Annotated in this window: 407 protein-coding genes, 8 tRNA genes, 2 rRNA genes, 1 other RNA gene, 6 pseudogenes and 1 riboswitch (2 of these 425 only partly in view); of the genes and pseudogenes, 228 read left to right on the top strand and 196 right to left on the bottom strand. The window is 56.6% G+C overall.

What is annotated here, in order from left to right; genetic code table 11:
* The 5 genes from RRF56_RS21415 to psbD all read right to left on the bottom strand — a co-directional run.
* Window positions 1–407 (bottom strand): 23S ribosomal RNA (locus RRF56_RS21415) (it extends 2,477 nt beyond the left edge of the window).
* Between the two features lie 185 nt (window positions 408–592).
* Window positions 593–668 (bottom strand) — tRNA-Ala (locus RRF56_RS21410).
* Between the two features lie 5 nt (window positions 669–673).
* Window positions 674–747 (bottom strand) — tRNA-Ile (locus RRF56_RS21405).
* Window positions 748–905: 158 nt separating this feature from the next.
* A 16S ribosomal RNA gene (locus RRF56_RS21400) occupies window positions 906–2,396 on the bottom strand.
* Together the 16S and 23S rRNA genes with 2 tRNA genes alongside form the textbook arrangement of a ribosomal RNA operon.
* Window positions 2,397–3,342: 946 nt before the next feature.
* Window positions 3,343–4,401, bottom strand: a complete 1,059-nt coding sequence (gene psbD / locus RRF56_RS21395; protein ID WP_317035180.1) for a photosystem II D2 protein (photosystem q(a) protein) — start codon at window positions 4,399–4,401, stop codon at window positions 3,343–3,345.
* Between the two features lie 509 nt (window positions 4,402–4,910).
* Here psbD and RRF56_RS21390 point away from each other — a divergent pair.
* From RRF56_RS21390 to RRF56_RS21370, 5 genes are all read left to right on the top strand, one after another.
* Window positions 4,911–5,186 (top strand): hypothetical protein, encoded by a 276-nt coding sequence (locus RRF56_RS21390; protein ID WP_317035179.1) that lies wholly within the window; start codon window positions 4,911–4,913, stop codon window positions 5,184–5,186.
* 15 nt (window positions 5,187–5,201) lie between these two features.
* Window positions 5,202–5,885: an energy-coupling factor ABC transporter ATP-binding protein gene (locus RRF56_RS21385; protein WP_317035178.1), complete on the top strand. Its 684-nt coding sequence runs from the start codon at window positions 5,202–5,204 to the stop codon at window positions 5,883–5,885.
* A gap of 121 nt (window positions 5,886–6,006) precedes the next feature.
* Window positions 6,007–6,234, top strand: coding sequence for a DNA-directed RNA polymerase subunit omega (locus RRF56_RS21380; RefSeq protein WP_026072917.1), 228 nt, complete (start codon window positions 6,007–6,009; stop codon window positions 6,232–6,234).
* A 24-nt stretch (window positions 6,235–6,258) separates the two neighbouring features.
* The gene (locus RRF56_RS21375) at window positions 6,259–6,627 is read left to right on the top strand and encodes a DUF1818 family protein (RefSeq protein WP_317035177.1); all 369 of its coding nucleotides are present in this window, start codon (window positions 6,259–6,261) and stop codon (window positions 6,625–6,627) included.
* Window positions 6,628–6,717: 90 nt separating this feature from the next.
* A tRNA-Pro gene (locus RRF56_RS21370) sits at window positions 6,718–6,791 on the top strand.
* Window positions 6,792–6,963: 172 nt separating this feature from the next.
* Here RRF56_RS21370 and RRF56_RS21365 read toward each other — a convergent pair.
* Entirely contained in the window at window positions 6,964–7,749 is a 786-nt protein-coding gene (locus RRF56_RS21365) for an RNA polymerase sigma factor SigF (protein WP_317035176.1), read from the bottom strand.
* Between the two features lie 321 nt (window positions 7,750–8,070).
* Here RRF56_RS21365 and RRF56_RS21360 point away from each other — a divergent pair, with 321 nt between their 5' ends.
* Complete coding sequence (locus RRF56_RS21360; protein WP_317035175.1) at window positions 8,071–8,823, top strand: HAD family phosphatase; 753 nt, start codon at window positions 8,071–8,073, stop codon at window positions 8,821–8,823.
* Between the two features lie 56 nt (window positions 8,824–8,879).
* Here the strand turns inward: RRF56_RS21360 and RRF56_RS21355 are convergent, their stop codons facing one another.
* The 4 genes from RRF56_RS21355 to RRF56_RS21340 all read right to left on the bottom strand — a co-directional run bounded on the left by RRF56_RS21355 (window position 8,880) and on the right by RRF56_RS21340 (window position 11,321).
* The gene (locus RRF56_RS21355; protein WP_317035174.1) at window positions 8,880–9,443 is read right to left on the bottom strand and encodes an NUDIX hydrolase; all 564 of its coding nucleotides are present in this window, start codon (window positions 9,441–9,443) and stop codon (window positions 8,880–8,882) included.
* A 71-nt stretch (window positions 9,444–9,514) separates the two neighbouring features.
* Window positions 9,515–10,012 carry a 2-amino-4-hydroxy-6-hydroxymethyldihydropteridine diphosphokinase gene (folK, locus tag RRF56_RS21350; RefSeq protein ID WP_317035173.1) on the bottom strand — a complete coding sequence of 166 codons (498 nt, stop codon included), beginning with the start codon at window positions 10,010–10,012 and terminating at the stop codon, window positions 9,515–9,517.
* A 3-nt stretch (window positions 10,013–10,015) separates the two neighbouring features.
* The gene (gene trxA / locus RRF56_RS21345) at window positions 10,016–10,336 is read right to left on the bottom strand and encodes a thioredoxin (protein ID WP_317035172.1); all 321 of its coding nucleotides are present in this window, start codon (window positions 10,334–10,336) and stop codon (window positions 10,016–10,018) included.
* A 124-nt stretch (window positions 10,337–10,460) separates the two neighbouring features.
* Window positions 10,461–11,321, bottom strand: coding sequence for an alpha/beta fold hydrolase (locus tag RRF56_RS21340; RefSeq protein WP_317035171.1), 861 nt, complete (start codon window positions 11,319–11,321; stop codon window positions 10,461–10,463).
* A 222-nt stretch (window positions 11,322–11,543) separates the two neighbouring features.
* Here RRF56_RS21340 and RRF56_RS21335 point away from each other — a divergent pair, with 222 nt between their 5' ends.
* The 5 genes from RRF56_RS21335 to RRF56_RS21315 all read left to right on the top strand — a co-directional run bounded on the left by RRF56_RS21335 (window position 11,544) and on the right by RRF56_RS21315 (window position 17,806).
* Window positions 11,544–12,332 carry a DUF1350 family protein gene (locus tag RRF56_RS21335; RefSeq protein ID WP_317035170.1) on the top strand — a complete coding sequence of 263 codons (789 nt, stop codon included), beginning with the start codon at window positions 11,544–11,546 and terminating at the stop codon, window positions 12,330–12,332.
* A gap of 134 nt (window positions 12,333–12,466) precedes the next feature.
* Complete coding sequence (locus RRF56_RS21330) at window positions 12,467–12,892, top strand: ATP-binding protein (RefSeq protein ID WP_317035169.1); 426 nt, start codon at window positions 12,467–12,469, stop codon at window positions 12,890–12,892.
* Window positions 12,893–12,955: 63 nt separating this feature from the next.
* Window positions 12,956–13,714 (top strand): TIGR00297 family protein, encoded by a 759-nt coding sequence (locus RRF56_RS21325; RefSeq protein ID WP_410510666.1) that lies wholly within the window; start codon window positions 12,956–12,958, stop codon window positions 13,712–13,714.
* 1,029 nt (window positions 13,715–14,743) lie between these two features.
* The gene (locus RRF56_RS21320) at window positions 14,744–17,212 is read left to right on the top strand and encodes a putative bifunctional diguanylate cyclase/phosphodiesterase (RefSeq protein WP_317035167.1); all 2,469 of its coding nucleotides are present in this window, start codon (window positions 14,744–14,746) and stop codon (window positions 17,210–17,212) included.
* Between the two features lie 225 nt (window positions 17,213–17,437).
* On the top strand, window positions 17,438–17,806 hold the full coding sequence (locus RRF56_RS21315; protein WP_317035166.1) for a thioredoxin family protein: 369 nt from the start codon (window positions 17,438–17,440) through the stop codon (window positions 17,804–17,806).
* 56 nt (window positions 17,807–17,862) lie between these two features.
* Here the strand turns inward: RRF56_RS21315 and ribD are convergent, their stop codons facing one another.
* The gene (gene ribD, locus RRF56_RS21310) at window positions 17,863–18,933 is read right to left on the bottom strand and encodes a bifunctional diaminohydroxyphosphoribosylaminopyrimidine deaminase/5-amino-6-(5-phosphoribosylamino)uracil reductase RibD (protein WP_410510665.1); all 1,071 of its coding nucleotides are present in this window, start codon (window positions 18,931–18,933) and stop codon (window positions 17,863–17,865) included.
* A 246-nt stretch (window positions 18,934–19,179) separates the two neighbouring features.
* Here ribD and RRF56_RS21305 point away from each other — a divergent pair, with 246 nt between their 5' ends.
* The 3 genes from RRF56_RS21305 to RRF56_RS21295 all read left to right on the top strand — a co-directional run bounded on the left by RRF56_RS21305 (window position 19,180) and on the right by RRF56_RS21295 (window position 22,701).
* Window positions 19,180–20,337 carry a DegT/DnrJ/EryC1/StrS family aminotransferase gene (locus tag RRF56_RS21305; RefSeq protein ID WP_317035164.1) on the top strand — a complete coding sequence of 386 codons (1,158 nt, stop codon included), beginning with the start codon at window positions 19,180–19,182 and terminating at the stop codon, window positions 20,335–20,337.
* Window positions 20,338–20,564: 227 nt separating this feature from the next.
* Window positions 20,565–22,247 carry an ABC1 kinase family protein gene (locus RRF56_RS21300; RefSeq protein ID WP_410510664.1) on the top strand — a complete coding sequence of 561 codons (1,683 nt, stop codon included), beginning with the start codon at window positions 20,565–20,567 and terminating at the stop codon, window positions 22,245–22,247.
* A gap of 91 nt (window positions 22,248–22,338) precedes the next feature.
* The gene (locus RRF56_RS21295; RefSeq protein WP_317035162.1) at window positions 22,339–22,701 is read left to right on the top strand and encodes a hypothetical protein; all 363 of its coding nucleotides are present in this window, start codon (window positions 22,339–22,341) and stop codon (window positions 22,699–22,701) included.
* A gap of 36 nt (window positions 22,702–22,737) precedes the next feature.
* Here the strand turns inward: RRF56_RS21295 and RRF56_RS21290 are convergent, their stop codons facing one another.
* Complete coding sequence (locus RRF56_RS21290; RefSeq protein ID WP_317035161.1) at window positions 22,738–24,555, bottom strand: PAS domain S-box protein; 1,818 nt, start codon at window positions 24,553–24,555, stop codon at window positions 22,738–22,740.
* 154 nt (window positions 24,556–24,709) lie between these two features.
* On the opposite strand from RRF56_RS21290, the gene RRF56_RS21285 reads away from it, so the two are divergent.
* Window positions 24,710–26,656 (top strand): DMT family transporter, encoded by a 1,947-nt coding sequence (locus RRF56_RS21285; RefSeq protein WP_317035160.1) that lies wholly within the window; start codon window positions 24,710–24,712, stop codon window positions 26,654–26,656.
* A 182-nt stretch (window positions 26,657–26,838) separates the two neighbouring features.
* Here the strand turns inward: RRF56_RS21285 and RRF56_RS21280 are convergent.
* Window positions 26,839–26,925: transfer RNA gene (locus tag RRF56_RS21280), tRNA-Ser, on the bottom strand.
* Between the two features lie 235 nt (window positions 26,926–27,160).
* Between RRF56_RS21280 and RRF56_RS21275 the strand changes: the two genes are divergently transcribed.
* From RRF56_RS21275 to RRF56_RS21250, 6 genes are all read left to right on the top strand, one after another.
* A complete protein-coding gene (locus tag RRF56_RS21275) occupies window positions 27,161–27,529 on the top strand; it encodes a 2Fe-2S iron-sulfur cluster-binding protein (RefSeq protein WP_410510663.1) in 369 nt (122 codons plus the stop codon).
* 58 nt (window positions 27,530–27,587) lie between these two features.
* On the top strand, window positions 27,588–28,430 hold the full coding sequence (locus RRF56_RS21270) for an inositol monophosphatase family protein (RefSeq protein ID WP_317035158.1): 843 nt from the start codon (window positions 27,588–27,590) through the stop codon (window positions 28,428–28,430).
* Window positions 28,431–28,578: 148 nt separating this feature from the next.
* Window positions 28,579–29,526 carry a tetratricopeptide repeat protein gene (locus RRF56_RS21265; RefSeq protein ID WP_317035157.1) on the top strand — a complete coding sequence of 316 codons (948 nt, stop codon included), beginning with the start codon at window positions 28,579–28,581 and terminating at the stop codon, window positions 29,524–29,526.
* The gene (locus tag RRF56_RS21260; protein WP_410510662.1) at window positions 29,526–30,749 is read left to right on the top strand and encodes an ATP phosphoribosyltransferase regulatory subunit; all 1,224 of its coding nucleotides are present in this window, start codon (window positions 29,526–29,528) and stop codon (window positions 30,747–30,749) included. The genes RRF56_RS21265 and RRF56_RS21260 overlap by 1 nt, the downstream gene beginning before the upstream one ends.
* A 95-nt stretch (window positions 30,750–30,844) precedes the next feature.
* Window positions 30,845–31,072 (top strand): indolepyruvate ferredoxin oxidoreductase subunit alpha, encoded by a 228-nt coding sequence (locus RRF56_RS21255; protein ID WP_194052935.1) that lies wholly within the window; start codon window positions 30,845–30,847, stop codon window positions 31,070–31,072.
* A 138-nt stretch (window positions 31,073–31,210) separates the two neighbouring features.
* Window positions 31,211–32,311, top strand: coding sequence for a HAMP domain-containing sensor histidine kinase (locus RRF56_RS21250; RefSeq protein ID WP_317035155.1), 1,101 nt, complete (start codon window positions 31,211–31,213; stop codon window positions 32,309–32,311).
* Between the two features lie 126 nt (window positions 32,312–32,437).
* Here RRF56_RS21250 and menD read toward each other — a convergent pair whose 3' ends face one another.
* The 3 genes from menD to RRF56_RS21235 form a co-directional block, all read right to left on the bottom strand.
* Window positions 32,438–34,195 carry a 2-succinyl-5-enolpyruvyl-6-hydroxy-3-cyclohexene-1-carboxylic-acid synthase gene (gene menD, locus RRF56_RS21245; protein ID WP_317035154.1) on the bottom strand — a complete coding sequence of 586 codons (1,758 nt, stop codon included), beginning with the start codon at window positions 34,193–34,195 and terminating at the stop codon, window positions 32,438–32,440.
* Window positions 34,196–34,219: 24 nt separating this feature from the next.
* Entirely contained in the window at window positions 34,220–35,656 is a 1,437-nt protein-coding gene (locus RRF56_RS21240) for an isochorismate synthase (RefSeq protein ID WP_317035153.1), read from the bottom strand.
* 275 nt (window positions 35,657–35,931) lie between these two features.
* Entirely contained in the window at window positions 35,932–37,644 is a 1,713-nt protein-coding gene (locus RRF56_RS21235) for a diflavin flavoprotein (RefSeq protein ID WP_317035152.1), read from the bottom strand.
* A 542-nt stretch (window positions 37,645–38,186) separates the two neighbouring features.
* Between RRF56_RS21235 and RRF56_RS21230 the strand changes: the two genes are divergently transcribed.
* Complete coding sequence (locus tag RRF56_RS21230) at window positions 38,187–39,215, top strand: WecB/TagA/CpsF family glycosyltransferase (RefSeq protein WP_317035151.1); 1,029 nt, start codon at window positions 38,187–38,189, stop codon at window positions 39,213–39,215.
* 146 nt (window positions 39,216–39,361) lie between these two features.
* Entirely contained in the window at window positions 39,362–40,189 is an 828-nt protein-coding gene (locus RRF56_RS21225; RefSeq protein WP_317035150.1) for a 3'-5' exonuclease, read from the top strand.
* A 54-nt stretch (window positions 40,190–40,243) separates the two neighbouring features.
* On the opposite strand, the gene RRF56_RS21220 is transcribed toward RRF56_RS21225, so the two are convergent.
* Window positions 40,244–42,196 (bottom strand): ABC transporter ATP-binding protein, encoded by a 1,953-nt coding sequence (locus RRF56_RS21220; protein WP_317035149.1) that lies wholly within the window; start codon window positions 42,194–42,196, stop codon window positions 40,244–40,246.
* 188 nt (window positions 42,197–42,384) lie between these two features.
* Between RRF56_RS21220 and RRF56_RS21215 the strand changes: the two genes are divergently transcribed.
* The 6 genes from RRF56_RS21215 (at window position 42,385) to RRF56_RS21190 (ending at window position 48,949) form a co-directional block, all read left to right on the top strand.
* Window positions 42,385–43,437 (top strand): hemolysin family protein, encoded by a 1,053-nt coding sequence (locus tag RRF56_RS21215; protein ID WP_317035148.1) that lies wholly within the window; start codon window positions 42,385–42,387, stop codon window positions 43,435–43,437.
* Window positions 43,438–44,063: 626 nt separating this feature from the next.
* Window positions 44,064–44,966 (top strand): ATP adenylyltransferase family protein, encoded by a 903-nt coding sequence (locus RRF56_RS21210; RefSeq protein ID WP_317035147.1) that lies wholly within the window; start codon window positions 44,064–44,066, stop codon window positions 44,964–44,966.
* Between the two features lie 76 nt (window positions 44,967–45,042).
* Window positions 45,043–45,900, top strand: a complete 858-nt coding sequence (locus RRF56_RS21205; RefSeq protein ID WP_317035146.1) for a stomatin-like protein — start codon at window positions 45,043–45,045, stop codon at window positions 45,898–45,900.
* A 178-nt stretch (window positions 45,901–46,078) separates the two neighbouring features.
* The gene (gene rlmN, locus RRF56_RS21200; RefSeq protein WP_317035145.1) at window positions 46,079–47,158 is read left to right on the top strand and encodes a 23S rRNA (adenine(2503)-C(2))-methyltransferase RlmN; all 1,080 of its coding nucleotides are present in this window, start codon (window positions 46,079–46,081) and stop codon (window positions 47,156–47,158) included.
* Window positions 47,159–47,308: 150 nt separating this feature from the next.
* Window positions 47,309–48,061: a lysophospholipid acyltransferase family protein gene (locus RRF56_RS21195; protein ID WP_317035144.1), complete on the top strand. Its 753-nt coding sequence runs from the start codon at window positions 47,309–47,311 to the stop codon at window positions 48,059–48,061.
* 57 nt (window positions 48,062–48,118) lie between these two features.
* Window positions 48,119–48,949, top strand: a complete 831-nt coding sequence (locus tag RRF56_RS21190; protein WP_317035143.1) for an alpha/beta hydrolase — start codon at window positions 48,119–48,121, stop codon at window positions 48,947–48,949.
* 105 nt (window positions 48,950–49,054) lie between these two features.
* On the opposite strand, the gene RRF56_RS21185 is transcribed toward RRF56_RS21190, so the two are convergent.
* From RRF56_RS21185 to ssrS, 5 genes are all read right to left on the bottom strand, one after another.
* A complete protein-coding gene (locus RRF56_RS21185) occupies window positions 49,055–49,891 on the bottom strand; it encodes a metallophosphoesterase (protein WP_317035142.1) in 837 nt (278 codons plus the stop codon).
* Between the two features lie 156 nt (window positions 49,892–50,047).
* The gene (locus tag RRF56_RS21180; RefSeq protein WP_317035141.1) at window positions 50,048–50,860 is read right to left on the bottom strand and encodes a sulfite exporter TauE/SafE family protein; all 813 of its coding nucleotides are present in this window, start codon (window positions 50,858–50,860) and stop codon (window positions 50,048–50,050) included.
* A gap of 140 nt (window positions 50,861–51,000) precedes the next feature.
* A complete protein-coding gene (locus RRF56_RS21175; protein ID WP_410510502.1) occupies window positions 51,001–52,290 on the bottom strand; it encodes a M16 family metallopeptidase in 1,290 nt (429 codons plus the stop codon).
* A 111-nt stretch (window positions 52,291–52,401) separates the two neighbouring features.
* Window positions 52,402–53,655, bottom strand: a complete 1,254-nt coding sequence (locus RRF56_RS21170; RefSeq protein ID WP_317035139.1) for a pitrilysin family protein — start codon at window positions 53,653–53,655, stop codon at window positions 52,402–52,404.
* A 242-nt stretch (window positions 53,656–53,897) separates the two neighbouring features.
* Window positions 53,898–54,081: non-coding RNA, 6S RNA (ssrS, locus tag RRF56_RS21165), on the bottom strand.
* 136 nt (window positions 54,082–54,217) lie between these two features.
* Here ssrS and minC point away from each other — a divergent pair.
* From minC to argJ, 5 genes are all read left to right on the top strand, one after another.
* Window positions 54,218–55,198, top strand: coding sequence for a septum site-determining protein MinC (gene minC, locus RRF56_RS21160; RefSeq protein ID WP_317035138.1), 981 nt, complete (start codon window positions 54,218–54,220; stop codon window positions 55,196–55,198).
* A gap of 276 nt (window positions 55,199–55,474) precedes the next feature.
* Window positions 55,475–56,272, top strand: coding sequence for a septum site-determining protein MinD (minD, locus tag RRF56_RS21155; RefSeq protein ID WP_317035137.1), 798 nt, complete (start codon window positions 55,475–55,477; stop codon window positions 56,270–56,272).
* Between the two features lie 63 nt (window positions 56,273–56,335).
* Window positions 56,336–56,833 (top strand): cell division topological specificity factor MinE, encoded by a 498-nt coding sequence (gene minE, locus RRF56_RS21150; protein WP_317035136.1) that lies wholly within the window; start codon window positions 56,336–56,338, stop codon window positions 56,831–56,833.
* Window positions 56,826–57,218, top strand: coding sequence for a ferredoxin (locus tag RRF56_RS21145; protein WP_317035135.1), 393 nt, complete (start codon window positions 56,826–56,828; stop codon window positions 57,216–57,218). Before minE ends, RRF56_RS21145 begins: the two co-directional genes overlap by 8 nt.
* A 56-nt stretch (window positions 57,219–57,274) precedes the next feature.
* Window positions 57,275–58,516: a bifunctional ornithine acetyltransferase/N-acetylglutamate synthase gene (gene argJ / locus RRF56_RS21140; RefSeq protein ID WP_317035134.1), complete on the top strand. Its 1,242-nt coding sequence runs from the start codon at window positions 57,275–57,277 to the stop codon at window positions 58,514–58,516.
* Between the two features lie 2 nt (window positions 58,517–58,518).
* On the opposite strand, the gene RRF56_RS21135 is transcribed toward argJ, so the two are convergent.
* Window positions 58,519–59,766, bottom strand: coding sequence for a DUF3095 domain-containing protein (locus RRF56_RS21135; protein WP_317035133.1), 1,248 nt, complete (start codon window positions 59,764–59,766; stop codon window positions 58,519–58,521).
* A 302-nt stretch (window positions 59,767–60,068) separates the two neighbouring features.
* On the opposite strand from RRF56_RS21135, the gene RRF56_RS21130 reads away from it, so the two are divergent.
* Window positions 60,069–60,140: transfer RNA gene (locus RRF56_RS21130), tRNA-Gln, on the top strand.
* Window positions 60,141–60,147: 7 nt separating this feature from the next.
* On the opposite strand, the gene RRF56_RS21125 is transcribed toward RRF56_RS21130, so the two are convergent.
* Entirely contained in the window at window positions 60,148–60,387 is a 240-nt protein-coding gene (locus tag RRF56_RS21125; protein ID WP_317035132.1) for a gas vesicle protein GvpG, read from the bottom strand.
* Between the two features lie 89 nt (window positions 60,388–60,476).
* Window positions 60,477–61,211 carry a GvpL/GvpF family gas vesicle protein gene (locus RRF56_RS21120; protein ID WP_317035131.1) on the bottom strand — a complete coding sequence of 245 codons (735 nt, stop codon included), beginning with the start codon at window positions 61,209–61,211 and terminating at the stop codon, window positions 60,477–60,479.
* A gap of 290 nt (window positions 61,212–61,501) precedes the next feature.
* On the opposite strand from RRF56_RS21120, the gene RRF56_RS21115 reads away from it, so the two are divergent.
* Entirely contained in the window at window positions 61,502–63,229 is a 1,728-nt protein-coding gene (locus RRF56_RS21115) for an ABC transporter substrate-binding protein (RefSeq protein WP_410510661.1), read from the top strand.
* 34 nt (window positions 63,230–63,263) lie between these two features.
* Here the strand turns inward: RRF56_RS21115 and RRF56_RS21110 are convergent, their stop codons facing one another.
* A complete protein-coding gene (locus RRF56_RS21110) occupies window positions 63,264–64,622 on the bottom strand; it encodes a glutamine synthetase family protein (RefSeq protein WP_410510660.1) in 1,359 nt (452 codons plus the stop codon).
* Between the two features lie 147 nt (window positions 64,623–64,769).
* Window positions 64,770–64,913 (bottom strand): annotated as a pseudogene (locus RRF56_RS21105) (tetratricopeptide repeat protein); the annotation flags it as partial.
* Between the two features lie 231 nt (window positions 64,914–65,144).
* Here RRF56_RS21105 and gvpA point away from each other — a divergent pair.
* The 6 genes and pseudogenes from gvpA (at window position 65,145) to RRF56_RS21075 (ending at window position 69,494) form a co-directional block, all read left to right on the top strand.
* On the top strand, window positions 65,145–65,363 hold the full coding sequence (gvpA, locus tag RRF56_RS21100) for a gas vesicle structural protein GvpA (RefSeq protein WP_193963479.1): 219 nt from the start codon (window positions 65,145–65,147) through the stop codon (window positions 65,361–65,363).
* Between the two features lie 301 nt (window positions 65,364–65,664).
* Window positions 65,665–66,885, top strand: a complete 1,221-nt coding sequence (locus tag RRF56_RS21095; protein WP_317035128.1) for a hypothetical protein — start codon at window positions 65,665–65,667, stop codon at window positions 66,883–66,885.
* A pseudogene (gene gvpN, locus RRF56_RS26470) lies at window positions 66,882–67,811 on the top strand (gas vesicle protein GvpN); the annotation flags it as partial. The gene RRF56_RS21095 and the pseudogene gvpN, both read left to right, overlap by 4 nt.
* A 609-nt stretch (window positions 67,812–68,420) precedes the next feature.
* Window positions 68,421–68,765: a gas vesicle protein gene (locus RRF56_RS21085; RefSeq protein WP_410510659.1), complete on the top strand. Its 345-nt coding sequence runs from the start codon at window positions 68,421–68,423 to the stop codon at window positions 68,763–68,765.
* 9 nt (window positions 68,766–68,774) lie between these two features.
* Complete coding sequence (locus tag RRF56_RS21080) at window positions 68,775–68,969, top strand: hypothetical protein (protein WP_317035125.1); 195 nt, start codon at window positions 68,775–68,777, stop codon at window positions 68,967–68,969.
* Between the two features lie 54 nt (window positions 68,970–69,023).
* A complete protein-coding gene (locus RRF56_RS21075; RefSeq protein ID WP_317035124.1) occupies window positions 69,024–69,494 on the top strand; it encodes a gas vesicle protein K in 471 nt (156 codons plus the stop codon).
* A 40-nt stretch (window positions 69,495–69,534) separates the two neighbouring features.
* Here RRF56_RS21075 and RRF56_RS21070 read toward each other — a convergent pair whose 3' ends face one another.
* Window positions 69,535–71,619: a serine/threonine-protein kinase gene (locus RRF56_RS21070; RefSeq protein ID WP_317038372.1), complete on the bottom strand. Its 2,085-nt coding sequence runs from the start codon at window positions 71,617–71,619 to the stop codon at window positions 69,535–69,537.
* 375 nt (window positions 71,620–71,994) lie between these two features.
* Here RRF56_RS21070 and RRF56_RS21065 point away from each other — a divergent pair, with 375 nt between their 5' ends.
* The 7 genes and pseudogenes from RRF56_RS21065 (at window position 71,995) to fabG (ending at window position 83,210) form a co-directional block, all read left to right on the top strand.
* The gene (locus tag RRF56_RS21065) at window positions 71,995–73,191 is read left to right on the top strand and encodes a Coenzyme F420 hydrogenase/dehydrogenase, beta subunit C-terminal domain (RefSeq protein ID WP_410510658.1); all 1,197 of its coding nucleotides are present in this window, start codon (window positions 71,995–71,997) and stop codon (window positions 73,189–73,191) included.
* Between the two features lie 279 nt (window positions 73,192–73,470).
* A pseudogene (locus RRF56_RS21060) lies at window positions 73,471–73,970 on the top strand (hypothetical protein).
* A gap of 507 nt (window positions 73,971–74,477) precedes the next feature.
* The gene (hpsA, locus tag RRF56_RS21055) at window positions 74,478–79,658 is read left to right on the top strand and encodes a hormogonium polysaccharide biosynthesis protein HpsA (RefSeq protein WP_317035121.1); all 5,181 of its coding nucleotides are present in this window, start codon (window positions 74,478–74,480) and stop codon (window positions 79,656–79,658) included.
* A 74-nt stretch (window positions 79,659–79,732) separates the two neighbouring features.
* On the top strand, window positions 79,733–80,476 hold the full coding sequence (locus RRF56_RS21050; RefSeq protein WP_317035120.1) for a prepilin-type N-terminal cleavage/methylation domain-containing protein: 744 nt from the start codon (window positions 79,733–79,735) through the stop codon (window positions 80,474–80,476).
* Window positions 80,477–80,557: 81 nt separating this feature from the next.
* Complete coding sequence (locus tag RRF56_RS21045; RefSeq protein WP_317035119.1) at window positions 80,558–81,481, top strand: type II secretion system protein; 924 nt, start codon at window positions 80,558–80,560, stop codon at window positions 81,479–81,481.
* A gap of 63 nt (window positions 81,482–81,544) precedes the next feature.
* On the top strand, window positions 81,545–82,114 hold the full coding sequence (locus tag RRF56_RS21040; protein ID WP_317035118.1) for a prepilin-type N-terminal cleavage/methylation domain-containing protein: 570 nt from the start codon (window positions 81,545–81,547) through the stop codon (window positions 82,112–82,114).
* Window positions 82,115–82,451: 337 nt separating this feature from the next.
* On the top strand, window positions 82,452–83,210 hold the full coding sequence (gene fabG / locus RRF56_RS21035; protein WP_317035117.1) for a 3-oxoacyl-[acyl-carrier-protein] reductase: 759 nt from the start codon (window positions 82,452–82,454) through the stop codon (window positions 83,208–83,210).
* Here fabG and RRF56_RS21030 read toward each other — a convergent pair.
* Window positions 83,207–83,791: a DUF3611 family protein gene (locus RRF56_RS21030; protein WP_317035116.1), complete on the bottom strand. Its 585-nt coding sequence runs from the start codon at window positions 83,789–83,791 to the stop codon at window positions 83,207–83,209. The genes fabG and RRF56_RS21030 overlap by 4 nt on opposite strands.
* Window positions 83,792–83,877: 86 nt before the next feature.
* Between RRF56_RS21030 and RRF56_RS21025 the strand changes: the two genes are divergently transcribed.
* Window positions 83,878–85,287, top strand: coding sequence for a TldD/PmbA family protein (locus RRF56_RS21025; protein ID WP_317035115.1), 1,410 nt, complete (start codon window positions 83,878–83,880; stop codon window positions 85,285–85,287).
* Window positions 85,280–85,783, top strand: a complete 504-nt coding sequence (locus RRF56_RS21020) for a Uma2 family endonuclease (protein ID WP_317035114.1) — start codon at window positions 85,280–85,282, stop codon at window positions 85,781–85,783. The genes RRF56_RS21025 and RRF56_RS21020 overlap by 8 nt, the downstream gene beginning before the upstream one ends.
* Here RRF56_RS21020 and pdxH read toward each other — a convergent pair.
* From pdxH to RRF56_RS20995, 5 genes are all read right to left on the bottom strand, one after another.
* Window positions 85,780–86,415 carry a pyridoxamine 5'-phosphate oxidase gene (pdxH, locus tag RRF56_RS21015; RefSeq protein WP_317035113.1) on the bottom strand — a complete coding sequence of 212 codons (636 nt, stop codon included), beginning with the start codon at window positions 86,413–86,415 and terminating at the stop codon, window positions 85,780–85,782. The two genes, RRF56_RS21020 and pdxH, sit on opposite strands and share 4 nt — an antisense overlap.
* A 38-nt stretch (window positions 86,416–86,453) precedes the next feature.
* Window positions 86,454–87,374 carry a TIGR01777 family oxidoreductase gene (locus RRF56_RS21010; RefSeq protein ID WP_317035112.1) on the bottom strand — a complete coding sequence of 307 codons (921 nt, stop codon included), beginning with the start codon at window positions 87,372–87,374 and terminating at the stop codon, window positions 86,454–86,456.
* Between the two features lie 211 nt (window positions 87,375–87,585).
* Window positions 87,586–88,269 (bottom strand): zinc metallopeptidase, encoded by a 684-nt coding sequence (locus tag RRF56_RS21005; RefSeq protein ID WP_317035111.1) that lies wholly within the window; start codon window positions 88,267–88,269, stop codon window positions 87,586–87,588.
* 126 nt (window positions 88,270–88,395) lie between these two features.
* On the bottom strand, window positions 88,396–89,175 hold the full coding sequence (locus RRF56_RS21000) for an RDD family protein (protein ID WP_317035110.1): 780 nt from the start codon (window positions 89,173–89,175) through the stop codon (window positions 88,396–88,398).
* 34 nt (window positions 89,176–89,209) lie between these two features.
* Window positions 89,210–90,190 (bottom strand): hypothetical protein, encoded by a 981-nt coding sequence (locus tag RRF56_RS20995; RefSeq protein ID WP_317035109.1) that lies wholly within the window; start codon window positions 90,188–90,190, stop codon window positions 89,210–89,212.
* A 107-nt stretch (window positions 90,191–90,297) separates the two neighbouring features.
* Here RRF56_RS20995 and RRF56_RS20990 point away from each other — a divergent pair, with 107 nt between their 5' ends.
* From RRF56_RS20990 to rpsU, 3 genes are all read left to right on the top strand, one after another.
* Window positions 90,298–91,341, top strand: a complete 1,044-nt coding sequence (locus RRF56_RS20990; protein WP_317035108.1) for a stage II sporulation protein M — start codon at window positions 90,298–90,300, stop codon at window positions 91,339–91,341.
* 75 nt (window positions 91,342–91,416) lie between these two features.
* Window positions 91,417–92,682, top strand: a complete 1,266-nt coding sequence (locus RRF56_RS20985; protein ID WP_317035107.1) for a metallophosphoesterase — start codon at window positions 91,417–91,419, stop codon at window positions 92,680–92,682.
* A gap of 353 nt (window positions 92,683–93,035) precedes the next feature.
* Window positions 93,036–93,212, top strand: coding sequence for a 30S ribosomal protein S21 (rpsU, locus tag RRF56_RS20980; protein WP_035985692.1), 177 nt, complete (start codon window positions 93,036–93,038; stop codon window positions 93,210–93,212).
* Window positions 93,213–93,358: 146 nt separating this feature from the next.
* Here the strand turns inward: rpsU and RRF56_RS20975 are convergent, their stop codons facing one another.
* From RRF56_RS20975 to RRF56_RS20965, 3 genes are all read right to left on the bottom strand, one after another.
* Window positions 93,359–95,455, bottom strand: a complete 2,097-nt coding sequence (locus tag RRF56_RS20975) for a hypothetical protein (protein WP_317035106.1) — start codon at window positions 95,453–95,455, stop codon at window positions 93,359–93,361.
* Between the two features lie 128 nt (window positions 95,456–95,583).
* A complete protein-coding gene (gene psb34, locus RRF56_RS20970; RefSeq protein WP_317035105.1) occupies window positions 95,584–95,754 on the bottom strand; it encodes a photosystem II assembly protein Psb34 in 171 nt (56 codons plus the stop codon).
* 104 nt (window positions 95,755–95,858) lie between these two features.
* Entirely contained in the window at window positions 95,859–96,647 is a 789-nt protein-coding gene (locus RRF56_RS20965; protein ID WP_317035104.1) for an MBL fold metallo-hydrolase, read from the bottom strand.
* 208 nt (window positions 96,648–96,855) lie between these two features.
* On the opposite strand from RRF56_RS20965, the gene RRF56_RS20960 reads away from it, so the two are divergent.
* Together RRF56_RS20960 and aroC are read left to right on the top strand one after the other, a co-directional pair.
* The gene (locus tag RRF56_RS20960) at window positions 96,856–97,734 is read left to right on the top strand and encodes a M23 family metallopeptidase (RefSeq protein ID WP_317035103.1); all 879 of its coding nucleotides are present in this window, start codon (window positions 96,856–96,858) and stop codon (window positions 97,732–97,734) included.
* Window positions 97,735–97,785: 51 nt separating this feature from the next.
* The gene (aroC, locus tag RRF56_RS20955; RefSeq protein WP_317035102.1) at window positions 97,786–98,874 is read left to right on the top strand and encodes a chorismate synthase; all 1,089 of its coding nucleotides are present in this window, start codon (window positions 97,786–97,788) and stop codon (window positions 98,872–98,874) included.
* Window positions 98,875–98,879: 5 nt separating this feature from the next.
* Here the strand turns inward: aroC and RRF56_RS20950 are convergent, their stop codons facing one another.
* Window positions 98,880–99,884 carry an ATP-binding cassette domain-containing protein gene (locus RRF56_RS20950; protein WP_317035101.1) on the bottom strand — a complete coding sequence of 335 codons (1,005 nt, stop codon included), beginning with the start codon at window positions 99,882–99,884 and terminating at the stop codon, window positions 98,880–98,882.
* 67 nt (window positions 99,885–99,951) lie between these two features.
* Complete coding sequence (locus tag RRF56_RS20945; protein WP_317035100.1) at window positions 99,952–100,395, bottom strand: orange carotenoid protein N-terminal domain-containing protein; 444 nt, start codon at window positions 100,393–100,395, stop codon at window positions 99,952–99,954.
* Window positions 100,396–100,876: 481 nt separating this feature from the next.
* Between RRF56_RS20945 and RRF56_RS20940 the strand changes: the two genes are divergently transcribed.
* Window positions 100,877–101,272 carry a polymer-forming cytoskeletal protein gene (locus tag RRF56_RS20940; protein ID WP_317035099.1) on the top strand — a complete coding sequence of 132 codons (396 nt, stop codon included), beginning with the start codon at window positions 100,877–100,879 and terminating at the stop codon, window positions 101,270–101,272.
* A gap of 9 nt (window positions 101,273–101,281) precedes the next feature.
* On the opposite strand, the gene RRF56_RS20935 is transcribed toward RRF56_RS20940, so the two are convergent.
* Complete coding sequence (locus tag RRF56_RS20935; RefSeq protein WP_317035098.1) at window positions 101,282–101,437, bottom strand: hypothetical protein; 156 nt, start codon at window positions 101,435–101,437, stop codon at window positions 101,282–101,284.
* Window positions 101,438–101,628: 191 nt separating this feature from the next.
* Between RRF56_RS20935 and RRF56_RS20930 the strand changes: the two genes are divergently transcribed.
* From RRF56_RS20930 to lexA, 4 genes are all read left to right on the top strand, one after another.
* Entirely contained in the window at window positions 101,629–102,117 is a 489-nt protein-coding gene (locus RRF56_RS20930; RefSeq protein WP_317035097.1) for a hypothetical protein, read from the top strand.
* Window positions 102,118–102,185: 68 nt separating this feature from the next.
* Window positions 102,186–102,923, top strand: coding sequence for a serine O-acetyltransferase (gene cysE, locus RRF56_RS20925; RefSeq protein ID WP_317035096.1), 738 nt, complete (start codon window positions 102,186–102,188; stop codon window positions 102,921–102,923).
* An 853-nt stretch (window positions 102,924–103,776) separates the two neighbouring features.
* Window positions 103,777–104,916, top strand: a complete 1,140-nt coding sequence (gene rpoD / locus RRF56_RS20920; protein ID WP_317035095.1) for an RNA polymerase sigma factor RpoD — start codon at window positions 103,777–103,779, stop codon at window positions 104,914–104,916.
* A gap of 205 nt (window positions 104,917–105,121) precedes the next feature.
* Window positions 105,122–105,736 carry a transcriptional repressor LexA gene (gene lexA, locus RRF56_RS20915; protein WP_317035094.1) on the top strand — a complete coding sequence of 205 codons (615 nt, stop codon included), beginning with the start codon at window positions 105,122–105,124 and terminating at the stop codon, window positions 105,734–105,736.
* A 234-nt stretch (window positions 105,737–105,970) separates the two neighbouring features.
* Here the strand turns inward: lexA and RRF56_RS20910 are convergent, their stop codons facing one another.
* The 6 genes from RRF56_RS20910 to rimI all read right to left on the bottom strand — a co-directional run bounded on the left by RRF56_RS20910 (window position 105,971) and on the right by rimI (window position 112,932).
* Entirely contained in the window at window positions 105,971–106,486 is a 516-nt protein-coding gene (locus tag RRF56_RS20910; RefSeq protein WP_317035093.1) for a hypothetical protein, read from the bottom strand.
* Between the two features lie 15 nt (window positions 106,487–106,501).
* A complete protein-coding gene (lpxD, locus tag RRF56_RS20905) occupies window positions 106,502–107,539 on the bottom strand; it encodes a UDP-3-O-(3-hydroxymyristoyl)glucosamine N-acyltransferase (protein WP_317035092.1) in 1,038 nt (345 codons plus the stop codon).
* Window positions 107,540–107,576: 37 nt separating this feature from the next.
* Window positions 107,577–108,950: a 23S rRNA (uracil(1939)-C(5))-methyltransferase RlmD gene (gene rlmD / locus RRF56_RS20900; RefSeq protein WP_317035091.1), complete on the bottom strand. Its 1,374-nt coding sequence runs from the start codon at window positions 108,948–108,950 to the stop codon at window positions 107,577–107,579.
* A 261-nt stretch (window positions 108,951–109,211) separates the two neighbouring features.
* Entirely contained in the window at window positions 109,212–109,385 is a 174-nt protein-coding gene (locus tag RRF56_RS20895; protein ID WP_317035090.1) for a hypothetical protein, read from the bottom strand.
* A 194-nt stretch (window positions 109,386–109,579) separates the two neighbouring features.
* Window positions 109,580–112,045, bottom strand: coding sequence for an ATP-dependent Clp protease ATP-binding subunit (locus RRF56_RS20890; protein WP_317035089.1), 2,466 nt, complete (start codon window positions 112,043–112,045; stop codon window positions 109,580–109,582).
* 209 nt (window positions 112,046–112,254) lie between these two features.
* Window positions 112,255–112,932 (bottom strand): ribosomal protein S18-alanine N-acetyltransferase, encoded by a 678-nt coding sequence (rimI, locus tag RRF56_RS20885; RefSeq protein ID WP_317035088.1) that lies wholly within the window; start codon window positions 112,930–112,932, stop codon window positions 112,255–112,257.
* A gap of 228 nt (window positions 112,933–113,160) precedes the next feature.
* Here rimI and lysA point away from each other — a divergent pair, with 228 nt between their 5' ends.
* The 7 genes from lysA to RRF56_RS20850 all read left to right on the top strand — a co-directional run bounded on the left by lysA (window position 113,161) and on the right by RRF56_RS20850 (window position 120,218).
* A complete protein-coding gene (gene lysA / locus RRF56_RS20880; RefSeq protein ID WP_317035087.1) occupies window positions 113,161–114,573 on the top strand; it encodes a diaminopimelate decarboxylase in 1,413 nt (470 codons plus the stop codon).
* Between the two features lie 97 nt (window positions 114,574–114,670).
* Window positions 114,671–115,591 carry a diadenylate cyclase CdaA gene (gene cdaA, locus RRF56_RS20875; protein WP_410510501.1) on the top strand — a complete coding sequence of 307 codons (921 nt, stop codon included), beginning with the start codon at window positions 114,671–114,673 and terminating at the stop codon, window positions 115,589–115,591.
* The gene (locus RRF56_RS20870) at window positions 115,588–116,343 is read left to right on the top strand and encodes an isoprenyl transferase (protein WP_317035085.1); all 756 of its coding nucleotides are present in this window, start codon (window positions 115,588–115,590) and stop codon (window positions 116,341–116,343) included. Before cdaA ends, RRF56_RS20870 begins: the two co-directional genes overlap by 4 nt.
* Before the next feature lie 22 nt (window positions 116,344–116,365).
* Window positions 116,366–116,899, top strand: a complete 534-nt coding sequence (pgsA, locus tag RRF56_RS20865; RefSeq protein WP_317035084.1) for a CDP-diacylglycerol--glycerol-3-phosphate 3-phosphatidyltransferase — start codon at window positions 116,366–116,368, stop codon at window positions 116,897–116,899.
* 186 nt (window positions 116,900–117,085) lie between these two features.
* A complete protein-coding gene (locus tag RRF56_RS20860) occupies window positions 117,086–117,268 on the top strand; it encodes a CsbD family protein (RefSeq protein ID WP_317035083.1) in 183 nt (60 codons plus the stop codon).
* A 298-nt stretch (window positions 117,269–117,566) separates the two neighbouring features.
* Window positions 117,567–119,420, top strand: coding sequence for an ABC transporter ATP-binding protein (locus RRF56_RS20855; protein WP_317035082.1), 1,854 nt, complete (start codon window positions 117,567–117,569; stop codon window positions 119,418–119,420).
* A 390-nt stretch (window positions 119,421–119,810) separates the two neighbouring features.
* Complete coding sequence (locus RRF56_RS20850; protein WP_317035081.1) at window positions 119,811–120,218, top strand: DUF4346 domain-containing protein; 408 nt, start codon at window positions 119,811–119,813, stop codon at window positions 120,216–120,218.
* A 90-nt stretch (window positions 120,219–120,308) separates the two neighbouring features.
* On the opposite strand, the gene RRF56_RS20845 is transcribed toward RRF56_RS20850, so the two are convergent.
* The 4 genes from RRF56_RS20845 to RRF56_RS20830 all read right to left on the bottom strand — a co-directional run bounded on the left by RRF56_RS20845 (window position 120,309) and on the right by RRF56_RS20830 (window position 122,460).
* Window positions 120,309–120,650 carry a hypothetical protein gene (locus RRF56_RS20845; protein ID WP_317035080.1) on the bottom strand — a complete coding sequence of 114 codons (342 nt, stop codon included), beginning with the start codon at window positions 120,648–120,650 and terminating at the stop codon, window positions 120,309–120,311.
* 324 nt (window positions 120,651–120,974) lie between these two features.
* Window positions 120,975–121,130: a hypothetical protein gene (locus RRF56_RS20840; protein WP_317035079.1), complete on the bottom strand. Its 156-nt coding sequence runs from the start codon at window positions 121,128–121,130 to the stop codon at window positions 120,975–120,977.
* Between the two features lie 8 nt (window positions 121,131–121,138).
* On the bottom strand, window positions 121,139–122,080 hold the full coding sequence (locus tag RRF56_RS20835; protein ID WP_317035078.1) for a cobalamin-binding protein: 942 nt from the start codon (window positions 122,078–122,080) through the stop codon (window positions 121,139–121,141).
* A 182-nt stretch (window positions 122,081–122,262) separates the two neighbouring features.
* The gene (locus RRF56_RS20830; RefSeq protein ID WP_317035077.1) at window positions 122,263–122,460 is read right to left on the bottom strand and encodes a hypothetical protein; all 198 of its coding nucleotides are present in this window, start codon (window positions 122,458–122,460) and stop codon (window positions 122,263–122,265) included.
* A 578-nt stretch (window positions 122,461–123,038) separates the two neighbouring features.
* Here RRF56_RS20830 and RRF56_RS20825 point away from each other — a divergent pair.
* The 5 genes from RRF56_RS20825 to RRF56_RS20805 all read left to right on the top strand — a co-directional run bounded on the left by RRF56_RS20825 (window position 123,039) and on the right by RRF56_RS20805 (window position 125,422).
* On the top strand, window positions 123,039–123,815 hold the full coding sequence (locus RRF56_RS20825) for a hypothetical protein (RefSeq protein WP_317035076.1): 777 nt from the start codon (window positions 123,039–123,041) through the stop codon (window positions 123,813–123,815).
* Between the two features lie 38 nt (window positions 123,816–123,853).
* Window positions 123,854–124,159, top strand: coding sequence for a hypothetical protein (locus RRF56_RS20820; protein ID WP_317035075.1), 306 nt, complete (start codon window positions 123,854–123,856; stop codon window positions 124,157–124,159).
* 27 nt (window positions 124,160–124,186) lie between these two features.
* Entirely contained in the window at window positions 124,187–124,447 is a 261-nt protein-coding gene (locus RRF56_RS20815) for a hypothetical protein (protein WP_317035074.1), read from the top strand.
* A 7-nt stretch (window positions 124,448–124,454) separates the two neighbouring features.
* Window positions 124,455–124,835: a PIN domain-containing protein gene (locus tag RRF56_RS20810; RefSeq protein ID WP_317035073.1), complete on the top strand. Its 381-nt coding sequence runs from the start codon at window positions 124,455–124,457 to the stop codon at window positions 124,833–124,835.
* Between the two features lie 131 nt (window positions 124,836–124,966).
* Window positions 124,967–125,422 carry a GFA family protein gene (locus RRF56_RS20805; RefSeq protein ID WP_317035072.1) on the top strand — a complete coding sequence of 152 codons (456 nt, stop codon included), beginning with the start codon at window positions 124,967–124,969 and terminating at the stop codon, window positions 125,420–125,422.
* Window positions 125,423–125,695: 273 nt separating this feature from the next.
* Here RRF56_RS20805 and RRF56_RS20800 read toward each other — a convergent pair whose 3' ends face one another.
* From RRF56_RS20800 to hemE, 3 genes are all read right to left on the bottom strand, one after another.
* On the bottom strand, window positions 125,696–127,729 hold the full coding sequence (locus RRF56_RS20800) for an elongation factor G (RefSeq protein WP_410510657.1): 2,034 nt from the start codon (window positions 127,727–127,729) through the stop codon (window positions 125,696–125,698).
* A 217-nt stretch (window positions 127,730–127,946) separates the two neighbouring features.
* On the bottom strand, window positions 127,947–128,762 hold the full coding sequence (locus tag RRF56_RS20795) for a PD-(D/E)XK nuclease family protein (RefSeq protein WP_317035070.1): 816 nt from the start codon (window positions 128,760–128,762) through the stop codon (window positions 127,947–127,949).
* A gap of 31 nt (window positions 128,763–128,793) precedes the next feature.
* On the bottom strand, window positions 128,794–129,855 hold the full coding sequence (gene hemE / locus RRF56_RS20790) for a uroporphyrinogen decarboxylase (protein ID WP_317035069.1): 1,062 nt from the start codon (window positions 129,853–129,855) through the stop codon (window positions 128,794–128,796).
* A 353-nt stretch (window positions 129,856–130,208) separates the two neighbouring features.
* On the opposite strand from hemE, the gene RRF56_RS20785 reads away from it, so the two are divergent.
* The gene (locus RRF56_RS20785; RefSeq protein ID WP_317035068.1) at window positions 130,209–130,727 is read left to right on the top strand and encodes a phycobiliprotein lyase; all 519 of its coding nucleotides are present in this window, start codon (window positions 130,209–130,211) and stop codon (window positions 130,725–130,727) included.
* Window positions 130,728–130,837: 110 nt separating this feature from the next.
* Here RRF56_RS20785 and RRF56_RS20780 read toward each other — a convergent pair whose 3' ends face one another.
* Complete coding sequence (locus RRF56_RS20780) at window positions 130,838–131,260, bottom strand: NfeD family protein (RefSeq protein ID WP_317035067.1); 423 nt, start codon at window positions 131,258–131,260, stop codon at window positions 130,838–130,840.
* Window positions 131,261–131,615: 355 nt separating this feature from the next.
* Here RRF56_RS20780 and RRF56_RS20775 point away from each other — a divergent pair, with 355 nt between their 5' ends.
* A complete protein-coding gene (locus tag RRF56_RS20775) occupies window positions 131,616–133,112 on the top strand; it encodes a hypothetical protein (protein ID WP_317035066.1) in 1,497 nt (498 codons plus the stop codon).
* 29 nt (window positions 133,113–133,141) lie between these two features.
* Complete coding sequence (locus tag RRF56_RS20770; RefSeq protein ID WP_317035065.1) at window positions 133,142–133,846, top strand: helix-turn-helix domain-containing protein; 705 nt, start codon at window positions 133,142–133,144, stop codon at window positions 133,844–133,846.
* A 357-nt stretch (window positions 133,847–134,203) separates the two neighbouring features.
* On the opposite strand, the gene lysS is transcribed toward RRF56_RS20770, so the two are convergent.
* The 4 genes from lysS to upp form a co-directional block, all read right to left on the bottom strand.
* Window positions 134,204–135,745: a lysine--tRNA ligase gene (lysS, locus tag RRF56_RS20765; RefSeq protein ID WP_317035064.1), complete on the bottom strand. Its 1,542-nt coding sequence runs from the start codon at window positions 135,743–135,745 to the stop codon at window positions 134,204–134,206.
* A gap of 345 nt (window positions 135,746–136,090) precedes the next feature.
* Window positions 136,091–136,375, bottom strand: coding sequence for a YggT family protein (locus RRF56_RS20760; RefSeq protein WP_317035063.1), 285 nt, complete (start codon window positions 136,373–136,375; stop codon window positions 136,091–136,093).
* A gap of 109 nt (window positions 136,376–136,484) precedes the next feature.
* Window positions 136,485–136,808 carry a hypothetical protein gene (locus RRF56_RS20755; protein WP_317035062.1) on the bottom strand — a complete coding sequence of 108 codons (324 nt, stop codon included), beginning with the start codon at window positions 136,806–136,808 and terminating at the stop codon, window positions 136,485–136,487.
* A 454-nt stretch (window positions 136,809–137,262) separates the two neighbouring features.
* The gene (gene upp, locus RRF56_RS20750; protein WP_317035061.1) at window positions 137,263–137,916 is read right to left on the bottom strand and encodes a uracil phosphoribosyltransferase; all 654 of its coding nucleotides are present in this window, start codon (window positions 137,914–137,916) and stop codon (window positions 137,263–137,265) included.
* Window positions 137,917–138,209: 293 nt separating this feature from the next.
* On the opposite strand from upp, the gene RRF56_RS20745 reads away from it, so the two are divergent.
* The 3 genes from RRF56_RS20745 to RRF56_RS20735 all read left to right on the top strand — a co-directional run bounded on the left by RRF56_RS20745 (window position 138,210) and on the right by RRF56_RS20735 (window position 140,391).
* Window positions 138,210–138,524 carry a YkvA family protein gene (locus RRF56_RS20745; RefSeq protein WP_317035060.1) on the top strand — a complete coding sequence of 105 codons (315 nt, stop codon included), beginning with the start codon at window positions 138,210–138,212 and terminating at the stop codon, window positions 138,522–138,524.
* 48 nt (window positions 138,525–138,572) lie between these two features.
* A complete protein-coding gene (locus RRF56_RS20740; protein ID WP_317035059.1) occupies window positions 138,573–139,160 on the top strand; it encodes a hypothetical protein in 588 nt (195 codons plus the stop codon).
* A 229-nt stretch (window positions 139,161–139,389) separates the two neighbouring features.
* Complete coding sequence (locus RRF56_RS20735; RefSeq protein ID WP_317035058.1) at window positions 139,390–140,391, top strand: hypothetical protein; 1,002 nt, start codon at window positions 139,390–139,392, stop codon at window positions 140,389–140,391.
* Here RRF56_RS20735 and RRF56_RS20730 read toward each other — a convergent pair.
* Together RRF56_RS20730 and RRF56_RS20725 are read right to left on the bottom strand one after the other, a co-directional pair.
* A complete protein-coding gene (locus RRF56_RS20730) occupies window positions 140,325–140,537 on the bottom strand; it encodes a hypothetical protein (RefSeq protein WP_317035057.1) in 213 nt (70 codons plus the stop codon). The two genes, RRF56_RS20735 and RRF56_RS20730, sit on opposite strands and share 67 nt — an antisense overlap.
* Before the next feature lie 231 nt (window positions 140,538–140,768).
* The gene (locus RRF56_RS20725; RefSeq protein ID WP_317035056.1) at window positions 140,769–140,939 is read right to left on the bottom strand and encodes a chlorophyll a/b-binding protein; all 171 of its coding nucleotides are present in this window, start codon (window positions 140,937–140,939) and stop codon (window positions 140,769–140,771) included.
* A 242-nt stretch (window positions 140,940–141,181) separates the two neighbouring features.
* On the opposite strand from RRF56_RS20725, the gene polA reads away from it, so the two are divergent.
* Window positions 141,182–144,085: a DNA polymerase I gene (polA, locus tag RRF56_RS20720; RefSeq protein ID WP_410510656.1), complete on the top strand. Its 2,904-nt coding sequence runs from the start codon at window positions 141,182–141,184 to the stop codon at window positions 144,083–144,085.
* 33 nt (window positions 144,086–144,118) lie between these two features.
* Here the strand turns inward: polA and RRF56_RS20715 are convergent, their stop codons facing one another.
* The 5 genes from RRF56_RS20715 to ndhC form a co-directional block, all read right to left on the bottom strand.
* Complete coding sequence (locus tag RRF56_RS20715; RefSeq protein WP_317035054.1) at window positions 144,119–145,402, bottom strand: dihydroorotase; 1,284 nt, start codon at window positions 145,400–145,402, stop codon at window positions 144,119–144,121.
* The gene (locus RRF56_RS20710; protein ID WP_317035053.1) at window positions 145,399–146,739 is read right to left on the bottom strand and encodes a histidine phosphatase family protein; all 1,341 of its coding nucleotides are present in this window, start codon (window positions 146,737–146,739) and stop codon (window positions 145,399–145,401) included. Before RRF56_RS20710 ends, RRF56_RS20715 begins: the two co-directional genes overlap by 4 nt.
* 168 nt (window positions 146,740–146,907) lie before the next feature.
* A complete protein-coding gene (locus RRF56_RS20705) occupies window positions 146,908–147,453 on the bottom strand; it encodes an NAD(P)H-quinone oxidoreductase subunit J (RefSeq protein ID WP_317035052.1) in 546 nt (181 codons plus the stop codon).
* Window positions 147,454–148,197, bottom strand: coding sequence for an NADH dehydrogenase subunit K (locus tag RRF56_RS20700; RefSeq protein WP_410510500.1), 744 nt, complete (start codon window positions 148,195–148,197; stop codon window positions 147,454–147,456).
* A complete protein-coding gene (ndhC, locus tag RRF56_RS20695) occupies window positions 148,188–148,550 on the bottom strand; it encodes a photosynthetic/respiratory NAD(P)H-quinone oxidoreductase subunit C (RefSeq protein WP_317035050.1) in 363 nt (120 codons plus the stop codon). The genes RRF56_RS20700 and ndhC overlap by 10 nt, the downstream gene beginning before the upstream one ends.
* 428 nt (window positions 148,551–148,978) lie before the next feature.
* Here ndhC and RRF56_RS20690 point away from each other — a divergent pair, with 428 nt between their 5' ends.
* From RRF56_RS20690 to RRF56_RS20665, 6 genes are all read left to right on the top strand, one after another.
* Complete coding sequence (locus RRF56_RS20690; RefSeq protein ID WP_410510655.1) at window positions 148,979–149,284, top strand: rubredoxin; 306 nt, start codon at window positions 148,979–148,981, stop codon at window positions 149,282–149,284.
* A gap of 136 nt (window positions 149,285–149,420) precedes the next feature.
* Complete coding sequence (locus RRF56_RS20685; protein ID WP_317035048.1) at window positions 149,421–150,425, top strand: photosynthesis system II assembly factor Ycf48; 1,005 nt, start codon at window positions 149,421–149,423, stop codon at window positions 150,423–150,425.
* Between the two features lie 97 nt (window positions 150,426–150,522).
* Window positions 150,523–150,771, top strand: coding sequence for a cytochrome b559 subunit alpha (gene psbE / locus RRF56_RS20680; RefSeq protein WP_317035047.1), 249 nt, complete (start codon window positions 150,523–150,525; stop codon window positions 150,769–150,771).
* Between the two features lie 32 nt (window positions 150,772–150,803).
* Window positions 150,804–150,938 (top strand): cytochrome b559 subunit beta, encoded by a 135-nt coding sequence (gene psbF / locus RRF56_RS20675; protein WP_317035046.1) that lies wholly within the window; start codon window positions 150,804–150,806, stop codon window positions 150,936–150,938.
* A gap of 9 nt (window positions 150,939–150,947) precedes the next feature.
* Complete coding sequence (locus RRF56_RS20670) at window positions 150,948–151,067, top strand: photosystem II reaction center protein L (RefSeq protein ID WP_317035045.1); 120 nt, start codon at window positions 150,948–150,950, stop codon at window positions 151,065–151,067.
* A gap of 83 nt (window positions 151,068–151,150) precedes the next feature.
* Window positions 151,151–151,270, top strand: a complete 120-nt coding sequence (locus tag RRF56_RS20665) for a photosystem II reaction center protein J (RefSeq protein ID WP_071527210.1) — start codon at window positions 151,151–151,153, stop codon at window positions 151,268–151,270.
* Window positions 151,271–151,348: 78 nt separating this feature from the next.
* On the opposite strand, the gene RRF56_RS20660 is transcribed toward RRF56_RS20665, so the two are convergent.
* Window positions 151,349–152,026, bottom strand: a complete 678-nt coding sequence (locus tag RRF56_RS20660; RefSeq protein ID WP_317035044.1) for an N-acetylmannosamine-6-phosphate 2-epimerase — start codon at window positions 152,024–152,026, stop codon at window positions 151,349–151,351.
* Between the two features lie 46 nt (window positions 152,027–152,072).
* Between RRF56_RS20660 and RRF56_RS20655 the strand changes: the two genes are divergently transcribed.
* Complete coding sequence (locus tag RRF56_RS20655) at window positions 152,073–152,570, top strand: DUF2165 domain-containing protein (protein WP_317035043.1); 498 nt, start codon at window positions 152,073–152,075, stop codon at window positions 152,568–152,570.
* Between the two features lie 25 nt (window positions 152,571–152,595).
* Here RRF56_RS20655 and bcsA read toward each other — a convergent pair whose 3' ends face one another.
* From bcsA to RRF56_RS20635, 4 genes are all read right to left on the bottom strand, one after another.
* Window positions 152,596–155,112, bottom strand: a complete 2,517-nt coding sequence (bcsA, locus tag RRF56_RS20650; RefSeq protein WP_317035042.1) for a UDP-forming cellulose synthase catalytic subunit — start codon at window positions 155,110–155,112, stop codon at window positions 152,596–152,598.
* Entirely contained in the window at window positions 155,109–157,658 is a 2,550-nt protein-coding gene (locus tag RRF56_RS20645) for a cellulose biosynthesis cyclic di-GMP-binding regulatory protein BcsB (protein WP_317035041.1), read from the bottom strand. The genes bcsA and RRF56_RS20645 overlap by 4 nt, the downstream gene beginning before the upstream one ends.
* Window positions 157,659–157,765: 107 nt before the next feature.
* The gene (locus tag RRF56_RS20640) at window positions 157,766–160,087 is read right to left on the bottom strand and encodes a tetratricopeptide repeat protein (protein WP_317035040.1); all 2,322 of its coding nucleotides are present in this window, start codon (window positions 160,085–160,087) and stop codon (window positions 157,766–157,768) included.
* Window positions 160,088–160,096: 9 nt separating this feature from the next.
* Entirely contained in the window at window positions 160,097–161,977 is a 1,881-nt protein-coding gene (locus tag RRF56_RS20635) for a carbohydrate porin (RefSeq protein WP_317035039.1), read from the bottom strand.
* A gap of 90 nt (window positions 161,978–162,067) precedes the next feature.
* Between RRF56_RS20635 and RRF56_RS20630 the strand changes: the two genes are divergently transcribed.
* Entirely contained in the window at window positions 162,068–162,862 is a 795-nt protein-coding gene (locus RRF56_RS20630) for a hypothetical protein (protein ID WP_317035038.1), read from the top strand.
* 11 nt (window positions 162,863–162,873) lie between these two features.
* Here RRF56_RS20630 and RRF56_RS20625 read toward each other — a convergent pair whose 3' ends face one another.
* The 3 genes from RRF56_RS20625 to RRF56_RS20615 all read right to left on the bottom strand — a co-directional run bounded on the left by RRF56_RS20625 (window position 162,874) and on the right by RRF56_RS20615 (window position 165,535).
* Window positions 162,874–163,563 carry a hypothetical protein gene (locus tag RRF56_RS20625; protein ID WP_317035037.1) on the bottom strand — a complete coding sequence of 230 codons (690 nt, stop codon included), beginning with the start codon at window positions 163,561–163,563 and terminating at the stop codon, window positions 162,874–162,876.
* A gap of 790 nt (window positions 163,564–164,353) precedes the next feature.
* The gene (gene dcd / locus RRF56_RS20620) at window positions 164,354–164,953 is read right to left on the bottom strand and encodes a dCTP deaminase (RefSeq protein ID WP_317035036.1); all 600 of its coding nucleotides are present in this window, start codon (window positions 164,951–164,953) and stop codon (window positions 164,354–164,356) included.
* A gap of 27 nt (window positions 164,954–164,980) precedes the next feature.
* Entirely contained in the window at window positions 164,981–165,535 is a 555-nt protein-coding gene (locus RRF56_RS20615; RefSeq protein WP_317035035.1) for a P-loop NTPase family protein, read from the bottom strand.
* Window positions 165,536–165,825: 290 nt separating this feature from the next.
* On the opposite strand from RRF56_RS20615, the gene rph reads away from it, so the two are divergent.
* Together rph and RRF56_RS20605 are read left to right on the top strand one after the other, a co-directional pair.
* Window positions 165,826–166,542, top strand: a complete 717-nt coding sequence (rph, locus tag RRF56_RS20610) for a ribonuclease PH (RefSeq protein ID WP_317035034.1) — start codon at window positions 165,826–165,828, stop codon at window positions 166,540–166,542.
* Between the two features lie 418 nt (window positions 166,543–166,960).
* Window positions 166,961–167,701 carry a phycobilisome rod-core linker polypeptide gene (locus RRF56_RS20605; RefSeq protein WP_317035033.1) on the top strand — a complete coding sequence of 247 codons (741 nt, stop codon included), beginning with the start codon at window positions 166,961–166,963 and terminating at the stop codon, window positions 167,699–167,701.
* Between the two features lie 75 nt (window positions 167,702–167,776).
* Here the strand turns inward: RRF56_RS20605 and tyrS are convergent, their stop codons facing one another.
* Entirely contained in the window at window positions 167,777–169,009 is a 1,233-nt protein-coding gene (tyrS, locus tag RRF56_RS20600) for a tyrosine--tRNA ligase (protein ID WP_317035032.1), read from the bottom strand.
* A 335-nt stretch (window positions 169,010–169,344) separates the two neighbouring features.
* Between tyrS and RRF56_RS20595 the strand changes: the two genes are divergently transcribed.
* Window positions 169,345–171,261 carry a penicillin-binding protein 1A gene (locus RRF56_RS20595; RefSeq protein ID WP_317035031.1) on the top strand — a complete coding sequence of 639 codons (1,917 nt, stop codon included), beginning with the start codon at window positions 169,345–169,347 and terminating at the stop codon, window positions 171,259–171,261.
* Between the two features lie 106 nt (window positions 171,262–171,367).
* Here the strand turns inward: RRF56_RS20595 and RRF56_RS20590 are convergent, their stop codons facing one another.
* Window positions 171,368–171,832 (bottom strand): DUF4168 domain-containing protein, encoded by a 465-nt coding sequence (locus RRF56_RS20590; RefSeq protein WP_317035030.1) that lies wholly within the window; start codon window positions 171,830–171,832, stop codon window positions 171,368–171,370.
* Window positions 171,833–171,953: 121 nt separating this feature from the next.
* On the opposite strand from RRF56_RS20590, the gene RRF56_RS20585 reads away from it, so the two are divergent.
* The 3 genes from RRF56_RS20585 to RRF56_RS20575 all read left to right on the top strand — a co-directional run bounded on the left by RRF56_RS20585 (window position 171,954) and on the right by RRF56_RS20575 (window position 174,966).
* Window positions 171,954–172,241 (top strand): helix-turn-helix transcriptional regulator, encoded by a 288-nt coding sequence (locus RRF56_RS20585; RefSeq protein ID WP_317035029.1) that lies wholly within the window; start codon window positions 171,954–171,956, stop codon window positions 172,239–172,241.
* A gap of 96 nt (window positions 172,242–172,337) precedes the next feature.
* Window positions 172,338–173,651 carry a histidine--tRNA ligase gene (gene hisS / locus RRF56_RS20580; RefSeq protein ID WP_317035028.1) on the top strand — a complete coding sequence of 438 codons (1,314 nt, stop codon included), beginning with the start codon at window positions 172,338–172,340 and terminating at the stop codon, window positions 173,649–173,651.
* 256 nt (window positions 173,652–173,907) lie between these two features.
* Complete coding sequence (locus RRF56_RS20575; RefSeq protein ID WP_317035027.1) at window positions 173,908–174,966, top strand: class I SAM-dependent methyltransferase; 1,059 nt, start codon at window positions 173,908–173,910, stop codon at window positions 174,964–174,966.
* Between the two features lie 121 nt (window positions 174,967–175,087).
* On the opposite strand, the gene RRF56_RS20570 is transcribed toward RRF56_RS20575, so the two are convergent.
* Window positions 175,088–175,600 (bottom strand): SAM-dependent methyltransferase, encoded by a 513-nt coding sequence (locus RRF56_RS20570; RefSeq protein ID WP_317035026.1) that lies wholly within the window; start codon window positions 175,598–175,600, stop codon window positions 175,088–175,090.
* On the bottom strand, window positions 175,600–176,217 hold the full coding sequence (gene pyrE, locus RRF56_RS20565; protein WP_317035025.1) for an orotate phosphoribosyltransferase: 618 nt from the start codon (window positions 176,215–176,217) through the stop codon (window positions 175,600–175,602). Before pyrE ends, RRF56_RS20570 begins: the two co-directional genes overlap by 1 nt.
* 182 nt (window positions 176,218–176,399) lie before the next feature.
* Between pyrE and RRF56_RS20560 the strand changes: the two genes are divergently transcribed.
* Complete coding sequence (locus RRF56_RS20560) at window positions 176,400–176,795, top strand: hypothetical protein (protein WP_317035024.1); 396 nt, start codon at window positions 176,400–176,402, stop codon at window positions 176,793–176,795.
* A gap of 44 nt (window positions 176,796–176,839) precedes the next feature.
* On the opposite strand, the gene RRF56_RS20555 is transcribed toward RRF56_RS20560, so the two are convergent.
* Window positions 176,840–176,912: transfer RNA gene (locus tag RRF56_RS20555), tRNA-Ile, on the bottom strand.
* A 168-nt stretch (window positions 176,913–177,080) separates the two neighbouring features.
* On the opposite strand from RRF56_RS20555, the gene RRF56_RS20550 reads away from it, so the two are divergent.
* The 3 genes from RRF56_RS20550 to RRF56_RS20540 all read left to right on the top strand — a co-directional run bounded on the left by RRF56_RS20550 (window position 177,081) and on the right by RRF56_RS20540 (window position 180,606).
* Window positions 177,081–177,323 carry a hypothetical protein gene (locus RRF56_RS20550; protein WP_317035023.1) on the top strand — a complete coding sequence of 81 codons (243 nt, stop codon included), beginning with the start codon at window positions 177,081–177,083 and terminating at the stop codon, window positions 177,321–177,323.
* A gap of 299 nt (window positions 177,324–177,622) precedes the next feature.
* Window positions 177,623–179,062, top strand: coding sequence for a hemolysin family protein (locus tag RRF56_RS20545; protein ID WP_317035022.1), 1,440 nt, complete (start codon window positions 177,623–177,625; stop codon window positions 179,060–179,062).
* A 491-nt stretch (window positions 179,063–179,553) separates the two neighbouring features.
* Window positions 179,554–180,606, top strand: coding sequence for a Gfo/Idh/MocA family oxidoreductase (locus RRF56_RS20540; protein ID WP_317035021.1), 1,053 nt, complete (start codon window positions 179,554–179,556; stop codon window positions 180,604–180,606).
* Window positions 180,607–180,694: 88 nt separating this feature from the next.
* Here RRF56_RS20540 and RRF56_RS20535 read toward each other — a convergent pair whose 3' ends face one another.
* A complete protein-coding gene (locus tag RRF56_RS20535; protein WP_317035020.1) occupies window positions 180,695–181,270 on the bottom strand; it encodes a L,D-transpeptidase in 576 nt (191 codons plus the stop codon).
* Window positions 181,271–181,427: 157 nt separating this feature from the next.
* On the opposite strand from RRF56_RS20535, the gene lipA reads away from it, so the two are divergent.
* From lipA to RRF56_RS20515, 4 genes are all read left to right on the top strand, one after another.
* Window positions 181,428–182,297, top strand: a complete 870-nt coding sequence (gene lipA, locus RRF56_RS20530; RefSeq protein WP_317035019.1) for a lipoyl synthase — start codon at window positions 181,428–181,430, stop codon at window positions 182,295–182,297.
* Window positions 182,298–182,513: 216 nt separating this feature from the next.
* A complete protein-coding gene (locus RRF56_RS20525; protein WP_317035018.1) occupies window positions 182,514–183,044 on the top strand; it encodes a CAP domain-containing protein in 531 nt (176 codons plus the stop codon).
* A 235-nt stretch (window positions 183,045–183,279) separates the two neighbouring features.
* Complete coding sequence (locus RRF56_RS20520) at window positions 183,280–185,046, top strand: solute carrier family 26 protein (protein ID WP_317035017.1); 1,767 nt, start codon at window positions 183,280–183,282, stop codon at window positions 185,044–185,046.
* Window positions 185,047–185,195: 149 nt separating this feature from the next.
* Window positions 185,196–185,432, top strand: coding sequence for a DUF4327 family protein (locus RRF56_RS20515; RefSeq protein WP_317035016.1), 237 nt, complete (start codon window positions 185,196–185,198; stop codon window positions 185,430–185,432).
* Here RRF56_RS20515 and RRF56_RS20510 read toward each other — a convergent pair.
* Window positions 185,429–185,815, bottom strand: a complete 387-nt coding sequence (locus RRF56_RS20510) for a helix-turn-helix domain-containing protein (protein WP_317035015.1) — start codon at window positions 185,813–185,815, stop codon at window positions 185,429–185,431. The two genes, RRF56_RS20515 and RRF56_RS20510, sit on opposite strands and share 4 nt — an antisense overlap.
* Before the next feature lie 383 nt (window positions 185,816–186,198).
* On the opposite strand from RRF56_RS20510, the gene rlmB reads away from it, so the two are divergent.
* Both rlmB and RRF56_RS20500 read left to right on the top strand, forming a co-directional pair.
* Window positions 186,199–187,713: a 23S rRNA (guanosine(2251)-2'-O)-methyltransferase RlmB gene (gene rlmB / locus RRF56_RS20505; protein WP_317035014.1), complete on the top strand. Its 1,515-nt coding sequence runs from the start codon at window positions 186,199–186,201 to the stop codon at window positions 187,711–187,713.
* 32 nt (window positions 187,714–187,745) lie between these two features.
* Complete coding sequence (locus RRF56_RS20500) at window positions 187,746–188,039, top strand: DUF1816 domain-containing protein (RefSeq protein WP_317035013.1); 294 nt, start codon at window positions 187,746–187,748, stop codon at window positions 188,037–188,039.
* Window positions 188,040–188,418: 379 nt separating this feature from the next.
* Here the strand turns inward: RRF56_RS20500 and RRF56_RS20495 are convergent, their stop codons facing one another.
* Both RRF56_RS20495 and RRF56_RS20490 read right to left on the bottom strand, forming a co-directional pair.
* Window positions 188,419–189,243, bottom strand: a complete 825-nt coding sequence (locus RRF56_RS20495) for an alpha/beta hydrolase (RefSeq protein WP_317035012.1) — start codon at window positions 189,241–189,243, stop codon at window positions 188,419–188,421.
* Window positions 189,244–189,336: 93 nt separating this feature from the next.
* Window positions 189,337–190,809, bottom strand: coding sequence for a hypothetical protein (locus RRF56_RS20490; RefSeq protein ID WP_317035011.1), 1,473 nt, complete (start codon window positions 190,807–190,809; stop codon window positions 189,337–189,339).
* A gap of 163 nt (window positions 190,810–190,972) precedes the next feature.
* Here RRF56_RS20490 and RRF56_RS20485 point away from each other — a divergent pair, with 163 nt between their 5' ends.
* Window positions 190,973–191,854, top strand: a complete 882-nt coding sequence (locus tag RRF56_RS20485) for a DMT family transporter (RefSeq protein ID WP_317035010.1) — start codon at window positions 190,973–190,975, stop codon at window positions 191,852–191,854.
* A 23-nt stretch (window positions 191,855–191,877) separates the two neighbouring features.
* Here the strand turns inward: RRF56_RS20485 and RRF56_RS20480 are convergent, their stop codons facing one another.
* Window positions 191,878–192,384, bottom strand: coding sequence for a HugZ family protein (locus RRF56_RS20480; RefSeq protein ID WP_317035009.1), 507 nt, complete (start codon window positions 192,382–192,384; stop codon window positions 191,878–191,880).
* 121 nt (window positions 192,385–192,505) lie between these two features.
* Here RRF56_RS20480 and RRF56_RS20475 point away from each other — a divergent pair, with 121 nt between their 5' ends.
* Together RRF56_RS20475 and RRF56_RS20470 are read left to right on the top strand one after the other, a co-directional pair.
* Window positions 192,506–193,105, top strand: a complete 600-nt coding sequence (locus RRF56_RS20475; protein WP_317035008.1) for an SRPBCC family protein — start codon at window positions 192,506–192,508, stop codon at window positions 193,103–193,105.
* A 402-nt stretch (window positions 193,106–193,507) separates the two neighbouring features.
* Window positions 193,508–193,753: a hypothetical protein gene (locus RRF56_RS20470; protein WP_317035007.1), complete on the top strand. Its 246-nt coding sequence runs from the start codon at window positions 193,508–193,510 to the stop codon at window positions 193,751–193,753.
* Between the two features lie 88 nt (window positions 193,754–193,841).
* Here the strand turns inward: RRF56_RS20470 and RRF56_RS20465 are convergent, their stop codons facing one another.
* The gene (locus RRF56_RS20465; protein ID WP_317035006.1) at window positions 193,842–195,245 is read right to left on the bottom strand and encodes an IctB family putative bicarbonate transporter; all 1,404 of its coding nucleotides are present in this window, start codon (window positions 195,243–195,245) and stop codon (window positions 193,842–193,844) included.
* A 345-nt stretch (window positions 195,246–195,590) separates the two neighbouring features.
* On the opposite strand from RRF56_RS20465, the gene RRF56_RS20460 reads away from it, so the two are divergent.
* The 4 genes from RRF56_RS20460 (at window position 195,591) to RRF56_RS20445 (ending at window position 200,227) form a co-directional block, all read left to right on the top strand.
* A complete protein-coding gene (locus RRF56_RS20460) occupies window positions 195,591–196,775 on the top strand; it encodes a transaldolase (RefSeq protein WP_317035005.1) in 1,185 nt (394 codons plus the stop codon).
* 332 nt (window positions 196,776–197,107) lie between these two features.
* Entirely contained in the window at window positions 197,108–198,577 is a 1,470-nt protein-coding gene (locus tag RRF56_RS20455) for a circularly permuted type 2 ATP-grasp protein (RefSeq protein ID WP_317035004.1), read from the top strand.
* Window positions 198,578–198,667: 90 nt separating this feature from the next.
* The gene (locus tag RRF56_RS20450) at window positions 198,668–199,231 is read left to right on the top strand and encodes a Uma2 family endonuclease (RefSeq protein ID WP_317035003.1); all 564 of its coding nucleotides are present in this window, start codon (window positions 198,668–198,670) and stop codon (window positions 199,229–199,231) included.
* Between the two features lie 45 nt (window positions 199,232–199,276).
* Window positions 199,277–200,227, top strand: coding sequence for an alpha-E domain-containing protein (locus RRF56_RS20445; RefSeq protein ID WP_317035002.1), 951 nt, complete (start codon window positions 199,277–199,279; stop codon window positions 200,225–200,227).
* 90 nt (window positions 200,228–200,317) lie between these two features.
* Here RRF56_RS20445 and RRF56_RS20440 read toward each other — a convergent pair whose 3' ends face one another.
* The 4 genes from RRF56_RS20440 to RRF56_RS20425 form a co-directional block, all read right to left on the bottom strand.
* Window positions 200,318–200,671 carry a hypothetical protein gene (locus RRF56_RS20440; protein WP_317035001.1) on the bottom strand — a complete coding sequence of 118 codons (354 nt, stop codon included), beginning with the start codon at window positions 200,669–200,671 and terminating at the stop codon, window positions 200,318–200,320.
* A gap of 38 nt (window positions 200,672–200,709) precedes the next feature.
* Window positions 200,710–201,369 carry a serine/threonine protein kinase gene (locus tag RRF56_RS20435; RefSeq protein ID WP_317035000.1) on the bottom strand — a complete coding sequence of 220 codons (660 nt, stop codon included), beginning with the start codon at window positions 201,367–201,369 and terminating at the stop codon, window positions 200,710–200,712.
* A 120-nt stretch (window positions 201,370–201,489) separates the two neighbouring features.
* Entirely contained in the window at window positions 201,490–201,798 is a 309-nt protein-coding gene (locus RRF56_RS20430; RefSeq protein ID WP_317034999.1) for a TIGR03792 family protein, read from the bottom strand.
* A complete protein-coding gene (locus RRF56_RS20425; protein ID WP_317034998.1) occupies window positions 201,798–203,042 on the bottom strand; it encodes a hypothetical protein in 1,245 nt (414 codons plus the stop codon). The genes RRF56_RS20430 and RRF56_RS20425 overlap by 1 nt, the downstream gene beginning before the upstream one ends.
* 193 nt (window positions 203,043–203,235) lie before the next feature.
* On the opposite strand from RRF56_RS20425, the gene hemC reads away from it, so the two are divergent.
* Together hemC and RRF56_RS20415 are read left to right on the top strand one after the other, a co-directional pair.
* Complete coding sequence (gene hemC / locus RRF56_RS20420) at window positions 203,236–204,213, top strand: hydroxymethylbilane synthase (protein ID WP_317034997.1); 978 nt, start codon at window positions 203,236–203,238, stop codon at window positions 204,211–204,213.
* A gap of 413 nt (window positions 204,214–204,626) precedes the next feature.
* On the top strand, window positions 204,627–205,970 hold the full coding sequence (locus RRF56_RS20415; RefSeq protein WP_317034996.1) for a S41 family peptidase: 1,344 nt from the start codon (window positions 204,627–204,629) through the stop codon (window positions 205,968–205,970).
* A 119-nt stretch (window positions 205,971–206,089) separates the two neighbouring features.
* Here RRF56_RS20415 and RRF56_RS20410 read toward each other — a convergent pair whose 3' ends face one another.
* The gene (locus RRF56_RS20410) at window positions 206,090–207,055 is read right to left on the bottom strand and encodes a DUF362 domain-containing protein (RefSeq protein ID WP_317034995.1); all 966 of its coding nucleotides are present in this window, start codon (window positions 207,053–207,055) and stop codon (window positions 206,090–206,092) included.
* Between the two features lie 191 nt (window positions 207,056–207,246).
* Between RRF56_RS20410 and RRF56_RS20405 the strand changes: the two genes are divergently transcribed.
* On the top strand, window positions 207,247–207,984 hold the full coding sequence (locus tag RRF56_RS20405; protein WP_317034994.1) for a DUF554 domain-containing protein: 738 nt from the start codon (window positions 207,247–207,249) through the stop codon (window positions 207,982–207,984).
* A 95-nt stretch (window positions 207,985–208,079) separates the two neighbouring features.
* Window positions 208,080–208,583 (top strand): 2-oxo-4-hydroxy-4-carboxy-5-ureidoimidazoline decarboxylase, encoded by a 504-nt coding sequence (gene uraD / locus RRF56_RS20400; RefSeq protein WP_317034993.1) that lies wholly within the window; start codon window positions 208,080–208,082, stop codon window positions 208,581–208,583.
* A 26-nt stretch (window positions 208,584–208,609) separates the two neighbouring features.
* Here the strand turns inward: uraD and RRF56_RS20395 are convergent, their stop codons facing one another.
* Both RRF56_RS20395 and RRF56_RS20390 read right to left on the bottom strand, forming a co-directional pair.
* Window positions 208,610–209,389: a photosystem II S4 domain protein gene (locus tag RRF56_RS20395; RefSeq protein WP_410510654.1), complete on the bottom strand. Its 780-nt coding sequence runs from the start codon at window positions 209,387–209,389 to the stop codon at window positions 208,610–208,612.
* Between the two features lie 280 nt (window positions 209,390–209,669).
* The gene (locus RRF56_RS20390) at window positions 209,670–210,263 is read right to left on the bottom strand and encodes a helix-turn-helix transcriptional regulator (protein ID WP_317034991.1); all 594 of its coding nucleotides are present in this window, start codon (window positions 210,261–210,263) and stop codon (window positions 209,670–209,672) included.
* Between the two features lie 396 nt (window positions 210,264–210,659).
* Between RRF56_RS20390 and RRF56_RS20385 the strand changes: the two genes are divergently transcribed.
* A complete protein-coding gene (locus RRF56_RS20385; RefSeq protein WP_317034990.1) occupies window positions 210,660–211,577 on the top strand; it encodes a tetratricopeptide repeat protein in 918 nt (305 codons plus the stop codon).
* A 147-nt stretch (window positions 211,578–211,724) separates the two neighbouring features.
* Here RRF56_RS20385 and RRF56_RS20380 read toward each other — a convergent pair whose 3' ends face one another.
* The 3 genes from RRF56_RS20380 to RRF56_RS20370 all read right to left on the bottom strand — a co-directional run bounded on the left by RRF56_RS20380 (window position 211,725) and on the right by RRF56_RS20370 (window position 213,799).
* Window positions 211,725–213,200 (bottom strand): glycosyltransferase, encoded by a 1,476-nt coding sequence (locus RRF56_RS20380; protein WP_410510653.1) that lies wholly within the window; start codon window positions 213,198–213,200, stop codon window positions 211,725–211,727.
* Between the two features lie 29 nt (window positions 213,201–213,229).
* On the bottom strand, window positions 213,230–213,340 hold the full coding sequence (psaI, locus tag RRF56_RS20375; RefSeq protein WP_317034988.1) for a photosystem I reaction center subunit VIII: 111 nt from the start codon (window positions 213,338–213,340) through the stop codon (window positions 213,230–213,232).
* A gap of 63 nt (window positions 213,341–213,403) precedes the next feature.
* Window positions 213,404–213,799 (bottom strand): hypothetical protein, encoded by a 396-nt coding sequence (locus tag RRF56_RS20370; protein ID WP_410510499.1) that lies wholly within the window; start codon window positions 213,797–213,799, stop codon window positions 213,404–213,406.
* A gap of 49 nt (window positions 213,800–213,848) precedes the next feature.
* Here RRF56_RS20370 and RRF56_RS20365 point away from each other — a divergent pair, with 49 nt between their 5' ends.
* Window positions 213,849–214,130, top strand: coding sequence for a DUF2470 domain-containing protein (locus RRF56_RS20365; protein ID WP_317034986.1), 282 nt, complete (start codon window positions 213,849–213,851; stop codon window positions 214,128–214,130).
* 31 nt (window positions 214,131–214,161) lie between these two features.
* The gene (locus RRF56_RS20360; protein ID WP_317034985.1) at window positions 214,162–214,404 is read left to right on the top strand and encodes a 2Fe-2S iron-sulfur cluster-binding protein; all 243 of its coding nucleotides are present in this window, start codon (window positions 214,162–214,164) and stop codon (window positions 214,402–214,404) included.
* 212 nt (window positions 214,405–214,616) lie between these two features.
* Here RRF56_RS20360 and RRF56_RS20355 read toward each other — a convergent pair whose 3' ends face one another.
* A complete protein-coding gene (locus tag RRF56_RS20355) occupies window positions 214,617–214,748 on the bottom strand; it encodes a hypothetical protein (RefSeq protein ID WP_317034984.1) in 132 nt (43 codons plus the stop codon).
* Window positions 214,749–215,117: 369 nt separating this feature from the next.
* On the opposite strand from RRF56_RS20355, the gene RRF56_RS20350 reads away from it, so the two are divergent.
* Entirely contained in the window at window positions 215,118–215,849 is a 732-nt protein-coding gene (locus tag RRF56_RS20350; protein WP_317034983.1) for a tetratricopeptide repeat protein, read from the top strand.
* A 271-nt stretch (window positions 215,850–216,120) separates the two neighbouring features.
* Window positions 216,121–217,095, top strand: coding sequence for an IS110 family transposase (locus RRF56_RS20345; protein ID WP_317033747.1), 975 nt, complete (start codon window positions 216,121–216,123; stop codon window positions 217,093–217,095).
* A gap of 221 nt (window positions 217,096–217,316) precedes the next feature.
* Here RRF56_RS20345 and RRF56_RS20340 read toward each other — a convergent pair whose 3' ends face one another.
* The 4 genes from RRF56_RS20340 to RRF56_RS20325 form a co-directional block, all read right to left on the bottom strand.
* Window positions 217,317–217,535, bottom strand: a complete 219-nt coding sequence (locus tag RRF56_RS20340; RefSeq protein WP_317034982.1) for a hypothetical protein — start codon at window positions 217,533–217,535, stop codon at window positions 217,317–217,319.
* A 179-nt stretch (window positions 217,536–217,714) separates the two neighbouring features.
* Complete coding sequence (tatC, locus tag RRF56_RS20335; RefSeq protein ID WP_317034981.1) at window positions 217,715–218,509, bottom strand: twin-arginine translocase subunit TatC; 795 nt, start codon at window positions 218,507–218,509, stop codon at window positions 217,715–217,717.
* A gap of 64 nt (window positions 218,510–218,573) precedes the next feature.
* On the bottom strand, window positions 218,574–219,455 hold the full coding sequence (locus RRF56_RS20330; protein WP_317034980.1) for a helix-turn-helix domain-containing protein: 882 nt from the start codon (window positions 219,453–219,455) through the stop codon (window positions 218,574–218,576).
* Between the two features lie 71 nt (window positions 219,456–219,526).
* Complete coding sequence (locus tag RRF56_RS20325; protein WP_317034979.1) at window positions 219,527–219,796, bottom strand: YciI family protein; 270 nt, start codon at window positions 219,794–219,796, stop codon at window positions 219,527–219,529.
* 487 nt (window positions 219,797–220,283) lie between these two features.
* Between RRF56_RS20325 and RRF56_RS20320 the strand changes: the two genes are divergently transcribed.
* The 4 genes from RRF56_RS20320 to RRF56_RS20305 all read left to right on the top strand — a co-directional run bounded on the left by RRF56_RS20320 (window position 220,284) and on the right by RRF56_RS20305 (window position 223,380).
* On the top strand, window positions 220,284–220,601 hold the full coding sequence (locus RRF56_RS20320) for a Mo-dependent nitrogenase C-terminal domain-containing protein (protein ID WP_317034978.1): 318 nt from the start codon (window positions 220,284–220,286) through the stop codon (window positions 220,599–220,601).
* Between the two features lie 212 nt (window positions 220,602–220,813).
* A complete protein-coding gene (tadA, locus tag RRF56_RS20315; RefSeq protein ID WP_317034977.1) occupies window positions 220,814–221,338 on the top strand; it encodes a tRNA adenosine(34) deaminase TadA in 525 nt (174 codons plus the stop codon).
* Between the two features lie 190 nt (window positions 221,339–221,528).
* Window positions 221,529–222,302, top strand: a complete 774-nt coding sequence (locus RRF56_RS20310; RefSeq protein ID WP_317034976.1) for a lysophospholipid acyltransferase family protein — start codon at window positions 221,529–221,531, stop codon at window positions 222,300–222,302.
* A 154-nt stretch (window positions 222,303–222,456) separates the two neighbouring features.
* The gene (locus RRF56_RS20305; RefSeq protein WP_410510652.1) at window positions 222,457–223,380 is read left to right on the top strand and encodes an L-lactate dehydrogenase; all 924 of its coding nucleotides are present in this window, start codon (window positions 222,457–222,459) and stop codon (window positions 223,378–223,380) included.
* Between the two features lie 25 nt (window positions 223,381–223,405).
* Here the strand turns inward: RRF56_RS20305 and RRF56_RS20300 are convergent, their stop codons facing one another.
* The 3 genes from RRF56_RS20300 to RRF56_RS20290 form a co-directional block, all read right to left on the bottom strand.
* Window positions 223,406–223,687, bottom strand: a complete 282-nt coding sequence (locus RRF56_RS20300) for a TMEM165/GDT1 family protein (protein ID WP_317034974.1) — start codon at window positions 223,685–223,687, stop codon at window positions 223,406–223,408.
* A 20-nt stretch (window positions 223,688–223,707) separates the two neighbouring features.
* Window positions 223,708–224,061, bottom strand: coding sequence for a TMEM165/GDT1 family protein (locus tag RRF56_RS20295; protein WP_317034973.1), 354 nt, complete (start codon window positions 224,059–224,061; stop codon window positions 223,708–223,710).
* A gap of 160 nt (window positions 224,062–224,221) precedes the next feature.
* Window positions 224,222–224,578 (bottom strand): YkgJ family cysteine cluster protein, encoded by a 357-nt coding sequence (locus RRF56_RS20290; RefSeq protein WP_317034972.1) that lies wholly within the window; start codon window positions 224,576–224,578, stop codon window positions 224,222–224,224.
* A gap of 157 nt (window positions 224,579–224,735) precedes the next feature.
* Here RRF56_RS20290 and psb30 point away from each other — a divergent pair, with 157 nt between their 5' ends.
* Window positions 224,736–224,867, top strand: coding sequence for a photosystem II reaction center protein Ycf12/Psb30 (psb30, locus tag RRF56_RS20285; protein WP_317034971.1), 132 nt, complete (start codon window positions 224,736–224,738; stop codon window positions 224,865–224,867).
* A gap of 61 nt (window positions 224,868–224,928) precedes the next feature.
* Here psb30 and ispD read toward each other — a convergent pair whose 3' ends face one another.
* Complete coding sequence (gene ispD, locus RRF56_RS20280; RefSeq protein ID WP_317034970.1) at window positions 224,929–225,621, bottom strand: 2-C-methyl-D-erythritol 4-phosphate cytidylyltransferase; 693 nt, start codon at window positions 225,619–225,621, stop codon at window positions 224,929–224,931.
* 236 nt (window positions 225,622–225,857) lie between these two features.
* On the opposite strand from ispD, the gene RRF56_RS20275 reads away from it, so the two are divergent.
* The 3 genes from RRF56_RS20275 (at window position 225,858) to RRF56_RS20265 (ending at window position 229,251) form a co-directional block, all read left to right on the top strand.
* Window positions 225,858–226,799 carry a glycosyltransferase family 9 protein gene (locus RRF56_RS20275; RefSeq protein ID WP_317034969.1) on the top strand — a complete coding sequence of 314 codons (942 nt, stop codon included), beginning with the start codon at window positions 225,858–225,860 and terminating at the stop codon, window positions 226,797–226,799.
* 118 nt (window positions 226,800–226,917) lie between these two features.
* Complete coding sequence (locus RRF56_RS20270; protein ID WP_317034968.1) at window positions 226,918–227,463, top strand: hypothetical protein; 546 nt, start codon at window positions 226,918–226,920, stop codon at window positions 227,461–227,463.
* Between the two features lie 714 nt (window positions 227,464–228,177).
* Window positions 228,178–229,251 carry a hypothetical protein gene (locus RRF56_RS20265; protein ID WP_317034967.1) on the top strand — a complete coding sequence of 358 codons (1,074 nt, stop codon included), beginning with the start codon at window positions 228,178–228,180 and terminating at the stop codon, window positions 229,249–229,251.
* A 170-nt stretch (window positions 229,252–229,421) separates the two neighbouring features.
* Here RRF56_RS20265 and glsA read toward each other — a convergent pair whose 3' ends face one another.
* The 5 genes from glsA to RRF56_RS20240 all read right to left on the bottom strand — a co-directional run bounded on the left by glsA (window position 229,422) and on the right by RRF56_RS20240 (window position 234,847).
* On the bottom strand, window positions 229,422–230,381 hold the full coding sequence (gene glsA / locus RRF56_RS20260; RefSeq protein WP_317034966.1) for a glutaminase A: 960 nt from the start codon (window positions 230,379–230,381) through the stop codon (window positions 229,422–229,424).
* A 113-nt stretch (window positions 230,382–230,494) separates the two neighbouring features.
* Window positions 230,495–231,559, bottom strand: a complete 1,065-nt coding sequence (locus RRF56_RS20255) for an LOG family protein (protein WP_317034965.1) — start codon at window positions 231,557–231,559, stop codon at window positions 230,495–230,497.
* 382 nt (window positions 231,560–231,941) lie between these two features.
* Entirely contained in the window at window positions 231,942–232,262 is a 321-nt protein-coding gene (gene trxA / locus RRF56_RS20250) for a thioredoxin (RefSeq protein ID WP_317034964.1), read from the bottom strand.
* A gap of 362 nt (window positions 232,263–232,624) precedes the next feature.
* Window positions 232,625–234,334: an urease subunit alpha gene (gene ureC, locus RRF56_RS20245; protein ID WP_317034963.1), complete on the bottom strand. Its 1,710-nt coding sequence runs from the start codon at window positions 234,332–234,334 to the stop codon at window positions 232,625–232,627.
* Window positions 234,335–234,607: 273 nt separating this feature from the next.
* Window positions 234,608–234,847, bottom strand: a complete 240-nt coding sequence (locus RRF56_RS20240) for a hypothetical protein (protein WP_317034962.1) — start codon at window positions 234,845–234,847, stop codon at window positions 234,608–234,610.
* A gap of 255 nt (window positions 234,848–235,102) precedes the next feature.
* Here RRF56_RS20240 and RRF56_RS20235 point away from each other — a divergent pair, with 255 nt between their 5' ends.
* The 4 genes and pseudogenes from RRF56_RS20235 (at window position 235,103) to RRF56_RS20220 (ending at window position 238,035) form a co-directional block, all read left to right on the top strand.
* Window positions 235,103–235,336 (top strand): type II toxin-antitoxin system HicA family toxin, encoded by a 234-nt coding sequence (locus RRF56_RS20235; protein ID WP_317034961.1) that lies wholly within the window; start codon window positions 235,103–235,105, stop codon window positions 235,334–235,336.
* Window positions 235,337–235,358: 22 nt separating this feature from the next.
* Window positions 235,359–235,592 carry a type II toxin-antitoxin system HicB family antitoxin gene (locus RRF56_RS20230; protein WP_317034960.1) on the top strand — a complete coding sequence of 78 codons (234 nt, stop codon included), beginning with the start codon at window positions 235,359–235,361 and terminating at the stop codon, window positions 235,590–235,592.
* A gap of 166 nt (window positions 235,593–235,758) precedes the next feature.
* Window positions 235,759–235,983 (top strand): annotated as a pseudogene (locus RRF56_RS20225) (DUF433 domain-containing protein).
* Between the two features lie 114 nt (window positions 235,984–236,097).
* Window positions 236,098–238,035 (top strand): AAA family ATPase, encoded by a 1,938-nt coding sequence (locus RRF56_RS20220; protein WP_317034959.1) that lies wholly within the window; start codon window positions 236,098–236,100, stop codon window positions 238,033–238,035.
* A gap of 264 nt (window positions 238,036–238,299) precedes the next feature.
* On the opposite strand, the gene RRF56_RS20215 is transcribed toward RRF56_RS20220, so the two are convergent.
* Window positions 238,300–238,590, bottom strand: coding sequence for a nucleotidyltransferase family protein (locus RRF56_RS20215; protein ID WP_410510651.1), 291 nt, complete (start codon window positions 238,588–238,590; stop codon window positions 238,300–238,302).
* Window positions 238,591–239,002: 412 nt separating this feature from the next.
* On the opposite strand from RRF56_RS20215, the gene RRF56_RS20210 reads away from it, so the two are divergent.
* Complete coding sequence (locus RRF56_RS20210) at window positions 239,003–239,359, top strand: DUF2809 domain-containing protein (protein WP_317034957.1); 357 nt, start codon at window positions 239,003–239,005, stop codon at window positions 239,357–239,359.
* Between the two features lie 47 nt (window positions 239,360–239,406).
* Here the strand turns inward: RRF56_RS20210 and RRF56_RS20205 are convergent, their stop codons facing one another.
* From RRF56_RS20205 to RRF56_RS20185, 5 genes are all read right to left on the bottom strand, one after another.
* Window positions 239,407–240,363 (bottom strand): RNA polymerase sigma factor, RpoD/SigA family, encoded by a 957-nt coding sequence (locus RRF56_RS20205; RefSeq protein WP_317034956.1) that lies wholly within the window; start codon window positions 240,361–240,363, stop codon window positions 239,407–239,409.
* A 155-nt stretch (window positions 240,364–240,518) separates the two neighbouring features.
* On the bottom strand, window positions 240,519–240,650 hold the full coding sequence (locus tag RRF56_RS20200) for a hypothetical protein (RefSeq protein WP_317034955.1): 132 nt from the start codon (window positions 240,648–240,650) through the stop codon (window positions 240,519–240,521).
* A gap of 254 nt (window positions 240,651–240,904) precedes the next feature.
* A complete protein-coding gene (locus tag RRF56_RS20195; RefSeq protein WP_317034954.1) occupies window positions 240,905–243,910 on the bottom strand; it encodes an SMC family ATPase in 3,006 nt (1,001 codons plus the stop codon).
* 251 nt (window positions 243,911–244,161) lie between these two features.
* Window positions 244,162–244,251 (bottom strand) — tRNA-Ser (locus RRF56_RS20190).
* 119 nt (window positions 244,252–244,370) lie between these two features.
* On the bottom strand, window positions 244,371–244,955 hold the full coding sequence (locus RRF56_RS20185; RefSeq protein WP_317034953.1) for a DUF981 domain-containing protein: 585 nt from the start codon (window positions 244,953–244,955) through the stop codon (window positions 244,371–244,373).
* Between the two features lie 268 nt (window positions 244,956–245,223).
* A riboswitch (guanidine-I (ykkC/yxkD leader) is annotated at window positions 245,224–245,357 on the top strand.
* Window positions 245,358–245,450: 93 nt separating this feature from the next.
* Here RRF56_RS20185 and RRF56_RS20180 point away from each other — a divergent pair.
* A complete protein-coding gene (locus tag RRF56_RS20180) occupies window positions 245,451–246,950 on the top strand; it encodes a sodium:solute symporter family protein (protein WP_317034952.1) in 1,500 nt (499 codons plus the stop codon).
* 296 nt (window positions 246,951–247,246) lie between these two features.
* Here RRF56_RS20180 and RRF56_RS20175 read toward each other — a convergent pair whose 3' ends face one another.
* The 3 genes from RRF56_RS20175 to RRF56_RS20165 form a co-directional block, all read right to left on the bottom strand.
* A complete protein-coding gene (locus tag RRF56_RS20175; RefSeq protein WP_410510650.1) occupies window positions 247,247–248,563 on the bottom strand; it encodes an MFS transporter in 1,317 nt (438 codons plus the stop codon).
* A gap of 563 nt (window positions 248,564–249,126) precedes the next feature.
* Window positions 249,127–249,774, bottom strand: coding sequence for an ATP phosphoribosyltransferase (gene hisG, locus RRF56_RS20170; RefSeq protein ID WP_317034950.1), 648 nt, complete (start codon window positions 249,772–249,774; stop codon window positions 249,127–249,129).
* 319 nt (window positions 249,775–250,093) lie between these two features.
* On the bottom strand, window positions 250,094–251,329 hold the full coding sequence (locus RRF56_RS20165) for an LL-diaminopimelate aminotransferase (RefSeq protein WP_317034949.1): 1,236 nt from the start codon (window positions 251,327–251,329) through the stop codon (window positions 250,094–250,096).
* Between the two features lie 198 nt (window positions 251,330–251,527).
* Here RRF56_RS20165 and purC point away from each other — a divergent pair, with 198 nt between their 5' ends.
* From purC to RRF56_RS20100, 13 genes are all read left to right on the top strand, one after another.
* Window positions 251,528–252,283 carry a phosphoribosylaminoimidazolesuccinocarboxamide synthase gene (gene purC / locus RRF56_RS20160; RefSeq protein WP_317034948.1) on the top strand — a complete coding sequence of 252 codons (756 nt, stop codon included), beginning with the start codon at window positions 251,528–251,530 and terminating at the stop codon, window positions 252,281–252,283.
* A 130-nt stretch (window positions 252,284–252,413) separates the two neighbouring features.
* Window positions 252,414–254,759, top strand: coding sequence for a BamA/TamA family outer membrane protein (locus RRF56_RS20155; RefSeq protein WP_317034947.1), 2,346 nt, complete (start codon window positions 252,414–252,416; stop codon window positions 254,757–254,759).
* On the top strand, window positions 254,759–255,670 hold the full coding sequence (lpxC, locus tag RRF56_RS20150) for a UDP-3-O-acyl-N-acetylglucosamine deacetylase (RefSeq protein WP_317034946.1): 912 nt from the start codon (window positions 254,759–254,761) through the stop codon (window positions 255,668–255,670). Before RRF56_RS20155 ends, lpxC begins: the two co-directional genes overlap by 1 nt.
* A 169-nt stretch (window positions 255,671–255,839) precedes the next feature.
* The gene (gene fabZ, locus RRF56_RS20145; protein ID WP_317038371.1) at window positions 255,840–256,310 is read left to right on the top strand and encodes a 3-hydroxyacyl-ACP dehydratase FabZ; all 471 of its coding nucleotides are present in this window, start codon (window positions 255,840–255,842) and stop codon (window positions 256,308–256,310) included.
* A gap of 48 nt (window positions 256,311–256,358) precedes the next feature.
* Window positions 256,359–257,183: an acyl-ACP--UDP-N-acetylglucosamine O-acyltransferase gene (lpxA, locus tag RRF56_RS20140; RefSeq protein WP_317034945.1), complete on the top strand. Its 825-nt coding sequence runs from the start codon at window positions 256,359–256,361 to the stop codon at window positions 257,181–257,183.
* 18 nt (window positions 257,184–257,201) lie between these two features.
* Entirely contained in the window at window positions 257,202–258,410 is a 1,209-nt protein-coding gene (lpxB, locus tag RRF56_RS20135; RefSeq protein ID WP_317034944.1) for a lipid-A-disaccharide synthase, read from the top strand.
* A gap of 124 nt (window positions 258,411–258,534) precedes the next feature.
* Window positions 258,535–259,263 carry a MotA/TolQ/ExbB proton channel family protein gene (locus tag RRF56_RS20130; RefSeq protein WP_317034943.1) on the top strand — a complete coding sequence of 243 codons (729 nt, stop codon included), beginning with the start codon at window positions 258,535–258,537 and terminating at the stop codon, window positions 259,261–259,263.
* Entirely contained in the window at window positions 259,260–259,877 is a 618-nt protein-coding gene (locus RRF56_RS20125) for a biopolymer transporter ExbD (protein ID WP_317034942.1), read from the top strand. The genes RRF56_RS20130 and RRF56_RS20125 overlap by 4 nt, the downstream gene beginning before the upstream one ends.
* Before the next feature lie 236 nt (window positions 259,878–260,113).
* Window positions 260,114–261,391, top strand: a complete 1,278-nt coding sequence (locus RRF56_RS20120) for an ABC transporter substrate-binding protein (RefSeq protein ID WP_317034941.1) — start codon at window positions 260,114–260,116, stop codon at window positions 261,389–261,391.
* Window positions 261,392–261,443: 52 nt separating this feature from the next.
* On the top strand, window positions 261,444–262,343 hold the full coding sequence (locus tag RRF56_RS20115; RefSeq protein WP_317034940.1) for a sugar ABC transporter permease: 900 nt from the start codon (window positions 261,444–261,446) through the stop codon (window positions 262,341–262,343).
* A gap of 158 nt (window positions 262,344–262,501) precedes the next feature.
* Window positions 262,502–263,326: a carbohydrate ABC transporter permease gene (locus tag RRF56_RS20110; protein WP_410510649.1), complete on the top strand. Its 825-nt coding sequence runs from the start codon at window positions 262,502–262,504 to the stop codon at window positions 263,324–263,326.
* Between the two features lie 244 nt (window positions 263,327–263,570).
* Complete coding sequence (locus RRF56_RS20105) at window positions 263,571–264,638, top strand: ABC transporter ATP-binding protein (RefSeq protein WP_317034938.1); 1,068 nt, start codon at window positions 263,571–263,573, stop codon at window positions 264,636–264,638.
* 70 nt (window positions 264,639–264,708) lie between these two features.
* Complete coding sequence (locus RRF56_RS20100) at window positions 264,709–265,362, top strand: ABC transporter permease (protein WP_317034937.1); 654 nt, start codon at window positions 264,709–264,711, stop codon at window positions 265,360–265,362.
* 223 nt (window positions 265,363–265,585) lie between these two features.
* Here the strand turns inward: RRF56_RS20100 and RRF56_RS20095 are convergent, their stop codons facing one another.
* The 4 genes from RRF56_RS20095 to RRF56_RS20080 all read right to left on the bottom strand — a co-directional run bounded on the left by RRF56_RS20095 (window position 265,586) and on the right by RRF56_RS20080 (window position 269,034).
* The gene (locus tag RRF56_RS20095) at window positions 265,586–266,260 is read right to left on the bottom strand and encodes a hypothetical protein (protein ID WP_317034936.1); all 675 of its coding nucleotides are present in this window, start codon (window positions 266,258–266,260) and stop codon (window positions 265,586–265,588) included.
* Window positions 266,261–266,501: 241 nt separating this feature from the next.
* Entirely contained in the window at window positions 266,502–267,134 is a 633-nt protein-coding gene (locus tag RRF56_RS20090; RefSeq protein WP_317034935.1) for an ABC transporter permease, read from the bottom strand.
* A complete protein-coding gene (locus tag RRF56_RS20085; RefSeq protein ID WP_317034934.1) occupies window positions 267,131–268,096 on the bottom strand; it encodes an ABC transporter ATP-binding protein in 966 nt (321 codons plus the stop codon). Before RRF56_RS20085 ends, RRF56_RS20090 begins: the two co-directional genes overlap by 4 nt.
* A 32-nt stretch (window positions 268,097–268,128) precedes the next feature.
* Window positions 268,129–269,034, bottom strand: coding sequence for a glycine betaine ABC transporter substrate-binding protein (locus RRF56_RS20080; RefSeq protein ID WP_317034933.1), 906 nt, complete (start codon window positions 269,032–269,034; stop codon window positions 268,129–268,131).
* A 624-nt stretch (window positions 269,035–269,658) separates the two neighbouring features.
* On the opposite strand from RRF56_RS20080, the gene RRF56_RS20075 reads away from it, so the two are divergent.
* Both RRF56_RS20075 and RRF56_RS20070 read left to right on the top strand, forming a co-directional pair.
* Window positions 269,659–270,060, top strand: a complete 402-nt coding sequence (locus RRF56_RS20075; RefSeq protein ID WP_317034932.1) for a carboxymuconolactone decarboxylase family protein — start codon at window positions 269,659–269,661, stop codon at window positions 270,058–270,060.
* A 279-nt stretch (window positions 270,061–270,339) separates the two neighbouring features.
* Complete coding sequence (locus RRF56_RS20070) at window positions 270,340–272,598, top strand: transglycosylase domain-containing protein (RefSeq protein ID WP_317034931.1); 2,259 nt, start codon at window positions 270,340–270,342, stop codon at window positions 272,596–272,598.
* 3 nt (window positions 272,599–272,601) lie between these two features.
* On the opposite strand, the gene RRF56_RS20065 is transcribed toward RRF56_RS20070, so the two are convergent.
* From RRF56_RS20065 to RRF56_RS20045, 5 genes are all read right to left on the bottom strand, one after another.
* The gene (locus tag RRF56_RS20065) at window positions 272,602–274,041 is read right to left on the bottom strand and encodes a carotenoid oxygenase family protein (RefSeq protein WP_317034930.1); all 1,440 of its coding nucleotides are present in this window, start codon (window positions 274,039–274,041) and stop codon (window positions 272,602–272,604) included.
* A 134-nt stretch (window positions 274,042–274,175) separates the two neighbouring features.
* Complete coding sequence (ggt, locus tag RRF56_RS20060) at window positions 274,176–275,756, bottom strand: gamma-glutamyltransferase (protein ID WP_317034929.1); 1,581 nt, start codon at window positions 275,754–275,756, stop codon at window positions 274,176–274,178.
* A 17-nt stretch (window positions 275,757–275,773) separates the two neighbouring features.
* Window positions 275,774–276,061, bottom strand: coding sequence for a DUF3288 family protein (locus RRF56_RS20055; RefSeq protein ID WP_317034928.1), 288 nt, complete (start codon window positions 276,059–276,061; stop codon window positions 275,774–275,776).
* A 9-nt stretch (window positions 276,062–276,070) separates the two neighbouring features.
* Entirely contained in the window at window positions 276,071–277,180 is a 1,110-nt protein-coding gene (gene mnmA, locus RRF56_RS20050) for a tRNA 2-thiouridine(34) synthase MnmA (RefSeq protein ID WP_317034927.1), read from the bottom strand.
* 139 nt (window positions 277,181–277,319) lie between these two features.
* The gene (locus RRF56_RS20045; RefSeq protein WP_317034926.1) at window positions 277,320–277,742 is read right to left on the bottom strand and encodes a MerR family transcriptional regulator; all 423 of its coding nucleotides are present in this window, start codon (window positions 277,740–277,742) and stop codon (window positions 277,320–277,322) included.
* Window positions 277,743–277,958: 216 nt separating this feature from the next.
* Here RRF56_RS20045 and RRF56_RS20040 point away from each other — a divergent pair, with 216 nt between their 5' ends.
* The 3 genes from RRF56_RS20040 to RRF56_RS20030 all read left to right on the top strand — a co-directional run bounded on the left by RRF56_RS20040 (window position 277,959) and on the right by RRF56_RS20030 (window position 281,347).
* On the top strand, window positions 277,959–278,555 hold the full coding sequence (locus RRF56_RS20040; protein WP_317034925.1) for a DUF3105 domain-containing protein: 597 nt from the start codon (window positions 277,959–277,961) through the stop codon (window positions 278,553–278,555).
* 99 nt (window positions 278,556–278,654) lie between these two features.
* Window positions 278,655–280,559, top strand: coding sequence for an ArsA family ATPase (locus RRF56_RS20035; RefSeq protein ID WP_317034924.1), 1,905 nt, complete (start codon window positions 278,655–278,657; stop codon window positions 280,557–280,559).
* A 227-nt stretch (window positions 280,560–280,786) separates the two neighbouring features.
* Window positions 280,787–281,347 (top strand): response regulator, encoded by a 561-nt coding sequence (locus RRF56_RS20030; RefSeq protein WP_317034923.1) that lies wholly within the window; start codon window positions 280,787–280,789, stop codon window positions 281,345–281,347.
* A gap of 104 nt (window positions 281,348–281,451) precedes the next feature.
* Here RRF56_RS20030 and RRF56_RS20025 read toward each other — a convergent pair whose 3' ends face one another.
* The 5 genes from RRF56_RS20025 to groL all read right to left on the bottom strand — a co-directional run bounded on the left by RRF56_RS20025 (window position 281,452) and on the right by groL (window position 289,102).
* Complete coding sequence (locus RRF56_RS20025) at window positions 281,452–283,278, bottom strand: mechanosensitive ion channel family protein (protein ID WP_317034922.1); 1,827 nt, start codon at window positions 283,276–283,278, stop codon at window positions 281,452–281,454.
* A gap of 188 nt (window positions 283,279–283,466) precedes the next feature.
* The gene (gene ccsB, locus RRF56_RS20020; protein WP_410510648.1) at window positions 283,467–284,462 is read right to left on the bottom strand and encodes a c-type cytochrome biogenesis protein CcsB; all 996 of its coding nucleotides are present in this window, start codon (window positions 284,460–284,462) and stop codon (window positions 283,467–283,469) included.
* Window positions 284,463–284,534: 72 nt separating this feature from the next.
* Window positions 284,535–286,364, bottom strand: coding sequence for a DUF3352 domain-containing protein (locus RRF56_RS20015; RefSeq protein ID WP_317034920.1), 1,830 nt, complete (start codon window positions 286,362–286,364; stop codon window positions 284,535–284,537).
* Between the two features lie 85 nt (window positions 286,365–286,449).
* Window positions 286,450–287,007, bottom strand: a complete 558-nt coding sequence (locus RRF56_RS20010) for a hypothetical protein (protein WP_317034919.1) — start codon at window positions 287,005–287,007, stop codon at window positions 286,450–286,452.
* Window positions 287,008–287,416: 409 nt separating this feature from the next.
* On the bottom strand, window positions 287,417–289,102 hold the full coding sequence (groL, locus tag RRF56_RS20005) for a chaperonin GroEL (RefSeq protein WP_317034918.1): 1,686 nt from the start codon (window positions 289,100–289,102) through the stop codon (window positions 287,417–287,419).
* 216 nt (window positions 289,103–289,318) lie between these two features.
* Between groL and RRF56_RS20000 the strand changes: the two genes are divergently transcribed.
* The 11 genes from RRF56_RS20000 (at window position 289,319) to RRF56_RS19950 (ending at window position 305,875) form a co-directional block, all read left to right on the top strand.
* A complete protein-coding gene (locus RRF56_RS20000) occupies window positions 289,319–289,570 on the top strand; it encodes a UPF0175 family protein (protein WP_317034917.1) in 252 nt (83 codons plus the stop codon).
* Window positions 289,567–290,055, top strand: coding sequence for a DUF3368 domain-containing protein (locus RRF56_RS19995; protein ID WP_317034916.1), 489 nt, complete (start codon window positions 289,567–289,569; stop codon window positions 290,053–290,055). Before RRF56_RS20000 ends, RRF56_RS19995 begins: the two co-directional genes overlap by 4 nt.
* Before the next feature lie 197 nt (window positions 290,056–290,252).
* Entirely contained in the window at window positions 290,253–293,495 is a 3,243-nt protein-coding gene (locus tag RRF56_RS19990; RefSeq protein ID WP_317034915.1) for a valine--tRNA ligase, read from the top strand.
* Window positions 293,496–293,652: 157 nt separating this feature from the next.
* Entirely contained in the window at window positions 293,653–295,041 is a 1,389-nt protein-coding gene (locus tag RRF56_RS19985) for an MATE family efflux transporter (protein ID WP_317034914.1), read from the top strand.
* A gap of 130 nt (window positions 295,042–295,171) precedes the next feature.
* Window positions 295,172–296,485, top strand: coding sequence for a HAMP domain-containing sensor histidine kinase (locus RRF56_RS19980; protein ID WP_317034913.1), 1,314 nt, complete (start codon window positions 295,172–295,174; stop codon window positions 296,483–296,485).
* A gap of 603 nt (window positions 296,486–297,088) precedes the next feature.
* Entirely contained in the window at window positions 297,089–298,156 is a 1,068-nt protein-coding gene (gene pstS, locus RRF56_RS19975; protein ID WP_317034912.1) for a phosphate ABC transporter substrate-binding protein PstS, read from the top strand.
* 188 nt (window positions 298,157–298,344) lie between these two features.
* A complete protein-coding gene (gene pstC / locus RRF56_RS19970) occupies window positions 298,345–299,310 on the top strand; it encodes a phosphate ABC transporter permease subunit PstC (protein ID WP_317034911.1) in 966 nt (321 codons plus the stop codon).
* Window positions 299,311–299,435: 125 nt separating this feature from the next.
* The gene (gene pstA, locus RRF56_RS19965) at window positions 299,436–300,341 is read left to right on the top strand and encodes a phosphate ABC transporter permease PstA (protein WP_317034910.1); all 906 of its coding nucleotides are present in this window, start codon (window positions 299,436–299,438) and stop codon (window positions 300,339–300,341) included.
* A 149-nt stretch (window positions 300,342–300,490) separates the two neighbouring features.
* Window positions 300,491–301,288: a phosphate ABC transporter ATP-binding protein PstB gene (pstB, locus tag RRF56_RS19960; protein WP_317038370.1), complete on the top strand. Its 798-nt coding sequence runs from the start codon at window positions 300,491–300,493 to the stop codon at window positions 301,286–301,288.
* A 59-nt stretch (window positions 301,289–301,347) separates the two neighbouring features.
* The gene (gene dnaB, locus RRF56_RS19955; RefSeq protein ID WP_317034909.1) at window positions 301,348–304,635 is read left to right on the top strand and encodes a replicative DNA helicase; all 3,288 of its coding nucleotides are present in this window, start codon (window positions 301,348–301,350) and stop codon (window positions 304,633–304,635) included.
* Window positions 304,636–304,795: 160 nt separating this feature from the next.
* Window positions 304,796–305,875: an MBL fold metallo-hydrolase gene (locus RRF56_RS19950; RefSeq protein WP_317034908.1), complete on the top strand. Its 1,080-nt coding sequence runs from the start codon at window positions 304,796–304,798 to the stop codon at window positions 305,873–305,875.
* A gap of 77 nt (window positions 305,876–305,952) precedes the next feature.
* On the opposite strand, the gene RRF56_RS19945 is transcribed toward RRF56_RS19950, so the two are convergent.
* The gene (locus RRF56_RS19945; RefSeq protein ID WP_317034907.1) at window positions 305,953–306,426 is read right to left on the bottom strand and encodes a PAS domain-containing protein; all 474 of its coding nucleotides are present in this window, start codon (window positions 306,424–306,426) and stop codon (window positions 305,953–305,955) included.
* Window positions 306,427–306,802: 376 nt separating this feature from the next.
* Here RRF56_RS19945 and wrbA point away from each other — a divergent pair, with 376 nt between their 5' ends.
* Window positions 306,803–307,417, top strand: coding sequence for an NAD(P)H:quinone oxidoreductase (wrbA, locus tag RRF56_RS19940; RefSeq protein ID WP_317034906.1), 615 nt, complete (start codon window positions 306,803–306,805; stop codon window positions 307,415–307,417).
* A gap of 39 nt (window positions 307,418–307,456) precedes the next feature.
* Here wrbA and RRF56_RS19935 read toward each other — a convergent pair whose 3' ends face one another.
* The 4 genes from RRF56_RS19935 to leuB form a co-directional block, all read right to left on the bottom strand.
* A complete protein-coding gene (locus RRF56_RS19935) occupies window positions 307,457–308,881 on the bottom strand; it encodes a PAS domain-containing sensor histidine kinase (protein WP_317034905.1) in 1,425 nt (474 codons plus the stop codon).
* A gap of 376 nt (window positions 308,882–309,257) precedes the next feature.
* Window positions 309,258–310,001 (bottom strand): DUF561 domain-containing protein, encoded by a 744-nt coding sequence (locus tag RRF56_RS19930; protein ID WP_317034904.1) that lies wholly within the window; start codon window positions 309,999–310,001, stop codon window positions 309,258–309,260.
* Window positions 310,002–310,312: 311 nt separating this feature from the next.
* Window positions 310,313–310,591, bottom strand: coding sequence for a hypothetical protein (locus tag RRF56_RS19925; protein WP_317034903.1), 279 nt, complete (start codon window positions 310,589–310,591; stop codon window positions 310,313–310,315).
* Window positions 310,592–310,672: 81 nt separating this feature from the next.
* Window positions 310,673–311,755, bottom strand: a complete 1,083-nt coding sequence (gene leuB, locus RRF56_RS19920; protein ID WP_317034902.1) for a 3-isopropylmalate dehydrogenase — start codon at window positions 311,753–311,755, stop codon at window positions 310,673–310,675.
* Between the two features lie 235 nt (window positions 311,756–311,990).
* On the opposite strand from leuB, the gene RRF56_RS19915 reads away from it, so the two are divergent.
* The 3 genes from RRF56_RS19915 to RRF56_RS19905 all read left to right on the top strand — a co-directional run bounded on the left by RRF56_RS19915 (window position 311,991) and on the right by RRF56_RS19905 (window position 314,813).
* Window positions 311,991–312,635, top strand: a complete 645-nt coding sequence (locus RRF56_RS19915) for a YqiA/YcfP family alpha/beta fold hydrolase (protein WP_317034901.1) — start codon at window positions 311,991–311,993, stop codon at window positions 312,633–312,635.
* Between the two features lie 96 nt (window positions 312,636–312,731).
* Complete coding sequence (locus tag RRF56_RS19910; RefSeq protein WP_317034900.1) at window positions 312,732–313,310, top strand: DUF3038 domain-containing protein; 579 nt, start codon at window positions 312,732–312,734, stop codon at window positions 313,308–313,310.
* A 183-nt stretch (window positions 313,311–313,493) separates the two neighbouring features.
* Window positions 313,494–314,813 carry a DUF4335 domain-containing protein gene (locus RRF56_RS19905; protein WP_317034899.1) on the top strand — a complete coding sequence of 440 codons (1,320 nt, stop codon included), beginning with the start codon at window positions 313,494–313,496 and terminating at the stop codon, window positions 314,811–314,813.
* Here the strand turns inward: RRF56_RS19905 and RRF56_RS19900 are convergent.
* The 3 genes from RRF56_RS19900 to RRF56_RS19890 form a co-directional block, all read right to left on the bottom strand.
* A complete protein-coding gene (locus RRF56_RS19900) occupies window positions 314,810–315,247 on the bottom strand; it encodes a ferredoxin (RefSeq protein WP_317034898.1) in 438 nt (145 codons plus the stop codon). The two genes, RRF56_RS19905 and RRF56_RS19900, sit on opposite strands and share 4 nt — an antisense overlap.
* A gap of 247 nt (window positions 315,248–315,494) precedes the next feature.
* Window positions 315,495–315,887 (bottom strand): DUF1257 domain-containing protein, encoded by a 393-nt coding sequence (locus RRF56_RS19895; RefSeq protein ID WP_317034897.1) that lies wholly within the window; start codon window positions 315,885–315,887, stop codon window positions 315,495–315,497.
* Window positions 315,888–315,924: 37 nt separating this feature from the next.
* Window positions 315,925–316,140 (bottom strand): DUF2997 domain-containing protein, encoded by a 216-nt coding sequence (locus RRF56_RS19890; protein ID WP_317034896.1) that lies wholly within the window; start codon window positions 316,138–316,140, stop codon window positions 315,925–315,927.
* A gap of 860 nt (window positions 316,141–317,000) precedes the next feature.
* On the opposite strand from RRF56_RS19890, the gene RRF56_RS19885 reads away from it, so the two are divergent.
* The gene (locus tag RRF56_RS19885; RefSeq protein ID WP_317034895.1) at window positions 317,001–317,561 is read left to right on the top strand and encodes a hypothetical protein; all 561 of its coding nucleotides are present in this window, start codon (window positions 317,001–317,003) and stop codon (window positions 317,559–317,561) included.
* A gap of 83 nt (window positions 317,562–317,644) precedes the next feature.
* On the opposite strand, the gene psbA is transcribed toward RRF56_RS19885, so the two are convergent.
* Both psbA and RRF56_RS19875 read right to left on the bottom strand, forming a co-directional pair.
* A complete protein-coding gene (psbA, locus tag RRF56_RS19880) occupies window positions 317,645–318,706 on the bottom strand; it encodes a photosystem II q(b) protein (protein ID WP_317034894.1) in 1,062 nt (353 codons plus the stop codon).
* Window positions 318,707–318,826: 120 nt separating this feature from the next.
* The gene (locus RRF56_RS19875) at window positions 318,827–321,322 is read right to left on the bottom strand and encodes a tetratricopeptide repeat protein (protein ID WP_317034893.1); all 2,496 of its coding nucleotides are present in this window, start codon (window positions 321,320–321,322) and stop codon (window positions 318,827–318,829) included.
* A gap of 535 nt (window positions 321,323–321,857) precedes the next feature.
* Here RRF56_RS19875 and RRF56_RS19870 point away from each other — a divergent pair.
* Window positions 321,858–322,631, top strand: coding sequence for an isoprenyl transferase (locus RRF56_RS19870; protein ID WP_317034892.1), 774 nt, complete (start codon window positions 321,858–321,860; stop codon window positions 322,629–322,631).
* 13 nt (window positions 322,632–322,644) lie between these two features.
* Here RRF56_RS19870 and RRF56_RS19865 read toward each other — a convergent pair whose 3' ends face one another.
* The 3 genes from RRF56_RS19865 to trxA (RRF56_RS19855) all read right to left on the bottom strand — a co-directional run bounded on the left by RRF56_RS19865 (window position 322,645) and on the right by trxA (RRF56_RS19855) (window position 324,997).
* The gene (locus RRF56_RS19865; RefSeq protein WP_317034891.1) at window positions 322,645–323,208 is read right to left on the bottom strand and encodes a hypothetical protein; all 564 of its coding nucleotides are present in this window, start codon (window positions 323,206–323,208) and stop codon (window positions 322,645–322,647) included.
* A 145-nt stretch (window positions 323,209–323,353) separates the two neighbouring features.
* Complete coding sequence (locus RRF56_RS19860; RefSeq protein WP_317034890.1) at window positions 323,354–324,442, bottom strand: alkene reductase; 1,089 nt, start codon at window positions 324,440–324,442, stop codon at window positions 323,354–323,356.
* 228 nt (window positions 324,443–324,670) lie between these two features.
* A complete protein-coding gene (gene trxA / locus RRF56_RS19855; RefSeq protein WP_317034889.1) occupies window positions 324,671–324,997 on the bottom strand; it encodes a thioredoxin in 327 nt (108 codons plus the stop codon).
* Between the two features lie 88 nt (window positions 324,998–325,085).
* Here trxA (RRF56_RS19855) and RRF56_RS19850 point away from each other — a divergent pair, with 88 nt between their 5' ends.
* Entirely contained in the window at window positions 325,086–325,415 is a 330-nt protein-coding gene (locus RRF56_RS19850; protein ID WP_317034888.1) for a metalloregulator ArsR/SmtB family transcription factor, read from the top strand.
* On the opposite strand, the gene RRF56_RS19845 is transcribed toward RRF56_RS19850, so the two are convergent.
* Together RRF56_RS19845 and RRF56_RS19840 are read right to left on the bottom strand one after the other, a co-directional pair.
* The gene (locus RRF56_RS19845; RefSeq protein WP_317034887.1) at window positions 325,402–326,493 is read right to left on the bottom strand and encodes an AI-2E family transporter; all 1,092 of its coding nucleotides are present in this window, start codon (window positions 326,491–326,493) and stop codon (window positions 325,402–325,404) included. The two genes, RRF56_RS19850 and RRF56_RS19845, sit on opposite strands and share 14 nt — an antisense overlap.
* 4 nt (window positions 326,494–326,497) lie before the next feature.
* Complete coding sequence (locus tag RRF56_RS19840; protein ID WP_317034886.1) at window positions 326,498–328,033, bottom strand: phosphomannomutase/phosphoglucomutase; 1,536 nt, start codon at window positions 328,031–328,033, stop codon at window positions 326,498–326,500.
* Window positions 328,034–328,615: 582 nt separating this feature from the next.
* Here RRF56_RS19840 and RRF56_RS19835 point away from each other — a divergent pair.
* The 3 genes from RRF56_RS19835 (at window position 328,616) to RRF56_RS19825 (ending at window position 329,914) form a co-directional block, all read left to right on the top strand.
* Window positions 328,616–329,098 (top strand): ion channel, encoded by a 483-nt coding sequence (locus RRF56_RS19835; protein ID WP_317034885.1) that lies wholly within the window; start codon window positions 328,616–328,618, stop codon window positions 329,096–329,098.
* Window positions 329,099–329,105: 7 nt separating this feature from the next.
* Window positions 329,106–329,306 (top strand): hypothetical protein, encoded by a 201-nt coding sequence (locus RRF56_RS19830; protein WP_317034884.1) that lies wholly within the window; start codon window positions 329,106–329,108, stop codon window positions 329,304–329,306.
* 74 nt (window positions 329,307–329,380) lie between these two features.
* A complete protein-coding gene (locus RRF56_RS19825) occupies window positions 329,381–329,914 on the top strand; it encodes a DUF421 domain-containing protein (protein ID WP_317034883.1) in 534 nt (177 codons plus the stop codon).
* 246 nt (window positions 329,915–330,160) lie between these two features.
* On the opposite strand, the gene RRF56_RS19820 is transcribed toward RRF56_RS19825, so the two are convergent.
* Window positions 330,161–332,776: a M1 family metallopeptidase gene (locus tag RRF56_RS19820; RefSeq protein WP_317034882.1), complete on the bottom strand. Its 2,616-nt coding sequence runs from the start codon at window positions 332,774–332,776 to the stop codon at window positions 330,161–330,163.
* A gap of 496 nt (window positions 332,777–333,272) precedes the next feature.
* Here RRF56_RS19820 and RRF56_RS19815 point away from each other — a divergent pair, with 496 nt between their 5' ends.
* Both RRF56_RS19815 and RRF56_RS19810 read left to right on the top strand, forming a co-directional pair.
* Window positions 333,273–333,662 carry a hypothetical protein gene (locus tag RRF56_RS19815; protein WP_317034881.1) on the top strand — a complete coding sequence of 130 codons (390 nt, stop codon included), beginning with the start codon at window positions 333,273–333,275 and terminating at the stop codon, window positions 333,660–333,662.
* Between the two features lie 119 nt (window positions 333,663–333,781).
* Complete coding sequence (locus tag RRF56_RS19810) at window positions 333,782–334,654, top strand: MBL fold metallo-hydrolase (protein ID WP_317034880.1); 873 nt, start codon at window positions 333,782–333,784, stop codon at window positions 334,652–334,654.
* Window positions 334,655–334,824: 170 nt separating this feature from the next.
* Here RRF56_RS19810 and RRF56_RS19805 read toward each other — a convergent pair whose 3' ends face one another.
* The 3 genes from RRF56_RS19805 to RRF56_RS19795 form a co-directional block, all read right to left on the bottom strand.
* Window positions 334,825–335,799: an IS110 family transposase gene (locus RRF56_RS19805; RefSeq protein ID WP_317033747.1), complete on the bottom strand. Its 975-nt coding sequence runs from the start codon at window positions 335,797–335,799 to the stop codon at window positions 334,825–334,827.
* 484 nt (window positions 335,800–336,283) lie between these two features.
* Complete coding sequence (locus tag RRF56_RS19800; RefSeq protein ID WP_317034879.1) at window positions 336,284–336,769, bottom strand: TM2 domain-containing protein; 486 nt, start codon at window positions 336,767–336,769, stop codon at window positions 336,284–336,286.
* A 174-nt stretch (window positions 336,770–336,943) separates the two neighbouring features.
* On the bottom strand, window positions 336,944–337,933 hold the full coding sequence (locus RRF56_RS19795) for an IS110 family transposase (RefSeq protein WP_317034878.1): 990 nt from the start codon (window positions 337,931–337,933) through the stop codon (window positions 336,944–336,946).
* 256 nt (window positions 337,934–338,189) lie between these two features.
* Here RRF56_RS19795 and RRF56_RS19790 point away from each other — a divergent pair, with 256 nt between their 5' ends.
* Window positions 338,190–338,762: an REP-associated tyrosine transposase gene (locus tag RRF56_RS19790; RefSeq protein ID WP_317034877.1), complete on the top strand. Its 573-nt coding sequence runs from the start codon at window positions 338,190–338,192 to the stop codon at window positions 338,760–338,762.
* 34 nt (window positions 338,763–338,796) lie between these two features.
* On the opposite strand, the gene RRF56_RS19785 is transcribed toward RRF56_RS19790, so the two are convergent.
* Window positions 338,797–339,516 carry a hypothetical protein gene (locus RRF56_RS19785; RefSeq protein WP_317034876.1) on the bottom strand — a complete coding sequence of 240 codons (720 nt, stop codon included), beginning with the start codon at window positions 339,514–339,516 and terminating at the stop codon, window positions 338,797–338,799.
* Window positions 339,517–339,556: 40 nt separating this feature from the next.
* Window positions 339,557–340,543, bottom strand: coding sequence for a hypothetical protein (locus RRF56_RS19780; protein WP_317034875.1), 987 nt, complete (start codon window positions 340,541–340,543; stop codon window positions 339,557–339,559).
* A gap of 300 nt (window positions 340,544–340,843) precedes the next feature.
* Between RRF56_RS19780 and RRF56_RS19775 the strand changes: the two genes are divergently transcribed.
* A complete protein-coding gene (locus RRF56_RS19775; protein ID WP_317034874.1) occupies window positions 340,844–341,176 on the top strand; it encodes a hypothetical protein in 333 nt (110 codons plus the stop codon).
* A 240-nt stretch (window positions 341,177–341,416) separates the two neighbouring features.
* Here the strand turns inward: RRF56_RS19775 and RRF56_RS19770 are convergent, their stop codons facing one another.
* Window positions 341,417–342,160, bottom strand: a complete 744-nt coding sequence (locus tag RRF56_RS19770; protein WP_317034873.1) for a glycoside hydrolase family protein — start codon at window positions 342,158–342,160, stop codon at window positions 341,417–341,419.
* A gap of 134 nt (window positions 342,161–342,294) precedes the next feature.
* Window positions 342,295–343,479 (bottom strand): NAD(P)H-quinone oxidoreductase subunit H, encoded by a 1,185-nt coding sequence (locus tag RRF56_RS19765; RefSeq protein ID WP_317034872.1) that lies wholly within the window; start codon window positions 343,477–343,479, stop codon window positions 342,295–342,297.
* A 100-nt stretch (window positions 343,480–343,579) separates the two neighbouring features.
* Here RRF56_RS19765 and rsmH point away from each other — a divergent pair, with 100 nt between their 5' ends.
* From rsmH to RRF56_RS19750, 3 genes are all read left to right on the top strand, one after another.
* Window positions 343,580–344,443, top strand: coding sequence for a 16S rRNA (cytosine(1402)-N(4))-methyltransferase RsmH (rsmH, locus tag RRF56_RS19760; protein ID WP_317034871.1), 864 nt, complete (start codon window positions 343,580–343,582; stop codon window positions 344,441–344,443).
* 266 nt (window positions 344,444–344,709) lie between these two features.
* On the top strand, window positions 344,710–344,898 hold the full coding sequence (locus RRF56_RS19755; RefSeq protein ID WP_317034870.1) for a hypothetical protein: 189 nt from the start codon (window positions 344,710–344,712) through the stop codon (window positions 344,896–344,898).
* A 168-nt stretch (window positions 344,899–345,066) separates the two neighbouring features.
* Window positions 345,067–345,276 (top strand): hypothetical protein, encoded by a 210-nt coding sequence (locus tag RRF56_RS19750; protein ID WP_317034869.1) that lies wholly within the window; start codon window positions 345,067–345,069, stop codon window positions 345,274–345,276.
* 199 nt (window positions 345,277–345,475) lie between these two features.
* Here RRF56_RS19750 and RRF56_RS19745 read toward each other — a convergent pair whose 3' ends face one another.
* The 3 genes from RRF56_RS19745 to carB all read right to left on the bottom strand — a co-directional run bounded on the left by RRF56_RS19745 (window position 345,476) and on the right by carB (window position 351,620).
* The gene (locus RRF56_RS19745) at window positions 345,476–346,450 is read right to left on the bottom strand and encodes an IS110 family transposase (RefSeq protein WP_317033747.1); all 975 of its coding nucleotides are present in this window, start codon (window positions 346,448–346,450) and stop codon (window positions 345,476–345,478) included.
* A gap of 598 nt (window positions 346,451–347,048) precedes the next feature.
* Complete coding sequence (locus RRF56_RS19740; protein WP_317034868.1) at window positions 347,049–348,086, bottom strand: AI-2E family transporter; 1,038 nt, start codon at window positions 348,084–348,086, stop codon at window positions 347,049–347,051.
* A gap of 264 nt (window positions 348,087–348,350) precedes the next feature.
* Complete coding sequence (carB, locus tag RRF56_RS19735; protein WP_317034867.1) at window positions 348,351–351,620, bottom strand: carbamoyl-phosphate synthase large subunit; 3,270 nt, start codon at window positions 351,618–351,620, stop codon at window positions 348,351–348,353.
* Between the two features lie 121 nt (window positions 351,621–351,741).
* Here carB and RRF56_RS19730 point away from each other — a divergent pair, with 121 nt between their 5' ends.
* From RRF56_RS19730 to RRF56_RS19715, 4 genes are read left to right on the top strand one after another with little or no spacing between them, the layout of a single operon-like run.
* Window positions 351,742–352,026, top strand: a complete 285-nt coding sequence (locus RRF56_RS19730) for a hypothetical protein (protein WP_317034866.1) — start codon at window positions 351,742–351,744, stop codon at window positions 352,024–352,026.
* A 28-nt stretch (window positions 352,027–352,054) separates the two neighbouring features.
* On the top strand, window positions 352,055–353,047 hold the full coding sequence (locus tag RRF56_RS19725; RefSeq protein ID WP_317034865.1) for a mechanosensitive ion channel family protein: 993 nt from the start codon (window positions 352,055–352,057) through the stop codon (window positions 353,045–353,047).
* 23 nt (window positions 353,048–353,070) lie between these two features.
* The gene (locus RRF56_RS19720) at window positions 353,071–354,612 is read left to right on the top strand and encodes a TrkH family potassium uptake protein (RefSeq protein ID WP_317034864.1); all 1,542 of its coding nucleotides are present in this window, start codon (window positions 353,071–353,073) and stop codon (window positions 354,610–354,612) included.
* 32 nt (window positions 354,613–354,644) lie between these two features.
* The gene (locus tag RRF56_RS19715; protein ID WP_317034863.1) at window positions 354,645–356,018 is read left to right on the top strand and encodes a DUF2254 domain-containing protein; all 1,374 of its coding nucleotides are present in this window, start codon (window positions 354,645–354,647) and stop codon (window positions 356,016–356,018) included.
* A gap of 11 nt (window positions 356,019–356,029) precedes the next feature.
* On the opposite strand, the gene RRF56_RS19710 is transcribed toward RRF56_RS19715, so the two are convergent.
* Window positions 356,030–356,356, bottom strand: coding sequence for a metalloregulator ArsR/SmtB family transcription factor (locus RRF56_RS19710; protein ID WP_317034862.1), 327 nt, complete (start codon window positions 356,354–356,356; stop codon window positions 356,030–356,032).
* A 145-nt stretch (window positions 356,357–356,501) separates the two neighbouring features.
* Here RRF56_RS19710 and tgt point away from each other — a divergent pair, with 145 nt between their 5' ends.
* The 5 genes from tgt to RRF56_RS19685 all read left to right on the top strand — a co-directional run bounded on the left by tgt (window position 356,502) and on the right by RRF56_RS19685 (window position 361,396).
* On the top strand, window positions 356,502–357,644 hold the full coding sequence (gene tgt, locus RRF56_RS19705; RefSeq protein ID WP_317034861.1) for a tRNA guanosine(34) transglycosylase Tgt: 1,143 nt from the start codon (window positions 356,502–356,504) through the stop codon (window positions 357,642–357,644).
* 116 nt (window positions 357,645–357,760) lie between these two features.
* The gene (locus RRF56_RS19700) at window positions 357,761–357,898 is read left to right on the top strand and encodes a photosystem II reaction center protein K (protein WP_017299971.1); all 138 of its coding nucleotides are present in this window, start codon (window positions 357,761–357,763) and stop codon (window positions 357,896–357,898) included.
* A 189-nt stretch (window positions 357,899–358,087) separates the two neighbouring features.
* A complete protein-coding gene (locus RRF56_RS19695) occupies window positions 358,088–359,146 on the top strand; it encodes a hypothetical protein (protein ID WP_317034860.1) in 1,059 nt (352 codons plus the stop codon).
* Window positions 359,147–359,226: 80 nt separating this feature from the next.
* Entirely contained in the window at window positions 359,227–360,783 is a 1,557-nt protein-coding gene (locus tag RRF56_RS19690; protein ID WP_317034859.1) for a GUN4 domain-containing protein, read from the top strand.
* The gene (locus RRF56_RS19685) at window positions 360,773–361,396 is read left to right on the top strand and encodes a GUN4 domain-containing protein (protein WP_317034858.1); all 624 of its coding nucleotides are present in this window, start codon (window positions 360,773–360,775) and stop codon (window positions 361,394–361,396) included. The genes RRF56_RS19690 and RRF56_RS19685 overlap by 11 nt, the downstream gene beginning before the upstream one ends.
* A gap of 87 nt (window positions 361,397–361,483) precedes the next feature.
* Here RRF56_RS19685 and RRF56_RS19680 read toward each other — a convergent pair whose 3' ends face one another.
* Window positions 361,484–362,830 (bottom strand): hypothetical protein, encoded by a 1,347-nt coding sequence (locus RRF56_RS19680; RefSeq protein ID WP_317034857.1) that lies wholly within the window; start codon window positions 362,828–362,830, stop codon window positions 361,484–361,486.
* Between the two features lie 526 nt (window positions 362,831–363,356).
* Here RRF56_RS19680 and RRF56_RS19675 point away from each other — a divergent pair.
* Both RRF56_RS19675 and RRF56_RS19670 read left to right on the top strand, forming a co-directional pair.
* Window positions 363,357–364,091, top strand: a complete 735-nt coding sequence (locus tag RRF56_RS19675; protein ID WP_317034856.1) for a rhomboid family intramembrane serine protease — start codon at window positions 363,357–363,359, stop codon at window positions 364,089–364,091.
* Window positions 364,092–364,364: 273 nt separating this feature from the next.
* Window positions 364,365–364,928, top strand: a complete 564-nt coding sequence (locus RRF56_RS19670) for a pentapeptide repeat-containing protein (protein ID WP_317034855.1) — start codon at window positions 364,365–364,367, stop codon at window positions 364,926–364,928.
* A gap of 23 nt (window positions 364,929–364,951) precedes the next feature.
* Here RRF56_RS19670 and murQ read toward each other — a convergent pair whose 3' ends face one another.
* Genes murQ through RRF56_RS19655 form a run of 3 tightly spaced genes read right to left on the bottom strand, consistent with a single transcriptional unit; the run spans window position 364,952 to window position 367,278 of the window.
* A complete protein-coding gene (murQ, locus tag RRF56_RS19665) occupies window positions 364,952–365,887 on the bottom strand; it encodes an N-acetylmuramic acid 6-phosphate etherase (RefSeq protein WP_317034854.1) in 936 nt (311 codons plus the stop codon).
* 53 nt (window positions 365,888–365,940) lie between these two features.
* The gene (locus RRF56_RS19660; protein WP_317034853.1) at window positions 365,941–366,876 is read right to left on the bottom strand and encodes a DUF4870 domain-containing protein; all 936 of its coding nucleotides are present in this window, start codon (window positions 366,874–366,876) and stop codon (window positions 365,941–365,943) included.
* A 9-nt stretch (window positions 366,877–366,885) separates the two neighbouring features.
* Window positions 366,886–367,278 (bottom strand): DUF3110 domain-containing protein, encoded by a 393-nt coding sequence (locus RRF56_RS19655; protein WP_317034852.1) that lies wholly within the window; start codon window positions 367,276–367,278, stop codon window positions 366,886–366,888.
* Window positions 367,279–367,516: 238 nt separating this feature from the next.
* Here RRF56_RS19655 and RRF56_RS19650 point away from each other — a divergent pair, with 238 nt between their 5' ends.
* From RRF56_RS19650 to RRF56_RS19630, 5 genes are all read left to right on the top strand, one after another.
* Window positions 367,517–373,069 carry a translocation/assembly module TamB domain-containing protein gene (locus tag RRF56_RS19650; RefSeq protein ID WP_317034851.1) on the top strand — a complete coding sequence of 1,851 codons (5,553 nt, stop codon included), beginning with the start codon at window positions 367,517–367,519 and terminating at the stop codon, window positions 373,067–373,069.
* A 93-nt stretch (window positions 373,070–373,162) separates the two neighbouring features.
* Entirely contained in the window at window positions 373,163–373,789 is a 627-nt protein-coding gene (gene lepB / locus RRF56_RS19645; RefSeq protein ID WP_317034850.1) for a signal peptidase I, read from the top strand.
* Between the two features lie 63 nt (window positions 373,790–373,852).
* Window positions 373,853–374,287, top strand: coding sequence for a VOC family protein (locus RRF56_RS19640; protein ID WP_317034849.1), 435 nt, complete (start codon window positions 373,853–373,855; stop codon window positions 374,285–374,287).
* 415 nt (window positions 374,288–374,702) lie between these two features.
* On the top strand, window positions 374,703–375,701 hold the full coding sequence (gene galE, locus RRF56_RS19635; RefSeq protein WP_317034848.1) for a UDP-glucose 4-epimerase GalE: 999 nt from the start codon (window positions 374,703–374,705) through the stop codon (window positions 375,699–375,701).
* A gap of 492 nt (window positions 375,702–376,193) precedes the next feature.
* A complete protein-coding gene (locus tag RRF56_RS19630) occupies window positions 376,194–378,392 on the top strand; it encodes a hypothetical protein (protein WP_317034847.1) in 2,199 nt (732 codons plus the stop codon).
* A gap of 248 nt (window positions 378,393–378,640) precedes the next feature.
* On the opposite strand, the gene RRF56_RS19625 is transcribed toward RRF56_RS19630, so the two are convergent.
* The 9 genes from RRF56_RS19625 to RRF56_RS19585 form a co-directional block, all read right to left on the bottom strand.
* Window positions 378,641–379,588 (bottom strand): F0F1 ATP synthase subunit gamma, encoded by a 948-nt coding sequence (locus tag RRF56_RS19625; RefSeq protein ID WP_317034846.1) that lies wholly within the window; start codon window positions 379,586–379,588, stop codon window positions 378,641–378,643.
* Window positions 379,589–379,660: 72 nt separating this feature from the next.
* Window positions 379,661–381,178 (bottom strand): F0F1 ATP synthase subunit alpha, encoded by a 1,518-nt coding sequence (gene atpA, locus RRF56_RS19620; protein ID WP_317034845.1) that lies wholly within the window; start codon window positions 381,176–381,178, stop codon window positions 379,661–379,663.
* An 88-nt stretch (window positions 381,179–381,266) separates the two neighbouring features.
* Window positions 381,267–381,824, bottom strand: a complete 558-nt coding sequence (gene atpH, locus RRF56_RS19615; RefSeq protein WP_317034844.1) for an ATP synthase F1 subunit delta — start codon at window positions 381,822–381,824, stop codon at window positions 381,267–381,269.
* 2 nt (window positions 381,825–381,826) lie between these two features.
* The gene (locus tag RRF56_RS19610; protein ID WP_317034843.1) at window positions 381,827–382,348 is read right to left on the bottom strand and encodes a F0F1 ATP synthase subunit B; all 522 of its coding nucleotides are present in this window, start codon (window positions 382,346–382,348) and stop codon (window positions 381,827–381,829) included.
* A gap of 68 nt (window positions 382,349–382,416) precedes the next feature.
* Window positions 382,417–382,908 (bottom strand): F0F1 ATP synthase subunit B', encoded by a 492-nt coding sequence (locus tag RRF56_RS19605; protein ID WP_317034842.1) that lies wholly within the window; start codon window positions 382,906–382,908, stop codon window positions 382,417–382,419.
* Window positions 382,909–383,009: 101 nt separating this feature from the next.
* A complete protein-coding gene (gene atpE, locus RRF56_RS19600) occupies window positions 383,010–383,255 on the bottom strand; it encodes an ATP synthase F0 subunit C (RefSeq protein ID WP_194021618.1) in 246 nt (81 codons plus the stop codon).
* A gap of 162 nt (window positions 383,256–383,417) precedes the next feature.
* Complete coding sequence (atpB, locus tag RRF56_RS19595) at window positions 383,418–384,167, bottom strand: F0F1 ATP synthase subunit A (RefSeq protein WP_317034841.1); 750 nt, start codon at window positions 384,165–384,167, stop codon at window positions 383,418–383,420.
* A 65-nt stretch (window positions 384,168–384,232) separates the two neighbouring features.
* On the bottom strand, window positions 384,233–384,724 hold the full coding sequence (locus tag RRF56_RS19590; protein WP_317034840.1) for an ATP synthase subunit I: 492 nt from the start codon (window positions 384,722–384,724) through the stop codon (window positions 384,233–384,235).
* A gap of 126 nt (window positions 384,725–384,850) precedes the next feature.
* Complete coding sequence (locus RRF56_RS19585; protein ID WP_317034839.1) at window positions 384,851–386,107, bottom strand: class I SAM-dependent methyltransferase; 1,257 nt, start codon at window positions 386,105–386,107, stop codon at window positions 384,851–384,853.
* Window positions 386,108–386,667: 560 nt separating this feature from the next.
* On the opposite strand from RRF56_RS19585, the gene RRF56_RS19580 reads away from it, so the two are divergent.
* The 8 genes from RRF56_RS19580 to RRF56_RS19545 all read left to right on the top strand — a co-directional run bounded on the left by RRF56_RS19580 (window position 386,668) and on the right by RRF56_RS19545 (window position 397,881).
* Window positions 386,668–389,892: a phycobilisome rod-core linker polypeptide gene (locus RRF56_RS19580; RefSeq protein ID WP_317034838.1), complete on the top strand. Its 3,225-nt coding sequence runs from the start codon at window positions 386,668–386,670 to the stop codon at window positions 389,890–389,892.
* Window positions 389,893–390,293: 401 nt separating this feature from the next.
* Complete coding sequence (locus RRF56_RS19575; RefSeq protein WP_317034837.1) at window positions 390,294–390,779, top strand: allophycocyanin; 486 nt, start codon at window positions 390,294–390,296, stop codon at window positions 390,777–390,779.
* A 64-nt stretch (window positions 390,780–390,843) separates the two neighbouring features.
* Window positions 390,844–391,329 (top strand): allophycocyanin subunit beta, encoded by a 486-nt coding sequence (gene apcB / locus RRF56_RS19570; RefSeq protein ID WP_017299911.1) that lies wholly within the window; start codon window positions 390,844–390,846, stop codon window positions 391,327–391,329.
* A gap of 251 nt (window positions 391,330–391,580) precedes the next feature.
* Entirely contained in the window at window positions 391,581–391,784 is a 204-nt protein-coding gene (locus RRF56_RS19565; RefSeq protein ID WP_017299912.1) for a phycobilisome linker polypeptide, read from the top strand.
* Window positions 391,785–392,028: 244 nt separating this feature from the next.
* Complete coding sequence (locus RRF56_RS19560; protein WP_317034836.1) at window positions 392,029–393,249, top strand: FtsW/RodA/SpoVE family cell cycle protein; 1,221 nt, start codon at window positions 392,029–392,031, stop codon at window positions 393,247–393,249.
* Window positions 393,250–393,443: 194 nt separating this feature from the next.
* Window positions 393,444–394,187: a cytochrome c biogenesis protein CcdA gene (locus RRF56_RS19555; protein ID WP_317034835.1), complete on the top strand. Its 744-nt coding sequence runs from the start codon at window positions 393,444–393,446 to the stop codon at window positions 394,185–394,187.
* Between the two features lie 27 nt (window positions 394,188–394,214).
* Entirely contained in the window at window positions 394,215–395,555 is a 1,341-nt protein-coding gene (locus RRF56_RS19550; RefSeq protein ID WP_317034834.1) for a cytochrome c biogenesis protein, read from the top strand.
* A 283-nt stretch (window positions 395,556–395,838) separates the two neighbouring features.
* Entirely contained in the window at window positions 395,839–397,881 is a 2,043-nt protein-coding gene (locus RRF56_RS19545; protein ID WP_410510647.1) for a cation:proton antiporter, read from the top strand.
* On the opposite strand, the gene RRF56_RS19540 is transcribed toward RRF56_RS19545, so the two are convergent.
* The 7 genes from RRF56_RS19540 to RRF56_RS19510 form a co-directional block, all read right to left on the bottom strand.
* On the bottom strand, window positions 397,878–399,458 hold the full coding sequence (locus RRF56_RS19540) for an N-acetylmuramoyl-L-alanine amidase (RefSeq protein ID WP_317034832.1): 1,581 nt from the start codon (window positions 399,456–399,458) through the stop codon (window positions 397,878–397,880). The two genes, RRF56_RS19545 and RRF56_RS19540, sit on opposite strands and share 4 nt — an antisense overlap.
* 340 nt (window positions 399,459–399,798) lie before the next feature.
* The gene (gene folE, locus RRF56_RS19535) at window positions 399,799–400,512 is read right to left on the bottom strand and encodes a GTP cyclohydrolase I FolE (RefSeq protein ID WP_410510498.1); all 714 of its coding nucleotides are present in this window, start codon (window positions 400,510–400,512) and stop codon (window positions 399,799–399,801) included.
* 82 nt (window positions 400,513–400,594) lie between these two features.
* Entirely contained in the window at window positions 400,595–401,332 is a 738-nt protein-coding gene (locus RRF56_RS19530; RefSeq protein WP_317034831.1) for an SDR family oxidoreductase, read from the bottom strand.
* 303 nt (window positions 401,333–401,635) lie between these two features.
* On the bottom strand, window positions 401,636–402,616 hold the full coding sequence (gene accA, locus RRF56_RS19525) for an acetyl-CoA carboxylase carboxyl transferase subunit alpha (RefSeq protein ID WP_317034830.1): 981 nt from the start codon (window positions 402,614–402,616) through the stop codon (window positions 401,636–401,638).
* A gap of 148 nt (window positions 402,617–402,764) precedes the next feature.
* A complete protein-coding gene (locus RRF56_RS19520) occupies window positions 402,765–403,817 on the bottom strand; it encodes a long-chain acyl-[acyl-carrier-protein] reductase (RefSeq protein ID WP_317034829.1) in 1,053 nt (350 codons plus the stop codon).
* 204 nt (window positions 403,818–404,021) lie between these two features.
* Window positions 404,022–404,717, bottom strand: coding sequence for an aldehyde oxygenase (deformylating) (locus tag RRF56_RS19515; RefSeq protein WP_410510646.1), 696 nt, complete (start codon window positions 404,715–404,717; stop codon window positions 404,022–404,024).
* Between the two features lie 636 nt (window positions 404,718–405,353).
* The gene (locus RRF56_RS19510) at window positions 405,354–405,548 is read right to left on the bottom strand and encodes a hypothetical protein (protein WP_317034827.1); all 195 of its coding nucleotides are present in this window, start codon (window positions 405,546–405,548) and stop codon (window positions 405,354–405,356) included.
* A gap of 233 nt (window positions 405,549–405,781) precedes the next feature.
* Between RRF56_RS19510 and RRF56_RS19505 the strand changes: the two genes are divergently transcribed.
* From RRF56_RS19505 to RRF56_RS19450, 13 genes and pseudogenes are all read left to right on the top strand, one after another.
* Window positions 405,782–406,756, top strand: coding sequence for an ABC transporter ATP-binding protein (locus RRF56_RS19505; protein ID WP_317034826.1), 975 nt, complete (start codon window positions 405,782–405,784; stop codon window positions 406,754–406,756).
* Window positions 406,757–406,970: 214 nt separating this feature from the next.
* Window positions 406,971–407,666: a response regulator transcription factor NblR gene (gene nblR, locus RRF56_RS19500; RefSeq protein WP_317034825.1), complete on the top strand. Its 696-nt coding sequence runs from the start codon at window positions 406,971–406,973 to the stop codon at window positions 407,664–407,666.
* A gap of 134 nt (window positions 407,667–407,800) precedes the next feature.
* Window positions 407,801–408,406 carry a DUF192 domain-containing protein gene (locus tag RRF56_RS19495; protein WP_317034824.1) on the top strand — a complete coding sequence of 202 codons (606 nt, stop codon included), beginning with the start codon at window positions 407,801–407,803 and terminating at the stop codon, window positions 408,404–408,406.
* Window positions 408,407–408,673: 267 nt separating this feature from the next.
* Entirely contained in the window at window positions 408,674–409,888 is a 1,215-nt protein-coding gene (locus RRF56_RS19490) for a YbaY family lipoprotein (protein WP_317034823.1), read from the top strand.
* Window positions 409,889–410,095: 207 nt separating this feature from the next.
* Entirely contained in the window at window positions 410,096–412,627 is a 2,532-nt protein-coding gene (gene gghA / locus RRF56_RS19485; protein WP_410510645.1) for a glucosylglycerol hydrolase, read from the top strand.
* Between the two features lie 75 nt (window positions 412,628–412,702).
* Complete coding sequence (gene lnt / locus RRF56_RS19480) at window positions 412,703–414,322, top strand: apolipoprotein N-acyltransferase (protein ID WP_317034821.1); 1,620 nt, start codon at window positions 412,703–412,705, stop codon at window positions 414,320–414,322.
* 205 nt (window positions 414,323–414,527) lie between these two features.
* Window positions 414,528–420,668 carry an AAA family ATPase gene (locus RRF56_RS19475; RefSeq protein ID WP_317034820.1) on the top strand — a complete coding sequence of 2,047 codons (6,141 nt, stop codon included), beginning with the start codon at window positions 414,528–414,530 and terminating at the stop codon, window positions 420,666–420,668.
* Window positions 420,665–421,018 (top strand): annotated as a pseudogene (locus RRF56_RS26465) (response regulator); the annotation flags it as partial. The gene RRF56_RS19475 and the pseudogene RRF56_RS26465, both read left to right, overlap by 4 nt.
* Before the next feature lie 78 nt (window positions 421,019–421,096).
* Window positions 421,097–422,359: pseudogene (locus tag RRF56_RS19470) on the top strand (sensor histidine kinase); the annotation flags it as partial.
* Between the two features lie 2 nt (window positions 422,360–422,361).
* On the top strand, window positions 422,362–422,811 hold the full coding sequence (locus RRF56_RS19465; protein WP_410510644.1) for a response regulator: 450 nt from the start codon (window positions 422,362–422,364) through the stop codon (window positions 422,809–422,811).
* Window positions 422,812–422,814: 3 nt separating this feature from the next.
* Window positions 422,815–424,719 (top strand): response regulator, encoded by a 1,905-nt coding sequence (locus RRF56_RS19460; protein ID WP_317034817.1) that lies wholly within the window; start codon window positions 422,815–422,817, stop codon window positions 424,717–424,719.
* A gap of 178 nt (window positions 424,720–424,897) precedes the next feature.
* Window positions 424,898–425,416: a 3'-5' exonuclease gene (locus tag RRF56_RS19455; protein WP_317034816.1), complete on the top strand. Its 519-nt coding sequence runs from the start codon at window positions 424,898–424,900 to the stop codon at window positions 425,414–425,416.
* 332 nt (window positions 425,417–425,748) lie between these two features.
* The gene (locus RRF56_RS19450) at window positions 425,749–426,168 is read left to right on the top strand and encodes a hypothetical protein (protein WP_317034815.1); all 420 of its coding nucleotides are present in this window, start codon (window positions 425,749–425,751) and stop codon (window positions 426,166–426,168) included.
* An 829-nt stretch (window positions 426,169–426,997) separates the two neighbouring features.
* Here RRF56_RS19450 and RRF56_RS19445 read toward each other — a convergent pair.
* Entirely contained in the window at window positions 426,998–427,471 is a 474-nt protein-coding gene (locus RRF56_RS19445; protein ID WP_317034814.1) for a hypothetical protein, read from the bottom strand.
* 464 nt (window positions 427,472–427,935) lie between these two features.
* On the opposite strand from RRF56_RS19445, the gene fmdA reads away from it, so the two are divergent.
* From fmdA to RRF56_RS19430, 3 genes are all read left to right on the top strand, one after another.
* Window positions 427,936–429,168: a formamidase gene (gene fmdA, locus RRF56_RS19440; RefSeq protein ID WP_317034813.1), complete on the top strand. Its 1,233-nt coding sequence runs from the start codon at window positions 427,936–427,938 to the stop codon at window positions 429,166–429,168.
* 5 nt (window positions 429,169–429,173) lie between these two features.
* A complete protein-coding gene (locus RRF56_RS19435; protein WP_317034812.1) occupies window positions 429,174–429,542 on the top strand; it encodes a zinc ribbon domain-containing protein in 369 nt (122 codons plus the stop codon).
* Between the two features lie 81 nt (window positions 429,543–429,623).
* Window positions 429,624–430,139: a DUF1499 domain-containing protein gene (locus RRF56_RS19430; RefSeq protein ID WP_317034811.1), complete on the top strand. Its 516-nt coding sequence runs from the start codon at window positions 429,624–429,626 to the stop codon at window positions 430,137–430,139.
* A gap of 269 nt (window positions 430,140–430,408) precedes the next feature.
* Here the strand turns inward: RRF56_RS19430 and RRF56_RS19425 are convergent.
* Window positions 430,409–430,482 (bottom strand) — tRNA-Arg (locus RRF56_RS19425).
* Window positions 430,483–430,536: 54 nt separating this feature from the next.
* On the bottom strand, window positions 430,537–431,172 hold the full coding sequence (gene trmB / locus RRF56_RS19420) for a tRNA (guanosine(46)-N7)-methyltransferase TrmB (protein ID WP_317034810.1): 636 nt from the start codon (window positions 431,170–431,172) through the stop codon (window positions 430,537–430,539).
* Window positions 431,173–431,372: 200 nt separating this feature from the next.
* Between trmB and RRF56_RS19415 the strand changes: the two genes are divergently transcribed.
* Window positions 431,373–432,503, top strand: coding sequence for a metallophosphoesterase (locus RRF56_RS19415; RefSeq protein WP_317034809.1), 1,131 nt, complete (start codon window positions 431,373–431,375; stop codon window positions 432,501–432,503).
* Between the two features lie 44 nt (window positions 432,504–432,547).
* Complete coding sequence (gene ttcA, locus RRF56_RS19410) at window positions 432,548–433,465, top strand: tRNA 2-thiocytidine(32) synthetase TtcA (RefSeq protein ID WP_317034808.1); 918 nt, start codon at window positions 432,548–432,550, stop codon at window positions 433,463–433,465.
* 11 nt (window positions 433,466–433,476) lie between these two features.
* Here ttcA and RRF56_RS19405 read toward each other — a convergent pair whose 3' ends face one another.
* The 4 genes from RRF56_RS19405 to RRF56_RS19390 form a co-directional block, all read right to left on the bottom strand.
* A complete protein-coding gene (locus RRF56_RS19405; protein WP_317034807.1) occupies window positions 433,477–433,971 on the bottom strand; it encodes a DUF29 domain-containing protein in 495 nt (164 codons plus the stop codon).
* Window positions 433,972–434,395: 424 nt separating this feature from the next.
* Window positions 434,396–435,178 (bottom strand): DUF4344 domain-containing metallopeptidase, encoded by a 783-nt coding sequence (locus tag RRF56_RS19400; RefSeq protein ID WP_317034806.1) that lies wholly within the window; start codon window positions 435,176–435,178, stop codon window positions 434,396–434,398.
* Window positions 435,179–435,361: 183 nt separating this feature from the next.
* Window positions 435,362–439,036, bottom strand: coding sequence for a methionine synthase (metH, locus tag RRF56_RS19395; RefSeq protein ID WP_317034805.1), 3,675 nt, complete (start codon window positions 439,034–439,036; stop codon window positions 435,362–435,364).
* A gap of 113 nt (window positions 439,037–439,149) precedes the next feature.
* Window positions 439,150–439,701, bottom strand: coding sequence for a Rieske 2Fe-2S domain-containing protein (locus RRF56_RS19390; protein WP_317034804.1), 552 nt, complete (start codon window positions 439,699–439,701; stop codon window positions 439,150–439,152).
* A 303-nt stretch (window positions 439,702–440,004) separates the two neighbouring features.
* Here RRF56_RS19390 and uraH point away from each other — a divergent pair, with 303 nt between their 5' ends.
* A complete protein-coding gene (gene uraH / locus RRF56_RS19385; RefSeq protein ID WP_317034803.1) occupies window positions 440,005–440,364 on the top strand; it encodes a hydroxyisourate hydrolase in 360 nt (119 codons plus the stop codon).
* Here uraH and RRF56_RS19380 read toward each other — a convergent pair.
* Complete coding sequence (locus RRF56_RS19380; RefSeq protein WP_317034802.1) at window positions 440,361–441,704, bottom strand: ribulose bisphosphate carboxylase small subunit; 1,344 nt, start codon at window positions 441,702–441,704, stop codon at window positions 440,361–440,363. The two genes, uraH and RRF56_RS19380, sit on opposite strands and share 4 nt — an antisense overlap.
* 201 nt (window positions 441,705–441,905) lie before the next feature.
* Entirely contained in the window at window positions 441,906–442,664 is a 759-nt protein-coding gene (locus RRF56_RS19375) for a dienelactone hydrolase family protein (RefSeq protein WP_317034801.1), read from the bottom strand.
* 224 nt (window positions 442,665–442,888) lie between these two features.
* Between RRF56_RS19375 and RRF56_RS19370 the strand changes: the two genes are divergently transcribed.
* Window positions 442,889–443,875, top strand: coding sequence for a GntR family transcriptional regulator (locus RRF56_RS19370; protein WP_410510643.1), 987 nt, complete (start codon window positions 442,889–442,891; stop codon window positions 443,873–443,875).
* 64 nt (window positions 443,876–443,939) lie between these two features.
* On the opposite strand, the gene RRF56_RS19365 is transcribed toward RRF56_RS19370, so the two are convergent.
* The 3 genes from RRF56_RS19365 to rplI all read right to left on the bottom strand — a co-directional run bounded on the left by RRF56_RS19365 (window position 443,940) and on the right by rplI (window position 448,074).
* Window positions 443,940–445,139, bottom strand: coding sequence for an FAD-dependent oxidoreductase (locus tag RRF56_RS19365; RefSeq protein WP_317034799.1), 1,200 nt, complete (start codon window positions 445,137–445,139; stop codon window positions 443,940–443,942).
* Window positions 445,140–445,468: 329 nt separating this feature from the next.
* Entirely contained in the window at window positions 445,469–447,412 is a 1,944-nt protein-coding gene (gene dnaG, locus RRF56_RS19360) for a DNA primase (protein ID WP_317034798.1), read from the bottom strand.
* Between the two features lie 203 nt (window positions 447,413–447,615).
* Complete coding sequence (gene rplI, locus RRF56_RS19355; RefSeq protein ID WP_317034797.1) at window positions 447,616–448,074, bottom strand: 50S ribosomal protein L9; 459 nt, start codon at window positions 448,072–448,074, stop codon at window positions 447,616–447,618.
* Between the two features lie 89 nt (window positions 448,075–448,163).
* Between rplI and RRF56_RS19350 the strand changes: the two genes are divergently transcribed.
* Window positions 448,164–448,403 carry a lipopolysaccharide assembly protein LapA domain-containing protein gene (locus tag RRF56_RS19350; protein WP_317034796.1) on the top strand — a complete coding sequence of 80 codons (240 nt, stop codon included), beginning with the start codon at window positions 448,164–448,166 and terminating at the stop codon, window positions 448,401–448,403.
* A gap of 103 nt (window positions 448,404–448,506) precedes the next feature.
* Here the strand turns inward: RRF56_RS19350 and ctpC are convergent, their stop codons facing one another.
* The 4 genes from ctpC to RRF56_RS19330 form a co-directional block, all read right to left on the bottom strand.
* The gene (gene ctpC, locus RRF56_RS19345) at window positions 448,507–449,805 is read right to left on the bottom strand and encodes a carboxyl-terminal processing protease CtpC (RefSeq protein WP_317034795.1); all 1,299 of its coding nucleotides are present in this window, start codon (window positions 449,803–449,805) and stop codon (window positions 448,507–448,509) included.
* A 382-nt stretch (window positions 449,806–450,187) separates the two neighbouring features.
* The gene (locus tag RRF56_RS19340; protein WP_317034794.1) at window positions 450,188–451,630 is read right to left on the bottom strand and encodes a glycoside hydrolase family 13 protein; all 1,443 of its coding nucleotides are present in this window, start codon (window positions 451,628–451,630) and stop codon (window positions 450,188–450,190) included.
* Between the two features lie 147 nt (window positions 451,631–451,777).
* Window positions 451,778–452,191 (bottom strand): nuclease A inhibitor family protein, encoded by a 414-nt coding sequence (locus RRF56_RS19335; protein ID WP_317034793.1) that lies wholly within the window; start codon window positions 452,189–452,191, stop codon window positions 451,778–451,780.
* A 12-nt stretch (window positions 452,192–452,203) separates the two neighbouring features.
* Entirely contained in the window at window positions 452,204–452,665 is a 462-nt protein-coding gene (locus RRF56_RS19330; RefSeq protein WP_317034792.1) for a peroxiredoxin, read from the bottom strand.
* A gap of 203 nt (window positions 452,666–452,868) precedes the next feature.
* Here RRF56_RS19330 and RRF56_RS19325 point away from each other — a divergent pair, with 203 nt between their 5' ends.
* Window positions 452,869–454,326 (top strand): DASH family cryptochrome, encoded by a 1,458-nt coding sequence (locus RRF56_RS19325; RefSeq protein WP_317034791.1) that lies wholly within the window; start codon window positions 452,869–452,871, stop codon window positions 454,324–454,326.
* A 623-nt stretch (window positions 454,327–454,949) separates the two neighbouring features.
* Entirely contained in the window at window positions 454,950–456,212 is a 1,263-nt protein-coding gene (locus tag RRF56_RS19320; protein ID WP_317034790.1) for an OFA family MFS transporter, read from the top strand.
* Between the two features lie 141 nt (window positions 456,213–456,353).
* On the opposite strand, the gene ptsG is transcribed toward RRF56_RS19320, so the two are convergent.
* Together ptsG and ptsP are read right to left on the bottom strand one after the other, a co-directional pair.
* The gene (gene ptsG, locus RRF56_RS19315) at window positions 456,354–458,207 is read right to left on the bottom strand and encodes a glucose-specific PTS transporter subunit IIBC (protein ID WP_317034789.1); all 1,854 of its coding nucleotides are present in this window, start codon (window positions 458,205–458,207) and stop codon (window positions 456,354–456,356) included.
* 173 nt (window positions 458,208–458,380) lie between these two features.
* The gene (gene ptsP / locus RRF56_RS19310; protein ID WP_317034788.1) at window positions 458,381–460,957 is read right to left on the bottom strand and encodes a phosphoenolpyruvate--protein phosphotransferase; all 2,577 of its coding nucleotides are present in this window, start codon (window positions 460,955–460,957) and stop codon (window positions 458,381–458,383) included.
* A 311-nt stretch (window positions 460,958–461,268) separates the two neighbouring features.
* Here ptsP and RRF56_RS19305 point away from each other — a divergent pair, with 311 nt between their 5' ends.
* On the top strand, window positions 461,269–461,373 hold the 5' portion of the coding sequence (locus RRF56_RS19305) for an ABC transporter permease (protein ID WP_317034787.1). Its footprint extends 951 nt past the window's final position; only the first 105 of its 1,056 coding nucleotides appear in the window; its start codon is at window positions 461,269–461,271; its stop codon lies beyond the right edge, outside the window.

Genomic DNA, 461,373 nt, shown 5'->3' with positions numbered 1-461,373 from the left:
CGTGCCCCGTGCTACTCGGGATTCAGCTAGTATCCTTAAGCTTTCGACTACAAGACTTTCACTTCCTCTGGTGCATCATTCCAATGCTTCGTCTAGCCGCTAGATTCCATGTCGCTGTCCCACAACCCCAATGGTAAAAACCATTGGTTTAGGCTCTTCCCGCTTCGCTCGCCGCTACTAGGGGAATCGAGTTTTCTTTCTCTTCCTCCGGCTACTAAGATGTTTCAGTTCGCCGGGTTCGCTCGCGCCACCCTATTTGATTCAGGTGGCCGTATATAGGGTTGCCCCATTCGGAAACCTTCGGATCAAAGCTTGCTTCCAGCTCCCCGAAGCGTATCGTCGGTAACCACGTCCTTCTTCGCCTCTGCGTGCCTAGGTATCCACCGTGAGCCCGTTGTAGCTTGACCTTCTCTCAATTAGTCGTAACTAATTAAGTTCACTCTTCTCTCAACGAACTTTGAATGTTCTGTGTGTACTACCTTACACTTCTCTCATATTCAGTTTTCAAGGTTCTTCGCTAGGTTCTCACCCAGCAGATTATGAATTAGGTCGCCCCAATACACAATGTGCTGAATTCTTATCTATGCTTCCGTGGTGGAGGTTAGCGGACTCGAACCGCTGACATCCTGCTTGCAAAGCAGGCGCTCTACCAACTGAGCTAAACCCCCACAAGTGGGCCATCCTGGACTCGAACCAGGGACCTCACCCTTATCAGGGGTGCGCTCTAACCACCTGAGCTAATAGCCCGGGTTGTATTCCCTATCATCACTCCATTACAAGCAACGCTAGAAAATAAACCTCAACCATAGTCTAGAAACTATTCTCAAAGTCCTGAACGACCTAGAGTGACCACTCAATTCTCCTAATTCAATTTGGTTCGGAGTAATTAAGGGTAGGTCTCCCTAAAAGGAGGTGATCCAGCCACACCTTCCGGTACGGCTACCTTGTTACGACTTCACCCCAGTCATCAGCCCTGCCTTCGGCGCCCTCCTCCGCGAACGGTTAGAGTAACGACTTCGGGCGTGGCCAACTCCCATGGTGTGACGGGCGGTGTGTACAAGGCCCGGGAACGTATTCACCGCAGTATGCTGACCTGCGATTACTAGCGATTCCGCCTTCATGCAGGCGAGTTGCAGCCTGCAATCTGAACTGAGCCACAGTTTATGGGATTTGCTTGCACTCGCGCGCTCGCTGCCCTCTGTCTGTAGCATTGTAGGACGTGTGTAGCCCAAGACGTAAGGGGCATGATGACTTGACGTCGTCCCCACCTTCCTCCGTGTTGTCCACGGCAGTCTCTTTAGAGTGCCCAACTTAATGATGGCAACTAAAAACGAGGGTTGCGCTCGTTGCGGGACTTAACCCAACATCTCACGACACGAGCTGACGACAGCCATGCACCACCTGTGTTCACGCTCCCGAAGGCACTCTCTGCTTTCACAGAAATTCGTGACATGTCAAGCCTTGGTAAGGTTCTTCGCGTTGCATCGAATTAAACCACATCCTCCACCGCTTGTGCGGGCCCCCGTCAATTCCTTTGAGTTTCACACTTGCGTGCGTACTCCCCAGGCGGGATACTTAACGCGTTAGCTACGGTACTGCACGGGTCGATACGTCCAACACCTAGTATCCATCGTTTACAGCTAGGACTACAGGGGTATCTAATCCCTTTCGCTCCCCTAGCTTTCGTCCCTCAGCGTCAGTTGTGGCCCAGTAGAGCGCCTTCGCCACTGGTGTTCTTCCCGATATCTACGCATTTCACCGCTACACCGGGAATTCCCTCTACCCCTACCACACTCAAGTTCTCCAGTTTCCATTGCCGATCCACAGTTGAGCTGTGACCTTTGACAACAGACTTAAAAAACCGCCTGCGGACGCTTTACGCCCAATAATTCCGGATAACGCTTGCCTCCTCCGTCTTACCGCGGCTGCTGGCACGGAGTTAGCCGAGGCTTATTCCTCTGGTACCGTCAGTTCTTCTTCCCAGAGAAAAGAGGTTTACAACCCTAAGGCCTTCCTCCCTCACGCGGCGTTGCTCCGTCAGGCTTGCGCCCATTGCGGAAAATTCCCCACTGCTGCCTCCCGTAGGAGTCTGGGCCGTGTCTCAGTCCCAGTGTGGCTGATCATCCTCTTAGACCAGCTACTGATCGTCGCCTTGGTGAGCCCTTACCTCACCAACTAGCTAATCAGACGCGAGTTCATCCTTAGGCGAAAAAACATTTCACCTCTCGGCATATGGGGCATTAGCAGTCGTTTCCAACTGTTGTTCCCCTCCTAAGGGCAGATCCTCACGCGTTACTCACCCGTCCGCCACTAACCTCCGAAAAGGTCCGTTCGACTTGCATGTGTTAAGCACGCCGCCAGCGTTCATCCTGAGCCAGGATCAAACTCTCCATGTTAGTGACTAATCCCTAAAGATTAATCTCAGTTAGTCATTCGTGAAAAATGACCCGAAAAGCATGTCCCGGATACCTCAGTATCCGATTCTGTCTTTCTATTTGTTGACTCAATGAAAGCACTCGTGCTATCGTTGAACCAATTTAATCCTTGACAGGAACCTTGGCTTTGTTTCTAGACTATGTAGTTGTCGAGGTTCGCTGCATCCCTCAGTGAAGTACTCGTTCGAGTCGCTTCCCTCAGGCGCTTTATTAATATAAAGCCGGGTACACAGTTGCGTCAACCCCTTTGACTAAAATTCTTTTGGGTACTGGAACCCCTTGCGGCGCTAAGGGTTCCAGCGTTTTGTGAGATCATAAGGCCGGAATTTTTCAAAAATTTCTCGGAAATTCTTTCGTGCAGACACTGCATCTAGCGCCAGAGACGGCAGAAATAACAGCAGCGATAGCGTCACTGAATCCCTCTGGTAAGGGTTAAAGCCCCTGAGCCTCGGTTAACAACAGACTGTAATCAACAATATAGACGCTCTGCTTAGGCCTCCCTACCTTTGCTCGTAGGTGAAGATAGAGAGGCCTAACCCCGCTTTCCAAAAGGCCAACCCGTAGGGACGCATGGCACGCGCCCTGTTGAACCGGGGGTAGCTAACCAGGATTTGCTCTAAAAATAACCCTGAGACGGTGCATCGCTGCGCGGATGCACGCCACAATTTTCATCGTTGGGGGTGTCGTCTTGGCAACATGGACGATTGGTATAAGCAGGGTAAAAGCCGGTATCACAGTCTTACCTTTAAGACTGCTGATTAGCCTGTCTTCAGACGCAGGTTGCGATCGCGATATGAACCGGCTTTTTTACCGCATGTGATCGCATGCGGTAAAAAAGCGAGGCGCTCAGCGCCTCGCTTTGTGAAATCCCTGAATCAACCGATTCAAGCTATTGGCTGTATACCCATTACAGAGCGTTGCCGCGGGGCAGTACTTCTTCGGGGAATACAAACTTCTCATGGGGCTGGTCAGTCGGTGCCATCCAGGCCCGGATACCTTCGTTCAGCAAGATGTTCTTGGTGTAGAAGGTCTCAAACTCGGGGTCTTCCGCCGCCCGAATCTCTTGCGACACAAAGTCGTAGGCCCGCAGGTTTAGACCTAGACCCACGACACCCACCGCACTCATCCACAGGCCGGTAACCGGCACAAACAGCATGAAAAAGTGCAGCCAGCGCTTGTTGGAGAAGGCGATACCAAAAATCTGCGACCAGAATCGGTTCGCCGTCACCATCGAGTAGGTCTCTTCAGCCTGGGTCGGCTCAAAAGCTCGGAAGGTGTTCGCGTTCTCACCATCTTTGAACAAGGTGTTCTCAACGGTGGCTCCGTGAATGGCGCACAGCAGCGCTCCACCCAAGACACCCGCTACTCCCATCATGTGGAAGGGGTTCAAGGTCCAGTTGTGGAAGCCCTGGAAGAACAGCAGAAACCGGAAAATCGCCGCTACGCCGAAGCTAGGCGCAAAAAACCAGCTCGACTGACCCAAGGGGTACATCAGAAAGACGCTGACAAATACCGCAATCGGTGCCGAGAAGGCGATGGCGTTGTACGGCCGTAGACCCACTAATCGGGCCACTTCAAACTGTCGGAGCATGAAGCCGATCAGACCGAAGGCACCGTGTAGAGCAACAAAGCTCCACAACCCGCCCAGTTGGAACCAGCGGACGAGGTCGCCCTGGGCTTCGGGACCCCACAGCAGCAGCAGGGAATGACCCAGGCTGTTGGCGGGGGTAGAAACGGCAACGGTCAAAAAGTTGGCACCTTCCAGGTATGACGACGCGAGGCCGTGGGTGTACCAGGAGGTCACAAAGGTGGTGCCGGTCAGCCAGCCGCCTACCGCCATGAAGGCGCAGGGGAACAGCAAAATGCCGGACCAGCCGATAAACACAAAGCGATCGCGCTTTAGCCAGTCGTCAAGGACGTCGAACCATCCTCGCTGGGCTTGCGCGCGTCCCATTGCTATGGTCATACGCGAATCTCCATAATGATTTGACAACAGGTAAACACCAAGACCAGAGGGCAGATCCGCGACTTTATTTACCGGGAAACTCCGCTTCTGAACTTGGAGGGGATTTATGCACGGAAGATGATGGCGCTAGCTCTAACTCAAAGACAGTTGGCTGATATAACGTCAATGCCTACTCTCCTCAAATTATGAGTAGTGTTTACTATTCTTTACCGTGTCTATCATTATAGGGGGTCTTTTTGGGGAAGCTTGCCCAAGCAACTAGATAATCTTGTGATCTTGGTGATTTTGATGAGTATTTCTACTTATATCTCAGGTTGGAATTGAAAGATTTTGATAACCATATATTAGACCTGCTAAGCCTGCCGCGATTTGAGTCTCTATGGACATCTGCGTATGGCTTATCGTATAGAGCAATAGATGTGGGATAACAAACGCTTACACTTTATATATAAGGAACGGGCTCAGTGAAAGGAGCCCGCATCTCTAACCTTACTGGGTAATATTTGACTATGTTCACAATCGAGTTGACGATGAAGCACACAGCCATGCCGCTTTCTGTGCAAAAGAAAGAGCAAGGAGAGGCAGAAGCTCTGTACAACTCCATCACAGAAAATTTGCGCAACGGCAGTGGCCAGATACTTGAGCTGATCTGCGACCAGCAACCCCACAAGCGTATTAGTGTGCTAGGTAGTGAGGTGGCAGCAGTACAGATATTTGAAAAGAGCGGTACCGCGACAGCCTCAGGACGACCACCAGGGTTCTTTGCGCTAAGCAGCGATCAGTAGAAGGAGCTCAAGCAAGTGCCCGGCAACGGTATCACAGCCAGAAACCCTGAGGCGATTAAAGCTCACAACTTACAATTTCAATGGCCATCTGGGCAGCTAGTGTTGCAAGGCTGTTCGCTGACCGTGAAGCCGGGGGAGTTTTGCATGCTCTTAGGCAACAACGGTAGCGGCAAGTCAACGCTGTTGAAAATTTTAGGTGGGCTACTGCGTCCCCAAGCAGGAGAGTGGTCGATCGAAGAACCAGTGGGGTTTGTTTTTCAAAACCCTGACCACCAGTTGGTGATGCCAACTGTGGGAGCTGATGTAGCTTTTGGCTTGGTGAATGAGCACCTTTCTTTGGCAGAGATTCGTAACCGGGTCGATGATGCCCTAGAGGCTATTAACCTGTTAGAGCTCAAGCGGCGACCTATTTATGCCCTCAGCGGTGGCCAAAAGCAACGTGTAGCGATCGCTGGAGCGATCGCTACACGCTGTCACGTACTGCTTTTGGATGAACCCACCGCGTTACTGGATCCTGATAGCCAAATTGATTTAGTCAAACGGGTGCGAGATCTAGTTAAGGAAAGAGGGTTAACAGCCCTTTGGGTGACCCATCGCCTTGTCGAACTCGACTATTGCGATCGCGCCTTCTTATTAGAGGCAGGACGTGTGCTCGACGAGGGTGAACCTGAACGACTAAAACAGCGTTTACAAAGTTGAGCGTAGCGGGGTTTAGCCCCTTATGCTCCCTCTAATATCCAGCAACAGCCTGGGGCAGAGGCAAGCGTGGCATCGAATAATCTTGGTAGTATAGAGGCTTGGATTATTTATCTAGGTTGTTATGGTTAAGCGTTCTCCTTTCGACAGCACTCAGGTTATGCGACGGACCGAAGACCTAATTCGAGCTGCCTCAAACCGCTATCGCATTACGGTACAGGTAGCTAATCGTGCTCAGCGGCGACGCTTTGAGGATTTTGAAAACTACGAAGATCCCAAGATGAAGCCTGTGCTGCGGGCTATTATCGAGATGTCTGACGAGCTAACTCAGCCTGAGATCATTGGCGAATAAGCCACCGACCAGCTTCTTCTGGCTATGAACAACCGATTTGTGAAGGAAGGCCGGGGGTGGCGATTGGGCTGGGATGCTGCCGCCCCCGAATACAAAGGGCTATTAGCCGGGCAGTCTTGGGCGATCGAGCTAACCGCAGCCGAGTTTGAGGCATTTCGCCGATTGGTGTTAGATATCAAATCCACCATGGATGCGATCGCAGCGGAACTCATGGATGATGAACGCATTGCCTGTGAAGCTGAGGCCGATTACCTTTGGGTAGAAGCCGAAGGGCTTCCCAACGCCTACGGTCTTAGGTTTATCTTAACCTCGGGCCGCAGCTGTGAAGGCTCTTGGGACGCGATCGCGTCCCAGTCGATTATTGAGCAAATCGCTCACTTAGAGGTATTTTGAGCCGTAACCAAAGCAGTTACAGATTTTGTTTGATTTTATCTAATACTGCGCCTTACTATGCTATTCTAGTTAAGCACAAATGAAAAAGACCGGGGCGTAGCGCAGCTTGGTAGCGCACCACTTTGGGGTAGTGGGGGTCGTGGGTTCAAATCCCGCCGCTCCGATATTTAAAAAGCCTTGCCATTGGCAAGGCTTTTTAGTGTTTAATAGTTGCCTTCACAGTTATTGCTCCTAACAAACTATTGAGCAGCCCTTACCTAAACAAGAACGCCGCAGACAGCCTAGTGGGCTATCTACGGCGATCGCTCTCGTCAGGCGGCAGACATCAAGTCGAACCTAAGAATCGATATGCAGTTCTTGGGGTTGGAGGTAAGCAATCATTTCATCCACTCCACGCTGGATGCGGCGGGTAACGGTCATGGGGCTAACGCCAATTTTCTCAGCGACTTCTTTGCGAGACAGTCCTTTGAAAAAGACAAATTCGATGGCGGTGCGGGTTTTAGACTCAAGCTGGTTCAGTGCCCGCTGGATTTGCTGACGGTCTTCCTCTAACGCCTGCATCAGCTGATAGTGGCTATCGGGAAGCGTTTCGCCAAGGGTAATGTTGGAGTCAACCTGCTGACACACAGTAGCATCCAGGCTAAGGGGCAGGCGATTCTTGTGGGCCATTTTGACCTCTCGCCATTCTTTAACGGGTACACCCAAAGCCTCAGCCATCTCGCTATCGCTAGGGTTACGGCCTAGGGTGCGCATCAACTCCATCTGAAGTTTCTGAGACTCTTTTTGCAGATCTTGCCAGCGGCGGGGAATCTTAACGGTAGTGCCGCGATCGCGCAGGAAGTGCAGCATCTCACCGCGAATGTAGGGCACAGCAAAGGAGCTAAAAGCACAGCCCTGGCTTGGATCAAATCGCTCGATGGCGCGGATTAGACCGATGTAGCCAATCTGCTCAAGATCTTCGTAAGGTTCGGAGCACTGGTGGCTCACCCGGTGGGCAATTTTGCGAACTAGACCAGCATTGAGTTGAACTAGTCTGTTGCGCAGCTGTACAGAGGGAGACTGCTTGTACTGCATAAGCAGTTCCATGCCACGGGAGCGAATTGTCGAAGTTTGAGTTGCCATATCTGCGGATGTCCTTACGAGAGCGGGTTCGCTGAGAACTGAATCTATTCTCGGGAGTGACACCGACATTCACCATAGTTGATCCACGGTACTCTCGAAGAGAGGCCGCAATATTCTCCGTAGTTATACGGGATCGTCGCGGCTATCCTTAGGCGGACAGATAGCTGACCCGAGAGCAAGAGGATGACCGAGGCCATCCTAGGCTGTCATCCTGTAAAGCTCTCATTTCTTAGGATTGCAGTAATCGCCAGCCCCAAAAACCGGGCTAAGCTAAAGACTACGCAACTACGTTGCATTGCTTAATAAATTTCTGGCGAGGTCATGGCTCTTAAGGCAGTGTTATTAGACTTTAACGGCGTCATTATTAATGATGAGGCAATTCATCAGCAGCTCATTGAAGAATTACTGCTGGAAGAAAATCTGCGACCAAACCCCGAAGACTTGAACCAGTTTTGTCTGGGGCGATCGGATGCAGCCTGTTTAGGTGATTTGCTTAGGCGCCAGGGGCGGACAGTGCCGGAGACCTACCTGGAAAAATTGTTAGACCGTAAGGCTGCCCGGTACAAAGAGATGTTGACTAAGTTAAGTGTGCTCCCCCTGTATCCGGGTTTAGACGATTTGATCTACCAAATACGCACCGCTCAACTCAGGTTGGCGATTGTCTCAGGAGCACGGCGCAGCGAAATTGAAATCGTATTATCTCGCGTCAACTGGGGAGAACATGTAAATCTGATTGTGGCAACAGATGACCTACCATCGGGAGTTAGCAAACCTGCCCCCGATGGCTATCTCTTGGCCATCGAACGGCTAAATCGACAGTTTGGCGATTTAGAGTTGCATCCTGAAGAGTGCCTAGCGGTAGAAGACTCGTTTGCCGGTATTGAGGCTGCCAAGCGGGCTAGAGTGCCAGTTTTAGGGGTCGCCCATGCCTACCCATATCAGATGATTCACCGACGAGCTACGTGGGTTATCGATCACCTCTATGAGCTCAATCTAGACTGGCTCAAGCCCTACTACAACCAGCAATTCGGATTGGCGAACGACCTGAACAACCCACAACAAACAGAACTTTAAATCCTTGGTTAGTTAAATCCTACGCAAGCTTTCAATTGAGCCTATAGGATTTAATCTCAAAGAGCCGCCAGTTTCTCTAGATAAGGCTTGGCTAGGTAGAAGCTAGCAATTGTTTTAGCGTCTACCGCTTCCCCAGCCAAAATAGACTTTTCGAGTTGGGCCGGGGTGAGAACAACGACTTCTATATCTTCATCGACATCGGCCTCTGGAGGCGACTCAATAAGCTCTAAATCGGTCGCTAGATAAGCATAAATAATTTCGTCGGAGTAGCCAGGAGCCAAAGGAAAGCGCCCAATGGGTAACCAGGTTTGGGCACTGTAGCCAATTTCTTCTCGAATTTCTCGGCGAATGGTGTCGGCGGGAGACTCCTCTGACTCAATGGTGCCTGCGGGGAATTCTAGCAAGCGTCCCATGACGGCAAAACGATACTGGCGCACCATAACCAATTCACCACTGGTAGTGACGGGTACGGCTAAGGCACCGCCGGGGTGACGAATACATTCCCAATCTCCCTCGGCCCGATTGGGTAAACGCAGTCGATTGACTTCAAAGTTAAATTTACGACCTTCATAAAATAAACGCTGCTTTAGTAGTTGAGGTGGCTCTTGACCAAGGGGCATAGGTACAGGCTAAGAAAGGGCGCAAAAGGTCAACCCATTGTAGCAGCGGGCTTAAGGCAAGAGTATTGGGTTTAGCCATGAATTGGGCCAAGGAGCTTCACCCCGGTGGGATCAACAGCTTTGCAAAGTATCTGCACCAATTGACCACTAACGGGATCTCGCCAATTAGCGGCAATTTCGGCTAAGGGAATGAGCACAAAAGCACGTTCTCTAAGGCGAGGGTGAGGAACGTGTAGGTTTGGTTCAGTGATGATGGCCTGACCATAGAACAAGAGGTCGAGGTCGAGGGTGCGAGGCCCCCAGTGCTCTTGGCGTACGCGACCAAATCTTTGCTCTATATCAAGCAGTTGGCTGAGTAAGGCGAGGGGCGATAACGTGGTGGTGAGCAGGGCACAGGCATTGAGAATATCGGGCTGGGGAGGACCGATTGCAACAGTCTGATAGAGGCTTGATTCTGCTAATACATTGATCTCGGGAGGGCAATGAAGATCGACTAGCGCTTGCTGCAAAATTTGCCGGGAGTTGCCTAGGTTGCTGCCCAAGGCGATCGCGCAGGGGACTAAAACCATAGGTTAGGTGAGGTGAAGCTGTAGCCGAGCTATGAGTTGCTCAGCAGGCAGAACGCCTTCAATCCGGTCTATAGGTTGTCCCGCTTTGAACAACACTAGAGTCGGTAGAGCTGCAATCCGATGCTGAGAAGCAATTTGCGGATACTTATCGGTATCAATTTTAACGATTTTAAGCTGGCCTTTAAGCTGGCTACTGACAGTAGCCAAGATGCCCGACATCATCTGGCATGGACCACACCAGGTGGCATAAAAGTCGACCAAAACAGGACCTTCAGCTTTTGACAGAAGATCTTCAAAGCTTTGAAACTGCTGTTTAGTTGCCATTACATGCTCCTTCTGTTACCCCTGTTGGCTTAATAACAGTATGGTTGCTTTGTCAGGCATAGTCTACGCCTTGAGGAACAAGTTTTTAGTACTTACCCAGTACGACATGGCAGTTCTAAACGAGCTACACCACCATCTGGCGTAAAAAACGATCGAGGGCGGTTGCTACTTTCTCGGCCCAGTCTTCTTGAGCGTAATGGCCTACTTCTTCAAGGGTTTGTAGTTCACCATTGGGTAGCGCCTGTACTGCGGCCTCGGCTAGGTTCACTGGCAACCAGGGGTCACTTTGGCCCCATAGAAGCAGAGTGGGATGATCCCACAGGGGCAGGGCAGCCGCGATCGCCTGACTCGTTTCTTCTATAGATAAGCGGCGCACGGTGGTCATTAAGGCTCGACCTACGTCGGAACTTTTGAGAAAGGGACGACGGTAGACATCTAAATCAGCATCAGCAACCTGGTAAGGACCACCCCCTTCTAGGGTGCGATCGACCAGCAACGGGTCTTGGGTAATCATGTCTCCGGCTAGAGGCAAGCCCATCTGGCGAATTTTCCAGGGCAGCTTGGCCCCAGGGCCGATGGGGGCATTGATGATCACGAGGCGATCGACTCGATCGGGGTGCTGGAGAGCATATTGAATGCCGACCGAGCCCAGAAACCCCTGGGCAACCAGGTGTACCTGCGGTAGCGCTAGGGCATCAATAAACTCACCGAGGGCAGTTACGAGGGCAGCGGGGGTGTAGGGAAAGTCGCGGCGGTCAGGTTTGTCGGAAAAGCCGTGGCCAATCCAGTCGGGGGCGATCGCACGAAACCCCTGCTGGGCCAGGGTTGGCATCACCTGTCGCCAGCTATAGCTTTGGGACACCAGGCCGTGAAGCAGCAGCACCGGCAGCCGAGGCGTATCGCCAATGGGTTGCAGCTCACGGTAGAACCAGGTCAACCCGTTGACCGATACGGTATGTTCGGCGATCGCAGCCCCATGATCCATGACATCTCTCCCACTCAGCCCAATGAGCTTACTGCTCTAGCAAAGCCAAAGGCAAGGGCAAGAGACGCCCTTGAGACGGTGTATTGTCCCGCGCTAGTCGCGAAACTGGCCGTGGAACGGCGATCGCTACGCTAGGTTAGACTTCGCCTTGGGTACAAACTGATTACAGTATTAGAAGACTATCCGCAGGTTTCCATCGATAGGACATGCCCGCAGGCCACTATGAACTGGCAAGAGGTTTCTGGCAACTGGATCTTAGTTCCTCCCAACCCCACCGCGATCGTGCACTTTTTAGGCGGTGCCTTTGTGGCAGCTGCCCCCAGCGTGACCTACCAGTGGCTGCTGGAAAATTTAGCTAAGCAGGGCTATTTAGTGGTGGCGACACCCTTTATCAATACCTTTGACCATACGGCCATTGCTCAAGAGGTGTTAATTACCTTTGATCAGGCGATGCGATACCTGGATAAGCGAGTGCTGGTTCATCGCCCGCCGTTACCCCTATACGGCCTAGGGCACAGCATGGGCTGCAAGGTGCATTTGCTGATCAACAGCCTTTGGGAGGTGGAACGCGCGGGCAACATTTATCTAAGCTTCAATAACTATCCCGCTCGCCGGTCGATTCCATTTTTAGAACAGGTGGTGCAGTTTAATCCGGCGTTTAATGTGGAGTTTACCCCTGACCCTGAATCAACTTTGACTTTGGTGCGCGATCGCTATCCTGTAGCTCGCAACCTGCTGATCAAATTTCGCAACGACACCATTGATCAGACACGCCCCCTGTCGGAGGTGCTGGTGCAGCGGTTTCCACAGCTGACCACAGTGCAAATTTTGCCAGGATCCCATACCACGCCCATTGCCCAAGACCTTGGTTGGCAGCCCGGCACATCGTTTAGCCCCCTTGATGCCCTAGGGCAGTTTATGCAGCAAGAATTTTACCGAGACTTGACCCGCCTCAGGCGCAGTTTGCTAAGCTGGCTCGATGCCTTAGACATTAGGACTGACAAACCGTAAAGTACCCATGCAACGATAACTTGTGAAGATATAGCCTTACCCTGTAAGGATGTAAAGCTCTTGTATCTGTAACTCTTGCTAAGGTAGGCTTGGGCCTTATGATGCGAGGGTGAGCTATTTAGCCGTTGTCTGCTTTGACCTACCAGCACACCAGCCAGATTGAGACCCTAACCGATCCTACGGCGCTCAAGTCGGTACTGACCTGGTTTGATCAGTTCCAGGCTACCCCTATTCCCCACAATATTTGGCTCCAGTGTCAGCTCGCACTCATTGAAGGGTTCACCAACGCGGTACGCCATGCCCACGCTGGCCTACCGCCCACAACCCCAATTCAGCTAGAAGTCTCGGTGAGCGATCGCGCCATTGATATTCGCATCTGGGATTGCGGTCCTGGCTTTGATCTGGCCTTGGTACTGCGGCAAAAAATTACCGTTAACAACCCCGACTCGGAGGGTGGTCGAGGGCTCAAGATCATGTACCTGGTAGCAGACCGGTTGACCTACGAGCCGGATCCGGTTCAAGGCAACTGCTTGCACCTGCACAAAGCATTTGATGTTTAGGCTGAAGGTCACCCAGGAGGGCAATCTATGGTTTTAGCGGTGGTACTAGCGGCCCCCCAAGCAATGGCATGGCTCTTGGGGGCAATGATCAATACGGCTCTCCTGGCGATCGCCTGGCAGTTGCCCAAAAAACTGCTCACCCCAGCGGGCTATATCCACGCCTGGGGCCTAGGGGTACTGATCTGGGGCTGTCTAGGCTGGCGGGGCTACACCGTGATGATGGCCTATTTTCTGGCCGGATCGGCGGTCACCCGTCTGGGCAAGGCTCAAAAAGAAGCAGCTGGCATCGCCGAAGGTCGTTCTGGGGCCAGAGGGCCAGAAAACGTTTGGGGTTCAGCACTAGCTGCCGCCGTCTGTGCCAGTGCGATCGCCCTGTTTAGTGTCCTCAACACCACAGCTCAAGCCAATCTGTGGATTCCCCTGCTGGCGCTCGCCTACGTCAGCAGCCTGAGCACCAAGCTCTCCGACACCACCGCCAGCGAAGTCGGCAAAGCCTATGGCCAGCGCACCTTCCTCATCACTACCCTGAAGCCAGTGCCAGCGGGCACCGAAGGAGCTGTCAGCCTAGAGGGCACCCTGGCCGGGGTAGTGGGATCAGCAGTCATAGCCCTAGTGGGGTGGGGGGTAGGGCTAATTAGCCCAGGGGGAATCGCCATTTGCTTAATCGCAGCCCTGATTGCCACGACCCTGGAAAGCCTGATTGGGGCAACGCTCCAAACGCGCTTGGCCTGGCTCACCAACGAGATGGTTAATGGCCTCAACACTACCATCGGGGCTGTGCTTGGGTTGCTCATCGGACTAGCTGGACAGCAGCTGGGCTAAACCTTCCCGCCATCAAGCACCAGATTATGAGAAACCGTAGATTTACGGATGATGAATCTTGAGTTTTGACTGGAGGATTGATCAACCGGAACGCAAATTGTCTTGAATCTCATCTTAAGTTTAGAAGTCTCACCAATATTTATATAAGCTTCATAGCTTTTATCCGGATGGGGTAGAGAACTAGGTGAGAATTCGGACCCCTAAATTCCGTGGGTCCCCTGTCGATGGCTACTGTCAACTTCGGCCTTAATGAATTAGGCTTCGCTATTTGAGTCACGGTCTGCATCTCCAGCCGCGATCGCAGACATCGGGGTCGTTACTGTTGTTTAGGGATCGTCTACCCTCAGGCTCAATTGTTGAGCCCTGAGGCCACCACGAAAATCATTATGAAAACTCCGTTAGGACAAAACTTTCGTTCAAAGTATTCGCTTCTGACGCTAGGCACATTGTCACTGGCCATAATGGTTTTGTTTCAAGCCTTTAGCTTAGGGTCAGTTGCCAGCGCCAATAGTCGAGACGAGTTTCCGGGCCGTCGACAGGGAGGGGGAACTCATTGGGTCAGCCCGATTCAGGCAATGAATTAAAATAGCTCTTTTCGATTGAAAGCACAAAAACCGCATCATTTAATACAAACTAGAGTAATGCTAATTTGTGTAACGCAATAGCGGCAGATTCCGACCGGAGCCTGCCGCTATTGCCATTTATAGTGAGGCCTCCTCTAGATCAAACTACCCCCGTCAAAGTCAGGCCTTGGGGGGTTACCACTATGATGGGAGATGTCAAGACTAAAGTCACTGGAGTAACTCAGACTAGCTGAGAGCGAGTTCGTGACCACTATTTGGGCATGCTGAGCAGCAGCGCTTCACCCTGGTAGAGCTCCGGGGGAAGAATACCGGGTGTTCTATATAAAATTTGCTTCGTCGTCTAGTTTTTGTTGTCAACGACCGAACACCTGTGAAAGCGGCAATTAAAGCTATAAATACCCGATTGCAACGTCGGGTGGCACCTCAAATAAGCCAATGGTGGGGTATGACACCTCTCAATACCGGTAGCAAAATTGTGCTACTCGCCAGCCTAGTAGCTAGCACCCTAGTAATCGGCCTGAAGGCTTTAAACCTGCTTGAACCAGCAGAACTATTTTTATTTGATCACCTGGTGCGATCGCGCCCGAGCGAGGATCCAGACCCCCGCATGACCATTGTGGGCATTACCGAGTCCGATATTCGCCAGCATGGTTGGCCCCTCAGCGACCAGATGCTAGCCCAGGTGATTGACCAGATTCAACGTCACCAGCCTCAGGTAGTGGGCTTAGACCTCTATCGCAGCACCCCACGCCCGCCAGGCTCTGACGATTTAATTACAGCGCTGGCTGCCCCAAACCTGATCGCCATCATGAACGTTGGCAGTTCCCAAGGTCAGGTCCCCGCACCACCCACCGTAGAACCAAACCGCGTCGGGTTTAACGATTTCCCCACCGATTCCGACGGGGTGATTCGCCGTAATTTAATGTTTGTTCGCAGCCCCGACGGCGGCTACTTTTCCTTTGCGCTACGCGTGGTGATGGCCTACGCTGGCTATCCCCCCAATGCCCTGCGAGCCGAAGCAAACCACCTGTACCTGGGCGATCGCGCCATTCCCGTTCTCTCGGCTCAAGACGGTGGCTACCAGAACGTTGACAGCAGCGGCTATCAAATCTTATTGCGCTACCACACGGCCCAAATGCCCGCCCGGCACCTCTCCATTAGCGAAGTACTCAGTGGACAGTTTGACCCCGAGTGGATGACCGGCAATATTGTGCTAATCGGCACGACCGCCGCTAGCCTCAAAGACCGCTTCTATACCCCCTTCAGCTTCAACCAAAACGAAGAGTTGACCATGCCTGGAGTGGTCATTCACAGCCAGATGATTCGCCAGCTGCTAGATATAGTCAGCGACAAGCCGGCTCTCTACAGGGTTCTGCCTCCCTGGAGCGAAGTTCTCTGGCTGTGGGGTTGGTGTCTAGCCGCTGGCACCATGGCTTGGACTATCAAACATCCCAACCTTCTATTGATCTCCGGTGGGGTGCTGATCGGCGGACTGCTAAGCGTGGGCTGGTTAGGGGTCAATGGGCTAGTATGGATCCCCCTGGCAGAACCCATCACTGGCATCATCACGGCCATGGCCGTGGTGCTGGCCTACAAGCTCCTCTACCGCACAACCCACGACTCTCTCACTGGGCTACCCAACCGAGAGGCCTTTATCGGAACCATTCAACAGGCCCTGTACTGCCGTCACCCCATAGGTCCACCCGTAATTGTGGCCTTTATGGGCGTCGATCGCTTTAAGGTGATCAATGAAAGCCTGGGCCACCAGATGGGAGACGAAGTTCTACAGATGATGGCTCAGCGGTTGGTGCAGCATAGTCCACCCCAGGCCCAGGTAGCCCGAGTCGGAGGAGATGAATTTGCGCTGCTGCTTACCCATATGTCTAGCGCCGAAGCTGGAAACTTGATGGATCATCTCCAATACGCGCTCTCAGAACCCCTTATCCTCCACGGGCAAAAATTACCTAGTACCTTGAGCATTGGAGTAGCGATTAGTCAGCCGGGGTTAGAGCATAAGCCCGCCGACCTACTACGGGATGCCCACACAGCTATGTATCGAGCCAAAGCGCTGGGTAAGTCGCGGTTTGAAGTCTTTGCGGCTGGCATGCTGACCGAAGCAGTCAATCGACTTCAGCTCGAAAGCGACTTGATTAACGCCCTAGACAACCAAGAGTTTTTGCTCTACTACCAGCCGATTATTAATCTCAAAACCGGAGAGTTAGCCGGGTTTGAGTCCCTGGTGCGGTGGCACCAAAAAGAGCGAGGGTTTGTGCTGCCTAGCGCCTTCATCCCAGCAGCGGAGGAAACGGGCTTAATTATGGCCCTGGGGCAGTGGATTTTTCGCGAAGCCTGCCAACAATTGCGCGAGTGGCATGACCAATTTCCCCACTATAGACACCTGACCATGAGCATCAACCTGTCCAATCGACAGTTTGGGCAAGCTGACTTAATCAACCAGATTCAAGCCGCTCTAAAAGAAACTCAAGTTAACAGTCACTGTATACGCTTAGAAATCACTGAAAGCATGGTGATGGGAGACGTTGATGCCGCCATTGACCTAATGCTCAAGCTCAAATCTCTAAACTTGAAACTAGCCATCGACGACTTTGGCACAGGCTACTCATCACTTAGCTATCTGCATCGCTTCCCGATGGATACCCTCAAGGTAGATCAATCATTTGTGGGTCGCTTAGAGAAAAGCGACGAAGACCGGGCCATCATTCATACCATTCTGACGCTGGGCCAACAGTTGGGCATGGACGTGGTAGCCGAAGGCGTCGAAACCGAGACCCAGATGGCCATGCTACGCCAGGAGGGTTGTGACTATGGCCAGGGCTACTTCTTTGCCAAGCCCCTTCCTGCGAGCGACGCCCTGGCTCTACTTCAGCAGCAGCAGCCACTGGGATTGACTTAGGAGAATGCCCAGGCCAGTGTCGATCGCTGCTCTAGTCAGCGAAAAACCTGTGTTAGGGATTTGGCACAATCCTTGATTGAGCCCATTAACTTCCATTCTCAACTGGTCTACAATGATCCCAACTGCAACCTTTGCTTTTGCTTTGAGCACGAAATATTGCCCTTAAGCCCATCTATTCTCTTTCGAGACTTCCTGGGTCGATGTTTAAATTCCTTTACACATTTGATGTCAATGTCTGTTGGCGAAGCCACTTTTAGGACGGTTGTACTAGAATCCGATCTGCCTGTGCTGGTTCATTTTTGGGCACCCTGGTGTGGCCTCTGTAAGCTCATTACCCCAGTTTTGCAGAGCTTTCAGTCTGAATGGGAGGGCCAGGTGCGCCTAGTTGACGTCAACGCGGACGAAAATTTTCGGCTGGCTACCACCTACCGCCTGTCGAATTTACCTACCCTTCTAATGTTTGAGCAGGGCGAGGTCTGTCAGCGAGTCGAGTCGTTTCGGGGTAAAGAAGACCTGCGCTTGCTCCTTGATACCTTAATGCGCCACCGTGAGCTGACCTATGACATTCCCCGGCTAGTGCGCATCTATCCTTAACAGCCAGCCGTAGAAGACGAGCGTTTAGATAGGTCAGATTTGTCGTTAGGCAACGGCTACGACTGGTGGGATAGCCCTCGCAAATACCCTTCTAACAGAAGATCCTCGCCAAGGATACGCCAGGTTTGGCGTTCAATTGCCAGCGCCTTGTCCATGTGCCGAATGCCCAGTTCGCCAATCGGGGTAGGTGCGGTGGGACCACCCACTAGCTTGGGAGCAACAAACGCCCAGAGTTTATCAATTACCTCGTCTTGCAAGGCTTGGGCCGCTAGTTGTCCGCCACATTCCCACAGCAGCGCCGCGCAGCCTTGCGCGTAGAGATCCTGAGTCACGGCTTTAGGGCGTAGGTCGGGTAATACTATCACCTCTACACCTTGATCAACTAACGTCTGGTGCCGCCTTGGGTCTGCCGCTGAAGTCGTAAACACCAGTGTGGGAGCCACCTCCACATTCCACAGGTGAGCCTGGGCGGGCAGGTCTAGGCCACGGCTCATCACCACCCGCCGTGGGTTGTGCCCGTGGCCATGGCTGGTCAGCCTCGGATTGTCTTGACGGACCGTGTTGCCTCCTACCACCACAGCATCACAGGTGGCCCGCAGCTGGTGGACGGCGGCGCGGGCGGTGGGGCCGGTGACCCAGGCACTGTGACCACCGGTAGCGGCAATTTTGCCATCCAGGGTCATGGCGTATTTCAGCAGGCCTAGGGGACGCTGGCGAGTCACGCGCTGGACGAAGGCTTCGTTAAGGCGTTGGCAAGCTGATTCTTCAACACCAACCACAACGTCAATACCAGCCTGGCGCAAGCGTTGAATACCTGACCCTGACACTCGCGGATCAGGATCGACCATACCTACCACTACGCGCTTGACCCCGGCCTGAAGGATAGCTTCCGTGCAGGGGGGAGTACGCCCAGTGTGATTACAGGGTTCAAGGTTGACGTAAAGCGTTGAGTCCTGGGCTTTTGCGCCTGCCTGGGCCAAGGCAAACACCTCAGCATGGGGCTGTCCAGCACCGGGGTGGAAGCCTTCCCCGACAACTACATCCTGGTTGAGAATGACACAACCCACTAGGGGGTTAGGAGCAGTGCGTCCGGCAGCCAACCGAGCCAGCTCTAGGCACCGGGTCATCCAGCGATCGGAGAAAGTCTTAACATTGTCGCCCTCAGGTAGGAAAGTATGGCTAGGCAAAAGCGAAAAGTCAGTCACAGCAAGCAGGTCCTAAGCAAAGGGGATAGGAAGTAAAAGGAGGGATTTGAGCCAGGGGGCTAGGGGCCGGGGAACGGTTGAGACACAATCATCGTCGCTAGCTGAAGAACTCTGATGCAACCGTGGGGTACGGTAAAATAGGCCTATCCACTAGGTGAGTGTGAGCGAGTGAGTGTAATTCCTCCTGTCGATCTTACGGAGCAGTTTCAAACGATTCAAGCCGATGTTAATGCCGCTGTAGCTGAGGTGCTGGCCTCTGGGCAATACATTAATGGGCCGATCGTTGAAACGTTTGAAAGAGCTTTCGGCGAGTATGTGGGCACCGAGCACTGTGTTGGGTGTAATTCGGGTACTGATGCGCTCTATCTGGCTCTACGTGCTTTTAATATTGGCCCTGGGGATGAGGTAATTACATCCCCGTTTACGTTCATTGCCACAGCGGAGGCCATTAGCGCTGTGGGGGCCACGCCGGTGTTTGTCGATATTGATCTCGACACCTTCAATTTGGATGTGGCTAAGGTAGAGGCAGCGGTGGGCGATCGCACCCGAGCCATTATGCCAGTGCACCTCTTTGGTCGGCCTGTAGACATGGGACCGGTGATGGATTTGGCCGCCCGCCATGACTTGGTCGTGATCGAAGACTGTGCCCAGGCCACTGGAGCCGAGTGGATGGGACAGCAGGTAGGCCGCATTGGTCAGGTAGGTTGTTTTAGTTTCTTCCCCACTAAAAACTTGGGAGGCTGCGGCGATGGTGGGGCCATTACCACTAACGATGCCGAGCTAGCGGCCACCGCCCGCATGCTGCGAGAGCATGGCAGTCGAGTTAGATATCACCACGAGGCCATTGGTATCAACAGCCGACTAGACTCGGTGCAGGCCGCCATTTTAGCCATCAAGCTCCGCCACCTAGACAGCTGGAATCAGCGTCGTACCGCAGTAGCAGAGCGCTACGATAGCCTGCTGACTTCGGTAGCCGAGGTGGTTCGTCCTCAAGCGGTTACCTTTGGCCGCTCAGTCTGGAACCAGTACACTCTGCGGCTCACCCAGGCCACCCTTGAGGGGCAAGAGCGCAACCAAGTGCAGCAGGCCATGCGAGAAGCTGGGGTGATCTCGATGGTTTACTATCCTATCCCGCTACATCTCCAGCCGGTGTACCAGCATCTGGGCTATCGGCCCGGCGATCTGCCCCAGGCTGAGAGCGCGGCTCACCAGGTGTTGTCACTGCCGATGTTTCCTGAGCTGGGTGAAGAACAGCAGATGCAGGTGGTGCAAACCCTCAAAACGGCGCTAGCCCAGGTAGGTCTCAGGGCCGCTCAGTATTGCTAAGCTACGGGCCATTTGCTGTCAAAGCTGTTTGTAGTTTTCTATACTATATTTAAGGTAAATTAACCCGGTTCAGGGATGCTCAATGGCCGCCTGTCACCGCGCCCTCTCACTCTGTGGATGGCGCGAGTAGATGTCAAGGGTTGCCCAGCGATTGTCCCCAGCACGTTAAGCACCGCATTGTGACGCAAGGGGCACTTAGCACCGTGGCAGCGATAAATCCGGCTTTTATGGGCACCTACGATGCAGCGGCGATAGCCCGCTATTTTCGTTGGCGAATAGGCACCTTAGGCTGGCGAATTTTGCAAATTTCGTGGTGGCTGGGCACGTTTGTGCTGGGCCTACAGATGGATCGCTGGTTTAGTCAAGAAGAGCAAAACCGTCCCCGCCGAGCGGTGCAGCTACGCCAAGTGCTCACGAATCTGGGGCCTACCTTTATTAAAGTAGGACAGGCTCTCTCCACTCGTCCCGACTTAGTGCGGCAAGATTTTCTAGACGAGCTGACTAAGCTGCAAGATCAGCTGCCGCCTTTTCCTACCGCTGAGGCGATGGCCATCATTGAGGCAGAGCTTGACTATAGCCCCAAAGAAATTTTTAGTACTTTATCGCCTTTGCCAGTGGCGGCGGCTAGCCTAGGCCAGGTGTACCGGGGGCGGCTGTTTTCTGGAGAAGAAGTAGCTGTTAAGGTGCAGCGACCCCACCTGCGGCCAGTCCTGTGTCGCGATCTGTATTTAATGCGATGGGCTGCGGGCTGGTTGGGTAAATTTTTGCCTCTCAACCTGGGTCACGATCTGACCCTAATCGTGGATGAGTTTGGCACCAAGCTGTTTGAGGAAATCGACTACCTCAACGAGGGCCATAACGCCGAGCGATTTGCAGCCAACTTCAAAGACGATGTCACCGTTAAGGTGCCGGTGATTTATTGGCCCTACTGTAGCCATCGGGTGCTCACCTTAGAATGGATCGAGGGCTGCAAGCTTACCGATATGGCATCGCTCCGGCAAGGCAATTTAGACCCCGATCGACTGATTGAGATTGGGGTGACGGCGGGCCTGCGTCAGCTACTAGAGTTTGGTTTTTTTCACGCCGATCCCCACCCTGGCAACCTATTTGCCTTGGCCGATGGCCGGATGGCCTACATCGATTTTGGCATGATGGATCAGCTCGATCAGATCACCAAAGAGACGCTGGTAGATGCAGTAGTTCACCTGATCAACCAAGATTTCAGCAATCTGGGCAAAGACTTTGTCAAGCTAGGCTTTTTGACGCCAGAAACCGATCTAGGACCAATTGTGCCTGCCCTCAAGCGGGTGCTGGGCGACGCTATTGGGGCTAAGGTAAGCGACTTTAACTTCAAAACAATCACCGACCAGTTCTCAGAGTTGATGTACGAGTACCCGTTTCGGGTACCTGCCAAGTTTGCCCTAATTATTCGATCGCTGGTGACCCAGGAAGGTCTGGCTTTAAGCCTTAATCCTGAGTTTAAGATCGTCAATGTGGCCTATCCCTATGTGGCTCGTCGGCTGCTCTTGGGTGAAACCCCGGCCCTGCGACAGCGACTGCTGGAAGTGCTGTTTCAGGATGGTCAGCTTCAGTGGCAACGGCTGGAAAACATGTTGGCGATCGCCCAGGGTGATACCGGTTTCGACCTTCTCCCCACGGCGGGGCTAGGCCTTGGCTACCTGATGTCTGAGGAAGGTGCCCACCTACGTCAAATGATTGTGCTAGCCCTCACAGAAGACGACCGGCTGCATACTCAGGAGGTTCAGCGACTGTGGGCCTTAGTCAAGGACGACATTACCTTTGACAAGGTGCTAGGTGTAGCCTGGGGCGCGTTTGCCAACTATTCTCTCGAACGGGCGGAGCAGTTGGTGCCTGTGGTGGGTGGCTTACGTCAAGTGCTGCGAACCTAGGTTATCGGTTGAGCTAGTGGCGGCGTAGGCCTAAGGGCAGCTCTCCCGTATAATCAGGAGAAGTAAATTATTGTTTCTTTTTTCTACGCCTGTGTACCCACAACCGCCCTACGTTCTATTTTTTGCTGGTTTTTTGGCTGCGGTAACTTCGGGCTATGCCTTTAGCACCGCGCTACAGCAGTCTGTCAACGAGTGGAATACCAAACGCTCGACTCGAATTTTGGCGACTCTGCGCGGTCCCCAGCTCCAAATTCCCTTCTTTGGCATCTGTGCTGGAGTCTGTGTGTTCTTGGCCTCTGGCATTCAACTGTTTGGGTTTTCGGCTAAGGCAGCCTACGCCATGGGCGTGCCGATGACGCTGCTGAGCGGCCTACTGATCTGGTCACAGCTGGGCAAAATTTTGGTGCTGATTGAGGAAGGGGGCTCTAAAGCTCTCGACCTGGATGCTTTTTAGTCGATTGTCTAGAGGTTTAGCCGCTGGGTTCGCCGGTTAGTTGGGGGGGCGCTGGTTGTCTGGAGCCGGGCGCTCAACGACTGGCAGCCTGACGGTGACGGTGGTGCCCAGGTGGGCAGCCGAGGCGATCGCCAGTTGTCCCTGATGGGCATCAATGATGCGCTTCGTAATCGCTAGGCCCAGGCCGCTACCCGTAGATTTGGTAGTAAAGAACGGCTGGGTCAGTTTGGGCAACACCGTCGGTGGGATCGGCGCACCGCTATTGTGCACGCTAATAGTAACTTGGCCCGTCTCGGGAGGGTGAACCGTCCAGGTGATGGCGTCCTCTGGGGGACAGGCCTCTTGGGCATTGGCGATCAGATTAATAAACACTTGCTTGAGCTTGTCGCGATCGCCCATAACCACGACCGGGGCAACCATAGTCATCACCGTTAGCTGCCCCAAAAGGCTGGCCTGGTTGTGGGCTAAAGATTTGGCCAAATCTTGGATCAAACCGTTGATTTCTACTGGCTCAAGCTCAAGGGTGGGGTCGCGGGAGTAGAGCAAGATCTCGTTAAGTAGTTTTTGCAGACGCTCAGCCTCTTCGAGCGCCAGCTCTAGACGGGCTTGGGCCCGCTCGGGCAGTGGGAGGCTACGAAAAGAATTGAGCCCCAGCAGCACCGTAGTCAGAGGATTGCGCACCTCGTGGACAATCATGGCGGCCAGCTCGCCAATTTCGGCCAGGCGGGCTTGGGCAGCTTCTGAAACTTTGCGATCGCGAATATCTCGCACCAGAGCTAGACCGTAGCGATCGCCCTGGGTTTCGAGCAGCCCCAAACGCACCTCGACTGGAAAGCCAGTGCCATCTTTGCGCTGGTGCCAACCCTCTCGGGTTTGGGGTGCCCCCGGTTGCAACTGTTGCCAAAGTGCCTCAAAGTCGGCCTGGCTATAGGTGGTTTGAATATCGACCACAGACAGGTCGAGCAGCTCATCTCGACTGTAGCCCAGGCTATCGCAGGCATTCTGGTTGACATCTACTATCTGACCGGCAGCATTAATCACAAAAAAGGCATCTGCTGCCTGCTCCACCAGGGTGCGAAACCGGGTCTCGCTTTGCTTGCGGATAGCTACGGCAGCGGTAATTTGCCCAAACATCTGTTCAAAGGCCGCGATCACATCGCCCAGCTCATCGGCGCGGGCATAAAGAAGTGACTCAAAGGCCAGAGCTTGGGGGTCGCGGTCGTCGCCAATAGCGCGACCCGCCGTGAGCAAATCTTGGCGCAACAGCATGATTGGTTTAATCACCAGACGGCGCAGCACGACTAGAGTGGCCCCGGTCACAAACACCGAGATGATCACGACTAGCCCAGTAATACGGCCAATGAAGGCAAAAAACTCCTGCTGCACCCAACCGGCATCATGACGCACCACCAGCACATAGCGATCGCGCAGGGGAGGCATATCCCAGGGGGCATCGTAGCGGTTTTGGCGGCGATAATAGCGGCCGTTACCCCGCTGGCTTTCGGCCAAGGTTAGCTGGGGAGGTTCGCCAAAACGACCGACCCTGGTGCCATCCAGGTCATAGATAGCACCGCCCAAAATGACATGGCTAGTCTGAATACCTTGGAGATACTCGACCAGCATCTCGTCCTGCAAGTTAGCCAAGGTAGCGGCATCGAGTCGCCCCAGCGCCTGGGCCGTAGAGAGCGATCGCAGATAGTTCAACAGCTCCCGTTCACGCCGCAGCACCGAGGGCACCAGAATTACCACCTCAATCACAACAATGCTTACAAAGACCCAGTAGGCAATGCGTTTAGAGAGCCTAGCCTGAAGAAATTCGCCGATGGATTGCAGCGATGGGCTCACCCTGGCCATCTTAAATCTGGCGTTACTAGAGATCTTTTTCAGTTTTTTGAGCACAATACTAGCATTCGTAATGCCGTAGCCGGATGAAGGGGCGATCGCTCCTCTTGGTTAGACTACATCCTGGGATATGGCAAGATGACCGCATCGCTAGAGACAGATAACCATGGGGCCTGCTGACTACCAACCCGATTCTCCCATCCTGCGCCCTAACGCCTCTACCGAGGCCCAGTCTGCTGAGGCTATTTTGCAGGCATTAGGACAAGACTTAGACACCCTTCGCCATCAAGTCTCTGGCCATCTGTCGGCCGATATTGCCCATCTGCAAGCCCACAAGCAGCGACTGATGGCCGACATCGAAGCCCTCGAAGGCGACTTTGAGAGTCTCCAAAGCCAGCATCGGCAGCTACAAACCACCTACAGTGCTGCTCTTACCGAGCAACAAATTACTCAGCAGCAGGCATGGGCCAAGCGTCTGGCCGTAGCGTTAGCCACCCATCTCCAGGGGCGACTCGAAGCGGCATTGACCAATCCGGCGGCGCTTCAGGCGGCTCTGCCCCCCCCGGAGGTTCTAGCCCCGCTTACCCATACAAGTCAGGGGGTGAGCGCCCTCGATGCCACCCTCCAGAGCACCCTGGCGTCGCTACAGCACGATTTAACCAGCTACCACAGCAGCCTCTCCCAGCAAATCAACCGTATGCAGACCCTAGAGCAGCAGGGAGAAGCCCTGCTCGAGGCATTGGTCGGTCGGCTGAGCCAGCAGCTGCAAACCCAGATGGTGCCGCCCCCCGCCGCTAGGCATGGATATAGCGCTTCTCCCCTTCGACCTAGCGCTGGAGAGGCCGTAACAGGGCAAGCCCTCTCCGGTAGACCCTATCGCGGGCCACAGCCAACAGCAGCCTACCCTAGCTCAGGCCCAGCCCAAACGGCATCGCCCCCCCCGAGCGGGTTACAACAGCCACCGTGGCCTACCGCTGCGCCCAGCTCACCGGGGGGGAAGGTTGAGTCTGCTCCCCGGCCCGAACGGGGAGCAGGTTCTGGTGCTCTAGTTGGGAGCGATCGCCTACCCACCGCCGCCCAGCTCCAGATGGGGCTGCTGATGGTCGTGCTTTCTACCCTGGCGCTGTCGATGCACAACGTAGTCGTCGGCGTTATTGGCTATGGTGGGCAATTTTTGGGCCGCATTCCCATTGAGGGGGTTCTGCCCTTAACTATCCCTAACTCACTGCTGCTGCTGTGGCTACGCATGGTAGTGGTTGTGCCCCTGCTGGCTCTATTAGCCCCCCGCCTGTATCCGTCGGTGGGCAATGATCTGCGACAACTGTTTCGAAGCCCCGACAAGCGCCCGTTGATGCAGGTGGTGGCCAGCGGCGGCTTCCTATTTTTGTCTCAGGTGCTGATCTATAAGGCGATCGCCGATATCGGCCCAGGAGTCGCCGTGACGCTGCTGTTTATGTATCCGTTGATTACGGTACCCCTGGCCTGGTTTTTGTTTGGCGATCGGCCCACCTCGCTGCGTTTAGTCGTCATGTTTGCCATCACCATGGGTATTGTATTTACGGCTCTGCCGCGAATTTATACCGATCTCAGTGGGAATAGCGTCTCGCTGTGGGGAGTAGGGGCTGCCCTATTGTCTAGCATTGCCTTTGCCCTGTTTCTAATAGCCATGCAGCTGAGCTTTAAGCGACTGCACCCGGTGTCGGTGAGCCTGCTTCAGTTCTCGACCATTTTTATTCTGACCAGCCTGATTTTAATTATTGGTTCATTCTTTGGGCTCGACCCCGGTGAACCCAGCAGCGCTTTGGGTCTCTACAGCGGTGCGGGGCTGCTGGGGTTACTCACCCTGCTGGGGTATCTGTTTAATAACTATGGTGTCAAGCTGCTGGGGGCTTCGCAGGCATCGATCGTGGCGGCAAGCGGGCCAGTGGTGACGGCCATCTTGGCTTACCTGATTACCCCCGGCGAGAAATCGACCCTGATGTTTATTCAATGGATGGGGGTGATTTTAGTCACCCTTGGGGTAATTTCCCTGAGCCTTGAACGACTGGCTAGCCAGCGCATGCAGGCCCGACGACGCAGCGCTGTACCCGCTAACACCGGCCAATGGCCCTAGCCTTAGCTTTAAGGAGATTTCTAGAAAAGAAGCTCCTCACTGTATGCGCCGACTGTAGCCACCCTAGGTTGGGGCACTGTCCACCATGAGGGAGAACGTTTCCCAGAAGTGCCTAAGGGTCCTCTAAGGAGGACCAACCTGAGACTGTAAACACAGCATCTCAGGGGAAGTATCGTCTAAAACGGAGAGAGAGGGATTCGAACCCTCGTTAGAGTCACCCCTAAACAGCATTTCCAGTGCTGCGCCTTCAACCGCTCGGCCATCTCTCCAGGGAGCGGTTCATCACCGCTGAGACGCTATCGTAGCAAACAATGGGACGAGATAACAGAGGTCGGTGCAGTTTCTAGATAGATTCAGCATTTAAATCGGCCTCGGTCAGTTTGCCCCAGGGGAATTTTTCGTGAGAGCATAGCAAGGGCATGGGCAAGCCTGAGCGCCATTGCTGTGCTGCGATCGCGCCCCAACCGCTTGTTTACCCTATCTTTGCCCCACCTGACTGTCGCTATGACCCGCACCCACACCGTCACCATCCACCATCGCCAAACCGGTCGTATTTTCACTGTAGAGGTTCCCGAAGACCGCTACATTCTTCAATTTGCTGAAAGCCAAGGGGTTGAGCTGCCCTTTGCCTGCCGCAATGGGGCTTGCACCACCTGCGCCGTGCGCCTGCTAGCTGGGGAAGTGGAGCAGCCCGAGGCCATGGGGCTTTCCCCTGACCTGCGTAAGCAGGGCTACGCACTGCTGTGCGTCAGCTATCCCCGCAGCAACATTCAGGCCGAAACTCAGGATGAAGACGAGGTCTACGAGCTTCAGTTTGGTCGGTACTTTGGCAAGGGTAAAATTCGCCGTGGCCTTCCCTTGGAAGAAGACTAGCGGATTGTTTGTCCCGGCGGTTATGAGCAGCGTCCATTTCATCTCAACCTAGTTTTTCATGGCGATTCCCCTTCAGTCTGATTTGCAACGCTGGCTCGACAGCGCCACCGAAGCCGCCCTGGCTGCCGGAGCCGTGCTCCAGCACCACTGGGGTAACCTGACGAGCATTGACGAAAAGGGGCGATCGGGTGATTTAGTTACCGAAGCCGACCGAGGGGCTGAAGCTGCGGTGATGGCCGTACTCCAGCGCCACCTACCCAACGAACACGGCATTTTGGCTGAAGAGTCAGGGGCTGGAGGCAACCCCAATGCCACGTTGCTGTGGGCCATTGACCCCCTAGATGGCACCACCAACTATACCCATCAGTACCCCTTTTGTGCCGTATCTATCGGCCTACTGGCGGAAGGAGAGCCTGTGCTGGGGGTGATCTATGACCCCATTCATCACGATTTATTTCGCGCCGCCACTGGCCTAGGGGCCACCCTTAACCGCCGCCCCATTCACGTATCAGCCACCAAGCAGCTGGCCCAAAGTCTGCTAGTGACTGGCTTTGCCTACGATCGCCGTGAAACCCCCGACAACAACTACGCCGAATTTTGCCACCTCACCCACCTCACCCAAGGGGTACGTCGGGGTGGATCCGCTGCCATCGACCTGGCCTATGTTGCCTGTGGCCGCCTCGACGGCTACTGGGAACGGGGCCTTTCGCCTTGGGATATTGCCGCCGGTATTGCTCTGGTACGCGAGGCGGGCGGACAGGTGACCGCTTACGATGGCAGTACGTTGGAAGTAATGAGTGGTCGTCTACTGGCCACCAATGGCCATATTCACTCGGTTATGAGCCATACGCTGGGGCAGATTAAACCCTTAACTCTACCGCTCTTAGATCTACCTACCTAAGCTCGGAGCCAGCATCTAGTCAGCGCCAAACTCAATAAAACGCCATCGAGATGGTTAAACTTAGTTTGGCTGAGTACAGTAAGAACATTTAACTCAGTGATTTAACTTGTGTCTTATGTCCCCTGAGCCATCCCTCGGGTAAGCGACCATGAAACCAGATCAAGGGCTGTTTCAATTTGACTTTGACGACCATCATGCAGTGTTGGGGGTTCCCATTACCGCCGATGCTAAGGCCGTGCGCAAGCGTTACCTAGCGATTGCCCGCAAGCTGCATCCCGACAGTTTGTCCGGGGCGACCGCCACGCAGGCCCAGCAGGCCAGCGACGTGCTTTCGAAACTGGTCAACCCCGCCTACGAAGCCCTCAGCCAAGAGAAATCGAGTACTGAGCATGCGCTGGTGCTCAAGCTCAAGGGACAATCTCTACGCCAAACTGGCACAGCACCGCCGGTGACCTCAGCCCTAGCTCAAGATTTGCTCAAAGCGGCCCACATCGACGCCGCCTATCGCCAGGCGGTCAGCGGCCTGGCCGAGCGTCAGTTTGACCAGCTAGAGGTAGTCTCTAAGGTGATGGGCGAACTGAGCGAACTCAATCTGGTTTATCTGTACCGCAGTAGTGCTAGCGATCGCACTTCCAGCAGCCAGCCGGCCCGCCAGACACAGGCTCGGCCCAATACTCCGACAACGACGGCATCGCCGCTCCCTCGACAAAACCAGGCCGCCATTTTAGACAGCTATATCAACCGTGCCCAGGAATACGAGCAAAACAAAGACTATAGCCGCGCCATTCTAGAGCTGCGAGAGGCGGTTAAAACTTATCCGCACAATGGTGCCTGCCACAGCTACCTTGCCATGCTTTACTTCAAGGCTGGCCAGAGCACTATGGCCCGTATTCATGCCAAGCGCGCCCTCGAGATCAACCCTAATGATGAGCGGGCTAGCCAAATACAGGCCCGCGTCGACAAAGCCAGCGGCGGATCAACCACGGGCTCAGCTAAGCCCTCCACCGCCAAGGGCGCTAACCCCAAGACCTCTGACCCCAAATCCTCTGATCGGGGCGGCGGTTTCTTTGGACTATTTGGAGGCAAGAAAAAATGATGACCTACCAACCTCCTACCGGAGCCCGTGACCTACTCCCCCTCGATGTTGCCCAAAAACACTGGATTGAAAATCGCCTAGAACAGGTCTTTCAGCGCTGGGGTTATCACCGCATTATTACCTCGACGGTAGAGCGCATGGACACGCTGATGGCCGGCGGTGCCATTGACCAGGCAGCGGTGATCGAACTTCAGCCCTCCGGGGGCATGCACCTGGGGCTGCGGCCGGAGCTCACTGCGTCCATTGCCCGCACCGCCGTGACCCGCCTGGCGCGGGTTACCTATCCCCAGCGGCTGTACTACAACGCCAACGTGTTTCGCCAAGCCGCCACGGGCAGTCACGGCGGCCAACAAGAGTTTTACCAGGCTGGAGTTGAGCTCTTAGGCGCAGGAGCAACCGTAGCCGATGCCGAGATGCTGCTGCTGCTCCTAGACAGCCTACAAAACCTTCACCTCGACGGCTGGTGCCTGATTTTAGGCGATGCCCAACTGACTCAGGCCCTGCTCACGCCCTTTGCCCCCGAGCAGCGTCAGCCTGTACGTCAGGCCCTGGCCGCCCTTGACCGGGTGGCCCTAGAGGGGCTCGACCTGCCCCCAGATCTGCGCCAACACGCCCTCGCCCTGCTGGACTTGCGGGGTCACCCTGAGGATGTGCTGCAATCGTTAGGGCAATTGCCCTTAGAAGCCGACACCCAAACGGCTGTAGAGCGCCTTAAGTCTTTGGTGGCCATGGTGCGGGAGGTGACTAAATCTCAGGCGATCGCCCTCACCTTAGACCTCAGCCTCATTCAACCCTTTGACTATTACACTGGCCTAGTGTTTGAGGTAGTCAGCGGTCCTGAGCAAGGGTGCCAGGTTTTGGGCCAAGGGGGCCGCTACGACCACTTACTAGCCGTATTTCAAGGGCAGGGCGAGGGCTTTCCCGGCATTGGGTTTGTGTTGAATATTGAGGCGCTGCATCAGGTGCTGCTGCCCACCGGACATCTGCCCCAAGATACGCCCCCCAGCGACTGGCTGGTAGTACCCACTGTGCCGCAGGCCGCCGCCGCCGCCTTTACCTACGCCCAAACGCTGCGAGCCTCTGCTAGTGTAGTGCGCGCTGAGGTCCACCTGGCCCCAGACGAACCGGCTGCGGCCACCCGTGACCTGGCTCGCCAGCGCCGTATTAGCCGCATCGCCTGGATTAGTCCCGACGGGTTGCCAGATATTGAAGCCCTGCACTAACGTGAGGGATGGTTGCCGCCCCGGCTAAGTTCCCCCTGGGGAAAGGCGTAACGGGTAGGGGCAACCTAACCGTTCTATGCCCCTAAGGAGAGATTGTGGCCCACACCATTGTGACTAACGTCTGTGAAGGAGTCGCCGACTGCGTCGATGCTTGCCCAGTCGCCTGCATTCACGAAGGCCCCGGCAAAAATACCAAGGGCACTGACTGGTACTGGATCGACTTTTCGACCTGTATTGACTGTGGCATTTGCCTTCAAGTGTGCCCAGTTGAAGGGGCTATTTTGCCCGAGGAACAACCTGACTTGCAAAACACTCCTGCGTAGTCTGGTCTAGCCTAGGGATTGACCTGGCCATTCACCAACCGGGGTGGCAGTTGCTATACTGGCACCTCAAACCAGCGTTGTAGCCCACCCGTTTGCTGTGGGCGAAGCCCTAGGCTAAATCTCAAGATTGTCTGTGCTATGGCCAAAGTTAGCCTGCGAAGTCGGCTGTTTCTATCTCACCTGGCGGTGATGGGAATCGGCATTTTGACCCTGGCCATTATTGGGCGGCTCTACACGCCCCGTCTCTTTGTCATTTCCCTAGAGCGTTACGAGAATGGGGTGCTGAGTGTACAGCGCCGCACTCAGCTGGTAAAGGGGTTTGAAGCCGCCTGGAGCCGAGGCATGCTGTGGGCAATTTTAGTCGGAGGCAGCACGTCCGGGGGGCTCAGTTACCTAGTATCGCGACGGATTATTCGCCCCCTTGACCAGATGACCGAGGTGACGCGATCGTTTGCAGCGGGCCATCTCAATGAGCGCGTACCACCCTCAGAGATTTTAGAAATTCAGCGGTTAGCTAGCAGCTTTAACCGCATGGCAGCAGACCTGGAAGGCGTAGAAGAACACCGCCGCGAGCTAATTGGTGATTTGACCCACGAGTTGCGCACCCCGCTCACCATCATCCATGGCTATCTGGAGGGGTTGGCCGACGGCACTGTCACTCCAGAACCCGAGCTTTACCAGCGACTAGCCGGAGAGACGACGCGCCTGCAACGACTGGTTAACGACCTCCAAGAACTGTCAAAGCTGGAGGCGGGTTACCTGCCCATTCAAGCCCAATCAGTGAATTTGTGTCCTCTGTTGACCGCTCTGGTGCGGCCCTTTGCCGATCAGTTTGTCAGCACCGATCGCGTCGTGATTACCCTGCAGTGCGAGCCCGACCTGCCGCTAGCCTACGCTGATCCCAGCCGTATTGAGCAAATTGTGATCAACCTGCTGGGCAACGCCCTGCGCTACACCGAGAAAGGAGCGGTAACCGTGAATGCCTGGGCCCAAACCGGTCGAATTTATGTCAGCGTGGCGGACACCGGCATTGGCATTGCGGAGGAAGATGTACCCTACGTCTTTGAGCGGTTTTGGCGGGCCGATCGCTCCCGTAACCGCAGCTCTGGTGGTACCGGCTTGGGCCTAACCATCTGCCGCCGCCTAGTGGAGGTGCAGGGAGGCAAAATTGAGGTTAAGAGCGAGATCGGTCAGGGAAGTGAGTTTACCTTTTGGCTGCCCCAGGCCAAGAGCAGTTAATACCGAATCCGACTGCCATACACCCGATACCCAACCGGTCAACCTGTAGGGGCGTTGGCATAGCCTGGCCGCAGGCCTTACCGCCGTTCGCCCAAAGGACTGATCCACCAACTTGAGTCCAGAGTTCTAGAGCGTTGGGGGTGGCGTGAGCAGAGTTTGGCGAATTCTGTGGGACTGCTTGCGATCGCACCGTACCTCCAGCAGCCGCACCCCGCGCTCGGGCAGGCTACTCACGCTAGATTCTAACTGTGCCCAGGTTTCGACTCGCTCGTAGCTCACTCCATAGGCCGCACAAAGGCGGTTGAGGTCTACGGTTTGAGGGGTGGCAAAGAACTCTTCAAACCAGGTTGCTTCGGGGGTATCCAGGGTAGCAATGGGTAAACGCTCAAAGATACCTCCTCCCCGATTATTGACCACCACCACGGTTAGGTGCCCCCGCAGACGGGGGACACTGAGCCAGCCATTGGTATCGTGCAGCAGCGCCAGATCGCCCGTCAGGAGCACCGTGGGAGGGCCACCGTGGGCCATGCCTAGGGCCGTCGAGAGGGTGCCATCAATGCCGTTAGCGCCCCGGTTGCAATAGGGACGAATGCCGCGATCGCCCGGTGGCCAAAACCATTCCACATCGCGGATCGGCATACTGTTGGCAATCATCAGCGGAGTATCTGACGGCAGGCAGCGGGCCAGTAGCCAGGGCACCTTGCCCTCAAAAGGGTAGGCCACCGCCGCCAAGGTCGTGTCTAAATGGGCGCGTAGGGTCGCCTCTAGGGTCAACCACTGCTCGCGGTAGGGGGTCGCCAGCATCGACTCAGCGGGAGGCAGCGCCCGCGTCAGCGCCTCTAGGGTCAAGGGCACCACTGTGGTCGGGCCATGGAGAGGGTCGAGATTTGTGCCTGCGGCATCCACCACCCAACGACGGGGCTGAGTGGATTGTAACCAAGCACGCAGCCGTTTACTGGTCGGCAGGGCACCCAGCTGAATCACCTGATCTGGCACCAGATCGGCTGCCCAGGTCGGCTGCCCCAGAGCCAGGTCGTAGGTGGTCACTAACCAGGGGTTGAGCGCCGCCCCATTGCGCAGCGGAGACAGCCCCTCGGCCAGCACGGGCCAGCCTAGCGTAGCGGCAAGCGCTGCAACCGCCTTACAGTAAGCCAGTGGATCGACCGGTTGGGCTGGGCCAGCAATGATCAGGCCGCGATCGCACCCTTGCCATGTCTCGAACTCTGGCCAAGTTACCCCCGGCACAGCCCGGGGCACAGGTACAGGCATCGCCGCCAGAAAGTCGTCATTGAGCTTATCCTCTAAAGAGAGCAAAGATATCGCCGAGGCCTCAGCCACAGGAGCTAGGGGGTCGCGAAACGGGCAGTTGAGGTGCACTGGCCCAGCCACAGGATAGAGCGATCGCCCCCAGGCCTGCACCAGGGTTTGCCGCAGGTAGCGCAACATTTCTGTCTCAGCCACTGGCAGCGCCAGCTCCGCATACCAGGTGGGGAAAGTACCAAACAGTCGCTGCTGGTCGATGGTCTGCCCCGAGGCGCAGTCGCGCAGCTCCGGGGGGCGATCGGCCGTCAACACCAGCAGCGGTAAACGGCTTTCTCGGGCTTCAATCACCGCAGGATAGTAGTTGGCCCCAGCGGTGCCAGAAGTGCAGACCAGCGCCACGGGCTGCCCCGTCCGTCGGGCTATGCCCAAAGCAAAAAATGCCGCCGAGCGCTCGTCTAGTACCGGTACAGCCTCAATCTCAGGCTGCATCACCAGGGCCACCGTCAGCGGTGTAGACCGAGAGCCGGGAGAAATCACCGCTGTTTTGAGCCCCAACCGAGCCAAGGTAGTCGCCAGTACCGAGGCCCACAGAGTATTGGTATTGCGAAAATCAAAGGTCATAGCTTAAAAACAGGGGCAGGTAGCCTACACCAGCGACTCGCCCAGGGCGCGCAGCTTGAGCTTAATTTCAGCCCATTCGCGATCGGGGTTAGACCCTGCCACAATACCAGCCCCAGCGTAGAGACGCACCCAGGTATCCGCCACTAAGGCCGAGCGAATGCCCACGATAAACTCGCTGTCGCCATTGGCCCCAACCCAGCCCAACGGAGCTGCGTACAAGCCGCGATCAAAGTCTTCAAACCGCAAAATTTGGGCACAGGCCTCTCGGGTAGGTACCCCGGCCACAGCCGGAGTTGGGTGCAGTGCCTCGACAATTTGCAGCGGATGAATATGGCGAGGCACCCTAGCCCACATCGGCGTATGCAAATGCTGAATATTCGAAAGCCGCCGCACCCTGGGCAGAGGTTGATGCTGGGGCCGCAACCCTACCCCTTGCAGCTGTCGCGCCAGGAACTCGACCACCAGCTGGTGTTCGCCCCGTTCCTTTGGGTTGTGCAGCAAACCCTCCGCTAAACGGTCATCCTGCGTAGTGGCCGTTCCCCGCGGGGCCGACCCCGCCAGCGCATCGGTAATCAGCTGCCCCTGGGTAAGACTTAGCAAACGCTCTGGACTGGCCCCCATAAAGGTTTTGCCGTTGCCCTGACCAACCGAAAAAATGTGGCAGTCAGGGTAACGCTGCCGGAGGCGACCTAAAGCCGCTAGGGGCTGAAAAGGTTCGGTACTGCCCCAATCCAGAGCGTGGGCCAGCACAATTTTTTGGACTGGATGCTGGGTCATGTGGCCTAGGGCACGACTGACCGCCGTTCTAAACTGTTGCCCAGCTTCAGCGGCTGGTTGTACCGGCGGCATGGTTGAGGGCAGAGGGTCTCGCCAAGCCAGGGTGCCCAGACGTTCTATAGCCCGTAGCTGATCGGCCAGCGCATCAATCAGGGCAGCGGCATCGGTGGTGGCCGTCACCAGGCGGTTCATGGTTAGCACCCCCTGACACCCTTGGTGCACCAGTTGCCACTCAGGCAACACCACCGTCGCGGCAGGGAATCCAGCCGAATCTCCTTGGGAGTCAGCGAAAAAAGTAAACGCGCAAAAAAACCGAGACCAGTTGGCCCCGCCCGGGGCGATGGCTTCCCCAGATTCGTCATAACAGCGCGTTTTGCCGCGCCACTGCTCAATGAATCGACGCGCTTGGGCAAATCGGTAAGGCCCAGCGGTTTCGTACACCAGGGCCGTCCCAAAGCCAACCACTGACCTCTGAGCCTCAGGGTTTTCGAGGTAGAGGTGGCGATCGCAGCTGGGTGCTAATCGAGACAGCACCAGCAAAGGATCTACAGGCGGAATATCAAAACTCAGAGTCACCAACTGGGGCTGATGACTCTGCCTGGCCTGGCTGAGCCAGCGTTCTAAAAACCGGTACGCCGATTGCAGGGTTTGACCGCGATCGGAGCAGTGGGAAACAGCGGGCATAAACCTTGGAATTTTAAAGCGGTTTGCTTAACGTCATGGAAAACCGGTGGCCAAATTGTGCCAGACCGGTCCGGCGGTTGAGGCCCTAAAACCCAAACTACCAGCACCACGACCCAATCCAACCTGGCCCTTGAGCCTAGGATCTGGCCCCCAGGGAGATCAAACAGAGGGCTGAAAAGTGCTCCAGTTAAGCCACTCAGCCCCCTAACCAGTATCCTTACTCGTAGCATATTCAGTTGTAGCCTAGCCACTTGAGCGTCAGTCGTTCACGCAGCTTAATAGTGAGTGCCGGTGCGGCGATGGTGAATAGCCGTTTTAGCGTTACCATCAAGCACGCGTCCAGCCTCCACGGTGGCGTACACCAGCCAGTGATCACCGCACTCCATCCGCTGAGCGACAGTGCACTCCAGGTAGGCGATCGCCTCAGCCAAAATCGGCGCACCGTTCTCCGCCACATCGATCTCTAGATCGGCAAAGCGGTCTTCGCCGGGGGCAAAGGGCTTCAAAAAATGCTTCATCGGTCCTAGATGACGACCCTCCGCTAAAATATTCAGCACAAAGGAGCTGCCGGGATACAACAACGACTCGATCGCCCGATCTTTGGCCACCGCCACCGTAAAGCCTGGGGGCGTAAACGAGGCTTGAGACACCCAGGACGCCAGCATGGCACTTGACACCTCACCTTGGCGAGCCGTCACAATACACAGCGCCCCCACAATTCGCCCCACCGCCTGTTCTACTGCCGAGGCCGGGGTGCGGGGCTGCTTAGCCCGCTTAGCCTTTTTCAAGCCTTGGGCAAAGTCTGTACCCACTTCTTCACAGTATTTAAGCGTGACATCGGTGGGCTTAAACTTGACCCGAATAGGCTCAAAGGCCAGGCTATAGCCCCCATCTTTGAGCTTGCTCTCCAGCAGGTCAATCGCCTCACCGCTCCAGCCAAAGGAGCCAAACACTCCGGCCGGTTGGGCCTTAGAGGCAGTTGACAGCACAATGCCTAGGGCCGTCTGCATTGGGGTGGGCGCATGGCCACCGAGAGTCGGTGACCCCATTAAAAATCCAGCGGAGTTTTCTACCGCCTCTTTAATATCGTCAGGGCTCGCTTGCTCAGCATTAATGGCCTCCACCGCTACCCCTGACTTGGTGATACCCCGGGCAAGCGCCTGGGCAATGGTGGCTGTATTCCCGTAGGCTGAAGCGTAGATTAGTGCCACCGAGAGGTCTTGAGCCGTTTGGGCCTCACTCCAGTCGCGATAGCTCTGAAATAGCTCATGGGGACTGTAACGCACCACCGGCCCATGGCCCGGCGCAATGATCTGAAAGGACAACGCCGCCAGCCTGCCCAAGGCTCCTTGTACCTGTCGGGTGCTAGCTGCAAACAGGCAATCAAAATAGTAGCGCCGATCTTCTAACAGATCGGTCCAGCTCAGATCAAAGACCGATTCATCACAGCGGTGCGCCCCAAAAAACTTATCGGTGTACAGCACCCTAGAGTAGGGGTCAAAGGTGGATAGCCCACCAGGATAGCGGGGCGTAGGAATCAGTTCAAAGGTTAGATGATGCCCCTGCCCCAGATCTAGACTGTCTTCGCCACTGCGTATCACCCGCAGCCGAGGCGAGGCATCGGGCAGCAAATCTCTCAGAGCCAGAGCCGCTGGATTAGAGCATACTACTGTCACTTCTGGCAATCGCTTCAGCAAGATCTTTAAGGTCTCAACCCGGTTGGGGTTAATGTGCCCCAGAATAATGTAGTTGAGCTGATATAAGTCGATATGCCGCTCTAGGGCCGCTAAAAACACCTCATTAAAGGATTCGCCAGGGGGATCGATCAGGGCTGTGCGATCGCCCTGGATGAGATAGCTGTTGGCGGTAGTACCTCGTTCTAGAGCGTACTCAATTTCAAAGCGTAGACGGTTCCAACTGCGGCAGCGCAGCACAGTCGTGCCAGCCGCCATGGCATAAAGCTGAACATCGCGAGGAAGGAAGGTCATGGGCAACGGTGACAGAAGGATTTGAGCGCCGCGTGGGTAACCTGTACGAAGTCAGGCGCGCCCTTAGCTCAAGCTAAGGGTACGGAACAGAGCAGGGGGCCTCTGCTGCAATTCTAGAGGATTGAGGCCAGCATCTTGTCGACAACTGCCATAGACACCTAAGCCTCCGTGGGCTACGGCGTACACTCAAGCAGCTTTACAGAGGTATTCAGCTTTTGTGAACTCTAACCATAATCTCCGTGATTTCTCGCACCCTACCCTAGGATGAACAAGATTACTCAGATACGGATATAGCGGTTTCCACACCTAACGTAAGCTTTGCCTTTGGTGTCATTCGGCAAGGGATATTTTATGAATATACAGCGTAGTTATACGGAAATAACTGGTCGTTTTTATCACACTCAGTTAGCGTGTAACAACAAATGCATCTGCCCGAGCGAATGGGCCATCGAGAGTTGATGTGTGGAGTTGGATGCGGGCCCTTAGACCGCTCCAGCGCAGGTTAATGACTATCTCTCTGGTTCTTGAGGTTGGATAATTCTATGGAGTTACAGTCTACTGGACAGTTTTTTACGCCAGGTAGCAACAGAGCCACAGAGGAGTTGATAGACGCCAGTGGTTTACAGCCCGAGGTAAGCTCAATTTCCTCAGAAGTACTAGTAGAAGTACTACCAGGCGAGACCAGCTCCGCGCCAAAACAGTCGGTGCCTGCCGAAGATGTGCAGCAGCTTTACCGCCAGTTTCGCAAGGCTGCCCTTGAGTCTACGGCGCGAGAACTGCGTAAGCAGCAGGCGCAGCGTATTCAGGGTCAAGTCGAAATTCTCAACATTCCCATCGACAATATTTCAGTTAGCGATTTTTTGAGTCAGCTCAAGCAGGGTGTGGTCTTCACCCCCAACGTCGATCACCTGATGAAACTTCAGAAAGACGTGGACTTTGTCAAGGCCTATAGTAAGGCTGACTATCGCGTCTGCGACAGCCAGGTTCTGATGTTTGCCTCCAAGTTTCTGGGGACACCGATCAAAGCCAAGATTTCTGGTTCAGATCTGTTTCCCATGTTCTGTGAGCATCACCGTCACAATGAGGCCATCAAGATCTTTCTCATGGGTGGGGCTGAAGGGGTAGCTGACCAGGCGCTGGCCCGGATCAATGCCCGCATTGGCCGGGAGATTGTGGTGCAGGCCCACTCCCCATCCTTTGGCTTTGAAAAGGACGAGGCTGAGTGCGATCGCATTCTAGAGATGATCCGCCAGTCACCGGCCAACGTTCTAGTCGTGGGTGTGGGTGCCCCAAAACAGGAAAAGTGGATCGCTAAGTACCGCGATCACCTGCCCAACATTGATATCTTTCTGGCCGTCGGGGCTGCCATTGACTTTGAGGCGGGCAATAAGCCCCGTGCCCCTCAGTTGATCAGCGATTTGGGCTTAGAGTGGCTTTACCGCTTGAGCACCGAGCCGGGCCGGTTATGGAAACGCTATCTGTTAGACGATTTTCCCTTCCTCTGGTTAGTAGGTCGAGAGCGCCTAGCCCGCCTGTTACGCAAGCCAGCCGCTGAGGACACCTACAAATAGGTCAGGTAGAAACCATAGATGGGCAACGACCAAACCGGTGTCCAGCGGCCCTGCTAGCCAACGAGGTCGTAGTCGAAACTTTAAGTAGAACGTTCTGAATAGCAGAAAGTGTGGCACCTTAAAGAGGTTTGCTGCGATGGAGCACTATGGTTCCTGTGTCAGTGGGCGGTGTTGCCCAAACGGCTCTTTTTACCGATCACTTACTGGCCTACTACCGCCAGCTGATTGATGCGCAGCTAACGGTAATCGACGTCGAAACGACCGGGTCTCGCCCCCACGAAGCCAGGGTAATCGAGATCGCCGTGGTGCAGGGATCGCGCCAGGCAGGCATTACCTACGAGACTACGTTTTTGGTCAATGCCCAAGTGCGAGTTCCCCAGACGATCACTCGACTGACGGGCATTACTACCGCCATGGTTGAACAGGGCACCGCCGCCGATATTGTGTGGCAGACTCTGCGATCGCCCCTTGATCGGGGGGTGCTCACCGGCCACAATCTGGCCTTTGACTACAGCTTTGTTCAGTCAGAATATCAGCGGCTGGGCCAGGGGTTTGAGCGCCCCCCTGATCAGCGGTTTTGTACGGTCATTTTATCGCGGCTGCTGCTGGCAGAGTTGCCCTCGCGTAGTTTGCCTCAGCTAGTGCGCCATTTTGGCTTTGACGTCGGGCGATCGCACCGCGCCCTAGCCGATACCCAAGCTTGCTGGCTGCTGACCAACCTGCTGCTCGATCGCCTGGCCGAAACCTCCGACGATGCGCTACGCCACCAGTTTGCTCAGCAGTGGGTACCCCTGCGCGAGGCGGTTAAAGTCTTTAATTGCACCAGAGTAGAGCTACAGCAGCAGCTCGATGCCCGGGGCTGCGATCGGCGTACATCGCGGCGCGGCAACCGCCACTTGTATCGCCGAGGCGACCTTGAAGCCCTCTACCAGGAGCTGTACCCACCGCAGCTATCGTTGAACCGGGGTTCTTGATGGGCACCTAGCGCCGTAGTCACGGGCGTTAGAACAGGCGGCAAGGGAGTGATCTTAGGCCACTGGGGTGCGATCGCGCTGCAACTGCTGAATGCGATCTAAGCTGCCCACCGGGATGGCATTGATGAGCGCCTGAGTGTAGGCGGTTTGGGGCTGGCGGTAGACCTGCTCGGCAGGGCCAATTTCTTCGACTCGGCCCTGGTTCATCACCATAATGCGATCGCTCATAAACTTCACTACCGCCAGATCGTGGGAGATGAAGATGTAGGTGAGGTTAAACTCGGCCTGTAGCTCTTTGAGCAGGTTCAGCACCTGGGCCTGCACCGATACATCGAGGGCCGACACCGATTCGTCGCAGATGATGAACTTGGGGTTGAGGGCCAGAGCGCGGGCAATACAGACGCGCTGCCGCTGCCCGCCCGAAAATTCGTGGGGGTAGCGGTTGATGCAGCTGGTGGGTAAGCCGACGCGATCGAGCAGGTAAGCAACCCGTTCCTGCCGATTGCGCCGACTTTTGATCACCCCATGGATTTTGAGGGGTTCTGCGATCGCGGCCCCGATGCTCATGCGCGGGTCGAGGGAGCTGTAGGGATCTTGAAAGACAATTTGCATATCGCGGCGCAGTTGCCGGAGCGGTGACGCCCCCAGACTCAGCACATCGCGCCCTTCAAACCAGATTTTGCCACCCATGGCAGGCACCAGGCGCAGCAGGGCTCGCCCCAGGGTGGTTTTACCACAGCCCGACTCACCCACCAGGCCAAAGGTTTCGCCCTTTTGAATTTGAAACGACACATCCTGCACCGCCATCACATGGCGACGAGTTTTGCCAAACACCCCCCGCACCGGATAGCCCACCTGGAGATTTTCCACCGCCAACAGGGGACCGTTGGCAGCCAGAGCCTGCGATCGGGTGGTCAGTTCGGCTTCGGTGAGGGGCGCAAAGCGAGACTGAGCTTCAGCATCGAGCACTCGCTCCCGAATCACCGGGCTAGGCATGGCTACGGGCTGGCCGCCGTTAGCGGCGGCAGCGTTGATTTCGGTGCCCCCTAGCTCAACGGCCATGAAGTCGGCCACCGTTGGCAGTAGGCGTAGCCGTTGATGGGGCTGGGGGCGGCAGGCCAACAGCCCCTTGGTATAGGGGTGCTGGGGCTGAGAAAAAATATCCCACACTGGGCCAGTCTCGACAATTTTGCCCTGGTACATCACGGCCACCTGGTCAGCGATCTCAGCAATGATGCCCAGATCGTGAGTAATAAAGATTAGGGACATGCCGCGGCGATCGCGCAGTTCCCGCAGCAGATCGAGAATCGTGGCCTGCACCGTCACATCCAGCGCCGTAGTGGGCTCGTCGGCAATCAGCAAGGCCGGGTTGCAGGAGATTGCCATGGCGATCATGACCCGCTGAATTTGCCCGCCCGACAGCTCGTGGGGATAGCGATCGAGAATAGCCTGCTGGCGGCGATCGACTTCGGCCTGTAGTGAGTCCTGATCTAGATGAGGCTTTTCGGCCTGAATAGTGATCCGCAGGCTATCGTCAGCGGGCAGCAGCTTGACCTCTTTTAGGCGATCGATCGCCTGTTGACAAGCCGCTTCCTTAGAAATAGTTTGGTGCTGACGAATGGCCTCCACCATCTGAAACCCTATGGTATACACCGGGTTCAGTGAACTCATCGGCTCCTGAAAAATCATCGAAACCTGACCACCCCGGTAGCCCTGCATCTGGGTTTCGCTCAGGGTACGCAGATCGATTGCCCCAGCCGGCGCTTTTGCCCCGCCAGCTCCACCGTTAAACCAGATTTCGCCATTGACCACCCGACCCGGCGGGCAAGGTACCAACCCCATCACCGCCAACGATGTCACCGATTTCCCCGATCCCGACTCCCCCACAATTCCTAAGGTCTGCCCCCGCTGCACCTGAAACGAAATATCGTCTACGGCCTGAATAGGCTGGTTATCGACTTCAAACTGAACCGTGAGGTGCTTAACGTCGAGGATGGTATCGCTCATTGGGTTCTAACAGGCGGACGTTCAGGGCAGGTAATCTACGCAACTTAACCCAGCGCCAACTTAGAAGTTACCTCCAAGTCCACACTGAACCAGTCGCGCGAAGGCGTCAATTAATCTCGTTAATGGATCATAGTAGATGAATCATAACAACATCCCCCCCGCCGGTTTCGTTTGTTCCAAACCAACCCATGCTGAATCTTGCGATCGCCATTTTGATCATGCTCCTCGGTTCGGCGCTGTGCTCAGGGACCGAAACCGCCCTACTCTCGGTTCCCCTGCTTAAGGCGCGGCAGCTGGCTCAGTCTAAACGGCCTGCCGCACTCGCCCTCTATACTATTCGGCAAAAAATTAATCGCCCCGTTGCCACCATCGTTATTCTCAACAATCTTTTTAATATCGTCGGCAGTATTGTGATCGGCGGCATTGCCGCCAGAACCTTTGGCGATGCGCTGTTGGGCCTATTTTCAGGGGTGCTCACTTTCCTGGTCATTCTCGTGGGCGAAATCCTACCAAAAACCTTGGGAGAACGCTACGCCATTACCATTGCCCTCATGGTGGCCATACCCGTGCGCACCCTCACCTGGGCGTTTACGCCGGTAGTGTGGCTGCTCGAAAAAATCACTAACCCCTTTATGGTTTCTGGCCAACTCCCCATCACCAATGAGGCCGAGATCAAGCTCATGGCTGCCATTGGCCACCAGGAGGGCATTATCGAAGCCGACGAAGCCGAGATGATTCGCCGGGTGTTTCGCCTCAACGATATGAAATCGGTCAACATCATGACGCCTCGGGTCGCCATTACCCACCTGCCCGGCGATCTGACCATTGCCGCAGCCCAAGAGCAAATCCTCAGCTCCCAGCACAGCCGCATTTTAGTAATTGACAACGATATTGATCGCATTGTAGGGCTGGTGCTCAAAAACGAGCTGCTTACCGCCCTCATTCGCGGCCAGGGCCATCAGTTGCTCAGCCAGGTCGCCCGCCCGGTGCGCTTTGTAGCCGAAAGCGAACGAGCCGACAAACTGCTGCAAGACTTTCAAACCGCCCGCGAACACCTAGCGGTGGTGGTAGACGAGTACGGCGGTGTGTCTGGCGTGGTTACCCTCGAAGACGCCCTCGAAGTGCTCACCGGAGAAATTGTCGATGAGACCGACTTGAGCATTGACCTTCAAAAAATGGCCCGCCAGCGCGGACGGCAAATTTTACGCACCCGTGGCTTTAACTGGCCCGCAGAGCGCTAACCCTTGAGGCAACCGTGAGTGCCTAGCCCACAGCGACCCTACAGAAACCGCTCAAAATTTTGTTTTGCTAGAGAAATTTCTTGCAGAAATTTCTTTTTCAAGCCTTAACAAGAGCGCCCATCTCTGCACTGTTAACTATCATTTCAAAGCCAAAGAACAGCCCCTAGAGGATTTATATTGAATGTGGAGCCAGCAAGGCTCCCCTGGCAGGTAAAACAGCCAAGTCCACACAGAAAAAGGAGTGAAGCTGCTGTTAGTTTTACATCTGTCTCGTTTAACCAGCAACACCCAAGACTTAATTCAACCCTTCCTTAAGTAGGCAAATGGGAGCTTTAAGGACAAAAATAGTTCCTCACTGAGGCCACAGTTTTGTTCTTCATCTCCAAACAGGCTAAACAAGATGCAGGAAGTTCTTTGGATATTAGCTTGGGTGTTGTTGTGTTTAACCAACGCCTATAATTACAAGTCATCATAATATTCTAAGTTGCCGCTTTCTAATCAGTAATTAGGACGACTAAGATATCAACTTTTTTATACACCTAAAGCAATTATCAATTCCACAGCTGCGGAAGGAAGCATCGGTTTGCTAAAGTCGGGGAGGTAATCGTTCCTCCTAGCCATTTCCTATGGTGTATTCCCCCGAGGTCGGGTTTGCCCCCGGCGACCTGTGGAGCAAAATTCAGCGGCAAACTCGCCATGCCCTAGACTACGGTGCCCTACAACCCATCGATACCCGCTATGAGTTTGTGGAGCAGGGGGGAATGCGGTTTCTGGTGAGGATTTTGGCCAACCTGGTGCGCAAAGAGAAAGCCGATCTGGCCCAGCGGGCTAGTGGTGCTGCGGGCAAACCCTTTAATCCGTTTTTGCCCTACGACCCTGACCTGTTCGTAGCCGACCTATCGACCACTCACCTCTGCCTGCTGAATAAATATAATGTGGTCGATCATCACATTTTGATCATTACTCGCGCCTTTGAAGACCAAGACACTTGGCTCACTTTGGCTGATTTTGAGGCCCTAGCCACAGCCATGGCCGAGATCGATGGTTTGGCCTTTTACAATGGCGGGCGGCGGGCTGGTGCCAGTCAGCGGCACAAACATCTACAACTGGTACCACCGCCGCTGTGCCCCGATCGCAGCCCCCTGCCCCTAGACACCATCGTCACCACCCTGGCCCCGAGCCTCGGCAGGCCGGTGTCGTCTCCCCTGTTGCCCTTTCGCCACGCAATTTTGCCCCTAGACGCTGAGTCTGGCCCCCAGGGAGACACTATGCTGAGCACCTACCGCAGCCTGCTTGAGCACCTAGGGGCCAAGTGGGAGCAATCGCCCCAAACCTTGCCCTACAACCTGCTGGTCACCCGCACCTGGATGATGGCCGTGGCCCGTCAGCAGGAGAGTTACCAATCGATTCCGGTAAACTCGCTGGGGTTTGCTGGATCGCTGCTGGTCAAAGACCCAGCGCAATTGGCGCTGCTTAAATCGATGGGGCCGATGACTGTGCTCAAACATGTAGCCTGCAGCGAGTTTTAGCCCATTTTCAGCAGAAATCGGTACACTGGTCGGTAGAACAGGCTTACTCGACCTTTAGTCTCTCTGGGGGCTGTCCGTGCCGTCGATCATTGGAATTCTGGCGTTAATCATCATTGGCTATACCGTTGGCTCAGTACGCATTATCAACCAGGGTACTGAGGCCCTAGTCGAGCGACTGGGGCGCTACAACCGCAAACTTAAGCCAGGCTTAAATTTCATTGTGCCCGTGCTCGACTACATCGTGCTGCGAGACAGTGTGCGCGAACAAATTCTTGATGTGGCCAAGCAAGGGGCCATTACCCGCGACAACGTGTCGCTAGAGGTAGATGCGGTGGTGTACTGGCGCATTTTAGAGCTAGAGCTGACCTACTACGCCATTGAAAATGTCGAGCAGGGCATTGAAGAACTGGTAACGACTACCCTGCGATCGGAAATCGGCAAGATGGAGTTTGAGAAGACCTTTTCCTCCCGCGATGAATTGAACCGAGCCCTGCTCTCCCAACTCGATGAAGCCACTGAGCCCTGGGGGGTCAAAGTCACACGGGTTGAAGTGCAAGAAATTATTCCTCCCGAAGAGGTGAGGCGATCGATGCAGTTGCAGCAGGCGGCAGAGCTGAAAAGCCGGGCCATGGTGCTCGAAGCCCAGGGCGAGCAGGAAGCTGCCATTAAACGGGCCGAGGCCACGGTGCAGTCGATTCAAATGCTGTCTAAGGCCTTGGCCGATCGCAGCGACACTGGCGAGATTCTCAACTATCTGCTAGCTCAGAGCTACGTGGAAGCCAACCAAAAGCTTGGGGAGAGCGACAACTCCAAAGTGGTCTTTATGGATCCAAAAATGTTGACGGAAGGACTCGTAGATCTAATGCGCACCAACACGACCACCCCCAAGCCCAGCACCGACCCCGATAACTTCCCCAGCCGTCACCGTCGCTAGGGATTGCGATTAGAAACTGTTCAATAGCCTACAACTCTCTTGTAGAGGGTGATTGGTCAGGCTTTACAAACGTGAGCAACGTATCTCCTCAAGCATAAGCAGGATCGCCGAGTACCCAGCCTTACAGTCAGCGCGAAGAGAAGCCAGTAGAATAAAAGACTGTGCCTTCTTTGCTGCCATGGCTGTTACCCCTCTATCTACCACCGATGATTCATCTCGGTCGATTCCTGCGACGTTAGCAGCAGCCAACTCGCCCCTACTGGGTCAATCTCTGGAAGAGCTGACCGCGTGGGTGCAGGCCCAGGGGCAGCCCAGCTATCGGGGCAAGCAGCTGTACCAATGGCTATATCATCAGGGGGCGCGATCGCTCCAAGATATCACCGTATTTCCCAAGGCCTGGCGACAGGCGATGGAGTCGGTTGATGTGGGCCGCTCGACCCTGCACCATCGGGTTGTCGCCAGCGACGGCACCGTGAAATATCTGCTCAAGCTGCGCGATGACCAAGTGATTGAAACCGTGGGTATTCCATCGGCTAAGCGGCTGACGGTGTGCGTGTCATCCCAGGTGGGTTGCCCCATGGCCTGTGACTTTTGCGCTACGGGTAAAGGGGGCTTTATTCGCAACTTAGACGTTCACGAGATCGTCGATCAGGTCCTGACGGTGCAGGAAGACTTTGGTCAGCGGGTAAGCAACATCGTGTTTATGGGCATGGGCGAACCGCTGCTCAACAGCACCAACGTCGTAGCCGCTATCCGCTGCCTCAACCGCGATGTGGGCATTGGCCAACGCGCCATCACCCTATCTACGGTGGGCGTGCCGGGCCGCATTCGTGCCCTGGCTGCAGAACAGCTTCAGGTAACCCTAGCGGTGAGCCTGCACGCCTCCAACCAACCCCAGCGGCTTCAGCTCATTCCCAGTGCCGGGGCCTACCCCCTAGAGGTGCTGCTCGATGAGTGCCGCGAGTACGTGCAGCTCACCGGTCGGCGGGTGACCTTTGAGTATATTTTGCTGGCCGGGCTCAACGACCAGCCCACCAACGCCACTGAGTTGACCCAGCACCTGCGCGGCTTTCAGAGCCACGTCAACCTAATTCCTTACAACCCCATTGACGAGGCCGACTACCAGCGCCCCAGCGAGGCCAGCATTCGCAGTTTTGTCGCCGAACTCGAGCACCGCCGCATTGCCGTTACCGTGCGCTACTCGCGAGGGCTAGAGGAAAATGCCGCCTGTGGCCAGCTGCGGGCGTCTCGCCAGTAGGTCTAGGCCAAGAGGGAGATCTCGTCCAAATTGGTGGGGTTGCCCCCCTCTGAGCGCAACGGTTTTTGTTAAGTTAATGACACATAGGGCTCTGCCATTCTCATAAAGGGATGGGCAGAGCTTTCCTGACCTTATGATTATTTTCCTGGAATGGCTCTAGCTCCTCTGCCGCTACTAACGCCCCTCAAGGCCACCCCGCTGGATGTCTCTCATTGGCTGCTCACCCTGTCGCGGGTGCGGGTGTCGGTGCACGGCCAAGACCGGCTGCCGCCTCACCAGCCCATGGTTGTGGTTAGCAACCACCGCAGCATCATGGATGCGCCGCTGCTGATGAGCGTCGTAAATCGCCCAGTGCGGTTTGCCTGTCACCACTACATGAGCCAGGTGCCGGGGTTGAGCAACGTCATCAATGCCCTCGGCTGCCTACCGTTAGATACTCCCGAGAAAGGCCAAACTGCCTTCTTTCGCCGGGCCATGAAAGTGTTAGGGGATGGTGAGTCGGTGGGTATTTTCCCAGAAGGGGCGGCTCCCATGGTGAATCAGACGACCCCGGACAATTTGAATGCATTTCAACGGGGATTTGCCCACTTAGCGTTGCGGGCACCGGTAGAGGAGCTGTTTATCGTACCGGTTGCAATTGCGGCCCATCGGGAAAGCAATAACCCGATGGTGCCCCTGCGGTGGCTGAGCTTTTTTGACGCCTCTGAGCCCCTCTTTCAGCAGCCAGGGTTACATCCAGCGGTATTGTATCAACAGGTAGATGTGCTGATTGGACATCCGGTGCGAGTCGACCATCGCCTGCGATCGCGCTACCGTAGCAAAGGAGCCAGTGCCCTAGCCACTGAGCTAGCCCAGTGCTGTCAAGATGAAATTGCGACTTTACTCAAACAGGGCTTCTATTAAGGGCTGGCTGTTGCTGAACGGTTCATTGCCTGCTGCCCTGCTATTTGTTGATTGCCCATGCCAGAACCTGATGGTCTAAAGCTCTATGCCCCGGCGGGGAAACACCCCCACCGGCCGCTATTCATCTATTTGCCTGGCATGGACGGCAGTGGCGAACTCTTCTCAGCCCAGTGCGATCGCCTCAAGCACCATTTTGACATTCGCTGCCTCGTCCTGCCTAGCGATGACCTATCCTCCTGGGACAGTATGGCCGCTCAGGTGGTGCAGCTGATTGGGCAAGAATCGATTGCCAGGCCGGTTTACCTCTGTGGTGAATCCTTTGGAGCCTGCCTGGCCCTGCGGGTAGTGGCCCTAGCCCCAGCCCTGGCCAGCCATTTAATTTTGGTCAATTCGGCCTCGTCATTTCACCGATTTCCTTGGTTTCACTGGGTAGCTAGCCTAACGACCTGGGTGGCACCGCCGCTCTATCAGGGGTCTACCCTGGGTAGCCTGCCCATGATGGCCGACCTCAGCCGCATGGGCGTCGCCAATCGCGAGGCATTGATTCGAGCCATCGGCACCGTCTCGCAGGCCAGCACCGCCTGGCGGCTGAACCTACTGTCTCAGTTTCGGTTAGAGCCCCTGCGACTGCACCGGGTCAAAGCTCATACCCTGTTAGTGGCCTCTTTGAGCGATCGCCTGCTGCCCTCCCTCGAAGAAGCCCAGCGCCTGGCCACCCTACTGCCCAACCCCCGCATTTACCCCCTACCCCACAGCGGCCATATCAGCCTGCTCGAAGACGGTGTTAACCTCAAAGCCATTCTGTCCGCCGTCGGTTTTCTGCCCCCCGACCAGCACAATAGCCAAGAGCTGGCCTCCGAAGACCCATGTCCAACCCTGATTGCCTAGACAACAGAAGGTTGAGATATCGGTGAATCGGTAGCTCAATCCCTAAAATGAGCAGCAAAATTTGAGATCAGCCGGCATTAGACACAGCTCCTTCAACTCAAACTCTTACGCTCGCACTAACTTCAGCACCGTCACCTCTGGCGGACAACGCACACGGCCTGGGGCATAGCTGCCTAGGCCTCGGTTCACGTACAGTTGGTTGCGCCCTACCCGATGCAAACCCGAGGTCCATTCCCAATGGCGGATTATTTTCAGGCAGTGGCGTTTGCGGTGGGGCAGACCAACGGGCAACCGAGCCAGCACCGACAGCCGCAAAGCCTGACTGAGGGCGGGGGCAGGCCCCAAACCGGGCAGCACGATTTGGCCGCCGTGGGTGTGGCCCGAGAGCTGCAAATCGACCCGCCAGGGGGTTAAAAATTCGGCACTGTCGGGGTTGTGCGAAAGCACCAGTCGGGGGTGAGACGAGGGCAATGCATCGAGCACTTGACGGGCGGCACAAAAATCGCGCGACCAAAAGTCGGCTAGCCCCACCACCGGCAGCTCATCACCTAGGGGAAAGGCCATATCGTTCCAGAGGGTGCGAATGCCGACCTGTTGGAGCGATCGCAGAATCGTATACCGCCCGCCCAGGGTAATGTTGTCGTGGTTGCCGAGCACTGCGATAGTGCCATAGCGACTTTTGAGCTGGCCCAGGCAATCCGCTAGCTCAAAAATAGGAGCCGGATCGTTGGTCACATAGTCACCGGTCAAGGCAATCAAGTCGGGGGCCAACTCGTTGACTTGAGCGATCGCCTGCTGCAACAGCCGAGGCGAGAGCCGCTGCCCATCGTAGTGAAAATCAGACAGCTGCACAATGCGGCACCCCTCCAACCGCTCAGGCAAATTGTGAAGCGAGACTGTCACCATTTCCACAGTCAGGGGGCTAGTGAACAAGGGGCGCATAGAAGATCACGAGACATCATCCGCACGCTAGCTCGTTTACCTCCCCCTTGCCACCAGAGCGAGACTAACTTCAGCAGGCTTTATCAAAACTGGCGATCTAGCTGCCCTCAGCTTTGTTTTCAAACGACCCCATCGATAGGCTAGACCCACCAAGGCTCACGACGCGACGAGGGTATAGCTGGACCAAGCTTTGACGAAAAAATACCCAGCCAGCAGGGCCAGTAGCAGCCGAAACATAATAGTCACCGCCCGGTCAGGCAGGCGGGGCAAATAGCGGGTGCTGACCTGCACACCAATTGCCCCCACCAGCCCCAAAATCAGGCCGGTAGCCAACTGCACATTGCCCGCCTGGGCATGCCATAGACAGGCCCACAGGCCCGTAATCACGATCGCGCCCAAACTGGTCTGCACCGCCGCCTTAATTGGCTCGTGCAGCAGCAAAATTTGTAATGGCACCATGACCACACCGCCGCCTACCCCAAACAGCCCGGCCAAAAACCCAGCCAGACCGCCAATGCCCAGGCGCAGCACCGTCGGCGATAGCCGCTGCGGCACAACCTCCGGCAGCCCAGTTTCGCCGTCGACTTCGGCCCGCGTGGCCTGGCGAATCACCTGCTTTTTTAGCCCAATCAGGTAGATATTGAACAGTAGAAATAGACCAAAAATGGCTAGCAAGGCATGTTCTGGCAGGGCAGTGGCCACGGCTTGCCCCAGATAGGCGGTGACTAGGGCAGGCAGGCCTAGCATCGCAACATGATTGATTTTCAGAAAGCCCATACGCCAGTTTTGCAGGCTACCGACCAAGGCAATCAACGCGACCGCTAGGGTACTCGTGCCTACCGCCTGCACCCCCGACAGGCCTAGGGCCACCATTACGGGCACCATCACCGTGCCCCCCCCAATGCCCAAGAAACCGGCCAGCACCCCCGCCAACAAACCAGCCAGCGCCAAAATTAATCCGGTACCCACGCGTCCTTCCTTTCCCTATCGGGCCGATGCCCCATTATGCGGGCAAAGCGCCCACCTGCATACAGAACAGCACAATAGACTGACCAGCAACCTCAGCATCCCAATCCAATCACCAGGGAGCTAGATGGCGGTGGGTACAGTCAAGCTTGGGCCTGGGCTACAGGGCGCACAGCAGTCTCTGGCCCCAGTAGCGAAATGTAGGGGGTGCGGAAAAATTCTTGGGCAACGGCTTCGGCATCGAGCACCGTCACGGCGGCCACCATGTCTTGAAACTGCTGGTCGTACTCGACCCCCAACCCTAAAATTTCGTACCAGCCCAGCAGTTGAGCAATCTGAGCGTTGGTTTGCTTGCCCAAAGCGTACTGACCCAGCAGTTTGTTTTTGGTCGATTGCAGTTCTTCGTCAGAGAGTAAGCTGGTGCACAGACGCTCAACCTCAAACCGCAGCCCTTCTAGGGCGGTAGCCGTGTTCTCGGGAGCGGTACCAATGTAGGCCACAAACTGCGACAATCCCAGGCGGGTAGGGTAAAAGGCTGACACATCGTAGGCCAAGCCGCGTTTTTCGCGCAGCTCGACAAACAGGCGGCTAGAGAGGCCGTTGCCTAGGTAGGTGTTCAGCAGCTTCAGGGCAGGGTAGGCAGGGTGCTTGACAGAGGCAGCCGAGTAACCCACCATCACAATCGACTGATTGGTTTCTTGGGTGACCACGGAGCAAGTGGGCGCGGTCGTTACGGCCGGTAGGGTGAGGGCTGGGAGTGGCACAGCGGGGACTGACCAGTCGCCCAGGGCCCGCTCAACTTGAGTCAGAGCGGCCTCAGGGGTAATGCGGCCGACGATAGTGACCACCACATTGTCGGGGCGCATGTGCTGGCGGTGAAAGTCCAGCAGGTCTTGCTGGGTGATGGCTTCTACCGTAGTTTCTGTGCCTACGCCGGGAAGAGCGTAGGGGTGATCGCCATACATATCACGGCGCAGCTGGTTGAAGGCTAGGGTAAAGGGCTGCTCCTGCATGGAGCGAATCTGCTGCAGGGTGAGACGGCGCTCTAGGTCAATCTCGTCGAGGGGAAAGCTGGGCTGACGCAGCACAGTGGCGGCCAGGGCAAAAATTTCGGCGAAGTCTGTAGAAACGGTTTTGAGGCTGATCACGCTGTAGTCGGCGGCGGCATCGGTGCCGAGGCTGGCACCGACCGACTCAACGGTTTCAGCGATCGCCATTGATGACAATTTGGCCGTTCCCTTAGTCAGCAATCCCATCAAGAAGCTCACCAGCCCTGCTTGCTGGGGGGTCTCAAAGGCACTGCCAGCTCGAATAAAAATGCGGGCTGAGACAATGTCGGCGACGGAGTTTTCTAAAACGAGAACCGTTAACCCGTTGGCTAAAACAGTGCGGTGTAGGCGCGGCGCTTGGAGAAGAGAAGCTGTCACAGGCAAAAAATAACTAGCGAAGGGAACAGTTGAAGCAGGAAACCAAGCGTAGGGATGACTACGAGGGCGGAAACCAGCGCGGCTCTGGCCAGTTTAACTATAGTCTGCCCAGGGGGCTTAGGCCGGGCGCAGAATGGTAGACACGTAGCGCAGGGGAGTGAGGTACTGAGCCGCTAGCTGACGCAGGTGGGCTTCGGTATAGCTCTGAAGGGTGGGCACGTAGGCAAGACAGCGCTCGGCAGCAGCAATGGTGCCGTAGTAGCCGTAGAGCCCGGCCAGCTGCCCTGGGGCTTCGGTCGAAAAGGCGTAGTCGTTGCACAGCAAGCGCTTGGCCCGAGCCAACTCAGCGTCGGAGATCGGTTTGGCCACCAGCTCACTAATGCGATCGCACACAATCGCCTCTACCCGGTCAACATCGTCGCCATCGAGCCAGGCCTGAATCGTAAACAGACTGCACTCCCGCTGCATAGAGAAGCTGGCCCCCACATCTTGCACCAGCTGGCGGTCTTCCCGCAGCTCACGCACCAGCCGCGACGATCGCCCCTCAGCCAAAATTGCCGCCAGTATATCTAGGCCGTAGGCCGTTTCGAGCTGGTCAATGCCGGGGCCGAGCCAGGCCATGCACAGCCGCGACTGCTCTAGCCGAGGCAAGTACAGGGTTTCGCGGCGCACCCCACTCAGGGTGGGCACCGGGGCCACTGCTCTGGGCGGGCAGGGCGGCGGCGACGCAAACCCTCGAAAGGCATGCTTGACCATGGCCACCGTCGGCTCTAGGGGAATGCCGCCCGTAATCACCACCGTCATGTTGTCGGGCTGGTAGTAGGCCTGGTGAAAGCAGCGCATCTCTTCGGGCGATCGCTGCTGCAAAATCTCCGCCGTGCCCAGCACTGGGCGACCGTAGGGATGATCTTGGTATACCAGCTCCGACATCGCCTGATAACCCAGCCAGTCAGGGTCATCCTGGGCCTGGCGAATTTCTTCGAGCACCACCTGGCGCTCGCGGCCAAACTCATCGGCAGGAATCGCCGCGTGCAGCAACAGATCCGCCAGGTAGGGCAGGGTCTGAGGCAACATCTCGGCGGCAATGGTGATAAAAAAGTGGGCATAGTCGTGGCTCGTGGCCGCGTTCGTCATGCCCCCCTGGGTTTCAATGGCATAGTCAAAGGTCCCGGGAGGCAGCTGATCCGTGCCCTTAAAAATCATATGCTCCAGGAAATGAGCCATGCCTGACCACTCTGCCGGCTCAGTAACCGCCCCGGCCTTCACCCAAACATCGGCCACTACCACGGGCGTTGCCGCAATCTCTTGGTGGATAAGGGTAAGCCCATTCTCCAAACGAATTACACTGGCGGGAAAATCAACCGAACTCAACGGCTCAAGCCCTTAAACACACATCACCGACGCTTTACCGACAGGTTGAGATAACTTGGCCACCCCCTCCAGAGCCAGGCTTTCGCCTCAAGTTAACCCTGCTGTCAATACTAGCGTTCAAGTAAGCTAAATCACATTTTTCCAAATCTTGAGAAAGTTGGTAGAGCAAACAGGGAAAAACAAGCCCAACCGCAAAATTCCCCCATCTCACGGAGAGAGACAGGGGAATTGAAAATATTGAGGGTTCCACCGCAGCGCCGTCTTACCTCAGTTTCCGACCTGGGAAAACCAGGTGGGTGCCTTGGCATTTGGCTTAAAGTTTCCGAGTACAAGCTCGGTCTACTGCCGCCGATGCAGCTTAGCTCCCGTTCGGAACAAACATAGATCGACAAACATTGTTGGCAGTCACCAACGCCGTAGTGGAACTCTCAACATCATAACCAACAGCCTGGGGCAAACCGCAAGGGGAAAACCGACCTTGATCTATCCTGCCGCCCCAACCTCGGTGATCTAATATGGCAGCACTAGGTTTGGCCCTGTGTTTTCATTCCCGCTTTTCCCTATGGCTCCTGACAATTCTGCCCCTACCGCCATAACAGACTCTGGCACCGCCCCAGATCCCATTGCCCCAGATTCCGTGACTCCAGCACCCATCACGTCCAATTCCATCGCTCCAAATCTGCCTGCCATACAGCCCCCAGAACAACCCCCAGACCAGCCCCCAGAGCCTTCTGACCTACCACCCCCCTCCCCAGTCGTACCGGCTCCACCCATTGACCCTCGAACCCAGCTGAGGCTGCGCAGCGAAGCGGACCACTTGGTGCTGCTGCTGCCCAACGATCCCCCAGCCAACACCGAGGGTGGGGCGCTCTCCTGGGGCGAACTGTTACAGCATTTTAGGCAACGGCTCCACGGTGGAGAGCAGTTTTGGCAACCCCATACCGTAGTGCACATGGCCGCCCGCGATCGCCTGCTCGATGCCCGCCAGCTTCAGTCTCTCGACGAGGTACTGACCACCGCCCAACTTACCCTCAAGCGCGTAGCCACCAGTCGCCGCCAAACCGCTATGGCGGCCGTAGCCTCGGGCTACTCGGTCGATCAAATCGCGGCCGAAGACACCCTAGTGCAGTCCCCGGCAACCCCCGGCAACCCTCTAGCTGAACCGCTCTACCTGCGAACTACAGTGCGCTCAGGGGTCGAAATTCGTCATCCTGGCACCATTGTGGTGTTGGGAGATGCCAACCCCGGCAGTTCGCTGGTGGCCGAGGGCGACATTTTGATTTGGGGACGGCTGCGGGGTATAGCCCATGCTGGGTCGGGGGGCGATCGCAGCCGCCAAATTATGGCCCTGCAAATGCGACCTACCCAGCTACGCCTGGCCGATCTAGTCGCCCGCGCCCCCGATGGCCCCGCGACCCACTACCTGCCCGAGGTGGCCTACGTAGGCGACAACACGATTCGCATTGCCCAGGCCCAAGCGTTTGCGAATCAGCACTTCAATGCCACCCTGGAGCGGGGGGTGCAGCCCAAAGATGGGTTTTAGAGCGTTGCTTGACCAGTAAGCCCTTTCTCGCTTTCACTCCCGTTTTAGGCTGACAAGGGAGCGCATCCCAGGGGCCAAGGAAGCCTTAGAGAGGTATAAGCAGAATCCCTCAAGGCAGCAGAAAGGATCCACCCTGACGTCAGAGAGAGTTCTAGAATAAAGCTAACCCCGGCCCCATCGCCTAAATTCAAGCTTCGTCTCTGCCGCACATGACGTATGATTAGCAGTTGTTTTCGTCAGGTTGAACTGGTTGTTTAGGGAAAGTTGGTTTCGTCCATGACTCGCATTATCGTAATGACCTCGGGAAAAGGGGGCGTAGGCAAGAGCACCTGCACCGCCAACCTGGGTATGGCCCTGGCCCAGCGGAATCAGCGGGTAGCCGTTGTCGATGCCGACTTTGGTCTGCGCAATCTCGACTTGCTGCTGGGGCTAGAAAACCGGATCGTCTACACCGCCCTTGATGTGCTAGCGGGCGACTGCTCGGTCGAAAAAGCCCTGGTTAAAGACAAGCGCCAGCCCACCCTGGGGCTATTGGCCGCTGCCCAAAATCGCAACAAAGAGGCCATTACCCCCGACCAAATGAAAACGCTGGTCGGCGGCCTCGCCAGCAGCAACGACTTTATTTTAATCGACTGCCCGGCAGGCATCGAGATGGGGTTTCAAAATGCGATCGCCCCGGCTAAAGAAGCCATCATTGTCACGACGCCCGAAATCTCTGCCGTACGCGACGCCGATCGCGTCATCGGTCTGCTCGAAGCCAATGATGTGAAGTTCACCAAGCTGCTGATTAACCGCATCAAGCCCAAGATGGTGCAAGAAGAGCAAATGATGTCGGTACGTGACGTGCTTGATATTTTGGCGGTGCCCCTGCTAGGGGTGATCCCCGACGACGAACGAGTGATTGTGTCGTCTAACCGGGGCGAACCCCTCGTGCTCGACCAACAGCTCTCCCTAGCCGGGGTGGCCTTCAACAACGTCGCCCGCCGTCTGCTGGGCGAAGAGGTACCCCTCATCGACCTCAACGCCACCCACGACGATCTGTTCAGCCGTCTGCGCCGCTTCTTTCGAGGCTAGATTCAGGTTTTGCTACCCCGACCAGCTATGCCCCTTGTTTTCTCTACCTAGCCGCCAGTGCCGATGCTAAGCGAACTTCTCGATAAGCTGTTTAACCGCAGTCGTACCCTCACCAGTCGGGCCGAGGTCAAACAGCGGCTGCAATTTGTGCTGGCCCACGATCGCGCCGACCTGACTCCCGAAATGGTCGAAAAAATGCGTAAGGAGATTCTCGAAGTTGTCTCTCGCTACGTCGAACTCGACCAAGAGCATTTAGAATTTACCCTCGAAAGCGACCAGCGGATGACGGCGCTAATTGCCAACCTGCCCATTCGCCGGGTGCGCCCTGAGCGTCCCCCCCTCAAAGAATTAGTTTCCCCTGCCGCGGCCTCTGCTGCACCTGCTCCCGAGGCTACGGCCACCAGGGTCGAGCCTGTTGCACCTGAGCCTGCTGCACCTGAACCTGCTGCACCTGAACCTGCTAACCGTGAGGAACCCGCAGCACTTCCTGAAACCACTACATCCACCGAGTTCCCAGCGTCCTCCGATCCCACAAAACCTGCTGCCCTCCCCGATGAGTAACGACTCCGACGCCTGTGCGTCTCTGGCCGCCTGTGTGAACGCCCTGTCGCTGACTAATATTGAGCGCCACGTGCTAATCTGCGCCGACCAGACCAAGCCTAAGTGCTGCGACAAAGCCGAGAGCATCGTCGCCTGGGATTACTTAAAGAATCGGTTGAAGGAATTGGGGCTGGATCGGCCCACAGTAGAGCGCCCGACATCGATCTTTCGCACCAAGGCCAACTGTCTGCAAGTTTGTCACAAAGGCCCCATCTTACTGGTCTACCCCGACGGTGTCTGGTACCACAGCGCCACTCCTGCCGTCATCGAGCGCATTATCCAAGAACACCTGATCGGCGGCCAAGTAGTCAAAGAATTTGCCTTCTTAGAACATCCCTTACCGTAAGCATCTCCGCAGAAGCTTGGTATAATCCCCGGCAGCACCTATGGGGTAACAACAGCATGGCAGACTGGCGGGTGATTGAAGGGGGCATCACGGCACCCAAGGGATTTCAGGCGGCGGGGATTACCGCAGGACTCAAACCCTCCGGTGCGCCTGACCTGGCGCTAATCTATTCAGACTGTGAGGCGATCGCAGCAGGAGTCTTTACCACCAGCCACGTGCGCGCCGCCTGCGTTGACTACTGCCGCCAGCGCCTCGAAGCCCGCCCCAGCGCCCGCGCCATTCTGGTCAACGCAGGTCAGGCCAACGCCTGCACCGGCAACCAGGGCTGGGTCGATACCCTCGACAGCGCTGCCGCCCTGGGGGCTGCCCTCAACCTTTCCCCCGATACCGTGCTCATCGCCTCCACTGGCGTGATCGGCCAGCGCATCAAAATGGACCAGCTCAAAGCGGGCATTCCTACCCTGGTAGGCAGCCTGTCGCCCACTGGCTCCGAGGCTGCGGCCAAAGCCATCATCACCACTGACCTGGTGACCAAATCGGTAGCCATGGAAACCACCATCCACGATCGCCCCGTGCGCATCGGTGGCATCGCCAAGGGATCGGGCATGATCCACCCCAACATGGCTACCATGCTGGCCTTTGTCACCTGCGACGCCACCATATCGCCCACCCTCTGGCAAGATATGTTGCACCGCGCCGCCGATCGCAGCTTCAACCAGATCACCGTCGACGGCGATACCAGCACCAACGACACCCTGATTGCCCTGGCCAACGGTGAATCGCGCACCCCGGCGATCACTGATGAGGGGGCCGAAGCCGAGCAGCTCGAAGCCATGCTCACTGCCGTCTGCCAATACCTCGCTAAAGCGGTCGCCCGCGATGGCGAGGGGGCCACCTGCCTGATCGAAGTCACCGTCACCGGTGCCGCCACCGCCACCGCTGCGAACCAGGTCGCCCGCACCATTGCCGGTTCCTCCCTAGTGAAGTCAGCCATCTTTGGCCACGACCCCAACTGGGGCCGTATTGCCGCCGCCGCCGGACGGGCCGGAGTCACCTTCGACCAGAGCGACCTACGGATACAGTTGGGCGACTTTTTGCTCATGGAGCACGGTCAACCCCTCGCCTTCGATCGCCCCGCCGCCAGTGCTTATCTGACCCAGGCCACCCAGGGGGACTATCTTAAAACCGACACCGTTGCCATTCAGGTCACCCTGGGCGATGGCTCGGGCCGTGGCCAGGCCTGGGGCTGCGATCTCAGCTATGACTACGTCAAAATCAACGCCGAATACACGACATAACCTCACCTATGGACGGAATTCGTTTGGCCGTGCCGCTGGTTGCGGGGGTGACGACGAGCCAAACTCGAATAGGTAGACCAGTTTTGAGCTTTGCCCTGAAGTCGGGCCTTGAGTTGTTGCGCCGCTAGAGCATAGCCGCCATCGGCCCCGTCAATTAGGTGAAAGTGGCGATCGCGTCGATCCATAATCAGGCAGGTCATTAATGCCCGGTCTGAGACATGGACTCCGTAGACTAGATGCCCCTGGCGAAAGCGCCCCTCTAGGTAGGCGACCAATTGATCGGTCTGGCCAGGGCTGCTGGCCATTACCATGCGCAACATATCGTCCATTTTTTGATAATCGGAGGCGGCCCGCACCGAGGCCCGATAGCGACCCCAATCAACGCCACCAGCCTGCACAGCAAATCGCATCAGACCCAGGCCTAAGAGACTTTCTAGGTAGGCCCGAGCGGTGTATGTAGCGCGATCGCCCCAGGTAGACCCGTTAGCCCTCGCCTTAGCCTCTGCCTTCAGCCGTTGAGGATTCACCGATAGCTTCAGGGCGTCAGCGGCCACCGGATGATAGTTTTCTTCCTTACCATAGAGATTGCCAATGGTACCTAACACCTCGCCATAGAGGTGCTCATTGACGTAGCCACCACTGGGGGGCGTGGCCACAATCAGGCTCAGGGTATGACCCCGAGAGCTAGGAATATCCTGCCAGCGGCATTCTAGCCCCGCCAGGTTCGCCGTTGGGCGATCGCCACCCTCCTCCAGACGATAGGCCGCGTCAGTTTTGACCAACTCAGTGGCATAGGTCAAACCGCCACCCATAAAGCTAGCCTGAAAATAGGTAGGGCTGAGGCGAAATTTCGCCACTCGCACCGGGTGCTGGGGGTCAATTGCCGACAGGGGCACTATGCCCACCCGCAGTTCTAGCCCAAAGGAGTCGCGGGCTAGGGCCCGCAGGCCCAGCAGTGCCTCCCGAGAGCGTTGTACAGCCGTCGGGGGCACCAGCAGCAGCGCGCCATCCCCCCCAAACACAAAGGGCACATCCAGGGGAGCCACGGCATTGAGCACCCCCATAATTGAGCTGGCCCCCACGACGTTAACTTCCTTGTACTTTCCCTGGGCGATCGCCCGAGTCGAGTCCACCACATCGGTAACCAGGGCAGACCAATCGCCGGGGGCATCTACATAGTTGGCGGGGTTAGCGAGCTCTAAAAATTGATCTAAGGGCGGCAGGTCAGTATAAAACGTGTCAGAAGTCATGACAAAGCAGAAGACCTGATATCAGTACGGCATCGAAATGTTGCGTCAGATAGCGAGGTAGATCACCCTGGCCCAAAAGCCTGTACCTAATATTGTGGACCACAAAACACGATCTGGGTAATCCACCACCCCAATCAAGTAGTCTTCTATACTTTATTTTCAGCTTTTCCTACGCTTCAACAACGACCCTACTAGTGCTAAACCCTAGCACTAGTTGCTGACAGCAGGTTTTTACCGGTAGCTGGTGATAAACCCTTGACAGTGCTGGGGCATAACCTGCTATATTAGCTAAGCGAAAACGTTGGGGTGTCGCCAAGTGGTAAGGCACCGGGTTTTGGTCCCGGCATTCCTAGGTTCGAATCCTAGCACCCCAGTTTTAACTCAATCATCTTCTTCATCCTCAGCGGCCTGTATGGCCATGAGAATTTCTTCCTCTTGAGCTTCAAAGTCTTCTTCCGACAGCTCACCCATATCAAAGGCAAGTTGCAGCGCCAGCAGCTGTTTTTGCAGGCTCTCTAGGTCGTTGGTAGAGACGTCGGCCTGCTCTAGGAGTTTGTTGGCAACCCAGCTGACACCTTCAATGGGGCCAAGCACTGGAGCAAAGAGAAGTTTTAGCAGCATAGAAGCAAAGAGATATAAGGGGGCAAGCAGCAAAATGTAAAGACTAGGGCCAGGGACTGACCGCTAAACCTTACATTTTGCACCGTCAATTAATTGAGCTGGGCGAAGTTGTAGGGGGCGGTAAAGTTGTTGTAGCGAATGCGCAGGCGATCGCCAAACCCGCTGTCGACAGCGGTCACAGCCTCACTAAATGCCGCCTCACTCTCCCAGGGAATCAGGTAAGCGGCGTTGTAAATCATCACATCTGTTTGCGGAGCGTTTTCTAGCACGTCTTTGGCAAGCGGCGTTAGGGCCTGGCGAAATTGGTCGACAATGCCCTGCTGGCGCTCCTCTAGGGCCGCCTCAATCTGTTGACCAATGAAAATCACCTGCTCCATGCCGAGCTGGGTGCCTTCGAGCTGGTCGCGCTGGGCCCGCAGGTCAGCGTTTTCAGCCATCATCAGTTCTAACTCCGTAGAAGGCTCCCACTGCACTTTAATACTCACCTCTCGGCAGCCGTCGAGGCGCTCAAAGAGCTGGGCTAGGTCGTCCGCGTGGGGGGCGACGAGGTCTTCTTGTACCTGTTCCCAGCTATCGACAATCAGCCCAAACTGGAGCGGTAGCAGGGTGCGATGGCCTTGCTCCATGGCGGCTTCTAGCACCTTTTCGTGGCCCAGCAGGTTTTTGCGGCTAGACAAATAGCGCTTTTGGCAAGCAACCGAGTACAAAAAGGTGAAGTCGCCCAGGTTGTGGGTCTGAACCACCTGGGCATCTAAGCCCTCAAGGGGCAGATTAGCTGGGCCAGGGGCCGGAAAAATACCATATAAATAATAGCGATCAGCCATAGGTCAGTCTCTAGAGAATCTCTTGGGGGATAGGTCTAGGGTGCCCCAAAGCCCTAGAACCTGCGACAGGGTCTGCGATCGCCCTAGAGTCAGTCCCGCCCCATCGATCCTGACCGCCGTAACGGACTAAAACCTGAGAATATCGATCGCGATCGGTAAATCGCTATAGTGTTTGAGGCATTGTCTGGGCGGGTAGGAGGGTAACAACCATGGCAACGGCACCGATCGCAAGCAACCATTGGCTCACCCTAGGGGATTGGCTCCGGCAGGGCAGGCGAGCCGTGGCCCTAATGCTGGCGCTGATTGTGACAGTGGCGATCGCAGGCTGTAACCCCAGCCGCTTTGCCCAAGCCAATGCCGATGTCCCTCGGCTGGTGCTGAGCGTGCTGAGCGACCCCAAAACCTTTAACCCCATTCTCAGTCAAGAGTCTCCCAATATTTTTGGGTTCACCTTTGAGGGGCTTACCACCACCGACGGCATTACCGGCGAAACTGTCCCCGCTCTGGCCGAAAGCTGGGATATTTCTGAAGATGGCACCATTTTGGTGTTTACCCTCCGGGAAGGGCTGCAATGGTCTGACGGCGAACCCCTCACCGTAGACGACGTCATTTTTACCTACGATGTGCTGTTTAACCCGGCCATTCCTACCAATAGCCGAGATGGGTTTCGGATTGGTACCGAGGGGCGCTTTCCTGAGATCAGCCGGCTCGACGATCGCCGGGTGCAGTTCACCCTACCCGAGCCCTTTGCCCCCATGCTGGGCAACACATCGCTCAATATTATTCCAGCCCACATTCTCCAACCGACGGTCGAGGGCAACGATGCCCAGGGCAACCCCCGGTTTCTCTCCACCTGGGGTACCGACACCCCACCCCGCCAGATCGTGGGCAATGGTCCCTTTCGGCTAGCGCAGTACGTGCCGGGGGAGCGGGTCATTTTTGAGCGCAACCCCTACTACTGGCAGCAAGACGATCAGGGCAACCCCCAACCCTACCTAGAACAAATTGTCTGGCAAATTGTAGGGTCTACAGATACAGCCTTTTTTCAGTTTCGCTCGGGTGGGCTCGATCTTGAGAGTGTGCAGCCCGACCTGTTCTCTCTGCTCAAACGCGAAGAAGAACGGGGCAACTTTACCATTTACAACGGTGGCCCTGGCATGGGCACCAATTTCTTTGCCTTTAACCTTAATCGGGCCAGCCGCAACGGTCAGCCTTTAGTAGATCCCGTGCGATCGGCCTGGTTTAACAATGTGGCTTTTCGCCAGGCGATCTCCTACGGTATCGATCGCGAAACCATGGTGAACAATATCTTTCAGGGGCTAGGGCAACCGCAGACCTCACCGATTTCGGTGCCCAGCCCCTTCTTTGCACCGCCAGAGATGGGCATTCGCACCTACGACTACAATCCTGACCAGGCCCGGGAGCTACTGTTGGGGGCTGGTTTTCAGTACAACCCAGCGGGCGAACTGCTCGATGCCGACGGTAACCGGGTCAGGTTTACGCTGATCACCAACGCCGGCAACAAAATTCGCGAATCCATTGGCTCCCAGATCAGAAACGATTTGGAGAAACTAGGTATCCGGGTCGATTTTCAGCCCCTGGCCTTTAACGCCCTAGTCGACCGTCTCACCGACAGCCTGGAGTGGGAAGCCCTGGTGCTGGGGCTGACCGGCGGCGTAGAGCCCAATGGTGGGGCCAACGTGTGGCTCCTCGACGGAGCACTCCACGCCTTTAACCAAAATGCTGGCCCCGGTCAAGACCCCCTGGAGGGGTGGCAGGCCGCCGATTGGGAACGCCGCATCGCTGAACTCTATGTTGAAGCCGCCCAAATCATCGACGACGAGCAGCGCTTTGAGTTGTATAAAGAAACCCAGGCTCTCACCCAGGAATACCTGCCGTTTATTTACCTGATCAACAACCTATCGCTCACCGCCGTGCGCAACCGGGTCCAAGGGGTGCAATACACCGCCCTCGGTGGCGCTCTGTGGAATGTCCATGAGCTATCGGTCGAAGACTAGCCGTGGCAAGAGTTCTGCCCAGCTCATTTGAGGGCTAGTAGCGATCGCACAGCAGATCGACCTCAGCCTCCAGGGTCATACCAGCCATAGCGGCCAGTTCTGCTCGACGCACCGCCAAGTGAGTCTGGGCCAGCGGCGCACCCAGGGCCTCTAACAAAAGGTCATCTTGCTCTAGAGCCGCCAGCGCTACGGTCAAAGACTGGGGCAGAGGGGCAATGCCGCGATCGCGCCTGTCTGCCTCTGACAGCGCCCCTGGGTCTACCTGCACGGGTGCAGGCAGAGCGTAGCCCTGAGCAATGCCGTCTAAGCCCGCTGCGATCGCACTTCCCAGCGCCAGGTAAGGATTAGCCGCCCCATCTACCGTCTTGAGTTCGAGATGGGTAGGGCTAGGCAAACCCCGATTGCTCGGAACCCGCAGAGCCACCTCCCGGTTATCCATCCCCCAGGCACAAAACGCCCCACTCCAGCAGTGGGGCCGCAGCCGCCGGTAGGAGTTAGGGCTAGGGGTGGTGATGGCCATCAGGGCAGGCAGGTGGTGCAGCAGCCCAGCAGCGAAAGCTTGGGCGATCGCAGATAGACCGCCCGAGCCATCGGGAATCAAGTTGCGATCGCCATCCCAAAGACTTAAGTGCAAATGGCAACCGCTACCTGCCTGGTGATCAAACAGTTTGGGCACAAAGGAGGCCACTAACCCATGCTGGTGCGCCACCGCCTTCACCGTTTCGCGGTAGACAATCTGCTGATCCGCCGCCGCCAACGCCTGGGTATAGCGCACCGAAATCTCATGCTGCCCCGGCCCCGACTCGGGATAGTACTGTTCTACAGCAATACCCTGGGCGGCCAGGGCATCAGCGATCGCCATCACCACCTTCTGGTGCTGATCCATCGCCAAGGTCGCCGCAAAGGGAGTCTGGTCAGTGGGCAGAAAACCCTCCTCCCCGCGCCGCAACAAATAAAATTCCGGCTCAAAAGCCGCCTGAACGGTGAGCCCTTGCGCTGCCGCCCGTTGTACCATCCGCTTGAGAAACTGACGCGAACACCAAGGCCAGGGCTGAGCATCTTTCACCATCTCCCCCAGCATTCGCGCCTGGCCAGGGGCATAGGGCAAACGCTGTAAAGTATCCCAGTCAGGCACCAGCCACACTTCTCCCACCGGCCCTAGACCACTGCCGGGAGCCACCGCATCGGCCACCACGGGAATAGCCTGCTGCGCCGCCGATAGCCCAACCCCGCAGGTACCCTCGTCCAGTTGGCGGGCGAGCGCGTCGAGATGGATAGCCTTACCGCGAATTATGTTGCCGTTGTCACACCACACCACCCGCACAAAGCGAATGTTGTCTTCCCGCAGCTGAGTCAGTATCGCCCTAGAGTCTGGGGTGGGGGAAATGGCCATCATCACTGCGATCATTAGGGGGATTGGCGGCTTTGAAACCCCATAATAGTGGCTAGCTAACTCATTGACAGCCCTGGGTCAGCCCACTTTTCGCTCACCCATCATCGATCAGCACAGCACCCTAGGCCATGTAGTCAAGGCTTAACCTCAGCTCAGCCGGGCCGTGCACTCTAAAAGCAGCCGCTGGTTCGTCAACGCATAGGGCTGCACTACTAACGCCCGACGAAATGCCTGAATCGCCTCCTGATACTGACTTAACGCGGCGTAGCACAGCCCCAGCCCGTGCAGTGCCCTTCAGCCCCAAGTCGCCAATCGCACATACCGCAAGTAACAATACATAAACTAATTTTTTCTAAATTGTGAGCGGTCTGAACCAAATGGGCAGACTACAAATGTGCAAGGAATAAGCCCTACGCGCTGAGTCTGTTTCTACCGCCCCTTTGCAGTAGCAGCTAGATGCACTAAAGCAAATCTTCCTTGTAGTTTCATTGAACACATCAAATGTTTTAGGGGTTCAAAACCATGGCTGTTGAAAAAGTAAACTCTTCCTCTAGCTTGGCTGAAGTTGTCGATCGCATTTTGGACAAAGGCATCGTTGTTGATGCTTGGGTCCGTGTTTCTCTAGTCGGTATTGAGCTGCTGGCCATTGAAGCTCGTATCGTGATTGCCTCCGTCGATACCTACCTCAAGTACGCCGAAGCCGTTGGCCTGACCGCTCAAGCCGCTGTACCCGCTGCCTAATCGAGCTACCGCTCTTCTCACTTCATGGGGCAAGCAAGCTGCTGAGCTAAATCCAGTAGTTGCCTGCCCCATAAACCCATAAAATCATTATTTATCATCTTCATTTGCGGCAAATCTGTCGTTGGCAAGTTCCAAAACAGCGCCCCAAAATTACGCCAAGTCACTCATACAATCTGATTTCAAGAGTCTGGCAAACTTTTCTCTGCTGGCGCTATTCCTCCCCTTGCCACCCCCAAAGCCTCCGCCAATTCACCACATCCATCTGCACCAAAATTTCATTTGCACAAGGGAGAGCAGTCCTGTGACAGCACTTTATGACCAGTGGCAAGCCGCACGACAACTGCGCCAGGGTGAGGTAGTTAACCGGCGCGATCAGGTCTCTGCCGACCTCGAGCGCTGGCAGGCCGACCGACTCACCCATGCTGTACAACTGCGCCAAGATCTCAATCAACTGATGGCCGATCTGCGCAGCAACACCGCCCTGTGGCTGGCCGAAACCACCGCAGACCGCGAAGCCCAAATTTTGCCTCGACAGCTGGCCCGCCAAGACTATGTTCAGCAGCTCCAGGCCGATGCCGATGTGCTGCTGGCCAGCTACCAAGCCGATCGCGCAATTAGCGCCGCCGAAGTTCGCCAAAAGCTCGAATACGATTGCCAGGTGCTTCAGGCGAAAGTCAGCGAGCTGCGCCTAGAGATTGCCCAAGAGCTGCGCCAAGTGCAGCAACAAGTAGCCAACATCCAAGCCCAGACGGCGGTTAAGCTAGCGGGCTACCGCCAAGATCAAGCTATGGTCAGAGCCAACCTTCTGCCCTCGCTGACCGCCTACGTCGAAGATCTTCAGGTCCAGGTGCAGGCGACGCTCAAGGATTTGACCACCGTGCGTCAACAGGCAGCCGTGGTCAATCAAGCACAGCGCCAGAGCGATCGCCAAGCCTTGACCGCCTCCGTAGATGCCATGTTCGATGAGCTGGCCGACTTTCGCCACCAGCTCCAGGCTCAGCGATCGCACCTCTCTCACCTCGTCTGGGGTGGGGCCACCGTAACGCAACCCGCCGCCACCCGGCCCGTAGCCACCCGGCCTGCTGTCACCTCGCCGCCCGCCCGGGCCACCGTTCAGCCCAGGCCGATAGCAGCCGCAAAACCAGCCCCAGCCGCAACGGCCAAACCTGCGCCCTCCAAGGCACTAGCTTCCCGTCCTACCCCAGTGAAGGATGCCCCAGTCGCAGCAGCGGTAGCCCGCTCTACGCCGGTGGCCACTGTCATGGCTCCGGTGGCTCCAGCCGCTCCAGAGGCTCCGGCAACAGTAGCCGTTGCTCCAGACCCTTCTACCGAAGTTTCTTCCGTAGAAGAGGTAGTGTACAACTACCTGCACCTCGCCCAAGGTGCCCGCCTCAGCGAACTTGAGACAGAACTAAGCATCAACCGGTTTCAGGCCGTGGATGCGCTGCGATCGCTGATTCAAAAAGACCTCGTCGTCAAACAAGACCGTACCTATCTCGTGCAAGAGGAAGCCGTTCTGTGAACACTGTTCTACAAGCCCGCCCCCGCAACTTCGTCTCTACCCCCACCCTGGAGCGAACCACCCTCAGAGCCCTACGGTACCTGCAATCGGGATACTCTATCCACCTCAAAGGCCCCGCTGGCACCGGCAAAACCACTTTGGCCCTGCACCTGGCTGACCTGCTGGCCCGCCCGATCATGCTGCTGTTTGGTGATGACGAGTTTAAAACCTCAGACCTAATCGGTAACCAGTCGGGCTATACCCGCAAGAAAGTTGTAGACAACTACATTCACAGTGTTGTGAAAGTAGAAGACGAGCTGCGCCACAACTGGATCGACTCGCGCCTCACCCTGGCCTGCCGCGAAGGCTTCACCATGGTGTACGACGAGTTCAACCGCTCGCGCCCCGAGGTCAACAACGTGCTGCTGTCGGCCCTCGAAGAAAAGCTGCTGGTGCTGCCGCCCAGCAACAACCGGGCCGAATACATCCGCGTCAGCCCCCACTTCCGCGCCATTCTCACCTCTAACCCCGAAGAATACTGCGGCGTTCACGGCACCCAAGACGCCCTGCAAGACCGCCTGATCACCATCAACATGCCCGAGCCAGATGAACTGGCCCAGCAGCAGATCTTGGTGCAGAAGGTGGGCATCGACGGCTCTGCCGCCCTGCAAATTGTGCAGTTGGTCAAAGCATTTCAGGCCGCCGCCGCGCCAGACATGGTCTCTAGCCTGCGCCCCAGCCTGATGATCGCCACCATCTGCCACGACCACGGCATTTTGCCCCTGGCCGAAAACGCCGACTTCCGCGACCTGTGCAGCGACATTCTACTGGCCCGCTCTAAAGAGCCCTCTCCCGACGCCACCCGCCACCTGTGGAACCTGTTTAACCGCTTTGTGGTGTCGCAGGCAGAGCTGGTCAACGACCTCACCCTCAAGTCTGAGCCTCAGCCTGCGGCCCGCCTCCACGGCGAAGAAGAGGAAGACACCGTACCCGCTGCCCCTTTAGACGACATTGCACCCCCAGCGCTAACGTCAATCGATGAGGAGAGCCTGACGCCCTCTGTAGCAGAGCCTCAGATAATGGCCGTTGCCCCAGCAGTAGCCGATCAGCCATCAGCTGTTGAAGAGCGCAGCCCAGAGATTGCGGCTGAAGTTGCAGCTGTTGACGAACCCAGCCCAGAGATTACATCTGAGGTTGCGGCTGTTGAAGAACCTAGCCCAGAGATTGCGGCTGAAGTTGCGGCTGTTGAAGAACCTAGCCCAGAGATTGCGGCTGAAGTTGCGACCATAGCCAGCCCTGCGGCTGAAACCAGTCTCAGCGACGACGTCGAAACCCGCATTTTTGATTATTTAGATGCCACAGGTACCGTTTCTCTGGTTAAGATCGAGACCGCCCTGGGGTTAAATCGCTTTCAGGTGGTCAACGCCCTCAAATCAATGCTCGATCAGGGTCTGGTAGAAAAGCAGGAAACTGATGGCCAGCTACAGGGCTACCAACTGAGTTCTCACTGAAGGTAATCTACTGTGTCTACTTCCACCGCCCCCTCCCGCCCCCAAATGGGACGTAGCATGGCCACCGCTACCCAGGGATCTTCTCTGGTAGATGTGATTGAGCGAGTACTCGATAAAGGCATCGTAATTGCCGGCGATATCTCAGTTTCCGTAGGCTCCACCGAGCTGCTGAGCATTCGCATTCGCCTGATCATCTCCTCGGTAGACAAAGCCCGCGAGATCGGCATCAACTGGTGGGAGAGCGACCCCTACCTGAGCAGCCGCACCAACGAGCTGCTAGAGGCCAATCAACAGCTCCAGGCCCGCCTCGAAACCATGGAGGCTGAACTCAAAGCGCTGCGTTCGGCCGCACCCACAAGCGAGTCTGTCCATTCCACTTTGATGACGTAAAAAATCCCGATGCTGACAATCCGCACGCTGCGCCAAATCGCTACCAGCCGTACGATCCCCAGCTTTCGATCGGCACCTAGCCGTGGGCAGGGCTATGGCCAACGGCTGGCTGACTCAGGCCGCATGGGCCACCACCAAAGCCGCGCCCAAGCTGAAGAGGTGCGTCGCCAGTGGCTTCAGCAGCAGTGGCAAAATCGGCCTTAATTAGGCCAAATCGGCATTTTATAGAGATGCAGAGAGATGCACTAGACTGTGGCTATGACTTCTGAACATGTCGAGCCAGATCTATTGCCCAGCCTAGCGCTACAGCCTGCCGCCAAAACTGATGCGGGCTTAGCACCTCTGTTGCTCACCGTCATTGAGTTGGTACGCCAGCTAATGGAAGCCCAGGTGATTCGCCGCATGGAGTCTGGCGACCTCAACGACGACGACCTGGAACGGGCCGCCGATAGCCTGCGCAAGCTGGAAGAGCAGGTGGTGGCGATGTGTGAGATTTTCGATGTAGACCCGGCTGACCTCAACATTGATTTGGGAGAAATTGGCACGCTGCTACCCAAGGAAGGCAGCTACTACCCCGGCGCACACAACCCCAACCCCACCATTCTAGAATTGCTCGATCGCCTGCTAGATACAGGGGTTGTAGTCGAAGGTGATGTCGATTTGGGTATGGCCCAGCTCAACTTGATCCATGCCAAGCTGCGCCTAGTGCTCACCTCTAAACCCATCTAAGCTAAATTTTGTAGGTTAGCCTAACCCACCCAAACGCAGCCTAACTCTGTCGCTGCCATAGCTTGATGGTTTTGTCGGCACTGGCGCTAGCCAAGATCTTGCCGCCCATCTGCACCGCCACCTGGTGGACGGGGTTGACGTGGGCAGACAGCGTTGCTTGCAGAATCCCAGTCTGGCTACTCCAGAGGCGCAAGGTGCCGTCACTGCTACCACTGACCACCCGTCTACCATCGGGGAAAAAAGCCACACTATTGACCTCCTGGGTGTGCCCCTGAAGCGTGTGTATCAGGGTACCCGTGACTAAATCCCACAGGCGCACGGTGCGATCTTTGCTGGCGCTGGCAATTAGGCGTCCGTCAGGGCTAACGGCTACTTGGTTAACGGTGTTGGTGTGGCCCGTGAGCACCGCTAGGGTGGTGGCAGTTTGTATATCCCATAGGCGCACGGTGTTGTCGAGACCGCCGCTAATCAGCTGCTGGTCTGCTGAGGCCAGGGCTACGGTTTTGAGCATGCCTGCAGAACCCGGCAAGGTTTTAAGCAGCGTACCCTGGGCAATATTCCACAGTTTGAGAGTGCCGTCTTCGCTGGCACTAGCCAATAGGGTGCCACTGCGGCTGAGGGCGATCGCAGTCACATCCCGCATATGCCCCTTGAGCGTATGCCGCAGAGTAGCGTCACCCAGGTGCCACACTTTGATGGTGGCATCATCCCCACAGCTCACGACCCAGTGACCGCGCGGATCGATCGCGACATCATTGACGCCGCGAGCGTGGCCTTTGAGCGAGTGCAACAGATCGCCCGTCTGCCAATTCCAAATCCGCAAGGTATCGTCAAGACTACCGCTCACCAGCACGGGCTGCTTGGGGTTAAAGGCCGCAGTGGTAACCCACGACTGATGACCAGCCAGGGTTTTCACCAGTTGCCAGCGGCTGCCCGCAGGTCCAGAGCTAGGAGGCCTTGAGTTGGCAGGCTTGCCAGTGGGGGGAATTGGGATGGATGAAAGTGGCCGGGCGGTATTGGATGAACCCGAAACAGGCCCTGAACTAGACCTCGAAACAGGCCCTGAAACCTCTTGGGAGTCTGGCAAAGCTGTAACAGGCATCACGAGGCCAGCGCTATTGCCTGGGCCGCTGAGAGGGGGGCGATCGATGCCCGCAAATAGGCTTTGATTAGATGGATCAGACGGGTCAGACTGGGTCGAGATCCAGCCCGGCACTGCGCCCTCTAGCTTAGGCAATCGTCGCAGGTCGTCTAGTACGTCTTGGGCGGTCTGATAACGTTCGCTAACCAGGTCTTTGGTCATGCTATTCAGCACCGCCGCCAGACCCGGGTGAATGGTGCGGCCCTGCTTTTGTAGGTGCTCTTGCCACAGCCAGCGACCTTCTAGGGGGCTGTAGAGGTCTTCGGGCTTGCAGCCAGTCAGCAGGTGTAGGCAGGTAGCCCCCAGGCTGTAGATATCGCTGGAAGGATAGGCCTGGCCGCTGCGCAGCTGCTCAATCGGGGCGTAGCCTTCGGTACCAATGCGGGTGCCCTGCTCGTAGCGAATCGCTTCGCTAAACTGTTTGGCCACGCCAAAGTCAATTAGCACCGGCTTTTGGTCAACCTGGCGGCGAATGATGTTCGACGGGGTAATATCTCGATGAATGACGCCATGCTCATGGATAAAGTGCAGCACCGGCAGCAAATCTTCTAGCAGCTGGCGCAGGCTACCTTCGCTGTAGGCGGCTTGGGCCGAGATTTCTTGGTGTAGGGTGCGCCCCTGCACCATTTGCTGCACCAGATAGAGGTACTTGTTCTGCTCAAAATAGGCCAGCAGGGTCGGAATCTGCGGATGTTCACCGAGTTCGTGGAGCCGCACAGCCTCCTGCTCAAACAGCTGCACCGCTTTCAAGAACGACTTAGTGCCCTGGGTTTGGGGGGCAAACTGTTTGATCACGCAGCGACTGTTGAGGCGATCGGCGTCGAGGGCAAAGTAGGTGCGCCCAAAGCCACCCCGGCCAATGAGTTTTAGCGGGCGATAGCGGCCTCTTAGACGACGCTCTAAGGCGTTGCCGCAGGTAGGACAAACGGCGGCCAGGGTAGTGTGATTAGGCTGAGTACAGTGAGGGTTGAGGCAGCAGATCATCACAGCGATAAACCCAGGAACGCAGAGGCATAGTTTTTGCTTATGCTTACTTCCATTTAACCTGCAATCGGGCGGAGAGGGGGATTTTACCCCCTGAGCCAAGGGCGGGGATTCGTGGATTCACGTAGGGATGGCCAGGAGGAAGGGACGCAATTTCAAGGCCTTCTAAGAAGGAAAAGCCAGAGGCGCGGCGAGAATTAGGGCCGATCGCAGCCTAGATCGCCTATTCAGCTTGGGCCGATAGGTCTTCTCAGCCCAACTCAGCCCTAGGGCGATCGCTATATTTCGTAACAATTGGGGCGATCGCGCCAATCGGCCCAAACCCGTGCGGTATGGTGAATGACAGTCGTTATTGCCAACCCCACCCCTGCTCCTATGACCCTGGCCCAGCCTCCCCACAACAAAGCCAAAGCCCTGCGCCCTGGGGCCACCCGCCCCGCCAAAGAGCTCTGTAGCGAGTGCGGCTTTTGCGATACCTACTACATCCACTACGTCAAAGAGGCCTGTGCCTTTCTCAATCAGCAGTTTCCCACCCTAGAGCAGCAGACCCACGGGCGCAGCCGCGACCTAGAGGCAGAGGATGACGTTTATTTCGGCGTCCACCAGGACATGATGGCCGCCCGCAAGCAGCAGCCGATTGAGGGCGCTCAGTGGACCGGCATTGTCAGCACGATCGCGATCGAAATGCTGACCCAAGGGTTGGTCGAAGGGGTGGTGTGCGTTCAAAATACCGAGAGCGATCGCTTTCAGCCCCAGCCCGTGCTGGCCACCACCCCCGAGGAGATTTTGGCGGCGCGGGTTAACAAGCCCACCCTATCGCCCAACCTGTCGGTGCTAGAGCAAGTCGAGCAGTCGGGCATGAAGCGGCTGCTGGTGATTGGCGTCGGCTGCCAGATCCAGGCGCTGCGAGCGATCGAAAAACAGCTCGGCCTAGAGCAGCTCTACGTGCTGGGTACCCCCTGCGTCGATAACGTCAGCCGGGCTGGCCTGCAAAAGTTTCTCGAAACCACCAGCCGATCGCCCGATACGGTGGTGCACTACGAGTTTATGCAAGACTTTCGGGTGCACTTCAAGCATTCCGACGGCTCCACCGAAACCGTGCCCTTCTTTGGCCTTAAAACCAACCAGCTCAAAGATGTGTTTGCCCCCTCCTGCATGAGCTGCTTTGACTATGTGAATGGGCTAGCCGACCTGGTAGTGGGCTACATGGGTGCCCCCTTTGGCTGGCAGTGGATTGTGGTGCGCAACGATCGCGGCCAAGCCATGCTAGATACAGTCATGGATCAACTCGATACCCAGCCGGTGATGTCTGAGGGCGATCGCAAAGCCGCCGTGCAGCAGAGCATTCCCGCCTACGACAAGGCGGTGACGCTGCCCATGTGGGCCGCCAAACTGATGGGCGTGGTGATCGAGCGCATCGGCCCCAAGGGTCTAGAGTACGCCCGCTTTTCCATCGACTCCCACTTCACCCGCAACTACCTCTACGTCAAGCGCAACTATCCGCAAAAGCTCGCCGCCCATGTGCCTGAGTTTGCCAAGCGCATTGTCAGCCAATACAAGCTGCCGGAATAGCGCCAGTTGAGACCCCAGGGTTCTTCTATGGGTAGCCAGGGCTTTTTATCCTGCTCAGAAGAACCCTGGGGTCTTTGGTACCGCACAGCTTGTCTAAATGGGGAACTACCTTGAATGGGCGTGCCCGTCTGAGGCCAACCCTCTGTAGATGGTTTGAGCCATTCGCCCTAGCATTCTATTCCTGGGCGGTCTGCGCCATGAACCAGGGTTTGTGCCATCGGGGAACGGGCCACCCGGCCAACGCTCTATAATGAGGGCCAAACATTTTCCCCAGCTCCTATGGCCAAATTTGACGCGGTTCAGCTTACAGAGGTTTCCGTCAGCCTACCTTGGGGGATGGCTCCGCCAAATGGCAGCCCGACACCACCGAGCGCGCTGCCGCCTGGGAACTCTACATCGAACTCGTCACCCGCGTAGCCGTGCAACCCCTCGATGCCAACGCCGGACTGGTGCGAGAAGCCCTCAACTCGCTCTACAGCCTGTTTGGCTCTACCCGCGAGATTTTACGTACTGCTGGCCCTCGGGTCGGGGCCTCTAAAGAGTCAGTGGGCGGCATTGCGATCGCTGTCCTCAACCACGGCCTGCGCCCCTTTCTCTCTAAATGGCATCCCATTTTGCAAGAGTGGGAGGCCCAAAAGCCCCAGGGCGTCAGCGCTGTCGCCCACGAAAAGGGCTGGGAACTCGAACCTACTCTCCGTCAAGACCTCAGCGATCTGAGAACCGGCCTAGAGGCCTACGCCCATGCCCTGGCTAGCATTGCGGGCATAGATACTGATTGATTGCCCCGTCACAATCTGGTTTATAAAGTCTACGTAGTTAGACCACTATCTACGGAAAAAGATTATGCAAACTCGATTAAGTCTCGAAAAAATACTCAGTACACAATATGAAGTTCTCACTAAGATAGAGGCCAAAGGTACAGGTTCAGAGGTCATTTTGAGCATTTCCAGGAATAATGGGGAGAAAATCGAGTTTGTAACCCGCGATCGCCCTGTAAATCAGGCAACTGTCAGCCAGTGATCGCTCAGATACAATATCTGGGTATTTTGTAGGTAAACGTTGGTCAGCTTCCGTAGAAGCACCGTTAGCGTTTACGCGCCTTGGCTTGAGGGCTATGGAAGACCCCCTTGCCCTAACGCCAGTCAAAGGCACCCCCACCCGGCGTCTACCCCTTTAAATTTCTACGCTATCTGCCGTCCCCCCTGTTGTGAGGCTACTGCCTCCTAAATCGGTCTTACCCCACGCGAGTTTCAGGTTTTGTTGTTTGGCACATCGGTCTTAAAAACATGAGTCGTCATCTACTGCGAAAAGCTTTGCGGCTTCCCCAAGCGGCACTCAAGCGCTTAGTTACCGGGCTGCTACAACTTGTACTGTTAGCCAACCGACCGGCCCGCCTGGCCCGGTCGGGCTTTGTGCTACCCACTACAGTCTTGTTGGTGCTGATGGTGGTGCTCACCGCCACCGCCCTCACCTATCGCTCGTTTACCCGCAGCGATATGGCGATCTCCCAGCGCGAACAGCAGGTAATTTCCAACGCGGCCACTCCGGCCCTAGACCGAGCCAGAGCCAAAATCGAGTTTATCTTCAACAAAGACAATCGCTTCCCCAGCGGCCTGCCCACGGGCGACTTCTTAGCCAGCATGATGCTGGCGGCCCCCTACGAGCCTGGGATAGTGCCCCTGCCCAACGACCCCTTTACCCTGCCCGACGAACAACGACTAGACATCAACCGCGACGGCACCCTCGACAACGCCTGGTCATTTGTCAGCGATGCCAATAGAGAAACTATTGTTTACTCAATTGTGGTGGATGACGAGGCCACCCCGGCCGATCCACGGGCGACCGCTGGTGCCGCTAATCTCCAGGGTCTAACGAGCCCGGTAACCCAGGCTAAAGCCAATGCCCTAGTAACCCGAACCGGGCCTCTAGCCACCACCGAAGCCACTTCAATTTGTAGCAACGCCAGAGCTGAGAAAGGTTGGCAGGTGGTAAACAATGGCTCCACCAGCACCCTACAAAAGAATTTTCAGATTAATGTGTTTGTGCCCAACGCAAACAACGCCAACAGAACGGTAGAAGCCTTTGAGTTTCAGCAATCGCGGATTGCCAACCGGGGCAACAAGTGGGCCGCCTGGTTCCGCTACGATATGGAAATCTACCCTGGTGCCCAGTTCACTATCAACGGGGCCATGCACACCGATAGCAGCCTGATGGCGACCGGTGGTGGGACTACGCTGACCTCCTATATGATCAGCTCCCACAGGTCCTGCGTGTATGGCAAAGAAGCTTCAGAAATCACCGTTGGCGTACCATCCCAAGATGGTACGTTCCAAGGGCAGATCGTCCATGGCGTGCCTATGGATGCAAACTACAACACGGGTACCGACAATACCACCTTCCACGTTTTCAATGGTGACCGAGAAGTACCGATTACCGATCAGCGGCTAACTGCGGCCAATGATTCTGTCAGCGGTGGTGCCCCAGCCGATGTGGCGGTAAATCCGTTGGTGCTGTTTACCGAAGATCGCCTGGTTCACACCAATAAGGGTGCCTGGACTCGGGACAATGCCGCCTGGGAGGCCAACCGGCTGTTTACCGGAGAACGCATTTTTAACAAACGGGTGACCAAGCCCTTTGTAGATGACTTCTCCAGGGCCGACAACCGCTGGGGGCCAAAACCTCGCTACAGCGATACTGATACAAACCTGGCCGTTTCGGCTACTCGGCCCGCTGGTAGCAAAATTACGGGTGCTGATCTATTAACCGATCCCGAAACCGGTTTGGATGGCTACTGGGAACGCCAGGGCATGAATTATGGTCTGCGTTTAATTGTGGGTGAACGCTTAGAACTGGGCAATCCTAGTCGGTGGAACTTTGAACCATCCCGGCCAACTCTAAACCCTGAGCAGCGTCCTCCGGCAAACACGCCCGCCCCAACAGATCGCCTCTATCCTCCCAACGGTGCGCCAACCGTCGGCACCATAATTGGGGCTAACGAATATCGCCAGAAGCGTGCCCTGCGGGATAACCTAGCCGCAGTTCAGGGCATGGTGGTTTACCATCACGAAGGGCCAGGTCCAATGGCCAGCAATGGCACGTTCCCGGCAGCATGTGTAGCGTTAACAGCACACCCTGGTACAGCCCAAACTATTGCCAACAGCAGAACCTTTGCCCAGTGGATCAATGGCCGCGTTAAGGCCGATTTCTTGAATGGTCAGGGAACCAATGGCTGGGAATTTCAGTACAACGCAGCCTTTAATAGCTCAACAAAGTTTCGTACTCAGGTGGTAGCGGATCAACCCCTAGGAATTGCCCTTCGCAACCTGGCCTACTTTGCTGGAGACCCTAATGGGGGTGCCCCGTCCTTTCCAGCCGTTCAGGAGCCCAATGTTGTTCATCCCTTCCCCCACCAAGCCATGTGGGGAGATTTCTCTCCGCTGCGGCGGATCATTGAAGAGAATGGACTAGACTCGGCTGCCAATTTTGATGCCCTTAGCCCAGCCGATCAAGCCACCGTCCATTCCGCCGCTTGCACCCTAGGCCTGCTCGCCTACAACCTTCAGGAAGAACTGAACGAGTATGACGCGCTATCTAGCCTGGCTAGCTTTGACAACCTCACTAGCATCAGCGGACGGGTTAATAATTTACTGGGTGCAATTGCTGCATACATTAGAAACAATACCGACCCCGGCAGCAACTTTAATGATGATGGGGTTACCTTGGTGCAACGGTTAACGAATTACAACCTCAACCGAGCACAATGGAGGCGCAATCGCATCAACAACATCCTCAGAACCCAATTAGCAAAGCGGGATGCAACGACCGGAGAAATTGTGACCACGCCTGATGGGAAGCTTATTATTGTTGACCCCGTCGATAGCACTATTGAGAGGATCGATGGCACCCCCCTTAAAGATGCTAACGGCAACATCCTCTTTGATGCAGATGGGGTAATCCGTGGTGTAACGGCTCCTTATAATGGGGATGCAGCCACCGATCAGTACCTGATTGATCAGACCCTTCCCTATCTGCGCAATAACTTTTTGAGTGGTCAAACCCTAAAAACTAGCACTGCTCTACGCGCTACCCTCTTACCCGCGAACAGAGACAGACCCCTCGGCGGATTTGTCGAAAATAACGGTATAAACCTCGGTGGAGCATCGGAATATTTCAACAGAATTACCTTTACTCAGTGGAAAGCACTGTTCCCCCACGGCACAGGGAATATTGCACAGGCCGACGTGGATAAGTTTGAAGAATTTGCTACTCGTGTTAACCGGATCTACTCCCTTGTGCGCGATCGAGATCGGGGCTTTAGGGCGGGTAGACCTCAGAAAAACTTTACCTCTACTACTCCCAGAACTCTAGCCTGGGACGACCAGACCGGATATGTTGTCCCCGTGGAGTACGGTGTAGGGAACACGAGATATACCTTTAACCTAAAAACCAACTGCGACCCTAACGTCTTCCGGCCTATATTGCCCGGTGGTGGTGGCGGTGATGACAACGTCGGCATATCTGGGCTAGTGGGTTGCAGTATGCAACAAGAACTGCCCATTCGTAACCCCTCTCTGTACTACCTCTTCCCCCTGCAAAGTCACTCCCACCTGGGGACGGGCTACCATGCCCAACCCGATGTGGGGGATTCTCAACAACCCCCTGAGGAATATATCACCCAGACTTATATTAAAAACCAAAACAGCGGGGCTACTCGGTATAAGCCCGTAGCGCTAGCTGCGGACTACGACACTAACCAGGCTGTTCAGGATAACAATATTATTCGGGCCGTGAACCGCATTGCGGCAGTGCCCGCTTCTCGAACAGCCCTAACCACCTGGGTGACTCCCGCTAGCGCCGTGACGGCAGACACCCTCTTGCCTACCAACGTCAACAACGACAATCGAGCCTTCAGCATCAACATCTGTGGCCAACAACAAGCTTGCTTCGATACTTCTGGAAACGTGGTGACTACCAACTTAACCGGGGCTACGGTTTCCTTCTTGGACAAAGGCATTCTCAATGGCCGTGAGCAACTGGCCGTCCGGGTGCTGGATATGGACATGGGCAGGTTAACTAATAGCCCAGTTTCTACCGCGGTTAATGCCGACTACTGGATCTCTGATATAGCCTGCGATGCCGATACCCAAGATTGCGACGCCTTTACTGAGGGGATTGTCTACGCCTTCCGAGAAGATGCCGTGCGAGAAGACGAAATTGTGCGGCCCAAAAGAACTAATCAGAACGCCGCCGCCTGTCTAACAGTTGACACCGTTACCTCCGCCAATTGCCGCATGGTCACCACCCCCGGCTCCGAGCAAGACCCACCGTTGACCACCTCAGGCGTTAGCCTAAAGCCAGTAGACTTTGTGGCCGACCCCGACCGTCGCCCCCACGGCTTCCGGCTCCGCAATGGCGACGACATGAGCCGCAACTACAACCGCGCGGTGGGCATGACCTTTGTCACCGACAACAGCGTCTACATCCAGGGCAACTTCAACCGCCACTTCGGTAGAACCAGAACTATCAACCCCGCTAATGGCCAAGTTGCCACAGGTGCTAACCCAGGCCCCATGGAAGAATTTACCGCTCTCGTGGGCGACAAAAACTGGACCGAGGCCAACTTTTACGGCGACAGAACTCAGGCAAATTTGAACCAAAACTTTGCCCAGCCTGCTACAGACCGCTGGCGTCCGGTAGAGGTTTTGGCCGATGCGTTCACTATTCTGTCGCCGGGGTTCCTCGATGGCGACGTGGATGATACTTTCTTAGCCAGACCCACGGCGTTGAGCGGCACCGCGACGTCTTACATGAACCAGAGCCGTCCTAACACAGCCCAAGCCGTCGTCAGAGAAGGCAGTGCCACCGGCCCAGTCTTTGTCGACCGCAACGGGAATGCCTTTGTGGATACCGAACCCCTTAATACCCACGTTGCGTCGGGAGATTGGACCAGCCTGAGCACCAGCGAAGTTAATCGCCGGTTGAATATTCGACAGGTGGCTAACGATGATATCTCCGTCAACGGTGTCTTCATTGCAGGCATCGTGCCCACTCGCCCCAACCAGGGCTATGGGGGTTTGCACAACTTCCCTCGACTCATTGAACACTGGGGCGGCAGAAGCCTCAACATTGCTGGTTCGTTCTTGCAGCTCAACTTTACGACTGGCTCTACCGGCCCCTTCGAGCACGATGCCTGGGAACCCGGCGCTAACCCCGTTGCCGGTAGAGGAGCAGGAGAGCAGTTGGGCTATTACAACCCCCCCACCCGCCGTTGGGGCTACGACCCAGCTCTGCTCTACTACCCTCCCGCTGCTGCCGCCCGCCGCTTTGTCTCGGTAGACACCCCCCGCAGCGAGTACTTCCGCGAGCTGCCCGCCGACGATCCCTATATCGTCAACCTCCGCTGTGCTAATAGAGCCGGTGCTGCTCCCGTCTATGACGCCAACATCCGCGGCAACTGCCCTGCCTAGCTGAGTGCTGAGTCGCCTCCTAGGGTCGCCTCCTAAACAGAGCCGTTTCGCCACTACCACCAAGGACAAGCACTATGATTACTCCATCGTTCAGACATCGTTTAGGGGGCTTTGGCGATCGCCTTACCCCCGCTGCCCTGGGGCTCAACCCCAAGGCCCCCGATCAGGGCCTCACTCTGATTGAATGTCTGGTTGCGATCGTCATGGTGGCCTTGGTATCGGGTGCTATTGCTCCCACCATGGTGCTGTCGGTGGCAACGCGGGTGCACAGCCAAAAGTCGGAACAAGCTTTAGCCCTGGCCCAAAGCGAAATCGACAGAGTGCGCGTAGCAGTAGAACGAGGCGGCTACACAGTCGCCCAGCTTCCCCCTGTGGCTGTCGGGGTGGGCGATCGCAACGTTGCCGCCGTCCCTGCGCCCACCAACCTCAATGCAGCCAACGGCAATAACGTGGCTAATGCCGTTGGAGTAGATGTCACTGGCGATGGCACCAACGACTTTTTAGTGCAGCGGTATCGGACGGCGGGTCAGGATGCCAACGGTGTGCCGGTGGCCTTTGCCATGGGGGTGCGAGTTTACGACATCAATGCCGCTGGCACGTTAACCACCGCTCCGGCCTCCTTGGTGATGACCAGCAATGAGAATGGGCGTCGCACGCGCCCCTTGGCAGTGCTCCACACCACCATCGCCACCAGCGACCAGGGCGACTCTCTCTGCAACCTCAGTACTTACCTCAATGGCGGTGCTGCCCCCGCAAACCTGCCTCCAGTGTGTGCCGCACCAGCAGCAGCACCAGCACCAGCGCCTCCTACCCCTTAAGTACCGCATCCCGTCTATTACCTCGTTAAACCACCCTTCCCGGCGTTCTTGTTCTTTACCCTCTGTGGGTAGGTAGTCCCAATGTCATCTAACCCTCCTTCCCTCCCTCTGACCCGCTGGATTTTAAAGCACAGTGGCAGCCGAAAAAAACAGCAGGGTTTTACCTTAATTGAGCTGTTAATTGCGATCGTTGTAGGCTCAATTATTATCGGTAGTTTGCTCTACCTGGTGGTCGAGCTATTAGGCGTCAATGCGAGAGAAGAACGACTGACCCAGGCCCAGCAAGATACTCGCCGTGCCCTAGACTACATCACCCGAGACGTCCGAGAGGCTGTCTATGTCTATTCCACGCCTGATGCTGTTATGGGTCAGCTTAACGATGCCCCAGCGGGGGCTAGCCCCGTGTTGGCCTTTTGGCGACTGAAGCCCATCAACGTAGCCGCCTTACCAGCAACTTGCCCTGTCGCTCAAAAAGAAGAGTGCGAAACCCTAAAGGTGCGTCAAAATGTTTACGATCTGGTGATTTATTTTCACCGCGCCAACGACGACAGCAACCTCTGGTCTGGCCCCAGGCGCATCATTCGCTACGAGCTGAGCAATTATTCTAATCTCGGTAATCTCACACCCACCTCCGGCTATAGCGACCCCTCTAAACCCGGCAACGACTTTGCTGGGTGGGAAAGGGGCCCCGGCAATACCAGGGGTAACGCGGTCGTGCTCACCGACTTTATCGATAACCACTCCGCCACTGTGGCGGTTGCCTGCCCCACTGGGTTAGTCCCATCCCCAGCCAACGCTGCAACCACCTCCAACAACTTTTTCATCTGTGTTCGAGAGCCGGATGTTGCCGGCAACGCCCTCAACCAGAGTTTGTACATGTTTCTGCGGGGTAGCACCGCCACGGGTGGGGTTACAGCCGTGTTTGGGCCTACCAGTCAGGGCAGCAGTTTGCCCACCCTCAGTACCGAAGTCCAGGTGCGGGGAGTTGTTGAGAAAAATAGATAATTGAGCCAGGATCACTACCTATACTTGTTTTGGTTGTGCCATCTATTACCGGTGTTGCCCGTCATGAAACCCTTTACCGTCCACAAAATTAACCAAGATTCAGGGTTTACCCTGATAGAAGTGCTGGTGGTGGTGATTATTGTTGGCATCCTAGCTGGCATTGCTGCCCCAGGCTGGCTAGCATTTCTCAACCGGCAACGGGCGAACACAGTTAGAAGCGACCTGATGCAGACCCTCAAAAATGCCCAGCAAGACGCCATTCAACGGCGGATATCGATATCTGTCTTTATAGATCCTAATGCCCCTGTACCTAGAGCCAGGGTCAATGGAACTGACTTAATATTGGGTCAAGGTAGCAATCTTGGTAACGTGAAGTTGTCAGCCTATCTAGTGGGTCCAGGAGCGGTCAAAGATACCGGCTTTGACACCGTAACTTTTGACTATCGCGGGTCGCCGACCTTCAGAAAAGGTGACACCACAGTTACTAGCGATGTTCCACCCTTTGTGATTAGCGTTAACACTGACAACTCCACCGCCAAGCAGTGTGTGGTTGTGGCCAGTCTGCTCGGCAGCTTGAAAGCGGCTGGCAATGCCGAATGTGATGATCCCAAAGTTGCTGAGACGACTAATTAATTGGAAGTTCAACAGACAATTACAAAGATGTGACGCTCAGCCCCAGCCTAATACCAATCGTTCATGCCGCTGACGCGGCAACCCCAACAATAAAAATCTCTTCTTAGAGCAAATCCTGCTTGATTATCCCCGATTCGACGGGGCGAATGGCATTTTCCCCTACAATTTTACCTTTTAGGAACCGGGTTTATGCGATCCGGCTTGAGTATAAAAGTCCGAAGTTTGGGGCAGAAGCCTACGAAGGAAGCTTTCTTCACCTTGTACTTTAGTTTTCAATCCATCGCATCCCATTTTGTGATAAAAACAGTGGGCACGTTTTGCTGAGCGAGGTGACCCCATGAGCACATCATCCCCATCCCTAAAGGGCCAGGTTGCCGTTGTAACGGGAGCATCGCGAGGCATTGGTCGGGCAGTAGCGATCGCCCTAGCGGCGGCGGGTGCCCAGGTTGTGGTCAACTACGCCAATTCTAGTGCGGCGGCAGAAGTGGTTGTCGCTGAGATTGTTGAGGGGGGCGGCAGTGCGATCGCAATTCAGGCCGATGTCTCTAAAGCCGACCAGGTAGACGCGCTGATTAGCGGCACCCTAGAGGCCTTTGGCAGGGTCGATATTTTAGTCAACAACGCCGGCATTACCCGCGACACCCTGCTACTGCGCATGAAACCCGAAGACTGGCAGGCGGTAATCGACCTCAACCTGACCGGCGTATTCTTGTGCACCCGCGCCGTGGCCAAGCTGATGCTCAAACAGCGATCGGGTCGCATTATCAACATTGCCTCGGTGGCAGGGCAAATGGGCAACCCTGGCCAGGCCAACTACAGTGCCGCCAAGGCAGGGGTGATTGGCTTTACCAAAACCGTGGCTAAAGAGCTGGCCAGCCGAGGCGTCACCGCCAACGCCGTCGCCCCTGGTTTCATCGAAACCGATATGACCGGCGACTTGTCTAACACCGAAGACATTCTTAAATATATTCCCCTGGGGCGGTTTGGCCAGCCTGAGGATATTGCCGGCATGGTGAAATTTTTGGCCGCAGACCCAGCAGCAGCCTACATTACTGGCCAGGTCTTTAACGTCGATGGCGGCATGGTAATGGCCTAGGCGCGGTTTACCGTGCGTAACAGCCATAGGGTAGCGGCCAACGACACAAAGTGAGCCAGCAGCGTATTGGTATTGGCCTGCACCACAAAGATGTCAAAGGCTTCGACGTACTGATTAATGTTGCCGGGCACAAATACTGTGCCGCCCTGAGGCTGAGCCAGGGCCTTACCCAGCAGCGACCCAATCAGGGCTTGGCTGCCAAACAGAGTCACTAGCATACCGACCATGCTGATGCCGGTGCCTAACCGCAGCGCCTGAATGGCGTCTTTGGGGCTGGGGCGTTTGGTGGTGTCGCGGCTGCGCAACCGCCGCCCCAAACGAGTGTAGCGAAAGGCCCAAAAAGCATTGAAGTAAACCGCTACTAACCCCAGACCAGCAAGCAATAGCCCCACACCAGTGCCAGGGTTGCCGCCCCCCGCCCCCGATCGCGCGGTTAGATTGATACTGGCAAACAGCAGCACCAGGCTAGAGATGGCGGCTAGCACGATCTGCACCCAAAAACTGGCCCAGCCCACGACCCGAAAGGAGCTTGCAATCCGCCGCACGGCGGGCGGTAGGGTGTAGTCAAATTCTGTAGTCATACCTGTGATTTTAGCCTGTAATCTTAGCCTGAGAGCGGGGGCGGCTGAATGATACATTTGGGGAAACGGGCTGGGAATTAAACGGTATGGCTGAAGCGATTGATCAGGCAAAGACCCGATTGCAAGAGCTATGCGATCGCTGGGGGCCACGGGTAGACTATCTGGCGATTCGCCTAGAGCAGTCTGAAGGCACCGATATTTTTTTGCGGGGTGGCCAGACCGAAACGCTCAGCGAGGCGATCGCCATTGGTGGCCATGTGCGGGCCTGCTACCGGGGGGGCTGGGGCTTTGCCAGCTTCAATGACCTGGAGAGCTTAGTCCCCTGCGTAGAGGCGGCGGTCGACGCGGCTCGCCGGGTGGGCCACGATGAAACCCTGCTAGCTCCAATCGAAGCGGTACAAATTACCCGCCGCCTGCCCCTCGAAGGCACCGATCCACGCCAGATCTCCCTGACGCACAAGAAGAGTCTGTGCCACCACTACGCCGACCTGCTGCAAGGGGTAGACAACCGCATTGCTACCACCTCCGTGCGCTATACCGATGTTGCTCAACGGGTTCTTCTAGCCACTTCAGAAGGCACCCTGATTGACCAAGCTTGGTCAGACATGGAAATGCGCTTTGCCGCGACGGCCCGCAACGGCGACACCGTGCAAACAGGGCGCGAAACGACCGGCTCTCGCAAAGCCTACGAAGATTTAGCCAACTTGGATACGCAGGTAATGGGCGCGGCTCAACGGGCCGTAGCCGCTCTAGACTTACCCTCGGTGCGGGGGGCAGCCTACCAGGTCGTCATTGACCCCATTTTGACCGGGTTGTTTGTGCACGAAGCCTTTGGCCACCTGTCCGAAGCCGACATGGCCTACGAAAATCCTGACCTGCTGGAGTCGATGAGCATGGGTCGGCGATTTGGCCCGACCAACCTACAAATTTTTGACGGAGCCGCCCCTCCTGGCCACCGGGGCAGCTACTTCTACGACGATGAAGGTACCCCCGCCACCACCACCCAGCTCATCCAAGATGGGGTATTGGTAGGGCGGCTGCACTCTCGCGAGACGGCGGGCAAACTGGGCGAGCAGCCCACCGGCAACGCCCGCTGCCTCAATTACCACTATTCGCCGCTGGTGCGGATGACCAACACCTGGATTGAGCGCGGCACCACCCCTGCTGCCGACCTGTTTGCTGACATCAAAGAAGGCGTCTATGCTCGCAACTGGTTAGAGGGGATGACCAATGGCGAAATGTTTACCTTTACCGCTGGCGAAGCCTGGATGATTCGCAACGGCCAGCTGGCAGAACCGGTGCGCGATGTTACCCTGTCGGGCAACGTGTTTCGCACCCTAGCCGACATTGAGGCTATTGGCGACGACTTCTACTGGGATGAGTCGGGCGGATGTGGCAAAGGCGGACAAAATGGACTGCCTGTGGGCTGCGGTGGCCCCAGCTTACGCATTCGCAATGTCGTTGTCGGGGGCGAAGCCGAAGATTGCTATGAGTGATAGTTCGATTAACCAGGGGCGCATTTTACGCAATCTGATGCGCCTGATGGATGTCACCTGTGGCCATAGTCTGTACGAAGTGCTGCCCAGGGGAGTGCAGGTATGGCTGCCAGAACAAGGCATGGGCGTCTACCCTGACTTAATGGTGGTAGCCGGTGAACCCCTCCTCCACGACGGTCAAGACGATCGGGTACTCAACCCTTGCGTTATCTTTGAAATTTTGTCTGTCCCGACCCTGGGCTACAATCCAGACGCCACTACGCTGCCAGAGCGAGAGGGCATGTTTCGCCACTGTCGAGCCATTCCTTACCTGCAAGCCTATGTGTTTGTACACCAAACTGAGGCCCGAGTAGAGCAGTTTTACCGCGCCGAAGAACATTTGTGGGGTATGACAGCCCAAACCGACCTCGACAGCGTCGTAGAACTGGCGATTACCAATGCCCGCCTGCCCATGATGGATATTTACCAGCAGGTAGATTTTAGTCTGCTGGTTTAGGGTGACAGTCGGACTCTAGTCCAACCGTCCTCGCCTTGGCTATACAAAAAGCGATCGTGAAGTCGGCTAGGCCGCCCTTGCCAAAACTCAAAGCTGATCGGTTTCACCCGATAGCCCCCCCAAAAATCGGGTAGAGGAATTTCCTGGTTGAGAAATTTGTTCTTCATTTTTTCGAATTGCATCTCGAGCAACTGTCGCGACGAAATGATATTGCTCTGCTGCGAGACCCAGGCCCCAAGCTGACTGCCCCGAGGCCGGGACGAAAAATAGCGCAGGGACTCAGCCGCCGAAATTTTGCTGGCGGTACCGGCGATCGCCAGCTGACGCTCTAGAGAATACCAGGGAAACAGCAGCGACACCTGGGCATTTTCGGCCATGTGCTGAGCTTTGCGGCTGCCATAATTCGTAAAAAACACAAACCCATTGTGGTCAAAATACTTGAGCAGCACCGTGCGTTGGTAGGGCATACCTCCAGGCGCTACCGTCGATAACACCAGGGCATTGGGCTCTAGCAAATCGGCGTCGCAAGCCTGCTGAAACCACAGCGAAAACTGGGCAAAGGGGTCGGGGTCGAGATCATCCCAATCTAACCCTCGCTGAGTATAGTCGCGGCGCAGATCACCAATGTCCATGGCGCGTCTTAGGATCGATGCGTAAGGTTAAACAATTTCTAAACAATTTCGTCAAGGGCGTCTTTGACCTGGGCGTACTGGTAGGTAAACCCACTACCTTCAGTACGCTTAGGTAGCACCTGCTGTCCTTCGAGCACCACCTGGGCACCATCGCCTAAGATAGCTTCCAGCACAAAGTCGGGGACAGGCAGCCAGGAGGGGCGGTTGAGCACCTTGCCCAGGGTTTTGCAAAATTCGGCCATTCGCACAGGGTTAGGGGCGGTAGCGTTGTAAATCCCGGTCATCTGCGGATCTTGCAGTGCTTTGATGATCAAATTTACTAGATCGTCGCGATGAATCCACGAAAACCACTGACGACCGCTGCCAATTGGCCCTCCGGCAAACATGCGAAAGGGGGTAAGCATTTTAGCCACCGCACCGCCCATACCCAGCACGATGCCAAAGCGTAAAATCACCAGACGGGTGCCATAGTCGGTGACGGGCTGAGCCGCTGCTTCCCAAGCCTGGCATACCTGGGAGAGAAAGTCGTTTTCAATCGGGGCGCTGGTTTCGTCAAAGGCAGCGGTTTCGCTGGTGCCGTAGTAGCCAATCGCCGAGGCATTGACCCACACCGTCGGCTTGGGATCGGCTTTCCCCAGCGCTTCCACCAGCTTTTCGGTGCCGACCTTGCGGCTGTCCATAATCGCCTGCTTGTGCTCGTCGCTCCAGCGCTCGGAGATCGGGGCACCGGCTAAGTTGACCACGCCATCACAGCCCGATAACAGGCCGGTCTGCCAATCGCCCGACGCTAAGGGGCTATAGCCCACCACTTCAACATTGGGGAATGCGACGGAGGGAAACACTCGACGACCGTGGTCGACACTGCGGGTGAGTACCACAATGCTGTGGCCTTCCCGTTGCAGCCGCTCTACCAGGCTACTGCCAACAAACCCCGTTGCTCCGGTAATTGCAATTTTCATGGGCACCTGATTCTGGAGAGAACGCCCAACAAAACACCGGGCTTGGTCTACTAGGATAAACCATCCCGATAGCCCCCTTTAAAGAATGATCCCAGATAACACGGCTCCAGCATCCTCTGTCAGAGGGCCTCGGAGATCGTCTCGCCCTTGAGCCCCAAGGGCTGATCAATAAGGCGCAAAAGGAAAGGCGCAAAAGAACCGCTCTGGGCACTCAACGGCGGCGGTTAATCAAGATGACGTAATACAGCAAGTTGAGAAACGCCGTAAACGCCGTAGCTACATAGGTCAAGGCTGCCGCACCCAAAACTGCCCGCGCCCCTTTGTTTTCGTTGCCCTGGAGAATGCCCAGCTCGTCGACTAAACGCAAGGCCCGGCGCGAGGCATCAAACTCAACGGGCAGGGTGACGACGTGGAACAGCAGCACCGAGGCAAAGAAAATGACCCCTAGCCAGGCCAGGTTGAGAATGTTGAAGATCAACCCGGCCATAATCAGCATTGGCCCCAGGCGAGAACCGAGGTTGACGGCGGGCACCAGAGCAGCCCGCAAGTTCATAAACTTATAGCCCTCTACGTCTTGCAGGACATGGCCACATTCGTGGGCCGCTACCGCCGCTGCCGAGAGCGACCCTGAGCCGTAGATGCCCTGGGATAGCCTGACGGTCTTAGCACCGGGGTCGTAGTGATCGGTGAGTTCACCGGCTACGGGTTCTACCTTGACACCCTGGACGCCTTTTTTGGCCAAGATTGTCTGAGCCACCTGGGCACCGGTCATGCCCATGGTGGACTGAATTTGGGAGTACTTACGATAGGTACCTTTGACCCGGCTCTGTGCCCAAAAGGTCAACACGCCGGTAGGGATAGCAACCAACAATAGGTAGATAGGGTCGAAAAACATGACCTGAGCCGAAGATAGGGGTGAATACGGTGTTTGCCGGCATCATAGCAGCCTAGAGATAAGGATTGTCTAAGCGTTAGGAACGGCTGTAGCTATGCCTATGTATACCCTAGACAGGGCAGAGGATTAAGGTTTTTGTTGGTAGGCGGAGTAGAGGGCTTCGAGAAAGGTGTCGGTGGTCATATCGGTAGGTAGGGTATCTAGGGCTAGCTGTACTTTGAATCGGCGAGCCAGTTGGTCACTGACAAGAGTTTGGGCCTTAGGGCTCATGGCCTGCCGCCGCTGCAAAAACTCGCGCACAGTGGCAAAGTCGTCGGGAGAGAGGTGGGTGATATCGACTAGGGCCAGCAGGTCTTTGCCGATCGCCTGCGATCGCGCTGGCAGCTGAATCTCACCGCTGGTCACCGCATCGTTCTGCACCACTAAGGTGCCAGCAAGCCAGTCGCCAAGCCGCTTTTCGCTCTTGCTCAGCAAAATGCAGAAGAACCCGATAAATAAAATATCGTCGATGGGACGCAGCAGCGATCGCAGGGTGGCCTGGGGCAGTCGCTCGGGTTGGCCGTCGTCGCGAATGACGCGAATTTTGGCGTAGCGCTTGCCCGGCGTCTGGCCATACCACCAGGTCTCAAACAGCGCGAAGTAGCCGATGTAGAGGCCAAAGGCCAACACGGCTGCGATCGCCGTAATCCAAAGCCGCACTGTCTCGCTGGGGATAGTCAACACCGCATCGAGGGTCAACAGCCGCACCAGCAAAAAACTGTAGACAACAGCCAAACTGGTCAACCCGGCCCCGAGGCAGAGGTAGTCGAGGGTGAGGGCCACGGCGCGGCTGCCCACCCCAGCCAGCACAAACTCCAGTTCCACGCTCTCGGGGGTACGAATGGTGACGGTATTGAACAGCGACATGGGTGGCCAGTGGATCGGTATAGGGTAGAACAACTCAAATGCCGAGATCGGTCTCGTCAGAATGGCGGAGGGCAAGATCAATGCCTTCTCGACGACTGCGCAAATCGTAGTACAGCACGCCCTTCACCGCCTGCCACAGGGGTAACACCACGATGCTGCCCAGCAGGCTCAACACCACACCAAGCAGGGCCGTAATGCCATAGACCACCCCTTCGGCAGGCAGAAACCCGAGCAAAATACGAGGGATATAGTTAGTCACCGACAAAATTGGCAGCTGAATTAAGAAGGTAGCCAGAAAGATAATCTGAATCCGCAGGATAGAGGTCTGAGTTAGTTCCCAACTGCGACCTAGGCTACCGCCAGCCCCGTGCTGCGGCTCGATAGCTAGCACCACTTCAGCGATAAATAACCGAGAAGCCACCCAAATAATCGCAATGAGAAAAATGCCCAGCCCCAGCACAGAGCCCAAAAGCATGCCCACTACGGCACCCACGGGTTCATTGATCAGCGCCGATAAAATGCCTGCGGTTAAGAAGCCAACGCTGCCCCCCGCAATCAGAGCCACCAGCACCCCGATCAGGTAAGCCGCCAGGTAGGCCAGCAGCAGCAGCAGCCCCAACACCAAAAATTGTCCGACCTGAGGGGTGACTTGCCGACGGGCATCGAGGGAGGTTTCGCGCTGATGAATCAGCTCTCGAAAGCATAGTCGCCCAATCACGCTAGAGAGCGCGTAGTATTTGGCAGAGCCATACAGCAGGGGCACCACCCCCATCACAAACCCCAGCAGCCCACCCACAATCGCAGCCAGATCGCCTCCCAGAGCCGCACCGGCTCCAGCCAGCACTGCGATCGCCAGCACCATTCCCACGGTCCCGGCCACAAACCACAGGGTGGCCAGCCCCGCCAGTTGCAAAAATGTCTTAAAGCGATCGGTGTAGAGTCGCAGGGCCGCGCTCACCACATCGCCAGGGTTCAGCGGGCCTAGCTGATTGCCCCGTTCTGTAGATGGGTTCATCGGCGCGGCCTCCTGGTGCCAATACAACGGGAACAGCCCCGAGGTGCGTTCATTTCGAGGGTAGCCTACACTTCACTGTAGATTGCCCGTTTCTCTGACTTTACTTCATGAATGTTCAGCGTTGGATGGCCCGGCGAGAAGTGAGCTGGCGACAGCTCGAAGCCCTGCTGACCCAGGCCGAAACCAGCGGCCTTAAGTCTCTGTCAGGAGCCCAGGTGAGGCAGATGGCTAGCCTATACCGTTCGGTATCAGCTGATTTGGCTCGGGCTAAGGGGCATGGCGTCGGCCAGGCCGTGGTCAAAGACCTACAGCGGTTGACCAGTCGCAGCTATAGCCAGATTTACCAGGGGTCTCGACGGCAAGAATGGCAGGCCCTGGGAGAGTTTTGCCGCTATGGCTTTCCGGCGGTAGTGCAGCAGAGCTGGGGATATATTGCGATCGCGACGGGCTTATTTGCGATCGGTGGGCTGGTGGGCTGGTGGTTTGCCTGGCGAGATCCAGCCTTTCTGACCTTGGTACTGGGGCAAGACTTTGTCGAAACGGTCAAAACCAGCCAAGAACTTTGGACTGTCTCCATTATGGGCATCGAGCCAGTGGCCTCTAGCGGCATCATGATCAACAATATCGGCGTGGCGCTGTGGGCCATAGTGGGGGGAGTCACCATGGTGGTACCCCAGGTGCCAATGATTACCCCACCGGGAGCGTTTACGGTATTTGTGCTGGTGTTCAATGGGGTGATGCTGGGCTGCGTGGGGGTGCTGGTAGCCCAGGCCAACCTCGCCTACGACCTGTGGGCCTTTGTGTTTCCCCACGGAGCGCTAGAGCTACCGGCTATTTTTATGGCGGGCGGCGCAGGGCTACTGCTGGCGCGAGCGATTGTGCTGCCGGGGCAGTACCGCCGCACCGATGCCCTCAAGCACTACGGCATGCAAGCCGTCCAGCTTTTGTATGGCATCATCCCCATGCTGGTGATCGCCGGGTTGATCGAGGGCTTTTTCTCGCCCCAAACCTGGATTCCCCACGGGCTAAAGTACGCCGTGGGGATAGCTTTATTTCTAGGACTGGTTCAATACTGCCGCACCCAGAGGCCGCAGGCGGCTCCGAGGAATCCCGAGGCCCAGCAACGCATAAACAATTGGTCACAGGGCTAGAAAAGTGCACGTCCCCATGCTCAAACCTGGGAAGGATGGGGTAAGTTTAGGCCTGTGGTCAACCCCGAGTAGGTCATGGGTTATCAGCGCTTTTTCACTGGGTTCTGTTTAGGCCTGGTTCTCACCGTATGTATCGCTTGCTCCCAGCGCGTGCTGCTGTCGGATGCGAATTCGCCATCGGCTGCCGACGGAGTAGTTGAGGCCATAGCCCCAACGGAGGCGCGGGAAGGGGCTGCCCCGATCGCCGCACCAGCCCTTTCGGCCCAGGCCCAGGCGCTGGTGGAGAGCGTGCCGGGCGGGCTGGTCAACCCACCCCGTAAAGATGTACGGCTGGTGGTGATTAGCGACCTCAATAGCGCCTACGGGTCGACCACGTATGACCCAGAAGTCGATCGGGGCATTGCCCTGTTGCCGTTTTGGCAGCCAGACCTGGTGGTCTGCGGCGGCGACATGGTGGCTGGTCAAGACCGATCGCTGACTCCAGAGCAAATTAACGCCATGTGGCAGGCTTTTGACGATCACGTAGCCGGTCCCCTGCGTCAGTACCATCTGCCCTTTGGGTTTACCCTGGGCAACCACGATGCCTCTAGCGCCACCGGGTCTAACAACAGCTTTTTGTTCCAGCAGGAGCGTGACTTGGCCTCGGCCTATTGGACTGCCCCCGACCACAATCCTGGGGTTAACTTTATCGATCGCTCAGCCTTTCCGTTTTTCTACACCTTTGAGCAGTCGGGCATCTTTTTTATGGCTTGGGATGGGTCTTCCAGCCGCATTCCCGCCGACAGGCTGGCTTGGGTAGAGAACGCCCTGGCCAGCGATGCGGCACAGCAGGCTAAGGCCCGCATTCTTCTGGGTCATTTGCCCCTCTATGGCATCGCCGTAGGGCGCGATCGCCCCGGCGAAGTGCTAGCCAATGCCGATCAGCTGCGCACGCTGCTAGAGCGCTACAACGTCCACACCTACATCAGTGGTCATCAGCATGCTTACTATCCCGGCCACCGAGGCAAGCTGCAACTGCTGCACTCGGGCATTTTGGGGTCTGGCCCGCGCCCGCTCATCGACAGCGCTCTCGCTCCCTGGAAAGCCCTCACCGTAGTCGATATCGACTTTAGCGATCCCGAGCTGACCACTTACACCACCTACAATATTCAGAGCCTGCGCACCGTTGACACCACAGAACTGCCTCGGTTTTTAGCAGGGCACAACGGCGTTGTGCTGCGGCGCGATGTCGACTATGCCGACCTGGCTCCTGACGAACAGTCCTTTTGCACCCAACGCCTAGGCAACGCCCTCTGCACCGGCAACTTGCCCTTCCCCAGGCCCAAGACCTATACCGCATAACTAGATCCCACCCAGGCGGTATAGCCCAGGGGCAGGTTTTGGGGTGTTGCTGAATTGGTGCACCCAGTTGAGGCCGCGACGAAGTTTGAGCATAGCCGTCTAGCCCCTTAGCCCAGGGAAGATTCTATGCTAATCTATGGGGGATGAATGGGCAGCTATGCCCATTTTTGTTGTCTGTATGTGTGTACAGGCAGCTCGGAAACGATCGCTGCGATGCAGCTTTAACGACTCTGCCTGGAGCAATGGGAGGTGGCTCAACCGTTCCGGGGCAACTCAACAAAGATTTTTGCGGGTCTGCTGACCTGCTGTACAGATTCACTAGTTCAGCCCAAGGAGTAAAGAAGCGATTTCGTATGACACAAGTCGTTGTAGGTGAAAACGAAGGCATTGAATCGGCCCTGCGCCGCTTTAAGCGGCAGGTCTCTAAGGCCGGGATTTTTTCTGAGGTTAAGCGTCGTCGCCACTTCGAGACGCCTCAAGAAAAGCGCAAGCGCAAAGCCGTAGCCCGGCGCAAGAAGCGCTACCGTTAAGCCGCTGACTAGCGCAGGCAAATGCTATCTCAGGGGATGCTGTCTACCAGCATCCCCTTTTTGTTGCCTAGACCCCTTTTTGTTGCCTAGAGTTGATGGCCTAGGGATGGCTCTGGGGGAACATCTGGCCTTGTTGACAAGCAGGGCTATTCGGGGGCATTGGCGGTCACCAGGGTGAGCAGCGGGCCCATCTGCTCTTGGCCACTGACGGCCAGATCGCTATGACACAGCACGACGCGATCGCTGACCCGACCCAGCAGATCGCACACAATTCGCTCGGGGCGATCGCGGTGGAGCGCTTCAATATCCTCGGTGCGCCAGGGACGACCGGGGTAAGACCCTAAAAATAACGGATAGCCAAACAGTAGGTTCTCTGTACCGGCTAGCCAGCGGGGTGATCCGGCATCGATCCAAAAGTGCCAGCGGTGGTGTAGTCGCTGCAGGCGATATTGGTACACCGTGGCAATGGTAATCACTCGGTTGTTGGGGTTGACCGACTCCACCGGGTAAGGGTTGGCGGTGACGGTGCCCTGGCGCAGCAGCAAAATAAACCGCTCTAAAGAACGTTGGAGCGACCCGGTGGTAGAGTTTCCCAGCACGGGTTCCACCTGGCGCAGGCGGTCTTCTACCGCCCAGTAGTGCTGGGTAGTTTCCATCAGTTCTCGCAGTGCCGCCAGTTGGTCGGGGGGCAGGTGGCTCCCCCCCCAGTAAAAGGCCTGAATCGCCCGGTCTAGGACACTGATCACCCCCGGCGTCAGCCGCTGCTGCCGCTGCTGCCGCTGCTGATCGATCCACTGGCGCAGGCGGGTGTAAGCCTCGGTGGCTTTGTAGCCGAGGCGATCCCAGCGATCGAAGCGCTCTACGGGCAGCAGTTCGGGCTGGTCGAGGCGGGGTTCAAAGCAGTGATCGACCAGTAGCTCGGCCCGCACCGGGTCAATTTGCACAGACTCAAACCAGGGGCCAATTTCGGGGGCTTGGGGCACCTGGCTCAGCACCACCAGCATTTCAGCCACATCCTCTGCGCTGGCCAACCGTCCCAAACCAGGGTAAATAAACGTCAGCAAGGTGAGTAGCGCCCGCACCAGGGGCGAGTGAATCACCGGTCGCTGGTCGCTGAGGGAGGCGACGGGCAACCCCCGATCGCTGAGAATTTCGGCCAGGGTATAGCGGGCGATCGCATCTAGCCCCGGCCCAATAATTGCGACGTCGTGGGGGGCCACTTCTCCGGCCTCCACCGCAGCAGCGACCCGTTCTGCCGTCTGGCGCAGCAGTTCGCCCCGTGACGCGGTTTGCAGAGTTTCAAGACAGGGCAGCGGCTCTGGCAGCGCCAAAGGATCCATGATCCACTGCACAATGGTGTCGCCCCAGGCATAGCCGAGGGAATCGACCGCTGGGGTGGTCTGGTCGACTACGTCGCACTGAGGCCGGAGCTGTTCTAGGGCGTCAGGATCGGCCCCTAGGCCCATGCGCACCTTGCCGTGGCGGTTCCAGGTGATCGCCGTAGGCTGATCCCGGTCGATAAACACTTGCAGCCAGCGGGCCGCGATCGCCGGATACTCGTCTAAATCATCGGCAAAGACGCCCCCGTAACGCCTCAGCAACTTTTCCTGGTAAAGGGGGTGGGGCAGCAGGTGCCGCCAATAGAGCTCGGTCATCACCCCGTAGGTCAGTAGACCCCGTGCAAGACACCAATCTCGCCAGTCCACCAGCGCTTTGCCGATCGATCGCCACACGGTCTCCGGGGCAAACCCCGGCGGTATGCCCTCCGGTAACAGCACCGGCAGTTGTTCCACGGGGATGCCCGCCGCCGCCGCCATCTGAAAAAAATCCAGCGATCGCCGTACAGTTTGCGCCTCTAGCCAGCCCTCCACCGTCAGAGTGCCATCCAGCAGTTGCTGCCGCCACTGTCCTGTGGCCAAATCCTGCTCATTCTCAGGCCGCAGCCGCAGGGGAAACTGGGGAGCAAGGCCCAATTTGGCTACAATTAGCGGCCAAAACAGCGTCACCTCGTCCTGAATGAATCCGTTGGGAGTAGTGGTAACCGCTGGCACCCTAGGGGCGGCATCGCCCAGGCGCGCCGCCAGCCGCAGGCGATTGTCGCCGTTGGCCGCAAAGATCAAATAACTTTTCCCCGGCCCTAGAACCGGGGCAGTGGCAAGCCGCTCTAGCAGCCAGGCGGTCTTACCGCTACCCGTTACGCCCTCAAGCCACTGGGGCCGATTTACCATGCCATTCGCAGTCAAGACATTACTCTGCCTACTCTAACCCTGGGCCACCCAATCCCACAGTCAAAACAGGCCTGAGGCAGAAAATCCGCCTCAGGCCGCAACATCAACCATCATCTAACTCAGAAGTAGTCAGACTAGCCGACCTAGGACACCGATACCGCCACCACCATCAGCCCAGCCACCAGCGCTAGCGCCAGCCCCCCAAAAATCAAGTAGTTGCGCTTTTGGGAGGCACTGGGCGGCTCAGCTTCATACATCTTGGGCTCGTTGGCAAAATTATTGAGGCGACCGCCCTCTTCGGTGGTATATGGCATCGTTATTTATCCTTCTTAAAAATTGACTAACCTTAAAAGAAGGTTACCTGAAGACCGACGCGATGGGTACCCTGCCCCAGCGACTGGGGATCGCGTCACGGTGCTTAAACCGGCTCTGGGGCAGGCTGTCGCGAAATTAAGTCCAGCGGCAAGACCTGCCCTACGGTAGGGGTCAGCACTCGCGTAGATAGGCCTTTGGCGGCGATCGCCGCCTGCAACACCTCAGGGCTACCGATCGACTTCAGCCAGTTGATCAGCAGGCCGCTGTAGGCCACTTCTCCCGCATCAGCGGTGGGCAGCAGCACCTGGGGCCGGAGCCAATCGACCAGTTCTAGCGCCCCTGCTTGGCCTCGAATAATCGGCCCGACTACGGGCAGCGCCAGATCTAGGACCGGCGTAATCACCACATCCACCGGCCCCTCTTGCTTGAGTGCTTCCCGGTGGAACCCATGGGGTTCGTAAAACAGGGACAGCCCCGTCTCGACATCTCGCAGCAGGTAACCGTTCTCGACCAGGGTAGGCCCCACGGGCGATCCCGGCAACGCCTTAATCGTCACTCGCTGGTTGAGGGTAAAGGTCTGCCCGTGACTTAGGGCCGTTATCTGGCTGTAGCCTAAGCGCTCTACCACCTTGGCCGCACTAGGCGACCCCACCACCGGAATCGAGCGGTCTAGGGCCTCTAGGGTCGGGGGGTGAGCGTGGTCTTCTAAGCCCTGGCTCAGCAAAATCAGGTCAATGTTGGGGGGAATCGATCGCGCCTGAGGATGGGTTCCTCTAAACAGCCAGGGCTGTTGACCAAACACCAAATCGCCGACCAGCCAGGGGTCTACCAAAATGCGCTGGCCACCCACCGTAAGCAACCAAGAATTGCTGTCTAACCAGGTCACGTCCATTAGAAGTTAGGTAGAGAAACTGTCTACCAGTGTAACGAACTATTTACAAAGAATGATTTAGACGGACGGTTCTCAGTATTACCGACTAGAGACAGATGTCTCAGTTCTGCAAACAGCCCCTGAAATTGTGCAAATGCACTGATCCCCGTATAATCCATCTTGGTTTGGGGGTTACATTCTGTCGCTTTTTCTGACCGCTGATTTTGCCATGGCCCGTCTCCAGCTAAAACCCTATACCGTACTGATCACGGCAACCGGGAAGGCACCCATTACACTGACCCTAAAGCCAATGTCACTGGTGGTCGGGCTGATGCTTCTAGTCGGGTCACCCATCGTTTGGATCAGTCTGCTGCTCTACCAGAACGTGCAGCTGGCCCAGCGCAATCACCATCTAGCCGAAACAGCGAGTGAGGTGCTGACCGAACTCAACGTCATTGGGGCAGAAATCGAGGTGCTCAAAAATCGGGCCGGGCTACCCGACAAAGTCCTAAACCGCCGTTTGATCCCAGACCGTGAGATTGAAATGCCGCCTAAAGGTGGAGTAGCCCAAGCCGCCCCCGCCGAGGCCATGCTTGACCAGGCTCGCCGCCAGCTGCCTGGCCTAGAAGCGCTGCTGTCTAGGGCGGTGAAACCAGCTTTGGAACAAACCCTTGAGGCGGAGGCCGAGCAGGCGGCGGCCTTTCCCAGTGGTAAACCCATCAACGGAACGTGGCCGGTTTCGTCAGAGTTTGGCTTGCGGCCCAATCCCTTCAACGGACGCGGCTATGAAATGCATGAGGGCATTGACTTTGCGGGGCCGGTGGGCAAGCCGATTGTAGCGACCGCCGAGGGTGTAGTGGTGATCGCAGACTATCGGGGTGGCTATGGCAACCACGTCAAAATCGATCACGGTTACAGTTACGAAACTCTCTACGCCCATATGTCTGGGCTAGCGGTTAAGCTCGGCGATCGCGTTCAGCGGGGCGATGTACTGGGCTATCTGGGCAGCACCGGTCGGTCTTCTGGCCCCCATTTGCACTACAGCATCTACCGCAACGGCCAGGCGGTGAATCCTCGCCATTATTTGAAGCTTGAGGAAACTAAATAGTAGGATCGGGAAGACTGACTTTTTTGGGGCCACGGCTGGCATTACCGATCTATGGGCAACACCTTTGGGCATTTATTTCGTATCACCACCTTTGGCGAATCCCACGGCGGCGGGGTTGGGGTAGTCATAGACGGCTGCCCCCCACGCCTGGCTATCAGCGCCGAGGAGATTCAGGCTGAGTTAGACCGTCGCCGCCCTGGCCAGAGCAAAATTACTACCCCCCGCAAGGAGAGCGATCGCTGCGAAATTCTCTCTGGGGTATTTCAGGGGCAAACCCTGGGGACGCCCATTGCTATCTTGGTGCGCAACGAGAACACGCGTCCCCAAGACTATAGCGAAATGGTCACCGCCTATCGGCCCTCCCACGCTGACGCCACCTACGACGCCAAGTATGGCCTGCGCAACTACCAGGGCGGTGGGCGATCGTCGGCCAGAGAGACCATTGGCCGGGTGGCTGCCGGGGCGATCGCCAAAAAGATCCTTCAGCAGGTCGCCGGTACCGAAGTGATTGGCTACGTCAAACGCATTCAAGACCTTGAGGGCACCATTGACCCCGACACCGTTACCCTAGAGCAGGTCGAAAGCAATATCGTGCGCTGCCCCGATCCCGTTGCCGCCGAGCAAATGATCGACCGGGTCGAGGCCATTCGTGACCAGGGCGACTCTATCGGCGGCGTGGTCGAATGCATTGCCCGTGGGGTACGCGTGGGGCTAGGCTCCCCTGTATTCGACAAACTAGAAGCTGAGTTGGCCAAGGGCGTCATGTCGCTCCCCGCCAGCAAAGGCTTTGAAATCGGCTCCGGATTTGCTGGCACCTTGCTAACCGGCAGCCAGCACAACGACGAATTTTACACTGACGCAGCCGGCACCCTACGCACCCGCACCAATCGCTCTGGCGGTACCCAGGGCGGCATTACCAACGGCGAAAACATTATTATTCGCGTGGCCTTTAAGCCTACCGCAACCATTCGCAAAGCCCAAAATACCGTCACCAATACTGGCGAAGCGACGGTGCTAGAGGCACGAGGCCGCCATGACCCCTGCGTTCTGCCCCGAGCCGTGCCCATGGTCGAGGCCATGATGGCGCTGGTGCTGTGCGATCATCTGCTGCGCCACCACGGCCAGTGTGAGTTGTTTTAACCACCTCACGCCGATTTCCTGCCGCCCAGTTCTGCCGAACCAGCTGAGAACACCCGGCCAATCACTTCCTCCACGGGCGGATCGCTCACGGTCAAGTCTTGCACGTCTAGATCGCCTAGAAGCTGGCTCACGGTGTGGGTCAGCGCTTCACGGCGCACAATCAGTCGAGCCGTACAGCCCTCTAAGCTCTCTAATTCACCGTAGCGGCTGAGAATAGCGGCATCGCCATCGGTGGCCAGGTCTAGGGTCACTTCGCGGTAGGGGGCAAAGCGATCAAGCAACCCCTCCAGGCTACCGTCGTAGATCAGCTGCCCCTGGTAAATCAAGAGCACCCGTCGGCATAGGGCCGTGATGTCGGCCATGTAGTGGCTAGTGAGCAAAATTGTGGCCTGATAGCGGCGGTTGTAGTCCCGCAAGAACTCACGCACCGCTACCTGGGCATTGACATCTAAGCCCAGGGTAGGCTCATCTAAAAACAGCACCTGGGGGCGATGCAGCAGAGCCGCCATCATTTCAGCCTTCATCCGCTCTCCTAAAGAAAGCTTGCGCACGGGCTGAGTCAGCTGGGCCTGAAGCGACAGCATGTCGGCCAGTTCATCAACTCGGTAGCGAAACTCTTTATCGGACAGACCATAGATCGCGCCGTTGATGCGTAGAGAGTCGAGCGCAGGCAGGTCCCACAGCAGCTGCTGCTTCTGACCCATAACCAGGGTAATGTCCTGCAAAAAGCTGGCCCGCCGCTGAAAAGGGATGTGATCGCCTACGCGCACCGACCCATTAGACGGATGAATCAACCCCGTCAGCATCTTTAGAGTCGTGGTTTTGCCAGCCCCGTTAGGCCCCAAAAAGCCCACCACTTCCCCAGGCTCGATGTGAAACGATATGTCCTGCACCGCCTGCACCATGCGGTACTGGCGGCGCAAAAAATGCTTCAGAGTGCCCCCTAAGCCTGCTTCTTTTAGAGCAACGGGGTAGTGTTTGCTGAGCTGTTCGACATCAATAGTGGGCATGGCAGAGAACAACCTGGGGATAGTTGGCCAATGGCTTTCACTTTACCGCCAACGCCCTCAATTGGCCCTAGCTCACTACCCGGCGTAAAAAGTGCAGGCGCTCGTTGAGGCCCATGGTGTTGAGACGGGTTAGCAAGGGTTGGGTCATAGCAGAGCCGGTTTGGCAGGTCGCCATGGGCAACCTGCTAGCGGGCATCAGATGAAACAACCGGTGCCAAAAGGCCAGCTTCATATTGGCATTGAGCGCTTGATAAACCTGGGTAAAGCGAGTATCGGCCCCCGATAGAATATCGCGCAAAACCGAGAGTTGATCTTGGGGATCGACCTGCTGGATTTGGCTAATCAACTGCTGCACCGCTTGGGAAAACAGGGCTACCGGGGCGATCGCCGCAAAGGCCTGCCCGAGAGTGTCGTAGATTTGCCAGAGCACCGCGATTTGGCAGTCTACATCAGCAGCTTCAAAGGCTTGAACGGTCTGCTCAAACTGGAGGGGAATGTCAATAGCAGTCATAGGAGGTTTCCTCAAAGGGCTTGTTATGGGGAGACAGAGGTGAGACAGCCAGACTTCACGCAGTCTGACTGGCGGGCGACGAGCGCAAAGACAACGGCCTTTACGCTCGTTTTTTGGAGCTAAAACAACGATGCTTTTGGGGAGCAAGGCGAAAACGGGAAGAAAAGCGGGGATCAATCCAATAGTTTTTATCGTCTATTTATATTGATCCCTGTGCTTTTTGAATAAAGTGCGTTTCTTCCAAGTTTCTTTTGATTTAAAGCGTAGCTAGGACTCACAGTGATGACTATCTTCCCCAAGATGGGGAAAATCCAACCAAAAAGGTGATTATTATCCGAGCTAGGGCCATTGTCTTTTAAAATTTAGTTACATTTTAATGACTTCGCTGGGCGGCTCAGTCAGGGGTGGTTGTCAGTAGGCGACCCCTCTTTGCCCAGCCGGTGATCGAAGTCCTGTTCTCTCACGCTCCGAGGGCAAGTTGATGTTCAAGCGCAAGCCGACTCCGCCGTTGACCTACCTGAGTCAAAAAACTGAGTTCGAAGGAGTACTCCATGCCGAGGGCATGTTACGAGTAGACGGCATCATTCACGGCACCGTAGATATCAAAGGAGATTTAGAGATTTCGACGACTGGGTTGATTGAAGGCCCCGAAGTAAAGGCCCACAATATTGTGGTGCAGGGTGTGCTAAAGGCTCGAGTATTAGCTGAGGGCAAACTCACCCTCAGCCGCACCGCTCGCTTAGAGGGCGACGTGGTCGCGGGTGCCCTCGAAATTGAACCCGGTGCCTACTACACTGGCTACATCGAAACCCGCGATGCTAAGTCGCTACCACCGGTGCGGGAAGTACCCGAACTCTACGGCACGACCGAGTTGTGAGGTGCTTCCTTAATCGCGCATCAGCCAGGTCACTAGGACTAGAACTATAGCCCCCAACAGCCAGGGACCCGGCACCAATAAAGTACCCAGATCGGGCAGACGATCGACGGTGGTACCAATCACCCATGAGGCCACAACGCAAATAATCAGCAGTATCACCTCCATCGCTGAGCCCTCCTGGGCAGTAATAGCTTACTTAACCACTTGCTATAGGTAAGGGGTGACATCAGCCCCTGAGTGACCTGTGGGATCTTGCCTGTGGGATCTTGATAGACAGTTTGAACTTCTGTCTATTATGAAGCGCGATCGCAGCCACAGCCTATCACCATGAAACTAAACCACGCGAGGCTACACCCATGGCCACTACAGATAAATACCGTCGGCACGGATCAATGGCCCTCGCCACCGGACTACTACTAGGAATCGTGGGGACATTGCCCGTTTTAGCCCAGGCTAATTTTGAGACATTCAATCTATCTGAGGCCAGCCCTACCAGCAGGGTCAGTGGTTTCACCACCGGCATTGTTGCCCTCTCTAATATCGCTGGGCGTGACGGGCGTGGGACTATCTGCGCCGGGTTTGCCGACACCACTCCCGATCACATCATGGTCTTAGAGCAAGACTTTGACTCTCTTATCCTTCAAGTCGACAGTGGCGGCAACGACACCAGCCTGCTGATTCAGGGACCTAACGACAGTACTGTCCGCTGCGGTCAAGACACTAACCGCCGCAACCCCGATGCCCGCGTCGAAGACCAGGGCTGGCAGACCGGCACCTACCGAATCTGGGTAGGCTCCCACCACCAGGGACAGCGCTACAACTACTCCCTCAGCGTCAGCCCGTAGATGTTGCAAGCCGGGGGCAGGCCCACGCTAGGATAGGGAAGTTGCCTGTTCATCTATCCTCAATTGCTGTGCTCAAAACCCTGATTGCCGATTTTCGCATCGTGTTCGAGCGTGACCCAGCGGCCCGCAACTGGCTAGAGGTGCTGACCTGCTACCCTGGTTTGCACGCCCTAGCGCTGCACCGGTTTAGCCACTGGCTATGGAACCTGGGCTTACCTGTGGTGCCCAGGCTAATCTCCCACCTAGCTCGGTTTCTCACCGGCATTGAAATACACCCCGGGGCCACTATTGGTAAAGGCGTCTTTATCGACCACGGCATGGGGGTAGTCATCGGCGAGACTGCCATTATTGGCGATTACGCCCTGATCTATCAGGGCGTAACTTTGGGAGGCACCGGTAAAGAGATCGGTAAGCGCCACCCCACCCTAGGTGACAACGTCATCGTCGGGGCTGGAGCAAAAGTGTTGGGCAACATTTATCTGGGCCACAATGTCCGCATTGGCGCTGGTTCAGTGGTACTGCGAGAAGTACCCTCCGACTGCACCGTAGTGGGCGTGCCAGGCCGCATCGTCTACCGCGCCGGAGAGCGTGCCGAGCCTCTAGAGCATGGTCGTCTGCCCGACTCCGAGGCACAGGTTATTCGTGCCTTGCTCGACCGCATTGAAGCGTTAGAGAAAGAGGTGCAGGCCATTAACCAAACTCGTCCCGAGCGCGTCCTAGTCAGCGCTGTGGCCTCCAAGAACGGAATTCACTGCCGTTTAGAAAACCGGACCATTGAAGAATTCCTCGATGGCAGCGGCATTTGATTGAAATCCTCCGGCATCAGCGCCATCAACCACACTAGGAAGCTGTCTATGGGCTGCCCGCCAACGGGTAGCCCATAATGTTAAGGCAGCCTTAGCATTTAGTAATATCAGGTCCGCTTAAATACTCCTAATCTGTCATTCCCACGGAAGTGGGAATCCATTTTGGATAAGTTACTCCGGGATGGATTCCCGCCTCTGCGGGAATGACACGCAAGCCATTTTCTGTTGGTTAATTAATCGGACTTCACATAAGGATCCAAAGTTAAGGCAAAATCGCCACAGCAGCCACAGGATCCGAGTAATCACTTAAAAATCAACTAACATCTCACAAGAATGTAAGGCTTCTGTTACAAAGTCATCGTTCTCTGGGTGGCGATCGACAGAACAGCAACTCACTATAAGCGCGCCTGACCGACCTAAGGCTTTGCTGGCAAATCGATAGATTTGGACTTCTATTGACTAAAAACCCTGGCCAAAAGTAGTTTATTTGTTCTATTCACTCCTCATTTAGTCCTTTTTTGCTCAATTCTAGATTGGCTTTCTTGCCCTTTTATTAAGCCTTTCAGCCGATTGCCGCTCCGCTCTAGAAAGTTGGGGTGGTACATCACCTGATATTGCAGTTAAAATTGAAAAGCCTTGGCTCCGCTGATGTATTCCTCTAGATAGAGGCGGCGGTTAGCACCAAGTCAACCGCTCCGGGCCAGGGCCTGCGATAGCTTAGTTCCTAAGCACTATCATTTAGGCCCAGGTAATAGATCCGCACTTTCTCGGAACTGTGGGCATCTATCTAACGGAACTGTTAATCTGATCACAGCCTTTGTCTTTCAACTTTAAGGAGCACGAGGATCGCGGCATGACCCAAGCAAATCATCTGCTCGGCACCATCGACCCTGACACTGAACTCGATCTACTGATCGACGGTAACGATAGTGACGAGAATTTTGTTGCTCAAGATGACGAGGCCGGCGCGGATGAAAAAGCGCCGAAGGGGAAAGCAACCCGCCGCCGAGCTCAAACCAAAAAGCGCCACTACACTGAAGATTCCATTCGGCTTTACCTGCAAGAGATTGGTCGGATTCGGCTACTGCGTGCCGAAGAAGAAATTGAACTAGCCCGTAAAATTGCTGATTTACTTAAGCTAGAGCGCATTCAAGACGAACTGTTTGACTCGCTCGAGCGCGAACCCTCTGATATTGAGTGGGCCGCTGCCGTAAGCCAAGACGAGGGCGCAAACTACACCCTGGCTAGCTTCCGCCATCGCCTGCACATTGGTCGCCGGGCCAAGGACAAAATGGTTCAATCGAACCTGCGTCTAGTGGTTTCGATCGCCAAAAAGTACATGAACCGTGGCCTTTCCTTCCAAGATTTGATTCAAGAAGGCAGCCTGGGCCTCATCCGCGCCGCTGAAAAGTTTGACCACGAAAAGGGCTATAAATTCTCGACCTACGCTACCTGGTGGATTCGCCAGGCGATCACCCGAGCGATCGCCGATCAGTCTCGCACCATTCGCCTGCCGGTGCACCTGTACGAAACCATCTCTCGGATCAAAAAGACCACTAAGCTCCTTTCTCAAGAGCTAGGCCGCAAGCCTACCGAGGAAGAAATCGCTACCCGCATGGAAATGACCATTGAGAAGCTGCGGTTTATTGCCAAATCGGCCCAGCTACCCATTTCCCTCGAAACCCCTATCGGTAAAGAAGAAGATTCTCGCCTCGGGGACTTTATTGAATCCGATGGCGAAACTCCTGAAGACCAGGTTTCTAAGAGTCTGCTGCGGGAAGATCTAGAAAGCGTACTAGGCACCCTCAGCCCTCGGGAACGCGATGTGTTACGTCTGCGCTATGGCCTAGACGATGGCCGGATGAAGACTCTAGAAGAAATTGGTCAGATCTTCAACGTCACCCGCGAGCGTATTCGCCAAATTGAAGCTAAAGCATTGCGCAAACTACGCCATCCCAACCGCAATAGCATCTTGAAGGAATACATTCGCTAAGCTCCACCCTGATTTAAGCTCTGGGCCCCGTCTACCTTAGAGCTGGCATATCAAAGAAGGCTACCTTAGGGTGGCCTTCTTTTTTAACGCGTTCAAATGGGCATAGAGGGCCGCTCAGCTAAATGTTTGCGGCTACAGTGGACAGACTGCTATCAAGTTGGTACACTTGTTCTGTAAAGTAACCCGACGCCCTAGTTGAATCCCTATGGAATCCCTAACAACCGCTCAACAGGAGCTATACGACTGGCTGATTGAGTATATTCGTACCAACCAGCACTCTCCTTCTATTCGGCAAATGATGCGGGCCATGAATTTGCGCTCTCCTGCCCCAATTCAAAGTCGTTTAGAGCACTTAAAAAATAAGGGGTATATCGAATGGAGCGAGGGTAAAGCCCGCACCATTCGAGTCCGGGATGACCTGCGCGGAGTACCCATTTTAGGCACCATTGCCGCTGGCTTTGTCAATGAAGCCTTTACCGATAGCGTCGAGCGTCTCGACCTCAACGGATTACCTCTACAGTCGGGTGATTATGCCCTAAAGGTTACCGGAGACAGCATGGTTGAGGCCATGATTCAAGATGGGGATGTGGTCATCATGCGCCCGGTCAAAGATCCCCATGGTATTCGGGAGGGCACTATCGTTGCTGCTCGGGTAGAAACTGGTACCACGCTCAAGTCATTCCATCGCCAAGGCAACCAGGTGCAACTCAAACCCGCTAACCCCAATTACCCAATCATGGAGTTCCCGGCAGAGCTAGTAGACGTCCAGGGACGCCTGGTGGCAGTATGGCGCGGCATTGACCCAGACTTTACCATTTAGCTCTCGGCATCAAGTGCCCATAGTGATTCAGTTCCGTCGAGGAGCTAAGTCCTCGACGGAATTTTTGAAGTCCTCCCGAGGGCCTAGGCCCTGCGCCACGACACCGGGGTGGCTTCTTCAGAGATCTCCTTATCTCAAATCCGCATTGCATAACCCCGATGCCTAAAAGGCCAAACCGTAGGGACGCATGGCATGCGCCCTGCTGAGCCAGGGGGAAGCAAGCAGGATTCAGGATTAGGCCTCTTCCGTATCGGACAACTCGATAGAAGAGGGCGTGTTGAGGCAGGCGAGGCAGTGCCTAAGGGTATCGCGCACCGATGCGTGGGTGTATTCATCATCGGGGTGGGGCGGTTGACCGGGCTGTTGAAAGTGGGGCCGACTATCGTAGAGTTGCCCCCAGGTAACATCGGTCTGGCGCACCAGTTCGTAGAGGGTTTCGGGCGATCGCAGCACTGAAGCCAGCAAATCTTTGACCGCCTCAGCAGGATGCTTGAGGTGGCGGCTGAGGCGAGCGTCGTCGTCGGCTAACCACTGTTCTAACACTCGATGCAGCGCACCTGGGCCATCCACTAAGGCTTCTTTGAGGGCCTGCTGGGCTTCGTGCTTAGCCACCACCAAGCGAGGCACCGGGGAGGCTCCCTTCATAAAGTCGCCAGCTTCCTGGCCAATGGCATCGGCCAGCGTATAGGAACGACCGAGGCGAATCTCCTGTTGAATATTGAGGGTATCGTCGGAGGAATCAGCAGCCATGGGGGTTAGTAAGGTCTAGGGCAGGTGCTTTTGCAGCCGCTGGAGCGTTTTATACATCTCCGGCAGGCGACGATACACTGCCGAGGCCTTAAGAAAGACTCTGTGGGGTAGGGCCGGCACGCCAGTGACGATTTCGCCGGGGGCAACATCGCCATGGATGCCTGCTTTAGCGGTAGCGATCGCGCCATCGCCGATAGTAGCCTGGTTGGCAATGCCCACCTGTCCGGCCAAAATCACGCGATCGCCAATGGTGACCCCGCCCGCCATGCCTACCTGGGCCGCCATCGCCACCCCAGCACCGACCTGGCAGCCGTGGGCAATATGCACCAGGTTGTCGAGCTTGGTGCCACGACCCACGCGGGTGGTGCCGACGGCGGGGCGATCGATGGTCGTGTTGCTGCCCACCCGCACACCATCCTCAATCACCACATAGCCCGACTGATCCATTTTTTCCCACCCTGCGGCTGTGGGCACAAAGCCAAAGCCTTCGGCCCCAATCACCGCACCGCTGTGAATGGTGCAGTCGGTACCAATCTGCACCCGCTCATGGATCACACAGTTGGCATGGAGCACAGTGCGATCGCCGACCCGCGCCTCTGGATAGACCACCACATTGGGGTGAATACAAACCCCATCGCCCAGGTGTACCCCAGCCTGAATAACCGCGTTGGCCCCTATCGCGACCTCGGCTCCGCAGATAACACTGGGATCGATAACGGCGGTAGGGTGAACCCCAGGGGCGGGCTGGTAGGGGGTATAGAACAGGGCAATGGCGCGGGCGAAGGCCAAACGCGGATCAGCAGCACTGAGCCAGGCTAGGCCCCTCTCGGTGGCCTGGGCCTGCAAGACTGGGTTTTGGGGCAAAATCAGAGCCGTGGCCTGGGTGGTAGCCACAAAAGCAGCGAACTTGTCTCCTTCGATGTAGCTCAGCGCGCCAGCCGCAGCCTGATCGACAGCAGCAACCCCAGCAATGTCGGGATCGTAGCCAGGGTTGACCGTCAAGCTAGAGGCAACGGCAATCTGAATTTTGTCGGCAATGGTGCTGAACTTCATAGGAGCTGAGAAAAACGCAGTAAAACCAATCTGGCTTTTACGCTACCAGAAATGCGACGCATTCTACGTGGGGGGTCTGGGGAAAGAAGTCGGCGGGCTGGGCTTTGACCAGGTTGTAGCCGCCCTCGTCCCGCAGAATTTTGAGATCTCGGGCTAGAGTCGCGGGGTCGCAGCTCATGTAGACGATGCGGGGAGGCCGCAGTTCAATTAGAGCATCCAGAACGGTGCGATCGCAGCCCTTGCGCGGCGGGTCAAGCACCACAATATCTAGTGGATCGCTCAAACTAGCAGCGGCGACTGGCAGCAAAGCACCCACATCTCCGGCTCGAAACTCGACATTGTCAATGCCATTCAGCCCCGCATTGGCTAGGCCCTGGGCCACGGCCTCAGCCTGGACCTCTAGGCCCAAACAGCGCTTCGCCACCTGGGCTAAGGGCAGCGTGAGGGTACCCACGCCACAGTAGGCATCAATTAGAGTTTCGCTACCCGTGAGCTGTAGCTCGTCTAAAATGACCTGGAGAATCTGCTCAGCCTGCTCGGTGTTGACCTGAAAAAATGTAGTGGCATGAATGCGGAACCGCAGCCCGGCAAAGATCTCCTCGATGTAGGGTATGCCATCGATCACCAGGGTTTCGGCCCCAAAAATGGCGTTAGTCTTGTCGGGGTTGAGGTTGACGCACACACCGACCAGGTCCGGGTAGCGCTCTCGCCACTCCTGGGCCTGGAGCTCAATATCTTTGAGGTTAGGGGCAGTCGATACCAGCGTCAGCAATTGTTGACCGGTGCGACGCCCCACCCGCAGTGACAGGTGACGCAGTCGTCCCTGGTGCTTAGTCTCGTTGTAGATCGACCAGCCCCGGTCTTGAATATCGCGTTTGACCTCGGCCAGCAACGGGTCGAGCCGATCATCCTGTACGGGGCACTGGTTGAGATTTACCAGCTTGTGGCTGCCCTGGCGAAAGTAACCGGCCTTAACCTGGCCTTCGGGCGATCGCCCCAGGGGGTAGGTGGCTTTGTTGCGGTAGCTCAGCGGGGCATCAGAGCCTAAGATCGGCAGCACGTTGGGCTGTTCAAAGCCACCGATACGCGTAAAGGCATCGACCACCTGTTGCTGTTTGGCCGCCAGTTGCGCCGGGTAGCTCACCGACTGCCACTGGCAGCCGCCGCACTTATCGGCCACAATGCAGGCTGCCCGCACGCGATCGGCAGATGGAGACAACAATTGCCTCACCTTAGCTCGACCAAAGGTGGGCTTAGCCTGTACCAACCGCGCACGAACGGTGTCGCCCGGCACGGTATCGGGGACAAACACCACCCGCTCCTGCCAGCGGCCAAGACCGTCACCGCTGCTACTCAGGTCAGTAATCTCCAGATCAATTGTTTCCCCCTGCTGCCACTGGTCCACGGTCATGCTCCTGCTGTGCTTTCTCAATCCGCCTATCGACTGTAGCAAGGGACGCGACGAATGGGGGGAAGGCTTGACCTAACGAAACCCTGAAGAGGTTGAGTTTTAGGTTTCAGATTGAGGCTGCCCTTTAGACCCAAACGCTGCAACTCAGAGCGTTTAATCGGTGTTGCTGACTTGACCCATGAATTTGGGTAAGGTCAAACAGCCGTTTGCCCCTACGAAGAACGTTGCCGTTTTAATTCATACCTGTTTCAAAAACACCGTTTAATCTTCTTCACGCAAGGCGTCAATGGTTTCAGCGCTGAGCAACGGCTTAAGTTCGGCCTGCACGGTTTCCGGCTGATTGCCCCACAGCATTTTACAAAAGGAGCTTTTACCTTGCTGGCTAGCCCGGTTAAACACCCCGGCTAGTTTTTCGCAGTTGGTGGTGTCGCCCATGGTGAAGCCTCTCCATTCGTGTTGACAGCATAGCCGCTCTTGGGGATCGCCGCCTAATAGCGAAGATTAAACATAATCCTAGCTCTGATGGATTGTTCCTGGGAAGCTAAGAGTATAGCGGCGGGGAGCGCAATAAAATGCCGCCCCCGTTACGGGGGCGGCATCGTCAACAACAGATAATCGACAACTAAGGCTTAGCTTTCGGCGGAGATCAGTTCGCGGCGCTGCTCGGCTTGAATGGTGACCTTGCCAGTATCGTCGACATCGACGGTGGCTGTGTCGCCATCCCCTAGACGGCCAGAGAGAATCTCCTCGGCCAGGGTATCTTCGAGCAGGCGCATAATCGCCCGACGTAAGGGCCGTGCCCCGTAGCTGGGGTTGTAGCCCTCTTCTACTAATCGCTCCTTGAAGCGCTCGGTGACCTGAAGATGAATATTCTTCTCGGTCAAACGAGCAAACACCTCCTTGAGCAGGATGTCGGAGATCTCTTTGACCTCGTCCTTGGTGAGCTGACGGAAGACGATGATTTCGTCGAGGCGGTTGAGGAACTCAGGGCGGAAGTACTGCTTGAGTTCTTCGTTCACCAAGGAGCGGATGCGGTTGTACTGCGATTCGGCCTGGTCTTGCTCAAACTCGAAGCCGAGACCGCCGCCACCCTTCTCGATCACCTTGGAGCCGATGTTCGAGGTCATGATCAGCAGGGTGTTTTTGAAGTCGACTGTGCGGCCCTTGGCATCGGTCAGGCGACCGTCTTCAAGGATTTGCAGCAGCATGTTGAAGACGTCGGGGTGAGCCTTCTCAATCTCGTCGAACAGCACCACAGTATAGGGCCGACGACGCACGGCTTCGGTCAGCTGACCACCTTCGTTGTAACCCACGTAGCCCGGGGGCGAGCCAATCAGCTTGGAAACCGTGTGGCGCTCCATAAACTCAGACATGTCTAGGCGAATCATCGAGTCTTCGGAGCCGAAGAAGTAGGCCGCCAGAGACTTGGCTAGCTCGGTCTTACCAACCCCAGTGGGGCCAGAGAAGACAAAGCTGGCGATGGGCCGGTTGGGGTTTTTGAGGCCGACTCGGGCACGACGGATGGCGCGGGAGATGGCCTTAACCGCTTCGTCTTGGCCAATTAACCGCTGGTGCAGGGTGTCTTCCATGTGCAACAGCTTCTCAGACTCAGACTCGGTGAGCTTGCTCACCGGTACCCCAGTCCAGGAGGCGACGATGTGGGCGATGTCTTCTTCACCGACCACGGGCATGTCTTCGCCCCCGGCGTCTTCGGTAACCTTGTTCTGAGCGATCGCCCGAATTTCGGCCTTGATCTCCATCTCGCGATCGCGCAGTTCCCCAGCTTTGTCAAAGTCTTGGGAGCGCACGGCGTTGTCTTTGTCTTTGAGCACCTGGCGCAGTTCGCGATCGAGCTCCTTCGCTGCCGGGGGCAGCTGGGAGTTGATCAGGCGCACGCGGGAACCGGCTTCATCGATTAGGTCGATGGCCTTGTCGGGCAGAAAGCGGTCGGCAATGTAGCGATCGGAGAGCTTGGCCGCGGCTTCTAGCGCTTCGTCGGCAATCTTGAGCTTGTGGTGCTGTTCGTAGCGATCGCGCAGACCATGAAGAATCTCGATGGTCTCATCGACACTGGGTTCGCCCACCATCACCGGCTGGAAACGGCGCTCTAGGGCGGCGTCGCGCTCGATGTGCTTGCGGTACTCATCGAGGGTGGTGGCCCCAATGCACTGAAGCTCGCCTCTAGCCAGGGCGGGCTTGAGAATGTTGGCGGCGTCGATTGCCCCTTCGGCAGCCCCCGCCCCAATCAGGGTGTGGACTTCGTCGATCACCAGGATGACATTGCCCGCCGTGCGGATCTCATCCATGATTTTCTTCAAGCGCTCTTCAAACTCACCCCGGTACTTGGTACCCGCCACCAGCAGGCCAATGTCGAGGGTGACCACGCGGCGATCTTCGAGGATGTCGGGCACATCACCATTGCCAATGCGCTGGGCCAGCCCCTCGGCGATCGCGGTTTTACCCACACCAGGTTCGCCAATGAGCACCGGGTTGTTTTTGGTGCGGCGACCGAGGATTTGAATCACCCGCTCAATTTCTTTCTGACGACCCACCACTGGATCCAGCTTGCCGTCGGCGGCCATTTGAGTCAGGTTAGAGCCAAATTCGTCTAGGGTGGGGGTCTTGGTGCGACCACCACTGCTTCCGGCAGACACCTCTGCCGTCTCACCCAGCATGCGAATCACCTGGGTGCGCACCTTAGACAGGTCAACGCCCAGGTTTTCGAGAACGCGGGCCGCGACCCCCTCGCCTTCGCGGATCAACCCTAGGAGCAGGTGCTCGGTGCCAATATAGTTGTGGCCGAGCTGACGAGCCTCTTCCAGGGAGAGTTCAAGCACACGCTTGGCTCGGGGGGTAAAAGGAATTTCAACGGCTACGAAGCCGGAGCCACGACCAATAATCTTTTCAACTTCGATGCGCGCATCCTTAAGATTGACGCCCATCGACTTCAAGACCTTGGCGGCTACGCCCGTGCCTTCCCCAATTAACCCCAGGAGAATTTGCTCGGTGCCCACAAAGTTGTGGCCTAACCGACGAGCTTCCTCCTGCGCCAGCATGATGACCTTGATTGCTTTTTCTGTGAAGCGTTCAAACATGATGGTATTAATTACCTGGTGCGTGCCGGATAGGGAAATTCTAGCACAGCGATTTTTATCGGTTGTGCCTTACCAAACAGCCGGTTTACCGACCTTGGGTTGAGTCCTCCCTAAGCTATAGAAACTAGCCGGGATCGCCACTTGTCAACGACTGAATTGTATAAAAAATGTAAATATTCTCAACTTTAAAGGTTGGGGTTTAGGTGCGGTTAACCGATCTTTTTTTCATTACTAATCTGCCATCCCTGGCGGTGTAAACGGCTGCTAGCCAGGGTGCGTCGCTGATGGAGTTGATCGCGGTATTCGGCAGTTTTCAGGGAATTTTGCCAGAGAATCAGGGCATCTTCGCCATTGCTGTAGTAGCGACGTCGGCGGCCTAGGGTATCAAAACCAAAGCTTTCGTAGAGGGCCAACGCCCGGCTATTGGAAGGGCGTACCTCCAACGTAGCGCGGGTTAGGGCGCGATCGCAGGCATCTTCGAGCAAATTCACCAGCAACCACTGCCCCAACCCCCGCCGCTGGTAGCGGGGATCAATCGCCAACACCGTGATATGGGCTTCATCTAAAATCGCCCAGTAGCAGCCCAACCCCATCAGCGTAGGCATTTCGGGGCTGGAAGAGTCGAATAAAGCATCTGGATCCACTGAATCCAAAGGTGTCGGGGTCATAGATAGTTGGGGGCTGGCCATCGAAGCTGTCGATAGATTGGCAGCACCCGTTTGACTACCCTGAGGACTATGCACCAGCATCAGCAGGCAGCTATTGGGGCTATCTAGTTCGCGGCCATAGCCCTCCGCCGACCACAAGCCCCCTAGGGTGCGCTGGTCGAGCGCCACCAAAGCAGCAATATCGTTATGGCTGGGTGGTTGACAGGAAAGATAGCCCACAAGTTTCGATAGTAAATTGCAATTGCAATTGGTTAAATTCCGATTGTTTTAAACGCTTGGGCCTGAAAATCGGCACAGCCCTTAATTGTACACTGGTGCTTGGGGACCATGGCTGAGCTGGGCCATGCTTTACCCCTAGCCGGTTTCCCGACCTGCTCCTTAGCTGTTTAGATCGCAGCTGTTCCAACATCACCCCTGATCACCCCATTTTCTGCGAGCGCAACGTCTATGGTTTCGACTTCTTCTGTACCGGCATCGATGGCCGATAGCCGTCAGTACCTGCCCCCCACTGGCGATAGCTCCCTATCGCCCAACCAGCTGTTGCTGCCGATCACCGCTACGACTACCCCCACCGACCATCTCAGTGTGGGTGGCTGCGATGTGGTCGATCTCGTCGAGCAGTTTGGGTCGCCGCTCTATATTCTCGATGACCATACCCTGCGCACCGCTTGTCGCCAGTACCGCCAGGGGTTTGAGCGCTACTACCCCGGCGAGGCGCTGGTGCTTTACGCCTCTAAGGCCTGGAGCTGCATGGCGGTGTGTGCCGTGGTTACCGACGAAGGCTTGGGCATCGACGTCGTGTCGGCAGGAGAACTACTGACTGCCACTGAAGCTGGCGCGTCTGCGGACAAGATTTATTTTCACGGCAACAACAAGTCTTTTGAGGAGCTGACGCTGGCCGTAGAGGTCGGCTGCCGTATCGTGGTGGACAACTGGCTAGAGCTCAAGTCTCTGGGCGAAATTGCCACTCAGCAGGGCAAAACCGTGCCCATTTTGCTGCGGGTCACCCCCGGCATTGAGTGCCATACCCACGAATACATTCGCACGGGCCACCTTGACAGCAAGTTTGGCTTCGACCCCGACCAGATTGAAGCCGTGTTTGAGTTCCTCGCCGGCCAGCCCCAGATCCAGGCCTTAGGAGTTCATGCCCACATTGGCTCCCAAATTTTTGAGCTGACCCCCCACACCGATCTAGGTGACGTTATGGCCCAGTGGGTGGTCACCGCCCAGCGCTATGGACTCACCCTCACCGAGCTCGATGTGGGCGGCGGCCTGGGCATTCGCTACACCGAGGGCGATGACCCGCCGAGCATAGACACTTGGGTAAAAACCGTGTGCGAGAGCGTTATAGCGGCCTGTGAGGCCAGAAACATACCGTTGCCCAGGCTGCTGTGTGAACCGGGGCGATCGCTCATTGGTTCCGCCTGCGTCACCGCCTACCGGGTCGGTAGCCAGAAAGAAATTCCTGGACTGCGCACCTACGCCTCGGTAGACGGGGGCATGTCTGACAACCCACGCCCGATTACCTACCAGTCGGTCTACCGGGCGCTAGTCGCCAACCGCATGACCGCGCCCCTCAGTGAAACCATCACCCTAGCCGGTAAGCATTGCGAGTCAGGGGATATTCTAATTAAGGACGCGGCTCTACCCGAGTTGAAAAGCGGGGATGTGATTACTATTGCGGGCACAGGTGCCTACAATTACAGCATGGCTTCGAACTATAACCGGGTGCCTCGGCCAGCGGCAGTGCTGGTGGCCGAGGGCGACGCTACCCTGATTATTCGCCGGGAAACTGTGGCCGATCTGCTTCGGCAAGATTGTCTACCCGAAACTCTACGGCCCCAGGCGAAGTCTACCTAAGCCAGCAACCGGTGCTAGCCTTGGGCAGGGTTTTGCCAGGGAGGCTGATCGGGCCGCCCTATCGCACAGCCGCTCAGGCACCATCCTCTAACGCTGCATGATCTACCTCTGGGAGCAATGGCTAACAAACCTAGACCAGGTTAGGTTCGTGCTACAGGCGCTAGATATTGCGCTGGTCTTGCTGCTCAGCTACGTGGTGCTGGTGATCATCGGCGAGAAACGCACGCTGTGGATGGTGCGGGGGCTGATTTTTTTGATGCTGGCAGCGGCGCTGAGCAAGTTTCTAGGGTTAGCCCTGCTGGGTTTTGTGCTCGACAAGCTCGTGATCGGCTCGGCTGTAGCTATGGCCTTTATGCTCCAGGGTGAGTTTCGGCGGCTGCTCGAGCTATTGGGTCAGGGGCGGGTGTGGGAGTTACTTAGCCCCTCCCACGAGACCATGCCCCAGCCTGACAACGTGATTGACGAAATTGTCGATGCGGTGAAAGAACTGTCGCAAAACCGCACCGGGGCGCTGTTGATTCTTGAGATCGACAAGCCGATCGATGAGCGCGACTTTACGGTGCCGGGGGTACGGATCAATGCTGAGGTCTCAAAGGAACTCATTCAAACGATTTTTCAGACCAGCACCCTGCTCCACGACGGGGCTATGCTGGTGCGCGGCGCGCGAATTGCGGCAGCGGGGGTGATCTTGCCTATTTCTGAGCGGGTGGCCTCGCGACAGCTAGGCACCCGCCACCGAGCAGCGATGGGGATTACCGAACGGGTAGAGCATTGTCTTTGTGTTGTGGTATCTGAAGAAACAGGCTCTATTTCACTAGCGGAAGGCGGTATTCTAGATCGGCCTCTGACCAGCAGCCGCCTGCGCAGTATTCTGCGGTCTAAGTTTTCGAAGTCGGTCGATCGCGAGGCAGTAGCTCCCCAACTCAGAAGCCTGGGTCGGCGGCTGGGCAGCCTTGGAGTGACCTACGTGCTGCGCTTGTTTCGTCTATCTTCATCGTCTCCCCGAGAGAAAAAATGACCACCAAGCCTGTTGTTCGCTATGCTCTGCCCGCCGACCTCAAGCCCGATCGCCTACCCCAGCACGTAGCGGTAATTATGGATGGCAACGGGCGCTGGGCCAAACGTCGGGGGCTACCGCGCATTATGGGCCACCGCCGGGGGGTAGACACCCTCAAAATTTTGCTGCGCTGCTGTCGTGACTGGGGCATCGGGGCGCTGACGGCCTACGCGTTCTCCACCGAAAATTGGGGTCGCCCGGTTGAAGAGGTCGATTTTTTGATGGCGCTGTTTGAGCGGGTCCTGCGTCAGGAACTGCTGGAAATGATGGAAGAGAATGTGCGGATTCGCTTTGTGGGCAATCTGGCGGCGCTCCCCTCATCGCTACAAAGCGAGATTCACCAAGCGGTTACCCAAACCCAAGGCAACCACGGCATTGAGTTTACGGTGGCCACTAACTATGGGGGCCGACAGGAGATTGTGCAGGCTTGCCGAGCGATCGCAACTCAAGTGCAGAAGGGCGAACTCAATCCCAGCGAGATTGATGAGGCGCTGTTTAGCCGCCATCTCTACACCTCTGAGATCAGCGATCCTGACCTGCTGATTCGCACGAGCGGCGAAATGCGAATCAGCAATTTTTTGCTGTGGCAGCTGGCCTACGCGGAGATCTATGTCACCGATACGCTCTGGCCCGACTTTGATACCTCGGAGTTTCACCGGGCGATCTATGCCTACCAGCAGCGCGATCGCCGGTTTGGCAAGGTAAAAAGCTAATCCCTCACGCTACCGAGAGCCCATGAACCTCCCGACCTGGATTACCGTTTCTCGCCTGCTGGGCGTTCCGCTGCTGCTAGTGCTGCTCCAGGCTCCGACAACAGCCCAGCGGTGGTGGGCAATGGGGATATTTCTGCTGGCGGCAGGTACCGACTGGCTCGATGGCTATCTGGCCCGCCGACTCAATCAGGTGACCGATTTGGGCAAGTTTCTCGACCCACTGGTAGATAAGCTGCTGGTGCTGGCCCCGCTGCTGATGCTGGTGGAGCTGGGTCAGGTGCCTGCCTGGGGAGTGTTTTTGATTGTGGCGCGAGAGATTACCATCTCAGGCTGGCGGGTCAACCCAGCCATGCAGGGGGGCAAAGTGCCGGGGGCTAACCTGTGGGGTAAGGCTAAGACGGTAGTGCAGATCGCGGCGATCGCCCTGTTAATTGCCCCCCTTCCCCCCGGCTGGGATCTGGCTGCACAACTAATATTCTGGCTAGCGGTGGCCCTCACCCTGGCGTCGGGGCTGGTTTACCTGTGGCCGCAGGATCGCCGTCGCTCCTTGGATTAAGTGGGTTGCCGCTCCGTTGACGATGGGGCGATCGCCTTGAACAAGCAAGCTCCTCTCTCTAGCAACCCTGTCTCTACGGACCTATCTCTACCGAAATGGAGAGAGCAATCCCTGGCCTACTACAGATGGTCAGCCGCGAGTCAGGTCTTAAATTGTAAAAAGACCTTTTGCTAAGGGATTAAGATTATGTCCATTGAAGACCGCGCTCAGGCCACTGCAAAAAATATCGAAGGTAAAATGCAAGCGGCGGTTGGCGAGATTACTGGCGACCCCAAAGACAAGGCTGAAGGGCAAGCCAAACAGCGCCAAGCAGAAGCTACCCACGCTAAAGAAGATGTGAAGGACGCCCTGAAAGACGCTATTGACTAGGGTTGTCTAACATCAGGCTAAATCTTGACTCAAAACGCCACCGGGACCGCAGATTGCGGTCCCGGTGGCGTTTTGGGCTTAATCGAAATTACGGGGGTGTAAAGATCCTGGAAAAGCCGACGCCGCTAGGGCAAAAGGGCAACCCTACCGTATGACCTGTGCATTGCTAAGTTTGATGGGTGGGTGGGTCGCAGTCTGCGAGTTGTCGGTTAGACCAAGAAAGACAATTTCCCCGCCCTCCTATCTTTCTAGCTTTCTAACCCCTCACTCTCCCTAGCCAAGGCGCTATCGTAGGCAAATGAGTGAATATCGGGTAAAACGGATTTCGGCCCCTAAGAAGAAGGCGTCGTGGCGCAATCTGGGCGAATCGCTGGGGATGTATCGCTACGGGCAACGAGCGATCGCCCTGGTGTGGCAGACCGAATGGCGGCTGACCGTGGCCCTAGCGCTACTGACCCTGGTGGCGGGGTTGCTGCCCGCCGCTGTGGCCTACGTTGGCAAGCTAATCGTCGATGCGGTGGTGCAGGCGGCCCAGTCGGGGCTGGCGGCTGACCGCCAGGCCGCTCTGATGTATCTGGCCCTAGAGGCGGTGCTGGTGGCGGTGCTGGCCGGGGCGCGCCAGGGGTTAGGGTTATGCCAGTCGCTGCTGCGGGTGCTGCTGGGGCAGCGGGTCAACCTGATGATTCTCGATAAGGCCCAGACTCTGCCGCTGACTTATTTTGAGGACTCTGAGTTTTACGACAAGATGACCCAGGCGCGGCGAGAGGCCTCGTCGCGCCCTCTGAGCATGGTCAACCGCACCTTTGGGGTAGTGCAGGATGTGCTGTCGTTGCTCACCTTTGGCGGGCTGCTGCTGCAATTTTCGGGCTGGGCGGTGGCGCTGCTAGCGGTGGCCACCCTGCCCGCCTTTGTGGCCGAGACCCAGTTTGCGGGCGAGGCCTTTCGTCTGTTTAAGTGGCGATCGCCCGAAACCCGACAGCAAGTCTATCTAGAAGCCCTGCTGGCCCGAGAAGACTTTGCCAAGGAGGTGAAGTTGTTTGGCCTGGGGCCGCTGCTGATGCAGCGCTATCAAGATATTTTTCAGCGGCTCTATGCCGAAGACCGCAACCTGACGGTGCGCCGCAGCGGCTGGAGCTACGGCCTGGGGCTGCTGAGTACGGCCTCGTTTTACCTGGCCTACTGCTGGATTGTGCTGGAGGCGATCGCAGGCCGCATTTCCCTCGGCGAGCTGACCATGTACCTGACCGTGTTTCGCCAGGGGCAGACCACCTTTGCCAGCACCCTGACGGCGATCGGCGGCATGTACGAAGACGGGCTCTACCTGGCCAACCTCTACGAATTTTTAGAGCAGCCGGTGCCAGAGGATATGGGCACAGCGGTGCGAGGGGTTGACCCCAGCGATGGGCTGCGGTTTGAAGGAGTGTCCTTTAGCTATCCGGGCAGCGATCGCTTGGCTCTAGAAGACGTTTCCTTTCACCTGAGACCGGGCGAAAAAATGGCGATCGTGGGCGAAAACGGCTCCGGCAAAACCACCTTGATCAAGCTGCTCACCCGCCTCTACACTCCCAGCCAAGGGCGGATTCTGCTCGATGGCCGCGACCTGCAAGAGTGGGATAGCGATGTGGTGCAACGGCGCATTGGCGTGATCTTTCAAGACTTTGTGCGCTACCAGTTTAAGGTGGGCGAAAACATCGGCGTGGGCGACGTCACCGACTTTGAAGATGCCCACCGCTGGCAAACCGCCGCCACCAAGGGCACCGCTGCGGAGTTTATTGAGGCTCTGCCCGACGGGTTTGATACCCAGCTTGGGCGCTGGTTTTTTGGGGGCCAAGAGCTATCTGGGGGCCAGTGGCAAAAGATCGCCCTTTCCCGTGCCTTTATGCGCACCAAGGCCGATATTCTCGTGCTCGATGAGCCGACCTCGGCGATGGATGCGGAGGCCGAGACTCGACTGTTTGAGCAGTTTCGCGAGGCCACCCAAGACCAGATGGCAATTTTGATTTCTCACCGATTCTCGACGGTGCGCCGGGCCGACAATATTATTGTGCTGGCCAATGGCAAGCTGATCGAGCAGGGCAGCCATCGAGAACTGCTGCACCAGGATGGGCGCTATGCCCGGCTATTTACCATGCAGGCAGCGGGGTATTTGTAGCCAGTTTTAAGAAGGCTAATATCCCATCCGTATCCCCCCTTAACCCAGATTTTCAAAAGGCCAATTCCGATAGGGTGACATGACATTCGCCCGGCTGAACTAGGGGTCAGCAAGCGGGATTTAGCTCAGCCCTGATGCTGGGGGCGATCGCACCCTAGCGGCCAAAGCACTCACCACCGGCCCAGGTGGGCATGCTAGAACAGCAAAGACCTATGGACAGGGTGAGCCATGGAACGGGGTAGTGGCCGATTTAGATAGCATTGAGCGCTACTGGCTCGATGCCACCGGCATTTCCGATGGCAGCAGTGGCTTTTGTCAATTTGATGGGCCGACCGCGCTACCATAGATGATCGCGTCTTTATCTGGGTTGCGATCGCAGCACCCTGCCCGATGACTGTACCCTCCAGCCCTCAACCCATGAACCAGGCCGAGCGCCACGCCCTAGACCATCAGCTTTCGAAGCGCTACATCGAGCTCGACCCCGATGGTTACTTTTTGATCTATCTCGACGTCGAGCAGGGGCTGATCTGCGCCAAACACTTTAGCAACGTCATTAACGACAAGGGGCTAGCCTGCGACCCCGTGACCGGCAAACCACTGCCCGTGCGCGGCTCGGTCGAACGAGTGCCCACCCGCACCTACAGCGGCCACACTGCCAAAGAACTCTGTATTGCTATTTTTGAAGACCCCGCCACCCCCTGCCCGATCAGCTATCTAGACCATGCGGCCTACCTAGGGCGCGAGTTTATGCGGGCCGAAGCCGCCTTAAATGCCGGAACAGACTACGTTCAAGACTGATGAACCAGGGCCAGCGATCGCTGCCTTCCTGCACCCGGCTCACCCTTGGCCGTGGCAGTAAACAGAACCCTCGGCTAGACTGTCTCCGCGCTAATGCACCCGAGATGCCAGCAGTTGCTCTTCGAGGGCAGCAATGCGGTTGTAGGCAGCCGTTAGCTGGGCCGTCAGCCGTTGAATTTGCACGTCTTGAGAGAATTTAGTTTCGGTATTCTGGCGATCGAGATCGAGGTAGCTGCTATCAAGCAGAATGTCTTTGTGCTCGCAAACGGCATCTAGCCGACCCATCTTTTGCCGGGAGACGCTGCGGTAAGACATTGGGCCAGCCCCCCGCTCATCGGCGGTAATGTCGCAAGCCTGGGTCGCTATCAGCGCAGACACCTGATCGTTGACCTGATCAATCATCTGATGCAGGGCGTCAATCTTATTTGTCAAAAGAATGACTTGGGTTTGGATAGAGTCCATGTGACGCCTGAATTTTTAAATTTCCTCATCATCCTAGACTCACCTCAATAGATTACTAGCCGTCTCCTGAATCATTTAACGTTTATTTGCCTGTGCGGCTCAAGCATTTTCAGGAGCAAAATAAACAAGCTTTTTCTTTCAGGAGAAGCAAAGAAAGGTTTTAACGTGTGAAGGTATTTGATCAAACTGTTACATAACAACAACTATAGCCAAACCCTCCATAAACACATGTTTTAGCTAGAAAAAACCCATATTGGAAAATTTATAGTTCTTGCAGGCAATTTCTGGCTATATCTATAGGGCTGCGGGTCGGGTTGTCTGGGCGGCGGCGGCAGGCTCGGGCGTTATCGCGTTTTCTCTAGCCCTCTGCAACGAAAGTAGGGTGCGATCGGCGGTTAGGGGCTTGCGATCGCGCACCAGTTTCGCTTGCCCGTTGGGCGGGTCGGGCATGAGAACACCTACTCTTCCACTAGCGGTTGCCAGCCCTGGCCTCGGTAGCCGTAGTCAAAGACGTCAGGGTGAAAGATCTCGGCCAAAATTTCGAGGGAATCAACCAGGCGCGGACCAGGGCGATTGAAGTATTGATTGCCGTCAGTAATGTAGATCCGGCCCGTTTGCACCGCCTTGAGCTGCGCCCACTGTGGATGGTTGACCAGCGCCGCACTTTCGCGTCGGGTGATGGCCAGATCGTAGCCGCAGGGCATGATCACAATCACCGCTGGGTCGGCGGTCACCAGGTCATCCCAGCTCATCCAGGGGGAATGTTGACCCACCTGGCCGAAGAGCGATTTACCCCCCGCCAAAGCGACCAGTTCGGGCACCCAGTTGCCCGCCGCCATCAGCGGTTCTGTCCACTCGATACAGGCAACGGTGGGGGTGGTAAGGTCGGTGGTGCGATCGCAACAGGTTTGCACCCGCTGCTTAAGCCCCGCTAAGACAGCCTCTACCTGGGCCTGCCCCGCTTCCCCCAGTAGAGCCACCCCCGTGCTAGAGATGTCGTGCCACACCTCAGCCAGACGGTTGGGGGAGAGAGAAATCACCTTGGGCTGGCTATGGGTGAGTTTGGCAACGGCGGCTTCCACATCACCCAGGCTGACGGCGCAGACTTCGCACTGGGCCTGGGTGATGATGTGGGTGGGCTGAAGTGCCTCTAGCATTTCGATATCGACCCGGTAGACGCTGAGGGCCGAGGTGAGCAGGTCGCTCACCCGCTGATGGATTTCGCCGCTGCTGCCCTCGGGGTTGAATTTGGGCGCAGTGCAAACGGGCAGGGCGGTGACGGCAGGCGGAAAGTCGCACTCGTGGCTGCGACCCACCAAAGAGTCTTCTAGCCCCAATGCACAGACAATCTCAGTGGCGCTGGGGATGAGGGAGATGATGCGGAGGGGCGGTTGGGTCATGGGGAAGGTGCCAATTGAATTTTAGACTTATCCCTAACTTAATTGCCCCCACGCCCCAGTGCAGGAACATGCCCTGACACGCTCCAAACGGTTGTGCCAGTTTGCGTTTAGAGACCGGGTACCTACTGTTTTAATCCAAGACGTTGCTAGCAGCAGCAGGCACTCGGTCTCTTTAGGAGCAGCTACTCAACGAGCAAGGTCTTGGTCATGATCACCATCCATTGGTTGAGTTGGTTGGTTACGTTATCTTCTGGAGACGCTGCGCGAACGGCACTGCTTGGCGGCACGGGGATGGGGTCGCTCCAGTCATTGGGATCGGCGTAGCCGATGGCGTGGAGGATTTTGATGGTGCGATTCTCCGTTCCGGAGACGCTTCGCAAACGATTCCCGCGAGGCTGCCATAGAGCATGTGTGATATTCAAACATCGGTTCTGTTTCCTTTGGTGATGGGAAGAAAACAGAACGCGAAAACCCTAGCCACCCGCAGTTGACGTGCAAACTGGAGTGACCAGGGTACGATCTCCCTAGCCTCGCAATCTGCCCAAGAGACTTGCGGGGTTAGCTGTCGGTTGGTGTTGGTAGCACCTCCCGGCAGCGCCAAGATTTTCGAGTTCTGTACAACGATCGCTCTGCTCGAACGGCTTAACGTAAAAGAGTAATAATACAAAAGCTCTCCGTCAACCGTAGAGGATGGCACGATGCTCTGGCAAATATTTTTAGACAGAATAGTTCTGCCTATCTACCCTTGAGAAGGTTATTATGCAGATTATCTGCTGTATATCTACCCTCTAGGGGGAATTAGGCTGCGAATAATCTGCATATCTACCCTGTAGTAGGAAATTAGGCAGATTAGGTCAGTCCAATAACTTGTTAGGCGGTAGCAGACTCTCTCGGAGCATAAAATTATGGTTAAAGTCAGGGTGGTAAGGTGAGTTTTCGCACTGAGTAGTGATTCAAAATGACTGGAAATCTGACTTTCTCTAAATTCAAGGCTCAAGAGTTCGATTCGATATCTGGACTATTGTGCGAGATTTTCGATACAACAAGGTCAGAACTAGAACTGCTCTACAAAGAAGTAATTAACGATTTCGATGAAGACGGGTGGCCACCTCATTTTGTTAGGCGAGATTTCTTTAAGAGTCAATATCAAGATTTTCAAAAAATATATGAAATATCTCCTTCAATTGCTATAGACTTGCCAAGTCTATTTGAGTTTGATGATGGAATAAACGATAAACCCACGATTGTTATCCTTGGTCAAGATTCCAAGAGTGATCAAGATTCTGAACAGATAAGCCTTGGCACTCCTTATGGTTTACATCACAAGGGTTCTCGTGAAATTCTTGGGCGTACAAAGCTTTACTTTGAGATGATCGTTGCCCTGTTGACCTTGGGCTACAGAGTATATTTGACAGATGTTTATAAAGTCTGGGTTTGTGATCCGAATCGCCCTTACTACGGTGTAAAACTGCCGAGAGTAGATCAAGAAAAGTTTACAAGTACCTTGAAAGTAGAGATTCTGGCTATGGCTCCCGTTGCTCTAGTAACGTGGGGGAAGGAGTCAGCGAATAGCGTTAAGGAATTAGATCTCAACATTCAGCACTTGATTTTTCCTCACCCTAGTGGTGCTGCCAATGGAACTTGGAAAAAGTTGATGAATCAATCTCCTACTCACGAAAATAAACTGGCATACTGGAGTTCTGAGATCTCAAAGGTGTTACCTAAAAGTATCTGATGAGGTTAGCCTCAGTATTAATGATCGCATTCTAAAACATGAATGATAAAGAAATTATTTCTGAATTCATACAAGTCAAAAAAGGCAATGATGGAATTCAGCTCCTTGTTCGCGGTATATTCTGGCTACATCCTCATGAACCCGTATCTAGTTGGACAGTAGCCTTTGTACTCCCGCAAACCTCCTCATCTCAGGAATTGGATTCCAAAATTCAGGAGATTTTAGATAATGAGCAGTACTTTAAAGTTTGCCAGGAATGTGGGAAGCGGAAACCCCGTGGTTGGATGCATAATGATGCTATCTGCCAAAGTTGTGCCGAGAATAGTCACGGCGTTGTCTACTAAACGCAAGATATGGGAGAGCTGAGTGTTATGACTATCTCCTTGGATTTACCAGTAGAGCTAGAGAATGAGCTTTCTGCTGAGGCTTCTCAGCTTAAATTGCCTCTGTCGGAGTATATTCTTCGCGTTCTCTCCTTTCGCCCTTTTCTGAAAAATCCTCCCAAAACAGGCGTGGAGCTAGTTGCCTACTGGGAAAGCGTCGGGGTTATCAACTCTCGGCCTGATATTACTGACAGCCAGGAGTACGCCCGCCGGTTGCGCGACCAAGCTGAACACCGTGAGCGGGCTTAGGTAGCGAATGTACCTTGTCGATGCCGATGTCATGATTGACATTCAACGGGGCTACGGGCCAGCACTGGCTTGGTTTGCCTCTGTCCCAACACTGCCGAGCATCCCAGGCTTTGTGGTGATGGAATTGATTCAGGATGCTCAGAACAAGCAACAGGTGAGGAAAGTTCTACAACTTGTAGCGCCACTAACCATCGTTTGGCCGACTGAAACCGATTGCGCCCGTGCCCTATCTGATTTCACAGCCTATCATCTGTCTCACAAGGTTGGTCTGATTGATGCTTTGATTGCGGCCTGTGCTATTGGGCGTAGCGCAACTCTTTGTACTTTCAACGTGAAGCACTACAAAGTTATCTCCGGCTTGAGTTTGGAGCAACCCTATAGTCGCTAAAGCCGCCTAACACTGCGTTGGTGCGGACGGTATAGAGATTCTCGGTGGATGTTCAAGGTTGTCTGCCGCCGCACAACTTCACCGTTAGGACAAAAAATATTGTTACGGAGCTAAGCACTAGGGAGTCAGTAATGACAGACAGTAAACCTCGCGAAACAGGCCAGTGTAGATGTGGGCAAGTTCAGTTTGAAGCCAGCTCAGAACCGCTTATGACTATGGCGTGCCACTGCATGGGGTGCCAGCAAATGACTGCAAGCGCCTTTAGTTTAAGCACACTTTATTCCAGCAGTGGGTTCAAGGTAACGTTGGGTGAACCTGTAATTGGCGGACTGCGCGGCGCAACGCGTCATTATTTTTGTGCCCACTGCATGAGCTGGCTGTTCACGCGCCCAGAGGGTATGGATGACTTCGTCAATGTGCGATCGACGATAATGGATGATGTCCAGTCTTTCAGTCCATTCATCGAAACCTATACCGACGAAAAGCTGCCCTGGGCAACCACACCTGCCGTCTACAGCTTCAACAAGTTTCCGCAACCAGAAGATTTTCCGGCGTTGCTGGCTGAGTTTGCCAAACAACCTGATTAGCTGGCAGTTATACAAAATCCGTCCTGGCTACCCCCGATTGGTTAAGGGCAAACAACCGTTTGCCCCTACGGATTGGCCCGTTGGGAACCGGGGGTATAGAATTCGGATTTGCTCTAAAAATGACCCTAAGAAGGTACATTGCTTCGCGAATGCACCCTACGATTTTTATTGCTGGGGGTGGCGCGTCAGCGGCATGGACGATTGGTATTAGACCCCAGAGTTTTTGCAAAAACTCTGGGGTCTGCTAAGAGCGACACTATTTAGCAGGTGGGGTTAGCGATCGCCCCCTGCACTCGCCAATATTCTTTCCGTCAGTTTCTCAGGCACCGGGTCGAGGTGGTCGTAGGTCCACTTAAAGAAGCCCACGCCCATGGTCAGCGACCTGAGTTCTAAGATCATGGTCTGCATTTCGGCCTGGGGCAGGTGCCCCGTCACCACATCCCAGCCGGGCCAGTCGGCCTTGCCCTCGTAGCCGAGAATCTGACCACGGCGGCCAGTAATCAGCTTCAGCACATTGGAGGTATAGATGCTGGGCACCGAAATTTCGACCTGGGTAATCGGTTCGAGCAGGGTGGGGTTGCAGGCGACCAGGCCCTCCTGCATGGCGATGCGGGCGGCCTGCTTAAAGGCATTGTCGGAGCTATCGACGTTGTGGTATGAGCCATTGGTCAGCGTCACCGCCACATCCACCACCGGAAAGCCCAAGGGGCCGTGGTCGAGGTATTCGCGCACGCCAGTCTCAACGCTGGGAATATACTGCTTGGGCACCACGCCGCCCACAATGGTGTCGCTAAAGGCAAAGCCATCGCCGCGCGGCAGCGGCTGAATCGAGAGATAGACATCGCCAAACTGGCCATGGCCGCCGCTCTGGTGCTTGTAGCGCCCGTGAACAGAATCTTTGGCCTGACGAATGGTCTCTTTGTAGGGCACCTGGGGCAGGTGAGTAGCCATGGGCAAGTTGTACTTACGACCCAGGCGATCGATCGCCAGCTTCAGGTGCACGTCGCCCTGGCCCCAGAGAATCACCTCATGGGTGTCGCCATGCTGCTCCCAAAACAGCGAGGGGTCTTCTTCGAGTAGCTTGGTGAGGGCGGCGCTGAGCTTGACTTCATCGCTGCGCTTGGCGGGGGTAATGGCCAGGGCGTAGACCGGGTCGATCACCGGGGCTTTGGACAGCAGCGTATCGGGGTAGTCGCCCATCGTGGTCAGGGTATCGCCGGTCTGGGCACCGTCTAGGCGGGCTACGGCGACAATGCGACCCGCTTCGGCTCGGCTGAGGCTGGTTTGCTGGGTGCCCATCAGGTCGTAGAGACCACCCATGCGATCGCCATTCAAGCTATCGCCATCCTTCAGTTCGCCGCACCAGACCCGCACCAGCGACAGCTTGCCGCCCTGGGGGGTGTAATAGGTTTTAAGCACCTGGGCCAGGGTAGCGTCGTCGCAGGCAATGCCACGGCGATCGCAGGTAATGCTGGGCTCGGGCGCTTCTTTGACCAGGGCATCGAGCAGGGGTCGAACACCATAGTCGGCCAGAGCTACGCCCATAAACACGGGCACAATCAGATCGGCCCCCAGCTCCATTTTTAAGTCGCGCACAATTTCGTCCTCGGGGGGGGCAATATCCTCCAGCAGCTCTTCGAGCAGGTGATCGTCGTAGTCGGCCAGGGTTTCGAGCATTTCGGCGCGGGCGGCCTGTTCTTCTGCCTGAAGCGAGGAGGGCAGTAGCACCGGGTCGGCGGGGGCACCAGGGTGGTAGTGAAAGGCCTGCTCAGTCACCAGATCGATAAAGCCCACCAGATCCTGGTTTTGGCGAATCGGGTACTGCTGGGGCACCACCGGGCGCGAAGAAACCTGGCGCAGGGCGGCCAGCACCTCAGCGAAGGTACCATTGGCGCGATCGAGCTTGTTAATCCAGATCAGGTGCGGAATTTCCCAGGTGTCGAGAAATTGCAGCAGCGGGGAAAGGGTGAGCACCTTGCTGGGGTCGGCTTCGCAGACCACGATCGCCGCATCGACTCCCATCAGGGCATGGTTGGTTTCTTGCTGGAGCTCGACCGAGCCAGGGCAATCGACGAACGTAAAACAAATGCCGCCGTACTCAGTACTGGCGGCATTTACTTCGACGGTCATGGCGCGGGCGCGGGCCTCCGGGGAGCTATCGCCAAGGGTGTTGCCCTCATCGACGCTGCCCTTGCGGGTAATCGCCCCAGTGACCGAGAGAATGCTTTCTAACAATGTCGTCTTACCGCTAGAGTAAGCACCTACCAGCGCCACATTGCGCCGGTCTGAAAAGACGTTTCGGGTCATCATAAACTCCTTGCCATGTAGCGATGGCATGTAGAGAAAGGCCTACGAAATGAAGGCTTGACGAGCTTGATGTGAAGCGACTCAGCTGTGTCTAACTTCAGATTAACTCGACCTTAAACCCTTGCTTAACCAGGTTCTAGAAAGTTCACCTGTTGAAGTTTTGTAGTGAAGTTTATCGTCAGGTTTATCGGTCTGTAACGGTAGATTTCGGGGCCATCTAGAGGGGCACCTCGGCAATATCGGCGATCGCAGGTAAGACCAGGCTCCCCTCTAGCCCGTAGCGCTCCGACGATCGCTGGCAGCGCACCGCAAACGGGCACTGGGTGCAGTAGCCCTGGCCTGCCTCCACCTGGGGCAGATCGGCCTCCATCGCCAGCAGGTCACTCAGCTGATCGGTCAGCCGTTGCAGGTCGGCCTCGGTATGGCGATGCTGGGTCGCTGTGTAGGCGATCGTGATGCTGCTGGGCGGCGCTGGAGCAGCTTGGGCCGTCGGCGGAGCCACAAACCAGTAGGTCATCGAGACCTGTTCGGGAGCCAGGTGGCTGGTTTCTACCAGCAGATACAGATAAAGCCGCGTCTGCCACTCTTTAGCCAACTGGGCCTGCTCAGTCGGTCGCTGATAGGTCTTCCAATCAATGATTTGGGCGCTGGTCGGCCCCACGATCAGCAGGTCGTAGATGGCCGTGAGGGCGTAGCCATTAAAGGTCAGGGTGCGGCGATGCTCGCTCTGGCGAAAGCCCTCGGGCTGGGGCACAAACAGCTCGGGCGCAGCAGCCAACAACCCGTTGACCGCCGCGCCTAGGGCCGCATCGGCTTGCAGCACATCGTCGACGGGCAGGCCCAGGTCACGCTGCTGCATCACCCGGTGAAATTCGGTACCCCACCGCTGCCGCTCTAGCACCGCCGGATCGGTGGGCACTGTGTGGTGTTCTAGGTAGGTGTACTGGTACCGCCGAGGGCAGATTTCCAGCAGGCGCAAATGACCCTGGGTGAGGGAAAGCATAGAGAAGGGTCTTAGGTAGGGGCGCAGCATGCTGCGCCCCTACCTAAGATGACACGGTGGATTAAACGGTCGCCAACAGCTTGTCGATATTTTTGGCGGTTTCAAAGAAGTAGGCCGCATTCTCTTCGGGGGTGCCGGGCAAAATGCCGTGGCCCAGGTTGAGAATATGACCGCGATTGCCCGCTTTTCTAATGGTGTCGAGAATGCGATCGCGAATTAGATCCTGGGAGCCAAACAAAATCGCCGGGTCAATGTTGCCCTGCACACCAATGCTAGGGCCGAGGCGACGACGAGCCTCCGCCATATCCATCGTCCAGTCGACACTGACAATATCGACGCCCGACTCACCCATTAGGTCAAAGACCCCAGCGCTGCCGCTGATGTAGAGAATCAGCGGGGTATCGGGGTGGGTCTGCTTCACCTGCTGCACCACCCGCTGCTGGTAGGGCAGCGCAAAGGTGCGGTAGTCCATGGGGCTGAGCTGCCCGGCCCAAGAGTCAAACAGCTGCACCACCTGAGCACCGCAGTCGATCTGGTAGCGCACATACTGGGCGATGTTATCGGCCAGCTTGCCCAGCAGCGTGTGCAGCATAGCGGGTTCCGAGAACGCCATACCCTTGATGTTGGTGTAGCTCTTCGAGGTTTTGCCCTCCACAGCGTAGGCCGCCAGAGTCCAGGGCGAACCGACAAAGCCCAGCACCGCCGCATCGTTGCCCACTTCGCTGCGTAGAGTTTGCAGAATGGTGCGAATGTAGGGCAGCGCTGTTTCGGGGTCAAGCTCGTGCACCGCGTCGATCTGGGCCTGGGTGCGGATGGGTGGATCGATGATCGGCCCCTTGCTCTCGACGATGTCGAAGGGAATGCCCATGCCCGGCAGCGGCGTCAGAATATCCGAGAACATGATCACCCCATCGGGGCGAAAGGCGCGCCAGGGTTGCAGCGAGATCTCAATGGCTAGATCGGCATTTTCGGAGCGATCGCGAAAGGACGGATACTTGTCGCGCAGGTCACGGTACACCTTCATATAGCGTCCGGCTTGGCGCATCATCCACACGGGGGGACGCTCTAGCACCTCGTGGCGGGCGGCGCGGAGTAACAAAGGTACCTGGTTCACTGCGGTCATGTGAGGCGTCACCAATTTTTACAGAACAGCGATTAAAAACAGCTTTAAGCGTAACCGTTAGCTTATCACTCTGTGATGCTCTCTAATTCTTACGGGAAAAGGAGTTCAGCTCTTTTGATCTCGCAACATTTGTACACAATTACGACCGTTGATCCACAGGATTCTGGGGTTACTGAATTGCAGCCTAAATTTGAATAGCATGCGCCCTGCTGCATGGCATACGCCCCCACAGGTTGGCCCTTCAACCTTCAAGAAGAGGCGTTTTGGGAATCAGATTCGGCATAAGCCAGAAAAGGAGCGCTTCACCGTAGAATTAAAGACTGTGACTATTTGTCGAAACGCAGATTATCCCCATGGACATTGTGAACTTTTTTGAAAGCCTAGCCGGCAAGTGGTTTTCTCAGCGCACCACCCATAACCTGGCGGGTCAGAGTTCCCAAGCGGGGCAGTCTAATCTGCTAATTGAGTTCTTGCCCGCCAGCGATGGCGACCTAGTTCAGGCCTGTGCGCCCCTAGGCCACGACCCCAGCCACATTGCCTGCGGCCTGCGCATTCACCAAGATAGCCAGCTCGACGGTGAAACCAAAAAAATTCAAAGCAGCGCCCTCATGGTCATTCTGACCCCGAGCGCCAGCGGTGAGGGCGTGCTGATACAAGCTGCCGGGTCTGCGGTCTTACAGGGCAGCTACCGCGTCGAAGCAGAAGTACTCACCATTACAACCCCCACCGAGACCGGTCAGGTCGAAGAACGGCTGTGGTTCGTCAACCCCAACCTACGCATGCGCACCAGCGTGGTTAAAGTGGGCGACACAGAACAAATCGCCTCATTTTGCTCCGAAATTCGGATGGGTCTAGCCAAACCCACCACCTAAGCACCCCGCTGACCGGTCGGGTCAGCGAAGCGATGACTAGCTAGCTCACACTCCATTTACTCTCAAAAGCCTCCTCCAGCCCTAAGAGGGCCAGCCGCTTGAGGCCTGGTTTAAATCAAAAAACTGGCGGGCGGTGTTAGCCCAGGAGGGGTGGCTAGGCTGTGGGGTAACTGCCCATAGGGTTGCGGCGCTGGCCCCGCAGGAGTATCTAGGTCAGGGGGTAAATGTCCATGCGGTTGGCGATCGGGCTGCTTTCGTACCACTAGCTCAGTACCATCACGGCCCAAAACGGCTACCATTTCACCGTGGGTCAGCAGATCTCCAGGCGGAACTGTGATCGCCGTCCAGTAGACCCCTTCAAACTTTACCTGGTACTTTTGCCCTTCTAGAGGTGCTTCCACCAGGGCGGTTTTATCTGTCCAGGCTCCCTCAGGAAAGGTGGGCTCATCGGTCGAGCCAGAAGCCCACTGCACCTCTTGGGGAGAAGCCTCTTCTGGAAAAACGTCTTCTAAAATATCGTCTGTCATAACCATTACCATGGGTGGGATAAAGTCTAGTCTCAACGGCTTTTGAGGTTTAGAACTCATCCCTAAGACAGATAGCAGCCCGTAGGCTAATGCTTGGCTGGCCAAGGAGTTGTCCAGGAGCATCTGCCCGTCGCCAGTGGGGGCTGACCATTCGATTAACGACTGGGCCGATGATCGATCACCGTTAGGGAACGGTTTCCGATCGATAGAATGTCACCATTAGGAAAGGTCACAGTTAGGCAAGGTCACCTTCGGTAACAGTGACAAGCGGGGCATTGGGCAGGGGTCGTAGGTAAAGACAGTTGGCAGAGGCCCCGCTAAGTCGCTATGCTGCCCTGGAATGTGAGGACAGGTAACGGCAATGGCAGGGTCTCAACTTGAACAATGGCAGGAACCAGAACGCCAGGCCGACCCGTCGGTAGACAGCGTAGCAACGGCAGCGGCCATCACCCTGGCTCCATCTCCTGAGCCCCTAGGGCGACCTCGGTGGCAGCGGCGACTAGCGATCGCGGCGGCGATCGCGGCTCTCGGTAGCCTGGGCGGCCTGCTGTGGTGGATTTTTGGGCGCACCCCACCCCATCCCCACGTGCTCGATATCTCGCCCTCTCAGAGCCGGTATGCGCTCACCCTAGGCGATTCACCCCGCCTGAGCTGGCAGGTGAGCCAGCCTCGCCAGGTGCAAACCATGCTTTTGCGGGGCTATGCCCCCGATGGCACCCTAGTCTTTGGGCCTGAGACCTACGACCTATCCCAGGGGCTGCCGGTCAGCCTGCTGGCCTACTGTGACCAAACCCGACGCCTCCTCACCTGTCGCGAGGTTCCCCTCGATCTGAGAGAACCCGGACAGTATCGCTTTGAGCTGACCCTACTGCCAAACCTGGGCCTCAACCTAGCTCCAGTACGCGCCGATAGCAGCCTCGTCACCCTGGCGGGGCCAGCCCAGCCCACGGTATTAGAGCTAGCCCCCGACCAGGTAATCTACTCCGAAGCGGGCACCCAAAGTTCGGCCAATGGCCCTGCCATGGCCCCACCAGTTACCGAAGCGGGCATTCGCGTCAGCTGGATTGTCACCCACCCTGAAAGCCTGCAAGACCTATTGCTGGTGGTTAAGCGACCCGATGGCACTACCTTGGGCGGTCGTCGGTTTACCTTGCGCAACCCCGATGGGGCCTCGCCGATCTCGCTGCCCGAAGAGCTTCAGCCCTTTTGCCAAATTCAAGATCGCCTGATTTGCCAAGGGGTGCCCAGCGGCATGATCGAGGTGGGCCAATACCAGTTTGAGCTCACCCCAGTCCCCGTCAACCTGGGAGATAATGAGCTGCCCACCGCCAAGCAAAGCGAGGTGGTCAACATTGAGCCCCGCCCGGTTCGCATTGCGGCCTTTACCATCAATGGCCGTGAGGCCGAACCCAAGTATCTCGTACCGGTAGAACCGGGCCAGCCGATTCCTGGGTTCCAGGTGGCTTGGCGGGTTGAAGGCGGCTCAACCGCCAAAGTCGAGTTGCTGCCCTCTCCCGGTAGCGTCGGCCTTCAGGGGGCCATGGCGATGCCGCTCAGCCCCGCTGGCACCACCACCGTCACCCTGCGCGTCACCGATGGCCAAAACCCGCCGCTGGTGAGGGCCGTCACCTTCGAGACCTTCAACCCCCGGCCCAACCAGCCGGTGATTATCAACCAGGGCGAAGCGGCCCCCAGCGGCGGCAGTCAACCGGCGACCCCCGCCACGCCACCCGCCACTACCCCGGCCCGCCCCCGCGACCCCCTCGGTGACAGCCTGCGCGAGTCGGGTTCCACCTCGGGTGGTGCCCCAGGCGACTTGCAAAACCGTCCCCCCGAAGAGTGGAATTTGCAGTTTTAGCAGAGTATTAACCGATGGTGGGGTGAGCTATGGCCAAGACAACGCCTAAACCGGTGGACTACAGTGAGCGGCTGCGATCGCTGATGAACCGAGCTGGTCTCACCAGCTACCGAGCCCTCAGCCAAGCCAGCGGCGTATCGCGATCGGGCATCGATCGCCTGCGCCAAGGGCAGGTAGAGCAGCTGCGGGTTTCTACCCTGCAACACCTGAGCCTGAGCCTAGGTCTACCCCTAGCTGAGTTGGTAGAAAAATTTAGCCCGGCTCAGCCAGGGCCTACAGCAGCATTGCCGCCCGAGGCTGCCGCTTTAGCCCAGGTCAAGGCCCTGCGCCAGGAGTGCGATCGCCTACAAGCCCAGCTCACCACCCAAGCCGACACCGTGCGCCAGCAGGTACAGCAAGCCGCGATCGCTCAGCTAGAGCCTTGGCTCGTACAGTGGCCCACCGCCGCCCACGCCGCCCAGCAAAAGCCTGACCTTCCAGCTCACAAGCTGATTCCCCTCCTGCGGCCCGTAGAAACCCTGGTGCAGCAATGGGGCGTCACCCCCATTGAATCTGTCGGCGATGAGGTCTTGTTTGATCCGCAGATTCACCAGCCTAAGGGTGAGCCTTTAACCCCAGGACAGCCCGTGCGGGTGAGCCATGTGGGTTACCGCCAGGGCGATCGCCTGCTACATCGTGCCAAAGTCAGCCCGGTTCAGACTGATACTGAATCCGCCTTGGCTAACCCCGGTTAGGCTGGGCAAACACCGTTTGCCCCTACGCAATCCACCTGTTTAGAATCGGGGTTATGCGATTCGGAGCTGGTATGAGGTACCAAAGCGGAACCGGAACCGATTGTAGACGACGGTTCACCCCGATTAGATTCCATGTAAAGCAGCTTGCGGCCCGATTATGAACCTCCCGTAAAGTTTCAGATTTCCCTACAATTTCTTACGGAATTTGGGCCTGATTATGGGAATCTTATCCGTGGGTACGTCATAACCGGGCAAGCCCATTTCCCCCTTACTATACAGAACCCCACTTTCTAGATGAACCCTCTATACTGAACAGCTCCCGGCCCTAGGGTCGGGAGCTGTTCGTTTGGGCTAGGGTTACTCATCCCGCTCCGGCTTCAGCAGCGGAAAGGCAATCACATCGCGAATGCTGGGGCTATCGGTCAGCAGCATCACCAACCGATCAATGCCAATGCCCTCACCACAGGTGGGCGGCATACCGTGCTCTAGAGCCGTCAAAAAGTCTTCATCTACCCCAGTTGCCTCTAAATCACCCGCTGCTTTGCGAGCCGCCTGCAACTCAAACCGCTGGCGCTGATCGATGGGGTCGGTCAACTCCGAAAAGCCGTTGGCGGTTTCTCGACCGACCACAAATAGCTCAAAGCGCTCTACCACCCCCGGTTTGCTGCGGTGGGGCTTAGAGAGGGGCGAAATTTCCACCGGGTGGTCGATCAAAAAGGTCGGCTGAATTAAGGTTTCTTCGATTTTTTGCTCAAACACCTCGTTCAGCAGCTTGCCAATGGAGTCGCAGTCATCTACCCCGTGGAGCTTGAGGTCTTTAACCGCAGCCTTGGCCTCGTCTAAGGTGGCGAAGCTGTGAAAGTCTAGCTCAGTGTGCTCTTTGACCAGGTCGTGCATCGTCACCCGTCGCCAGGGCGGCGTGAGATCAATATCTACGCCCTGGTAGGTAATCTTGAGAGTGCCGAGAATATCCTTGGCCAGGGTAGCGATCAGGTCTTCCGTCAGATCCATCAGGTCGTGGTAATCGGCATAGGCCTGATAAAATTCCACGCTGGTAAACTCGGGGTTGTGGCGAGTCGAGATGCCCTCATTGCGAAAGATGCGGCCAATCTCAAACACCCGTTCAAAGCCGCCCACCACCAGCCGCTTTAGGTGTAGCTCGGTGGCAATGCGCAGGTAGAGATCCATCTCCAGGGTGTTGTGATAGGTGGTAAAGGGACGCGCCTCGGCCCCTCCAGCCTCACTTTGCAGCACCGGCGTTTCAATTTCTAAAAAGCCGCGATCTTCTAAGTAGCGACGAATGCCCGAGGTGATCAGCGCCCGCTTGCGAAAGGTGTCGCGCACCGTGGGGTTGACGATTAAATCGACGTAGCGCTGGCGGTAGCGCTTGGCCACGTCAGTGAGGCCGTGCCACTTGTCGGGCAGGGGGAGCAGCGCCTTGGTCAGCATGGCATACTCCTGCACTTTGACCGAGAGTTCGCCTTTCTCAGTGCGCTTGATCGTGCCCCGCACGCCGAGAATATCGCCCACGTCGGTAAGCTGCTTCAGATGGTCAAAGGCCTGCTCATCCGCCGCCCCCATGTGAGCTTGAATGGTAGCCTTTTCGAGGTAAAGCTGAATGATGCCGCTCTCGTCTTGCAGGGTGAAGAAAGCCAGTTTGCCAAACACCCGTCGCGCGAGAATGCGCCCGGCGAGGGAAACCTCTACAGCAACTTCTTCCCCCGCTTCAAGGTCGGCGTACTTGGCCTGAAGGTCGGCAGTTTTTGCCGTCACCGCCCAGCGATAGGCAAAGGGGTTTTGGCCTAGCTGCTTGAGATCCTCAACTTTTTGCAGCCGCGCTGCACGAATTTCTTCAAGACTAGAGGCGCTTTGACCGGGGCGATTTGAATCAGACGACATAGCTAGGGCAAATGAATGGCAAAAGGTCACAAACCCCCATTATAGGGAAGCCTGGCCTCTGCTCAGCGGCAAGACTTGGCATCTATGTAGACGACGCGAAAAGGCCAAGCATCGCTAGCGCTAAGACGACTTCTGGAAAACTTTCTCCCTCGTGGTGGGCAGTGCCACCCTACGGTGGCTACAGTCTGCCGAGTAAAGCGAGGATCTTCTTTTCTGGAAAGCTCCTAATTACCTGTGAGCAGTAATTTATGGTCCCAAAAACTAAACCTGGCACCCAGACTTTTTCCAATGGAGGAAGAAGGCTTTGGCAGCCAGGTATTAAGTGAGACTAGCGCTGAAGTCAACTTAGAAGTAGGCGTAGCTAGAGGCGGTAGCAGCGGCGATCGCCACCAGACCCTGACGCAAAAATGACAGCAGCAAGAACGCCAAAATGGGCGATAGGTCAATACCCCCCAGCGGAGGAATGATCGATCGAAACAGGTTTAGGTAGGGGTCAGTTAGCTGACTTAATACCGAGAAAGGAGGGCTAAACCAATCCACATTGGGAAACCAGCTCAAAAGAATACGCACGATCAGCAAAATCGTGTAAATCGACAGAAAAGTAGTGAGGGTTTGTACCAATATGTCCATCTGGGAACCTCGGCAGTAATCGTTATCAACAATACACGGAACGTATTTGCCTGTCAGCTAGTGTAACGGTTTGCTTTATCAAGAAAGAACACGAACCCGGTAGAGATCGTTAAGAGTCAAGGCGGGAGGGGGTTTCCCAAGAACGCTCAGAGTGACCGTTGATGCCGCCAAGCTGCTGGCGCACGTCATCGATCGCCTCATTGAGTTGGGCAATTTTGGCCTCTAGCCCCAAACGCGCCGCCTCAATGCTGTCTTCATCGGTGTCGTCAAACTCGCCAAAGGCAAGCTCACCATCGGCTTTGGGCCGCAAGGGCTTGGCTTTGCCCCCCGACTGAATTCGGGAGGCCGCCAGGGCACCCACCACGCCACCTAACGCCCCGCCCACCAGGGTGCCGAGCAAAAACCCGCCGACAAAACTGTCTTGCTGACTCATAGGACGCTATCCACTAAACCCGAAAGAACTGAACCCGCAGAACCGATGCATAGAATACCTTAATTGTGCCAAAGCCAGCGTTAGGGTGCCACCAGGAGCACTCAAAACCGCCCGATCAAGCTGCTAGGGTGGGGCTACTTCAAGCCTAACCCGATCTGCTCAGCTAGCATTGGTTCAACGGTTCCCTGTTTTAGTTTCCCTGTCTTAGTTATAAAACCCCTAGGTGCCAGAGGTTAAGGCGACTTCTGGAAAATAGTTCCCCTAATGGTGGGCAATGCCCACCCTACAGCGGCTACAGTCGCTGGATTAAAGCAGGTATCTTCTTTCCTGGAAATCTCCTCAGGAATATGGATTTATTAAAGTGAAATTCTTGGGTAGGGGCGAACGGTTGTTCGCCCTCACAGGGAATCCAGCCGTTACAGGTTATTGAATCCACTATCCTAAGTGGCCAAGGTTACGTGCCAAAGGTGCGATCGCCCGCATCTCCCAGACCTGGCACAATAAATCCTTTATCATTCACCACTTCATCGATCATGGCGGTGTAGATCGTCACGGTGGGGTAAGCCGCCGCCAGTTTTTGCAGGGCCGGCGGAGCGGCCACAATCGACACCACCCGCACAACCGCAGGGTCAATGCCGCGCTGGGTCAGTTCGGCCATCATCGCCATAATCGTGCCGCCCGTGGCCAGCATCGGTTCACTGATAATCACTCGCGTTTGAGGATCTAGTTGGTCAGGCAGTTTATTTAAATAGCAGCTGGCCTCTAGGGTTTCTTCGTTGCGCACAAACCCCACGTGGTACACCGAAGCCAAGGGCAACAGAGCCTGAATGCCCGGCATCAGCGCCAGCCCTGCCCGCAAAATCGGCACGATCATAGTCGGCACCTCGGGGTTGATAAAGGTCGCCGGAGCCGGGCCTAAGGGCGTATTCACCGTAGTATCCATAGTTGGCAACCAGTCAAGAATCGCCTCATAGGTCAGCCAACGGCCCAGTTCTTCCATCGCCGTGCGAAACAAGGGCCCTGGCGTATCGGCATCGCGGGCTACCCCCAGCCAATGCTTAACCAACGGGTGCGGCGGAACATAAACACGTAGTTGAAAGGATGACATAGACCCAGCTACCACCAAAATCTGCCACATCATACCCCGGACTCCCCCAGTGGCGCGATTCATCCCATACAAGCGGGCAACTCTACAGAAATTGGCCTTATCCATCAATGCGTTGCAATCCCTAGATTTGGGCTCACTCACCCATCTCCCAGTGACGCTCTAATCCCTTTATTCCTACGGCTTTCGCCCTACGGTCTATTCGGTGTAAAAACCCAGCTTTTTCACGGGTAAGCCACACCTGTGCCTACCGTTTAAGTCTGTCAAGATAGTTTTGTCGGGCAAAGGAGATAGCAATGGCAAAACGATTTTTTGGTAAGCCTTTCATGAACTGGTACCGTCGGTTGCTCCGCAACTCAAAGTATCGCTGGGTTGTGTTGTTTGGCACCTTGATTTACCTGGTCAGCCCCATTGATATCGCCCCCGACGCCATTCCCATTTTGGGTTGGATTGACGATGGCCTTATCGCCACGATCGCCATTACCGAAATCAGCCAGATTTTGCTCGATCGCAAGCGCAAACCGAACCAAGTAGACGAGTTTGCCACCACAACCACCGTCGTAGACGACAACAAAACAGTAATTGATGTAGATTCTGTTGCTGTAGTTTAGACCCCTTATTACCCCCCAATTCAAATCAGGAAAACTAGGAGAAGCCCCATGACTAACACTGTGCAAGATCGCGTTAAGACCGAGTGGGAAAAAGCTCAAAAACAAGGTGGCCAGCGGGTCGATCGCATTCGCGAGATTGTCAAAGCTGCCGCCACCGAAGCCCTAGCTGAGTTGAGAGATGGCTCTAGCGAAATCGAAACCCAGGGCCGTAAAACTTTGGCAGAAATGATTGAGCAAATCAGGGTCAACGAAGCCGCCGATGCCGCCGCCGCTGAAGCCGTTGCCGATGCGGTAGCCGAGGCGGTCGAGGCCGAAGCTGAAGCCGCTGTCCCCGAGGCCCCCGCTCCCACCTGGGCACAAATCTTTGCCGACCTGCGCTATCTAGCCAACGATCGCAAGGTAGATTGGGCGCAAAGCCTGCTGGCCAACCTACAAGCCCAAATCGACCGCTTTGACGCTGATATGAGCGCTGGGCACAGCGATCGCTACGATCCGTTTCGGCCTCTGGTGCGCGGGGTGCGCTCTCTAGTCGCCCTGGCCTACAGCAAAATTAGTCGGCCTGCCGAACCCCCTGCCCCTGTCCACATCGAAGTGCTCGATGACACTGCACCCCAAAGTGACTCGGCGCAGGCTTAATCGCGCATAATTGAGTCAACTCAATGTTTAACCCCTAAACAAAGCTCCAGGCGCTGCGATCGCAGCGCCTTTTTTGTTGTGCAGCCACCCAGGCTGGGCCGACACATCCCGAACCATTCCACAAACCGCTCTAACCGTAACGAAGTACAGCCTTTACGTTGCGCTGTGCAAACCTGTGCAACGTTTCCTGGCGGTGGGTTACCGATCACCCCACCGGATTGGTAGAACGATGGCACTAGAGTGGCTAGATCTATCTGACCCGCTAGTGATTGGGCCAACGGGCCACCCCAGCATCCTCCTAATTTTGTTTGGCGAGTGTTTACCTATGGTTAGCTCTCCTCTCGCCCCGGCATCGCCCCGGCAACAGACGGTCAGCCCCACCCCGGCTGACCCACAACTAGCCCTGGCCGTGGCCGACGATGGGTTTTTGCGATCGCTCCTCACCGAGAGTTTGCCCGCGATCGCCCATCCCCACGAGATTGGCTCAGTCACCGTCGAGGTCAGCGTGCCGCTGCCCGAGGTCCACAGCCATATCGATGCCGTGCTCACCTTTGAGCACATCAACTGCGTGCTAGCGGGGTCTTACCCTGAGGCTCCACCCCTGCCTGCCGTCAGCAACCATCGTGAGTACCAGGCCATCACCCCCTGCCAATCCGATCTGGCCACCCTGGCGCAAAATGTGTCGTTCTCCGAGGCCGAAACCCTGCTGGCGCGATCGGGCTTTGCCCCCGACGAGGTGCAGCACATTCTCAACCTACCCTCCCAGGCCTGGCACAAATCGTGGTGGTACAGCCTCACCGCCGACGGCTTTCTCACCGTGCCTTTTCAGCGCCACATTCGCAGCCGCAGCTACACCAATGGCACCTGCACCCTGCAATTTAAAGACCACTACGCTCAGCAGCGCCCCGAAGGTTTTCGCAGTCAGCCTCAGAAGTTACCCGTAGTGGTGCATTCGCCCCAGGTTAGCTTTTGCGACAACCTGGCCCACATCAACCTGAGCCGCCAAGCGCTAAGCACCCCCCAAGCCATTTTGATCGCCACTGACCTGTCAGAGCTGGAGATCGAAGGCTACATTCGTCAAAACGTCAGTCTTTACCGCCAGCGCAGCCTCGATCACCTGCTCAACGCCAACTGTCGCTCTTGTAGTCAAACCAAGTGCCCGCTTCAAGGGGTAGACTCGTCACCCGTCTTAGCCTGTAGATCGTTTAGGCCTGTAGAGGGTGGGCTGTAGACTTGGCCCGGCGGCAGCAGCAGCACCGCCGCCCGGTTAGATGTCGCTGCATGGCGCTGAATGTGCCCCCAGCTGAGAGTAACGGCCCCCCCCGCCAGCAGCAAACCAAATAGCGCCAGAGACACCTTCTCCTCTGCTGCGCCCATCAGACCATCTACAGCGCCAACGGTAAGCGCCGTAGCAATCCACGGTGATTTTCTAAAAAGCGCCTTAATGGGTCGGTCTCCTGAGATAACAAGGGCAAGAACAGTGCAGAGGCCCTGGGCAATTCCCCCTGCCCCTCAACCAGGGGTGTTCCGCAGGAAAATTATCAGGCAAGGCAACGGGGGAATCGCCCTGCTTACGACATAGGTTGCCCAAAAGAGCAGTGTTGTTGACTAGCGCAGCCCCAGCCAGGTAACGATCGCCTGCCCCGTCGCCAGCTCAAACAACACCAGCGCCACAAAACCCAGCATGGCAGCCCGCCCGTTGAGCCGCTCAGCATAGTCGTTAAAGCCCGCCTTAGATCGCTCAATGGTAGGGGTAATGGTGGGTTCGAGGTTGGCCATGGGTTCAGCTAGGTGATCTAAATTCGGTTGTTCTCTAGACTACCCCATGCATTGGTCGTTGTGGTCATGGGGTGTGACGGCTTACCTACCAACCGGGGGTACTGGTTGAGCGACGCAGCCCCATCGCTACCGCTGACTCCGTCTGATTCCTCCAGCCCTGCCCCTTACAATAAGAACTCAATCCTTGACCCCAAGAAACCGCTGTGGCAGCAACTCCATCCCAGGCCGACAAGCCCACCCTCATGCTCGTCGATGGCCACTCCCTGGCCTTTCGCTCCTACTATGCCTTTGCTAAAAATGCCGATGGTGGCTTGCGCACCTCCACGGGCATTCCCACCAGCGTGTGCTACGGCTTCTTAAAGTCTTTGCTCGACATGATGGAGGTCGAAAAGCCCCAGTATGCCGCCGTCGCCTTTGACCTCGACCAGCCCACTTTTCGCCACACGGCAGACAGCACCTATAAAGACGGTCGGCCTGAAGCACCCGAGGGCTTTGTCGAAGACGTGCAGAACCTTAAAACCCTGCTCACCGACTTTGGCCTAAATATCTACGTGGCCCCCGGATTTGAGGCCGACGATGTGATCGGCACCCTGGCCACCAAGGCCCTGAGAGAGGGGTTTTGCGTCAAAATTCTCAGCGGCGACCAGGATCTGTTTCAGCTAATTGACCCCGACGAGTGCATCACCGTACTGCACTTGAGCACGGTTAAAAATACCCTGATCCAAGAATTCAAAATTCAGGATGTAAAAGACAAACTCAATATTTTCCCCGCCCAAGTAGTGGACTATAAAGCACTCTGTGGCGACAAGTCAGACAATATTCCTGGGGTAAAGGGGATTGGTGAAAAAACGGCTGTAAAACTGCTCAACGAGTACGGTGACCTCGATGCCATCTACGCTGACATCGACAATATTAAAGGGGCCACCCAGAAAAAGCTGATTGAGGGCAAAGAGTCGGCCTATCACTCGCGCTATCTGGCCAAGATCATCACCGATGTCGATCTGCCCATTGACTTAGCCACCTGCAAGCTAGAAGGCTTTGACCCCGACCGGGTGATTCCGGCGCTGAAGAAGCTGGAATTTCAAAATTTTGTCAATCGTCTGGGCAAGCTGCAAACTGCGTTTGGTGGCGCAGCGGCGGCAGAGACGGCGGCGAAGGCAAGCCAGGCACTGAGTGGGGGCGATCGCAGCCCAGAACCCCGTCGTTCCAGCCGCTTTGAGGATACTGGCGGCGCGGATGTGGCCTTCTTCACAGCAGAAGAAACCGACAGTGCCCAGGGGGTAGATGAGGTGGCGATCGCCCCTTGGATCATCACAACCGAAGCCCAACTCTACGAACTGCTCGATATTCTCTCGGAGCAAAAAGACCCCCAAGCCCCCGTCGCCTGGGACACCGAGACCACCTCATTAGAACCGAGAGATGCCACTTTAGTGGGCATTGGCTGCTGCTGGGGCACAGGCCGCGACGAGATGGCCTACATTCCGGTGGGCCACACCGAGGGCCAGCATTTACCACTGGCGATGGTGCTAGAAGCCCTACGCCCGGTACTTGAGAGCGACGAGTTTCCCAAGGCGCTGCAAAATGCCAAGTACGATCGCCTCGTGCTGCGCCACCAGGGCCTAAATCTGGCGGGGGTAGTTTTCGACACCATGCTGGCCAGCTATGTGCTCAACCCCGAGGCCACCCACAACCTCACTGACCTCAGCCTGCGCTACCTGAATATGGTGGCCCAGAGCTACGAAGACTTGGTACCTAAGGGCAAAACCATTGCTGAGATCGCGATCGCCGAGGTCGCCCACTACTGTGGGGCCGACGTACACACGACCTACCTGCTGGTGCCCCAGCTCCAGGCCGAGCTCGACCAGCTGCCGGATCTCAAAGCCCTGTTCACCGCCATTGAGCTACCCCTTGAGCCGGTGCTGGCCGAAATGGAGTGCAGCGGCATTCGTGTTGACCCCGACTACCTAGCCAGCTTCTCTCAGCAACTCGAAACCGATCTGGCCCGCCTTGAGCAAACCGCCTACGAGGCCGCCGGGGAAACCTTTAACCTAGGGTCGCCCAAGCAGCTGAGCGCGCTGTTTTTTGAAAAGCTGGGCCTCGATAAGCGCAAGTCGCGCAAAAACAAATCTGGCGGCTACTCTACCGATGCGGCAACCCTCGAAAAGCTCCAGGGTGACCACGCTGTGGTCGATCTGGTAGTCGAGCACCGCACCCTGTCGAAGCTAAAATCGACCTACGTCGATGCCCTGCCCACCCTGATTCGCCCCGACACCCACCGGGTGCACACCGACTTTAACCAGGCGGTGACGGCTACCGGACGGCTGTCGTCGTCAAACCCTAACCTGCAAAACATTCCGATTCGCACCGCCTTTAGCCGTAAAATTCGAGCGGCGTTCATCCCTGCCACCGGATGGCGGCTGGTGGCGGCCGACTACTCCCAGATTGAGCTGCGCATTCTGGCTCACCTCAGCGGTGAGCCAGTGCTGGTGGAGGCCTACAACACCAATGACGATGTCCACACCCTGACCGCCAAACTGCTCTTCGAAAAAGACGAGATCACTGCCGAAGAGCGCCGGGCGGGCAAGGTGATCAATTTTGGCATTATCTACGGCATGGGGTCGGTGCGCTTTGCCCGCGAGGCCGGGGTGAGCCGCAGCGAGGCCAAGATCTTTATCGATCGCTACTACGATCGCTACCCCAAGGTGTTTGAATATCTACAACAGATGCAGCGGGAGGCGATCGCCCAGGGCTACGTGCAAACCATCTGCGGCAGGCGGCGCTACTTCAACTTTACCGATGGCAAGCTGCGATCGCTCCAAGGCACCGACCCCGCTGCCATTGACTTAGACTCACTGCGCACCAACGGCTACGACGCGGGCATGCTAAGAGCCGCCGCCAACGCCCCGATCCAGGGCAGCAGCGCCGACATCATCAAAATCGCCATGATTCGGCTGCACGAGCTGCTGAAAGATTACCAGGCCAACCTGCTGCTACAAGTCCACGACGAACTGGTGTTTGAAGTGCCTCCCGACGAATGGAGCGAGTTGGAGCCCAAGCTGATTGCCGTGATGGAGTCAGCGGTGAAGCTCAAAGTGCCCCTCAAGGTCGAAGCCCATGCTGGCCTCAACTGGATGGACGCCAAGTAGATCGCACCCCAATTACCAGAAAGCTCGCCCGCGCTAGCGGGCCGGCACCCACGTCCTGACGATGCGCCCTGGTAGCGTCTGCCCCAGCCAGGGCGTATTGGCCGAAAGCGAGCAGAGGTTAGAGGCCGTCACCGTCCAGGTTTCACCGGGGTTAAACAGCACCATTTCGGCGGGCTGATCGACTTGCAGCGTGGGCGGCGTCTGGCCCCAACAGCGAGCAGGATGGGTGCTCAGCGCCTGCACTAGAGTCAGGGGCGACCAGTCCCCCTGGGTGACGAAGGCATCCCACAACAGGGGCCAAGCCAGCTCTAGGCCAATGGCACCGGGCGGGGCCGAGGGAAAGCCCACGGTCTTGTCTTCGTAGGTGTGGGGGGTATGGTCAATGGCGATCGCATCGATTACCCCCGCCTTTACCCCCGCCACCAGCGCCAGCCGGTCCTCGGGGTTGCCCAGGGGCGGGGCCAGCCGCAGATTGGGGTCATAGCTGTGCAAATCCTGGGCGCTCAACAGCAGATGCATCCAGGAGGTGCTAGCGGTCACGGGCAGTCCTTGGGCCTTGGCCTGGCGCACCAGCTCCACCCCGCGTGCCGTGGAAATGCGCATCAGGTGCACGGGGGTACCAACCTCAGCCACGCATTCTAGCAGGGCGGCTAGAGCAGCGGTTTCAGAACTGGCCGGATCACCCACTAGACCGTAGATCAGCGAGAATGGGCCGTCGCGAGCAACGCCGCTGTCTCGGAGGGTGCGATCGCAGCTCCACAGCGCTACCGGTTTACCCCAGGGCTGAAGGTATTGCAACAGCCGCTTCACCAGCAACAGATTTTGAATGGCCCGCCCATCGGCAAAGCCCACAATGGGAGCCGCCGCCAATTCGGCCAGCTCCACCATTTGCTGCCCCTGGGCCGCTTGGGTCAGCGCCCCCCAAACATACAGATGGGGCAACGAAGCATGGTTTAAGGCCAAGCTTCGCTGGCGAATCAGCAGCTGATCTACCATGGCCGGGTGGTCAATGGCGGGTTCAGTATCCGGTAAAATTCCCAGCCGGGTAAAGCCGCCCGCCCGCCCCGCCTTCAGCAAAGACTCCAGGGTTTCCCTCGACTCATGGCCAGGCTCACCGGAGTGGCTGTACAAATCTACCAGGCCGGGCATGAGCACTTTGCCCTGCCCCGCTACCACCTCGCCCCCAGCGGGAATATCCGAAAGAACCGGGGCGATCGCCTCAATCATCCCCTGCCGAATCAATACATCAGCCACCTGGTCGGTTTGCGTCACCGCATCCAGCACTCGCACCTGCTGAATGAGCTGAACCCCCGTCACAGTGCCCCCGCTGCGGTTTTATCTAACACGCTGCCCGACAGATGAATAGTGATGTTGGCTGTGGTCAGCACCGGAGCGCTGTCAATGCCGTTGGGGTAATCAATCACGCTGACCGCGCCATTACCCTGCTTAAAGCGCCAAAACGACTCTGGCCCCATCCCCAGCACATGGCACAGCAAGGCTTTATTCACCGCATCGTGGGCGACCACCAGCACAGTCTGCACCGCATCGCCACCACTGTGAGCCGCCACAATTTGCTTCCAAGCCGCAATGGAGCGATGCCAGACCTGCTCTAAATTTTCGCCGCCTGGCATCTGTACCGTTTCCGGCGCACTCTGCCACTGCTCCAGCATCCCCGGATAGCCTCCCTCAATCTCGGCCTCAAACAGTCCTTCCCACTCACCGTGGCTAATTTCTTGCAGCTCATTTACGGCGTGCAGCGTTAAGCCTGGGTGGTGCTGAAGAATAAGTTCAGCGGTTTCCCTAGGCCGGGCCATAAAGCTGGTATAGGCTGCATCAATCGCCACCGGCTGAAGAAACGCCGCCGCCTTCGCCCCCTGGGCTCGACCATTGTCATTCAGCGGTACATCTATCTGCCCCTGAAAACGCCCCTGCCGGTTCCACTCCGTTTCACCGTGGCGCACCAGCAGCATGCGTGGCCCCCGGTGTCCCTGGCGCATGGCGGGCAGCGGGTCGCCCAGATGACTGGTCAAATTCATCGCCTCCACCTGCACGGGGCTCGGCCAGCCCCCGGCAAAGTTCAGCACACTGATACTACAGTTAGACTGATTCAGGTTGTTAAAGTATTCTGGCCCTAGGCCAATGGCAGTGCTAATCAACGCTCGATTAATAGCGCTATGGGCCACCACCAAAAGAGTTTGGCCCTGGTGTTGAGCCAGCAACCCCTGCCAAAACCGGGCCGCCTGCTGGTACAGCTCACGAATGGGATAAAAATCAACCGTAGTCCCTTCCGGGTGGGGCACAGCCATCACAAAGTTGGCTGGGTCAGTGCGCCACTGATAAAAGCTTTCGGCATACTGGCCCTCCGCCTCGGTAAACGCCATCCCCTCCCACAGCGGCAGGCTAATTTCCTTGAGCTCATCGGTAAAGGTAGGGGCTGCCAGCCCAGGCGTGGCCTTTTGTAGCTCACTGACGATCAGCTCTGCTGTCTTGCGGGCGCGCTTGAGAGGGCTAGCCCATACCGCATCAAAGGGAATGCCTGCCAGAGCCTGCCCCACCTGCAATGCCTGGGCCTCGCCCATCGGGGTCAATTCTGATTCGTCGCAGTGGCCTTGGATACGCTTTAGCTGGTTGTAGGTGCTCTGCCCGTGGCGCACGATAATAACGCGGGTTTTCAGGGGTCTGTCCTCTCACTTGCTCAATCAAGGTCAGATCTTACCCTGTCGGGGAGTGCCTCCGCAGCTTTGTCACCCGCCTGTCTCACAGCTAAGGTGATTTTTGGGCAACAAAAAGGCCACCCTGGGGTAGCCTTTTTCAACGTTGCCTTAGTAGGCATCTTGAAGTTCGTAGAAATCTGGGGAAATGTAATCTTTACGCAGGGGCCAGCCTACCCAGTCTTCTGGCATTAGCAACCGCTTAAGATTGGGATGCCCTTCGTAAATAATGCCGTACATATCGTAGCTCTCCCGCTCTTGCCAGTCAGCGGCTTTCCAAATCCAGTACACCGAGGGCACCCGAGGGTCGTGGCGAGGCAAAAACACCTTCACGCGCACTTCCTCGGGCCGATCGACGTTGTCGTCCAGCTTGATTAGGTGATAAAAGCTCACCAGGTCTTTGCCAGGGCCATCATCGTAGGCCCCCTGGCACTGAAGATAATTAAAGCCGTAGGCGTACAGCGCCGTGCAAATGGGGATTAAAAATTGAGGGTTAACCTTAATAATCTCGACCCCTAAGTGATCTCGAGGTTCTAGATCATGGTCAAACCCATTTTCCGTAAGCCAGCTAGAGGTTGCCCCAGCTTCGACCAAAGGTGCCGAGCTACCCTCAGACGATGGTTCAGGGGAAGGCGATTGAGTATCTGATTCAGCCATTTAGGAATCCTCACGTTCAGGGGCCAGCTCAGCCACGGTCTCAGGAATCGGCATCCCCATCGCCTCCATCAACTCCTTCGGAGGCGTGGAGTGGGTGCCCATCTGGAGGTACTGTCCGGTCAAAATCGGAGGCACCGTCTTGAGGTCGTGACTGCGTTCGTAAAAGCGGTGGGTTTGTAGGGTGTAAGCCCGATCTTGCATCGATTCGGTGGCCACCTTCTTACGCAGCTTAATGATGGCGTCAATGATGGCCTCAGGTCGCGGCGGGCAACCTGGAATGTACACATCTACCGGAATTAATTTGTCAACTCCACGTACCGCCGAAGGTGAGTCGGTGCTAAACATACCGCCGGTAATGGTGCAGGCTCCCATCGCAATCACGTACTTAGGATCGGGCATCTGCTCGTAGAGCCGCACTAGAGCTGGGGCCATCTTCATGGTTACCGTACCAGCAGTAATAATTAAATCAGCCTGCCGGGGACTGGCCCGAGGCAGTAGCCCAAACCGGTCAAAGTCAAACCGGGAGCCAATTAACGCCGCAAACTCAATGAAGCAACAGGCGGTGCCGTAGAGCAGCGGAAACAGGCTAGACAGCCGACACCAGTTGTAGAGGTCATCAACGGTCGTCAGAATGACATTTTCAGACAGATCATGGGTGATTGCTGGGGGAGCAGCAGGGTTGGCCAGCCTTTCCCCTGGGGCCAGACCAGTCTGATCAGCAGCAGAAGGGGGATTCATGACCATTCCAAGGCTCCTTTGCGCCAGGCGTACACAAGACCGACAACTAAGATGGCAATAAAAATCAGTGCCTCTATAAAGGCTAACAAGCCCAGCTGATTAAATGCCACCGCCCAGGGATACAAGAACACCGTTTCTACATCGAAGATCACGAAGACCAGGGCAAACATATAGTAGCGAATGTTGAACTGGATCCACGCACCCCCAATGGGTTCCATACCCGACTCGTAGGTGGTTCTGCGAGCGGGGCCACGGCTGATCGGGCGTAGCAATTTAGAGGCTGTCAAGGCCGCCACCGGCACCAGACAGGATATGAGTAAAAAGACTAAAAAATACTCGTAGCCAGATAAGACGAACACAGGTTCACCACCCTAGAAGCTAGTACACACAGCAAGAGCTAAGAATTAACAGCCCATGCGCTTCAGGTGTATTCTAAGCCAATTTAGCTGAAAAACCAGGAGCAGAGTTGGCCGGGCACCTGGAGTACGGGGGTGCGATCGCCCAGTTTGAACGCGGCTTAGTCTACATGAGCCGAGCGGCCCAACTGTGTCATAATTGTTTACAACGAGCTTTTTGCCCTGGGCAAGCCGTCAGAGTGTCTTAAACGGGCAGACTTTACCCATTGCCCCTCTAGCTCTTGCTGAACTTAAGGTGTCTTGGTCCTATGAGTGTTGAGTCTGAGCCTTCGGCTAATTTGCCTGAACCTGAAAATTTAGCCGCTGCTTCGCAGGAGATTCCTGTCCCTGACGGGGGCGCTCCTGAGGTTGCCGTCCTGACTCCAGAGGAAATGGACTGCTACGAGTGCCGCGCCTGTGGCTACTCCTACGAACCGGTGAAGGGTGACAGCCGGGCCAAGATTTCTCAAGGCACAGCCTTTGAGGATCTCCCTATCAACTGGCGCTGCCCGGTGTGTGGGGCCTCTAAGAAGCAGTTCAGCAATATCGGCCCCGTCAATGCTCCTTCTGGATTTAAAGAAAACCTGAACTACGGCCTGGGCGTAAATCGCCTAACTCCGGCGCAGAAAAATGTTTTGATTTTTAGCGCTCTAGCGCTGGGTTTCATCTTTTTTATTAGCCTCTACGGCTTAAGGTAGGGGCGCTGGGCTCTTTTGCGGTGAAAGTGGCTCAGTAATGGCTCTGGGGACTTGGGAGAGCAAAATTTGCTCTACGCTGGTTTAACTCGGATTGTTCTTGAACTGTTGTTTAGTAAAGTACGGGCTCTGATTATTTATGCACGCTGCGTTTGACTGGTTGAAGCGAGGCCTGGTGATGCTGGTAGCTGTAGTGCTAGCAACCGGCTGCTCGGGTTACTTTTTGGCGGACGCAGATGTGCATCCTTGGGAGCTCGTCAATGTGCCAATAGAAGCCACCTTGGCGGATGTCGCCTTTACCCAAGACGCCAACCACGGCTGGATCGTAGGCAACCGCAACACCCTGCTTGAAACCAAGGATGGGGGCGAGACGTGGAAAGTCCGCGAACTTGCCTTAGGCGATCAGCCCTACACGTTTACCTCAGTCGACTTTGCTGGGGAAGAGGGCTGGGTTACAGGGATTCCATCGGTGTTGCTGCACACGCCCGATGGCGGCACAACTTGGGAAAACGTGCCCTTAAGCAAAGAGCTGCCGGGTTCGCCCTTCTTGATCACGGCGGTGGGGCCTAAGTCGGCTGAGTTGGCCACCGACATCGGTGCTATCTATCGCACCGAAGACGGCGGACGCACCTGGAAAGCTCTGGTGCAAGGGGCTGTGGGCGTTGTGCGCAACATGGTGCGCTCCGATGATGGTCGCTATGTGGCCGTGTCGTCTCGGGGCAACTTTTACTCGACCTGGGCGGTAGGCCAAGACCAGTGGATTCCCCACAATCGCCAGAACTCAAGGCGGCTACAAAATATGGGGTTTGATAAGGATGGCAAGCTCTGGGTAATCGCCCGAGGCGGCCAGGTGCGGTTTTCTAACAGCCGCGCTTCCGATGACTTCACCGAGGCACTTAGCCCTGAGTTTGGTACAAGCTGGGGACTGCTCGATATGGCTTTTCGCACCGCTAATGAGGTTTGGGTGACCGGGGGCGGCGGCAACCTGCTGTGCAGCTTTGATGGCGGTGAGACCTGGTTTAAGGATCAATCGGTTGGCGATGTGCCCTCTAACTTTTACAAGGTCAAATTTTTAGGCCCCGACAAAGGCTTTATCTTGGGTCAGCAGGGCACCATTCTCAAGTACAGTCCAGAGACTGTCTAGGGAAACTTCCGGGAACTTCGTCAAAATAGCTTGTTAGGGTTTCCGGCGTTCTCTATGATTAGATCAGATTCTTCGCGTTCAGAGAGGAGACGTTGATATGGCAGGTTCTACAGGTGAGCGCCCGTTTGGCGACATCGTAACGAGTATTCGCTACTGGATTATCCATAGCATTACCATTCCCATGCTGTTTATTGCGGGTTGGCTGTTTGTCAGCACTGGCCTGGCCTACGATGCTTTTGGCACACCCCGACCCAACGACTATTACCCCGACAACCAAATGCAGCTGCCGATCGTGACCGATCGCTTTGAAGCGAAAGATCAGATCGACATGTTCTCGAATCGATAGCGCTTTAATTATTCCAACGTTTGATTGAACCTATGCAAAGCAATTCTCCTAACGATCAAATCACCTACCCGATCTTCACCGTGCGCTGGCTGGCCGTGCATACCCTAGGGGTACCCAGCGTCTTTTTCCTCGGGGCGATCGCGGCAATGCAGTTTATTCAACGATAAGAGAAAACCATGGAACGTAGTCCAAATCCTAACAAGCAACCTGTAGAACTGAACCGCACATCCCTATTTCTAGGTTTGTTGATGGTTTTCGTCCTCGGCCTGCTGTTTTCTAGCTACTTCTTCAACTAGGTTGAGCTAGTTGCCGTAGCGCGCAGCCCTGGGCTGTTCAGACTGTGTTGGGTTACTTACCAGATTAGTAGGAGGTCGATATCATGCTTCAGAGTGGACGAATTCCGTTGTGGATTGTGGCAACCGTTGCCGGTACTGGCGTACTGGTTGTAGTAGGTCTCTTTTTCTACGGTGCCTACGCTGGTGTTGGCTCTGCTATGTAGGCTTCACGAGCAGTAGATTTTATCGAACTGGGGCGAGGGGAACATCCTCTTCGCCCCAGTTTTTATTGATGGGTATAGCTAGGTAAGAGTCTCAACATATCCCTTGACCAAGCTATCAATCCCGGTGATTGCCGTGCCAACAACCACGGCGTAGGCCCCTAAATCAAGGGCCTGTCGGGCCTGGGCCGGAGAGGCAATGCCCCCTTCACAGATGACTGGCACCGAGCATTGCTGCACCAGGTCTTGAAGCAGCGCCAGCCCAGGCGGTGCCTCAGTCTGGGTAGCTGCGGTGTAGCCAAACAGGGTAGTGCCGACGCAGTCTGCGCCGGCATCTATGGCCTTGAGAGCATTGTCGAGGGTATCGATATCGGCCATCACGGGTTTTCCCAGGCGATCGTGAATCTGTTGAATTAGATCGGCCAGGGTTTCATCACCTGGGCGCGGGCGATCGGTGGCATCGATCGCAATGATGTCGCCACCGGCCTGGGCTACGGCGGCCGCATGGTGAAACTGAGGCGTGATATAGACCGCAGAGGGTGGTATCACCTGCTTCCAAAGGCCAATGATCGGGCGATCGCTACCGGCCCGCACCGCCTGAATGTGGTCAGGGCTATCGATACGTACCCCAACCGCCCCGTTAAGCAGAGCCGCCTCAGCCATGGCGGCAATCACCTCAGCCCGGTGCAGGGGTGACTCGGCGGGGGCTTGGCACGATACCACCAAGCCCCCACGCAAGAGTTCCAGAATAGTTTTCAATGAAAGAATGCTCCCGCAGCAGCGTTTACGTTTTCATCTAAATTCTATGGCGGTTCGAATTTCAAAAACTCTACTGGTGGCGTCTATTGGCCTGTTGGCGGCAGTGATCGTATTGAACAACCTGACCGATTACAACGCCAATTTTCAATACATTCAGCATGTGCTCACCATGGATACGGTCTTGCCAGAGAGCCGGTTGACCTGGCGGGCGATCGCGTCGCCCCAGCTACACCAGATCATCTATGCCGTCATTATGGTGATTGAGGGGGCGATCGCGCTGCTGTGCCTGGGAGGCGCAACGGCACTCTTCCAGGCGATTGGGGAAGATGGCGTCACCTTTAATCGGGCTAAAACCACCGCCACCTACGGGTTAACCCTGGCCTTTCTGTTCTGGTTTGTGGGGTTTATGGTGGTTGCCGGCGAGTGGTTCACCATGTGGCAATCAGCCGACTGGAATGGACAACAGCCGGCCTTTCGATTTATTGGTTGCGTAGGCTTTGTGCTGCTTTACCTTAACCTACCTGACCACAACCTAGAGACCTAGCTCTATCCCAGGGCTATGCGATCGCTCAATCCTGCATCAGAGCCTTAATTCGCTCAGACTGCTGCATGTCTAGTACTTTGGGAAAGCCTAGCTCGATCCGGGTTTCTTGCTCAGATCGATGGATATGATCGAGGTGAGCTACCACACGTACTAGCTCACCATTGCCATTTTTCATCGCTAACCCGACGGGCTCTCCGGGGCCAAAGATTTCTGGATGCAGAATCAGCGGATGGTCATGTTTTAACACCGCCTGTAGCCCACGGCTATTGATGGCACAGGCGACGGCATCTAGATAGTGGCCGTGACTGTAGAGCTGGGCTGGCGCAGTCACCTGTTTAAACACAGGCACCGCTTGGGAGGGCTGCGGATCGTGAAACACCCGCAGCAGGCTGGTGATCAAAAAACGAATTGACTCTAGGGGCCGGTCAGCCTGGCTGCGCACCTGCGAATACCATTCCTGCACGTCAGAGTACAACACCAAGATAAGAGCATCCTGCTGGGCCGCAGTCATGTTCTCAAAGGCCAGGGTAACCACAACCTCGCGCTCAGATTGGGGGTTTACCCGCAGCACCTGGGCCGTCAAACATACACGGCTGCTGGTGTCGCCCTGCAGTTCAATATCAACGACGTCGGGCAAGTTGGGCCAGTCAGCGAGTAGCACCCGGGCACCGGTTTCGCTAATGTCGAGGGTAGTGCCCTGCAGGGTGTTCTCCCCAGAAAACAGAGTAGCGGTCAAACGGCGATCGAGGCGGTGAGATTGGCGAAGTTGCGGTTGCTCTAAAGCCACCAGCACGGCAGCACTCAACAACAGCACATTGACAACACACCAGACGGCATTAATGATTACCGCATCGGCATCTTGCAAATCGGTAATCAACCAATAGGGAATTAGAAACAGGCCCAGCAAACTGAAACCACCGATGATCAAGAGAATTTGTACCGAGCTCCAGTCAAAACTGCGTTTTGCAACCTGCAATCCCTTATCGGTGACGTTGAAGCTGCCCATTTTAGGATTGACTAGAGCCATCAAGGTAACTAAGCCATCCTGAAACGCCATGGCATACTCAAAGATTTCGTTCCAGAAAGAGAAACGCACACCCTTGTGCACAATGTAGTTAGCATTGAGCGCAATCAGGATAGAAGGCAGAGCATAGGTAAGCGTCTCTAAGCCCAGACCACGCACCGAGTTAATGCCAAACACCAAAAAGACAATGGGAGCGATCGCATACATCAGCCGCGGAAAACCAAAGAAAAAGTGGGTAGTAGCCGAGGTGTAGCAAATACGCTGAGGAATAGTGAGGGTGCGGTTAAAAATGGGCCACTCAAGCCGCAGAATTTGCGCCATGCCCCTAGCCCAGCGGACCTGCTGACCGACGTAGGAAGAAAACTTCTCTGGCGCTAGCCCAGCCACCATGATCTTGTCGTAGTACACCGTCTCGTAGCCCTTGCCGTGCAGTCGGAGGGACGTGTGACAGTCTTCGGTAACCGTCTCTACGGCAATTCCCCCCACTTCTAGCAGATGGCTCTTGCGCACCACCGCTGCTGAACCACAAAAAAACGAAGCATTCCAGAAGTCGTTACCCTTTTGCAGCACCTTATAAAACAGCTCATTGCCCACCGGAATTTTGCCCTGGGTAAGCAAGTTGCGCTCAAAGGGATCGGGATTGTAAAACCAGTGGGGGGTTTGCACTAGAGAGACCGTCGGCTTGAGAAAAAAGCCGACGGTCTCTTGCAAAATGCTGCGACAGGGAATGTGGTCGCAGTCTAAGATCAGCACCAGCTCGCCGGGGGTGCGCACCAGGGCATGGTTAATGTTGCCAGCCTTGGCGTGGTCGTTGTTATCGCGAGTCATCAGGTAGCAGCCAAAATGGGCACACATCTGCCGCAGTTCCTCTCGCCGCTGAGGATATTTGCGTCCGTCATCAAGCACATAGACTTCTTTTTTGCCTGCCGGATAGTCAATGGCCATAGCCGCCAGTACCGTCTTACGGACAATTTCGATGTCTTCGTTGTAGGTGGGGATATAAATATCGACAGCGGGCCACTGCTGGGGTGGCACATGGGCCATGCTGATCGGCTGACGGTTGCGAATTTTGAGCGTCTGGAAATAGGCCAGCAGCAGAGTGGCGATCGCATACAGCTCAGCCGCGTAGAGCAGTAGGCTAAAGATGCCGTTCAGCCAGCCATCAAAGTTGAGGGTGTTAAAGGTGCGATACCAGAGGTAGCGCAAGGTAACCACAACACTCAGCCATACCAACAGCAGGTGGAGTTGTTCACTCAGGCGACTCTCCTGGTAACGCTGCTCTAGCTGCACCAGGCCCCAACCCAACAGCAGTAATATGGCGGCCAGCCAAAACTGCTGCCCTAGGGGCAGAGGCGTCACAATCAGCGGCAAAGCCAGCGCTAGCGAAACCAGGATCAGGAGGGCCAAGCCCCCCTGGCTAGTACCCCCGAGCAGAGAGCCTAGCCAGCGCGGTAGGCGATCTAACAACCGAACAAACCAAAAACCTGAGCGTTGGGCAGAGTTAGAAGCCTGAGTCATGAGATTCCCTCCGGACGGCTGAGACGGTTGAGAAAGAGCTGAGAGAGGCCATAGAGCAGTAGGGCAAGCATGACCATGCCGCCGGGTAGCAAAATCCAGTTCGCCTGCAAAAAGGCAACCGCACGGGTAATCGGGCCACGGCGATCGACGGTGTGGGTAGGCTGCTGACTCAGGGTGACAATCTGATAGTCAGCCTGGTTATAGATGGAGGGATTGGGCGTAGTGCGCTGCACAATCGCCGTATCTCCCGCCAGCCGAGAAAATAGCGCATCTTCTTGGAAGACTTGCTGCACCTCAGTCAGACCCGCCGGTTGTTGCGCCATCAGGCCCACCAGCAGACGCTCATTGTTCCATGGCGATACCTGAGCCTGAATGATTCCAGCCTGATCAGAGAATGTCTGCATCTGGGTTTGGTTAAGCTGTCGGCCAAACTGCTGGCGCAACACCAAGCCCGAGCCACTCTGGTTTACCTCTGGCAGCGGAAAGTTGCTTTGCAAGCCAATCGCTACTAGGTTCTGTTGGCGAGCCTCGGTCGACAATCCGTCAGCCAAATAGGCCCCTAGCTTGACCGACTGGGCTTGGCTCAATCGTCCTAGCCGCCCACTAACCTGCAATAGCGTCAAAATATCGTCATTCGACGGGCTAGCGGGCAGCACGAAGGAGGTCTGAGATAAATCCTGGGGCGCAGTGAGGGGGAAGCCTGTTTGCAGGCGCTTGAGATCGGGAAGTTGCACTACATTAGCCCGGTTTAGATCCAGACTGCTGTTGCTGTGCACAGTCCCCCACATCGGTTGATCTGGCAGTGCGCCACAGCTAATGGCGACGTTGGGAAAAGTGTAAAACTGCACCGCTAGATTAGAGGTCGGGGTGATCAGTTCCAAGGGAAGATCCACGGTGACCGAGTCAGTGCCCCCGTTGGCCGATCGCAGCCGTTCGCCCCCAATACCCTGACCGTTGAGCATCACGGATACCGAAGACCGGCGTGGGTCAATACCGGGGCCATAGCTATAGCGCAGGGTAAATTTACTGCCCCGCAGCATTTGTTCATCGGGCAGCGATCGCAGCGGAATCTCTACCGGCGGCGGGACTGGCAACCCGTTGACCGTCACATCCTGAAACAGCTGGTTGTCTTGGGTGGTCAAATCGCCCAGCAATAGCTGACGGGCATCTTTGGGCAAGTAGCCGGGCCAGTCTCTGGGGTCAGGACTCGGGATATCCGCCACTTGGTTCACCAGCGCGGCCTGACCCGTTAGCAGTTGGCGATCGCCAGGCTGCACTAGCGCCTGCACAGCTTTCAGGACGGCCCCCGAATCGTTACCGGTGGCCACCAGCACTGGCACCTCTCCGTTGGCGGCGGTGGTCAGCATCAGCACGCCAACCCCGTTGGGCAGCGGTGCACCGCTGCCATCGAGTACCTGGTTATTGTCTAGGGCAAAGGGCAGCTCTAGGTTCGCCAGGGCCGGTTGTTCTGCCGGAGTACCAATGATCACCAGCCGGTCTTGCCCCTTGAGTTGCTCCAGCTGATCGACTAGCCGAGTTTGCAGCGGTCTGCCGTTGCTGAGGCGGCTAGCAGCGGCCTGGTAGCGACCACTGGCCGTCAGCCAAAGATTATCAACGGTTTTAGGTCGCAGGTAGGTGAGGCGATCGGCCTCCAACCCCAGGCGATCTAAAAATGGATAGGGATAGTTGCTCAAATCTAAAGCAATGGCCTGGGGGCGGTAGTTCAACACCACCTGAGAATCAGGCAAAATTTCCGTCCACAGGGTAGGGTCGTTGGGATCAGTGCAATCCGCCGAGGTGTGCTGCTGCACCTCCATAATCACGGTGTTGAAGTCTTCGACTAGGTCAGCGGGTATGTCAAACAGCAGGTTGCCAATCTCGTCAGCATCCCGGTTGAGGGGTACGCTGCCCAGATGACGGTTGTTGAGACGCACCGTTAGATTGGAGCGATCGGCATAGAGCGCCGGCGACTGACGATATCGAATCTGAATTTTGGCCGACTCCACCTGCCAGTGGCGAGGACGGGTAAACCCCAACCGTGCCTGGGACAAAATACCCTGCATTTGCAGAGCATTGCCCACGACCGGCGATCGGTTGAACTGAAGAATGTACTGACTGAGGGCCGGAGCAGCGGGAGTCGGTTCTGGTTCTGGCGCAACCGCTGGCGTAGGCGTCGGTGGAGCTGCGGGCGCGGGCGATGTCACCGACGCGGGCGGTGCTGCTGGCCGACTCGGGGGCGCTGGGGTCGATCGCTGGGGAGCCGGAGCCGGGGCCGGTCGAGCCGCTGGGCTAGGAGGGCGGCTCGGGGGCCTCACCACCGGAGCAGGCGGGGTAGATCGAGGTAAAGAATACTGCTGGATGACCGAGTCTTCCTGCTGTTTTACAGCATCGCTCGTTTGAGCTAGAGCGGGCAGCAGGCCCACTAGAGCAATTAAGCATGCCCCGCCCAGCCCCAGAAACCAGGGTCTCAGCGATCGCCATCGAGCGCGCCAATAATATTGGAAAGAATATTTGAAAGAACTCAATTGAACGAGCCAATTACGCATAGTGTCTCCTTATAAACCCGACCGGTAGATCGCCTTGATATCGGGTAGTAGTTCGGCATAAAACTGGATCAATCTCGCAGGTGCCATTAACCCCCTGCGAGTCACGGCTAAAAGCGCTCCCAGGGGGGCTGAATGCCTCGCTGCATCAGCAAACCGCCTTGAATTTGCTCAATCTGGCGCGTTACCTGAGGATTGGCCTGGCCCAGAGCCATCTGCTCTTGTTGCCAGTTTTGGAGCTGTTGAATGGCCGCTAACGGTTTGCCCTGCACCGCATTGAGGGCCGCTAGAGCGGTGCGAGCCGTAGCATTTTGGCTATTCATCGCCAGGGTCTGTTGGTAGAGCTGATCGGCCTGGCGATAGTTACCCAGCTCAAATTCAAGTCCGGCTAGGGCCAGCAGAGCGTCTTGCTGGTTGGGCTGTCGCTGCAGCACGGCTTGATAGCTCTGCCGAGCGGTGTCGTAGGCTCTGGTCTGCTGGGCGATTTCGCCTTGCACAAAATACCAGTCGAGGATGGCCGGGTTGGCCGCCACTAGGGCAGCGGCCTGGGCCTGGGCCTGGGTTGGGTTAGTAGCAGCCAGCACCTGGAGCGATCGCAGTTGGAGCTGAGGGTTACCTGGGTCGCTGGCCAGCAGGGTTTGGTACAATTCGGCCCGCTCGGCGGCAGGGGGCAGCGCCGCCGCTAGGGAGGTCAGTTCTGGCAACGCTGCCATTACCCCCGGTTGCTGCATGCCCTGACTGAGCAACGCCGTGGCCTGAGCTTCAGAGATCAGCCCAGCCTGGTAGGCCAGAGCAGCGCGACCGAGCGGATAGGCGATCGCTTGGGGGTTGGCGGCAATTAGCGAGTCGTAAAGGGCGATCGCCTGGGGCAACTGGCCTTGGGTTTGGTAGACCGCCGCCAAGCCCTGCATAGCACCCGTTCGCAAGGGGCCAGCCTGAAACGTATTCAAGAGGCTCTGATAGCGCTGGGCACTCTGGGCCAAATTTCCCTCCCGGCGCTCCAGATCGGCCAGCAACAGTTGCGTCGTCTCTAGATCACGGCTGCCAGCGGCGGTGCTGGCATAGGTCGTGAGGGCCGCCCTGGCCTCGGCTAGCCGGCCCTGCTGGGCAAAAATTTGAGCAACTCGAAAGTGCAGAAATGGCTCTGTTGCACCGCCGTTAATCAAACTTTGGTAGAGGGGCAAGAGATCGGTCACAGGCGGAGTCTGGCGACTTAACAGCTGGCCCAGGTAGCGCACCTGCACAGGGTCAGCAGGCAGCTGGGGAAAGGCAGCCCGGACCTGTTGCACCAGGTTAGCCTGGCTAGTCTGGCCTAGCTGATAACTCAACAGCTGGCGTTGAAGGGTAAGGCTGGCATCGCCCGGCTGCACCTGGGCTAGCTGCTCAACTAGCTGTAAGGCCAAAGGGCGATGCTCCGGTAAATTGCCGAGGGCAAAGCTGGCCTCCCGACGCACCCCAGGGGAAAGATTGGGTGACGTGGCTAAAACCTGCCGGTATAGGCTAGCCGACTCTTGGTTATAGCCAGCTTGCTGACCGTAGTCGCCCAGGGCATTGAGCGCCCGAGCCAGGGTGAGGCGAGAGTCAGGGCGACCGCGCAGCGGCTGAATTAGCTCCAGCGCCGGTTGAAACTGACGGTTAGCGGCGTAGGTGCTGGCCAAGGCCCCCCGCAGACGAATCTGTTGCGTGTCAGAATGGCCCGAACGGCGCAGTTCTTGCTCTAGCAGCTGAGTTGCCTGGGGTAGCTGACCGCTTTCTCGCAGCGCCTGGGCGTAGGCGATCGCGCGATCGCCCTGAATCGCTCCCCCCGCCGCCCGATATCGCTCAAACAGAGCCAGGCCAGCAGCGTAGTCGCCGCTAAAGGTGTGGGCCTCAGCCGCTGGCCCCAAAATAGTTGGGTCACTGGTGCGGGGCAACACCTGGGCATAGTCTGCCAGGGCCGCCGAAAATTGCCCTTGATAATAGTAGAGCTTGGCCCGCTGAGCCTTGGCTTCTAGCGAATTGGATTCGAGCTGCAACAGTTGAGTCAGCGCCTGAATGCCGATAGGCTGCCACTCAGGCCGAAATTCTCCCAATAGCCCTAGGGTGTTAAGGGCCAAACGGTTGGTAGGCTCTAGAGCAATTACCTGCTGGTAGGTCCGTAGAGCATCGGCCTCACGTCCGGCCCGGCGGTAGGCAATCGCTAAGCCTAGCTGGGCTTCGACACTGTTAGGATTTTGCTGCACAAGGCGCTGAAAGGTCGCGATCGCTCCCTCTACACGCCCCTCCGACAACTGGGTATAACCGGCTCCAATACTAGCGGCCTGGGCACTAACGGCTTGGGCATAGACGGGCAATTCGGTGCCGACCATAGCGACGATCAGCCCTGCGATCGCAAGGCCAGTGCTCGCTTGGCGACAAAACCTGATCTGGTGGCCACGGGCTCGATTAATCACGGTAAAACCTCACTCTAAAGACCGACCGGGCAGCAGGTTCCAGTCGCTGCGAATTCGGAACCCCGCGTAGGATTCGCGGAACTGATCGCGCTGCTGGAAGGTAAAGCCCAGGCGCAGGTTAGGCATCAGCTCAAAATCGTAGAACAGCTCTAGAGCATCGGGAGATTGGCCCGGAGCAACGGCTGTGGCCAGGTTTCGCCCATAACCCAAACCCAGACGGTCATTGTCCATGAACACATCGACAACGTTGAGCCCCAGGCTGTAGGTATCACCCGAAAAGCCACTGCCGCTATTGTTTAAGCGTCCGTAGCGGCCAAAGAAGCCCAGGTTAGCCTGGGGAATAAACCACTCGGCATTGACACCATAGGCATCCAGCCGCCCGCCAGTGCCTTGAAACGCCGTATCCCGAGTAGTCGCAAAGGTACCTCGCACGATCAAGTCCCCGGTGCGAAAGCCCACCTCACCAGCAAACCCATCTAGAGCAAAGTCAGTGATGTCGCCCGCCGAGGAGAACACCGCCGCGTTGAGAGTAATGTCATCGGTGACGGCCCACTGCACAAGACCACCCGGGTGAGAAGCCGTGTTGTTGACACCGCCAATCAGAGCCGGGTTGGTTTGAAATACAGGGTTAAAGAAATCTCGGGAAATATCTTTAGCAAAACTGTTGCGATCGAAGTAGGAGGTCAGGTCTAGCTGCCCCAGCCGAAACCTGAGCCCCGGGGCACCAGCCAAAGCTGTGGTTAGGTAAAGCTCCGTCAACTGTACGCCATCTCGACTGGTTAAGTCAGGGCCAGTAGTTAGGTCTAAAGCCCCACCCACCAGCAGATTGGGCGTTAGGAACATGTCGCCCGAGAGCCGCGCCCGGGCCGAGGAGCGATCGCCCTGAAGAACGTACAGCCCTTGAACGTTGAGGTTGGGCTCTGGCACAGACTGCCCCGCGATCGCGGGCGCAGGGGGAAGCCCCTCAACCGCTGAATTTTGACCGACCAGTGCCCCCAGGCTAGGTGTTTCAGGTGGTAAGTAGGTGCCGACTGGCCCAGCGGGTAGAGGCGCTGGCCACTGGGCCGTTGGCGCTGCCGACTGCAACGGGGGCACTGCGGCTAGCGGGGCTGTCATGGCTGGGTTGCCCTGGGCGTAGGGAGGCAGCGCGGTTGGAAACGGTTGGGCCACCCCCTGGTAAGCAGGCAGGGCGGGGAACGCCTGAGCCGCCCCGTAGCCCGGCGGTGCATAGCCGTAGGGAACAGAAGCGGTTCCCCAGGGCACAGCCCCCCCCGCGATTGGATACCCTTGGGGAGCCATTCCAGGACTGGACAAGGCTGGCATAACTCCGTACATCCCCGGCGCTGGCTGGGGCCAAGTTGGCACAGCACCGGGTGGCAATGGGCTGGTTCCCGGTGCTGCAACGGGCATACCGTAAGGCATCCACACCATAACCCACATACCGCCGGGGTAAGGCACCGCCGCCGGATAGTAGGCTCCAGGGCCAGGTGAGCCGATGGCGGGGGCGACGACAGGCTCTGGCATGGGCAATCCCTGAGCCAGAGGCCAAGGCACCTGCGCTCCAGGAGCAGCAGTAGTCGCAGCAGGGCTAAAGGAAGTGATCGCTGGGATCGCTGGGTTTGCAACCTCTGGTGCGTAGGTCAGCACAGACTGAGCTAGCAGCGGTGGCTCCGCTGGTGGCAGCGGCGCCGCTAACGGTTCGAGCTCTAAACCACGCTCAAGAGCCGCAGACTCTAAGGCGATCGCCGGGTCGTCTTCCCCAGCAAAATCAACCTCAGAGCTCTGCTCAAATCCGTAGGCAACCCCTGGCCCACCGACCAAGCCCAGGCACAAGATCGATCCGGTCAAGTAGTGATGAAGGCTGTAAGAAGATTGAGTAAGCAGGGGCATGATAGCGGGTGACTCCCTAGCAGATGCCCTCAGGCATCAGGTACACAAGCAGTAGCGGCGATCACTGAGACACTCCCAGAAGAGCTCCCGTTGACCGATTCAAGCAGACAAGTCGGTGTAAGTTCCAATCGTGATTTTGAGACGCTTATGACTAAAGTACTTTTCGCAAAGTTCTTGATATTGGTGTTAGTAATGGCTAGTGCTTGCAGCCGCCTCCCCAATGGATCAGCAGCCTGGAACAGCAACAACGAAATAGCGATCGCCATTGAGCAAATTTTTCCAGCCAATCAACCGGGAGTCTTTACCGTATCAGGCACTACTGTCCTGCCCGACCAAACCCCTCTCACCATTTCTGCTATTCGCAGAATCACTCCCTTGCCTAGCAGCAACTCGACGTCTGAAGTAGCGAAATACGCCATTTTGGATCGCAAGTCTACACAGGTTAAGGAAGGGCGATGGCAGGCCCAACTGTCGCTTTGGCAAATAAACTCTGAAGGAACTTATCAAGAGAATTGGCAAACAGTCGATGCCGATATCGATACTGCCTCAGTTAGCACTAGCGTAGAATTCTGGACTACCCTAGAACCTAGGGATTTGGCTCAATCTGTCCTTTCCAATCAGGTCGATAGTCTCGATGACACCTACAATTCGCTGCTAAACTTCACTCCCGATGGCGAACCATACTTAAAGGCTAGTCAATCTCAAGTTGTTGCTCCTCCAACTAACGCTTTAGCCGTCAGTCCCAGCCTCTCTAGCAAAACTCCCGATATCTGGGCCGGGCGATCAACGAGTGAAAACCTTGACAGCAGCCTGAGAAGTACACCACAAATTCCCTTTAGCGAAGGAGATAATGTAGCTTTACCCCAGCGAAATGTTTTGCGCTAGTAGCTAGTCAACTAAGCAGCCAATTGGTTCGTAGAAGAGCCGCCACGGAGCTCTTCTACTTGCTGCGAGAGCTGATGGAGCTGGCTCAGAAGCTGATCTAACGGCTCCTGAGCTAGTTCATTGCTGCGAGAGCCAGGGCTTTGGTTACTATCCATTGACACCAGTTGAGCCTCCATGGGCTGAGCCAACCCATTGCCAACCGACTGTGACTGGTAGCCCATAGCAGCGCTAGCAGCAGGCACAGAGTCTGCCGGCACCAGCGCTGCCTCGGGCACGAGTTTTGAGGCTTGGCCCAAACTGACAGGCTCACTCCCCTGACTTAGGTGCAGAAAAGGAGTCAGATTGGCACTGCGCAAGCGAGCCTCGGAAAACTTAATGCGCTCTAACTCAGCCTGATGAATCGCCAAGTCATGGGCCATAGCTTGGCGAGCAGATTCAAGGGCCGATAACTTACGCGACGACTGCCGCCAGCCCACAAGACCAAATGCTCCAAACCCAATAGCGGCGCTGACGCCACCGGCCAAAGCTAAATAGGGTCCAGCCAAATATTTTAGTTCAGAAGAATAGATAGTTTTATTTTGCAGTTCAATATTGACAACATCAGACTTAAATATTGCCAAAGGAGCAGCAGCAGCAGAAAAAATAGCACCCGAAACACAGGCAGCCAAAAATAAGGATTGAGCAAAGGGTGATTGACTCATAGCTAAGCAAATACGCAAATAATAAGGTAGAAGTCAGACCTGAGAAAAAACCAGAAACTCCCTGTGCTGCATCAAAACATTTTCAACGCCAGAAAAAGTGGCAACACAAAAATAGCTTAACAAAACCTATTTCCTAGTTTCGAAACACCGGCAGCAGTGCACCTGACTTAATATCAACTATTTAAGAGCACCCAAATTAATCTCTCAATCCAACAATAAGGTTTCAATCAGGAAAGTGTGTAAACACAGCGTGTTCTATCAAAGAAAACTGTAAAGACAAAATCAAGCCTTAGCATCCATCAAAGCAATGCTTCAAACACTTAGAAGATTGTCAACCGCATTTATACGTAAAATTACAGAATTCCAGAAAGATTTGAAGGGATAGCTATAGCCAATCAGGTTAGGACAAAGCCGTCATTCCCGCGTAGAGCCTGCCCCCGCGAAGGCGTGGGGCGAGAACCCATATCCCGTCATTGCTCTCGAATGGATTTCCATGACCACGGGAATGACAGACAGGGCTGGTTGTCAGCAAAACATCCGCCTGGCTGCATGGCCTTGAATTAAGGCTGGTGGGCAGTGCCTAGCGTACCGTAAATCAAGGCTTTCGGCGATCGCGAATTGCTGATTACAGTGACCTTCGGCTATGGCTCTATCTCTTGAGGTTATCTGCCCTCTGACCCATTTATCCCATGAGTACGCACAACATCCAGCTACTCAAAAACCGCTGAGAGGGTAAGAGTCACATTTGCTCTTAGCCTTTCAGCGGCACAGTATTATTGGCTGAAAATGCCTAAATTCGGGCTAGAGTGACTTGTTCTGCCTGGTCTTGATATTTGCCCCGGCGAGTGTCGTAACTAACCTGGCAAGGCTCACCTTCAAAGAAGATGAGTTGCACGACGCCCTCATTGGCATACATGCGGCAGTCGGCACTAGACGAGTTAGAAAACTCTAGGGTCAAATGGCCCCGCCAACCAGCTTCGGCAGGGGTAAGGTTGGCAATAATGCCGCAGCGGGCATAGGTCGACTTGCCAATGCAAATCACGCTGATGTTGTTAGGCACCTCAATTTTTTCGAGGGCAACTCCCAAACCGTAGGAGTGAGCCGGCAGGATAAAATAACTACCGCTCTCATCGGTTCTCAGATCGGTAGGCTCCAAGTTGGCGGGGCTAAAGTTTTTGGGGTCAACCACAGTGCCAGGGATATGGCGAAAAATTCTGAACTCGGCGGGCGATAGCCGGATGTCATAGCCGTAGGAGGACAGGCCATAGCTAATGACAGGTTGACTAAGGCTGGTTTCAGTTTGCGCTAGCTGACGCACCAAGGCAGGCTGAAAGGGTTCAATCATCCCCTCAGCGGCCATTTTTGCGATCCAGGCATCATTTTTGATCATGGTAGTAGGTAAAAGCGGCAGGACAGACTAAGGCAAGAAGTTACGACGAAATTCGGTAACTTGGTCAGCTACCGCCAGTAGAGCGTCGGGCATAGCTGGGCCAGTCAGAATCACGTCCACCTGGGGCGGTCGCTGGCGGAGAAAATCGACGACATCTTGGGTGGGAATAATGCCGTGGTTGACCGCTAAGCTGAGTTCATCGAGCACGATCAGGCCGTAGCGGCCCAGGCTAACCACCGACTTTGTGTGCGACCACAGATCATTAACTGCCTGCTTTTCGCTGGGGCTAATGGACTCAGGATTATGCAGGCAGCGGGCCATATTGCCGCGAATCCAGTCTAGGTTTTGGCCAAACTGCATCGGCTGATCTGGTCCCTGATGAATACCTCCTTTCAGAAACTGCACAATGAGCACAGCCTTGCCCTGATCGGCAATGCGCAGGGCCTGCACCATGACATTGGTAAAAAAGCTGCGGTGTACGGCAGTAAATACCTGAACGGTGCCTTCTACGGTTTGTAGCAGTGGGTGACGAGCAATCGAAGACGGCGAGGTCAGGGCAACAGGTTTAAGCTGGGAGACCATAGGTGAGTACAACAGGGGCAGTTTGCGGCGATCGCCCCTGACCGATTGTCAGCCAAGGGTAGCGTACAGATCCTCGACGGTTCCGGGGCAACCTCGATAGCTGGGCTAAATATAGCGTAATTCCCCCGCATTGAATCGATCAATTACCCCATATACATTCAAAGTACAAACGCACTACCAACCTGAGCAGGTGCCCCAGGGGTCACGGCCAAATACTAGAGGGAACCTGAAAAACGACGGCAGCAACCATAGCCTGCTGTATTCTAAGAGGGGCAATTTGAGCAACTTATATGGCTTGGCAACGTCCAGATGGTCGGCAACCCCACGAGTTGCGTCCCGTGAGTTTTGAGCGTCAGTTTACCAAGTTTGCTGCGGGGTCAGTCTTAACCCGCTGTGGCAATACCCAGGTGCTCTGCACCGTCTCCGTCGAAGAGGGAGTACCTCGCTTTTTGAAAGGTTCTGGCCGAGGATGGCTGACTGCAGAATACCGGATGCTGCCTGGGGCGACTCCCCAGCGCCAGGCTCGCGAGGTGATGAAGCTATCGGGTCGCACCCAGGAGATTCAGCGCCTGGTAGGGCGGAGTTTGCGCTCTACCCTAGATTTTGATCAGCTAGGCGAGCGGACGCTGCTAGTCGATGCTGATGTGCTCCAGGCCGATGCAGGAACACGCACCGCGGCTATTACGGGCGGGTACGTTGCGCTCAAAGACGCGGTTCAGACCTTAGTAGAACAGGGGTTGCTGGCGCGATCGCCCTTAGTACACAGCGTTGCAGCAGTCTCTGTCGGCTTAATTGAGAACGATGTCTTTCTCGATTTGCAGTACGAAGAAGATGTAGCTGCAGCGGTCGATTTCAACCTGGTGCTCAACGAGAGTCTCAATATTATTGAAGTTCAAGGTACCGCTGAAGAGGGTAGCTTTAGTCGTCAGCAGATGAATCAGATTTTGGAGCTGGGTGAGCTAGGGGTGAAGCAGCTCTTAGTGGCCCAGCAGGCGGCCTTTCTATAAGCTCTGGCAGCAACGGCTCCTGGCAGCGGCCTAGGGTGATCTTGGCAATACCCTGAGGTCAGCATTGCTACTGCTGACAAAACATTAAGAGAGCACAGACAGAAGAACTTGGTCTTCGGTGACATTGAGAGACCAGACCTGCTTTGGCTCAGTAGGCGGCAGACGGTCGTGGCAACCCGTATGTCAACGCCAAGGGTGACCTTATACTGGCAACCTTCGTTAAGAAAAACATCAAAACTATCGGTCAGAATTTCCGACTGGGCAGGCTGAGACTACAGCAATCTGAATTGATTAATGCCGGTAAGACGGACCTCTTGCCCGTGCAGGCATCTCGCTTGCACTACAGTCTTTCACGACTCATGCAGGGTTGCTATAGGCCATAGGCTGAGACGTATTTTCTCGTTCAGGAAGAATTGCCATGACAGCTATAGATGAATTTGCGGTAAAAGAAATTACGGTTAGTCGGCAGTCTTCGGGCGAAGAACGCCAGGCCGCTTTATACCAGATTTATGCCCAAGTACTAGAGCGACAACCCTATCGATTTGAGCGTAAAAAACTCGCAAAATTCGAGGTCGAATTCTTGCGAAATAAGATCGGTGTCAAACGTTTTTTGCGAGAACTAGGGCATTCTGAAGTATATCTAAATGAGTTTTACTACAACTCTTCAAACCCAAAATTCATTGAGTTGTGCTTTAAACATTTTATTGGTCGTGCGCCCAGTGATGCAGAAGAAATGCGCTACTACTGTGACGTTTTGATGCGTCGCGGCGTGAAAGCCATGATTACAGCTCTGCTTGATTCTGAAGATTACATCAAGCATTTTGGCTGTTTTACCGTACCCCACGCTTGGACAGAAGAGAACTATCCTTCACCCAAAACCTTTTGGGAAACCGAGGTGCTGCTGCGCGAGCTCCATGGACAGCGCGGTTGGATCGTACCGACGATGATTTGGCACGACCTGCACCTTGACTGCAATGGCGGCAGCTGTAGTTTACCTGAGGTCAGCTCTAAAGAGCGTCCAGCCCCCCCAGCCGAGTTAGATGCCCTACACCAAGTTTTGAGCACGATGGGAGCCCAAGATTTAGAACAATTTGCCTCGACCCTATCTGCTGCCGAGCGCGACAAACTCCGCCATTTGCTGATGCAAACGGTCAGCTAAGCGAGCCCCTGCCCCCAAGCTTCCCCTACTCCATCTAAAAGCGAGACCCGTTAGGAGTCAGGACAACGAACAGCCTTAGGGAACTAGGCGAGCAAACTTTTTCTTGCCTATCTGCACCACCTTACCGATTAGATCATCGGCGCTAGCAAACTCTTGGTTAGGATCAACCATTTTTTCACCGTCGAGCTTGAGCGCCCCCCCCTGTATTTGGCGACGCGCTTCGCTGCTGCTAGCGCATAGGGGAGTAGCCCCCACCAGATAAAACAGCTTGGCCGGAAAATTGATCTCCGCTAAGGAAAACTCGGGCACGCCATCGGCGGGTGCACCAGTGCCCTGCACCAGACTGATGGCAGCCTGCTGAGCCTGGAGGGCAGCGGCTTCGCCGTGGAACTGGCGAGTGACCTCTAGGGCCAGTAGCTTCTGGCGATCGCGGGGATTTTCTGGCAGCTCCTCCAAATCAATCGGGGTGAGTAACTCGAAGTAGTCACAAATTAAACTATCGGGCACCTTTTCGAGCTTGGAATACATGCTGAGGGGGTCTTCTTGTAGCCCCACATAGTTGCCTAGAGATTTCGACATTTTTTGGCTACCGTCAGTCCCCAGCAGCAGCGGCAACAGCAGGCCAAACTGCGGGCGCAGGCCAAAGTGTCGCTGTAGGTCACGGCCCACCGCAATATTGAACTTTTGGTCAGTGCCACCCAGCTCTACGTCAGACTGGATGGCCACTGAGTCGTAGCCCTGCATCAGCGGGTAGAGAAATTCGTGGAGAAAGACTGGGTCGCCCTTGCCATAGCGCTCAGAAAAGCCCTCTTTAGCCAGCATTTGACCCACGGTCATGGTGCTCAGCAGTTCCAGGGTTTTGCCCAGATCGAGGGATGACAGCCACTCGGAGTTGTAGCGCACCTCCAATCGCCCCGGTGTCTCAAAATCGAGGATGGGGCGCACCTGCTCTAGGTAAGTTTCGGCATTGGCCTTGACTTCTGCCTCGGTGAGCTGGCGGCGCACCTCCGATTTGCCGGTGGGGTCACCAATACGAGCGGTGAAATCACCAATAATTAGCACAGCGGTGTGGCCTGCATCTTGGAAAGCCCGCAGCTTGCGCACCGGAATGCTGTGACCCAAGTGAATTTCGCTACCGGTAGGGTCGATGCCCAGCTTGACCCGCAGGGGGCGATCGCTAGTGAGCAATCGCTGAACCAAATTTTGCTCAGGATCGCTAGAGTCGGGCTGGTGAGGAAAAACCTCGCTGAGGCCCCGGTAAATCCCGTTAAATTGGGCAGGGATGGAGTTGGGGGTAGCCTGGGTCATAGGAAACACTAAATGCAGGGGTAAAGGCGGCGAGGATAAGCAACGGCAGCAAGACTCGGAGTTGAAGGCTAAGGTCAATTCCACAAATTTTGACAAAAGTGGCCCTTAGCTGCTCCTGATTAGCGTCTGCGAGGCTAGGATAAGCGTGCCTGTCACCAGCGTTGATAGTCCGCTTTGAAATAGTCTGGACGCTAATCGCTGGGTTCACTTACCTAGAGGGTCATTATAATGGCCTAACCGTCAACTACTGATGGGCATCTCCCTCTTCAAAATCAACCGCTCAGCCTTGTTCGCCGCGCCGCACCGACGTCGTTAAGAAACCCCTAATAGCCAACGTGTCAACTACTATTCGTCACAACAGTCGATCTCAACCTCAGCCCCTGCGCCGAGCCCCCAACCTGCTGAAGTACGTGCAGGATGTGGGCCAGGTGTCGGCAGCAGCATTGCTGGGCACTACCATGATCGCTAGCTCCGTGCTGGCCGGGGGCTTAGTAGGGCTGGCCATTAGCTTTCGCAACCTGCCCGATGTGCGAGTGCTGCGCAACTACGTGCCCAGCGAGACCAGCTACATCTACGACATCAACGGCACCCTGCTTTTCAGCCTCCACGACGAAGCTAACCGAGAGGTCGTCGATACCGACGAGATGTCGCCCCACTTGAAGCGGGCGGTGCTGGCGATCGAAGACAGCTATTTTTATTCTCACAACGGCATCAACCCCAGCAGTGTCGGTCGGGCCTTGCTAGCCAACGCCGAGGCTGGCTCTACGGTGGAAGGCGGCTCTACCATCACCATGCAGCTGGTGAAGAACCTGTTTTTGACCCCCGAGCGGGCCATTAGCCGTAAGGTAGCTGAGGCTGTTTTGGCCCTACGCCTTGAGCAGATCTTCAGCAAAGACGAAATTCTGGAGATGTACCTCAACCAGGTGTACTGGGGGCACAACAACTACGGGGTAGAAACAGCAGCCCAGAGCTACTTTAATAAATCGGCCAGCGACCTCAACTTGCCTGAAGCCGCGATGATGGCAGGGCTAATCCAAGCTCCGGAGAGCTATAGTCCCTTCCACAACTATCAGTCTACTAAACAGCGCCAGGCGGTAGTGCTCAACCGGATGCGCCAACTGGGTTGGATCACCCCTGAAGAAGAGGTGGCGGCCCGCGAAGCGCCGTTGCTGATCGGCGAAGTCAAGTCGTTCCGCAGCAGCATTTCGCCCTACATTACCGAGGCAGCGGTGCAGGAGTTAAAGCAGCGCTTTGGCAATGAGGCCGTGGTGAAGGGCGGCATGCGGGTGCAAACTACCGTCGATTTGGGCATGCAACAGATGGCCGAAGCGACGGTGCAGCGACACAATGCTCGCATTCGCAATATCGCTGACCAGATGGCCCTGGTGTCCATTGATCCCCGCACCCACTTTGTCAAAGCCATGGTGGGCGGCGTTGACTACCAGAAAAGCCAATTTAACCGGGCGATTCAGGCCTATCGACAGCCAGGCTCCGCCTTTAAGCCCTTTGTGTATTACGCCGCCTTTGCTACGGGCCGCTATACTCCGTCTAGCTCCATTGCCGACACTCCAGTGAGCTATCCCGATGGCTACCGCTACTACAGCCCGAGAAACTATGACGGTGGCTTTATGGGCAACATTCCCATTCGCACCGCCTTGGAGGTATCGCGTAACGTACCGGCGGTGAAGCTGGGCCAGGCGGTCGGGGTCAACCAAATTATTGAGCTGTGCCGCACCCTGGGCATTAATAGCCCGATGCAACCGGTCACGTCGCTTCCTTTGGGCGCAGTTGATCTGACCCCCATGGAAATGGCCGGTGCCTATGCCACCTTTGCTAGCAACGGCTGGCACTCTGAACCAACGTTTATTGTGCAGGTGACTGACAGCAGCGGCAATGTACTGCTCGACAACACGCCTCGGCCCCAGCTGGTGCTTGACCCTTGGGCGGCAGCCTCGCTAACCGACGTGTTACAAGGGGTAATTGCCCGCGGGACGGGCACCGCCGCTCAGATCGGGCGGCCAGCGGCGGGTAAAACTGGCACCACCGATTCTCAACGGGATGTGTGGTTTGTCGGCTATGTGCCACAGCTATCGACGGCGGTGTGGATCGGCAATGACAACTACACCCCGATGCGGGCTGGGGCAACGGGCGGCACCTACGCAGCACCGGTCTGGAAGGAATTTATGCAGCAGGCTTTGGCCAACGAGCCCGTGGAAAACTTTAGACGACCTTCAGAGTTTGTGCAGCCCTAGGAGAATGTGGGGTGAACGATGGGGAAATGAGGTCGTGGGCGGTGAGCCACCCGAGGTCTAAAGCCAGAACACTACGCCCTGATATAAGCTCAACCGCTGAGGTACCTTACGGGTTAGCTTCGTCGATCTGGTCTAAAACGCGATCGCGAAACTCCGGATCACTATTGGCTAAACCCAGTAGCTCCCAATAGTCCGACAGGGTCAGCCCGTTGGCCTGAATAAGATTGAGGGCAGCCACCTGAATTTCTTGCTGCATCTGGCGTGATTCGGTGTCGGTTTCGGCCCGCTGCAAACTGAGCTCCCGCGACTCGATCAGCTTGACTACAGAAATGTAGGCGTTAACGAAGCGGCTTACCGTCTCTGAAGGAATGTCATTGGCGTCTGGCTGGGTCGGGGAGACCGTTGGAGGCAGATCATCTAAGAGTGGCGCAGTCGGGGCCGCGATGGCGCAGCCAGGCCAAGCCAGGTGCAACACCGCAGCCAAGACTAACCCAAGCAGGCAATCGCGCCACCGGCTCCATCCGCTAAAGCGGCTAGCCCCTTGCTTAAGCAGCACAAGCGGGGGTGTCATCTCCTCAGGGTCTATTGCTCCAAGGCCTGAAATACTTTCGACAAGCCCACCCGAAACCAGATCGCCTATAGTGGTAACAAGCATAAGCATAAATACACAATGACAAAGGAAACAGACCGCCATGGCAAGCGATGATACGGCTCCAGTGCCTGGTCAAGGAAGCCTCTCTGACCGAGAACTACAGATCGTTGAGCTAGTGGCATCGGGGCTAACCAACCAGGAGATTTCTGAGAAGCTGGAGATCAGCAAGCGCACTGTTGACAACCATATCAGCAATATTTTGACCAAAACTGCAACGGGCAACCGGGTGGCGCTGTTTCGGTGGGCGCTACAGTCGGGCAAGGTCTGCATTGACGAGGTCAATTGTTGCGTACTGCCCCAGGCCAAGCCCGAGAGTCAAGAGGTCTAGGACCTGGATTTGAACCCCAGCCCAGGCCCTAGGCTAAGGCCCCAAGCAAGCTATGATGGGTGTTCTGTATTGCCCACCTAGAGCATTTGCCCAGCTATGGAGCCCATTCAATCTCTGCCCGGAACCGAGGATATCTTGCCCAAGGCACAGCATGTGGGCCAAGACCTCAAGGTAGCCGACATTCATACCTGGCAGCGGGTGGAAGCCATAGCGCGGGATATTTTTGGCCGGGCTGCCTACCGAGAAATTCGCACCCCTACGTTTGAAGCCACAGCGCTATTTGAGCGGGGGATTGGCGAAGCCACTGACGTGGTCGGCAAAGAGATGTACAGCTTTACCGACAAGGGCGATCGCAGCTGCACCCTGCGCCCCGAAGGCACCGCTGGGGTAGTGCGTGCCTACATTCAGCACAGCCTCTATGCCCAGGGAGGAATACAACGACTGTGGTATACCGGCCCGATGTTTCGCTACGAGAGGCCCCAAAAAGGTCGCCAACGGCAGTTTCATCAGGTGGGAGCAGAGGTGCTCGGTAGTACCGACCCCCGCGCCGATGTCGAGGTGATTGCCCTGGCAACCGATATCTTGCAAACTCTGGGGTTAAAAAATCTGACCTTTTACCTCAACTCGGTGGGCGACAAGAGCGATCGCAGCCGCTACCGCGAGGCCTTAGTTAACTACCTGACGCCCTATGCAGCAGATTTGGACGCCGATTCGCGCGATCGCCTCAGCCGCAATCCCCTACGCATTCTCGACAGCAAAGACCAAAACACCCAGGCGATCACCCAAGCGGCCCCCAGCATTTTGGACTACCTAGGGCCTGACTCGAAGCGTCACTTTGACCAGGTGCTCACCCAGCTCAGCGCCCTGGGCATCGCCTTTGAACTCAACCCGCGCTTGGTGCGGGGGCTAGACTACTACACCCATACCGCCTTTGAAATTCAGTCGAGCGACCTAGGGGCTCAGGCCACGGTATGTGGCGGTGGGCGCTACGACGGTCTAGTCGAATCTTTGGGTGGCCCAGCAACCCCCGCCGTAGGCTGGGCCATTGGCTTAGAACGCCTCACGCTGCTGCTAGAAGCCCTCCAAAAGACAGCCCCAGCCGCCCCCGATATCTACCTAGTGTCGCGGGGAGAGCAGGCCGAGGCCAACGCCCTACTGCTGGCCCAAAAGCTTCGCCACCAGGGACTAGCGGTAGAACTCGATCTCACCGGTTCGGCTTTTGGCAAGCAGTTTAAGCGGGCCGATCGCAGCGGTGCTGCCCTCTGCCTGATCGTGGGAGACGATGAAGCCACCCAGGGCACTGTGCAAATTAAATGGTTGACCTCAGGCGAGCAAACCAGCCTTTCCCAGGCCAATCTGCTGAGTAGCGTTGACGATCTTCTGCAGCAGATTCAAAGCGCTCGGGCCTAAAGACAAACCCATATCGACCCTAGCCGTAGCGTTGCTGGATACAGGTATGAATCAAAACTGCAACGTCTCTCGTAGGAGTAAACGGCGGTTTGCCCCTACCTAAATTAATCTTTCAATTCAGCAACACCCTAGCCGTTTGCCCCAGGTAAGCGGCTTTGTTCTGCCCTCAGAGGCAACACTTCCCTCAGAAACTTCGTTACAATCTTTTACATTGACGGAATAATTGTTGTTCACAATCACTCTCCCCTCTGATTGTATGCCTGACACCATCACAAAACTGGCTTACCAAGCTCTGCAACAGGGCAAGAGCTACTTCGGGCTGGCCCACAAGACCGTTAGCACCCAGGTCATGCAAGCGGTCAACCCACCCAAACATATCCAGACCACACCCTTAGATATCAAAGCCCTTCAACTGCTACAGCAGCGCATGAATGCGCTACTAGAGTTGGACTGGCAAGATGCAGAAGCTGGAATCTATCCTAAAGAATTGCTGTTTGACAATCCTTGGGATGACTTCTTCCGGTTTTATCCGCTTGTTTGCTTAGATCTGCCCAATATTTGGGACCGGCTGAATAAGCGCGACTATCAAACCTTCGCCAACGACATAGACACTGCTGGCTATCCTCAGTACTACCTGCAAAATTTTCACCATCAGACCAACGGCTATCTGAGCGATATGTCGGCCAATCTGTATGACCTACAGGTTGAAATTCTGTTCAACGGCACCGCCGACCCTATGCGCCGTCGCATTATCGCCCCGCTCAAACAGGGGTTAGCTGAGAATGGAGTAGAAACGGGCGCTAAGGTCTTAGATGTGGCCTGTGGTACAGGCCGTACCCTCAGCATGCTGCGCGAGGCATTGCCAAAAGTGTCGCTGTATGGCGTTGACCTATCGCCCACCTACCTGCGCAAAGCGATTGAAAATTTAACCGATAAGCCCGGCGTACTGCCTCAGCTAATTCAGGCCAATGGCGAAAGCTTACCCTTTGTCGATAACTACTTTGAGGGGGCAGTCAGTGTTTTCTTGTTCCATGAATTGCCCCCTGAAGCGCGGCAAAATGTGATCAACGAGATGTATCGCGTGGTAAAACCGGGCGGCACGGTAGTGCTGTGCGACTCTATTCAGCGCCTCGACTCCCCTGAGTTTGAGGTGGCTATGGAGAATTTTCCAGCGATGTTCCACGAGCCCTACTACCGCCACTACACCACCGACGACCTCAACCAGCGGCTAACCGATGCCGGGTTTGAAGCGATCAGCAACACCGTGCACTTTATGAGCAAGTACTGGGTCTGCCGTAAACCCGTCGCAGTCTAGCAGTTCAGCTTATCCGCTTGGGAGATTTTCAGGAAGGAAGATACCAGCTTTAGCCCAGCGACTGTAGCTGTTGTAGGGTGGGCGCTGCCCACCATGGAGACACTATTTTCCAGAAGTTGCCTCAAACAGCCCCCGCCTTGTCGGGGGCTGTTTTTTGGGGAATATGCCACAGATAGATCACTGAATCTTCTGCCGATGGCTCTAGGGGCAGAACCAGGTCAGGTGGCCAGTCGCCCATGTCAAACATATGGGTGACAACCCGACTGCCGGGCCGCAACTGCGCCAGCAACCGAGGCCGCAGCCGCAAGTTGAGGTGGGGCAGCAGGTAGATAAAAACGACCGTGGCTTCGTGCAGATCGGCCTCAAATAGGTTGCCCTGGTGAAAGCTGAGGCGATCGCCTACCCCAGCGCGCTCAGCATCGGCCTGCGCCTGCTTGAGCAAAGCCTCATCCACATCGATCCCCACCCCGTGCACGCCGTAGTCTAGGGCGGCCCGAATCAGCAGCCGACCATCGCCACAGCCTAGGTCGTAGACGACATCATCAGGGGTTAACGCAGCCAGCTTAACCATGGCGGCTATGGCATCGGCGGGGGTGGGCACAAAGCCAATATCGGGACGGGTACGGGAGACCATCAGGCGGGGTTAAGGGCAGCCCAGTGGGCCTGAATATCTTGAATGGTAAACAGTGCCTTGAAGGGCAGATCGTGGCTTTGGTAAAGCTCTGCGCCGCCCTGCTGGCGATCGACTAAAGCCAGAATTTGATTCACCTGGTAACCGGCCGCCTGGAGGCGATCAACGGCCTTAAGCGCTGACTGGCCCGTAGTAACAACATCTTCGAGCACGGTAACAGGGCTACCTGGCGGCAGGGTTAGACCTTCTATATAGGCGCGAGTGCCGTGCCCCTTGGCCTCTTTGCGAATAATTAGCGGAAACAGGGTTTGATGGCCATAGACCCCAACCAAACTGACCGCCGTCACCAGCGGGTCAGCGCCCAAAGTCAGCCCAGCCACTGCCACCGTTCCAGGCTGCACTAGGTCGAGCAGCAGGCGACCCACCATCAGTGATCCCTGGGGGTGCAGGGTCACGAGCTTGCCGTTGATGTAGTAGGTGCTGTGCTGCCCTGAGGTGAGCACAAAGTCACCTTCCTGGTAGGCTCCCTGGCAAAAGAGATCGAGCAGGGGCGATCGCAGTTGGGCCGTTTCTAAGCTCAGTAAATCCACTGACGGGGTTTTCAGCAGTAGCTCGTCCATGGGCAGTTAATTCCTTAAAAATGCTCCGTTTTTTGGCGATCGCGCTATAAAGGACATGCACTGGGTGATCGGTTCGGCTCTTTTTTGGCCAAACCGAGGGTTTGGCCACCCTCAGTTTCGCTTAAATTCAGACAGTGCAACGCCAGAACCGCACCAATCCAATGAGTTGAGGAGGCTTGGCCATGGGCATTCAATTAAATCATATTTCTGGGCTAGCATTGGCGCTACTGGCAGCGGCGGTCGTTGCTCCGGCGGCGTATGCCCAAGAGGCAACCCCTCAAACCGTCCCCGATGCCATGGACGATCTGATGACCACCTATTCTGGCGATTTCTTTAGAAACCGTGGCATCACCCGCCAGGCCAAGCGTCTAGTCGGTATCGGCTTCCCTGAGCGCGAATTGGAATGGGATGCCAACGCTACATCCGCTGCGGTCAGAGACCTGTTGCTACTTCAGACAGCCGCTGACCCCACCCTGCGTGTGCCCGATATGGCCAGCCCCTTCAACACCAGTCTGCTGACCATGCCCAGCAGCCGCACTCCTTACGTAGGTTCAGAGTTTATCTTTGAGTCGTTTTAGACTCTCAAGCCAGGCTGGCAGGTTTTGCTTTGGCAACCAGGTAATCCAGGGTGCAGGAGTTGAACCTGCCTGAGGCGAATTATGAGTTCGCTGCCTAATCCGCTCGGCCAACCCTGGGATTAATCCCCTCGGGGAAAACATGTCTAATTGTATGACCTAAGGCCAAAACTAGACCTTAAACTTTTATTCAAGTTCTAAATTTTATACTTAACGTTAGTAAGCCTGGTGCAGCGCTAGGCTCAAAGCACACCACCGATTTAACGCATTACCCTGTGGGCCTGACCTATGAACCCTGCTGTAGCTTTTACCCTAATTTTACTCTCGCTAATGATTGGCTCAGGGGTGGTCAGCGCCTCCTGGGGCTTTACCCTGGGTCGTCAGGCGCTGACTGGAGTTAGACAACCAGAAACGCGCCCCACCAGCGGTACACCGGTCAGCCGAGACGCCGCTGGCCAGGGCACGGTGATGTTGGTGAACGAGGCTGAAATACTGCAACAGGTAAAAGCTCGGATCAACGGCGGTGAATAACCCCCCTTATCCCCGGCAGCCGGAGCGGATATCGACCCGGTGGACAGATTGCCCGCCCCAGCCGACCTCCCCAAGCTGGGGCGCTGAGGCTGAAGTACAAATGGGGTTTATAATCAGGCACATGGCTTTAGCGGTCACGGCTGGGAGGGCCTGTCCCAAGCTGAGGGATAGTCGTCATCGCTGGGTTGAACCTATGGCAGTCACAATAGTTAGGTCAGTGAAACACCAACGTCAGCAGAGCGACGATCGGCTCGGGCGTTTGGTACGAGTTGGGAGCGGCCTTTTTTAGTCACTAGGCTATGTGTGTTTCTCCCCCGCTGTTGACCATCCTGATTCCTGAAGAGCTGCCCCCTGCTGCGATCGCCTCTCGGCTGCTGGCCGTACTGTTGCTAATTGGCATCAATGCTTTTTTTGTAGCAGCAGAATTTTCTATAGTGTCGGTGCGGCGATCGCGCATTAGCCAGCTAGTCGCCCAGGGCGATGTGCAGGCCAAAACCGTCCAGCAGCTCCAGCGCAGTCTCGATCGCCTGCTTTCGACCACTCAGTTTGGCATTACCCTATCTAGTCTGGCCTTGGGCTGGGTAGGCGAAAGCACTATGGCCGTCATCCTGGCCTTTTGGATTACTCAAACCCCGCTCACGGCAGCCCAGAGCGAAGCCCTAGCCCACACCCTGGCGATTCCAGTGGCCTTTTTTCTGGTGGCTTACCTACAAATTGTGCTGGGTGAACTATGCCCCAAGTCAGTGGCGATGCTCTACCCAGAGCAGGTGGCCCGGTTCTTAGGCCCCCCAAGCCTAACGATTGCGCGGTTGTTTAACCCCTTTATCTGGGTGCTCAATCAATCGACACGGCTGCTGCTGCGTCTGGCCAAAATTCAGTACAGCGACCAGTTTAGCTACAGCCGCCTCACTCCCGAAGAACTCCAACTCATCATTCGCACTACCGCCGAAACTCCCGGCCTCGATGCCGAAGAACGTGAACTCTTGAACAATGTTTTTGAGTTTCGCGATGTGACTGCCGGGGAAATTATGGTGCCGCGCACCCAGATCAATGCCGTCTCGCTAGCGGCCACCTTTGGAGAGCTGATTGAGGTTGTAGCCGCTACCGAGCATTCGCGCTATCCGGTAATGGGCGACTCCCTAGACGACATTCAAGGCATGGTCGATGTCAAACAGTTTTTGCAACCCCTGGCCCGCCAAGACATTAGCGCTGACACCCTAATTCGTCCCTGGGTTAAGCCCGCGCGGTTTGTGCCCGAGTACACTCCGCTCCACGATCTGCTGACCACTATGCAGCGCACCGGCCAAGAACTGGTGATGGTGGTCGATGAGTTTGGCGGCACTGCCGGGCTGCTAACGCTGCGAGACCTGACCACCGAGATCATCGGCGAAATTCACGAGCCCGACGAGCACAATGAACAGCCGGTACAAATGATCGATGATCAGTCGTACCGCATTAAGGCCCATACCGATCTCGAAGAGGTGAACGACCTGCTTAATCTAGATCTGCCCTATGCCGACGATTATCAGACTCTGGGGGGGTTTTTGATTTATCAAATGCAAAAAATTCCCCACGCGGGCGATCGCCTGGTGTTTGGCGATCGCGAATGGGTGATTTTGTCCACCGATGGCCCCCGCCTAGAGGATGTCTTAATGCGCCTGGTCGATCCGTCATCCCCGGCTTCACCGCACCCACCAGATCCCTATCTGCCACCGCCACCAACCCCAATGGATCGATAAGGCTTACCCCCCACCGCAGACTGCCCGTCAACCGCCGGCCTACCAGACCCAGCCGGTGAAACTTACTCTCTCAGACCGGTGTAGTTCTCAAATTGACGACCCGTAGGTTGACGAATCAACTTTCTTTACCTCAGTCAGGCGCATGGCCATATTTTTAACTAGTTTCTAGCCTCAAGACACCTAAACAACTGCCACAGGGGGCTGAGTACACCCGATTGTCATCGCTATGGTGAATAGGCTAGATAATGCTCACATTCGGACTATGACTGCGATCGCGGCAAAGTTCGGCAAACCGACACCCGCTAGTTTGCTCTCAGGTGATGTTGCTATTCTTTACAGAGTGAAGCATTGTGATACTATCTGAGTAATTTTACCTGGCCGTCTTAGCTCCCCGCTCACTCGACCTTTTCAGCCTACTGACCGTCGGCGTATCTAAATCTCCTAAAGGGAGGACAGGCGTGCAAGATTCCATGTTGTCATCTGCCTTAGACATGCACTTATCTCGAAATTTGCCCGATCCTGTTCGTATTGGCGTCATTGGTGTAGGCAACATGGGCCAGCACCACACCCGCGTGCTCAGCCGCTTTAAAGATGTAGAGCTCGTTGGCGTGTCTGACGTCAATGTAGAGCGAGGGTTAGACACCGCCGGTAAATACCGAATTCGCTTTTTTGAAGATTACCAAGAACTGCTCAAGCATGTTGATGCGGTGTGCGTAGCCGTGCCCACGCGATTGCACCATACGGTGGGCATGGCCTGTCTGCACGCGGGCGTCCATGTGCTGATCGAAAAGCCCATTGCCGCCAGCATTGCCGAGGCAGAGTCGCTGGTCAATGCCGCCGCTGAAGCCAACTGCATTTTACAAGTAGGCCACATTGAGCGGTTCAACCCGGCCTTTCAAGAGCTGCACAAAGTTTTAAAGACCGAAGAGCTGCTAGCCCTAGAAGCTCGCCGCATGAGCCCCTACTCCCAGCGGGCCAACGATGTGTCGGTAGTGCTCGATCTAATGATCCACGACATTGACCTGCTGCTAGAGCTAGCTGGGTCTACAGTGTCTACCCTCACCGCCAGCGGCAGTCGCGCCTCTAACTCAGGCTACCTAGATTACGTCACCGCCACCCTGGGGTTTAGCAACGGCATCGTGGCAACGCTGACCTCTAGTAAGGTGACCCACCGCAAAATTCGCAGCATTACCGCCCACTGCAAAAACTCTCTCACCGACGCCGACTTTCTCAACAACGAAATTTTGATTCACCGGCAAACCACCGCCGACTGCTCTACCGACTACGGCCAGGTGCTCTACCGACAAGATGGCTTGATCGAAAAAGTCTACACCAGCAATATTGAGCCGCTCCACGCTGAGCTAGAGCACTTTATCAACTGTGTGAGAGGCGGAGAAAAGCCCTCTGTAGGCGGTGAGCAAGCGCTAAAAGCCCTACGCCTGGCCAGCCTGATCGAACAGATGGCCCTCGACGGCAAGCCCTGGCACAATTTCGACCTCAGTAGCGTGGGTCAAGAGCTAAAAGAGCTGTCGATCGCGGTATAGCCCAATTCCCCGCGCTATTCCCTGTGGCTAACGCTGCAGCCGGGTTACAGGACCGTTACCCATCATCCCCAAGCATCAGAGAGATGGCCTAGGGCAACACGGTGATGGGGGTGCCTATCTTTAAATGTCGGTATAGGGTTTGAATGTCGGCTTCGAACATGCGCACACAGCCATGGGAGACTGCTTCGCCAATCAGGTTTTCCTGGTTGGTGCCGTGGATGCCAATGTGATACTGCCCCTGTACAAGAAAGCCAATCCAGCGCGAGCCCAGGGGGTTGCTGGGGCCAGGCTCAACGGCTTCTTTAGTAATGGGGTGTTGCCACACGGGGTCGGTGCGCAGGTCGCGTACCGCAAACTCACCGGCAGGGGTTTGCCACTCATTCTGGCCAATGGCCACCGGAAACTCTTCTTTGACAACGTCATTTTGGTACAGGGTTAGCCGCCGCCGCCTGAGGCTAATCACCACGCGGGTGTTGGCGGTCATGAGGGTCTCGGGGGCCTGGGTAATGATTGGGGCCAGTCGAGCAAACCGAAGGCGCTCAAAGGGCTGATCGAATTGCCAACGGGCACTGACTTGATCGCGCCAGGCTCCGGCAGCTAGCAGGCCAGCGGCGGCATAGCACAACACCATGAGACAGCGATTTAGGGGAGATGGCGCATCCATGGGCCGGTGTAGGCGTGAGGGTTCTCCATTTCCAGCATACTGCCATCTTTAGTTAGACCGTGGCCGCCCCAAACTGACGGCCCAAGCCTGCCCCTCAGAAAAGTCATGCCGAGATTGATATGATTGAAGCGCACACAACATGCCGGGGTTTGAGACGGTGGCAGTAAAACCAGATTGGTTACGGGTAAAAGCCCCCCAGTGGGAACGGGTGGGCGAGGTCAAGGCAATTCTGCAAGACCTGGGTCTGAACACAGTGTGTGAAGAGGCTTCGTGCCCCAACATTGGTGAGTGCTTCAAAGCCGGCACAGCAACGTTTTTGATTATGGGCCCCGCCTGCACCCGCGCCTGCCCCTACTGCGACATCGACTTTGAGAAAAAGCCCGTCGCCCTCGACCCCACAGAACCCCTGCGGCTGGCAGAGTCGGTGCGGCGCATGAAGCTCAACCACGTCGTGATTACCTCGGTCAACCGCGATGATTTGGCCGATGGGGGGGCTAGCCAGTTTGTCGCCTGTATTGAGGCGGTGCGGCAGGTGGCTCCGGCAACCACCATTGAGGTGTTAATTCCTGACCTGTGCGGCAACTGGGAGGCGTTAGCGACTATTCTGGCCGCTCGTCCCCACGTGCTGAACCACAACACCGAAACCGTGCCCCGGCTCTACCGGCGGGTGCGCCCCCAGGGAGATTATGGGCGATCGCTCGAACTGTTGCGCCGCTGTCGGGACCTAGCGCCCTGGGTTTATACCAAGTCGGGCCTCATGGCGGGCCTGGGCGAAACCGATGCCGAGGTACAGCAGGTGATGGATGATCTGCGGGCGGTAGACTGCGATATTTTGACCCTAGGACAATATTTGTCACCAGGGCCTAAGCATTTGCCCGTGGCCGAGTTTGTCACTCCAGCTCAGTTTGATGCCTGGCAGCAGGTGGGCGAAGCTAAGGGGTTTTTACAGGTAGTGTCGTCACCCCTGACCCGCAGTTCGTACCACGCCGAAGACGTACAGCGATTGATGGCTCAGAACCCTAGATAGAGCGCGGGTTCTGAGCGCGGGTGGAAACAGCCAAACGGACATCAGGCCTGGAACAGTAGCTTCTCCACGGCCGTCAGAGCAGGAAGGGTAATCTACCAAGACGGTTTTGGGTTGGGCCATAGGGCTCAAGCCAGGCCAGTCTTGCAGCAACTGAGCCCATCGGTAGCGTTTTGGGCACCATGGCTGCACTCACGGATCACGATCAGGAGATACCCAATGCACGTTTTTCGATCAGCGCTGCGAGCTCGACCCGCTATATTGCTGGCAGCTTTAGCTGCTGGGCTACTGCCAGGGACCCTAGCACCGGTGGCTGTGGCCCAAGCCCCGACCCAAGCCCCAACCGTTTTGATCGCCCAGACCAACGGGGCAATCGCCCAAGAGCTGCTCCAGCTCGTGAATGCAGAACGGCGACGGGTGAACGCCCCACCTCTGGTGCTCAACGATCGCCTCACCAGCGCCGCCCAGCGCCACGCCCAAGATATGGCCACTAGCGGTCGCATGAGCCATACCGGTTCCGATGGCTCGACCATGCGATCGCGCATCGACGCCACCCAGTACCGATGGGCCAACATTGGTGAAAATGTTGCCATGGGTCAGCCCAATGCTACGGCAGTGATGACCGCCTGGATGAATAGCCCTGGTCACCGCCAAAACATTCTCAACCCCGCATTTACCGAACTGGGGATCGGTTACGCCACCGCCGCTGGACGGCCCTACTGGGTACAGGTGTTTGCTAGACCGCGCTAACCGCTAGCGAACTCAGGGCAAGCCAGCTCACTTCGCCAGCACCACCGGCCTAGCAGGGTAAAGAAACTTCTGCCCTGCCAGGCTGGCCAACTCTGAGCCCCAGCGCAGCCAGGGACCCATAGGTCTACGAGCCTCAAATATTACCAAGCAATCAATTAGTTATATAAGCAGAGAATTGGGGTATGCTGACGACACACGATCGCCTCGCTGTTTTCATGCGATCGCCCGCGCTTCTATGGCAGACAATTCAGCACCATCTTCCCCTCGACCCCACGCACCCTTAGGCCTGAGCCGCTACATTCCAGCGATCGCCTGGGGCCTACACTACAACCCCAAAGACTTCGTAGGCGATATGATGGCCGGCATTATCGTAGCGATTATGCTGATCCCTCAGGGGATGGCCTACGCAATGCTGGCGGGCCTGCCACCCCAGGTCGGTCTCTATGCCAGCATTTCGCCGCTGATACTTTACGCCATCCTGGGAACGAGTCGCTCGCTCTCTGTGGGTCCAGTGGCCATGGTGTCGCTGCTGGTGGCCACCAGCCTAGGGCAGGTAGCCGCAGCCAATAGCGCCGATTATATGGCCGCCGCCCTAGCCCTGGCGCTTATGATTGGCCTCATCCAGGTGCTGATGGGGGTGGTACGGCTAGGGTTTATCGTCAACTTCCTCAGCCATGCGGTGATCGTCGGGTTTACCAATGCCGCCGCCCTGGTGATTGGCTTGAGTCAGGTAAAGCACCTGATGGGGGTAAAAATTCCGTCGTCAGAAAGTTTTTTCGAAACTGCCCATCACCTGGTGCAGGCGGCCCCCGATTACAATCCAATCAGCTTAGCGCTAGGCCTAGGAAGTGTTGGAGTACTGCTGTTTTTTAACCGCTCCTTGCCCAAGCGGCTAGGCCAGTTAGGCCTCTCCAAAGCCTGGATTACCCCCCTGAGCCGCAGTGGCCCGCTGCTCGTAGTCGTGACGACGATCGCCCTCGTAGGGCTACTAAATTTAGACAGTCGCTTTGGCGTCGTCATTGTCGGCGAGATACCTCAAGGGCTACCGCCGCTATCGCTGCCACCCATCGAGGTAACCCTATGGCAGCAGTTGTTGCCCACGGCCCTCGCCATTAGCTTTGTCGGTTTCATGGAGAGCATTGCAGTCGCCAAGTCATTAGCCAGCAAGCGGCGGCAGCGCCTTGACGCCAACCAGGAGTTAATTGGGCTAGGGGCTGCCAATCTGGGTGCGGCATTTACCGGCGGCTACCCAGTGACCGGGGGATTTAGTCGATCGGTAGTGAACTTTTCGGCTGGAGCCAATACGGGGTTGGCGTCGATCATTACGGCCAGCCTGATTGCCTTGGTCGTCCTGTTTTTCACCCCCTGGTTCTACCATCTACCCCAGACTGCCCTGGCGGCGGTGATCTTAGTCGCGGTCATCAACCTGCTTGATTTCAAGAGCTTTAGCCAACTGTGGCGTGTTTGCCAGGCCGATGCGATTAGCTTAGCCATTACCTTTGTGGCGGTGCTAGCGATCGGTATTGAAGCTGGCATTCTGGTTGGGTTTGTAACGTCGGTAGGGTTTTACCTAGGGCGAACTAGTCGCCCTCACATTGCCGAGGTAGGCCGAGTCGGTGACACCGAGCATTTTCGCAATATTAAGCGCCACCCAGTACAGACCTGTACAGGAGTTTTAGCCATTCGCATTGACGAAAGCCTCTACTTTGCCAACACCAAATATTTAGAAGACTACCTAATTCAGGCGGTAGCCGATCATCCTGCGGCCACGGCCCTGGTGCTAATTTGTAGTGCCATCAACCACGTTGACGGCAGCGCCTTAGAAACCTTAGAAACCCTGATCGAAGACCTGAGGGAAGCAGGAGTAACCGTTTACCTAAGCGAGGTCAAGGGTCCCGTCATGGATCAACTCGAAAAGGCAGGGTTTATTGATCATCTAGGCGGCCCAGGGCAAGTTTTTCTGAGCACTCACCAAGCCATGACCACCCTAGAATGTGGCTAAAAGCGTATACCAAACTACATTATTGCACCTTGTAAACAAAGGTAATGATACGCATCAACCGCTTTGCTTTCCAAAACTACAGTTGCACTATGTAGATGGAGTGATGAGTAAATATTCTCACTGCATCCAAGTTTCGGAGGGCTGCGGCCATGACAACCAAAAACCCGACGCTAACCCGGCATTACACCATTGATGAGATTCGCCAGGAGGTCCAGCAGTTGGTCGACTGCGGCACCCTAGATCGCCACCAGCCTATATGCGCGCTGTGTGGCTACATCGCCGCCCGAGAATGGCCCTACATTGAGGCTGAGCTAGAAGAGTACGACTACTTTTTGCGCGATCGCATTGGCGATCTACTTCCCCACGAAGTTTGGCACAACGACTAGCGGCCTCTCGATTCGTAGAGAGTAGTAGGGCGGCTATCTGGGCCATGGACTAACCACTGCTGGCCAACCTGGTTAAAGGCCGCCATGATGGGCTGCACCTCTCGCCCCTTGGCCGTCAGAGAATACTCGACTCGCGGTGGCACCTCAGGAAACACCCTACGACTGACCAGGCCGTAGCTTTCTAGCTCCCTTAGGCGAGCGGTGAGGGTTTTAGTACTGATTCCAGGCAGCGCCGACAAAAATTCATTCGTGCGGCGGCTACCCTCAAATAACTCTCGCAAAATCAGAATGGCCCACTTGCCGCCAATGTAGGACAACACCAAATGAACCGGACAATTAAGCTTCGTACCGTCGATCTTTTGATCACTGGATGGGTGAGGCATGGCATCACTCCGGTATGGGGATGTCATTTTCCATTGTGAAGGATTATTCAGAGGATGTTGCTTACTTTGTCACCGAATGCTGAAAAATTAAGCTTCTTTTCAGATCTTTAACTCAAGACCAGCGACCCCAAGTCCATGGGAAAAAGTAGTAGGGTACTGCCCCTAATCCTGGATTGATCCTTTAAGGTGATCATCTAAGCTAATAAAAGCCCTGAGTCGACGGCGGCTTTGTAGTCATCACTTTGTAGCCATCCATGGGCTGCCTAGGTCAACCTCTCTACTACCACGGCCAGGCGAAATAAGAATAATCAGAGAATGGGTTAGGCATGCTAGCCTAGGACTTCTCTTTGACCGTTGGTTTCTACCCCGTATCTGGTGTGGCTATGTCGTCCCAAAAGCCTTTTCGCAACCCCAATCGCTCCTCTGGGTCGGAGCCTCGCCAGCGGTCTGAAGGGTACCAAGGCAGCAAACCTCAGCGCAACGATGCCAAACCCAAACCCCGCACTGACAGCGGCAAACCGCGTTATAGCGATGACAAGCCTCGCTACGATAGCGGCAAGCCTCGCTACGATAGCGGCAAGCCTCGTTACGGGGATGACAAGCCTCGCTATGGTGGAGATAAACCCCGCTACGACGGCGATAAGAAGGGCAAGCCTCGCTATAACGATGACAAGCCCCGCTACGACAGCGGCAAACCCCGTTATGGTGACGAAAAGCCCCGTTACGGCAGTGACAAACCCCGCTACGGCGGCGACAAACCCCGTCCCGATGGCGGCAAACCCCGTCATAACGATGACAGGCCTCGCTATGGCGATAGCAAACCTCGCTACGACGGTAGCAAGCCGCAATCGAGGGAAGACAAACCCCGCTATGGTGGCGATGGCAAGCCTGGCTATCAGGGCGGTAAGCCTCGCTACAGCGACAACAAACCTAGCTACGACAAGGGCAAAACCCGGTACCAGGGGGGCGATGCCCGCAGTGACGCAGGGAGAAATCGTCCCCCTGCATCCACAACCCACAAATTAGCGGTGGGCGAACAGGGCCTTGGAGTAGCCGATGATGCTCAAGATCAAACCGATCTAATCTACGGTCGCCATGCAGTTGAAGCTGCCTTACAAGCCCAGCGCCCCCTAAACCGCGTGTGGGTTAACGCCCGTATTCGCTATGATCCCCGCTTTTTATCGCTGATTGATGAGGCCAAGGCCAGCGGCGCAGTGATTGACGAAGTCGATACCCAGCGGCTGAACCAAGTGACCGCTGGAGCTAACCACCAGGGAATTGCGGCACAAGCAGCTTCCCATGCTTACCACGATCTAGACGAGATGATTGAAACAGCCCTAGGAGCAGCTAGGGTGCCGGTGATTATCGCCGCCGATGGCATTACCGATCCCCACAATCTAGGGGCAATTATCCGCACTGCCGAGGCCTTAGGGGCTCAGGGCATGGTGATTCCTCAGCGGCGAGCCGTGGGAGTCACTGCGACGGTGGCCAAGGTGGCCGCCGGAGGTCTAGAGCGCTTGCCTGTAGCACGGGTGATCAACCTCAAGCGCGCCCTCGATACCCTAAAAGAAAAGGGCTTTTGGATCTATGGCCTGTCGTCTGAAGCCACCCAGCCAGTCCACCGGACTACCTTCGATCGCCCTACAGTCATTGTCGTGGGGTCTGAGGGCAGCGGGCTGAGCCTGAGCGTGCAGCAAAGCTGTGACACACTGGTGTCAATTCCTCTACGGGGAACGGTTCCTAGCCTAAATGCATCGGTGGCTACAGGCATGGCGCTGTATGAGATCTATCGTCATCAATGGGTGGCGCAAATCCAAATTTCCTCTTTGCAAAATCAAAAGCAAGACAGTATAAACAAACAGGGGCTAGAGTTGTCCCAGGACGGTTTGGGGACGTGATTCCTTTTTAATAAGGCAGATAGGAAGGATCTATGCATAAATTTTTGGGTAGCTTTTTAAGCAATCTTTTGGGTCAGAGCAAAGCTTGGTGGGTAGAGATTAAGACTAACCAACCCGCCTGCACCTACTACTTTGGCCCCTTCGATAGCGAGGCTGAGGCGGTGATGGCCAAGGGTGGTTATATCGAAGACCTCGAGCAGGAAGGGGCACAAAATATTCAGACCGTGGTGCAGCGTTGCAACCGCCCCGATCAGCTCACCATTACTGACGAGTGGGATACTCCGGTGGGTGGGTTTTCAGCCCCAGCCTACAGCGGTCAACCCTAAAACGCGGCTACTACCGGGAGACCGTGACCAGCCAGTGGGGTCAAACCGGCCAGCAAGGGAAAGGGAAACGGCCTGCCGTGGGGATCATAAAGTTGATTTGCCCAGCCAACTGGCTAATCAGAGCAGGTAATATCAGGTCCGCTTAAGTGGCCCTGATCTGTCATTCTCACTTCCGTGGAATCCATTGTGGGTAAGTTACTCCAGGGTGGATTTCCGCCTCTGCGGGAATGACAGACAAGCTGCTTTCTGTTGGTTAATCAATTCTGACGTCATGTAATTTGAACTTGATCCTTGGGGATCACTTGATCCTTGGGGAGCAGTAGTCAGGTCGAGCGGTTTAGGTGATGTCAGCATTCTCTCTGTCTGAATGACTAGGTCGCTATAGTTCCGCTGTTAGGTCTAGCCCCTGGCGATCGATCCAGTGGTGAATGTCACCTAACAGCTGCTCGGGAATTTCCCAGGGGAGCAGGTGGGCAGTGTTGGGATAGCAGTGGCTTTCGGCTCTCGGCAGGTAGGCCGCCGTTTCTAGACTAGCCTGGGCGGTAATGTGGAGGTCTTCGGCTCCACACAGCACTAGACAAGGTACGGCGATGGCACCCAGATCGGGCAGGCGATTGTAGCGGCGAGCCAGGGCGCGGTTGAGGGCACGGTGGGCCAGGGGTGAGGTGCCTAGGTAGGCCCAGAAACCTTCTTGGGCAAGGCGTCGGTAGGCGTGCTCAGTATGCTGCCGCAGCAGGTAGCGATAGAGCGATCGCGGCCCCAGACTGTGCCTGACGACAGGATTAGCCGGAGCCAGCACATTCAACAGTGACCCCAAGCCGGTGTTGACCAACTCGACCCAGGAGGTGGGGGGATGGGCACCCACGGGACGAGCCGCCGTCGCAATTAAGATTAACCCTGCTACCCGCTCAGGGCGTCTCAAGGCCAGTTCGATCGCCAGAATGCCCCCTAGCGACCAACCCAGCACCAGACAGCGCTCAATGCCCTGGGCGTCGAGCAATTCCTCTAAGTCGGCGAGGCTGTCTTCAAGCTCAAAGGGCGATCGCGTTTGGCTGCGACCGTAGCCCCGCAGGTCAGGGGTGAGGGTGCAGTAGCGATCGCGCAGCCCTTCTACAAAGACTGCCATGGTTTTAGCCGATCCTGGATGCCCATGCAGGCACAGAATCGGGAAGCCGGTTCCCTGTCTTTCGCAGTGAAGTTTCATGGTGAGCGGTGCCCTCCGCTATAGCCTAACCCGACTCACCATAGCCTGGCTGCGGTCAGGTTCGCTAATCGAAAAGGGAACTGACGTTAACGATTAGTCTGAGGTCAGCTCAGGCGCTGGGATCAGTTCAGCGGCAGCGGGGGCCGAAGTGAGATCGTCACATGACCCTGGTGCTAGAGCAGTTTTGCCCGAGTTAATGCTTAAATCGGGACTAGACGCAGTCGAGCTAGAGGGGCTAAACCTGGGAAACGGTGCGGTTGATCCCTCGGGTGCGCCTTCGATCGCTAGGGGCTGGCCGCTAGCAGACAGACAGTACCCCGCAGGCAATCCCTTGGGGGTTTCGCTGGGCCTAGAGGCAAGAGCCAACGGTTCTAGACTGGCCTGGCTTTGAAGACCAGGTGCGGGGTCAGGGGCACCGGTAGCCTGACTGGCAACAACCGCTTCAGCCCCTCGGAGGGCCGCCCCGTCGAAGTCGAAGGTCGGTGGAGCGGCGACCTCAGGACGGGCGGGCGTTACTGCGGCTCTGGGTGGGCTGAGACGCGGCGCACCTGAGTGAAGGGGAAGGCTCTCGGGCAGGGCGATCGCCCCAGACAAGCGATCGTCAACCGTCGCAGTAGCTGGGCGGCCTTGGGCAGCTAGGCCGGTCGATGGGGCCAGCGACACCGATTGCCCAGAGGGGAGAGCCGACCGCTGGTGTACTTCGGTCAATTCAGACTGAGGGACCGCAGCAGTACGGGCCAAGCTGAGCCCCGTTCTACCGCCATTTGACTGGTGCTCTGGGACAACGGCCACAGCCGCTACAGATTGTTGGGGCGGAGCCGGAGCGGCAGCTCGTTTAGGTTGTTCGCCAGCTTGGGCGATCGTCAGGCCACCGTGGAGCCGGGGGGAGGGAAGTGATGCTTCAGCCGCAGGGACCACGGCACTGAGCACCCCTGACTGGGCGCTATAGCCCTGGTGACGAAGGGGCACGCTGGGATAGTTTCGAGCCAGACTGGCCGATACCTGAGGGGCAGCGGCTGGGCCGCCTTCCTCCGGTAGAGCCGCTGAGGTAGGGCGAGGCGGAGTCGGCAGGGCAGCCCCCGGCCCTGAATCCAAACCGGTAAAGCTTGTGCCTTCTCCAAGGCCACGCTGCGCTTCTGTGACTTGAGCGGGGGAGGGCTGAGGCGCTGGGCGAGATGGCGTACTGACGACTAGGGACGAGGGCACCGGGGCTGTCACCAGAGACGTAGCGGCAGACAGCCGAATTCCCTGCTGGGCTTGCAGCCGCTGTAGGCGCTCTCGCAGCTGATCGGCTTGGGGCTGGGGTCGCCCAGGGATACTTGCCCCTGGGGCGGAGGGGCTGGCCGCTGGGGGGGGCGCACTGCTTTGTAAAATCTGGCGGGGGCGGGTTTCGGGCCAGGCCACAGGGCTAGGGACTGGGGCAACTAGGCTGGGTCGGGCATTGACTTCAACAGCATCATCCCCGTCGGGAAGGGCCGCGCTGGGGTTGGGAGTGTTGGATTGTTCGGCACTACAGGCGGCTAGCGCCAGTAGCCCACTGCACGATGCTAGTGCCCAAACACGCATGACTCAGAATTTCCTAGGGGGGGTCAGACCATCTTAGTTCTCTCTACAGCTGTAAATCGATCGATCAGCATGATTTGAAGGGGGGGGAATGTGAAGATTCTGTTGACTTCCGGTATGGTGGCGATACTCATTATTCTGTTCGGCATTTGCTGAATACAAACCTATGCGGGGTGAATTAGCAGCACTCATGGCAGCCTTTTTATGGGCTGTCGCCACAGTGATGTTTGGCCGGTTGGGCAAAGCCCTGTCGCCGCTGGTGCTAAATCTGGCGAAGGGTGCGATCGCTCTGGTGTTGCTGGCCCTCACCCTGGTGTTGGTAGGGCAAAATACCGCTGGTCTCACCCCCAGAGCCATCGGGGTTCTCGCCCTCAGCGGCGTGGTGGGCATTGGCTTGGGCGATACTGCGTACTTTGCAGCAATCAACCGCCTGGGGCCGAGGCGGGCGCTGCTGCTCGAAACCCTGGCCCCACCCATTGCCGCCCTGCTGGCCCTGACCTTTTTGCAAGAGGCCCTAACATCCAGAGCCTGGTTGGGCATTGCCCTAACCGTAGCCGGAGTAGTGTGGGTAATTGCCGAGCGCGTGCCCGAGGTAGCCGGGCCTAGCCCCGCCGATAGATGGGGAATCATCTATGGCGTGCTGGCCGCCCTAGGCCAGGCCACCGGGGCGGTCATGTCGCGGGCGGTGCTGGCCGACACCGCCGTGGCCCCCCTGTGGAGTTCGCTGCTGCGGCTGGGGGGTGGCCTGATCATTATTTTGGGTATTTTGCGCTACCAAGGACCGGTGGCAGGGCCGCTGAAACCGCTGCGATCGCCCCGACTTTTGGCCGGAGTCGCGCTGGCAGCGGTGTTGGGCACCTACCTGGCTATCTACCTTCAGCAAACCGCCCTCAAGTATGCAGCGGCTGGCGTCGCCCAGGCACTGACCTCAACTAGCCCGCTGTTTGTGCTGCCCCTGGCTGCCGCGATGGGCGATCGAGTCAGCCTGAGGGCTGTGGCCGGCGCGGGGGTAGCCCTGGTAGGCGTTGGCATCTTGGTGAACGGCTGAGCGAGTCACCCAGGCAGCACCCTCTATCGGGTCTCTGGCCCAGTTTGAGGAGGGCCAACCAGCTGACTGAGATCGTGGGCATCAACAGCGTAGGCAGCCCCAAACCCCATCACAAACCGACCGCCCTGAGGGCTGAGGCAAAAGATTTGAAAATCATCCAGCGATCGCAGCATAGGAATAATCTCCCCAAACCGTTGCTCAAAGCGATCGGCAACTGCCTCCCAAGCCGCCGTACCCCGAGGTAGCAGAGTCGTCCGGCAGTCGTAGCTAATACGCTGGCGAGCAAACACCTGGGATGCCGCCGCCTCATCTTCAATCAGCAGCACACTGGCGGTGCCCGTCATTTGCAGGTTGTGGGTGTGAGCCGACAGACCACTGGTAAAAATGTAGAGCTGATAGTCGTCATCCATCACGTAGGGGGCATAGCTGGCCTGGGGCAACCCCTCGCCGTTAACCGTACTCAGCATTAGGCTCAGCACTCGAGTGGGCAAGGTTTGGTAGGCCGCTACGACGGCATCAAAGTTAGGCATTAGATCACTTGACTCACAAACCGTCAAAAAAAGAGGCGATCGCCGTCATAGATTAGCGGCGTAGATTAGCGCTACAGTGCGGGTTAACGCTACAGTAATTGAGTTCTGGCACACTGGTATTATGTCGCGTTTGTCCCGTCAGATTCAGCCCGCTGAAGCCTATTTGGCCAAATTAACTGAGGCTGATTGGGCTGTCTTGGCCAAACGCAACGTGTTGGTCAAAGGCGGCAAGGGCCAGTACGGCATCATGGTTGCCACCTCAGTACCCCATGCCCTGGCTTGGACAGTGCTGACCGACTACAACAATTTCTACAAATTTTTGCCGACAGTGACCCAGAGCCGGGTGGTCGAGGTAGACGGCGATCGCACCGTCGTCGAGCAGGTTGACCGGCGGCGGGTCTTGCTCACTACCATGGAGTCTAAGGTACTGACCGAAAACCTGGAACTTGACGGGCAGCAGATTAGCTTTCGACTCCTTGAGGGCAACCTTGAGTACATGTACGGCCACTGGCGCATTGACACTACCCCCACCCAATTGGGTAGCGATGTTGGGTGTTTGCTGTCACAACAGGTACGAGCCGAAGCCGATGTCGGCCCGTTCAAGTCAATGTTCTATAACCTGTTCGAAGCCAGCTTAGTTGACACTATTAAGGCTTTACGTTCAGAGATGGAGCGTCGGGCCACTTCACCAAATCTTCAGAGCCAACCCCATTCTAAGTAAAACTACTTATATTTTTGCCCGTTTTTGAGTAAACAATCGCAACTTATCCGATACTGAAGGAATATATTCCGCTAGATAGAGGCGGAATTCATTCAGAAGTTCCTAGTCGTCGGCTTGCGGGCATCCCTCAAGGAAAAACACTTGCTCCTTACAATTCATAGCTTTTGTCCTGATCGCGGTTAGGCAGGAGATCTGCGCAATTAAATGTAAGGAAATCATAAAGCGCCCTTAGATTCTGTGCTTCGGTATGGGTAATCTCAAGGTAAGTGCAATGCCAGCTAGTCACTTTAGTCACTGTTTAGGTCGTTCGATTTTGGTGTTCGGGATATGCACACTCCGTTTTCTCCGGGCTTGAGGTATTATGAGCCCGCCGTCGACAATCACTTGCTCTTTTACAAGATCATGTCTGATGCCGACGGGGTGCGGCTACGCATCTGGGAAAGCGCTACCTACCTAGACGATAGCCCCTCGCCCTATCTCTACATTCTCAACCTGCGGGTCAACTCCTTAGCCGAGGCCAAAAAACGCCTCAGAGTTCATTTAGCCCTCAATGGTGGCACCCTAGCCACAGGTCAAGACCTACCCCACAAAGGCAAAGTCCAACTCATGCCCCACCCCACCTGGAATGGCACCGAAGAGTTAGATTGAGTTTTTTCAGCACCTTGCTTTGATCGCTGAGCAGGTTCAATGCTCGATGATTCAGTCTGGAAGTGCCTGAATCATCGAGTCTGCAGGTTTAGTCAGCTTGCCGTAGCTTGAACGAACGCTTGCCTAAAATCTGCTGGGCTGGGTAGTAGCTGGCCACGATCGCGATCGACATCCACCACAGCGTACTGATCTGGGGCCGATACATTACGGTGTCAGCGATGCCCTGGCCGAGGGTACCGGTAATCGATGCGATCGCACCCATCAGCCAATAGCCCTGCTGATCCTGGGTCTCGCGCAGCCGCTGAAGTTGAACCCAACCCTGGTGAAAGATCAGCAGCAGCAGCCACAGAAACGCCAGCATACCAACGATACCAGCCTCTACCAGCACCTCTAAGAACACCGAGTAGGCGCTGAGGGCTGTATAGCGAGGCCGCTGAAAGAGGGGATACACCGCGTTAAACGCGTCGTTACCGGGGCCAATACCTAAAACAGGCCGAGCGCGAATCATATCGATGACGGCCGCCCACACATTCATGCGAAAGTTGTTGCTGCTGTCGGCTCGGCCCACAAACATACTCAGCACCCGCGCCCGCAGCGAGCTTACCGAGAGCACTCCCAGCACCACCACGGCGGCGGCGCCCCCTAGCAGCAGCGGTAGCGCCCAGCGCCGCCAAAACGGCGTAAACCAAATGCTCCAGTACTGCACCAGCAGGGTCATCAACACAAACCCGGCGATCAAAAAGCCCACCCAGCCGCCTCGACTGAGGGTCAAAATTAGGCAGAGGGTGTTGATGGCCGCCGCCAGCAGAGCTAGCCCCTTGGGCACCCACCGAGGCCAGGCAAACACCGCCGCCGCACTCAGCATCACCCCTGGAATCAGGTAGCCCGCCAGCAGGTTAGGATTGCCCAAAAAGCTATACACCCGCGTCACATCGGCCACCGCCGAATTGACATCCACCCAGGTGGCCAGGGCCGTTGCGCCAAAGAAGTACTGCCGCAGCCCGTAGATTGCCACCGGCAGCGTGGTCAAGATATAGGCCAAGATCAGTAGGCCCCTAGCTCTGGGCTGCCGCGCCACCCGCGCCACCAGCAAAAATAGCAAAATATTCAAGCTCAGCTTAATCAGCCCACTCAGGGCCGCACCCCGTACGGGGGAGAGCGCCGTAGCCATGACCATCACCCCCCAGTAAACCGCCACCGCAATGTGTACCGGGGTCATGCCAACCCCAGCCTCATCGGTGAGGGTGAGCAAAGCCCAGAGGGCAGCGATCGCTAATAGCAGTACCCCAATCAGCGTGGTCGAGACATAGGGGGCTAAGGCAAACAGCGCCACCACAATGGCCAGCCCAATCCAGTCGCCCCACTTCAACAGCCAACTCCCCTGCCGCCAGCGCCGCAGCGGGGCCAGCAGCCGGTGAACTAGGCTAACGTCGCGCCATTGCTCTAGGGCAAAGGTCGATAGGGTGAGCTGTTGCCATACAGAGGTCAGCATAGGGTCTGAGGCAGAGGGGTGATAAATCCCTCCCATCATGCCAAGCTTTGGCTCATCTGAGGCACCCAATCTGATCGATCGCAGCGATGAAAACTCGGGCGTTAGGTTTCGGGCGTTAGGTTTCGGGCGTTGGGCCTTGGCGTGACATCTGATGCCCCAGAGGTCGTCTTCAAAAGAACAACTCTTAAGAAACCGTTACGAATTAGCCCTTACTGGACACTGTGCAATGTTGTGTAATCGCCCGGTAGCTTTAATTAAGGGTTAATACTTGCCTTTGATCCCCTGTTTACAATGGTGAGCAACACCCACAAGTCCCCTTGCTCCCTCAATTTTCAGGAGAAATCTATGGCCAGCCTCTTAGAGCAGCTTCGGCAAATGACCGTCGTTGTCGCCGATACCGGCGACATTCAAGCGATCGAACAATTTACCCCCCGCGACGCCACCACCAACCCTTCGCTCATTACGGCGGCGGCGCAGATGCCCCAATATCAAGCGATTGTCGATGACACGTTGTTAAAAGCCAAGGCCGACGCGGGGGAGGGAGCCTCTGAGAAAGACATCGCCAACCTGGCCTTCAAAAATCTGGCAGTAGCTTTTGGCTACAAAATTCTCAGCATTATTCCCGGTCGCGTTTCGACCGAAGTCGATGCCCGCCTCAGCTACGATACCGAGGCCACCGTTGCGACCGCCCGCGACATTATTGCGCAGTACGACAAGCTAGGCATTACCCCCGATCGCGTACTGATCAAAATTGCCTCCACTTGGGAGGGCATTAAGGCCGCTGAGATTCTTGAAAAAGACGGCATTCACTGCAACCTGACGCTGCTGTTTGGCATTCACCAGGCGATCGCCTGCGCTGAGGTGGGCACCACATTGATCTCGCCCTTTGTGGGCCGCATTCTCGACTGGTACAAAAAAGACACTGGCCGCGATGAGTACCCCGCCCCCGAAGACCCCGGCGTGGTGTCGGTCACCGAGATCTACAACTACTACAAAAAGTTTGGCTACAAAACTGAGGTGATGGGAGCCAGCTTTCGCAACATTGGAGAAATCACCGAATTGGCAGGCTGCGACCTGCTGACCATCTCGCCCCAGCTGCTGGCCAAGCTCGACGCAACCCAGGCCGACCTGCCCCGCAAACTCGACCCTGCCAAAGCTGAGTCGATGGAGATTGAGAAACTTTCCATGGATGAAGCCACCTTTAGGTCGATGCACGAGAGCGATCGCATGGCCAAAGAAAAACTCGACGAAGGCATTAAGGGCTTTAGTAAAGCCCTCGAAACCTTGGAAAACCTGCTCGCCACCCGCCTCACCGAACTTACCCAGGGTGACGGCACAACCGCCAACGCCCGAGATAGCCAGTTTGACCTATTTAAAGCCTACGACCTTGATGGCGATGGCTTTATTACTCGGGAGGAATGGCTCGGTACCGATGCGGCCTTCGACGCCCTAGACCTCGATCACGACGGCAAGCTTTCGTCTTCGGAGATTGTTGCGGGGCTAGGGCCCGCCTTTGAAGTAGCTAGGTAGGTAAAAGGTATCGGGTTTCAGGTGTCGGGTGTTGGGCTAAGCCTGGAACCTGATACCCGATACCCTCCCCTCACACCAATGCCAGCGATCGCCAGCCCCGGCCCACACTGAGAAATGTAGTGCACATCGGTACAGAAGCGGTAGTCACCGTATCGGTCTCGAATTGGGGTTTTGTGAATCGGATTGAGCATGACCAGCAGACCGAACCAGGAAGCACCCTAATTTCGTATCGTAAACTACAGCTTTGGGGCGACCCTCCCCGGTAATGATCAGCCTATGGCGCTCTCGCTGTAGCGTTGATACCGTAAGCCCTGTAGTTTGGGAGACCCCTGGTGCTATTTGACGCCTATGACCCCGGCGATTTTTTCGATGAACTCTTTTTAAAGCAGGGCCAGCCTCGCCCCGAAGCCGAGCTGCTGGTGCGACGAGTCAACGCCATGTCGCTGGTAGAGCTTCAGCAGCGGCAAAAGGCGGTACAAAATACCCTGTTTAAGCTCGGAGTCACCTTCAACGTCTATAGCGACAACCAGGGCACCGAGCGCATTTTTCCTTTCGATGTGATTCCGCGCATTGTGCCCGGCCACGAGTGGGAGTGGCTCGAAAAGGGACTCAAGCAGCGCATTTATGCGATCAACTGCTTCATTCACGATGTCTACAACGACCAAAAAATTCTCAACGATGGTGTCATTCCGCGCCATGTGGTGGAGTCGGCACCGGGCTTTTTGAAACCCTGTATGGGCCTCAACCCACCCAACAACATCTGGTGCCACATTACCGGTACCGACCTAGTACGCGACAAAGACGGCACCTGGTACGTGCTAGAAGACAACATGCGCTGCCCCTCGGGCGTCTCCTACGTGCTCGAAAACCGGCGGGTGATGAAGAATACCTTCCCCCACCTGTTTGCCGCCATGGATATTGCGGCGGTGGATGACTACGCCAGCCAGCTGCTCGAAACCCTGCTCAACCTGGTGCCCGAGACGCTAATCAACCCTCGGGTGGCGGTGCTCACTCCCGGCATGTACAACTCGGCCTACTTTGAGCACTCGTTTTTGGCCCAGCAGATGGGGGCCGAACTGGTGGAGGGGCGCGACCTGGTAGTCTCCGACGGCTACCTGAAAATGCGCACCACCAAGGGCCTAGAACGAGTCGATGTAATGTATCGCCGCATCGACGACGACTTTATTGACCCCCTGGCCTTTCGGCCCGACTCGCTGCTGGGGGTGCCGGGGCTAATGGAGGTGTATCGGGCGGGGCGAGTAGCTCTGGCCAACGCCCTGGGGACCGGCGTCGCCGACGATAAGCTGGTCTACGCCTACGTGCCCCAAATGATTCGCTACTACCTCGACGAGGATCAGCTGATCCCCAACGTACCCACTTACCTGTGCGAAGACGAGACCCAGCAGGCCCACGTGCTGGCCAACCTCGACCAGCTGGTGGTCAAGGCCACCAACGCCTCCGGCGGCTACGGCATGCTGGTCGGCCCCCACGCCACTGAGGAGCAACGGGCTGAATTTGGCGATCGCATTCGTGCCGACCCCAGGGGCTACATTGCCCAGCCCACCCTCTGTCTGTCGCGGGTGCCCACCCTGATCGAAGATGCCTTTGAGGGCTGCCATGTGGATCTCAGGCCCTATATCCTCTACGGTCAGGATATTTATGTGAACCCCGGCGGCCTCACCCGCGTTGCCCTCAAGCGCGGCTCGCTGGTGGTCAACTCATCCCAGGGCGGCGGTAGCAAAGACACCTGGGTCGTGAAATCAGTTGACCCCAATGCCCAGTTGCCAATTCAAAGCCAATAGAGCGTTGGGCGCGATCGCACAGAGCAACGGCACATCCAAGGACTCAGTACGATGGGAATAGCTCACCCTTCAACTAGCTAGGTGTAGTAAATGGTGCAACTCTCCTCTAAAACATTGACCCTGGAAGAGTTTTTGAAGCTGCCAGAAACCAAACCTGCCAGTGAGTTTGTGGATGGACAAATTTTTCAAAAACCGATGCCTCAGGGAAAACACAGTGCTATTCAGGGTGAACTTGTCCCGTTTGTCAATACCGCTCTAAAGCCAACACGCATTGCCCGCGCCTTCCCAGAACTGCGCTGCACGTTTGGTGGTCGCTCCGTGGTTCCAGACGTTGCAGTCATGGCATGGAACCACATTCCCCGCGATCAGAACGGCGAAGTCGCCAATACGTTTGCTGTTGCCCCAGACTGGACAGTTGAAATCCTCTCCCCAGACCAAAGCCAAACCAGAGTCACCAAAAACATCCTCCACTGCCTCAGCCATGGCACGCAAATGGGCTGGCTGATCGACCCTGATGAACAAACGGTCTTTGTCTACCGCCCCAAACAAGAGACGGCCGTTTTTGATCAACCCGAGGATGCCTTACCTGTACCCACCTTTGCTAATGATGTATCCCTCACAGTTCAGGATCTGTTCAACTGGCTTTTAGAGTGAGTTGAAAGAAACCCTTCCCCTCTACCCACCTACCCACTTCTCCCCATGCTTAGCCGCGTTGCCGATTCTATCTACTGGTTAAACCGTTACGTCGAGCGGGCCGAAAACGTAGCCCGCTTTGTGGATGTGAATCTGAACCTGCTGCTAGACGCGCCCCCCGGCATGGAACAGCAGTGGGAGCCGCTGGTCAGAACCACAGGCGACCAGGCCATGTTCAAAGCTCGCTATGGAGATGCCTCGGCAGAGAATATTCTGAAATTTCTCACCTTCGATCGCGAGTATCCCAACTCGATCATTTCGTGCCTCAAGTCGGCGCGGGAAAATGCGCGATCGGTGCGGGAAGTAATTTCGTCGGAAATGTGGGAGCAGGTGAACTCGTTTTACCTGATGGTAAATGAGGCCGCAGACGTGGGGTTGCTGTCGGAGCTGCACAACTTTTTCCCGGAAGTCAAAATGGCCAGCCACCTGTTTGCTGGGGTGATGGATGCCACCATGGCCCACACCGAGGGCTGGCACTTTGGCCAACTGGGGCGACTGCTGGAGCGGGCCGACAAAACCGCCCGCATTCTCGATGTGAAGTACTTTATTTTGCTGCCTTCGGTCACCGATGTCGGTTCGCCGCTGGACGATTTGCAGTGGATTGCCCTGCTAAAGTCGGCCAGCGCCTACGAGATGTACCGCAAGCGCCAGTACCGCATTACCCCCCAGGGGGTGACCGAGTTTTTGATCTTAAATCGGGAGTTTCCGCGATCGATTCAGTTTTGTTTGCTAGAGGCCGAGCGATCGCTGCACTGCATTTCGGGCACCCCGGCGGGTACCTGGCGCACCAACAGCGATCGCGCCCTGGGTCGCCTGCGCTCCGAACTCGACTACCTCACCATCGAAGAAATTACCCAGCGGGGGCTGCACGAGTTTCTCGACGATCTGCAAACTCGGCTCAACACCGTGAGTGAGAAAATTTTTTCAGATTTCTTTGCCCTAGAACCGGTGGCTTAGGGCGATCGGAACCCAGGAGAGATCCCAGGGTTCTTTTAGGGGTTGACCAGGATAATTTTCTAACCGCGAGAAGAACCCTGGGATCTTTTCCTAGCGCACCAGCACCAGCGCCAGGCTGAGCAGTAGTAGCCCCACTATTCCCACCAGGCCGCGATGGTTGCGGAGCCAAAAACTAAGCTGCTGCCCCGGGGAAAGGGACGGCAGCGCCAGATCCTGATTAGCAGTCACCGACCGATAGAGCGTGCAGGTTTCGGCGTGGGGGCGCTGGGGAAAGTTGCAGGTGTCGTCAGCGTCGTAGAGGCAGGTGGCACACAACGGCTGATCGCCCTCGGTGCGGTGCAGCGTCATGCCCGGATGCCCGTGGGCCTTGAGGGTAAGCCGACAGCGGGGACACTGAATAGTGGTGGGTTCGATAGTAGCCTGGCAACGGGGGCACGACAGCATAGCAGCGGGGCCATACATTCAACAACGATGGCCGTATGCTAGCGCAGCCCGCCGCCCGTCAGACGACGAAACAGCCGGTAACCGGACCGCACCCCGTCCAACAATGCATAGGGTATCGGCAGGCCCAGGGGCAGAAACAAGGGGCGATAGATCCACCAGTAGGCGCGCTTCACATCCTGCCAGGCGCGGCAGGGTTGAGCATTTAAGAAATCAGACACATCTACGACCAGGCCGCGCCCCTTGGCCTGCATCACATTGCGGCCATGCACATCGTGGGGAAACAGGCCCCGGCTGCGCACATAGTCGAGGGCCGCATCAATGTCGTAAATCACCTGGGGCGGAATGGCAATGCCCCGATGGAGACAGTCATACAGGGTCACCCCGTGCAGGCGCTTGAGCACCAAAAACGGCGCTTCGCTGACGTAGCACTGCGAAAACGCTGGATGGTTGGCCAGCCGTCGGTAAACCTCAACCTCGGCTTCAATACCGGGGCGACCCGGCGCATACACCTTCACCACCTGTTCGGGGTAGTCGGGGTGCATAAACACAGCTGCGTAATTGCCCGCCCCCAAACAGCGCCAGGGCACTGGCACCCGATGAACCACCACGGGATGGTGAGGGTCAAGGCTTTCGAGGTGCAGCCCTGGCAGCAATTCCTGGCGAACACATTGCACAAGCGCCTGAATCGGATCAAGCATGGGGATAAAGTGAATTCACCAATGAACTTAGCTGTGACGCTAATCTCCAATTTTGCCAAGATAACGGGCTAATGAGGAGTTATTGGTAAAATTCAAGGCGATCGCCTCAAATGGTTAAAGCTAGGCCGAGGGATACCGCCGCACCTGATACTCGCGGGCGTCAATCATGCGGTAAGTAAACTCAACGGCCTGGTCAAACTGGCGCTCAACGGCGTCTAGTTCAGCCTGGGGAATTGACTTCCACTGTTCGCGGGTTTGCCAGCGCACCATAAACACCACTTGGTCGTGTAAATCGGGCGAGATCCACACTTCTTTCGAAATAAAGCCGGGATACTGGCTCAGAGCCGCCGTCCAAATGTCGTTATCCAAGCGAATAAAGGTTTCGCGGTTGTCAGGATCGACCGCAAAGGTGAGCCATTCAATCACCATTAGGAGGCTTCCTCAGTAAGACGCGCAATTTGAGCTTCAAAGTAGGCTTGACGAGTGCCCAGCACTCGCGCCAGCACCAGCCCTTCTCGGTAGGCGGCCAGGGCCGAGGGGACAGAGCCCAACTGTTCGTGCACCTGGCCAAGTTCGTCGTAGGTAGCCATCATGCCGTAGGCGCTGTGGGCCTGTTGTTCTACGAGTAGTAGCTGTTCGTAGAGATAGGTTACATCGGCCCAGCGACCGAGAGTTTTGTACAGCTCAGCCAGGTCATTAATTGTGGTGGCGGCGACCTGGAACTGCTCTTGATCGATGGCATTGATGTAAGCGGCCTGGTACTGGCGTGAGGCGGTATCGAGGTCGCCCACGGTGCGATAGTTGTGGGCAAGCTGGTGTTGCAGAGGAGCGATCTGGGGCCAGCGGCTTTCGTCTGCCTGAAAGAGAGCAAGCTGGCGCTGCTGCAGGGCGATCGCCCCTTCAAAATCTTGTAACTGCTCTAGGTTGTAGGCCTGGCGTTCGAGATAGCGCTGCTCAGCGTCACGCACCAGATCAGTCTGGGCTAGCTCGACTAGTTCGCCGTAGACCTGAGCCGCCTCAGCAAACTTAAACCAGTCAGACTGAAGCTCAGCCAAAATTTCTAGCTGCTGGCGGTGCTCGGCCCCATTGCCCGCCACCAGCGCCGCATCGGCCAAGGCCCGGCGAATGTCGGCGGCGGCCTCGACATTGCCCAGCACAACGTAGGTAACGGCCATGGCCTCTAGGCGATCGCGATCGCCTGGCAGAGCTAGCCCGGCTCGAATTTCGTCGAGCCGCACCGAGTAGAGCTGGAGATCTTGGGTGGCGGTGCGATCGCGCAGCACCTGCCCCACCCGATCAATGGCCGACAGCTCCTGATCAATGCCGAGCAGACGGCGGAGACGAATTTCTCGTCGCCAAACCAGGCGAGCCGCTTCCACCGATCCCGCTTGGTCTAGGGCGCTGGCCTCCAGAGCCAGCTGATCGAGTTCTTGCTCTAGGGCAAGCCGCTCTAGAGGGCTAAGGGGCCGCGTCACCGAGGGCCGGGGCAGCAGCGGGTCGAGGGGGGCATCTTGCAGGGGGTCGGCCAAAAAGGGAAAGCGAATTTCGGGCCGCAGCACCTGGGCCGGGGCCGGGGCCTGATGGCCCAGGGTAAGGGCGATCGCTAAGGAGAGCACGCTGGTGAGCTGCGCCAGCGAGGCAGAAAATTGGCCGGTAGAAAACTGACGGGGCAACGGTCTCTCCTCGATCTGCTCGATCTGCACCCTCATCATAAACGCCGCCCAGGCCCGAATGTGACAACCCCTTAACATCTTCTAGAGGCCCACCATAGAGGTAGCCGCCATCCTGTAACCTGGAGATTCGGTAGCGGTTAAACCGTCCTGCCTAGAGCCATTACCAAACCCTTTGCAAGCCGCGTTTCAGACTATGCACTCCACCGCATCCCCCACTGTTTCGACCCCCCAGCGCACCGTTCGGATCGTGTCTCGCAAAAGCCAGCTGGCGCTGATTCAAACTCACTGGGTGCGGGATGAACTCCAACGGCATTTCCCCGATCTGGGCTTCGAGATTGTCACCATGGAAACTCAGGGCGACAAAGTGCTCGATGTGTCGCTCTCTAAAATTGGCGACAAGGGTCTATTTACCCAAGAGCTCGAAGACACCATGCTGCGCGGCGACAGCGACTTTGCCGTGCACTCCCTCAAAGACTTGCCCACCCGCCTACCCGAGGGGCTGATGCTGGGCTGTGTCACCGAGCGCGAAGACCCCGCCGACGCCCTGGTGGTACACGAAAACCATAAAGACAAAACCCTGGCCACCCTGCCCGAAGGCGCGGTGATTGGCACCTCATCGCTGCGGCGACTGGCTCAGCTGCGCCACCATTACCCCCACCTCACCTTTAAAGACATTCGCGGCAACCTCAACACCCGGCTGCGCAAGCTTGACGAGGGCGGCTACGACGGCATTATTTTGGCAGCGGCGGGGCTGCACCGTATGGATATGAGCGATCGCATCCACGAGCTTCTGCCCCCCGAGATCTCCCTCCACGCTGTGGGCCAGGGGGCGCTGGGCATCGAGTGTCGCACCGGCGATGCCGAGATCCTCCAGTTGCTGAGCGTCTTGTCCCACGGCCCCACCACTGCCCGCTGCCTGGCCGAACGCGCCTTTCTGCGAGAGCTAGAAGGGGGTTGTCAGGTTCCCATCGGCGTCAACACTAGCCTCGATGGTGATACCCTAACCCTCACCGGGCTGGTAGCCAGCCTCGACGGTCAGCGGGTGATCAAAAACACCGTACAAGGCCCCACCGCCGAAGCCGAAGCCCTGGGAGCCCAGCTCGCCGAGCATCTGCGGTCAGAGGGTGCCCAAACCATTTTAGATGAGATCAACGCCACCAACCGGGCCTAGAGCACCTGTATCGGCAGGGGAGTGAGTACTCTGGGGCACGAGTCAGCTAACTGTTCCTGCCCCCCTGGCGTCGGCCATCCTTAGGAAAGGTTGTCATGGTTCTGCCGCCCAGTACTGGCTAGTACTAGGCGGTATTTAGCAGCAAGAGGACGGCAGCTAGAGCGATCGCGGTTTGTCAAGGGGGGACTGTGGCAGTTGGTAACTGGACTAGGGCACCCAGGTAAGGCCGTTTCTGGTGAATTCTCAGCGCTGTCAGCTTTTTGTGCAGCTAAAGAAAATCCTAAAATCTCTAAAAGTAGCCTTCGCATCTGGCCAAAGAGTTAAACCATCAGTCACAATAGGCTCAAGATTGGCTGGGTTCAGCACTGCCCCCGACTTAATCTTCCGTCCCTGCCCAGGCTGGTAATACTGCAATGTCAAATTCTTCCTCCCCTCGGCTGCTGTCCCTAGTGCATCCTGCGGTTCAGGTTTTAGCGTTGGCTCCGTTGGCTCTGGCGACGTTGGCTGCTGAAACGGCCCTAGCAGCCAACCCGATCACCGAGCTTGAAGACAGTCCTAAGGTAGTCATCGACGAAGCCTGGCAAATTATTAATCGAGAGTACGTCGACGGTAGTTTTAACCACACTGACTGGCAGGCAACCCGCCAAGATTTGCTCAGCCGGGAATATACCTCTCAGGAAGCAGCCTACACCGCCCTGCGAGCGGCCCTACGGCGACTCAACGATCCCTACACCCGCTTTCTCTCTCCGGCAGAATATGCCGACCTCACTGAGCAGACCTCTGGTGAGGTATCGGGCATTGGGGTACAGCTAGAGCGCAACAGCCAAACCGGGGCCGTGCTGGTGACTGGTGTAGGGGCTGGGTCTCCGGCGGAAGGGGCGGGGGTTATCGTGGGCGATCGCATTATGCTGGTCGACGGTCAGAGCACCGAGCGTCTCAGTGCCGAGGGCGTACTGCAACAGCTGCGGGGTGCCGAAGGGTCTCAGATAACGCTCACCATTTCTCGTAATGGCGGCGCGCCCCGCACCCTGATTCTCACCCGCGCCCGCATGGATCTGCCCACCGTTGAGTATTCACAAAAGACGGTTGGCGGTCGCCCTATTGGCTACATTCGGCTGATTGAGTTTAACGCCAATGCCGCTACCCAGATGGCTAGTGCCATTCGCACCCTGAGCGATGCTGGAGTCGAAGGGTTTGTGCTCGACCTGCGCGGTAACCCCGGCGGTCTGTTGATGGCCAGCATCGATATCAGCCGCATGTGGCTTCAGCATGGCCCGATTGTGCGCACCCTCGATCGCAGCGGCAAAGATGAGGCTATTTCTGCCAACCGCACTGCCCTGACCAACCTGCCACTCACGGTGCTAGTCGATGGGCGATCGGCCAGCTCTAGCGAAATTTTGACCGGAGCCCTGCGCGACAACAACCGAGCCACCGTAGTTGGCACCACCACCTACGGCAAGGCTCTCGTACAATCGCTCCACGGGCTGACCGATGGCTCTGGTCTCACCGTTACCGTGGCCCACTACTACACCCCCGACGGCACCGACATCAGCACCAAGGGCATTACCCCCGATGTCACCGTTGACCTGAGTGCTCAGCAGCGCCGCGAACTGTTTAGCAACCCGGCCCTACTGGGCACCGAGGCGGATACCCAATACCTCCGTGCCGCTGAGGTGCTAGAGCAAACGATTCTGGCGAGTCAGAATGCACCGACCACGGGGGCTAGTCGCCTGGGTCGGGCAAACTCGGCGCAATAGCTCAGTCGAAGAGAACCGTTAGGTTCATTCCCCTACCGATCAATCCCCAGGGTCTGTTACAGGCATCTGGGGATTGTTTTTGTGGATCGGAGTGACCCAAAGCATTACTTGAAGCTCGGCTACAGCCGCCCAGCATAGGCCGCCATGGGCTCTTGAATAAATCGAATATACAGGTGCTTAAAGGTCGATTTCACGACCCTCGGCATGCCAAAGTCAATGGGCATGAGTTCGGTCGGCAGTTGCCAATCGGCGACCAACACGTCGTCGGGCGCGAGCAGCGGAAACGCCAATTCCTCCCAGGCAGGACATAGCCCCAGCCGCATTGACTGCGCGACCGTGGGCACCACCAGGGGGTCTACCCCAAGCACCGCTACCATCGCGCGATCGAGGGCAAATACGTTGCCAGCCGCTCCCAGCACGCCCAAATCTCTGGGCTCGCCACCACTGGGGCCATTGCCTTCGTGACCAACGATGCCATCGACAATGGTGAGGGCGGGGTCGATCAGCCGGGCCGTTTCGACCAGCATGGTGCCGAAGCGCTGCACATCTTTACCCGCTTCCATATGCCACCAGGCCTTCATTTTGCCGGGTACGCAGCCAAACAAATTTTTGACGCCCAACGTCAGCGTCAGCTGCACATGGGATTTTACCTTGGGTAGGTTGATCACCACGTCGGCCTCCATGGCTTCTTTGGAGAGGCGCAGGTGATCAAAGTCTGGGTTAGCCGTGGAGTAGCGATGGCCGTGGAGTTCGACAATGGGCAGGTCGAGTGCCTGGGCCAGGGGCAGCAGACCATTGGCCTTGGCCACTCCGTAGGCGCTGCCAAAGGCAGGGCTATCGCCGAGAAAGGGCTTGCCGCCAACGGCTTTAACCTGCTGAGCCACGGCATAGACTAGCTCTGGCTCGGTCGTGCAGGCTTTGGTGGGGCGAGAGGCCGTGAGCAGATTGGGCTTGAGCAGCACGCGATCGCCCGGTTTGACAAAGGCCGCCATACCACCCAGGGGCGCTAGCACTTGGGTGAGCGATCGCTCCAGTTCGGGCCTATGGTAAGAGGTGGCACGAACTAGGCTAATGGGAACCACCATGGCACTTTCCTCGGCAACGGGCTAACAATAGATCTGTCTGGAGAATAACGTGGATCGGGGGAAGATTGGGTTGGGGCGATCGCGGATCTAATCTGCCTTACTCGGCCCCGCTCGGCAGGGCAAACCTCCCCCTTGCCCCTTTAGCTATAGGCTTGAACGGACTAAAAGAACTCATACCAAAAGGACTCTCTATGCTCAGCCTGTGGGCGAAAACCAGCGGCACCTGGATTAACGTTGCCACTGTGGTGCTGGGGACCTCCCTGGGGTTGATGCTGCGCAGCCACTTACCCAAGTCAATGCAGCAGATCATTACCCAAGCTGTGGGGCTGATGACGCTGGTCATTGGCGTCTCTATGGCCAGCAGTCTGTCTAACCTCGAGGCTGGCCCCATCGACGGCATTATTTTGGCGCTGCTGGTGATGGCTGCCGGCGGGCTGCTGGGCGAATGGTGGCAGATCGAAAAACGCCTGTCAGTCTTGGGCGATTGGCTCAAAGCACGGGTACGGGGCGGGGGGCGCTTTACCGAGGGCTTTGTGGCGGCAAGCCTGCTGTTTTGCATTGGCCCCATGGCAATTGTGGGCAGCCTCAACAACGGGCTCTCCGGCGACAATGCCCTGCTCACTCTTAAGGCCACCATGGACGGTCTAGCGGCGATCGCGCTCACCGGCACCTACGGCATTGGCGTCGGCTTCTCGGCCCTGAGCCTGTTTGTGGTGCAGGGAGGGCTATCGCTCCTGGCTAGCCTGTCTGGGGCGATCATCCCAGATCCGGTCAATAGCCCCCAAGTATTGCTGATTACTGGCACGGGCGGGCTGATGATTTTGGGCATTGGCCTCAACCTGCTAGATGTGGCCCAAGTGCGCGTGGCCTCGTTTTTACCAGCCCTGCTGCTGAGCCCGGTGGCGATCGCCATTGCCCAACGCCTCTAAGGAGTCTAGTCTTTTTGCTTAAGCAAACAGGCCCCAGATCCAAGCCGCCCAACCGCAAACCACCACCCGACACCCAACACCCAACACCCGACCTCATGCCCTACACCCTAGACCAACTCAACGCCATGGCCGAGGCCGAGTTTGTAGCAGCCATTGGCCCCGCCTTTGAAGACACCCCGGCGATCGCCGCCCAGGTCTGGCCCCAGCGCCCCTTTGCCTCAAGAGCCGATCTGCACCAAAAGATGGTGGCCGTAGTGCAGACCCTCACCGACGACGAAAAGCTGGCCCTGATCAACGCGCACCCCGACCTGGGCGCGCGGGTCGCCATGGCCGAGGCCTCTGTGGCTGAGCAGAGCAAAGCTGGGCTAAACCAGCTCAGCGCTGAAGAATACGATCGGTTTCAGCAGCTCAATCAGCAGTACAAAGCCACCTTTGGCTTCCCGTTTATTTTGGCCGTGGCAGGTCACACCAAAACCTCAATTCTGGAGAACTTTGCCCAGCGACTGCACAATTCGCCCGCCGTTGAGATGGCTACGGCCCTAGGCGAAATTGAGAAAATTGCCCGCCTGCGCCTGGAGGCCTGGATTCCGAACGCCTAGGAGCAATCATCCATGACCCCAGGGTACTAGGCGTATCGGGTGAGGTTAATCCGGTAGCGTTCTTTTTTAGTGACCGCCACATCGCCAATTTCAAGCCGTCCCTTGCCGCGAATCGCCACCAGATCTCCCGTGGCCAGAGGGTGGCTGGGTTGAGTGATCGGTTTCCAGTTCACCCGCACGTCACCGCTGCCAATCAAATCGGCCATTTTGCTGCGCGACATGCCAAACCCCGCTGAGGCCACCGCGTCGAGTCGCAGAGAAGCTTCCACGGTGGTGAGTTCTTTCTTCTGGGGCGGGCGCACCCGCAGCTGATCCCAATCGAGCTGCTGAGTTTTAACCGGGACAGAGCGCACCTGAATCAGCGACTGAGTAAGAAAATCAACGAGTTCTGGCACCGCGATCGCCTGAGCCCCCCGCTCACCGAGCACAATAATATCGCCCACCTTGCCCCGCTCTAGGCCAGTGCCCAACAGCGCCCCTAAAAAATCGCCGTGGTTGGCGGGGTCAAACATAAAGTTGCCCCCCACCGTCAGCAGCGCCAGAGGAATCTGGCTGGGGTCTAAAGGAATGTCGGTACGGGCGATCGCCAATCGCTGCCGCTCCGCCTGGGGATAGCCGCCCCAGGCCAGACTGTGCACATCGGTCAACCGCTGCAACAGAGCCGTGGCCTCCATCTGCTCTGGGGGCGTTAGAAAATCGGTAACCACAATCTCCCAGGTTTTAATCGCCTGGTCGGCTTGGTCTAACACTCGGGCCAAGCAGTCACGGTTTTCCACCGCTTTCAGCAGGTCATCCTTGGGCAGCATAGGCAGCAATAGGTAAGAGAGAAAAGAGCCATCAAAGGGGCAAACCAATGCGGGCACTGATCTTAGCTTACTGGGTTGGGCTAGGCTGCGGTAGAACCGAGCGACGTAGAGCCGAGCGACTTATCCCAAATCCTATCTGTATACCCCCGATTTGTAGGGGGCATTGCAATGCAATGCCCCTACGAGGTATCGGTTTCAAATCGGGGTTTTGTGGATCGGATTCGGTATTCAAAGCCTAGCCAACGCTATTGAGCCTGTCACAATCAGCTGGGTCAAGCTCCTAGTTCACCAGGGGTTCACTCACCTCCTTACGCTTGGCATAGATGCTCTTGAGGTGGCGCTTCACGGTGTTGACCGTGATGTAAAGCTCCTTGGCAATTTCGTCGTAGGTGCGGTTGGCCCGCCTTAGCATCCACACCGCCCGCTCTCGGGGAGTCAGATTATACTGCACCGCCTCTAGCAACGCAGAGCTATGGGCCGAGCGAGTTTTATTTTCTAGAGAAACCAACAGATAAGTATCCGGCGTTGTCGGCAAATCGAGCCACTGGATGCGAACTCGAATCTGATGGCCCGAACGAGATGTGACCTCTTGGGTGAGCACTAAGAGAACCTCAGGGTAAAACTCGCGACTCTCTTGAAGGTGCTGGCTCATAGTTTTGAGACAGGCAGGTAGCGCATCGGGGCGATCGCTCTCACCCAGGTCGCGGCAGAGGGCTCGGCCCTTTTGGTTACTGTGCACACAGGTGCCATCGTTAGACAGCACCAGAATGCCGTCCACAAACCCTTCAAGCACAGCACTGAGCAGCGGTAGGTTAGCGATCTCTTGGGTAGGGGCAACAGCAGAAGTCTGAGAAAGGGTAGAGGATGAACTCATAGTGACCATGGGCTTCCTGAGTTAAGACACAACAGAGTTAGGGGAGTCATCCGGAAACACAGCTAAGAATGTCGCGTTCTGATGAACCGAGGTTCTGTTGAACCAGGGCAATCATGAACTTGCGATAAAGAGAACCTCACTCTGAAAGCAGGGATCTCCGCACAGAAAAGCCACTTTTCTAAGTGGCTACTCAAACAACTAGCGAGGTCACAGTTGACACCATGACTGCCGCTGCGGTAATCAATTACAAGTTCAGGGCCTGGTCAACTGCCTTAGCTAAGGGAGCCAGTCGGACTTGTCCAAGTTTCAACTCAGCGCGATAGACGGTTGAAAAAACCAAAGCTTGTCTATATTGTTAGGGGCGTTCTATCGGGCCAGAGGCCACGGCGGCAAGTGATGACACGGCCTACCCTACGACTGTTGCAGTATTTACGCGGAAGCATGGTCGCTGCAGCGATCGCCCTACCGCTCTTGTCTCCCCCCTTTCGCCCCCTAGCGAGCTATGCCCAGGCCGCTGCCCCCACCGACGGAGCCGCCGCCGCTGAAGCTGCCCTTAACCAGGGGTTAGCCCTAATTCAGCAAGGACAAATTGAGCCCGCCTTGGCCCAGTTCCAACAGGCCGCTGCCCTTGACCCCAGCCTCGCCGCCGCCCACTACAACATGGGTCTGGCCCTGCGCCAAAAGGGGCAGTTGCAAGAGGCAGCCTCTGCGTTCTGGGCTGCGGTTCGCGCCGACCCCCAGTTCGCTCTGGCCTACGCCAACCTCGGCGGTGCCCTGATCGAAGGCAACAACCTCGATCAGGCCGAAGCCTATCTCCAGCGGGCGATCGCCATTGAGCCGACCCTGGGCAATGCCCACTACAACCTGGGCCTGGTCTACCAATCCCAAGGGCGATTTCCTGAAGCTTTAGCCGCTTTTGACCGAGCCGGGCAGTACAGCCCCAGGGCTCCAGAGTCGTTTTTACAGCGGGGCATTATTTACTTGCAGACCGAGCAAAACGCCGAGGCCGAAGCTGTTTTGCATCAAGCCCTGGCCCTTAACCCTCGTTACGCCCAGGCCCACTACAACCTGGGCATTGCCCGTTTTAACCAGGGGCAAACCGAAACCGCCCTGGAGTCATTTCGCCTGGCCACGCAAATTAACGGTAGTTATGCCGACGCTTACTACAGTGCCGGACTGGCCTTTGTGCAACTGGGGCGTTACGACGAAGCTCGCACGGTGCTGGAGTACGCTAAGAATCTCTACATCACCATGGGCAACCCCACCTGGGCCGCCAGAGCCCAGAGCCATCTGAACCAGCTGCCAGAAGGCTAATGCAACTTTTGGAAGACGTTCTTAATGGTGGGCAGTGCCTACTACAGTAGCCACAGTCGCCGGATAAAACGGGGATCTTTCTAGGAATTTCTTAAGCTCTAACAGTGAATCCTCGCGGGTCGATTTTGGCCAGTTCGTAGCCAAACCCTACCAAAATTTTAGCTTCCGGGAGGCGTAGAGGCACATCTTCAGCAAGATCAGCCCTTCTCTGACATGGGCAATGTTGGAGCTGCCGTAGGTGCGCGGCTGATACCGAATGGGCACTTCTACAATGTGCAGATGGAGCTTAGCCGCCCCAAACAAGAGGTCAAAGTCGCCAAAGGGGTCAAAGTCACCAAAATAGCTGCGTCCGGCTGCCAGGCGATCGTAGTCGCGCCGCCACAGCACTTTAGTGCCGCAGAGCGTGTCTTTGAGAGGCTGCTCGAGCAAAAACGAAAACAGCAGAGCAAATGTTTTGTTGGCCAGCGTATTTAGCCAGGGCATAGCCATTTTCGAGCGGGGATACACCAGGCGAGACCCATTGGCAAACTCGCCCCGCCCCGAAGCCAGCACCTCCACAAAATGGGGTAAATCTTCGGGGGGCACCGTTAAGTCGGCATCGAGAATCATCAGCAGGTCGCCGCTGGCTTTGTCGAACCCCAGCCGCACCGCGTCGGCCTTACCCCGTCCGGTCTGCTGAAAGGCTTTGAGGGTGAACGGCCCTCGATAGGTTTGCACCAGAGTCTGAATGGTCTCCCAGGTCTGGTCGTGGGAGTGGCCCTCGACAAAAATCACCTCGGTATGGGCACCTAACGGAGGCAAGCGATCCACGGCGGCGGCAATATTGCCGGCCTCATTGCGGGCGGGAATGATCACAGAACAGGTAGGGGCATTGGGGCTGGCCAACGCCTGTGGCTCAGGGCGAGCCACAATAAAGGTAGTCAGGCACAGGTGCTTGACTAGGGGCAAGGGGGCCAACCAGCGGTTGACAAAACCCGCTATTCCAGGCAGATATTTGGGCCACAAAAACCGACTGCCCCGTTTCAACGGGCGGTAACCCGTGACCGTAAGCAGATTGGCTACGTCATCCATACCCAGCCAGTTTTGGGGCGGCTGGGGACGACGCTGACCAATCGCCTCGGCCAAGCCCAGCAGCGGCTCCCACAGATGGTTGTGGAACGTGAGAATGAGTCGGGTGTGGGGCTGACAAAAGGGCTGAAGCCGCTGGAGGACCGCCTGGATATCGCCCAGATAACCCAACACCCCCGACAGGACAATGTAGTCAAACTGGCGATGCTCGGAGGCTAGCTGCGCCGGATCGAGGGTTTCGGCATCGAGTGCGTAAATGCAGAGGTGGGGGTATTTTTGGCGGGCGATCGCCGCCACCGCCGGGGCAAAGTCAATGCCCACTCCCACCGCTGGAGCCGTAGCGTGAAGCAGGTCACCGACTCCGCAGCCCACCTCTAGCACACGGCTACCAGCAGGAATAATAAATTGATGAAGCCGAGCCAGATCACGGTAGTAGTAGCGGTTGCGACGACTCCAGTGGTCTAGCTCGGGAGCAATGTGGTCAAAATAGGCCCGAATATCTTGCTTGAAGTCTTGCTTGGGGGCCTCAAGCAGATCAGTCCTATGGGCTTGAATCACGAACGTCTTGATAGTCTTTCTAGAACCTACGCAGCGTCTTCCCGCTCAATGTAAAGGAATAAAAAGGCCATCGCAACGGCGGGAAACACAAGGCCCACTAGGGGAACCAAAATAGAGGGTAAAAAGGCAGCTGGCATAGGGGTTTCTACCTCAATAGCAACATCACAGCGTTGAGCATAAGACTACTGCGAATTGGCACTCTATATGTCTGTTTCGTTACAAACTTTCTCACTCGCGTCTAGGCCTTGCTCCGGCGGGATCCGAGCGTGCCACCAGGCCTGGGTATCGCGATCGAGCTTGGCGGTGTAAAGCGTAGTGACAAACGACTGGGCACCGTAGCCCTGGCCGATAATTTCGACGCAATACGAGGGCGACTTGCGGGTAGCCATATCGGGTACAAATCGCTTGCCTACCCGCCGCCAACTCGGCTCTTTGCCTCGCCACTGAATGCGGCAGCAGGGCCAGGGCAACTGCTCACGGTCAAACAGGCGGCAGCAGGGGCCTACTACCCGATAAGTAAGGTGCGCTCCTGGGCTTTGAAAAATATGGCCCGTTGGCCAAGGGTGCTCTGAGGAGGGGGGCAAGGGCGGTATCATAACAGCAGGTAATCAGCGACCAGTGCTGACGTAGTCTACGAGATTTTTTATGGCTGAGCCAATTACCCCTGCGGTGAGCGATCGCATCTGCAAACACATGAACGACGACCACGCCGAAGCAGTGCTGCTTTACGCCACTGCCTACGGTAACCAACCCACAGCCACAGCGGCCCAGATGGAAGCCGTTGACCCCGAAGGCATGACCCTGGCAGTCACAGTAGACGGTGCCCCGACAACCGTACGCGTGTCCTTCGACCACACTTTAGAAGGCGCAGAAGACGCTCACCACACCCTGGTAGCTATGCTCAAGCAGGCCAAAGCCAAGGTTTGAGCTAAGGTCTAGGCCCATATCTATTCCTGCCATGAGCGTTTCCATTGAATTTTTGCCCGACGGCGTCACGGTCGAGGCCGAAGTGGGAGAACCCCTGCTAGCCGTGGCCGATCGCGCCGGGGTAATGATTCCGACCGGCTGTCTGATGGGGTCTTGCCACGCCTGTGAAGTCGAGATTGAGGGCACCGCAGACCCCATCTGTGCCTGCATCACAGCAGTACCTCCCGGTCAACAAAAGCTGGTGATTAACCTGTACGTTGACCCCACCTGGTAAACGAGATAATGGGCATAATTGCCGATCGGGGGAGGCTGACTAATCTGCCTTCTGTCTGAACTACCCAGCAGATGGTCGGTTCTCAGCACCATCGGTAGACCAGCCTACCTGCGCCAGAAAAATAGCGCCCTTGGGGGCAACGCCAGACATTGGAGCCAAGAGCCGCGATTGCCCACTTCGCTGGTGATCGCGTAGGCAATTTCCATAGAAATTTAGGTTAAGGCTAGGGCTAGCCCAGGCCGCTCAGCGATTTGGCTCACACCGTTGGGGCGATCGCCGCCCCAAGAAACTGGGCAAATACTCAGGCGGTTATCAAAGCCCCACACAAACACAAGAAAATACATGGGGTATCTGCGTATTTCCCCTTAAAAGAGGGGGCTATAGCGGAGCTTACCCTGCGAAAGGCCAGTTCAACCTCCGTCTATTCGCGGTTTAGCCCTCCAACTGTTAATGAGACTATAGCTCCATCGGCCAAAGTCGCAGTTTATAGCTCAACAAGGGCTATGAAGTCTCTCTCACGACCTGCTGTCATCGAGCCCGCTTTTCCGGATCGACCTAGCCAGCTCAATAACTGCCACAGGTAGGATTGGGCCATTTCAGCAGAGGTGGGAGTCTAAAGTATGTTCCCTGCTAAACCACAGGAATACGGCCCTTTTTCGCCCCTCCCGTGGAACTGATATGACGGTTTATGAGCACACTACCGAGACGACCCCATGCACATCCACCGACAACAGCAGATCCAGGTTTGCACGCTTCCTGCCCAGGCTCAGGGTGCATTATCTAAGGCCTCAACGATTTCTGCGATCGCACCGTCAACCCCAATAGCTGAATCAGCCCTCCTTTCGACTGCTGACCATAGCCTCAACCGTTTGGCCGTAGCGGCGGTTAAAGAGCAACAATATTCCCAAGCTTTACAGTTACTCAATCAGCTAATCGAGCGTCACCCTCACCAAGCTACCCACTACAGCAACCGAGGGTTAGTCTACCTGCATTTAGACCAGCCCAAAGCGGCTCTTGCTGACTGCGATCGGGCCGTGGCCTTAGAGCCAGACCTCGATCAAGCCTACAACAATCGAGCAATGTGTCACGCTACCCTAGGTCATCTCGCTGCGGCTCTCGATGATTACGAGCGAGCTATCGATCTCAACCCTTTCAACAGCCGGGCACGCATTAACCTAGGGGCCACCCTGCGGCAAACCGGCGACCTAAACCGCGCTCTAGATTGCTTCGATGAAGCGCTAATGTTTCACCAACTGCCAGAGTTTATCTATGCCGAACGCGGCCGCACGTACCATGTGCGCGGTGATTGGAACTGTGCCTTGGCCGACTATCGCCGTGCCCTAGCGGCGGCGGCTAGCCAGTCGCCCAGTCATCAGGTGCAAGCCCTGGGGCAACGGGTTCAACAGTGGGTAGCAGAGTTATTGCCACAGCAGAGCTACACCTGATTGGCTCGCTCAGCTCGGCCATGGTTGAAAACTTACCGCAAATGACTCAGGCGACGGCTGGAAACCTTTTCCCCTAATGGTGGGCAGTGCCCACCCTTGTATCTTTAGAGGTGTGTGGCAGACCGTCCCACCCTAGGTTGTCCAAAACCGAACGTAGCATGGGTCGCTGCACACCTCTGAAGTTAACTCGCAAAATCGCCAGGAGCTTAGACTCCGTATCGAGCAAGGACGAGTGATGTCAGATTAACCTCCTACACGGGTGGATACAACCATGACTGAACTATCACAAGCGCATCAATGGGTTGGCATTGACGTATCCAAGCGCACCTTAGATGTGTACGTCCGTCCACTTGGATTAAGCGTTCAGGTGGCCAACAGTGACTCTGGTTTAAGAGAGTTGCTACAGGCGTTAACGGCGTTTCGTCGCGAGACGAGTCTGATTGTGCTGGAAGCGACCGGGGGCTATCAAGCCCTGGCGGCGCGAACGTTGATGGCGGAGGGCTGGCCCGCCGTTGTGGTGAATCCACGTCAAGTGCGTGATTTTGCCCGGGCCACGGGGCGCATGGCTAAAACAGACAAAATTGATGCCGAGGTGTTGGCTCACTTTGCCGATGCCATCCGTCCAGAGGTACGGGCGATGGCGAGTGAGGCCAGTCAACACCTTCAAGACCTCGTCACGCGACGGCAGCAACTCGTCGAGATGATGAGTGCCGAAAAAGCCCGGCAACGCTCAGCACGAGCCAGGACGGGTCAGAGCATTGAGCAGCATATTGACTGGCTCAAGCAACAGATCCAAGACCTCGATACCCAGATTGAGCAGCTCATCGCCCAGAGCGATCAGTGGCAGCGCACCCGCGAGATCCTCACCAGTGTGCCGGGTATTGGGGCTGTGACGACGGGGCTCCTCTTGGCCTCACTCCCCGAGTTAGGACAGATCTCAGCGAAGCGCCTAGCCAGCTTGTGTGGCCTCGCCCCGTTCAACCGCGATAGCGGCCAGATGCGGGGTAAGCGGATGATTAGCGGCGGTCGAGCCACCGTGCGCACAGGCCTCTACATGGCCGCGTTAGTCGCCACTCGCCATAATCCGGTCATTCGCGATTACTACCAGCGCCTGCTGCAGCGGGGAAAACTCAAAAAGGTTGCCCTGGTGGCCTGCATGCACAAACTGGTGATTATTCTCAATGCCATGGTAGAACATGACACCCTCTGGCAGGCTCCGGCTTGCTCCCTGCCCGCCGCCACATAAGGAACAGCAAGACTCTGTCTGATGCAGGCAGGGCTCCTGGCTTGATTTCCGCTGCCATCCCGCCGAGGCTAATCGCATAGCAGGATGAGCTTGACAAAGAAGATAATCGCTACGGTCGCTTTGAGAAACGGTTTCCTCAATGGTGGGCAGTGCCCACCCTACGGTCGCTACAGTCACCGGACAAACCGGAGGTCTTCTTTTCTAGAGATCTCCAAACTAACTTAATCAATAGAAATGCTCTGAGGGCCACCGTTGCGGGCGCTAGCACGGCTAGCAGCAGTCTCTGAGACGGTGGGGGTAGCACCCTGCTGGCTCAGCCAGCTTTGAACGGGGTCATCGGACAGGCTAAGCCGCAGCAGGCCAGAGGCCAAACCACCCAAAAATGCCGCCGGATGAGCCGTCAGTTCTTGCACAAAGGGGGTCAGTTCATCTAAAAACATAGGTCACGTCAAGCTCTAGCAACAACGTGATCGTAACCTGAAACGCTAGAGAACAGGCATCTATCGACTGCCTGAAATGCTACCTGGAGGCCTCACATTTGACCTATAGATGGGCGATAAACAAGCGGGATTGGTTCACAGATCTCGTTTAGACAAGGCTTCTTCAACCAACCCCCACCTTACCGACCGATCGCTTTGACCATCAAAATACCGCCAAAGTACAAAAACAGCACCGCCCCTGCCAGGAGGCTCTGGGTTACGGGGTCAGTAGAGGGGGTCAGCACCGCTCCCAGCACCGCCGCCCCCAGCAGCACGTAGCGCCAGCCCTTGAGCATTTGCTCAGAGTTGACAATACCCAGCAACCCTAGCAACAACTGCAAGATGGGAATTTGAAAGGCCAGGCCGGTACTAAACAACAGCAGCAGCACAAACTCAAAATAGCGATCGATAGACCACAGCTGCTCGACGACGTCGGCACCGTAGCTAATGAAAAAGTTGAGTGCCGCCGGAATCAGGGCCACGTAGGCAAACAACAGTCCAGCAAAAAACAGCACACTTGAGCCCAGCACCAGCGGCCCCACCAGCCGTCGTTCGCGCCGAGTTAGCCCCGGTAGCACAAACATCACTACCTGGTAGAGGATGAACGGACTCGCTGCCACTAGGCCGCTGTAGCCCGCCACCTTAAAGGAGACAAAAAAGTATTCTCCCGGTGAGAGCTGCAAGAATTTGACGCCTTGGGCGGGCACCTCTAGCAGGCTAACAATGGGCTTTACTTGCCAAAAGCAAGCCACAATGGCCAGCACCACGGCAATCAGGCTGTAAAAGATGCGTAGCCGTAGTTCTTCCAAATGGTCGAACAGGGACATTTCCACATCGTAGGGCACATCATCGAGGTCAACTGCCGGGTTAGCAGCGGCACCGATGGGGTTGGCCGTCTGGGAATCGGCGGTCTCAAGCTCGGTGGGCGGTGTCATAGGTCGGGCAGCAGGGCAGTAGTTGTGCAGCTTCTATTGTAAGCCTATGGTTCAAGGCCAGGGGCTAGGGAGACTGAAGGTTATCCGCTCCAGAATTGGGCGTTAGGGTGAGGGTTCTGACGACCCCAGAGCTGCCCAGCGTAACAGCGCGATCGCCATTCACCGAAAGCTCTACACCACCAGCATTGCCGGTTCGAAACACCACACTGGTTTGAGCTGTCCAGGTATCCTCAAAGCCGCTCTCCGCAATACCTTCATAAACAGTTTGACCGTCGGCCACCACGCTCAACCAGGCGCGCTCGTTCAGGCTGGCACTCACCACCACCGGGGCTTCTAGAGGAGCACTGGCCTCAGCCTCGGGGGGATCTAGCGGCGCTGCATCGGTATCGGTATCGGTATCGGCACTGGCGTCGGTCGGTTCGACCACAGTTTCTGCCCCATCATTGTTGCCAGTAGCCTGAGACGGTGCATTACTGCGGCCCACTAAGCCCCATAGCCCAAGCCCAAGCACCACAGCCAAAGCGGCTAGCCCCAACCCCCATGGCAGAGATAGATTGCGAGACGAACCTACCGCTGGGGTAGGCGGATCTGGCTCCAGTACTTTAGTGCTGTGGCGGGGCTTAGGCTCAACGGCTCCGTTGGCGTCAGCGGTCGTCAACAATTCAGGGGTAGGCAACACATCTACCGGGGTAACCCGAAACTCTTGGGAGATGGTTTGACCATCTAGCCCCAAGGCCTCAGCATACCGACGAATAAACCCCTGAATAAAGACAGGCTCAGGCAGATCCCCATCAATGCCTGCCTCAAGGGCGTGCAGCAACGCCGGACGAATAAAAATTTGGTTAGCCAGTACCTCCAGGGATAGCCCCTGTTCTTGGCGCACCTGGCGCAGGTAGGCCCCAATAGTCTGAAGCTGCTCGATTTGAGTAGGCGCTAACTTAGCCACGGCACCTCTTGAACTACGCGATGGGCGATGAACCCGAACGAAGCTATTTTAATGGGAAATGGCCTTCCCCGTTAAAACACCTGATTCCACGCGTAGACGTCATACTCGGTCCAGATGCCATTTTGCCAATAGGGGTCACCCTCGACCAGTTCCCGCACCGCCGCTTCACTGTCGGCCTCGTAAATGCCAAACACCTTAGTGTTGTCAGTGGTTGGGCCAAGCGCCACCAGCACACCGCTGTCTTTCTGCTGCTGCAACCCGTGCAGATGGGCCTCCCGATAAGGGGCGCGTTTATCCAACACGTTTTCGCAGTAGCTCCCCCACATCACATACTTAGCCATGCTTACCCCCCTTAAAGTTTATTGATGATGGTATCAGATCAGTAATCTTCTATACAAAAATCAGTTTTTCTAAAGCGAAGTCAGGGCAGGTGAAACCCAGTTGCAAAAGTGTCACGGCTTTCACGCAAATAGCAGCCTATTTTAGTCACCATTAAAGTCAGAGAATTTCAGTAAAACCACCCAATTCTAGCGAGCAAAACCCAGGTAATTCCAGAGCTTAAACTCAATCTCAGCAAGGGTTTCCGGAATTTCTATCTCACCTGATGTAGCTGTCCTTCACAGGAGCTTTAGTTGAAATTAGCGGGACTTTGCTGATGCTTCACCTGATTCCCAGGGGAATTCTTTAGGTTAAGCAAAAGGCTCCACCAAGGTCTGTTGTTGACTCTATGTTTTTGTTGTCAAGGATTGAGTACTTATGCCAAGTCCAGCTCAAGCCTTGACCGTTTCTCAGACAGCCGCAATTGTTGGACTGGCGAGAGGTTTAACCATGAACGTCATTATGTCTACTATTGGTCAAGGGCTACACGCTGCAGGCCAGACCCTTCACCTAGATCTGTTTCGTCCGTTGCGCCAGTGGGTCAGTCACCTGCGAGTTGAGACTCCCCGCCGTGCCCGCAAGGTAGCGGAGTTGATCCCCGCGCAGTGCCCCTTTGAGCGCGATGTCGTACTTTTTGGGCGCTCCGTGGCTCACATTCCGCCCCTGTGTAAGCTCAACCCCCTCTACGATGAGCTGGTTGAGCTGCGGTTTCGGGCACTGTGTTACCTAGCCGACGAGTGCGGCGAAGATATTTCGGCCTACATTTAGCCTGTTAGCTCATCAGCCGGGTTTTTGCGGGGATCTGTAGTCTTTAGGCTGCGATCGCCGTAGAAATCCGGTTTTTTCGTGTTGCTGCATCAAAGCATGAATTTGGGTAGGGGCAAACGGCCATTTGCCCCTGTGAGAGGTTGCTCAGGCGTGGGCGAGGTTCCGGTTTACTATAGATAGCCGGGCAACGCATTTTAGCCCCTGCACCCGCCATGCTGTCTGACAAACCGCCCATTAACCAAGAGGACGAGGTAACTCTGCGTCACCACTGCTGGATGCAGCGGGCGATCGCACTGGCAGACCTAGCGGGCGAGGCTGGAGACGTGCCGGTGGGGGCGGTGGTGGTTGGCCCTGGCGACGTAGTGCTGGCCGAAGCGGGCAACCGACGCGAGCAAGATCAAGACCCCACCGCCCATGCCGAAGTGCTGGCCCTACGGCAGGCGGCCCGCCAGTTGGGCAACTGGCATCTCAATGAGTGCACCCTCTACGTCACCCTTGAGCCCTGCCCCATGTGTGCTGGGGCCATTATTTTGAGCCGCTTGGGATTGCTGGTATACGGGACCCCCGACCCGAAATCGGGAGCCGTGCGATCGGTGCTAAACCTGCCCGACGGCCCCAGTTCAAACCACCGGTTAGCGGTGGTGACCGGCATTCTGGCCGAACCCTGTCGGCAGCAGCTTCAGCAGTGGTTTCAGCGCCGTCGCCAGGAGCATCGGCGCAGGCAGTCTACACCATGACACCCCCTGAACTGTCCTGCAATCAGTCTGCGGCGTCGAGCAGTCGCTATAGGGTAGTGCCATAGACCAGGTTGAGACCCCAAATGTTTCCTGCTGTAGGCTGAATGGCAACCAGCGACGGGCATACTGAGGAGACCTGGTGTTGGCACTATAGGGTTAGCTCACCATGGCTCCTGCATTACGCCTTCCTATGAATTTTTCTAAGTTGCCTGAACCGTCTACCGATGTTCCTAAAGGGGGGGCGATCGCCCTTCCACCGCAGTCTCGTTGCTCTCCGGTGCTGACCCCGTTAGCCTATTTTCTAGGCCAACACCTGGTAATCCCCGCCTACTTTGGCCCGATTGCCATTGCCGGCCAGGCGTACCTGCCGACCAGCGGCCCCGTGATTTTGGCTCCCACCCACCGAGCCCGGTGGGATTCCATTTTGCTGCCGTTTGCCGCCGGACGTTTGGTAACTGGTCGAGATTTGCGCTTTATGGTCACCGCCGATGAGGTCAAGGGGGTGCAGGGGTGGTTTATTCGGCGGTTAGGCGGGTTTGCAGTCAATGTGCGACGGCCCACGGTGGCTAGCCTCCGCCACGGCATTGAGCTATTGCTAGAGGGCGAAATGCTGGTGATCTACCCCGAGGGGGGAATTCGCCGCGACGATCGCATCCATGGGCTAAAGCCAGGACTCGCCCGCCTGGCAGTGCAGGCAGAAGCCACCCGCCCAGGGCTAGGGGTGCAGGTGCTGCCGGTCGATATTTACTACGGTGAAGCCTTCCCCCACTGGCGCTGCCCAGTGCAGATTCAGATTGGCTCACCGCTGGCGGTGCACAGTTATCTCAATGGGGAAGATTCTCCTGAGGCCCTCAAGACCGGGGCGAAGCAGTTGACGGCCGATCTGCAAGCCCAGCTAGAAACCATGGTCGGCGATCGCAAAGCAAAAGCGGCGGCGGCTGAACCCATGCTTCCCCAGCCATAGCTTTTCTAGGCACAACTGAACTGAGAACTACAGGACAATCGACCTGAGCCGTGGTTTATTAGAGGCATTGGCCCCTAGCTCAGGATGCTCTATGTTTGATCACCTCTTCGTCGCCAATCCACTGACTGCCCTGCACCCCGACCCGCTGCGGCCCCTGAAGGGAGTCATTGTCGGGGCCGGACAGGTTGGCCTTGCCTGCGCCTACGCCTTAATGATTCAAAATGTGCTGGATGAGCTGGTGCTGGTTGATATCAACCAGGAAAAGTTGATCGGCGAGGTGATGGATTTAGAGCAGGGCATGTCCTTCGTCGAGCCTACGGCGATCAAGGCGGGCACTATGGCCGATGCCACTGGGGCCGATGTAGTGGTCATTACCGCTGGGGCTCCCCAAAAAGAGGGAGAAACTCGACTAGATTTAGTGCAAAAAAACGTCGAAATTTTCAAAAAACTGATTCCCGATATTGTCACCCACTGCCCCCAGGCGATTTTGCTGGTGGTGGCCAACCCCGTCGATGTGCTCACCTACGCGGCTTGGAAGCTGTCGGGGCTGCCCAAGTCCCGAGTTTTTGGCTCGGGCACCGTGCTCGATACGGGGCGATTTCGGTATTTGCTCTCTCGCCGCTTAGATGTGGACCCTCGCAGTTTGCACGCCTACATCATTGGGGAGCATGGCGACAGTGAGGTGCCCTTTTGGAGCCACGCCAACGTCTGTGGTACCCCCATTTACTACGACGGCATGCCCGCCGATGAGCGCGCCGCCATGGATGATATTTTTCAGCAGACCAAAAACGCGGCCTACGAGATCATTCGGCGAAAGGGCTATACGAATTACGCGGTAGGGTTGGCGGTAACGCAAATTGTGCAGTCAATCATGCGCGACCAAAACCGGGTAATGACGGTTAGCTGCATCGCCGACGAGATTTTTGGGGTGCAAGATGTGTGCCTGAGCGTACCGGCAGTGGTAGGCCGCATGGGGATCAGCCGTCGGTTAAACCTCACCCTCAGCACCCACGAAGAAGGACTGCTGCGCCATTCGGCCCAGACCCTACGGGATGTGATCGACCACATTAGGTTCTAGGGGCTGATGCCAACCGGGGGCAGATTTAGTCGGCACTCTCACTAGGCCACAGCAACCTTACCGCCAACAGGGCAAACCCCACGGCGGCTACCGCTTTGACCAAGCGTTCTGGCAGCACCTGGGCGGTGCCTTCGCCGATGATTACCCCCAGTAGACTAGCCAGCAGCAGGGCGGCAGCGGTGCCAAAGAACACGGCCCGGGGAGAGGCTGAGCTACCCCCTAGGGCGATCGCGGCAAGCTGACTTTTATCCCCCAATTCTGAGATAAAAACGGCGGTAAAGCTGAGGGCGAGGAGGTTCCAGTCCATGGGGAGATGGGGTGATGGGTCTAGAGGTGAACAATATCCCAGAGGAGCCAGACGGTGATGCCGAGCAGCATGGCTCCAGCGGCGGTGTCTAGGGTGGCAGGGGATACGCGGCGAGCCAGCCACTGACCGAGCAGTACGCCGATTAGGCTGGTGGTGACCAGGGCCGTACCAGCTCCTAGAAAGACCACCCAGGGAGACTGGGATTGAGCGCTGATTAAGAGCGTGGTGACCTGGGTCTTGTCGCCGAGCTCAGCCAAAAAAATGGTGACGAACGTAGAGCCAAACACCCGCCAAAAGGCGGCTCGGCTGACCGAGGGGGCAGGCTTGGCTTCGGTGGTAGCAGGAGGCTGAGGAATAGGACTAGCAATAGACACGACAGAATCAGCAGATAGGTCAGTTAAACAGTCCCCACGGCCAAACCAGCAACAGCGCCAAGGCCGCTATATACAGCTAGGGATTTCATAATGCTTTCATTATCTGCAAGAGCAGGCGCGATCGCAACCCTCCTCCCTTTAGGGGATGACAAAGCCCATCTTAGGCTTCAAGTCCTACAGCTTGATTGAACCGATCCATCTCTGGGCTCTCGTCGCCATAGATGTCGGCGATGTGCTCTTGGCAGCAGTCAATGGCGAAGTCGTCGAGGTCGTCGGCCTCAATGGCAAACATGGTCTCAAAGGTGTCGAAGGTAACCCGGCAAAAGCTGGGCCGGTCGGGGTAGATGGTGCAGAGGCGATCGCCTGGGTTGTAGTGAATGCACCAACCGTCGTCACCCACCATACTGAGGTAAAGCGCCAACTGGTCGGGGTTGAGGTATGACTCTAGATCGGGGCGCTCGTCGGGGGCTAAAAAGCAGCAGGCCCCGCAGGACTTAACACATTGCCAGGTTGCCATTGATTCTCCTCTGGCCATCTGAGGCCCATGGTTGAGGGCAGCGGGTGCTGCCTTAGAATTTTGTTAAGTTATCTAAAATGGACAACCCGTTAGCAGGTAAAATAAGCTCCGAAAGCAAGCATCATTTTAGTCCAGTCGCCTTGTGTTGGGAGGTTTCATGAGCTTTCTGAGTAGTTTTTTGAGCAATATTAACTTTGAACTCATTGCCCAGTTGACCATGCTTGGCATGATCGTCATTGCTGGCCCGGTGATCGTGTTTCTGCTGTTTTTGCGCGGCGGCGACCTCTAGGGGCAGCCGTCTCAGGCCACAATTTCATTTTCAAGCCATGCAGCGTCTGGGCACCTTCGGGTTAACCCAGGCGCTGTTTTAGTATAAATTCTGCGATCGCTAAATCCATCGGCGTTGTGACTTTGAGGTTGGTTTCTTCACCGGGCACTACCTGCACGGGCAGGTCGCACTTTTCGAACAGGGCAGCATCATCAGTGACGGCCCAGCCGTGATCCAGCCCCTGCTGATGGCACTGCTTGAGCATCGCAACATCAAATCCCTGGGGGGTTTGGGCCGCCCAGAGATTTTCGCGGTCGGGGGTGGCGGTGATCTGCCGATCGCGATCGACGACTTTGATCGTGTCTTTAACCGGCACCGCCGCCACCAGCCCAGGGCCAGTGGCCAAGGCCGCCGCACAGCGATCAAACAGGTCTGGAGTCGCCAGACAGCGCGCCCCATCGTGGATCAGCACATGGGTGGCTTCGGCAGGCAGGTGTTGCAGGCCGTTATAGACCGATTCTTGCCGACTGGTGCCCCCCAGGATCATCACCACAGGCTTAGGTAGATCTAAAGCAGTGACCAGGGATTCTAGGGCAGGGCGATCGCCCGGTTGGCAGACTAGCCCAATCCAAACCACAGCCTGGGCCTGGGCCGCAGCCTTGAGCGTCCAAGCAATGATGGGCTGACCCAGCAGCTCTAGCAACACTTTATTGCGATCGGATCCCATACGGCGACCGCTGCCAGCGGCGGGAATCAGGAGATGGACAGGTGTCATAGCGGGCTGAGGCTTGAGAGAGCAGTTTTAAGGGATTGGGGCCAAGAGACAGCCGTTCGAGGGACGAAAATCAACGGCCAGCGGCTTGATTCTGGCGCTTGATTGGAACGTTTTGGCTCTCCAACCGAGAAATTTATCGTCTTTGGTGAAATTTAATGCGGTTTGTCAGCCAGATATCCCCTAAACCTTGACCAGGTTCAACTACAATAACTTGCGAACAGGCACGGACGTTAACTATGCGGGTACTGGCTCTTGTTCCAGGGGATACAGAAGCTCAGCTGAGCTTCTTTCCGATCATTAATCAGATCAAAGATAGCTTCAAAAACGCTGAAGTATCAGTAGTTGCGGCTCCTAGCGCCACAGCAATATATCAGCTATCGAAGGGGGTTGCCGAGGTGGTGCCCTACAACTTTGAGGCCGCTAACAGCCCCGCCGACTGGGCCAACCTGCTGGGGATTATGCGCGATCGCGAGTTCGACGCCGTCCTCACGCTGACCGATTCTTGGTCCATTGCCCTGCTGCTGTGGCTGAGTGGCGTACCCACCCGTCTGGGCTATAGGGGAGCAGCCAACGATCTGCTGCTGACGGCCACCGTACCCCGCTCCGCAGAACCGTCTCACCACAGCGATCTGCTCAAGCTGATCAAGGTCAGCGGCCCCACCCCCGCCCTGACGGTCAACGTCCCCCGCAAAGACTTGACGGCGGTAGACGCCATGCGCCAAGAACTAGGGCTAATGAACGGCTACGTGTTAGTCTCTCCTGGTCCCGCACCGGGCGGTGCCACCTACCCCACCAAAAATTGGATTGCCATCCTCAAAGATTTTCAGCAGCGTCAGCCCGACCTGCCCCTGGCCCTGCTACAAACCGACGATGCCGCCCCCCAAACCACCGCCATTGTCAACGCTATACCTAGCCTTAAAGTTTTACGACCCGAAACCCCAGGACAGACGGCAGCCCTAATTGCCGCCGCTAATCTGTTAGTGGCGGTCGAAGGCTATCCGCTGGCGTTGGCGATTGCCCTAGAGGTTTACACCCTGGGCCTCTTGATTAGCGATCGCACCACCCTACTCAAGGCCCAAGGCCAAGACCGTTTGGTGGCGCTCACCTCTACCACCGGCTCTCTAGACGACATTGCTCCCGACCAGGTGCTGAAAAAAATCTGGAGTGAAGCCAGCTAATCTAGCCGTTATTTTGGGTTCAACCTACCCATAGCTGCCCCTTAAACCCGGTAATGTAGGGTCGGCCCAGCAGGCCGTCATACCAAACCCATGCTCAGCCATTGGAGAATTGAAACCTATGGACACCATTAAAGATCAGGCTAATGTCGTTAGCCAACTCCTGTTTTCTGCCGACACCGGCAATATTTATAAAAAAACCCTGACCCGCACTTGGGATATTCTCCGAGAAGTGGGCGTTTTGCTCTGGCTAGTCCTTTGCCTCATCTTTGTCGGCGGCGAATGGTTTTACCGCACCGCCGTGGGCCTAGGTCGCAGTACCCGCGCTTGGTACATTGGGCTCAGCGAAAAAGACTCCAGCGTCGAAGCCGAGCCCATCACCTCTACCGGTCAGGCGCTGCTGGAAACCGTGCAAACCGGCACCGCTTACCTGCTGAGTCAAGCCCGTCAGCAATTGGGGCTTCCAGAACCAGAACCACAACCAGAATTACAGATCCCTGAATCACCTGCGCCCTCACCTCCGGTGACCCCGCCCGTGCCAACCCCTGTTGAACCCCCAACCCCCAGTGGCCCCCCCGCCCCCGTTGAACCGTCAATTCCCGCCGAATCGCCATCCCCAGTGGCCTCAGTCAGCGCTGACCTTGAAGCAGAGGATGACCTAGCCTAGGGTTGAAACCGTGGGGCTAGCCACCTTAACCGGTCAGGGAGAATTTAGTCCATGACAGACCACCAAAAGACTTGATTCTGTACAGTACGCCTTCTCTCTAGTCTATTCGCCCTTCCCCATAAGTGATGAGCCGTAGGAACTTAAATTCCTACGGCTCAGTCGTTAGAAAGGCAAATGTGATTCGCCTCTACGGTTTGACTTTGGGGAAGCGGCAGTGTGAGCTTCAGCGTTGGCATTACTAGTTGGCCTTAGCACTATTTGCTACGGCTAGAGCATCGTGATTCATTAGCCTATCGATTTACGCTCGGCAGACCACTCGCAGATTTGTCCGTCAAGCCACTCAGCATCAGGGTAATGAGGCTGGGCTTTATTTTTATTTCGTTGACAGATTAACTTTTGGCAAACCTGTCATGGCTTTCCCCAGGCCACCCAAAATTTAGACTACAACAGTACTTATCCGAAATTACTTTAGCTGAGCTGAGCTGCTGAGGCTTTATTGCCCTTCAAACCATCACATCTTTACGCACAATCGAATACGTCAATTTAGCCAGCGCTATTTAGCTAACTAGGAGTAGGTTGATGCATGATCCTATGGCATCAACATCCCTGGTCTATCAGGAGCATACCCTAGTCAAGCTTGGGTGAACCTGTAGACTTTTTGATGGCAGCTTACCGCAACTCATTCCCCAAAATATCTATAAAAAACACAAATCTATGCTAGTCAGCAGTTCACTCATTGAAGTACCTACCGTCAATCGTTTGGTTGAACTTTGGTCAAATCGTTATCTACCCAACTTAAAGACACTACCCCTAGGACAGGATACTCAAATTCACAACGAGCTGCGTCATGCCTCTTCTGCTCAGGGTCGTGCTGAAACCCTAGATAAAATTCGCGCGCAGCGGATCGATAAATGCTGCCGACTAGCAGCCATACGAGTAAAAGATTTGTACACCGCCTCACCTGAAATTTTAGATTTAGGTGAAGTCAAACAATTAGCAGATGCAGCCACTAATGTTTATCTAAAACTCTTTGAAGTTTATCAAAGTTCACTGCCAATCGACATCTCTTCCACCGAACAACTTCAGGAAACCTATGGAGAATCGGCCCTTTCCGCCTGGGGAATACCCAAAATTGAGAAACTAGCCGACGAACTTGAGCCTCTCATTCTAGAGCTTCAAGAGAAGCACAAGATATCTAAAGATTGGCGTACTCTTGGATTTATTACAACTCAAATTAATTTTAGCAATGCCTTATTTTTAGATATATTGACACCGGTAGAAAGGGTATTAATCAACCCCTATCTAAATTTTCTTGAGGAGCAGGTTGCTTTGCCCTTAAAACGACTGTGTGGGGCGGCAGCCAAGCATGTTCTAAGCTCCCCAGAGTTTGAATTAGTCATGCAAATGTTACCGATCACGCGGGACATTTCAGCGGCAGTTTGTGCGCGGTTGACTAAGGGATTTCCCCATTACCAAGGCCGCCGAGGCACCCTCAACGATTTGGCAGTTCAACACTCTTGCATGCGAGATTTGGATATGTTTCAGATCTACCTATGGCTCTGTGTTTTGCAAGGTAATCTGACAACGGTTGAGCAGGAACTGGTGGCCCTGTGCATTATGGTGTTAGAGAATGTTGGCATATCGTGGGCATTGGCATCGAGGTGGAATGAAGTGTTAATGGATGAAATTTTACACCGTGTCACCCCCAGTCAACAGTCGCTGCTAGCACCCTACACCAACGGTATGATCAGGGCCTTTGAGTACGACCGTGTCCCGGTTCAACGCTAATTCCAAGGCAGCGACTTATATCAAATTTCATCTGTTTACTCCAGATTTGTAGGGGCATTGCAGTGCAATGCCCCTACAAGGTGTCGGTTGTCACGCCGATTCAACAGGGCAAATGCGATCAGCCTCTGGCTACGCCTCTACAGGCCGACAAATCTGTTTTCAACCGCCGCTTAAGGCTCAAGACTGGTGAAGCGGCAGCGCCCGAGGGAAAGGTCGAACAGATGAAAGCCATACTGTTGAGCTAGAGCTTCAAACACCTTTAGCCCGCGCACGCTGTTGCCGTGGCCGTCTAACAAAGGCGAAAACACCGCTATGCCTGCCTGATTGGGCACCACGGCGAGAATTCCGCCAGATACACCGCTTTTGGCCGGAATGCCTACTCTAAAGGCCCACTCGCCCGCAAAGTTGTACATGCCGCAGGTGTACATGACGCTAAGAATATCGCGCACATGATCGGCTCCGACAGCGCGCTGCCCCGTAATGGGGTTGATCCCTTGATTAGCGAGGGTAGCAGCCATCACCGCTAGGTCGTGGGCGGTGACCAGCACCGAACACTGTTGAAAATAAAGATCGAGCGCATCATCAATGGGCTGGTCGATCATGCCGAAGTTGAGCATGAGGTGAGCCATGGCGCGGTTGCGATGGCCAGTAGAACGCTCTGAGATAAACGTCGACACATCGACAAACACCTCATTGCCCACATAGCGCTGAAACATGTCTAGCATGCGATTGAGACGATCGGCGGGGTGGTGACCACTGATTAGACCGGTAGTGGCGATCGCCCCGGCATTCACCATCGGGTTTTCAGGGCGCTTTGAGTCTTCATCTAGCCGAATGAGCGAGTTGAAGGGGTCGCCCGTAGGTTCTACCCCCACTTTCTTTAACAGCTTTTCGCGGCCATAGTCTTCTAAGACCATGCCATAGACAAACACCTTCGATATTGACTGAATCGTGAACTTCTGCGCTACATCGCCCACCTCGTAGGTGCGACCATCAAGGGTGACAAGACTGATACCAAACCAGTCGGGATTAGCCCGAGCTAACTCAGGAATGTAGGTGGCTAATTGACCGTCGTTAAGCCCCTTAAACTCGTGGTAAAGCTGTTCTAAAAACGCTTGAACCTGGGACATAGAGAGTGGATAGGTAAGGGAGTAGATGGGTGGATGGGTGGGGAGGCGATCAGTTCCCTACGCCTGACTATTCTCGCACCTACAATCTCCCACTCCTGCACTCACCCACTCGCCTATTTCTTCTCAGGGTGTTGAGCTTCGGGGCGGTGGTCACCCAGGTCATTAAGCCGCCAGATCAGCTGATGCAGCTTGCCAAAATCACGGTTATTAAAGTGCATCACCAGGCGCGGCAGGGAGATGGTTTCGTCTTTGTATTCTTCGGGCAGGGCGGCAGATTTTTCGATCTGGCCCTTGGCTAAGATGTCGCTAAACTCATCGTTAAGCAAGGCGATGGCGGCATCAGAGATATCGCACTTGAGCCGCAGGATCAAGCGATCGTCGGTATAGCGGCAAGAGTGATAAACCCGATAGAAGCTGCTGATAATGTGGCAGGCATCATCGACATTATCGGTAATGGTGTAAAGGCTAGGGTCATCGGGGCTAATCAACCCCCGGCTCAGTAGATGAGTGCGCATATAGCTATCCCAACCCTGCCAGTAGGAGCCATCGGGATGATCGATCATCACAATTGGCATCGGGTCGGCCTTGCCGGTTTGAATCAGCGTCAGCGACTCAAAGGCTTCATCCTGAGTGCCAAACCCGCCCGGAAACAAGACCAAGGCATCGCTCTCCCGCAGGAAAAACAGCTTGCGGGTAAAGAAATACTTGAAGTTAATCAGTTTGGGGTCGCCTTCCATCACGGGGTTAGCCCCCTGCTCAAAAGGCAACTGAATGTTTAGACCAAAGGAGTGCTCGGGGCCAGCCCCAGCATTGCCCGCCTCCATAATGCCGCCCCCGGCACCGGTCATCACCATAAAGCCCAACTCAGTGATCTGCTTGGCGAACTGCTCGGCCAACTTATAGTCGGGGCTGATTGCGCCTGTACGAGCCGAACCGAAGATGGTGATTTTGCGGGTGTGGCGATAGGGATAAAACACCTGAAAACCCTGCTCCATATCGAGCAAGGCATGGTTCAATATTTTCCAGTCGAGCCGGTCAGCCTCTCGCCCCATCATGCGCAAAATCGTCTCTAGCACCTGACGAATCAGCTTGCCGTGCTCCATATGGGGCAGTTGCTCAAGCACCGTGGCCAAATCAGCCTGAACGCTAGAGGGTAAATTTGAGGGGAGCGCAACCATACGCTGGAGAGTCCTTAGAGGTAGCACCCTATTCTAGCGACATTTTTGGCCCTTGCCGTGCAAAAACCCTCTGGTGAGAGACTATCGACTCGCCAGAGGGTCATTCAACTATTGATCCAAGTCACTCTGTTTAGGCTCAAACGGTTTGCGCTCAGACGGGCAAACCAGCGTTTAGGAATAGCTCAGCAAAAGGCCTGCCGTTAGGCGACTTCTGGAAAACTTTCTCCCTAAGGGTGGGCAGTGCCCACCCTACGGTGGCTACAGTCGCCAAATACAGCGGGGAGCTTCTTTTCTAGAAATCTCCTTAAGAAACTCTGCTCTGTCGGCTCAGCCTAGACCCTTTCGACGGCAGGATGGAGACCAATCTCTGCCTCTAATGGAGCTAGAGATACTTTTCGAGGGTGTTGGCAAGGGTGGTTTTGGGCACTGCACCCACGACCATATCAACCCGCTGCCCTTCTTTGAAGATCATTAGGGTGGGAATGCTGCGAATGCCGTACTGGCTGGCAATGCTGGGATTTTCGTCAGTGTTAACTTTAACAACTTTTATCTGGCCGTCGTACTGCTCAGCAATTTCTTCGACCACCGGAGCCACCATGCGGCAAGGCCCACACCAGGGGGCCCAAAAGTCAACCAAAACGGGGACGGTGCTTTCGAGAACTTCTTGCTTGAATGTAGAGTCTGTTACCTGAGCGGCTGCCATGCCTAGTGTTCCTTGCCGTTGTTAACCACACGCAATCTTACCATAGCCACCCCCCGGCTATTTAAGGGGTCGGGCAACATCTGACCGTTAACTTACATAAACTAGCCAGTATTGGCACAATGAGGGAGGTTTTTTAACCTTAGCCCCCATAAGAAACCGCCCAGACCAAAGGCCTGGGCGGAGTGTGGTGTGAGGAGTGAACGGAAACTTTCGTCTCCGCTTTACTCTATTCTAATGGGGTCAGTTGCAAATCTGCCATTGGTTAATGACGATTTCAACAACTTTATGATAGCCACGAAACTTTTACCGTTTCGAGAGTTGACGTTTGACTGAGAAGACAATTGCTGACCAGAAATGCCCCGTTAAAACAGAAAATACCGCTGGGCCATAGGTAACACCTCAGCGGGTTCACAGGTGAGCAGTTCGCCATCGGCCCGCACTTCGTAGGTTTCTGAGTTGACTTCCATATGGGGTTGGTAGTCGTTAAGCTTCATGTCGGCCTTACTCAAATCGCGGCAGTGGGCAACGGCGGCGGTGGCTTTGGTGAGACCAATCTGAGCTGGAATTCCTAACTCCATCGCCGCTTTAGAGATAAAGCTGAGAGATGTGGCGGCGATCGCACCTCCATAACTACCAAACATGGGCCGCATGTGCACCGGCTGCGGCGTCGGAATGCTGGCGTTGGGGTCGCCCATCTGCGCCCAGGCGATCGCGCCGCCTTTGATCACAATTTCGGGCTTCACCCCAAAGAAGGCGGGCTTCCAGAGACAAATATCCGCCAGCTTACCCGCCTCGATCGAGCCGACATGGTCGGCAATACCGTGGGTAATGGCAGGGTTGATGGTGTACTTGGCCACGTAGCGCTTGGCCCGGTGGTTGTCGTTGCGATCGCTGTCTTCGGCCAGTGGCCCCCGCTGCACCTTCATCTTGTGGGCGGTCTGCCAGGTGCGAATCACCACTTCGCCCACTCGGCCCATGGCCTGGGAATCGCTAGCGATCATGCTGAAGGCCCCCAGGTCGTGGAGAATGTCTTCGGCGGCGATGGTTTCGCGGCGAATGCGCGACTCGGCAAAGGCAATGTCTTCGGGAATGCTGGGGCTGAGGTGGTGGCAGACCATCAGCATGTCGAGGTGTTCGTCGAGGGTGTTGCGGGTGTAGGGGCGGGTGGGGTTCGTCGAAGACGGCAGCACATTGGCCTCGCCGCACACCTTAATAATGTCGGGCGCGTGGCCGCCCCCGGCCCCTTCGGTGTGGTAGGTGTGAATTACCCGGTTTTTAAAGGCGGCGATCGTGTCTTCGACAAAGCCCGCCTCGTTGAGGGTGTCGGTGTGGATGGCGACCTGCACGTCGTACTCGTCGGCGACGCCCAGGCAGGTGTCGATGGTGGCGGGGGTGGTGCCCCAGTCTTCGTGGAGTTTGAGGCCGATGGCTCCAGCTCTGATCTGCTCCACCAGGGCTTCTGGCTGGGCGCTGTTGCCCTTGCCGAGGAACCCGAGATTCATGGGGAAAGCCTCGGCAGATTGCAGCATTCGGGCCATGTACCAAGCGCCGGGAGTGCAAGTGGTGGCGTTGGTGCCGGTGGCCGGGCCGGTGCCGCCGCCAATCATGGTGGTAATGCCGGAGGCGATCGCCGTGTCGATCTGCTGGGGGCAAATGAAGTGAATGTGGGTGTCAATGCCCCCGGCGGTGACGATCATGCCTTCCCCAGCCACTACCTCGGTGCCGGGGCCAATGATGATGTCGACATTGTCTTGAATGTAGGGGTTGCCCGCTTTGCCAATCTTGGCAATTCTGCCATCTTTGATGCCAATGTCGGCTTTGACAATGCCCCACCAGTCGAGAATCAGAGCGTTGGTGATCACCAGGTCTACCGCGCCCGCCTCGCGCCCGATCGGCGACTGACCCATGCCGTCGCGGATGACTTTGCCGCCGCCAAATTTGACCTCGTCCCCATAGGTGGTGAAGTCTTGCTCGACTTCAATAATTAGCTCGGTGTCGGCTAGGCGAATGCGATCGCCCACCGTCGGGCCAAAGGTTTCGGCGTAGGCACGGCGATCCATGCGATAGCTCATGGGGACTCCTCAGAGATGGGGCAGATCTAGCTAGAACCACTCTAGAATGCGGGATCTCCCCGATTTGGTCAATTGGGCTACCGAGGGCGATCGCAACTGTGAAGCAGACCCACCCCGCCCTCTGGGCACCCCTCCGAGGAGGGGATGGCACATCAAAATCCCCTCCTCGGAGGGGCAGGGTTGGGTCTGCGGGCGCTTTGGCGGTAGGGAAATTGCCTGCGGCCTGGATTAACCCACCCCGCCCTACGGGCACCCCTCCTTAGAGGGGATGGGCTAGATCTCTGGTGGCGTAATGCGGCGGGTCATGACGCTGATGTACTCGCCGCTGCGCCCGGTGGGGATGGGATCGATCCAGCCGACTCTGTCGCAATAGCGAAGCACTTCCATGCGGTTGATGGCTTCGACCAGGGCGGCGTAGTCGCCGAGCAGAATGTGGCAGAGCTTGTCGGGCTGGTAGGTGGGCAGCCGAAAGCTGGTGGGGAGGTTGGGCTCCCCGGCGGTTGGGTTAAACATTACGGGTATCTCCGTTTTCGGTAAGGAAAACGAGGAATGGTCTAGCTTTGTCCCAATGTGAAGGTAAAAAAGACGCTAGATCCTAGAATGAATCCAGGTTATCGCCAGCTTACCTAGCCTAAGTTGGGATGACTTAGGGGATTTGAGGAGTTCGCAGCTCCTCTCTTCCCCGCCCAGAGTCATTCCCCGCAGTAGCATTGTCGCAGAAGCACGGCTAGAGTGCAACTATGTGAATTCTCCAAATTAGAAGAGCCTATGACAAAACGAGAAAAGCTGCGTGAACGTTTGAATAATAACCCCAACAATGTGAGGTTTTCAGATATCCGTAAGCTGCTTGAATATGAAGACTTTAAGCTTGATCGCGTTACAGGAAGTCATCATATTTTCATAAAAGGTAAACTCATATTGGTGATTCCAGTTCACAGCAATAAAGTTAAGACAGTTTATGTAAAACGAGTGCTTGAGCTGATAGATCAGGCCAACGACTAATTCATACGAAGGAGAAGAGTCTATGATTGCTTCAAACTACCCGATCGTAATTTACCCCTGTGATGAGGGCGGTTATGTGGCCGAGGTTCCGGCCCTCAAGGGTTGCTTGGCTCAAGGAGAAACACTGGCTGAAACATTAGATGAGCTAGAAACTGTAAAACAGCTATGGATGGAAACGGCTGAAAAACTTGGCCGCTCTTTGCCAGACATCAACCGGGCTATAGAGAAGGTAAAGTCACTGAGCTTAAGCGCCTAAACATATGACTGAACTTTTTATAGCGGTTCCTGAACGCATGAGGTACACCTCAACAAAGAGAAGCTTTGCAGTTTATGGACTTGGGCAACTGACTTGTACCTCATCCGAATGAGAACTGCTACAACAGATTCTTGCAGAGTTTTCGAAGTTAAAGTAACCTTCAATAATGTCAGGCCTACTTAAGCGAATTACGATCAACCCTAAGTAGTGTGGTGGTCGCCCCTGCCTCCGAGGCATGAAAATTCGAGTTTCGGATATGCTAAACCTTTTTGCGGCAGGGCTAAGCGCCGAGGAAATTTTAGAAGACTTGCCTGATTTAGAGCTGGACGATATCAAGGCATTGCTGGTCTATGCCGCTCGTAAGTTAAATCACCCTACCTTGTTGGCATGAAAACGATCTGAGTTGATTAGCAGGAAAAGGTTTTAGCCTAGGACTAACTCACAAGTACTATAAATTAATCCAAGTTAACCTTAAAAGTTTTATCATTAATTTAGTAGAGTTAAGATGCTTATTTTGCATGGAATTAAATCGAATACAGATGAATACAAAGCAGCTCTTGTCTTAGCCCAAGCAGCCTCAAATGCATTGCCAGAAATCAACGAATCACAGGAGATAATTTTAGAAATATTTTCGAATGTGCAGTGCTTTGGCCAAAAAGTTCAGGATGTAGACCTACTCTTATTTTTTGCAGACTATCGCCACAATGGCCATCTCATTCAGACTTCGAATGGCAAAACAATTCATTCTTTCTGTGTAACGTTAGAAGTGAAAAGTCATGCTTTTGACTCTGTTTGGTTTGAGGGAAATACTTGTTATGTCAAATACAATAACAAGGATCACGATGTAACATCGCAAAGTGAGGCGCAAAAGTACTCGACAAAGAGGTACATTGAGAAAAATTCAAGAACAGGCAAAGCGCCGTGGATTACAAATATAATTTGGCTAACTAATGTTTCTTCCAGCCACCTTCCTAAAAGAGATAGCAATATCATTGGTGCTGATACTAACTGGCTAATGCTATTAGATAAAATTGCGCTTTTAAATGGAGAATCGAGGCAAAGAATTGAAACATTTTCTTCTAGATTATGGATGAATCAAATAATGTCAGTTTTCTCGTTGCGATTGGAAGCATCAAAGATTGACAGAAGACGAATTGAAGCTATTACTAAAAGTGTATTGAGCCGAGATCAGCAAAAGTATGCCAAGAAACTTGGTGAGCAGATGCTAATCATTCGTGGCAGAGGAGGTACCGGTAAAACCGTACGTTTAATTCAAATAGCAAACCAAGCTTATGACGAGTATGGCTTGAGGGTTATACTTCTAACATACAATAAAGCATTGGTTGCTGATATAACTAGATTGCTATCTATTCGTGGAGTTCGTAATGCTGTCGGTGAACCTGGTATGGCAGTAAAAACGATTCACTCTTTTATGTATGAGTGGTTAATCGCACTGGGGATTATAAATAATAAATGCTCTGATTTTCTTGAAAAATATGAGCAATACAAAAACGAAGCGATTGAGCTTTTACGTCAAAACGTGATCTCTCGTGACGACCTTAATAGGGCTAGAGCTTTGAGAAGTAGAGAACTGACATGGGATCTCTTGCTGATTGATGAATCGCAAGATTGGCCTCAATCAGAGCGAGACATTCTTTATCAATTATATGAATCAAGCAATATTGTTATTGCAGACGGAGTTGATCAGTTTGTTCGCGGAGTTGAGAAAATTGACTGGCGGGAAGGACTATCCAAAGGGCAGTCTCAAGTAATCACTCTTCGAAAGAGCATGAGGCTAAAAGCAGCACTCTGCCAGGTCGTCCAAAGGGTTTCAGAAGAGATTCAGCTTGAAGGCTGGGATCTTGAACCTCTACCTGAATCTTATGGGGGGAAGGTCTACGTCGTCGTGGGAAACGGCCTTTCACAGCAGTTTCATCAACGAATATTTTTAACCGCAAACAATGATGGGAATAAGCCTGTAGACATGCTTTTTTGTGTTCCGCCGAGCTGGGTAAACAAGACCAAGGATGGGCGAGAATCGATTGTTGCTAAGACATATCGCAATTGGGGGAGAAGTGTGTGGGATGCCGTAAAGCAAGATTTGCGAGGTGAATACCCAACTAGCTTAGAGCAATTTCGAATAGTGCAATATGAATCATGTCGTGGCCTTGAAGGATGGCTGGTAGTTTGTTTTGCCTTGGATGAGTTTTTTGACCATAAGCGAACGAAACCAGTAATCTCTGACAGAGCGAGGAGTGGGCTTTTCTTCGATGAGGATAAGGCTGGCATGGATTATGCTAAAAAATGGCTAATGATTCCGTTGACGAGAGCAATCGACACGCTTATTATTCATGTAAGTAATCCTAACTCATATGTTGCAGAGGTCTTTAAGTCTCTGCATGAGAAATATCCCGACACAATACAATGGCTTACTTATGAATGAGTCTTCCCAGCCGTAGATCCGGGTTAGCAATAGCATAACCCAACGAAAATATTGCTGGCGTTGGATTCCGTGACCCCAATCCAACCTACAGAGCAAATTTCTGTCAGTCACTCAGCGGTGTATTTATCCCCAAGCTGCTTTCGAGCTACCCGAAGGCACAGAAGTTGAGCTATTAAATGTTTTCAGGACAGGCTTTCTAACAATTGGCTAACTGCTTCCAAAAGATGAGGCGTCTTATTTCGTACAACATCCCAAATGCGTAGATCACGAGACATAGACTGCCTCTTCTTCTACCATCTCTCGTAGCTGAGGCTTTAGTGACTTCCAGCTAACCAGATCGACCTTTTTGCCTAGGTGGTCTTCTAGATAAAATTTAACATCCATATAGCGATCGAAGGTGATAGGCGGTTCAAACTTGACCACGATGTCGATATCACTGCTGGGTGTAGCTTCATCCCGTGCGACCGACCCAAATAAGGCTAGCGATCGCACACCTAAATCCTTTAACACCGTTTGATGTTGCTTTAAAGTTTGCAGGATTGTATTCCGCTGCATAGCCAGCATCCCATTTAGAGCAAGAATACTAGCATTGTAATCAACAACCTGATCTCTTCCATCAAGGCTTTTCATCCCTAGCTCTCTGATCGCTCGCTCCTCCCCCAAGCCATTACCCTCCACACCGTTCGACAACACTTATGCTGGCTGGGTACAGATATTCCTCTGATGTTATGGCCTGAACGCCTCGAAATATAATGGAGTTGTCAACCTCCAAAGTGAGCCATCATAGCTGTTAACCCCGATATTGGATAGGACTTATCCATCAAAAACCGCAACAGCCAAGTTGTGCTGGTAGTGGAGGGCATTTGAGCAAGAGCAATGTTCAAGTTGTGAAAGCAGCTTCTCTATTCCCAGCGCCTATAAATCCGTGATCAAATTTAATGTTAAGTATTCCTATCTAGCGATTTCTTTGTTTCTCATTGAAACCTTAATAGCGATTTTTCTAGACGATCGCATCATCCGCCCTCTAGTCGGCGATGTGTTAGTTATTCCCCTCATCTACTGCATGATCAAAGCCTTTTGGCCCCTTCGCCGTACCACAACGGCTCTGTTTGTCTTTGCCTTCGCCTGTTTCATTGAAGGTCTTCAATACCTCAGGTTTGTCGATCGCCTTGGGCTGCAAGACAACCCGGTCCTCTCCACCATCCTCGGCACCACCTTTGACTGGAAAGATATTTTGGCCTATGCGATCGGGACTGCTCTAGTACTGATCGCAGACCGCACAGTGCGCACTCGACGGCCTAGAAACAAAACCCCCGGCTTCTAATCAAGAAACCGGGGGTTTGTAGCCTATAGTTCTAGAAATAAACAGCCCTAGCTAGCCAGATATTCGCGAATATCAGACTGGCGCTTACGCAGCTTGGTAAGCGCCTCTCGCTCAATCTGGCGCACCCGCTCCCGGCTAATCGAGAGCATATCGCCAATCTTCGCCAGAGTCATCGTTTTACCATCAGACAGCCCAAACCGTAGAGAGAGCACCTCCCGCTGCTGGGGGGTCAAGTCGCCCATCAATCGATCTAGGTCTTGGCGCAGAGACACCTGGGCCGCAAAATCTTCTGGCGAGGGGCCGTCATCTTCAAGCAGCTCACCCAGCTCCGTGTCTTGGTTATCCCCAACCTTCAAGTCGAGAGACAACGGCTGCCGCGACTTTTCGAGATAGTCGCGCACCTGCTTCACCGTCAGGTCGCACTCAAGGGCCAACTCGGCCACCGTCGCCGCCCGCCCATAGCGCTGAGACAGGGTACGCTGGGCCTTCTTCAGCTTATTGAGCTTTTCAGTAATGTGAATGGGTAAGCGAATCGTGCGGCTTTTCTCAGCAATGGCACGAGTAATGGCCTGACGAATCCACCAGTAGGCGTAGGTAGAAAAGCGGTAGCCCTTGGTGGGGTCAAACTTTTCGACGCCCCGCTGCATGCCAATCGTGCCTTCCTGAATCAGATCTAACAGGTCGACATTGCGCTTGATATATTTTTTGGCCACCGACACCACCAGACGAAGGTTAGCCTCAACCATTTTGCGCTTGGCTAAATTGCCCTGGCGCACGATGGTGGCCACCTCAGTGGTAGGCAGATCTACCGCAGCAGCCCACTGCTCTAGGGTGGGGCTATCGCCCGAAGCCTCTTCAATTTCTTTGCGCTTAGCTTCTAGGGCCGACAACTTCTGCACTTGTTTGCCCAGCACGATCTCTTCTTCGTGGGTGAGCAAAGGTACCCTACCGATTTCCTTCAGGTAGGTGCGAACCAGATCCGTAGAATTTTGCACAGCTCTCATAAATCGGCAACCTAGGAAACAGCGACGGGGAATGATCAGGATATGCGGCTACCCAGAAACCAGGCCCAGTGAATGACATTGGTCTAATGCTCTGCACTAAACCCTGTAGGGCACTCTGCGACCCTTGGCGTTAAACAGCATGGAGGCTCAGTCAACTAACGGTGAGAACGCACGGGCACTGGAATCGGCTCAGCCTCTAGGGAAGCTTCTTCAGAACGGCGTTTGAGCAGCCAACCGGCCACGACGAGGGTGGCACCAACTTCTACAAGAATTTCAAAAATGTTCATGGGTGAAGTGTTGTTAATCTTTTATGTAAATAACTGTAACATTTATGAAGGCGATCGTGAATGGTTATTAATACTCAGTCGGCTTGAGTTGCAAGGGGCTGTATTCCAATAGATTAAAGCGGTTGACAGGTTCGTATTGCATTCCATGAGACATATTTTTGGGGTCGCCGAGAAAGAAATTCTTAAAATCTAAAAAGAATGTTAATAAAAAAACTGAGGATGTCTCACTTAGGCTAGGGAACATTGGGCAAGGGTTAAGCTGAGAGCGACAGCTGCGATCCCTGGGCGGTTTTGGTGACATCAATGCGGGTTTGAAAGGCGGCCCGAAAGTGGGGAATGTGGGTAACGGTGAGGATGCAGGCAAAGTCGGCAGCGATCGCATTGATGGCGGCAATCAGGCGATCGCACCCCTGCTGGTCTTGAGTGCCAAAGCCTTCGTCGATAATCAGCAGTTGCAACGCCAGGCCCGATCGCTGGGCCAGCAGCCGAGCCAGGGCCAACCGCAGCGCAAAGTTGACCCGAAACGCTTCCCCGCCAGAATAGGTTTCGTAGGGCCGAGTGCCTCGGGCGTCGGCGATCAAAATATCTAGGGTGTCGATCACCCCCTGGCCGCGCTTCGTGGCGCGCTGGGTGACAAACTGCACATGGAGCTGGTGGGCGCTGAGCCGACCCAGCAAATGGTTAGTTTCGGCCTCGAGCTGGGGCAACAGGTTTTCAATCATCAGCGCCTGAATGCCGTTGCGGCCAAAGGCATGGGCGAGTTCTTGATACACCCGCTGCCGCTGTCGCACTGCGGCTAAGGCTTGCTGCTTTTCGGCTAACCCCTGCCGGAGCACTTCGAGGTGCTGGCGGGCTTGACCCAGGGCACCGAGCTGAGCCAAAAGGTCATCGCGCTGGTGCTGGCGGGCCACAAGCTCGGCCTCAACCTGCTCTAGGGCAGCCGAATCGTAGGCCAAAGAGCCCAGCCCCTCGACTAGGGTCTGAATTGCGTCGTTGAGCTGGTCGAGCGATCGCCGCTGCTGTTGTTGCTGAGCCTGTAGCGCTTCAATTTGGGCGAGTTGCTGGGGTTGGTGCAGGCGGGCCTGCTCTAGATCGTGGTGGCGCTGTCGCCAGGTCTGGGCCTGCTGTAGCGCCTGGCGCACCGCCTGGTGGCGGTCTACGGTGTAGTCAAGCTGCGCCAGGTCGGCTTGCACGGCGGCTAGAGTCTGCCCGTCAGGGCTATCTTGCAACTGAGCGAGATCGGTCTCTAGCTGAGCAACTTCGGCCTCTAGCTGCTGTCGCTGTCGGGTTAGCCGCTGGTGCCGCCGTCGCCCCTGGGCCAGGTCGTGGTGTTTAATCTCGGCCCAGCGCAGGCGATCGACTTGGCCGCGCACCAGGGCGTGGTTGCGATCGTCGTAGGCGAGCTGAGCTAGGGTTTGGTCGATGTGGTCGAGTTCGGTACGCAGGTCAAAGGCATACTGGTGGTCGGCTAGGCATTGCCCCAGACGCTGTTGTTCAGCCTCTAGGGCTTGCAGCTGCTCTTGCACCGTCACGTGGGAGGCCATCTGAGCCGTCAGCTGCCCCTGCTTTTGCAGCACTGGGGCGTAGGCCTCTAGCTCAGCCTCCACTGCCCGGTATTCCTGGCGCAGCACCTGAATTTCGCGCTCGGAGACAGCAAGCTGCTCCCGAATCACCCAGATTTCTTCTTGCAGCGCCTGCTGTTCTTGGCGGTGACGACCCTCAACCAAGGTGCGGTGATGGGCGGACAGAGGGCGATCGCACAGCGGACAGACGGCCTCGGGCTGGGTCAAGAACCCTAGCTTTTGAGCAATCTGGGCAATCTCAATTTCACAGCGGCGCTGGTTGGCCTGCAAGACCTGCATAAAGCTGCGGCGCTCTAGTCCCTTTTCGCGCACCTTCTCCTGGTAAGCGCGGCGCTGCTCCAGATGACTCAGAGTGGTCGAGACTTCTTGGACAGTGGCGACGAGCTGGGGGCGATCGCCCTGCTGCTGCTGGAGCTGTTGGGCCGTGGCGGTGAGTTCTTCTAAGCGGGTTTGAAGCCGGGTTTGGGCCTGCTGCAAGCCCGCCTCTAGCTGCCGACGGCGTTGCTGGAGGGGCTCAGCCTGAAGCTGGAGGGCATCGAGGTGTTTGAGCTGAGCCTTGGCGGCCAAAAACTGCTGACGGGCAGCCTTGACTGTCTCGCCTTGGCTGAGCAAGGCTTCGAGGTCAGCCAGTTGAGCTTGCACGGCCACTAGCTGCATCTGGGCTGGGCCAAGGCGGGTACGGGTGTGGTCAGCCTGGGCTTGCCAGGTGGTCTCTAGGGTCTGGCGCTGAGACTGCAAGGCCTGGTAGCGCTGAAACTGCTGGTTGAGCTGAGTATCTTCGGTCTCAAGGGCAGCCAGTTGCTCTAGCCCTGCTTCGATCGCAGGGGCCTGGGCCAGCAATTGCTCTTGCTGGTGCTGCTCAGCGGTCAAGGTGGCTAGGGTGGCCTCAGTTTGGTGTAGCAGGGTCGTGAGATGGTACTGCTGCTGCTGCTGCATCTGAAGCTGCTGCTGCTGGCTTTGATAGCGCTGCTCTAGGGTGCGTAGCTGCTGAAGGCGATCGCGGCCCTGCTGCTGCTGCGCATCTAGGCTGGCTAGCTCGTGCTGAAGCTGAACCTGGCGCAGCAACGTCGGCTCGTAGTCGGCCAGGGCGGTAGCCAGGTCGTCAAGCTGGCTTTGGCGCAGAGCCGCTTCGGCCTTGGCCTGGCGGGCCTGGTCTTTGGCGCGGTCGGCCAACTCGTCGTAGTGGTGCAGCTTGAGCAGATCGGCCAAAATTTGCTTGCGATCGCTGGGCCGCTTCAGCATGAAGTCGTCGGCCCCACCCTGGCGCAGGTACGCCGAATTAATAAAGGTGTCGTAGTCGAGCTTGAGGTGACGACAGATTAAGGCCTGGGTAGCCCGCACCCCCCGCTGGGTCAGCACCCGCCAGCCCTCTTCGGTATACACCTGGAATTCAAGACTGGTGCCCTGAATGCGGTGGCGACTGCGAATCACCCGGTAGGTGTGATCTCCCTGCTGAAACTGAAACACCACCCGAGCCTCTAGCTCGCCCTGGTGAATAATGTCGTCATCGGCAGCGACGCGGCTTTGCCCCCAGAGCGCCCAGGCGATCGCCTCTAACAGCGACGACTTACCGGCCCCATTAGGCCCAGCCACACAAACCACGTGCAGCCCACCAAAGTCAAGGCTGCCGTCGCGATAGCTGAGAAAATTTTTGAGCCTGATGTGCTTAGGAATCATGGGTACAGGAGCACCACCTAACCTCAGCCTACAGTACAGACGAACTTAAAGTACACCTGTATCGCAAAAATTCTATTGTCCGGCCTCTACGGCCTCTAAATGTCTAAGGAGATTTATAAAAAATCAGCTCCCTGCTGTATCCGACGACTGTAGTCACCGTAGGTGGGCAATGCCTACCACTAACGCCGATAGATACGGCAAAAGCTGGGAGTAAACACTTACCCCAGCCATAGCCTATTTGCTCCAAAATACGGAAGCGGTGGGATTTGAACCCACGAGGGAAGGTTTACTCCCCTACCTCCTTAGCAGGGAGGCGCTTTCGACCACTCAGCCACGCTTCCAAAGAGTAGTTCTTCGTTAGTTTAGCAGACACTCGGCAGAGTCAAGATCGAGTTCTTAGACTTTCTTGTTTTCTTTAACAAATTGGCTGGCTCGACCCCAGGCCAAGCCAGCCGATGAGCTAGGGATCGACGCGCATCACTGGCGGCTGCCAATCACCGAAGCTCTCCAGGTGCCCCCAGTAGGCGCGATAACCAATGATCGCCCACACTAGCGCGGCCAGCAGTAGCACCACCGCCCCCGCTGTACGCCAGCTCTTGTTGTAGCGAAGATAGGTCAGAGTAGGGGCCGCTAGCACCCCACCCAAGCCCGTCAACCCAAAGCCTAGCCCCGCGACCAGGGGCTGTAGGGTTTGCCCTAAATTGACAATCCGCAGGCCAATGACAATGGAAGTCAGCCCTGCGAAAAAGGCATAGACCGCCAGCGAGAGCAAATCCCAGCCCTGGGCGATCGCGATCGCCGCCGCCACATAGAGCCCGCCAAACAACACGGTGGTTTCGCCAAAGGAAATATTAAAGCTGCCAATTACAGGCCAGGTCCAGATCATGGGCAGCCCAGTGACCAGGGCGATCGCTCCTACCAGGCCAAAGCCCGGTATCCAGCGTTTTTGGTTGGCTCCATCTAGCCCGCGATAGACAAAGTCGGCCAGCAGCACCAGCCCCGCTGCCATATTGATCAGCATGAGGGTGATGTAGTTGATGAACATGGCAATAGCCCAATGCAACGTTTTATATCCTATCGGTCGATGGATGGTAGAGGTAGCCATGCGATCGCCTTGCCAACTCCTAACTTCGGCAATCAAGGTAATGAAACGATGACATAAAGCCAACTCAACCGTAGTGATAGATACTTCGGCAGCCCATGGCTAGTTGATAGAAACTAGTTAATTCGTTCATGCATAAAATTCTTTGTTTTTGAGCTTTGTAGACTAAGTCCACTCAAAAATCGAAGTCTGGATTGCTTTTCAAACTTGAGAGTAAAGCACCTAGGGTTCCGACTTAGTAGCCAAGATTTTTTAAGGTCTTGAGCTGGCTAGGTGACTGGTCCGAGAGGTGCAGCCGGGCGGCAATTGTGGCCTGGTTCACGGAGGGATAAAAGCCCGGGAGAAATAGTCCAGTTCTATAGGAATTGGCATATTACTCCTGGGTTTTCTAGTATCTGCCGCTCGATAGCCACGAATCTAGGTCAGGAGCCTAACGGTATGGAACATAGTGTGTTTTCCTACGGCATCATTGCTTTTTTGCTCGGCACGCTGGGCATTGGGGTGTGGGCCTCTCAACAAATTAAGGGCGATAGCGTCAACTTTTTGGTGGCAGGGCGAGGGCTGGCGCTGCCCCTGGCCGCTGCCACGCTCATGGCGCAGTCGGTCGACTCTAACGCCACTCTGGGCAACACCGATCTCGCTTCAGAGTTTGGCTTTTGGGCGGGGGCAGCGCTACCCCTTGGGCTGTCTCTCTGTCTCTTTTTGACCGGCCTAATTTTGGCCAAGCCCATGAACCGCATGGGGCTCATTACCATCCCCGACTTTTACCGGGTTAAGTATGGCCGCACCGTAGAACTGGTCGCTGCCTGCATTATGTGCGTCAGTTTTTCGTTTTTGCTGGCGGGCAATCTGGTGGCTGGGGGCTATATGTTCCAAGACTTTTTGGGTACCAGCTATACCGGCGGCATTACGCTGCTGGCGGTGCTGGTGCTGGCCTACACCGTCTCGGGTGGGTTGTTTGCCGTCGCCTACACCGACTTTATTCAGGTGATGATTGCCCTGGTGGGAGCCTGGGCCTTGCTTGTTTACGTCGTGGCCAACTTTGGCATTACCATTGACCCCGGCATGGGACCAGCCGCGATGGATCAACTCACCGCCGTGAGTTCTGGGGCAGCGATCAACTGGGCCAGCATCATTGCCCTGGGCTTTGGCAACATGGTGGCGATCGACTTTATGGCCCGCATCTTTGCTGCCGAAAGCCCAGAAACGGCCCAGCGGGCCTGCTTTATTGCCTCGGCTGGCACGTTAATTATTGGCATCCCGTTCTCAATCATTGCCCTGGGGGCTGGGGGTATTCTCTCTCAGGCGGGCATTGTGCCCGAGGGGCCAGTGCTGTTTGCCCTGCTAAAAGGGGTGGTGCCGCCCCTGCTGGGGCTATTGGTGCTAGCGGCGATTTTGTCGGCCTCACTGTCTACCGCCGACGGCGCAATTTTGGGCACCTCGTCGGTGCTGGCCCACAATGTGCTGGGCATTCGCCATGCCACGGCCCATGGGGCAGGGGGCGATCGCCTGCTGCTGATCACCCGCCTGATGGCCGTAGTCATCACGGTGCTGGGGGTAGTGCTGGGCCTGCGGGTGCCCCAAACCGGAGTGCTGCTGCTGCTGGCCTTTGACATGAGCTTTGCCGGACTGGTGGTGCCGCTGCTAGGTGGCCTGTTTTGGGCTAAGGCAACCCGGCAGGGGGCGCTGGCCTGTATTGCGGTGGGGTCGCTGTCGCGCCTGCTGATGTTTGCGCTGATGCCAACTATGTTTGGGGTCGATAACACGCTGCTGTACTTCCCCAACGGCCTGTTTACCGCCGATTTTGACGGCTTCCCCACACTGATTAGCCCGCTGCTGGGGCTGGTGGCCTTTGTGGCGGTGTCGCTCCTCACCTACAAGCCGCTCAGCGCTGAGCGACAGCAGGCCAAGGTGCTAGAAGAGGTGCGATCGCTCTAGATCGCTAACGGATCGCAGTGCCCTTGGTCGCTAGAGAGTTATAGCCATGATCACCTAGGTTAGAACATCCAGAAGCCCTTAAGAACGTTTGAACGTTCAAACGTTCTTAAGGGAGATATCTTAACCAGGCTGGCCACAGCTATAACAGCGGGACGGCTATCCCACAAGAGTTCTTTTGGATTCTCAGAACCCGAGGGGACACCTGCTTGTGAGATCGGCCTCTGGCCCGTCTGGCCCCGATCATGAATCATCGAGGGTAAACCGACTTGCGAAATCTGCGATCGCCGCTAACAGACCTATTGCGAAACCACCTCGGATTCAAGCGCAGGTTGAATTGTCGCTTGAACCGCAGGTTGCGGAGTGGCTTCTTTCACCCGCAGCGTTAGGGGCACCGCAATCAACAGGCAAACACCGCCTAAAGCCACCGCCAACAAACGGTTGTTGTCGAGCACATGGGCCATTAGCCACCCCAACCCCAAGGAGATCATGATCTCGGGCAACACAATAAACATATTGAAAATGCCCATATAAATACCTCCCCTGCGAGCAGGCAAAGCCCCAGCCAGCATGGCGTAGGGCAACGATAAGATGCTAGACCAGGCCACCCCTAACCCAACCATCGGCAGCAGCAGCCAACGGGGCGATGGCACAAACCAGAGCGAAATCAGGCCGAGGCCGCCACAGGTAAGACAGAGCGCGTGGGCAACGGGGCGACTGGTCGCCGCCGCCAGGCGGGGCAGCAAAAACGACACCCCAAAACAAACTGCGTTGTAGGCCGCAATGCAGATACCTGCCCACTCAATTCCCTGGCTGTAGAGAGCCGAAGCCTCATCAGCCGCGCCAAACAAGTTGTGGGCCACCGCCGTCGGAAAATACAAAAAGACGCAGTACATCCCCAGCCAGCTAAAGGCCTGCACCCAGGCCAACTGCCGCATGGTGGCGGGCATTTGCCGCAAGGCAGTGACAATTTCTCGACCCGTGGCACCAATGCCCAGCCGCCGTTCCTGCTGCTCTCGAAACACCTCCATGTCGCGGGGGGGGCGTTCTGCGGTGGTGAACACAGTCCACAGCACGGTGCCCAGAAAGAAGGTGGCTCCTGTGTAAAACGAAATTTTGACGGCTAAGGGCACGTCGTTAGCTGTACTGGCCTGCACCTGAAAGATATTCGACAACAGCCACGGCAGGGCAGAGGCCAGCACCGCCCCCAAGCCAATAAACAGGCTCTGCATAGCAAAGCCCTGAGTACGCTGCCTCGGGGAAAGTAGGTCACTCACAAAGGCCCGAAACGGCTCCATGCTGATATTGGCCGCCGTATCCAAAATCCACAGCAAGCCAACCGCCATCCACAAACTGCCGGCGTTGGGCAGCAGCAGCAGCGCCAGAGAGCCGAAGATGGCTCCAATCAAAAAGTAAGGACGACGACGACCTAACAGCCCCCAGGTGTTGTCGCTGAGATTGCCGATGATCGGTTGGACGATTAGGCCGGTGAGGGGAGCCGCTAACCACAAAATTGGAATTTGATCGGCGTCGGCCCCCAGGTGCTCAAAGATGGCGCTGGTATTGGCCATTTGCAGCCCCCAGCCAAACTGAATGCCAAAGAAGCCAATGTTCATATTCCAAAGTTGCCAAAAGTTTAGCTCTGGCTTTGCCTGGGGTGAAGTCAAACGGGACCTCCAAATTTCGCCGGGGGTTAGCAGTCGTCAGCCGCGATGGGTTCGCCCGTGACTGACTGGACCCAAAGTTGTGCCACAGCTAGAACGTCTTTAGCGATCGCTAAAACGCCGGTACAAAGGCCCCATTTCTGGGCCAGAATGCAGGTTATGCCGTTAGAACAGCAACACAGTCACCAGGGTTTTAGCCATTCTGTACCGATGCTCTAGGGCGGCAAGACGTCTTGGCGCTCTTCAGCGGCAGGCTTGACTAATCTCGATAGGGGTCAAGATGCAATGCCAATCTCAGGGCAGCATAGCCAAGCAGACTACAGACGTCCCTACAGGGACTGAGCTGCATGGCTGGCGGCGTTTGCGCCAGCTCAACTCTGTAAATTCGAACGCCTTAAACGCTAGCGCGTCTGCTGAATGCCGAGGCGATCGATACACAAATCGTACTGCTATCCCTATGGTGCCAAAGTTTGGGCCAGGCTACATGCTACCGGCGACCGATTTGATCGCGCGATCTACACCGCTACGGCTTCGGCTTGCTCACGCAGGCGATCGATTAAATCTTTTAGGCCGTAGGGGTTAACCCGATAGCTCAGCGGGTGGGCAATCAGTCGGGCGGTGCTGTGGTAGAGCACTTCCAGCTCCATCAGGTTGTTTTCCTTTAGGGTTTTGCCGGTAGACACCAGGTCAACGATCGCCTCCGACATGCCGGTAATCGGCCCTAACTCCACCGAGCCGTAGAGCGGCACAATTTCCACCGGCAGATCCAGACTTTGGAAGTAGTCGCGGGCGCAGTTGACGTATTTAGAGGCCACCCGGCTGTGGGCGGGCAGATCCAGCGCCGAGCGGTAGGGGCTGGTGGTCTTAACGGCCACCGATAACCGGCAGCCACCAAAGCCCAGGTCGGCCAGGTGGGCTACGGCAGGCTTTTTCTCGCGCAGCACGTCGTAGCCGACCATACCCAGCTGGGCCTGACCGTACTCTACGTACACGGGCACATCCTGGGCGCGCACCAGCAGTCCTTTGGCCTGGCCCGTGGGGTCGGTGATTTGCAGCTGGCGGTTGGCGCTGTCTTGAAACAGGCTAAAGTCGAGGCCAACGGCTTGCAGCAGGCGAATGCTGTCTTTTAACATGCCGCCCTTGGGCAGCGCGATGGTGAGCATGGGGGTTTTCCTTAGCAGTGCTCTATAAAGAGGTTTGATTGGGTAAAAAAGGCTAGTTGGTGGGCAGTGCCCACCCTACAGTTGGGCTTAATGTAATCCTGCGGATCGCAAAGGATCTCAGGACATCGGGTAGGGGCAAACGGTTGTTTGGCCGATGTGAGAGTTTTCTACCTAAGGAATGTCCTAAGCAATTGAAGTGCTCTAGAGGATCCCCCCTGCCCCCCTTACTAAGGGGGGTACATGATGTAGTTACTACAGCGAGAGATTGGGGGGATCAACTCCATGGCGGAGTTTCTCACTTAAATAAGCACCTCTCTATCTACACCCGGAATTTTTCGGTGACGCGGCGCATGGCTTCGTTGACGTTGTCGCGGCTGTTAAAGGCCGAAATGCGGAAGTAGCCTTCGCCCGCTGCGCCAAAGCCCGAGCCGGGGGTGCCGACCACGTGGCAGTTGTGCAGCAGCTTGTCAAAAAAGTCCCAGCTGCTGAGGTCGTTGGGGGTTTTGACCCAGACGTAGGGGGCGTTGACGCCGCCGTAGACGGCAATGCCAGCGGCGGTGAGCTGCTCGCGAATAATGCGGGCGTTCTCCATGTAAAAGTCGATCAGCGCTTTGGTCTGGGCCTGGCCCTCGGGCGAATAGACCGCCTCGGCTCCTCGCTGCACAATATACGACACGCCGTTGAACTTGGTGGACTGGCGACGGTTCCACAGGCCGTGGAGAGCGACAAGGCTGCCGTCGGCAGCCTTGCCCATCAGGGTTTTGGGCACTACAGTGAGGGCGCAGCGGGTGCCGGTAAAGCCCGCATTTTTAGAAAAGGAGCGAAACTCGATCGCACAGTCCCGCGCTCCTTCGATCTCGTAGATCGAGTGGGGAATGGTGGGGTCGGTGATGAAGGCTTCGTAGGCGGCGTCGAACAGAATGATCGAGCCGTGAGCGCGGGCGTAGTTGACCCAGGCCTGCAGGTGCTCTTTAGTGGCCACCGCCCCGGTGGGGTTGTTGGGGAAGCAGAGGTAGATCAGGTCTACTTTGTCGTTGGGGATGCTGGCGGTGAAAGCATTCTCAGCGCTGATCGGCAGGTAGGTGAGGCCGCCGTACTCGCCATTGTCATTAGCGGGGCCGGTGTGGCCTGCCATCACGTTGGTGTCTACGTAGACGGGGTAGACCGGGTCGGTCACGGCGATGGTGTTGTTATCGCCAAAGATATCTAAGATGTTGCCGCAGTCGCACTTAGAGCCGTCGGAGATAAAGATCTCGCTGGCGTCAATGTCGCAGCCCCGGCTTTGAAAATCGTGCTGAGCAATTTTTTCGCGCAGCCACAGGTAGCCCTGCTCGGGGCCGTAGCCTTTGAAATGGTCGCGATCGCCCATGTCTTCCACGGCCTTGACCATGGCGGTGCGGCAGGCCTCGGGCAGAGGCTCGGTCACATCGCCAATGCCCAACTTGATAATCGGTGCGTCGGGATGGGCCTCGGCAAAGGCGGCAACCCGGCGAGCAATTTCAGGAAACAGGTAGCCCGCCTTGAGCTTCAAGTAGTTGTCGTTAATGGTGGCCATGGGGCGTTGCGCGATGGTTACAGTTACTTAATCAGGTTACAGCAAGGTTACAGCGCGACGGCGAACCATTGGGTGCCTAGGGCACAAACCCTGAGCTGAGCGCCTTAACTGGGCCACTGAAGCAGGGTGTCACGGTGGGGGCATTGCGGAAGCAGCCTCGAACGGTACTATTAGGTGTCTCTATTTCTGCCTCCGACCATGTCTGGCCCTTCCCCCAACGCCCCCTTCGGCGAAAAACTCTACGAAGGCAAGGCCAAAATCATTTATGCCACCGACGACCCGGCGGTGCTAGTCACCTACTTTAAAGACGATGCCACCGCCTTTAATGCCCAAAAGCGGGGCCAAATTGTCGACAAGGGGCCGATCAACTGCGCCATCTCCACCTATTTATTTAGGCAGCTAGAGGCGGCGGGCATTGCCACCCACTGGCTCGAAACCACGGGCGATCGCACTATGCAGGTCAAGGCCCTCACCATCATTCCCCTAGAGGTGGTGGTGCGAAATCTGGCGGCGGGCAGCCTGTGCAAACAGACTGGCCTGCCCCTGGGCCAGCGCCTAGAGCCACCCCTGGTGGAGTTCTACTATAAAAACGACGACCTGGGCGACCCGCTGCTGACGGGCGATCGCATTCGCGCCATGGCGATCGCCACCGAGGAACAGATTGCCACCCTGCGCCGTCTTGCCCTCAGCATCAATCAAGTGTTAACGGATTTCTTCCAGGGCTGTGCCATTACCCTAGTCGACTTCAAGCTAGAGTTTGGCCTCGATGCCCAGGGGCAGATTCTGCTGGGGGACGAAATTAGCCCCGACACCTGTCGCCTGTGGGATCAATCCACCGACGACGAAGCCCAGCGGGTGCTCGACAAAGATCGTTTTCGGCAAGATTTAGGCCAGGTAGAAGCTGCCTATCAACGGGTGCTCGACAAGGTGGCGGCACAATCGACCAAGAATTAGCACCATCAATGCGGTAGAATTTGTCCGATTACGGGGGCAGCGGCCCGCCCCAGGGCAATTTACCCTGGCTCCGTGCCTGGGAAATGGGCCCTTGATTGGTGTGTGGACGTGTTTAGCAGGTGTGTTTTAGATGCGGGTATCTCCTAGTTATTTATTGGCAGCTTTGGCCACATCAGGGCTAATGGGGCTGATGGCAGCTCCGGCCCAGGCCAACCCAGCCGCCGCTGTAGAATCAGCCCCTGAGTCTGGTTCATCCCAGACTAGCGACTCCGACCTCAGTGCCTCAACCCTGGTAGTTCCAGAAGCAGGTTCAGCCTCAAGTCTATCCAGTGACCCAGCGGCCACCCTCGACTTCGGACGCTTGCAGCCCGAGTTTAGCGCCAGTCCCGTGGCCGAAACCCTGCAAGGTGCGATCGACGATTACCGCACGGTCGAGGCTGGCGAGAGTAACGCCAGTGCTCCAGCGGCTACGCCAACCCCCTCCACTGACCTCTGGCCTAGGGCTAGCACCCAGCTGAGCCAAACCCCCAGCACCCAGCGCGACATTTCGCCCGAAGAAGCGCAGCGCATTATCGATGGGGCCGTACAGCGCCGCAGTCAGCCGCAGCCAGCCCCAGCCCAGCAGCCGGCCCCGGTCACCGAACCAGCGCCCGCTGCCCCCCCCGCTGACCCAGCTCCCACCCCACCGGCGGCAGAAGCCGAAGAGCCTCGGGTGCTGGTGGCCGAAGTGCAGGTAGTAGCAGGCCGAGGCGATCTCGACCCCGCCCTCGAAAATCTGGTTTACAGCGTAATTGACACCCAGGCCGGGCGCACCACCACCCGCACCCAGCTCCAGCAAGACATCAACAGCATCTTTGCCACAGGTTTCTTTGCCGACGTTGATGCCCGTCCCGAAGACACCGACTTAGGGGTGCGGGTCACCTTTCTAGTGCAGCCCAACCCTGTACTTACCGATGTGCGAGTGCAGGGCAATGACGTATTACCCCAAACCGTCGTTGATGACATTTTTGCCGACCAACGGGGTCAAATCATCAACCTGATTGATTTTCAAGAAGGCATCTTACAACTTAACCAGTGGTACCAAGACCAGGGTTACGTGCTGGCGCAAGTTGTTGCGGCCCCTCAGGTTTCGCCCCAGGGGGTGGTCACCCTAGAGGTAGCCGAAGGGGTGATTGAAAGCATTGAAGTGCGCTACATCAATGAATTGGGGCAGTCGGTTGACGACGATGGCAACCCGGTACAGGGGCGCACAAGGCCCTTTATTATCACCCGTGAGTTTGAAACTCAACCGGGCGATGTCTTCAACCAGGCTCAGATTGAGCGTGACTTTCAGCGGGTGTTTGGGCTACAGATTTTTGAAGACGTCATTCCGGGGCTAGAGCCTGCTCCCAACGACCCCCGCCAAGTTACCGTCATTGTCAACGTCGCTGAGCGCAACACCGGCTCTGTAGCGGCCGGTCTAGGCTTCAACTTCACGGGCGACTTATTTGGTACCGTTAGCTTCCGCCAAGACAACTTTGGCGGCAACAACCAAAAGTTCAGTGCAGAGGCTCAGCTCAGCACCCGCGATATTCTGTTTGACATTGCCTTTACCGATCCCTGGATTGCGGGCGACCCCTTCCGCACCTCCTACACGGCTACGGCCTTTGCCCGGTTGGCCAACAACCTCAACTTTGAGGGCGGCCCCACCCCAATCAACCTGATCAACGGTGACCAAGCGCGAATTCGCCGCCTTGGCAGTGGCATCACCTTTAGCCGCCCCTTTGACAACGGCTGGACGGTGGCGGTGGGCACCCTGATTCAAAACGTGTCGGCCCGCGATGGTGGGGGTAGGGTCAACTCGGTGGATGCTGCCGGGAACCCCCTCACCGCTAGCAGCGGCGGGGTAGACGACCTGTGGACCTTCCCCCTCAGCGCCACCCTCGATCGCCGCAACGATGTGTTTAATCCGACCAGCGGCAGCATTTTGCGCCTCAATGCAGAGCAGTCAATCCCCCTGGGGCGCGGCAGCATCTTTATGAACCGACTGCGGGGTAGCTATAGCTATTACATTCCCCTCAGTCTGCTGAACTTTTCTGAGGGTCCCCAAGCCCTGGCCCTCAATGCCCAGTTGGGCACCATTGTGGGCGATGTACCCCCCTACGAGGCCTTTGCCCTGGGCGGCACTAACTCCATTCGGGGCTACGATGAAGGGGAAGTGGGCAGTGGTCGTAGCTACGCTCAGATCACCGCCGAGTACCGGTTCCCGCTATTCTCCTTCTTAGGCGGGGCGCTGTTTTTAGACTTTGGCACTGACCTAGGCAGCGGCAATGCCGTGCCTGGGGCTCCAGGGCCTTCTCGGGGCAAACCCGGCAGCGGCATTGGCTACGGAGCAGGGGTTCGTCTGTCGACGCCCCTAGGACCTCTACGGGTTGACTATGGCTTTAATGACCAAGGGCAAGGCCGCATTCACTTCGGCTTTGGGGAGCGCTTCTAATGGTGCAAACAGGCATTGAACCTAGCAGGCTAGCAGGCTGGGGCAGCTCCGCCCAGCAGGCAACCCTGGCCAGCGTGGTTGAACAGCAGGGCGTGGGGCTGCACTCGGGGATCACAACGACGGTGACCTTGCACCCGGCCCAGGTCGGGCAGGGCCGCTACTTTGTGCGTACCGATTTGCCAGGGCAGCCAGTGGTACCTGCCACCCTGAAAGCGATCAATCCCACCATGCTCTCGACAGAATTGCGCCAGGGAGACGCCTCGGTGCGGACGGTAGAGCACCTGTTGGCAGCGCTGACAGGCCTGGGCATCGACAACGTTCGCATTGAAATCACCGGGACGGAGGTGCCCCTGCTAGATGGATCAGCCGCCGGTTGGGTGCAGGTAATCCAGCAGGCAGGGCGACAAGACCAGGGGGTGCCTCGACCGGTGGCGCGTCTGAGTCGGCCAGTCTCGGTGCATCACGCCGATGCCTTTGTGGCGGCATTTCCGGCCCCAGCCCCACGATTGACCTACGGCATTGACTTTGAGGTGGCCGCCATTGGCAATCAATGGTTTAGCTGGGCGGCAGAGGCCGACCCTTTTGGACCGGAGGGGTTTGCCACGGCTGTTGCCCCAGCTCGGACCTTTGGGCTTGCCCACCAGGTCGATCAGCTACGGGCCAGTGGCTTGATTCAGGGGGGCAGCCTTGACAATGCGCTGGTGTGCGGTGAATCTGGCTGGCTAAACCCACCCCTGCGGTTTGACAACGAACCCGCCCGCCACAAACTGCTGGATCTAATTGGCGATCTCAGCTTGCTAGGCCACCTGCCCGCAGCTCACATTGTGGCCTATAAGGCCAGCCATCGCCTGCACGGCGAACTGGCGGCGGCGCTGGATTCGGCCTTGGTCTATGGCGAGGGTCCCCTCTAGTGGCAAAATCAAGCTAGGCCATTGGCCGCTGCGTCTGGGAGTGCGGGTTAGCTGCACCTAGCACCGGTTTCGGCAGACCCTGTAGACCCCTACCCGATTGATTGTGATTGACGTAACTTCTCCTAGCCCTGTGACTTCTACCCTTGAGCCTGCTCCGACGGGGGCGGTCATGACTGATCCCCCCAAAACCGAATATAGTGCGGCGGAAATCTATGCGCTGCTGCCCCATCGCTACCCTTTTGCCCTAGTCGATCGGATCATCGACTATGTTCCCGGCAAACAAGCGACCGGCATTAAAAACATCACCTTCAACGAACCCCAATTCCAAGGCCATTTCCCCGGCTATCCCATTATGCCGGGAGTGCTGATTGTGGAAGCAATGGCCCAGGTGGGGGGCGTGGTGATGGCGCAAATTCCCGGCGTTGAGGGGCTATGCGTCTTTGCAGGCATCGACAAGGTGCGGTTTCGTCGCCCCGTGGTGCCCGGTGACCAGCTGATCATGACGGTGGAACTGCTGGCCATCAAGCGACTGCGGTTTGGCAAAATGCGCGGTCGGGCCGAGGTGGATGGTCAGTTGGCCTGCGAAGGAGAAATGATGTTCTCAGTGGTAGATGCCCCAACCTCATCCCAGGTGGGCTAGGTGAAGAATGTGTCTATGTTGCAATCGCTGGGTTCTGGAGGCGGATCGTTGACTACCCTGATTCATCCAACAGCCGTTGTCCACGAGGGTGCCCAACTGCACCCAACTGTTAAGGTTGGCCCCTACGCCGTCATTGGAAAGCAGGTCACTATTGGCCCTGGCACTGAGGTAGGTGCCCATGTGGTGATCGACGGTGACACCACTATCGGAGCGCAAAACCGCATTTTTCCCGGTGCTTGTATTGGCCTCGAATCTCAGGATCTCAAGTACGACGGCTCGATGAGCCGGGTCGAGATTGGAGATCACAACCTGATTCGGGAGTACGTGACCATCAACCGGGCAACCGATGCCGGAGCAGCTACGCTGTTGGGCAGCCATAACCTACTGATGGCCTATTCTCATGTGGCCCACAACTGTGTGGTCGAAGATAACGTCATTATTGCCAACTCGGTAGCCTTGGCCGGCCATGTGTATGTGGAGTCGGGGGCACGGATTAGTGGCTTGGTGGGGGTGCACCAGTTTGTGCATGTGGGACGACTGGCGATGATTGGCGGTCTCAGCCGCATCGATCGCGACGTACCGCCTTTTACTCTAATCAACGGCAACCCGGCCCAGGTGCGGGGCCTTAACCAGGTGGGCTTGCAGCGGGCGGGCCTGACGGCTGACCCCCAGGCGTACCGTGAGCTCAAACAGGCTTACCGGCTGGTGTACCGCTCAGGAGAATCGCTGAGCGACGCAGTTAAGAAGCTGGGTCAAGACCACAACAATGATTTGGTGCGCCACTTTAGCGGGTTTTTGCAGGCAGCAATCCAACCCGATCGCCGGGGGCTAACTCCCGGACGACGCCAGGTCAGCAAGGCCAATGATGAGTAGCCCAAGACGAGGTCAGGGATGACGCATCCCACTACAAAGCGAGTGTTTATTAGCACCGGCGAGGTGTCGGGAGATTTGCAGGGGGCATTGCTGATTGAGGCACTTCAGCAGCGGGCTCGCGATCGCCATCTCACCCTCGACATTACCGCCCTGGGTGGCCCCCGCATGGCGAAGGCGGGGGCCACGCTGGTGGGCGAAACCACGGGCATTGGCTCGGTAGGTATTTTTGAGGCGCTGCCCTACCTGCTGCCCACCCTGCGGTTGCAGCGGCAGGCCAAGCGAGCCCTTGACGCGAACCCGCCAGATGTGGCGGTGCTGATTGACTACATGAGCCCTAATTTAGCCATGGGCGACTACCTCAAGACCCATCACCCCCAGGTGCCGGTGATGTATTACATCGCTCCCCAGCAGTGGGTGTGGTCGTTTTCTGAAAACGACACGCGCAAGCTGGTGCAGTGCAGCGATCGCATGCTGGCCATTTTCAAAGCCGAGGCCGACTACTACCAGCGCTACGGAGCCAACACCACCTGGGTAGGCCATCCCCTGGTCGATCGCTATCCTACCCCCGCCGATCAGAGTGCTGCCCGCCAGCGGCTCGGCCTCGATCTCGACGCCCCGGTCGTGACTCTGCTGCCTGCCTCCCGCCAGCAGGAGGTCAAGTACCTGATGCCGGTGCTGCTGAAGGCGGCACAGATCATTCAGGCCCAGTGCCCAGGGGTGACCTTTTTAATGCCGGTGTCGATTGCGGCGTTGCAGGCCAGCTTTGAGGCGGGCCTAAGCCAGTATGGCCTTAACGGGCGGGTGATTGCCGACGATAGCCAGGTCGCCATTGCCGCCGCCGATGTGGCGATTACCAAATCGGGCACCGCTAACCTGGAGATTGCCCTGATGGATGTGCCCCAGGTGGTGGCCTACCGCATTCACCCCCTCAGCGCCCGCATTGGCTATTACCTGCTGAAGTTTGACGCGCCCTACGTGTCGCCGGTTAACCTGGTGGTTGACCAGACGATTGTGCCCGAGTTTTTGCAGTGGGAAGCGACCCCGGCAGCGATCGCCGCCGCCGCATTAGAGTTGCTGCACAACGAGGCGGCCCGGCAAACCATGCGGGCAGGCTATGCCAAAATGCGCGAAGAACTGGGGCCACCGGGGGTCTGCCTGCGCACAGCCGATCTAATTTTAGACGCGTTGGTCAATGGCCAACCGGCTGGGGCAATGGGCGATCGCTAATCAACAGAATTGCCCCAGCAATGTTGAAGCGTCCCCAAAATCACTACAATTGTTATGCTTTGCCGGAGCCGGGCTGCACTGGCCTAAGTTGACAGCCAGACCCGGCGGTGACAGGAGGACTCTCGTGAACATACCCGAACTATTTGCCAGTGGCGGCATTGCCATGTGGCCGCTGCTCCTACTTTCGATTTTGGCCGTGGGCACTATTTTGGAGCGCATTTGGTTTTGGTCGCGCATTTTGACCCGCGAACGCGAGGTGTCTGGCCGCGTGCTCGAAGCTGCCCGGCGCGACTGGGGTGCCGCCGCCGACATTGCCCATCGCTCGGCAGTGCTACCCATGGGGCGATTTTTGTCGGCCCCGCTCAAGCTGCAATCGCCTGACCCGGAGGTGTTTCGATTGGCGCTCGAGACCTCAGCCAACGAAGAGCTGCTGGCCATGAGCCGGGGCGACAAAATTCTTGAAGCCGTGATTGGGCTAGCCCCTCAGCTGGGGTTACTGGGTACGGTGCTAGGTCTGATCAACTCCCTCGGGGCGCTGCGGCTGAGCGATTTGGGCAGCGGCGATGCCACCGCAGGCACCTCCTTAGGTATTCGCGAAGCGTTGATCAGCACCGCCGCCGGTTTAATCATCGCCATTATTGCCATGGCCTTTTATCGGCTCTTTCAAGGATTTGTATTTGGCCAAGCCAAGATGTTCCGCCAGGCGGGCAGTGAGCTAGAACTACTTTACCGCCAGAGCTGGGCGACGGGTCATGGCCTACCGGTGGTCGAAACGACTACGCCAGTGATCCGCACTAACCCCAATACGGCTAGCCCCGATGCAACCCCCTCGGCGGAGGTCCCCTCACCATGAAGATAGACCTGCTTGATACCCCCTCCCAGGACGTCCGCCTGGAGATTATTCCGCTAATCGACGTTATCTTCTGCATTCTGACGTTTTTTATTTTGGCGGCGGTGGGGCTAACCCGCCAGCAGGCCATTGATCTAGACTTGCCCTCCGCCGACACTGGGCAGCCGCTGCCGGGGCAAGTTGGGGAGGGCAGCGATCGCGTCTACGTCAGCATTGACGGGTTTGGTCAGATCTACCTCGACCAACAGCCCGTGCCGATCGAGGTGCTCAGGGACGTGCTGGCGCAGTTTATTCAGAGCAGCCCCAGCGGACTAATTGTGCTCTACGCCTCCCGCGATGCCCGCTACGAAGATGTAGTCACCGTTCTCGATGAGTTGCGCGATGTGGGGGGCAACCGCGTCGCCCTAGCCACCCTGCCCCGCGATCAAACCTTGGGGCCTCCAGTTGACTCTCCTGATGGTCTCCCCGAGGGGTTCCCTCAAGAGTCTCTAGATGGGTTCCCGGATGACTTTAACGACCTGCCTGGCAGCGATCCATTGTCTCCGCTCTCTCCCTTTCCTAGCCAGCCAACGTTACCCCTTGATCCTGCGCCAACTCCTGGACAACCAGACAATTAATCAATCGGTTAGCCCTGGGGCAATCAAATTCATCCTTGAGATAGAGGACAGCTACCTCAGCTTTCCGGTTGTATAGGGAGACCTGGGTTGGCCGGTACTGAGTCAGAACGTTACAGGCTCAGGATTTGCATTAGCTGACTTTGCACAGTTAGCTATCTTTGCATCACGTATGGGGCAAGCCTGGGAGCGTTAGATTTCCAGGCTTTGTTTTGCGTAATAAAACTTTTTTAAGACTTGTGAACCTCAGCTGGAAAAAGCTGAGTCTGTTTCTATTGGCGCTGGCGATCGCAGTCGGGGCGCTGGTCTGGGAGGCCTATGTTCAGGCCCAGCAGCCGGTCACGATCTCGTTTCTGTTGCGGGCGGTAGAGGCCGACCAAATGCAGGGCTTGGCCCAGCAGTTTATGGATGAAAATCCCGACATTCGCATTGAGATGGTGCGCGGCCCCAACGCCGCCGATGCGGTCGAAAACCTCTACACCACCTCCTTTTTGCTGGGTGACTCCCCCTACGACATTCTGTTTTCAGATGTGGTCTGGATCCCCAAATTTGCCGCCGCTGGGTGGCTCGTCGATCTGTCAGACCGCGTCAGTGACAGTGACCTGGCCGATTTTCTAGAGGCCGATGTAGCAGCGGGCCTTTACCAAGACGGGCTTTACCGCATGCCCTTTCGCTCCGACATGGGCATGCTCTACTACCGCACTGACCTGCTAGAGCAGGTGGGCTTAGAGCCGCCTGAAACCTTTGACGACCTAATTACGGCCTCCCAGACCATTCAGGCGCAGACCGATGTGGACTGGGGTTTTACCTGGCAAGGGTTGCAGTATGAGGGTCTGGTGACCAACTTTGTCGAAATTATTGCGGGCTACGGCGGCTTTTGGATCGACCCCGACAGTTTGGCCGTGGGCCTCGATCAGCCCGCCGGCATTCAGGCCGTCGAGTTTATGAAAGGTGTGATTGACCAGCGCATTTCTCCGCCCGGTGTGACCAACTACATCGAAGAAGATTCTCTGCGCCAGTTTCAGAACGGCAATGTCGCTTTTCTGCGCAACTGGCCCTACGCCTGGGCCGAGGCCAACCGTGAGGGCACGGCAGTGGCTGGAAACATTGCCCTCAAGCCCATGGTGCATGCCGAAGGGCAGCAGCCCGCTGCCTGTTTAGGGGGATGGGGCTTTGGCATTTCGGCGACTACCCCCCACCCCGAAGAAGCCTGGCGGGTGGTGGAGTTTTTCACTAGCCCTGGCCCGATGAAGGATTTCATCACCGAGTTTGCCTACGTGCCCAGCCGTCGTGCCCTGTTCACCGATCCTGACGTGCTAGCGACGTTTCCCCATTACGAGCAGCTGCTAGAGGTGGCCGACACAGCGATTCCTCGGCCTCCCGTGGGGCAGTACGCCCAGCTGTCAGATATTCTGCAACGCTACCTGAGTGCCGCCATCACCAATCAAATGACGCCAGAGGCCGCTATGCAGGCTGCTGCTGGGGAGAGTCGGCGGGTGTTGGGGGCAGAGGGGTAGATGAGTGCAGTAGGTGAGCAGGCGGATAGGTCGGTTAACGAGAGCCAATACAATGACTAAAGACTACATTCGAGAGCGGGAACAGCGGACGGGCTGGCTGTTGATGATTCCGGCAATGCTGCTGTTGCTGCTGGTCTACGCCTTTCCGATTTTGCGAGCCTTTTGGCTGAGCTTTTTTACCGAAAACCTCAGCACTAACCTGGAGCCTGTTTTTAGCGGTTTAGACAACTATGCGCTGATGGCCCAGGATGGTCGGTTCTGGCAGAGTATGCGAAACACGACTGTTTTTACGGTCACGACGCTGATTTTTGAGCTGATTTTAGGGCTGCTAATTGCCCTGTGCCTCGACCAAGCCTTTCGGGGCAGAGGCTGGGTACGCACGATCGCCATTCTCCCCTGGGCCTTGCCCACCGCCCTGATTGCCCTGGCCTGGCGCTGGATTTTCAACACCGAGTTTGGCGTCTGGAACGACCTACTGCTGCGATTTCAGCTGATTGATAACCCGGTGAACTGGCTGGGCGAACCCTTTTGGGCGATGGTGGCGGTGATTGCCGCCGACGTGTGGAAGACGACCTCCTTTGTGGCGATTTTGCTGCTGGCGGGGCTGCAATCCATTTCCCAAGACCTCTATGAGGCTCACTCTCTAGATGGAGCCAGCCCCTGGCAAAGCTTTCGCCAGATTACGCTGCCGCTGATTGCACCGCAGATTGTGATTGCCACACTGTTTCGCTTTGCCCAATCCTTTGGCATTTTTGACCTGATTCAGGTGATGACCGGCGGCGGCCCCGGCGGTGCTACCGAGATGGTGTCGATCTATATTTACGCCGCCGTGATGCGCTACCTCGACTTTGGCTACGGGGCCGCCCTGGTGACGGTGACCTTTGTATTGCTAGTGGCGGTCGTGGCCCTGAGCTGGCTCTACCTCTCTCGCCTGCGCGCCAAAACAGAGTAATTTTGGCCTGTAAGGGTAGACACATAGGTCTACCCCTACCCATCCACCCCCTACCCATCCACCCCCTACCCATCCACCCCCACCCATCCACCCCTATGGCCACCGTTTCCCAAACCACCACCTCTCCACCCAAAGCCAGCGATCGCGGTATTCCCTGGATGCGGGTGCTGCTCTGGCTAGCGATCGCCTTTACCGTTCTCTTCAGCCTGGCCCCGGTGCTGTGGCAGGTGCTCACCTCATTCAAAACCAACGCCGCCATCACTCAAACTCCGGTGGTGTATTTTCCGGGGTTAGATCAGCTCACCTTCAGCCACTACCTCGACTTGTTTCGGCTGAACCAGTTTCAGATTTACATGTTCAACAGCGCCTTAGTCGCCATTGTGTCGACGCTGTTGTGCCTGGCGCTGGGCTCGCCTGCGGCCTATGCCCTAGCTCGCCTGCGAATACGGGGGGAGCAAATTATTCTAGCCGTGGTGCTGGTGGTCACCCTGTTTCCCTACATTTTGCTGTTTTTGGGCCTGCTAGAAGTGGTGCGAGCCTTTGGGCTAGCCAACAACTATCTGGCGCTGATCATTCCCTACACCGCCATCAACCTGCCGCTGACCATCTTGGTCATGCGCAGCTTCTTTCAGCAATTGCCCAAAGATTTAGAAGACTCTGCCAAGGTAGACGGCTACAACACCGTGCAGATGCTCTGGCAGATTGTGCTGCCCATGACCCTGCCCGCCCTGGTGACCACCGGCATTTTGGCGTTTATTTTCGCCTGGAATGAGTATCTGTTTGCCCTCACCTTCATGACCCGCGAGAGCATGAAAACCATTCCCGTCGCCGCCGCTCAGCTCGGCGGCACTACTCTGTTTGACGTGCCCTACGGCCCCCTGGCTGCCGCCACGGTGGTTGGCACCCTACCCCTGGTGGTGCTGGTGCTGCTCTTCCAGCGGCGGATCGTCCAGGGCCTGACATCCGGATCGGTGAAGGGGTAGGGGGGTGGATGAGTGGATGAGTGGATGGGTGGATGGGTGGATGGGTGGATGGGTGGATGACCTGGAAACTTCACTTTCTTCGACCTTCACCCTTCACCCCCCTCACTCTTCACCCTTCACTCTTCATCCCCTCACCCTTCACCCCCCTCACTCTTCACCCTTCACTCTTCATCCCCTCACCCTTCCCCCCCTCACTCTTCACCCTCCACCCCCTCACTCTTCACCCTCCACTACCTCTACAATCATGGCTAAACTCGAACTGCAAGACCTAACCAAAGCCTATAGCCGCGACATCGTGCCGGTAAAGCGGCTCAACCTGGCGGTCGACGACAAGGAGTTTTTAACCCTGGTGGGGCCATCGGGCTGCGGCAAATCGACCATTTTGCGGTTGATTGCGGGGCTAGACCAGCCCACCGAGGGGCGGGTGATGATTGGCGATCGCGATGTCAGCGCCCTACCACCGGGCGATCGCAACATTGCCATGGTCTTCCAAAGCTACGCCCTCTACCCCCACATGACCGTGCGCGACAACGTGGCCTCAGGGCTTAAGCTGCGCAACTTGCCAGCGGGCGATGTGCAAAAGCGCGTGCAGGAGGTGTCTGGGGTGCTGGGCCTCGACCCCCTGCTCGATCGCAAACCGGCTAAACTCTCGGGCGGGCAGCGGCAGCGGGTGGCCCTGGCCCGCGCCCTGGTGCGCAACCCCGATGTCTTTTTGCTCGATGAACCCCTCAGCAACCTCGATGCCCTGCTGCGAGAGCAGGTGCGGGCCGACCTCAAGCAAATTTTTGCCGACCAAAAATCGCCCATCGTCTACGTCACCCACGACCAAACCGAGGCCATGACTCTCTCGACTAAGGTGGCGGTGCTCAACAATGGCTATCTACAACAGCTCGGCCATCCCCACGACATTTACAAAACCCCCGCCAACCGATTTGTGGCCAGCTTCATTGGCAGCCCCCAAATGAACCTGTTTACCCTCAACCGCACTGGCCACGAAGTGGCTTTGGGCGATTTTCGAGTGCCGTTGCCCAGCGGGGCTAAGGCCTCGTCAGTGGTGCTGGGCATTCGCCCCGAGCATTTGCGCCTGCCCCGCGAGGGCGATACCCACATTGTTAGCGGCGACGTGTTTTTGGTCGAAAATCTGGGCATGCACGACCTGGTCAGCCTGCGAGTGCAGGGTGACCCCACGCTCACCCTGCGGGCGCTGCTGCCTGCCGATGCCTCCTGGAGCAAGGAGAATCTGAAGCTGGCCCTGCCCCCCGAGACGATTCACTGGTTTGACGGCGATACCGAACAGCGCCTTAACCCGTGATGTTCTTGGGCACATTTCTCACGCCAAACTCGGGGTAACGTAAGAACAGAGCCTCCTCCCGGTATGTCTGATGCTGCCGACGCTGCAAAACGCTTTTCAGTACGCCCTAGACAATAGCGATCGCATTCTCGCCGCTCTGCAACAGCACCTCATGCTGGTGGCGGTGCCCCTGGCGATTGGGCTGCTGGTGGGCTTGCCCCTGGGGCTATGGAGTGCGCGATCGCGGGTTGTATCCACCGTCATGCTCAACAGCTTCAACGCGCTGCGGGTGATTCCTAGCCTGGCGGTGCTGTTTTTGGCGGTGCCCGTGCTGGGGCTGAGCTTTTGGTCGGCGGTGCTGGCCCTAACCCTGCTGGTGATGCCGCCGATTTTAATCAGCACCGACGTGGCGTTTCGCAACATTAGCCCCGCCATTCGTGAGGCGGCAACAGGCATGGGCATGCCCCCGGTTGACATTCTCACCACGGTCGAAATTCCCCTGGCGCTGCCGGTGATCATTGCAGGTATCAAAACCGCCACGGTGGAGGTGATCGCCAGCGCTACCCTGGCCGCTTTTGTGGGGGCAGGCGGGCTAGGCACGTTTATTGTGCTGGGGTTTGCGGTCTATGACCCGGCGATTTTGCTGGTGGGGGCGGTGCCGGTGGCGCTATTGGCGCTGGGGGCAGAGGTGGGTTTGAGTGCGGTGCAGCGAGCCGCCCAGGCTCCGGGAATGCGATCGGCGTAGGGGTTAGCTCAGCATTCTGGCTTCAGTCGTCATAGGTGAGTTCTGCCTAGATGATTTTATACAGGCACACAACCAGACACGCAGTGAATGCATCACCAATCTAGCTATCAGTGTTAATAGAATTTCTGTATAACGCTCTCCTTCAGCAGCGGTTAGAAAATTTTGCACCACCACCAGTGATTTCCGACCGTCCGTTGCAAGAGAGTTGTTATGCGGCGATCGCTTACCGACTGATTCTCAACATTTTATTCCCGCCCTTTTGAAACTCGTAAGCAACAGATTGAACTTGTGCTCTGTAACCTTTATTTGATAAATCCTCCAAAATAAAGTCAAGATAAAAAGATGGCTTACCATCAAGCTTGAGCAAGGGGAAAATCCTCACCTCGGGGGCAATTCGCAGAAGTTCATGAACCGAAGCAATATGAAAATCAAGCGATAACTGTTCTGAATACAAGAAGAGTAAATGAGAGCATACGCATAACTCAAATTGGTCATCAACAAATTCTAGTCTTGGCAAAGACTGATTTAAATACCGTCCTGCTTTTTGCCCAGCTTCATAGTCTAATAGAAACTTCTCCATTGTGTTGAGACGCGCCTTGCCAAGTTCATCAGCATCTTGGAAGTCCTTCCATATATATTTACTAGGATTTTTCTTTACCTGCGAAATGATCGACTCGTAAGTAGCTCGAACACGCTGCTCAATTTGTTCGGCAGAAAATTGATAAACCGGATCAATAGATACAACAGAATGTCCTAGCTCAGTCATTTCAGCATTGAAGCTAGCTGGGCCATCACCGCATCCAAGAATTTTTGCGTTTAAATCTGTTTCTGACAGACTAAACATCGACTTGTATTCTTCTAGTGTTCTACCCCAAGGAACAACTTCTTCAAGTCTCATTTACAAATAACCTCAAGACATCTCCTTTGATAAAAAACAAGCCGCATAACAACTTAATTATGCCGACAGTTTCCTCATAACTGCCCTCCCAGAGTGAATTATACGGACAGTGACGTCGCAAGCCGTAACTGCTGTCTTATACCGAATCCGAATCCCATATCCCCGATTCCCAAACGACCAACCCGTAGGGGCGCATGGCATGCGCCCAGCTGAACCGGAGATAGCCATGCAGGATTTGGTATTACTCATGTTTCAGTCGCCGCTGGGGTTGAGCGTAGTGCTCCAGCGCTAGCAGCAGGCCATTTATCACAAACGCTAGAACCGCCACCGCAATCGACCCAGCCACGATCTTGTCGTAGCGGTTGGTTTGAATACCGTCGAACAGCAGTTTACCCAGCCCGCCAGCGTTGAACTTCGCCCCAATGGTGGCGATCGCGATCGCCACAATCGCCGCAATTCTCACCCCTGCCAAAAACACCGGCAGCACCAGGGGCACCTGCACCCGCCACCACCGCTGGGCCACGCTCATGCCCATGCCCCGCGCCGCCTCTAGCACAGCGGGGTTGATGCCCGCCAGCCCCACCGTCAGGTTGCGCACCAAAATCACCTGGGTGTAGAGCACCATCGCCACAATCACCGAGGTAGCGTTAAGGCCAAACAGCGGCACTAAAAAGATAATCAGCGCCAGACTGGGGATAGTGTAAAGCACCCCTAGACTGCCCAGCACCGGCACCGAGAGCCAGCGCAGCCGCGAGACCAGCAGCGCCAGGGGAACAGCCAGGGCGATCGCAATCCCCAGCGAAATGCCCGTCATCCGCAGGTGTTGCAGCAGCAGCGTCAGCACCTCCCCTGGCTGGCTAATCAGATAGCTCATCGCCCGTTCCCCGCTACCGCCGACTCGCGAATGTGGTCAAGGGTGAGCAGGCCCACCGGGTTGCCTTCTGCTAGCACCGTCAGCGCCGGAGCCCCGGTCTTGAGAATCAGTGACAGCGCATCGCGCAGGCTGTCTAAATGAGAAAGCGTCGGGTTGTGGCCGTTGCTGTAGTTGGGCGGCAGGGCCATCATCGCCGCACCCACCCGCAGCAGGCCCAGCTGGCGCACCATGTCGTCGGCCCCCAGCAGGGTGTAGACAAACTCATCGACGGGCTGGGTGAGCAGATTAAAGGGGGTGTCAAACTGCACCACCTCCCCCAGGCGCATGATCAGGATGCGATCGGCCAGGCGCAGGGCCTCTTCTACATCGTGGGAGACAAACAGAATCGTTTTTTTGAGCTGGCCCTGAAGGCGCAAAATCTCGTCTTGCAGGGCAGCGCGGGTGATCGCGTCGATCGCCCCAAAGGGCTCATCCATCAGCATAATGCCGGGGTTGCCCGCCAGCGCCCGAGCAATGCCCACCCGCTGCTGCTGACCACCGGAAAGCTGGGCGGGGTAGCGATCGCGAAATTCTCCCGGCGGCAGCTTCACCAGTTCCAGCAGCTCATCAATGCGGGCCTGAATTTGGGGTTTGGCCCAGCCCAGCAGCTTGGGCACCACCGCCACATTGTCGGCCACCGTCATGTGGGGAAACAGGCCCGACTGCTGAATCACATAGCCAATCTGCTGCCGCAGTTTGGTCGCCTTGAGCTTGCGAATATTGGCCCCATCGAGAAAAATATTACCCCCGGTGGGTTCGTAGAGGCGGTTGACCATCTTCAGCAGAGTGGTTTTGCCGCAGCCCGACGGCCCCAAAATCACCACAATTTCGCCAGAATTGATCTGGCAGGTCACCCGATTGACCGCCGGACGCGCCCCCCCGGCAAATCGTAGCGAAACATCATCAAACTGAATGGCGCTCATAGGTTTCTCGTCAAGGGGCTACTCGCCGTGGGCTAGTCTGTCACCAGGCCCGCATTCACCAAAAATTCTCGCGCCACGTCCGCCGGTTCGCGCTGGTTGCCGCTGACCTCGTAGTTGAGCTGACGCATAACGTCATCGTTGAGCAGGGGCGATACCTGATTTAGGGCATCGGCAATGCCGGGGTTTGCCTCCAGCGTCGTCTGCCTGACCACCGGGGCCACCTGGTAGGGCGGAAACAACCCCTCGTCATCTTCGAGCACCACCAGGTTAAAGGCATTGATTTCGCCATCGGTGCCAAAGGCAACGGCGACATCGGCCTCGCCATCTACCAGGCCCCGGTAGCGCAGGCCCGCATCCACTGCTTTATAGTCGGCCAAAGAAAAATCGCCATAGGCCGATTTCAACCCCGGCAGGCCATCTTCACGCACCTCAAACTCGGGAGGACCAATCAAGGTTAGGCTGCTGGCCTGGGCCGCAAAGTCAGAAATAGTGCGAATATTCAGCGCATCGGCGCGCTCCTCAGTCATCGCCAGGGCCTGGGTGTTATTCATTGGCGAGGGGTCGAGCCACACCAGGTTAAACTGTGCTTGATAGGCCTGCTGAACAGTATCGAAGACGGCCTGCTGGTCGCTACTGGCGGGCAAGTTGAGCACCGTCAACAGGGCGGTGCCGGTGTACTCGGGGTAGAGGTCAATATCGCCGCTCTCGATCGCCGCCTGGGCCACCGGGGTGCCGCCCAGGTTAAGCTTGCGCTCGACGGTAAAGCCGTTCTCTTCGAGCACCAGGGCATACATTTCGCCAATGATCAGCTGCTCGGTAAAGTCTTTAGAACCGACGCTGATTACATCATCGCCGCTGCCGCCGCCACAGGCCGCTGCGAGCAAAGCTGCCGCTACCCCCAAGCAAGCCTGGTTAAACCACCGTCGAGATATCGCCATAGGGTTCAAATTCTAAAGACTAAAACTCAGGCTATTGGCGCGACTGCACCCCTGTTTTCCTGACTACTGTTCTCCTGAGAATATCACAGGACTTTTGGCCACGGATTTCCCCTTGGGGGGATCCTTGCTAGACATGTGATACCAAATCCTATCGGTATACCACCGATTTGTAGGGGCATTGCAGTGCAATGCTCCGTGCAAATCGGGTTCGAATCGGGGTTGTCTGACTCGGGTTTGGTAGGAGCTGAGTTACTTTAAGTAGGAAGGCTCAATTAAATATAAAACCCTCGTAGGATGGGCAAAGCATCGCGTGCCCATCATCAAAGCGATGGGCACGGGTATGGCCCTTTGCCCCATCCTACGTTTAATTGCAACCACCGACTTAGGCCCAAACCAATGGCAGACGCTCGTTTAAGGTCTATGGGGTGCTTAGCCAATCTGCCTTAATTCATACAGGACGCTATAGCTGGTGAGGCTGGTATAGTTGCCCCTAAAGGCTCTGGCCTTTAGATATTCGCCCAGAGCATCTCAGGGCCAAATCAACCCCTTGAGTTAGCAGGGGTTTTAGCAGGGGTTGCTTACGCTTTTATACAATTACCGCTATTGACCATCAACCGATTCCCAATGGATTCAACTCGCTATACCCGTGGGCAGGCAGCCCTGGCTAGACTTCATGGTTCCATTGGCGCAGGCATTATGGAATCGCTGGAGGATATTGCCCCCGATTTTGCCCGCTTGATTATTGAGTTTCCCTACGGCGATATCTGCTCTCGCGAAGGGCTATCGCCCAAAGAGCGGCAGATCGCCACGATCGCATCTCTGGTCACCCTCGGCAACGCCCCTACCACGCTCAAGGCCCACCTTCAGGCCAGCCTCAATGTGGGCTGCACCCGCGAAGAAATTATTGAAGTGATTATGCAGATGGCGGTGTATGCGGGCTTCCCCGCCGCTGTCAATGCTCTATTGGTAGCCAAAGACCTGTTTGCAGAGTTAGATGCACCACTCACTACCCCAGAACAGCCCTAGGCAGCGGTGACGCAGCCAGGACGATGCACCAGCCCTCTCCAAGCGGTACAACCGGCCATTCCCTGACCAAGCAAACCCAAAAACCAGATAACCCAACCCCGCCCATACTAGGAGGGGATGCCGAAACTCGAAACCTGAAACCCAAAACCCGCCACCAAGCTCCTCTATTTCTGCCCCCGAGCCCGAGTCATCTTTAAAAAGTGGTCTACTTACCATAGCGATCGCAGAGCTTATGACTACAATAAGGCAGTATTTCGGTTGGGCCTACTACTGTTAGCTATGACGCCCCCAAACCCTCCCCAGCCTCGCACCCTGCTCAAAACCGTTACCCAGGCGCTTCATGCCGTGCAAGCCAAGGTCGACTTTGGCAAGCTGGCCGTCAAGCCCGGTGCCCGCGCTGCCGAGCTTGAGGTAACCGTCAACGGCAAGCCCACCACATACCCGCTGCTGGGCGAACACTATATTATGGGGCGCAGCACGTCCCAGTGCGACATTGTGGCCCCCAGCCCCATCGTCAGCCAGGTGCACGCCACCCTCACCCGCGATACCCACCGCCCCAGCCAGCCCTTCGTCATGAAGGATCGCAACTCGACCAACGGCATTTACCGGGGCAAAAAGCGGCTTACCCAAGCGGTGATGAATCACGGCGACGTTTACACCCTTGGCCCCCCCGAGCTGGAAGATGCCGTTACCCTACGCTTTAACGAGCCGCCCCCCTGGTACGTCAAAACCGCCCGCTACACCCTCTACGGGTTTACCGGGTTATCTCTGGCCGTAGGCGCGTGGATTGTGGGCGTAGAATGGCCCAAAATTCCGATGCGGCCTCTGCCCGACTCTGTGCAGGGGCCAGTGGTCGTTTTTGGCGAAGAAAATGGCGCTACCATTCCGCTGCGCGAACAGCGCAGCCAGTCGCACCAAGAGCTGCGACGCATGAGCGACTTTTCGCCCTACCTGCCCAATGCCCTAATTGCCTCAGAAGACACCCGCTACTACTGGCACCTGGGGGTTGACCCCATCGGTATTTTGCGAGCCTCGCTGATTAACCTGCAAGGGGGCACCATTCGCCAGGGGGGCAGCACCATTACCCAGCAGCTGGCCCGCAGCGTCTATCGCGAGTACACCGGCACCGACGACTCGGCCAGCCGCAAGGTGCGTGAGGCCATTACGGCCCTCAAGCTAGAGACGTTCTACAGTAAAAACCACCTGCTGCTCACCTATCTCAACCGGGTCTACCTGGGCGAAAACCTCTACGGCTTTGAGGATGCGGCCCAGTTTTACTTTGCTAAGCCCGCCCGCGACCTCACCCTCTCGGAAGCGGCGACGCTGGTGGGCATTTTGCCCGGCCCCAACGCCTTTAACCCGGTACAAAACTACGATGCCGCAGTGTCCTACCGCGATCGCGTCCTCGATCGCATGGTCAGCCTGGGCATGGTCACCCAGGAAGAAGCGCGGCGGGCGCGGCGATCGCGCATTGAGATCAGCCCCGACGCCACCCGGCAGCTCCAGAGCACCCGTGCCCCCTACTTCTACAGCTACGTCTTTGAAGAACTAGACCAGGTGCTCGGCAGTTCTCTAGCCCGCGAAGGCAACTTCTACGTACAGACCAGCATCGACCTCAATCTGCAAAGTGCCGCTGAATCGGCCCTGAGCCAGGATGTCGCCACCCAGGGTGCGACGCTGGGTTACTCCCAGGGGGCCGTCGTTACCCTCGACAGTACCAGCGGTGCAATTCGCGCTCTGGTAGGCGGCGTAAACTTTGGTGAAAGCCAGTTTAACCGTGCCTCTCAAGCACTGCGCCAGCCCGGCTCCACCTTCAAGCTATTTGCCTTCGGAGCCGCCCTAGAGCAGGGCATTCCCCCCGGACGGGCCTTCGCCTGTACCCCCATGACCTGGAACGGACAGCGGTTTGCGGGCTGTCGCTCAGGCTCGGGCTCCCTCGATATGTACGCTGGTATGGCCCGCTCTGAGAACGTGGTGGCCCTACGCCTTGCCCAGGAAGCCGGGCTGAGCAACGTGATCGATGTGGCCCAGCGGATGGGCATCGAGTCGCGGCTAGTATCCTCCCCCGGTCTCACCCTGGGCCAAAGCGAGGTCACGCCCCTGGAGATCACCGGGTCCTTTGCCGCCGTGGCCAACAACGGGGTGTGGAACCGCCCCCACGGCATTTTGCGGGTGCTCGACAGCAGCGACTGCGCCGACCCCGCCGATATCAACACCTGCCGAGTGATCTACGAGTTTGGCCAGGCGGGCGATGCCAATCGCCAGGCGATCGATCCTGGTATTGCCAGTACGTTGAATGGTCTGCTCCAGGGTGTAGTGCAGGGCGGCACGGGCCGCAGCGCCTTTTTAGGCCTGGGCGAAGCGGGTAAAACCGGCACCACCGACGACAACCGCGATCTTTGGTTTATCGGCTATGTGCCTGGCCGCAACCTGACTACGGGCGTTTGGCTCGGGAATGACGACAACAGTGCCACCCGAGGCAGCAGCGGTCAGGCCGCCGCCGTGTGGGGCAACTACATGCGCCAGGTGGTGCGGTAGGCGCTAAGCGGCTACCCAGGTGCCATGGAAACTCGGCGGCACCACCTCTGGCAGCTCTAGCCGACAGATCGGCCCGGCCTCTAGCTGTTCACCTTGGTATACCCACACCTCGCTACGGTGGTGGTGGCCGTCGTAGACGACGGTGAGCACCCAGGACTGCTGAGGGTTAGCGGGATTTGCAACCGGAATCGGTTCGGAGGGGTAGCAGCCCTCGCCGGCAGCGGCGACGGCGAGGCCAGTTATGGGGTCGAAACGGGCGATCGCGCCAAATAGCTCTCCCGCCGGCGTTAGCTCGGTGCGATGCACGTTGAGATAGGTAACCGCCGTCTCGTCTTGGCCAATCGTCGTGGGAAATTCGCAGTGGCGGTCGATCAAACACTGCTGATCGAGAATTTTGGCAGTTTTGGGGTCAATGCGGTACTGCCAGAGCTGGGCATCGGCAGGAGTGGTGATCTGGCCAGAGGCCACTTCTTTCAGAAACTGGTTGGTAGCTAAGTCGGGGTAGCGCACCACGTCGAACACCACCGAGCCATCAAAATCGAGATAGCTGTGGCCAAAGTGCCACTGGAACCAGGGGTCGGCATCGCCAAGGGCGATCGGCTCCAGCGTCTCAGCATCGACCACAATGATCTGGGTGCCCTGCTGAGGCTGCCACTGGAGCGCATCGCTAAAGCTCGACAGACCAAACAGAGCGGGCAGCGGGCTGAGGCGCACAGGCGACACGCAAAACACCAGGTAGCGATCGGCCAGCACAAAGTCGTGCAGTAGAGGAATGCCGCTGAGGGGAATAGTGCTGGTTTTCTCCACGGCCCCGGCAGCGCTGAGGCGGTAGAGCTGGAGGGTAGCGTTGCCCCCCGGTATGGTGCCAAAGCTGAAGATTTTGCCCGTGCGCGGGTGGCGCTTAGGGTGAGCCGTAAACGTGTCGCTGGGCTTAAGCCCGCCTAGGTCATCTAGCCCCAGAGTTTCTAGAGTCTCTAGATCTAACCGGTGGGGCAGACCGCCCTCCCACAGCGCCAGCAGGCGATCAGGCAGGGCCAACACCGAGGTATTGGCGACATTCTTAATTTGAGTTTGCCAGCGCTGCCAGATAGAAACGGGCGGCAGGGTGCCATAGCCTCGATAGAGACACTGTCCAGAGTCTTCTTCGTCCACAAACCCAGCGGAGCGCACGTAGCGATAGTTGGCTACAGCAGTGTTGCCGTCAAACTGCACCCGCAGCACCGCCCCATCGCCATCAAACCAGTGCCCCACTCGGGTACCACCGCGCTCTAGCCGAGCCGGGCCATTGCGGTAGAGGGTGCCGCGCAGATCGACGGGCAGTTGCCCGGCTAACACCGCCAGCGGCGTAGCGGCAAATTCGGCAGCGGGCTGGGCGATCGCAGCCGCCCAAAGTGCCGTGGACTTTGCTGAGGGCTGCACTTTAGGCGGTGCCGTAGGGGCCATAGGTAGAAATGAGGAATACAACTGTCTCTATTGTGAACCAGCCCAGCCCAGAAGGCCGGCATCCCACCCATCTACCCATCCACCCATCTACCCACCCACCCATCTACCCATCTCCCATCCACTCCCCCACTCCCCTACCCATCCACCACCACCCAAGCCCCACTCCGCCGCCCATCCCCCACTCCCGAGAAAGCGCCATCCGGCCCAACCGCCACGGCATGGACACCGCCAAAAAACATGCTGGGGGCCTGCCACCAGGTGCACAGATCCTCGCCAGGAATGCCCTGGGACTCGATCGCTAGCTGGTCAAAGCCAGGTTCTAGGTGCAGCGCTCCCCGCTCCCAGTGCAGACGAGGGGCATGGACGGCGGCTTCGATCGCCATATCAAAGTCGAGTACGTTCGACACCACCTGCAAAATGGCGGTACGAATGCGATTAGACCCGCCCGAGCCCAGCACCAGACAGGGCTTGCCGTCTTTGAGTACCACCGTCGGAGCCATCATGCTCGACATGCGCTGGTTGGTCGGCCATTGGTGAAAGCCCTGGGGGTTGAGGTCTTCTTCGCCCAGCATATTGTTCATCATGATGCCGGTGCCCGGGATCACGTAGGCCGATCCTTCGCCACTGGAGGTGGTGACGCTGGCGGCATTGCCCTCGGCATCGACAACGCTGATGTGGGTGGTGCTGCCCCACTTACTGCTGCCCCCGCTAAGCACCCCTTGGAGCTGCCCTAAGTAGGGAGCCAGGTGGGGGGCGCTGAGAAATTCGGCGGCAATGTCAGATCGGTAGAGGTGATCGTCATAGCCCCGCTGGCGGGCCAGGTTGGTCAGACTCATCACTTCGCGCAGCAGGGCGACATGGCGGGGGCTGCTGTGGGCGGTGAGCGCAGGATTGGTCTGGGCCAGCAGGTGCAGGGCAAAGGCAATCAGCGTACCGCCCGAGCTGGGGGGTGGGTTGGTCAGCAGCGTGGCGCTGCCGTAGGGCACCGCCAGGGGTTGGCGCTCAATGACTTGGTAGGTCTTTAAATCCTCTAGGCTCAGGTAGCCCCCCTGGGTTTGGCAAGCTTGGGCCAGCTGATGGGCGAGGTCGCCGGTATAGAGCAGGTCGGCTCCGTGACGCACCACCTGCGTGAGAAAATCTGCAAAGTCGGGGAGGTAGAGGCGATCGCCCGTAGTCAGCAGCGATCCCTCCGGCGCATAGATCGCTCGGGCGGCAGCGGTAGCGGTGAGAATGGGAGCCAAAATTTGAAAGCTGCTGGCGCGAAACGCGTCGATCTCAATACCCTGGGTGGCCCAGTGCTGGGCCGGGGCGACAATGTGCTCCAGCGGCAGGCGACCGAGCCGCTGATGGACATGGAGCAATCCGGCGATCGCCCCCGGCACCGCCATCGACCCCAGGCCAATGTGAAACTCCTGCACGGTGTCGCCAAAGTTGGCGTGGATGGGGTAAAAGTCGAGCGATCGCCCGTGGGCTTTCGACCGAGGCGTTTGGCAAAAGAAGTCGAACAGGCAATTTTCGCCGGTCGCCTGGTGAGCCAGCAAAAAGCCCCCTCCGGCCAGAGAGGTGAGGGCACTCTCGGCCACGCAGGCGGTAAAGGCAGCGGCGATCGCAGCATCAAAGGCATTGCCCCCCTGGCGCAGCATCTCGGCCCCAGCCTCGGCAGTGAGGGGGTGCCCCGCCGCGATCGCCCCCCGGTTAGGCTTAAGACTACTCATAGCTGGCTAGTATAGCCTTAGCTCCAGTCTTCGCGACCTCGGCCCAGCCCTTTATAGACCTCGCCCTGCTGGTGAATAGCGCGAGTTCTGTCAAACAGCTCGCTTTCGGTAAGCTGCCAGCGGCTGAGGGCTTTTTTCAAGTCGGTTTGAATGTCGCGGGCACCGGGAAACCCGTCGTAGCGAATCATCAGCCGGGCCAGCTCGACTAGATTGTAGTCGGTGGCTTCCCCCGCCAGCAGCTGGCTCACCACCTGGCGATCGGTTTTGTACTGCGGATGCTGCTGGTCTTTGGTGATGTCTGCCATGGCGATCGCTTAATGACTTAAAACATGAGCGTCAGAGGCGGTTGCCGCCACCTCAGGGACAACCGCCACCTCGATCAGCCCGCCGCCTAGCACCCGGTCGCCGTCGTACCAAACGGCGGCCTGGCCAGGGGTAACGCCAAACTGCGGCTCGTCAAACACAATGCGAACTCGCTCGCTGCCTTCACCCAGGGGCACCAGCGTTGCCGCCACCGCCTCACTACGGTAGCGAATTTGCACCGATACTGGCATGGGCTCTTGGGGGGCGGCGATCGACACCCAATTCACCCGCTGCACAGTGCAGTCGGGCAGATGGGCATCGCTGCGATCGGCCACAATTACGTGGTTTTTGCCCATGTCAAAGCCCACCACGTAGAGCGGGTTGGCGGCGGCAATGCCCAACCCCTTGCGCTGACCAATGGTGTAGTGATGAATGCCGTTGTGCTGACCGAGAATGCGGCCCTCGGTGTCAACAATGTCGCCGGGCTTAGGGGCCAGATATTTATCCAAAAAGGTCTGCATCGAGCCGTGGTGCTCGATCAAACACAGGTCTTGGCTATCGGGCTTGGCAGCGGTGTGTAGCCCCAGTTCAGCGGCGATGCGACGGGTTTCAGTCTTGGTTTGGTGACCGAGGGGAAAGTCGCAGTTAGCCAACAAGTCTTGGGTCAGGTCGTAGAGAAAATAGGACTGATCTTTAGCCGGGTCTACGGCGCGGCGCAGCTCGTAGCGGCCTGTTTCTGGGTTTTGGGTGATGCGGGCATAGTGGCCCGTGGCAATGCGACCTGCGCCCAATTCTTCTCGGGCATACTGCAACATCGGCCCAAATTTCACCGCCCGGTTGCACTGGGAGCAGGGCAGGGGCGTAATACCGCTGCCGTAGCCTTCGACTAAGTAATTAATAATTTCGCGCTCAAACACCTCGCGGCTATCGACCACGTGGTAAGGAATGCCCAGGTCTTCGCAAAGTTTAGCCGCATCCACCATGCCCTCAGAGCAGCACTGGCCCTTGCCTTTCATCAGCCACAGGGTAAGGCCAACGACATCGTAGCCCTGCTGGTGCAGGGTGGCTGCCGCTACCGAACTATCTACGCCGCCGGAGAGCCCGACTACAATCCTTTCCATGGCAAAATGCTGCGCCTAAATCGCTAGTAAATGCTGGGCGATCGCATCTCTAAATCGTCGAGATGCCCATTGAAAATTAATCTAGTGTCCCATTCTAGCTCACAGGCTTTGGCCGATTGAGCACCCGGCAAATTTCCAGCTAAGCCGTCAGCGATACGGTTTCGATCAGCGGGCAAATATCCCCTGGCTGGGGACGAGGCTGCGATTCGGCCCAGCGATCGCGGTATTGCTCCAGATCGGCCTTAAACGCCATCATCTGCTGAATCTGGAGTTCCAACTGCTGAATCTTGTCTTGCAGCAGCGACTGCACAAACTCGCAGGGCACATCGCCCCGTTGGTGAACGGTGAGCACGTCCCCGATGTCTTCTAGGGAGAAGCCCAGGGCTTGGGCCTTCTTAATGAACTGCACCTGATGCACCGCCTCAGGTGAGTAATAGCGATAGCCATTGTCGCCCCGTTCAGAATTCAACAGACCGAGGCTTTCGTAGTAGCGTAGCGCCCCCACGGCCACCCCCGTTTGCTTAGCCACATCGCCGATTTTGAGTGCTGTTGCGATCGCCATCGCCCACTTTCCTAAAATTTTCTATCTTTATTCTAAACCCTCTAGCCAACTGTAAAGTAAAGCCGCTGAACCATGGGACTTGGGATCGGGTGCCTGAAGTAAGGTGCAGCGACAACCGAGACAAGAGCCAGACACCCGGTCCCTGAAGTTGCATTGCTACACTGTTTAAAGACAATTGTTAAGCTTTCGTTGCAGTTCCCTAGCTCATCCGAGACCATGACCCAATCCAGCCGCACCAAGCGCCGTCGCCGGGGAGATTCCCCCAACCCCCTGTCGTTGCTATTGGGGCCAGTGGGTATTGCCGTGCTGATGACGGCCCTGATTGGCGGACTGTGGTACCGCAACCGGCCCCAGTCGGTGGCCTTTGAGCCCAACACCACCATCGGCGAAGCAGCGATGACCAACATTCAAACCTTTCCCGACCAGGGCCAGGTTCACGTTGCTCCCGGTCAGCCCGTCAACTACGACACCGACTTCCCCACCTCCGGCCCCCACGACCCCAACCCCGTGCTGCCCGGCGTCTATAGCCAAGAGCAGCGCCTAGAGGAACTGGTACATTCCATCGAGCATGGCAACATCGTTATCTACGTTGACCAGCCTGGCCAAGTGGCCATGGACACCCTCACCGCCTGGGCCAGCGAATTTTCTGGCTACTGGGATGGCCTGGTGGTGGTGCCCCGCCCCGGCCTGGGCGAAGAAGTAGTGCTCACCGCCTGGAACCACAAACTGCGCCTGCCAGAATTTGAGCCTGAGGCCGCTGCTACCTTCATCGATACCTATCGCGGGCGAGGGCCAGAGAATCCGGTGCGGTAGTCGATGGGTGGATGGGTGAGCAATTAAGTTTCGTAGTTGCACTGGCGTTCTCCCGCCATAGTGGGCACCCTAACTAAGAGCACCGTCCAGGGTTAATCTATGCTGGCATCTGCGACCCAACAACTGATCATGTTTAGCGGCAAGGGCGGCGTGGGCAAGACTACCCTCTCCTGCGGCTTTGCCCGGCAGCTGGCCCAGCAGCACCCCAATGAAACTGTGCTGCTGCTCTCCACTGACCCGGCCCACTCTCTAGGGGATGTGCTGCTGCTGGCGGTTGACAATACCCCTACGCCCCTAGCCGACCTGCCTAACCTCCAGGTGCGTGCCCTAGATGCGGTGGCCCTGCTAGAGCAGTTTCGCACCGACTACGGCACTGTATTAGAGCTACTGGTCGAACGGGGTAGTTTTGTGGCGGGCGACGACCTCAGCCCCGTGTGGGATATGGGCTGGCCCGGTCTTGACGAGCTAATGGCGCTGCTAGAGATTCAGCGGATTTTGCGCGATCGCGAGGCCGACCGTGTGGTGGTCGATATGGCCCCCAGTGGCCACACCCTCAGCCTGTTCGCCCTAATGGATTTCATGGATACCCTGCTGGAGTCCCTGGGCCAGTTTCAGCAAAAGCACCGCACCCTGACCGAAACTCTGGCGGGCCGCTACACCCCCGACGAGGCCGATGCCTTTATTGCCGACATGCGCCACGACCTAGAGCAAGGCCGGGGGCTAATGCAAGACCGCGATCGCACCGTCTGCTGGGTGGTAGGTATTCCTGAACCGATGAGCTTAGCCGAGAGCGATCGCTTTATCACGGCTCTCGGTCGTTTGGGCGTTCCCCTCGGTGGCCTGGTGATCAACCGCATACTTCAGGACGGTACCCACGGGCTCGAGAGCCAACACCGGGTGCTGGCCGAGTTTAAGGCGATCGCCCAGGGGCAACCGGTGCTAGGGGTGCCCGTTCAGCCGAGCGAACCCGTGGGTACCGCCGCCCTCGATGCCCTGATGCCCCAGGTCAAACCGCTCAACTTAGCAACCTTGGGGGAAGCAACGGCTGACGACACAGCCTCGGTTCACCAGTGGCCCACCCCTATTCCACCGGGCATCGAAGACCTGGTCGCGGCAGGACGGCGGCTGATTGTGGTGGGCGGCAAAGGCGGCGTGGGCAAAACCACCGTGTCGGCAGCCCTGGGCTGGGGCCTGGCCGAACGCCATCCAGAAACCAACCTGCGGGTCATGTCCATCGATCCGGCCCACTCCCTGGGCGACGCCTTTGGCCAGCCCCTCGGCCACGAGCCCACCCTGCTGCGGCCCAACCTCCAGGCCCAGGAAGTCAGCGCCGACATGGTGCTCGACCAGTTTCGCACCGATTACCTGTGGGAGTTGGCCGACATGATGGCGGGCGACAGCGACGTAGCCGACGGCATCCAAATGCTCTACGGCCCCGACGCCTGGCGGCAGATTGTGGCCCAGGCCCTGCCCGGCATCGATGAAATGCTTTCGCTGATCACCGTCATGGATCTGCTAGAGCGCAACGAACAGCAGCTGATCGTGCTCGATACTGCCCCCACCGGTCATCTGCTGCGGTTTCTCGAAATGCCCACCGCCCTAGGCGATTGGCTGGGCTGGATTTTCAAGCTGTGGATTAAGTACAAAGACGTGGTGGGCCGCGTCGAGTTTATGGGTCGCCTGCGCACCCTGCGTCAGCGGGTGTTGGCCGCCCAAGCCAAACTCCAAGATCCCCAGCACACGGAGTTTATTGGCGTGGTACAAAACCAGTCAGCGATTTTGGCCGAAGCCAGTCGGCTCAACCAGACCCTCAGCGATCGCGGCATTGCCCAGCACTACATCGTCCACAACCGCTACCAGGCGGGGCTAGATCTACCCGCCGATCTCTTTCCCCACCGCTGCATTGTGCGCCTGGCAGCCCTAGCCCCTAGCCCTAGCCCCTTCGACCAGGTCAAGCAGGCGGCCCACCTGCTGCTAGCACCCACCACAACAGCAAAAACCTAAGCCATCTCGCCAGATCTTAGGTAAGCTTCTGTTTAAGCAGGGTCTGCAAGTTTAAGTAGCGATCAGGGAATGCTGAAAGTGGTTTGAAACCAGGTGAAGCGAGCCCTTTCGCCCAGCCAGGCCCCGCTGAGCTGATATATTCAGCCCCAACCGGGACTTTCCAACGACCTGAACTATACTTGTTTTCACGTCTACAAAGCCCTTCGACACCGTGAGAGGAGTCAACAGTGACAAATCATAGGATTTTGGTCATCGATGATAGCCGGGTGATTCGCATACGCGTCCGCGACATGCTGCCCCAGGGCAACTTCGAAGTCATTGAGGCCCAAGATGGTGTAGAAGGCATGGATGCCATTCGCAGCCAGCGCCCCAATTTGATCATGCTTGACTTCCTGCTGCCCCGGATGAGCGGGTGGGAAGTGTTTCAGGAAATTCAGGCGAACCCAGACCTCCAGCACATTCCCCTAGTGCTGATGTCAGGCCGCAAAGAAGAAGTCACCGAAAAAATTACCGAGCCGTTTGAATACTTCGAGTTTATTCAAAAGCCCTTTGAGCAAAAAGAACTGATCGAAGCGATTAAAGCGGCGATGGTCAAAGCTCGCAAGCCCCGCCGTACCCCGGTTACTGCCCCAGCCGCCGCTGGTGCTCCAGCCGCTGGCGGCGGTGAGGTCAGCGCCGCCGAATTCCAAGCGCTTCAGGCTCAGGTAAAACAGCTTCAGGGCGAAGTCGCTCAGCTCAAGGGGCAACTCGGCAAGATGTTGGCCTTTATCAAACAGAAGCTGAAGTAGACCTGCTGGCAGCGGTGGGCCAAAGTCGAGATCTAAGCGGCGTTTAACCAACCAACCGCGATCGCCGCTACAGCCTGGCCCTTACGCCTTTCACGATCAAAGCTCTAACGGGGTTCAACGGCCCCGTTTTTTGCTGCCCGATGGTCGGCTCCATCGCTATGGCTCTCGGGTTCTAGGCCCTGGCCCAGTTCTCTAAAGATCTGCTGGGGCACCCCAATGGCAATGCCCGCCTTGTCAAAGGCAAGCCGCAGGCGGCGGCGATATTCACGGGCCACCAAAAATTGCTTTAGAGGCCGGGTACGAATCCAGATCAAAATGGTCAGGCCTGCATGGGTCATAGCCTCTACCCCCAACATCTCTACCGGATTGAGAATGGCATAGCTCCACTCAGGGTCGCTGGCCATGATATGGGCCGTTTCGTGCGCCACCCACAGAGCTTCATCTACGTTGGTGCCGTAGGCGACATCAATTTTGAGGTTGGCCCGCGACCAATTGCGGCTGAGGTTTTCGACCTGGGCAATTAGGCTGTTGGGTAGGGTAACCAGCCGACCATCTTCCCCTCGAATTTGGGTAATGCGCAGGTTGAGATTCTCGACAATGCCGGTGGTGGTGCCGGTGGTAACCAGATCGCCAATGGCGTACTGGTCTTCGAGCAAGATTAAAAACCCGTTGACCAAGTCTTTGACCAGGCTTTGGGCCGCAAAGGAAATGGCCAGGGCCGCCACCGCCCCAAAGGCCAGCAGGGAAGCTGGGGCAACCTGGAGTGTTTGCAGCACCAGCAGGGTAGCCACAGCATAGATAATGGTCGTCTTTAGCCCCTTAAGTGCACCGGTAATCGTAGAGACACGCATTGACTTGCGCTGAATATCGTCGAGGTTGCCCAGCTCATTTTTGTTCCAAGCCCGGGCAATCTGCTCAATGCCTAGGTTGGCCAACCGATTGAGTAACCCAGTAAAAAACCAGGTCAACAGCAGCAGCACCGGAATCGAAAATAGCCTAAAGGCATAGCCTCGGGTCTGAGGAAAAATATAGAGTGCACTGGCGATGCCGGTGATCCAAACAAAGGCGATGCCCCAAAACATCAGCCAGCGCAAGAAGGCCACTACCTGAAGCCGCTGAGCTAGGGTAATTTGGTAGCGAAACACATGCAGGAGCTGCTGCTGAGGCGGCATGTTGTCTGGGGTGGGGGGCAGACCGTCCTGGGCGGTTTGCTTTTGCTCCAGGCTGCTCTTGCGCCAGCCGAGAAACCGCCAGATGCTAGCCAAGAGCAGGCTCAGCACAAGGCTGGCGAACAAAATGGCTAGGGTTCTACGAATTTGCCGCTGGCGAGCCTCGGGAAGGCGACCGTTCACTGCCTGACGAAGATTGTCGCGCAGAATAACCTGCCAGCGATCGGCTAAGTCGGTTTGAGATAAGCCGCTGTACTGAGCATCGGTGTCGGTAATGGTCAGCAGCACCCGAGGTTCTAACAGGCCCGCGCCCCGCGCAAACAGCACCGGCTGGCCACCAATAATTTCAATGGTGACTTCTAGGGAAGCACTGTCGATCGTTTGATCGGCATTAATGATGTCTACCGTGCGGTTGACGACCTGGTTGAGGTTGGTTTCGATTTGTCGGGCCCGCACCTCTACCGGCACATCGGCACCGGCTTCGTTGCGGTTAAATACCGCCGGCGAGGCAATGTTGAACAGGGGCCTACCATCGAGAAAAAGAGAGGTGACCTCAAGCAGGCCGATACGCTGCACCCCCGCTGGAGGGAGGGAGGTATTGCCAGGGTTAAAGGGGTTAGCAATTTGGGCCATCGCTGGCGCGAGGCCACCGCTACCTAAGGCCAACAGCACCCCTAGCAGCAAGGCTAGGAGCGATCGCACCACTCCCCGCAGCCTGGGGCAACTAGAGCGATGGGTGAGTAGGAAGGTGGGTCTAGCCATAGAACAGAGCGATCGCAACAGTACCAGAGGGCAAGTAGAACACCACTTTGCCCCTGGGTTGTTGTAGCATTCTGACAGCCCCAGTTGCATGGGCTAGGTATAGCTGTGGTCAGCCTGGTTAAGACATCTCCCTTAAAAACGTTTGAATGTTCAAACGTTCTTAGGGCTTCTGGATGTCCGCTGCGGCCCTAAAAAAACCAGCCGTAGCTGTGTAGCCCCTTACCCAAAATATTGACCCCCAGGTAGCACACCCACACCACCACAAATCCAGTGGCAGCGAGAATCGCGGGTCGTCGCCCCTGCCACCCCTTAGTGATGCGGGCGTGTAGATAGGCGGCAAACACCAGCCAGGTAATCAACGCCCAAGTCTCTTTGGGGTCCCAGCTCCAGTAGGAACCCCAGGCCTCGTTGGCCCACACTGCTCCAGCAATGATGCCAATGGTCAGCAGCGGAAAGCCCAGACCGATCATGCGGTAGCTAATGTTGTCGAGGGTATCGATCAGGGTGAGCCGCTGGGGCGAGAGTTTGACCGCAGCCGGTTTTTCGAGGACGGCTGCCCCCCCAGGGCTCACCGTTTGAGGAGCAGATGACTCTGCAGCTGCCAGCGCCTCGTGCTCTGCCCGGTGTAGTTTAATGTTGCGAAATCCGCCCGTGCCCACGGAGCTACCTCTGAGCTCGACCGCTTGGCCTCGGGTAACCACAAGAAAGGCGATCGCCAGCAGCGACCCCACCAGCAGCGCCGCGTAGCTCAGCAGCATAACGCTGACATGCATCATCAGCCAGTTTGACTTGAGGGCGGGCACCAGAGGCTCAGACCCCTGCATGGTACCGGGCAGAGTCAGGGTGGCAAAGGCTGCAATGGCCATGGCCACGGGGGCGGTGACTGCGCCAACGAGGGTACTGCGGCTCATGCGCTCGGCCACCAGGTGCATGGCGGTAATACCCCAGGCCAGAGCAAACAGCGACTCATAGAGATTGCTCATCGGGAAATAGCCCCCCTCGATCCACCGAGCCCCCAGCAGGGCGGCAATGGTGAGATTGCCCACCGCCATCGCCCCAGTCCCTAGGGATGGCAGCAGGGTAGCCCGAGGAAACGCCACTCCGCACCAGTAGAGCAGCATTGCCGCAAACAGCACTGCAAAGGATGCGTTGTCGAGCCAGCCCTGGAGCGCAATTAAATCCATTGGTTCGGTAGCCACGAGGAGTCTGTTCTATCCTACCGACTTTTGCGGACTGAATGAACCCGGTGGGTTGGCTCACTGAGCCTCAGACGGAGGATCGGTGGCTGGGGCACTGTCTTCAGGCAAGTTTGGCTCCGTCGGGTTATCTTCGGCAGCGTTATCTTCAGGAGCTGGGGCAGGCTGGGTCGAGGCTCCGCCAGGCAAGGGACCGGGCCGGCCACCCCGTTTCAGCGCAACGGTGATGTCGTAGCGCACCTGGCGATCGCCCAGCACGGTAGCGGTCACCCCGATCGCCTCAATCGCCTCAGCACTCAGCAACCCAGCTTGGGGCAGCGGCGGCAGCAGCAAGTTGTTCTCTACCTCGGTCATGGCCGCTAAATTGAGGAAGAAATGGCCGTTGTTGGGTCGGGGCGCGTCGCCAGTCGTGGTCTGAAACAAAGCATTTTCACCTAGCGTCCGACCTGGGGATGGAGCCACCAGATCGGCCACCCCGGTGCCGACGGTAAAAAAAGCGATGTCGCCCTGGAGCCAGCCGTGGGCCATCTCTAGAGAGTCAAAGGGAGCCGTCCAGCGAGTGACGGGCACATCACCGAGTTCGGTGGTATCGATCGTGAAGCGATAGCGACTCTCCATCACCGCGTCGAGTTGGGCAAAGGTGGCGGTAGCGGCCTCGCGATCGCTGGTTTTCACCATCAGTACCAGGGCAGGGTTCGGCAGCGGCGGGGCGTCGTCAGCCCCAGCCAGCTCAGGCGGGGTCAACACCCCAAGGGCAAATTCCCCCGCCATCCAGGGCAAAAAGTTTTCGTCTAGGCTGAGGCCGGTAGCCGATTGCAAACCCTGATTCAGGTCTTCGGCCCGCAGGGGCAACAGGGCTGAGAACTGTTCTCCGGCCTCAAAATCTTCCCAAAATTGCTGAAAGTCTCCCCCCGACATTACCGCCAGGGCAGTGGTGGGCAGGCGCTGGGGCATTTGGTCAGCTCGGTTGCCCGTAGCAAAGGCCTGCCCCCCAGGGTCGAGCCAACTCACCCCTTGTAGGGCCACCCCACGATTTTTGACAGCGATCGCCCCCACCAGGCCCCTCGGAGCCTGAAAGGCCCGCAGCCGGTTAGGCGCAATGGGGGGATCAGCGGCCTGGGCCACCGTCTGGGCCAGGGCGGGCACATCTACATAAAACCGCACCAGAGACCGAGTCTCCGTCAGTTGCTCAAAGGCCCGACCAATGCCAGGGCGATCGACTAGGGAGTCTTGCCCCCGATAGGCATCGATCGCACGCTTCAGCAGCGGCAGCTGAGGGCTCAGCACCGCTGTTTCGGCACTGAGCACAGCTCCGTAGAGGGGGGTATCGCCGTCACTGGCGATCTGTTGTAGAACTATGCCTCGGTAGGGGTCGGCTTCGGCCCGCTCGGCCTCTCCCAACCGGCTGCCCAGAGACGTCTGGGCGCGGTTGACATCGGCGATCGGCACCACGATCACCAGGTTTGAGTCAAAGGCCAATTCTGGCGAGGGGAGAGAGGCAGGCAGATCGGGAGCCGCCCCGGTTTCTGGCAGCACAGCCAGAGTGATTTCTGGCCCCACCCAGGGTTGAATATCGCGGGCAAAGTCAAGGTCTTGGTCGCTCAGCAGGCGATCGCGCCATTCGACCAATAGCTGGTCAAACTGAGCCTGGGTCGTCTCGGTGCCAAACTGCCGCAGCCGCCGCCACTGGCTCTCGTCACTGCTAAGGGCCAGCACCATCAGCGCATCGGCAGGGATGGCGTTGGCTCCAGGGGGCAAAGTTCTCGCCAAATGACCCCGGCGCGAGGTGACCCAGATGGCCAGGGAAACGCCGCCAATAAATAGCAGCGCCGCGACGACGATCAACAGCAGCGGAGGCTTCTTTTGTAGCAGCTTACTTTGCAACACCATGCAGGCAATACCCTAGGGGCTGGGCCAATTTGCCCTGACACTCTAGCAAAGAACTTCGGCAACGGACCAAGCATTCTGATCGGCCTTAGCGGAAGCGAAAGTCATACCCGACGTAGCGATCGCCGGCGTAGAGCACCACCAGCCAGGTTTGAGGGTCAAATTCTAGGGGGTAGGCCTCTCGCTCGGCAGGTAGCCCCGCTTCGGTTTGGCCCGCCGACAGCACACAGTAGGGCTGGTTGAGAATCTCTAGCACAGTGGCTTTAGGCGTTTGCGGTTCGGTCTCTAGCAGCCGTTTAATCTGGTCGCGGGACACCAGCGCTTGGGGCTGTTCTTGCCGAAGGCAGGTAAAAGGGGCCGCCTCTGGCACTGGGGTTGAGGTGAGTTTGGGGGTCATGATCAGCGCCGCCAGCGCCAGGATCGCCCCCCCAGCCATTAGCACCTGGCGTTGCTGCGACCTGGCTTGGGGAGCACCGTAGGACACCGTTGCCCCCGAAGAGGGCGGATAGACTTCCGGATGTACCGGTACTGGCTGGGCCTGGCCCTGGGGAACACCGCGCGACTGGGGCTGGGCTGGCTGGGCCTGGGATTGGTGCGATCGATAGTGGGATGAGACAGGAAAGGGGGATGGGGAACGGGGAGCCATGGCGTTGACCTTTTGCTATCTACCGGTGCGGGATTATCAAGGGACTCCCAACTCTGCTGGGCGGGATCGCCTGACGCGAAGCAATCTGCCCCGCCAACGCCGCCCTTTTTGAACCGGAAAGAGGAGTTGGCACAGCTTACAGCCACAGACCATCTGGGCTCAGGGGTTCACCACTACAGAACTCTAAAGACAACCTCCGGATCAGTTCCACCCAGCGAGAGGGCGGGCAGAGGCAGCGCAGAGCGTAGGAGAGATTACTGAAACAAATTATAGTACATATATACCAAATGGCAATAGGGATGCCGTTGTTTTTTACGATGACAAGAGCTCCGTCAACAAAACAGCCATCCCCCTAAGGGGGATGGCTGAATTTAGCTCTAAATCAAGGTTTGCTTGGAGAACTGAGGGCTTACATCATGCCCATGCCGCCCATGCCGCCCATACCGCCCATGCCGCCCATGCCGCCCATGCCACCCATGCCGCCCATGCCAGGGTCGCCAGCGGGAGCCGGAGGCTCAGGAATTTCGGCCACGAGTACTTCGGTGGTGAGTACCATGCCCGCGATGGAAGCCGCGTCTTGCAGAGCCGATCGCACCACCTTGGCAGGGTCGATAATACCCGCTTGAATCAGGTCTTCGTAGGTGCCGGTGAGGGCGTTGTAGCCCATGGGGAAGTCTAGCCCCTTGACCTTTTCGACCACCACAGACCCCTGTTGGCCAGAGTTGTCGGCGATTTGGCGGAGGGGAGCTTCGATGGCCCGCTGCACGATATCGACACCAACAATCACCTCAGGGTCGCTGAGGGAGGCCTTCAGGTCGTTGAGCTTATGGGCCAGGTGCAGCAGGGTTGCCCCACCACCGGGCACAATGCCTTCTTCAACCGCCGCCTTGGTGGCGCTGAGGGCATCTTCGATGCGCAGCTTGCGATCTTTGAGCTCGGTTTCGGTGGCGGCTCCCACTTTGATTACGGCAACGCCACCGGCCAGCTTGGCTAGGCGCTCAGAGAGCTTCTCTTTGTCGTAGTCGGAGTCGGTGCGCTCTAGCTCTTGGCGAATTTGAGCAATGCGCTTGTCGATGTCGGCTTTGTTGCCCGCGTCAGACACCAGGGTGGTGGTGTCTTTGGTGATGGTGGCCTTGGTAGCGGTGCCCAGCATGGACAGGTCAGCGGTATCGAGGCTGAGGCCCACTTCTTCAGAGATCACCTGGCCGCCCGTGAGCACCGCGATGTCTTGGAGCATGGCCTTGCGGCGATCGCCAAAGCTGGGAGCCTTGATGGCGGCTACGTTAAGCACACCACGGGCCTTGTTGACCACCAGGGTAGCCAGAGCTTCGCCTTCAATGTCTTCGGCGATGATCAGCAGGGGGGCACCGTCACGAGCTACCCGCTCTAGCACCGACACCAGGTCTTGGATAGAGCCAATCTTTTTGTCGGTGATCAGCACGCGGGCATTGTCGAGTTCGGTCACCATGCGCTCTTGGTCGGTGACAAAGTAGGGAGAGATATAGCCGCGATCGAACTGCATCCCTTCGACCACATCGAGTTCGGTATAGAGAGATTTAGACTCTTCTACCGTGATGACGCCATCTTTGGTGACTTTGTCCATGGCCTCGGCAATCATCTTGCCAATTTCTTCGTCGCTGCCTGCGGAGACCGTAGCGACCTGGGCGATGGTGGCGTTGCCTTCGACGGGCTTGGCGATCGCCGCGATTTCGCTGACCAGGGTATTGACGGCTTTTTCAATGCCGCGCCGCAGGCTGACGGGGTTGGTACCCGCCGCCACGTTCTTGAGCCCTTCTTTGACCATAGCCTGGGCCAGTACGGTGGCGGTGGTAGTACCGTCACCCGCTAGGTCTTTGGTCTTGGAGGCCACTTCTTGCATGAGGCGAGCACCCAAGTTTTCAAAGGGATCGTCGAGATCGATCTCTTTAGCAATGGTGATGCCGTCGTTGACAATCTGCGGTGCCCCGTACTTTTTCTCTAGGACGACGTTGCGCCCCCTGGGACCGAGGGTAATTTTAACGGCGTCAGCTAAAGCGTTGACACCTTTTTCAAGGGCCTGCCGCGAAGCCTCATCAAAGGAAATTCTTTTTGCCATGTCCTGTCTTTCAGCTCTCCAGAGACAAACTTAGCACTCACTATGCCAGAGTGCTAACCTGGCCTAGACTACCCCCCTGGGAGACGCGCGGTAAGTCGCAATAACCGATCCTTTTGGCAGGGCAGTCGCCGTTTTTCTGATTTGGATATCTCTGGACAGATCTAGGACGGGGGATGGGTGGGGTTCAATAGAGATAGCCTTCGGTAGCGATTCACTATGCCCATCATTTTGACTCTTCCTGACAGTGTCGGCCAGGCACCGGTTTTCTCTAAGGCGAACTGGCGGCTGGAGATGGCGATCGCGCTGTTTGCCCAAGAACAGGTCACCCTGGGCATGGCCAGCCAGATCGCGGCTATACCCCTGATGGAGTTTCAAAAGACACTGGGCAAGCGCGGGATTTGCATGCACTACGATGCCGCAGAATTTGACGATGACATGCAACACCTGCGCGATCGGGGGTGGCTATGACGATTGTGAGTGATGCCTCTTCCCTGGGCAGTCTGGCGTTAATCGACTATCTATGGCTGCTAGAAGCCCTCTACGGCACCGTGGGCATTGCAGAGGTGGTGGCGCGGGAGCTGGCAACGGCCAAAGGTGGCCGAGTTCAAGCGGTGATTGCCTTTGACTGGGTTGAGGTGCAACCGCCCACCGAGGCGGCGATCGCCACCGTTTTGCAGCAGGGTAAACAGCTTGACCTCTGCGAAACCCACACCCTGGCCCTGGCCTTTCAGCTTCGAGCCGACGCCGTTTTACTCAACGAACGACGGAGTCGCCAAGTCGCCCAAACCCTAAAGATTCCGGCCATTGGTGTCTTTGGTATTGCGATCGCCGCCAAGCAGCAATCGCTGATTCCCAGCGTTAGACGCATTATGGATGCCCTAGTGGAGCAAGCTGGTTTTCGCGTTAGCAACCCGCTCTACCAGCAGATTCTGAAGTTCGCCGATGAAATCTAAGCGCAACCTGCACCGCCAAAGCCCAGGAATAGGTCAAAGGCTCGCGCTAACCCCAAACCCCAAACCCTAAACCTGAAACCCAAAACCCAAAACCTAAAAACCCCAAACCCCACCCCTCCCCCATCTCCCCGATCAAAATGGCAGAATCCCTAGGTACACTGTCTTTAATGCAATAGTCCCGCGATCCAGGTTTTGTGATGACGGCCACCGTTCCCGCCCTCTCTGCCCAGTACGACCCTACCCAAACCGAGGCCAAATGGCAGGCCCAGTGGGAAGAGAACCAGGTCTTTAAAGCCGACCCCGAGCATCCGGGCGAGCCCTACTGCGTGGTAATTCCGCCGCCGAACGTGACCGGCAGTCTGCACATGGGCCACGCCTTTGAGAATGCCCTGATCGACACCCTGGTGCGCTACCAGCGCATGGCCGGACGCAACACCCTATGGCTACCCGGCACCGACCACGCCAGCATTGCCGTGGCCGCTATTCTCGACCGCCAGATGCAGTCTGAGGGGCTCAGTAAAGAAGATCTGGGGCGCGATCGCTATCTCGATCGCGCCTGGGAGTGGAAGGCCGAGTCGGGCGGCACCATCGTCAACCAGTTGCGCAAGCTGGGGGTCTCGGTAGACTGGTCGCGAGAGCGCTTCACCATGGATGAGGGGCTATCCAATGCCGTGCTTACCGCCTTTACCCAGCTCTACGACGAGGGGCTGATCTACCGGGGCAACTACATGGTCAACTGGTGCCCCGCCAGCCAGTCGGCGGTGTCTGACCTAGAAGTAGAACAGCGGGAAGTAGACGGCCATCTATGGCACTTGCGTTACCCCTTCACCGACGGCTCGGGCTATTTAGAAGTGGCCACCACCCGCCCTGAAACTATGATGGGCGACACGGCAGTAGCAGTAAACCCCAACGACGATCGCTACCGTGACATGGTGGGTAAAACCCTGATGCTGCCCATCGTCAATCGCGAAATTCCAGTGATTGCCGATGAGTATGTCGATGCGGAGTTTGGCACCGGCTGCGTTAAGGTCACCCCGGCCCATGACCCCAATGACTTTGCCATGGGCCAGCGCCACGACCTGCCCATGATCACCGTCATGAACAAAGACGGCACCATGAATGAGCAGGCGGGGCCATTCCATGGGCTAGACCGGTTTGAGGCTCGCCGACTGGTGGTAAAACGGCTAGACGTAGAAGGCTTCGTCGTCAAAATTGATGATTACCACCATACGGTGCCCTACAGCGATCGCGGCAAGGTTCCGGTCGAGCCGCTGCTCTCCACTCAGTGGTTTGTGAACATTCGGCCCTTGGCAGACAAAGCGCTCGACTATCTCGACAACCGCCAAGAGCCCAAATTCGTGCCCGATCGCTGGACCAAGGTGTACCGCGACTGGCTGGTCAACCTCAAAGACTGGTGCATTTCCCGCCAGCTGTGGTGGGGCCACCAAATTCCCGCCTGGTACGCGGTGAGCGAAACCAACGGCGAAATCACCGACGATACCCCCTTTGTGGTGGCGGCGACAGAAGCCGAGGCCAGGGAAAAGGCCGCCGATCGCTTTGGCGAACGGGTAGAGCTTGAGCGCGACCCCGACGTACTCGACACCTGGTTTTCGTCGGGTCTGTGGCCCTTTTCGACCATGGGCTGGCCCGACGAGTCGGCGCAAGACTTCCAAACCTACTACCCCACCACCACCCTGGTCACCGGCTTCGACATCATTTTCTTCTGGGTGGCCCGCATGACCCTAATGGCGGGGCACTTTACCCAAACCATGCCCTTTGAGACGGTCTATATCCACGGGCTGGTGCGCGACGAAAACAACAAAAAAATGTCGAAGTCGGCCAATAACGGCATCGACCCCCTGGTGCTGATCAATAAGTACGGCACCGATGCTCTGCGCTATACGCTAATTCGCGAAGTCACCGGGGCAGGCCAAGACATTCGCCTAGAGTACGATCGCACCACCGATGAATCTGTGTCGGTAGAAGCCAGCCGCAACTTCACAAACAAGCTGTGGAACGCCTCCCGGTTTGTGATGATGAACCTGGGCGGGCAATCGCCCGCTGATCTGGGCGTGCCCGATGTCGCTAGCCTAGAGCTAGCCGATCGCTGGATTTTGTCGCGGTTTAACCGAGTTGTAAAGAGCGTGCGCGACAACCTTGACCAGTACGGCATGGGCGAAGCCGCCAAAGATCTCTACGAGTTTGTGTGGGGCGATTTTTGCGACTGGTACATCGAGCTGGTCAAGCCCCGCCTCCAGGGCGAGGGATCGTCAAAATTTACAGCCGCTCAGCAAACCCTGGCCTTTGTGCTCGACGGCATTCTCAAGCTGCTACATCCGTTTATGCCCCACATTACCGAGGAGCTGTGGCACACCCTCAACCCGGTGGGCGACGATCAGTTTTTGGCCTTGCAGCCCTACCCCGAGGTGGCAGCTGACCTGATCGACGATGCCCTAGAGCGCCAGTTTACGCTGGTGTTTAACACCGTGCGCACCGTGCGCAATCTGCGGGCCGAGGCGGGCATTAAGCCCAGCCTGCGCATCGAGACCATTCTAGAAAGCGAGAGCGTCGACGAGCGCCACATTCTTCAAGCCAGCGCCGATTACATCAAAGATCTGGGCAAAATCGACACCCTAGTGATTTTGGGCGGCCAGCAGCCGGTGTCTACGGCTCACAGCCCCGAGGCCCACAGCCCTGAAGCCCAAGGTGCAGGCAGCTCCCTGGCCCAGCTCAGCAGCAACCCCGTGGTGGCCGAGGTGCAAGACTTCTGGCTGACCATGCTGCCCCTGTTCGAAGAACCCCTGTACTATTCCAGATTGTTCTTTGCCAACCTTCGCCGTCCGGGGTTCACCCTGCTATGGGTCTTTGCTGGGGTGGTTTTGCTCAAATTTGGCAAGGCCTTGGTGTCGGCGGTTGACAGTACGCCCATCTTTGGCACGGTGATGGAACTGGTCGGCCTGTGGGTAACGGTTAATTTTGTGCGGCAGAATTTGCTCACCGCAGGCGATCGCCAGCAGCTCAACCAAACCTACCAAACCTGGCGGCGCAACATCTTTGGCCACGATCGCTCAGCGGTCGAAGCCACCCAGCCCCAGAGCCCCCTGGTCGCCCCTACCCCCAGCAGCAGTGACCACAGTGCGACGGTAGACACCGCAGTAGAGACCCCTGCAGAGCCGCCTCAAAAGCTGTTTGCTGGCGTCACCGGCACGGTGCAGGTGCTGATTCCCCTCTCTGGCGTGGTCGATGTCGATGCGCTACGGGCCAAGGTCGAGAAGGACCTAGGCAAGGTGGAGGGCGAAATCAAATCGCTCTCTGGGCGACTGAGCAACCCTGGCTTTGTGGATAAAGCGCCGGCTGAAGTGGTACAGGGGGCGCGCGATTCTCTGGCCGAGGCTGAGGCCCAGGCAGCCATTCTCAAGGCACGACTGGCGATGCTCTAAGGCCCCCTGCCCCTAGAAATTTCCTCATCCTGTCTGTAATCCCCCACTTGTAGTGGCATTGCAGTGCAATGCCACTACGGGGTACGGGTGACGAATCGGGATTTTGGGAGTCGGATTCGGCATAAAGCATAAAGGCCTCTAGTGGGCTTATCTTTCGATGCGTACCCAGGTCAGATCCATCGCCCAATCTAAGACTGGTGTAGAAGCCAAAGCCTTTCTCGCCCTAGCGCTGCCCCTGGCCGGTGCCCAGTTGGCCCAGGCCGCCGTCGGTTTTGTCGATACGCTGATGATGGGGCGGCTAGGGGCCAATACCCTGGCAGCGGGGGGGCTGGCGGCCATTAGCTTTCAGCTGCTGCTGGCGGTGGTCAGCGGTCTGGTGATGGCGGTGGGGCCGCTGGTGGCCCAGGCCTTTGGGGCAGGGCAAAGAGAGTTGGTTGAGGATGTGGCTCGTCAGGGGCTGTGGCTTTCTCTGGCGCTGAGCCTACCGATGATGGCGGTATTGAGCCAGCTCGATCGGGTGCTGTTGGCCCTAGGGCAGCAGGAGGCGATCGCCGCTCTGACCGCCCCCTACTTTCAATGGATTTTGTGGGGTGCATTGCCAGCTCTGGGGTTTGCCATGCTGCGGGGCTATGCTTCGTCGCTGGCCCAGGCCCAGGTGGTGATTGTGATTGTGCTGGTGGGCACGGCCTTTAACATCGCGGGTAACTACGCCCTGGGGTTTGGCCGCTGGGGCTTTCCGGCGATGGGGCTGGGGGGTCTGGGCCTGGCCAGCGGGCTGAGCTACTGGCTGATGTTTGGCCTCTTTTTGCTCTATACCGTCAGGCATCCTCAGCTAAAGAGCTACCGGTTTTGGCGCAGCTGGTACCGGGTGCAGCCCCGGCTAATTGGGCGGCTGGTTGCGATGGGTGGGGCGATCGCGATCACCACGGCCCTAGAGTTTAGTCTGTTTGCCGTGGTCACCTTTTTGATGGGCATCCTCGGCCCCGAGGTGCTGGCTGCCCACCAGACCGTTTACCAAACCATTTACCTGATTTTTACCGTGCCCTTAGGCATGTCCTATGCAGCGACGGCCCGAGTGGGAATGGGGTTTGGGCAGCAAGACTTGGTGGCGGCTCGGCGAGCGGGGTATGTGGCCATGGCGATCGCCGCTGCCTTTATGCTGCTGGCCACCCTGGGGCTGCTAGTGTTTCGGCAGGCGGTGGTGGGGCTGTACTTAGATCTCGACGATGCCGCCAATGCCCCGGTGGTGGCCCAGGCCCTGCCCATGTTGTTCGTGGCGGCTCTAGTGCAGGTGGTCGATGGCGTGCAGCGAGTATCGACCGGAGCCCTCTACGGCCTGCAAGATACCCGCACGCCCATGGTGCTCAGCGGGCTAGCCTTTTGGGGAGTAGGGCTTACCATCGGCTACGGCCTTGGCTTTATCGCCGGGCTGGGCGGCGTCGGTCTGTGGATCGGTCAATCCCTTGGCGTTACCGTCGCCAGCCTGATTTTTGTGATTCGCTTTTACCGGCTGACCCAGCCCAAAGCCGCTCATCCTAAAAGCTAAACTGGAATGAACCTTGGGGTGGGGGACAGATATTAGGTTTCGGGTTTCAGGGTTCGGGCCTCAGGTTTTAGGTAAAACTAACCCACCCATCCACCCTCCCACCCATTCACCCTCCCACTCCCCCACTCCCATGTTCACCCGCAGTCGCCGTTTTCTGACCCAGTGGCTCATGCTGGCCATGGGCAGTGTGTTTGTGGTGTTTGGCGGCCTGCTCTACGTGATTGAAGTCGAGCGCGAACTCTACAAGCTCGACCAGCATCTCTACCGCGAAGCCGAGCTGATCTTAAGCAGCCGGGGCAACGGCCCCTCGCTAACCCCCAACAATCCGGCGCAGTTTCAGATAAATACGGTGCCCCGGCTGGGGGGCAGCACCCTGAGCATTACCTCCGACCTGGTCTATGCCCGCTGGTATGACCCCAACAACCATCTGTTGCAGTTTTTTGGCCCGCTGTCGGGCGATCGCATTGTCGTTCAGCCCGGCTACATCACCCTGGTGCACAACGGCCAGCGGCTGCGGCAAATGACCGTACCGATCGTGGCGGAGGGGCAAACCCTGGGCCATTTACAGCTCGCGATCGCCCTTGCTCCGGTAGAGGCGGCCTTAGATCAGATTCGGCTGTTTTTGAGCCTAGGGCTGCCGGTGGGGGTGGGGCTGATGGGGCTGGTTAGCTGGTGGTTTGCCGGTCAGGTGATGCGGCCCATCCAGACGTCGTACCAGCGGCTAGAGCGATTTAGCACCGACGCCAGCCATGAGCTGCGATCGCCAGTCGCGGCGATTCTCAGTCAGGCGGAGTTGGGGCTGATGGGGGCCTCGGCTCAAGAGCAAACCATCCGGCTGCAGCGGATTGCCGACCTGGCCCAAACCATGGGGCGACTGATCAACAGTCTATTCTTGCTGGTCTCGGGCGATCGCTGGCCTGCTACCCAACGGTGCGATCTCACGGCCCTCACGCAAGCCCTGGCCCAGGAGTTTCAGCCCCAGGCTGAAGCCAAGGGGTTGCAGTGGCAGCTAGTGGTGCCCCCGACCCCGCTTTGGGTGCATGGAGAAACCGACCTGCTGCGCCAGGCTGTGGCCAACCTGCTCAGCAACGCCTGCCGCTACACCGCTACCGGGGGCGAGGTCATGCTCGCCCTGAGTCGTCAACTAGACCAGGTCACCATTGTCGTCCGCGACAGCGGCATGGGCATCCCCGCCGCTGATCTGCCCCACATCTTTGACCGGTTTTATCGGGTGGACGAAGCGCGATCGCGCGATACGGGCGGCTTTGGGCTGGGGTTAGCGATCGCCCAGCACATTGTTCAGGCCCACCAGGGCACCCTACAGGTGCTCAGCACCGAAAACCAGGGATCTACGTTTACGATCGCGCTGCCTCTCTTGCCCCCGGTCAGTGCCCCAGCCCAAACGCCCGATTACCCTAGATCGATCAGCAAAACAAGTGAATGAACCAAGGTCAAGACCGAGGCAAACGAGACGTTGAGCGGATTGAGTCATAGTGCCGCCCTCTGACATCTAATAACGTTTAGAAAAAGCATTAACTGCCGCTTAACCCAAGCCGTTTAAACTAATTTTGTCCGGAAAAACTACAGCAGAAAAGCTGTAAGGCGGCCTGCTTAATCGCCTTTGACAGGCAATACTGACAGAGTTAACCCACCTGGCGACCGGGCTATTCTATAGCACATCAAGACCTAGTTAAAATCTGCTTAAGATTTGGTTAACGACCCTATATCGATGGCTGCCAAGGATTTTGGCTTGGGTTTTGTCCTTTTTGTGTCCTTTTTTCGGTGCAGTTCTTTCAGCGGAGTTAACCAAGAGATTTGTTCTCAAGTTAGTAAGCATTTACACCAAATAGTGTGATAGTTTCTTTTTTGGGCGCTCCGGTTCAAATTTAATGTTTCGCTGTTTCAGTTAGGTTTCGGGTCGTTTGACAGGCTAGTTAAAAGGCTTGTTTATCTGATTCCGTAGTCGTTCTAAAAGATGGACTTGTTTCCCATGATGTTCAATCGCAAAGCGTTCAATCGCAAAGCATTACTAGCGGCATCTTTGCCCATGGTTTTAGCTGTGGCGGCCTGTGGTGGCGGCTCTGATCCGGTAGCTGGCGACCCCGATGCGCCTCCGGTAGCGGCTGGCGGCGGCAGCGGCACCACCATCCCTATCAGCGGCGCAGGGGCCACCTTCCCCGCCCCCATTTTTCAGCGCTGGTTCGATGCCTATAACCGTACTGTCAACCCCGATGTGCAGGTCAGCTATCAGTCGGTGGGCAGCGGTGCCGGTCTAGAGCAGTACATTGCAGGCACCGTAGACTTTGGCGCTTCCGAGGCTCCTATCACTGAGTCCGAAGACCGGATGAAGTCCTTTAACGATGCCTATCCCTTTGAGCCGATTCAGCTGCCTATCGTCGGTGGGCACGTATCGTTCTCCTACAACCTGCCGGGCATCGGTGACCAAGAACTGCGCCTCAGCCGTGACGTGTATTGCGGCATTGTCACCGGCGACATTACCCAGTGGAGCGACCCTGCGATCGCAGCCATCAACCCCGACCTAGACATTCCCGATCTACCCATCACCTGGGCTCACCGCTCCGACGGTTCGGGTACCACCTTTGTGTTTGTCAACCATATCGACACCGTTTGCCCCGGCTGGGAAGCGGGTGTTGGCACCTCTGTAGACTGGCCAGTGGGCATTGGTGGTCAGGGCAACGAGGGCGTAGCAGCCACCATTCAGCAAAATGAAGGGGCGATCGGCTATCTGTCCTACGCCTATGCTGCCCTCAACGATATTTCCTCTGCCATAATCGAAAACCAGGCGGGCAACTTTGTAGAGCCGACCCCTGAAAACGCGGCTAACGCTCTGCTCGATGCGGAAGTGCCCGACGACTTTGCTCTACTGGTGCCTGACCCCGCTGGCGAAGACGCCTACCCCATTGTGGGTCTCGTATGGGTGATGATCTATCAAGAGTACCAAGATGAGGCCAAGTGGCAGGCCATGCGCGACGTATTTGAATGGGCACTCGGTCCCGATGGTCGGGCTCTGACGGAGGAACTGCTGTTCGTCCCCCTGCCCGATCCCCTGGTAGAACGCGTCCGAGAAGTGTTTGACACCGTCAACGCTGGCTAACGGCTGAGATTATAAAGTTCAAGGTTTCAGGTTCAAGGAAGATCTTGAACCTGAAACCTGAAACCCTATACCGTTAAACCGTTGGAGACTGTCACAATTAAAGTGCTTAAGTACCCGGTTCAACTGGCCTTAGTAAAGTCCCCCAAACACTGAAATTTACAGCAACTCACTGGAGTTAAGGAATTGTCATGGCGCTGGCTGATCAATCAACAGGCTTTACTAAACGCAGTCTCGAAAAGCGCAACAGCACAGCTCGGGTGTTGGATGTCGGTTTTTGGGGATTTACCCTGCTGTTGGCGATTGGAGCCGGAGCCGTTTTGCTGTGGATTATTTTGCAGACAACGGTTTCGGCTTGGCCCGCCATTCGCCAGTTTGGTCTTGGCTTTGTGATTGGCACCACCTGGAACCCAGTGACTAACATCTACGGCGTATTGCCAATGATCTACGGCACTCTAGTCACCGCGTTTATTGCGCTGCTGATTGCCGTGCCGTTGGGGGTAGGAGTCGCGATTTTTCTCACCGAGGGCTTTGCCCCCGTTTGGATTACCACGCCCATTGCCTTTGCCATTGAGCTGATTGTGGCGATTCCTAGCGTGGTGCTGGGCATTTGGGGCATCTTTGTGCTGATTCCCTTTATTCGGCCTTTTTTCCGGTTTCTCAACGACGTCCTCGGCTGGATTCCGATTTTTGGTGGCCCTGCGCCCCGTGGCAATAGCCTGTTCTTGGTGGGTCTAGTGCTATCGATCATGATTGTGCCCATCATTATTTCGATTACCCGGGGCACCTTTGAGGCGCTGCCCCGAGAGCTGCGCAACGGCTCGTTGGCCCTAGGGGCCACCCGCTGGGAAACCATTATTCGAGTGCTGATTCCGGCGGGGCTGTCGGGCATTATCAGCTCGGTCATGCTGGCTATGGGCCGCGCCCTGGGCGAGACCATGGTAGCGGCCATGCTGGTCGGCAACGCCAACCGCATCGATATTTCTTGGCTACAGCCGGGGTCAACCATTACGGGCCTAATTGCCTCTCAGTTTGGCGAAGCAGGGCGGGTGCAGGTGGCCGCGCTGATGTATGCCGGGTTGGTGCTGATGATCTTGGCCCTGATTGTCAACATCCTGGCGGAGATCATTATTCGCCGGTTTCAAAATATTGAGTAGTAACCCAGAGGACTGGCCCAGAGGACTGGCCCAGAGCGAGAGCAGCGGTTCAAGCTCATGCAGCCTTTTTTTGCCCAGCAAAACCCATTACGGCACGAGACAGTTAGCCTAGGTAAACGGAAATTATGGATAGCGCAGACATTCGGCCTGACTTGGCCTACGCCACCGACGACTTTGACATTACTGGCCAAGCCTTAGCCCCCCACCGCAGAATTGTGGGCAAGGTGCTGACGGTGCTGACCATGGTCTTTGCCGCAGCCGTAGTCATTCCCCTAATTTGGGTCTTGCTGAGCGTGTTTCAGAAAGGGGTGAACGCCTTTGTCTTTCCAGATCTGTTCACCAAGCTGCCACCCCCACCGGGGCTGACCGAGGGGGGCGTCGGCCACGCTATCGTCGGAACTCTGATGACCCTGGGCATCGGCACCGCAATTTCGGTGCCCTTTGGGGTGCTGGCGGCGGTTTACCTGGCTGAGTTTGGCCGGGGTACTCGCTTGGCTTACCTGGTCAAATTTTCCTGCAACGTGCTGACCGGGGTACCGGCCATTCTCATGGGTTTGTTTGCCTATTCAATTATCGTCCGGCCCATGGGTTCGTTTTCAGCATTTTCAGGCGGGGTGGCGCTGGCGGTGCTGATGCTGCCGATCATCATCCGCTCTACGGAAGAAGCCCTACTGCTGGTACCCAATGAAATGCGTCTGGCCTCTACGGGCATTGGGGCCACCCGGTTTCAAACGGTGGTTCAAATCGTGCTGCCCGCCGCAGTGACGTCGATTATCACAGGTATTGTGCTGGGGGTGGCGCGGGCCGCAGGGGAAGCAGCACCGTTGCTGTTTACGGCCTTTAACAACAACTTCTGGGCCACTGACGTTTGGCAGCCTGTGGCCACGCTGCCGGTGCTGATCTACTTTTTCTCGATTATTCCCTACAAGGCGTCTCAAGAGCTGGCCTGGGCAGCGGCCCTAGTGCTGCTGGCCATTGTATTGATCTTTAGTGTGGTCGCTCGATTTCTGAGCCGTAGGCAAAAGTTTTAGCCTGCTTGGCCTTCGACCTGACGCGGCAGTTTTAGTTTTCTTAAGCCATTCAACCTTATGTTGGATCTAGAGCATTCTCAACCTCGCCGCCCTTAGCCCTGTTTAACCCGCTTTTATTCGGAACTACCATGCAGCAATATAAGCAATATATGAGTGGTACAGCCGTGGATACCCGGCGCACCTTTGAAGTTAGAAATCTGTCGGTCTATTACGGCGGAAATATCGCCCTGCGGGATGTCACCATGGACATTCTAGAGGGGCAAATTACCGCCTTTATTGGCCCGTCAGGCTGCGGCAAGAGCACCCTGCTGCGCTGCTTTAACCGCACCAATGCGCTGATTCGCGGAGCCGAGGTTAAAGGAAATTTGACCTACAAGGGCAAGGGGCTCTACGACGCCAATGTTGACCCGGTTGTGGTGCGCCGCAAGATTGGGATGGTGTTTCAGCAGCCCAACCCCTTCCCCAAGTCGATCTACGACAACGTTGCCTATGGTCTGCGGGTCAATGGCTTTAAGGGCAATCTGGATGAGGTGGTAGAGGCCTCACTACGCAAGGCGGCCCTTTGGGATGAGGTTAAAGACAAGCTGAAGCAGTTGGGCACTTCGCTTTCGGGGGGGCAGCAGCAGCGCCTGTGTATTGCCCGCGCCATTGCGGTGCAGCCCGACGTGCTGCTGATGGATGAGCCCTGCTCGGCCCTAGACCCAATTTCGACGATGCGGATTGAAGAGCTGATGAATGAACTTAAGCAGGAGTTCACCATCATCATCGTCACCCACAACATGCAGCAGGCCTCACGGGTGGCTGACTACACGGCGTTCTTTAATGCCGAAGCCCTAGAGGGAGGCAAGCGAGTTGGCTACCTGGTGGAGATCGATAAGACTGAGAAAATTTTCTCGACCCCCCAGGATGAGCGCACCTTGGCCTATGTGCAGGGGCAGTTTGGATAAGCAACTCCAGGACGGTCGGGTTTGGAGCACAATTAGAACTACTCCACTCCCGCAGGGCTATGGTTCAGAATCTCAAGTTTGATGCGGTCAGCGATCGCCTGCCTCCCCAGAACATAGAGGCCGAAGAGGCCATTCTGGGGGGTATTTTGCTCGACCCCGAAGCCCTGGGTCGGGTGATGGAAATTCTTACCCCCGATGCCTTTTACATCGGTGCCCACCGCGATATCTATAAGGGGGCGCTGGCGCTGCACGCGAAGGGGCAGCCCGCCGACCTGATGACGATCGCCGTGTGGCTCAAAGACAACGGCAAGCTAGAGCAGGTAGGGGGCCAAACCCGCCTAGCCCAGCTGGTCGATCGCACCATTAGTGCCGCCAACATCGACCAGTACGCCACTCTGGTGATGGATAAGTACACCCGTCGACTGCTGATTCAAACCGGGGGCGAAATTTCGCAGCTGGGCTACGACACGACCCTGCCGATTGAGAATGTGATGGATCAGTCGGAGCAGCGGCTGTTTGGCATCACCCAGTCGCGGCCCCAGGGAGGACTGACGGCGACCTCAGATATTTTGATCGAGACGTTTTCTGAGATCGAGCAGCGATCGCTCGGCGTGGTGCTGCCCGGCATCCCCTGCGGCTTCTACGACCTCGATGCCATGACCCAGGGGTTCCAGCGATCGGACTTGATTATTGCTGCTGCTAGACCGTCAATGGGCAAGTGCCTGAGTGCCGATGCCCAGATTGTATTGGCTGACGGTAGCCTCAAGACCATTGGCGAGATCTACCAGGAAAAATCCGCCTCGCTGCTCACCCTGGGGAATGACTGGCGCTTTCAACTCACTCAGCCCAGCGCCTATGTAGACGATGGCCAAAAGCCTGTGTTTCGGGTGAGCACGCGATCGGGGCGAGAAATTGAGACCACCCTGAGCCATCCCTACTTGACCATCCAGGGCTGGCAGCCCCTAGCGGAGCTGGCAGTGGGCCAAAAAATTGCCGTGCCTAGAACGCTGCCCGTATTCGGCACCGAAGTGCTACCTGAGCATCAGGTCAAACTGCTGGCCTACCTGATTGGCGATGGGTGCCTGACAGGCACCTCTCCCCAGTTCACCAATGAAAACCCAGCCATCCAGACCGATTTCACTGCTGCTGCCCTCCAGTTCCCTGGGGTGAAGGTGCGCGAAGAGACTTCCCAGGGCACCCGCACACCCACGGTTTACGTCACCTCGGACAGTGCCGAGGTGCAGCAGGCCCGTCAACTCTTTGGTCAACGGCTAAAGGAATTGATCCAGGCCAGTGGACAGCCCGCTCGTTGGTTAGCCCAAACCCTAGGCGTGGCACCTAGCCTAGTGACTCTGTGGCAACAGGGCGTCTGTGCGCCTAGTCCAGACACCTTTGCGCGCCTGTGCCAACTGCTCCAGGTTGCGCCCGAAACCCTGGCTCCCGGCGGTCTCGCCACCATCCGCTGGATGAGTCAAAATAATTTAACGCTGTGGCTACAAGACCTCGGCCTCTGGGGCAAAACGGCTCACCAGAAAACTGTTCCGGCGGAAGTGTTTCGGCTCGAGCGATCGCGCCTCGCCCTTTTCCTCAACCGCCTGTTTGCCACCGATGGCTGGGCCACCGTCCTCGCCTCAGGCCAGGCGCAGCTGGGCTTTGCCAGCGTCAGCGAACCCCTGGCCCGTCAAGTACAGCACCTGCTGCTGCGGTTTGGCATTTTGGCTCAGCTCCGGTTGCGATCGGTCAAGTACCTCGATGGTCGCCGTCCTGCCTGGCAGCTCGACATTACCGACTCTCCATCGATCAAAACTTTCCTCAGCGAAATTGGCATCTTTGGTAAGGAAGCGGCCCTGGCCAAGGTCGAAGCCGCCCTGGCTAACCGCCGCTACCAAACCAACCGCGATCTAATTCCGGTAGAAATTTGGGATGCCCTCCGCGCCGCCAAAGGCGACGAGTCTTGGGTGTCTCTGGCCACCCGCGCCGGATTTCAGAGCACCAGCAATATCCACGCGGGTAAACGGGCACCGACCCGCAATCGCCTCTTTGCCCTGGCCACGGCCCTAGAGCACCTAGAACTTCAGCACATCGCCACCAGCGATGTCTATTGGGATGAAATTGTGGCGATCGACCCCCAGGGTGTCAAGCAGGTCTACGACCTCACCATCCCCGACACCCACAACTTTGTCGCCAACGACATCTGCGTCCACAACACCAGTTTTGTGCTGAATATCGCTCGCAATATCGCGGCCCTCCAAAAGCTACCGGTCGCCATCTACAGCCTGGAGATGTCTAAGGTGCAGCTGGTCTATCGTCTGCTCTCTAGCGAAGTTGAGATGGAGAGCAGTCGCCTACGCACCGGACGCATTGCCCAAAACGAGTGGGAAAAGCTGGGCCACGCCATCAGCGTGCTCTCCCAGATGCCAATTTTTATCGACGATACCCCCAGCATTTCGGTGACCGAAATTCGCTCCCGCTGTCGCCGCCTGCAAGCCGAGCAGGGCGGTGCCCTAGGACTGATTTTGATCGACTACCTCCAGCTCATGGAGGGTGGCGGCGACAACCGGGTGCAGGAACTGTCGAAGATGACGCGATCGCTCAAGGGTCTGGCCCGCGAACTCAATGTGCCGATCATCGCCCTCTCGCAGCTCAGCCGAGGCGTCGAATCGCGCACCAACAAACGCCCAATGATGAGCGATTTACGGGAGTGCGTTACGGGCGACACTCTAGTTGTGCTGGCCGATGGGCGACGGGTACCGATCCAAGACTTGGTGGGCAGCACCCCGGAGGTCGTTAGCCTAGATGAACGGGGTAAGCTGACCCAGGCTAAGGCTGATTTGGTGTGGCAGGTGGGTACTCGCCCGGTTTATGCATTGACTACCGCCAGCGGGTACAAAATTCGCGCGACCGAAAAGCACCGCTTGTTTACCCTTGACGGCTGGCAGCGTTTGCAAGCGCTAGATAACGGTAACCTCATCGCCGTAGCTCAGCCAAACGCATTGGAGAATGCATTTGACTCTCACGCAAGAACCGAAGTAGCAACAGATATTGTCTGGGATGAGGTCATTTCCATTGAGCCAGCAGGAGAAGAACCCGTCTACGACCTCACCGTACCGGGGCCAGCCTCTTGGCTAGCCGACGGCCTTGTCTCCCACAACTCGGGCGCAATCGAGCAGGACGCCGACTTGATCATGATGCTCTACCGCGAAGAATATTACGACCCCGACACCCCCGATCGCGGCATCGCCGAGATCATCATCACCAAGCACCGCAACGGCCCCACCGGCACCATTAAGCTGCTGTTCGAGCCGCAGTTTACCCGTTTTCGCAACCTGGCCAGCCCCGGCATGTAGCGCTAACCGACGCCACCCTGATAGGGCTTGGGGCCGCAGCCGCGATCGCCGCCACCCACCCACCAAGACGCGGGATTAAATCAAGCCAAAAATAACTAATTGGTTATATAGTAGAGAAAAGAACGCCTTTGCCGTCACAATTTTTCAGGAGCTTTGCGCTGTGGATCACACATTCATCTTCCGCCAACTCTTTGATGCCGATTCGTCTACCTACACCTATTTGCTGGCCGACCCGGTTTCTAAAGAAGCCGTGCTGATCGACCCCGTGTTTGAGCAGCATCGGCGCGATCGCGCCCTAATCAAAGAACTGGGCCTGACGCTGATCGCCACCCTCGACACCCACTGCCACGCCGACCATGTCACCGGGGCCTGGCTAATGCAGCAGGCGCTGGGCTCTAAAATTGGCATCTCGGGCCGCTACGGCGATATGGTCAGCGGGGCCGACTATTTGCTCGACCATGGGGATAGGGTTGCCTTTGGTGAGCGCACCCTAGAGGTGCGCGCCACCCCCGGCCACACCGACGGCTGCATCACCTACGTGCTCGACGACCACGCCATGGCCTTTACCGGCGACTGTCTGCTCATCCGCAGTGCCGGTCGCTGCGACTTTCAGCAGGGCGACGCCAAGCGCATGTATGCCTCAATTACCGAGCAAATCTTTAGTCTGCCCGACGACTGCGTCATCTGGCCCGCCCACGACTATAACGGTCGCACCGCCTCCAGCGTAGGCGAAGAAAAAGCCTACAACCCCCGCATCGGTGGCCAGGCCGACGAAATCGACTTTGTTGGCTACATGGAAAATCTGGGTCTGCCCCACCCCAAGAAGATCGACATTGCCATTCCGGCCAACTGCGTCTGCGGCCAGCCCGAGGACGGCAAAATGCCCGCCGTGGCCGATTGGGGGCCGGTGCACCTCACCTATGGCGGCGTCAAAGAAATTGATCCCCAGTGGGTGGCCGAAAACCTCGGCCAGGTCCACATTCTCGATGTGCGCGGGGCCGATGAATTTAACGGTGAGCTGGGCCATATCAATGCCGCCCAGTGGGTACCCCTAGGCGAATTAGAAGAGCGGGTCAGCGAAATCCCAACTGACCAGCCGGTGGTGGCGGTGTGCAAGTCGGGGCGGCGATCGGCCCAGGCCACCGTCATTCTCAAAAAGCAGGGCCGGGCAGAGGCCGTTAGCCTGCGCGGCGGCATGCTGAGCTGGCACGAGGCCAACCTACCGGTGGTGACCCGCTAGCAAAAAAATTAGGAATTTTATCGGGGCAAATGCAATTCGCCCTGTTGAATGGGGGGTTGATCAAACAGGATTTAGGATTAGGTCATGATCAAAATAACGCCCTGCACCTGGTTTTGAAGACTGATTAACGGGGTGCAGGTAATGTGGCAGCTGACGGTATGGCCTTTGCGGTTTACTGCATCCAACGTCAGTTCTACGAGGCTGTTGCCGCTTAAGGTTAGGCAGTCGCGGATCGGCTGGCACAGTCGCTCCACCGGCAAGCCAATATCGAGGTTGAGCAAGTTTTGACCAACCACTTCGTCGGGCCGTAGGCCCCAAAGATCTCCAGCTTTGGCGTTCCAAATTTGCATTTGCAGGTCGCGGTTGACCACGACCACGCCGCCTTTGAGGCTAGTAAATACAGATTCGAGAAACGTATTGCTCTGGTTGAGGTCTTGGCTGCTGCGCTGAAGTTCTTCGTTGACCGTGTGAAGTTCTTCGTTAGCCGATTGCAGCTCTTCGTTGGTGGTTTCTAACGCTTCGTTAGTCGATTGCAGCTCTTCGTAGGCCATCTCTAGCTCTTGGTTAGCACGTTCTACCTCTTCTCGTTGGCTTTTTCTTGGGCCAGCACCGCTTCTTCAGCTTCAGACGAGTTGGGGGTAGCTGTCAGTGCGGTTGCCCCTGGGGTATCGGCACTCAGCTCCACAATATAGTCACCTCATTCAGGGGTCAGCTCTTTGCTCTCGAAAAGCTTGGTTTTGATCTAAGGCCCAGGCTTTAGCAACAGCGACCCGTCGATTTTGGCCTTCCAATGGAGGAGGGGCGATCGCAAAAATCACTCCTGCGAGAGATTAAAAGAACCAGCGGTATCTTTCACCATTGATAAGGATGAGCAATCTATCCCCTGCCCAAGCCTGAGCGGGCAAAACGCTGAAATCTGGAGAATTCATGAAAATTTTGGTCGTTTACTATTCTATGTATGGCCACACCCTTCAACTGGCTCGGGCGGTAGCCGAGGGGGCAGGGCAAGTCGCCGGGGTAGAGGTCGACTTGCGGCGGGTGCAAGAATTTGACGCCGTAAACGCGATGATTGACCAAAACGATGCCGCCCGCTCACTGCGGGAGCAGCAGCAATCAATTCCGGTATGCACCGTAGATGACCTCAAAGCAGCCGATGGCGTTGTGTTTGGGTCGCCCACCCGCTACGGCAATATGACCGCTCAAATGAAGCAGCTGTTTGACTCAACCGCTAGCCTCTGGCTCAACGGCGATATGGAAGGCAAGCCGGCGGGCGTCTTTACCTCCACCGCCTCCACCCACGGTGGCCAAGAAACTACCCTGCTCACCATGATGGTGCCCCTGCTCCACCTAGGCATGCTGGTGGTAGGCGTGCCCTACTCTGTTGATGGCATGATTCACACCGAGGCGCGAGGCGGCACCCCCTACGGAGCCACAACCATTGCCGGAGGCAAAGGCGAACTGCAACCCCCGCCCGAAGATTTGGCGATCGCCCGAGCGCTAGGGCAACGAGTAGCTGAGATCACTACTAAGGTGCGCGGCTAACCCATAAATAGGCAAGAGTGTGTCAGACAGCCAACGCAGTCAACGCAGGGGGACCGGCTTTGAACGGTTAGAAAGCGTGGTTTGGGGCAGTTCAACACAAAAATAGCTGCCCCGGCCCAGCTCGCTACTCACGCTAATAGTGCCCTGCATGGCCTGCACCAGGTTGTGCACAATGGCCAGCCCCAGCCCTGTCCCCTGGGCTTTGTTGCGGGCATCGTGAACCTGCCAAAACTCCTGAAAGATATGGGGCTGATCATCGGGGTGAATGCCAGGGCCAGTATCGCTAACCCACAACTGCAATCGCTCGGGTGACAGCAGCTGCGCACCGACCCGCACCGTGCCAGCATCGGTAAATTTAATCGCATTGGAAAGCAAGTTGATCAGAATTTGCCGCAGGCGCTGGCGATCGTTAGTCACCATCAGCGGGCTATCGGGCAGGGCCGTCTCTAGGCGAAGCGTCTTCTGGTCAGCTAAGGGGGTTAGGTCATCGAGCGTAGAAACCACTAGCTCGACTAAATCGAAGGTCTCTAGGGTGAGTTCGACCTGGTTGGCTCGCAGCCGCGAAAAATTGAGCATATCCTCCAACAAACCGAGCAAGTGCTGCCCATTGTGCAGAATGCGTTTTACCATTTTGATAGTTTTAGCATCTTGCTCGGGGTGCAGCTGCGCCATTAACACCTGCGAAAACCCCAAAATGGCGTTCATCGGCGTTTTGAACTCGTGGGAAACCGTAGACAATAGCTGCGTTCTCAACCGATCGGTCTCTAGTAACTCTAAATTTTGAGCCTGGAGCTGGTTGAGGGTAGCCTCTGCCCGTTTGTGATCGGTAATATCGCGTATTTGCCATCGCAGCCCTACGATCTGGTCTGCCCGATCGCGCACCGTTTCAACGGTAACGGACACCACAATACTGTCAGCTTTGCGCCGCTGCAACGTTAGCTCCCACCCCTCTATGCGCCGCGTTTTCCCGATTTGATTGAGCAAAGCGCGAAAGGCCGATCGCTCCGAGAGGGGTATATGCGTGACCAGCGGTTTGCCAATCAAGTATTTTTGCTCTAGCTTTACCAAGGCAGCGGCGGCATGGTTAATTTCTTGCACCACACCATTGAGATCGGTCACTAGATAGCCATCGGGGGCAAAGTCAAACAGATCTTGGTAGCGCCGCCGCTCGTTTTCAACAATCTGCTGGGCAGCAATCAGTTGTTCATTTTGAGTTAAGAGTTCTTCTTCGGCGAGGCGCAGCTCTTCTACCGCTAAGCTCAGCTCTTCTAACGTACTGACCAACTGCGCCGAATGATCGGAGGGAAATTGCCGGGCATTCCGATAGAGGGTCTGCATTCGACTGTGAACTTTTTCTATGTATCGGGTAAAAAATTCGTCTTTCGCTGCACTCACATTGCCCCCGATATGCCCCGGATATTCTCCGCCTAGGCTCAGTGTGTCTGCCTGGGCAATTATACGCATCTTCCCCAGGTGAGATTGATTTTACCGCCGCTGCGTCAAATTCTGTGGCGGTTTTCATGACTCTAATCTAGCCTAGGTTACTCGTGGCCCTCAACCGAGATCCCTTCAAATGGGTCACATGGGGTATGAGGCACTGGGGAAAGGCTTGGATGGCAAACGTCTATCGGGTTAGAGCAGGTTCGACCATAAACCCGGGGGAGGGGCGATCGCCCCTCCTCTGCACCCGTTATACCAAATCCTACTTGGCTAACCCCCAATTCCACTGGGCGAACGGCCGTAAGGCCTCCGGCCAGGCTATGCCAACGCCCCTACAGGTTGACCGGTTGGATATCGGGGGTATGGAACTCGGATTTGGTACTACCCTTGGGTGGACCAGCTATCGTGCCGCTGCCGATACCTGAATCGTTTGCAGGCTTTCGGCCAACTGCCGCACTACGGCCACCATCGCCAGAGGGTTATCGAGCTTGTTGACCGCAGAGCCCACACCGACTCCCACCGCTCCGGCTGCGATCGCCAGGGGTGCCGTCACATCTGACAAGCCCGAGGCGCAGAGCACAGGCACATTTACCGCCCGCGAAATCGCATGGGCTGCCGCCAGGGTGGGGGCCGCTTTCTCGATTAGCCCCAGGGTGCCGGGGTGAGCGGGCTGGCTGCTGGTGCCCCCCTCGGTTTGAATCAGGTCGGCCCCAGCCGCAACCAGTGCTTCAGCTAGGCTCACCTGCTCATCGAGGGCCAGAATGTGGGGCACCGTCACCGCCAGCGTGATGTGGGGCAGCAGGGCGCGGGTGCGACGGGTGAGTTCTAGCACCTCGGGGGCCTCAAACCGGCGACCCTGGGCGTAGAACGCATCGAAATTGCCAATTTCAATCAGGTCGGCCCCAGCCGCGACCGGGGCTAGAAATGCCTCAGCCTCTACCGCCGAGACACAAATCGGCAGAGCGGTTGCGGCCTTGGCCAGGCGCACCAGGTCAGCATCGGCGGCAATATCGACAAAGGTAGCCCCGCCCTGGTCGGCGGCTTTGACCACAGCCACTACCCGCTGGGGGTCAAAGTTGGTGAGGCCGCTGATGATTTTAAGGGCACGGCGGCGATCGAGGGCGCGTTGTAAGTCAGAGCGCATAGGTCTATCTCTCAAAATTGGGTCACTGGCCCGCCCCAGGCATACAGGCTGGGCGGGCGCTAATTTGCCCTATTGTCGCATTGTGACCCGAGTTGCGGATAGCCTAATTTTTACAGCGTTGACGCCGGAGGCTGGGTTTACCACTGCTACCCTTGTTGCCACCGCTGTCGATACAGCCGCTGGGTGATGTAAACCGGGCCGACCAGGCTGTACAGCCATAGCTATAGCCAACATCATTAGGACGTTTGCTGGCAACGATCCCTGCCTGTTATTCCCGTGAAAACGGGAATCTATTCGAGAGCAGTGATGGGCTAGTGCAGCCCCGGCTCGATTTGGCTAATGGGAATAAAGCATTCGTTGGGCAATAGCACAGGCTTACCGCCAAAAATCAGCTTGCCGCGATGGGTCTTGGTGCTGATGGCAATACCGATGGGGCGCTGCACATCGTCAGGGTGCACTTCGTAATAGGTACGGTAAATTTGCCGAGCCGATTTTAGCAGGGCTGGGTTGAGGGCTGTGGGCAGGGCACCAACATCGGGTAGCTGGGAGGGCAATTGGCTTGTAGACGGGGGTTGCTGTAGACCGTACACGGCTCACCTGTGTGCTTATGGACAGACTTTAATCGATCTTTCCAGGGGCCGCAAACTCTAGAAAGGCTTCTAGAGAGAACTTTATGCCAGGGCGCGCAGCAGGGCGTCGCCCATCGCTTTGCAACCCACCTGGGTCATAGTCTCAGACATGATATCGCCAGTTCGATAACCCTGATCTAAAACTGTGGTCACGGCTTGCTCAATGCGATCGGCGGCGGCGGGCTGATCGAGGGCGTAGCGCAGCATCATAGCGGCGCTCAGCACCTGGGCCAGGGGGTTGGCCTTGTCTTGGCCAGCGATGTCAGGGGCCGACCCGTGCACCGGTTCGTAGACCCCAGGCCCGCTGGCTCCCAGGCTAGCCGAGGGCAACATGCCAATGCTGCCGGTCAGCATGGCCGCCGCATCCGACAAAATATCGCCAAACAAATTGCCGGTGACGATGGTGTCGAACTGCTTGGGCCAGCGAATTAGCTGCATGGCGGCATTGTCGACATACATGTGGGTGAGGGTGACGTCGGGGTAGTCGGCAGAGAGGGCAGTGATGCGATCGCGCCACAGCTGCGATACCTCCAGCACATTGGCCTTGTCTACCGAGCACAGCTGGCCGTTGCGCTTTTGGGCCGTCTCAAAGGCGACCTTGCCAATGCGATCGATTTCGCCATCGGTGTAGGCCATGGTGTTGACCCCCCGCTTTTGACCAGTTTCGGTCTCAAACACACCCTTGGGAGAGCCAAAATAAATGCCGCCCGTTAATTCTCGCACCACCATAATATCGACACCCTCTACCACCTCTCGCTTGAGGGAAGACGCATCGATCAGCTGGGGCAGAATGGTGGCCGGTCGCAGGTTGGCAAACAGCTCTAGACCCGATCGCAGGCCCAACAACCCGGTCTCAGGCCGCTGGTGCCGAGGCAAGGTATCCCACTTGTAGCCGCCGATCGCGGCTAGCAGCACCGCATCGCTGGCCTTGCAGGTCTTCAGCGTTGCCTCCGGCAGCGGCTCCCCAGTTTCATCGATCGCCGCCCCGCCAATTAGCGCTTCCTCAAACTCAAAGGCCAGATCCATCTGGCTGCCCACAGTTTTGAGCACATCCACCGCCACTGCCATAATCTCAGGGCCAATACCATCACCGGGCAGCAGCGTAATGCGATAAGTCGAAGTCATAGCGTTGGAGAAATGTATTTACCGTAGGGTGGGCACTGCCCACCAACCAGCCTGGGAAGCGCACCGATTCAATATCATACCCCCAGGGGCCAACCCATCCCTGATAATTCCCAGGGCAGACCCGCCCATCCACCCACCCATTCATCCACGCATTCACCCCCAGGGCAGACACATAGGTCTGCCCCTACACATCCACCCATCCACCCATCCACCCTTCACTCTTCACCCACCCCCCATGCCCCAATACCTCTACCTCCACGGTTTCGCCTCTAGCCCCCAGTCGGCCAAAGCCCAAGCCATGAAAACTCGCCTCGCCGCTCGGGGCATTCCCCTGATCATCCCCGACCTCAACCAGGGCGACTTTGCCCACCTCACCCTCAGCCGCCAGATTCAGCAGGTCAGCGCCCTCATCCTCGCCCAGAGCGAACCCACCGTACTGATCGGCTCCAGTCTGGGGGGCCTCACCGCCGCCTGGGTGGCCCAGCAGGTCAGCCTCACAAAACACATTGAGAAACTGGTGCTGCTGGCCCCGGCCTTTGACTTTCTCAAGCAGTGGCTGCCCCGCCTTGGCCCGGATGCGATCGCCGCCTGGCGCGACCAAGGCACCCTCTCGGTCTATCACTACACCGAGCAGCGCCAGATTCCCCTCCACTACGGGTTCATCACCGATGCCCAGGGCTACACAGACGAAGACCTGCGGGCCAAAATTCCCACTCTAATTCTCCACGGCACCCACGACGAGACCATAGCGATAGAGGCCAGCCGCGCCTACGCCGCTACCCGCTCCTGGGTACACCTGGTTGAACTCCCCAGCGATCACGCCTTAACGGATGTAGAGCCAGAGATTTGGCACCATACTCAAGGATTTTTACGACTCTGAAAAGGCGATCGCAGCTAATTCGTAAACTCGTTTCAAGAACTGCAACCCCCATGCCACAATGAGCCCAATCCCTTAGGTTAGTAACAGGGCAGCCCGGTGGAACCGTCTTCCCTCAGTGCGTCAAACAGCGAGCCAAACCCAGCCCAGCCGTCGCCGACCCCACGACAGCTGCACAGCATCAAAGCCCAGCTCGACCTGGTGCTGCTGGCCCTAGAAGCCCTCACCGGCCTGGGGTCCGATGCCATGCTGGCGGCGGCAGACAAGCTGGGGGTGTCAGATCTGCTGAGCGATCGCGTCAATCTGTGGCGACTGCGGCAGGCCAGCCCCCTACGCAAAGGCCAGGGTCGCAAGAAGCTCGATATCGACGAGGCCCGCGCCCTGGTGTTGGTGTGTTGTCAGCTTGCGATCGCCCACCGTGAGAGCATTCGCCAGGCCGTCATGCGGCTAGAAAAAGCGCTGGCCCAGGGGCAAGCGCCCCACCGCACCGCCCAACTGGGCGACTACCTCGATGCCTTTAGCAACGCCTACCAAGACCGCATGGAAGCCGACCAAACCGCCACCACCGACGAACTCACCACTCTGGGGCTAAAGCTGCTGGTCGATCTGCTGTTTTACAGTGGAACGGGAGGCAGCCGCAAGCTCTGGCTGGCCCTGCTAGACCGAGCAGAGACGTGAGGAGATTTGGGTTTTGCGATTTTGGCTTTGCGCCGCTGTAGGGTGGGCACTGCCCACCATTTAGAGAAAATTTAGCCGCTGTAGCACTGCCCACCATTTAGAGGAAATTTTCTAGCCATCTCTCAGCAGACGTTTGAAGTTTGACCTGCTCACCCCACCGTCACCCTCACCCAGCCAAAGTCCATGGCCCAGATCGCCTCTGTCACCTCCTACGAATATACAGCGGGCACCTGCACCCTACGGCTGATAGGGCATCTGTCGCCCCTGAGTCAGGTAACCGGTCGTCCGGTGCTGACGCGATCGCGCTTTTCGCTTCAGGTGCATGGGCTAGAGGATGGAGCAGACGCTGAAGCAGCCCGGCCCGCCGTTCTGTTTGAAGCCAGTGGGCGAGAGCCACAGTTTTCGACCCTGACAAACTTGGTCCAAACTTACGTACAGGCTCATCTCAGCGCCCAAGCCCTTAGCCCTGGGGCCGCCCTGGCGCGGGGAGACAGTTCGCTCCAACCCGTGGGGCTAATGCGCCATCGCCTCACCCTAGCGACCCCCCCGGCCCCACCCCAGGTCGTCGAACTCTCGACCCTGCAACTGTCTGACCTGGCCGATACCCTAGAGCAGGCCGATGGCACGCTTCAAATCATCCCCGATGACGCCCTGCCCAAGGCGCGGCCTGCCCGCCCTCGGCTCCCCCTTTGGCTGGGCTCTGTGGCGGCGGTGGGCATTGCTGCCATATTAGGCAACCAGCTTTTGACCACTACCCCCAGCCCGGTCGTTCTAAATGCCCCAGACTCATCTGACGCGATCGGCGGCTCGACGACCCAGGCTCCTAGCCCCGATCGCGAACTGCCCCTAGACGAAGCCACACCCTTCTCTGAAGCGGTTCCTGAAGCGGCCTTATCTAGTCCCTCGGCTACTGGCGAGGCGCTGCCCACACCAACCACCACCGCCCCAACCACCACCTCTGCCCCACCGGGCACCTCAGGCCAGGGCAGCCCAAAACTTTCTCCCCAGCCCGCCACCCCGACAACCCCTCAGCCTGGTACGTCCCCAGGGGTCACACCACCCCCAGCCGCATCTCCCCAACCAGAGGCCCGAGTCAGAGAACCAGCAGCTAGCCCTGACGCTGATTTTTCAGCGCAGCAGTCGACCCCTGCCAGCCCTGAGACGCTGCGGGCTGCCCCCGATAGTCCAGCCGCCGCCATCACCGCCGCTGAGCCTACGGCCACCGAGTCATCAGACCTCGCTCTGGCGCTGCAACGACAGTGGCGACCGCCAGCCAACCTAGCCGCCCCCCTCCGCTATACCCTCACCCTGGCTGCCAATGGCACCGTGATTGACCTAGTGCCTCTCAATGAGTTCTCAGCCACCTACCAAAATACCCCGACCCTACCCCAGGTTAATGCCGTGATTCCGGGGATAACGTATGGGGCCAGAATCATCGTAGAGGTTCAGTTTTTACCCACTGGAGAGGTGCTGGTGCTGCCGACTGAAGCGCCTACTCCTTAAGATTGCTGCGATCGCTGGCTGCGTCGCTTGGCCTTGCGCATTTGCGCGGCTGACATGGCCTTGTCAACCGGAAAACCAGCAATGGGGATCACCTGGTGCTGGCGATCGCGCTCTAGCTGCTTGAGCTCGGTATAGTCCATCCAGTGAATGCAATCGACGGGGCAAGTATCGATCGCCTCTTGAATCAGCTCTTCAGAGTCGCCGTCTTGGCGGTAAACCCGCGATCTGCCGTGGTCGGGCTCAATATAAAAGGTATTGCGGGCAACGTGGGCGCAGTGCTTACAGCCAATGCAGGTGATTTCATCAACATAGACGCCCTTTTGACGCAGCTGACCGCCCAACTCAGGTTCTAAGCCAGTGCGATCGTCCGTTTGGCGCAGTTGCCCGCCTAGCTCCGGTTCAAAACCTGTGGTTTGTTCATCAAACTGTGTCATGGTCTATGCTGCTCATGCTTGCTTCAAACCAACTGCTGAGTAAACTCGGAAGATTCTCTGACAATGCTTTTTAAGACGGTGGGCAGTGCCCACCCTACGGGGGCTGACTCGGAAGATTCTCTGACAATGCTTTTTAAGATGGTGGGCAGTGCCCACCCTACGGGGGCTGGGATATTCGTTTTCAGACATCTCCCTATACAACGAGAGGGGCCACAGAGCCCCTCTCAACCATTCAAGTGGTCAATGGTTAGCCATTCCAACGCTGCACGACCAGCCGCACAGAACCATCTTCACGCACTTGCTCTTCGGCTAGCTGAAAACCTTGGCGAGAGGTTTCAGTCATCACGGTGTTGTAGGCGTAGCGCTGGGTCACCCGGCTGAGAAACCCTTCTACTGTGAGCGGCTGACGCCAGTATTGCAGGTCGGCCACCAGCTCATAGTCATTGGTTTCGGGGTTGCGACGAAAGCCAATGTCATAGCCGTTTTCTTGGGAAATCACCAGGTCAGCCGTTTGCGTCTGGCCTTGGTAGCCTCGCACATCGCAGGGGCCAGCCTTCCAGTCGGTGCCCAAGTCGCTCAAAGCCAGCTTAAGAGAGTCTAAATTGCGGATTTTAGTTTTGATTTGGCTAAAGTGTGACATCTTCTGCGGGTAATAGAGGGACTATAAACTCGAAAATTTACCACTGACTGTGAGCCGCCTGAGCTGCCACAGTTTCGGTAGCCGTTTGGTGACGATGCTGAGCGAAATACTCAGAGGTCGTTTGTTGCGCTACTACGGTACCGAGCTGAGCCTCAATGGCAGCAGTCACCTCAGCGCAGGAGGCACCCACAATACCCGTTACCGTCTCTTTAACCCGACCATCGGGGTAAATGATGAACTCTAAGGTTTCCATGCTTGCTCAGCCCTAAAAATTGCGGAACATAGACCTCAATACCGAGACCATTGATCCGCTTGGATAGCGCCTAACTCGAACAGCGTTAGCAATAGTATGAACCTGATCTTAATCAAGCACCGGGGCCATAACTCGCCACCGTTCATTACGAAAGTCAATGTATTGCATTGATTCCGTGAGCGGGCACGTCTATTAGATGTAGTGTCGCGTAACTTCTAGAGAGCGTCAAGGCAACTTTCGTTACATATTGCATTATTCCAAAAGGAATACAACCGAGTTAAAGCCCTTTCAGACGCCAAAAGCAAAATACAATTATTAAGAAAATTAAAATCTGGCGATCGCAAGCGTAGTCGTTAAACCCACAGGATTGACGCTGCTTAGCCTCTGTAGTGTTACCTACAGTTTGAAGCGATAACAATCTACCTATAAATGTTGATGGCTGACTTCGCGCAGCGGGCTGACCCTAGCCAACCAATGCCCATGCGGAAATATAGCTATAGCCACTCAGGTTAGGACAAAGCCGTCATTCCCGCGCAGAGCCTGCCCCCGCGAAGGCGTGGGGCGAGAATCCACTAGCCCGTCACTGCGCTCGAATGGATGCCCGTTTTCACAGGAATGACCGACAGGGATCGTTGCCAGCAAACCGCCTAATGATGTCGGCTATAGCTATGCATATGCGGCTAATTTGAGTTGCTGGCCTTGAAGATCTCACAACCCAATTGATCAGCAAGATCTGCGGGGTCAACCATCCGGAACTGAAGCCAGAAGGCTTGAAGCTTTAGGGGCGATCGCAACTTTCTATTCGGCTGATTAGCCCTGACCAACCCGTAGTCGAGGTCAGCAACCAAGGATGGACCTTTGTGGGCACCCCCACCGGCAATGCCCAACTCTCTCAACTGACGGCCCAGGCCCTGCCGGAGGCCAAACAAAATTCCCAGGGGCAACGGTTAGCCAACACCGATCGCCTCAACGATCTCTACAGGCGCTACAACCAGGCCAAAGCCGCTAAAGAAAACGTGGATGCGATCGTCAAAGACGTTGATCGCGCCGTCAACCCACCCACCCGCGAACAGGCGGAAGAAGTGCTCGACCGAGGCCATTACCAAGACGGCTTAAAAGCCACCCTCGACAACGACCCTAAGGCCCGAGGCAAATGGTTGGGAGAGCACTTTAAGCGCGTTCAGCGCAGCTGGCTCTATGCCGTTTGCGAATTGCGCAGCCTGGGCTCTTCTGGGGGGTGCGGCCAAGACCAGCCGCACCAGCCAAGGGTCATCCCACCACCGCGCCCACCGGGAAGCAACCCACCATCGTCCCAGACCCGTCCACCCAGCGCTAGACCACTCAACCCTGGGGGCCAAGCGGCTGTGCCAGGTAATACCAACCGGCAACGACTAGGTATTTCCGCTCGCCCAGCGCGCTAATAACGCCAGCAAAAAGCGCTCCCCAAGGGGAGCGCTTTTTACTAATCAACCTTTAAGGCAATCAATGGGGTAGTCAGTCAAGACTAGCCGATGATTTCAGGCGCCTCAGCGGTAGCGAGGTCGAGGGGGAAGTTGTGAGCATTGCGCTCGTGCATCACTTCCATACCCAGGTTCGCCCGGTTGATCACGTCAGCCCAGGTGCCAATCACACGACCCTGTGAGTCAAGGATCGACTGGTTGAAGTTGAACCCGTTCAGGTTGAACGCCATCGTGCTGATGCCCAGTGCGGTGAACCAAATGCCAATCACAGGCCACGCACCCAAGAAGAAGTGCAGGCTGCGGCTGTTGTTGAAGCTGGCATATTGGAAGATCAGACGACCGAAGTAGCCGTGGGCTGCAACGATGTTGTAGGTCTCTTCTTCTTGGCCAAACTTGTAGCCGTAGTTCTGAGACTCGGTCTCGGTGGTCTCACGCACCAGAGAAGAAGTCACCAGTGAACCGTGCATAGCCGAGAACAAAGAACCACCAAACACACCGGCTACACCCAGCATGTGGAAGGGGTGCATCAGAATGTTGTGCTCAGCCTGGAACACTAGCATGAAGTTGAAGGTACCGGAGATACCCAACGGCATGCCGTCAGAGAAGGAGCCTTGACCCAGGGGGTAGATCAAGAACACAGCAGAGGCAGCGGCCACAGGTGCGCTGTAAGCCACGCAGATCCAGGGGCGCATGCCCAGGCGGTAGCTCAGTTCCCACTCACGACCCATGTAGCAGAAGACGCCAATGAGGAAGTGGAAGATTACCAACTGGTAAGGGCCACCGTTGTACAGCCACTCATCAAGGGAAGCAGCTTCCCAGATGGGGTAGAAGTGCAGGCCGATGGCGTTGGAAGAAGGCACAACCGCACCGGAGATGATGTTGTTGCCGTACATCAAAGAGCCAGCGACGGGCTCACGGATGCCGTCGATGTCGACGGGAGGGGCTGCGATGAACGCAACCACGAAGCAGGCGGTAGCAGCCAGCAGGGTGGGAATCATCAGCACGCCGAACCAGCCCACATACAGGCGGTTCTCGGTGCTGGTGACCCACTGGCAAAACTGCTCCCACAGGGAGGCAGATTGTTGTCTTTGGAGAGTCGTGGTCATGATGGAAATAATTGCAGTTAGGTTGACTTAAGGCCCGTCAATAAAGGACAGGCGGGGTATGTATGTCATTACCTTAACCGGAATGTTGCGGATTGTAAAGAAGATGGAGTAAATACCCCCCTAAGACGGGTGGGTAATTGCGAAACCCAGGGCATCGCCGGTCTGAGATGTGGCGGAGCTATGACTAGCGAGGAGGCGCAAGTGCTTGGCCCAGGCTTGTTCGGCCCTGGAAACTTGTTGGGGAGCCGGAATAGCGTGAAAAAGTTGCAGAGCTTTACAAAGGTGGTGCTTAGACTCAGCCTGAGGCCCTGACAAACTGGCAAGGGCAAGGGCACATTGCAGATGGGCCGTAGCCAGATCGCAGTGGGCACCCACATCGTCGAGCAGGGCGATCGCACGCCGATAGTCTTCCACTGCCGCCGCCAGATTCCCTCGCTGACTGTTCAGCCGCCCCAGCCCCACCAGGGCATTGGCCTTAATCTGTAGATAGTGGCCTGCCTCCGCCGATTGAATGGCCTCAGACAATAGAGATTCAGCAGTATCTAGATTTTCGAGGTTGAGATAGGTGTGGCCCAGGAGTTGTACAAAGAACGCATGACGACCGTTTTGGCCGTGGCCTTGAACAGATCGAATCACTGAGTTGGCTAGCGCCTGAGCCGCAGCCCGATCGCCCTGGTATGACCTGACTAAGGCCAGACAGTTAGTTGCTTTGTCGGCCCAGGGCTGATGACGAGTGCCAGTGGTGCTGGCCAGCACCTGGTTGAACCAGGTAGCCGCCACCTCTAAGTTCCATAGATCGAGATGGTAAAGCCCAAGGCTGAGCTGGGAGTCGACCACCAGCATAGTGAGGTAGTACCAGCGGTGGGTGGCGGGGTCGGGGGCCTCGGTATGCAGGCAGGCTTGGGCGATCGCCATGGCGTTTTGCTGGCAGGCGATCGCAGCCTCTAACCGCCCCTGTATCCAGTACAGGTCGCCCAGAATGTTGGCCAGTTCGCTAGCGTCGGCATTCTGAGGTGAAATGTGGTCGATGATGGCGGTGATGGCGTCGGTGACCGGCTGCACTAGGCCCATGCGGTAGAGGGTGCTGCCCAGGGGTAAAAACTGCTGCCACTGGTTATCGCGGCTGTGCAAAATCACCCGCGCTGCCGCCCCGTAGTCGCCGATGGCGACGTAGTGGTAGTAGGCTTCTAGTGCCTGGATGGCATCGTCGAGGCTGCAAATGCGCTGAATGCTGTTGCTCCAGCAGTGGGCGGCGGCGCGGTGGGCCGATTCCCACTCGGTAGACTCTTCAGAATTGGCGATGAGCTGAGCCAGGGCACCGGCCCGCACCACCGGATGCAAACCGTAGTGGCCCTGATGGCATTCCAATAGCGATCGATTGCGCAAAGAGGTGACGATCGCCTGGTGGCTTTGGGGAGGAATGTCAGCCATTAGGCACTGCACCGCGTCCCAGGGAAGGGCGGGCACATCCTGATAGCGGTAAACCCCTAGGCGGCAAAAGAGGCGATAGGCGTCGGGGTCGAGGGTTTGCAGACGGTGAATTTGGCTCTCAACTAGGTTCTTGAGATCCACCGGACCGAGCAGATCTTGACTGTGGGCCTGCCAGTAGAGCCTGAGGTTGCCCTCAAAGTCGGCCTCTACCGCCCCGGCCAAAATTTCCATTGCTTTAGCATTGCCGCCGTAGGCACTGTGCATCGCGGCTAAAACCTCCCGATGGTCAGGAATGCCTCGGTGGGCAAAGTAGGTCGCCCAGGCGGCTAACCCCAGCCCAGGCAGGCGGTAATGAGCAATGGGAATGCCCGGTTCGCAGAGGCGATCGCGACTGGTCATCAGAGTCAGCGTCTGCCCTCGGCTGTCGGCCAGCACCCGCAGCAGTTCGCTATAGCGGCGATGGGGCACGATGAATTGGCCCTGGGCACTGAGCGCTGGTTCTAGGTTGTCAATGAGGACCGCTACCCGCCGCTGGCGCAGGTGACGACGCAGGCGATCGAGGGTGACACCAAACTCCCGCCCCGGCTCAACCCCAAAATCCTGACGCAGCCATTCTTCGACCACCCACTCGACGGGGGTGATGTCGGCGGGGTCTTTGGCCATCATCAGCTCAAGGGTGAGATCGACCGGCTGCTGAGCCAGAAAATGCTGGGCCAGAGTGGTTTTGCCGAGGCCGCCTTCTCCCTGGATGACAATGGTGCGATCGCCCTGGGTAACCAAGGAATTGAGGTGAGCGATCGCCTCCTGACGACCAACAAAGTTGGGATTGACCAGGGGTAAAGCCGTCTGTTCTACGGGCACCTCGCGCGGCCCCCCAGCCTCCGTCAACCCCAGGGCCGCACTGGCTCCCGATACATCGATGCCCATCTTGAGCAGCGATCGCTTCAGGGCCGACTTGAGGGTAGATTTGGTGACCTTCTCCCCGGTCACCCCCGATAGCAGTCGCCACAGTTGGTAGGCTACGTCCTTAATATGGCCCTCGGTATATCCGGCGGCGGTGGCAATATCGAGGTACTTTTGCCCCTGCCATACCTGGTGCAAGATAGTGCGCTGTAGATCATTCAGATGCCGCCCGGTGACGGTGAAGACAAGCCGATCTGCCAGTTCTACCGCATCTGATGCCATAGGTGAATGTATCCTCCACAGCCACAACTCTAGCCGAGCTTTTAAGGTCTTTCATCGCGGAGTAGACAGTTTCCGCCTTTTTCCGCCCCTTGAGCGCGGGCCTTGAGCACAAGGGCCGACCACCGCCGACCGACGCCACAAGGCTCTAGAGCTACGGTGAACTTACCCAACCATAACCCAAGCAACGCGTATCCCATATGACCAGCTGCTGTTTCTCACCGTCCACAACCTTGGCACCCCACCGCCACCCGTACGTAGGGTGCATTCGCAGCCCGGCTCCCCCAGCAACCTCCCAGAATCTCTTTGAGGCTGCAATACACCGGGGAAATGCTACTGCTGGGTTAACCCCCGATTCCCCTAGGCGAATGCCATTCGCCCCTACAGTTTTGCCTGTTGGGAATCGGGGGTATGTGATTCGGAGTTGGTATAACGCGGTGAGCGGTGCCTTGCAGCTCAGTGGTTAGAGGGTGCCGGCAAAAATTGTTTGGCCCCACCTGCGCCCTTCTTATATATGGTTTTTAAGGAAGTTCAACCTATGATTCAACCCATTAATTATTCGACTCTGCCCGTCGACCTGCACCCTGAAGCGCTGCCCAGCCATGTGGCGGTAATTATGGATGGCAACGGTCGCTGGGCCACCCAGCGGGGGCTGCCACGGGTGGCGGGCCATCGCCAAGGCGCTCAAACCGTGAAAGACCTGCTGCGCTGCTGCAAAGACTGGGGAATTGAGGCGCTAACGGTCTATGCGTTTTCGACCGAGAACTGGCGACGACCGATGGCAGAAGTCACCTTTTTGCTGCGTCTATTTGAACGGCTGCTGCGTCGCGAGCTGGCTGACATGCAGCGCGAGGGCGTGCGAATTCGGTTTTTAGGTGACCTGTCGCCCCTGCCCGAGCGACTGCAAGCGCTGATGCAGGAGGCCATGGCCATGACTTGCTCTAACCAGCGCGTGCAGTTTAACGTGGCCGTAAACTATGGCGGACGCCAGGAGCTGGTAGCGGCGACTCGGCACATTGCCCAGCAGGTGGCCTGCGGTGCGATCTCTATAAATGATGTGGATGAAGCCGCCCTGGCGCGCGTGCTGCTGACCTACCCGTTACCTGACCCAGAGTTGCTGATTCGCACCAGTGGCGAGCAGCGGCTGAGCAACTTTTTGCCCTGGCAGTTGGCCTATACCGAACTGTATTTCACCGATTTGCTCTGGCCCGAGTTTGATCGCGCGGCTTTTTACCAGGCGTTGCAGTGGTATCAAGGGCGGCAAAGACGGTTTGGCGGTTTAGCGCCAGCGCCTCTGCCCCAAAGCCTTTAGCAGACGGCCTTGCCTAAAACCGGGCACACTGGTCGTCTTTGGTGCCGCGCACAACATTGCCGTTGCCAGTGGGGGCAGGGCGGTTGTCTTTACACTGCAAGTTGCCGCCAATGCGGTTGGTAAAGACCCTGAGGCCACCACTGTTTTTAAAGGCTTGCAGGTTGCCGCCAATGTAGTTACCCTCGCTGCTCAGCGCTTGAGTGTTTTCTTCAAATTGCAGGTTGCCGTTGATGCGACTGTTGAGCACAGTAGTCCCACCCGACTGCTTGATTTGAATATTGCCTCCCACCCTAGAGCGGCCTATGATCGACACCTGGGCCGCATTTTCGGCCTGAATGTTGCCGTCTACCTGCACCTCTCGGGCCACCAACACAGCCCCAGCTTCGACTGTGATGTTGCCCTCTACGCGAGTGCCATTGAGGTTGCAGGTAGCGCCATCGGGCACTCGCAGATTGTCTACGGCGATCGCGGTTAACACCCCTTGGCAGGTAAATTCGTCGGCGGGGCTGGGGCGAGTTAGCGCGATCGCACCAGCCAACCCGATCACCCCAGCGACCACAACTTTAGCGGCTTGCACAGGTGCCGTCCTTTCTAGCTATGACTAGGTAAACCATACCTAAAGACGTCAACCGGGCGCTATGGGTTGCCTCACCCAGGGGCACAGGGGAGGATCTCCCTCTATATATTTGCTCCCTGATATTTGCCCCCGGCGCACTGTACCCCTAGGCCGCCAAGGCGGGGTAGTCGGTGTAGCCCTCGGCCCCACCGCCGTAGAAGGTGTCGGGGTTAGGCTCATTGAGCGGCGCATTCTTTGCAAACCGCTCGGGCAGGTCGGGGTTGGCGATAAACAGCTTGCCGTAGGAGACCAGGTCGGCGTCACCACTGGCGATCGCATCGTTGCCCGACTCCTGATCGTAGTCCCAGTTCACCATGAGCAGACCGTTGTAGAGCGGGCGAAACTCTTTGGTAGGAATGGGGGTGCCGCCGTAGCGCAGGTCGGCTTCGCTAGGTTCAAGCAGGTGCAGGTAAGCCAGGTCGAACTGATTCAGCGCCTGAATAGCATAGCCAAAGGTAGCTCTGGGGTCAGAATCGGTCATGTCGTTGAAGGTGGCACTGGGCGACAGGCGCACGCCCACACGCTGGCTACCAAACACCTCCACCGCAGCCTCGGTCACCTCCAGCAGCAGGCGGGCGCGGTTTTCGACCGGGCCACCGTAGGCATCGGTGCGGTGGTTGCTGCCGTCGCGCAAAAACTGGTCGAGCAGGTAGCCGTTGGCCCCGTGGATCTCAACCCCATCAAACCCGGCCGACTGGGCATTTTTAGCCGCCTGACGATACTGATCGACAATACCGGGAATTTCCTCTAGCTCTAGCGCCCTCGGGGTGACAAAGCGCTGCATACCTTCATAGGTCATGGCGTCGCCCCTGGGCTGAAGGGCGCTAGGAGCGACGGGCGTTGCCCCATCGGGCTGAAGCGACGGGTGCGAAATGCGGCCCACATGCCAGAGCTGCAAGAAAATGCGGCCCCCTTTGGCGTGAACTGCCTCAGTCACCTTCTGCCACCCGGCGATTTGCTCAGCACTGTGAATACCGGGGGTGGCGGGGTAGCCCATGCCTTGAGGGGAAATCTGGCTGGCCTCGGTAATAATTAAGCCTGCTGAGGCGCGCTGCTCGTAGTAGGTCACGTTCAATGGCTGGGGCACATTGCCTTCCCCGGCCCGGTTGCGGGTGAGAGGAGCCATCACAATGCGGTTGGGCAGTTCGTAAGCGCCGAGCTGAATGGGTGTAAACAGGTTCTTTGCAGTGGACATGCTGATCTCCTTTGAGATGGTTCGCGCTAGGGACTTTTTGCAGAATCGTGTAGGTCATGCGGGGGCGAATGGCATTCGCCCTCTAGAGAATCGCCGCAACGGGACAGCGGCCCCACAACATAGACCCCGTAGGGGCAGATGGCATTTGCCCTCTAAAGAATCAAAGCCAAAAACAATCTAAATAACGGCGTCAGTTGGGTAGGGGCAAACAACCGTTTGCCCCTACGGTTAGCTCAGAAACGGCTCAACGGCGCTAGAAAGCGTGGCCTTAGACACAGCCCCCACTACCTGCTCCATTTTTTCGCCATTCATAAACACCATCAGCGTGGGAATGCTGCGAATGCCGTAGTGAGAGGCGATACCGGGCTGCTCGTCGGTGTTGACCTTAACCACCTTGAGCTGCCCATCGTACTGCTGGGCCACCTCATCGACCACGCGGGCCACCATGCGGCAGGGGCCGCACCACGGTGCCCAAAAATCGACCAGCACGGGCACGTCACTTTGCAGGACTTCTGCCTGAAACGTTTCTTGGGTAATACTTGCGACTGCGGACATTAGAACACCTCCGCCGATTGGGCGAATTTCAATTATTCGAAAAATTCGAACAATCAAACTATAGCGTCTACCGTGGCATAATGCAACTATGCGACCCATTCACCATCCCAACCCTCAAGACATCGCCCTAGAAGGGGTTTTGTACGCCCTGGGCGACCCGGTGCGGCTCGAAATTGTGCAGCGGCTAGCCAGCAACGACGAACTGTCTTGCTCGGATCTCGACTTGGGGGTAGCGAAGTCTACGCTTTCCCACCACTTCAAAATTTTGCGTGAAGCCGGGGTGCTGCACTGCCGCAAACAGGGCACCCAGCACATGAACTCTCTGCGCCGTGACGATCTAGAGGCGGCGTTTCCTGGCCTGCTCGACAGCATTTTGAAGGCGGCTCAGGCAAAATTAGGGGTCTCTAAAGCGTCTTAGGCTCCAGAACACTGCTCTTGCTCGGAATGGTCTCTATCTCCGGTTCGCGGGCTGGATCACGTACCGCATCGACAATTTTTTTAATAAAACTGGCGGTCGGTACGGCCAGCAACAACCCCAGAAACCCAGCAAACTTTGCCCCGGTCAGCAGCGCTACGATGATCACCGCCGGGTTGAGCCCGGTAATGCCCCCCATCAAACGCGGGGCGACTAAATTGTCGTTAATTTGCCCTAGCACGACCGCTACACCCAGTACCTTGAGGCCTAGCCAAACATCTTGAAAGGCCAGCAGCGTGCTCACCCCCACCACCGCTGCCGTACCCCCAAAGGGAACGATGCTAACCAGGCCAATGACTAAGCCAAACAGCAGGCCAAAGGGCACCTTAAGCAAAATTAGAGCCGTTGACTGGGCCACTGCCAAAATCAACGCCAGGGTAGCCTGCCCCGAGAAATAGCCCTGAAAGCTGGGCCGCAGTGCGTTGCGAATTTGCGCTTGCCAGGGGGCCGAAAACCAGCTGAGCAGACCTTCCCAGAGCGAATCGCCGTTGATCACCAGCAGAATGGCCAAGACAACGGTGATCAGCAGGTTGAGAACGCTGTCGAGGGTGCTAAGGGTAACGCTAATCGCCTGACTGGTGGTGGCTTGTAGCGCGTTGGTGAGTTGGTTGGCCGCTTGTACTGTGAGCTGATCGAGGTTGACAGGCAGAGTTTGAAAGAATGTCCGCTCTTCAAGCAGTAGCAGCTGGGTTTTGGCTCGATCGATCCATCCTGGCAGCCGTTCGGCCAGGTCGTTGAGCTGCTGCCACACCTGCGGCCCCAAAAAGACGACCAAAATAGTAGTGCCTACAACGGCTAACAGCACCACCAGGGCCACCGCTAGGCCACGAGCCAGGCCACGGTTCTCTAACCAGTCGATTGGGTAGTCGAGTAGAAAGGCGATCAGGCTGGCGGTGATCACAATACTGGGAATGGGTTGTAATACTCCCCCCAGGCGATAGAGTAGCCAGCCATTGAGACAGATGAGCGGAAAGGCTAGGGCTGCGATCGCCCACTTGGGCAGCTGAGATAAATAGGCCATGGGTTTACTGTTCTAACGCCGTAATATCTAACTCAGCCAGGGACGAGAAAAAGGTCTGAAGACGTTCAGCTATTTTAGCCACACCTCCCGGCACAGTTGACTCTATATTTAGGGGTAACACCGGGTCGTGCAGCGACATCCGCACCATAAACCAGCCGTTCTCGGCGGGCGACTGACAGGCCACGCGCACCCCTTCGTAGGTGTTGGGCACGATCGCCCAATCGGCCTGAGTGGCGACAAAGTCTTTCATCTGGGTCATCACTTCAGCACCGTAGACCTGGGCCTCGGGGGCCAAAATCTTCAGTCGATACTCCTGGCTGTCGTGGGGGTCTTGCAGGGGGGCAAGCAGATTGGTAAGCCGCTGGCCGCTCAGGCGAGTTTTGGCCAGTTCGACCAACAGCTTGCTAGCGAGGTAGGCCCCGTCGTCTAAAAAGTAGTTTTCTTTCATCGCCCCGTGGCCCGAGGCTTCGATCGCAAGCCAGCTGGGCTGCCCCGCTTCATTGAGCCGAATGGCTTCGTTAATCACATTTTTGTAGCCCCGCCGAAAGCGATGGTGAATGCCCCCCAGGTCGCCTTCAATAAACTGAGTCAGCCCGTCGGAGGTGGTGGAGTCGGTGACGATGGTGGTGCCAGGGTGCTCGTGCAGCACGATCGCAGCAATCAGCGCGATCAGGCGGTTGCGGTTGAGTTCGCGCCCGTCGGCATCGACTGCGGCGCTGCGATCGACATCGGTGTCGAAAATCAGGCCAAAGTCAGCCCCCTGGGCAACTACGGCCTGGCAGATCGAGGCCATCGCCGCCTCATTTTCGGGGTTGGGTACGTGGTTGGGGAAGGTGCCATCGGGGTCGAGAAACTGGCTGCCGGTGGTGTCGGCCCCCAGCGGTTCAAGCACCTGAGCAGCGAAAAAGCCGCCCGCACCGTTGCCCGCATCGACAATAATGTTGAGCCCTTGCAAGGGTTGGTCAAAATTCTCGGGGTGGTTGACCGACTGGCGAATCTGCTGCACCAGACCAGCGGCGTAGGCCCCGATTAAATCGCGGCTTTCTACTGAGCCGGGGGCTGTCGCAGGGGCAAAACTGCCCTGCTCTGCCAATTCTAGAATGCGCGATATGTCCGCTTTGCCGAGGCCGCCCTGGCGGGTAAAAAACTTCAGCCCGTTACGGTTGAAGGGCAGGTGGCTGGCGGTCATCATAATCGCGCCGTGGCAGGCAAACTCGGGCAGCACCGTGCTCATAAACATGGCCGGGGTCGAGGCCATGGCCACATCTAACACCCGACAGCCCAGGGAGGTCATGCCGGCGATCGCCGCTCCCATCAGCTCCGGTCCAGAGAGGCGACTGTCGCGCCCGATCGCAATGGTCAACTCAGTCGTGGGCAGACCCAACTCTGCGGATAGCCAGGTGGCAAAGGCTTGGCCCAAAGTAGTGACCACCGCCGGGGTGAGGTTGACCGGTTCGCCAGGGACACCCGCGAGGGCAACGCCGCGAATGTCAGAGCCGTTTTGTAGTGTGGCCCAGTTGATGGTGGTGGATAGGGGCATGGGGGTGCGATCGCTCCTGCTGTTGTCCCCTTCACCATAGAAGCAGCCCCCGGTTTCTGCCGATTTCTTCAGCTTTTTTGCACTTAGAGATATCAGTCGCTAGATTTTTGGGGCAAGGCCTACCTGAGAAGCCACTATATAACGATCAAGCGCAGGAGCAAACGACCGTTTGTCCTTACCCAAATTTGTGATTCAATTCAGCAACACCAAATAAACGGCATTTTCAGAAAAACCCTTAAGAGAATTAGTTAATTTATCTTGGTGCAAGCCCAATAAATAGCGGCAATCGCCAACGTGGCTTGGAGCTTTTTAGTTCGACATATGCGACATCTGGAAAACTTTCTCCCTTGTGGTGGACAGTGCCCACCCTACGGTGGCTACAGTCGCGGAGTAAAGCAGGGATCTTCTTTTCTGGAAATCTCCTTAAGCCAAAAATCTCCGCTGCATCTAGCACCATGAATCATGAAATTAGTACATCCAAAGGCTCGGACGTTTCAAGTTTATGCCTTTAGCTAGATTCGGCAAATTACTCTACAGGCAAAGATGCAAGCGCACATATATTAAGTTATTCACAGGGTTGCGGTGAACGTTCCACTGTTTATTCTCGGGCTGATCTTAGGACTGTTGTCACTTCTTGATGCGCTGTGGACAGCCCTATGGGTAGATGGCGGTGCAGGTCCAGTGACTGGTCAAATTACTAATGGGATTTGGTGGGTGATGAGAAATTTGGTCCGCACCAAGCGCAATTATTGGCTCAGCTTAGCAGGGCCGTTGACCCAAACAGTAACGGTGCTTACCTGGATAGGTTTGCTTTGGATGGGATGGTTACTCATGTTCAGTGCTGATCCAACATCGCTGGTTTATGACCGTACACCAGAACCACAGCCAACCACTCTAATTGATCGGATCTATTTTGTTGCCTACACCATTTCAACAGTGGGTAATGGCGATATGTATCCCAGTCGTGGAGGTTGGGAGATTGTGACTTACTTTAAAATATGGGCTGCAAGAGCCCTATCGTCCGGCTCCTGCCTTACTAAAATCTGCGCGATCAACGGTCCATAGCTACCTCATGACGCTAGAATCTGCTTCTATTTATCCTGCCGATCATGTACCGCCCGCTCCTGATCTTTTATCTCTGCGCCAAGCTGGAATTCCAGTGGTTAGTGATGAAGAGTTTGCGCGATCGCTCAATGACCTCACCCATCGTCGCAAGTTGCTCTTAGGGATGGTGGAACACAACAGCTTTAAATGGCCCCACAGCACAGTCTAGGCTTTGCCAGTCTTTAGAGATCTACTCCACAATTTCCACAATTCAGCCATATTAATAAAGTAGCGCTACTGACCATGGATGACGTTGTCTTCTTTTATGGGGGAATTGAGCCCCTAGTTCGCATAGTTGTGATTGGCACCTTAGCCTATTTTAGCTTGCTGATTTTGCTGCGGATATCAGGCAAGCGCACATTAGCTCAGTTGAATGCCTTTGACTTTGTGATTACGATCGCGATCGGCTCTACCTTTGGGCGATTAATTACCGCAAAAGGCGTATCATTGGCTGAAAGTGTCACAGCCTTTTTTACACTAATTTTCTTGCAATATTTGGTTTCTTGGTTCATTGTCCGGTCATCCAAATTTGATAAATTAATTACAGCAGATCCCTCATTACTTTACTTTCGAGGGCAGTTTTTACGCAAAGCTATGAAAGAACAACGGGTAACACAATCGCAGTTATTGGCAGTCGTGCGTGAAAATAAAATTGGTGCTTTAGAACATGTCGAAGCCATTGTAATGGAGTCTGCCGGAACGATCGCTATCGTCAAAAAAGAAACCAGTGAAGAAACACCTATTTCTCCTGTACTAAATAACATTCCTGAAATTTAGATATCACCTAAGTTCGACCGATCGGATTTGCTTAATCAAGCTTCCCTGGAGAAAAGGGGGAAGTTTTCCCATGATCAGAATCCAATGCCCCCTTTTCATAAACGCTTGCGGCTTCCCGCAGGGTAGGGAATGGGGGGGATCTACGAGGGTAATTCAGCCGAGACATATTTATACCAGGAGTCTTGAAGGAGTGCCTCCAGGGTGAGGTAGATTAGTCTCGGCAATGAGTCCGTTGAATAATCTGGCCTATTTTGCTTTCGCCTCCAGGGTTTCGAGGCGGCTCTTGAGTTCCTGGTTAGATTTCTTCAGATCGTCTAGCTCCTGACGCAGTTTTTCCACCGCTTTGTCTTTGCCGATCGCCTTTTGTACCTGCTGCACGGCCTCTTGGGCACGGCGGCGCACGCGGCCATCGGGGGTATGCTCCGCCAGCGATTGCAAAATACCGATCGCCCGCCCGGTCTCAATACCGCTCAGGCCAGCCACCGCCGACACCTGAGTGAGGAAGAAGGGCTCGCTAGCGATGGTCTCTAGCCGATCCAAAATTCGCTCTACGTTCGGTTTGCTCTGACCTTTGGAGATTGATCCCAGGGAACGGATCGCCGCCAAACGCAGAGCCTGAGGGGTGCCGGGTTCGGTGTACTGAAACAATAGATCGAGCGCGGCTTTGGAGGATTTGAACTGGCTAAGGGCAGCGATCGCCCCCGATCTCACCGTCTCATTCCAGCCCTGGCGTTCCTTGAGAATGCTCTCCAGCAGCTTCAGGGTTTTCTTTTCTTTCGTTTTGCCGTTGAGGTCGGCGACTCCAACTTTGCCCAAAGAGCGAATGGCGGCGGCTTCGACGTAGTAGCTGGGGTCGCCTTGTTCAGCGATACTCTTGAGCGCTTTATAGCTCTCAGCAGTCTTAATGTCGCCCAGGGATTCCACCACGGCGCGGCGGACGCGAGCTTCCGGGTCTTGGAGACCGTTGAGCAACCCCTCTACGGCTTGATCGAGCTTAACCGAGGCCAACTGTTCAGCCACTTCGACCCGCACCCCCCAGAAGGGTTCGTCGATCAGAGCTTCGCTGAGGGCGGTGACGGCTTCGAGGTTGCCTTTCTTGGCCAAAGCGATCGCCGCTTCAATCCGCGAAAGCGGGTCGGGGTCGTGCTTGAGCTGGGCCTTGAGTTCGGCCACCGGATACTCTAGCTCGACGGTTTTTAGGAAGTGGTTGCCTACGTCGAAGCTGATGAAGTCGGGCTTTTTCTCTAGGGGGAAAAACAGCGCTTGCTCACGCTCGTGGATGCGCACGGTGAAAGGTTTGACCTCGGCCTGGGAAGCATTTTCTGAACCTAGGTAGCCAAAACCGATGGGAATTTTTAGGTCGAACAGACCGCTGGTGCTGCTGGTGTCGCCGTCTTTGGCCTGGGTTTGGGTGACGGTGATCTTGGCCAGGTTGCTGTCGCCATCCCAGCTATAGGCGACTTTGTAGTCGGGGTGGCCGCCGCGCAGCACGTACTGGTCAAACAGGGGCCGCAGGTTGCGGCCGGTGGCTTTGTCGATCGCCCGCAGCAGGTCAATGGTTTCGACGGTCTGGTGGGCGTTGTCTTGCACAAAGGTGTGAATCGCCTTCCAAAACAAGTCGTCGCCCAGTTCGGCGCGAATCATGTGGTAGACGCAGGCCCCTTTTTCGTAGATGTGGCGATCGTACAGCTCGATCGCCTCGCGGTAGACGTGAGTGACCATGGGGCGGCGGTAGCGGCTCTTGTCTTCGCTCAGATAGCTGCGGGCCTCGCCCAAGCGGTAGTAGGCGGCCTCGTCTGCGCCGTACTCCTGGTCGGTCCACATCACTTCGGAGTAGGTGGCCATGCCCTCTTTTACCCAGGCGTGGCTCCAGTGGTTGATCACCAGCAGGTCGCCAAACCACTGGTGGGCCAGTTCGTGGACGACGAGGGCTTCGGAGCCACGATTGTCGATCGCCGCCCGTTCATCCAGCAGGCAGCGATCGGTGAGAATCGTCACCGAGGTATTTTCCATGCCGCCAAAGATAAAGTCGGCGGCACAGACCTGAGCGTACTTAGGAAAGGCGTATTTATAGCCGTACTTCTCGCTAAGAAATTCCACCATGCGTGGCGTTTTGCCCATGGTGATCTGGCCCTGGTCTTTGCGGCCTTTTTCGACGTAGTAGGTGATGGGGATGTCTTGCCACTGGTCTTGGATGACGTCGAACTCGCCCACGGCGATCGCCATCAGGTAGGTGGGGTGTACCTGGGTTTGGTGCCAGTGGTAGACCTTGTAATCGTCGTCTGCCTGGGTGTCTACCAGTTCGCCGTTGGAGACGACCTGATACTGGGCGGGCACCCGCACCTTAATTTCTGAGGTGGAAAGCATACCCGGATAGTCGAAGCAGGGAAACCAGAAGCGGGAGTCTTCGTCTTCGCCCTGGGTCCACACCTGCACGGGTTTGTCGGGGTAGTGCTGGTCGGGGCCGATGAAATAGATGCCGCGCTCGGGCTGGATCAGGCGATAGGCGATCGCCACCGTAAAGCTCTCCCCGGCTACCGTAGGCTCTTTCAGGCGAATGTGAAGCCGCTCGCCATCGTAGTCAAAGTCTTGCTTGGCGCTACCCACCTTAACCGACTCGATTTGCTGGTTGACTGCATCCAGCATTAGGCTGTCAACGCCGTCGCGCACCGGGTTAATGCGGATTTCACAGGTGCCTTCACAGGTTTTGGCGTCTAAGTCTAGGCTCAAGTCTAGGGCAATGTGCTCGACCTGACCGGGGCGATCGGGGTTGTAGTGGGGTTTGGCCCCCGGCATTTCAAACGACTTGTGGCCGTTGTTGTCGTCCTGCAAACCTTGAAAAGCGCGGTGGGCGTTGGGCATGGGAACAGTGAACCTTTATGTGATGTGATCGCTCCAAGCTAGGGGCAAGACCAATAGGCTGTACCACCCTAGGCTAAACAGTCTACTCTGACTGGCATAGAGCCATCCTACTCCGACATTTCCCTAGTGCGTAGTCAGAGTGACATTGCTTAAGCGAAGGCCGTTGCGTGAGTTGAGACCCTTGACCGGCAAAATTCTCTGGTAGGGGCATTGCACTACAAGGCCCTAGGTCGAACCTGTATCTGGCGCAGAAGCCGACTCTGCCCAAAGTCGGATTTATGTTATGAACCGCCATCATCGCTGGCAAAGTTTCTTACTATCAAAGAGCAAGCCTCAACGGGTAAAACCTAAATCGAAAACCTCGATCTAAGCAGCGCTGAAGCTATGTTTTAGCAATAGCCTAAGGCGGCATCGGGGTTGGCTTTAGTGCGTCAGGCTGCTCTACAAGCACCCTGCGATCGCACCCCTTGCAGTACTGTTTACATCCTAAATAATCATGCCTACTTTAAACCCCCAACAAGAAAAAACACTGTCGGCCTTTATCACCGCCCTGGGTCAGCAAGACACCGCCTTGCCAGAGGCCCTGCAAAAACAGCTGCACGCCATTGGTCAAAATCTAGAAGCTCGTATTTTGGAACTGCCTGCGATCGCGGCTAGCCTGCCAAACTTAAATCAGGCCTACCAAACCGCTCTATCGGATACCCAGACCGACGCACCGGCTGCCACCTTTGCGTCTAGCACTAGTCAATCTGCCAGCGACAAACAGTACGATCGCGCCGTTGATATTCTCACCGCTGAGAACCCGGTGCAAGCGGCTCAGCGCAGTCGCACCCCGCTGGGGCAAATTGCCTCAAATCCGCTAAAGCGGATCTTTGGCCGAGGTTAAGGCAACTTCTGGAAAACAGTCTCCATCAATGGTGGGCAGTGCCCACCTACAACTACTCGAATGCTCCGCGAATCGTTCATCTCCAGCGATAGACTCAACCTAACGAATGGGTAATAGCTATGGCTCACCTCACCGCCCGCCGACCCCAAAATGTAGACGGCGATATCTACGTCGATAGCTCCTGCATTGACTGCGACACCTGCCGCTGGATGGCTCCCGACATCTTTAGCCGCGACGATGAGCAGTCGGCGGTCTTCCATCAGCCTGAGACAGAGGCCGAACGGCTGGCCGCGCTGCAAGCGATGCTGGCCTGCCCCACCGCTTCCATTGGTATCGTGGAGCCGCCTAAGGATATGAAGGCGGCCCAGGCCAGTTTTCCGATCCCCATCACTGAGAACGTTTACCACTGCGGCTATCACTCCGAAAAGTCGTTCGGGGCGGCCAGCTACTTTATTCAGCGACCCGAGGGCAACGTGCTGGTCGATTCGCCCCGCTTTGCCGCGCCCTTGGTGAAGCAGCTCGAAGCGCTGGGCGGCGTGCACTACCTGTATCTCACCCACCAGGATGACGTGGCCGATCACCAGCAGTTTCATGAGCGGTTTGGGTGCGATCGCATTCTCCACGCCGACGACATCAGCTCTGGCACTGCATCCGTAGAGATTCAGATTCAAGGCACCGACCCGGTTGACCTCGCGCCCGACCTCACCATCATTTCGGTGCCGGGGCATACCAAGGGCCACACGGTTCTGCTCTACGACAACCGCGTCCTGTTTACGGGCGATCACCTGGCCTGGTCAGTGCGGCTCCATCAGCTCTACGCCTTTCGCCGCCACTGTTGGTATTCCTGGCCTCAGCAAGTCGAATCCATGGAAAAACTCGCTGCCTACGACTTTGAGTGGGTGCTGCCCGGCCACGGTCGCCGCCACCACGCCGACGCCGCCACCATGCGCCAGCAGATGCAAAAGTGCCTCGATTGGATGAAGGCGCAGTAGAGCTGGAATGGCACTATGGAAGCAGGATCTGACCGTTTTTTCTATCTCTAGAGCACCGTAGCGATTATCTTCTTTGTCAAGCTCATCCTGCTATGCGATTAGCCTCGGCGGGATGGCAGCGGAAATCAAGCCAGGAGCCCTGCCTGCATCAGACAGAGTCTTGCTGTTCCTTATGTGGCGGCGGGCAGGGAGCAAGCCGGAGCCTGCCAGAGGGTGTCATGTTCTACCATGGCATTGAGAATAATCACCAGTTTGTGCATGCAGGCCACCAGGGCAACCTTTTTGAGTTTTCCCCGCTGCAGCAGGCGCTGGTAGTAATCGCGAATGACCGGATTATGGCGAGTGGCGACTAACGCGGCCATGTAGAGGCCTGTGCGCACGGTGGCTCGACCGCCGCTAATCATCCGCTTACCCCGCATCTGGCCGCTATCGCGGTTGAACGGGGCGAGGCCACACAAGCTGGCTAGGCGCTTCGCTGAGATCTGTCCTAACTCGGGGAGTGAGGCCAAGAGGAGCCCCGTCGTCACAGCCCCAATACCCGGCACACTGGTGAGGATCTCGCGGGTGCGCTGCCACTGATCGCTCTGGGCGATGAGCTGCTCAATCTGGGTATCGAGGTCTTGGATCTGTTGCTTGAGCCAGTCAATATGCTGCTCAATGCTCTGACCCGTCCTGGCTCGTGCTGAGCGTTGCCGGGCTTTTTCGGCACTCATCATCTCGACGAGTTGCTGCCGTCGCGTGACGAGGTCTTGAAGGTGTTGACTGGCCTCACTCGCCATCGCCCGTACCTCTGGACGGATGGCATCGGCAAAGTGAGCCAACACCTCGGCATCAATTTTGTCTGTTTTAGCCATGCGCCCCGTGGCCCGGGCAAAATCACGCACTTGACGTGGATTCACCACAACGGCGGGCCAGCCCTCCGCCATCAACGTTCGCGCCGCCAGGGCTTGATAGCCCCCGGTCGCTTCCAGCACAATCAGACTCGTCTCGCGACGAAACGCCGTTAACGCCTGTAGCAACTCTCTTAAACCAGAGTCACTGTTGGCCACCTGAACGCTTAATCCAAGTGGACGGACGTACACATCTAAGGTGCGCTTGGATACGTCAATGCCAACCCATTGATGCGCTTGTGATAGTTCAGTCATGGTTGTATCCACCCGTGTAGGAGGTTAATCTGACATCACTCGTCCTTGCTCGATACGGAGTCTAAGCTCCTGGCGATTTTGCGAGTTAACTTCAGAGGTGTGCAGCGACCCATGCTACGTTCGGTTTTGGACAACCTAGGGTGGGACGGTCTGCCACACACCTCTAAAGATACAAGGGTGGGCACTGCCCACCTTCCCACCCCGCTATCACCAACCCATCGGGAACACTACCTTAGAGTATCTTCCCTCACCCCTAAATACCCGATTATCGACGCGCCTATACTCCCGGCGGGGCAATCTTTCTCACCCTGGTCACCTTCAACCGCAGACCCATCTTTGCAGAAGCCGATAACGTAAAACGCCTGCGCCAGACCGCAGCTGCTGTTAAAGCTGAAATGCCCTTGAGTTTGAGGGGAGGGGTTGGTGATGGGTGAATAAATGGATTGGTGGGCAGTGCCCACCCTACTCGCTGCGATCGCCGTCTCTACAGATCGAAGACGTAGCGCACTGCTCCAGAGTCTGGATCGTTAATGACATCGGCATAGCCGTTGTGCAAAGCCGCTTGAATTAAGGCCTCTACCCGCTCTGGGTTTAGCCCCGTGTGCATTGCCACCTGGGCCTTAGAGAGCTTGCCCCCGTTGGCGTGGGCTGCTTTCAGCAGCAGCTGCATTGGGTCTTCTTTGGGTTGCGCGATCGCCTGGACCGTGACCAAATTTCGCTCTATCGGCATCGCCAGGCCATCTTCGCCCCACTCAGCCAAGTACTTTCGCCGCAGTTGATCGTTGCGGGTTTTGACCATACCGGGCACCAGCACTAGATCGATGAGCTGGCCCATGCCAAACAAGCCAAAGGTGCACAGGTAGATGATTCCCCACACAATCTGCCCAGCATAGAATCGGTGTAGCCCGCAGATACCAAATAAACACAGTGCCCACAGCAGGTAGGCTGTTTCAGTCTTTGCTCGTGCCATGGTGTGTCTCTAAAAAGACTAATTGTGGGGGCAACAAACCTGAGATTGGCTCGCAGCCGTCACCTAGAGCCCATTTATAGACAGCCGTTTTTTTGGCGTGCTGCCCCTGTAACCGACCCGTAATAACGACGATTGAGCACCGTAGCGATTATCTTGTTTGTCAAGCTGATCCTACTATGTAGTAGCTACTACAGGGGTGGCGGCTGGCGGCAATGAGCAAGCTGGGGCTTGCCAGAGAGTGTCATGGGCCACCATGGCATTGAGGATGGTAAGCAGCTTGCGCATCGAGGCAATCAAGGCGACCTTCTTGGGCTTACCCCGTTGGAGTAAGTGCTGGTAGAACTCCCGAATGACCGGATTATGCTGGGTGGCGACCAGGGTCGCCATATACAGCGCGGTGCGTACCGCCGCGCGACCCCCGACAATTTGCCGTTTGCCGCGCATCTGGCCACTATCGCGATTCATCGGCGCGAGGCCGCAGAGGCTGGCTAACGGCTTAGCGGAAAGTCGTCCCAGTTCGGGTAACTGCGACACCAGCACTCCAATGGTGGCAGGCCCTAGGCCAGGGACGCTGGTCAGCAGGTCACGGGTGCGTTGCCACTGGTCACTCTGTTGAATCAACGCCTCAATGTCGGCATCGAGAGCTTTGATCTGCTCGTCTAACCACTCGATGTGGGTCTCAATGTTTGCCTGGACGGTGGGCCATGCGGTGCGCTGGCGGGTCTTTTCGGCACTGCGCATCTCGACGAGTTGCTGACGTCGAGTGACCAAGCCCTGGAGCATCTGACCGTCCTCACTAACCATCGCCCGCACCTCTGGGCGAATAGCATCGGCAAAATGCGCCAGTACCTCAGCATCAATTTTGTCTGTTTTCGCCAAGCGTCCCGTCGCTTTAGCAAAGTCGCGCACTTGACGCGGATTCACCACTACCGTTGGATAACCTTGCTCCATCAGCGTTCGCGCCGCTAGGGTCTGGTAGCCGCCCGTAGCTTCGAGCACGATTAACCCAATGACTAAGCCGTCGAGGTGTTGGTGCAGCTCGACGAGGCCCAGCTCACTGTTAGCCACTTGAAGGGTACGGCCCAACGGACGGATGTAGACATCCAAGCACCGCTTCGAGACATCAATGCCAATCCATTGCCGATCCTCTAGTATGTCGTTCATAGTCATTTCCACCTTGAATCAGTAACCTTCTGAGCTAAACTCGTCCTTGCTCGATACGGAGTCACAAGCTCCTGGCGATTTTTCGAGTTTTATCCTTAAAGGTGCGGCGACCCAAGCTACACGCGGTTTGCTTAACCTAGGGTGGGACGGTCTGCCACACTTTTTAAGATACAAGGGTGGGCACTGCCCACCTTCCCACCCAGCTTCACCAACCCATCGGGAACACTACCTTAAAGTATCTTCCCCTACGCCTTAAATGCCTGATTATCGACGCGCCTACATTCCCGGCGGGGCAATCTTTCTAACCCTGGTCACCTTCAACCGCAGACCAGTTTTTGCAGAAGCCGACAACGTAAAACGCCTGCGCCAGGCAGCCGCCGCTGTTAAAGCTGAAATGCCCTTCGATATTACAGCCGCCGTTGTGCTTCCCGACCACATTCATTTTGTGTGGACCTTGCCCCAGGGCGATGATGATTACTCAAAGCGAGTAGGGCGGCTAAAGGTGTTGTTTACGCGATCGCTGAAGGGAAGCTGTGCGCTACCGCAGGATGTTTGTATTTCTCGGCAACGGCAACGGGAAAGCGACGTATGGCAACGACGCTTTTGGGAGCACACCATTCGCGATGAGGCTGATTGGGTGGGGCACATCAATTATTTGCATTACAACCCGGTGAAGCATGGGTTGGTAAAGTGCCCCCATCAGTGGGAGTTTTCGAGTTTTCAGCGGTTTGTCAGGGATGGGTTTTACAGAGAGGATTGGGGATGCCAGTGCGAGGGGAATGAGGCTGCGTTTAAATTTGAGGGGGAGGGGTTGATGGCGGTTGAATAGGTTGGGTGGTGGGCAGCGCCCACCCTACAGCTTCCTATAACAGTTCCCATTCTTCCCTTTCTAACCTTCGCAATTCTTCCTCAAGGTGTTCCTTGATGAATTTTGACAGGTGTAAGTCAAACTGCTCAATCTGCCTTCTGTCATTTTCGAACCCTCTTTTAACTGCATCATATTCTTCAGGTTGAAGATTGGCATAGCAAGCATCATAGTGGCTTTCGTAAGCCAGATTTTCACCACTGGCGTAGTCCTCATCATCCCAAAATATACTATGTGCGTTGAAAGCTGCCTCTTCAAAACTGAGACGGTTACTCAAGGCTTCCTTTTCATCTAGCTCTTGTTGAATTAACTGCAAAACCTTCAACGAAATAAAGCCTTCCAAAGTTTTATATGCCTTATCTTTGAAAATATCTTTGTAAGTCAATGTATCGTTGCGTAGTCGTTTTCTCCAGTAGCCTATGAATTGAAGGCGACGTTCTGGTCTGAGCCGAGCATTCTCTATCTGTATTTCATGTTTCTGTTGAATGTTCGCTAATTTTAAGTCATGTTCTCTTCTTTCTTCTTCGATCCGAGTCATAAGCCTACGGTTGCCAATAAGACTAATCATCGTCGCTATTGACGAGAGGCCAGCAGTTATTAAGGCTGCCCAGATCATTACGGCACCTGGATCAAATGGCTGACGTGTCTGACTTGGTGTCGGCAGCGGTGACGGTGTTGGTGTTGATGACTGAGCAATGAACGCTTGGTTTTCTTTCATTAAAAATCTCTAAAATATTGAAATTGTCATTAGTTTTTCTCTATTCATGGTTCCTAATTTTAAGTTTAGCTACTTCTTCTGCCAGGAAGTCACGCAGAGGCCTTTCTAGTTCTTCCCTGATATCATCTTGAGAAGCCCTTATGTAATCGGAACATAATAGACTTTCTAGAGAGGGATCAGCAGGCGGTTGAATTATGTCCTTGAACATCTTCAGATCACGCTTTACCGCTTTCTTGGACTCAGTTCTCATCTTTGGGAATTCAAATTTGCTAAAGTGATTTAATTTCTTCTTGTACTCAATCAATTTTCTTGATAATTCATCTTTTTTCGATGAAGAAAATTCTTGAATTAATTCATAATATTTAGTGTCTTTTTCTAAATACAGCAAACTGCTATTATTTGCAAGGTAATTCTGCCAGTGTTCCGCAAGCTTATTTGTATCTTCAATAGTTTGCTCAATGCTTTTGCTCTCTTTTTCTCGCTCCTTGCTGTCGCGATATATTTGCCATTGACTATTTCTTGTGATAAGTGCAGCAATGATAGAACCAAGGCCCAATACGGCAAGTAGTGGAGCGTATACCAGTAGCCCATCTAAAAGTGATGGTGACGTTGCTAATTGCTGCTGTGGTACTGTTGGTATCGTTGTAGTTGTAGTTGTAGTTGGCATCGATGCTGCGGCAGTAAAAGATGTCTTCATAACGTTCAAATAATTTCTATAAGTACTGTACATTGAGTCTGGTAAAATCATTGGGATTAGCATCCCATTAACATAATGATGACCTTTCTTGTCGGCAAATAGTAAGAAAGTAGCGAAAGGCCTATGTCTTGCTAAAACGATAAGTAATTGTAGTGTGGGCACTGCCAGCCCTGTCATCACCAACCCATCGAGAACACTACCTAGAGCATCTTCCCTCACCCCCAAACACCCGATTATCGACGCGCCTGCATTCGTGGCATTGATGGGGTGGTGGGCAGTGCCCACCCTGCTTGGCGTCAACCGCAGACCTATCTTTGCAGGAGCCGACAAGTTTGAGGGGGAGGGGTGGGTGGTGGGTGAATAAATGGGGTGGTGGGCAGTGCCCACCCTACTTGACTGGAACGAGTACTGCTTACGCAGCGTAGCCCTGTGGTTAAAGTCGGTTGCAGAACCTTCGGATTAAATCAAATCTTCGCCTGATCGCGTTACCTCACCTGATTCTCAGATTTCTCAGACAGCTCTTAAGGCGATTTCAGACTGCCATCAGACCGCTCTCAGCCACCCCCAGCACTATAGAACTCAAGTTGATTGATTCAACACATCCTCTGAGTTCTAAAGGAGCTGACTGTTATGAAACGCACTGCCCTGTTCATGCTGACCACTGCGATCGCCGCCACCATCATCGCCCCAGCCTTAGCGGCCCCCAACTTCCGCCATCTGCGCGAAGCCAACCTAGAGAAGTCTGCCGTAGACTTTGAGCAACTGCGCGAAGAAAACCGCGACAAAGTCGATTTTCGCAAGCTTCGCGAAGAGCGCCTCAACAAAGTCGACTTCCGCCAGCTGCGCGAAGCAAATTTAGAGAAGTCTGCCGTAGACTTTGAGCAGCTGCGCGAAGAAAACCGCGACAAAGTCGATTTTCGCAAGCTTCGCGAAGAGCGCCTCAACAAAGCCGATCTAGCTTAGGAATCTGCCAAGCCAAAGGTGATGGGTTAGTAGGTTCAGTGTGTCAGGTGTCAGGTGTTAGAGCTGCCATAGACCTGACACCTGACCTCCATTTCCCAAAAACCTTTTAAAAAACAGCAGGTTCTTTACGGAATCGCTCAGGCCCTGTTTGTAGTTTTCGGTGGCAAGGCTAAGTTGAGTCACTCCGCCCTCTGGTATTTCTATACCCAGAGGGTGGAGCTATCTAGGCCCATAGCTGCCCTATGGCAGCTGGCCCGATGACCCTAGCTCTAGTTCTTCTCTAAGCAGATTCTCGTAGATGCGGGGCAGCCGAGCCGTCATAGTATTTGATTCAATGCCATAGCCCAGACTAGTCCAGGTGCCCGAAAGGCGTTTTAGCACCTCATCTAGACGACCATCGCGCAGGGCCGCAGGAATGTCGAGGTTCCAAGCTGACGAATCTTTGAGCCAATAGTAAACCACTAAATCTTGCGACTCAGGGTCAAAGCTGTAGTCGCCCCAGCCACCAAACCAGCTAGACGACTTGGGATGATATTGACGGGCTTTTTCTTGCCAGGTGGTAGTTAAAAACTGGTAGCGCCCGGCAGCCGTGGTGCAGCGGCCCTGGTTTGGCCCCGCCACAATCTCAATACAAATATCGGGATGGTGGTTGAGCTTGGCAACTAGCTCACCGCCGTAGAGCACGTGGTAAGGCTGGTTGATATTTGACTCGGCGGCAGAAATGGTGCGCATCAGCGCCCGCACGTAGGGGTCACCACCCGACATAGCAAGAGGCTCGGGGTGGCTAACCCACACAGTTTTTTGCAGCTGCCGCAGGGTTCGCAACTGCCGCAGAGAAGTAGGAATGGGCACCGATCGCACCCCAACAAACCCAACCCCCAAGAGCAGCAGGATGACGATGGCCAACGCCCGCCGCCGCTTGGCCAGCTGTATCTGGCGCTGGCGGGCACGGTTGCGGGCAGTGCTAGAGGGCAGTGAGGTCACAGGTGACAGGTCTAACAGGAACAAGTGGCGGCTAGGCGACTTCAGGGTTAGGGCAAAGCGCCTAGCCCAAAGCAAAACCTAGGCCATAGCTATCGTAGTTCATTGGCCCCTCAATCTGGGCCGGGGTGTCGCCCCTAGCGATCGACCGACCCCATGATGATGTCAATGCTGCCCAGAATGGCCATAATGTCGGCCACTTTGACCCCCTTGAGCAGGTGGGGCAAAATTTGCAGGTTGACAAAATCGGCGGCGCGAACCTTAAAGCGCCAGGGGAAGACGGTGTCATTGCCCATAATGAACACGCCCAGTTCACCTTTACCGCTTTCTAAGCGCACATAGTGTTCGCCAGCCGGAATTTTGAAGGTCGGAGCAATCTTTTTGCCGATGAACTGGTAGTCAAAGCTGTTCCACTCCGACTTGGGGCCTTCGGCCATGCGTTTGGCCTCCAGGTTTTCAAAGGGGCCACCCGGAATTTGGGCGCAGGCCTGTCGCAGAATTTTGACAGACTCACGCATTTCGCGAATGCGCACCTGATACCGGGCCATACAATCGCCAGCGGTTTCGTACTGCACATCCCAGTCAAAGTCGTCGTAGCACTCGTAGTGGTCAACCTTGCGCAGGTCCCACTTGACGCCGGAGCCGCGCAGCATGGGGCCAGACAGCCCCCAGGCGATCGCCTCATCGCGGGAGATGGTGCCTATCCCTTCGATCCGACGGCGAAAGATGGGGTTATTGGTGATCAGTTTTTCGTACTCATCGACCTTGGGCAAAAAGTAATCGCAGAAATCGAGGCACTTGTCGAGCCAGCCGTAGGGCAGGTCGGCGGCAACTCCACCAATGCGGAAATAGTTGTTGTTGACCATGCGATAGCCCGTAGCGGCTTCCCACAGGTCGTAGATCATCTCCCGCTCGCGGAAAATGTAGAAGAAGGGGGTTTGGGCACCGACGTCGGCCAAGAAGGGGCCTAGCCACAGTAGGTGGTTGGCGATGCGGTTTAGCTCCAGCATGATGACGCGGATGTAGCTGGCCCGCTTGGGCACCTCGATGTCGGCCAGTTTCTCAGGGGCGTTGACCGTAATGGCTTCGTTGAACATGCCCGCCGCATAGTCCCAACGGCTGACGTAGGGCACAAACATGACGTTGGTGCGGTTTTCAGCAATTTTTTCCATGCCCCGGTGCAGGTAGCCAATCACCGGCTCGCAGTCGAGTACATCTTCGCCGTCGAGGGTGACAATTAACCGCAGCACCCCGTGCATGGAGGGGTGGTGAGGCCCCATGTTGAGCACCATGGGTTCTGTCTTAGTTTCAATAATCGACATAGGGGCTACCCAATCGTCAAAATCTGGTTCTGCTGTATCTTTGAGTATCTTAATGGGTATCGACTAAGTTGGCGATACGAAGCAGGGATTGAGATTGCCAATGGCAGAGCCAGAGTTTCATCATGTGCCGGTGCTGCCTGAGGCGGTCATCGCAGGACTCAGCATTCAGCCCGGTGGCCGCTATTTAGACGCCACAGCGGGGGGCGGCGGCCACAGTCGGCTCATTTTAGAGGCCGACCCCACGGTGAACCTGGTGGCGGTCGATCAAGATGCAGCGGCGATCGCCGCCACCCGGGCCAACCTGGCCGAGTTTGGCGACAGAGTCACCACCTGGCACGGCAACTTTGCCAATCTGAAACCACCGGGGCCCCCGTTCAATGGCATCTTGGCTGACCTTGGGGTGAGTTCGGTGCAGCTCGATGTCGGCGATCGCGGCTTTAGCTTTCGCCAGAGCGCTCCCCTCGACATGCGTATGGATCCGCGCCAAGACCTCACTGCCGCCGACATTGTCAACCACTGGGATGAGACTGAGCTAGCCAACCTGATCTACACCTACGGCGAAGAACGGCTTTCTCGCCGCATCGCCCGCAAAATTGTCGATCAGCGCCCTTGGCAAACCACCACCGATTTAGCCGAAGCCATCTTCCATTCGGTGCCCCGCAGCTATCGCTATGGCCGCATTCACCCCGCCACCCGCACCTTTCAGGCCTTAAGAATTGCCGTCAACCGCGAGCTAGACGTGCTCGAGACCCTGCTCAAGCTCGCCCCCACCTGGCTCGCCCCCAGTGGGCGGCTGGCGATCATCAGCTTCCACAGCCTAGAAGATCGCCTGGTGAAGCACAGCCTAAAAGACTCTCCCGACCTCAAAGTGATCACCAAGAAACCGGTCATCGCCACCGAGGACGAAATCGACCAAAACCCTCGCGCTCGCTCCGCCAAGCTGCGCGTTGCAGAACGCCTGTAGCCCCTCAAAGACAGCCCTAAGGACGAAAAACAAAGCATTCTAAGCCCTTATCGAGACGATCGGAGTTATCATCACAACAAAAATCCAGCCCTTAACACTTGTTTATGAAGAGTTTTAGAAAACCGTATTTGCAACAACATTACCGAACTTTAAAGTAAAGATTAAAATTAATTCGCAAAAAATAGACCCTCCTCATATTCCCTTCACATAAGATTGAGAAGTGGGGAGAGCTTCCTGCACCATCAAATTCTTTATAAGAAACCACCATGAACACCCAAACTGACAACAGCTACTGTTTTTCGGTACTGCCTGGAACCCGCGATCATCGTGGCTTTTTTGTGCAAGAAACAACCTATGAGCTAGTTGAGGTCAGCGAGACAGGCTGGGCGCACATCTGTTTAGATAGCGCAGCTTGCTACTACGTAGATCCGGCCAATATCAAAGCGGCTTGTTAGGTCTCAGTCCCCCCTTTTCTCAGTATTACCAGGCAGGGCCACTAAGCCCTAGATTCTGACCACCGATAGAGCTACGCCAGCGCAATCTGGGCTTTATCTCTGGGTTGAATCTGCGTGTGAGGAATTTTCACTACACCCAATAATTCTTACGAAAGGTCGCTATCTACCATGAACGCTGCAACCCGAATTTTCTCTGTGTACGTGTCTGATTTCGCCATTGAGCTACGCGATGATGGCAATCAATATTTTGGCGATGGGCGATTGGTCTGCAGACAGCGCAACTATGACAGCCTGTTTAGATTTGCCAAAAATATGGCCCTCAATCGCGCTATTCCCCTACGCGATTACACCCGATCTGAAGCACAGTACCAGTACTAAAACGGTTGCCAGAAAAGAAGACACCAGCTGCAAGCCAGCGACTGTAGCCTCTGTAGGGTGGGCACTGCCCACCATTAGTAGCCGCTGTAGCGATTATCTTCTTTGTCAAGCTCATCCTGCTATGCGATTAGCCTCGGCGGGATGGCAGCGGAAATCAAGCCAGGAGCCCTGCCTGCATCAGACAGAGTCTTGCTGTTCCTTATGTGGCGGCGGGCAGGGAGCAAGCCGGAGCCTGCCAGAGGGTGTCATGTTCTACCATGGCATTGAGAATAATCACCAGTTTGTGCATGCAGGCCACCAGGGCAACCTTTTTGAGTTTTCCCCGCTGCAGCAGGCGCTGGTAGTAATCGCGAATGACCGGATTATGGCGAGTGGCGACTAACGCGGCCATGTAGAGGCCTGTGCGCACGGTGGCTCGACCGCCGCTAATCATCCGCTTACCCCGCATCTGGCCGCTATCGCGGTTGAACGGGGCGAGGCCACACAAGCTGGCTAGGCGCTTCGCTGAGATCTGTCCTAACTCGGGGAGTGAGGCCAAGAGGAGCCCCGTCGTCACAGCCCCAATACCCGGCACACTGGTGAGGATCTCGCGGGTGCGCTGCCACTGATCGCTCTGGGCGATGAGCTGCTCAATCTGGGTATCGAGGTCTTGGATCTGTTGCTTGAGCCAGTCAATATGCTGCTCAATGCTCTGACCCGTCCTGGCTCGTGCTGAGCGTTGCCGGGCTTTTTCGGCACTCATCATCTCGACGAGTTGCTGCCGTCGCGTGACGAGGTCTTGAAGGTGTTGACTGGCCTCACTCGCCATCGCCCGTACCTCTGGACGGATGGCATCGGCAAAGTGAGCCAACACCTCGGCATCAATTTTGTCTGTTTTAGCCATGCGCCCCGTGGCCCGGGCAAAATCACGCACTTGACGTGGATTCACCACAACGGCGGGCCAGCCCTCCGCCATCAACGTTCGCGCCGCCAGGGCTTGATAGCCCCCGGTCGCTTCCAGCACAATCAGACTCGTCTCGCGACGAAACGCCGTTAACGCCTGTAGCAACTCTCTTAAACCAGAGTCACTGTTGGCCACCTGAACGCTTAATCCAAGTGGACGGACGTACACATCTAAGGTGCGCTTGGATACGTCAATGCCAACCCATTGATGCGCTTGTGATAGTTCAGTCATGGTTGTATCCACCCGTGTAGGAGGTTAATCTGACATCACTCGTCCTTGCTCGATACGGAGTCTAAGCTCCTGGCGATTTTGCGAGTTAACTTCAGAGGTGTGCAGCGACCCATGCTACGTTCGGTTTTGGACAACCTAGGGTGGGACGGTCTGCCACACACCTCTAAAGATACAAGGGTGGGCACTGCCCACCATTAGAGAACCTCTTGTTCAGCAGTTTCTTAAACAACCCCAGCAACTGAATAAAAGCCCCTAGAAGACGGTTGAAAAGGCCTGTGTCTTATCGCCAATGTGAAGATCCCCCTCAATCCCCTTATAGCTGTGGCCAGCCTGGTTAAGACATCTCCCTTAAGAACGTTTGAACGTTCAAACGTTCTTAAGGCTTCTAGATGTCCTAACTCAGGTGATCATGGCTATAAAAAGGGGGACTTTGAGAAGGGCTTAACCAAACCGGCTACAGCTATAAAAGTTCTATCCTGAGTAGAAAAAAGCTACTTTACCTAAGCCGTCTTGGTTAAGAAAAACTTAGGCAAAGTAACGATTACCTAACGTGACAACAGATCCTGCTTGCAACAGTCGCTCCAATAAATAGGGGCCTTTAGCGGGAAGCATGCCGCCGTTCGAGCACATCGTCAATGTAAAGTTCTTTCACCACAATCAAGATCACCACCGCTAGAGGGGTAGCGGTCAAAACCCCCAGAGGGCCAAACAAAATACCCATAGCAACCACAGCTGTCAGGGTGATGACCGGAGGCAGCGATGCGGTTTTCATTTGCACAACGGGCGTAATCACATTGCCCTCTAGCTGTTGAATGATCAAATAAAACAGCGCTACATAGACTGCTTTCATAGGGCTAACTGTAAACCCCATCAAAATAGCCGGTACGGCCGAGAGCAACGGCCCTACCACCGGAATGAACTCCAGCAATCCGGTGAGTACCCCTAGGGCCAGAGCTAGGGGTACACCCATCAGGGTCAACCCCACACTCATGATCACGGCAAGTAGCACCATTGAGAGCACTCGCCCCACCAGCCACGACTTCAGCCCGCTGATAACGTGGCTGATCACCTCCCTAGCCCGTTGACGGCCCGATGGGGGCACCAGACGAATTAGACCGTCGCGGTAACGGTTGGGACTTACAGCCAAAAATAAACTAGTAAATGAAATAAACAGCACGTTGGCAAGAATGCCAAATCCCTGGACAAAGGTGTTGGTTAAATTGCCTAAAACGCGCCGCACAGGCGGTAACCCTGCCGGATTGTCAAAGAAGTCAGGTACTAAATCGTCTCCAAAGGGAGCGCCGTCTAGAAACTCCAGCAGCTGCTCATTGGCAATTTGTACCTGCACTACCAATTCTTCAAACTGAGCAATGACTTCGGGGACTAGCAGTATGCCGCTAGTCACCACCACCACCAAGAGCGCCACAATCACGAGCCCCAAAGACCAGGGGTGGGGAATGGGGGTGTATTTTTCCACGCTGCCAGCGGCAAATCTCAGCACAATGGCCAGCAAAATGCCCAAGAAAAGCATGAGCACGACTTCAGCGAGCACCCACAGCAGTCCCCCCAGGGCAATCAGCAGCGCCACTGTGGCCAGCGGTACTAGCACCCGCTTGAGCTCAGACTGATTACTCATACCCGTTTTGCTTTTTACTATCGGAGCTGCTTCCCCCTTTTAAGTGAATACCAGGTTCCAAACAAGGTCCTAAAGATAGGGTTTAATACCGAATCCGAATTCCATAACCCCGATTCCCAGAATGCCAAACCGTAGGGGCGCATGGCATGCGCCCTCCTGAATCGGGGATAACCCAGCAGGATTGAGTATAAGAGCCAGCTAAGCCAAACCGTTGAGCCTAATGGTGGGAATGAGTCAGTATTTCACTGTGGCAGAATGGCAGCATTACATGCCCACGTACTCCTGGAGAGATTTGACCTGGAGGGGGTGCTGTTGCAGGGAGCCGATCGCAGCGGTGGTCGCCTTGGCCCCCGCAATCGTGGTAATGATCGGCACCTTGTAGGCTAGGGCCGTGCGACGAATCGAGCGATCGTCTTCGATCGCAGTGCTGCCCGCAGGGGTATTGATAATCAGCTGAATCTCGTTGTTTTTGATCGCGTCTTCGATGTTGGGGCGGCCTTCATGCACCTTGAGAATGAGGCCGACGGTCAGCCCTTCCTCCATCAGGGCTTGGCGAGTGCCGGAGGTGGCAATTAGCTTGAGACCCATATCGGCCAGTTCTTTGGCCACGGGGATGACGGCGGCTTTGTCGCGATCGTTCATGGAGATAAAGACGGTGCCTTCGAGGGGGATCTTTTGGTTGGCCCCCAGGGCGGCTTTGGCGAAGGCCTTGCCAAAGTCTGAGTCGATGCCCATGACTTCGCCAGTCGATCGCATCTCGGGGCCGAGCAGGGCATCGGTACCGGCGAACTTGTCAAAGGGCAGCACCGCCTCTTTGACGGAGACATGGTTGGGAATCACCTCTGTGGTAAAGCCCAGCTCGGCCAGGGTTTTGCCCGACATCACCCGCACCGCCAGCTTGGCCAACGGATGACCGATCGCCTTAGAGACAAAGGGCACCGTGCGCGAGGCGCGAGGGTTAGCCTCAATGATGTAGACCTGCTCGCCCTTGACCGCGAACTGAATATTCATCAGGCCGATGACGTTGAGGCGCTTGGCCAGCTTGATCGTCCAGTCGCGGATGGTGGCAAGGGCGGCGGGGGGCAGGGTCATCGTGGGCAGGGAGCAGGCCGAGTCGCCGGAGTGAATGCCCGCCTGCTCAATGTGCTCCATAATGCCGCCAATGACCACCTGGCCGGTGTGATCGGCGATCGCATCCACATCCACCTCGATGGCGTTCTCTAAAAACTTGTCGATCAAGATCGGGTGGTCAGGCTCCACCAGCACCGCGTAGGTCATGTAGCGCTCCAGATCGGCGTCGGAGTAGACGATTTCCATGGCGCGACCGCCGAGCACGTAGCTGGGCCGCACCACCACCGGATAGTCGATCTGCTGGGCGACGCGCAGGGCGTCGTTGAAGCTGCGGGCCATGCCGTTGGGGGGCTGCTTGATGTCGAGTTCGCGCAAAATGGCCTCGAAGCGCTCGCGGTCTTCGGCGGTGTCGATAGAGTCGGGGGAGGTGCCCCAGATCTGGGTGGGGGGGTGGATGGGTGGATGGGTGGATGGGTCAGCGGCGGGCAGGGAGGCAAGGTACTGCTGGAGGGGGACGGCCAGCTTCAGGGGGGTCTGGCCACCAAACTGGATGATGACGCCTACGGGGTTTTCGGCCTCGATGATGTTGAGTACATCTTCTTTGGTCAGGGGCTCAAAATAGAGGCGATCGCTGGTGTCGTAGTCGGTAGACACCGTCTCGGGGTTGGAGTTGACCATGATCGTCTCGTAGCCGTCGTCGCGCAGGGCAAAGGAGGCGTGGCAGCAGCAGTAGTCAAACTCGATGCCCTGGCCAATGCGGTTGGGGCCGCCGCCTAAGATCATTACCTTGGGGCGATCGCTGGGCAGCACCTCGGTCTCGTCTTCGTAGGTGGAGTAGTAGTAGGGGGTAAAGGCCTCAAACTCGGCGGCGCAGGTATCCACGGTTTTGTACACCGGAATCACGCCTAGGCCCTTGCGGTAGTCGCGCACAGCGTCTTCATGGGTGCCGGTGGCGTAGGCAATCTGGCGATCGCTAAAGCCCTGGCGCTTGACCGCCCGCATCTGCTCGTAGGTCAGCTCATTGAGGGGGGTGCGCTTGAGAAACTTTTCGGTCTGCAACAGGCCGAAGAGCTGGTTTAGAAACCAGGGGTCGATGGCGGTGAGGTCGAAGATATCGTTGACCGACAGGCCCAGCTGCATGGCGTGGCGCAGGTCAAAGATGCGATCGGGGTTGGGGGTGCGCAGTTTGGGGCGAATCTCGTTGAGGCTGGGCAGCTTTTCGGCGCGATCGCAGCCCCAGCCTGCCCGCCCCGTCTCTAGCGATCGCAGCGCCTTTTGAAACGACTCTTGGAAGGTACGGCCAATCGCCATGGCTTCACCCACCGATTTCATCTGGGTGGTCAGGGTGTTGGAGGTGCCGGGAAATTTCTCGAAGGCAAACCGGGGAATCTTGGTCACCACGTAGTCGATGGTGGGCTCAAAACTGGCCGGGGTTTTCTTGGTGATGTCGTTAGAGATTTCGTTGAGAGTGTAGCCCACCGCCAGCTTGGCGGCAAACTTGGCGATCGGGAAGCCGGTCGCCTTAGAGGCCAGCGCCGAGCTGCGCGACACGCGGGGGTTCATCTCAATCACGATGAAATCGCCGTTGTCGGGGTTGACCGCAAACTGAATGTTTGAGCCGCCCGTCTCTACCCCAATCTCGCGGATGATTTTGACCGAAGCATCGCGCAGGCGCTGGTACTCTTTGTCGGTCAGAGTCTGGGCCGGGGCCACGGTGATCGAGTCGCCCGTGTGCACGCCCATGGGGTCGAGGTTCTCGATCGAGCAGATGATCACCACGTTGTCGGCTAGGTCGCGCATCACCTCCAGTTCGTACTCCTTCCAGCCGAGGAGAGATTGTTCGACAAGAATCTGCGACACCGGGCTGGCGTCGAGGCCCGAGCGCGAGATCAGCTCAAATTCTTCTTGGTTGTAGGCGATGCCGCCGCCGGTGCCACCCATGGTGTAGGCGGGGCGAATGATCAGCGGAAAGGTGCCGATCTGCTGGGCGATCTCCTTGGCCTCATCCATGGTTTCGGCCAGGCCCGAGGGGCACACGGGCACCTCAATGCGGGCCATGGCTTCTTTAAACAGTTTGCGGTCTTCAGCCATCTCAATGGCTTCGAGCTTGGCCCCAATCAGCTCGACCCCGTAGCGCTCTAGCACGCCGGTTTTGGCCAGGGTCACCGCCAGGTTCAGCGCCGTCTGACCGCCCATGGTGGGTAGCATCACAGCGGGGCGCTCCCGCTCGATCACCCGCTCGACGATTTCGGGGGTCAGCGGCTCGATGTAAGTGCGGTTGGCGGTCTCCGGATCGGTCATGATGGTGGCCGGGTTGGAGTTGATCAGCACCACCTCGTAGCCCTCTTCCCGCAGGGCTTTGCAGGCCTGGGTACCCGAGTAGTCAAATTCGCAGGCCTGACCAATGACAATCGGCCCAGAGCCAATCAACAGAATCTTTTTGATGTCATCACGGCGGGGCATAGGCGACAGGGGTGCTTACGAAAAATCCAAATCATTTTAAGGGGTATTTACAAGATCGGTTTGCCCAGCTTGAGGCAAACCCGACAGATTAGTTGGACCTGAGGGCCAATGTCAGCATTTAGTGAACTTAAGCAAAACTCTAGAACAATCCCGGGGCAGACAGTACCTGCGCCGGGCATGCGATCGCCCAATCGCCCTAGCCACCGTGAACCACCCCAGTTCAGCCCTGGTCTACAACCGCCAGGGCACTACGCTACTGGGCAACCGTGGCTACGGCAAAACCCTGCTTCTGGTGCTGCTGCACCTAGCGCAGCATGGTATTGATCTGCCCCCAACACCCGGAGCAACGCCTAGCCGGTTACCTAACCCACTAGAGATAGAGGCCAAAATCGTCACGTTTCTATAGGCTGGCAGAGATATTATTCTCTAGCGCTATGAATTTTGACTATTCTCCCATTTGGGAAAAAACTCAGGCGATGGTCAATGGCTTTCTGGCTTTACTGCCAAATATTGCCCTGGCTATTGTCGTATTCGTAATTTTCTTTTTAGCTGCCAGAGGCATCAGGGCAACGGTGAGACGATTGACCCAACGGCGGCAACAAACCCGAAACGTGGGTCTGGTTTTAGCGCGTTTGGCCCAAGGTGCCACCGTTTTGATTGGTCTTTTTGTTGCCCTCTCCATTATTATCCCCACCCTGCAGGCCGGAGATCTAATTCAGCTTCTAGGCATCAGCGGAGTTGCGATTGGGTTTGCCTTTCGGGATATTTTACAAAATTTCTTGGCGGGCATCTTAATTTTATTGACCGAGCCGTTTCAAATTGACGATCAGATCATTTTCAAGGATTTTGAAGGCACCGTTGAGCACATTGAAACTCGCGCTACCACTATTAGAACCTACGATGGCCGCCGCATCGTGATTCCCAACTCGGAGCTGTTCACCAACTCGGTTTTGGTCAATACCGCCTTTGAAAATCGTCGCCTACAGTACGACATTGGCATTGGCTACGGCGACGATATTGCAACCGCTAAGAACCTGATTTTAGAAGCCGTACATGAAACTGATGGGGTACTGCCCGACCCCGCTCCCGATGTAATCGTGGTCGATTTGGCCGACAGCACCGTTAACCTGCGCGCCCGCTGGTGGGTGGAGCCGCCCCGCCGCGCCGATGTGCTTGATTTGCAAGATCAGGTGCTGATGAACATTAAAAACAAGCTGACAGCCAACGGCGTTGATATGCCCTTCCCCACCCAGCAAATTTTGTTCCACGACCAAACCGAGGAAACCGACGGCGATCGCAGCCGTCAGCGCGAAGGCTGGCCCTCTCGCAAAGGAGAAGCCCCAAAACCGCGCAGCATTGGGGGCTCGCTGCGCCAGCTGGCCGATGTGCGCTCAGCCGGTAACGGTAACTCTGCCCACCAGGACTAATAGCCGTGAATCAATCGTGAACCATGGGGCCATACCGAACTATCCGCTTGATACTGCATGATTTTGGCCTACTGCTGCACGTGCCCGGCATCATGGCTCTGCTTTCCATACCAATCTGCCTTTACTTTGGGGAGTACTATGCCATTGCGCCTTTCTTAACGACAGCGATCGCCGCCTTCGCGCTGGCTCAAGGATTCTACCGGGCCAATTCGCCTAAGGTAGACAAGACTCGCCACTACCACGCCATGCTGATTGTGGCGTTGACCTGGGGCGTTATTCCTCTGCTGGGCGCTATCCCCTTCGTCGGTATTGCCGCTCTGGCCGCATCCGCTGATACATCCCCGACCCTACTGGCTTTTCAAAATATTTGGAATGCCTTGTTTGAGGCATTTTCGGGCTTTACCGGCACCGGTTTGACCATGGCCACCGACGCCAGCCTGCTGCCCCATAGTTTGCAGTGGTGGCGATCGTTTACAGAATGGGTAGATGGCATCGGGGTGATTGTTCTAATGCTGGCATTGCTAACCATCGAGTCTTCCCAAACCAAATCGCTAGAAACCGATCCATCCCAGCTGTATGCCGCTGTCGGCCGCCAACGAACCATTGGCGACACCGTTAGAGCCACCGCTAAAAATATTCTCTGGATCTACAGCTTCTACACCGGGCTAAGTATTTTGCTGTTAGCTCTGTTGGGAATGCCCCTGTGGGAAGCCATTAATCACGGGCTCACCGGCATTGCTACGGGCGGCTTTAGCATCACCACAGCTAGCTTTACAAGCTATAGTTCTACCCTTCAGTTGGCTACTATTTTCATTATGATTACTGGCGCAGTCAGTTTTCCGGTTCACTATCAATTGCTGCGTCGCCAGCGGTGGACTTCTCTATGGCAGAGAAATCAGCATCGCCTGCTGCTGCTTTTGCTGGGTTTAGGCCCCTGCCTACTGCTGCTAGAAAACCGCTGGGCTACAGCATCTATACCCTGGCTAGACAGCTTATTTCAGTGGAGTTCGGCAGTGACCACCTGCGGGTTTAACACAGCTCAGGTCCAGAACTGGAGTATGGGGGCAAAACTACTGCTCAGCGCCGCCATGGTGATGGGAGGAGCGGCCGGATCGACCGCTGGGGGGTTAAAGCTGCACCGAATAGTGCTGCTACTGCTGGGCATTCGTTGGCACTTTCAGCAGCTTTTCATCACCGCCGATGACAATATTTCCTATCGAATTGATGATGAAGCATTACCAGCATCCCAAGCCCATGAACAAGTGCAATCGGCGGCTGTCTTAGCCAGTTTGTGGCTGCTGCTGCTGGGCATCGGCATTGTGGTGCTTACCCACCTAGTCTCACCCATCTACACGCTAGAGGATGTGATCTTTGAGGCGGCTTCTGCAACCAGCAACGTGGGGTTATCAACTGGTATTAGCGACCCTACCCTACACTGGGGCGGCAAGCTAATGCTCATTTTGCTGATGTGGGCAGGGCGACTCGAAATTATTCCGGTGCTCCTATTAGGGATAGCTATCTGCCGCCCAATCACTCAAACCTTGCCTGAGCAACCTTCCAAATAATTTCTCGATCTCCATTATCCCTTTACCCCGTGATGAAACACATTAAGCTCAGCAAATTTTGGGATAACCTTCGATCGAGCTACTGGTTTTTACCCACGCTCATGGCCGTCGGAGCGATCGCATTGGCATTTGGCCTGCTAGCCATCGATCGTTCAGATTCTATCGATATCAGTGCCCTTAGCTGGATCTATCAGGGCGGGGCCGATGGGGCACGAGAGGTGCTCTCGGTAATTGCGGGATCCATGGTGACCGTAGCGGCCACCGCGTTTTCAATCACTATCGTCGCCCTCCAGCTAGCGTCGTCCCATTTTGGGCCACGCCTACTGCGCAACTTTATGCAGGACCAGGGCAATCAGATCGTGTTGGGCACCTTTATTGCCACCTTTATCTACTGTTTGCTGGTGCTGCGCACGATTCGGGGCGAAGACCACGAGCCATTTGTGCCCCAGCTCTCGGTAACGGTGGGGGTTTTGCTGGCCATGGCCAGCATTGGGGTGCTGATCTACTTTATTCACCATGCCTCCACCATCATTCAGGTCTCCCACGTGATTGCCGATGTCAGCCACGACCTAGAGCAAGTCACCAACCGCCTGTTTCCAGAAGCTTTGGGTCAGGAGATCGATCAGCAGGGCGAGAGTACCAGGGATATGCCCACCGATTTTGACGCCACCGCCCAACCCGTGCAGGCCAAGAAAACGGGATACCTGCAAGGAATTGAAGACGACGTCCTGATGCAGGTGGCCTGCGATGAAAATCTTTTGCTCCAGGTCAAGGCGTATCCAGGGGCTTTCATCATTGAGGGTGGCCCCCTGGTCATGGCCTACCCTGCCAATCGCGTTACCCAATCGGTAGGCGATCGCATTAATCAAGCCTTTGTTCTGGGCCACGAGCTGACTAAGCAGCAGAACGTGGCATTTCCGATTGAACAACTGGTCGAAATTGCGCTGCGAGCCTTGTCCCCTGCTATTAACGACCCCTTTACGGCCATTCGCTGTATTGACCAACTGGCCGACGGGCTGGCGCGGCTTGCCAGTCGTGAATTTCCGTCTCCTTACCGCTATGACCAGTCGCACAATCTGCGGGTGATTGCGGCTCCAGTCAAGTTTGAGACCCTGGCCAACACAGCCTTTAACCAAATTCGTCAGTATGGCAGCACTGACACGGTGGTGATCGGTCGGCTGCTGGCGGCGATCGCCGCCATTGCTCCCTTTACCCGCCACTTCAAACAGCGCCACATTTTGCAGCAGCACGTTGAGGCGATTTGGCACAGTAGCCAACAAAGCCTCACTCACCAACGAGACCTAGAAACCATAGAAAAGCAGTACCACACTGCTCTGGCGGCTCTACAGGGGACTGGTCTTTCAGGAGGAAATGACTCGCTATACCCCTCACCGCACAAGCGGTAATAGCTAATGGCTCAAAATGGTGGACAGGGGTGACTAGAGGACGGCGGACTGAGGTGGTGCAGATCGCTGAGGTAGGTGGCCAATTCTCCAAATTCGGTGGGGTTGAGGCGGTAGTAGATCCACCGGCCCTCCTGGCGGGCGGCGATCAGCCCAGCCTCCCGCAGGATTTTGAGGTGAAAGGACAACTTGGATTGAGCGATGTTCATGCGATCGCACAGATCGCAAACGCATAGTTCCTGCGATCGTAGCAGCTCAATCACCTCCAGCCGCAGCGGGTCAGAGAGAGCTTTGAAACGGGCCAGAATCGCGTCAGAACGTTTGTCTAAAGCTGTGGCCATCTACTGCGTCAGGTAAGGAAATAACTAAGCCTAGGGTAGCAAAGCTATCGGATATCTGTGGCCTTGACAACACCGCTGCGATCACCGCCAAATGCTACGATAAATGCCACTTTGCCATTCCCTTTGCTCCCTGGAGCGCTGTATTTTGACCCAGGCATTTTCCTTTAGCTGCGACGCTCGCTGTAGTCATACCCAGGCGCGGGCGGGCACATTCACCACCCCCCACGGCCCCGTGCACACCCCCCGGTTTATGCCCGTGGGCACCCTGGCCAACGTCAAAACCGTCACCCCCGCCCAGTTAGCCACCACCGGGGCGCAGATGGTGCTGTCAAACACCTACCACCTGCATCTGCAACCGGGCGAAGACATTGTCGCCGAGGCGGGCGGCCTGCACCGATTCATGGGTTGGGATGGCCCGATGCTGACGGATTCGGGCGGCTTTCAGGTGTTTAGCCTCAGCCAGATGCGCACCATCACCGAAGACGGCGTCACATTTAAATCGCCCAAGGATGGCCGCATCATCAACATTCGGCCCGAAACCTCGATTCAGATTCAAAACGATCTGGGGGCCGATGTGATCATGGCCTTTGACGAGTGCCCTCCCTACCCGTGCAGCCGCGAGGTCATTAAAGCCTCGACCGATCGCACCTGGCGCTGGCTGTTGCGCTGTGTGGAGGCCCACAAGCGGCCTGACCAGGCGCTGTTTGGCATTGTGCAGGGGGGCGTATACCCCGACCTGCGGGCCGAGGCGGCGCAGCAGTTGGCCACCTTAGACCTGCCCGGCTATGCGATCGGCGGCGTCAGCGTGGGCGAGCCACCAGAGCTGATCGAAACCATTGTCAAAGCTACGGCCCCCTGTTTGCCCGAGCATAAGCCCCGCTATTTGATGGGGGTGGGCACCTATAGGGAAATGGCCCAGGCGATCGCAGCCGGAGTAGACCTGTTCGACTGCGTGATTCCTACCCGGCTGGCCCGCCACGGCGCGGCGCTGGTGGCAGGGGAACGGTGGAACCTGAAGAATCAGCGCTTCCGCCGCGACTACACCCCCATCGACGCCACCTGTCCCTGCTATACCTGCCAAAACTTTACCCGCGCCTACCTCTGCCATCTGATCCACGCCAAGGAGATGCTGGCCTTTACGCTGATCTCCATCCACAACATCACCGAGCTGGTGCGGTTTACCCAGCGCATTCGGGAGGCGATTTTGGCAGGGCGTTTCCATGACGAGTTTGCCCACTGGCTGACGCCAAACCCAACGACAACCCCGATAGACACACCCCAACCGTGATAAAATGCGAAGAAAATTTACCAATTCTCAGATTCCAGTCATGGCGCTAGGCGCAACGCTCTACTGGCTTCTGAGGCTGGTCTGTCCCGGCTGTGTAACGAGAGGATAATCATTAAATGGAAGTCGCAATGCTGCTGGCCAAGCTGCCCGAGGCCTACTCCCTGTTCGACCCCCTGGTAGACGTGCTGCCCATTATTCCCGTGTTCTTCCTGCTGCTGGCCTTTGTGTGGCAGGCATCTGTCGGCTTTAAGTAAGCCTTTTGACCCCAGTGGTTTTTGGCTCAAATAAACCCAAAACCCCAGAGTTTTATCGCTCTGGGGTTTTGTATTGGCGCTAGGCCTCAACGTTGCCGAACCGCCTGAGGTGCCGTTTCCAGCGTTCCTACCACTCTCAGCGCTGATATACTGAGCCAGTGTTTATCAGCACCATTGCCTGAGCTAAAAATGGTCAACGATTTTGACTCAAACCCTAGTTTCCGGCTGTCGATTAAATCCTTAGAACCTGAACTAGATGCCAGGGCGATCGATGCAGATGCTCAAGCGCTGTGCAGCCGCATCACCCAGCTCAGCAGCTTAGGGCACACAACCTTTACTTTTCTGACCCAGGCTCACCCCCTTACCCCACGGCTGAGCACAGTTGCCCCCGGCGCTGACCGAAACCTATCGGTCGGGCTCTGGTTTGAGGCCCCGCTCAACAAATTTAGGGTAGTACTGCGGTGCGTGGGCAACTGGCTCGATCGCACCACCCAGCGCTACAGCTTTGAGGTCAGCATTCCGCCTGCCTATACGCTTACCCTACAGACGAACCAGGCCAAGGTGCTGGCTCAACTCCTGCCCCTGGGCGAAGCGCTGCTGCCCCCAGGGGAAATCTACCTCACCCAGGCCGAAGGCTATGTGCACAGCTTTGGCGAACTCACGCCAGCCGCCAAAGCCAACCTGCTGTTGGTACGCCATCGCATGGGGCTCTCAGCAGATGAAACCCATGACCTCAACGCCAGAGCAATGGGGCCGTTCAAAACTCTGGCCGATAAATATCAGCACTTTCGCAAAGAGCTACTGGTCTGCCAGCAGGAGGGCAGCCTGGATGACGACTTTTGGCGAGTAATGCAGGCCAAGGCGGCCACCATGGGCCTGCCCGAGGCCGATGCCCAGTTTTTAAAGGCCGAGCGTATCAATGCGCTCCGCCATGCCGCCGACCAGGCTCGGCAGCAGGCCGAGGCCGAGGCCGAAGCCAACCGCCAGCGCCACCGTGAGCAACAGCAGCGGTTAACCAACTACCGCCGCACCTTCGAGGCCCTGGCGATTGATGCGCTGGCCACCCAGGCCCCGGGGCTAGAGGCGACAGAGTTCCATCAGGGTGTAATGGCCTACCTCTCTGGGCCAGAGTTTAACCGGGGCCGCCTCACCCAGGCCCGAGGCTTCTATCAGCTCAACCCCCAAGAGGCCGATGCGCTGGAGAAAACCGTTTTAGATGAGCTGTATTTGCTATCTGGCCTACTATAGGAGTTCAAAACCTAGGAGTAGGTTCGCAACCGTGAACCGTGGGTATTGGTCTAGGCTGGGTGCGACTGGGAGGTGTTGGCTTGGCGCAGAACGTTAGATTATTGATCAAGTTTATAGACCCTCAGCTCAAGAGCGACGATGTGGCAACTGAGGTGCACTATTTAGTTGAAGATCTGCGCGACCTCGATGGCATGAACCAAATTCGGTTCGAGCCGATCTCAGACATTAACGGGGTAGCTGAGGTCAGGGTTGGGGTGCAGTTTGAGGCCCATCCAGAGCTACTGGCGTCAATTTTGCGGCGGCTACGCGATCGCCTCTACTACGCCCCGATCGAAACCGCTTTCACGTTCCAACTCGGTGAGATGGCGCTGCACATCGAAACCCATCAAGCTGAAGATCTCGTGGGCCTAATGGCGATCGCCCAAAGCGGGCTGCTGTTTTCTCCCGAGCGCGACTACCTGGCTGAGGCTGAAACCTACAGCCGAACCCAGGGCGAGCTATCCCCCACCGAACTCGACAACCTTAACCTGCTGCGCCAGCGGCTCGACCTCTCAGTAGACGAGGCCACGGTGCTCAATGCCAGAGCCGCAGGCCCCTTTCAAACCCAGGCCGACAAACGCCGCTATTTTGAAGAGATCACCTCAGCCGAGTTTAGTCGCCTGCGCGCCATGCACGAGGGTCAACCCTTTGCCCTCAAAGATCCGTGGCCTGTCCTGCAAGAACTGGCCGAAAACCTGAGTTTACCCATCCTTGAAGCAGAGGCCATTTATCAACAGTACCAGCAGCGCTACAACGACGACATCCAGATCAAAACCACACAAACAACCCTCAAAACTACCGAAGATGTCCGCCTAGCCGCCGAAGCTAAGGCCGAGGGCGATCGCCAAAAGCAGGCCCACCAGGCGCAAGTCCAGCGCGATCAGTACCAGGCCCTGTGCCACCAAGCCCTGGCCAATAGCCTCTACCCCTCTGAGTTTGACCAAGGCCGCCTCGACCAGGCACGGCGATTGCAAGGCCTATCGCTCGATGAAGCGATCGCTATTGAAGCGGCGGTGCGCGACCAAAAGTATGGCCCCATTGAATCGGCCCTGGGCGTCGACTACACCCGGCTGCGTAGTCTGCTCGTGCAACAGGCCTGGCAAGCCGCCGACCTCGAAACCGAGGCCGCTATTTTCAAAGCGCTAAACCTCGACATGCAGCCGGTGACCGCTGCCACCGTAGAGCGCCTTCTGCCCACCGACTTAGCCACCATTGACGCCCTGTGGAGTCTCCACAGCAATCGGCGCTTTGGGTTTAAGGCTCAGCAACAGGTGTACCGTAGCCAGCAGCAAATTCAGCAAGACGAGCACCTGCGCGGCCTAGACTTTCAGCAGGCCCTGGGCTGGCGCGATCAACCCACCTGGTTGTACCGAGGCCATCGGCCCTACTACGCCCTCGACTTTAGCCTTGAGGCTCCCCCTGGCCACCTACCCACCTGGCGCTGGTGCTGCCCCAGCCTCAACCATCGCTACGACCTAGACAGCGAGACGATTATCGCCGTGATGAGTCATCTCAACACCTGCCTGCCTCTAGAAGCGGTGGCCACACCCGTGATCGATCAAACGTTAATCCCCGGAGAGGTAACCAGTGTTAGCTAGTGAGCCGATTGGCAGCCTTGACGCAACCCTCAACGACCTCAGTCTGTTGCTCAACGACGAAGACTGGGAAATGGCCGATCGCCTGACCGCAGATCTACTGCTCGAAGCCGTGATGCAAAACGCCCTCGGGGAGGAGGTACTGCTGCGAGGTAGAGACGCTCGACAACGGCCCCACCTCACCCCCCAAACCCTGGCCACTATTCCCTGCCAGTTGCTTCAGGCCATCGACGATCGCTGGCAGAGTGCTAGCGGCGGGCATTTTGGCTTTTCTCCCCAGCTTCAGATCTACAGCGAAATCCTCAAATTTGAACCCTTTGATCCAGCGCTGCACAACTGGTCAAACCCCCACCCCTTCTTTGCCGAAGTCGGCTGGCTGATGCTGTTTTCGCTGCGGCCTGTGGGGTTTCTGCGGTTTTACAACTGGCTCGACTTTGACCTTGAAGCCCCCCAGGGTCACCTTCCGGCCCTGTGGTACTGGCAGGTGCCCCGGCTGGCTTCCCTACGCATGGGCGGCTTCTTGACCGGACAGGGGGCAGGCTTTGGCGATCTGTCGCGCCTCGACGCTATGATGCTGCGCCTCTCTCGCTGTCACCAGGCCGAGGGTATGGGGTGAGGGGGTGAGGGGTGAAAGGCAGAATGGTTGAACCTACCCGATGACCGGGTCACTACGACTCCTGCATGACCTCGTTACGTCCCCCGGTTACTCTTCGCCCTGGGCCTGCACCAATTGCCCCCAGGGAATTCGCCCATCGGCGGCGAGCAGGCTGGCAATTTCTCGGGCTCCGTAGCGGTTGATGTGGCTGGGATCGGCAAACAGGTGCGATCGCCAGCGCCAGGTTTCTAATAGATCGACCAGGGTGAGGGTACCTCGATTGGCCCAACCCTGTAAAAATTGCTGAAACTGGCGCTCGTAGTTCAGTCGTACCCCGTCGAGGTAGTCGTTGCTCAGGGGCAAATTGACAAACACCAGCGGAATATTCTGGCTTTGCAGAAACTGGGTGGTGGCTTCAAAGGAAACCGTCTGCACCCCGTCTAGGCGAAAGGGGCGATAGGCGTTGTCGTACTGACCGCGCACCAGTGGAAAGCTGCGGTAGTAGACCGTCGGGTTGAACTGATCGTTGACCGCCAAAAATCCCTGGGAGTTGATTGGGCTGAGGGGCACGGTGCCATACTCCGCATTTGGAGCAATGGCCTCGCTTTCAGGGCTGTCCAGTTCAGGGCTGTCCGGTTCAGAGTCATCAGAGGCGGGTTCTGCCTGATCTAAATTGTTGGGGGAAGCCAGGGTGAGAGTAGCGCCATCGCGCACAGCGGCGTAGCCAGGGGAGGCCAAAATTTCGGCAAAGGTGCGATCAAACCGTCCGCTGTTGAAGGCGCGAGAGCCTTCGGCCCAGATTACCAGCCTGGGGTGCAGGTCAGGGGCCAAAAGCTGCCGGGTAATAAAACTCACCACCTGGGCCGTAGCCCCGTTGACGCTAAAGTTGTAGACCCGCAGCCCGGGGTAGCCCTGCGCCGCCAAAGCCTGCTGTAGCACCACCGGATCGACCCCCTGGAGGGCACGGGAACTGCCCACCACCAGCACATCGGGGGGACCGAGGGTGGCCACGTAGGCGTGGTACAGGCTCACCTGCTCATCTAGTACGTCGCTGCCCAGGGCCGGAAATACCCTGGGTAAGCCCTGCTGGTCGGCCTTTTGCTGCGCCAGATAGAGGTTTTGCTGATATTCCCGCGCTTTGCGCTGGCTAAATACCTGGCGGGGGTCATCGGGAGCGATCGCCTGCAACAGCGCTACAGACCGGCCCCAGGCTCCGGCCACCTGGTTCCACTGGGGGGCCGTGGTGGCGGTAGCGGCCAGCAGGGTGGCTTGGTTGGCTTCTCCAACCGCCTCGTACCAGAGATCGGTCGGGGGCAAGGCTGCCTCAGCGTTGGCTGCCGATGGCCGGGGGTCGGAGGTGGCGGATGGGACTGGGCGACTGATGCAGCAGGTCAACAAGGCTCCTAACACCAACGATGTCGCTAGCCCAGGACGAGAGGCAAAGGGTTTGGTCATAGCTAGGGAAGAGCACAATGGCGAGTTGTCGGTCAAGCAAAACCTCTGGAGCCCCAGAACCCTGCCTTCAACCCTAGCTACAGTCTAAGAAATTGAGTTGAGACAGTGAGACTGCTGGTCAAGCCCCCGCCATCAACAGGGGAGGGTTGAGTGAACTATGGGTACCTAGTTTACAGGGCGGATAGTAGTGGCTGGCTGGAGTAGGGCAACGCTTGCTGGGGGGGGTTTGGGTTTCAGGTTTTGGGTTGCGGCATCCCCTCCCGGGAGGGGCAGGGGTGGGTTAATCCGGTTTCGGGTTTCGGGCATAGTTGGCGACTGATGCTACAGAGTGCTTATTTGCTGGTGGCCGGGGCAGCGGGCCTATGAGCCGTCATCTTTAAGCATCAGAGTTTATTTCTCAACCAAAAGGTCGATAAAAGGGAGGATTTTTATTTTTAAGGCTCTCTGTAATAGTGTGGTTGTGCCTAGCATCGGGGCACGGTGTTTTTCTGTCTGTACTTAAATCTGTATTGCAAAGAGGTCATCGGTGGTACCCCTAAAAGACTACAACCCAGGTCAGCGCACGCCCTACGTCACCTACGGGCTGATCGTGCTCAACATAGCGCTGTTTATCTACGAACTCAGCCTGCCCGCCTCCGGGCTCACGAACTTTTTCCACGCCTGGGCGGTGGTACCCGAAGAGTTTTCGAGCAGCCTGACGACCCGGGTATCGGTGCCCAATGCCGAAGAATGGCTAACGCTGGTGACCGGGCAGTTTCTCCACGGCGGCTTTTTGCACCTGGCGGGCAACATGCTCTACCTCTGGATTTTTGGCAACAACGTCGAAGACCAGATGGGGCACGGGCGATTTTTGGTGTTTTATTTGCTCTGTGGCGTGCTGGCTAATCTGGCCCAGTGGTTCTTCGCCATGGACTCTGGCATTCCGTCCCTGGGGGCCAGTGGCGCGATCGCAGGGGTAATGGGGGCCTATATCTTTCGCTTCCCCGAGGTTCGCATTCTCACCCTGGTGCCCCTAGGGCCATTTCCGCTGCCGCTCAGAATTCCCGCTATTTTCTATCTGGGTATTTGGTTTGTGCAGCAGGCTGTCTACGGCTTTGCCAGCCTGGGAGCACCGGCCATGATCGGCATGGAAGGCGGCGGTATTGCCTACTGGGCTCATGCGGGCGGCTTTGCCATTGGGGCTCTGCTCGGTCCTGTGTTTGGCCTGTTTAGCCAGCCCGATGGGGTAGAACTCTCTACCGAAGGCCCCAATGCTGACTAAGCAACGAGGGTTTAGGGATTCGCGCTGAAGTAAGATACCTGCCCTTTCCAAACCCAAAAACGCCTCACCCCCATTCGCCTAGGCTCACACTGGCCTAGGCGATGTTCTTGTCAAGGAACTCAGAAATTGTTACATTAGTTTACAAATATGTAACATTAGGCAAAGTTAAGGGGTCTTTGTGGGTAAGACCTCTGCTATCTGGCCCGTGAGGGGTCAGACATCGGGTCGAACCGGAACGGGTTGGAGTAGTGGCTGATGGATGAAAGACATTCTATGGATTCACAATCCATCACGATAACGATGGCTCAGGTGCTGGAGCTCTATGCCCAAGGCCGCCGCGATTTTAGCCACCTAGACTTTCATGAGGCCTGGATGCCTGGCCTCAGTCTGCCCGGTGTCAACCTAAAGCAGGCCAACCTGGTGTCGGTAAACCTGCACCAGGCGAGGCTGAGCGGGGCACAGCTCAGCGGCTGCAACCTTTGGCGGGCCAATCTGGAAGAGGCCAACCTAGAGCAAGCCGACCTGGCCCGCAGCGTTCTCATTCGCGCTGAGCTGAGCCGTATTAACCTGGCGGGGGCCGACCTGCGCTGTAGCGACTTACGCCTGGCCACCCTACACCAGGCCGTGCTGCGCGAGGCCAATCTACGCCATGCCAACCTCAGCTACACCGACCTGCGCGGGGCCGACTTGACCGCCGCTGACCTGCGCGGGGCCGACTTGACTGCCGCTAACTTGCGCGGGGCTAACTTGGCGATCGCCCAGCTCGAAGGAGCCTGTCTAGACCGGGTATGGATCGACGGCGCAGAACCTCAGTCTCACCTCTCGCCCACGCTCTAGGGCAGTCATCCCTGTTTATCGGTTTAGAGCTCGCCTACCTCTAGCGCTGGCCGCAGGCGACCCTGGTGCTGGGCCAGGCGCTCACTAGCCGCTTCGGCATCGAGCTGACCCAGGTGCATCATTAGGGCCAGCTTTACCTGCTGGTTGCTGCGATCGAGCAGCGCTGCCGCCGCTGGGCGGTCTAGATCGGTGAGGTCGCAGAGTATACGCAGGGCGCGATCGCGCAGTTTTGTATTGGTCACCGCCACATCGACCATGCGATTGCCGTAGACTTTGCCCAGACGCACCATCACCCCGGTCGAGAGAATGTTGAGGGCCATCTTCGTCACTGTCCCGGCCTTCAGCCGGGTTGAGCCCGCCAGCAGCTCTGGCCCCACCAGCAGGCGAATATCAATGGCGGCCTCGGTGGGTACCTGGTCGGCGGGCACACAGGCAATCAACACTGTAGTCGCACCGCGATCGCGGGCAGCGGCGATCGCCCCCTGCACGTAGGGCGTCGTGCCCCCGGCAGTAATGCCGACCACCACATCCTGGGCCTGCACATTCCGCTGGGCGATCGCGGCTGCCCCATCCTCAGCTACATCTTCTAACCCCTCAGAACTTTTCACCAGGGCACCAGCCCCCCCGGCAATAATGCCCTGCACCAGATCGGGCGGCGTGCAAAAGGTGGGCGGACATTCGGCGGCATCGAGCACTCCTAGCCGACCACTGGTGCCCGCCCCGACATAAAACAGTCGCCCCCCCTGGCGTAGCGCCTCGGTGGCGGCATCAATGGCGGCAGCCAAGGCATCCCGCGCGCCAGCAATGGCCTCTAGGGTGCGCTGATCTTCCTGGTTAAACAGGTCAACTAGCTCCAGGGAGCTGAGTTGGTCAAGCTGAGCGCTGCGGGGGTTGGCCTGCTCGGTGAGCAGATGCCCGCGATCGGCGGGGTCAACATTGAGGGCAGAGTTTACGATCACAGGGGGCATCCAGAGGGCAATCAACACTGCCATTAATGTAGAAGATGGCGGGCCTAGCGCACAAACCGAATGGCTACCGCATAGCGAGCCGCCTTGCCCTCCGAAGCCCGCACCGCCGCCACAATGCAGCTGACTATTTCGATCAGCGCCAGGGGCACCACCAGCAAAAAGCCCACCAAAACAAACATCAGCGCAATGGTCACAACCCAGGCAATCAGCAGCGTGAGCTGAAAGTTGAGTGCCGCCTTAGCCTGGTTTTGCATGTCGGCATAACCAGGCCTAGAGGCAAGCCCTGGCAGCAACACCAGCACCAGGGGAGCGACTACCCGCCAGGGCAGCAGGAAGGAGCCTCCCCAAAACAACGGCCATCCCCCTAGCCACTGACTACCCACCACCAGATAGCTCAGCAGGGGAGTGAGATGCATCAGGGCCGCCAGAGTCTTACCTGACAAGGCAGACGGCTTCAGATCGGGGTTGGGGGCGGGGGGAGCCGGAGTGTCTGATTCGGTCGTCTCAGCATGGAAGGTTGAAACTACCCGATCCGGTGGCAGCAGCGAGGGCGGAACAGAAAATGGGACGGGTGACCCAGACGCAGAGGAGTCACGGTCGGGTCTACGGCGATCGCTCAGCACCGGATCTTCGGGGGCATCGCTGGGCTCTGGCCCAGCCACAGCCAACCCTACCCCGGTCTGCAAACTAAAGCTTTCGCGCCAGTCAATCGCCGCTTGATCCGTCCGCCGGGCGATTACCGACACCGTATCGATTGGGCAGGTCAGCTCTAGGCGCTCTAGCCCCCGACAAATATGGGGCACCACCTGGCGTTGGGCCACAGGGCGGTCGGCCTCAAGGTCGAAGATCAGCTGCGTGCCTTGCCACTGCCCCCGTGCTACTACGCCCTGGTTGGCCAGCGAACGGGTGATTAGCTGGGCGATCGCGCAAGCATCGCCCTGACGGGCACGGTCAATTAGGGTAGACAGGGGCAGCGTCATTGGAGTGACCTAGAGCAATTTCTCAAACTGCTGACGCAGGCGATCGAGTTCCGCCTGGGAGACGTCGCTGGCGTCTGCGGTGGGGGCCACCGGGAGCGATGCGTCTGGATCGTCGGGGTTCCAGGTGGTCTGCTCCACATTTTGTTCCGGAGGCATCGCCAACGATCCCTGGGGAACCAGACGACAGCTGTAGCCTGCCGATTCGCAAAATTCTTCGATCTCGGCTTGGTCCATGCCCTCAACAGTAGACTCTGGAAAGTCTTGGGCCTCTAGCATCAAGCCAAAACGAGTGGCATCGTCTTCATGCTCAAACATCAGCACCACATCCTGGCCATCTACATTCAGAGTGTGGATACCTTCGTTTTCGGTGCGAGCGTTAAATAACAGCACGTACACCACCATAGCCATATCTCACCAACAGCATTACTTGTTTACTTTAGCGGGCCAGAGCAGCGTGAACAAATTGCCAGACCTAGCGTCTATGATCAGGATTGAGTGCAAACGATTTAAACGGCCAAACCCAAGGGGCAACACCTCCTCACCTACCCTTTGGGCGATTACATACCTTCGTTGCAGGTGGTGGGCAGATGCTGGGGAGTTCATTACTATTGGTGGGTGTTTTGCGGTGGCGTAAACGGGTATGACCCCTTCCCAAAAACCAGACCCGGCTCAAGAGCCAGAAGACTCGGCTCAAGCACCAGAGGAGTTTTCTCCCACCGACCCAGAAGAGCTTGGCCCAGAAGAGTCTGATCTAGAAGAGTTCGATCTAGATTCTCAGGCAAGCGGTCGCCGCTGGTTGGTAGCAGGCTCGGTGCTCGGTGCTGGGCTGGTGCTAGGCGGAGCCGTAGCCCTGGGCGGCTGGCTATGGACCCGACACAATCTCGTGCCCTGGCTAGAAAGTGAGCTAACCGAGGTGATCAGTCGCCCGGTCGAGCTGGGGCCGGTGGAAGGGATAGGGCTGTCGGGGGTGCGACTGGGGCCATCGACCCTGCCACCGACTCCCAGCGATCCCGATACGCTATCGCTAGAAGGGGTGGAGGTCAGCTTTCGGCTCCTCGATCTGTGGCGGCGAGAGCTGCCCCTCAGCCTCACCCTAGATCAGGGGAACCTCTACCTAGAGCAAAATGCCGAGGGGGAATGGTTTGATCTGGAAATCAATTTGCCCGATCGCGACCCCGATCGCGATCCGTTTGTGGACGTTCGGATCGCCACGATCAACGTCAACGATGGCCAGCTCACCATGGTGCCCTACGTGGCCGATGACGTAGAGCCGGTGCAGGTGGCGATCGCCGATATCCAGGGTCAGCTCGAATTTACCAACGCTCTCGTTGAAGTCCCCGACGACCCCAACTCTCCCCTAGAGACCCAGCAGCTCAATCTGGCCCTAAGCGGCAACTCCCTGCAAGGGGGCAGTCTCAACCTGAAAGGGGCCGTGCTGCTACCGCCGCCCCAAGATGCTCCCAGTGCCAGCGCCGACGCTACAGAGGTACCCGGCCCCGGCCTGCGCGCCAACATCAACTTGCGCACCCAGGCGGCCAGAGCCACCGACATCATGCCGCTGGTCGATTCTTTTTTAGACAATCCGTTGCCGGTGCAGTTTCCCAGTGGCTTTGTCAGCGGCCAGGTCGATATCGAAAGTGGTCGTGGCGTGCCGACGACCATTGTGGGTACGGCACGGGTCACGGAGGGGTCTGTAATCACGCGCGGTCTGCCAGAACCGCTGCAAAATCTTCAGGGCGATGTGCGATTTAGAGGCCGAGAGATCGAGTTTGAGGGGGTAACTGCCAGCCTAGGCACCTTGACCGCAGAGGCAGGCGGCATCCTCAGTTTTGACGAGGGTTACGACCTGAGTGGGCAGGTGAATCCCTTTACGGTGGCCCAAATCTCTGAGCTGTTTGATGTGGCTATGCCGGTGTCTACGGTGGGCACGTTTTTAGCCAATGTCACCATGACCGGGCCGCTAAATCGGCCTGTGATCGCCAGCGACATTATCTCCCAGAGCACCATTGTGATCGACCAGGTGCCCTTCTCTGACCTGCGGGCCAGCACTACCCTCCGCGCCCCCAATCTAGCCATTGACAGCTTCCAGGCCAGTCCTCAAGACGGCGGGGCGATCGCAGGCAGTGGCCTATTTACCTTTGGGGAGCCAGGACAGCTCTCACTAACGATGACCGGCGATCGCCTGCCGGCTACCGCCATTGGCCGACGCTATGGCCTGCCCGACAACGTCGATCTCGGGCCGATGTTTGTCGATGCCGAAGTGGCTGGCCCCGTGGGCCAACTGGTGGGTAGTGCCCGCTGGCGCGCCCCCCTGGGCACCTACCCAGCCCAGGGCACCGTGCGGCTGGCCGACAATGCCCTGGGGTTTACCGATACCTTTGTGCAGGTGGCCGGGGGTACCGTAGTCGCCAATGGCAGCCTGGGGCTAGCCGATCGCCGTTGGCAGTCTACCCTCCGGGCGGTCGATCTACAGCTTGATCAACTCGGCGCGGGCATCGGCGGCAGCATCACCGGCGAGGCTGAGCTGGTCGGCACCCTAGGCGAGGCCGGTCTGCGCAGCATTCAGGGGCAGGGGACAGCCCAGGCAACAGCCGCCGGGGGCACCGTGCTCACCCAGGCCACCCTAACCGGGGGCCAGTGGAATGCCACCGTCCAGGGTCGCGATCTGCAAATGGCCGCCTTCGCCCCCGATCTCCAGGGCACCGCCGAGGGGAGCTTTCGGTTTACCGGCAGCACCGACAATCTCAGCCTGGCGGGGGCCACGGGGCAGGGGCAGTTGTTTTTGTCAGACGGGCTAGCCACCGCCGCCGCTCGGGCACCTCAGCTGGCTCAGGTGCGCCAGCCCCTCACCGCCAACCTGGCCTGGAATGGGCAGTCAATTTTAGTGCAGCAGGCCAGCACCGCTGGCCTGAATGCCAGCGGTGTGATCACGCCGCAGCTAAGCGGGCCGGGGGCACCGACGATCGCCAACCTCGATCTCAACCTCAATGCTGAGAGCTATAGCCTGGCCGCCCTGCCCGTCCCGGCGATCATCCCCCTGGGGGGCAACGCCTTCTTTCAAGGACGATTGCGAGGGCGACCGGGGGCTCTGGCCCTCAACGGTAACGCCTCGCTGGTGGGCTTGACCGCCGGCGATCTGGGCTTTGCGTCGCCCCTGAGCGGCCCAGTCGCCTTTACCCAGGGTGGCCCGCTATCCGTCGATCTGACCGGCGGCGGCGATCGCATCTTGGTGGCCACGGCCCAGGGCGATCGCAATTTAACCTTTGACGTTCGCAGCGGTGAGGCCCTGGCCCAGGGCTATACCCAGGGCGACGAGCTCTACGCCACGGTAGCCAACTTTCCCCTCAGCAATCTCAGACTGCCCCAGGCCGGCACCAACGGGCTGGGCACCATCGGTGGTCTAATTACCTCGGCAGAGGTGGTGGCCAACCTGCGCCAGCCCACCCTGCGCGCCACCTTCGATGTGCAAGACCCCAGCGTGGGTTACCTCAGCTTGCCCACCGAAACCACCGTCGCCGCCTTTGACCCCGACGCCCCAGAGCGGCCCTTAGAAGTGACTCGCTACGGTCGTCTGCGGGGCACGATCACCTATGCCAACGGCGTGATTGGCCTGGTAGGGGGCACCCTAGAGTCGGCGTCGGGGTTCAGCCGCTACCTGGCCAGCGGCACCTACACCCTGGGCGACACCCCCCAGATCAATGGTGAACTGGTGGTCGATAATGGCCAGATTCAAGATCTCTTGCAGACCTTCCTAATTTTTGAACAGGCCGATTTTCGGTTCAATCTGCTCCGTCCGCCCGAGTGGTTTCGCCCTGCTACCGAGGTCGATCTGGCGTCTTTAGCGGAGGTCAACCCGGTGGGCGATCGCAACGCCAGTCTGCTCGACCAGCTGCGCCGCCTAGCCGAAATTCAAGAGCTGCAAGATATTCTGGCGGCCCAGGCCGAAACCGCTCCGCTACCGCCCCTCGAAGACTTTGTGGGCAGCATTTCGGGTACCGTTACCGCCCGTGGGGCCATTCCCGACGATCTCAACGTCACCTTTGACCTGGCTGGGGCCAACTGGGTCTGGGGCAGTTCTAACGGCAGCAATGGGGCTACCTATCGCATTGACGAATTTATTGCCCAGGGCAGCTACCAAGACAACGTAGTGCGGCTAGAGCCGGTCAGCCTGCGATCGGACTTCTCTGGCTTCTCGGCCACCACCCAGCAGGGCGTTGCCCTGGCTACCCTCAATGGTGACTTTAGCCTTGACCCCAACGACGTTGAGGGCCGCACCCTGCGATTAGAAGTCAGTGATGTGCCGATTAATGCCGTCCGTCAGCCGCTGCGACTGCCCGACAACCTCGACGGCCTGATGAACCTGGGGGCCACCCTGACCGGGAACCTCGCCAATCCCCAGGTACGGGGACAGTTGGCGGTCAACGAAGCCACCATCAACGGCAATGCCCTCGACCTGGCTACCGCCAACTTTAGGTATCAAGATGCCCGACTGAACCTGATTAGCCGAATAGCCGTTGACGATCAGACTGACCAGCAAGCCACCGATCCGCTACGGCTGATCGCCAGTGTGCCCCTGCCGATGCCCGGCCTCAACCAGCAGCCCGAAGCCGATACGGTCAATGTGACGCTGCGCATGCGGGACGAGGGCTTTGCCCTGATTAACCTGCTCACCCAGGCGATCGCTTGGGAATCGGGCGAGGCAGCCCTTGATCTGGCGGTCCAGGGCCGCTGGCCGCTTAACCAGTCCATTCAAGAGGCCCTGACCACCCTCAACGTCACCGGCAGTGCCAACTTAGATGGCGTCACCATCAGTTCTCGGAGTTTGCCAGAGCCAATTACTAACCTGCGGGGCAACATTCAAGTTGTAGAAGGCCCCAGCACGGCCCGAGTCGGCTCTGTGTACAGTAGGGGCCTCATCCTCGATGTGCAAAATCTCGAAGGTGACTTTAGCAACGGTAAGGTCGTTGCCAATGGCAACCTCAAGCTGCTGCCCTCGGTTCAAGACCTGGCCCCAGGGCTGTTTGACAACGGCAGCATCGCTTTTTCTGGCGCAACCGCTAGCACCGCCGACAACCCCTTTCGGCTTACCCTCGACAACATTGCTCTCGACCTGCGCAACCCTGCCGGTACCTACCGAGGCCGAGTTGACGGCAACGTGGTAGTGGGTGGCAGCGTGTTTTTGCTGCCGCCGCTGGTCTATGGTGAGGTTGCACTCTCCGATGGGCTGCTGACCCTACCAGAAGCCAATGAAGGGGGCAATGCCCCAGCCAGCTTTGCCACCACTCGAGAACCCCGAATTTTTGACCCAATTCCGCCAGTCTTAGAAGACTTTCAGCTGGTGCTAGCCGACAATGTACGACTAGCCATTCCAGGCTTGGTCGATGTGCGGGCCGAGGGCACCCTAGATCTAGTCGGGGCCGCTCCCAACATTCGCCCCAATGGCCGCATCAATTTGCCCTCGGGCCGCATCAACCTGCTCACCACCGAGTTTCGCCTGACTGGCGACGAAAATTACGCCGAATTTAGTGACCTCGATGACACGATCGACCCCTACCTGGTAGCGACCCTCTCGGCGGCAGTGCCCGACAGTGCCGCCGCTGGCAATACGCTGGCTGCCGCATCCCCCTTCCCCCGCAACGAAATCAGCGTCTCTCGCATTGACCAGCTCGGGCTGACCCAGGCGGGCGTACAGACCGTGCGCATTCGTGCCAGCGTCGATGGTCGAGCCAGTCGCGTGGTCAATTTACAGGGGGTTGAGCTATCGAGTACCCCGCCGCGCTCAGACGGCGAAATTGTCGCCTTGATTAGCGGTGGATTTTTGACCGCTCTTGAGTCTACGCTGGGCAGTGTATCGGGCGGGGGCGATGGCTTTCAGGGGCTGCTGGCCTTTGCCGGGTCGGCCTTACTGAATAACCTACAAAACATCTTGGGTTCTGGCCTAGAGCGCACCGACCTGCGGCTGTTTTCGGCCTCACCGCCGGGGCAGCAGGGTGGGGTTGTCGATATCGGCGGCGAGATTGGGTTTAACTTTTCGCCCAATATTTCGGCGTCGGTGCAAAAGGTGTTCACCAATGTGACACCAGCGGTGTTTAGCGTGCGCTACCGCATTACCGATCAGATTACAATTCGGGGCACTACCAGCTACGAACAATTCAACGAAAACACCGGCGCAGTTTTAGAATTTCGGTTCTAGCCCATGAGCCCCAAGCCACGGCTCCGTATCCCCTGTAAGGTGAGTGCATAGGGTGACCCTTAACTCTTCTCCACCCCTCGACTTCGCAACTTTATGGATCCTAAGCTACCGCAGACCTCCCAAGTTACGCCTCCCACCCCAGCGCAGCCAGCATCCCCAGAGCCAACATCGCCCTGGGAACGCTGGCGATCGCTCTGGGTTGGACAATGGAGCAACCTGCGGGTGTTGGCGATCGCCCTAGCGATCGCTCTAACAGTGCGAGTGTTCATTGCTGAACCCCGCTATATTCCCTCTAACTCCATGGACCCGACCCTGCATATCGGCGATCGCCTGCTGGTCGAAAAAATCAGCTATCGCTGGCAACCACCCCACCGGGGCGATATCGTGGTCTTTGCGCCACCGCCTCAGCTCACCCGGCTAGGCTATGCCCCTCAGCAGGCCTTCATCAAGCGGGTGATCGGCGAACCGGGCCAGACGGTGCAAGTCTCCCAAGGTCAGGTCTTAGTCGATGGCATGCCCCTCCAAGAAGCCTACCTTTTAGAACCCCCCGCCTATACCCTAGAGCCGGTGACGGTGCCCCAGGGCCAAGTGTTTGTCATGGGCGACAACCGCAACGACAGCAACGACTCCCACGTTTGGGGCGGGTTGCCCCAGGGAAACATTATTGGCCGGGCGCGGCTGCGGTTTTGGCCCCTCGATCGCATCGGCCCCGTGAGCTAATACTATGGCTAGCTCTAGCCCCTGTCCCGCTGTGTGTCTACCTACTGCGCTCTACCACCCTCTATGGATTCTGCCGCTGTCCTGTTTCATCTCGCCTTTCCCGTCGCCGATATTGCGATCGCTAAAGCCTTTTATGTGGAAGGGCTAGGCTGCCAGCCAGGGCGCGAAACCGCTAACTCTCTCATCCTTAACTTGTATGGCCACCAGCTAGTAGCTCACACAACCCCCGACCTGGTGCCTCAAAAGGGCATTTACCCCCGCCATTTTGGCCTGGTGTTTATGGCCGAGGCCGATTGGGAGGCGCTGCTAGATCAAGCCAAGACAAAAAACCTTACCTTCTATCAAAACGAAAAGCGGCGGTTTACGGGCAGCACCTTAGAGCACCGCACGTTCTTTCTGCAAGACCCGTTCTACAACCTGCTGGAGTTTAAGTACTACTGCCATCCCACGGCCATCTTTGGCGAGATCGACCAGCAGCAAGTGGGAGATGCCGAGTAAAATGCCAGACGGGTTGATACCGAATCCGAGTTCCATACCCCCGCTTCCCAACAGGCCAACTCGTAGGGGCGAATGGCATGCGCCCTGCCGGAATCGGGGGTAACCAAGCAGGATTTGGTATGACACCCCCTTTTCAGCATAGAAGCGATCGCTTGTTAGACAGCCTCCAGCCGACTTTACGAGCCTGCTGAGCTTTAATTAAAAATTGCTTAATGCAAATTGCATTCCCTTCAGCCCCAGGGCGAGATTCTATGAGGCGGTCGCGAGTAGAGATGAAAAATTCATGACTTAGTCTCTTGGGGTGAAGTCAGTGGGTTAGCCAAGCTTTAGAATGGCTGCTAACTCATTTTTTATGACAGGGCAGGCCAAACGCCCCAGCACTTACTTTTCCCATCCTAAGTTAGAGATATTTTCTATGAAAACTGACGCAAACACCATTCTTGTGACCGGCGGGGCGGGGTATATTGGCAGCCATGCCGTCATGGCCCTCCAGCAGGCGGGCTATCAGGTAGTGATTTTAGACAACCTGGTCTACGGTCACCGCGATCTGGTCGAAACTGTACTCAAAGCCGAGTTGATTGAGGGCAGCACCTTAGATAAAGGTCTACTCAAAGATATTTTTAGCCGCTACAACATCAGCGCGGTAATGCACTTTTCGGCCTACGCCTACGTGGGCGAGTCGGTGAGCAACCCCGCTAAGTACTACGAAAATAATGTGGTCGGCACCCTATCGCTGCTCGATGCCATGGTAGAGGCGGGCATCAAAAATTTCGTGTTTTCTTCGACCTGCGCCACCTACGGCGTTCCTGAGGAAATGCCGATTACCGAGACCCATCCTCAAAACCCGATCAATCCCTACGGGGCCACCAAACTCATGGTGGAACGCATCTTGACCGATTACGACAAAGCCTACGATTTTAGATCGGTGCGCTTTCGCTACTTCAACGCCGCCGGTGCCCACCCCAGTGGCCTGCTGGGCGAAGACCACAACCCAGAAACCCACCTAATTCCGTTAGTGCTGCAAACAGCCCTGGGCAAACGGGAGTCGATCAGCGTCTTTGGTACCGACTACCCCACTCCCGACGGCACCTGCGTGCGCGACTACATTCACGTCTGCGACCTGGCCGATGCCCACATTTTGGGCCTGGAATACCTGCTCAAGGGAGGCGAGAGCAACGTCTTCAACCTGGGTAACGGCAACGGCTTTTCGGTGCGGGAAGTGATTGATGCGGCGGTACGGGTGACCGGCAAGAGTATCCCGGTGGTCGAAGTCGATCGCCGCCCCGGCGATCCGCCTGCGCTGGTGGGAGGCAGCGATCGCGCCCGCAGCATTCTGGGTTGGAACCCCCAGTATGCCGATATCGACACCATCTTGACCCATGCCTGGGCCTGGCATCAAAAGCGCCACAGCTAACCCAAGCAACCGTCGCCCAGTAGCACATTCGACCGAGGTGTGGCCGGACATCGGTCTACTGCAACATCGTTCGTAGGGGCAACCAGCCGTTTGCCCCTACGAAAAGTCATGCTTCAAGTCAGCAACACCGGTAAAGATTGTATCAAGCCTTCTAGCCAGTCCTCGGCGGCGGCAGACAATCCGCTAGACTCAGCGCGAGGAAGCCTTGCTGCCCAATCCAAATTCCATCCCCCCCGATTCCCAACCGGAGCTTGCGTAGGGGCAAACGGTTGTTTGCTCAGCCCAACCGGGGGTTAGCCAAGTAGGCTTTCGGATGACTGCCAATGAGGACTAAATGATCATGAGGATTGAGTCATGCTGCCAATACTCCGGAAGATCCAAAATTCGCGATCGATCAAACGATACGTGGGTCTGATTGGGTTAGTGGGCAGCATGGCAGCGCTAGTGGTTAGTTGCCATCACCCTCAGTCACCATTTTTTGGATCTAACCGAGTGCCAGTCGCCAATGCCAGCCTGAGCACCAATGTAGTGGATCCTAATCAGTCCTGGGATTTTACCCCCGAGCCCGATACCTTCAGTGATGAGGCTCTGTTAGATCTCCGCTACCTCAATGAAGCCGTAGCGGGAGAAACGGGATTTATCCATCAGTCCGCCGATGGTCAAGATTTGGTTGCCGGCGATGGTGCCCCCATGCGGTTCTGGCCCGTCAACAGCTTCATTTGGCAGCAGAAGCCAGCCGCCATAGCCGAACAAGCCCGATTCTTAGCCAAGCGGGGCGTTAACCTGGTGCGCTGGCATGGACAAGTTCCTTCAACAGCAGATCAAGCCCCACTGAACGCCATCGATGAAACTGCTCGCGAGCAGTTGTGGCAATTGGTGGCCGCCATGAAGCAGGAAGGCATCTATACTGCTATTTCCCCCTATTTCGCCGCTGTTTTGGCTTTGCAACCCCATTGGCCTGTGCCTCGCGACAGCGACAACATGATGGGGCTATTGTTTTTTGATACCACCCTGCAAGCCGCCTACCGGGACTGGTGGCGTGCGCTTTTAGAACCCGTTAACCCCTACACAGGATTAGCCCTGAAGGATGACCCCGCCGTAGCGTTGATCCAGCTTCAGAATGAAGACTCTCTCCTCTTTTGGACGTTGCAGGGGTTGCAGGGGGATGATTTAAAGATACTCACCGACCAGTACAACAATTGGCTCAAGGAAAAATACGGGTCCCTCGATCAAGCATTGAGGGCTTGGCAAAACGTCAGCTTTGAGGGAGATGATCTGGCCCAGGGGCAACTTGCCCTGGGTCCTATCTGGATGCTGACTCAGCCTGTAGAAGATCCAAGTAAGGCTCAACGGCTGGCTGACCAGACCGAATTTCTTACCCTCACCATGACTCGCTTCAATGCAGATATGGTGCGCTTTCTGCGGGAGGAGTTGGGGGTTAAATCTTTAATCAATGCCAATAACTGGAAAACCGCAGATCCGGCCCGCCTCAATGATGCCGAGCGCTATTCCTATACCCCTGCCGAGGTAATCGCGGTTAACCGTTACTACAACGGTGTCCACACGGGTGAACATAGTGGTTGGGCGATTGTCAACGGCGATCGCTTTACCGATCCCTCCGTACTCTTCCATCCCGATCAGCTACCCACTAACCTGAAGCAGGTAAAAGGACACCCGATGTTGATTACGGAAAGCTCCTGGGTTCCCCCCTTGAGTTACCAGTCGGAGGGACCTTTCTTAGTTAGCCTCTTTCAGTCACTGACTGGCATAGACGGATTTTTCTGGTTTGGTATGGATATGCCCCAGTGGAAACCTCCGGCATCGGCTAACGGTTACCTACCTGCTTTGGGTAAGTGGATTGCCGATACGCCAGAATTGTTAGGCAATTTTCCAGCGGCGGCCCTGATGTATCGCCAGGGCTACATTAAAACCGGCGAGCCGGTTATCCAAGAGCACCGCAGTCTGGAGGCTCTCTGGCAGCGGCAGTTGCCCATAATTGCCGAGTCTGCAACCTTTGACCCCAATCGCGATCGGGGTCAAAGGTTGGCTGCCGGCGAGAATGAGGTAGCGGTGAACCCCCTGGCCTTTTTGGTAGGACCAGTGCAAGTCACCTATAGTGACAATCCAGCCCCCAATCAAAGCGTGGATTTAGCTCCCTATATTGATGAAACCGCCAAAACTGTCACCTCAATTACCCAGGAAATCACCTGGGATTACGGTCGAGGGCTATGCTGGTTAAACAGTCCTAAAGCCCAGGGAGTGACTGGTTTTTTACAGGCCGCCGGTCCCCTAGAGTTAACAGATATAGCCGTGAGTTCAGGCAATCACTACGCAACCGTCCTAGCGGTAAGTATGGATGACCAGCCCCTAGATCGCTCCAGGCAGATTTTGCTGCAGGTGGGTACTACAGCCCGACCCACTGGTTGGAGCCAAACACCAGTGCAATGGCAAGAGGATGATGGCACGACCCACAGGGGATATGAAGTCACGGACTACGGCAAAGCCCCCTGGCAGATTTCCAATGCCGATGTTAACCTGACCTTGCGCAACCCAGCTATCACCGAGGCCCAGGTGCTAGACATGAATGGGATGAGCCAAGGTTTAGCCACCCTACAGCGTCATCCAGAGGGGGTGACTATAGCGATGCCTACCCAGGCTAAATACGTCATGCTTAAGGCCTCAGAGCCTTAGCCTGGGTTATCCACAACCAGTAAGCTGTAGCCAGTTTGGTTAAGACATTTTCCCTAAAAACGTTCGAACGTTTCTAAGGTTTCTGGATGTCCTAACCCAGGTGACTATGGCTATAATACCGGATCCGATTTCCCATCGGCCAACCTGTAGCACCGCAGTGCGCCCTGCTGAATCAGGGGTAGCCACAACCAGAAAAGCTCGCCACAGTTGTGGCGAGCTTTTGAATCGTGAATGTAGGTTGTTCAGGCTTAGAGAGAGTTTGCCCCAGCCACTACCTCTAAAATTTCTTGGGTAATGGCAGCCTGACGAGCTTTGTTGTAGGTCAGGTTGAGGGTTTTGGCCAATTCTTTGGCGTTGTCGCTGGCGTTATTCATCGCGGTCATTCGAGCGGCTAGCTCACTGGCCGCCGACTCTTGCAGCGCCCGCAAGATCTGGTTGTTCAAATACAGAGGCAGCAGCGCCTCTAGAATTTGTACCGGGTCTTGCTCAAAGAGCATATCTTGGGGAAACTCCGTCGGAGTTGGCCCCGCGACCTTCTCGCGCTCGACCTGGAAGACGCCACCTCGGGTCGTGAGCCGGAAGATCTCGTCATCGGCCACCTCTAACCCTTGAGGGTCTAGGGGCAGTAGGGTTTGAATTACCGGACGAGAGCTGACCAGCGACACAAAGCGGGTATAGATCAGCTCAACCCGATCGACTTCATCGGACAAGAACAGCGACAGCAGTTCGTCGGCGATGGTGGAAGCCTCATCGGCGGTAGGGATTTGCTCCATACCAATGAAACTGGCTTCGATCGGTTGCTCACGGCGCTTGAAGTACTGGCTGGCCTTGCGACCGACCAGAATGAAGCGGTAGTTTAACCCTTCTGCCGCTAGCTCTTGGGCACGAATCTCAGCTTTGCGGATCACGTTGTTGTTATAACCGCCGCAGAGGCCGCGATCGCCAGAGATAACCAGCAGGGCTACAGTCTTCACCTCACGCTGCTTCAGCAGCGGCAGATCAGCCTCCTCAAACCTGAGGCGGCTTTGCAAGCCGTAGAGCACCTGGGCGAGGCGATCGGCAAAGGGACGGGTGGCAATCACCTGCTCCTGGGCACGACGCACCTTGGCAGCAGCCACCAGACGCATAGCTTCGGTGATCTTGCGAGTGTTCTTTACAGATTTAATGCGGTCTCGAATCGCTTTTAGGTTAGGCATAGTGAACCCCTAAGGGATAGTCAGGCGGCCAGGGCGCAGTACCGCCCTGGCCAGAACAAGGGCCATAGGGGCCTAGACTGCCGCCATGAAGGCTTGCTTAGCTTCAGCAATGCTTTCCTTGAGGATAGCTTCGCTTTCGTTGCCAAGCTTCTTCTCGCTGCGAATCAGTTCCGCAAACTTGGGTTTGTTGTTGCGGATGTAGTCGCGCAGAGACTTAGCAAAAGCTGTCACCTGCTCCACCGGCACCTCATCCATGTAGCCATTGATGCCAGCATAGATAACCGCCACCTGCTCTTCTACCGGCAGGGGAGAGTACTGGGGCTGCTTCAGCAGTTCGCGCAAACGCTGACCGCGCGCCAGCTGCTTTTGGGTAGCGGCGTCTAGGTCAGAGGCAAACTGAGAGAAAGCCTGGAGTTCGTCGAACTGGGCCAGCTCTAGCTTCACCTTACCAGCCACCTGCTTCATCGCCTTGATCTGAGCCGCAGAGCCAACTCGAGACACCGAAATACCGGCGTTGATCGCAGGGCGTAGACCCGAGTTAAACAGGTCAGAGGACAGGAAGATCTGACCGTCGGTGATGGAAATTACGTTAGTGGGGATGTAGGCCGAGACGTCACCCGCCTGGGTTTCAATTACGGGCAGGGCGGTCATGCTACCTTCGCCCAGTTCGGGGCTGAGCTTAGCGGCCCGCTCTAGTAGACGAGAGTGCAGGTAGAATACGTCGCCAGGGTAGGCTTCACGACCGGGGGGACGACGCAGCAGCAGCGACATTTGACGATAGGCCTGGGCCTGCTTGGTCAAGTCATCATAGATGATCAGGGTCGCTTTGCCCTTGTACATGAAGTACTCAGCTAGGCTAGCACCGGTATAGGGGGCCAGGTACTGAAGGGGAGCGGGGTCGTTGGCACTGGCGTTGACCACAATGGTGTACTCCAGGGCACCGCGATCGCGCAGCACATCGACGATCTGGGCCACCGAAGAGGCTTTTTGACCAATCGCCACATAGACACACACCACATCCTCAGACTTTTGGTTGAGAATGGTGTCGATCGCGATCGCCGTCTTACCCGTCTGACGGTCACCAATAATGAGTTCCCGCTGGCCGCGACCGATGGGAATCATGGCGTCAATGGCCGTGATGCCGGTCTGCATCGGCTCATACACCGACTTCCGGGCAATGATACCGGGGGCAGGAGATTCAATCAGGCGGGTTTCGGTAGTTTCTACATCGCCCTTGCCATCAATGGGGCGACCCAGCGCATCGACCACACGGCCCAGCATCGCCTCGCCCACGGGCACCGACGCAATCTTGCCAGTGGCGGTAACGGAACTGCCCTCTTTGATGTTGATGCCGTCGCCCATCAACACCGCACCCACGTTGTCTTCTTCCAGGTTGAGGGCGATGCCGACGGTGCCGTCTTCGAACTCAAGCAGTTCGCCAGACATGGCAGTTTCGAGGCCGTAGATACGGGCGATACCGTCACCCACTTGCAGCACCGTACCCACGTTGGAGACCTTCACCTCCTGGTTGTACTGCTCAATCTGCTGCTTAATAATGCTGCTAATTTCGTCAGGTCTGATACTAACCATAGGACTCGCTCTGGATAAACCTACATAAACACGAAACGTCAGAGGAACCGCCCCACCGAAGGGCAAGTTCGAGCTCAGGCAAAACTTCCTAGGCGGTAGTCGCTAGCTGCATACCAATGCGGCGCAGCTGCCCTCGCAGGCTGGCGTCAATCACCTTAGAGCCAACCTTGATCACCAACCCACCCAGCAGAGAGGGGTCTACCTGTACCGACAGTTCTACGCTGTTGGCACTGGTCATGGCCTGGACGCGATCGCAAATAGCCTGCCGCTGCTCATCGGATAGCTCAACGGCGGTAGTGACATCAGCCAAAACCGTCTGCTTCAGTTCCCGCAATAGGGCTTGGTATTGCCGAAGCACAGGCTGCAAAAATGCCACTCGCCCACGGTCAACCAGCAAGAGCAAAAAACTCAGCAAAAAGTCACTCACCTTGCCCTCGGCGATCTGCCGCAGCACACCCTTCTTAGCATCGGAAGACACCAGCGGATTGGCCAAAAACCCGGTTAGCTCCTCAGAACTGGCCAAGACCTCTAGCAAGTCACCAACTTCAGCACCCACCTGGTCAATAGCCTGGTTATCTTCGGCAACCGACATCAGGGCCTTGGCGTAGGGGCCGGCAATTTCAGAACTCAGTGTTGTGTCGTTCATGGCTACTCTCCTTTGAGCAGGGCAATACTGGAGTCAACCAGACGCCGCTGCAAGTCGTCGTTCAACTGGCCGGGTAGCGCGGCTTCACTGCGCTCAATCGCCAAAGCCGCGATGCGCTGGCGCAGCTCTCTCATGACCCGAGCCTCCTGGGAGGTGAGATCTTGAGCAGCCGTAGCCCGCATGCGCTCGACATCTGTCTTCGACTGAGCCAAGATCGCTTCGCGAGCTCGCTCTGCCGTGGTATGAGCCTCGGCCAAAATCTTTTTGGCTTCTTCCTGGGCCTGGGCCAGTTTTTGCTGTTGCTCTGCCAAAGCAGCGGCGGCCGTTTGCTTGCGCTGCTCAGCTTCAGTGATTGCGGTCTTAATGGCCGACTGACGCGTTGACAGGGTTTTCCCTAAAAACTTGCCGCCAAAGTAGTACAGCACGCCAATAATAATGACCAAATTAATCAGGTTGGTTTCTAGGATGTTGAAATCCACACCAAAACCACCTGTTTCCGCCGCTAGTAACCAACCAATAGTCATATCCCTACTTTCCGTCAACGACGCGGGTAACTTTAGGCGGCCTCAACCACCCATCCATCACCAATAGCCTAGGCCGCTAAAGAGCCCAGCAGCTTGTCAAGAATTTGTTGACTCAGACCGTCCACCTGTTGCTCAAGGGTGGCCATGGCCTGACGCTTCTGCTCATCCAGCTCCCGCTGCACCTGCTCGCGCTGGGCTTGGGCCTCCTGCTGAGCCGCAGTCACGGTTTGAGCCGCAATCTTCTGCGCTTCTTCCTGAGCTTCGGCAATGACCGCTTGGGCCTGGCGACGGGTCTCAGCTAGCTCTTGCTGATACTGATTAGCAATTTGCTCAGCCTTGGCCAGACGTTCTGCAGCATCAACTTGATTAGAACTAATGTAGCCGTCACGCTCGTCTAGTACTTTGCCCAGGGGCTTATAAAATAGAGCATTGAGTGCCACTGCCAGCAGCACAAACTGCACAGCCATCAACGGCAAAGTGGCATCTAGGTCAAACAGACCTCCGCCCTCTTCAACAGTTTCAGCGGCTTCAACCGCCAGTAACCAAACAAAATTCATCATTGTGGGTATGCCCTTTAACTCGGCCCAGGGCCAGCACTACAAGGTGAAGTCGATAGGCAGGGAAAGGTACTAGCCCTTTCCCTAACCCAGCGATAGTCGATCTACGCGAAGGGGTTGGCGAATAGCAGCACCAGGGCCACCACCAGACCGTAGATGGTCAGTGCTTCCATGAAAGCCAAGCTCAACAGCAGGGTGCCGCGAATTTTGCCTTCAGCTTCGGGCTGGCGGGCGATGCCTTCTACCGCTTGACCAGCTGCATTACCTTGACCAATACCAGGGCCAATAGCTGCCAGACCAACGGCCAGAGCGGCTGCAATTACGGAAGCGGCTGCAATAGTAGAATCCATGTCTTTACCTCGATTTGGACAATCAACAACTCGTTAACCAGGTCATAGACAACGCGCGATCGGCGTTTCTTATGGGTGCGGCCCTAAGACCACGTCGGCTGGCAGCACCTGCCCCACCAGCCAATACAAACTGAACGACCCCCAAAAGGGAATTACTGGGGGTCATCCATGCTCTTCACCACCATGCCCCTCGATGGCCTCACCAATGTAAGCCGCTGCTAGGGTTGCAAAGATCAGCGCCTGGATAGCACTGGTAAACAAACCCAAGACCATTACTGGGAGCGGCACGAAGAGAGGCACCAGCAAGACCAGTACAGCGACCACCAGCTCATCGGCAAGGATGTTTCCAAACAGACGGAAACTGAGGGAGAGGGGCTTGGTGAAATCTTCCAAAATGTTGATGGGTAGCAAGATCGGAGTGGGTTCGATGTATTTAGCAAAGTATCCCAAACCGCGATTGCTAAAGCCAGCGTAGAAGTAGGCTAAGGACGTCAGCAACGCCAGCGCTACGGTGGTATTGATGTCATTGGTAGGAGCCGCCAACTCACCGGAAGGTAGGTGAATTAGCTTCCACGGAATCAGTGCCCCGGACCAGTTGGAGACAAAGATAAAGAGGAACAAGGTGCCCACAAAAGGAACCCAGGGTCGGTACTCTTTTTCACCAATCTGGTTTTTAGCCAGGTCGCGAATGAACTCCAGAGCGTATTCCATAAAGTTCTGGAGACCAGAAGGTATGCGCTGGATGTTGCGAGTGGCCAAAAAAGACACCAGCAGCAGCGCGCCAATGACGAACCAGGAGGTGATAAACACCTGGCCATGGAGTTTTAGTCCACCAATCTGCCAGTACAGATGCTCGCCAACCTCTAGCTTTGCCAGGACTAAGGGATGAATCATTAACATAGTGAGCGCCATCTCTTAAATCGACTTATCCTCAAGACCTGCCAGAAAAAAGCATGCTATGCTTGGGAACCACCGATCTAGGGTGAACCAGGCGACTGGGACGACCCTAGGGGTGAATCTGGAAGCACGGCAGTCCAGAGGGTGTATGCAATCAACGCCCCCTTATAGGTCAAAAACCCTAGAAAAACGGGAACGACCTGAAGCTGCTGCCACTGAGTAGCCACTAAAACCAAACCGACCACAAGGGCCAATCGGCCACTGCCTAGCCTTGAGCTTCCACGCCCAATGTTGGCCACGCTTTTTGCCAACATCCTCAAGTAAACCACACCGCCGCACGCTCCTATTAAATAATTCAGAGCAATTGGCAGGGAGTAGGCTAACCAAGCGCTCACAAAAATGACGCCGGTAAAAGCCAGGGTAGTCAGCAGCAGATTTTGCTGCAGCTGATAATACTCTTCCATCGCATTGGCCGAAGCCGGAGGGAGGCTTTGACCTTCCGGTTGACCGGGGTCTACCTCTGCTTCAACCTGAGTGATGGGGTCGGTGTGTTCGGGGGGCAATGGGGCCACAAAAGCGCCTAATCCTTAGCCGTTAAGGGGTTTGGCCCGCACATGCAGGCCGTAGGTGATCATATCACGGCAATAATACTTAATAGACGCTCCCCAAAAGATAAATCCGTTATCTTCGATCAAACTTTATGGATTCTGCTGTGGCGATCGCAACAGGATCAGCTGACGCTGGTGCATTTGGCGTACGTCTTGAAGGGTGAATCCCCCAAGGGAAATTAGATCGGCGACGGTGGCGGTGGGCTGATTGGCGTTAGAGCTGGCAGGACGGTCGCCCTCAGAAATCGGTGCTTGAGCATCACAGGCCTGCAAAAACTCAAATTCTTTGGGCTCTAGGGAAATAATCTGATAGTTGTGGTCAAAAATGCTCTGGCTGGGCCAGCCCTCCATGCAGGGGTTGCGCATGGGCAGGGCCGCCAGCAGGGTGGCATCGTCCTCCCAGGTAAATCGGGGATAGGGGGGGCGGGCCAGAAACCATTCGAAGTGGGTGATTTCTGGATCGAGCAGCTCGACTAGGCGGTAGCGATCTTTTTCTGAGAGCTGCTGGGCGCGCGTTAGCAGATCAGGGTCGGCCTCTAGCAAGCGATCGAGCTGCCACACCTGGGGGTTGGAGAAGCCAACGAACTCCAGACCCGATGCATCAATCAGGTCAAATAAACTATCGAGGGTGTAGTCGATTTCCTGGGGGTGGACGTACATGTCAGCGAAGCATTCGTCGCGGTGGTTTTCCATGGCCCAGCGATCGCGCTCTCGCTGCTTCAGTCGGTTGCCCTCGGGCAGACTGGCAAAAATCTGTCGGCCCACCTGTACCCCGTCGCGGTAGTCACCCCGCTGGCTGCCCTGGACAAGGGCGATCGCCCGCTGCATCAGAGAGATTTCCCACCGACCAATAGCGGCGTAGACAAATAGATGGATAAAGCCACCCGGAGCCAGCTTAGTCGCCAAGGCCTGGAGCCCTTTTAACGGGTCGGGCATATGGTGAATCACGCCGACGCAATTGATCCAGTCGAACTCACCCTCAATTTGGTCGACATCATAGATACTGAGCTGGCGAAACTGCACGTTGGTCGCCCCAGAGCGGCGGCAGCGCTCGGTAGCGGTGGCGATCGCCCGTTCACTCAGATCGATCCCCAGCACCTCAGCCTCTGGGTTCAGGTGACTGATATATTCAGTGCTCACCCCAGTGCCGCAGCCCGCATCTAGCACGCGCACAGGTCCTGGCGCAGGGGCGGCCCCGGTACAAAAACTGTGCACCGTCGGCCAGTACCAGCGCCAGTTATAGCCCGGCGGCGCTTCATCTAAGAGGGGTTCGGGCGGAAACGGATAGGTGTTGTAAAGGCTGGCCACTGCATCGCTGACCGCCTGGGTGTTGATCGAGTCGTCCATAAAAGATATTGGCGAATGGATTGGCAATGAGATGAACTAACAAGAGTTGAGGAATCAAGCGGAGCAGCAAAGCATCGCCCAGTCATCAGAGTTAGAGAACCTTCGCCCTCGGCCTCAGCCAAAGCCAGCGTTACAGTCAGCCGCCGGATGAATTCCTGACCAGAAGCGACTTTGAGCGGTTGAGCCCCTCAGCTTTATCACGAAACGTTACAAAACTTATCCGCCTTCTCAGGGGTGTAGTGACCATCCTCTATGATGACCACAGGCATTTGCCAGGCCGGATGTTACACAGTTTTTAATAATCTGTGTTGCTGTCCTGAAACGGTTTAATCTGATTCCAGGTCAGCGAACAGCCCGCCATCCATAGATACCGCATTCGGTGCCCTGCTTGAATGCGTGGCCGGTGAGGTTAACAACGCTTTACCTTCAAACGGGTTCAGTGATTTTGCTCTGGTTCAGGGAGAGTTCCTGGGCATTGCAGAGTCTCACGCCCTCAAAACCGATTGAATAGATTCTTTTTTGATGCCGTCATTGTCCGCATAGGGAGCCTTTGAAAACGCATGAGTGTTAAAGCAAGTGGTGGAAGTGCACCGGCGCGGCCCCAGCTCTACCAAACTCTGCCGGTGGCCACGATTTCCCAGGCCGAGCAGCAAGACCGCTACATGGGCCGGGGTGAGCTAGATGAGCTATCGGGCTTTTTTAGTTCTGGTCTTAAGCGGGTACAGATTGCCGAGGTCTTGACCCGTTACTCCGAATTGATTGTCTCCCAGGCGGCCAACCGCATCTTTACCGGGGGGTCTCCCTTGGCCTACCTGGAGCGAGTCGAGAGCGAATCGCCGGTTGAAAAAACCCGAGCTGGCACCGTCTTAGATGAAACCGAGGCTTCCCGGCTGGGCACCTCAACCTTCATTGAGAGTGGTGGCGGTGGCCTGTTCCAAAACCTATTTAGCTCTACGCCGTCTGGGCCGGTTCCTCCTGGGTTCCGCCCCATCAGCGTGTCGCGCTATGGTCCTAGCAACATGACCAAGTCGCTGCGCGACATGAGCTGGTTCCTGCGCTACGTGACCTACGCGATTGTGGCGGGCGACCCCAACATCATCTCGGTCAACGTGCGTGGTCTGCGCGAAATCATCGAAAATGCCTGCTCTTCAGCGGCGACCATCGTGGCCATTCAAACCATGAAGGCAGCGTCCCTGCGCTACGTGACTAACGATGCTGAAGCGCGGGATTTGGTGGCCCAGTACTTTGACGTTCTGCTGAGCGAATTCAAGGCTCCAACCCCCTCTGACAAGGTGCGGCAGCGGTCTTCTAACGACCTGCAGGGCCTACAGCTGCCCCAAATCTACTTCAACGCTGCCGAGCGTCGGCCCAAGTATGCGATGAAGCCGGGCCTGTCGGCGGTAGAGAAAAACGATGTGGTGAAAGCGGCCTACCGTCAGATCTTTGAGCGCGACATCACCCGGGCCTACTCCCTCTCGGTCTCCGACCTGGAATCGAAGGTGAAGAACAGCGAAATCTCCATGAAGGAGTTTGTGCGTCGCCTGGCCAAATCGCCCCTATACCGCAAGAATTTCTTTGACCCCTACATCAACAGCCGTGCCTTGGAACTGGCCTTCCGCCACATCCTAGGTCGTGCGCCCAGTTCTCGCGAAGAGGTGCGCCACTACTTCTCCATCGTCTCTAACGGTGGTCTGGCAGCTCTAATTGATGCCTTGGTGGACTCAAAGGAATACGCCGACTACTTTGGCGAAGAGACCGTACCCTACCTGCGCGGCCTGGGCCAAGAAGCCCAAGAGTGCCGCAACTGGGGTCCTCAGTTTGAGCTGTTTAACTACAGCGCGCCCTTCCGCAAAAAGCCGCAATTCATCACCCTGTTTGCGGCCTACGAGCAGCCTCTGCCCGACCAGCACCCCTACGGTTCTGGCAACGACCCGCTGGAAATTCAGTTTGGGGCGATTTTCCCCAAGGAAACCCGCAACGTCAGCGCTACGCCGGCCTTCTTTAACAAAGATACCCGCCGTATTCTGATTCACCGGGGTCCTGGTATTAACAACCAACTGAGCAACCCCGCCGCCCGACCTGAGAATCCAGGTTCGCTAGGGGCCAAGGTGTTCAAGCTGGATCAAATTCCCAGAACGGGCAATACCCAGAACAGCGTTCGTTACTCCGAAAGCTCGACTCAAACGATCATTAGCGCAGCTTACCGTCAGGTGTTTGGCCGCGAGGTGTACTCGGGTCAGCGCTCCAAAGTCGCTGAGATCAAGCTAGAAAACGGCGAGATTACCCTGAAGGAGTTCATTCGGGCGATCGCCAAGTCCGAGTCTTTCCGCAAAACCTACTGGTCATCGCTGTACGTGATGAAGGCGGTGGAATACATTCACCGTCGCCTGTTGGGTCGCCCCACCTACGGGCGCAAGGAAACCAACGCCTACTTTGACATCTGCGCGAAGAAAGGCTTCTACGCCCTAGTCGATTCGATTATCGACAGCCAGGAATACGCCGAAGCCTTTGGCGAAGATACGGTTCCCTACGAGCGCTACCTAACGCCGAAGGGGCTGTCTCTACGCAGCATGCGGGCGGGCAGTCTGGCCGAGAAAGGCATGGTGCCTGTGGCCGACACCACCGTACCTCGCTTTGTAGAACTGGGTGCCGTTACTGAAGATCGGGCAATTCCCGAAGTGCAGCGGCGCTTGAACCAGGGGGTTAATCGCCAGCGTCAGCAGACCAAGGTGTTTAAGCTCACCTCTCTAGCCGACAAGCCCAACCTCAAGCTGGTGACGGCCGCCGCCTACCGGCAAATCTTCGAGCGCGATATTGCTCCTTATATTGTCAAGAGCGAGTTCACGGCGCTAGAAAGCAAGCTGGGTAACGGCGAAATTAACCTGAAGGAGTTTATTGAAGGTCTGGGTACCTCGACTCTTTATATCAAAGAGTTCTACGCCCCCTACCCCAACACCCAGGTGATCGAGTTCGGTACCAAGCACTTCCTAGGACGTGCCCCCTTAGATCAGGCGGAAATTCGCAAGTACAACCAGGTGTTGGCCAGCGAAGGAATTCGCGGGTTTATTCAGTCGATGCTGAACACCCCTGAGTATGCCGACAGCTTTGGGGAAGATACGGTGCCCTATCGCCGCTATCCCACCCTGCCGGCGGCCAACTTCCCCAACACGGAGAAGCTTTACAACCGCTTGACCAAGCAGAATCGCGATTTAATCGTGCCTAGCTTTGTCAGCGCCAAAGCCACGACGAATGTAGCCGACTTGCCGCTGATGGCGGATGCCGTAGCTACCCAGGCTGCAACTACAGCAGCCCTCGCCGCTACCGTAGGACGGTCTTCAGTTGAGGCGGAGGTGTTGTCAGTGGCGGTGCCAAGCACCCGCTTTTACCGCCGGTCACCCGGTGCCAGCCCTGAACAGATCGATCAGGTGCTCACTGCGGTCTACCGCCAGGTAATGGTGCTGCCTGAAGGGGATATTTTGCCTGAATGGCGATTAGCGGAGGCAGAAGCTTTGGTGAAGAGCGATCGCATTACCCTGCGTGAGTTCATTCGCCAGCTGGTGCAGTCCCCGGCTTACCAGGAGCGGTTCGTCGCCGCTTATCCAACCCCTAAGCTGGTCGCCATCATGGCTCGTCAGCTGCTGGGGCGAAACCTGGAGGCAGACTTGGCTGACTACCAAGCGATCGCGACCAAGAGCGGTAGCATGGCCGTTGCCGAAGCTATGCTCAGCTCTGCCGAGTACCTACGCTACTTCGGTGAGCAGGGCGTTCCTTACCGTCGCGCCTAAGCTGTGACCAGCGAACAGAGGTAGCAACACTACCTCTGTTCGCTGTGATTAATAGCATCAAGCGCAGTCGGTAGTTCTGGCTAAACATTGGCCTAAAAATTTCGCCAGCTAAATTAGGTAACGAAGTATGAAGCCCAGGCTCTAAATTGAGCTAGGGCCATAGTTTTTGTGGGATAGGGCTGTGTGTACGCGGCCCCAAAATCGCGTTCCCATCGGCCTTCGGGAAACCTGAGGAAAACTATTACAAAATATTTCGCGACTTTGAAGAAGGCTGACGCAATACCGGACAATTAATCGGGAAGGTTGCCAGGTCTGAGGTTCTACATAGAGTTAGCTCTGGCCCTAAACCCTTAAATGCCAGTTTCAATTCATCTGGTCATATTTTTCGGAGGAATCCATCAATGAGTATTGTCACGAAGTCAATCGTGAATGCCGATGCTGAGGCTCGTTACCTTAGCCCCGGTGAGCTAGATCGCATCAAGGGCTTTGTCACCTCTGGTGAGCGCCGTCTGCGCATTGCTCAGGTGTTGACCGAATCCCGTGAGCGCATCGTCAAGGAAGCTGGCAACCAGCTCTTCCAAAAGCGCCCTGACATCGTTTCTCCCGGTGGCAATGCCTACGGCGAAGAAATGACCGCTACCTGCCTGCGTGACATGGACTACTACCTGCGCCTAATCACCTACGGTGTGGTTGCTGGTGATGTGACCCCCATCGAAGAAATTGGTCTGGTGGGTGTGCGCGAAATGTACAACTCCCTGGGCACCCCCATCCCCGCTGTGGCTGAGTCTGTGCGCTCCATGAAGGCTGTGGCTACCTCGCTGCTGTCCAGCGATGACGCCTCCGAAGCCGCATCCTACTTCGACTATGTTGTCGGCGCTATGCAGTAGTCGCGATCGCGCTACTTCGTCGATTCGTTGTTGAGATTACGTCAGTTCTAAGGAAGCTTCACCAATGCAAGACGCAATTACTTCTGTTATCAATTCCTCCGACGTGCAGGGCAAGTACCTGGACGGGTCTGCTCTAGACAAGCTCAAAGCCTACTTCCAAACCGGTGAGCTGCGCGTTCGTGCCGCTAGCACCATCAGCGCCAACGCCGCTGAAATCGTCAAGGAAGCCGTGGCTAAGTCCCTGCTGTACTCTGACATCACCCGTCCCGGTGGCAACATGTACACCACCCGTCGCTATGCGGCCTGCATCCGCGACCTCGACTACTACCTGCGCTACGCCACCTACGCCATGCTGGCTGGGGATCCCTCCATCCTGGATGAGCGCGTGCTCAACGGCCTCAAGGAAACCTACAACTCCCTGGGTGTACCCATCGGCGCTACCGTTAACTCCATCCAAGCCATGAAAGAAGTGACCGCCAGCCTGGTGGGCGCTGACGCTGGTAAGGAAATGGGCGTTTACTTTGACTACATCTGCTCTGGCTTGAGCTAGTCCAGGCTCATCCATTGCGCTTTGGCCATTGGCCAGAGCTGACCTAGGCCAGAGTCAGGGGCGAGTGTTGAAGACACTGGGTTGTGCTTTACTGTCTTCCTGCTGTCTAAGCATTGGCTTTCGACTCTGGCTTTTAAGTCTTTGCACCAAGTCCAGCTCGGAATCTGTGGTTTTCCTAGCGGCAAAGCTCCACTTCTGGACTTGGATTTGGTTTACATCTGTCCAATGAGATAGCAGGAGAGTTTTCGGCCATGCGCATGTTTAAGATCACCGCTTGTGTTCCTAGCCAAACTAGAATTCGCACCCAGCGGGAACTACAAAATACCTTCTTCACCAAGCTAGTCCCCTACGACAACTGGTTTAAAGAGCAGCAGCGCATTCAAAAAATGGGCGGCAAAATCGTCAAGGTTGAACTGGCCACCGGTCGCCAGGGTGCCAATACTGGTCTGCTCTAATTGGTTTTGCAACCGGAGACCTGCTTTAGCAGAGCATCTAAGAAATTTTTTTACTGCGTTACTAAATAATGCTGTGATACGTGCAGGGTTAGCCAATGGGCTGGCCCTGCCGTTGTGTTTTTGGCGAAGGCTCTCAGGTTAACTATTTTTGTGAGTTTTGGGCCGTTTAGAAATCACAAAAATAGTTGCCTCCGCTATACTTGGCCGTTGAACGACTTGGCCTTAGGGCAGGCGGGGTAGCAGGGTGAACATTGCGCGATTGATTCCATGGATTGACCCCACGGTAAGTCAGTGGTCAGCGGAAGCCCGCTGGCTCCGGTGGCTCACCTTTGTATGGCTAGGAGCTGGGCTGCTAGTGCTGTTTTCTGCCTCCTATGCGGTAGCCGTCGTTGAGCATGGCTATGGACTGCACTACGTGATGGTTCAACTGATGTGGGTGGTGGTTGGGTTAGTGGTGTTCAACCGGATTGTACATACCTCCCTAGATCGGTTGATCCAGGGTTCAGGCATTGTGCTGCTGGTGTTGGTAGGGCTGGTAGCCCTGACTCTCATCCCGTCCCTGGGGGTGACCGTGAATGGGGCGACTCGTTGGTTGCCCATAGGCCCGTTTATGATTCAGCCCTCAGAGCTGATCAAACCCTGCCTAGTGTTACAGGGGGCGCGGCTGTTTGGCAGCTGGCATCGGCTCTCCTGGTCAACTCGTCTCACTTGGCTAGGCATTTTTGCGGCAATTTTGGGCTTGATTTTGATTCAGCCCAATCTCAGTACGGCGGCAATCTGTGGCCTGACCCTGTGGTTGATTGCATTGGCGTCGGGGTTGCCCTATCTATATCTGCTGCTGACCTCAGGGGGCGGACTCTTAGCGGCGGTAGTCAGCATTAGTCTCAAGTCTTACCAGCGCGAGCGAATCGTTTCTTTTCTAAATCCCTGGGCTGATCCGGGGAATAAGGGCTATCAGCTCGTGCAGAGTTTGTTGGCCATTGGGTCTGGTGGGTTGTGGGGCCAGGGGTTTGGGCTGTCTGAGCAAAAGCTGTATTCGTTGCCCATTCAATACACCGACTTTATCTTTGCCGTATTTGCTGAAGAGTTTGGCTTTGCGGGCTGTCTGGTGCTGCTGCTATTTTTGGGCCTATATGCCTCGCTGGCCATGTTGGTGGCCCTGCGGTTAAAGCAGCCTCTATACCGGCTAGTAGCCGTGGGGGCAATGGTCGTTTTGGTGGGTCAAGCGCTGCTGAATATGGGAGTGGCAACTGGAGTGCTGCCGACCACGGGGCTGCCTTTTCCGCTGCTGAGCTACGGAGGTAGCTCAATGGTGGCTAGCTTGGCGACAGCGGCGCTGCTGGTGCGGGCCGCCAGAGATATTAATCTTGATGCGCCAGTGCCTTTGCAGCGGCACCAATCAGCGGCTGGCAATCAAGCGCGATCGCCCCTGCGGGTTTTAGACGGTGGCAACGCTTTGTCTTAAAACACGTTTTATCCCCAATCCGAATTGCATAACCCCAATTCCCAACCGGCCAAATCGTAGGGGCGCATGGCATGCGCCCGTCTGAACCGGGGGTAACTAAACAGGATTTAGTGTTACCTGATAAACAGAAGTCTGAGAGCAGGTTGCCAGATTGTTACAATGGTGAATGCCTTTGCCTTTCGCCACCTTGGTTAATGTTCCAAAGCCTTCAGCTTTATCTCTACGAAATTGCCCAATGGGCCAATCAGCTCGTCAATGCCCAGTTGACTCAGGTGTCGTGGATTAGCCTCTCGGTGGTAGGGCTAGCGGGTTTGCTGACGAGTCTGTCACCCTGTCTGCTGTCGATGCTGCCGATTATGGTGGGCTATATGGGCGGCTATGAAGCGGGGAACCGAAGGGGGGCGCTGGTGCGATCGCTCTCCTTTGCCCTTGGTCTAGCCACTACCCTGGCGCTGCTGGGTCTGATCGCTGGTTTTTTTGGTCTAGTGTATGGTCAGGTCGCCTGGGGCTTACCCATTGTGGTAAGTGTGGTGGCGATCGCCATGGGGTTAAACCTGTTAGGGGTTATGCCGTTGGCGCTACCCGCTGGGGCAGGCCCCACCTTCGAGCGGTGGAACCTGCCCCCCTGGCTAAGGGCCTACGCCCTCGGCCTCACCTTTGGCATTGTGGCATCGCCCTGTAGCACCCCAGTACTGGCGACCCTACTGGCCTGGATTTCAGCGACGAAAGACCCTGTATTGGGGAGCGCTCTGCTGTTGGCCTACGCCGTAGGCTACGTTACCCCTTTGGTGCTGGCGGGGACGTTTACCGCCAGTCTGAAGCGACTGCTGGATCTACGCCAGTGGTCGAGCTGGGTAACCCCGGCCAGCGGAGCGCTTCTGCTGGGGTTTGGCGTGTTTTCACTGCTGTCACGGCTGCTGCCAGCGACGTTGGTGTAACGGTGTTGGTCTGTTTTGAGGAATTATATGGCTGCATCTGACACTTCACCACCGACGATTAAAGACGGGGTGCGCAACTATTTTCAGCAAGATTTGCTGCCGCTACTGGCCGATCTGCGACTAGCCATTGTCTTGCTGCTGGCGATCGCCGCTTTTAGCATCAGCGGTACCGTGATTGAGCAGGGCCAAACCCTGGAGTTTTACCAGACCAACTACCCCGAAGATCCGGCCCTATTTGGGTTTTTGAGCTGGAAAGTGATCTTGACCAGCGGCCTAGACCACGTATACCGCACCTGGTGGTTTTTGGCCCTGTTAATTGTGTTTGGCGCTAGCCTTACCGCCTGTACCTTTACCCGCCAGTTTCCTGCCCTAGGAGCGGCCCAAAAGTGGAAATATTACACCCAGCCGCGCCAGTTTCAAAAGCTGGCCCTCAGCGCTGAACTCTCAGCCACCGATCTAGATTCTCTGGCCGCAGGGCTAGCTCAAAAGCGCTATCTCGTCTTTCGCGACGCTACTCAACTCTACGGGCGCAAGGGCATCGTGGGCCGCATTGGCCCCATTGTGGTGCATGCCAGCATGCTACTCATTTTGTCAGGGGCCATTTGGGGCGCCATGACCGGCTTTTTTGCGCAGGAGATCGTGCCTAGCGGCGAGACCTTCCAAATTCGCAACATTTTTGACGCTGGCCCCTGGGCCGCCGCCCAAATTCCCAAAGACTGGTCGGTGCGGGTCAACCGCTTTTGGATTGACTATACCCCCGAAGGCAATATCGACCAGTTCTACTCTGACCTCTCAGTCTTAGACTCAGCGGGGGATGAAATCGATCGCAAGACGATTTTCGTCAATCAACCCCTACGCCACAGAGGAGTAACCTTGTACCAGGCCGACTGGGGCATTGCGGCGGTGCAAGTCAAGCTAAATAACAGCCCAGTGCTGCAACTGCCGATGCAGCCCCTAGAAAACGACGGGCCTCGCTTTTGGGGCACCTGGCTGCCCACCAAACCCGACATGAGCGAGGGCGTCACCCTGCTGGCCAGCGATCTCCAGGGTTCCGTACTGATCTACGACAATGCTGGACAGCTTGTGTCTACGGTGCGTAAGGGCATGGCGGCAGAGGTCAACGGTATCCGGTTGTCCCTAGTGGACGTGGTGGGAAGCACTGGATTACAGATCAAGGCCGACCCCGGCATTCCCTTGGTATACGGCGGGTTTGGGCTGCTAATGCTGGGAGTGATCATGAGCTACGTGTCGCATTCTCAGGTGTGGGCGCTGGCAAAAAATGGCATCGTCTACGTGGGCGGCAGAACCAACCGAGCCCAGGTAGCCTTTGAGCGGGAGCTGCTAGCGCTCTTAGAAGACCTATCCTAGGATGCAGAAACTCCAGAACTCAGCATCGGAAAAATAGGCGAATCACCCAACCCGGAGGTTATCCTGATAGGCGAATCCTGGGATTGCTCAGAGTTTTATGGCCTGCTACCAAAAGGCGGCCGCCTGAACGTCGGCTAGGCTCTCAGGCCGTCTAAGCGCCTGGGCCTAGGGACAACGCTAGAGATCAAGCTATTCACTAACTCCCCACTACCGAGCGACCATGACCTACCTTGGGCTGAAATGTCACGCGGCGATCGCCGGTTCAGAAACCTGGCTAGGGTCAATGCCCCTGCCCCTAGGGCAACTGTTGCAAGAACCGATTACGGACCCGGTCGCTATTTTTCTGACCATTTTGGCCATCATGCTGGTGGCTCCGCTGCTGGTTGAGCGACTGCGGCTACCGGGCATTATCGGACTGATCTTATCTGGGGTCGTGGTAGGCCCTTACGGGTTAGGCATTCTAGATCGCGACCCCACGATTGTGCTGCTGGGCACTGTGGGGTTGCTATTTCTGATGTTTTTAGGCGGCCTTGAAACCAGCCTTGACGATCTCAAGCGCAATGCCGATAAGCCGATTATCTTTGGTTTAGCCACCTTCGTCGTCCCGATGGCGCTGGGAACCGCCGTGATGATGGCTCTCCAGTACAGCTTTTGGGCCTCGATCCTGGTGGCCTCCTGTTTTGCCTCCCATACCCTGGTAGCCTTACCGGTGCTCAACAAGCTGGGGATTATGCGTCACCCGGCCTCTACCGCCACCCTAGGCGCTACCCTCATTACCAACGTGCTAGCGCTGCTGGTGCTGGCGGTGGTGGTCAGGGCCGATCAGGGCGATCTCACCCTGGGCTTTTGGCTCTTTTTAATTCCAGCCCTAACGATTTACACCTTTGCAGTGCTTTGGGGCATCCCCAAGCTAGGCCGCTGGTTCTTTAAAAAATTTGGCCACGACGAAGGGGCAGAGTTTACCTTTGTGCTGGCTGCCCTGTTTGTGGCCTCTTACCTAGCCAGCCTGATTGAGATTGAACCCATCGTCGGGGCATTTCTGGCAGGGGTAGCTATTACCCAAATTATTCCTCGGCTCAGCCCTCTGATGAACCGAGTGCAATTTATTGGCAACACGCTGTTTGTGCCGATTTTCTTGATTTCAGTGGGCATGCTGGTGGACCCATTTATTTTGATTCGCCAGCCAGAGTCGATTGTGCTGGTAGCCATCATTGTGCTGACGGAGTTGGCCAGCAAATTTGTCGCCGCCTGGGGGGCTGCCCGCTGGTTCAAATGGAAACTGCCCAGCACGATGGTGATGTTTGGCCTGTCGATGGCCCAAGCCGCCTCGACCCTAGCGGCGATTACCATCGCCTTCGACATTGGGTTAGTCGATGAGATCGTGGTAAATGCGATTATCGTCATGATTTTGGTGAGCTGCGTGCTGTCGCCCTGGGTAGTCGCTCGCTGGGGTGCACAGATCCAGAGTCCGACCGCTGACGCGGAGACACTAAGCGAAGAAGGCCAGGATACAGAGACCATACCCACCCTGGGGCAGCGTATTTTGATTCCGGTGGCGAACCCCAGTACTGAAGATAATCTGCTCCAGCTGGCGATGATTCTCACCAAACGTGTAGGGGGTACTCTGTTGCCCCTACACGTGCTGCCCGATCGCAATCAACCCATTGTCGAGGCCGAAAGGACTCGCCAGCTGCGTCTACTCGACACCGCCGAAGCCATTGCCCACGCCGCGACGATTCCGGTTGAAACCATTGGTCGCATCGACGACTCAATTGCCTGGGGCATTTTGCGTACCATCCAAGAACGCAATGCCGACTTGCTAATTTGCGGCTGGAAGGGGTTTTCGACCTACCAAGAAAATTTCTTTGGTAGCGTGATCGACACCATCGTGCGATCGGCAACCATTCCGGTACTGATCAGCCGATTTCCCCAGCCAATTGAAAACACGGAGCAAGTGGTGCTGGCGATTACCGGCAGGCAGGCCAACCTGAGCCAGGTTAAAAGTACCCTAGCCATTGCCCAGTGTCTTGCGGAAGAGCTGAAGGCACCGCTCCACGTGGTGCAGATGGCCGTTGGCTCTGGCCGCGATCGCGAACTCACTACCCTGCTCCAAGATCAAGCGATCGCGGTACAGCCGACCCATGGCAACACGGTTAGGCGGGTATCCGAGGTCATTAGACCCAATACTCTGCTAATCCTAATTGCCAGTACCTACAGCGTCGGCCAACCTGCCCTGGGTCGCGAACCCGAGGCCATCACCCGTGCCAATTGGGATACCAATGTCATCATTGTGAACTTCCCCGCTACCCCCACCAAACGGGCCTAAGGCTGAGCACGCAGATAATTGAGAATTCCCTGGGCGATCGCCTGGCCCATCTGGGCCTGCCAACGGGGGTCGCGCAGCTTAGGGGCATCGAGCGCCCCGGTGACAAAGCCAATTTCGATCAGGGCAGCGGGCATTGAGGTGCGACGCAGCACTAAGAACCTGGCCTGGCGCACGCCGCGATCGTTCATCGCCATGGTGCTGAGCACCTGGTTTTGCAGGACGGTGGCTAACACACGCCCCGAATCTGAGTAGTAGTAGGTTTCTAGCCCATTGACCTCAGGCCGCTGCATGTTGACCGCATTGGCGTGAATGCTGACAAACACAGTGGCGCGGGCCGACTCAGCCATATCGGCCCGGGGCTGGAGGTCAACCGTCTGATCGACTTGGCGGGTCATCTGGACTGCAACACCCTGGGCTTGCAGAGCCGCCGCTGTGTGCTGGGCCACGGCCAACACCACCCCTTTTTCTTGCAGGCCACCAATGCCCACAGCGCCTGGGTCAGCCCCGCCGTGGCCAGGGTCGAGCATCACTAAAAACTGCCTCTGAACGGCTCGCTGAACTGGGGCCGCAGCGGGCGCAGCCACGGGTACTGCCGGGGTCGCCGACCGGGCAATGGGGGGCGGCGCAGAGGCCGAGTTCACCACCGGCAGTACGACGGTAGTCGGTGGCGCGGCAATCTGGCTGGGGGCCATCCCCAGGGGGGTCACCCAGATACCGCCGCTAGCCAGGGGAGTAATTTGCCAGTCGGGGCTGTGTCCATCCAGCGTCAGGGTGATGCGAATGGCTGGGGGCGCGGTGGCAAACTGGGTCAAGCTCCAGCGATGGATACCGTAGCGCCCCTGGGGCAGGGCTTCGGGGGAGAGGCCAGGGGCAATCGCCGCATCGAGCAGATCGATCACGAGCTGGCGCGCTTGGTTGCCATCGCGGGTGCGATAGACCTGGATCTGGGGCGCAGCTCCAACGGTCGGAATGAAGAACCCTTCGGGAGTCGCCTGGACGCCACGTAGCACAGTAGCCGTAGCCCTGACCGCCGCTGGCGTAACTTGATTGCGGCTGATCAGCGCCGGCAGCGGGCGATCGCCTGCCACCACCAGGGGACGCAAGGCCTCAGCCTTAGAAAAATCCGGTGCTTGCAAGCCGTGATCGACAGGCTCGACGGCAGTTGTGCCGGGCAGTTGCACCACCCACTGTTCGCGGGTTAGCCCCCATACCTTGACCTGTTTAGGGTCGAGGTCATAGCTAGGGTTAAGCTCTAGCACCATACGAATGGTTTGGGCGTTGGCTTGGGTGACCCGCACCGCTGCCACCGCACCGCCCACCAACTGATCGCCCAGGGCGTCTTCGGTCAAAACCCCTGGCAGGTCAATCACTAAACGACGAGGATTGCTCAGCAGACTGACCTGGGGCTGAACACCACCCTCAGTAGTGAATAACAAGCGGTTTTGGCCCGTGTCAAACTCCCAGGTTTGCAGGCGCGCGGTCGCTTTAGCCGGCAGGCCACCAAACAGGCACACCCCGGCTACTCCTACTACCCCAGTAAACAGCTGCTTTAGCCGCAATCGAGCGGATCTCCCCACGCACCATACCCTTCAGCCCGGTTCTCTGCCCCACGGGGACAAAGCCTGCGATCGCCCATCCGTCTGACCATAGCCCTAAGATCTATCTAGATCGGAAAAATAGTCGTGTAATTGGCTTAAATGGCTGAATTGGCTTAGATATTAGCTCACTTTTGCCAAAGCAATGCCCCCAATTCAAGGCAAGGGCAGCTAAGGGAAGATTCCAAAAACGGGAACAAGCAAAAACGGGGCACTTTTGCCAGTAGCCTATGGATCGACCACCCCAAAAACACCCCGCTTATTTAGATGCATTAAGCTAACTTTAGCTTGACCTAGAAATTGGCACTATTCAAAACCAGCGCTAAAAGAACGAGGGCTGGTGACGAATCAGGCTGAGGAACTCTTCGCGGGTTTTAGAGTCTTCTTGGAACACCCCTAGCATGGCGCTTGTTACGGTCCAAGAGCCAGGCTTTTGCACCCCGCGCATCACCATACACATGTGGCTGGCTTCAACCACCACGGCCACCCCTTTGGGGTCCAAAATTTCCTGCACCGCTTCGGCGATCTGCCGGTTGAGGCGCTCCTGCACTTGCAATCGGCGAGAATACATTTCCACAATGCGCGCTAGTTTGCTCAGCCCCACCACCCGCTGGTTGGGAATATAGGCCACGTGGGCGCGTCCCATAAAGGGCAGCATGTGGTGTTCACACAGGCTAAATAGGTTAATGTCTCGCACCAACACCATTTCGTTGTGGCCCTCATCAAAGATAGCCCCGTTGACCAGTTCTTCGAGGGACTGCTGGTAGCCGCTGGTGAGAAATCGCATGGCCTCAGCGACCCGCTTGGGGGTTTTGAGCAGCCCTTCCCGCTCGGGGTCTTCGCCCACCGAGAGCAGCATCGTGCGCACGGCATCGCTCATATCTTCGTGGCTGGTTTCGGGGATGGGGTATTGATCGGCCTCTTGCCGGTAGCTATGGGTGCGATCGGGCCGAATGGTGGGCTGAACGATCGCCTTTTGCCCCGTGCTCTTACCGTTGGCTTGATCGTTAAGGCTGTTTGAGGATGCAATAGTCATAGGGGTTCTAAATACTCCAGAGGTTCAACAAAAGTAGGGCCACTCACTGAGTTAGCCAGGTCGCTACAGGGAAAAAAACTTGCTACAGGGCACCGCCTGCGGGCATCAGGGTAAGGTCTTCAATCACCGCCTGGGCAGGCAACTGAATCGTGTGCAGCACGGTTTGTGCCACGATTTCTGGGGTCAGCATAGAAGATCGGTCAAACTCCGCCTGTACCGTATCGGTATCCCAAATGGGCGTGTTGACGGCCCCTGGGGAGATGGTTACAACTCGAATACCATGGGCGCGCTCTTCCGCCGCCAGCACCCGCGACAGGGCTACGATGGCGGATTTGCTAACGGTGTAAGCACCCCAGTCTGGAAAGGCAGACTTAGCGGCAATGGAGGCAATGTTGACGATGGTGCCACCGCCGCCCTGCCTCAGGACCGGTACAACTGCTTGAATACACTGGAAAATGCCAGTGACATTCAAATCCATCACCCGCTGCCAGTCTGCCAAGGGCATGGTGGCGAGGGGTCCCGTATAGCCCATGCCAGCGTTGTTGACCACCACGCTGAGGGGACCAAAATCAGCTAGCACCGCCGCTAAACGAGCCTGCAAGCCATCCATCTCAGCTAGATCAACGGCGTAGGCTTTAGCCACAACCCCATAGCTAGCCAGCTCTTCCTGCACCGGTTTCAGGGTGTCTAAGGAGCGGCTGACAAGGGCGACATCGTAGCCAGCTTGGGCTAGGGCTAGGGCGATCGCTTTGCCGATGCCACGACTGGCCCCAGTTACCAGAGCGCGGCGCGGCAAATCAGAAGATACAAGAGTTTGCAATGGTAAGTACCAATCAACAAAAAGCGGAACAGCTAGCGCCCCAGGTCAGAACGAACCACCCCAGGCACCTCCTAGGGGACTAAGGGCGGGCTAGGCACTTTGCTTATGTTAACAAATGTAAACAGTTTATTAACACGGTATCCGCTGATAAACACTGGGGGCCTTAGGTGACCCTACTGCTGTCCCAAGACGGAAAAATAAACTCAGCATTAACTCCTTCATAGATAAACATTGACAAAAATCGATGCAAGCCCCCAAGTAAACTCTGGTGAGTCAAACCCTTAGCTGGTTGGTCAGGTCACTCTAGGCGACTTCAGCGAAGACACCAATCTGGCGATACTTCTGATAACGCAACTGTTGTAAAGCCGTGGGTGTGAGCTGAGACAGGCTGCTCAACTGCTCTCCGAGCGCCTGCTTAAGAATCTCGGCGGCTTGGATGGGGTCGGCATGGGCACCGCCTACTGGCTCGGGCAGTAGTTCATCTAAGATACCCAGTTGCTTGAGATCCCAAGAGGTAATTTTCAGCGCTTCGGCGGCCTCCCCAGATCGGCCTGCATCTTTCCACAAAATGGCGGCACAGGCTTCAGGGCTGGCCACAGTGTAAACCGAATGCTCAAACATCATCAGGCGATCGCCCACGCCAATGCCTAGGGCACCGCCCGAGCCGCCTTCCCCAATGATGGTGCAAACGATGGGCACCGTGAGGCCAAACATCTCTCTCAGGTTGTAGGCGATCGCCTCGCCCTGACCCATTTCTTCAGCCTCAAAACCGGGATAAGCACCGGGAGTATCAATAAACGTAATGATTGGCATTGAAAAGCGATCGGCGTGACGCATCAGCCGCATGGCCTTGCGGTAGCCGCCCGGCGACGCCATCCCAAAGTTGCGGGCGACATTGTCTTTGGTGTCGCGCCCCTTCTGGTGACCCAAAATCACCACGGGCCGACCGTTGAGTCGGGCCACACCGCCCACTAACGCCGGGTCGTCTTTGCCCGAGCCGCGATCGCCGTGCAGCTCAATCCAGTCGTCGGTAATGGCCTGAATATAGTCGAGCGTGCTAGGGCGACGTGGATGACGGGCTACCTGAAGCCGCTGAGCCGGTGTGAGGTTAGAAAAAATTTCTTGGCGTAGGTGAGTCGCTCTGGCCTCTAGCTGACGCAGCTGGGCCGACACATCGACATCATTTTCTTCGGCCAGTTCTCGAATTTGGGTGATGCGGGCCTCTAGCTCGACCAGGGGCTTCTCAAAAGACAGCAAAATAGACTTGCGTTCGGGGGGGGCCATAGCCAGAGGAAAAACAACTAAACACGCCAATAGCGAGCCAAAATGATTTGGTTACCCAAAAAATTCTCGCCCGTCTGCATTCTAGAATACCAAGCCCGCGTCCCCCTGCCCAAGGTTAAAACCCAACCCCAGCAGGGGGGTAATTCCCCTAGGAAAGCTCGACAGCCAGGGGGGCACCGTTGAGGTCGAGCAGCGGACGAAACCCATGTCGCCGCGATGCTTGACCAATCATGTCCATTTTTTCGAGGGTGATCTGGTTTCGACCCCACGAAAAGTTGGTGTACCACTTTTCAAATTCCAGCAGCATAGCCTCGGCAAAACAGGCAAACAACTGGCGTCCGGGCACGTCCATATTGACGATCTGCATAATTCGCCAGTCAATGTCGAGGGAATGCTCGACAATACCGCCCTTCAGCACATGCACGCCTTCAAAGTTGAAGCGCTGGTCAAGATTTTTGGGGTAGCCACCATCGATCATTAGGCAGGGTTGCTTGAGGGTGTTGGGGTCAACCTCAACGCCCTTGGCCATACTGGCCACCCACACCACAATGTCGGCCTTAGGCAGGGCCGAGTCTAGATCCATCGGCACTCCACAGCCCAGCTCTTCTTGTAAACGCTGGAGACGCTCCTGGTTGCGGGCAATCAGCAACAGGTCCTTAATGTCAGTACGAGCCGTGAGCCAGCGACAGACAGCACTACCAATGTCCCCTGTGGCACCACAGACCGCCACCGTAGCGTCAGACAGATTGATGCCCAGCTGCTCGGCAGCCGCAACCACCTGCTGACAAATGATGTAAGCCGTGTGGGTATTGCCGGTAGTAAACCGCTCAAACTCTAAAGTGACGTTGCGCACCTGCTGAATTTGGTTGAGGTTGAAATTTTCAAAAATAATTGACGAGAACCCACCCAGGGCAGTGATATCAATGCCATGCTTTTGAGCGTGGGCCATGGCATTAATAATTTTGCGCGTGGCCGCTTTAATCCGCTTAGCGGCTAGCATTTCAGGCAAAAAACACGACTCCACGTAGCGGCCTTCGATCTGCTGACCGGTGGCGCTAGTGACTTTGATCGTATCGACAATCTGGGGTGGGGCGCTGCACCAAAAGTCTAAGCCCTGGTCGGCATATTCGGGATACCCCAGGTCTCGGGCTACAAGCTGGGCGTGGTCAAGGCTGGTCAAATGTCCAATTAAGCCAAACATCGCGATCTAGGGTACGGGGGTATAGTGCGCCAGGAGGTGTGGTGCAGGTTAACAATTTACCTACGATAAACTGCCCAGTGCTAGATTGAACAGAGCACCGGGCAGCTAGGAAGGTGAGGGGTAGCCAAGGCTGCCGTAGCAGCCCAGAGCGGCAGCAGCAGCGGCCCTGCCAAAGTCAGACTGAGGCCATCGCCCTGACCGCGCTTAGACCGCGGCCAACCCCTGGGCAGATAGTTTCATCACTTCACGGCTAGAGAAGCCGATATTGCTCAACGCTTCACCGTAAGTAATCATAAAGTCTTCTACCAACGCTTCTTTTTCCATGCCCAGCACCTGAGCATCGTCAGATACCTGGTTTAGCATGGCCCAAATGATCGGTAGATTTTGGCGATTAGCCGCTTCTAGCTCAGCTTTGGCTGACTCAAAGTTGGCCTTGAGCCATTCTTCGCCAAAATTGAGGTGGCTATATTCATCTTTGACTACGCCCTCGGTGATTTTGCGAGCAAAGTCGTCGGCCACTGGAATGTAAATGTTGTAGGCCGAAATAGCAAAGGTCTCAATAATTAAAGACTGAATCAGTAGGCAGGTAACAATCTTGCCCTCGGCCCAAGCCTGCTGAAAATTTTCGTGGAGCTGAGAGAAAAACTTAGCCGCAAACTCCATATCGGGAGTGACGGACAAGTTTTTGCCGCAGGCCTGAAAGCCTTTCATGTGGCGATTTTCCATTTTTGCCAAGCGCAGCAGGTCATCCTTTGAGTCGGGCAGTGACTCTGCCAGCTTGCAGTAGTTGTCGTAGGCTTCTTGCTCGCCCTCAATCACAATGGCATTGATGCGGCTGTAGGCATCTTTGTAGTGCTCTGACTGGTAGTCAAGGGTTGAAGTCGTCTCAAGCTGTTGAATGGCCATGGGTACCTGCTGGATAGCGGATAAGTTGCTAATTTTTGATTGATCGCAATAATACTATGCCAAAGTCAACGGACTTTGGGTTCGCTCAGTGGACAGTAGCCAGCTCAATAGTGCCCTACACCCTCTGATTAGGCGTGGTTTCATGGACCCGCTCGATAGAAAAAATGGGACTGCCACCAGTACGCTCATAAGTATTGCTAATGATTGTGTTGCTGTAGGGATGGGGCTCAAGGGGGTTAGTGAGCCAGAAAACGTGGGAGCTCATACCGAATCCGAGTCCTAATACCCCCAATAGCCAACCGGTCAACCTGTAGGGGCGCTGGCATAGCCTGGCCGGAGGCCTTACGGCGGTTCGCCCAGGGGAATCGGGGATAGCCCAGTCAGAGGCCCATCCTAGCCTGCATGAATCAGTCATGAATCAATTTAGATGACTTTCGGATGGCCCAGCTGAGTCTCAGATGGACGGTCAAGGCTGAGATGGGAGCCGCGCTCATGGGTTGGTAAGGAGGTTTATCGGTAAGGTGCCGATCAGCTAGGTTAGGTCCGCCAGAACGAACCTTAACTAAAATAGAAAGGAATTGTTTGGGGTCGAGTGAGCGAGAGATTTATGTTTTTAATCAGCCAATGGGCTTAGAAAAAACTTTGGCAAACCATAAGAAACATAGTGGCATCAGTGGAGCCAAATAGCTCTAGGGGTAGAGCCGATAGGGGGGCAGGCACCATGTCACCACGAAAATCGAGAAGCTGCACCAGCACCAGATAACCAATGGCGAGCAGCAGAGAAATAATGCCCGTGACAATGGCAACAATTTTAGAGCGATCCATAGCAGCCTTTTGAGTTCAGATGGGTAACGTAATTCCACTGTAATTCACCCATAATTTAATCGGCAGTGGCTCCTGCATGGGTTTTGCCCAGGCATTGCCAAACAGGGGTAAGCAGAAGCCATCACAGGGGGAAGCACCACAGGCTATTGGCTGGGTACCCTGAGCAGAGATACGCTGAGGGTTATCTAAACGTCTGGGTACGGGTTCTATCACGGTTCTACGGGTACGGGTCTATGGGCGCTGCATTGTCACAGGATGAGCTAATCGCAAAGCCGGAGTCGGCTCCAGCTGTTGTGCACACCGAAGGGCTCAGCAAGGCTTATCGCACCGGCTTTTGGCTAAATCAGCGGGTGACTTCTCTAAAAGACTGCTCTCTGACGGTGCATCAGGGAGAGACCTTTGGGCTGCTAGGCCCCAACGGCGCGGGCAAAACCACGCTGCTCAAAATTTTGCTGGGGATTATTCGCCCGACGGTAGGCCAGGCTACGCTGCTGGGGCACCCCCTAGGGGACAGCGCTGTCAAACAGCGCATCGGTTACTTGCCCGAAAATGCCTATTTCTACGACTTTTTGACGGGCTGGGAGTTTTTGCAGTACACCGCTGGGCTATTTGGCCTGTCGCGGGCGGCTCAGCAGCGCCGCATTGTGGAGCTTTTAGAGTTGGTCGGTTTATCTCAGGCGGCGGCTAAGAAAAAACAGCTGCGGCAGTACTCAAAGGGCATGCTACAGCGGGTGGGCATGGCCCAGGCGCTGATCAATGACCCCGACGTGGTGTTTCTCGACGAGCCGATGTCGGGGCTTGACCCCACAGGGCGCTTTCAGGTGCGGGAGATTATTTTGGCGCTGAAGCGCGAGGGCAAGACGATCTTTTTTAACAGCCACATTCTGTCAGATGTAGAGGTAATCTGCGATCGCATCGCCATTCTTGACCAGGGTGAGCTAATTGCCATGGGTAGCCTAGACCAGCTGCTAGGCACCGCTGACCAATACCTGGCAAAGGGGCGCGGCGGCCACATTGCCGACCTCAAACCCTGGCTTGACCAGATGACGGTGCAGGGCGAACTGTGGCAGGGCCACGTTAAAGGCAACCCCTACGATTTTGCCAAGCAGATTCCACTGGCTGGGGGGCATCTAATTACCCTGCAACAAACCCGTCCTACCCTCGAAGAGTTTTTCATCGGCCAGATTCGTCAGCGTCGGGAAGCGTAGCGGGCAGCGATGGGTGTCAGCCCCGAGTGGTGGGGCGGGGGCATCGCGTCAGTTGCCCAGACTAAAAGGCGGGCGGGCTTGGAGGTCTCTGGCATAGCCTGGAGCATTATGACCAGAGGGTCACGCTATAATTGCTCTACTTTGTCGGCCCTGCCTGCGAAGCGTAACCCTGCGAACCCTGATATCAAACGCCCTAGGGCGTTAAAAGCTTTCTATGGGCACCACTACCACCGACAAAGGCACCTATGTCTTATTGATTGGGACTAACGAATCCCAAACACAGCAAATGGAGTTTGACCTGCACGAAGCAGGATATAACCCGGTAGTAGCCCCTAGCGCCAAGGCGGGCCTTGCCACTGCCAGCGAGAGCACGCCAGCACTAATTGTGGTTGATCGGCTACTGGGGGGGGAGTCTGGGCTGGTGCTCTGCCAAACCCTGCGTAGCCAGGGGATTAAAGCGCCGATTGTGCTGCTGATGGCCAAAGATAGCCTAGAAGACCGAGTGGCCTGTCTAGAGTGCGGGGCCGATGACTACTTTCTCAAGCCCTATCGAGCCGATGCCTTTTTAAAAATTGTGCAGCTCTACCTGCAATCGGTACCAGGGGAGACGGAAAACTTGCGGTTTGGCGACCTCACCCTCGACTTGGAGAGTCGCCATGCTTTGCGGGGCGATCGCGTGATCGATCTGACCATGAAAGAATTTGAGCTGCTCAAGTACATGATGGAGCACCCCCGCGAGGTGCTGCCCCGAGAACAAATTCTGGAAAATGTCTGGGGCTACGACTTTATGGGGGAATCGAACGTGATCGAGGTGTACGTGCGCTACCTGCGCCTCAAAATCGACGGCGAGGCCGATAAGCGCCTAATTCAAACCGTGCGCGGCGTGGGGTATGTGCTGCGGGAGAGTTAGGGCGTGGGTGGGTGAGTGGGCGGGTGGATGAGTGGATGAGTGGGCGGGGGAGTCATTGACCTGTGAACACCGTGGTTGGGCGGGTGAGTGACTAGAATGGGTTTGCCCGTCGTTGATTTTTTCTAACTTTTCTAATGGCCAATTGTTTTAGTGATGCGGCTCCTCAACGCCTGTCTCCCTGGCTGAGACGGAGTGCGCTGTGGAGTCTGGTGCTAGGGGCTGTGGTGCTGGGGGTTGGGTGTGCGCCACCGCCCTCAACCCCATCCTCGACAGGGTCATCGTCTACCCCCGAAACCATTGCCCCTGAACCCGTTGCATCACCCCCCACCAGCGAGGCCCCCATGGTGGATGCGCGCGCTCAGCAGTTGGGGGTGACGGCAGTGACCACCCTAGGCGGCGAAGAAATTTTTCTAGAGGTGGCGGCAACCCCTCAGCAGCAGGCGCTGGGGCTGATGTACCGCGAGCCGCTGCCCGACGATCGGGGCATGCTGTTTCCGCTGGGGCGAGCCCGCCCAGTCAGCTTTTGGATGAAAAATGTGCCGGTGCCCCTAGATATGGTGTTTATCTACAACGGTGCGATCGCGGCGATCGCCGCAGATGTGCCCCCCTGCACCGCCGACCCCTGCCCCACCTACGGCCCCGAGGGCCAGCTAGTTGACCAGGTGATTGAGCTACGGGCGGGGCGCGCCGCCGAGCTGGGGCTACGCGAGGGGGATGAGGTGGTGATCACGCCGCTGTAACCGGGGTTGCTGAACCCAGATATGGATCAAAAAAAGAGTCCTCTTGTAGGGGCAAACGGTCGTTTGCCCTAGCCATTTGCCCCTACCCAAATTTGTGCTCTTTTACGTTGCTAAAACCGTAACCCCAGAGGGCTTTCTTAGGGTTCATTGATAGATTGCTAGAGAACGCAGGAAGATCCAGTCTGCATTTTGAGGCCAGCGTTTCAAGCCACGCCTTGAACCTCAAGACTGGGATTTCTCTGCCGATCTTTAGGTGTGAGATTAGCCATGAACAAGCGAGTATTTTTGGCACTGGTGGGAGCAGGCCTAGTGGCCACTGCCCTCGGTAGCAGCACTAGGACAGGCGAGATGGCCATGGCCCAGACCCAGCCCGAGTGGCACAATTGCCTAACCTTCGAAGTGTATACCCCCGCCAAGCAGGCCTGGTGCGCTCGCTGGAGCACCGTGCAAAACGGCACCTACATCGTGCCCACGGGCCTTGGCCCCGAGGCTGAGGCTGTCACTGTCACCCTAGAAAACGGCGAGTATAATCGCCCTGGCGAGCTACTAGTGAGCTTGGCCAACGAGCCCCACTGGCTGGCTTTTGGCGATATCGATGGGGATGGCAACGACGATGCCGCCGTGATCTTTGGAGTAGCCGAGGGCGACGGTACTAACCTAGTCACCTACCTGAGCGCCGTGATGGATATCGACGGTGTGGCGAAGGCCCTAAGCCCTGTAGCGCTGGGCGATCGCATTATGCTCAACGGCCCCATCACCATCGCCAACCAGCGAATCAACCTGCCCCAGCTGACCCAAACTGAGGTCAACCATCGCAGCTTTGTTGCCGATGGCAGCAGCCTGAGCGAACTGGCTCAGATCCCTAGTCCTGAGCGTGCTGAGGTGCCCGACGGCACCCTTGTGTTGGCACAGACCTCGACCTATGCGGTGCGGGTGTTTACCCAAGCTGGTCAGCCGCGCATCAATCTGTTTGACAAGACCACCAGCCGTCAAACCCTCAGTGCGGCCCCGGCGATCGCGATCACCTCCACCGAAGGCATCACCTTCAGCTACGCGGGCTTTGCTCCCGACGGCATTCCAGCAGTGGCGGTTAGCGTAGCCGCCGACGGCACCCAAACGATTGAGGTAAATGGCACTGTGCAGACCAACAACGCCAGCGTCACGGGCACCGTCACCTACCTGCCCCGCATTGCCATGCCCCCCAATGCCGTTTTAGACGTCACCCTGGTCGATGTCAGCCGGGCGGGCGCGCCTGCCATCGTTCTGGCCTCCCAGAGTACGGTTTTTGGCGAACGGCAGGTGCCGATTCCCTTTGAGCTGGTGTACGATCCGGCTCAAATTGACTCCCGCTTTACCTACGCGGTGCAGGCCCGCATCATGGTCGAGGGCCAACTGCGGTTTATCAGCACCCGTCGGTTTGCGGTGATTACCCAGGGCAACCCTACGAACCTAGAGGTGAGAGTCGATCCGGTGGCTCAGTAAGCCAGCGGATCGATCGACAGGCGATTGGGCCAATCGTACAGCCTGCGAAGGACAGCGATCGGGCTCTACCCTGAGATATAAATTCGGTAAACCTGGAGCTGAGGCGCTCGGCGGAGGAAAGCCGCTTGCTAAACTAGCGGCTGTGCAGCAATAGCGTCGTTCACAGCGTGTAGCCCTACCGTGACCGTTAAAGATTCAGCCCCTACCCTGCCCCTTGTCGCCCAGCCCCCGCTCCAGCCCCTGGTTTACCTGGTTGAAGATGAAACTCAAACCGTGCTCGATTGGGCGGCGGCGGTAGCCCAGTCAGACGATACCTACTTTCAGCGAGGGCAGCGGCTGGCGCGACGGTTGGGAGCCCACTACCGTCGCGATGGCCTGACTGAGTTTGGTTTTTGGACCCCTGCGTTGGTAGCCGACATTATTCAGTCGGAGCGCACCCTGGAGCTAGAAATTTTTACCCCGTTGCAGCCGATCGATTTTCGATCGCCCCAGCAGACGCTGAGGTTTCAGCGCGATCGCGTGCCGATGATGCAGCAGGGAGAGTTTGTCTGGGCCGTAGTCGCAGGGGTGAAACCGGGCAGCCGCGATCGCGCCGGCAGTTTTTACTGGGTGCGCCACATTGATGCCGAAGGGCGGCTGAACTACATTCGTGACCCCCTGGCCTACTCGCTACCCTACGGCGTGTTTGCCCCCGCCGAAGTCTACGATGTTCGGCGGCTACAGCAGCAGCGGGCCGACCTGGGCTACCTGGCCCGGAGTGCCGCACCCAAGGGCGGCATTGACCCCGAGATTCCTCGGGTGCCTGCTCCCACCAACATTCTGCAAATTCACGTCAAAACTGCCTCCGCCGAGGGCAGTCTGGAGGGGCTCACCCGCATTTACCAGCGCATTTCTGCCAAGCTGGCCGCCGGGGAAGACCTCACCCCCGCCGAAACCGCCTACACGGGCTATCAGGCCATTCAGCTCTTGCCCGTAGAGCCCACCATTGAGTACCGTCGCGAAGACACCAACACTGAGCACGAGTTCTTTGCCATTGCCGACGACGGAGGGCTGCCGGAGGAGGCAGACGCGGCGCTCAGCAGCAGTCTGACCGTCACCCTGCGCCAGCCCAACGCCCAAAATTGGGGCTACGACGTGCCGATTTTAGGTAGCGCTGCCACCAACCCAGCGGTGCTGGGCAGCCTGCGCCCCGACGAAATGGTCGATTTTATTGCCACGCTGCACACCTTCTCAACCGGCCCCATTCAGCTGATCTATGACCTGGTCTATGGCCACGCCGACAACCAGGGGTTAGAACTGCTCACCCAGCAGTTCTTCAAAGGCCCCAACATGTATGGCCAAGACCTCAACCACCAGCTGCCCCAGGTGCGCGCTATTTTGCTCGAAATGCAGCGGCGCAAAATCAATACCGGGGCTGACGGCATTCGCGTCGATGGCGGCCAAGATTTTCGCTTTTTCAACCCCCTCAGCGGTCGGGTGGAGCAAGACGACGTGTACCTGCTGGCCATGAGCGACGTGGTGCAGGATATTCAGGGCTATCGGCGGCGCATGTTTACCATCTTTGAGGATGGTCGCCCCTGGCCCGAGGCGGGTTGGGAAGAAAAATCGACCTACCGGGAGCTGATCGAGGCCAAGCCCGGCTCGTTTCAGTGGGGGCCGCTAATCTTTGCCCACAACACTCCTACCCTAAAAGGCTTTTGGGATCGCAAGTGGCGGCGGGTGTGTGAGGTGATCTTTCAGGGTGACCACTGGATTACCGGCTGTGGCAACCACGACACGGTGCGCCGGGGCAACCAGATTGACCTCGATGCTGACATCAACTGGAACCTGGGCAAAACCCTGCCCGAGGCCCTCAACCGGGCCTACAACAACTCGGCAACGCTGCTGTGGGTCCACGGGTTTAGCCCCGGCCTGCCGATGGATTTTCTCAACGCCAGCCTGGAGACCCCCTGGGGCTTTTTTCGCAACACCGACGATCGCTACGGGGTGAAGGTGGTGTCTGAGGAAGTGGGCTTTTTAGATTGGGAGATTGAGCCGGAGCTGTACCTCCAGCCCCACGCCTTTCCTCAGCTCAAGTCTCTAGGGTTTGAGACCCTGGACCAGCTCAAGGGGTTTGCCAATGCCCTGCGTCAGGCCATGGTCGAAACCGACTACAACCTGGAAGAAGTGGCCCAAATTTGTCAGCACTGTCTGGGCAATGGGGTTGACGGCATTGCCTGTGAGGTGCCCGCCCTCGAAGAACTGAACCAGCCCAGTCTGCCCCGGTTTTTGGCCACCCTAGATGTGCCTAAGCTGAAGCAGTTTGCCATGGCTTTTATGGAAGACGGCCACGATATTTGCAATGTGGCCCACTATTTTGATCACGCCCACGGCGATCGCGGTCGCTTTGGCATGGCCCTGCGGCAGTTTCGGCGGCAGCGCCCCTGGCTGCGGGAGAATTTGATTGGCCGCGATCGCTTCAACCGCATCAGCGACGACGAGCGCACGATTTTCTATGGCTATCGCATTGAGCCCCACCCTCCTGGCGATCGCGCTCCCCAGGAGGTGGTGATGGTGGCCCACATGGGCGGAGCCGCCATGACGGTAAATTTGGGCGACTGGCTTCAGCTCGATCTAGGGGCCTGGCAGGTGGGGTTGGCGACTCCAGGGTTGGCGCTGTCGGATCATCCCGATGAGCTGCGATCGTTTGAGCTGCGCGACGGTGAAGGGCTGCTGCTGGTGAATGCCGCCGCCGAGTGATGGCTAATGCTGCGATCGCACCCCTCGGGGTAGACAAAATGCCCTAATGGTTTGGCGATGGCTATAGTCCCTAGTATGAAATCGACAATCTTACAGTGGCAAAACCTAGCCCAGAAATGGCGCTGGCCCCAGGCAGCACTGGTGGCCCTCAGCGGCGTGCTGATGGCGATCGCGCTGCCACCCTGGAGCCTGTGGCCAGTGGCCTGGGTGGGGCTGGTGCCCCTGTGGTGGATGGTGCTGGCGACCCCGACAGTGCTGTTGGCTACAGCCTATGGGCTGCTCTGGGGGCTGGTCTACTACGGCATCTCCCTAGCCTGGATTACCCACCTGCACCCGCTGATGTGGATGGGAGTGCCCTGGGGGAGTAGTGTGGCGATCGCCCTCTCTGCCTGGATTTTTATTGTCCTTTGGGGGTCGGTGTGTATTGCCTTTTGGGGGGGCATGATGGCCTGGCTGGCCCGGCGCTGGCCGGGGCGAAACCGCTGGCTGGTGCTGGCGGGCACCGCCCTCTGGTGCGCCCTCGAAGCCCTGCGCAACCACAGCCCCCTCGACTGGTCGCCCCTCAGCCTCACCCAAAGCCCAGACAACCTGTGGATTTTGCACCTAGCCCGGTTCTCAGGCCCCGGAGCAATCACCGCTATTCTCGTCGCCACCAACGGCCTGCTGGCGCTGGCACTGGCAGAAGGCAGAAGGCAGACAGACCTCCCCCCCCTCTCCCACTCCTCACCCATCCACCCATCCACCCATTCACCCATCCCCCGCCCCATCCTTGCCGCCATGGCGCTGGCCATCACCGGCCACGCCCTTGGCGCTCTGCTCTACACCACCACTTCGATAGCATCCCCCGAGCAATCCGTTACCCTCGGCCTGATTCAGGGCAATGTGCCCACTCGCGAAAAGCTCACACCCCAGGGGGTGCGTCAGGCGCTAGAGGGCTACACCGACGGCTACCGATCGCTGGTTGAGCAAGGGGTCGATGCCGTGGTCACCCCCGAAGGAGCGCTGCCTCAGTTGTGGAACCCCAACACGCCCCAGATTGCCGCCATCATTCAAACCGTCCGTCAGGGCGGGGTACCCCTGTGGCTAGGCACCTTTGCCCCAGTGCCGGGGGAGGGACGACAACAGTACACCCAGAGCCTGCTCGAACTGCGCCCCGACGGCGACACCTATGGCCGCTACGACAAGGTACAGCTGGTGCCCCTGGGAGAATACGTGCCCTTTGAGGCGGTGCTGGGCCGCCTGATCAGTCGCCTGTCGCCGCTGGATAGCTACCTGGTGCCGGGGCAACCCCAGCAGCAATTTATCACCAGCGTAGGCGTAGGCGTCGTCGGCATTTGCTACGAGTCGGCCTACAGCCGCCTGTTTCGTCACCAGGTGAGGCAGGGGGGCGAGTTTATCATCACCGCCTCTAACAACGATCCCTATCCCCTGTGGATGATGATGCAGCACCATGGGTTTGATGTGCTGCGGGCAGTAGAGAGCGATCGCTGGGCGCTGCGGGTGACCAATACTGGCCTTTCGGGCCTCGTCGATAACCGAGGTCGCACCCGCTGGCTCGGCGAACCTCAAACCTACCTCACCCACCGCGCCACCCTCGATCGCCGTCAGAACCTCACCCCCTATAGTCGCTGGGGCGACTGGCTTACGCCGTTCCTGCTGGGCCTGACCCTGATCTGGGGCTGGCGCAAAAGATGAAGGTTGGTAATGTTGTTCCTCTCCAGTTTGTTACCCTCAAGTATTGAGGCGACTGCTGGAAAACGTTCTCCCCAATAGTGGGCAGTGCCCATCCTACGGTGGCGACAGTCGCCGGATACAGCGGGGAATTTCTTGATCTAGAAATCTCCTGAAGACTGACTCGTTTGCAGTCAGCACCAGCGGCTTCCGTCCTAGGGGTTAATGCGTGGTTGTACAGAATCGGCTGGCTGGCTATACGCTGCACCGGGCAATGCACGAGGGCATCTACACCCGAGTGTTTGCCGGGGTATCGCAAGCCGATCAACGGCCAGTTGTGATCAAAATTCTCAAAAACGACTATCCCGCCTTAGAGGAAATCACCCGCCTCAGACACGAATTCAAAATTCTCGACAGCTTAGACCATGCCGGTATCATCAAACCGCTAGCCCTAGAGAGCTACCCCAACGGGCTGGCGCTGATATTAGAAGACTTTGGCGGCATTTCCCTCAGCCAATATCTGCGTCAAAGCACCCTGGCGATCGGCCAGTTTCTAGCGATCGCCCTTCAGGTGGTGGCGGCCCTAGCAGAGCTGCACCAACGCCAGATTGTGCACAAAGACCTCAATCCTCGCAATATTCTGATCAATCCGGTCAGCGGACAGGTCAAGCTGATCGATTTTAGTCTGGCCTCGCGCCTGTCGCGGGAGAACCCAGCGATGAGTAATCCTAACCGGCTGGAAGGAACGCTGGCCTATCTATCGCCCGAGCAAACCGGACGCATGAATCGGACAATCGACTATCGCACCGATTTTTACTCTTTGGGCGTCACCTTTTACGAAATGCTGACCGGGCAGCTGCCCTTTACCACTATTGACCCGTTGGAGCTGGTGCACTGCCATATTGCCAAAGCTCCGGTAGCCCCCCAAACGCTCGCCCCAAACCTACCTCAGCCCCTCGCCGACTTGGTGATGAAACTGCTGGCCAAGACCGCTGAAGACCGCTACCAGAGCGCCCTGGGCCTCAAGGCCGATCTGCTGATGGGTCAACAGCAGCTCGAAGCAACCGGCACCATTGCCCCCTTTGCGATCGGCGAACTCGACTGCTTTAGCCAGTTTCTCGTGCCCCAAACCCTCTATGGTCGCGACCTCGAAGTGGCCACGCTACTGAAAGCGTTTCAGCAGGTGACGGCGGGGGCCACCGAACTGATGCTGGTCAGCGGCTACTCGGGCATTGGCAAAACGGCTCTTGTCCAGGAGGTGCACAAACCGATTGCCCAGCAGCGAGGCTACTTTATTGCCGGTAAGTTTGATCAGTTTAAGCGCAATGTGCCCTATGCCTCGCTGACCCAGGCCTTTCAAGAGCTGATGCGGCAGCTGCTGACTGAGCGTGACGACCAGGTGGCGGCTTGGCGAACCAAGCTGCGAGAGGCTCTAGGCGCAAACGGTCAGATCATCATCGATGTGATTCCAGAGGTGGAGCGGATTATTGGCCCCCAGCCAGCGGTGCCTCAGCTAGGGCCATCGGAGGCCCAAAATCGGTTCAATCGTGTGTTTCAGCAGTTCTTGCGGGTGTTTAGCCAGCCAGAACACCCCCTGGTGATTTTTTTAGATGACTTGCAGTGGGCCGACCTGCCCTCGCTGACGCTAATTGAGCTGCTGGCGATCAACCCTGAAAGCCAGTATTTACTGCTGCTGGGGGCCTACCGCGACCATGAGGTCAGCCTGGCCCACCCCCTAATATCAACTCTGGAGCGCATCCAGGCGGCGTCTGTGCCGGTGCGTAAGCTGGTGTTGCGGCCTTTGGGCATCGAGCATGTCACTCAGCTAGTGGCCAGTACGCTGCACACCAGCGAAACCGAGGCTCGGCCCCTGGCACAGCTAGTGTTTAAGAAAACCCAGGGCAACCCCTTCTTTCTCACCCAGCTGCTGAAATCGCTCTACCAAGACCGGCTGCTCTGGTTTGACTTTGACCAAGGCGGCTGGCAGTGGGATATGGCGGTTTTGCAGGAGGTTGAAATCACTGAAAATGTGGTTGAACTGATGGTGAACCAAATTCAAAAGCTCTCGGTCAAAACCCAGCAGGTCTTGAGGCTGGCCGCCTGCATTGGCGACACCTTTACCCTCGATGTGCTGGCGATCGTTCACCAAGCTACCCAGGCCCAAACGGCCACCGATCTGTGGGAAGCCCTTCAGGCCGATTTCGTAGTACCCCTCAATCAGACCTACAAAATTCCGCTGGCCCTCGATGTCGCCGCCCACCCCCCGGAGACGATCGCACCGCTCTCTAGCCCTGAGGCTCCGATCGCCTATAAGTTTTTGCATGACCGGGTGCAGCAAGCGGCCTATCTGTTAATTCCAGAGTTGCAGCGGCCAGAGGTGCATCTTCAGATTGGTCGGCTGCTCCTACAAAATATTGCGGTAGCGGAGCACAACGAGCATATTTTTGCGATCGCCAACCAGCTCAACTCCGGTATCGAGTTAATTACCGCTGAGGCCGAGATCTACGCCCTAGCCGAACTCAACCGGCTCGCCTCGCAAAAGGCCAAGGCAGCGGCGGCCTACGACTCAGCCCTGCGCTACGCGATCGTGGGATTAGATCTGATGCCCCCCGACAGCTGGCAACAGCAGTACAACCTAACCCTGGCACTACACGAAGCCGCCGCCGAAGCCGCCTACCTCAACGGCGACTTTGAGCAAATGGAAACCTGGACAGCGGCGGCCCTGCAACAAACCTGTGCCCCCATTCACACCATGAAGGTGTACGAGGTCAAAATTCAGGCCTGCATGGCCCAGCTGCAACAGCGAGACGCCGTCAAAATTGGCTTGCAGGCGTTGGCCCCCCTGGGGGTGAGCCTGCCCGAAACTCCCAGCCTGGACGATATTCAGCAGGCCCTGGGGCGCACCGCCGCCACCCTTGCGGGGAAGCACCCTGATGACCTACTGACCCTGCCCCTAATGAGCGACCCCGAAAAGCTGGCCGTCGTGCGCATGCTCACCAGCTTAGGGTCACCTTGCTACCAGGCGGCCCCCAGCTTGTTTCCGCTGGTAATTTGCGAACAGGTCAATCTATCGGTCACCTACGGCAGTTCTCCCTTTGCGGCTTATAGCTATGCCTGCTATGGCGTCATTCTCAACGGCATTTTGCAGGAGATTGAGGCGGCTTACCAGTTTGGCAGTCTGGCTTTGCAAGTCGTCGACCAGTTTAATGCCGTGGAGATCAAGGCTAGCGTCTACTTTGTGACCGCTGCCTGCACCATGCACGGTAAGGTGCACGCGCGCGAAACCCTGCCCCTGCTGTGGGAAGGCTACCAAAGCGGCCTAGAGAATGGCCAGTTTGAGTACGGCGGCTATGGGGCCGTGCAGCACGGTCACCACTCGTATTTGATGGGGCAGGAGCTGCCTCGGCTGGCGACCGCAATGGCCGCTATCAGCGAGACCCTGGCTCAGCTCAAGCAAGATAACGCCCTGGGCTGGAATCAAATTGTCGAGCAGGCGGTGCTGAATCTGCTCGATGCTCCGAGTGAGCCCTGGCGGCTAGAGGGCAGCGCCTACCGGGAGACAGAGCGGCTGCCGTTGCTGCAAGCCGCCAACGATCGCACCGGCCTGCACTATCTCTATCTCAACAAGCTGATCCTCTGCTACGGGTTTGGGCAATATGCCGAGGCCTTAGCCAATGCCGCCCAGGCCGAACAGTATTTAGACGGGGTGAAGGCGTTTTTTGTCGTGCCGGTGTTTACGTTTTACGATGCTCTGGCGCACCTGGCCTCGGCTTTGACCACAGGGGCGGCCCCCTCAACAACGCTGTTAGAGAAAATTTCGCAAAACCAGGCCAGTCTGCGGCAGTGGGCTAACCACGCACCGATGAATTTTCAGCACAAGCTGGACCTAGTCGAGGCAGAAACGGCACGGCTGTTGGAGCAGCCCTGGCAGGCGATGGCTCTCTACGACCGGGCAATCGCAGCGGCATTAGACCAGGGTTATCTTCAAGAAGCGGCATTGGGCAACGAACGAGCCGCCGAGTTTTATCTGGCCGAGGGCCGCGACAAGGTGGCCCAGGTCTATCTGAGCGAGGCCTACTACGGCTATCTGCGCTGGGGGGCGATCGCCAAGGCCCGCCAGCTAGAGGCTCGCTATCCCCATCTGCTGGCCCAGGCCCCAGGACCAGAGGCGATCGCGCCAGTCCCCACCCTCACCAGCCACTCCCTATCCAGCAGCAGCGGCATTCAGGGCCTAGATCTGGCCACCGTGATCAAGGCGTCCCAAGCCCTGTCAGGAGAAATTGTGCTCAGTGACTTGCTCACCAAGCTGATGCAGATCGTGCTCGAAAATGCTGGAGCCGAGAAGGGTCTGCTGCTGCTAGACACCGCAGGCCAACTGCTCATCGAAGCCGCAGGCACCGTGGATGCCGAGGCGATTACCGTACAGCAGCGGAAGACAGACCCCAGCGTGGAGAGCGAGCACCAGCCCCCCACTAACGATCTTGACCCGTCGGTGGTGCCCCTCTCGGTAGTGAACTATGTGGCTAGAACCCACGACTCACTCGTCTTGAGCGATGCCCATCGGGAAGATATGTTTGCCACCGATCCCTACGTGACAACGCAGCAGCCTAAGTCGGTGTTGTGCACCCCGATTCTGCACCAGGGCAAACTGACCGGCATTCTCTACCTCGAAAATAACCTGATCACCGGGGCCTTTACCCCCGACCGGCTAGAGATCTTGCAGCTGTTGGCCGCCCAGGCCTCCATCTCGATTGAAAACGCCCGGCTCTATGCCAACCTGGCCGAGGCCAACCGCACCCTAGAGGCCAACGTAGCCGCCCGCACCCTAGAATTGCAAGCCAAAAACAGTCACCTTCAGCAGGAAATTCAGGAGCGACAGCGGGCTGAAGAGGCGGCCACCGTTGCCAGTCGGGCTAAAAGCGAATTTCTCGCCAATATGAGCCATGAGCTGCGCACCCCCCTCAACGGCATTTTAGGCTACAGCCAGGTGCTGAAAAAAAATGCTGCCCTAGACCAGCAGCAGCGGAAGGGGTTAGAGGTCATCCATCGCTGTGGCGACTACCTGCTGACGCTCATCAACGATGTGCTCGATCTATCTAAGATTGAAGCGCAGAAGATGGAGTTGCAGCCCAGCCCTTTTCATCTGCCCCATTTTCTCCAAAACCTGCTCGAAATTTGCCGCCTGCGGGCCACCCAAAAGCAGATTGCGCTCAACTATGTCGCCCCCCCGACGCTGCCGCAGTTTGTGTATGCCGACGAGAAGCGGCTTCAGCAGGTGCTGCTCAACCTGCTGGGCAACGCCCTCAAGTTTACCGAAACTGGCTACGTAACCTTGAGAATAGACGATGCCTCGCCCCATCCCGAGGCCCAGGCAGGGGCCGCCCCCCTCAAGGACAGCCCGCCCACCCACCTGCGCTTTCAGGTTGAAGATACGGGCATTGGCATTGCCCCGGAGCAGCTAGACCAGATCTTTCAGCCGTTTCACTCGGTCACGAGCCCAGGGCAACGCCCCGAGGGCACAGGTCTAGGGCTAGCCATTAGTCGTCAGCTGGTGCAGCTGATGGGCAGTGATATTGCCGTCAGCAGCCAGGTGGGCCAGGGAAGCCAATTTTGGTTTGACCTAGACCTGCCCCCAGCGCCCCAGGGTGACGAGACGAGGCCAATGGGCGGGCAGTTGGTGAAAGGCTACCGGGGCGATCGCCGCACTATTCTAGTCGTAGACGACAAGGACTATAACCGAGCGGTCATCGTCAACTTTTTAGCCCCCCTGGGCTTTACCGTGCTAGAGGCCGCCGATGGCCAGCAGGGTCTGGCGATCGCCCAGCAGCACCACCCCGATGCGGTGCTAGTCGACTTGGTCATGCCGCTGATGGATGGGTTTGAGATGACCCGACGGCTGCGGCAAACCCCCGAGCTAGAATCCGTGGTAGTGATCGCCATTTCTGCCAGCGTGCTCGAATTTGATCAGCGGCTGCGGCAAAAAACTCGCTGCGATGATTTTTTACCCAAACCCGTCTACGAACCCGCCCTGCTGAGGAAGCTCCAAACCCACCTGGGGCTAGAGTGGATCTCTGAGCCTGACAGTTCTCTATTGGCCCAAGGTGACCTAAAGCAGCTCAGCCCCAGCCAGGACACACACACCCTACCCAATGCCCTACCTGCCGCCGCCATTCCCCCCGCTGCAGAACTCAATAGTTTGCTAGATCTGGCCCTCAAAGGTGACCTAAAGGGCCTGATCGCCGACACCCAGCGCCTAGAAACCATAGAACCGCAGTGGGCAGCCTTTGCCCTTCAGTTGAGGCAGCTAGCCATGAGCTATAAGGGAAGACAGGCGATTGACTTGATTAAACGCTACCAACTATCGACATGAGCGAGGCTACAGCCCAAGCAGGCACTATTTTAGTCGTGGATGATACCCCGACCAACTTGGAGGTATTGTTCGATTTTTTGAACAATGCCGGGTTTAAAGTTCTGTTTGCTGAAGATGGCGAAAGCGCCTTGGAAACGGTCACCTATGCTACCCCTGACCTAATTTTGCTCGATATTCTCATGCCGGGCCTTGACGGCTACGAAACCTGTCGCCGCCTAAAAGCCAATCAGGCTACCGCCGCGATTCCGGTGATCTTTTTAACCGCCCTGACCGACACCACCGACAAGGTCAAAGGCTTTGCCCTAGGCGCGGTCGATTTTATTACCAAGCCCCTACAGTACGAAGAAGTTTTGGCGCGGGTGGAGACCCATCTGCGTTTGCAAACGCTCACCCGGCAGCTGCAAGCCCAAAATGCCCAGCTAGCACAAGAGATCGAGGAGCGCAAACAGGCCGAAGCCGCCCTACAGCGGCAAAATCAGCGATCGCAGCTGTTTGCCGAAGTCACCCTGAAGATTCGCCGCTCTTTGCAGCTTGAGACCATTCTGCAAACCTCAGTGACTGAGGTACAGCAGATTTTGCAGGCCGATCGAGTGCTGATCTATCGCCTTTGGTCTGACGGCACCGGCAGTAGTGTGGCCGAGGCGGTGCAGCCGCCCTTTGCCAAGGTGATGGGCATTGTCTTTCCTGCTGAGGTGTTTCCTGAAGAAACCAAAGACCAGTACCGCCACGGTCGAATTCGCCAGTTAACCAATGTCGATAGCGATGACGATGTGCCCGACTGTCTGGTCAGTTTTCTCCACCAGCTTCAGGTTAAAGCCAAGCTGGTGGTGCCCATTCTCACCCAAAACGATCTGTGGGGGCTGCTGATTGCCCACCAATGTTCTGGCCCCCGCCAGTGGACGGCCTTTGAGACCGAACTGCTCCAGCAGCTGGCTGACCAGATCGCGATCGCCCTTACCCAGGCCCAGCTCTTAGACCAAGAGAGGCTCCAGCGCCAGGAGCTGGCCCGCTCCAACGACGAACTTCAGCAGTTTGCCTACATCGCCTCCCACGACCTCCAAGAACCTCTGCGCATGGTCACCAGCTACCTACAACTTTTAGAACGCCGCTACCAGGGCCGCCTCGACCCCGATGCCGATGACTTTATTCAGTTTGCGGTCGATGGTGCCCTGCGCATGCGCTTGCTAATCAACGACCTGCTCCTTTATTCTCGGGTCGATACGCGGGGGCAGTCGTTTGAGTTGACCAGCGCCCAGGCTGCAGTCGACGATGCGATCGCCAACCTCCAGGTCGCCATTGCCGAAGCAGGTGCCGTTGTCACCCATGGCGAACTACCCCAGGTGCGGGCAGACCACACCCAGCTGACCCAGCTTTTTCAAAACCTGATTGGCAACGCCATCAAATTTCGCAGTGAGGCCCCTTGCCGCATTGCCATTGAAGCCCGTCAAAAGGAAGATGCCTGGTTATTTTCGGTCCAGGATAATGGCATTGGTCTTGCCCCCCAGTATGCCGAAAAAATATTCGTGATTTTTCAACGGCTGCACAACCGAATAGACTATCCAGGCACTGGAATTGGGCTAGCGGTCTGCAAAAAAATTGTGGAACGGCACGGTGGCCGCATTTGGGTAGAGTCTGAACTGGGCCAAGGCGCAACCTTCTTCTTCACGATTCCAGAGGGAGGTGCAAACTGATGATGGTTGACACCAGAAGCGTTACACATCCCGTTGAAATCCTGCTTGTAGAAGACAATCCAGGAGATGTCAGACTGACCCAGGAAGTCTTAAAAGACTGCCGAATTCACAATCATTTGAACGTAGTAGACGATGGGGAAAAGGCGATCGCCTTTCTGCACCACACCCCACCCTACACCCACGCTCCTGAACCCAACCTGGTGCTCCTCGACCTTAACCTGCCGCGACGTGGTGGGTTAGAGGTGCTGCAAATCATCAAGACTAACGCCACACTGCGACACATTCCGGTGATTGTGTTTACCACCTCCCAGGCCGAATCAGACATTATGAATGCCTATAATCTCCATGCGAATTGCTACATCACCAAGCCTATCGATCTAGAACAGTTCACAAAAAGCGTCAAATCAATTGAAGACTTTTGGCTGGCCATGGTGCAACTACCCTTGGAGTAACCCATGGATAACCAAGCCCCGATCCACGTTTTATTGATCGAAGACAACCCCGGCGATCGGCGGCTGCTGCAAGAGCTACTGCGGGACGTAGCCTCAGTCTCTATTCAGCTAGAGCATGCCAACTGCCTCAGCGAGGGGGTGCAGTGCCTACAACAACAGCCCTTTGACATTGTATTGCTAGACTTATTTTTACCCGATAGTCAGGGCTTTGCCACCTTTACTCAACTGCATCAGCAAGAACGCAACACGCCCATCGTGGTCACCACCGGCCTCAACGACGAAACCCTGGCACTTAGAGCAGTACAGGCTGGAGCCCAAGACTATCTGGTCAAAGGCCAAATTACCGGTGAGCTGCTAGTGCGCTCCATTCGCTATGCGATCGAACGGAAACGCACCGAGCACAAAATTCGTGAGCAGGCGGCGTTGCTAGACATTGCCACCGACGCCATTCTGGTGCGCGATGTGCAAAACCAAATTTTGTTTTGGAACAAGGGGGCCGAGCGCCTCTATGGGTGGACGGTGGAGGAAGCATTGGGTAAAACCGTGAGCCTACTCTTTCAAGATGGTTTGGCGCAGGTTCAAACGGCTCAGCAGCAGCTCATGGTTGATAACGAGTGGCAGGGAGAACTCAACCAAATCACCAAAACCGGACAGAGCATCACCGTTGAAAGTCGATGGAGTCTGGTACGCGATGACAATGGCGAACCCAAGTTTATTTTGGTGGTTAACACCGATGTAACCGCCAAAAAACAGTTAGAAGCCCAGTTCTTTCGCGCCCAGCGGCTAGAAAGCATCGGCACCCTGGCGAGCGGTATTGCCCACGATCTCAATAATATTTTGACTCCCGTTTTAACCACTGCCCAGCTTTTGCAGATGAAGCCTGGCAATCTGGATGAGCGCAGCCTGCACATGCTCAAAATTTTAGAGATCAATGCCCGGCGAGGAGCCGAAATCATCAAACAAGTGCTGTCCTTTGCGCGGGGGGCAGAGGGCAACGATACGGTGCTGCAAACCGGGCATCTGATTCGAGAAGTTCAGCAGATTATTCGAGAAACGTTTCCTAAATCGATTGAATTAGACGTTGACATTCCCAAAGATCTTTGGACTGTCATTGGCAACGCCACACAGCTGCATCAAGTGCTGATGAATTTGTGCGTTAATGCCCGAGACGCCATGCCTCAAGGAGGGCAGTTGAGCATCTCAGCCGAGAACCTTACCCTCGACAAAAGCTATACCCGCACTAACTTAGATGCCAAGGAAGGAAAATATATTGCGATTACCGTGGTAGACAATGGCGGTGGCATTGCACCGGAGCTACTCGATCGCATTTTTGAGCCGTTTTATACCTCAAAAGACGTGGGGAAGGGCACGGGGCTAGGGCTGTCAACGGCGTTAGGAATTATTAAAGGCCACCGTGGTTTCATCACAGTATCTAGCGCCACGGGCAAAGGCACCCAGTTCAAAATTTTCTTGCCTGCCGTTACCGTTGTCGATCAAAAAGAGACAATTGATGCAGAGGTGCTAGGTGGCCATCAAGAGCTGGTTTTAATCGTAGACGATGAAATTTTGGTGCGAGAGGTCACCAAAGCCGCTTTAGAAACCTATGACTATCGCACGCTAACGGCCTGCGACGGCGTGGAAGCGATCGCACTCTATGCCCAACAGCAAACCAGTATTCACGTCGTCATTGTCGATATGATGATGCCGACTATGGATGGTGCTACCACTATTCGCATTTTACAGAAGCTCAACCCTCAGGTGAAGGTGATTGCTGTCAGTGGGCTGCCCTATAACAGCGACGAGTCTCCTATCAGTGCCCCCGTAGGTATTCAAGGCTTTTTACCTAAGCCCTACACCGTTGAACAATTGATCCAAGCCGTGCATGACGTACTCCAGCCACCTAGCTAAGCCTAAATGCTGCTGGGTCACTCTCGATGCCGCTGGGCAAAGGTCAGCGACCCACCAAACTCAACTCTCCGGCCCCGCTGGCGACAGTATTTTTTGTGGTTCAGACCTGGCGAGTTGTGAAGATGAAAAGGGCCTAGAGAAAACTTGATAATAGGCCAATCCTCTGTAGACTCTTTTTATGACGACTTTTGTGGCCCTTGATTTTGAAACCGCAGATCGCGACAGGGATAGTGCCTGCTCTATCGGCCTGGTGCGGGTTGAGAACAATCAGGTTGTCGATAGCACTCATTACCTAATCCGGCCACCTCGACGACAATTTGAGTTCACCCACATCCACGGTATTACCTGGAATCAGGTCATGAATCAGCCTACCTTTGAGCAGCGATGGCCTCAAATAGCCGATTTTCTAGCAGGAACTGATTTCTTCGTTGCCCATAACGCGTCCTTCGACCGTAGCGTGCTCTATGCCTGCTGTAAGGCCTACAACATCCCACAACCCGATCCAGAATTTATCTGCACCGTTCAGTTAGCTAGAAAAGCCTGGAACATTCGGCCTACCAAGCTGCCTAATGTCTGTGAATATTTGGGTATTCCGCTGAAGCACCATGACGCTCTATCAGATGCTGAAGCTTGTGCTCAGATTGCGATCGCAGCCTATCCGCTAGTTTTGGCAAAAGATACAGCAAAGACCCTTTAATCATCCCATTCCCCACCAATGACAGCATTGAGCGGTTGCAGCTTTTTGCGCCTGCAGGAAAGCAAGCGCCGGGGAACTACAGCCGGGTAGTAGTGGCTAGGTCGGCGGTAGCTTTAGCCCTGGATAGTGAGGCCCACCGGGCCGTAGCGTGAGTTGACTCACTGTTTCTGTTCTTGCAACGCCCCCGGTAACTACTGGGGGCTTTTGTTAGGGTGGCCATAGAGCACCGTAACCGAACATCGTCACTACTGATCGGGGTATGGAAAGCCCAACGACAAGAGAGAATTGACTGGCGATACTGAGTATTAATTATCACTCCTAGGGGCTGAGCTATGCCGAAACGGAAGCACAAGAAAACCTTCCCCTGTGGTCACAAAGGCCACGGCAAAGATTGCGTCCGCTGTCAGCAGGAGGTCGAGGAGGCTGCGAGAAAAGCCCAGAAGCAAGCGGAACAGCAGCGGCAGCGCCATGAGTGGGCAGTTAGCTTCAGTCTCGATGTGGTAAACCTCAGAGGGCTACCAACCCATGTGGTGCAGAAGTCGCGGCACATCATTGATGAATTGGAGATTGGGCGACACTTTGGTAAGTTGGGCGGCAAGCGAATGATCTTTGATAAATCTGTGATCCGTATTCCTGTGGGCCTACGCTATCGAATGCTGTGCCGGGAAGAGAGAGGCCGCATTACTCCGCTAATGGTGCTTTCCCACGAAGACTATAACGCCTATGCCAGCAACAGGCGACGAGTTAGTTGATGGGGTCTTTAACCCTTGAAAGTATTGCAAGAGATTGAATGGTGAGCCAAATTAAGACAGATGAGCAAATGCAAAATGCCCTAGATTCTGAAGGCAGAGTCTAGGGCATTGGTTAATAGGATTCAAACGGAACTTTGAAGTGAAATATTCCGCTTACGACATTCAACTGCTAACTTGAGGGACTTCCTCAAATGGGTAGTGCTGTTCAGAGATGCTTCAATACCGTCGTGTAGGGTTGTTAAGTCTCTAGGTATTTATTGCAGTGCTCTCTAAGCTTTAGTAGAGGAAATATCAACAGCTAAGAAGAGTGCCGCTGACTTTGACCAGATAGATTCAGACGTTAACGAGATAAAAACCTCCTGTTTAACGAAGACTGAACTGTTTGGAACCGAGGGAAGTTTCTTTCGCCTCTTGTTATTAGACTACTCCTGTTACCAGAGGATTTCTTGCATTGATACCAAAGTTTATCTTTCGCTCCACCACTACTCTCATTGAGTGGTGGAGCGCCTGACGCAGCAACGCTGTGGGGTGCAGGTTGAAAGCCGCTCAATCTCTACGCCGACTAGGGTACAGCCTCTGCTGGAGCTGGATGGCACCACCACAAGGCTCTTGGGGTCAGAGAGCGGCAGGTACGGCTGAAGCTAGATTCCTGCGATCGCTGTAAACGTTTACAGGGTTCAACCTCTCGGCCAGATGACTTGCGGTCAGGTACCCTCCTTATCAACCCGCCCCCCTTTAGACATGGCAGTAGATTGACACAAACAGCCCTTTTCTCCAGTTTTAGAAGACTGCTGAGCTTGAGTCAAACAGGCATAATGCTTTGACAAGGTCAGTTTTTTTGTTTGCGTTCTGCTCTAGCTGCCTTGAGTTCTCTGCTCTTTAATTCGGCGGCTTGATAAGCATTCACGTAGTCTTTTCCCCCAAGCATCACGTCACCGTAATACTCGTAGGGCGGAGCACCGTAAATCGGCAGCGGAGGATCGTCTGGGTAATCTTCCCGAGCCTCTGCAATAGAGGCTTTTAATGCCTTGATGCTGAGACTTTGGGCAGGAAAATAGTAGATGTCTTGCCGGGCCTTATTGATATGCGGTAGCGTCGGGTCGATAATATCGTCACCCAGTTCAATCCAGGCGTGTTCGATCGGCTCATACTGCCCGTTATTCAAAACCACAAACCCTTGAACGTAGGTGGCTCCAGTCAGTGTCAGCACAGCTCGATGGGTGTTGTCAAAGGGAGCGCCTGCTTTGCTTTTGATTTGTTCAAAAATTTCGAGGGAAAGGGGTTCGTTCAGAGTTGGGGGCATTGGGCGTGAATTTTAGAGTCGCTACTGCAGATCGTAAGCATCTGCGTGGCGTATGTCTATTGCCGCTAGGCCGATGTTTAGGTCGTTTAGTGAGTGCTAGGGCCAAAAAGCACAGCCGTAGCGGTTTGGAGGTGCGATCGCACTTGGGATGCTAGGTAAGCCTGCTCAAGCAATGCAGCCTTGGTTTGTCGCTGGCTCGGTGTAGACAGAACCGATATAGGAGGGTTTGGTAACCGAGGTCATTTTTGGCTTCCATTCCCTGCACTGTTCCTAGAGGTCAGGGGTCTCTAGGGTCAACTGCTCGCGGGTCGCGGGTGCAACTGCGGGTTTAGTTGCCGGGGGGCTTCGGCTCCCTGTTTTGCCGTAGAAAACGATGACAGCTAAAACAGGTGCTCATTGATACTTTTCAACTTTTTCCCCATGTTATGTTGTGACCGATCAACTGATATTGAGGACTAACGGCCATGGCCGACACTCTGATCAAAATCGAGCTGGATAAGTCTCCTTACGAGAACGACATGATCCACAATCGCTGGCATCCAGATATTCCAATGGTGGCCACGGTTAAGCCCGGTGATGACTTCATTGTCGAGTGCTACGACTGGACCGGAGGTCAGATCAATAACAATGACAGTGCTGATGATGTGCGCGATGTTGACCTGACTCAAGTACATTTTCTCTCTGGCCCTGTGGGCGTGGAGGGTGCAGAGCCAGGAGATTTGCTAGAAGTAGATATTTTAGATATCGGCGCATTTAAGGAAAGCCAGTGGGGTTTCAATGGCTTCTTCTCAAAGAAGAACGGTGGCGGATTCCTGACTGAACATTTTCCCGAAGCCCAGAAGTCTATCTGGGATTTCAACGGCATGTTTACTAAATCTCGGCATATTCCCAATGTGGAATTCGCTGGCATGATTCACCCTGGACTGATCGGCTGCCTACCGTCTAAAGAGATGCTGGCAGAGTGGAACAGGCGTGAGCAGGCCCTCGTCGAAACCAACCCAGATCGGGTGCCACCCCTGGCCGCCCTACCCTATGCCGATACAGCCCATATGGGCCGGATGCCTGCGGATCAGGCCAAGCTTGCTGCCGCCGAAGGTGCCCGCACCGTACCCCCTCGCGAACATGGCGGTAACTGCGACATTAAAGACCTCTCCCGAGGTTCTAAGGTTTATTTCCCGGTCTACGTGAAAGGCGGTGGTCTGTCAGTGGGGGATCTTCACTTCAGCCAGGGCGATGGGGAGATCACCTTTTGTGGGGCGATCGAAATGGCCGGCTGGATTCACCTCCGGGTCAACCTGATCAAGGACGGTATGGCTAAATATGCTATCAAAAACCCAATCTTCAAGCCCAGTCCAATCAAGCCTCGCTACGACGATTACTTGATCTTTGAGGGCATTTCGGTAGACGAGCAAGGCGAACAGCACTACCTAGATGTTCATGTTGCCTACCGTCAGGCCTGCCTGAATGCGATCGAGTACCTGACCAAATTCGGCTACAGCCGCGCCCAGGCCTACGCAATCCTCGGCTGTGCTCCGGTGGAAGGCCACATTAGCGGTGTCGTAGACATCCCCAACGCCTGCGCGACGCTGTGGCTACCCACCGATATCTTCGACTTCGATATCAATCCTGGTGCTGAAGGCCCGCAGGCCCAAGCTAGTGGAGCCATGGATGTGCCCCTTTCCCCTGACCAGGAGTAACCTCTATGCCCCTCTACGACTATAAGTGCCGCGACCATGGCCTGTTTCAGGAGTTGGCCATGCTGTCGGAAAGTGCAGAGCCTCAACCTTGCCCAGAGTGTAGTTCGCTGGCGGCGCGGGTGATCGTGCTGCCGCCTGCGCTGCTGGGCACGGATCCTCTGCTTCACGAGGCTATGGCCCGAAACGAGCGCAGTCAGCATGAGCCACTGTTTTCGACTCCCGAGCATCGCGCTGAGGAACAGGCGCGGCATGAGCACCGCCATGGCAAAGGCTGTGGTTGTCAGGATAAGGGTAGTGGCAAATCGCAGGTGCTCTATACCGCTGATGGCAAGAAGTGGTTTCCTGGTGCTAGGCCATGGATGATCAGTCACTAGCTTGCTAGTAGTTGGTCAATGCCCCACCTGCCCCTCTGCGCCCCCTTAGCCTATGGTGAGGTTGTACCTCAACGCACTCCTATGGCTTCAATTCTTGCTGCCCTTTTGGCGATCGCACTATGGGCGTTCCCCACTTCCTCAGCTTTTGCGATCGCAGCCCCTGCCCCTCAGTCTTTAGGGGCAATTCCTGGCCTCTCAGAAGTATTTGCGGGAACAACACCCGAACTGGGGATTCAGGATGGCAAGCTGTTTCCCTGCCCCTCAACGTCTAACTGTATGGTGAGCCAGAGTGCTGACCAAGACCATGCGATCGCGCCGATTGCCTATACAGGCAGCCTGGATGAAGCGCGGGAACTACTTATCAAAGTGCTGGGGGTTGTACCTCGTACTGAGATTGTGACGCAGCAAGAGAACTACATCCGCGTGAAGTCTACTAGCCGCATTCTGGGGTTCGTAGACGATACTGAATTTTACTTGCCGGAAGATGAGCCCGTCATCCACGTTCGCGCAGCAGCCCGATTAGGAGAATCCGATTTAGGCGTGAATAGACGGCGGTTAGAGCAGATTCGCTTCGCCCTCCAAGACTTAGGAGTTTAGTCGGTCGTAGCCCTAGAACATGGACCGAAACAGCGAGGCAAGGTCACGTCCCATTGAATCAGCCCGTAACGATAGGCGACTCCCCTTTTGCCTTACCGTTACACCAATACTCGCAGGCTTCAGGCGCTGGTTAATCGACTCTAGCGTGAGTTTTCCTCGTGCCACTTCCCTATAGCTTCCCCAAAATGTAGGGAAGGTTCTGCCACACCCAGGGATATGCTGGCCTATAGGGAATGTCGAAAGCCCCACGTTGACGGGACTTTGGGGTACGGGGCTGGCGGGATTCGAACCCACGACCTGCCGCTTAGGAGGCGGCCGCTCTATCCTGCTGAGCTACAGCCCCAGATCTCAACATGCGATCTTGGGCCATTTTACACCCTGATTTGATTGTGGGAGTTCAAGACCGAGTAAAGATGGCGCGGTGGACAGGCAACCCCTGTTCTAGCGTGACCCGCTCGCGATCGGTTTGGGCAGGAAAGGGGCTGGTAGGTAGCCAGTCGGAGCTAGAACGTAGAAAGTGAGGGTTTTCGGCGATGCGATCGCACATATCGATCGCCACCGCTTCCACATCAGACTGCACCACCACGCGCCCGCCAGACGGCAAGAACTCGGCCAGGGTGGCCACTAGCTCGGGTTGCAGCACTCGGCGCTTTTGGTGACGTTTTTTAAACCAGGGGTCAGGAAACTGGATGGAAACTTGCTGGAGGGGGTTGGGGTCGCCCCAGCTCTCTAGCAGGGCGCGCAGGGAGATATTGACGTTGCAGTACATAAAATGTAGGTTGCTCAGCCCCGATTCTTGCTGGCGCTTTTGCGCAGACTCGACCACAGGCCTGCGAATTTCTAAGCCCAAAAAATTCCACTCGGGCTGAAGCTGGGCCATATGCAGCGCAAAGACACCTTTGCCACAGCCAATGTCGATGTGCAACGGCTGCTGGGGGTTGGCAAAGAGGGTCTCCCAGGCGGGAGTCTCGACAGGAGCCTGGTATCGCTCACTCAGGGGATTGACGTGCTGACGCACCCGAACAACAGCCACAGGGTTAACCTCGATGGAACCACGGCTTTCTATCATGCCATTTGGGGGGGTGGGTGTCAGGTGTTAGGTGCAAGGTGTCCAGTTTAAGGGGGCAGGGGTCAGGCCCAAAACCCGAGATCTGGCACCCAATTTCTTTACCGAATCGGGCGAGGAGCAGCTAGGCTGATAGGAGAATTCACATCTTTGTACGTCTAAAGTTCATGGGACAGCGTTTTCGTTTCGCTATCATCAGCGACCCTCACATCGCTCGACCTGAGACCATCTACAACGGCCCCAATCGCTTTCACTTAGTGGAAGTTAGTATTCCGGGTATTGAGCAAATCTTTGACCATTTAGAAACACTGGATCTCGACTTTTTGCTGCTGCCCGGCGACCTCACCCAGCATGGAGAATGGGTTAACCACCAGTGGCTGATCGATCGCCTGAAGCGGCTGCCGTTTCCAGCCTACGTGGTGCCCGGCAACCACGATGTGATTGCTAGGGACGCCAGCGATCGCGCCATTGGCCTCCAAGATTTTCCTAAGCTGTACCAAGACTTTGGCTACAGCGATGGCAAAACCCTGCACTACCAGCACGAAATTCTTCCCGGCGTGCGGCTGGTGGCGCTCAACTCCAACGCCTTTGAGCCCAATGGCGAGCAGGTACGGGTAGGCTATGTGGATCAGACTCAGCTCGACTGGCTAGAGACAACGCTGGCTGACTACTCCGACGATTTAATTCTCGTCATGCTGCACCACAATGTGCTGGAACACCTGCCGGGCCAGTCAAACAGTCCCCTGGGCCAGCGCTACATGGTCAGCAATGCCGCCGATATCATTCAACGGCTGGAGGCGGCACAGGTGCGGCTGATGTTTACCGGTCACCTGCATGTGCAGGATGTAGCGCGGCACGGCGACCTGTGTGAGGTGCTGACTGGGTCACTGGTCAGCTACCCCCACCCCTACCGGATTGTGGAGATTGAGCACGGCGATGGCGATTTGCGGGTGGAGGTGCGATCGCGCCGTCTCACCGCCGTAGACCCCTGGGACGATCTGCAAGCGATGTCGCATCGGTGGATGTGCGATCGCGCTGAGGGATTTATGACCAAGTTTCTCACCAGCCCGCCGGTGGGGCTAGCTGACCATGAGGCGGCAGCGATCGCCCCCAGCCTCAAGACGTTTTGGGCCAGCATCGCGAACGGCGACGCCCAAATCGACTTTTCGCACCTGCCGCCTGAGGTGCAGCAGCGGTTGGCCTGCTACAACGCAGTAGACAGCGATGGCAATCCGCAGGCGATCGACAATACCGCCACCTTGGTGTGGCCATCCGCATCCAAGAGCGCTCTAAAATAGGGGTGCTGTTTGAGGAGACCCATGTGATTCAGGAGCCTAGGCCCATGGCTGGCGTTAAGCAACCCACCTCCAACAGCTTTAAGAAGCTCCAGGGATTTTTGCGATCGCGCATGGGGCAGGCGATCGCCGACTACGGCATGATTGGCGAGGGCGATCGCGTCATGGTCTGCGTCTCGGGTGGCAAAGACTCCCACACCCTGCTCGATATTCTGCGCCACCTCCAGCGCAGCGCCCCGATCTCCTTCGACATTCTGGCGGTCAATCTCGACCAAAAGCAGCCGGGCTTTCCGGCCCACGTGCTGCCAGACTACTTTGAGGCGATCGGCGTGCCCTACCGCATCGTCGAGCAAGACACCTACAGCACCGTCAAACGAGTGATACCCGAGGGTAAAACCATGTGCGGGCTGTGCTCGCGGCTGCGGCGGGGCGTACTCTACCGGGTTGCCGCTGAGGAAGGGGTCACCAAGATTGCCCTCGGCCACCACCGTGACGACATGATCGAGACGCTGTTTCTAAATATGTTCCACGGTGGCAGGCTCAAAGCGATGCCCCCCAAGCTGTTGACAGACGATCGCCGCCACATCGTCATTCGGCCCCTGGCCTACTGCCCCGAGGCCGACATCGCCCGCTACGCCCGCTACCGCGAGTTTCCAATTATTCCCTGCACGCTGTGTGGGTCCCAGGCCAATCTACAGCGCGCCCAAATTAAGGACATGCTGCAAACCTGGGAGAAGCAGTGGCCGGGCCGCACCGAAACCCTGTTTCGCAGTCTCCAAAACGTCGCCCCATCTCACCTGGCCGACCCCAATCTGTTCGGCTTTGACGATCTAGAAAGCGCCCGCATTCTACCTGTCGAGGATGACGACAGTGGCGACGACATTGGCCCTGATTTAGAAGCAGAATTTAACCCAGCCCTGGCCCTGTTTACCGACGGGCTGCCAGGGGATGGGCGCGATCGCTAGTTGCTGTCGTCCTATTGCGGCAAATATTCGCGATCGAGGGTTTGCTCTAGGCTAAACGGACTTTCCAGGGGCAAATGTTCAAGGCTCACTCCGGTTTCTGTAGAGGCTAGATCGCGCGCATCTTGGTAGCACTCGGCAAACACCTGCTCAAAGTACGACTTGAGACTGGGGCTAGCTTTCAGCGCTGCCAGCAGCTGACGACGATGCTCTTTGATTGTAAATCGCCAGCTATTAGAACGCTGTCCAGGCTGATAGGCATACTTCAACAGGTGCATGAGCACCACAATGAGGTTGCTGGTCAAAACCTGTTTTTCGCTGCGGCCCATGTCTTCCAGTTCTTCGAGTAAGTGAGTAATGTCGATCTCGGTCATCTGCCCCGTTTTGAGTAGCTGGCAGGTGGTGCCCAGCCACAGAGCGTAGTCTTGCTCGTAGAGATGGGCCAGAGAACTAGCCTGAGCAGTAGTTTGAGACGACATAGTGGTAGCCGTTAAGTCTAATACTGCCATTGTAGTCGGGCTCAGGAAAGATGATTCCTCAAGCTGCAAATGCTCAGTTGCTTTGCCGGGCAGCAGGTCAAAAAGCTAGGGGTCGCTTTGCCCAGCGGTTGTTTGGGCGGCTGGGCACCCTGGGGGCAATAGCACAACAGAATTCACCTAAGCTCTGGCAGAAGCTAGCCGAGAGTTTAGCCTGAGGGGCCAAAGCCAAGCCATCACTCTCAAGCGCTTTTGATACCAATCGTCCATATCGCCAAGACGACACCCCCAACGATGAAAATTGTAGGGTGCATCCGCGCAGCGATGCACCGTCTCAGGGTTATTTTTAGAGCAAATCCAATTGCATAAACCCCGCTTCCCAAACGGCTAAACCGAGGGGCGCATGGCATGCGCCCGGCTGAACCGGGGGCAACCAAACAGGATTCAGTATGAAGATCTATTTTAGGTAGGGGGTGAGCAGAGCAGACCAGCTTTCGTCGGCCTGGGCAAATTCTGCCTCGCAGCCTTCGGCCCGAGATTCGGGGAGAAAATCTTCTGACACCCATTCGGCGTACCAGTCGGGATCGCTGCCGTAGACTAAGCAGACCATGTTATAGAACCGCTGTTCGCTAAGGCTGTGCTCATCCCAGTAGGGCAATTCCTCCAGCTCGGCTTCTTCTTCGGCATCGAGGCTAAACTGATCGATCCCGGCGATCGCGGCCTCTTCCTCTCCCTGCCACAGCAGCAGCACGGCAGCAAAGGCGTCCACAGCGTCTTCTTCGCGGCTGACAATGGGCAGTTCGAGCTGATCGACTAGGGCGTGGCCCAGTTCATGGAAGAAGGTGAAGTAGGCCGCATTGATCACCGTCTGAGTGTAGTCGGCCTCGTCCTCGTCGTAGAACATGTCGGCATAGTAGGCGATCAGTTCGTAGCACATGGCGATCGCCACGTCGTCGGGGCTGTAGAAGGCATTCACCTCACCACAGTCCTGAAAAGCGATCGCAATATCTTGGGGCAGAGCAAACTGCTCGTTCAGCGTAGCAACCACCCCATCGTAAAACTCACTCTCCACCAGAGCCTCGTAAACTGGCTGGTGGTCGGCATTTTCCGGTTCCAGATACTCCAGCACAAAGTCGCCATCATCGGTGGCTAGCCAGTCTCCCCCCTGGGCGTCGCCCCCACAGGCCCCTAGAACAGCGGCCATTGCCAGGGTCAAGACCCTTACCATTGCTCGTTTCATACAGTCCCCATTGCAAAACACCGAGAGTTGGGCGATCCCACGGATACCGCCTTGATCCTTAACGTACCCCTGGGGGGCGGTCACCACGCAGATCGCCCTTGAATATCGGCGATCGCTGACCGGGCACCCAGATCTCGAAGTTGCGATCCGGATTGGGTATCAGTTGCGACTAATCAATTAACCTCAGGCACTGAAATACTTTGCGGTTGGGTGGTAGGCAATGATGGCCGTGGTGGACTGCTCTGGGTAGAGCTGTTCGCTTTCGTCAATGGTCATGCCGATTTGTTCGGCCTTGAGTAGCTCTAGCTGAATGGGCTGGTCATCCATATTGGGGCAGGCCGGGTAGCCAAAGCTATAGCGCGACCCCTGGTAGCGCTGCTGAAGAATCTCGCGCAGAGTTTCAGGCTCTAACGCCCCAAAACCCAGTTCGCGCCGAATGCGGGCGTGACACCATTCCGCCATCGCCTCTGCCGTCTGCACCGACAGACCGTAGTAGTAGAGGTAGTCGGTGTACTGGTCGGCCTTAAACAGCGTCTGGGCAAACTCCGTGGCGATCTCGCCTACCGTCACCGCCTGCATGGGGAACACGTCGAACTCCCCTGGTTTCGCCAGTTCTTTCGGCAAGAAGAAGTCAGCAATGCAGAGCCGCCGCAACGATTTTTGCCGGGGGAAGGTAAACGTGGCGATGGGGTCTGGGTGGATGGGTGGATGGGTGGATGGGTGGATGGGTGCATCCATCACCGACGGATCGTAGATGTGCAGCGAATTACCTTCGGCCAGACAGGGGAAGTAGCCGTAGACCAATTGGGGATGCAGCAGGTCTTCCGCCAGGATGCGCGCTTTCCAGGTATCCAGAATGGGGTGGACGGTTTCTTTCAGAAACGCATCGTATTCTTCGCGGGATTGCTCCTGAGGCTTACGGAACTGCCACTGACCCACAAATAGCGCCTGCAAGTCCAAGTAGCCAAACACCTCCTCCAGCGAGATATCTGCCGGAGTTAGAACCCGAGTACCCCAGAAGGGCGGCGTGGGGCGGGCGATCGCGGGGTCAACGGCCTCGGAGCGGGTGGTATCTTCAGAATTTTGGACTTGGGATTTGGGATTTGGGATTGTTGGGGAGTCAGTGCTGGCAGGGGCCTCAGCGGCCTCCCCTCCTGGGAGGGGCAGGGGTGGGTTCTCCGGGGAAGGATCTGCATCGACTTCATCCAAAAACCCGCTCAGGTCATCCCAATTTCCTGCCGCCTTGGCGGGCATGAGTTTGTCCATAAAGTGCAGGTCAGAGAAGGCATCTTTACCGTAGACGACCTTGCCCTTGTAGGTTTTCTGGCAGTCTTCGTGGACAAATTTGGGGGTCAGTGCCGCGCCGCCGAGGATGACGGGGACAGTGATGCCCTCCTGGTTGAAGGTCTCCAGGTTGTCTTTCATGAAAGCGGTGGATTTGACCAGCAGGCCGCTCATGGCGATGCAGTCGGCGTGGTGTTCCCGATAGGCCTGGATGATCGCATCCACGGGCTGTTTGATGCCCAGGTTGACCACCTTGTAGCCGTTGTTCGACAGGATGATATCGACCAGGTTTTTGCCGATGTCGTGAACGTCGCCCTTGACCGTGGCGATGATGAAGGTGCCCTTGCCGGAGCCGTCGCTGTCGGCTTTTTCCATGTAGGGTTCGAGGTAGGCCACGGCGGCTTTCATGGTCTGGGCCGATTGCAGCACAAAGGGCAGCTGCATTTGCCCCGAGCCAAACAGTTCGCCCACCACCTTCATGCCGTCGAGCAAAAAGGTGTTGATGATTTCCAGCGGCGGGTAGGTTTCCAGCGCTTTGGCCAGGGCGTCGTCGAGGCCGATGCGTTCGCCGTCGATGATGTGCTGCTTAAGCTGCTCGTCGATGGGCAGATCTTTGGCGATCGCCTCTTTTTTCTTCAGGCTCTTGCCCTCGAACAGGGTGGTGAGCTTGGTCAGTGGGTCGTAGGAGACAATGTCGCCGTCAAACTCGCGGCGATCGTAGATTAGGTCGCGGCAGACTTTTTGGTGGTCGGGGTCAATTTTCGCCAGAGGAAGAATCTTGGCGGCGCTGACGATCGCCCCATCCAGCCCCACCTGCATGGCCTCATGCAAAAATACCGAGTTGAGGGTGACGCGGGCCACCGGACTGAGGCCAAAGGAGACATTCGACACCCCCAGCATGATGTGGCTGCCGGGCAGGTTTTCGCGAATTAGCCGAATCGATTCCAAGGTTTCGCGCCCGTTTACCCGGTCTTCTTCGATGCCCGTCGAGATCGGCAGGGCCAGGGTGTCAAAGAAAATCTCGTGGGCAGGCAGGCCATACTCTAGGGCGTCGCGGTAGGCGCGCTGGGCAATTTGGAACTTCTTTTCTGCCGTGCGAGCCATGCCGTCTTCATCAATGGTGCCGACGACGATGCCTGCACCGTACTTCTTGGCTAGCTCCAGCACTTTAAAGAAGCGTTCGTCGCCGTCTTCGTAGTTGGTGGAGTTGAGGATGCACTTACCCCCGGCTACCTTCAGGCCCGCCTCCATCTTTTGCCACTCGGTGGAGTCGAGCATCAGCGGCAGGGTGACGTTGGTGACCAGGCGCGACACCAGCTCGTGCATGTCCCGTTCGCCGTCGCGGCCCACGTAGTCCACGTTCACATCGAGGACGTGGGCACCCTCTTTGACCTGCGATCGCGCCAAAGCCACCAGCCCGTCCCAATCCTCCGCATTCAGCATCTCGCGGCACTTCTTCGAACCGCTGGCGTTGAGCCGTTCGCCCACGATGAGGAAAGAATTATCTTGGTCGTAGGGCTGGGGACTGTAGATCGAGGCGGCGGCGGGGGTGTAGTTGAGGGCAGGCCGTGGGTCGGGTAGGGGCGCACCATGGTGCGCCCCTACGGTTAACCCCCGCACAGGCCGTTCCTTGGGCCGCAAATCCTTCGCCAGCTCCGCCAGTTGGGCAATGTGCTCCGGCCTGGTGCCGCAGCAGCCGCCGATCACCTGTACGCCCAGGTCTTCGATGAAGTGCATCAGCGACATCCGCAACTCCATCGGGGTGAGGCGATAGACAGCGTGGCCGCCCACATTCTCGGGCAGACCGGCGTTGGGGATGCAGGAGATCACAAAGGGCGACTGTTCGGCCAGGTGGCGGACGTGGTCTTTCATCAAATCGGGGCCGGTGGCGCAGTTGAGGCCCAGGATGTCGATCGGGTAGGGTTCCAAAATCGCCAGGGCCGCCGCCATTTCGGTGCCCACCAGCATGGTGCCCTGCTGCTCCATGGTGACGGAGACCATCAGCGGCAGGCGCTTGCCCGTGGCGACAAAGGCTTCTTCAATACCGTTGAGGGCAGCTTTGATTTGCAGTACGTCTTGGCAGGTTTCGACCAGCATCAGGTCAACGCCGCCGTCAATCAGCCCCTTCGCCTGATCGACGTAAGAGTCTTTGAGGGTGTCGAAGTCGATATGGCCGAGGGTAGGCAGCTTTGTGCCCGGCCCCATGGAACCGGCCACAAACCGGGGCTTCTCGGCGGTGGAATATTCGTCGGCGACGCGGCGGGCCAGGGCGGCGGCGGTTTTGTTCAGTTCGTAGGCGCGATCGGCTAGGTCATACTCGGCCAGCACGATCGCCGTGCCGCCAAAGGTGTCGGTTTCAATCACGTCGGCCCCGGCTTCTAGAAAGCCCCGGTGGACGGTTTCCACCGCTTTAGGATTAGTGAATACCAGGTATTCGTTGCAGCCTTCGTACTCGGGGCCGCCAAAGTCGTCTGCGGTCAGGTTTTGTACCTGGATGTTGGTGCCCATGGCCCCATCAAAGACTATAACCGGGCGATCGGGGCTGTGGAGGCGATCGAGAAAGGCGCTAGACATGGGGCGTTAGAACGGAATGGCAACAGAGATCACCTATTATCAACCATTGCCCCCTCAGAACGCATCCGAAAACCAGCTTCCCAAGCCTACAGATTGATTAGATGGGTCAAGGTTTAGCGCGGATCGATGGAGGGTGCCCGATCGACTAGACGAATTTGGTTTTGCCGCTCAACCACCGTGACCAGGGGCAGTGGTTTACGGGCTGGCCCTCGCAGCACCCGTCCCTCAGCATCAAACTTCGAGCCGTGGCAGGGGCAGGCAAAACGATTTTGGTCGGCTTGCCAGTTGACGGCGCAGCCCCGGTGGGGGCAGACAGGGCGAATGCCATAGGGCGCAATGGCTGGCCCTGACTGAATCACCAGGTAGGTAACGCTGGGTAAGCCTTGCACCGGCTGGGGAACCCCCGGCGTAGTGGTGGGTAAAAAGGTATCGACGGCGATCGCATCCCCCGCCCCATCTAGCGCCTGCACTCCTGGCAAGTAGTCGAGACAGCGAGAATTCAGCGGAAACATCGAGCACAGGTCTTCAAGATCTTGACCTACCGCAGTCTGGGGCCGCGAGAACACCATGGCGATCGCCCCCAGGCCACCCCCAGCCATATATCGGAGCAGCTGCCGGCGGCTGCGAAGCAACTGACTAGGCCGGAGATCTGGAGAATGGGTCATAGTAATCAAATTACCTGGTGAATGGCCTGGAAGTTGCCTGACGATGGCCTACTCCCTAGGGTCAGGCTAACGAACAATGGTGTTCTCGGCAAAAGTCGGGCTAAGGGGAAGGTTTTGGGTACCGGGTTTTGGGTACCGGGTTTTGGGTACCGGGTTTCGGGTACTGGTTCTAGGTCTCAGGCTTCGGCTAAAAGAATTCGCCCTCACCTGACACCTGACACCTTTTATTCGGGTCACCCCTCCATCCAAGGGCTTCTTACTATATGCTTTGACTGTAGCTATTTGGCATGATTTAACATCACAATGGGCAGACTCACCACCCACGTACTCGACACAGCCCTGGGTAAGCCCGCCGCCTCAATGCGGCTCACAGTCTGGGCCATTAATAAAGAGGCCGATATCAAAACGGCGCTCACAACGGTTGAAACCAACAGCGATGGGCGCACCGATCAGCCGCTCCTAGAAGGCGACGAGCTGCACAAAGGCACCTACGAGATCACCTTTGATGTGGCCGCCTACTTTGCCACAACTGGCGCAGCCTTGTCTGACCCACCGTTTTTAGATCAAATTCCTGTTCGCTTTACGGTGGCTGACCCCAGCGGCAACTTTCACGTGCCGCTACTGGTGTCACCTTGGTCATACAGCACCTACCGGGGCAGCTAGCGCCCAGGCCGTTGAATAATTTTCTCCATTACCCGCTGTTTGGTTTTGGGGTCGATGCCAAATAGCCGCACGTAGTCTTGGTCATAGTCGTCTAGGCAGCGCTCTAGGGTCGAGCGGGCGCTGGCGGCATCTTGGCTAGGGATGGGAGGACCACTCTGCCAGGCATTGGTTTGAAAGCGGCGCTGATCGACGTGCTCTAATCCCAGGCGATACCCTTGGGCTAGCAAGGCATTGATCTGGTCTTGCACATCGGGGGGAAGCGTGGATGAGTGGGAGGGCGGATGGGTAGAGGTGTGGGGCGTGGGAGGTAAGGGGCACTGGGGGGCGTCGCCATTACCGTTGCGGCTCACGTCGGTCGTGGCAGCATCGGCGACAGGGACGGCACCAGCGCTAGGCGCATGAGCTTCGGGGTCGTAGGCGTGGTAGACACTGCCCGTTGGGGGGGCTGATGCTGGATTTCCTTGCAGAACGCGGTTGTACTCGTTGGCAAGGCGCATGTCATCGACCCGGCGCTGTTCGCGCACCAGGCGATCGCCCACTTCGATCAAATGCGACAGGCTAAAGTCGGGCTTGCGAAAGCTGGGCGGCGTGGTGGTGTTGACCACGCTGCGGGAAACATTTTCGAGCCCTACAGAATAGATAAAGTCGCGGATCTGCTCGTTGTAGATCTGAGCGCGCACGGCCCCAAAAAAATCGATCGCCTGGGTAGGAAACGTATCGACCAGCATCGTCACATCTTGAGAGGAGAGGCCGTCGGGAGCAAAGATGCCACCGACAATGCCAATGCGATCGTCTCGATCGGGCTGCCAGTAAAACTTATCCATGCGGCCGTCGCGAATCAGTGGCGCGTAGAGGGTAGAGAGGTCGTTGCCAGTCAGAATAATCGGCACCCGCTGAAGCTCGGTCTCGTCGTAGCTGCCCGGCAGCTGAACATTGGTGGGGTTGTCGGCAATGTTCATCAGGGTGTTGTTCACCAGCTGAGTGTTGACGGTATATTGCGTCAGCGCGTCAAAGCGGCCCGCCCCGGCGTCAATGTCGTTGATCATCAGCACCGCCATTTTGCCCCGCACCCGCACCAGCTCAGCGGCTTCCCGGTAGCGCAGGCGAATCAGGCGGGCCGGGTCGCCCGCGTCGGGGCTTTCGAGTTCGCCCCCGGAGATATGCACCACCTCGACCCCCATGCGCTCGTACAGCAGCTCACACTGAAAGGTCTTACCTTCACCCTTGCGACCGTGCACCCCCAGCAGCAGCGGAATTTTAACCTCCGGCAGCTTCAGGTAGTTTTTGGTGATGTGCACCGCCAGCTTTTCGAGAAACCGGGGGGAAAGATAATAAGCCATGGAGGGGGAAAGCAATGAAATGGCCAGAGAGCGTAGATCAGCGTTTTAAGGATTGCTAAGGCGATCCCATGCATTTGATGAAAATGCTAGCGGTATCAACATTTACATTATCCCGCAGTGGGGTGCGGGGGATGGTTCAAAAGGCTGAAGGGGGCCATAAGCGATCGCTATGGATGGTAGCTATAGGAGGCGGGGGTGCCCCTAGGTCTCTGCCGGAGCGGCAGGCAGCGTGGTCTTAAACAGGTGCAGCACCTGCCCCCAAGCGTCGCGGGCGGCCTCCGCCTGGTAGCTGTAGCGCTGATCACAGAAGAAGCCATGCTCGGCATTGGGGTAGCGAAAGATCTGGTGGGGCACGCCCTGGGCTTGTAGCGCCGCCTCCATTTGATCGATTTCCTCAGCAGCAATCAGCGGATCTTTTTCGCCAAAGAAGCCGTAGACCGTGCCGGCGATCTCGGCGGTGCGGCTGAGGGTGGGAGCACCGCCGCCGGGGCTCATCGTGGCTATGCCCGCCCCATAGAACGACGCCGTCGCTTTAACCTCCGGCAGGGTGGCGGCCAGGTAGGCGACATGACCGCCAAAGCAAAAGCCAATGCAGCCAACACCCTCGGCAATCACGTTGGTTTTGCCGTAGAGGTAGGCGATCGCGCCCCGCACATCTGCCAGCAGTTCCTCCGCCGTCGTCCCCTGCTTATAACGGCGGCCCAATTCTAAATCTTCAGCGGTGTAGCCCGCCTCAAAGCCAGGGGCCTGGCGGTGGTAGAGGTGAGGGGCGATCGCCACGTAACCAGCACCCGCCAACCGCTCAGCCACCTCACGAATATGGCTGTTGACTCCAAACACTTCTTGCATCACCACCACAGCACCCCACCGTCCAGGGCGCGAGGGCTCAGCCAGGTAGGCCAAAATCTCCCGATCACCGCTAGAAATTGTGATGGTCTCGGTGCGTACTAGAGATGTCATAACAAGCTAGTCCGTATCAATCACCCCTACCTTAGCGTCGGGGTGGCTACAATTGTCAAAAATCATTGCGGTGGCCCGAGTAAACCCATAAAAGCCAGCGACTTTTCTAGAATCGTCCTAAATTGACAGTACAGCCGGTGTATATAGTCCTGAGTGCGACCTTGTCACAGGTTTGACCTTGTAAGGGCACAATGGTTTGTCTGGCAACAGCCTGGAGGTAGATGGTGGTGCAGTTTCATATTCAGCCCGATAGCGAAATACCGGCGTCGACCCAGCTCTATGACCAGATCTGGTTTGCGATCGCCTCGCGGCAATATCCGCCTGGCTATCGACTGCCTAGCACTCGGCAGTTGGCCATGCAGACGGGCCTGCACCGCAATACGATCAGTAAGGTCTACCGCCAGCTCGAAGACGCTGGGGTAGTTGAGGCCATGCCAGGCTCGGGCATCTACGTGCGCGAGCAAAACAGCACCGAAAGCGCCCGCCCCCAAACCATGCTGTGGGCCGAGTTTCCCCAGGCCCGAGACGTCGTTGAGACGGGGCTAGACGAGCTGCTGCGCCAGGGCTGCTCGCTTAACCAGGCCCGCGAGCTGTTCTTAGCCGAAATCGACTGGCGGCTGCGCTGTAGCGCTCGGGTGCTGGTCACCGCCCCCAGTCAAGACATTGGGGCTGGTCAGCTCATGGTGCGGGAGCTAGAGAGTGCTCTACACATTCCAGTACAGCTGGTGCCCCTCGAAGAACTCGACACGATTTTGGCCCAGACCCGCTCGGGCACGGTGGTGACTAGCCGCTACTTTATTAGTGAAGCCGAGGCGATCGCGGCTCCCAAATCAGTGCGGGTGATTCCGGTCGATATCTACGACTACAAAAAAGAGTTGGGCCTGCTGAAGGATCTGCCCAAGGGCACCTGCCTGGGCATGGTCAGCGTCAGCACCGGCATTTTGCGGGCGGCGGAGGTGATTAGCTACAGCCTACGGGGTGACGAAATTCTGCTGATGTCGGCCCAGACCGACGACCCCTACAAACTCAATGCCGTCATCCACAGCGCCCAAACCATTGTGGTATTTGATGAGGCCAGCCTGCCCACGGTCAAAGAGGCGATCGCCGAAGCCCGCGAAGACCTGATTCGTCCCCCCAAGCTGATCGTCTGCGACAACTACATCGGCGAAAAATCAATTCTGCTGCTGAAGCGTGAGCTGGGACTAGATTAATGGATGAACGGATCGACGGTAGGTTTTCAGCCTTCTACAGTTGAGCCAAACCCAGTTATTCCCGCTAAACCTCAAGCTGTACGGTCGTAATCCCCTGGCGGAGCGGCTGCTGTTGCTGGCTCCACACCTGCTTCACCAACGGCCCCACTACGGGGGCTAGCGAGCTTAGGCCCTGGCGGAGCAGTGCGAAGCGGCGTAGCTGTTCGCCTCGGCTAGCTTCGTGGGCCTGGAGCGCTTGCGCCTGAATGATTTCCGGTTCTCGTTCGGCTTGAATCTGGGCGATCGCCCCGTCGATTGCCGCTGCCTCAACGGCTCCCTCTAGCTTGAGCGGCGGCACCAGGTGGTTAGCCGCGACAATCACATCCCGCAGGGCCAGGTTAATGCCCTGGGCGCGCACGGGCGACATGGGGTGGGCCGCATCGCCCAGCAGCAGCAGGCCGGGTCGGTGCCAGCGGGGGCACCGACCGACCAGTACCGACAGCCGTAGGGGTGGCGAAATGGCGTCCTCTGCCGCCCGAAAGTGTTCGACTAGGGCCGGGGGTACCAGAGCGGCAAAGGTAGTCGCCCAATCCTGCTGTAGCGTTGGTTCTTCCGGCGCGATCGCCCAGGCCAGGTGCAGTTTGCCAACTTCGGCCCCGTGAAAGAGGCTAAACACCCGCCCGTCTTTTACCACCGTACAGAAGCAGTTGTCGACTGCGTAGTCTGGCGGGGCAGGCAGCTTAAACCACAGTACGTCAGTACTTTTAGGCTGAGTGTCTAGGGTAAGCCCAGCTTTTTGGCGCATCGCCGAGGCCCGACCATCGGCACCAATGACGAGGTCGGCCGCTAGGCTACGGCCATCCACCAGCTGTACCCCGGCGACTCGATCGTTCTGCCAGAGCAGATCCTTTACTGCCGTGCCAGCGATCCAATCAAAGTCGGGTTGGGATTGGGCGGCCTGCACTAGGGCCGTCAGCAGGGGCGGCTGAGCGACCAGGGTACAGGGTCGATCTGCACCCAGCGGCTCATCGGCGCGAAACAGGCGGCGATCGTTGAGCCAGAATTCCCAGGCGCTCAGGGGCCGGTGAGGGATGGTGTCTAGCAGGGCGTCGAGGCCCATCTGGTGCAGGGCATTAAGGCCGCTGGGCATTAACCCCTCGCCGCGAAACTGGCGCTGAAAGTCGCGGGTGGCTTCAACTAGGGTGACGGAGATGCCGCGCTGGGCCAGCACCAGAGCCAGGGTTGCCCCGGTGGGGCCAGCGCCAACGATGACCACTTTGGGCATAGGTGTCTTTGTGCCAGAAACTTCGTTCAGGATAGCGCTCTGCTGCGAGACGTAGGGTGGGCAATGCCCACCGCTGATCTGGGCAAAAGCATTGACTGTGGCGGCGCACAATTGGGATCAAAGCTAAATCTACTGCTGGGGCCATTTCGCTGGCTCCAGACCCCCATCGACAAGGACGTTCCGTCGTCCTTGTCCTCACGGAAAGGAGCGATCGATCATCGGTTTAAACCTCTGTTCTGCCGAGGAATCTGTTGGTGATCATCATCCCTGCGATTCTTTCCCCTGCTTCTGTTTTTCGGCAGCTGTCCCATTCAAAATCTAAACTCGCTCTACCGATCGAGGGAATCGTACTGTTCGCCGACCCAGGGCATGCTGGCTAGGTCTTCGAAGCTGACTTGGCGATCTTTTTCTAGCACTTCAATGCGGCGTTTTTCGGCGTAGATTTGCCGCTGGTACTCGGTAAACAGCTCCGGGGCGGTGGTGCAATCGGTCTTTTCCCATAGGGCGAGAAAGTGGCGGTAGCGCTTTTCGCAGAGGTTTTTTTCCATGCAAGCAGCGGCGGCGCGGATGACTAGGGGGGCGCGCAGGATGTCGCGCTTGGTCTTTTCGCTCAGGTGCATGAGGGCCTGTAGGGGCGTGGTGGCCAGGCCGGTATCAGCTAGTTGGTTACGCAGCAGGTTGACCAGGTCAACCCTGGGGTCGTCGTGGTCACTCAACAGACGCTGCATCTGCCGCCATAGGGCACGGTGGTGGGAATAGCTAAACTGCAAGTCACGGTCTTCGAGCACCTGGCGAATCTCGTCGCGGTGGCTAGCGGCGTGGAGAAAAATACGCAGCAGAGCAGCCTCGGCCTGCTCTAGGGAACTGGCGCTGGGGGTAGGAGTGGGAGCAGCACGGGTAGGTGCTTCTGAGGAGGTGCTGCGGCGCTGGCGGCGCACCTGGGTAACCAAGTTTTCGGCCAACAGGGGCACCAAGCGACTGTCGCCGTTGCTAAAGATTTCGGCGCAGTAGCGCACGTAGTGAGTGCGGGTGTCGGCATTGGCAATCTCGCTGAGCAGTTTTACCACCGCCTGGCTGGTCTGCTGAAACTGGTCGGCCTGGCGTAGGTCTTTGCCACCGATCAGGTTGTGAATTTGCCAGTCAATCCAGAGGGGGGCAGCTTCGATCAGGTCGCGGTAGGCGGCGGCACTGTGGTGCCGCAAAAACTCGTCGGGGTCTTTGCCGTCGGGAATGTTGAGCACCCGCAGCTGCACGTCCCCCCGGTAGGCCATGTCTTCGACTTCACCGATCGCCCGCTGGGCCGCCTTTACCCCGGCGGCATCGGCGTCAAAGTTGAGCAAAATTTGCTTCGATTCGGTGTAGCGCAGCAGCTGACGCACCTGGGCGGCATTGAGCGCCGTACCCAAAGCGGCGACAGAGTTTTCTAACCCAGCCGCGTGGAGGGCAATCACGTCGAAGTAGCCCTCGACCACAATGGCGCGATCGTCCTTGGCGATCGCCGCTCGGGCTAGATCTAGCCCGTAGAGGGTTTTTCCCTTGTCAAATAGCTCAGTATCAGGAGAATTTAAGTACTTGGGTTTCTCATCGCCGAGGGCGCGGCCACCAAAGCCAATCACCCGGCTCTGGCCGTCGCGAATGGGAATCATCAGGCGATCGCGAAATCGGTCGTAGTAGCCGTCGCCCTTTTGCCGAGGCACCACCAAACCGGCTTGCTCAACCAGGTTCACGGGGTAGTGCTTTTGCTCCACCAGGTAGCCGTAGAGGGTTTGCCAGCCCCCTGGCGCAAACCCCAACTGAAACTGCTGAATGGTGGTGTCGCTCAGGCCCCGCTCGTACAGGTAGGCCAAGGCAGGAGCCCCGTCAATCTGCTGCAGGGCGTGCTCGTAAAATTTTGCGGTTAGCGCCAAAACTTCGTAGAGCTGCTCCCGCAGAGTGAGCTGCCGCTGAAGCTCTTGGCGCTTAGCTGGCTCTAGGGTCGTGACCGGCACCTGGTAGCGCTGGGCCAGATCGAGCACTACATCGGCAAAGGAGCGCTTGTTCAGCTCCATTAAAAACTTAAAGGCGTTGCCCCCGGCCCCACAGGAAAAGCAGTAGTAGAACTGCTTACTGGGGCTGACGCTAAAGCTGGGCGATTTGTCTTCGTGGAAAGGGCAGAGGCCAACAAAGTCTTTGCCCTGCTTTTTCAGCACCACATGCTGGGAAACCACATCGACAATATCGGCGCGATCGCGCACTGCCTCGATGGTGTCAGGGTGAAGTCGGGGAGTATCCATAGCGCTAGGGCTGGGCTAGTAGCGGGGGCGAGCCACTAGATGTTGAGAAGTGGATTGATTGTAGCCCATGGGGGAGGTAAGGGCGGCGGCGCGATGACAGGAGAAGGAAAAATCTGTCTTAAAACAATCTGGGGTCTAGGCTGAGCACAGCCTAGACCCCAGCGGTCGGCAATTGAAGTGGTGTTAGCCTAGACTACAGGAGCTTATTCAGCGGTCACCCGTAGATTGACCATGGCCGTCACCTCGGGGTGCAGTTTCACTTCGGCCTGGTATTCGCCCAGCTTATTGATATCAGGCACCGAAATATCGCGGCGGTCAACCTCTTTGCCAGCCAGCGACTTAATCACATCGGCCACGTCCCCAGAGGTGACCGTACCAAAGATAGCCTCATTCTCGCCCACGGGCTTTTGAATGGTGAACATGCCGATGGTATCTAGGGCCGTCTTGGTGGCCTCGGCCTCCTGCTTAATTTCGAGCAATCGCTGCTTTTGCGCCTCGCGCCGACGCTCTACCTGCTTCAGCACACCGGGGGTAGTGCGCACTGCCTTCCCGTTAGGGATAAGATAATTGCGTGCGTAGCCGGGAGCCACCTCTACTAGGTCGCCGTTATAGCCCAGCTTGCGAATGTCTTCCGTAAGAACTACCTGTACCCGTTTTGCCATGATTTTTCTCGTATAGCCCAGTTGACTATACTACCCAAAGGGGTTGTACATTGGCAACCCCGATCGCCCTCCTCCCCCCAGACTCTTCCATGATTAGACTTGCCCTAGCGCTAGTGCCCGCTGTTTGGGTGATCGCGATCGCCATCATCGCCGTCCAAAATGCCACCCCAGTATCGATTCGCCTACTTAACCTGCAATCGATTGAGCTGCCCTTTGGGGTGCTGTTGGCCTTCTGCGTTGCCGGTGGCATGCTGGCCGCCGCCCTGCTATTGCTGGTGCTGGGCGGCAATCCGCTGCGGGTGTCTCGCCGCAAGCGGCCCGAGGTCTAGCCAACCTTAGAGGTAGCTTTGGTCAATCTGCTCACGACAACAAGGGTAGCCAGGGGCCATAAAAGACCGGCGTAGCGCCTTGACAAGGCTCGCACCGATCGCACTAATTGGTCGGTGCCGCTGTCACATTATTAGCACCCCGAGCCTCCTGAATTTCTACGCTCAGTACCCGTAGAGCCTCAGCATACTGAGGGTCGGCACTAGTGCCAATCGCCTCACGCTCTGTAGACAGCTGCTCCCGTTGTTCGTCAGTCAGCTCCACCGCAATGTCGGGGTTAATACCAGACTTGTTGATATCAGTTCCGTTGGGGGTGAGGTATTTAGCTACGGTAATGGCCACCCCAGAACCATCGCCCAAGCTGCGCACCGATTGCACCAGCCCCTTACCAAAGGTGCGGGTTCCTACCAGCACGGCCCGCTCGTTGTCTCTGAGCGCCCCCGACAAAATTTCGCTAGCACTGGCAGATCCTCCATCGACCAATACCACCAAGGGCTTGTCGGTCAAAGCGCGACTGTTGGCAGTCTCTTCATCGACGACACCCTGACGGTTGACCGTCGATACAATGGTGCCACTGTCTAGCCACATCCGGGCGATATCAATGCTGGAGTACAGCAGCCCGCCGGGATTAGAGCGCAGGTCGAGAATGTAGCCCGTTACTCCCTGGCTCTCTAAATCTGCAATGGCTTCGCTCATTTCGGTGGCAGCGTTAGCGCTGAACTGGGTCAGGCGAATGTAACCCACCGCCCCCTCGGGACCGGCTTGAACGCTGTAGCGCACCGGGTGAATTTCAATACGGGCGCGCACAATGGGCACCTCTAACTCCTGCTCACCCCGGCGAATAGTCAGAGTGACTTCAGAGCCGACCGTGCCCCGAATCCGGCTCACCGCATCGTTGAGTTCCATCTCGCTGGTGGATTCGCCGTCAATCGCCAAAATGACGTCTTGGGGACGAATGCCAGCATCGAAGGCAGGGGTGTCTTCGATCGGGGCTACCACTACGATTGCTTTAGTTTCATCGTCTTGGGAAATTTGAATACCAACGCCGGTGAGTTCCCCGGAGGTGTCCACCTGCATGTTGCGAAATTCTTCTGGATCCATGAAGCGGGTGTAGGGATCTTCCAGCTTCTCCAGCATTTCGCGCACAGCAACATAGGCCTCTTCCTGATTGCTGTAATCGCGCCCTAGATATTCAGTGCGCACGGCTTCCCAGTCGGTCTGGTTAAAGGTGGCATCGACAAAGTTGCGGTTGATGAGCTGCCAGACCTGATCAATTAGCTCTTTCGGGCTTTCTTGAAAGAAGGCTTTACTCTGGGACAGATGAATCCCGGCACCGGTTACGGTAACCGCAGCTACGGCGAGGGCGGTTGCACCGAGGATCAGTCCGCGCTTTGCAAGTGTCATGTGATATTGGTTCTAGCAGCAAATTACGCCCAATCTAACACAAGCTACTGAGAAGCAAGGGGAAGATTTTGCAAGAGAATTTGCCCTGTTACCAACGGTAACAACAGACCCTCAGCAGTTGCCCCGGCTCCGGCGCTGCCCCCCGCTGCAAGCAGGTATGACCTAGGAAAATGCAGCGAGGCAACCGAAGAGAAAATTGACGCAGTGAAGGCGTGTTCTATCGCCTCCGGCCACCGCAAAAAGGGCTAGTACCCAATTCAAACTCCACACCCTGGATTCTCAACAGGCCAACCCGTAGGGCGCATGGCATGCGCCCAGAGGAACCAGGGGTAGCCAGGCAGGATTTCGTAGGAGTTACTGCACCAGTGAGAAAATGCAGGGTTTATGCTGTAACAGCGATCGCAGCCCGGCCAGGCAGATGTAGCTTCTCCGCAGTCCAAGTGGCCCCCTGGTAAGTAAACACCGGGTTAGAAATGGCCTTTCCAGGCAACACTGCTTCACTACTGAGAGAGATCGCTTCGCTGCCCGTATTGAGAGCTGTCACAATTCGCTCATCGGCCAACGTTCGGCTAAATATATAGACCGAACCAGTAGCCTGGAGCACCTCATAGGTGCCAATCCGCAGGGCTGCATAGCGCTGCCGCAGGGCAATCAATTGCCGATGAATGGTCAATAGATCTTGGTGCCACTCTTTTTCAGGGGGGAACGTGCGGCGACAGTCGGGGTCGAGTTCGCCGGGTAGACCGACCTCATCACCGTAGTAGATGCTGGGCGCGCCCGGAAAGGTAAACAGCAACAGTGTCGCCAGCACCATGCTGTCTAGGTCTTCTTGCACCACAGAATAGACGCGGGCCACATCGTGACTCGAGAGCAGGTTGAGCTGGGTGAGCTGAATTTCCCAGGGATAGAGATCCAGCAGGTGCTGAATTTTATCGGCATAGCCAGCAGCGTCCAGCGCCGGATAGGGGTAGTAGTGGGGCATCTCTACCAGGTCCATCCGCACCCGATCGCCCCCGGCAAAGGCGATACTCGGCCCGGTAAACAGGTAGTTCATTACCCCATCAAACTGGGTGCCGTCGAGCCATTCGCTGGCATCGGTCCACACTTCGCCAACAATATAGGCTTCGGGGTTGATGGCTTTGATGCGATCGCGAAACTCCTGCCAAAAGCCCTCGGTCTTGATCTCAAAGGGCACGTCCAGCCGCCAGCCATCGACGCCCTGGCGAATCCAGTACTCACCAACCCGCATCAGGTATTCGCGTACCGCTGGGTGATCGTGCTTAAACGCTGGTAGGGCGCGGTTGTCAACCCAGCTTCTGTAGTTAGCTGGCAGTGCCCCGTCGTAGGCCGCCAGGGGCCAGCCTGCCACCTCAAACCAATCTAGCCAAGGCGAGTTAGGGCCATTTTCAAGAATGTCATTAAAAAAGAAAAAGCCCCGGCTGCAATGGTTAAACACCCCATCCAGCACCACTTTAATGTCTTTGGCGTGGGCGGCCTCCAGCAGGTCAAAAAAGGCTTCGTTGCCTCCCAGCAACGGGTCAACCTGGTAGTAGTCGTGGGTGTGGTAGCGGTGGTTACAGGTCGCCTGAAAAATTGGCGTCATATAAATTGCTGTAACGCCCAAATCGACCAGATAGTCGAGCTTTTCAGCTATTCCCCACAGGTCACCGCCCTTGTAGCCAAAGGGAGTCGGCGGCGACTCCCAGGCTTCTAGAGTCACGGCCATCGCGGGGCCATCTAAGTGCCGACTGGTGCGGGCAAACCGATCGGGAAAGATTTGGTAGAAAACGGCGTGTTTCACCCAGTCGGGGGTTTGAAAAGCCATGGATTGTGCCTCGGTTGCTACCGATAGGCTACCGTCATCTGCTCCGACTGACCACCACAATTTGAGGTTGATAGACGAGCATCTGCAATGGCAAAGGCAGGCCCCCTGACCTGCCTTTACTATTGTTTAGCCTAGCCCTAGCGAGGGTTAGGTCTCAGTCACGTGGGTGCAGACGCCCAAATAGCAGCCGCTAGGGTGCCGACCCAGCAGGTACAGAGTCACATTTACTGTGCCGATGCGAATGCTGTGAAGATCCTCCAGGTGAGTTTCTAGCACATCTCGAAGACTGGCAAATTTTTGGGCTAGGTGCCCTCCCTGTTCGCTGGCCCAGTAGGGGTTGTTGAGCACAGGCCGAAAGAAGGCCTCAGCCGGTTGAATTTGCAGGCTGTCATCTCCAGCCGCCAGTTTTTGGGCCAGGGCCTCGGTGGTGGGCAGGGGGTCGGCATAGATCACCAGCGATACGAGAGCATCGCTTTCGCTGGGGTACCAGAGGCCAGCCATCGCTGCCTCCATGGCTGATAGGGCGATCGTCAACTCGTAGTGTTCAGGCTTCAGTTCCATATCAAGTCCATATCAAGCGGTTTGCAAACCCTTAAGAATGCCCATGGCCTCGTTAACGTGGCCCTTGGGGTTGAACTGAGAGTTAAAAATATGCCGCACAATGCCGTCTTTGTCGATCACATAGGTGACTCGCCCCGGCAGCAGACCGAGGGTGGCAGGCACCCCGTAGGCCTTGCGCACCGCTGAACCGCTGTCGCTCACGAGGGTAAAGGGCAGGTTGTGCTTACTGGCAAAGGCCCGGTGCGAGTCGGGGGAGTCGCTGCTGATGCCAATCACCTCAGCACCCGCCGCCAAAAAATCTTCGTAACTATCGCGAAAGGAGCACGATTCTACCGTGCAGCCGGGGGTGTCATCTTTGGGGTAGAAATACAGCACCACGGCCTTTTGCCCCCGAAAACTGCTGAGGGCAACCGGTTCATTAGCCTGGTTGGGCAACGTAAAATCTGGGGCGCTGTCGCCTACTTTAATTGCCATGAAGAATCTCCTGCACGGGGGTAAATAGCAAGTCCAGCTTGGGCAAGTCCAGACGTGGCTTTGGTTTAGATAGTTCTTTAGAATACTTAATAAACGAATCCTTCGCTCAGCGGATAACCGTCAGATGGTGCCCAGTGCCCCTAGCCCGTGGTCACCATCCCCATCACCCTACCCTTCTGACTTCCCCATCCACTCATTCACCCATGCCCACCCTCGTCTGGTTTCGCAACGACCTTCGCCTTCACGATCACCAGCCGCTGGATGAGGCGTTGCGGGTAGGACAACCCATTTTGCCGCTCTACTGTTTTGACCCGCGTCAGTTTGGTCAAACCAACTTTGGATTTCCTAAGACCGGGGCCTACCGGGCGCAGTTTTTACTAGAAAGCGTGGCCGATTTGCGGCGATCGCTCCGTGCCCGGGGCAGCGATCTGGTGGTGCGAGTAGGCCAGCCCGAAGCGATCATTCCAGACCTGGTGAAGGCGCACAAGGTTGAGGCTGTCTATTGGCACGAAGAGGTCACTACTGAGGAACGGCGGGTAGAGCAGGCGGTGGAGGCTAAGCTGGCGACCATGGGCTGCAAAGCAACGGTGTATTGGGGCTCTACCCTCTATCATCCTGATAACCTGCCCTTTGGCATTGACCGCCTGCCGGAGGTGTTTACCCAGTTTCGCAAGCAGGTCGAGCAGCGCAGCACTGTCGATAGGGCTCTACCCACCCCGGCCCAGCTCCCCCCTCTGCCGACGGTGGACCCTGGCACCCTGCCCACCCTGACGGATTTGGGGTTAGCTATTCCCAGCCCCGACAGCCGCGCCGTGCTCGCCTTTGCGGGTGGCGAGACCGCTGGCTTGGCCCGCCTCAAGCACTACGTCTGGGAAGCCGACTGCCTCAAAACCTATAAACAAACTCGCAACGGCATGGTGGGGGCCGACTATTCATCTAAACTATCGGCCTGGCTGGCGCTGGGCTGTCTGTCGCCCCGCCAGGTATATGAGACAGTGCAGACCTATGAAGCCGAACGCATCCGCAACGACTCGACCTACTGGCTGATTTTTGAACTGCTGTGGCGCGACTACTTTCGCTTCATCTGCGACAAACACGGCGATCGCGTATTTTACCCCTCTGGTCTGCGGGGGTTGCTGATCGATTGGCAGCAAGATTGGGCGCGCTTCGACGCCTGGCGCAACGGTGCCACTGGCTTTCCACTGGTGGATGCGAATATGCGGGAGCTGGCCCACTCTGGGTTTATGTCAAATCGGGGGCGGCAAAATGTGGCCAGTTTTTTGACCAAAAACCTGGGCATTGACTGGCGCATGGGGGCCGAGTGGTTTGAGTCACTGCTGATTGACTACGACCCGTGCAGCAATTATGGCAATTGGAACTACACCGCTGGGGTAGGCAACGACGCGCGTGGCTTTCGCTACTTCAACATTCCTAAGCAATCAAAGGATTACGACCCCAACGGCCTCTATGTAAAACACTGGCTGCCCGAGCTGCGCGAGATTCCTGCCGCCAAAGTGCATGCCCCCTGGAAGCTACAGCCGGTGGAGCAAAAGCGCTTTGGGATCACTATCGGGGTTGACTACCCGCACCCGATAGTGGACCTGCAAAAGTCAGTGGCGGCCAATGAAAAAATTTACCAGGCTGCTCGGGAAATTCGCTAAGGGCGATCGCGCTATCTGCGATCGGGCACCCGACAACATTATTTTACGAAATTGCTTAACCGTAGTCTATGTAACGGCGGGCGATGTTAAGCTACCATACATTTTATGCAGTGTTAACAATGTCATAGTTTGCTGATTAGGCTTTATGGTTTCATCCTTATATGAGGATGTTCTGCTGAAAAGCTCAGTTGCGTCGGCAGTGCTGACACTAACGCATTTTCATAAATTAAACCGTTAAATCAAACCCTTAAATCACATCGTTGAATCAGCCATTTACTGAATAACCCCAGCTTTGGACGGCTGGGGTTTTTTGTGTCTAACGGCGAGCGAGAAACCCTCAGGCGAGGGGAACTACTGCAAACGTGGCCTGATTGATGTAAACCGATTGATCCTGATGCCCGTTTTGCTGGCAACGATCCCTACCTGTCATTCTCGTGGAAACGGGAATCCATTCGAGAGCAATGACGGGCTAGTGGATTCCCACCCCACGCGGGAATAACGGCTTTGTCCTAACTTGATTGGCTATAGCTATATTTGCAACATGATGTTTGCAATGCATTGCCACTGTGCTGCACCCCTTGGGCAACCGGGGGCAGCGTATCCCGCCATTACCGATTGCTCCCATGGCTATTACCTCCCCTGGCCCAGCCCTGACCCTGTTTGGACTCCCCGCTGAGCGGGGTCGCTGGCTACTCATTCCCTTGGGCATTGCGGTGCTGCTCTGTTTGGGCACCCTGTACGCCTGGAGCATTTTTAGAAAACCCCTAGAGGCCGATCTGGGCATTAGTGCGACCGAAAGCCTACTGCCCTATACCGTGGCCCTGGTGTTCTACGCGGCGCTGATGCCGATCGCCGGTTTTTATATCCCTCGCCTAGGGCCTCGACTGGTAGCGGCCTTGGGTGGGGTGGTGGTAGGGGTAGGCTATGTCTTGGCCAGTTTTGCCACCCAGATTGGCACCTTGACTCTGGCCTACGGGGTAGTAGCGGGCACCGGGGTGGGCATTACCTACGGCGTGCCGATGGCGGTAGTGGCCCGGTGGTTTCCTGAGCGCAAAGGGCTAGCGGTAGGGGCCACCATTGTTGGCTTTGGCCTGTCGCCCCTGGTGACGGCCCCCCTGGCCAACGGATTGATCGCAGAGGTTGGGGTGCGGCTAACGCTGCGCATTTTGGGACTGGTGTTTACGGCGGTGATTTTGGCGATCGCCACTACCCTCAAGTTTCCACCCCGCGACTGGCAACCCACCTTGGATCTGCGACCCCAGGACGACAGCGTTACCCCCCAGCGCTACCCCACCCGACTGCTGGGCAACCGCACCTTCTACGGGCTGTGGATCTGCTACGCCATTGGGGCGCTGGTGGGACTGAGTGCCATCGGCATCTCCAGCCCGGTGGGAGAAGAAATTATTCAGCTCGACCCCGCCCTGGCAGCCAGCAGTGTAGCCCTGTTTGCCCTGTTCAATGGGCTCAGCCGACCGCTGTTTGGCTGGCTGAGCGATCGCTTTCGGCCCCACCACATAGCGATCGCCTCCTACAGTTTGATCATCATCGCCTGCATTCTGATGGCCAATGCCGGGCCGGGCCAGGTGGTCACCTACCTGGTAGCCTTTTGCCTGTTTTGGTTTTGCCTGGGGGGCTGGCTGGCCATGGCCCCCGCCCTTACCCTCCGCCTGTTTAACCCCGACCAATACGCCCAAAACTACGGCATTGTGTTTACCGCCTACGGGGTGGGGGCTTTAATCGGCACCCTCAGCGCCGGTCAAATTCGCGACTGGTTTGGCAGCTATACCTACGCCTTTTATCCCATGGCGGGGCTAGCGGTGGTGGGCATGGCGATCGCCACCACTCTGCTCAGGCCCAGCAGCTTCAGCGTTAAAGACTCTGGTTGAAGCTGCGATCGCACAGGGATAGCCAGAGTCACTTAGGTTAGGACATCCAAAAACCCTAAAAACGTTCGAACGTTCAAGCATTCTTAGGAAAAATGTCTTAAGTCGCCCGTCAAAACCCGCTCGCCCACTTGCTACACGGCGCTACACCTTGATTTCCAGTCGCTTGGCGATTTCGGCTGCGTACTGTTCAGCGTTGAGGCCCGTTACTAGGTGCAGCACATCCTCACGCAATCGCATAATGCCCTGAACGCCCACCGTCTGAAGCGCTGTTTCATCAACGATAGTGGGATTGGTCAACTCCACCCGCAGTCGGGTCAGGGCAACAGGGTCCACAGTGCGAATATTGTCGGCCCCACCCAGGGCTAGAATCATCGCCTCAGATTTCTCAGCAGCGTCGGGGTCAGAAGGAATCTGGGCTAGATCGGGAGCCGCTTCGTCTTCTAGACTCTCGGTAGGCACCTCTACGGCATCTGCTTCGGGACCAGCCGTTTTGAGATAATCGGCCATATCGGTCTTGAGGTTGTCAGACTGGGGGCCAAAGATAGCCTGGGCATTTTGCCCCATTTGCAACACCCCAGAGGCACCTAAGGCCTTGAGCCGGGGCACATTGACCTTGGCCATGTCATCCACCGTAATGCGCAGGCGCGTAATGCAAGCATCAAGGTTTTTAATGTTGCTGCGCCCGCCAAAGGCAAGAACTAGGGCTTTGGCCATAGCAGCTTTGTCACCGGTAAGGGCAACAGTTGCCTGATCATCTACCTCACTGTCTTCGCGGCCTGGGGTTAGCAGATTAAAGCGGTGAATAGCAAAGCGAAAGATGAAGTAATACAGCGCGACGAAAGCCGGAGCTAGGGCCGGAATCAGCCAAACCCTCGTCCCTAGACTGTTGAACAGAACGAAGTCAATCAGCCCATGGGAAAAGGTAAAGCCCATGCGCCCGCCCAGGGTGACAAACAGCCAATCGGCAAACCCCGCTAGCACCGCATGGATGGCAAATAGCTGCGGAGCAACAAACAGAAAAGAAAACTCGATCGGCTCAGTGATGCCGGTCAAAAAAGACGTCAGGGCACCGGAGATCATGAGACCGCCCACCTGCTTACGGTTTTTGGGTTTGGCGCTGTGCCAAATGGCGATCGCCGCCGCTGGCAGGCCAAACATCTTAAACCAATAGGCCCCGCCCAAAATTCCTGCTGTGGGGTCGCCCGCAAAAAAGCGAGCAATATCACCCCGCACCACCTCCCCAGTAATCGGATCGTTAAAGCTGCCGATCTGAAAGAAAAACGGCACATTCCATACGTGGTGAAGGCCAAAGGGAATCAGCAGGCGCTCAATGAAGCCGTAGATCGCTACTGTTAGCGACACGTTGTCGCCCGTGGCTGCCGCGTTGGCAAAAGAGTCGATGCCCAGCTGAATCGGCGGCCAGATCACGCTCATCACCAGGCCGGTAAGAATCGCTGCAAAGGCGGTAATAATCGGCACAAACCGCTTGCCCGCGAAGAACCCTAGGTAGCGCGGCAGGCTAATGCGAAAGAACTTGTTGAATAGGTAGGCCGCGACACAGCCCATGATCAAACCGCCAAAAACCCCCGTATCGAGGGTGGGAATGCCCAGCACCACCTTAGTGTCGAGGCCCAAGCCCAGAGCGACCGTGCCCAGGGTAGCCAAAAATACCATCAGCCCTACAGTGGCGGCTAGGGCCGAGACCCCGTCGTTGCCGGTGTAGCCGATCGCGACGGCGATCGCAAAAATCAGCGGCAGACTGGCAAAGATGGCATCCCCCGAATTTTTCATGATCGTAGCCAGCCACTCCGGCAGCCACCAAAACTTGGAGTCGGCGAGCAAGCCCTGTTCTAGCTGCTGAAGCTCGATCAGCCGGGCACTGCCCAGGCCTAGCAGCAACCCTGCCACTGGCAGCACCGACACTGGCAGCATGAGGGATTTTCCCATTTTTTGCAGCAGCCCAAAGGCCTTGTCCCAGGTTGCTTTGATGTTCATGGTTGGAGGTAGAGGGTGAAGGGTGAAGGGTGAAGGGTGAAGGGTGAAGGGTGAAGGGTGAAGGGTGGTGAAATTAACCAGTAGATCCGTAGGGTGCATTCGGCGATCGGAAATGGGTCGGGGTGGGATCTCCTGCCCGCCCATGCACCCTACCCATCTTTCCTCTAGGGTCGTTACACCTCCTCCAGGGGCACCAGGTCGCGCACCTGGGTCGCCGCATCCAAATTCAGCGCCCGCTGGGCCAACTCACAACACTGGGCATAGCTCAAGGCCCGCACCTGGGCTTTTACCGCTGGAATCACCGGCACGCTGACGCTCAGTTCTTTTACGCCCAATCCCAGCAGAATGGGGACCGCTTGGGGGTCGCCCGCCATGCCACCGCAGACGCCCACCCACTTGCCGTGCTTGTCGGCCCCACGCACGGTGAAATCGATCATCCGCAGCACGCTGGGGTTCAGAGCATCGACGTAGGCAGCCAGCTTGGGGTGACCGCGATCCATCGCCAGGGTGTACTGGGTCAGGTCGTTGGTGCCGATCGAGAAGAAGTCGACCTGCTCGGCAAAGCGCTCGGCAGACACGGCGGCGGCGGGCACTTCGACCATGATGCCGATCTCAATGGGGGGCACCCCCAGCTTCTGGCGCTCTTCTTCCATCACCGCTTTGGCCATGGTGAGTTCTTCCATACGGGCGATCATCGGGAACATCACCCGCGCTTTGCCCACCGTGCTGGCCTTGAGAATGGCGCGAAACTGAGTACGCATCAAGTCTGGCCGGTCAAAGCCCAGGCGAATGCCCCGTTCCCCTAAAAAGGGATTCTCTTCAGGAGCCATGGGCAAGTAAGGCAGGGGCTTATCGCCGCCCACATCTAAGGTGCGGATGATCATGGGGCGATCGCCCAGTACTCGCAGAATGTCGGCGTAGATGACCTCCTGCTCGTCTTCGCTAGGCGCAGCGCTCGCCGCCATAAAGATAAATTCTGTTCGCAACAGGCCAACCCCTTCGCCGCCCACCTGCAGGGAAGCTACTGCCTCTTTCTGACTACCGATGTTGGCCACCACCTCGATCGATCGCCCATCGCTGGTGATTGCAGGTTCAAAGGCGTGCTCTAGGTCTTGGGCCTGTTTGGCCGTCTGGCGGGCCATACGCTCTCGGGTTTGCTCGAGTTCGGCCACTGAAGCGTTGAGCTGGATGCGGCCCCTGGTGCCGTCGAGAATTACGGGGGTGCCGTCGGCGAGGTCTAAAATGCGGGGTTCGATCCCGGCGATCGCAGGCAGACCCATGGCTCGCGCCAAAATCGCCACGTGGGAGGTGGCTCCCCCGGTCACTGTGGCGAAGCCCACGACTTGGGCAGGGTCAAGATTGGCCATGTCTGAGGGGGTGAGGTCTTCGGCTAGCAAGACCGTGTTGACGGGCAAGGTCACCCTCTCTTCTTTGACCCCGGTAAGCAGTCGCAGCACGCGATCGCCTACATCCCGCAGATCATTGGCCCGCTGGGCTAGTAGCTCACTCTTGAGTTGCCCCAGGCGATCGGCCTGGGCGGTATAGGTCTGCTGCCAGGCAAAGGCGGCACTCTTGCCCCGGTCGATGGCGCTACCGGCAAGCTCTAGCAGCTCTGGATCCTCTAATAGCTCTTGGTGGGCAGCAAAGATAGCCGCCTGGCTAGGGTCACCCTGACCGTGAACCTTAGCCCGCAGGCTCTCAATTTCGAGCTTGGCCTGGTTGAGGGCGCTGTCGAGCTGACGGTGCTCGGCCTGGGGGCTGTCGGCGGTTTCGGCAACGTGAATCTCCTGCCGTCGCTGGCGGTAGGTCTTGCCCACGGCGACGCCGGGAGAGGCCGCTACGCCCAAAACAATGTTGGGGTGATCGCTTTGGGGCCGAGGGGCCGGAGCCGAGATCTCGGCTTGGGCAATGCTAGCGGGGGCAGCGGTGACGGCAACGGCCCCCGCTTCGCCTAGACCACTGCGGAGGGCTTCAGAGAGAGCTGCGATCGCCGCATCGGCATCGGCCCCCTTCGCCTCCAGGGTGACCATATCTCCCTGAGCCACCTCTAAACCCAGGATTGCCACTACGCTACGCACGTTAGCGCTGTCGCTACCCCGATGCAAGCGCAGAGTTGACTGATATTGCTTCGCTAGCTGCACCAGCACTGCCGCCGGTCTAGCGTGGAGCCCGACCGGGTTGGGAATGACAATTGGCTGAGACGTGACCGTTGCCCCAGTGGCTGCGGCATTGGTGGCACTGGCCCCCATCAGCACCAGCTCTAGCACCGGGTCGCGGGCGGCGTTAACTAGGCCAGTAGCAGGGCGAAACTCCGCTACGCGATCGCTGTTAGTCACCACAAGTTGAGTCAGCAGACTGCGGGCGTTGAGGGCCACATAGTCGGCGTCAAACTCAATTAGCAGGTCACCGGTTTTAACCCTGTCTCCTACCTTCACCTTGGCGCTAAAGCCCTCGCCCTTCAGCGCCACCGTATCAAGACCAATGTGCATCAAAATTTCAAGGCCCTCAGCGGTTTTCACCGTCACGGCGTGGCAGGCACTGTGAATTTGCACGATATCGCCGTCGCAGGGAGCCAGCAGCATTTGGCTAATCGGGTCAATAGAAATCCCATCGCCTACCATTTTCTGGGCAAACACCGGATCGGGCACGGTTGCTAGGGGCACCATCTGCCCCGATAGCGGCGCAACTAAAACTAACGCCTGAGCCTCGGCCTTAGAAACTTGAAGGGTGGAGTCTGGAAGGGATGCCATGGGCAAGTCCTAAAGGGAAAAATCCTGCTCCGGGTTAAAGCTGAAGCTCTAGAGCCAGTTTGCGATCTGGCGATCGCGGCGCACAGCCATCGGCAACCAAGCTCAGGAGACAGGAGCATTGCAGGGGATGTAGTTATCAAAGATCATGGACACCTCAGTCAGGCCAGTTCAGCAATCTAACGTTGCAATCACGGCAGCAATTGAGGCGAGGGTTAACAGATAGCAATGCTTAGGCGGCTAGTCATCGACCGAGGTTTAGGCCCGATTGGTTTAGAATCACCACAGATAACCCTTTACCTCTGTCACTCGGGATGGCTCAGTCTTCTACTCCCCGCCGCCTGCAAACTAGCCCTTGGGATCGTCTGGTAGCCTTTGCCACCAGCGAAACCGTGCTCTACGTGGTCAAGCGCATCTTG

The organism is Nodosilinea sp. E11 (assembly GCF_032813545.1).
Lineage (GTDB): Bacteria > Cyanobacteriota > Cyanobacteriia > Phormidesmidales > Phormidesmidaceae > Nodosilinea.
The sequence above is the reverse complement of the archived record's forward strand: the minus strand, read 5'-3'. Positions and strand labels throughout refer to the sequence as shown.

Bases quoted from the DNA above. Each gene is read 5' to 3' on its own strand.
- RRF56_RS19605 (WP_317034842.1), bottom strand. From the start codon at position 382,908: ATGATGAATTTTGTTTGGTTACTGGCGGTTGAAGCCGCTGAAACTGTT.
- pstS (WP_317034912.1), top strand. From the start codon at position 297,089: ATGGTTTTAGCTGTGGCGGCCTGTGGTGGCGGCTCTGATCCGGTAGCT.
- RRF56_RS19765 (WP_317034872.1), bottom strand. From the start codon at position 343,479: ATGTCGATTATTGAAACTAAGACAGAACCCATGGTGCTCAACATGGGG.
- hpsA (WP_317035121.1), top strand. From the start codon at position 74,478: ATGAGTCGTCATCTACTGCGAAAAGCTTTGCGGCTTCCCCAAGCGGCA.
- aroC (WP_317035102.1), top strand. From the start codon at position 97,786: ATGGGCAACACCTTTGGGCATTTATTTCGTATCACCACCTTTGGCGAA.
- RRF56_RS20670 (WP_317035045.1), top strand. From the start codon at position 150,948: ATGGAACGTAGTCCAAATCCTAACAAGCAACCTGTAGAACTGAACCGC.
- RRF56_RS20100 (WP_317034937.1), top strand. From the start codon at position 264,709: ATGCTGCCGACGCTGCAAAACGCTTTTCAGTACGCCCTAGACAATAGC.
- RRF56_RS19340 (WP_317034794.1), bottom strand. From the start codon at position 451,630: ATGGCTTTTCAAACCCCCGACTGGGTGAAACACGCCGTTTTCTACCAA.
- RRF56_RS20155 (WP_317034947.1), top strand. From the start codon at position 252,414: ATGCGGGTATCTCCTAGTTATTTATTGGCAGCTTTGGCCACATCAGGG.
- RRF56_RS20910 (WP_317035093.1), bottom strand. From the start codon at position 106,486: ATGGCTGCTGATTCCTCCGACGATACCCTCAATATTCAACAGGAGATT.
- minC (WP_317035138.1), top strand. From the start codon at position 54,218: ATGGCTCCTGACAATTCTGCCCCTACCGCCATAACAGACTCTGGCACC.
- RRF56_RS20940 (WP_317035099.1), top strand. From the start codon at position 100,877: ATGTTCAAGCGCAAGCCGACTCCGCCGTTGACCTACCTGAGTCAAAAA.
- atpA (WP_317034845.1), bottom strand. From the start codon at position 381,178: ATGGTTAGTATCAGACCTGACGAAATTAGCAGCATTATTAAGCAGCAG.
- RRF56_RS20385 (WP_317034990.1), top strand. From the start codon at position 210,660: ATGACACGGCCTACCCTACGACTGTTGCAGTATTTACGCGGAAGCATG.
- RRF56_RS20850 (WP_317035081.1), top strand. From the start codon at position 119,811: ATGACTGTACCCTCCAGCCCTCAACCCATGAACCAGGCCGAGCGCCAC.
- RRF56_RS20705 (WP_317035052.1), bottom strand. From the start codon at position 147,453: ATGGCTGAATCAGATACTCAATCGCCTTCCCCTGAACCATCGTCTGAG.
- RRF56_RS19495 (WP_317034824.1), top strand. From the start codon at position 407,801: ATGGCCAATTGTTTTAGTGATGCGGCTCCTCAACGCCTGTCTCCCTGG.
- RRF56_RS20560 (WP_317035024.1), top strand. From the start codon at position 176,400: ATGGGCATTCAATTAAATCATATTTCTGGGCTAGCATTGGCGCTACTG.
- hemE (WP_317035069.1), bottom strand. From the start codon at position 129,855: ATGACCGCAGTGAACCAGGTACCTTTGTTACTCCGCGCCGCCCGCCAC.
- RRF56_RS20410 (WP_317034995.1), bottom strand. From the start codon at position 207,055: ATGGTGGTTCCCATTAGCCTAGTTCGTGCCACCTCTTACCATAGGCCC.
- folK (WP_317035173.1), bottom strand. From the start codon at position 10,012: ATGGTTTTAGTCCCCTGCGCGATCGCCTTGGGCAGCAACCTAGGCAAC.
- RRF56_RS19380 (WP_317034802.1), bottom strand. From the start codon at position 441,704: ATGGCTTATTATCTTTCCCCCCGGTTTCTCGAAAAGCTGGCGGTGCAC.
- RRF56_RS20055 (WP_317034928.1), bottom strand. From the start codon at position 276,061: ATGGCAGACATCACCAAAGACCAGCAGCATCCGCAGTACAAAACCGAT.
- RRF56_RS20775 (WP_317035066.1), top strand. From the start codon at position 131,616: ATGGCAGGGTCTCAACTTGAACAATGGCAGGAACCAGAACGCCAGGCC.
- nblR (WP_317034825.1), top strand. From the start codon at position 406,971: ATGGGCACCACTACCACCGACAAAGGCACCTATGTCTTATTGATTGGG.
- RRF56_RS20110 (WP_410510649.1), top strand. From the start codon at position 262,502: ATGCGGGTGCTGCTCTGGCTAGCGATCGCCTTTACCGTTCTCTTCAGC.
- RRF56_RS19850 (WP_317034888.1), top strand. From the start codon at position 325,086: ATGCGACCCATTCACCATCCCAACCCTCAAGACATCGCCCTAGAAGGG.
- ptsG (WP_317034789.1), bottom strand. From the start codon at position 458,207: ATGAACATCAAAGCAACCTGGGACAAGGCCTTTGGGCTGCTGCAAAAA.
- RRF56_RS20270 (WP_317034968.1), top strand. From the start codon at position 226,918: ATGGACACCATTAAAGATCAGGCTAATGTCGTTAGCCAACTCCTGTTT.
- RRF56_RS19845 (WP_317034887.1), bottom strand. From the start codon at position 326,493: ATGGCCTATTTATCTCAGCTGCCCAAGTGGGCGATCGCAGCCCTAGCC.
- RRF56_RS20070 (WP_317034931.1), top strand. From the start codon at position 270,340: ATGACGCCCCCAAACCCTCCCCAGCCTCGCACCCTGCTCAAAACCGTT.
- RRF56_RS20090 (WP_317034935.1), bottom strand. From the start codon at position 267,134: ATGAGCTATCTGATTAGCCAGCCAGGGGAGGTGCTGACGCTGCTGCTG.
- RRF56_RS20510 (WP_317035015.1), bottom strand. From the start codon at position 185,815: ATGCCTCACCCATCCAGTGATCAAAAGATCGACGGTACGAAGCTTAAT.
- RRF56_RS20990 (WP_317035108.1), top strand. From the start codon at position 90,298: ATGAATGTTCAGCGTTGGATGGCCCGGCGAGAAGTGAGCTGGCGACAG.
- RRF56_RS19350 (WP_317034796.1), top strand. From the start codon at position 448,164: ATGATTAGACTTGCCCTAGCGCTAGTGCCCGCTGTTTGGGTGATCGCG.
- RRF56_RS21375 (WP_317035177.1), top strand. From the start codon at position 6,259: ATGAACAACCGATTTGTGAAGGAAGGCCGGGGGTGGCGATTGGGCTGG.
- RRF56_RS20840 (WP_317035079.1), bottom strand. From the start codon at position 121,130: ATGCCCGACCCGCCCAACGGGCAAGCGAAACTGGTGCGCGATCGCAAG.
- RRF56_RS19400 (WP_317034806.1), bottom strand. From the start codon at position 435,178: ATGAAACGAGCAATGGTAAGGGTCTTGACCCTGGCAATGGCCGCTGTT.
- RRF56_RS19575 (WP_317034837.1), top strand. From the start codon at position 390,294: ATGAGTATTGTCACGAAGTCAATCGTGAATGCCGATGCTGAGGCTCGT.
- psb30 (WP_317034971.1), top strand. From the start codon at position 224,736: ATGAGCTTTCTGAGTAGTTTTTTGAGCAATATTAACTTTGAACTCATT.
- RRF56_RS20745 (WP_317035060.1), top strand. From the start codon at position 138,210: ATGGCAAAACGATTTTTTGGTAAGCCTTTCATGAACTGGTACCGTCGG.
- tyrS (WP_317035032.1), bottom strand. From the start codon at position 169,009: ATGACCCAGGCTACCCCCAACTCCATCCCTGCCCAATTTAACGGGATT.
- lnt (WP_317034821.1), top strand. From the start codon at position 412,703: ATGAAATCGACAATCTTACAGTGGCAAAACCTAGCCCAGAAATGGCGC.
- glsA (WP_317034966.1), bottom strand. From the start codon at position 230,381: ATGTCCCAGGTTCAAGCGTTTTTAGAACAGCTTTACCACGAGTTTAAG.
- RRF56_RS21030 (WP_317035116.1), bottom strand. From the start codon at position 83,791: ATGACTACAGAATTTGACTACACCCTACCGCCCGCCGTGCGGCGGATT.
- lpxB (WP_317034944.1), top strand. From the start codon at position 257,202: ATGACGCATCCCACTACAAAGCGAGTGTTTATTAGCACCGGCGAGGTG.
- RRF56_RS21240 (WP_317035153.1), bottom strand. From the start codon at position 35,656: ATGCCCGCTGTTTCCCACTGCTCCGATCGCGGTCAAACCCTGCAATCG.
- RRF56_RS21220 (WP_317035149.1), bottom strand. From the start codon at position 42,196: ATGAGCGATACCATCCTCGACGTTAAGCACCTCACGGTTCAGTTTGAA.
- rlmD (WP_317035091.1), bottom strand. From the start codon at position 108,950: ATGACCGTGGACCAGTGGCAGCAGGGGGAAACAATTGATCTGGAGATT.
- apcB (WP_017299911.1), top strand. From the start codon at position 390,844: ATGCAAGACGCAATTACTTCTGTTATCAATTCCTCCGACGTGCAGGGC.
- RRF56_RS19455 (WP_317034816.1), top strand. From the start codon at position 424,898: ATGACGACTTTTGTGGCCCTTGATTTTGAAACCGCAGATCGCGACAGG.
- RRF56_RS20730 (WP_317035057.1), bottom strand. From the start codon at position 140,537: ATGGGCGCAGCAGAGGAGAAGGTGTCTCTGGCGCTATTTGGTTTGCTG.
- hisS (WP_317035028.1), top strand. From the start codon at position 172,338: ATGGAGCCCATTCAATCTCTGCCCGGAACCGAGGATATCTTGCCCAAG.
- bcsA (WP_317035042.1), bottom strand. From the start codon at position 155,112: ATGACTCAGGCTTCTAACTCTGCCCAACGCTCAGGTTTTTGGTTTGTT.
- psbE (WP_317035047.1), top strand. From the start codon at position 150,523: ATGGCAGGTTCTACAGGTGAGCGCCCGTTTGGCGACATCGTAACGAGT.
- RRF56_RS19510 (WP_317034827.1), bottom strand. From the start codon at position 405,548: ATGGATCGCTCTAAAATTGTTGCCATTGTCACGGGCATTATTTCTCTG.
- RRF56_RS19790 (WP_317034877.1), top strand. From the start codon at position 338,190: ATGCCTGATTATCGACGCGCCTACATTCCCGGCGGGGCAATCTTTCTA.
- RRF56_RS19505 (WP_317034826.1), top strand. From the start codon at position 405,782: ATGGGCGCTGCATTGTCACAGGATGAGCTAATCGCAAAGCCGGAGTCG.
- RRF56_RS20540 (WP_317035021.1), top strand. From the start codon at position 179,554: ATGCACTTATCTCGAAATTTGCCCGATCCTGTTCGTATTGGCGTCATT.
- RRF56_RS20500 (WP_317035013.1), top strand. From the start codon at position 187,746: ATGCATAAATTTTTGGGTAGCTTTTTAAGCAATCTTTTGGGTCAGAGC.
- ureC (WP_317034963.1), bottom strand. From the start codon at position 234,334: ATGAGCTATCGCATGGATCGCCGTGCCTACGCCGAAACCTTTGGCCCG.
- RRF56_RS20810 (WP_317035073.1), top strand. From the start codon at position 124,455: ATGTACCTTGTCGATGCCGATGTCATGATTGACATTCAACGGGGCTAC.
- accA (WP_317034830.1), bottom strand. From the start codon at position 402,616: ATGGCCCCCCCCGAACGCAAGTCTATTTTGCTGTCTTTTGAGAAGCCC.
- RRF56_RS21235 (WP_317035152.1), bottom strand. From the start codon at position 37,644: ATGACCTTCCTTCCTCGCGATGTTCAGCTTTATGCCATGGCGGCTGGC.
- ggt (WP_317034929.1), bottom strand. From the start codon at position 275,756: ATGAGTAGTCTTAAGCCTAACCGGGGGGCGATCGCGGCGGGGCACCCC.
- RRF56_RS20185 (WP_317034953.1), bottom strand. From the start codon at position 244,955: ATGTTCATCAACTACATCACCCTCATGCTGATCAATATGGCAGCGGGG.
- RRF56_RS19655 (WP_317034852.1), bottom strand. From the start codon at position 367,278: ATGGTGGTGTACGTGCTGTTATTTAACGCTCGCACCGAAAACGAAGGT.
- cdaA (WP_410510501.1), top strand. From the start codon at position 114,671: ATGATCTACCTCTGGGAGCAATGGCTAACAAACCTAGACCAGGTTAGG.
- RRF56_RS19520 (WP_317034829.1), bottom strand. From the start codon at position 403,817: ATGTTTGGCTTAATTGGACATTTGACCAGCCTTGACCACGCCCAGCTT.
- RRF56_RS19710 (WP_317034862.1), bottom strand. From the start codon at position 356,356: ATGGCCACAGCTTTAGACAAACGTTCTGACGCGATTCTGGCCCGTTTC.
- gvpA (WP_193963479.1), top strand. From the start codon at position 65,145: ATGGCTGTTGAAAAAGTAAACTCTTCCTCTAGCTTGGCTGAAGTTGTC.
- fabZ (WP_317038371.1), top strand. From the start codon at position 255,840: ATGACTGATCCCCCCAAAACCGAATATAGTGCGGCGGAAATCTATGCG.
- RRF56_RS19415 (WP_317034809.1), top strand. From the start codon at position 431,373: ATGGGACAGCGTTTTCGTTTCGCTATCATCAGCGACCCTCACATCGCT.
- dnaB (WP_317034909.1), top strand. From the start codon at position 301,348: ATGGTTCAGAATCTCAAGTTTGATGCGGTCAGCGATCGCCTGCCTCCC.
- RRF56_RS19895 (WP_317034897.1), bottom strand. From the start codon at position 315,887: ATGTCACACTTTAGCCAAATCAAAACTAAAATCCGCAATTTAGACTCT.
- RRF56_RS19450 (WP_317034815.1), top strand. From the start codon at position 425,749: ATGCCGAAACGGAAGCACAAGAAAACCTTCCCCTGTGGTCACAAAGGC.
- lexA (WP_317035094.1), top strand. From the start codon at position 105,122: ATGGAATCCCTAACAACCGCTCAACAGGAGCTATACGACTGGCTGATT.
- RRF56_RS21065 (WP_410510658.1), top strand. From the start codon at position 71,995: ATGACCCTGGCCCAGCCTCCCCACAACAAAGCCAAAGCCCTGCGCCCT.
- RRF56_RS19740 (WP_317034868.1), bottom strand. From the start codon at position 348,086: ATGAGTAATCAGTCTGAGCTCAAGCGGGTGCTAGTACCGCTGGCCACA.
- RRF56_RS20025 (WP_317034922.1), bottom strand. From the start codon at position 283,278: ATGGCTAGACCCACCTTCCTACTCACCCATCGCTCTAGTTGCCCCAGG.
- RRF56_RS21025 (WP_317035115.1), top strand. From the start codon at position 83,878: ATGGCTGAAGCGATTGATCAGGCAAAGACCCGATTGCAAGAGCTATGC.
- RRF56_RS20855 (WP_317035082.1), top strand. From the start codon at position 117,567: ATGAGTGAATATCGGGTAAAACGGATTTCGGCCCCTAAGAAGAAGGCG.
- RRF56_RS20350 (WP_317034983.1), top strand. From the start codon at position 215,118: ATGCACATCCACCGACAACAGCAGATCCAGGTTTGCACGCTTCCTGCC.
- RRF56_RS20360 (WP_317034985.1), top strand. From the start codon at position 214,162: ATGAGCGTTTCCATTGAATTTTTGCCCGACGGCGTCACGGTCGAGGCC.
- RRF56_RS20655 (WP_317035043.1), top strand. From the start codon at position 152,073: ATGGCGGTTCGAATTTCAAAAACTCTACTGGTGGCGTCTATTGGCCTG.
- RRF56_RS19640 (WP_317034849.1), top strand. From the start codon at position 373,853: ATGGATTCTGCCGCTGTCCTGTTTCATCTCGCCTTTCCCGTCGCCGAT.
- psb34 (WP_317035105.1), bottom strand. From the start codon at position 95,754: ATGCCATATACCACCGAAGAGGGCGGTCGCCTCAATAATTTTGCCAAC.
- RRF56_RS20325 (WP_317034979.1), bottom strand. From the start codon at position 219,796: ATGGCTAAGTATGTGATGTGGGGGAGCTACTGCGAAAACGTGTTGGAT.
- RRF56_RS20605 (WP_317035033.1), top strand. From the start codon at position 166,961: ATGACAGCTATAGATGAATTTGCGGTAAAAGAAATTACGGTTAGTCGG.
- ribD (WP_410510665.1), bottom strand. From the start codon at position 18,933: ATGACCCGGTGCCTAGAGCTGGCTCGGTTGGCTGCCGGACGCACTGCT.
- RRF56_RS21000 (WP_317035110.1), bottom strand. From the start codon at position 89,175: ATGTCGCTGTTCAATACCGTCACCATTCGTACCCCCGAGAGCGTGGAA.
- lpxC (WP_317034946.1), top strand. From the start codon at position 254,759: ATGGTGCAAACAGGCATTGAACCTAGCAGGCTAGCAGGCTGGGGCAGC.
- RRF56_RS19390 (WP_317034804.1), bottom strand. From the start codon at position 439,701: ATGACCCATTCTCCAGATCTCCGGCCTAGTCAGTTGCTTCGCAGCCGC.
- RRF56_RS21325 (WP_410510666.1), top strand. From the start codon at position 12,956: ATGGCATGGCTCTTGGGGGCAATGATCAATACGGCTCTCCTGGCGATC.
- ccsB (WP_410510648.1), bottom strand. From the start codon at position 284,462: ATGGATTTAATTGCGCTCCAGGGCTGGCTCGACAACGCATCCTTTGCA.
- RRF56_RS20230 (WP_317034960.1), top strand. From the start codon at position 235,359: ATGATTGCTTCAAACTACCCGATCGTAATTTACCCCTGTGATGAGGGC.
- RRF56_RS19775 (WP_317034874.1), top strand. From the start codon at position 340,844: ATGAAACGCACTGCCCTGTTCATGCTGACCACTGCGATCGCCGCCACC.
- RRF56_RS19795 (WP_317034878.1), bottom strand. From the start codon at position 337,933: ATGAACGACATACTAGAGGATCGGCAATGGATTGGCATTGATGTCTCG.
- RRF56_RS20480 (WP_317035009.1), bottom strand. From the start codon at position 192,384: ATGCCTAACTTTGATGCCGTCGTAGCGGCCTACCAAACCTTGCCCACT.
- RRF56_RS20265 (WP_317034967.1), top strand. From the start codon at position 228,178: ATGCTAGTCAGCAGTTCACTCATTGAAGTACCTACCGTCAATCGTTTG.
- RRF56_RS20125 (WP_317034942.1), top strand. From the start codon at position 259,260: ATGAAGATAGACCTGCTTGATACCCCCTCCCAGGACGTCCGCCTGGAG.
- RRF56_RS21360 (WP_317035175.1), top strand. From the start codon at position 8,071: ATGGCTCTTAAGGCAGTGTTATTAGACTTTAACGGCGTCATTATTAAT.
- RRF56_RS20220 (WP_317034959.1), top strand. From the start codon at position 236,098: ATGCTTATTTTGCATGGAATTAAATCGAATACAGATGAATACAAAGCA.
- groL (WP_317034918.1), bottom strand. From the start codon at position 289,102: ATGGCAAAAAGAATTTCCTTTGATGAGGCTTCGCGGCAGGCCCTTGAA.
- RRF56_RS21340 (WP_317035171.1), bottom strand. From the start codon at position 11,321: ATGGATCATGGGGCTGCGATCGCCGAACATACCGTATCGGTCAACGGG.
- RRF56_RS20215 (WP_410510651.1), bottom strand. From the start codon at position 238,590: ATGCAGCGGAATACAATCCTGCAAACTTTAAAGCAACATCAAACGGTG.
- minD (WP_317035137.1), top strand. From the start codon at position 55,475: ATGACTCGCATTATCGTAATGACCTCGGGAAAAGGGGGCGTAGGCAAG.
- RRF56_RS20415 (WP_317034996.1), top strand. From the start codon at position 204,627: ATGTCAAATTCTTCCTCCCCTCGGCTGCTGTCCCTAGTGCATCCTGCG.
- RRF56_RS20785 (WP_317035068.1), top strand. From the start codon at position 130,209: ATGGACATTGTGAACTTTTTTGAAAGCCTAGCCGGCAAGTGGTTTTCT.
- RRF56_RS20290 (WP_317034972.1), bottom strand. From the start codon at position 224,578: ATGGCAACCTGGCAATGTGTTAAGTCCTGCGGGGCCTGCTGCTTTTTA.
- RRF56_RS19935 (WP_317034905.1), bottom strand. From the start codon at position 308,881: ATGCGTATAATTGCCCAGGCAGACACACTGAGCCTAGGCGGAGAATAT.
- tadA (WP_317034977.1), top strand. From the start codon at position 220,814: ATGCTGTCTGACAAACCGCCCATTAACCAAGAGGACGAGGTAACTCTG.
- carB (WP_317034867.1), bottom strand. From the start codon at position 351,620: ATGCCCCGCCGTGATGACATCAAAAAGATTCTGTTGATTGGCTCTGGG.
- RRF56_RS20825 (WP_317035076.1), top strand. From the start codon at position 123,039: ATGACTGGAAATCTGACTTTCTCTAAATTCAAGGCTCAAGAGTTCGAT.
- RRF56_RS19585 (WP_317034839.1), bottom strand. From the start codon at position 386,107: ATGGACGACTCGATCAACACCCAGGCGGTCAGCGATGCAGTGGCCAGC.
- RRF56_RS20395 (WP_410510654.1), bottom strand. From the start codon at position 209,389: ATGCTGCCCAAGGATGACCTGCTGAAAGCGGTGGAAAACCGTGACTGC.
- RRF56_RS19805 (WP_317033747.1), bottom strand. From the start codon at position 335,799: ATGACTGAACTATCACAAGCGCATCAATGGGTTGGCATTGACGTATCC.
- RRF56_RS21365 (WP_317035176.1), bottom strand. From the start codon at position 7,749: ATGGCAACTCAAACTTCGACAATTCGCTCCCGTGGCATGGAACTGCTT.
- polA (WP_410510656.1), top strand. From the start codon at position 141,182: ATGCTCGTCGATGGCCACTCCCTGGCCTTTCGCTCCTACTATGCCTTT.
- RRF56_RS21260 (WP_410510662.1), top strand. From the start codon at position 29,526: ATGACCTACCAACCTCCTACCGGAGCCCGTGACCTACTCCCCCTCGAT.
- RRF56_RS19365 (WP_317034799.1), bottom strand. From the start codon at position 445,139: ATGCCCAAAGTGGTCATCGTTGGCGCTGGCCCCACCGGGGCAACCCTG.
- fabG (WP_317035117.1), top strand. From the start codon at position 82,452: ATGAGCACATCATCCCCATCCCTAAAGGGCCAGGTTGCCGTTGTAACG.
- RRF56_RS20870 (WP_317035085.1), top strand. From the start codon at position 115,588: ATGACCACCAAGCCTGTTGTTCGCTATGCTCTGCCCGCCGACCTCAAG.
- RRF56_RS19650 (WP_317034851.1), top strand. From the start codon at position 367,517: ATGACCCCTTCCCAAAAACCAGACCCGGCTCAAGAGCCAGAAGACTCG.
- dcd (WP_317035036.1), bottom strand. From the start codon at position 164,953: ATGATCAAAAATGATGCCTGGATCGCAAAAATGGCCGCTGAGGGGATG.
- RRF56_RS19830 (WP_317034884.1), top strand. From the start codon at position 329,106: ATGACGCTAGAATCTGCTTCTATTTATCCTGCCGATCATGTACCGCCC.
- RRF56_RS20800 (WP_410510657.1), bottom strand. From the start codon at position 127,729: ATGACCCGAAACGTCTTTTCAGACCGGCGCAATGTGGCGCTGGTAGGT.
- RRF56_RS19985 (WP_317034914.1), top strand. From the start codon at position 293,653: ATGCGTACCCAGGTCAGATCCATCGCCCAATCTAAGACTGGTGTAGAA.
- dnaG (WP_317034798.1), bottom strand. From the start codon at position 447,412: ATGGATACTCCCCGACTTCACCCTGACACCATCGAGGCAGTGCGCGAT.
- pstA (WP_317034910.1), top strand. From the start codon at position 299,436: ATGGATAGCGCAGACATTCGGCCTGACTTGGCCTACGCCACCGACGAC.
- RRF56_RS19945 (WP_317034907.1), bottom strand. From the start codon at position 306,426: ATGGCCTACGAAGAGCTGCAATCGACTAACGAAGCGTTAGAAACCACC.
- pdxH (WP_317035113.1), bottom strand. From the start codon at position 86,415: ATGGACATTGGTGATCTGCGCCGCGACTATACTCAGCGAGGGTTAGAT.
- RRF56_RS20440 (WP_317035001.1), bottom strand. From the start codon at position 200,671: ATGCTGTCGTGCCCCCGTTGCCAGGCTACTATCGAACCCACCACTATT.
- hisG (WP_317034950.1), bottom strand. From the start codon at position 249,774: ATGCTCACCATCGCGCTGCCCAAGGGCGGCATGTTAAAAGACAGCATT.
- RRF56_RS19545 (WP_410510647.1), top strand. From the start codon at position 395,839: ATGCCCCTGCCCCTAGGGCAACTGTTGCAAGAACCGATTACGGACCCG.
- RRF56_RS20700 (WP_410510500.1), bottom strand. From the start codon at position 148,197: ATGGTCATGAATCCCCCTTCTGCTGCTGATCAGACTGGTCTGGCCCCA.
- RRF56_RS20080 (WP_317034933.1), bottom strand. From the start codon at position 269,034: ATGGCGATATCTCGACGGTGGTTTAACCAGGCTTGCTTGGGGGTAGCG.
- RRF56_RS21080 (WP_317035125.1), top strand. From the start codon at position 68,775: ATGCTGACAATCCGCACGCTGCGCCAAATCGCTACCAGCCGTACGATC.
- RRF56_RS19430 (WP_317034811.1), top strand. From the start codon at position 429,624: ATGGCTTCAATTCTTGCTGCCCTTTTGGCGATCGCACTATGGGCGTTC.
- RRF56_RS20965 (WP_317035104.1), bottom strand. From the start codon at position 96,647: ATGGACGTGACCTGGTTAGACAGCAATTCTTGGTTGCTTACGGTGGGT.
- RRF56_RS19750 (WP_317034869.1), top strand. From the start codon at position 345,067: ATGAACGCTGCAACCCGAATTTTCTCTGTGTACGTGTCTGATTTCGCC.
- RRF56_RS20240 (WP_317034962.1), bottom strand. From the start codon at position 234,847: ATGTTTAACCCAACCGCCGGGGAGCCCAACCTCCCCACCAGCTTTCGG.
- RRF56_RS20570 (WP_317035026.1), bottom strand. From the start codon at position 175,600: ATGGTCTCCCGTACCCGTCCCGATATTGGCTTTGTGCCCACCCCCGCC.
- ptsP (WP_317034788.1), bottom strand. From the start codon at position 460,957: ATGGCATCCCTTCCAGACTCCACCCTTCAAGTTTCTAAGGCCGAGGCT.
- RRF56_RS20755 (WP_317035062.1), bottom strand. From the start codon at position 136,808: ATGAGTCAGCAAGACAGTTTTGTCGGCGGGTTTTTGCTCGGCACCCTG.
- ispD (WP_317034970.1), bottom strand. From the start codon at position 225,621: ATGACACCTGTCCATCTCCTGATTCCCGCCGCTGGCAGCGGTCGCCGT.
- RRF56_RS20635 (WP_317035039.1), bottom strand. From the start codon at position 161,977: ATGCCCCTGCTTACTCAATCTTCTTACAGCCTTCATCACTACTTGACC.
- pstB (WP_317038370.1), top strand. From the start codon at position 300,491: ATGAGTGGTACAGCCGTGGATACCCGGCGCACCTTTGAAGTTAGAAAT.
- argJ (WP_317035134.1), top strand. From the start codon at position 57,275: ATGGCAGACTGGCGGGTGATTGAAGGGGGCATCACGGCACCCAAGGGA.
- RRF56_RS20995 (WP_317035109.1), bottom strand. From the start codon at position 90,190: ATGAACCCATCTACAGAACGGGGCAATCAGCTAGGCCCGCTGAACCCT.
- RRF56_RS21275 (WP_410510663.1), top strand. From the start codon at position 27,161: ATGACCCGCACCCACACCGTCACCATCCACCATCGCCAAACCGGTCGT.
- RRF56_RS20035 (WP_317034924.1), top strand. From the start codon at position 278,655: ATGCTGGCATCTGCGACCCAACAACTGATCATGTTTAGCGGCAAGGGC.
- RRF56_RS19995 (WP_317034916.1), top strand. From the start codon at position 289,567: ATGACGATTGTGAGTGATGCCTCTTCCCTGGGCAGTCTGGCGTTAATC.
- RRF56_RS20615 (WP_317035035.1), bottom strand. From the start codon at position 165,535: ATGGTCTCCCAGCTTAAACCTGTTGCCCTGACCTCGCCGTCTTCGATT.
- RRF56_RS19325 (WP_317034791.1), top strand. From the start codon at position 452,869: ATGCCCACCCTCGTCTGGTTTCGCAACGACCTTCGCCTTCACGATCAC.
- RRF56_RS20165 (WP_317034949.1), bottom strand. From the start codon at position 251,329: ATGGCCACCATTAACGACAACTACTTGAAGCTCAAGGCGGGCTACCTG.
- RRF56_RS20665 (WP_071527210.1), top strand. From the start codon at position 151,151: ATGCTTCAGAGTGGACGAATTCCGTTGTGGATTGTGGCAACCGTTGCC.
- RRF56_RS20815 (WP_317035074.1), top strand. From the start codon at position 124,187: ATGACTATCTCCTTGGATTTACCAGTAGAGCTAGAGAATGAGCTTTCT.
- RRF56_RS20235 (WP_317034961.1), top strand. From the start codon at position 235,103: ATGACAAAACGAGAAAAGCTGCGTGAACGTTTGAATAATAACCCCAAC.
- RRF56_RS20690 (WP_410510655.1), top strand. From the start codon at position 148,979: ATGGACTGCTACGAGTGCCGCGCCTGTGGCTACTCCTACGAACCGGTG.
- RRF56_RS21320 (WP_317035167.1), top strand. From the start codon at position 14,744: ATGACACCTCTCAATACCGGTAGCAAAATTGTGCTACTCGCCAGCCTA.
- RRF56_RS21265 (WP_317035157.1), top strand. From the start codon at position 28,579: ATGAAACCAGATCAAGGGCTGTTTCAATTTGACTTTGACGACCATCAT.
- atpH (WP_317034844.1), bottom strand. From the start codon at position 381,824: ATGAACGACACAACACTGAGTTCTGAAATTGCCGGCCCCTACGCCAAG.
- RRF56_RS20475 (WP_317035008.1), top strand. From the start codon at position 192,506: ATGTCGCGTTTGTCCCGTCAGATTCAGCCCGCTGAAGCCTATTTGGCC.
- RRF56_RS19460 (WP_317034817.1), top strand. From the start codon at position 422,815: ATGGATAACCAAGCCCCGATCCACGTTTTATTGATCGAAGACAACCCC.
- RRF56_RS21290 (WP_317035161.1), bottom strand. From the start codon at position 24,555: ATGGCCAGGGTGAGCCCATCGCTGCAATCCATCGGCGAATTTCTTCAG.
- RRF56_RS19565 (WP_017299912.1), top strand. From the start codon at position 391,581: ATGCGCATGTTTAAGATCACCGCTTGTGTTCCTAGCCAAACTAGAATT.
- RRF56_RS20065 (WP_317034930.1), bottom strand. From the start codon at position 274,041: ATGGCCCCTACGGCACCGCCTAAAGTGCAGCCCTCAGCAAAGTCCACG.
- RRF56_RS20590 (WP_317035030.1), bottom strand. From the start codon at position 171,832: ATGACACCCCCGCTTGTGCTGCTTAAGCAAGGGGCTAGCCGCTTTAGC.
- RRF56_RS20200 (WP_317034955.1), bottom strand. From the start codon at position 240,650: ATGAACATTTTTGAAATTCTTGTAGAAGTTGGTGCCACCCTCGTCGTG.
- pgsA (WP_317035084.1), top strand. From the start codon at position 116,366: ATGAACCTCCCGACCTGGATTACCGTTTCTCGCCTGCTGGGCGTTCCG.
- RRF56_RS20725 (WP_317035056.1), bottom strand. From the start codon at position 140,939: ATGGCCAACCTCGAACCCACCATTACCCCTACCATTGAGCGATCTAAG.
- RRF56_RS19810 (WP_317034880.1), top strand. From the start codon at position 333,782: ATGGCTCACCTCACCGCCCGCCGACCCCAAAATGTAGACGGCGATATC.
- psaI (WP_317034988.1), bottom strand. From the start codon at position 213,340: ATGCCAGCTGCCTTTTTACCCTCTATTTTGGTTCCCCTAGTGGGCCTT.
- RRF56_RS20985 (WP_317035107.1), top strand. From the start codon at position 91,417: ATGGGTTATCAGCGCTTTTTCACTGGGTTCTGTTTAGGCCTGGTTCTC.
- tatC (WP_317034981.1), bottom strand. From the start codon at position 218,509: ATGACACCGCCCACCGAGCTTGAGACCGCCGATTCCCAGACGGCCAAC.
- RRF56_RS20345 (WP_317033747.1), top strand. From the start codon at position 216,121: ATGACTGAACTATCACAAGCGCATCAATGGGTTGGCATTGACGTATCC.
- RRF56_RS19445 (WP_317034814.1), bottom strand. From the start codon at position 427,471: ATGCCCCCAACTCTGAACGAACCCCTTTCCCTCGAAATTTTTGAACAA.
- RRF56_RS20735 (WP_317035058.1), top strand. From the start codon at position 139,390: ATGGCACTAGAGTGGCTAGATCTATCTGACCCGCTAGTGATTGGGCCA.
- RRF56_RS19700 (WP_017299971.1), top strand. From the start codon at position 357,761: ATGGAAGTCGCAATGCTGCTGGCCAAGCTGCCCGAGGCCTACTCCCTG.
- RRF56_RS19580 (WP_317034838.1), top strand. From the start codon at position 386,668: ATGAGTGTTAAAGCAAGTGGTGGAAGTGCACCGGCGCGGCCCCAGCTC.
- RRF56_RS19660 (WP_317034853.1), bottom strand. From the start codon at position 366,876: ATGACGCTGCCCCTGTCTACCCTAATTGACCGTGCCCGTCAGGGCGAT.
- RRF56_RS20075 (WP_317034932.1), top strand. From the start codon at position 269,659: ATGGATTCAACTCGCTATACCCGTGGGCAGGCAGCCCTGGCTAGACTT.
- RRF56_RS21045 (WP_317035119.1), top strand. From the start codon at position 80,558: ATGTCATCTAACCCTCCTTCCCTCCCTCTGACCCGCTGGATTTTAAAG.
- RRF56_RS21010 (WP_317035112.1), bottom strand. From the start codon at position 87,374: ATGAAAATTGCAATTACCGGAGCAACGGGGTTTGTTGGCAGTAGCCTG.
- RRF56_RS21195 (WP_317035144.1), top strand. From the start codon at position 47,309: ATGGCTCTAGCTCCTCTGCCGCTACTAACGCCCCTCAAGGCCACCCCG.
- upp (WP_317035061.1), bottom strand. From the start codon at position 137,916: ATGTCATCCTTTCAACTACGTGTTTATGTTCCGCCGCACCCGTTGGTT.
- RRF56_RS20860 (WP_317035083.1), top strand. From the start codon at position 117,086: ATGTCCATTGAAGACCGCGCTCAGGCCACTGCAAAAAATATCGAAGGT.
- RRF56_RS20300 (WP_317034974.1), bottom strand. From the start codon at position 223,687: ATGGACTGGAACCTCCTCGCCCTCAGCTTTACCGCCGTTTTTATCTCA.
- RRF56_RS20205 (WP_317034956.1), bottom strand. From the start codon at position 240,363: ATGAGAGCTGTGCAAAATTCTACGGATCTGGTTCGCACCTACCTGAAG.
- RRF56_RS20015 (WP_317034920.1), bottom strand. From the start codon at position 286,364: ATGGTGTTGCAAAGTAAGCTGCTACAAAAGAAGCCTCCGCTGCTGTTG.
- RRF56_RS20275 (WP_317034969.1), top strand. From the start codon at position 225,858: ATGCGGGTACTGGCTCTTGTTCCAGGGGATACAGAAGCTCAGCTGAGC.
- menD (WP_317035154.1), bottom strand. From the start codon at position 34,195: ATGACCTTTGATTTTCGCAATACCAATACTCTGTGGGCCTCGGTACTG.
- RRF56_RS19890 (WP_317034896.1), bottom strand. From the start codon at position 316,140: ATGGAAACCTTAGAGTTCATCATTTACCCCGATGGTCGGGTTAAAGAG.
- RRF56_RS20805 (WP_317035072.1), top strand. From the start codon at position 124,967: ATGACAGACAGTAAACCTCGCGAAACAGGCCAGTGTAGATGTGGGCAA.
- wrbA (WP_317034906.1), top strand. From the start codon at position 306,803: ATGAAAATTTTGGTCGTTTACTATTCTATGTATGGCCACACCCTTCAA.
- RRF56_RS21075 (WP_317035124.1), top strand. From the start codon at position 69,024: ATGACTTCTGAACATGTCGAGCCAGATCTATTGCCCAGCCTAGCGCTA.
- RRF56_RS19550 (WP_317034834.1), top strand. From the start codon at position 394,215: ATGGCTGCATCTGACACTTCACCACCGACGATTAAAGACGGGGTGCGC.
- RRF56_RS20795 (WP_317035070.1), bottom strand. From the start codon at position 128,762: ATGCTGCGCCCCTACCTAAGACCCTTCTCTATGCTTTCCCTCACCCAG.
- RRF56_RS19870 (WP_317034892.1), top strand. From the start codon at position 321,858: ATGATTCAACCCATTAATTATTCGACTCTGCCCGTCGACCTGCACCCT.
- RRF56_RS20645 (WP_317035041.1), bottom strand. From the start codon at position 157,658: ATGCGTAATTGGCTCGTTCAATTGAGTTCTTTCAAATATTCTTTCCAA.
- leuB (WP_317034902.1), bottom strand. From the start codon at position 311,755: ATGACTTCGACTTATCGCATTACGCTGCTGCCCGGTGATGGTATTGGC.
- RRF56_RS19375 (WP_317034801.1), bottom strand. From the start codon at position 442,664: ATGACATCTCTAGTACGCACCGAGACCATCACAATTTCTAGCGGTGAT.
- RRF56_RS21210 (WP_317035147.1), top strand. From the start codon at position 44,064: ATGGTGTATTCCCCCGAGGTCGGGTTTGCCCCCGGCGACCTGTGGAGC.
- RRF56_RS20770 (WP_317035065.1), top strand. From the start codon at position 133,142: ATGGCCAAGACAACGCCTAAACCGGTGGACTACAGTGAGCGGCTGCGA.
- RRF56_RS20430 (WP_317034999.1), bottom strand. From the start codon at position 201,798: ATGGTGATTGAATGGCTCACCTTTGCGGTCGATCCTGACAACCGCGAA.
- hemC (WP_317034997.1), top strand. From the start codon at position 203,236: ATGCACTCCACCGCATCCCCCACTGTTTCGACCCCCCAGCGCACCGTT.
- RRF56_RS19610 (WP_317034843.1), bottom strand. From the start codon at position 382,348: ATGACTATTGGTTGGTTACTAGCGGCGGAAACAGGTGGTTTTGGTGTG.
- RRF56_RS20460 (WP_317035005.1), top strand. From the start codon at position 195,591: ATGGCCAGCCTCTTAGAGCAGCTTCGGCAAATGACCGTCGTTGTCGCC.
- RRF56_RS20445 (WP_317035002.1), top strand. From the start codon at position 199,277: ATGCTTAGCCGCGTTGCCGATTCTATCTACTGGTTAAACCGTTACGTC.
- atpB (WP_317034841.1), bottom strand. From the start codon at position 384,167: ATGGCGCTCACTATGTTAATGATTCATCCCTTAGTCCTGGCAAAGCTA.
- RRF56_RS20685 (WP_317035048.1), top strand. From the start codon at position 149,421: ATGCACGCTGCGTTTGACTGGTTGAAGCGAGGCCTGGTGATGCTGGTA.
- RRF56_RS20950 (WP_317035101.1), bottom strand. From the start codon at position 99,884: ATGCCCACTATTGATGTCGAACAGCTCAGCAAACACTACCCCGTTGCT.
- RRF56_RS19720 (WP_317034864.1), top strand. From the start codon at position 353,071: ATGGGGCCATACCGAACTATCCGCTTGATACTGCATGATTTTGGCCTA.
- RRF56_RS20740 (WP_317035059.1), top strand. From the start codon at position 138,573: ATGACTAACACTGTGCAAGATCGCGTTAAGACCGAGTGGGAAAAAGCT.
- RRF56_RS21135 (WP_317035133.1), bottom strand. From the start codon at position 59,766: ATGACTTCTGACACGTTTTATACTGACCTGCCGCCCTTAGATCAATTT.
- lepB (WP_317034850.1), top strand. From the start codon at position 373,163: ATGGATCCTAAGCTACCGCAGACCTCCCAAGTTACGCCTCCCACCCCA.
- RRF56_RS21380 (WP_026072917.1), top strand. From the start codon at position 6,007: ATGGTTAAGCGTTCTCCTTTCGACAGCACTCAGGTTATGCGACGGACC.
- galE (WP_317034848.1), top strand. From the start codon at position 374,703: ATGAAAACTGACGCAAACACCATTCTTGTGACCGGCGGGGCGGGGTAT.
- rpoD (WP_317035095.1), top strand. From the start codon at position 103,777: ATGACCCAAGCAAATCATCTGCTCGGCACCATCGACCCTGACACTGAA.
- lysS (WP_317035064.1), bottom strand. From the start codon at position 135,745: ATGTCGTCTGATTCAAATCGCCCCGGTCAAAGCGCCTCTAGTCTTGAA.
- RRF56_RS21335 (WP_317035170.1), top strand. From the start codon at position 11,544: ATGAACTGGCAAGAGGTTTCTGGCAACTGGATCTTAGTTCCTCCCAAC.
- RRF56_RS20470 (WP_317035007.1), top strand. From the start codon at position 193,508: ATGTCTGATGCCGACGGGGTGCGGCTACGCATCTGGGAAAGCGCTACC.
- trxA (WP_317034964.1), bottom strand. From the start codon at position 232,262: ATGGCAGCCGCTCAGGTAACAGACTCTACATTCAAGCAAGAAGTTCTC.
- RRF56_RS19435 (WP_317034812.1), top strand. From the start codon at position 429,174: ATGCCCCTCTACGACTATAAGTGCCGCGACCATGGCCTGTTTCAGGAG.
- RRF56_RS19840 (WP_317034886.1), bottom strand. From the start codon at position 328,033: ATGCCCCTATCCACCACCATCAACTGGGCCACACTACAAAACGGCTCT.
- rlmN (WP_317035145.1), top strand. From the start codon at position 46,079: ATGGCTGTTACCCCTCTATCTACCACCGATGATTCATCTCGGTCGATT.
- RRF56_RS20000 (WP_317034917.1), top strand. From the start codon at position 289,319: ATGCCCATCATTTTGACTCTTCCTGACAGTGTCGGCCAGGCACCGGTT.
- RRF56_RS19335 (WP_317034793.1), bottom strand. From the start codon at position 452,191: ATGGAACTGAAGCCTGAACACTACGAGTTGACGATCGCCCTATCAGCC.
- RRF56_RS19490 (WP_317034823.1), top strand. From the start codon at position 408,674: ATGAACAAGCGAGTATTTTTGGCACTGGTGGGAGCAGGCCTAGTGGCC.
- RRF56_RS19860 (WP_317034890.1), bottom strand. From the start codon at position 324,442: ATGTCCACTGCAAAGAACCTGTTTACACCCATTCAGCTCGGCGCTTAC.
- RRF56_RS19755 (WP_317034870.1), top strand. From the start codon at position 344,710: ATGAACACCCAAACTGACAACAGCTACTGTTTTTCGGTACTGCCTGGA.
- pyrE (WP_317035025.1), bottom strand. From the start codon at position 176,217: ATGGACGAGCTACTGCTGAAAACCCCGTCAGTGGATTTACTGAGCTTA.
- RRF56_RS19625 (WP_317034846.1), bottom strand. From the start codon at position 379,588: ATGCCTAACCTAAAAGCGATTCGAGACCGCATTAAATCTGTAAAGAAC.
- RRF56_RS19930 (WP_317034904.1), bottom strand. From the start codon at position 310,001: ATGCGCTCTGACTTACAACGCGCCCTCGATCGCCGCCGTGCCCTTAAA.
- RRF56_RS20010 (WP_317034919.1), bottom strand. From the start codon at position 287,007: ATGGCTCCCCGTTCCCCATCCCCCTTTCCTGTCTCATCCCACTATCGA.
- RRF56_RS20485 (WP_317035010.1), top strand. From the start codon at position 190,973: ATGCGGGGTGAATTAGCAGCACTCATGGCAGCCTTTTTATGGGCTGTC.
- RRF56_RS20105 (WP_317034938.1), top strand. From the start codon at position 263,571: ATGGCTAAACTCGAACTGCAAGACCTAACCAAAGCCTATAGCCGCGAC.
- ctpC (WP_317034795.1), bottom strand. From the start codon at position 449,805: ATGACACTTGCAAAGCGCGGACTGATCCTCGGTGCAACCGCCCTCGCC.
- RRF56_RS21355 (WP_317035174.1), bottom strand. From the start codon at position 9,443: ATGCCCCTTGGTCAAGAGCCACCTCAACTACTAAAGCAGCGTTTATTT.
- RRF56_RS20175 (WP_410510650.1), bottom strand. From the start codon at position 248,563: ATGAACATTGGCTTCTTTGGCATTCAGTTTGGCTGGGGGCTGCAAATG.
- RRF56_RS21005 (WP_317035111.1), bottom strand. From the start codon at position 88,269: ATGTTTTTCGACCCTATCTACCTATTGTTGGTTGCTATCCCTACCGGC.
- RRF56_RS19815 (WP_317034881.1), top strand. From the start codon at position 333,273: ATGCCTACTTTAAACCCCCAACAAGAAAAAACACTGTCGGCCTTTATC.
- RRF56_RS19330 (WP_317034792.1), bottom strand. From the start codon at position 452,665: ATGGCAATTAAAGTAGGCGACAGCGCCCCAGATTTTACGTTGCCCAAC.
- RRF56_RS21085 (WP_410510659.1), top strand. From the start codon at position 68,421: ATGGGACGTAGCATGGCCACCGCTACCCAGGGATCTTCTCTGGTAGAT.
- RRF56_RS20545 (WP_317035022.1), top strand. From the start codon at position 177,623: ATGTGTGTTTCTCCCCCGCTGTTGACCATCCTGATTCCTGAAGAGCTG.
- rlmB (WP_317035014.1), top strand. From the start codon at position 186,199: ATGTCGTCCCAAAAGCCTTTTCGCAACCCCAATCGCTCCTCTGGGTCG.
- RRF56_RS20465 (WP_317035006.1), bottom strand. From the start codon at position 195,245: ATGCTGACCTCTGTATGGCAACAGCTCACCCTATCGACCTTTGCCCTA.
- RRF56_RS20515 (WP_317035016.1), top strand. From the start codon at position 185,196: ATGACAACCAAAAACCCGACGCTAACCCGGCATTACACCATTGATGAG.
- RRF56_RS20045 (WP_317034926.1), bottom strand. From the start codon at position 277,742: ATGGCGATCGCAACAGCACTCAAAATCGGCGATGTGGCTAAGCAAACG.
- folE (WP_410510498.1), bottom strand. From the start codon at position 400,512: ATGACTATTGCATCCTCAAACAGCCTTAACGATCAAGCCAACGGTAAG.
- RRF56_RS21120 (WP_317035131.1), bottom strand. From the start codon at position 61,211: ATGGCTGATCGCTATTATTTATATGGTATTTTTCCGGCCCCTGGCCCA.
- RRF56_RS20095 (WP_317034936.1), bottom strand. From the start codon at position 266,260: ATGAGACTTGAAGAAGTTGTTCCTTGGGGTAGAACACTAGAAGAATAC.
- RRF56_RS19725 (WP_317034865.1), top strand. From the start codon at position 352,055: ATGAATTTTGACTATTCTCCCATTTGGGAAAAAACTCAGGCGATGGTC.
- RRF56_RS20435 (WP_317035000.1), bottom strand. From the start codon at position 201,369: ATGCTTGATCCGATTCAGGCGCTTGTGCAATGTGTTCGCCAGGAATTG.
- atpE (WP_194021618.1), bottom strand. From the start codon at position 383,255: ATGGATTCTACTATTGCAGCCGCTTCCGTAATTGCAGCCGCTCTGGCC.
- RRF56_RS19785 (WP_317034876.1), bottom strand. From the start codon at position 339,516: ATGAAAGAAAACCAAGCGTTCATTGCTCAGTCATCAACACCAACACCG.
- pstC (WP_317034911.1), top strand. From the start codon at position 298,345: ATGGCGCTGGCTGATCAATCAACAGGCTTTACTAAACGCAGTCTCGAA.
- minE (WP_317035136.1), top strand. From the start codon at position 56,336: ATGCTAAGCGAACTTCTCGATAAGCTGTTTAACCGCAGTCGTACCCTC.
- RRF56_RS19745 (WP_317033747.1), bottom strand. From the start codon at position 346,450: ATGACTGAACTATCACAAGCGCATCAATGGGTTGGCATTGACGTATCC.
- RRF56_RS20535 (WP_317035020.1), bottom strand. From the start codon at position 181,270: ATGGATGCGCCATCTCCCCTAAATCGCTGTCTCATGGTGTTGTGCTAT.
- psbD (WP_317035180.1), bottom strand. From the start codon at position 4,401: ATGACCATAGCAATGGGACGCGCGCAAGCCCAGCGAGGATGGTTCGAC.
- RRF56_RS21270 (WP_317035158.1), top strand. From the start codon at position 27,588: ATGGCGATTCCCCTTCAGTCTGATTTGCAACGCTGGCTCGACAGCGCC.
- RRF56_RS20895 (WP_317035090.1), bottom strand. From the start codon at position 109,385: ATGGGCGACACCACCAACTGCGAAAAACTAGCCGGGGTGTTTAACCGG.
- RRF56_RS20550 (WP_317035023.1), top strand. From the start codon at position 177,081: ATGAACCCTGCTGTAGCTTTTACCCTAATTTTACTCTCGCTAATGATT.
- RRF56_RS20835 (WP_317035078.1), bottom strand. From the start codon at position 122,080: ATGACCCAACCGCCCCTCCGCATCATCTCCCTCATCCCCAGCGCCACT.
- RRF56_RS19990 (WP_317034915.1), top strand. From the start codon at position 290,253: ATGACGGCCACCGTTCCCGCCCTCTCTGCCCAGTACGACCCTACCCAA.
- RRF56_RS20490 (WP_317035011.1), bottom strand. From the start codon at position 190,809: ATGCGTGTTTGGGCACTAGCATCGTGCAGTGGGCTACTGGCGCTAGCC.
- RRF56_RS20255 (WP_317034965.1), bottom strand. From the start codon at position 231,559: ATGGTTGCGCTCCCCTCAAATTTACCCTCTAGCGTTCAGGCTGATTTG.
- RRF56_RS20320 (WP_317034978.1), top strand. From the start codon at position 220,284: ATGAACGTCATTATGTCTACTATTGGTCAAGGGCTACACGCTGCAGGC.
- RRF56_RS19555 (WP_317034835.1), top strand. From the start codon at position 393,444: ATGTTCCAAAGCCTTCAGCTTTATCTCTACGAAATTGCCCAATGGGCC.
- RRF56_RS21215 (WP_317035148.1), top strand. From the start codon at position 42,385: ATGCTGAATCTTGCGATCGCCATTTTGATCATGCTCCTCGGTTCGGCG.
- lysA (WP_317035087.1), top strand. From the start codon at position 113,161: ATGGTTTCGACTTCTTCTGTACCGGCATCGATGGCCGATAGCCGTCAG.
- RRF56_RS21125 (WP_317035132.1), bottom strand. From the start codon at position 60,387: ATGCTGCTAAAACTTCTCTTTGCTCCAGTGCTTGGCCCCATTGAAGGT.
- RRF56_RS21190 (WP_317035143.1), top strand. From the start codon at position 48,119: ATGCCAGAACCTGATGGTCTAAAGCTCTATGCCCCGGCGGGGAAACAC.
- RRF56_RS20780 (WP_317035067.1), bottom strand. From the start codon at position 131,260: ATGGTTATGACAGACGATATTTTAGAAGACGTTTTTCCAGAAGAGGCT.
- RRF56_RS21115 (WP_410510661.1), top strand. From the start codon at position 61,502: ATGCTGGCGCTGATTGTGACAGTGGCGATCGCAGGCTGTAACCCCAGC.
- RRF56_RS19715 (WP_317034863.1), top strand. From the start codon at position 354,645: ATGAAACACATTAAGCTCAGCAAATTTTGGGATAACCTTCGATCGAGC.
- RRF56_RS19915 (WP_317034901.1), top strand. From the start codon at position 311,991: ATGCCCCAATACCTCTACCTCCACGGTTTCGCCTCTAGCCCCCAGTCG.
- rplI (WP_317034797.1), bottom strand. From the start codon at position 448,074: ATGGCAAAACGGGTACAGGTAGTTCTTACGGAAGACATTCGCAAGCTG.
- RRF56_RS20115 (WP_317034940.1), top strand. From the start codon at position 261,444: ATGACTAAAGACTACATTCGAGAGCGGGAACAGCGGACGGGCTGGCTG.
- RRF56_RS20310 (WP_317034976.1), top strand. From the start codon at position 221,529: ATGAATTTTTCTAAGTTGCCTGAACCGTCTACCGATGTTCCTAAAGGG.
- RRF56_RS19900 (WP_317034898.1), bottom strand. From the start codon at position 315,247: ATGACACAGTTTGATGAACAAACCACAGGTTTTGAACCGGAGCTAGGC.
- RRF56_RS20930 (WP_317035097.1), top strand. From the start codon at position 101,629: ATGGCCACTACAGATAAATACCGTCGGCACGGATCAATGGCCCTCGCC.
- rsmH (WP_317034871.1), top strand. From the start codon at position 343,580: ATGGCAGAGCCAGAGTTTCATCATGTGCCGGTGCTGCCTGAGGCGGTC.
- RRF56_RS21040 (WP_317035118.1), top strand. From the start codon at position 81,545: ATGAAACCCTTTACCGTCCACAAAATTAACCAAGATTCAGGGTTTACC.
- RRF56_RS20180 (WP_317034952.1), top strand. From the start codon at position 245,451: ATGGAACATAGTGTGTTTTCCTACGGCATCATTGCTTTTTTGCTCGGC.
- RRF56_RS21145 (WP_317035135.1), top strand. From the start codon at position 56,826: ATGAGTAACGACTCCGACGCCTGTGCGTCTCTGGCCGCCTGTGTGAAC.
- ttcA (WP_317034808.1), top strand. From the start codon at position 432,548: ATGGCTGGCGTTAAGCAACCCACCTCCAACAGCTTTAAGAAGCTCCAG.
- RRF56_RS21050 (WP_317035120.1), top strand. From the start codon at position 79,733: ATGATTACTCCATCGTTCAGACATCGTTTAGGGGGCTTTGGCGATCGC.
- RRF56_RS20390 (WP_317034991.1), bottom strand. From the start codon at position 210,263: ATGAGTTCATCCTCTACCCTTTCTCAGACTTCTGCTGTTGCCCCTACC.
- RRF56_RS19670 (WP_317034855.1), top strand. From the start codon at position 364,365: ATGGATTCACAATCCATCACGATAACGATGGCTCAGGTGCTGGAGCTC.
- RRF56_RS20585 (WP_317035029.1), top strand. From the start codon at position 171,954: ATGGCAAGCGATGATACGGCTCCAGTGCCTGGTCAAGGAAGCCTCTCT.
- RRF56_RS20625 (WP_317035037.1), bottom strand. From the start codon at position 163,563: ATGAGTCAATCACCCTTTGCTCAATCCTTATTTTTGGCTGCCTGTGTT.
- RRF56_RS20085 (WP_317034934.1), bottom strand. From the start codon at position 268,096: ATGAGCGCCATTCAGTTTGATGATGTTTCGCTACGATTTGCCGGGGGG.
- RRF56_RS19800 (WP_317034879.1), bottom strand. From the start codon at position 336,769: ATGGCACGAGCAAAGACTGAAACAGCCTACCTGCTGTGGGCACTGTGT.
- RRF56_RS20370 (WP_410510499.1), bottom strand. From the start codon at position 213,799: ATGATACCGCCCTTGCCCCCCTCCTCAGAGCACCCTTGGCCAACGGGC.
- RRF56_RS20935 (WP_317035098.1), bottom strand. From the start codon at position 101,437: ATGGAGGTGATACTGCTGATTATTTGCGTTGTGGCCTCATGGGTGATT.
- RRF56_RS19820 (WP_317034882.1), bottom strand. From the start codon at position 332,776: ATGCCCAACGCCCACCGCGCTTTTCAAGGTTTGCAGGACGACAACAAC.
- RRF56_RS20195 (WP_317034954.1), bottom strand. From the start codon at position 243,910: ATGATTCCTAAGCACATCAGGCTCAAAAATTTTCTCAGCTATCGCGAC.
- rph (WP_317035034.1), top strand. From the start codon at position 165,826: ATGGCTTGGCAACGTCCAGATGGTCGGCAACCCCACGAGTTGCGTCCC.
- RRF56_RS20760 (WP_317035063.1), bottom strand. From the start codon at position 136,375: ATGGACATATTGGTACAAACCCTCACTACTTTTCTGTCGATTTACACG.
- RRF56_RS20960 (WP_317035103.1), top strand. From the start codon at position 96,856: ATGGCCCGTCTCCAGCTAAAACCCTATACCGTACTGATCACGGCAACC.
- RRF56_RS20355 (WP_317034984.1), bottom strand. From the start codon at position 214,748: ATGTATTTTCTTGTGTTTGTGTGGGGCTTTGATAACCGCCTGAGTATT.
- RRF56_RS20525 (WP_317035018.1), top strand. From the start codon at position 182,514: ATGCACGTTTTTCGATCAGCGCTGCGAGCTCGACCCGCTATATTGCTG.
- RRF56_RS21300 (WP_410510664.1), top strand. From the start codon at position 20,565: ATGGGCACCTACGATGCAGCGGCGATAGCCCGCTATTTTCGTTGGCGA.
- psbA (WP_317034894.1), bottom strand. From the start codon at position 318,706: ATGACCACGACTCTCCAAAGACAACAATCTGCCTCCCTGTGGGAGCAG.
- RRF56_RS19405 (WP_317034807.1), bottom strand. From the start codon at position 433,971: ATGGCAGTATTAGACTTAACGGCTACCACTATGTCGTCTCAAACTACT.
- trxA (WP_317034889.1), bottom strand. From the start codon at position 324,997: ATGTCCGCAGTCGCAAGTATTACCCAAGAAACGTTTCAGGCAGAAGTC.
- RRF56_RS19465 (WP_410510644.1), top strand. From the start codon at position 422,362: ATGGTTGACACCAGAAGCGTTACACATCCCGTTGAAATCCTGCTTGTA.
- RRF56_RS20890 (WP_317035089.1), bottom strand. From the start codon at position 112,045: ATGTTTGAACGCTTCACAGAAAAAGCAATCAAGGTCATCATGCTGGCG.
- rpsU (WP_035985692.1), top strand. From the start codon at position 93,036: ATGACACAAGTCGTTGTAGGTGAAAACGAAGGCATTGAATCGGCCCTG.
- RRF56_RS21285 (WP_317035160.1), top strand. From the start codon at position 24,710: ATGGGGCCTGCTGACTACCAACCCGATTCTCCCATCCTGCGCCCTAAC.
- RRF56_RS21020 (WP_317035114.1), top strand. From the start codon at position 85,280: ATGAGTGATAGTTCGATTAACCAGGGGCGCATTTTACGCAATCTGATG.
- RRF56_RS19695 (WP_317034860.1), top strand. From the start codon at position 358,088: ATGGTCAACGATTTTGACTCAAACCCTAGTTTCCGGCTGTCGATTAAA.
- RRF56_RS21250 (WP_317035155.1), top strand. From the start codon at position 31,211: ATGGCCAAAGTTAGCCTGCGAAGTCGGCTGTTTCTATCTCACCTGGCG.
- RRF56_RS21390 (WP_317035179.1), top strand. From the start codon at position 4,911: ATGTTCACAATCGAGTTGACGATGAAGCACACAGCCATGCCGCTTTCT.
- psbF (WP_317035046.1), top strand. From the start codon at position 150,804: ATGCAAAGCAATTCTCCTAACGATCAAATCACCTACCCGATCTTCACC.
- RRF56_RS20450 (WP_317035003.1), top strand. From the start codon at position 198,668: ATGGTGCAACTCTCCTCTAAAACATTGACCCTGGAAGAGTTTTTGAAG.
- RRF56_RS19680 (WP_317034857.1), bottom strand. From the start codon at position 362,830: ATGACCAAACCCTTTGCCTCTCGTCCTGGGCTAGCGACATCGTTGGTG.
- lpxD (WP_317035092.1), bottom strand. From the start codon at position 107,539: ATGAAGTTCAGCACCATTGCCGACAAAATTCAGATTGCCGTTGCCTCT.
- RRF56_RS20575 (WP_317035027.1), top strand. From the start codon at position 173,908: ATGCCTGACACCATCACAAAACTGGCTTACCAAGCTCTGCAACAGGGC.
- RRF56_RS21230 (WP_317035151.1), top strand. From the start codon at position 38,187: ATGGAGTTACAGTCTACTGGACAGTTTTTTACGCCAGGTAGCAACAGA.
- RRF56_RS19905 (WP_317034899.1), top strand. From the start codon at position 313,494: ATGGCCCAGATCGCCTCTGTCACCTCCTACGAATATACAGCGGGCACC.
- RRF56_RS21315 (WP_317035166.1), top strand. From the start codon at position 17,438: ATGTCAATGTCTGTTGGCGAAGCCACTTTTAGGACGGTTGTACTAGAA.
- RRF56_RS20495 (WP_317035012.1), bottom strand. From the start codon at position 189,243: ATGAAACTTCACTGCGAAAGACAGGGAACCGGCTTCCCGATTCTGTGC.
- RRF56_RS20040 (WP_317034925.1), top strand. From the start codon at position 277,959: ATGACCCAATCCAGCCGCACCAAGCGCCGTCGCCGGGGAGATTCCCCC.
- RRF56_RS20340 (WP_317034982.1), bottom strand. From the start codon at position 217,535: ATGTTTTTAGATGAACTGACCCCCTTTGTGCAAGAACTGACGGCTCAT.
- uraH (WP_317034803.1), top strand. From the start codon at position 440,005: ATGGGCAGACTCACCACCCACGTACTCGACACAGCCCTGGGTAAGCCC.
- RRF56_RS21110 (WP_410510660.1), bottom strand. From the start codon at position 64,622: ATGGCCATTTCCCCCACCCCAGACTCTAGGGCGATACTGACTCAGCTG.
- RRF56_RS19825 (WP_317034883.1), top strand. From the start codon at position 329,381: ATGGATGACGTTGTCTTCTTTTATGGGGGAATTGAGCCCCTAGTTCGC.
- RRF56_RS20945 (WP_317035100.1), bottom strand. From the start codon at position 100,395: ATGACTGCTATTGACATTCCCCTCCAGTTTGAGCAGACCGTTCAAGCC.
- RRF56_RS21185 (WP_317035142.1), bottom strand. From the start codon at position 49,891: ATGCGCCCCTTGTTCACTAGCCCCCTGACTGTGGAAATGGTGACAGTC.
- RRF56_RS20365 (WP_317034986.1), top strand. From the start codon at position 213,849: ATGGCTGAGCCAATTACCCCTGCGGTGAGCGATCGCATCTGCAAACAC.
- RRF56_RS19320 (WP_317034790.1), top strand. From the start codon at position 454,950: ATGGCTATTACCTCCCCTGGCCCAGCCCTGACCCTGTTTGGACTCCCC.
- fmdA (WP_317034813.1), top strand. From the start codon at position 427,936: ATGGCCGACACTCTGATCAAAATCGAGCTGGATAAGTCTCCTTACGAG.
- uraD (WP_317034993.1), top strand. From the start codon at position 208,080: ATGCCCTACACCCTAGACCAACTCAACGCCATGGCCGAGGCCGAGTTT.
- RRF56_RS20520 (WP_317035017.1), top strand. From the start codon at position 183,280: ATGGCAGACAATTCAGCACCATCTTCCCCTCGACCCCACGCACCCTTA.
- RRF56_RS20405 (WP_317034994.1), top strand. From the start codon at position 207,247: ATGCTCAGCCTGTGGGCGAAAACCAGCGGCACCTGGATTAACGTTGCC.
- RRF56_RS21070 (WP_317038372.1), bottom strand. From the start codon at position 71,619: ATGATCTGCTGCCTCAACCCTCACTGTACTCAGCCTAATCACACTACC.
- metH (WP_317034805.1), bottom strand. From the start codon at position 439,036: ATGTCTAGCGCCTTTCTCGATCGCCTCCACAGCCCCGATCGCCCGGTT.
- mnmA (WP_317034927.1), bottom strand. From the start codon at position 277,180: ATGGAAAGGATTGTAGTCGGGCTCTCCGGCGGCGTAGATAGTTCGGTA.
- RRF56_RS19980 (WP_317034913.1), top strand. From the start codon at position 295,172: ATGTTCACCCGCAGTCGCCGTTTTCTGACCCAGTGGCTCATGCTGGCC.
- RRF56_RS19875 (WP_317034893.1), bottom strand. From the start codon at position 321,322: ATGGCATCAGATGCGGTAGAACTGGCAGATCGGCTTGTCTTCACCGTC.
- trxA (WP_317035172.1), bottom strand. From the start codon at position 10,336: ATGGCAACTAAACAGCAGTTTCAAAGCTTTGAAGATCTTCTGTCAAAA.
- RRF56_RS21225 (WP_317035150.1), top strand. From the start codon at position 39,362: ATGGTTCCTGTGTCAGTGGGCGGTGTTGCCCAAACGGCTCTTTTTACC.
- purC (WP_317034948.1), top strand. From the start codon at position 251,528: ATGTCTGGCCCTTCCCCCAACGCCCCCTTCGGCGAAAAACTCTACGAA.
- RRF56_RS20820 (WP_317035075.1), top strand. From the start codon at position 123,854: ATGAATGATAAAGAAATTATTTCTGAATTCATACAAGTCAAAAAAGGC.